319 protein-coding genes, 1 other RNA gene and 1 riboswitch (2 of these 321 running past the window's edge) are annotated in these 461373 nt (G+C 46.9%); of the genes, 186 read left to right on the forward strand and 134 right to left on the reverse strand.

Annotated elements, in window-relative coordinates:
- The 3 genes in view from MYF79_RS09330 to MYF79_RS09340 are tightly spaced (at most 12 nt apart) and all read left to right on the forward strand, a layout consistent with a single transcriptional unit that may run on beyond the window.
- On the forward strand, window positions 1-612 hold the final stretch of the coding sequence (locus MYF79_RS09330; RefSeq protein WP_247813570.1) for a C45 family peptidase. Its footprint begins 1077 nt before the window's first position; the window shows 612 of its 1689 coding nt (coding positions 1078-1689); its start codon lies off the left edge, out of view; its stop codon occupies window positions 610-612.
- A 1-nt stretch (window position 613) separates the two neighbouring features.
- A complete protein-coding gene (acpS, locus tag MYF79_RS09335; RefSeq protein WP_247813571.1) occupies window positions 614-991 on the forward strand; it encodes a holo-ACP synthase in 378 nt (125 codons plus the stop codon).
- Window positions 992-1003: 12 nt separating this feature from the next.
- On the forward strand, window positions 1004-2293 hold the full coding sequence (locus MYF79_RS09340) for a phenylacetate--CoA ligase family protein (RefSeq protein ID WP_247813572.1): 1290 nt from the start codon (window positions 1004-1006) through the stop codon (window positions 2291-2293).
- Between the two features lie 5 nt (window positions 2294-2298).
- Here MYF79_RS09340 and MYF79_RS09345 read toward each other — a convergent pair whose 3' ends face one another.
- Complete coding sequence (locus MYF79_RS09345) at window positions 2299-2784, reverse strand: DUF6702 family protein (protein WP_247813574.1); 486 nt, start codon at window positions 2782-2784, stop codon at window positions 2299-2301.
- A gap of 70 nt (window positions 2785-2854) precedes the next feature.
- Here MYF79_RS09345 and MYF79_RS09350 point away from each other — a divergent pair, with 70 nt between their 5' ends.
- Window positions 2855-3445 (forward strand): HupE/UreJ family protein, encoded by a 591-nt coding sequence (locus tag MYF79_RS09350; protein ID WP_247813576.1) that lies wholly within the window; start codon window positions 2855-2857, stop codon window positions 3443-3445.
- 44 nt (window positions 3446-3489) lie between these two features.
- Window positions 3490-5817: a M1 family metallopeptidase gene (locus tag MYF79_RS09355; RefSeq protein WP_247813577.1), complete on the forward strand. Its 2328-nt coding sequence runs from the start codon at window positions 3490-3492 to the stop codon at window positions 5815-5817.
- Between the two features lie 47 nt (window positions 5818-5864).
- Here the strand turns inward: MYF79_RS09355 and MYF79_RS09360 are convergent, their stop codons facing one another.
- Together MYF79_RS09360 and MYF79_RS09365 are read right to left on the reverse strand one after the other, a co-directional pair.
- Entirely contained in the window at window positions 5865-6056 is a 192-nt protein-coding gene (locus tag MYF79_RS09360) for a hypothetical protein (protein ID WP_247813578.1), read from the reverse strand.
- A gap of 16 nt (window positions 6057-6072) precedes the next feature.
- The gene (locus tag MYF79_RS09365; RefSeq protein WP_247813580.1) at window positions 6073-6948 is read right to left on the reverse strand and encodes an SPFH domain-containing protein; all 876 of its coding nucleotides are present in this window, start codon (window positions 6946-6948) and stop codon (window positions 6073-6075) included.
- A 114-nt stretch (window positions 6949-7062) separates the two neighbouring features.
- Between MYF79_RS09365 and MYF79_RS09370 the strand changes: the two genes are divergently transcribed.
- Window positions 7063-7878: an alpha/beta hydrolase gene (locus MYF79_RS09370; protein ID WP_247813584.1), complete on the forward strand. Its 816-nt coding sequence runs from the start codon at window positions 7063-7065 to the stop codon at window positions 7876-7878.
- Window positions 7879-8048: 170 nt separating this feature from the next.
- On the opposite strand, the gene MYF79_RS09375 is transcribed toward MYF79_RS09370, so the two are convergent.
- The 9 genes from MYF79_RS09375 to MYF79_RS09415 form a co-directional block, all read right to left on the reverse strand.
- Entirely contained in the window at window positions 8049-8960 is a 912-nt protein-coding gene (locus MYF79_RS09375; RefSeq protein ID WP_247809346.1) for an IS3 family transposase, read from the reverse strand.
- 23 nt (window positions 8961-8983) lie between these two features.
- Entirely contained in the window at window positions 8984-9400 is a 417-nt protein-coding gene (locus MYF79_RS09380; RefSeq protein WP_247809347.1) for a hypothetical protein, read from the reverse strand.
- A gap of 619 nt (window positions 9401-10019) precedes the next feature.
- Complete coding sequence (locus MYF79_RS09385) at window positions 10020-11600, reverse strand: SusD/RagB family nutrient-binding outer membrane lipoprotein (RefSeq protein ID WP_247813586.1); 1581 nt, start codon at window positions 11598-11600, stop codon at window positions 10020-10022.
- A gap of 11 nt (window positions 11601-11611) precedes the next feature.
- Window positions 11612-14731: a SusC/RagA family TonB-linked outer membrane protein gene (locus MYF79_RS09390; RefSeq protein ID WP_247813587.1), complete on the reverse strand. Its 3120-nt coding sequence runs from the start codon at window positions 14729-14731 to the stop codon at window positions 11612-11614.
- Between the two features lie 334 nt (window positions 14732-15065).
- Window positions 15066-16655 carry a SusD/RagB family nutrient-binding outer membrane lipoprotein gene (locus MYF79_RS09395; protein ID WP_247813589.1) on the reverse strand — a complete coding sequence of 530 codons (1590 nt, stop codon included), beginning with the start codon at window positions 16653-16655 and terminating at the stop codon, window positions 15066-15068.
- Between the two features lie 16 nt (window positions 16656-16671).
- Entirely contained in the window at window positions 16672-20136 is a 3465-nt protein-coding gene (locus tag MYF79_RS09400) for a SusC/RagA family TonB-linked outer membrane protein (protein ID WP_247813590.1), read from the reverse strand.
- An 81-nt stretch (window positions 20137-20217) separates the two neighbouring features.
- Complete coding sequence (locus MYF79_RS09405; RefSeq protein WP_247813592.1) at window positions 20218-21222, reverse strand: FecR family protein; 1005 nt, start codon at window positions 21220-21222, stop codon at window positions 20218-20220.
- A gap of 63 nt (window positions 21223-21285) precedes the next feature.
- Window positions 21286-21885, reverse strand: a complete 600-nt coding sequence (locus MYF79_RS09410) for an RNA polymerase sigma factor (RefSeq protein ID WP_247813593.1) — start codon at window positions 21883-21885, stop codon at window positions 21286-21288.
- A 228-nt stretch (window positions 21886-22113) separates the two neighbouring features.
- Window positions 22114-22989, reverse strand: a complete 876-nt coding sequence (locus MYF79_RS09415; RefSeq protein WP_199657550.1) for an AraC family transcriptional regulator — start codon at window positions 22987-22989, stop codon at window positions 22114-22116.
- 271 nt (window positions 22990-23260) lie between these two features.
- Between MYF79_RS09415 and MYF79_RS09420 the strand changes: the two genes are divergently transcribed.
- The 8 genes from MYF79_RS09420 (at window position 23261) to MYF79_RS09455 (ending at window position 39592) form a co-directional block, all read left to right on the forward strand.
- The gene (locus MYF79_RS09420; RefSeq protein WP_247813594.1) at window positions 23261-24319 is read left to right on the forward strand and encodes a LacI family DNA-binding transcriptional regulator; all 1059 of its coding nucleotides are present in this window, start codon (window positions 23261-23263) and stop codon (window positions 24317-24319) included.
- Window positions 24320-25246: 927 nt separating this feature from the next.
- Entirely contained in the window at window positions 25247-28549 is a 3303-nt protein-coding gene (locus MYF79_RS09425) for a SusC/RagA family TonB-linked outer membrane protein (RefSeq protein WP_247813596.1), read from the forward strand.
- A 41-nt stretch (window positions 28550-28590) separates the two neighbouring features.
- Entirely contained in the window at window positions 28591-30285 is a 1695-nt protein-coding gene (locus MYF79_RS09430; RefSeq protein WP_247813598.1) for a SusD/RagB family nutrient-binding outer membrane lipoprotein, read from the forward strand.
- Window positions 30286-30629: 344 nt separating this feature from the next.
- Complete coding sequence (locus tag MYF79_RS09435; protein WP_247813600.1) at window positions 30630-31205, forward strand: redoxin domain-containing protein; 576 nt, start codon at window positions 30630-30632, stop codon at window positions 31203-31205.
- A 21-nt stretch (window positions 31206-31226) separates the two neighbouring features.
- Complete coding sequence (locus tag MYF79_RS09440; RefSeq protein WP_247813601.1) at window positions 31227-32552, forward strand: c-type cytochrome; 1326 nt, start codon at window positions 31227-31229, stop codon at window positions 32550-32552.
- Between the two features lie 454 nt (window positions 32553-33006).
- Window positions 33007-36318, forward strand: coding sequence for a SusC/RagA family TonB-linked outer membrane protein (locus MYF79_RS09445; protein ID WP_247813603.1), 3312 nt, complete (start codon window positions 33007-33009; stop codon window positions 36316-36318).
- 38 nt (window positions 36319-36356) lie between these two features.
- Window positions 36357-37952, forward strand: a complete 1596-nt coding sequence (locus tag MYF79_RS09450) for a SusD/RagB family nutrient-binding outer membrane lipoprotein (protein ID WP_247813604.1) — start codon at window positions 36357-36359, stop codon at window positions 37950-37952.
- A gap of 326 nt (window positions 37953-38278) precedes the next feature.
- A complete protein-coding gene (locus MYF79_RS09455) occupies window positions 38279-39592 on the forward strand; it encodes a cytochrome c (RefSeq protein ID WP_247813606.1) in 1314 nt (437 codons plus the stop codon).
- A 35-nt stretch (window positions 39593-39627) separates the two neighbouring features.
- On the opposite strand, the gene mutS is transcribed toward MYF79_RS09455, so the two are convergent.
- Window positions 39628-42201, reverse strand: coding sequence for a DNA mismatch repair protein MutS (mutS, locus tag MYF79_RS09460; RefSeq protein WP_247813607.1), 2574 nt, complete (start codon window positions 42199-42201; stop codon window positions 39628-39630).
- 120 nt (window positions 42202-42321) lie between these two features.
- On the opposite strand from mutS, the gene MYF79_RS09465 reads away from it, so the two are divergent.
- The 9 genes from MYF79_RS09465 (at window position 42322) to MYF79_RS09505 (ending at window position 48887) form a co-directional block, all read left to right on the forward strand.
- A complete protein-coding gene (locus MYF79_RS09465) occupies window positions 42322-42861 on the forward strand; it encodes an RNA methyltransferase (protein ID WP_247813608.1) in 540 nt (179 codons plus the stop codon).
- Complete coding sequence (locus MYF79_RS09470; protein WP_247813610.1) at window positions 42858-43724, forward strand: UbiA-like polyprenyltransferase; 867 nt, start codon at window positions 42858-42860, stop codon at window positions 43722-43724. Before MYF79_RS09465 ends, MYF79_RS09470 begins: the two co-directional genes overlap by 4 nt.
- A gap of 9 nt (window positions 43725-43733) precedes the next feature.
- Window positions 43734-44144 carry a Holliday junction resolvase RuvX gene (gene ruvX, locus MYF79_RS09475; protein ID WP_199657539.1) on the forward strand — a complete coding sequence of 137 codons (411 nt, stop codon included), beginning with the start codon at window positions 43734-43736 and terminating at the stop codon, window positions 44142-44144.
- 110 nt (window positions 44145-44254) lie between these two features.
- Complete coding sequence (gene def, locus MYF79_RS09480) at window positions 44255-44833, forward strand: peptide deformylase (RefSeq protein WP_199657538.1); 579 nt, start codon at window positions 44255-44257, stop codon at window positions 44831-44833.
- Between the two features lie 67 nt (window positions 44834-44900).
- A complete protein-coding gene (locus MYF79_RS09485; RefSeq protein WP_199657537.1) occupies window positions 44901-45449 on the forward strand; it encodes an RNA polymerase sigma factor in 549 nt (182 codons plus the stop codon).
- 4 nt (window positions 45450-45453) lie between these two features.
- A complete protein-coding gene (locus tag MYF79_RS09490; protein WP_247813612.1) occupies window positions 45454-46323 on the forward strand; it encodes an anti-sigma factor domain-containing protein in 870 nt (289 codons plus the stop codon).
- A 222-nt stretch (window positions 46324-46545) separates the two neighbouring features.
- Window positions 46546-47097 (forward strand): RNA polymerase sigma factor, encoded by a 552-nt coding sequence (locus tag MYF79_RS09495; protein WP_089832245.1) that lies wholly within the window; start codon window positions 46546-46548, stop codon window positions 47095-47097.
- Window positions 47098-47099: 2 nt separating this feature from the next.
- Window positions 47100-47930: an anti-sigma factor domain-containing protein gene (locus MYF79_RS09500; protein WP_247813613.1), complete on the forward strand. Its 831-nt coding sequence runs from the start codon at window positions 47100-47102 to the stop codon at window positions 47928-47930.
- Window positions 47931-47957: 27 nt separating this feature from the next.
- Window positions 47958-48887 carry a hypothetical protein gene (locus MYF79_RS09505; protein ID WP_247813615.1) on the forward strand — a complete coding sequence of 310 codons (930 nt, stop codon included), beginning with the start codon at window positions 47958-47960 and terminating at the stop codon, window positions 48885-48887.
- 79 nt (window positions 48888-48966) lie between these two features.
- On the opposite strand, the gene MYF79_RS09510 is transcribed toward MYF79_RS09505, so the two are convergent.
- Window positions 48967-50592, reverse strand: coding sequence for a gliding motility-associated C-terminal domain-containing protein (locus MYF79_RS09510; protein ID WP_247813617.1), 1626 nt, complete (start codon window positions 50590-50592; stop codon window positions 48967-48969).
- Between the two features lie 104 nt (window positions 50593-50696).
- Entirely contained in the window at window positions 50697-51767 is a 1071-nt protein-coding gene (locus MYF79_RS09515; RefSeq protein WP_247813618.1) for an RluA family pseudouridine synthase, read from the reverse strand.
- Window positions 51768-52174: 407 nt separating this feature from the next.
- Here MYF79_RS09515 and lipB point away from each other — a divergent pair, with 407 nt between their 5' ends.
- Window positions 52175-52891, forward strand: a complete 717-nt coding sequence (gene lipB, locus MYF79_RS09520) for a lipoyl(octanoyl) transferase LipB (protein ID WP_247813620.1) — start codon at window positions 52175-52177, stop codon at window positions 52889-52891.
- A 326-nt stretch (window positions 52892-53217) separates the two neighbouring features.
- On the opposite strand, the gene MYF79_RS09525 is transcribed toward lipB, so the two are convergent.
- The 4 genes from MYF79_RS09525 to MYF79_RS09540 form a co-directional block, all read right to left on the reverse strand.
- Window positions 53218-53991 carry a hypothetical protein gene (locus tag MYF79_RS09525; protein WP_247813622.1) on the reverse strand — a complete coding sequence of 258 codons (774 nt, stop codon included), beginning with the start codon at window positions 53989-53991 and terminating at the stop codon, window positions 53218-53220.
- A 443-nt stretch (window positions 53992-54434) separates the two neighbouring features.
- Window positions 54435-55334 carry a 1-aminocyclopropane-1-carboxylate deaminase/D-cysteine desulfhydrase gene (locus MYF79_RS09530; protein ID WP_247813624.1) on the reverse strand — a complete coding sequence of 300 codons (900 nt, stop codon included), beginning with the start codon at window positions 55332-55334 and terminating at the stop codon, window positions 54435-54437.
- Window positions 55335-56013: 679 nt separating this feature from the next.
- Complete coding sequence (locus MYF79_RS09535) at window positions 56014-58371, reverse strand: family 20 glycosylhydrolase (RefSeq protein WP_247813625.1); 2358 nt, start codon at window positions 58369-58371, stop codon at window positions 56014-56016.
- Between the two features lie 25 nt (window positions 58372-58396).
- Window positions 58397-59737, reverse strand: a complete 1341-nt coding sequence (locus MYF79_RS09540; RefSeq protein ID WP_247813627.1) for an alpha-L-fucosidase — start codon at window positions 59735-59737, stop codon at window positions 58397-58399.
- Between the two features lie 185 nt (window positions 59738-59922).
- Here MYF79_RS09540 and MYF79_RS09545 point away from each other — a divergent pair, with 185 nt between their 5' ends.
- The 16 genes from MYF79_RS09545 (at window position 59923) to MYF79_RS09620 (ending at window position 78474) form a co-directional block, all read left to right on the forward strand.
- The gene (locus tag MYF79_RS09545) at window positions 59923-60825 is read left to right on the forward strand and encodes a sugar phosphate nucleotidyltransferase (RefSeq protein WP_247813629.1); all 903 of its coding nucleotides are present in this window, start codon (window positions 59923-59925) and stop codon (window positions 60823-60825) included.
- A 403-nt stretch (window positions 60826-61228) separates the two neighbouring features.
- Complete coding sequence (locus MYF79_RS09550; protein ID WP_199657524.1) at window positions 61229-62134, forward strand: branched-chain amino acid transaminase; 906 nt, start codon at window positions 61229-61231, stop codon at window positions 62132-62134.
- Window positions 62135-62536: 402 nt separating this feature from the next.
- On the forward strand, window positions 62537-64216 hold the full coding sequence (gene ilvD / locus MYF79_RS09555; protein ID WP_199657523.1) for a dihydroxy-acid dehydratase: 1680 nt from the start codon (window positions 62537-62539) through the stop codon (window positions 64214-64216).
- Window positions 64182-65936 carry a biosynthetic-type acetolactate synthase large subunit gene (gene ilvB / locus MYF79_RS09560; RefSeq protein ID WP_317233110.1) on the forward strand — a complete coding sequence of 585 codons (1755 nt, stop codon included), beginning with the start codon at window positions 64182-64184 and terminating at the stop codon, window positions 65934-65936. The genes ilvD and ilvB overlap by 35 nt, the downstream gene beginning before the upstream one ends.
- A gap of 41 nt (window positions 65937-65977) precedes the next feature.
- Window positions 65978-66568, forward strand: coding sequence for an acetolactate synthase small subunit (ilvN, locus tag MYF79_RS09565; protein WP_247813631.1), 591 nt, complete (start codon window positions 65978-65980; stop codon window positions 66566-66568).
- A 37-nt stretch (window positions 66569-66605) separates the two neighbouring features.
- Window positions 66606-67649, forward strand: a complete 1044-nt coding sequence (gene ilvC / locus MYF79_RS09570; protein ID WP_199657521.1) for a ketol-acid reductoisomerase — start codon at window positions 66606-66608, stop codon at window positions 67647-67649.
- Between the two features lie 106 nt (window positions 67650-67755).
- Window positions 67756-69012: a threonine ammonia-lyase IlvA gene (gene ilvA / locus MYF79_RS09575; RefSeq protein ID WP_247813632.1), complete on the forward strand. Its 1257-nt coding sequence runs from the start codon at window positions 67756-67758 to the stop codon at window positions 69010-69012.
- 119 nt (window positions 69013-69131) lie between these two features.
- On the forward strand, window positions 69132-70085 hold the full coding sequence (locus tag MYF79_RS09580) for an NADP-dependent oxidoreductase (RefSeq protein ID WP_247813634.1): 954 nt from the start codon (window positions 69132-69134) through the stop codon (window positions 70083-70085).
- 123 nt (window positions 70086-70208) lie between these two features.
- Window positions 70209-71339: an NAD(P)/FAD-dependent oxidoreductase gene (locus MYF79_RS09585; RefSeq protein WP_247813635.1), complete on the forward strand. Its 1131-nt coding sequence runs from the start codon at window positions 70209-70211 to the stop codon at window positions 71337-71339.
- 117 nt (window positions 71340-71456) lie between these two features.
- Complete coding sequence (locus MYF79_RS09590) at window positions 71457-73151, forward strand: sodium/sugar symporter (RefSeq protein ID WP_247813637.1); 1695 nt, start codon at window positions 71457-71459, stop codon at window positions 73149-73151.
- A gap of 182 nt (window positions 73152-73333) precedes the next feature.
- Complete coding sequence (locus MYF79_RS09595) at window positions 73334-74815, forward strand: xylulokinase (protein WP_247813639.1); 1482 nt, start codon at window positions 73334-73336, stop codon at window positions 74813-74815.
- Window positions 74816-74874: 59 nt separating this feature from the next.
- Window positions 74875-76203 (forward strand): xylose isomerase, encoded by a 1329-nt coding sequence (xylA, locus tag MYF79_RS09600; protein WP_199657516.1) that lies wholly within the window; start codon window positions 74875-74877, stop codon window positions 76201-76203.
- Window positions 76204-76302: 99 nt separating this feature from the next.
- Window positions 76303-77253: an aldose 1-epimerase gene (locus MYF79_RS09605; protein ID WP_247813640.1), complete on the forward strand. Its 951-nt coding sequence runs from the start codon at window positions 76303-76305 to the stop codon at window positions 77251-77253.
- A gap of 68 nt (window positions 77254-77321) precedes the next feature.
- Entirely contained in the window at window positions 77322-77507 is a 186-nt protein-coding gene (locus MYF79_RS09610; protein ID WP_199657514.1) for a CsbD family protein, read from the forward strand.
- Window position 77508: 1 nt separating this feature from the next.
- Window positions 77509-77658: a lmo0937 family membrane protein gene (locus MYF79_RS09615; RefSeq protein ID WP_247813642.1), complete on the forward strand. Its 150-nt coding sequence runs from the start codon at window positions 77509-77511 to the stop codon at window positions 77656-77658.
- Between the two features lie 96 nt (window positions 77659-77754).
- Complete coding sequence (locus MYF79_RS09620) at window positions 77755-78474, forward strand: carboxypeptidase-like regulatory domain-containing protein (RefSeq protein WP_247813644.1); 720 nt, start codon at window positions 77755-77757, stop codon at window positions 78472-78474.
- Between the two features lie 82 nt (window positions 78475-78556).
- On the opposite strand, the gene MYF79_RS09625 is transcribed toward MYF79_RS09620, so the two are convergent.
- Together MYF79_RS09625 and MYF79_RS09630 are read right to left on the reverse strand one after the other, a co-directional pair.
- Window positions 78557-79645: a serine protease gene (locus MYF79_RS09625; RefSeq protein ID WP_247813645.1), complete on the reverse strand. Its 1089-nt coding sequence runs from the start codon at window positions 79643-79645 to the stop codon at window positions 78557-78559.
- Between the two features lie 49 nt (window positions 79646-79694).
- Window positions 79695-80270, reverse strand: a complete 576-nt coding sequence (locus MYF79_RS09630; protein WP_247813648.1) for an RNA polymerase sigma factor — start codon at window positions 80268-80270, stop codon at window positions 79695-79697.
- Between the two features lie 268 nt (window positions 80271-80538).
- Here MYF79_RS09630 and MYF79_RS09635 point away from each other — a divergent pair, with 268 nt between their 5' ends.
- The 8 genes from MYF79_RS09635 to MYF79_RS09670 all read left to right on the forward strand — a co-directional run bounded on the left by MYF79_RS09635 (window position 80539) and on the right by MYF79_RS09670 (window position 88826).
- Window positions 80539-80754 (forward strand): hypothetical protein, encoded by a 216-nt coding sequence (locus tag MYF79_RS09635; RefSeq protein WP_199657509.1) that lies wholly within the window; start codon window positions 80539-80541, stop codon window positions 80752-80754.
- A 553-nt stretch (window positions 80755-81307) separates the two neighbouring features.
- Window positions 81308-82132: a prephenate dehydratase gene (locus MYF79_RS09640; RefSeq protein WP_199657508.1), complete on the forward strand. Its 825-nt coding sequence runs from the start codon at window positions 81308-81310 to the stop codon at window positions 82130-82132.
- A 36-nt stretch (window positions 82133-82168) separates the two neighbouring features.
- Entirely contained in the window at window positions 82169-83335 is a 1167-nt protein-coding gene (locus MYF79_RS09645) for a pyridoxal phosphate-dependent aminotransferase (RefSeq protein WP_247813650.1), read from the forward strand.
- A gap of 5 nt (window positions 83336-83340) precedes the next feature.
- Entirely contained in the window at window positions 83341-84183 is an 843-nt protein-coding gene (locus MYF79_RS09650; RefSeq protein WP_199657506.1) for a prephenate dehydrogenase, read from the forward strand.
- 145 nt (window positions 84184-84328) lie between these two features.
- Entirely contained in the window at window positions 84329-85420 is a 1092-nt protein-coding gene (locus tag MYF79_RS09655) for a chorismate mutase (protein WP_247813652.1), read from the forward strand.
- 14 nt (window positions 85421-85434) lie between these two features.
- Entirely contained in the window at window positions 85435-86460 is a 1026-nt protein-coding gene (gene aroB / locus MYF79_RS09660; protein WP_247813654.1) for a 3-dehydroquinate synthase, read from the forward strand.
- 13 nt (window positions 86461-86473) lie between these two features.
- Window positions 86474-87760, forward strand: a complete 1287-nt coding sequence (gene aroA, locus MYF79_RS09665) for a 3-phosphoshikimate 1-carboxyvinyltransferase (RefSeq protein ID WP_247813655.1) — start codon at window positions 86474-86476, stop codon at window positions 87758-87760.
- A gap of 70 nt (window positions 87761-87830) precedes the next feature.
- Complete coding sequence (locus MYF79_RS09670; protein ID WP_247813657.1) at window positions 87831-88826, forward strand: chorismate synthase; 996 nt, start codon at window positions 87831-87833, stop codon at window positions 88824-88826.
- Window positions 88827-89124: 298 nt separating this feature from the next.
- Here MYF79_RS09670 and MYF79_RS09675 read toward each other — a convergent pair whose 3' ends face one another.
- The 6 genes from MYF79_RS09675 to gcvP form a co-directional block, all read right to left on the reverse strand.
- The gene (locus MYF79_RS09675; RefSeq protein WP_247813659.1) at window positions 89125-89847 is read right to left on the reverse strand and encodes an FKBP-type peptidyl-prolyl cis-trans isomerase; all 723 of its coding nucleotides are present in this window, start codon (window positions 89845-89847) and stop codon (window positions 89125-89127) included.
- A gap of 70 nt (window positions 89848-89917) precedes the next feature.
- A complete protein-coding gene (locus MYF79_RS09680; protein ID WP_247813661.1) occupies window positions 89918-91816 on the reverse strand; it encodes a CocE/NonD family hydrolase in 1899 nt (632 codons plus the stop codon).
- A gap of 45 nt (window positions 91817-91861) precedes the next feature.
- Window positions 91862-92212, reverse strand: a complete 351-nt coding sequence (locus tag MYF79_RS09685) for an MmcQ/YjbR family DNA-binding protein (RefSeq protein WP_199657499.1) — start codon at window positions 92210-92212, stop codon at window positions 91862-91864.
- 133 nt (window positions 92213-92345) lie between these two features.
- Window positions 92346-92864, reverse strand: a complete 519-nt coding sequence (locus tag MYF79_RS09690) for a hypothetical protein (protein ID WP_247813663.1) — start codon at window positions 92862-92864, stop codon at window positions 92346-92348.
- 370 nt (window positions 92865-93234) lie between these two features.
- Window positions 93235-96804, reverse strand: a complete 3570-nt coding sequence (locus MYF79_RS09695; protein ID WP_247813664.1) for a TraB/GumN family protein — start codon at window positions 96802-96804, stop codon at window positions 93235-93237.
- Window positions 96805-96996: 192 nt separating this feature from the next.
- Window positions 96997-99867 (reverse strand): aminomethyl-transferring glycine dehydrogenase, encoded by a 2871-nt coding sequence (gcvP, locus tag MYF79_RS09700; RefSeq protein WP_247813666.1) that lies wholly within the window; start codon window positions 99865-99867, stop codon window positions 96997-96999.
- Window positions 99868-100102: 235 nt separating this feature from the next.
- Here gcvP and MYF79_RS09705 point away from each other — a divergent pair, with 235 nt between their 5' ends.
- The gene (locus MYF79_RS09705) at window positions 100103-100597 is read left to right on the forward strand and encodes a YkgJ family cysteine cluster protein (protein WP_247813668.1); all 495 of its coding nucleotides are present in this window, start codon (window positions 100103-100105) and stop codon (window positions 100595-100597) included.
- Window positions 100598-100601: 4 nt separating this feature from the next.
- On the opposite strand, the gene MYF79_RS09710 is transcribed toward MYF79_RS09705, so the two are convergent.
- A complete protein-coding gene (locus MYF79_RS09710; RefSeq protein ID WP_247813670.1) occupies window positions 100602-101861 on the reverse strand; it encodes an MFS transporter in 1260 nt (419 codons plus the stop codon).
- Window positions 101862-102163: 302 nt separating this feature from the next.
- On the opposite strand from MYF79_RS09710, the gene MYF79_RS09715 reads away from it, so the two are divergent.
- Window positions 102164-104287 carry a carboxy terminal-processing peptidase gene (locus MYF79_RS09715; RefSeq protein WP_247813672.1) on the forward strand — a complete coding sequence of 708 codons (2124 nt, stop codon included), beginning with the start codon at window positions 102164-102166 and terminating at the stop codon, window positions 104285-104287.
- Between the two features lie 73 nt (window positions 104288-104360).
- Here the strand turns inward: MYF79_RS09715 and MYF79_RS09720 are convergent, their stop codons facing one another.
- The gene (locus MYF79_RS09720) at window positions 104361-105242 is read right to left on the reverse strand and encodes a transglutaminase-like domain-containing protein (protein ID WP_247813674.1); all 882 of its coding nucleotides are present in this window, start codon (window positions 105240-105242) and stop codon (window positions 104361-104363) included.
- A gap of 23 nt (window positions 105243-105265) precedes the next feature.
- Complete coding sequence (gene topA, locus MYF79_RS09725; protein ID WP_247813675.1) at window positions 105266-107620, reverse strand: type I DNA topoisomerase; 2355 nt, start codon at window positions 107618-107620, stop codon at window positions 105266-105268.
- Between the two features lie 304 nt (window positions 107621-107924).
- On the opposite strand from topA, the gene MYF79_RS09730 reads away from it, so the two are divergent.
- From MYF79_RS09730 to MYF79_RS09745, 4 genes are all read left to right on the forward strand, one after another.
- Window positions 107925-108689, forward strand: coding sequence for a Rossmann-like and DUF2520 domain-containing protein (locus tag MYF79_RS09730; RefSeq protein ID WP_247813677.1), 765 nt, complete (start codon window positions 107925-107927; stop codon window positions 108687-108689).
- Window positions 108690-108806: 117 nt separating this feature from the next.
- Window positions 108807-109328 carry a KdsC family phosphatase gene (locus MYF79_RS09735; protein WP_199657489.1) on the forward strand — a complete coding sequence of 174 codons (522 nt, stop codon included), beginning with the start codon at window positions 108807-108809 and terminating at the stop codon, window positions 109326-109328.
- Between the two features lie 55 nt (window positions 109329-109383).
- Window positions 109384-110325 (forward strand): geranylgeranylglycerol-phosphate geranylgeranyltransferase, encoded by a 942-nt coding sequence (locus MYF79_RS09740; protein WP_247813679.1) that lies wholly within the window; start codon window positions 109384-109386, stop codon window positions 110323-110325.
- On the forward strand, window positions 110325-110909 hold the full coding sequence (locus tag MYF79_RS09745; protein ID WP_247813681.1) for a Maf family protein: 585 nt from the start codon (window positions 110325-110327) through the stop codon (window positions 110907-110909). Before MYF79_RS09740 ends, MYF79_RS09745 begins: the two co-directional genes overlap by 1 nt.
- A 49-nt stretch (window positions 110910-110958) precedes the next feature.
- Here MYF79_RS09745 and MYF79_RS09750 read toward each other — a convergent pair whose 3' ends face one another.
- The 3 genes from MYF79_RS09750 to MYF79_RS09760 form a co-directional block, all read right to left on the reverse strand.
- Window positions 110959-111315, reverse strand: coding sequence for an iron chaperone (locus tag MYF79_RS09750; protein ID WP_247813682.1), 357 nt, complete (start codon window positions 111313-111315; stop codon window positions 110959-110961).
- 123 nt (window positions 111316-111438) lie between these two features.
- Window positions 111439-112635, reverse strand: coding sequence for a homoserine dehydrogenase (locus tag MYF79_RS09755; protein WP_247813684.1), 1197 nt, complete (start codon window positions 112633-112635; stop codon window positions 111439-111441).
- 89 nt (window positions 112636-112724) lie between these two features.
- The gene (locus tag MYF79_RS09760; protein ID WP_247813686.1) at window positions 112725-113903 is read right to left on the reverse strand and encodes a trans-sulfuration enzyme family protein; all 1179 of its coding nucleotides are present in this window, start codon (window positions 113901-113903) and stop codon (window positions 112725-112727) included.
- 158 nt (window positions 113904-114061) lie between these two features.
- A riboswitch (SAM riboswitch) is annotated at window positions 114062-114181 on the reverse strand.
- 143 nt (window positions 114182-114324) lie between these two features.
- Between MYF79_RS09760 and MYF79_RS09765 the strand changes: the two genes are divergently transcribed.
- From MYF79_RS09765 to MYF79_RS09790, 6 genes are all read left to right on the forward strand, one after another.
- Window positions 114325-115623 carry a DUF2851 family protein gene (locus MYF79_RS09765; protein ID WP_247813687.1) on the forward strand — a complete coding sequence of 433 codons (1299 nt, stop codon included), beginning with the start codon at window positions 114325-114327 and terminating at the stop codon, window positions 115621-115623.
- Between the two features lie 413 nt (window positions 115624-116036).
- Window positions 116037-116885 (forward strand): hypothetical protein, encoded by an 849-nt coding sequence (locus MYF79_RS09770; protein ID WP_199657482.1) that lies wholly within the window; start codon window positions 116037-116039, stop codon window positions 116883-116885.
- Window positions 116886-116926: 41 nt separating this feature from the next.
- The gene (lipA, locus tag MYF79_RS09775; RefSeq protein WP_247813689.1) at window positions 116927-117847 is read left to right on the forward strand and encodes a lipoyl synthase; all 921 of its coding nucleotides are present in this window, start codon (window positions 116927-116929) and stop codon (window positions 117845-117847) included.
- Window positions 117848-118181: 334 nt separating this feature from the next.
- Window positions 118182-119513, forward strand: coding sequence for a TolC family protein (locus MYF79_RS09780; protein WP_247813691.1), 1332 nt, complete (start codon window positions 118182-118184; stop codon window positions 119511-119513).
- Window positions 119514-119568: 55 nt separating this feature from the next.
- The gene (locus MYF79_RS09785; protein WP_247813692.1) at window positions 119569-120711 is read left to right on the forward strand and encodes an efflux RND transporter periplasmic adaptor subunit; all 1143 of its coding nucleotides are present in this window, start codon (window positions 119569-119571) and stop codon (window positions 120709-120711) included.
- Between the two features lie 36 nt (window positions 120712-120747).
- On the forward strand, window positions 120748-123921 hold the full coding sequence (locus MYF79_RS09790) for an efflux RND transporter permease subunit (RefSeq protein WP_247813694.1): 3174 nt from the start codon (window positions 120748-120750) through the stop codon (window positions 123919-123921).
- A gap of 78 nt (window positions 123922-123999) precedes the next feature.
- Here MYF79_RS09790 and MYF79_RS09795 read toward each other — a convergent pair whose 3' ends face one another.
- Both MYF79_RS09795 and MYF79_RS09800 read right to left on the reverse strand, forming a co-directional pair.
- Complete coding sequence (locus MYF79_RS09795; RefSeq protein ID WP_247813696.1) at window positions 124000-124413, reverse strand: hypothetical protein; 414 nt, start codon at window positions 124411-124413, stop codon at window positions 124000-124002.
- 199 nt (window positions 124414-124612) lie between these two features.
- The gene (locus MYF79_RS09800) at window positions 124613-127294 is read right to left on the reverse strand and encodes an AsmA-like C-terminal region-containing protein (RefSeq protein ID WP_247813698.1); all 2682 of its coding nucleotides are present in this window, start codon (window positions 127292-127294) and stop codon (window positions 124613-124615) included.
- Window positions 127295-127399: 105 nt separating this feature from the next.
- On the opposite strand from MYF79_RS09800, the gene MYF79_RS09805 reads away from it, so the two are divergent.
- Window positions 127400-127990 carry a TrmH family RNA methyltransferase gene (locus MYF79_RS09805; RefSeq protein WP_247813699.1) on the forward strand — a complete coding sequence of 197 codons (591 nt, stop codon included), beginning with the start codon at window positions 127400-127402 and terminating at the stop codon, window positions 127988-127990.
- 123 nt (window positions 127991-128113) lie between these two features.
- On the opposite strand, the gene MYF79_RS09810 is transcribed toward MYF79_RS09805, so the two are convergent.
- The 5 genes from MYF79_RS09810 to MYF79_RS09830 form a co-directional block, all read right to left on the reverse strand.
- Window positions 128114-129187, reverse strand: a complete 1074-nt coding sequence (locus MYF79_RS09810; RefSeq protein ID WP_247813701.1) for a fatty acid desaturase — start codon at window positions 129185-129187, stop codon at window positions 128114-128116.
- Between the two features lie 614 nt (window positions 129188-129801).
- A complete protein-coding gene (locus tag MYF79_RS09815) occupies window positions 129802-131151 on the reverse strand; it encodes a Fic family protein (protein WP_247813703.1) in 1350 nt (449 codons plus the stop codon).
- Between the two features lie 127 nt (window positions 131152-131278).
- Window positions 131279-132160 carry an NmrA family NAD(P)-binding protein gene (locus tag MYF79_RS09820; RefSeq protein WP_247813704.1) on the reverse strand — a complete coding sequence of 294 codons (882 nt, stop codon included), beginning with the start codon at window positions 132158-132160 and terminating at the stop codon, window positions 131279-131281.
- Window positions 132161-132272: 112 nt separating this feature from the next.
- Entirely contained in the window at window positions 132273-134681 is a 2409-nt protein-coding gene (locus MYF79_RS09825) for a ribonucleoside-diphosphate reductase subunit alpha (protein WP_247813706.1), read from the reverse strand.
- 85 nt (window positions 134682-134766) lie between these two features.
- A complete protein-coding gene (locus MYF79_RS09830) occupies window positions 134767-135738 on the reverse strand; it encodes a ribonucleoside-diphosphate reductase small subunit (protein WP_089832378.1) in 972 nt (323 codons plus the stop codon).
- 476 nt (window positions 135739-136214) lie between these two features.
- On the opposite strand from MYF79_RS09830, the gene MYF79_RS09835 reads away from it, so the two are divergent.
- The 5 genes from MYF79_RS09835 (at window position 136215) to MYF79_RS09855 (ending at window position 141219) form a co-directional block, all read left to right on the forward strand.
- Window positions 136215-136844: an ABC transporter ATP-binding protein gene (locus tag MYF79_RS09835; RefSeq protein ID WP_247813708.1), complete on the forward strand. Its 630-nt coding sequence runs from the start codon at window positions 136215-136217 to the stop codon at window positions 136842-136844.
- A gap of 13 nt (window positions 136845-136857) precedes the next feature.
- Complete coding sequence (locus MYF79_RS09840) at window positions 136858-137964, forward strand: hypothetical protein (protein ID WP_247813709.1); 1107 nt, start codon at window positions 136858-136860, stop codon at window positions 137962-137964.
- Window positions 137965-138054: 90 nt separating this feature from the next.
- Window positions 138055-138927 carry a YegJ family protein gene (locus MYF79_RS09845; protein WP_247813711.1) on the forward strand — a complete coding sequence of 291 codons (873 nt, stop codon included), beginning with the start codon at window positions 138055-138057 and terminating at the stop codon, window positions 138925-138927.
- Window positions 138928-138956: 29 nt separating this feature from the next.
- Window positions 138957-140036 (forward strand): Gfo/Idh/MocA family protein, encoded by a 1080-nt coding sequence (locus MYF79_RS09850; protein ID WP_247813712.1) that lies wholly within the window; start codon window positions 138957-138959, stop codon window positions 140034-140036.
- A 331-nt stretch (window positions 140037-140367) separates the two neighbouring features.
- On the forward strand, window positions 140368-141219 hold the full coding sequence (locus tag MYF79_RS09855) for a hypothetical protein (RefSeq protein WP_247813713.1): 852 nt from the start codon (window positions 140368-140370) through the stop codon (window positions 141217-141219).
- An 85-nt stretch (window positions 141220-141304) separates the two neighbouring features.
- Here MYF79_RS09855 and MYF79_RS09860 read toward each other — a convergent pair whose 3' ends face one another.
- Window positions 141305-142858: a hypothetical protein gene (locus MYF79_RS09860; protein ID WP_247813714.1), complete on the reverse strand. Its 1554-nt coding sequence runs from the start codon at window positions 142856-142858 to the stop codon at window positions 141305-141307.
- A gap of 216 nt (window positions 142859-143074) precedes the next feature.
- Here MYF79_RS09860 and leuC point away from each other — a divergent pair, with 216 nt between their 5' ends.
- The 5 genes from leuC (at window position 143075) to MYF79_RS09885 (ending at window position 148628) form a co-directional block, all read left to right on the forward strand.
- Window positions 143075-144472 (forward strand): 3-isopropylmalate dehydratase large subunit, encoded by a 1398-nt coding sequence (gene leuC, locus MYF79_RS09865; protein ID WP_247813715.1) that lies wholly within the window; start codon window positions 143075-143077, stop codon window positions 144470-144472.
- 12 nt (window positions 144473-144484) lie between these two features.
- Window positions 144485-145243, forward strand: coding sequence for a methyltransferase domain-containing protein (locus tag MYF79_RS09870; protein ID WP_247813716.1), 759 nt, complete (start codon window positions 144485-144487; stop codon window positions 145241-145243).
- A gap of 42 nt (window positions 145244-145285) precedes the next feature.
- Window positions 145286-145885 carry a 3-isopropylmalate dehydratase small subunit gene (gene leuD / locus MYF79_RS09875; RefSeq protein ID WP_247813717.1) on the forward strand — a complete coding sequence of 200 codons (600 nt, stop codon included), beginning with the start codon at window positions 145286-145288 and terminating at the stop codon, window positions 145883-145885.
- 98 nt (window positions 145886-145983) lie between these two features.
- Window positions 145984-147063, forward strand: coding sequence for a 3-isopropylmalate dehydrogenase (leuB, locus tag MYF79_RS09880; RefSeq protein WP_247813718.1), 1080 nt, complete (start codon window positions 145984-145986; stop codon window positions 147061-147063).
- Between the two features lie 56 nt (window positions 147064-147119).
- Window positions 147120-148628, forward strand: a complete 1509-nt coding sequence (locus MYF79_RS09885; protein WP_247813719.1) for a 2-isopropylmalate synthase — start codon at window positions 147120-147122, stop codon at window positions 148626-148628.
- Between the two features lie 48 nt (window positions 148629-148676).
- On the opposite strand, the gene MYF79_RS09890 is transcribed toward MYF79_RS09885, so the two are convergent.
- Window positions 148677-149396, reverse strand: a complete 720-nt coding sequence (locus MYF79_RS09890; protein WP_247813720.1) for a M15 family metallopeptidase — start codon at window positions 149394-149396, stop codon at window positions 148677-148679.
- Between the two features lie 115 nt (window positions 149397-149511).
- Here MYF79_RS09890 and MYF79_RS09895 point away from each other — a divergent pair, with 115 nt between their 5' ends.
- The 10 genes from MYF79_RS09895 to MYF79_RS09940 all read left to right on the forward strand — a co-directional run bounded on the left by MYF79_RS09895 (window position 149512) and on the right by MYF79_RS09940 (window position 157465).
- On the forward strand, window positions 149512-150294 hold the full coding sequence (locus MYF79_RS09895; RefSeq protein ID WP_247813721.1) for an SDR family NAD(P)-dependent oxidoreductase: 783 nt from the start codon (window positions 149512-149514) through the stop codon (window positions 150292-150294).
- 91 nt (window positions 150295-150385) lie between these two features.
- On the forward strand, window positions 150386-151132 hold the full coding sequence (locus tag MYF79_RS09900) for a hypothetical protein (RefSeq protein ID WP_247813722.1): 747 nt from the start codon (window positions 150386-150388) through the stop codon (window positions 151130-151132).
- 60 nt (window positions 151133-151192) lie between these two features.
- Complete coding sequence (locus tag MYF79_RS09905) at window positions 151193-152044, forward strand: fumarylacetoacetate hydrolase family protein (RefSeq protein WP_247813723.1); 852 nt, start codon at window positions 151193-151195, stop codon at window positions 152042-152044.
- Between the two features lie 5 nt (window positions 152045-152049).
- Complete coding sequence (locus tag MYF79_RS09910; RefSeq protein WP_247813724.1) at window positions 152050-152382, forward strand: L-rhamnose mutarotase; 333 nt, start codon at window positions 152050-152052, stop codon at window positions 152380-152382.
- Between the two features lie 69 nt (window positions 152383-152451).
- Complete coding sequence (locus tag MYF79_RS09915; RefSeq protein WP_247813725.1) at window positions 152452-153279, forward strand: amidohydrolase family protein; 828 nt, start codon at window positions 152452-152454, stop codon at window positions 153277-153279.
- A 35-nt stretch (window positions 153280-153314) separates the two neighbouring features.
- Window positions 153315-154097 (forward strand): SDR family oxidoreductase, encoded by a 783-nt coding sequence (locus MYF79_RS09920; RefSeq protein ID WP_247813726.1) that lies wholly within the window; start codon window positions 153315-153317, stop codon window positions 154095-154097.
- Between the two features lie 36 nt (window positions 154098-154133).
- Window positions 154134-155432, forward strand: a complete 1299-nt coding sequence (gene fucP / locus MYF79_RS09925; RefSeq protein ID WP_247813727.1) for an L-fucose:H+ symporter permease — start codon at window positions 154134-154136, stop codon at window positions 155430-155432.
- 106 nt (window positions 155433-155538) lie between these two features.
- The gene (locus MYF79_RS09930) at window positions 155539-155856 is read left to right on the forward strand and encodes a hypothetical protein (protein ID WP_247813728.1); all 318 of its coding nucleotides are present in this window, start codon (window positions 155539-155541) and stop codon (window positions 155854-155856) included.
- 89 nt (window positions 155857-155945) lie between these two features.
- Entirely contained in the window at window positions 155946-156932 is a 987-nt protein-coding gene (locus MYF79_RS09935; RefSeq protein ID WP_247813729.1) for an AAA family ATPase, read from the forward strand.
- Complete coding sequence (locus tag MYF79_RS09940; protein WP_247813730.1) at window positions 156932-157465, forward strand: hypothetical protein; 534 nt, start codon at window positions 156932-156934, stop codon at window positions 157463-157465. Before MYF79_RS09935 ends, MYF79_RS09940 begins: the two co-directional genes overlap by 1 nt.
- 174 nt (window positions 157466-157639) lie before the next feature.
- Here MYF79_RS09940 and MYF79_RS09945 read toward each other — a convergent pair whose 3' ends face one another.
- Together MYF79_RS09945 and MYF79_RS09950 are read right to left on the reverse strand one after the other, a co-directional pair.
- Window positions 157640-158050 (reverse strand): cupin domain-containing protein, encoded by a 411-nt coding sequence (locus MYF79_RS09945; protein ID WP_247813731.1) that lies wholly within the window; start codon window positions 158048-158050, stop codon window positions 157640-157642.
- Window positions 158051-158218: 168 nt separating this feature from the next.
- Window positions 158219-158797 (reverse strand): O-methyltransferase, encoded by a 579-nt coding sequence (locus MYF79_RS09950; RefSeq protein WP_247813732.1) that lies wholly within the window; start codon window positions 158795-158797, stop codon window positions 158219-158221.
- 62 nt (window positions 158798-158859) lie between these two features.
- Here MYF79_RS09950 and MYF79_RS09955 point away from each other — a divergent pair, with 62 nt between their 5' ends.
- Together MYF79_RS09955 and MYF79_RS09960 are read left to right on the forward strand one after the other, a co-directional pair.
- Window positions 158860-159585 carry an MbnP family protein gene (locus MYF79_RS09955; RefSeq protein ID WP_247813733.1) on the forward strand — a complete coding sequence of 242 codons (726 nt, stop codon included), beginning with the start codon at window positions 158860-158862 and terminating at the stop codon, window positions 159583-159585.
- A gap of 6 nt (window positions 159586-159591) precedes the next feature.
- The gene (locus tag MYF79_RS09960) at window positions 159592-160650 is read left to right on the forward strand and encodes a cytochrome-c peroxidase (protein ID WP_247813734.1); all 1059 of its coding nucleotides are present in this window, start codon (window positions 159592-159594) and stop codon (window positions 160648-160650) included.
- A 6-nt stretch (window positions 160651-160656) separates the two neighbouring features.
- Here the strand turns inward: MYF79_RS09960 and MYF79_RS09965 are convergent, their stop codons facing one another.
- Together MYF79_RS09965 and glmS are read right to left on the reverse strand one after the other, a co-directional pair.
- The gene (locus MYF79_RS09965) at window positions 160657-162897 is read right to left on the reverse strand and encodes a DUF4954 family protein (protein WP_247813735.1); all 2241 of its coding nucleotides are present in this window, start codon (window positions 162895-162897) and stop codon (window positions 160657-160659) included.
- A 23-nt stretch (window positions 162898-162920) separates the two neighbouring features.
- Window positions 162921-164759, reverse strand: a complete 1839-nt coding sequence (gene glmS / locus MYF79_RS09970; RefSeq protein ID WP_247813736.1) for a glutamine--fructose-6-phosphate transaminase (isomerizing) — start codon at window positions 164757-164759, stop codon at window positions 162921-162923.
- A gap of 220 nt (window positions 164760-164979) precedes the next feature.
- Between glmS and MYF79_RS09975 the strand changes: the two genes are divergently transcribed.
- Window positions 164980-165510, forward strand: coding sequence for a histidine phosphatase family protein (locus MYF79_RS09975; protein WP_247813737.1), 531 nt, complete (start codon window positions 164980-164982; stop codon window positions 165508-165510).
- Window positions 165511-166561: 1051 nt separating this feature from the next.
- On the opposite strand, the gene mgtE is transcribed toward MYF79_RS09975, so the two are convergent.
- Together mgtE and MYF79_RS09985 are read right to left on the reverse strand one after the other, a co-directional pair.
- The gene (gene mgtE / locus MYF79_RS09980) at window positions 166562-167938 is read right to left on the reverse strand and encodes a magnesium transporter (protein WP_247813738.1); all 1377 of its coding nucleotides are present in this window, start codon (window positions 167936-167938) and stop codon (window positions 166562-166564) included.
- 51 nt (window positions 167939-167989) lie between these two features.
- Window positions 167990-168883, reverse strand: coding sequence for a bestrophin family protein (locus MYF79_RS09985; protein WP_247813739.1), 894 nt, complete (start codon window positions 168881-168883; stop codon window positions 167990-167992).
- Between the two features lie 73 nt (window positions 168884-168956).
- Between MYF79_RS09985 and MYF79_RS09990 the strand changes: the two genes are divergently transcribed.
- The 5 genes from MYF79_RS09990 to hutI all read left to right on the forward strand — a co-directional run bounded on the left by MYF79_RS09990 (window position 168957) and on the right by hutI (window position 174446).
- The gene (locus MYF79_RS09990; protein ID WP_199657444.1) at window positions 168957-169346 is read left to right on the forward strand and encodes an SET domain-containing protein; all 390 of its coding nucleotides are present in this window, start codon (window positions 168957-168959) and stop codon (window positions 169344-169346) included.
- Window positions 169347-169499: 153 nt separating this feature from the next.
- On the forward strand, window positions 169500-169985 hold the full coding sequence (locus MYF79_RS09995; RefSeq protein ID WP_247813740.1) for a MarR family winged helix-turn-helix transcriptional regulator: 486 nt from the start codon (window positions 169500-169502) through the stop codon (window positions 169983-169985).
- 20 nt (window positions 169986-170005) lie between these two features.
- The gene (gene hutH / locus MYF79_RS10000; protein WP_247813741.1) at window positions 170006-171574 is read left to right on the forward strand and encodes a histidine ammonia-lyase; all 1569 of its coding nucleotides are present in this window, start codon (window positions 170006-170008) and stop codon (window positions 171572-171574) included.
- On the forward strand, window positions 171552-173216 hold the full coding sequence (hutU, locus tag MYF79_RS10005; protein ID WP_247813742.1) for a urocanate hydratase: 1665 nt from the start codon (window positions 171552-171554) through the stop codon (window positions 173214-173216). The genes hutH and hutU overlap by 23 nt, the downstream gene beginning before the upstream one ends.
- Before the next feature lie 3 nt (window positions 173217-173219).
- Window positions 173220-174446: an imidazolonepropionase gene (hutI, locus tag MYF79_RS10010; RefSeq protein ID WP_247813743.1), complete on the forward strand. Its 1227-nt coding sequence runs from the start codon at window positions 173220-173222 to the stop codon at window positions 174444-174446.
- A 628-nt stretch (window positions 174447-175074) separates the two neighbouring features.
- Here the strand turns inward: hutI and MYF79_RS10015 are convergent.
- Window positions 175075-177321, reverse strand: coding sequence for a cellulase family glycosylhydrolase (locus tag MYF79_RS10015; protein ID WP_247813744.1), 2247 nt, complete (start codon window positions 177319-177321; stop codon window positions 175075-175077).
- A gap of 216 nt (window positions 177322-177537) precedes the next feature.
- Between MYF79_RS10015 and hutG the strand changes: the two genes are divergently transcribed.
- Together hutG and MYF79_RS10025 are read left to right on the forward strand one after the other, a co-directional pair.
- On the forward strand, window positions 177538-178539 hold the full coding sequence (gene hutG / locus MYF79_RS10020) for a formimidoylglutamase (protein ID WP_247813745.1): 1002 nt from the start codon (window positions 177538-177540) through the stop codon (window positions 178537-178539).
- Between the two features lie 136 nt (window positions 178540-178675).
- Window positions 178676-179281 carry a hypothetical protein gene (locus MYF79_RS10025; RefSeq protein WP_247813746.1) on the forward strand — a complete coding sequence of 202 codons (606 nt, stop codon included), beginning with the start codon at window positions 178676-178678 and terminating at the stop codon, window positions 179279-179281.
- A 471-nt stretch (window positions 179282-179752) separates the two neighbouring features.
- On the opposite strand, the gene purU is transcribed toward MYF79_RS10025, so the two are convergent.
- Window positions 179753-180616: a formyltetrahydrofolate deformylase gene (gene purU / locus MYF79_RS10030; protein ID WP_247813747.1), complete on the reverse strand. Its 864-nt coding sequence runs from the start codon at window positions 180614-180616 to the stop codon at window positions 179753-179755.
- A 65-nt stretch (window positions 180617-180681) separates the two neighbouring features.
- Here purU and MYF79_RS10035 point away from each other — a divergent pair, with 65 nt between their 5' ends.
- Together MYF79_RS10035 and MYF79_RS10040 are read left to right on the forward strand one after the other, a co-directional pair.
- Complete coding sequence (locus tag MYF79_RS10035; RefSeq protein ID WP_247813748.1) at window positions 180682-181173, forward strand: metallophosphoesterase family protein; 492 nt, start codon at window positions 180682-180684, stop codon at window positions 181171-181173.
- Between the two features lie 40 nt (window positions 181174-181213).
- A complete protein-coding gene (locus MYF79_RS10040) occupies window positions 181214-182308 on the forward strand; it encodes a DUF4421 domain-containing protein (RefSeq protein ID WP_247813749.1) in 1095 nt (364 codons plus the stop codon).
- Between the two features lie 23 nt (window positions 182309-182331).
- On the opposite strand, the gene MYF79_RS10045 is transcribed toward MYF79_RS10040, so the two are convergent.
- Window positions 182332-182967 (reverse strand): HD domain-containing protein, encoded by a 636-nt coding sequence (locus MYF79_RS10045; RefSeq protein ID WP_247813750.1) that lies wholly within the window; start codon window positions 182965-182967, stop codon window positions 182332-182334.
- Between the two features lie 76 nt (window positions 182968-183043).
- Window positions 183044-185317: an aconitate hydratase gene (locus MYF79_RS10050; protein ID WP_247813751.1), complete on the reverse strand. Its 2274-nt coding sequence runs from the start codon at window positions 185315-185317 to the stop codon at window positions 183044-183046.
- 234 nt (window positions 185318-185551) lie between these two features.
- On the opposite strand from MYF79_RS10050, the gene MYF79_RS10055 reads away from it, so the two are divergent.
- Together MYF79_RS10055 and MYF79_RS10060 are read left to right on the forward strand one after the other, a co-directional pair.
- The gene (locus MYF79_RS10055; protein WP_089832467.1) at window positions 185552-185773 is read left to right on the forward strand and encodes a PspC domain-containing protein; all 222 of its coding nucleotides are present in this window, start codon (window positions 185552-185554) and stop codon (window positions 185771-185773) included.
- A gap of 157 nt (window positions 185774-185930) precedes the next feature.
- Entirely contained in the window at window positions 185931-186734 is an 804-nt protein-coding gene (locus MYF79_RS10060) for a DUF4382 domain-containing protein (protein ID WP_247813752.1), read from the forward strand.
- Between the two features lie 75 nt (window positions 186735-186809).
- Here the strand turns inward: MYF79_RS10060 and MYF79_RS10065 are convergent, their stop codons facing one another.
- Together MYF79_RS10065 and kdsA are read right to left on the reverse strand one after the other, a co-directional pair.
- On the reverse strand, window positions 186810-187214 hold the full coding sequence (locus MYF79_RS10065) for a hypothetical protein (protein ID WP_199657424.1): 405 nt from the start codon (window positions 187212-187214) through the stop codon (window positions 186810-186812).
- A gap of 241 nt (window positions 187215-187455) precedes the next feature.
- Entirely contained in the window at window positions 187456-188280 is an 825-nt protein-coding gene (kdsA, locus tag MYF79_RS10070) for a 3-deoxy-8-phosphooctulonate synthase (RefSeq protein WP_247813753.1), read from the reverse strand.
- A gap of 252 nt (window positions 188281-188532) precedes the next feature.
- On the opposite strand from kdsA, the gene MYF79_RS10075 reads away from it, so the two are divergent.
- From MYF79_RS10075 to MYF79_RS10085, 3 genes are all read left to right on the forward strand, one after another.
- The gene (locus MYF79_RS10075; RefSeq protein WP_247813754.1) at window positions 188533-189477 is read left to right on the forward strand and encodes an NAD-dependent epimerase/dehydratase family protein; all 945 of its coding nucleotides are present in this window, start codon (window positions 188533-188535) and stop codon (window positions 189475-189477) included.
- Window positions 189478-189521: 44 nt separating this feature from the next.
- Window positions 189522-190325 (forward strand): helix-turn-helix transcriptional regulator, encoded by an 804-nt coding sequence (locus tag MYF79_RS10080; protein WP_247813755.1) that lies wholly within the window; start codon window positions 189522-189524, stop codon window positions 190323-190325.
- 67 nt (window positions 190326-190392) lie between these two features.
- Window positions 190393-191394, forward strand: a complete 1002-nt coding sequence (locus MYF79_RS10085) for a S41 family peptidase (protein ID WP_247813756.1) — start codon at window positions 190393-190395, stop codon at window positions 191392-191394.
- Window positions 191395-191571: 177 nt separating this feature from the next.
- Here the strand turns inward: MYF79_RS10085 and MYF79_RS10090 are convergent, their stop codons facing one another.
- From MYF79_RS10090 to MYF79_RS10130, 9 genes are all read right to left on the reverse strand, one after another.
- Entirely contained in the window at window positions 191572-192819 is a 1248-nt protein-coding gene (locus tag MYF79_RS10090; RefSeq protein ID WP_247813757.1) for a sulfate adenylyltransferase subunit 1, read from the reverse strand.
- Window positions 192820-192921: 102 nt separating this feature from the next.
- The gene (gene cysD / locus MYF79_RS10095) at window positions 192922-193830 is read right to left on the reverse strand and encodes a sulfate adenylyltransferase subunit CysD (protein ID WP_089832479.1); all 909 of its coding nucleotides are present in this window, start codon (window positions 193828-193830) and stop codon (window positions 192922-192924) included.
- A 66-nt stretch (window positions 193831-193896) separates the two neighbouring features.
- Window positions 193897-194580, reverse strand: a complete 684-nt coding sequence (locus tag MYF79_RS10100; protein WP_199657418.1) for a phosphoadenylyl-sulfate reductase — start codon at window positions 194578-194580, stop codon at window positions 193897-193899.
- A gap of 1364 nt (window positions 194581-195944) precedes the next feature.
- Window positions 195945-196373 (reverse strand): RrF2 family transcriptional regulator, encoded by a 429-nt coding sequence (locus MYF79_RS10105; protein ID WP_199657417.1) that lies wholly within the window; start codon window positions 196371-196373, stop codon window positions 195945-195947.
- A 61-nt stretch (window positions 196374-196434) separates the two neighbouring features.
- The gene (gene dapB / locus MYF79_RS10110) at window positions 196435-197151 is read right to left on the reverse strand and encodes a 4-hydroxy-tetrahydrodipicolinate reductase (RefSeq protein WP_247813758.1); all 717 of its coding nucleotides are present in this window, start codon (window positions 197149-197151) and stop codon (window positions 196435-196437) included.
- 49 nt (window positions 197152-197200) lie between these two features.
- Window positions 197201-197893, reverse strand: coding sequence for a DUF5683 domain-containing protein (locus MYF79_RS10115; RefSeq protein WP_247813759.1), 693 nt, complete (start codon window positions 197891-197893; stop codon window positions 197201-197203).
- Complete coding sequence (locus MYF79_RS10120; RefSeq protein ID WP_247813760.1) at window positions 197886-198818, reverse strand: ParB/RepB/Spo0J family partition protein; 933 nt, start codon at window positions 198816-198818, stop codon at window positions 197886-197888. Before MYF79_RS10120 ends, MYF79_RS10115 begins: the two co-directional genes overlap by 8 nt.
- Complete coding sequence (locus MYF79_RS10125) at window positions 198802-199623, reverse strand: ParA family protein (protein ID WP_106603209.1); 822 nt, start codon at window positions 199621-199623, stop codon at window positions 198802-198804. Before MYF79_RS10125 ends, MYF79_RS10120 begins: the two co-directional genes overlap by 17 nt.
- Before the next feature lie 100 nt (window positions 199624-199723).
- Complete coding sequence (locus MYF79_RS10130) at window positions 199724-200404, reverse strand: metal-dependent hydrolase (protein ID WP_247813761.1); 681 nt, start codon at window positions 200402-200404, stop codon at window positions 199724-199726.
- A gap of 294 nt (window positions 200405-200698) precedes the next feature.
- On the opposite strand from MYF79_RS10130, the gene MYF79_RS10135 reads away from it, so the two are divergent.
- The 5 genes from MYF79_RS10135 (at window position 200699) to porQ (ending at window position 207653) form a co-directional block, all read left to right on the forward strand.
- Entirely contained in the window at window positions 200699-201958 is a 1260-nt protein-coding gene (locus tag MYF79_RS10135; protein ID WP_247813762.1) for a metallophosphoesterase, read from the forward strand.
- A gap of 179 nt (window positions 201959-202137) precedes the next feature.
- On the forward strand, window positions 202138-203007 hold the full coding sequence (locus tag MYF79_RS10140; RefSeq protein WP_247813763.1) for a hypothetical protein: 870 nt from the start codon (window positions 202138-202140) through the stop codon (window positions 203005-203007).
- Window positions 203008-203208: 201 nt separating this feature from the next.
- A complete protein-coding gene (locus MYF79_RS10145) occupies window positions 203209-203826 on the forward strand; it encodes a porin family protein (RefSeq protein WP_247813764.1) in 618 nt (205 codons plus the stop codon).
- A gap of 172 nt (window positions 203827-203998) precedes the next feature.
- Window positions 203999-206401 (forward strand): endopeptidase La, encoded by a 2403-nt coding sequence (gene lon, locus MYF79_RS10150; protein WP_247813765.1) that lies wholly within the window; start codon window positions 203999-204001, stop codon window positions 206399-206401.
- 199 nt (window positions 206402-206600) lie between these two features.
- Entirely contained in the window at window positions 206601-207653 is a 1053-nt protein-coding gene (porQ, locus tag MYF79_RS10155; protein ID WP_247813766.1) for a type IX secretion system protein PorQ, read from the forward strand.
- A 60-nt stretch (window positions 207654-207713) separates the two neighbouring features.
- On the opposite strand, the gene MYF79_RS10160 is transcribed toward porQ, so the two are convergent.
- Together MYF79_RS10160 and ahcY are read right to left on the reverse strand one after the other, a co-directional pair.
- Window positions 207714-208445, reverse strand: a complete 732-nt coding sequence (locus tag MYF79_RS10160; protein ID WP_247813767.1) for a pyridoxine 5'-phosphate synthase — start codon at window positions 208443-208445, stop codon at window positions 207714-207716.
- A gap of 124 nt (window positions 208446-208569) precedes the next feature.
- On the reverse strand, window positions 208570-209898 hold the full coding sequence (gene ahcY / locus MYF79_RS10165; RefSeq protein WP_199657406.1) for an adenosylhomocysteinase: 1329 nt from the start codon (window positions 209896-209898) through the stop codon (window positions 208570-208572).
- A 491-nt stretch (window positions 209899-210389) separates the two neighbouring features.
- Between ahcY and MYF79_RS10170 the strand changes: the two genes are divergently transcribed.
- Both MYF79_RS10170 and MYF79_RS10175 read left to right on the forward strand, forming a co-directional pair.
- Window positions 210390-216455, forward strand: a complete 6066-nt coding sequence (locus MYF79_RS10170; protein ID WP_247813768.1) for a gliding motility-associated C-terminal domain-containing protein — start codon at window positions 210390-210392, stop codon at window positions 216453-216455.
- Between the two features lie 2 nt (window positions 216456-216457).
- Complete coding sequence (locus tag MYF79_RS10175; protein WP_199657404.1) at window positions 216458-217369, forward strand: type IX secretion system membrane protein PorP/SprF; 912 nt, start codon at window positions 216458-216460, stop codon at window positions 217367-217369.
- Window positions 217370-217671: 302 nt separating this feature from the next.
- On the opposite strand, the gene MYF79_RS10180 is transcribed toward MYF79_RS10175, so the two are convergent.
- The 6 genes from MYF79_RS10180 to rplU form a co-directional block, all read right to left on the reverse strand.
- Window positions 217672-218166, reverse strand: a complete 495-nt coding sequence (locus MYF79_RS10180) for a GNAT family N-acetyltransferase (RefSeq protein ID WP_247813769.1) — start codon at window positions 218164-218166, stop codon at window positions 217672-217674.
- Window positions 218167-218182: 16 nt separating this feature from the next.
- A complete protein-coding gene (locus MYF79_RS10185) occupies window positions 218183-218809 on the reverse strand; it encodes a DsbA family protein (RefSeq protein WP_247813770.1) in 627 nt (208 codons plus the stop codon).
- Window positions 218810-218841: 32 nt separating this feature from the next.
- Window positions 218842-220515: a DNA polymerase/3'-5' exonuclease PolX gene (locus MYF79_RS10190; RefSeq protein ID WP_247813771.1), complete on the reverse strand. Its 1674-nt coding sequence runs from the start codon at window positions 220513-220515 to the stop codon at window positions 218842-218844.
- A gap of 1012 nt (window positions 220516-221527) precedes the next feature.
- Window positions 221528-221950 carry a histone H1-like repetitive region-containing protein gene (locus MYF79_RS10195; protein WP_199657400.1) on the reverse strand — a complete coding sequence of 141 codons (423 nt, stop codon included), beginning with the start codon at window positions 221948-221950 and terminating at the stop codon, window positions 221528-221530.
- Between the two features lie 74 nt (window positions 221951-222024).
- Window positions 222025-222297: a 50S ribosomal protein L27 gene (rpmA, locus tag MYF79_RS10200; protein WP_199657399.1), complete on the reverse strand. Its 273-nt coding sequence runs from the start codon at window positions 222295-222297 to the stop codon at window positions 222025-222027.
- A 36-nt stretch (window positions 222298-222333) separates the two neighbouring features.
- Entirely contained in the window at window positions 222334-222636 is a 303-nt protein-coding gene (gene rplU, locus MYF79_RS10205) for a 50S ribosomal protein L21 (RefSeq protein WP_106603225.1), read from the reverse strand.
- A 310-nt stretch (window positions 222637-222946) separates the two neighbouring features.
- Here rplU and MYF79_RS10210 point away from each other — a divergent pair, with 310 nt between their 5' ends.
- The 4 genes from MYF79_RS10210 to ssrA all read left to right on the forward strand — a co-directional run bounded on the left by MYF79_RS10210 (window position 222947) and on the right by ssrA (window position 227828).
- Window positions 222947-224440: a GH3 auxin-responsive promoter family protein gene (locus MYF79_RS10210; protein ID WP_247813772.1), complete on the forward strand. Its 1494-nt coding sequence runs from the start codon at window positions 222947-222949 to the stop codon at window positions 224438-224440.
- A gap of 101 nt (window positions 224441-224541) precedes the next feature.
- Window positions 224542-225708 (forward strand): 1-deoxy-D-xylulose-5-phosphate reductoisomerase, encoded by a 1167-nt coding sequence (locus tag MYF79_RS10215; RefSeq protein ID WP_199657397.1) that lies wholly within the window; start codon window positions 224542-224544, stop codon window positions 225706-225708.
- A 94-nt stretch (window positions 225709-225802) separates the two neighbouring features.
- A complete protein-coding gene (rseP, locus tag MYF79_RS10220; protein ID WP_247813773.1) occupies window positions 225803-227137 on the forward strand; it encodes an RIP metalloprotease RseP in 1335 nt (444 codons plus the stop codon).
- A 314-nt stretch (window positions 227138-227451) separates the two neighbouring features.
- Window positions 227452-227828: a transfer-messenger RNA gene (ssrA, locus tag MYF79_RS10225) on the forward strand.
- An 846-nt stretch (window positions 227829-228674) separates the two neighbouring features.
- On the opposite strand, the gene MYF79_RS10230 is transcribed toward ssrA, so the two are convergent.
- A complete protein-coding gene (locus MYF79_RS10230; protein ID WP_247813774.1) occupies window positions 228675-229694 on the reverse strand; it encodes a zinc-binding dehydrogenase in 1020 nt (339 codons plus the stop codon).
- Window positions 229695-229706: 12 nt separating this feature from the next.
- Window positions 229707-230156 carry a DUF2147 domain-containing protein gene (locus MYF79_RS10235; RefSeq protein WP_247813775.1) on the reverse strand — a complete coding sequence of 150 codons (450 nt, stop codon included), beginning with the start codon at window positions 230154-230156 and terminating at the stop codon, window positions 229707-229709.
- Window positions 230157-230247: 91 nt separating this feature from the next.
- Between MYF79_RS10235 and MYF79_RS10240 the strand changes: the two genes are divergently transcribed.
- The gene (locus MYF79_RS10240; protein ID WP_247813776.1) at window positions 230248-230616 is read left to right on the forward strand and encodes a winged helix-turn-helix transcriptional regulator; all 369 of its coding nucleotides are present in this window, start codon (window positions 230248-230250) and stop codon (window positions 230614-230616) included.
- A 503-nt stretch (window positions 230617-231119) separates the two neighbouring features.
- Here MYF79_RS10240 and MYF79_RS10245 read toward each other — a convergent pair.
- Together MYF79_RS10245 and MYF79_RS10250 are read right to left on the reverse strand one after the other, a co-directional pair.
- The gene (locus MYF79_RS10245; protein WP_247813777.1) at window positions 231120-231842 is read right to left on the reverse strand and encodes a LytR/AlgR family response regulator transcription factor; all 723 of its coding nucleotides are present in this window, start codon (window positions 231840-231842) and stop codon (window positions 231120-231122) included.
- Entirely contained in the window at window positions 231839-232891 is a 1053-nt protein-coding gene (locus MYF79_RS10250) for a sensor histidine kinase (RefSeq protein ID WP_247813778.1), read from the reverse strand. Before MYF79_RS10250 ends, MYF79_RS10245 begins: the two co-directional genes overlap by 4 nt.
- 471 nt (window positions 232892-233362) lie before the next feature.
- On the opposite strand from MYF79_RS10250, the gene MYF79_RS10255 reads away from it, so the two are divergent.
- From MYF79_RS10255 to MYF79_RS10270, 4 genes are all read left to right on the forward strand, one after another.
- Window positions 233363-235738 carry a TonB-dependent receptor gene (locus MYF79_RS10255; RefSeq protein ID WP_247813779.1) on the forward strand — a complete coding sequence of 792 codons (2376 nt, stop codon included), beginning with the start codon at window positions 233363-233365 and terminating at the stop codon, window positions 235736-235738.
- 32 nt (window positions 235739-235770) lie between these two features.
- Complete coding sequence (locus MYF79_RS10260; RefSeq protein WP_247813780.1) at window positions 235771-236592, forward strand: DUF4249 domain-containing protein; 822 nt, start codon at window positions 235771-235773, stop codon at window positions 236590-236592.
- A gap of 137 nt (window positions 236593-236729) precedes the next feature.
- Window positions 236730-237479, forward strand: a complete 750-nt coding sequence (locus MYF79_RS10265; RefSeq protein ID WP_247813781.1) for a phosphatase PAP2 family protein — start codon at window positions 236730-236732, stop codon at window positions 237477-237479.
- A 273-nt stretch (window positions 237480-237752) separates the two neighbouring features.
- Window positions 237753-238601, forward strand: a complete 849-nt coding sequence (locus MYF79_RS10270) for a class I SAM-dependent methyltransferase (RefSeq protein ID WP_247813782.1) — start codon at window positions 237753-237755, stop codon at window positions 238599-238601.
- 233 nt (window positions 238602-238834) lie between these two features.
- Here MYF79_RS10270 and MYF79_RS10275 read toward each other — a convergent pair whose 3' ends face one another.
- The 19 genes from MYF79_RS10275 to MYF79_RS10365 form a co-directional block, all read right to left on the reverse strand.
- Window positions 238835-239614 carry a LytR/AlgR family response regulator transcription factor gene (locus MYF79_RS10275; protein ID WP_247813783.1) on the reverse strand — a complete coding sequence of 260 codons (780 nt, stop codon included), beginning with the start codon at window positions 239612-239614 and terminating at the stop codon, window positions 238835-238837.
- 355 nt (window positions 239615-239969) lie between these two features.
- Entirely contained in the window at window positions 239970-241106 is a 1137-nt protein-coding gene (locus MYF79_RS10280; RefSeq protein ID WP_247813784.1) for an alpha-1,3-mannosyltransferase family protein, read from the reverse strand.
- A 26-nt stretch (window positions 241107-241132) separates the two neighbouring features.
- On the reverse strand, window positions 241133-242785 hold the full coding sequence (locus MYF79_RS10285; protein WP_247813785.1) for a glycosyltransferase family 9 protein: 1653 nt from the start codon (window positions 242783-242785) through the stop codon (window positions 241133-241135).
- A 66-nt stretch (window positions 242786-242851) separates the two neighbouring features.
- Entirely contained in the window at window positions 242852-243064 is a 213-nt protein-coding gene (locus tag MYF79_RS10290; RefSeq protein ID WP_247813786.1) for a hypothetical protein, read from the reverse strand.
- A gap of 165 nt (window positions 243065-243229) precedes the next feature.
- Window positions 243230-244072: a hypothetical protein gene (locus MYF79_RS10295; RefSeq protein WP_247813787.1), complete on the reverse strand. Its 843-nt coding sequence runs from the start codon at window positions 244070-244072 to the stop codon at window positions 243230-243232.
- 128 nt (window positions 244073-244200) lie between these two features.
- Window positions 244201-244746, reverse strand: a complete 546-nt coding sequence (locus tag MYF79_RS10300) for a hypothetical protein (RefSeq protein ID WP_247813788.1) — start codon at window positions 244744-244746, stop codon at window positions 244201-244203.
- Window positions 244747-244784: 38 nt separating this feature from the next.
- Window positions 244785-245519, reverse strand: a complete 735-nt coding sequence (locus MYF79_RS10305) for a hypothetical protein (RefSeq protein ID WP_247813789.1) — start codon at window positions 245517-245519, stop codon at window positions 244785-244787.
- A 21-nt stretch (window positions 245520-245540) separates the two neighbouring features.
- Window positions 245541-247829, reverse strand: a complete 2289-nt coding sequence (locus MYF79_RS10310) for a peptidase domain-containing ABC transporter (RefSeq protein WP_247813790.1) — start codon at window positions 247827-247829, stop codon at window positions 245541-245543.
- A gap of 7 nt (window positions 247830-247836) precedes the next feature.
- Window positions 247837-248784 carry an alpha-1,2-fucosyltransferase gene (locus tag MYF79_RS10315; RefSeq protein WP_247813791.1) on the reverse strand — a complete coding sequence of 316 codons (948 nt, stop codon included), beginning with the start codon at window positions 248782-248784 and terminating at the stop codon, window positions 247837-247839.
- A 29-nt stretch (window positions 248785-248813) separates the two neighbouring features.
- Entirely contained in the window at window positions 248814-251225 is a 2412-nt protein-coding gene (locus tag MYF79_RS10320; RefSeq protein ID WP_247813792.1) for an outer membrane beta-barrel protein, read from the reverse strand.
- A gap of 26 nt (window positions 251226-251251) precedes the next feature.
- Complete coding sequence (locus MYF79_RS10325; protein WP_247813793.1) at window positions 251252-252076, reverse strand: hypothetical protein; 825 nt, start codon at window positions 252074-252076, stop codon at window positions 251252-251254.
- 26 nt (window positions 252077-252102) lie between these two features.
- A complete protein-coding gene (locus tag MYF79_RS10330) occupies window positions 252103-253179 on the reverse strand; it encodes a radical SAM protein (protein WP_247813794.1) in 1077 nt (358 codons plus the stop codon).
- 96 nt (window positions 253180-253275) lie between these two features.
- Window positions 253276-254463 (reverse strand): radical SAM protein, encoded by a 1188-nt coding sequence (locus MYF79_RS10335; protein ID WP_317233111.1) that lies wholly within the window; start codon window positions 254461-254463, stop codon window positions 253276-253278.
- Between the two features lie 513 nt (window positions 254464-254976).
- Window positions 254977-256044, reverse strand: a complete 1068-nt coding sequence (locus MYF79_RS10340; protein ID WP_247813796.1) for an alpha/beta hydrolase — start codon at window positions 256042-256044, stop codon at window positions 254977-254979.
- Window positions 256045-256393: 349 nt separating this feature from the next.
- Complete coding sequence (locus MYF79_RS10345; RefSeq protein WP_247813797.1) at window positions 256394-257215, reverse strand: AraC family transcriptional regulator; 822 nt, start codon at window positions 257213-257215, stop codon at window positions 256394-256396.
- 34 nt (window positions 257216-257249) lie between these two features.
- Window positions 257250-258122 carry an SDR family NAD(P)-dependent oxidoreductase gene (locus tag MYF79_RS10350; RefSeq protein ID WP_247813798.1) on the reverse strand — a complete coding sequence of 291 codons (873 nt, stop codon included), beginning with the start codon at window positions 258120-258122 and terminating at the stop codon, window positions 257250-257252.
- Window positions 258123-258677: 555 nt separating this feature from the next.
- Window positions 258678-258974 carry a DUF1330 domain-containing protein gene (locus tag MYF79_RS10355; protein WP_247813799.1) on the reverse strand — a complete coding sequence of 99 codons (297 nt, stop codon included), beginning with the start codon at window positions 258972-258974 and terminating at the stop codon, window positions 258678-258680.
- A gap of 2 nt (window positions 258975-258976) precedes the next feature.
- Entirely contained in the window at window positions 258977-259384 is a 408-nt protein-coding gene (locus MYF79_RS10360; RefSeq protein ID WP_247813800.1) for a DinB family protein, read from the reverse strand.
- A 69-nt stretch (window positions 259385-259453) separates the two neighbouring features.
- A complete protein-coding gene (locus MYF79_RS10365; protein WP_247813801.1) occupies window positions 259454-260293 on the reverse strand; it encodes a helix-turn-helix transcriptional regulator in 840 nt (279 codons plus the stop codon).
- A gap of 434 nt (window positions 260294-260727) precedes the next feature.
- Between MYF79_RS10365 and MYF79_RS10370 the strand changes: the two genes are divergently transcribed.
- The 19 genes from MYF79_RS10370 to MYF79_RS10460 all read left to right on the forward strand — a co-directional run bounded on the left by MYF79_RS10370 (window position 260728) and on the right by MYF79_RS10460 (window position 333174).
- The gene (locus tag MYF79_RS10370; protein ID WP_247813802.1) at window positions 260728-261216 is read left to right on the forward strand and encodes a UpxY family transcription antiterminator; all 489 of its coding nucleotides are present in this window, start codon (window positions 260728-260730) and stop codon (window positions 261214-261216) included.
- 323 nt (window positions 261217-261539) lie between these two features.
- Window positions 261540-263990 carry an ABC transporter permease gene (locus MYF79_RS10375; protein ID WP_247813803.1) on the forward strand — a complete coding sequence of 817 codons (2451 nt, stop codon included), beginning with the start codon at window positions 261540-261542 and terminating at the stop codon, window positions 263988-263990.
- A gap of 201 nt (window positions 263991-264191) precedes the next feature.
- The gene (locus MYF79_RS10380; RefSeq protein ID WP_247813804.1) at window positions 264192-280043 is read left to right on the forward strand and encodes a non-ribosomal peptide synthetase; all 15852 of its coding nucleotides are present in this window, start codon (window positions 264192-264194) and stop codon (window positions 280041-280043) included.
- A gap of 21 nt (window positions 280044-280064) precedes the next feature.
- Complete coding sequence (locus tag MYF79_RS10385) at window positions 280065-281819, forward strand: carbamoyltransferase (RefSeq protein WP_247813805.1); 1755 nt, start codon at window positions 280065-280067, stop codon at window positions 281817-281819.
- Between the two features lie 21 nt (window positions 281820-281840).
- Window positions 281841-283928 (forward strand): SGNH/GDSL hydrolase family protein, encoded by a 2088-nt coding sequence (locus MYF79_RS10390; protein ID WP_247813806.1) that lies wholly within the window; start codon window positions 281841-281843, stop codon window positions 283926-283928.
- Between the two features lie 9 nt (window positions 283929-283937).
- Window positions 283938-285815 (forward strand): asparagine synthase (glutamine-hydrolyzing), encoded by a 1878-nt coding sequence (gene asnB / locus MYF79_RS10395; protein ID WP_247813807.1) that lies wholly within the window; start codon window positions 283938-283940, stop codon window positions 285813-285815.
- A gap of 22 nt (window positions 285816-285837) precedes the next feature.
- Window positions 285838-287490, forward strand: a complete 1653-nt coding sequence (locus tag MYF79_RS10400) for an ATP-binding cassette domain-containing protein (RefSeq protein ID WP_247813808.1) — start codon at window positions 285838-285840, stop codon at window positions 287488-287490.
- 9 nt (window positions 287491-287499) lie between these two features.
- Window positions 287500-288219, forward strand: coding sequence for a thioesterase II family protein (locus tag MYF79_RS10405; protein WP_247813809.1), 720 nt, complete (start codon window positions 287500-287502; stop codon window positions 288217-288219).
- 2 nt (window positions 288220-288221) lie between these two features.
- Window positions 288222-288812 (forward strand): hypothetical protein, encoded by a 591-nt coding sequence (locus MYF79_RS10410; protein ID WP_247813810.1) that lies wholly within the window; start codon window positions 288222-288224, stop codon window positions 288810-288812.
- Window positions 288813-288835: 23 nt separating this feature from the next.
- Window positions 288836-299959: a non-ribosomal peptide synthetase gene (locus tag MYF79_RS10415; protein WP_247813811.1), complete on the forward strand. Its 11124-nt coding sequence runs from the start codon at window positions 288836-288838 to the stop codon at window positions 299957-299959.
- Window positions 299956-303318 carry an amino acid adenylation domain-containing protein gene (locus MYF79_RS10420; RefSeq protein ID WP_247813812.1) on the forward strand — a complete coding sequence of 1121 codons (3363 nt, stop codon included), beginning with the start codon at window positions 299956-299958 and terminating at the stop codon, window positions 303316-303318. The genes MYF79_RS10415 and MYF79_RS10420 overlap by 4 nt, the downstream gene beginning before the upstream one ends.
- Window positions 303315-311447: a non-ribosomal peptide synthetase gene (locus tag MYF79_RS10425; protein WP_247813813.1), complete on the forward strand. Its 8133-nt coding sequence runs from the start codon at window positions 303315-303317 to the stop codon at window positions 311445-311447. Before MYF79_RS10420 ends, MYF79_RS10425 begins: the two co-directional genes overlap by 4 nt.
- Window positions 311448-311467: 20 nt before the next feature.
- Window positions 311468-312130: a methyltransferase domain-containing protein gene (locus MYF79_RS10430; protein ID WP_247813814.1), complete on the forward strand. Its 663-nt coding sequence runs from the start codon at window positions 311468-311470 to the stop codon at window positions 312128-312130.
- Between the two features lie 31 nt (window positions 312131-312161).
- On the forward strand, window positions 312162-327404 hold the full coding sequence (locus tag MYF79_RS10435) for a non-ribosomal peptide synthetase (RefSeq protein ID WP_247813815.1): 15243 nt from the start codon (window positions 312162-312164) through the stop codon (window positions 327402-327404).
- Window positions 327405-327433: 29 nt separating this feature from the next.
- Window positions 327434-329032, forward strand: a complete 1599-nt coding sequence (locus MYF79_RS10440) for an MBL fold metallo-hydrolase (RefSeq protein WP_247813816.1) — start codon at window positions 327434-327436, stop codon at window positions 329030-329032.
- Between the two features lie 26 nt (window positions 329033-329058).
- Window positions 329059-330024: a TauD/TfdA family dioxygenase gene (locus MYF79_RS10445; protein WP_247813817.1), complete on the forward strand. Its 966-nt coding sequence runs from the start codon at window positions 329059-329061 to the stop codon at window positions 330022-330024.
- A gap of 47 nt (window positions 330025-330071) precedes the next feature.
- Window positions 330072-331391 (forward strand): KamA family radical SAM protein, encoded by a 1320-nt coding sequence (locus MYF79_RS10450; protein WP_247813818.1) that lies wholly within the window; start codon window positions 330072-330074, stop codon window positions 331389-331391.
- Between the two features lie 158 nt (window positions 331392-331549).
- Window positions 331550-332134, forward strand: a complete 585-nt coding sequence (locus MYF79_RS10455; RefSeq protein ID WP_247813819.1) for a Crp/Fnr family transcriptional regulator — start codon at window positions 331550-331552, stop codon at window positions 332132-332134.
- Window positions 332135-332202: 68 nt separating this feature from the next.
- Window positions 332203-333174 (forward strand): zinc-binding alcohol dehydrogenase family protein, encoded by a 972-nt coding sequence (locus MYF79_RS10460; RefSeq protein ID WP_247813820.1) that lies wholly within the window; start codon window positions 332203-332205, stop codon window positions 333172-333174.
- Window positions 333175-333221: 47 nt separating this feature from the next.
- Here the strand turns inward: MYF79_RS10460 and MYF79_RS10465 are convergent, their stop codons facing one another.
- From MYF79_RS10465 to MYF79_RS10510, 10 genes are all read right to left on the reverse strand, one after another.
- Window positions 333222-333548 carry an MGMT family protein gene (locus MYF79_RS10465; RefSeq protein WP_247813821.1) on the reverse strand — a complete coding sequence of 109 codons (327 nt, stop codon included), beginning with the start codon at window positions 333546-333548 and terminating at the stop codon, window positions 333222-333224.
- A gap of 195 nt (window positions 333549-333743) precedes the next feature.
- Complete coding sequence (locus MYF79_RS10470) at window positions 333744-334778, reverse strand: S41 family peptidase (RefSeq protein ID WP_247813822.1); 1035 nt, start codon at window positions 334776-334778, stop codon at window positions 333744-333746.
- A gap of 188 nt (window positions 334779-334966) precedes the next feature.
- On the reverse strand, window positions 334967-335935 hold the full coding sequence (locus MYF79_RS10475) for a zinc-binding alcohol dehydrogenase family protein (protein WP_247813823.1): 969 nt from the start codon (window positions 335933-335935) through the stop codon (window positions 334967-334969).
- 52 nt (window positions 335936-335987) lie between these two features.
- A complete protein-coding gene (locus MYF79_RS10480; RefSeq protein ID WP_247813824.1) occupies window positions 335988-336383 on the reverse strand; it encodes a nuclear transport factor 2 family protein in 396 nt (131 codons plus the stop codon).
- Between the two features lie 83 nt (window positions 336384-336466).
- Entirely contained in the window at window positions 336467-337075 is a 609-nt protein-coding gene (locus MYF79_RS10485) for a Crp/Fnr family transcriptional regulator (RefSeq protein WP_247813825.1), read from the reverse strand.
- Between the two features lie 75 nt (window positions 337076-337150).
- Window positions 337151-338470, reverse strand: coding sequence for a sensor histidine kinase (locus tag MYF79_RS10490; protein ID WP_247813826.1), 1320 nt, complete (start codon window positions 338468-338470; stop codon window positions 337151-337153).
- A 7-nt stretch (window positions 338471-338477) separates the two neighbouring features.
- Complete coding sequence (locus MYF79_RS10495) at window positions 338478-339152, reverse strand: response regulator transcription factor (RefSeq protein WP_247813827.1); 675 nt, start codon at window positions 339150-339152, stop codon at window positions 338478-338480.
- Between the two features lie 5 nt (window positions 339153-339157).
- A complete protein-coding gene (locus MYF79_RS10500) occupies window positions 339158-340027 on the reverse strand; it encodes an outer membrane protein (RefSeq protein ID WP_247813828.1) in 870 nt (289 codons plus the stop codon).
- Between the two features lie 22 nt (window positions 340028-340049).
- Window positions 340050-340388, reverse strand: coding sequence for a hypothetical protein (locus MYF79_RS10505; RefSeq protein WP_247813829.1), 339 nt, complete (start codon window positions 340386-340388; stop codon window positions 340050-340052).
- A gap of 26 nt (window positions 340389-340414) precedes the next feature.
- Window positions 340415-341314 carry a hypothetical protein gene (locus tag MYF79_RS10510; RefSeq protein WP_247813830.1) on the reverse strand — a complete coding sequence of 300 codons (900 nt, stop codon included), beginning with the start codon at window positions 341312-341314 and terminating at the stop codon, window positions 340415-340417.
- Window positions 341315-341572: 258 nt separating this feature from the next.
- Between MYF79_RS10510 and MYF79_RS10515 the strand changes: the two genes are divergently transcribed.
- Window positions 341573-342043 (forward strand): DinB family protein, encoded by a 471-nt coding sequence (locus MYF79_RS10515; protein WP_247813831.1) that lies wholly within the window; start codon window positions 341573-341575, stop codon window positions 342041-342043.
- Between the two features lie 10 nt (window positions 342044-342053).
- Here the strand turns inward: MYF79_RS10515 and MYF79_RS10520 are convergent, their stop codons facing one another.
- On the reverse strand, window positions 342054-342257 hold the full coding sequence (locus MYF79_RS10520) for a hypothetical protein (protein WP_247813832.1): 204 nt from the start codon (window positions 342255-342257) through the stop codon (window positions 342054-342056).
- A gap of 181 nt (window positions 342258-342438) precedes the next feature.
- Between MYF79_RS10520 and MYF79_RS10525 the strand changes: the two genes are divergently transcribed.
- Window positions 342439-343164, forward strand: a complete 726-nt coding sequence (locus MYF79_RS10525) for an SDR family oxidoreductase (protein WP_247813833.1) — start codon at window positions 342439-342441, stop codon at window positions 343162-343164.
- A 77-nt stretch (window positions 343165-343241) separates the two neighbouring features.
- Here the strand turns inward: MYF79_RS10525 and MYF79_RS10530 are convergent, their stop codons facing one another.
- A complete protein-coding gene (locus tag MYF79_RS10530; protein WP_247813834.1) occupies window positions 343242-343889 on the reverse strand; it encodes a DUF1361 domain-containing protein in 648 nt (215 codons plus the stop codon).
- A gap of 15 nt (window positions 343890-343904) precedes the next feature.
- Window positions 343905-344657 (reverse strand): ferritin-like domain-containing protein, encoded by a 753-nt coding sequence (locus tag MYF79_RS10535; RefSeq protein ID WP_247813835.1) that lies wholly within the window; start codon window positions 344655-344657, stop codon window positions 343905-343907.
- Between the two features lie 452 nt (window positions 344658-345109).
- On the opposite strand from MYF79_RS10535, the gene MYF79_RS10540 reads away from it, so the two are divergent.
- The gene (locus tag MYF79_RS10540; RefSeq protein WP_247813836.1) at window positions 345110-346201 is read left to right on the forward strand and encodes an amidohydrolase family protein; all 1092 of its coding nucleotides are present in this window, start codon (window positions 345110-345112) and stop codon (window positions 346199-346201) included.
- Window positions 346202-346244: 43 nt separating this feature from the next.
- Here the strand turns inward: MYF79_RS10540 and MYF79_RS10545 are convergent, their stop codons facing one another.
- Together MYF79_RS10545 and MYF79_RS10550 are read right to left on the reverse strand one after the other, a co-directional pair.
- Entirely contained in the window at window positions 346245-346604 is a 360-nt protein-coding gene (locus MYF79_RS10545) for a DUF6717 family protein (protein WP_247813837.1), read from the reverse strand.
- 572 nt (window positions 346605-347176) lie between these two features.
- On the reverse strand, window positions 347177-347974 hold the full coding sequence (locus tag MYF79_RS10550) for an alpha/beta hydrolase (RefSeq protein WP_247813838.1): 798 nt from the start codon (window positions 347972-347974) through the stop codon (window positions 347177-347179).
- Between the two features lie 84 nt (window positions 347975-348058).
- Here MYF79_RS10550 and MYF79_RS10555 point away from each other — a divergent pair, with 84 nt between their 5' ends.
- Complete coding sequence (locus tag MYF79_RS10555; RefSeq protein WP_247813839.1) at window positions 348059-348448, forward strand: winged helix-turn-helix transcriptional regulator; 390 nt, start codon at window positions 348059-348061, stop codon at window positions 348446-348448.
- Window positions 348449-348540: 92 nt separating this feature from the next.
- Here MYF79_RS10555 and MYF79_RS10560 read toward each other — a convergent pair whose 3' ends face one another.
- Window positions 348541-348924, reverse strand: a complete 384-nt coding sequence (locus MYF79_RS10560) for a hypothetical protein (protein ID WP_247813840.1) — start codon at window positions 348922-348924, stop codon at window positions 348541-348543.
- A 159-nt stretch (window positions 348925-349083) separates the two neighbouring features.
- Between MYF79_RS10560 and MYF79_RS10565 the strand changes: the two genes are divergently transcribed.
- Window positions 349084-351069 carry a sensor histidine kinase gene (locus tag MYF79_RS10565; RefSeq protein WP_247813841.1) on the forward strand — a complete coding sequence of 662 codons (1986 nt, stop codon included), beginning with the start codon at window positions 349084-349086 and terminating at the stop codon, window positions 351067-351069.
- A complete protein-coding gene (locus MYF79_RS10570) occupies window positions 351056-351691 on the forward strand; it encodes a response regulator transcription factor (RefSeq protein ID WP_247813842.1) in 636 nt (211 codons plus the stop codon). Before MYF79_RS10565 ends, MYF79_RS10570 begins: the two co-directional genes overlap by 14 nt.
- Before the next feature lie 3 nt (window positions 351692-351694).
- On the opposite strand, the gene MYF79_RS10575 is transcribed toward MYF79_RS10570, so the two are convergent.
- Window positions 351695-352276 carry a zinc-dependent metalloprotease family protein gene (locus MYF79_RS10575; protein WP_247813843.1) on the reverse strand — a complete coding sequence of 194 codons (582 nt, stop codon included), beginning with the start codon at window positions 352274-352276 and terminating at the stop codon, window positions 351695-351697.
- The gene (locus tag MYF79_RS10580; RefSeq protein ID WP_247813844.1) at window positions 352266-352418 is read right to left on the reverse strand and encodes a hypothetical protein; all 153 of its coding nucleotides are present in this window, start codon (window positions 352416-352418) and stop codon (window positions 352266-352268) included. Before MYF79_RS10580 ends, MYF79_RS10575 begins: the two co-directional genes overlap by 11 nt.
- 123 nt (window positions 352419-352541) lie before the next feature.
- On the opposite strand from MYF79_RS10580, the gene MYF79_RS10585 reads away from it, so the two are divergent.
- The 7 genes from MYF79_RS10585 to MYF79_RS10615 all read left to right on the forward strand — a co-directional run bounded on the left by MYF79_RS10585 (window position 352542) and on the right by MYF79_RS10615 (window position 359600).
- Window positions 352542-353096, forward strand: coding sequence for an RNA polymerase sigma factor (locus MYF79_RS10585; protein ID WP_247813845.1), 555 nt, complete (start codon window positions 352542-352544; stop codon window positions 353094-353096).
- The gene (locus MYF79_RS10590) at window positions 353074-353733 is read left to right on the forward strand and encodes a hypothetical protein (RefSeq protein ID WP_247813846.1); all 660 of its coding nucleotides are present in this window, start codon (window positions 353074-353076) and stop codon (window positions 353731-353733) included. Before MYF79_RS10585 ends, MYF79_RS10590 begins: the two co-directional genes overlap by 23 nt.
- Window positions 353734-353741: 8 nt before the next feature.
- On the forward strand, window positions 353742-354848 hold the full coding sequence (locus tag MYF79_RS10595) for a hypothetical protein (RefSeq protein WP_247813847.1): 1107 nt from the start codon (window positions 353742-353744) through the stop codon (window positions 354846-354848).
- 66 nt (window positions 354849-354914) lie between these two features.
- A complete protein-coding gene (locus MYF79_RS10600; RefSeq protein ID WP_247813848.1) occupies window positions 354915-355733 on the forward strand; it encodes an AraC family transcriptional regulator in 819 nt (272 codons plus the stop codon).
- A gap of 94 nt (window positions 355734-355827) precedes the next feature.
- On the forward strand, window positions 355828-356211 hold the full coding sequence (locus MYF79_RS10605; RefSeq protein ID WP_247813849.1) for a VOC family protein: 384 nt from the start codon (window positions 355828-355830) through the stop codon (window positions 356209-356211).
- A gap of 47 nt (window positions 356212-356258) precedes the next feature.
- Window positions 356259-358634, forward strand: a complete 2376-nt coding sequence (locus MYF79_RS10610) for a GAF domain-containing protein (protein ID WP_247813850.1) — start codon at window positions 356259-356261, stop codon at window positions 358632-358634.
- Window positions 358635-358745: 111 nt separating this feature from the next.
- Window positions 358746-359600 (forward strand): helix-turn-helix domain-containing protein, encoded by an 855-nt coding sequence (locus MYF79_RS10615; protein ID WP_247813851.1) that lies wholly within the window; start codon window positions 358746-358748, stop codon window positions 359598-359600.
- 78 nt (window positions 359601-359678) lie between these two features.
- On the opposite strand, the gene MYF79_RS10620 is transcribed toward MYF79_RS10615, so the two are convergent.
- Genes MYF79_RS10620 through MYF79_RS10630 form a run of 3 tightly spaced genes read right to left on the reverse strand, consistent with a single transcriptional unit; the run spans window position 359679 to window position 362179 of the window.
- Window positions 359679-360386, reverse strand: a complete 708-nt coding sequence (locus MYF79_RS10620; RefSeq protein WP_247813852.1) for a M17 family peptidase N-terminal domain-containing protein — start codon at window positions 360384-360386, stop codon at window positions 359679-359681.
- A 3-nt stretch (window positions 360387-360389) separates the two neighbouring features.
- A complete protein-coding gene (locus tag MYF79_RS10625; RefSeq protein ID WP_247813853.1) occupies window positions 360390-361772 on the reverse strand; it encodes an alginate export family protein in 1383 nt (460 codons plus the stop codon).
- Entirely contained in the window at window positions 361769-362179 is a 411-nt protein-coding gene (locus tag MYF79_RS10630) for an OsmC family peroxiredoxin (protein WP_247813854.1), read from the reverse strand. Before MYF79_RS10630 ends, MYF79_RS10625 begins: the two co-directional genes overlap by 4 nt.
- A gap of 178 nt (window positions 362180-362357) precedes the next feature.
- On the opposite strand from MYF79_RS10630, the gene MYF79_RS10635 reads away from it, so the two are divergent.
- Window positions 362358-363965 (forward strand): sigma 54-interacting transcriptional regulator, encoded by a 1608-nt coding sequence (locus MYF79_RS10635; protein ID WP_247813855.1) that lies wholly within the window; start codon window positions 362358-362360, stop codon window positions 363963-363965.
- Window positions 363966-364253: 288 nt separating this feature from the next.
- Here MYF79_RS10635 and MYF79_RS10640 read toward each other — a convergent pair whose 3' ends face one another.
- The 9 genes from MYF79_RS10640 to surE form a co-directional block, all read right to left on the reverse strand.
- A complete protein-coding gene (locus MYF79_RS10640) occupies window positions 364254-364730 on the reverse strand; it encodes a Dps family protein (RefSeq protein WP_199658417.1) in 477 nt (158 codons plus the stop codon).
- Window positions 364731-365021: 291 nt separating this feature from the next.
- Window positions 365022-366083 (reverse strand): PLP-dependent aminotransferase family protein, encoded by a 1062-nt coding sequence (locus MYF79_RS10645; RefSeq protein WP_247813856.1) that lies wholly within the window; start codon window positions 366081-366083, stop codon window positions 365022-365024.
- Between the two features lie 32 nt (window positions 366084-366115).
- Window positions 366116-367282, reverse strand: coding sequence for an MFS transporter (locus tag MYF79_RS10650; RefSeq protein WP_247813857.1), 1167 nt, complete (start codon window positions 367280-367282; stop codon window positions 366116-366118).
- A 6-nt stretch (window positions 367283-367288) separates the two neighbouring features.
- Window positions 367289-367972, reverse strand: a complete 684-nt coding sequence (locus tag MYF79_RS10655; protein WP_247813858.1) for an HAD family hydrolase — start codon at window positions 367970-367972, stop codon at window positions 367289-367291.
- A 10-nt stretch (window positions 367973-367982) separates the two neighbouring features.
- Window positions 367983-369005, reverse strand: a complete 1023-nt coding sequence (locus tag MYF79_RS10660) for a zinc-dependent alcohol dehydrogenase (RefSeq protein WP_247813859.1) — start codon at window positions 369003-369005, stop codon at window positions 367983-367985.
- Between the two features lie 12 nt (window positions 369006-369017).
- A complete protein-coding gene (locus tag MYF79_RS10665) occupies window positions 369018-370250 on the reverse strand; it encodes an aspartate aminotransferase family protein (RefSeq protein ID WP_199658412.1) in 1233 nt (410 codons plus the stop codon).
- A gap of 534 nt (window positions 370251-370784) precedes the next feature.
- Window positions 370785-371297, reverse strand: coding sequence for a hypothetical protein (locus MYF79_RS10670; protein ID WP_247813860.1), 513 nt, complete (start codon window positions 371295-371297; stop codon window positions 370785-370787).
- Between the two features lie 128 nt (window positions 371298-371425).
- Window positions 371426-371938, reverse strand: coding sequence for a hypothetical protein (locus MYF79_RS10675; protein WP_247813861.1), 513 nt, complete (start codon window positions 371936-371938; stop codon window positions 371426-371428).
- Between the two features lie 267 nt (window positions 371939-372205).
- On the reverse strand, window positions 372206-372937 hold the full coding sequence (surE, locus tag MYF79_RS10680; RefSeq protein ID WP_247813862.1) for a 5'/3'-nucleotidase SurE: 732 nt from the start codon (window positions 372935-372937) through the stop codon (window positions 372206-372208).
- Between the two features lie 62 nt (window positions 372938-372999).
- On the opposite strand from surE, the gene MYF79_RS10685 reads away from it, so the two are divergent.
- The 3 genes from MYF79_RS10685 to MYF79_RS10695 all read left to right on the forward strand — a co-directional run bounded on the left by MYF79_RS10685 (window position 373000) and on the right by MYF79_RS10695 (window position 376532).
- Window positions 373000-373893 (forward strand): diacylglycerol/lipid kinase family protein, encoded by an 894-nt coding sequence (locus MYF79_RS10685; RefSeq protein ID WP_247813863.1) that lies wholly within the window; start codon window positions 373000-373002, stop codon window positions 373891-373893.
- Window positions 373894-373961: 68 nt separating this feature from the next.
- A complete protein-coding gene (locus tag MYF79_RS10690) occupies window positions 373962-374945 on the forward strand; it encodes an ABC transporter ATP-binding protein (protein ID WP_247813864.1) in 984 nt (327 codons plus the stop codon).
- Window positions 374946-374975: 30 nt separating this feature from the next.
- On the forward strand, window positions 374976-376532 hold the full coding sequence (locus tag MYF79_RS10695) for a UvrD-helicase domain-containing protein (protein ID WP_247813865.1): 1557 nt from the start codon (window positions 374976-374978) through the stop codon (window positions 376530-376532).
- Between the two features lie 15 nt (window positions 376533-376547).
- On the opposite strand, the gene MYF79_RS10700 is transcribed toward MYF79_RS10695, so the two are convergent.
- Together MYF79_RS10700 and MYF79_RS10705 are read right to left on the reverse strand one after the other, a co-directional pair.
- A complete protein-coding gene (locus tag MYF79_RS10700) occupies window positions 376548-376970 on the reverse strand; it encodes a response regulator (RefSeq protein WP_247813866.1) in 423 nt (140 codons plus the stop codon).
- 2 nt (window positions 376971-376972) lie between these two features.
- A complete protein-coding gene (locus tag MYF79_RS10705) occupies window positions 376973-378442 on the reverse strand; it encodes a sensor histidine kinase (protein WP_247813867.1) in 1470 nt (489 codons plus the stop codon).
- A gap of 453 nt (window positions 378443-378895) precedes the next feature.
- Between MYF79_RS10705 and MYF79_RS10710 the strand changes: the two genes are divergently transcribed.
- The 6 genes from MYF79_RS10710 (at window position 378896) to recB (ending at window position 392551) form a co-directional block, all read left to right on the forward strand.
- Entirely contained in the window at window positions 378896-379522 is a 627-nt protein-coding gene (locus tag MYF79_RS10710; protein ID WP_247813868.1) for a (2Fe-2S)-binding protein, read from the forward strand.
- Complete coding sequence (locus tag MYF79_RS10715; protein ID WP_247813869.1) at window positions 379519-380502, forward strand: FAD binding domain-containing protein; 984 nt, start codon at window positions 379519-379521, stop codon at window positions 380500-380502. Before MYF79_RS10710 ends, MYF79_RS10715 begins: the two co-directional genes overlap by 4 nt.
- A gap of 28 nt (window positions 380503-380530) precedes the next feature.
- Window positions 380531-382699, forward strand: coding sequence for a xanthine dehydrogenase family protein molybdopterin-binding subunit (locus MYF79_RS10720; protein ID WP_247813870.1), 2169 nt, complete (start codon window positions 380531-380533; stop codon window positions 382697-382699).
- A gap of 1359 nt (window positions 382700-384058) precedes the next feature.
- Window positions 384059-385864, forward strand: a complete 1806-nt coding sequence (recD, locus tag MYF79_RS10725; protein ID WP_247813871.1) for an exodeoxyribonuclease V subunit alpha — start codon at window positions 384059-384061, stop codon at window positions 385862-385864.
- A 16-nt stretch (window positions 385865-385880) separates the two neighbouring features.
- Entirely contained in the window at window positions 385881-389072 is a 3192-nt protein-coding gene (recC, locus tag MYF79_RS10730; RefSeq protein WP_247813872.1) for an exodeoxyribonuclease V subunit gamma, read from the forward strand.
- A gap of 14 nt (window positions 389073-389086) precedes the next feature.
- Entirely contained in the window at window positions 389087-392551 is a 3465-nt protein-coding gene (recB, locus tag MYF79_RS10735) for an exodeoxyribonuclease V subunit beta (RefSeq protein WP_247813873.1), read from the forward strand.
- Window positions 392552-392562: 11 nt separating this feature from the next.
- Here recB and MYF79_RS10740 read toward each other — a convergent pair whose 3' ends face one another.
- Complete coding sequence (locus tag MYF79_RS10740) at window positions 392563-393885, reverse strand: glycosyltransferase (RefSeq protein ID WP_247813874.1); 1323 nt, start codon at window positions 393883-393885, stop codon at window positions 392563-392565.
- Window positions 393886-394458: 573 nt separating this feature from the next.
- On the opposite strand from MYF79_RS10740, the gene MYF79_RS10745 reads away from it, so the two are divergent.
- The 5 genes from MYF79_RS10745 to MYF79_RS10765 all read left to right on the forward strand — a co-directional run bounded on the left by MYF79_RS10745 (window position 394459) and on the right by MYF79_RS10765 (window position 398972).
- Window positions 394459-395940, forward strand: a complete 1482-nt coding sequence (locus MYF79_RS10745; protein WP_247813875.1) for an alpha-amylase — start codon at window positions 394459-394461, stop codon at window positions 395938-395940.
- 112 nt (window positions 395941-396052) lie between these two features.
- On the forward strand, window positions 396053-397564 hold the full coding sequence (locus MYF79_RS10750) for a S10 family peptidase (RefSeq protein WP_247813876.1): 1512 nt from the start codon (window positions 396053-396055) through the stop codon (window positions 397562-397564).
- Window positions 397565-397612: 48 nt separating this feature from the next.
- Window positions 397613-398182 (forward strand): Crp/Fnr family transcriptional regulator, encoded by a 570-nt coding sequence (locus tag MYF79_RS10755; protein ID WP_247813877.1) that lies wholly within the window; start codon window positions 397613-397615, stop codon window positions 398180-398182.
- 75 nt (window positions 398183-398257) lie between these two features.
- Entirely contained in the window at window positions 398258-398692 is a 435-nt protein-coding gene (locus MYF79_RS10760; RefSeq protein WP_247813878.1) for a carboxymuconolactone decarboxylase family protein, read from the forward strand.
- 208 nt (window positions 398693-398900) lie between these two features.
- Entirely contained in the window at window positions 398901-398972 is a 72-nt protein-coding gene (locus MYF79_RS10765; protein ID WP_247815083.1) for a DUF4260 family protein, read from the forward strand.
- Between the two features lie 2 nt (window positions 398973-398974).
- On the opposite strand, the gene MYF79_RS10770 is transcribed toward MYF79_RS10765, so the two are convergent.
- Entirely contained in the window at window positions 398975-401065 is a 2091-nt protein-coding gene (locus tag MYF79_RS10770; RefSeq protein WP_247813879.1) for a S9 family peptidase, read from the reverse strand.
- Between the two features lie 165 nt (window positions 401066-401230).
- Window positions 401231-401896, reverse strand: coding sequence for a response regulator transcription factor (locus tag MYF79_RS10775; RefSeq protein WP_106602516.1), 666 nt, complete (start codon window positions 401894-401896; stop codon window positions 401231-401233).
- A gap of 1210 nt (window positions 401897-403106) precedes the next feature.
- On the opposite strand from MYF79_RS10775, the gene MYF79_RS10780 reads away from it, so the two are divergent.
- The 22 genes from MYF79_RS10780 to MYF79_RS10885 all read left to right on the forward strand — a co-directional run bounded on the left by MYF79_RS10780 (window position 403107) and on the right by MYF79_RS10885 (window position 450584).
- Window positions 403107-404855: a gliding motility-associated C-terminal domain-containing protein gene (locus MYF79_RS10780; protein WP_247813880.1), complete on the forward strand. Its 1749-nt coding sequence runs from the start codon at window positions 403107-403109 to the stop codon at window positions 404853-404855.
- 26 nt (window positions 404856-404881) lie between these two features.
- A complete protein-coding gene (locus MYF79_RS10785; RefSeq protein WP_247813881.1) occupies window positions 404882-405892 on the forward strand; it encodes a type IX secretion system membrane protein PorP/SprF in 1011 nt (336 codons plus the stop codon).
- Between the two features lie 26 nt (window positions 405893-405918).
- The gene (locus MYF79_RS10790) at window positions 405919-408234 is read left to right on the forward strand and encodes an OmpA family protein (protein ID WP_247813882.1); all 2316 of its coding nucleotides are present in this window, start codon (window positions 405919-405921) and stop codon (window positions 408232-408234) included.
- 321 nt (window positions 408235-408555) lie between these two features.
- On the forward strand, window positions 408556-412644 hold the full coding sequence (locus MYF79_RS10795; protein WP_247813883.1) for a glycosyl hydrolase family 18 protein: 4089 nt from the start codon (window positions 408556-408558) through the stop codon (window positions 412642-412644).
- 254 nt (window positions 412645-412898) lie between these two features.
- The gene (locus tag MYF79_RS10800) at window positions 412899-414353 is read left to right on the forward strand and encodes a T9SS type A sorting domain-containing protein (RefSeq protein WP_247813884.1); all 1455 of its coding nucleotides are present in this window, start codon (window positions 412899-412901) and stop codon (window positions 414351-414353) included.
- Window positions 414354-414514: 161 nt separating this feature from the next.
- Window positions 414515-416131, forward strand: coding sequence for a glycosyl hydrolase family 18 protein (locus MYF79_RS10805; protein WP_247813885.1), 1617 nt, complete (start codon window positions 414515-414517; stop codon window positions 416129-416131).
- Between the two features lie 79 nt (window positions 416132-416210).
- Complete coding sequence (locus MYF79_RS10810) at window positions 416211-417380, forward strand: carbohydrate-binding protein (RefSeq protein WP_247813886.1); 1170 nt, start codon at window positions 416211-416213, stop codon at window positions 417378-417380.
- A gap of 38 nt (window positions 417381-417418) precedes the next feature.
- Window positions 417419-419512 carry a T9SS type A sorting domain-containing protein gene (locus tag MYF79_RS10815; RefSeq protein ID WP_247813887.1) on the forward strand — a complete coding sequence of 698 codons (2094 nt, stop codon included), beginning with the start codon at window positions 417419-417421 and terminating at the stop codon, window positions 419510-419512.
- A gap of 292 nt (window positions 419513-419804) precedes the next feature.
- On the forward strand, window positions 419805-420389 hold the full coding sequence (locus MYF79_RS10820; RefSeq protein WP_199658375.1) for an RNA polymerase sigma factor: 585 nt from the start codon (window positions 419805-419807) through the stop codon (window positions 420387-420389).
- A 205-nt stretch (window positions 420390-420594) separates the two neighbouring features.
- Window positions 420595-421608, forward strand: coding sequence for a FecR family protein (locus MYF79_RS10825; RefSeq protein WP_247813888.1), 1014 nt, complete (start codon window positions 420595-420597; stop codon window positions 421606-421608).
- Window positions 421609-421905: 297 nt separating this feature from the next.
- Window positions 421906-425562, forward strand: coding sequence for a SusC/RagA family TonB-linked outer membrane protein (locus MYF79_RS10830; protein ID WP_247813889.1), 3657 nt, complete (start codon window positions 421906-421908; stop codon window positions 425560-425562).
- A 12-nt stretch (window positions 425563-425574) separates the two neighbouring features.
- Window positions 425575-427029, forward strand: coding sequence for a RagB/SusD family nutrient uptake outer membrane protein (locus MYF79_RS10835; RefSeq protein WP_247813890.1), 1455 nt, complete (start codon window positions 425575-425577; stop codon window positions 427027-427029).
- Between the two features lie 30 nt (window positions 427030-427059).
- Window positions 427060-427971 carry a putative zinc-binding metallopeptidase gene (locus MYF79_RS10840; RefSeq protein ID WP_247813891.1) on the forward strand — a complete coding sequence of 304 codons (912 nt, stop codon included), beginning with the start codon at window positions 427060-427062 and terminating at the stop codon, window positions 427969-427971.
- A gap of 33 nt (window positions 427972-428004) precedes the next feature.
- The gene (locus tag MYF79_RS10845; RefSeq protein ID WP_247813892.1) at window positions 428005-429285 is read left to right on the forward strand and encodes a DUF4302 domain-containing protein; all 1281 of its coding nucleotides are present in this window, start codon (window positions 428005-428007) and stop codon (window positions 429283-429285) included.
- Between the two features lie 49 nt (window positions 429286-429334).
- Window positions 429335-438268 (forward strand): gliding motility-associated C-terminal domain-containing protein, encoded by an 8934-nt coding sequence (locus tag MYF79_RS10850; protein ID WP_247813893.1) that lies wholly within the window; start codon window positions 429335-429337, stop codon window positions 438266-438268.
- 16 nt (window positions 438269-438284) lie between these two features.
- Window positions 438285-442460, forward strand: a complete 4176-nt coding sequence (locus MYF79_RS10855; RefSeq protein ID WP_247813894.1) for a PKD domain-containing protein — start codon at window positions 438285-438287, stop codon at window positions 442458-442460.
- Between the two features lie 22 nt (window positions 442461-442482).
- Window positions 442483-443490 (forward strand): PorP/SprF family type IX secretion system membrane protein, encoded by a 1008-nt coding sequence (locus tag MYF79_RS10860; protein WP_247813895.1) that lies wholly within the window; start codon window positions 442483-442485, stop codon window positions 443488-443490.
- A 38-nt stretch (window positions 443491-443528) separates the two neighbouring features.
- On the forward strand, window positions 443529-445313 hold the full coding sequence (locus MYF79_RS10865; RefSeq protein WP_247813896.1) for an OmpA family protein: 1785 nt from the start codon (window positions 443529-443531) through the stop codon (window positions 445311-445313).
- 36 nt (window positions 445314-445349) lie between these two features.
- Window positions 445350-446381 carry a type IX secretion system membrane protein PorP/SprF gene (locus MYF79_RS10870; RefSeq protein ID WP_247813897.1) on the forward strand — a complete coding sequence of 344 codons (1032 nt, stop codon included), beginning with the start codon at window positions 445350-445352 and terminating at the stop codon, window positions 446379-446381.
- 75 nt (window positions 446382-446456) lie between these two features.
- Entirely contained in the window at window positions 446457-447014 is a 558-nt protein-coding gene (locus MYF79_RS10875) for a hypothetical protein (protein ID WP_247813898.1), read from the forward strand.
- 108 nt (window positions 447015-447122) lie between these two features.
- On the forward strand, window positions 447123-447704 hold the full coding sequence (locus MYF79_RS10880; RefSeq protein WP_247813899.1) for an RNA polymerase sigma factor: 582 nt from the start codon (window positions 447123-447125) through the stop codon (window positions 447702-447704).
- Window positions 447705-447971: 267 nt separating this feature from the next.
- Entirely contained in the window at window positions 447972-450584 is a 2613-nt protein-coding gene (locus MYF79_RS10885) for an outer membrane beta-barrel protein (protein ID WP_247813900.1), read from the forward strand.
- Between the two features lie 6 nt (window positions 450585-450590).
- Here the strand turns inward: MYF79_RS10885 and MYF79_RS10890 are convergent, their stop codons facing one another.
- From MYF79_RS10890 to MYF79_RS10900, 3 genes are all read right to left on the reverse strand, one after another.
- A complete protein-coding gene (locus MYF79_RS10890; RefSeq protein ID WP_247813901.1) occupies window positions 450591-452204 on the reverse strand; it encodes a hypothetical protein in 1614 nt (537 codons plus the stop codon).
- Entirely contained in the window at window positions 452197-452733 is a 537-nt protein-coding gene (locus tag MYF79_RS10895) for an RNA polymerase sigma factor (protein ID WP_247813902.1), read from the reverse strand. The genes MYF79_RS10890 and MYF79_RS10895 overlap by 8 nt, the downstream gene beginning before the upstream one ends.
- Window positions 452734-452914: 181 nt before the next feature.
- Entirely contained in the window at window positions 452915-453370 is a 456-nt protein-coding gene (locus MYF79_RS10900; protein ID WP_247813903.1) for a hypothetical protein, read from the reverse strand.
- A gap of 418 nt (window positions 453371-453788) precedes the next feature.
- On the opposite strand from MYF79_RS10900, the gene MYF79_RS10905 reads away from it, so the two are divergent.
- Window positions 453789-454862, forward strand: a complete 1074-nt coding sequence (locus tag MYF79_RS10905) for a TIGR03118 family protein (RefSeq protein ID WP_247813904.1) — start codon at window positions 453789-453791, stop codon at window positions 454860-454862.
- Window positions 454863-454982: 120 nt separating this feature from the next.
- Here MYF79_RS10905 and MYF79_RS10910 read toward each other — a convergent pair whose 3' ends face one another.
- Together MYF79_RS10910 and MYF79_RS10915 are read right to left on the reverse strand one after the other, a co-directional pair.
- On the reverse strand, window positions 454983-456140 hold the full coding sequence (locus MYF79_RS10910) for a FecR family protein (RefSeq protein WP_247813905.1): 1158 nt from the start codon (window positions 456138-456140) through the stop codon (window positions 454983-454985).
- Between the two features lie 38 nt (window positions 456141-456178).
- Window positions 456179-456733: an RNA polymerase sigma factor gene (locus tag MYF79_RS10915; protein ID WP_247813906.1), complete on the reverse strand. Its 555-nt coding sequence runs from the start codon at window positions 456731-456733 to the stop codon at window positions 456179-456181.
- Between the two features lie 679 nt (window positions 456734-457412).
- Here MYF79_RS10915 and MYF79_RS10920 point away from each other — a divergent pair.
- Both MYF79_RS10920 and MYF79_RS10925 read left to right on the forward strand, forming a co-directional pair.
- Window positions 457413-460748 carry a SusC/RagA family TonB-linked outer membrane protein gene (locus MYF79_RS10920; RefSeq protein ID WP_247813907.1) on the forward strand — a complete coding sequence of 1112 codons (3336 nt, stop codon included), beginning with the start codon at window positions 457413-457415 and terminating at the stop codon, window positions 460746-460748.
- Window positions 460749-460794: 46 nt separating this feature from the next.
- Window positions 460795-461373, forward strand: partial view of a RagB/SusD family nutrient uptake outer membrane protein gene (locus tag MYF79_RS10925; RefSeq protein WP_247813908.1) — the 5' end (the start) only. The gene runs 870 nt beyond the window's last position; 579 of the gene's 1449 nt are visible here — the first part of the coding sequence; its start codon is at window positions 460795-460797; the stop codon falls past the right edge of the window.

Raw genomic sequence — 461373 nt, forward strand, 5'->3', positions numbered from 1 at the left:
CAAAGGGATGAAACTGCGTCCGGCTACCGTTTTAATCGTTTGTCGGAGTTATTGCAGCAGCATGGTCCTAATACAGTACAGAAGACTGTCGACATCCTGCGCGACCGCTATGGCCTGCACGGAGAGAATATCGGAATGGGAAATGAAAGAGCGATCAACCAGTTAATTGCACACCATGCCGTAGTATTTGAACCTAAGAAGAAAATGGTATGGGTTTCTACAGCGCCCTGGCAGCTGGGCAAATTCGTGGCTTACAACCTCGATTCCGTGTTTAATATGAAAGGACTGCAATATGACCATGAGATCTACGACAGCTCACAGACCATTGCAGCAGATCCTTTCCTGCAAACGCAGGATTATAAATCTTTCGTAGCTTTCAGGGCTATGAAGGCTGATATTATGGACGGCAAAGAAGTAGACGTAAAGCAGCTCATCCGTCTCAATCCTGAATACTATCATGCCTATGTACTGGCAGGAGATTATGAGTTTAAGCATAAGCAGTATAAGGCTGCAGCCGGTTATTATAAAACAGCATTGACTAAAGTAATAGCGACGAAAGCAGAAGAAGATCATATCCGCAAACAATTGGAAAAATGCGCTAAAAGTAATTAACATGATATACGGGATCGGTACTGACATCATCGAAGTAGACCGCATTGCGGCCAAGATGGAAAAAGGAAAAGGATTCCGGGATATGGTATTTACACCGCATGAAATAGCCTATTGTGAAGAACAGGTCAATCCTGCCCAGCATTATGCTGCCCGCTTTGCCGCAAAGGAAGCCTTCCTGAAGGCGATGGGCACTGGCTGGGGGTATGGAAAGATCAACTTCAACGAGATAGAGATCAGTAATGAAGAAACAGGAAAGCCCTTATTACAGCTGACCGGTAATGCAGTGTCCTGCTACAGTGAATTACAGATTAAACAGATACTGGTTTCCTTATCCCATGTAAAAGCAACAGCTATTGCCATGGTGGTAATAGAGATCTGAAAACTGAGTACCATGTATATACCCAACATTGAACTGCAGTCAAAAGCAACTATCAGGCAATTCCAGGAAAAAGAAGTACTTCACCTGCTGGGATACCTGCGTGAGTTTTCTCCCTTTTACCGGGAATGGTTTGCGAATCATGGTATACAACCTTCTACCGTCAAATCATTGAACGATCTGTGGCTGATCCCGCCCGTGACCAAAGAACATCTGCAGGAACAGAACTGGGATTTTTTATGCGTGGATAAAAGCAAGATCGCAGAATATACAACAACCTCAGGCACCCTGGGCCGCCCTGTTATAATTGCGCTGACGCAGAAAGACCAGGAGCGACTCAGCTACAACGAATATATTTCCTTCTGCTGTGCAGAGGGTACTGAAAATGATATTTACCAGCTGATGCTGACGCTGGACCGCCAGTTTATGGCAGGTATGGCTTATTATAACGGTATCCGCAAGCTGGGGGCAGGCGTGCTGCGCGTAGGGCCGGGAGTACCTTCCCTGCAGTGGGAGAATATCCGCCGCATACAGCCAACCACTATTGTAGCGGTACCTTCCTTTATTGTGAAGCTGATCGCTTTTGCGAAAGAACATAACATCGATATTAACGACTGCTCTGTGAAGAGTGCTGTATGTATAGGGGAAAATATCCGTAACGTGGATTTCTCCCTCAATGTACTGGGCAAGAAGATCACGGAACAATGGAATATCAAACTGTATTCTACGTATGCATCTACGGAAATGCAGACAGCTTTTACAGAGTGTAAGGCAGGACAGGGGGGGCATCATCACCCCGAACTGTTGTATATAGAGCTGCTGGACGATAACAACCAGCCCGTAGGTCCCGGCGAAGATGGTGAAGTGACCATTACCACCCTGGGCGTAGAAGGCATGCCCTTGTTACGTTATAAAACAGGGGATATCTGCCGTTACTATGATGAACCTTGTTCCTGTGGAAGGCATACCATGCGTTTATCGCCCGTAATAGGCAGGCGGAAACAGATGATCAAATATAAGGGCACTACCCTGTACCCACCTGCGCTTTTTGACCTGCTGAATGATATGGAGGAGGTGCGGGAGTTTGTGGTGGAGGTATTCTCCAATGAAATAGGGACTGACGATATACTGCTGCATCTCTGGCCGGTTGCGGAAACCGAGGATATTGACCGTAAGATCCGGTCCTACCTGCAGGCGAAGTTGCGGGTAATTCCCCAGGTGCGCTATGTTTCCCAGGCAGACATCATGAAGATGCAGTTCCCGGAAGGCAGCAGGAAACCTATTAAATTCATTGACAGGCGATAGCCGGATCAGAAGGAAAAATCTGCATCCGCCGTTGGATTGTCCAGTTTAGTGCTTTTGCGCACCTCGTTCCGGATCACATGGATCATATTGATCTGGTTAGGATGTTCGTCGTACAGGATATTGTTCCTGACATGGACCCGTTTGAAGGCGGGTATCTTTTCTGCCGCCAGGAAGCACCAGGCAGCCTCTTCTTCGATCTTATAGCCGAGATATTGCAGGCGTACAGGTTTCCCGTCAGTGGTCACAAGCAGGTGCCTGGCCAGGTAAGCAGCTATCAGGCTGTCGGTAAGCGCCTGGTTGGCCGGATGCACAATATCGAGGGGTGCTTTATATTGCTTTTTAATAGCATTTTCCAGGTCATCGGCAAAGATGCGGCAACTTACCTGCAACTCGTTTTTGGACTTGTTGTGCGTTATTTCAGTGACGCTCACATAGAAAGGATGTAATACCGTCAATGCCGTAAGCAACCATTTAAATAATAATACCCCCACTTGCCTAAAAAATTTTAAATTTTAAGATGACCTTTGTATAATTACTGAAACTGGCAACAAATATAGGGTAATGAACGAGTTTGTGATGTATTTTCAGATGGGATGGCAGCATATTGTAGATTGGGCCGGCATAGATCATATATTATTTATTGCTGCACTATGTGCTGTTTACCTGCTGGAAGACTGGAGAAAAGTATTGGTGCTGGTGACTGCTTTTACAATAGGACATTCCATTACTCTTGCATTGAGCGTAACGAACGTGGTATATATAAAAAGCAGTGTGATAGAATTCCTTATACCGGTGACAATAGCTATCACAGCATTTTCAAATGTAATAAGGAAGCAAACTGTTCCGGGCAAATTACAGATCAACTACTTTTTCGCAGGGTTTTTCGGATTGATCCATGGAATGGGTTTTTCCGGCTACCTGAAAAGTTTACTGGGTACACAGACAAACATTGTTCGCCCCCTGCTGGCCTTTAATCTGGGATTGGAATTTGGCCAGATCCTGATTGTTACAGGCGTGCTTTTACTGGCAGCTATTGTCGTAAATATCCGGCACGTGAAGCGGAGAGACTGGAATATGTTCCTGTCGTCCGCGATTTTCGGGGTTGCTTTTATGATGGCCGCTGAGCGGTATCAGGAATTGATGGTTAAGTAAGCAGTATCAACCAAGCTGCTGACCTTTGTAATATAGACTTGTTTATGAGAAAGAAATCCTTCAAACTAGCCCTGGCCCTATGCTTTATGACGGCTTTGGCACAGGCGCAGAATCCAGGCTCTAATCATGGTAACCGCTTTGAGCAGCTGGGCACTATGCTGACAGATCCTAATGAATACCGCTCTGCTTCCGGAGCGCCCGGACCAAAATACTGGCAGCAACGGGCAGACTATGACATTACCGCTACGCTGGACGATGAGCAGCAGAAGCTCACAGGTGCGGAAACTGTTACGTATTACAACAACTCGCCTGACCCGCTCACCTATATCTGGTTGCAACTGGACGAAAATGAGCATGACCTGAAAAGCGACAACAACAGCTTTGACGGCAGTACCATGTCTGAGAAGATGAGTATGCGTACCGTAAACGGCGTACTGGGTAATCCGGGTAGTAAGAAATTTGGTGTGAACATCGTGAAGCTGACCGACGAAAGCGGCAGGGCCTTACCTTACACCATCAACCAGACCATGTTGCGTATAGACCTGCCACAGACATTGCAGCCGGGCCAGAAGCTCCGCTTCAAGGTAGAGTGGTGGTACAACATCTCTGACCGTATGGTACAGGGTGGCCGTGGCGGTTATGAATATTTTCCTGAAGACAAGAACTACCTCTATACTATTACCCAGTGGTATCCACGCCTGGCAGTATATTCTGACTTCCAGGGATGGCAGAACAAGCAGTTCACCGGTCGTGGTGAGTTTGCGCTGACCTTCGGTAATTTCAAGGTAAGCATGAACGTACCTGCCGATCACATAGTAGGTGCTACCGGCGAATGTCAGAACTACAAGGATGTGCTGACAGCAGCACAGTTCCAGCGCTGGCAGCAGGCACAATCTGCAAAACAGCCGGTGGAAGTAGTAACGCTGGATGAGGCAAAGAAAGCGCTGGAAGGACATGCAAGCGGTCGTAAAACATGGGTATATGAAGCGCAGAACGTACGCGACTTCGCCCTGGTATCTTCCCGCCGCCTGGTATGGGATGCAATGGCTACCAATGTAGAAGGCAAGAAAGTAATGGCGATGTCTTACTACGGTCCTGAAGCTTACCCGTTGTACAACCGCTACTCAACCAAGGTAGTTGCGCATACCGTTAAAACATATTCCAAATATACTATTCCTTACCCTTATCCTGTAGCTATCTCGGTAGAAGCAGCCAATGGTATGGAATACCCGATGATCTGCTTTAACTACGGCCGTGCAGAGAAAGATGGTACTTACTCTGAGACCACCAAGAACGGTATGATCGGTGTGATCATTCACGAAGTAGGGCACAACTTTTTCCCTATGATCGTGAACTCAGACGAGCGCCAGTGGACATGGATGGATGAAGGCCTGAACACTTTCTGCCAGTTCCTGACAGAACAGGAGTGGGACAATAACTTCCCTTCCGGCCGCGGGCCAGCCTATAAGATCACCGACTACATGAAGATGCCGAAAGATCAGCTGGAGCCTATTATGGTGAATTCTGAGAACATCGTGCAGTTTGGCCCTAATGCATATGCAAAGCCGGCTACTGCGCTGAACATCCTGCGTGAGACGGTAATGGGCAGAGAGCTGTTCGATTTCGCTTTCCGTGAGTATGCACGCAGATGGGCATTCAAACATCCGACGCCTGCAGACTTCTTCCGCACTATGGAAGACGCTTCTGCTGTGGACCTGGATTGGTTCTGGCGTGGCTGGTTCTATGGTATCGAACCGGTTGACATTTCCCTGGATAGCGTGAAATGGTTCCGCCTGGATACAAAAGAACCACAGATCAGTAAAGCTGAGGCAAAAGCGAAATATGACCGCGCTGCAGATCACATTTCCCGTGCACGCAACAAGGCTGCCGGTATGCAGTTCGCAGTAGATCAGGATACAAGTCTGCAGGATTTCTATGTGAAATGGGACCGCTTTGAGGTAACCCCTGAAGATAAGGCAGCATACGAAACCTTCACCGCTGGCCTGTCTCCTGAAGAGAAACGCCTGTATGAAAGCAAAAAGAACTTCTACGAAGTATCTTTCTCTAACGTAGGAGGCCTGGTAATGCCACTGATCATCGAATGGACATATGCAGATGGTACTAAGGAAACTGACCGTATCTCTGCGTATATCTGGCGTAAGAACGAAAACCATGTATCCAAGGTTTTCGCGAAGGACAAAGAAGTGGTGGCTATTAAACTGGATCCTCAGCGCGAAACTGCTGATATCGATGAGTCTAACAACAGCTGGCCTCATGTAGTTGCTCCTTCCCGTTTTGAACTGTTCCGTCAGTCGCAAAGCGTACGTGGTGCATCTACCGGTGGCAACCCGATGCAGAAAGCGAAAAAATAACAAAGCGTATATAAACAGAAAAGCCGCGAAGATCTTCGCGGCTTTTTTTATTGTTTCTTTCCGGGCTTCTCTTTATCAGGATTTCCCTTTTTGGGCGTTCTTCCAGCCTCTTTCAGGGCGCGGTGTATGATCCACTCCAGTTGGCCATTGATGCTCCTGAACTCATCTGCAGCCCATTTTTCAAGTGCCTCATACGTCTCGCTGTCGACCCTTAATACGAATGATTTCTTATCCGCCATAGCCCTTATTTACTGATTATTGATGTAGCGTGCCGGTATTGACAACAGGCGATACTTTTGATTCTCCGCAAAGTACTACCAGCAAATTCGATACCATGGCAGCTTTACGTTCTTCATCAAGTACCACTATTTCTTTCTTTGACAACCTGTCCAGCGCCAGTTCTACCATACCTACAGCGCCTTCTACGATCTTGGTACGGGCAGCAACGATGGCAGTTGCCTGCTGGCGTTGTAACATAGCGCCTGCAATTTCAGGAGCGTAAGCCAGGTGACTGATGCGGGCTTCCAGTACAGTGATACCGGCGGGGCCTAGGCGTTCGTTCAATTCCTTTTCCAGCATTTCATTTACCTTATCTCCGCCATCGCGCAGCGTGATGTCCTGTTCAGCACCTTCATCTTCCATTCTATCATAAGGATAGCTTACCGCCAGGTGGCGCACAGCAGCTTCGCTCTGTACATTCACATACTGAAGATAGTTGTCTACTTCAAAAGATGCTTTGTAAGTATCACTTACCCTCCATACAATAACGGCGGCAATTTCGATAGGGTTACCCATTTTGTCGTTCACCTTTAGCTGTTGCCCGTTGTGGTTATGTGCCCTTAAAGACAGGTGTACTGTTTTGTACAGCGGGTTCACCCACATCAGTCCATTTTCTTTCACGGTACCGATGTATTTACCGAAAAAGGTGAGTACACGGGAGTGGTTGGGGTTTACGATCAATATGCCTTTTACAAGAAAAATAAAGGCAATGAAAAAGAGGAAGGCCAGGAAAAAGAAGCCGACATTGCCGGTCTGTCCAAGCATGACGAAAAAGAAGATGGATAAGGGGAGGCTGATCAGGGCCATAACAATAGCGAGGTAGCCCGATACGGGCTTGATGATCTTTTCCATAAGTAATGTTGTTTTGATATCATTATGATATCAAAAGTAATCAAAATAAATCATATTCCAAGTAATATTTGCAGGCATAACTGAAACGGATTATTTTAAAGCAAATTTCTGGTTATGAAGTATCTAATAGGAACGCTGTTAGTATTGAGCGGATTTATGACTACAAAGGCCGCCAGCGTGGACACAATTGCCATTTTCAGCAATGCTATGCACAGGAGTATCAAGTGTGTGGTAATAACCCCCGACAGCTATAAGGAAAAGGATAAGCATTATCCTGTAGTGTATATACTTCATGGGTATAGCGGGAACTATGCAGATTATGTGCGGAAGATCCCTGCCGTTGTTGCGATGGCTGATACCTACCAGGAAATACTGGTATTTCCCGACGGAGGTTTCAGCAGCTGGTATCTCGATAGCCCCATAGACAGCGCCTTCCGTTTTGAAACATATGTAGGTAAGGAAATCCCTGCCTGGATAGATCAGCATTACCGTACAAAGGCTTCCCGCCAATATCGTGCTATCACGGGCTTAAGTATGGGCGGACATGGCGCCTTATACCTGGCCATCCGTCATCAGGAAACTTTTGGAGCAGCAGGCAGTATGAGTGGAGGCGTGGATTTCCGGCCTTTTCCCAATAACTGGGACATCGCGCTCAGATTGGGTACTTATAAAGATCATGCTGAGAACTGGGATAAAAATGTGGTAGTGAACCAGTTGTCCGGTTTAAAGAATGATTCCCTTGCATTGATCATCGACTGCGGTGTAAAAGATTTCTTTATAGACGTTAACCGCCAGTTGCACCAGCGTTTACTGGAACAGGGGATTAACCATGATTATATTGAGCGTCCCGGAGAACATAACTGGGATTACTGGAGTAATTCGATCATGTACCAGTTGTTTTATTTTAACAGGTTTTTCGGGAAGCAGTGAGTATGCCTTTTGTAATCACCTGGTAAAGTTTGTCCGTACTGGGACACTTTATGCTTTATGTTCGATTCGATATGTCTTATCCTGGTATAGGTTTACACTTTTGGTGAGATAATCCGTTTGAATTTTACAATATTAAAAGATAATCCTAAAAAGGTTGTTTTCTTTAGATTTTAGTCCTGGATCAGGTTGACAGTATCTGCTGTTAATCCTGATTTTGGACCATCTTTTTTCTTGGTTCGCCATCTCCTTACTAATTCCCCTTGTTTTGTATGTGCCTGATTCGGAGTCAGATAGTCGCAGCTTGTATGAGGCCTTTGTTCATTGTAGATGCGGATAGTCTCTGCTACTATAGCAGCCGCGGCTTCATAGTTTTTAAATAACCGGTCCAGGCCAAATTCTAACTTTAATATTCCATTTACTCGCTCAGCAATGGCATTTTCATACGGGTTGCCCTTCTCGGCCATACTAATGCCGACGTGACTATCATTAAGTAATTCTATGTAGTTTTTACTACAATATTGTGACCCTCTGTCAGAGTGGTGAATCAGGCTATATTTGATGGGATTCTTTATATCCGATAAAGCCATTTTTAAGGCCTCAATAGGCCCTTCGGCCTCCAGTGATGGATGTAAGCAATAACCGACGATTTTTCTTGAATAAGCATCAGTTATCAGGCTCAAATAACAGAACCGGGAGCCTACCAAAGGAAGGTAAGTAATATCACTAACCCACACCTGGTTAGCCTGACTAAGCTTCAGCTCTTTAATCAGATTAGGATATTTTTTGAAGGGATGATTAGAATCGGTAGTCCGTATTTTCTTACGTTTTCTTTTACGGACAAGCATTCCATTTTCAGCCAACAGATTGAAAAATCGATCCCTGCCTAATTTAATTTTATGATGTTGAAGAGTTTGTGAAAGCATTCTATGAAGTTTTCTGGCGCCCAGTCGCTTTTGTGAAGCTCTGATTTGCTCCGCTTTGTCAAGAACGATGGCCATTTCCAGGCCAAATTGATGATCGCTGTTTTTCCGCTTATAAAAAGCTTGTCTGCTTTTACCAAACAGTCCGCAAACATTACCCAAATCCTTGTCCGGATAATGTTCTTTTACTCTGCAGACGGCTTGGTACCAGGCTTTTTTTGGATCTCAATATTAAATTGTTCTTCAGCAACTTCGATCATTGTCTGAAAAGCAAATGCCTTTAAATTGGCATGTTCCAGCTTTTTACGGAGTTCTTCATTTTGCTTTCTTAAAGCATCAAACTCCTTTTTTTCCTGTTCTGTCATGGCCGTAGATATTATGGGTTTTTCCAAAGTCGTTTGCCTAAGTTCGGAAGAAAAAAGAGAGTACCAATAAGCTATTTGTGGTTTAGTGATCTTATAACGAGCTGCGACCTGGCTCATGCTTTGGTCTCCGGCCATGTAATCGGCTACGACTTTGTTCATGAACGACTGCTCATATTGGAACTGTGGTCCCAGGCGTCCCTTGCGTCCACCTTTGTTCTGATTGTTTGAATTTTGCATGTTTTACACTTTTTAAGGTGTAAACCTATTTCAGGACCTGACAATAGGCTTTCGATAAGCTTTAGCTTACGTTCATCTCACGTCTTGAACGTAAGATGAACGTAAGCTAAAGCTTATCGAAAGCTTATCGAAACGAATCTGTATCCTGTTAGTGCCTACACTTCGGGTGCTTTGTAATCAAAAAAAAACTGACTGCTTACATTCGCTGTTTTAGTCTATACTCGTTATTAAAGTGTTGTTAATCTGTATGTTGTGGGTCTTAAAATGAGGCGAAAATCAGTATTTCCCGCATCACTTTTCTACTTATTTTTGTGATGTAATCATAACCTTTCCAGCCACCCTTTCGAAGTTATTTTAGCATCGTTTAGAAAATTCCGCGTTAAAAAACGCGTCCGGATAAATGTATATTTCGTTACTGTATGGAGGTGATTTATAACACTTGCATCACTGAATGGAATTACTGATTTACAGGCTATAACGGTCGGAGAACTATATAGCTATTAGTGAATAAAATTTAATGGCAGTCACAGCCGTCTTAAATACAAAAGCCGGACCTGGACAGGTCCGGCTTGTTATTGCTGCTTTTTTTATAGCGGTATAGATGGCTATACGAGAATTGTTACTGCTTGTCCCACCATACAGGGGTGGTCAAAGCATTAGTGCCTTGTCTTGTAATGGCTTCCTGGTAGTGAGTCGGGTTAGAGGCAATCTCTGAGGAAGGATACAGCATTCTGCGCGGTATCTTTCCACCGGTGGCATTTCCAACATAGTTCACAGGTGTCAGCTGCGGATAACCGCTTCTGCGCCAGTTGGCCCATGCTTCATACCAGTCCAGCACACAGGCTGCCCAATATTGTGTATTGATCTGGTTGTAACCGTCAGCATCAACATATGGATGAGCTGTCAGATAGGTTTGCACATCAGCGCCACTGATCGAAGCAGTAGCGCTGTATTGTGCGAGTTGTTCCATTGCAGCTTTCACGCCATTGTTATAGTGAGTGGCGGCATCAGCGCCAACGCTCCATCCTCTTTTGGCTGCTTCTGCCAGCAGGAGTTCCACCTGTGCATAAGTTACCAGGAAGGTAGGTCCGTTGAGCTTCAGTAATACATTTTTATTCAGAACAGAGTATTTTTTCTTATCGCCGGGATAACCAGGCGCTTTGCTGATATCGGTAGCGCCTCCGTTGGTATCATAGCCGTTGGGCATGCCCAGCTGATCTGCCGGTACTTCACTATTGCTGGCAGGTACCACTGCAATGTATTTCAGGCGAGGATCGTTGTTGTTCTTCAGGAAGTCCATAAAGGTCTTGCTGATACAGGCCTCACCTTCGTTGTTGATGGCGTTCCATTCACCGGAAAGGATGTTGCTCACCCTGTTCACAGTAGTCCTGCCGCCAGATGCATCGTGTACAATAAAGGCATTTTCTTCATTGGAAGATATCAGGCCACCGGCATAAGCTTTTTCTACCCAGGTTTTTGCAACGGCATCATCTCTTTTTGACAGACGCATACCTAAGCGCAGCATCAGGGAGTAGGCCAGTTTCTTCCAGTTGGCTACTACCTGTGCAGCAGGAGCAGAACCTCCTTTGTTATAGATCAGGTCTCCCTGTCCGGGAATGGCTTTCGTGGCATCCAGTGCTTTCGCTGCTTCATCCAGTTCCTTCAGCATATCCATGTAGATCTCCTGCTGTGCATCATACTTGGGAGCGAAGTTGCGGTCACTGTATCCTTTACCTGCTTCAGAATAAGGAACGTCCCCGTAAATGTCTGTCAGGCGATGGAAGATCATGACTTTGGCGATCCGGCTGATGTTATACAGGTTAGACAGGTATGCATTGTCTTTGGTTACCCTTATTACGTCCGTGATGTACTTGATCTGATCAGGATAGGCGCGCTCAAAATAAGCAGCAGCCCAGCCGTCATTCTGTATGTATTTATCACCTGCATACCAGGTTGCGTTGGATAACTGTTGCATCATCATAGAGCAGTAGATGATGTTCACACGCCATGTGTCATAGCTATAATCACTGTTACCGGTAAATTCAAGGATGGCGCGTGTGAAATTGTATTCAGGAACGCCGCTGTTTTCGCCGGATTTATTCTTGTCTGTATTGAGATCTTCGAAGTCCTTTGTACATGCCGGCATCAGTAGCATTGCTGGCAGGCATAGTACGAGTAATAATTTATGAAGAGATTTCATGATACCGTTTTTTAGAATTTAACATTCAGGTTAACACCATAGGAGCGGGTGGTAGGCAGACCTGCATACTCGAGTCCCTGTGCATTGCTGTTACTGTAGTTGGATTCAGGATCAATATTGGGCGTAGATTTCTTGATGTAGAAAAGGTTACGACCTACCAGTGATACGCTGACACCATTCAACCTGTTACCTAATGCCTTTTTGCTGAAATCGTAAGTCAGGCTCAGAGAGCGGAACTTGATGAAATCTGATTTGTAAACATACAGCACAGAAATATCGGACAGCGCCTTGTAATAATCATCTACGGCGACAGTAGTGGTTTTTGCTTCACCTGTTTCTGATACGCCTTTTACAACCACACCGCCTTCACGTCCGGCCAGTGTTTCCTTGTGCAGACCATATGCGTAGGCATTGGCATTGGTACCTGAATAGATCTTTCCTCCTGCTTTGAAATCGATCAGGAAGTTCAGGTGAAATCTTCCGTAAGAGATGTCGTTGCTCCATCCGCCGGTGTATGGCGCTACGCCTGTACCCTGCGCGATCAGGGCGTCTGTGCGTTGCGGAGCGCCCGAGGCATTCACGATCAGCTCCCCTTTTGCATTGCGTTTGAAATCATATACCATGATCTGCGAGTAGGGCAATCCTACCACGTGATTGATAAACCCGTCTTCCGTACGTGATTCGCCACCTTCCACCAGCATGGAATTCTGTCCTTCTGCCAGTGCTATCACTTTATTCTTGTTATGCGCAAAGTTGAAAGTAGTGGTCCATCCGAAGTTAGCAGTCTTTACCGGCGTACCGCCAATCATCAGTTCTATACCTTTATTCTCCAGTTTACCCACATTCACCAGGGCACTGTTGTAACCGGATCCTGCGGATACTGTAGCGGTTACGATGTCGTTGGATGCCTGTTTATTGTACCAGCTGAAGTCACCGAATACACGGTTGTTGAACAGTTTCAATTCAGTACCGATCTCCAGTTCTGTTACCTTCAGTGGTTTCAGCGCCTTGTTAGGGATCTTATTATCTATATCACCTATTGGCACACCGTTGACGCTGCTGCTCATGGTGCTGTAGTAAAGCGCTGTTTTATATTCTTCAGCATCGCCGCCCACTTGTGCATAGCCTGCCCTGATCTTACCGAAGCTCAGCCAGTTGGTTTTGAATGTTTCTGAGAATACATAAGATCCGCTTACAGAGGGGTAATTATAGGAATTGTTCTGCTTTGGCAAAGTGCTGCTCCAGTCATTACGGTCAGTCACAGTCAGGTATAATATACTGTTCCATGATAATTCCAATGAACCATATACCGACTGCACTTCTTTATTATATTCTGTGATCTTACTGTCTTTGGTAGCCGCTGTGGTGGGATTGTAAACGAATGGGAATGCGAAGTTGGAAGCAGTCACGTCGTTTACCTTATCTTTTTTCTTCAGCAGGTTGGCGCCGGCAGTGAAATTCAGATTCAGCTTGCTCACAATTTCCCTGTTGATACCCAGTAACGCGTCAATGTTTGTTTCATTGAACTGGCGGTTACGTTCCATGTCCAGGCTACCCTTTTCACGGTAAGCAGTACCTGTAGGTGTGATAGATGTGGCGTTGAAGCCAAAGTAGTCATTCGCTACACGAGCCTGGATGAACAACCATGGCAAGGGCGTATACCGCAGGCTTGTTACGCCCAGGACACGATCTTTCTTTGTGTTGTTTATAAAGCGGTTGGCAGCAAAGAAAGGGTTCGTACTGAATTTATCCGTACTGTACCTTATTTCGTTCATCTGTGCATCATAACCGGGAGCCAGGGTGGCTGCAGCCACGTTGGCCGGCAGGAAGGCAATGGCATAGTTGCCGTTACCGGGAGCATCACTCAGGTTAGAACGGTTGTTGGTGACTTCCTTCGCATAGATAACGTTTGTCTGCCCGCTGAATTTATCTGATAATTTATAGTTGAGATCAATGTTTACGTTGTCGCGGATGTATTCTGTATTAGGATATATACCATTGCTGCGCAGATCTCCCAGTGCAATGCGGTAAGTTGTTTTATCGCTTCCACCCGCTATTGCGAGCGTATTGCTGAACGTAGATCCTGTTTTATAGAAGTCTTTGATGTGGTTACCCTGTTTGGAATAAGGGCGGGATACACCATCGAACATGGTGGCAGGAGAGCCATCCAATTTGCTGCCCCAGCTGGACAGGCCAGCGTTCATTGCAGCATCTACTGAAGTTGGTTTTGCACCTTTAATACCCTGTCCGTATACCTCCTGGAAGTCCAGGAAATCATTTGCCTTATCAATAGTGGCGTTGCTGTTTAACTCCACCTGCATTTTTCCGGCTTTACCTGACTTGGTGGTGATGAGGATCACACCGTTCACGCCGCGTTGTCCGTACAGCGCGGAAGCCGCCGCACCTTTAAGGATGGTCATATCTTCGATATCGTCCGGGTTAATGCTGGAGATACCATCACCAAGATCGGTACCACCCCATTTGCCGGCGGAACCAAGGTTAGCGTTGTTCATCGGAATACCATTTACCACATACAATGGCTGATTGGCGCCGCTCAGGGATGAGTTACCTCTGATGGTGACACGGGAAGAACCACCAGGGCCAGTAGCTGGAGGCGTGCTGTTCACACCGGCCACACGGCCTTCCAGGGCATTGGCCACACTGATCTCCCTGGCCTTGGTCATGTCTGCGCCCTGTACTTTTGATACAGCGTAACCATTACTACGCGCTTCTTTACGTATGCCCAATGCCGTTACCACTACCTCATTGATATTGGCTACATCGTCCTGAAGGGTTACATCGATGGATGACTGGTCTCCTGCTGGTACTTCCTGTGTGAGGAAACCAATGAATCTGAATACAAGAATGTCTGATGGGGATTTAACATTAATAACAAACTTGCCATCTGTGCCTGTGGTGGTACCTACATTGCTGTTTTTGATCAATACGTTAACACCAGGTATGGGGTTACCGTTCTTGTCCCTAACGACTCCCCTGATCTGCTTCTGCTGCCTCATGCTCGATAGAGGCATAGGAGCAGCGAAGGCCATCTGCGTGCTGTCTGCAAGCATAAGGCCGAGCATTACTCCGGCAGTAATGCAAGCTTTGTTAAAGCGTAATTTACTTGTCATAGATACTCCTTTTGGATGATTAGAATAGTTTAAACCCATGGTGACATAGCAAGGGCAGCTGGGTGCTGATGCATCCATTGCAATCTTTCTCAGAAGCCATCTATACTATGTCTGCGTGATACTTATTCCCTTTGGTTGATAAACGGCATAACAATGCATACCGGTGCGTTTTCACGCACGTGAAATGTTGCGATTTGGTTTAGTTGATATTTATACTTACATGTTCAATACGTGTTACGCTGCCGTGTCCCTTTGTGTCTCTACAAATACCATGGGCGCATAAAAAGGTGTCGTGCGGAAAATAGAATGGTACCATGCACCACAAAAAAAAATTTTATGGTTTGTCCCACCATAATCTTGTGCCGCCATTATCTTCTCCTTTCAGGGTTGCAACGGCTCTTTGTACGCCAGCCAGATTGGTGGCATATTCAAATTGAATGAAGGGAATGCGGCGGATGAATGTGTAGGTGGGAATTTTTCCGCCACTGTTGTTGACTACTACGGGGAAGAGTTTTGGATACCCCGTACGCCGGAACTCAGACCAGGCTTCCTGTCCATCGGGAAACATCGCAATCCATTTCTGGGTGATGATCCGCTCCAGCTTTTCATGTACCGGTGCATTATGCACCCATTTAACAGTACAGTTGCTGAGATACGGACTGCCTGAAGGAACATTGTTCACAGGATTTTTGGGGTCACTATATGGTTTAGGGGTAGAGGTATCATTACTAATATACTTGCTGTAAGCAGCGCTCAGGTCATATTGTTTAAAGGAAGTGTAGATCCCTTTCTCATAATTATCTTGTGCATCGCCGGCGCCTTTCCAGGAGTAGAGTGCCGCTTCAGCTTTCAGGAACCAGGCTTCTGCTGCGGTACAAAGTTGAATACGCGACGGTTGCAAGGCCAGTTTTGAAAAACCCGAATACGCATCTTTACTGGTGATAGTAATACCATTTCTGATGCCACGATAGATCCCGTTGCGCGCATCTGCCGGAATAAAGTAGCTGCTTATACGCGGATCATGATAACCACAAAGGAAGGATTCCATAGAAGCGCCCATCCTGATATCATTCCATGAATTGCAGATTACATTCAGCGGATGCGTGAGTGGCGCAATATTGATCGTAAAGTTCTCGTCAATGCTGTTCAGGATGCCGTATTCCTGGTTTAGTGCAGCTTCTCCTTCCTTGCGCGCCCTGGCAGGTGAGACCTCGGATATACGAAGTGCCAGCCGCAGGCGTAATGTATTGGCCAGCTTTATCCATTTTACATAGTCACCATCATAAGAGAGATCAAAGTTCTTAAACCTGTTTGACGTAGCTGTTGGTACATAATTGCTTAGTGTGGTAATAGCAGAATCGAGGTCATTGAAAAATGCATTGTAAGCAGCTTCCTGCGAGTCGTAATCTATGCTGCGGTCAGCATTGATCATCGCGTAGCGGGTATAAATAACAGGGCCATAAATATCACTTATCCTGTGCATTGCCAATACCCTGATGATCTGTGCCCAGGCATAGAAGTCGGGGTATTTCCCCCTGCATTTATCCATAACGAACCTGCAGTTGGGCATAACATTGCCATAGGCGGTCAGCCAGGCGTCGTCATTCCAGTTGTCCAGGAGGTCGTAGGTAATGTTATTGCGATTGTCCTGAAAGGGACTGGGCGTCATCATGTAACCGGAAAACACATCGCCCATCAGGTTCTGCTGCAGCTGGGTAACCGATACGTCATTGCTGACATAGATATTCAGCATGGCTTGTACCAGCGGGTCGCCAATCAGTTTGAAATTGCCCTGCAGGTCATCATCATACAGATCGTAGGGATTGGTATTGATGCTTTCAAAGTTGCGGGTGCAGGCAACCGGAAGCGTCAACCCTGAGAGTAAAACAATGATTACGTTAATTACGGTTCTTCCTTTATTCATTATTCATAAGCTCTTTTTACAAGACGAGTTTAATATTAGCGCCAATGCTTCTTAAAGCCGATACGCCGAATACGTCTATTCCCTGTAGTCCGTTACCGCTGCTCATGGATACTTCAGGATCAAAAGGAGCATCCAGTTTGAAAAAGCAGAGGTTCCTGCCTATCAGTCCGACCTGCATCATGTTGATCCATTTGCTCTTTAACGGTAATTTCCAGGTAAGTGATATCTCCCTGAGCCGGATATTGGTGGCATCGTACATATACGTTTCGCCGATGCCTGCCCTGCTGCCGATGGTGGCAAAATACCTGCGTTCATCGTAGGTACCTGTAAGTGGGGTGCCATCTTCATATACGGCATTGATTTTCACGCCTCCTGCATCCCTGGCTCTGGCGCTGGCCTCGCTAACGCCATAGCTGTCCAGCACAGAGTTGGTCACACTCATGACCTTACCACCAAAACGACCGTCTACCAGGAAACTGAGCGCATAGTTTTTGTACGTGATGGAGTTGTTCCAGCCTAACATAAAACGTGGATTGGGATTACCTACTTTCTTCAATACGTTCCGGGTCATCAGGTTGCCCTGGTTATCAATAACAAGCTGTCCTTTGTCATTCCTGTACAGTTCCTTATTGGTATAAATATCTCCCCAGGAACCGCCTTCCTTAATAAAAGACCCATACATATTGGTCAGGAAGTCGGTGAGAACGTAATAATTATCCGGCCCTGCACCAGGTATGCTGTTGTTGCTGAGTTTTACTACTTTATTACTATTGATCGTCAGATTGAAATTGGTATTCCATTTCCACTGTGTTTTCTGTACGGGCACAATGTTCAGTGTTGCTTCCCACCCTTTATTCTGGATATTGCCCAGGTTCAGGTAATAGAACAGGAAGCCTGAGCCGGAGGGAGCGCGTACCTCCATATACTGCTGATAATTGTTATTCTTGTACCAGGTCACGTCAATGCCAACACGGTCTTTCAGGAAGCGGAACTCGGCACCTGTTTCCAGCGAGCGGTTATCTTCCGGTTTCAGGTAGATGCCCGGGTAAGGAGCGCGGGTATTGAAATTGATACGGGTAACGCCAGCCGTGGTCATAATCAGGAAACGGGCCGGCCTGGATGCATAAGGTGCAATGTCATTACCTGCTTTGGCATACGACACGCGGACCTTTGCAAAGCTGATGGCTGCCGGCAGGTTGAACCATTCACTCAGTACAGAACTGATACCTGCTGAGTAATAGAAATATCCCTTGTCTTTGATCGGTGTAAAGGCGAAAGTGCTGGACCAGTCATTCCGGCCCGTCAGGTCCAGGAACACGCGCTGCTTCCAGTTCAGCTGTGCACTGCCGAAAAGCGCCTGTAATTGTTTCTTGTCGATGCTCTTTTGTCCGTCCAGTGCTTTGGCGGAGATATTATCTACCGAAAATACATTCGGCACGATCAATCCTTCTGCGGCGGTAGGATTGGTACTGATCAATGTTCTGTCGTGCGCTTTTACATCGGTGATGCTGACACCCAGCATAGCCTGCAGCTTCCACTGCGAAGACAACTGTTTGCTGCCGGTCAGCATCATGTCTGCATACAATTGTGTGTTGGTTTCCACTTCGCGGGTAAACCGGCCGTTTGGCGGACTTAGCACCTGTTGTGTACCTGCGTGTGCAGACATCTCATAGCGGTCGTTGCTTTTATCAATGTTAGCCCTTGCCTGTAACCATAACCAGTTTGTGAGCCGGTATTTCAGTGAAAGGGAGGCCATGCCCCTGTATCTTGCTTCCCTGCGCTGGTCGCGCTTTTGCACCCAATAAGGGTTCTGCTGGTCGTCCAGACCCGTCCAGTCGCGGTCCCTGCGGATGTTCCACCAGTTCTGCAATGGCAGGTTACTGAGCGCATCATAATATTCGTATTGCTTGTAGGTATTGAAGTCCAGTCCCCGGGGCATATTGTATAGTCCTGTCAGTGCATTATAATACAGGCCGGAGGATGGGCGGTTCAGTACATCCTGTATCACGTAAGAAATATTGGCATCCAGGGCCAGTTTCTTCTTCAGCATATTGGCGGTGATACGGGTATTGAAAGTATGCCGCTGGAAATGATTGGCAGGCAGAATACCCCTGCTCATGGTATTGGCATATGACAGATAGTATTGTGTCTTCTCTGCTCCGCCGCTATAGGAAATGCCATTGGTGGACGTCAGACCGGTGCGGAAGAAATCCCTGATATGGTTGGGCGCCTGTATCTTATCTCCCCAGCTGTCGGCAGAACCTGGCTGCAGCTTGTCTTTGTCGTCCTTGTAAGGGCGTGTGGTTTGTCCATAGCGGAACTGGAGTTTGGGCAACAGGAGGGGCGCGTCTACCATCAGGTCGCTTGCTACATTGATACGCCCTTTGCCCGCGTTGCCTTTTTTAGTCGTGATCATGATCACGCCATTGGCCGCCTGGCTGCCATATAAAGCCGCTGAGGAGGCGCTTTTCAAGACACTGATGCTTTCAATGTCATCGGGGTTGATGTTGGAGATACCATCGCCACCATCCCTGCCGGCGGTACCTACAATGCCGGACGATTGCCCCCAGATATCAGTGGGTTGTGAAGGCGTGAAGTTGGCCATAGGAACACCGTCAATGATATAGAGCGGCTGATTTTCCCGGGTGGATTTATTCCCGCGGAGTATGACCCTGGCCGATCCGCCTATACCTGAAGCGCTCCTGTTGATCATGACCCCGGCTACTTTGCCGGAAAGGCTGTTGATCACATTGGCGTCTTTTACGGTGGAGATATCGTCGTTGAGCAGCTGGCCGGTGGAGTAGGGGAGCTCTTTGTTGCTTTTGGGAATACCTAATGCGGTGACTACCTGTTCATTCAGCCCGAATACGCTTTCGGTCAATGTCACGTCCAGTGTGCGTTGTTCGCCCGGAATGATCTCTTTAATAAGGAACCCTACAGAGCGGAAGACGAGTATATCTGCCGGCGTTATTTGAATACTGTAATAGCCTTCATCATCAGTATGCACGCCTTTGTGCGTGCCTTTGACAAGGATGGTGGAGCCGGGTAATGGCCGGCCGCGGATGTCCTGTACCCGGCCTGTTATCTGTACCGGGTTATCACAGTCGCCCGCGCCTGTACTGCTGGTAGCTGCTGTTGCCGAAGCCCAGACAATGATCTTATCTTCTTTTATGAGGAAAGAAAGTCCTGTACGGATAGAAAGCTTATCAAGTACGTCCCTGACGGGAAGATCTTTACAGTGAAGGGAGATCCTTTTATTAAGATCAATGGCTGTTTTATCGTAATGAAAATTAAGGTGGCTCTGTTTGGCTATTTCAGCCATGATCTCAGCAATGCTTCTGTTACCAGCGGCAATCGTGATGCATCCGTTGCAGGCGGAGGGTGGCTGTTGGGCATAAAGAAGCCCGTTACCCGTCAATGAAGGCATTAACAGGAAGCCGGCAATAATACATACTTTACAGAAGTATGATTTTCCCCTCATATAGCCTCATTTACATTTAAGTTCAAAAGCAGCTTCAATGAAAAAGTGTCTGTCTGTTGACAGCCAATAGATCTTCCAGCATTATTGTTTGTTCTTTAGTATTACTGTGTCCTTTCCAATGGTGTAGGAAAGTGATTCTGTCAGGCATATGGTCTCAATAACGTTTGCCAGGGTTTCCTCTCTGAAATTTCCGGTATAGGTCCAGTCTTTCTTATCGCTTTGGTTGATGATGGTCACGCCATACCTGTTCTCAATGCCGGTGCGCACCTGTTCGAAGGAGGCATCTTTGAATATCAGGTAGCCTTTCTGCCAGCCTGTAACTACTTCTGTGTCGAAGGCAGTTTTTACAAGCTGCAGGGAGCGAAGGTCATAACTGGCCTGTTCGCTTGGCTGTAATATAAGGGATGGCTGTGACGCGGTGGTCACTCTTACCTTGCCGGTAAGCAGGGCAACGGTGATCTGTTGTTCGTGTGCGTAAGCGCGGATATTAAAAGTAGTGCCTAATGCGGTTGCTGTGATATTACCGGCATGAACGGTGAATGAGTTCTCTGCGCCGGGCGCGGCGTCAAACCAGGCCTCGCCTTCTTCGAGGTAGATATCGCGGTGATGACCGCTGAAATGTTCCGGGTAGCGGATCCTGCTGGCGGCATTCAGCACTATTTTGCTGCCGTCTTCCAGCGTGATATGCTCCTGGTTGCCTTTAGGCGTGTTGACAGTAACAAAGCCATTATCGACGGTGTGGACAGGCTTTGCCAGGTTGCCGGCCACCGGTTGTTGTCCCGGCAGGGCAGGCGTAGCGGAATGCTGCCTTTGCTGGAAGAACCATGCGCCGGCTGCTACCAGCACGGTTATAGCGGCGGCCGCGTAGTACCAGGAACGCATAAAGCGCCTGGGGGCCGGTTGTATCTGTTTCATGAGCGCACGCTGTACTGCGCCGAGGTCTGCCTGAACCTGCTGCTCACTTTTAGGCGATGTATATTGATCGCCAATGCTGTCAAACCACTCTTCGATGATCGCTGCTTCTTCCGGGGTGCATTGGCCTTCGTTATAACGCTCCAGTAATTTCCTTATCTTTTCTTGCTCCACTGATTGCAAATTTGAAATGTCCCAATGATAAAGCTATGTCGTACCAATAGGGTACAGGTACCATTAGTTGGCGAAAAATGAGTACATGGCCTGTGTGGTGAGCAGGAACAGCACAAGATCTGTCCTGGCATGGTTCGCACGTAATATCTTAAGGGCTTTGGTAATCTGGTTTTTAACTGTTTGCTGTGATAATCCGAGCCGTAGCGCAATTTGCTCAACCGTCTGATGCTCAACACGGCTGAGCATGAAGATCTCCTTCATTCTTTCCGGCAGGTGATTAATGGTCTCAAAAACATCCTGAGTCCTGGTTTTGCTGTCTACCAGCTCGGCAATGCCGCCGGGTTGTACGTCAAAGTGCTCTATCAGCTGTTGCAGGTATTTCCGGTACGTGGAATTCTTGCGGTAAATGTCTATGATCTTATGCCTGGCAGATTGATACAGGTAAGATTTAAGGGATTCATTTACGTTGATAGATTGTCGTCTTTCCCACAATGAGGCGAAAAGGTCCTGGAGAACATCTTTACCGGCATCAGCACCATCTATCTTGCTGAGAATGAAAAGGTATAAAGGTTGACTGTAACGCTCATAAATAACGTTAAAAGCATTTACACTGTCTTCTTGCAGCAGCGATAGTAATTCTTGATCAGTATAATTACTATACATGGATTACAGAAATAGAGTTTGGTTGATAAATGGTTTAATATCAGCAGATAATTCCATTTATGCTGGCATATTTGCTCATCAGCCGAAAGGAAATTAATACATTTTGACCAATTACCAAACTATTTACAATGCGGGAGCGCAGCCCTTGTGCGTTACATGGCTGAAGATCAGTTTATAGCCCGGCCGGTATTGCCGCCAGGCTATGTATTGCTTAAATAAGCGTAGTTATCACGCTTCTTTCAGTCTTAATTCGTTCTTATATTCTTTTGGAGTTTTACCTACGATCTCTTTGAAAAAGCGATTGAAGTTAGAAAGGTTCTTAAAACCACAGGAATAGGCAATTTCCGCGATAGACCAGTCTTCTTCCGTCAGCCGTTTGCAGGCATGCCCGATCCGCACTTCATTGAGGAACTGCACAAATGATTTCTTGGTGCGGTTTTTAAAGAAGCGACAGAAAGATTGCGGAGAGAGGTTGGTAATACTGGCCACATCCTGGAGGGAGATCTCTTTGGAGAAGTTGCCCATTACGTATTTGAACACCTCGTCGATCTTGTGGTTATCCTTTGCGTTGAAGGCATGGGAATAGCCTGTACTGGCGAGGTACTGTACATCTTTTGTCTCTGCCAGCACCTTCAGGATGCTGAGCAGGGAAATGATCCTTTCCAGTCCTTCTTTTTTAGGCAGGGACAATATCTGGTCTTTCAGGATATCGTAGGTTGGCCCGAGTATCTTCATACCCCGCTGGGCCCTGTGGAAAAGGTCTGTAAGCGATTTTGTTTCCGGCAGTCCGTAGAACTTATCCCCGAAAATATCTTTCGGAAAATAGATCACGACGGAGCGTGCTTTCAACTGGTCGTTATTTTTATGGTAGCTTTCATCATTGTACCATACGTGTGGAATATGCGGCCCCAGAAATACCATGTCGCCAACATCAAAACTTTCAATGCTGTCCCCCACAATTCTTTTACCATTGCTTTCCATTACAAATACAAGCTCACATTCCGGGTGGAAGTGAAATGGTGTATTAAAATAAGGATCACATCGCTCAATTATAGTGATCTGATTGTCGGCAAATGCCCCCACTTTAATAAGAATGGGTTTCATGTAATTATAATTTAAATCTTCCCTTTAACCCTGTGTGACTCTCGAAACAGTGTGTATGCAAACTATCCTGGTATACGGTCCTGCTGCATAATATTGATGCAGCAACTATTGCAGTTATTGCAAATCCCCCTGACAGAACTTTTTCTTATAAAGTGCCAAATTAGAAAATTTTGGTTAAAAAAACATCATTTATTCGTAATAATCAAGGCCTGAAAACAGAAAGAGAATATTATTATATTTGGCTATGTGCGGTTAAGGTTCTAATTTTCTGATGAATATCAAACCAAATCTGAATTTCGTGAAAGGAATATCCATTAAAGATATTGCCCAAGAGGCAGGGGTTTCTCCTACAACAGTTTCTTTTGTATTGAATGGTAAAGGAAAGGAAAAAAGGATCAGCGAACAGGTCAGCAAGCGGATACTCAAGATAGCAGGGAAGTTGAAATATAAGCCCAATCAGCTGGCGAGAGGCTTACGCACTGGCAAAACAAAGACGATCGGGTTAATAGTAGAAGACATTGCGAACAGTTTTTTTGCCAACGTTGCAAAGGTTGTAGAGGATGAGGCGGATAAATTTGGTTATAAGGTGCTTTTTGGCAGTACAGAGGACAACGAGGAGAAAGCAAAAGGATTGCTGGAAGTATTGCGTTACCGCCAGGTAGACGGATATATCATTACACCAACAGCAAATCTTGACAAGGAGATCGTATCCCTACAGAAGCCGGTGGTGCTCATGGACCGCTATTTTCCCAATATCGCAGACTCTCATTATGTGGTGGTAGACAACTTCCAGGGCGCCTATGTGGCCGTCAGCCACCTGGTGGAACAGGGATATAAAAAGATCGGTATTATCACCACCACTTCTTCACAGATACAAATGCAGCAACGCCTGGATGGTTTTGTAGACGCACTTAAGAAACATGGCCTGCCAGCAGGCAAGAACGTCATCAAACGGCTGCCATTCGATCTTGACAGGGCAGGTTTCATCCAGGAGATCACACAATATCTGCAAACAAATAAAGACCTCGATGCCCTCTTCTTTGCTACGAACTACCTCGGCATCTGTGGTATAGAAAGTATTCGTGCCATTGGTCTGCATATCGGTACGGATATAGGTATGGTCAGCTTCGATGATCATGATATTTTCCGCCTGCACAGTCCTTCCATTACGTGTGTGGCGCAGCCGGTGGAAGAGATTGGACGCAGGCTTATTCACCTGCTGATAGCAGAACTTGAAAATAGTTCCACCACTCCTCAACAAGTAGTACTTTCCCTTGAGTTACGCAAAAGAGAATCATCTATGCAATCGGTTCCTCATGAGAATGCATAAAGTATAAAAAGAGTAGTAGATAACTATAGCTGCGATTCCGCGTAAACCCTTTACAGTCAACAATACAACGAAGATGTTATAATTCGGCGAAGAGCGTTTGATAAACGTTGAGATTGTTAAATTATTGCGAAAATTATTTGCACGGGATTAAAACTTTATCTAAGTTTGAGACAATTACAATCATAGTCATAGGGGGAACAATAGAAATAATCAGGACAATTTTTTCTTTTTTGAATGACAGGCTAAAACGTTTAATATCTATAGCCTACGGTGTAAATGAGCATTAAGCAGCAAACAAAATTTCAGGCATTGTGAAGAACGTAACAGATTGAACGCGTGATGAGAGACTAAGCAGGAATAATGAATTCAACCAATTTTTAGATCGGATAACAGGTAATAGTAGCAGTTTTCACAGATATTATTTTAAAAAACAGTTGAAGGATGAAATAGCTTCTTCAGTGTATTTTATTGTCTGAACAGTAGCTGAATTCTGACATTGTAGAGAGCGTAACGGGTTGAACGCGTGATGAGAAACAACAGGATAATGAATTCAACCAAATTTTAGATCGAAGTAATAACTAAGAGAAAGTAACAAGTTTCGCGGATATTAAACGTAAAAGAAGAATGAAGCAGCTTCTTCACGTGATTTCGTTATCAAATGATTTCACTGTGAACGGACTTGTCAGTAAACGCAGCTTTTTCCACTATTAATCTCAATCAATGATCGGATTTATACATGACGTATTTCGAAACAGGATACCTATGTCTGTGATGACATAATCTAGACGCTTTTCGGCATGATCAAAAGTTAATGATGCCATTTACAAATGGCGAACAGGGAAACTATGCCTGTTAACCAGGCTTACGACGGCAATAGCTAAACTTTATACCTAAACCACCACTAGTATCAATCAAAAAGAATAAACAATGAAGAGATCGCTTTTTTTATTTGCGGTTCTTTCTGTTTTGTGCTTCCAGTTTGCCTGGGCACAAACGAAGGTAACAGTAACCGGCGTTGTTAAAGATCCGAAGGGCTACCCGATTCCCGGCGTTAGTGTTTCAGAGAAAGGAACTACCAACGGCGGTGTGACAGACATGAATGGAACCTATAAGCTTAACGTCAACCCTTCGGGTACGCTTGTGTTTTCATTCATCGGATATTTGAAAAAGGAAGCTGCTGTAGGTAACAGCGGTAGCCTGAACATCTCTCTGGAAGAAGACCAGAAAGGATTACAGGAAGTTGTGGTAACAGCGTTGAACGTAAAGAGATCAACCAAAGCGCTGGGTTATTCCATGACGGAAGTTAAAGGTGAGGACGTTGCATTGTCAGGACAGGTAAACCCCGTTACATCTTTACAGGGTAAAGTCGCAGGTGTGAACATCTCTTTAGGTGGTGGCGGACCACAGTCCAGCGCACGTGTCCTGATCAGGGGTAACAACTCACTCGGCCTGAATAACCAGCCGCTCTTCGTAGTGGACGGTGTGTACCTTGAGAATGGTATCACTGGTGGAGACCAGTGGGGTAACTCTCAGGACTTCGGTAACATCATGAAGAACCTGAACCCTGACGATTTCGAAAGCGTTTCTGTACTGAAAGGTGGTGCTGCTACTGCGCTGTATGGTTCCCGTGGCCAGAATGGCGTGATCATCATCACTACCAAGAAAGGTATTGCACGTAAGGGTTTAGGTGTGACCGTTACTCATGCAGAGATGTATGATAAAGCATACAAATCAATCGACTTTCAGAATATCTATGGTGTTGGTGATACTCCGGCTGATTTCCCGAAAGATAACAACGGCGATCCTTATGCTGACGAAAACAACTGGGCTGGTCTCAGTTTTGGTCCGAAAATGCTGGGCCAGCGCGTAAAAGACTGGCAGGGTAACTGGACTACTTTCTCTCCTCACCCGCACAACCTGCTGGATCTTTACCGCACAGGTAAATACTACAATACAAACGTGGCAGTAGATGGTGGTAACGAGAAAACGACTTTCCGTTTATCTTACTCCAACAACTATACAAATGGTATTGCGCCAAACAACAATTTCAAGCGTAATAACTTTAACCTGCGTGCAACACATAAACTGTCTTCCAGAGTTTCTGCAGACGTAAGTGCTAACTATGGCAAGACAAACGTAGAAAACCCTGCTATCAACGGTGGTAATGAAAACCTTGTGTTCAGCAGTGTTTACAAAATGTCCCGCAACTTCGATACCAAGTACTGGAGAGACAAGTATATTGATCCTAACGGAGGTGCGCTGCAGAATGATCCTTATGGTATGTCTACAACTTTCTTCGCCCTGAATAAATACAATACCACACAGGACGAAGATAACTTCCAGGGCCGTTTGGGGCTGAAAGTAGACATCCTCAGCTGGTTAAACCTGTCATTGAACGGTGATGTGCAGACCAACCTTCAGCAGTATGAGCGTAAAGAGCTCGGTAGGGATCCGGGGTTCAATGGCGGCTATTATAACCTGACTTCTACTACTGCGATGCAGCGTAAACTGCAGGCAATATTGTCCGGACACCGCAAGCTGACCAGCGACCTGGAAATGGACCTGTCAGTAGGTGCTGAGACTTACAGATGGGGTTATGGCAAATACAACAAAGCTGAAACACGTGGTGGTCTGAAAGCTCCGGGACTGTTCTATATCAGTAACTCAGTACAGGATCCCCTGGCTACTGCAAGGATCATCAAAGGTGTTAGAACAGACGCTATTTATGCCTTCGCAAACTTTGCTTTCAGAGACCAGTTATACCTTGACCTGACAGGAAGAAATGACTGGAACTCTACGCTGATGTATGCCGATGGTCATGGTGTGAATAACTACTTTTATCCATCTGCGAGCCTTTCCTGGCTGTTCTCTGAAACATTTCACCTGCCTGAGTTCTTCACTTTCGGTAAGTTGAGAGCTTCTTATGCAGGTACTGGTGCTGGTACTGATGCATACACAACCGGTATTGGTACTTACTCCTTCATCAGTAACTATACTGGTGTTGGTGGCGGAACTATTCCACGCTTCGGATTTGATGGTAATACCCTGGGCAATCCTAACCTGAAGAACGAGTACACACGTAACTTTGAAGCTGGTGCAGACGTTCGTTTCCTGAATAACCGCTTAGGCATCGATGTGGCAGTTTACAGAAAGAACACCTTCAACCAGATTATACCTCTCTCTTTGCCACAGGAAAGTGGTGTAACCAGCCGTCTGATCAACGCGGGGAACGTACAGAACACAGGGATTGAAATATTGCTGAACACTGTTCCTGTTAAGACAAAGGACTTTGACTGGAACTCTACCCTCTCATTCACCCGCAATAAGAACATCGTAAAGGAAATTGCTGAAGGTGTAAATGCACTGGAACTGCCTAACGGTTATTCTCAGGGTAGCGATGTGCTGGTAATTGCGCGTAAAGGCGCCGAATATGGTATAATGCAAACCAAATATGCATATACATACTATAACGATCCTTCAAAACCTTCTGCTAACGGTAAGAAAGTATTGAGATCAAATGGCCGTTATCTGCGTTCAAGCGATGCAGGTCTTGGCTATGTTGACATCGGTACTATCCAGCCTAAATTCCAGTCTTCCTGGACCAACAGTTTCAGATACAAAAACTTTAACCTGAATGTGCTGGTAGATGCTAAAGTAGGAGGCAAATATTCTTCTGCTACTTACAACTATGCTTATTCCGGCGGTGCGCTGAAGAATACACTGGCAGGACGTGATAAGGAAAGTGGTGGTCTTGCATGGACTGATGCTAACGGAAATGCGTACAATGACGGTATCATTCCTGATGGTGTGTTTGCAAAAGGTGTTACGCTGACCCCGCTCAATGGTGGTGCGGCAGTTGATGCAAGTGGTATGACCTACCAGCAGGCATACGAGCAGGGCCTGATGAGACCAAAACATGCATGGGATTATTACTACCGCCTCGGTTCATGGGGACAGGGCATCCGTGAAAATGCCATCTTCACAAATTCATGGGTAGCTGTGCGTGAAGTAACTGTTGGTTACAATGTTCCGGCTTCTGTTTATTCTAAACTGAAACTGAACAACCTGCGTGTGAACCTGGTGGGAAGAAACCTCTTTTATATTTACAGCAGCCTGCCTGGCGGCCTGAACCCGGAAGGTCTGTACAACAACTCATCTGCTTCAGCAGCTGATTATGGTGGTGTGCCTTTCGTAAGAAGCATGGGCTTCAACCTGCAGGCTTCTTTCTAAGTTAAAAGAGACATATAATTCAAGAAGAAAAAAGAAAACAGATGACAACTATATATAGCAAGTTTAAAAAGTATGGCATTTATGCGATGATACTTGGTACATTCGCAGCCTGTCAGAAAAGCAAGTTTGCAGAAATCAATACAAATCCTGAAAAGCTACCTATCATACAGCCTGAAGGCCAGTTCCTTGATGCCGTAGTTCAGATCCATAGCGGCGACTTTGAATACTTTTATGATTTTTACCGTACCATCATGCCATTCACTGAATCGATTGTGGCTAATGGAGGTAATAGTGCGAATTTCATCAGTGATAATACTGGTAACGCAAATAACCGCTACGGATATTACTATACAAGAATCGGTAATGACCTGACTAACGTGGTAAAGCTGATCGAAGCGATGCCCGCTGACGAACAGGCTAAGAGAAAACATCAGGTAGCCATTGCCCAGATCCTGAATATTTATTACGCATGGTACGTATCTGATATCAACGGTAGCATACCATATTCCGAGGCTTTCCAGGCGCGCTATACTGGTAACTTTACACCTAAGTACGATACGCAGGAGCAGCTGTATACTTTGTGGGATAGCGAATTGAAGGCTATCAGTGCAGTGCTGTCTGACAATTCAGTACCGCAGGTATCTTATGGAGCCAATGATCTTTACTACGGTGGTAATTCCGCAAAGTGGCTGAAATGTGCGAACACGCTGCGTCTGAAGATTGCATCCCGCTTATCTAAAGTAGCGCCTGACAAGTTCAAAAGTATTGCAACGGAAGTACTGGCAGCAGGCAACCTGTTCGAGAGTAATAGCGATGACCTGAAATTGCTGGCAGGAGATAAATTCACACAGGGCGGCAACTGGAACCCCGCCGGCTTCCACGCCTCAAAGTCACTGCTGGATTTCATGCTTGCTACAGGAGATCCTCGCCTGAGGGTATTCTATCAGAAAAATGATTATTCAAAAGAAAACTTTGATTCTGCCGTAGCTCAGGGTGCATTGCCTGCTAATGCAGTATTCAATCCTAACCAGTATGTTGGTTCTTTCTCCAGCCCGGATGCGGTAAGCGCTAATCCTGGCTACTTCCGGACAAGGAAGATTAAAAATGGTCAGGGCAAGGACCAGACGTTGGATACAGTGTCTCTTATCCAGTATCGCCTGTTCCAACCGGAGTATGTCTATAAAGATGCGGTAGGACAGGGGCATGCTACTTTTCCTTTGCTGACATTTGCGGATCTTTGTTTCCTGCGTGCTGAAATGGCCGCAAAAGGTATTGCAGGCAGCGATGCACAAGGATGGTACTATCAGGGTATCGAGGCTTCTATCCGGAACTATGATCAAATGGCTTCTGATGCAAGACTGGGCGACTATACTCCGCTTACAGATGCTGAAATCGCTGCTTATAAAACCAAACCGGGAGTAGCGTATGATCCGGCTAATGCCGAAGGATTGATCGCATCACAGGCTTTCCTGAATTATTTCAAAACGCCAAATGAAGCATGGGCTATTCTGAAAAGATTAGGTATGCCTAATGCTACTACTCCATTGGCGCTTGAAGTAATGAAAGCAAACGGTGTAGTACAGGTTATTCCAAGAAGAGCTTCCCTGAACGTTGCTAACGAAACTAATGTGAACGCTGCCAACAACAAGGCTGCTTTAGATGAAATGGCCCAGAATCCGGATTTCGGTGAAGGCCCTTCTGATATCTTTGGCCGCGTATGGTGGGATAAGAAATAGAAGAGTGAAAATAAGAAGTGCCCCGTCATCTGACGGGGCACTTTCATGTAAATCATATATATTAGATTGATCGATATGTTGTTGAGGACTGAGTAGAGTAGAGTGTGTAAAAAAGTACATTTCTTTATACGATATTTTTATTTATTTGTATATCTTACAGTCGTAAGTATAGAGAAAAGAATCAACAGGCGGTTTACCATTTAATGTAGAGGTAAACAGGGAAGAAGAAGATAGCAGATTTTATCAACCGGATTGTTTTAGAAGTTATGAAGAACAAGGCAGACACACCACTGCCTTTATATCAACCAGGATCGGATTAAGTGTTATGATAAACTAATTTCGTTATGTCGAGACTATTTATTTGTGCCCTGCTGTCGGGGATATTGTCGGTACATACACTCAGCGCGCAATTGATTGCCAGCGCCAATGTGATGTCTGCCGGCCGTTTAAAAGATTATAATGGAAAAACATTTACTGTAAAGCCAGCAGGCAAACCAGTGGTATATATATTTCTTTCTCCTGAATGTCCTTTATGCAAGAACTACGCGCCCGTGTTGCAGAACCTGCAGAATAAGTATAAGGATGTACAGTTCTATGGCATCATCAGTGGCCAGACCTTCACAAAGAGTGAAGTAGCAGAATACGCGAAGGATTACAATATCACTTTCCCTATATTGATGGATACCGATAAGAGAGTGGCTAATTATCTCAATGCTACTGTTACGCCGGAAGCCCTGCTCATCGGCAATAATGGAAAGGAATATTACAGAGGCCTGATCGATGACTGGGTAACGGGACTGGGCACTAAAAGAGTAAGGGCTACGAGAAAGTACCTGGAGCAGGCGATCAGCAACTTGTTAGTAGGAAATGAACTGGTATCGCAAACAACGCCAATTGGTTGTCTGATCAGTAATTATTGAGTTTTATATTAAGCGGCGCATATGCGATACAGCATTGCAGTATCAATTGTAATCTTTTTTGTCTTCAATATATCACGTGTAACAGCACAGCGTATTACATGGAGTGAACATATTGCTCCGCTGATACACCGTAACTGTACACCCTGCCACCAGAATGGAGATGCTGCGCCTTTCCCGTTAGTGACATACGATGATGTTGCAAAAAGAGCTGCCTTTGTAAAGAAGGTAACACAGAGTAAGTACATGCCGCCATGGAAACCCGATCCGCACTATTCTACTTTTGCAAATGAGAGAAAGCTGACTGATGAGGAGATAGCCATGATTGCAGAATGGGCTGATAATAATATGCCAAAAGGGAAGAAGACTGCGGTAAAAGATGAAGAGATCGTTGTGGCTGGTACACATGGCAGCCGTAAGCCAGACCTGGTGCTGAAAATGAATAAACCCTTTCATGTGAAGGGAGATAACCTGGAAAGATTTATTGTATACAAAATACCATTTGAACTGCCTGACTCTGCCAATGTGGAAGCAGTCCGGTTCACGACAACAAATCATAAGATCATCCACCACGCGAATTATGAAGTTGATGCAGTACCCGATCTGGATATTTACAATACGGACGACTACATCAATCTGACTGAAGACAATCGCTTCAAGTATGATCAGTATGTTCCTTTCAGAAAACACATGATCTACTACGGCGGATGGATACCAGGTTCTTTTGGAGAATCTTATCCTGAAAATATTGGTTGGATAATGCCGAAGAGAGGAGTGATATTGCTGACCATGCACTATGCACCGGTAGCAAAGGAAGAGGATAATGTGAGCGGCGTGGAATTTTATTTTACGAAAACACCTGTAAAACGTCATATAAGGGCGATAAGCCTGGGCTCTGGCGGCGTCGGTGAAAAAGAGATTGACCCTTTCTTTTACATCCCGGCCAACGCTGTTAAGACCTTCAAAGTAAAAGTGACCACCCCGGAAGATCAATCCCTGTTGTATGTGTGGCCACACATGCACTATGTGGGCAAGATCTTTAAGGCCTACGGTGTAACTCCGGAGAAAGACACAATCAAACTGGTACACATCCCTGACTGGAACTTCAACTGGCAGGAGATATACTGGTTCCCAACATTGAAAAAAATCCCTAAAGGTACTATCCTCACCATAGAGGGTACTTATGACAACACCGCTAATAACCCGAATAACCCATCTAACCCACCGCAATTAGTTTACTCTAATGGAGACATGAAGTCCACTGATGAAATGTTAACATTGGTTATGGTTTATTTACCTTATGAGAAAGACGATGAAAGCGTCATTCTGAAGAAAAATGAAAGGTTTTGAAAGAGGATACATGATATTATTTTGTTAATTAAACATGTAATCTTCTCATTTTTAATGCATTGTTAACAAAAAGGCAAAAAACTGTTAAATGTTTTTTGTTCTTCATTTTATTTTTTATAGTTTGGCATCCATTAACAAAAAGTAAGATTTTGTTTAATGTGTGAATTTGAGATTGTGTAATTTATTGGGACATGCATTGAGTAAACAAGAGTAACTATTAATAAAAACTTGTGCGGACTGGATGACGCCTATGCCTTAAGTGTTTTTTATGAGGAAAAACGGAAATCGAGAAAGACGATTCGAACGGGCTATGCTTAGCGGTATACTATAACCTGCTTTTACATCTATGTTAAAATCTTTAGGTTCCCCTTTTGTTGCCGGTCAGGCGACCCGGGATATCTATGTTCAACTTTGAGACTAAACAACAAATAATAATTAAATCCAAAAGAAAGCTATGCGAAGATCTCTCCTTGTGTGTACATTGCTTTTCTTATGCTGCTGCTTTACTGCTTTAGCACAGAATAAGATAGCAGTTACGGGAACTATCAAAGACGTAAAGGGGACACCACTTCCAGGTGTTACCATCAAAGAAAAGGGTGCTTCCAACGGCGCCATGTCAAACCCGGACGGAAGTTTCAAGCTGTCGGTGCCAGCAGAAGCTACATTGGTGATTTCATATGTTGGATTTGTTACTCAGGAAGTACCTGTAGCAGGTAAAACTTCTTTCGATTTGACTCTTCAGGAAGACAACAAAAACCTGAACGAAGTAGTGGTAACTGCGATGGGTATCAAGAGAGAAACCCGTGCATTAGGTTATGCAGTGAGCACTGTTAGCGCGAAAGAGTTAACACAGACTGCGAGCCCTACCATTGGTTCTGCACTGTATGGTAAAGCTGCCGGTGTGAAGATCATCACTGCTCCAGGCGGCGCTTCCAGCGCTGTTACCATTCAGGTAAGGGGTGTGTCTTCTATCGGTCAGAACACACAGCCGCTGTACGTAATCGACGGTGTGCCTGTTAGAAACTTTAGTAACCCTACTACTAACTCCTTCGGTACTACCGGTGGAAGAATTGATGGTAACGGTGCTGCTGATATCAACCCACAGGACATCGAAACCCTGACCATCCTGAAAGGTGCAAGTGCAACTGCGCTGTATGGTTCTGAAGCAACCAACGGTGTTGTTGTGATCACTACCAAGAAAGGTGCTAAAGGCAGAGGCATGGGTGTAGAATTCAACTATTCTTACAACCAGGAAAAAATAGCTAATTCTCCGGATTATCAGAATGTGTATGGTCCAGGTTACAATCCTGCACTAAACTTGTCTGCTACTGCAAACTTTGGTAAAAGCTACGAAGGCTGGTTCACCGAAGCTGATGGTTCTGTTCACCCTTACTACAGGGCATATGGCCAGTTTGGTGCTAAATTTGACGGCCGTGAGGTAACTTACTGGGATGGCTCCAAAAGAAAATATGTGGCTAATCCTGATAACTACAAAGATTTCTATCAGACTGGTTACAATTCTGTTGCAAACGTAGCGATCTCTAATGCTAACGATAAAGGTAGCTACCGTTTCTCCTATACACGTACAGACTACAAGAGCATCATGCCAGGAAGTAATCTGTATAAAAACAACTTTAGCTTCAACGGTACCCTGAAGTTGAATGAGAAAGTAAGTGTAGATCTGATCTCTACTTACAACAACTACATGAACCATAATCGTCCGAATGCTACCAGCAATATCTTCAACTCTTATGGTGGTTTCTTCAGCCGTTTTGATGATATGAGCGTTTATAAAAACAAGTATCAGACAAGAAATGGTTACAAATATGTACTGTATAACAACACCAGCTATGATCAGCAGGATAAAATCCGGTACAATATCAGAGCTTCTCAGTTGATGGACTACCTGTGGGATAACCTGCGTAACAGCTACGATGAAACTCAGAACCGTTTCATCAACAGCGCTACCCTGAATATTTCAGTGCTGGATAACCTGAAAGTAAGAGGTAGAGTAGGTGGTGACTTCACCAACCTGGCTGCATCTGACATGAGGTACAATGAAAAGCCAGCTACATTGGGTTATACAGGCCTTTATGCAACTGAAGCGAGGAACAACAATGTGTTCTATGGAGATGCGATGGCAATTTATAATCCAAAGCTGACCAAAGACCTTGATATGACTGTTACTGGTGGTTTCACTGCACGTAAAACTACCTATAAATATAACAGAGTGGCTACTGATGGTGGTCTGGTAACTGAAAACTGGTTCAATATCGGTAACTCGGCACAGCAGATCAAAGGTCAGTCTGAGCGTGCAACACAATACGATGTTGCAGGTTTCGGTATCCTGAACTTTGCTTATAAGGGCTTCCTATATGTAGAAGGTACCGGCCGTTATGAGTCTACCTCTACACTGCCTGTTGCTGTAAACAGCTACTTCTATCCATCTTTCAACGCCGGTTTCGTACTGTCTGACGTAGTGAAAATGCCAAAAGCTATTAACTATGCTAAAGTGAGAGGTTCTTACGGTTTCGTAGGTAACCACCCTAATCTGTATCAGTCCAACGTACTGTATAATCAGGTGGGTGTTACGTACAACCAGGGCAATCTCCTGTACCAACAGCCTAACGGTACCCAGTTTGGTAACGGTAAGCTGAAATCAGAGAAGAAGAGAGAAGCTGAAATCGGTTTGGATTTACGATTAATAGACAACAAGGTTAGCGTAGACTTCAGCTACTATAACAATAAAGTGAGCGATCAGATCCTCTACAGATCTATAGCAGGTTCAAATGGTGCTACCTCTATGCTGGTGAACGCTGGTGACATGTCTAACTACGGTTATGAAGCTGCTATCAGCGCTACTCCGATCGATCACAAAGACTTCCGCTGGAACACTCGTTTCAACTTCGCAGTTAACAGGAACAGACTGGATAAACTGGCTGATGGTCAGACTAGCCTTATCAGCAGAAGCCTGGATGGTGGTTATGTAGTCATCCGTTCCGAAGTAGGTGATGCACTGGGTAACATCTATGTACACCCTAATACTACAGATGGTAAAGGTAACAAGGTAGTAGGTGAAGACGGTCTGTATACAGTTGATAAAGGTTCATACATAAAAGTTGGTAACCTGATGCCTAAAATTGTAGGTGGTTTCTCCAACACTGTTACTTACAAGAACTTTGCATTGGACTTCACACTGGATTACCGTTTCGGTGGCAAATTGATCTCTACTCCTACATATTACCAGATCGGCGCAGGTATGTTTAATTCTACCCTGCAGTACAGAGATGCCGCTCATGGCGGTATCGCTTACCATGTAGTGGGTGATGAAGCATCTCAGGATGTTACGAAATATACCTATGTAGCAGATCCTAATGGCACACGTCATGATGGTCTGATCCTGCCTGGCGTAAAAGCTGACGGTAGTAAAAATGACAGGGTTATCTCTGCTGCTGACTACTACATGAACAACTATAACTGGGAAACTGAAGGAGACTACTCCGCTGCTGTGTTAAAAAACAGTTATATCAAAGTACGTGAAATTGCATTGACTTATTCACTGCCATCAGCATTTGCTAACAAGCTGCATTTCCAGGGCCTGCAATTTTCTCTCATAGGACGTAACCTGTTCTATGTTTACAAATCTCTGCCTTATGGTGTAGATCCTGAAGTTGCTGTTGGTTCTTCCTGGCTGGATCAGGGTATCGATGGTGGTACCGCAGGTCCTACAAGAAGCTTGGGTGCGAGCCTGCGTGCACGTTTCTAATATGATGTAATTGTAAAAAACGGATAAATAGAAATTAAATGAAAAGAATCTTCTTAAATATAACCCTTCTCTGTACGCTGGCAGGCATGTTCAGTTCCTGTTCCAAAAAGATAGAGGAGTCTTACCAGAACCCTGAGAAAATCTCTGATGGTTCCTTAAGTAAACTCTTAACAGGTATGTATCTGAACAAGAGGATACATCCTTCCTACTGGGATTACTACACCTTCATTATGCCAACGCTGTCTCTGTATACGCAGACTGTAGCAACTGGCCCTGGTAACCAGATGTACGTTGCAAATCCTGATTACGGTGAAAACCGTTGGGTGGATTTCTATGCAGGTTTTAAAGGTGATGATAACGATCTTAACTATAACGGTCCCGGTATACTCAGCAACTACCGCGAAATGCAGCTGACACTCGGTAAGATGTCAGCAGACCAGCAGCAGAAAAACCTGGTTTATCTGAAATGTGCTGAAGTATTGGTATATGACCAGGCTGCACAGATGATCGATCTCTGGGGAGATATTCCTTTCTCTCAGGCTGGTGGATTGAATACTCCTGACCGTTTCATCAAGGACCCTGCGTACGATGATGCTAAAACACTGTATTCTACTATCATCGCTAATCTGAAAGCGCTGAACACTTACTTCGATACAGTGACTGTAGCAAGTGAGGTTAAATCTGAACTTACCGGTTCTGATATCCTGTTAAAAGGAGACCTGGTTGCATGGCAGCGTTATGCAAACTCTCTGCGCCTGCGCTTGTTAATGCGTACGTCCAATGTAGATGAGACAACTGCAAAAACAGAAGTAACTGCAATGCTGAGCGATGCGAATGCTTATCCGTTAGTTGCAAATAATGCACAGAACGTGTTGTTCAGAGAAAGTCCTACTGCTGTAAGAAGTGACCTGGCCGATGTATTCCGTGACTATTCTTTCGCACCTGAATATCTGCTGAACACTGTAATGGTGGATAACGCAGACCCACGTGTAGAAGTATTATGGGATGCTGATGATGAAAATGGTTTCAAAGGCTTCCCTTACAACGGTAGCGTTGGTGATATTGAAGATGCCAGACGTTTATATGCAGTATACGATACAGCTACTTTCATGTACAATGACAACATCCCTGGTGTGATCATTACAGCTTCAGAAGTTAGCTTCCTGAAAGCAGAAGCAAATGAAAGATGGGGCTTGGGTGATGCTGCTGCTGAATATACCAACGGTATCAAACAATCTATCGAATTCTACTACGGTATCAACCAGTCAGCTATCAAGAAACAGGGTGTTACATTCACCCGTGCGGCCCTCACATCTCCAACCGCCACTGCTATAGATGCTTACCTGGCTAAACCAGCTATCGCTTATGCCGGTACGCAGACTGAAAAACTGCAGAAGATATGGCTTCAGAAATGGGAACACTTCTTCGTATTGCAGACTAACCAGTCATGGGCTGAAATCAGAAGGACAGATTACCCGGCGCTGCAGTTTGCAACCGTAAGCAACGCTACCGCTCCAAAACCTCCTGTACGTCTGTTGTACCCTAGCACTGAAAAACTGTACAACGCTGAAAACTACAGCAAAGTGGCTGCTAAGGATACCCGCGACACTAAGATTTTCTGGGATGTTAAATAATCCTGGTTAAAATATCCTCAGATAAGGGCTGGCCATGTGCCGGCCCTTATTTTTTTAACTATTCCATTTCCCAATGATCACAATCAGGGTGAATTTTTATATTATATGGAATCAGTTTTTTATTTTGTGAAAAAAATGAACTATTTATCAGCCACAGTCTATAGATGATCGTCTTTACAGATGACCTCGTACAGTCAGGTCCTATAATTTAATTGCTATACCAGTTGTTTAAGGTGAGAATATTGTTCCTTGCCAGGTTTACATCAAAGCGTTACCTACTCTGGTTATAGCCCACATTTCTTTACTGATCTTTTTACCATCAGAGAATGTTCTCAAAAGGTTTTATATCGCTTTGCTGCTATCTGGTGCTTCCTTTATTTATATGCAACGTTTCTGCTCAGCAGATCACCTGGTCGCAACATATTGCCCCCATCATTCACCGCAATTGCACTCCCTGTCACCGGCAGGGTGAAGCGGCGCCGTTTTCTCTCCTCACTTACGAGGAGGTTGCCAAAAGAGCGTCCTTTATAAAACGGGTGACAGAAAACCATTATATGCCGCCCTGGAAGCCAGATCCTCATTATGTAGGTTTTGCCAATGAAAGAAAACTGTCAGACGAAGAGATCAGGCTGATCGGAGAATGGGCGGAGCACGGTATGCCCAGGGGAGAAAGCACGGAAAAAGCAGCGCCGGCTTTTGTAAGTGGCACCCTATTCAACCGCGAGCCCGACCTTGTGCTCAGAATGAAATCGTCCTATGTACTGAAAGGAGATAACGTTGAACGTTTCATCGTTTATAAATTACCTTTTGAACTGCCGGATTCCGTTGCTGTAGAAGCCATAGAATTTACTTCGAACAACAAGAAGGTGATCCATCACGCCAACTATGAAATAGATGATGTGCCGGATGCTGACTTGTACAATACGGCAGACTATGTCGATAATACGGAGTCGCATCTTGATTACTACCAGCAATATGTCAGCTACCGAAAAATGATGAAGTATTTCGGTGGATGGATACCTGGCAGCAGCTATGAGTCTTATCCTGAGGATATGGGTTGGGTCATGCCTAAACGGGGCGTGGTGTTGCTGACAGTACACTATGCACCTGTGGGGAAAGATGAAGAGGTGATCAGCGGCGTACAGTTCTTCTTCAAAAAGAAGCCGGTAAAGCGTTTCATAAAAGCGACAACATATGGCTCGGGTGGAGTAGGGGAGAAGGATATCGAGCCTTTCTTTTATATTCCTGCCAATGTGGAGAAGAGCTTTAAACTGAATGTGAAGATCCCCGAAACACAGTCGCTTATGTATGTATGGCCGCATATGCACCTGCTGGGTAAGACATTCAAAGCATATGCCGTAACGCCGGAAAAAGATACGATACGATTAGTCTCTATTCCACAGTGGGATTTCAACTGGCAAGAGGTGTACTGGTTCCCGAAACTGATAAAGATCCCGAAAGGTACTGTGCTTACTATCGAAGGTACATATGATAATACTGTGAATAACGCATCCAATCCGTCTTTCCCGCCTCAGCTGGTATATGGTGCAATGCGAACGAAAGATGAAATGATGACGATGATCATGATGACAATCCCTTATGAGAAAGGGGATGAGGAAACGGAAATAAAACGTAAATAATAAAAGAGGGCTCGTGTTAAACGAGCCCTCTTTTATTATATCAGATTCTTAATCTCATTCAGCTTCAGCAAGGCCTCCACGGGTGTCAGTCTGTTAATATCCACATCTCCCAGCATGTCCCTGATCTGTTTAAAGGTATCGCTATGCGCGTCGAAGATGCTGAGTTGTACCTTGGGCGGTGGTGTGGCAATATCCTTCATATGTTTCTCCAGCGGCGCATCGATGTGCTTCTCTTCCAGGTGCGCCAGCACTTCATTGGCGCGCTGTATCAGTTGTGGCGGCATACCAGCCATACGGGCCACATGAATACCGAAACTATGACGGCTGCCGCCTGGCGCCAGTTTACGGAGGAAGATCACTTTGTTGCCGGATTCCTTATTGGTAATATGGAAGTTCTTGATACGGCTATGCTTGTTCTCCAGCTCATTCAGTTCATGATAGTGCGTGGCGAAAAGCGTTTTAGGCTTGTGCGATGTCATATCATGGAGGTATTCCACAATACTCCAGGCAATAGAGATACCATCATAAGTGCTGGTACCACGGCCTATTTCATCGAGTATCACAAGACTGCGTGATGTGATATTGTTGATAATACTGGCAGTTTCATTCATTTCAACCATGAAGGTGGATTCGCCGCCACTCAGGTTATCAGAAGCACCGACGCGGGTAAATATCTTATCTGTCAATCCTATTTCAGCTGCTGCCGCAGGCACAAAGCTGCCCATGTGGGCCATCAGTGTGATCAGCGCTGTCTGACGCAGGAGGGCTGATTTACCGCTCATGTTAGGACCTGTCAGGATAATGATCTGTTGCTGATCTTTATCCAGCAATATATCGTTCGCCACATAACTTTCACCCGGCGGTAAACCGCGTTCGATAACTGGATGTCTGCCTTCGCGGATGTCGAGGTGATAACCGTCCGTAACATTAGGGCGACGGTATTTATAGTGGATGGCGTTGTGCGCAAAACTCAGCAGGCAGTCTATACGTGCCAGCAGCTGCGCATTCTGCTGGATGGCCTGGATATAAGGTTGCAGGGCCAGCAGCAGATCGTCGAACAGTTGTGCTTCCAGGGCCAGGATCTTTTCTTCAGCACCTACTATCTTTTCTTCATATTCTTTCAGCTCCGGAGTGATATAGCGTTCTGCATTGGCCAGCGTCTGTTTGCGGATCCAGGTGTCCGGCACTTTGTTCTTATGGGCGTTTGTTACTTCCAGGTAGTAACCGAATACGTTATTGAAAGCTACTTTCAGGCTTGGAATGCCGGTAGCGTCAGATTCTGTTTGCTGGATGCGCAGCAGGTATTCCTTTCCGGAATGGGCAATGGTACGGAGGTTATCCAGTTCCGGATGTACGCCGTTCTGTATCACGCTGCCTTTGCTGACAAGTACGGGTGGCGTTTCCATTATCTGTTCCAGTATGCGGCAGAGGATGCCCGGGCAGTGGTCCAGTTTTTCACTGAGCTGTGTTAAGTAAGGATGCCCTGATTGCGCCAATAGCTGCTTAACACCTTCTACTTGTTGCAGTGCTTTGGCCAGGGACATGACCTCCCGTGGGTTGATCTTCCGCAGCGGTATTTTGGATACAAGACGTTCCAGATCGCCGGTCTGCCTGAGATGCGCCAGCAGATCGCGGGAGAGGTCTGCCTGTTTAATAAAGAACTCGGTAACATCGAGTCGCTCGTTGATCTGGTTGATGTCCCGCAGGGGGAGTATCAGCCAGCGTTTCAGCAGCCTGGCGCCCATAGGGGTCACGGTGCTGTCGAGGGTAGCCAGCAGCGTATTCCCGTTTTCAACACTACTGCCTAACAATTCCAGGTTACGGATCGTGAAACGGTCCATCCAGAGGAAGTCGTCCTGTTCTATCCGTTGAATACCGGTGATGTGCTGCAGGTGCGGATGTTCGGTGTCGCGCAGGTAATGCAGGGCGGCGCCGGCCGCAATGATGGCTTCGGAAAGGCTTTCCACACCAAAACCTTTGAGGCTGTGTGTTTCAAACTGTTTAAGCAGGATCTCATGGGCATAGTTAGCCGTGAAGATCCACTCTTCCATTGTATATGTATAGAATTTAGAGCCGAATTGCTCCTTGAAATGTTTCTGCTGCTGACGGGCAAAGATGACTTCTGCGGGTTTGAAGCTCTGGAGGAGTTTATCCACATATTCCAGGCTGCCCTGGGCAACGAAGAACTCTCCGGTGGAAATATCCAGGAAGGATACTCCCGTCTGGTCTTTACCGAAATGCACTGCCGCCAGGAAGTTATTGCTGGCATTTTCGAGGATCTTGTCGTTGACGGCCACACCGGGAGTCACCATTTCGGTCACCCCGCGTTTAACAATACCTTTTGCCGCTTTGGGATCTTCCAGCTGATCGCATACCGCTACACGGTAGCCTGCTTTTACCAGCTTGTGGAGATAGGTATCCAGGGAATGATGTGGAAAACCTGCCAGGTCCTGCTGAGATGCCGAACCATTTGCCCTTTTGGTGAGCACGATACCTAGTACTTTGGACGCAATGATCGCATCCTCATTAAAAGTTTCATAAAAATCTCCCACGCGGAACAACAGCACGGCGTCCGGGTATCGGGCTTTAATAGCCTTATGCTGTTGCATGAGAGGGGTTTCTACTGATTTGCTTTTTGCCATTCGGCAAATATATAATAATGTCGGGACGTGCTGAAGGGCAGATGTGCACATACCGGTACACTACTCATTTTATCGTATTTTTGCAAAATGCGAAAATTAAGCATGGATGAACTTGGCCGCAAAACGGTGGACCAGTTCAAGGCGGCAGATAAAACACCTTTGGTGCTGGTACTGGACAATGTGCGCAGTATGCATAATGTAGGATCGGTATTCCGTACGGCAGATGGATTCCTGTTACAGGGCATCGTTTTATGCGGATATACCCCCGTTCCTCCTCACCGCGATATTCAGAAAACAGCTTTAGGCGCTACCGAAACTGTTGAATGGCAGTACTTTCCCACAACGGTGGAAGCGGTAACGGCACTCCGGGAGGCGGGATATATTATTATGGCGATAGAACAGGCGGAGAACAGCGTTATGCTGGATACCTTTGAGCCGGCAGCCGGTCGGCCGCTGGCGTTGGTGTTCGGCAACGAGGTAACGGGCGTAGATGGAGAAGTCATGAAACTGGTGGATGCTTGCATCGAAATACCGCAGTCCGGCATGAAACATTCCTTAAACATCTCTGTGAGCACTGGTATTGTGGTTTGGGATATATTTGTAAAAATGAAAAAACAGGCACAATGATCGTAACGGTTAATAAATACCTCTCGCTGGTAAAATTCAGTCACACTATATTCGCGATGCCTTTCGCGCTTACAGGCTTTTTTATCGCTACCACCAAAACAGGCAACTCTTTCAGCTGGCAGTCATTTCTGCTGGTAGTATTGTGTATGGTATTTGCCCGCAGTGCAGCGATGGCGTTTAACCGTTACCTGGATGCGGATATTGACCGGAAAAATCCACGTACCGTGAACAGGGAGATTCCCCGGGGAGTGATCACAGAAAAGAATGCGCTGACCTTTGTCATCGTGAACTGCCTGTTGTTCATCGGCTGCACCTGGTTCATCAACTTATTGTGTTTTATCCTGTCGCCGGTAGCTTTGCTGGTAGTGCTGGGATATAGCTATACCAAACGTTTCACAGCCCTGTGTCATATGGTGCTGGGGCTGGGTTTATCCCTGGCGCCGGTGGGCGCTTACCTGGCGGTGACAGGTCATTTTGCGGTATTGCCGGTATTATTGTCCTGTCTTGTACTTTGCTGGGTAGCAGGTTTCGATATTATTTATTCTTTACAGGATGAAGATTTCGACCGTTCCCTCTCCCTCAACTCTATTCCCACCTGGCTGGGAAAAGCAGGGGCACTGCATTTTTCTGAGGCCTTGCACCTGGTAGCAGGTGTACTGGCCATTATTATCGGGCTCTATGGTGGTTTTCACTGGTTATATGCAATCGGCGCACTGGTGTTTGTTGTGATGCTGATCTCCCAGCATCTGCTGGTAAAACCCAATGATCTCAGCCGTGTCAACATCGCTTTTATGACTACAAATGGTATTGCCAGCGTGGTATTTGCCGTATTCGCCATTGCCGACATGTTTATCATCGGTTAACTTATTCTTATGGCGCGCATCCTTGCAATAGATTACGGGAAAAAAAGAACAGGTCTTGCAGTAACAGACCCGCTGCAGATGATTGCCTCCGGCCTTACCACGGTGGCTACGCACGACCTGATCCCTTATCTCAAGAAATACCTGGCCCTGGAGGCAGTAGAACTGATCCTGATAGGGGAACCAAAGAACCTGGACGGCGAGGCTACAGATGCTACTGCCCTTGTAACAGAATGTGTGCGCATCCTCCAGAAGAATTTTTCGCAGATACCGGTAAAGAAAGTGGACGAACGCTTCACTTCTAAACTGGCCTTCCGGTCTATGATAGACAGCGGGCTGAAAAAGAAGGACCGGCAAAACAAGGGTCTCGTCGATGAGATCAGCGCCACGATCATCCTGCAGGAGTATTTGCAGTATAAGTAATTGAAAGTTCGGGGCTTATGTAGTGCAGTGACATTTACTCACTGCATTTCAATTCCTGATCCCTATTTCCCGATTGATACTTACCTTTGCATTTTTGAAAATTTTTTACAATGATTCTACCTATAGTTGCTTACGGTCATCCGGTATTACGGAAAATGTGTGAAGATATAACTCCTGATTACCCTCAGTTAGAGCAACTTATTGCCAATATGTGGGAAACCATGTACGCTTCTAATGGGGTGGGACTGGCAGCGCCGCAGATCAACAGGCCGATCCGTCTTTTTGTAATAGATAGTGAGCAGATCATCAACAATCTGGAAGAGGATGAGAAGAATGAATATCCTGGCGATAATGGCGCGAAAGAGGTATTTATCAATGCGCATATTGTAAGCACCGGCGGTAAAGAATGGCCTTATAATGAAGGATGCCTGAGCATTCCTAAGATCCGTGAAGACGTTTACCGCCCGGAAACCGTAACAATCCGTTATGTAGATGAGAAATTCCAGCCACAGGAAAAGACTTTCACAGGCGTAACTGCCCGTGTTATATTTCATGAATACGACCATATTGATGGTAAACTGTTCATCGATCACCTGAAGCCATTAAAGAGAAGGATGCTGAAAGGCAAACTGGAAGACATCACAAAAGGCAAGATCAGCGTAGATTACAAAATGATATTTCACAAATAAAATAAGTGAAAATTTTGTAATGTTAAAAATCCCTATTACTTTAGTGCCTGCAAACTAATACAATACATTGGGAGCAGCAGTCACATATACAGAATCCGAATTGGTACTTGGCCTGAAGGCGAGGAACGAAAAACATTTCGGGTACTTATATGATCATTATTCCCCGGCTTTATACGGCATAGCCCTTAAAGTGGTTAATGACGAAACTATTGCCGGCGATGTGCTGCAGGAAATCTTTCTCAAGATCTGGCGCGGCATTGAGCGCTATGACTCCGACAAAGGCCGCCTTTTCACCTGGATGGTGAACATTGCGCGGAATACTGCTATTGATACGCTTCGCTCAAAGGCCCATAAAATGGGACAAAAGGCCAGTGAATTAGGGGGCAATGGACTTGCATCAGATCAGCTGGCCATCCACCCTTCGGTGGATCATCTTGGTTTGGTAAAGGTGGTAGAACAGCTGAGCAGGGAACAACGTGTTATTATAGACCTGGCTTATTATAAAGGGTGTACGCAGGAAGAAATTGCGAAGATATTGGATATCCCTTTGGGAACGGTGAAGACCAGGATGCGTAATGCGATCATACAATTGCGGAATATTTTAAAACAGATGTAAGCAAGTGGATGTTCAACGTTACATATCGTCCGGTTTAATTGAGAACCATGTCACGGGGTTACTTTCAGAATCAGAATCGCGTGAGGTGCTCGGCGCCATCCAGCAATATCCTGAAGTTAAAGCGCTTGCAGACGCTGTACAGGTGGATATGGAGCGCTATATACAGCTCTGGGCTGCCAAGCCTCCCGCCGGTATTAAGCGCCAGATAATGGAACGCTTACACAAAAATGAAGCTGAAGATCCTGTTAGCGCCGAACCCGAAACCATCACAGCCGCTTCCGACGAAGATACATTTTCAGAAAATACAGGATCTGGCCTGGGCCTGAACCTGTCTCAGCTCCAGATCTGGCAATACAGTGCTGCCGCGGCCATCGTGCTGCTGCTGGGCAGCGTGGTCATGAATATCGTTTCCTACGGCAATTCCAATAGTTATCAACAGCAGCTTTCTTCACTTCAGGCAGAGCAGGCCTCCCTGCTGGCTGAGAAGGATGCCCTGAAGGAACAGCTGGACTTTACCCAGAAAGAAAATGGTGTCATGAAAGATCCATCCTTCAAATGGATACGCATGCCGGGCGTTGGTAAACATACCGGCATAGTGGCCACCATCTGCTGGAACCCGCAATCCAAAGAAACCTTCATTCTCGCGCAGGCATTACCCGAACCCCCTGCAGATAAACAATACCAGCTTTGGGCCATCGTAAATGGTAAACCTATTGATGCCGGCGTATTTGAGCTGGGCAGTAAAGCCCATACCGTACAGAAAGTAAAGGCGGTAGACAATGCCCAGGTTTTTGCCGTAACCCTTGAGAAAAAGGGTGGGAGCCCCTCACCGACGTTGGAACAGATGTTTGTAGCCGGAAAAGTAGCTGGCTGATATCCCTTTACTTACTCATTCTCACACTAGATCGCTCATTATCAATTATTCCGTAATAATTGCTATCTTTCCTTTAATATTGCATTCCCATTAACCATATATCAGGACTTATTAGGATTGTAACAACAAGTTGTACCGGTAACAGTTCCAATCATACTGTAGCACCTGCAGCTAAATTGTGGAGCACACTGAAAAGTATTTTTAACAAAATTTTTAACTGTTTTGGAATCCGCGTTTACATATACGGAATCTGAGCTGGTGCAGGGCCTCAAAGCCAAAGACCAGAAGGTATTCGGCTACCTTTACGACCGTTATTCCCCCGCTTTGTACGGTGTAGCGCTAAAGGTGCTCAACGACGAAAGTAATGCGAATGATGTGCTGCAGGAAGTGTTCCTAAAAATATGGCGTAACATAGACAGGTATGACGAAAGCAAGGGACGTCTGTTTACCTGGATGCTCAATATTACACGCAATTCCGCAATTGATACACTCCGTTCCAAGGCACATAAAATGGATCAGAAAATCCAAGACATTGGAGATGACGTACATTTATATACAGGTAATTTAACTGTACTCCCATCCGTTGACCATCTTGGACTTTCAAAGGTGCTTGAAAAATTAACCAAGGAACAACGAATCATCATTGACTTAGCGTACTATAAAGGATGTACCCAGGAAGAAATATCCAAGGTGCTGGAAATCCCGTTGGGTACCGTGAAAACAAGGATGAGGAACGCTATCATTCAATTAAGGAACTTGTTAAAATTAGTATAAGAGTGGACGCATCACGTTTCATATCGTCCGGACTGATAGAAGCTTATGTAAGTGGACTAGCTACCTCCAACGAAATACAGGAGCTGGAACGTGGCATGACGCAATATCCGGAAGTAGCAGCTGCAGTGAACGACTGCCAGCTGGATATGGAACAGTATGTTACCCTGCAATCCAAAACACCCCCGGCCGAGCTCAAACAGCGTATTTTCCATATTATCATCAACGAAGAGACTGCGCGTGAAAATGGCGCCTTCGAAGAACCGGTAACTGACGAATTTCCCGAAACAAGAACATATGTAAGCAGCGCCTGGCGTTGGGTAGCAGCTGCCGCTATCGTCCTCCTGCTCGGCAGCCTGTGGTATAACTATGTATTCTACGGACAGGCCAATGATTACAAAGGCCGCTACGAAGCATTACTCTCAACACATAATACACTGGCAACACAGTCTGACGGTTACAGGACCCGCATCGAGCAGATGGAACAATCCATCGACCTCATGAAGAATCCCGCGATGAAGGCGGTAAAGATGCCGGGCACCAAGCCTTTTCCTACTGCATTGGCCACTGTTTACTGGAACCAGCAGTCAAAGGAGGTGTTCATCATGGTGAACAATCTTCCGGAACCCGCTGCCGACAAGCAATATCAGCTCTGGGCCATCGTTGATGGCAAGCCCGTTGATATGGGCGTATTTGAAATGAGCAATCCACATGAGCTTCTGCAAAAAATGAAGTCCATCGATAATGCCGAAATGTTTGCTATCACCCTTGAGAAAAAAGGCGGAAGCCCTGTTCCTACTTTAGACCAGATGTATGTAGCAGGAAAAGCCAGCTGAAATGCGTAAAATATATAATTTCGCAGGATGCGAAAACTCTGGTTCTATACTATCACACTGTTCTTCTTCTTTCAGCAAACCTATGCACAGGATACTGCCAGATACAAGGGAATGACCATTAACCTCGATGAAGTGATCGTTGAAGCTAAACGTATTGGTTTCGATGTCAACAGCTTCATTAAAAGAGTGGAAGATGATACCACCTTTTATCGTGCCTTTAAAAACCTGCGGCTGCTGGGATATACTGCCGACAATGACATCCGTATTTACGACAAGCATAACCAGGTGCAGGCCTCTCTCAAAAGCCAGACACTGCAAACCATGCAGGGCAGATGCCGCAGCATGAAAGTGCTCAGCCAGGATGTCACCGGCGATTTCTTTGACAAGAAAGGGCAATACAACTATTACACAGCCGAATTATATGGTAACCTCTTTTTTACCCAGGGGACGGTATGTGTTGATGCCAGTGGTGAGGAGCCGGAAAGATCCAAAGGTAGTATGGCCAGGCATAAGAACCAGCTGAAGCAACTGATCTTTAATCCGGGCAAGCCTGTAAGAGGAGTTCCTATTGTAGGAGGTAAGGTAGCTATTTTTGACCCGGAGGTAATGAGATTGTACGACTTCTCTATTACCTCAGAAAGTTATGCAAACGTACCTTGCTATGTGTTTACCGCCAAAGCGAAACCTCATCTTAACAGCCTGGACAGGGGAGACGTAGTGATCAATGAGCTGATCACTTATTTTAACAAGGATAACTTTGAGATCGTAGGCCGCATCTATTCTCTCTCTTATAAAACACTGGTCTTCGATTTCAACGTAAAAATGAATGTACAGATGACCAAACAACAGGGACTGCTTATTCCCGCACTGGTCACTTACGATGGTACCTGGGACGTTCCGTTCAAGAAGCGGGAAACAGCGCAATTTATCGCCAGGTTCCACAGCTTCACGGAATAAGCTAAACATAAACGATCAGTAGTAACAATAAAAAAAGAGAGGCTGCATATCGTCAGCCTCTCTTTTTTATGCAAGTTATTTAGTAGATCACCGTTACCGAACCTGTCTTCTTCACTTTCTCTCCCGTTGCCACTATCTTATAGTCCATTACCCACACATATGTTCCAACCGGTACTCTCCCTTTGTCCCAGGTGCCTTTCCATCCAACGCCAGGGTCTGTTGTATAATAGATCCGCTGTCCCCATCGGTTAAAGAGCACCAGCTCAAAGTCGGAAATAGCGCATCGGAATTTCGGTCGGAAGTAGTCGTTCAAACCATCTGCATTGGGCGTAAAGGCCGTTGGCAGGTATACCTGGCAACCACATTCCTGGAAGGTGATGTCTACCTCGTCTATTGATTGTCCGCAACTGTTCGTTGCCACGATGGCATAATGCCCTGCCTGGGTGACCGGAAAGAGCGGTAGCGAAGAGCTGTCCTGCCATTTATATTGCATACCGGCGCCGTCAGGGTGAAGGTTGTATACCTCACCTATACATAACAGGGTATCGGGTCCTAAATTCGTACGTAATGTATCTTCAAACTGTACGTGGATGGTGTCACTGTCTATACAACGTCCTACCTTCGCCTGCACCCAGTAGTACCCCGTTTCCCGCACATAGTAGGTGGCCTGTTTGGAAGTATCCTGCCAGCGGTAGGAGGCAGTTCCAAAGTCGGCCTTCAGCACCAGCGTCTCTCCCTTACACACCACGGTATCATTACCCAGATCCAGGTTCTCGTCCGGTTTATAACGGATCAGGATCGTATCGAGCACTTCGCAGGTATTGTTGATATTCACAAAGACCCAAAGATCCCACCGACTTCGTATGGTCGTTGTGGGTGTAGTGGCCCTGTTGCTCCAGCGGTAGGCAGTAGCTCCCGGCGTGGTTGCATCGAGTGTGATGGATTCCCCGGGACACAAGATCGTATCTCTTCCCAATGAGAACGGATGTTGCTGACCGGCAAATGCGATGTAGATCGTATCGCGGTACAGGCCACAACCTTTTGCATCGGCAGTCACGATGTATTGCGTAGACGGCATTGCCACATCGCTGTGTACAATGATGTTAGGCGTGGTATCGCCTGTGCTCCAGAGATAGGTACAGTTCTGGGCGGTAGCATCCAGTTCCAGCGTTTCGCCAATACAGAGTATCAGGCTGCTGTCGCCCAGATCGAGCTGCGGGACCGGTGTATAGAACACGTTGACGGAATCGGGCACCAGGCAACCATTGATCTTCACCTTATAGGTCCCCATGGTATCTACCAGTATACTTTGATTAGTAGATCCATCCTGCCACTCATAGGCAGCCCCGGCTACGGTAGGCGCCGTAAGGGTGATGGTTGTACTGTCGCAGATAGTCTGGTCCGTAGGGCCAAAGTCGTAAATAACAGGAGCTACGATGCTGATATTTTTAGTGGATATCTCCTGAACGCCGTTTCTGAAGACGATCAGTTGCACAGTATAGGTACTGACAGTATTGTAGAGGTGTGCGCCTTTTATCTTCCGCGAAGTATCCGCAGAGCCCGAGGCCGGATCACCAAAGTACCAATGAACAGAATCAATCCCTGCAAGGTCCGCCGGCGCAATTTCGAATCTAACACTATCATTCTGGCAGGTTGTTGAATACGTAAATTGTGTCTGTGCCTGGGCATTAAATGCACCAAGCATGGTTATTAAAACCGCGATTAATAGATATAGGCTTCTCATGGAGGGACATGGGTAAGTTGCTAAATTAAATGAAAAAGTGATATATTTTTAATTTTTAATGAGATTTAATCTTCAAGTGGTCTGGCACTTACATATCTCCTCCATTTCTCCAGAACGGCTTTAAAATCGTCCGGTAAGGGACTCTCAAAATGCATAGGTTTCCTTGTACGCGGGTGTATGAACCCCAGTGTTTTTGCGTGCAGGGCGTGGCGTGGCATAATTTCGAAGCAGTTTTCCACAAACTGCTTGTATTTGGCAAAGATGGTCCCTTTCAGGATGCGGTTGCCTCCATAGGTATCGTCATTGAACAGGGAATGCCCTATGTGCTGCATATGCACCCTGATCTGGTGGGTACGCCCGGTTTCCAGGCGGCACTCGATGAGGGTCACATAGTTATAACGTTCCAGCACCTTATAATGGGTGATAGCTTCCTTGCCATATTCTCCATCAGGGTAGGCGTCCATGATCTTACGGAAACGTTGATGACGTCCCACATGTGCTTCAATAGTGCCTTCATCTTCCTCAAAATCACCCCATACGAGGGCCATATAACGGCGTTGAACGGTATGGTCGAAGAACTGCTTGGCCAGGTCGTTCATAGCCTTGTCCGACTTTGCAACCACCAATAATCCGCTGGTATTCTTGTCAATACGGTGTACAAGGCCGAAGCGTGGAATCGCCGGTTCGGGTACCGGTGTTGTGGTACGGTCTCCCAGGTACCAGGCCAGGCCATTGACCAGGGTGCCGGTATAATTTCCGCAACCTGGGTGGACTACCATTCCCGGTAACTTATTGATTACCATCAGATCTTCGTCCTCATAAACGATGTCCAGCGGGATCTCTTCGGGAATCACTTCTGTATTTTCCGGGTTCTTATTGGAGAACACCACAATACGGTCGTGTGCCTTCACCTTATAGTTGGATTTCACTGGTTTATCGTTGACGATGACCATGCCATTGTCACAGGCCTGCTGGATTTTATTGCGGGTAGCCCCTTCCACCCGGTTCATAAGGAACTTGTCCACCCGAAGTGGTTCCTGTCCTTTGTCCGCTACAATGTTAACCCGTTCGTACAGCTCCTCGCTGCCTTCGCCGTTCTCCAGTTCATCGTCAAGTTCAATCAGTTCTTCCGCCATGAGGATTCAAAATTTTTGCAAAGGTAAGGATTGCCGGGCGCATGTCCACAGATTGTGGGAAGTGAGAGTGTGCAAACAAAATGCACAATGCACATAATGGCTGAAATTCCTTTACTGACATGGGTTTAAGGCCTGTGCAACTAATATATTAGTTGCAAACAAAACGTACTCCAAAACGGAGCTATATTTCCTTGCGAATACGTTACAGGAGCGGCGTACCGACTTTCCTCCATGACGGTGCATTTCATTTGTTCATTCCCATATGCCCGATGTATATGTTCACGATGCCCGAAGTAATGCAATGGATTTCCTGGCCTCTCAGGCGCCTAGCCCATCATTTGGAGGGAGGAGTAGAGTGATATCAACCTAAGGGACAAGAACTAATTCCGTACTTTTGTGCCTGCAATATGAACAAGAAGATCCACACGAACGACCTGGGAATCATTGATTATCAGAAGGCCTGGGATTACCAGGAGCAGCTTTTACAAGAGAATGTATGTATCAAGCAGGCATTGGCGAAAGGGGAGGTACCGGCCGGTCAGGCGAAGGAAACGACCCATTACCTGTTATTCTGCGCGCATCCGCATATTTACACCCTTGGAAAGAGCGGCCATATGGAGAACCTCCTGCTGGACGACCATCAATTGCAGGATAAGGGTATCAGCTTTGCAAATACCAACCGGGGAGGCGACATTACTTATCATGGTCCCGGGCAGGTGGTAGGATACCCTATCCTTGACCTGGAGCATTTCTTTACAGATATTGGTAAATACCTCCGTTTCCTGGAGGAAGTGATCATCCGTACACTGGCAGACTATGGTATTAAAGGCGACCGCTCTGCGGGTGAGACCGGCGTATGGCTGGACCCGCAAGACCCTGCCCGCGCCCGAAAGATCTGTGCTATGGGAGTACGCTGCAGCCGCTGGGTGACCATGCATGGCTTTGCACTGAATGTAAATACCGATCTGAACTATTTTGGCAATATAGTTCCCTGTGGCATCTCCGACAAGAAGGTTGCTTCTATGCATGAAGAACTGGGGCACGAAGTATCAGAAGCGGAAGTAAAGTCTAAAATAAGTAAGTACTTTGCAGAAGTGTTTGAAGCCGAGATGATTATGGATTAAAGGGTGCCTGGTTTGCCACCTTGACTAAAGGGAGCCTGAATTTCGGTTCATCTTCAGTCGAGATTCGGTCGAGGTAGCCTCATCCTCCCTTAATCTTCCGTTCCGGAACGGAAGATTAAGGGAGGATGAGGCTACCTCGACCGAATCTCGACCGGAACTCTACTATATATCTCAAGTACAATCAAAGCATATTCAGGGAAGAATATACCGGATTCCATATCGTTATGTATTGACAGACAGTGAATATTGCTTGCAGCCCTGCCAGCGGTATAAGCCCTTCTGTCACAGTCAGTAATACAATGGGTTCTTTTGCTTAACTGAGAAGATCAATTCCTGTAGTTCAGCGGAATGAAGAGGTTCCACTTCTCATAAGGTTTACCGTCCTGGTAAATTTCAAAATTGAACCAGCCGGCGTGCATAAAGATGGCTTTTTCAAGTATGAGGAAAGGCTCTTTTACTTCCCCTATCTCAAAGAGGAAGGACCCGTCGGGCTCGAAGAATTTTACACTGTATCTTTTTGCCGGAGCATCCGGCAGTTTGATGTTAACATTTCCATCTGCCGTGGTATAAACATAGTTGGATGGGTGCCATACTATTTTTTCCTCTTTGGGAGGCGCATTTTTCTCTTTTCCCGTTCCGTTGGGTGTCGTACTTACACCAGCCTCTTTAGCGGCTGCAATCGCCTCTTTTACGTCAGCCAGCTGCAGTTTTTTACTACCGTCAATGGTGCTGTCGGGAATGGCCAGTATGATCTTGGAATAAAGGTAGCGTCCGTTATTGAACTGGACGAAGAGGCGGTAATAATTGGACCCCGGGAGCGGTTTAATGTCCTGGTAGCTCAGCCTGAGTTCGTTTGGATCGTTTATAAGACCAATTGTGCTGAAGTTCAGCACACTATCGAGTGAGCGCTGAACCCCTATAAATTTGACATCTCTGAAACCTGACAGGAGATCAAGCTGGATCTTGCCTGTTTTGATCAGTGCAGAGAAGTTTGGAAATACCGGCGGTGTTGTGGTCGTCTGTGCCTTAACTGAAAATCCTGACGTTATAAATACTGCAAAAAATGCTGCGAATAGAATAGTACGCGACAACTGCTTCATAGATGCTAATTCCTGTAACCATACTTCCCAATGCTTTGAGTTCTCACAAAAAAACACTGGTTTTCCTCTTAAGTTGGCAAAAATAATGAATAGACGATTGAAAATAGTGAACGGCGTAAATATAAACAAATCTGCTATATGGAGTTAGTGTAACAAGATGCTATTAACAAAGCTTTTAACATTTGAAGAAGAGCCCGGAAGGCACCATCTGCATTCTCCGGCTGCTGAACGTTTAAGGTATTATGTGCACGACCGCAGTCCGGGTCACAACCCGTATCTTAATGTGTTCTGATCCGGAACACTAAAAAATACGCCATTCAACATTGCCTCAAGTGCAAAAATGGGCAGGTGATTCCCCGATACAAATGATTCCATTGGGAATGGGAATAAGACCATAGCCGATGGCCTGACAACATCAGTGACAATGTATGCAGCATGCCGTGTCAGGTAGCTGCATCTGCCGGGGGATTGCCCTGCAAACCTCCCGTATGAATAAGTAGTATATTACTCCCTTTGGAATACATACCATCCAGCACATCCTGTCTGAAGCCCATCAATAACTTCCCGGTATAAACTATGTCCAGCGGGATCTGTGTTTCCTCATAGAACTGCGTGATAAATGCTGTTAACGCGGGCGACACTTTTGCATATCCTCCGCCATGATGTTGATGCAATAATTGCCAGTGGGGCAGGGTAGCACCAGAGGTGGCAGGATGCAATAGTGATTGTATCTCGTGTTCAAGGTAAGCAGCGCCTTTCAGCACGACATAACCCTGTATCTCCTGTTGAGGGGAAGCGCTGTTGATCAGTCCCGCCAGTGTAGTACCGGTACCTACTGCACATGCAATATGCGTAAAGGATGTATCATGCACCAATGAGCATATTTCCTCGCAGCCCTTTGCTCCCAGGGCATTATTCCCGCCTTCAGGTACTACATAGGCATCGGGATAGAGGGCATTCCAATCGGTCTCGTTCTTAAGGCGGTATGCCTCCCTGCTAATAAAGTGTAAATCCATTCCTTTTGCAGAGGCCTCTTGCAGCGTATGACTTAAAACCGCGGGACGTTCTCCCCTTATAACACCGGTACAGGCAATACCAGCCAAGCGGCAAGCAGCGGCAGTAGCAGCAATATGATTAGAAAAAGCTCCACCGAAAGTGAGTATCCGTGTTTTCCCCTGAGCAATAGCCTCCTCAAGATTATAACGTAGTTTAAACCATTTATTCCCCGATACCTCCGGATGCAAAAGATCGAGACGTAACACAGATGCCCGGATATTATCAGGCAACCATGAAGGGGAGATGGTTTGGAGAATAATATTGTTATAATCCAGTTGTATGTTCATTTTAGAGCAGCATTCAGGAAAAATAAAAGCAAAGGAAACGCCCAACAAAGTAAGGCCATACAAAAGTAAGGTTCAATAAAGGCAAAAGCGAAATGAAAAGAAATAAAAAAGCAAAAACGAAAGGAGAACAACTACAGTTTTGTTGCCAGGTTAAAATGGAAGCTTTAAATAATATCATTTGGCTCGCTGATATATCTGTTAACCTGATATATGCAACTATAGTGAGATCTATCGAACCTGGTTATATAACGACAGTAAGAAAGAGGAACTCAGGTATGTAAACAGCAATATAAACCGGGCTACCTTATCCCTAATTAAAACTCTGGAAGAACAAGGGTTTCAGGAGGAGATGGCGGGCCTTCGGCTCTTTGACCTACGCTTGATGAAGCTAAATAAAGATCAAATAGCTCCTACGCTTGACAGCGTTCAATAGCATTCCTGACAAAGAGGCGCCGACCGCCGTCCCTTCTGAAACCGTTGGTGTCTTCCACAAAACCACCAACACAACAGTTAAACAACAAAACATTATCAGCATAACATCGTAAACATAACGCTGGCCAGCACAACGTGGTCAACACAGCGTTGGCAGTACAGCATCGTCAACATAACGCCGGTAGCACAACATCATCAAAGCAAAGCTGGCAGCAGAATATCATCACAGGCTGAGAACACAGCATCATCACTGCCCCGTATACAACACCTCCGCCGGATTCAGTTTCTCCCTATCCCTATATATCCCCGCATCCAGCCAAGCACCAGTACCCACATTAAAATACTGCACTTTGATCTTATGCAATCCTTTCCGTAAAGGTAAGAACCCACTTCTGTCCTGCAGGTCATGTTGTCCGTCATTATCTACGACAACCTGATCATCCACATAAAAGACCGCTCCGTCATCACTGTTCAGATGAAACTCATACAGATCGTCCGCAGGTATATTCACATACCCGCTAAAAGTAACCCCACCATTTTTTAAGGCCAGGGGACGAATATCTATAGCCGGTAATATACCGGAACTATCACCTGGAACCGGTAACTGGCGGGCATTGGCAAAGGTGTTATTAACAAGCGAGAACCGTACACCTTTCTTCCCCGGCTTAACAGTCAGTGCAGGAAGGTATGGCTTACGTACATAGGTAGCGCTATATAAGGGACTGATACGCCCTGAAGGTAATACTACGATACACTGAACAAGCGCAGTACCATTCTCGGGAACAGAGAGCTCGAATGGCTGTGTATAAGGCCTGCTCCGTGTTCCCGGCTGAGAGCCGTCAGTAGTATAGTAAATAAAACTACCCTTCACCGGAGGCTTCAAAGTGACCGTTACAGCAGGAGTTGTCACTACTTTACTTTCCAGCCCTACCGGTTCCGGAATGCGGAAATTCACCCCCGCATTGTTGAGCCGCGCCAGTTCCAGCGGTAGTTTGCGCATGAAACGAAGGTAGTTCTTCTTCCCTGGCTGCGACCAGGCAATTTCCGACAAAGCCAGGGCGCGTGGCCATACCATGTAGTCGAGCATCTGCTGATCAGGTATGAACTCCGTCCAGATATTGCCCTGCACGCCCTTTATATACTGCCGTTCGGCAGGTGTTAGGGATGGAGGCAAGGGCTCGTAGTTATAGACTGTTTTCAGCGGAAGATATGCCGCTGCATTGAGCGGCTCAGTAGCAGGCTGGCCCTGTGTATAATCGAAATAGAGATAAGTATTCGGCGTCATGATGACGTCGTGTTTTTCCTTAGCCGCAGCAATACCACCTTCTTCGCCACGCCAGCTCATGACGGTGGCATTGGGAGCAAGACCGCCTTCCAGTATCTCATCCCAGCCAATGATGCTCCTGCCTTTACTGTTTACAAATTTCTCTATGCGATTGATGAAATAACTCTGCAAGTCATGTTCATCTTTCAGCCCCAGTTTTTTGATCAGCTGCTGCACTTCACGCGATTCTTTCCAGCGGTCTTTCAGGCATTCATCACCACCGATGTGAATGTATGGTGACGGGAAAAGATCCATTACTTCTGTCAGTACATCCTGGAGGAAAGTGAACACAGAATCATTCGCAGGATTTAACACATCTTTCGAAATTCCCCAGGTGGTACGTACCTCATAAGGGCCACCCGTATTGCCAAATTGCGGATAGGCCGCCAGTACCGCCTGTGAATGTCCCGGCATTTCTATTTCGGGGATGATAGTGATATTTCTCTCAGCCGCATATTTCACAATATCGCGCACTTCATCCTGGGTATAATAACCATCGTAGGGTTTACCATCGTAAGTAGTACTGCGGCGGTGATGCCCCACGATCGTTTCTTTTCTGACAGAAGCAATCTGTTGCAGACGCGGATATTTTTTTATTTCGATACGCCAGCCCTGGTCTTCTGTCAGATGCCAGTGGAAGCGGTTGAATTTATACAGCACCAGCATATCGATGAATTGCTTGACAGCCGCGGGAGGGAAGAAATGGCGACCAACATCCAGCATCATACCACGATAGGCAAAACGTGGATAGTCCTGGATCCTGACGCCGGGCAAATGGATTGCAGCATGCTGACCAGCTGCATATAACTGCTGCAGTTTTACAGAGTCCTGTGTCTTATTCCCGGAGGGGTCCGGCGCGATCATTTTATTCAGCGGGAATAGCTGTAATAAGGTTTGCAGGCCATACAATAATCCGTTTGCATCACCCTGCAAATAAACGCGGCCGGTATTCACTTCCAGTATATAGCCATCCGGCTTGGCGCTGGCGGCTTCCACAAGTATGATCATCGGATGTGCGGCAGCGACGCGTTTAGTCGGGTACCCGCTTACCGGTAGTTTAAAGTTATAACTGCGTTGCAGGAAGTCATTCAGGAAACCAGCTATTTTACCGGCAGCCTGTCCGCTGTAATGTATCGCTGCTTTTTCATTCAACACAAAACTGCCCGGCATGGAAGTGAGGAGCACCGGCTCAGGGATGATGGTGATATCGCCTGTTTTCAGCTGCGCCATTCCGTTCAGGACGGAGAGTGCCGCGAGAATTGACAAGAATAATCTCTTCATATGCATGGTCTTAGTATGATTGTTCCTATTCATTCGTCAGAAATCCACCTTTGCCACGATACAATTTCACAGGGCCTTCCAGTTCGAGGGCCAGTACGGTCATGTATTTATCCTGCACGGCAGCAGGCACGTCGATGTACACCAGGCCTGGTACTGAGCTCCAGGATATTTTACCTACAATCTTGTGCGAAAGTGCCTGTCCATTGCCTACTACGCTTATCTTTTTAATATTGTTGACCAGCCCTTTCACCATTACCTGTCCGCTTATATTGCCAGGCAGGAACAGGTATAAGGTACTGGAATCTTTTGATAAAGTGGTAGGCCCGTAGAAATGTCCGGCCGGAATACCCGCCACTGTATTGAAGATGGCGTTTGCATGTTTTTTATTCCAGGCCCCCAGCTCTTTCAATACAGTCACTTCTGCTGCAGGAATTGTTCCATCTTCTGCCGGGCCAATATCCAGCAGCATATTACCACCATTGCTGATAGCATCTGCAAAGATGGTAATGACTTCATAAGGCGTCTTGAAATTGGTATCGTCTGGGTGGTAACCCCAGTTGTTGTTGATGGTCATACAGAGCTCCCACCATTTGAAATTAGGCCTGGACACAGGGAAGTTCTGTTCAGGAGTGTCATAGTCGCCATATCCCCGCAGGCGGCCATTGATGATAGTGCTGGGATTATGGTCTGTAAGCATCTTCCTTATTTTTACGGCTTCCCATTCTTCCGCACTATGCTCCCAGTCGCCGTCAAACCACCACAGATCAGGGTTATATTGCTGCATGACCTCTTTTAATTGCCCCTGGTAGTAGTGGAGGAAGCGTTGCCAGCGGGCAGGATCTTTTTTGGCATCATAGCGGCTGCTGTCTTTGAGGAACTGCGGATAGTCGGGATAACTCCAGTCGATCAGGGAAAAATATGCGCCGGCTTTAATCCCTTGTTGCCGCAATGCCGTATATAGGGGAGTGAGTACATCACGTTTGGCAGGAGTGCTGCCCGGCATGTCGAGCTTACTCAATTGAGTATCCCATAAAGCAACGCCATCGTGGTGTTTGGTAGTGACAACAGCGTAGCGGGCGCCGGATTCTTTGATCAGAGCAGCCCATTCTTCGGGATGGTAATGCCGGGCTGTAAAGCCTTTCAGCTGTTTCATATAGTCAGGATAAGCAATCTTTTTGTTGTAAAAGGACCATGATTCATCCACACCCAGTACGGAATAGATACCCCAGTGAATGAAAATGCCCAGTTTTGCGTCGGCAAACCACTGCATTTTGTCCTGAATAGCTGCTGGCTGGATGTTTTGCTGGGCTTTGGCAGATTGGAATACGGAGAGTGTCAGTACGGCTGACAATAGGAATCGTTTCATTTATATTTGCATGAATTAATTATATAATAAGCTGGCTTCCCCGGTTGGTACGGGATTTGTTATCTTGATGCCCCATCAGGCGTAACAGTATGGTAACAAAAAGAAGACGTGAAAATAGTTTTAATGATTAAATTTATCGCCGGGAAATTCATCAAGAAATGAAAACACAAAAAACAAGTCTATAAATGCAACCAACTTTATTGATCCTAGCTGCAGGAATGGCTAGCCGCTATGGTAGCTTAAAACAGATACAGCAGTTCGGCCCCAGTGGTGAAACAATTGTTGATTACTCCATCTACGATGCTATCCGTGCCGGTTTCGGCAAGATAGTGTTCATTATCCGGAAGGATTTTGAAAAAGAATTCAAAGAGATCTTTGAACCAAAACTGAAGGGACGCGTAGCTACGGATTATGTATACCAGGAGATGGGTGCATATCTGAATGGTTATCCGATGCCGGCTGACCGCTCCAAACCATGGGGAACGGCACACGCGGTATTATGCGCGAAAGATGCTATCAAGGAGCCTTTCGCGGTGATCAATGCGGATGATTTCTATGGTCGTGATTCTTTTGAAAAAGCAGCCGCTTTCCTGAAGAATGACGCAAAACCTGACGTGTACAGCGTGATCGGGTACCAGCTGAGCAAAACTATCAGCGAGCATGGTTCTGTTTCCCGCGGCGTATGTGCAGCTGACAGCCATAGCAACCTGGCAGCCATCAATGAAAGGACCAAGGTTTACAAAGACGGCGATCAGATCGTGTATGAAGATGCTGACGGCAGCAAACATGCAATGTCTCCTGATACACCGGTTTCTATGAACTTCTGGGGTTTCCATCCGTCAGTATTTGATCTGAGCCAGAATCTTTTCAAAGATTTCTTACAGAAAGATGGTGATAAGCCGAAATCAGAGTTCTTCATTCCTATCGTGGTGGATCACTTCATCAAAAACAAGCTGGGCGTGGTAAATGTCATCCCTACGGCTGCCCAGTGGTTCGGTGTAACGTATAAAGAAGATGCACCGGGCGTACAGGAAAGCCTCTCCGCACTGGTAAAAAGTGGGGAATATCCGGACAACCTCTGGAAATAGAGCCTGAAGAATTGTAATATTTTTGCTATTTGTGTGGATTTTTACTAAACAAACTGGGTTTTATTTAAATATCTTCAAAAAGTAAGGGTTTGTTTGCGAAATGACTAAATCTTTTGGATTGTATTGTTTTTTAGTTTAACGACCAATACATTTGTAGAAGCAAAATAAAAAAGGTACCTCCATGTGGGTAAATAAAGACAACAATAAGATCAATCACATCGTAGCTCAGCTGAACTGGGCTATCACGCTAGTCGTGGTTGTCGTTGTCATTATTAGCCACCAATATGGAGGATAGGTAATCGTGCACAATCACTAAAAATAACAACGCCTTCCTCCACACGAGGAAGGCGTTTTTTTACGCCCATAAGAGAAGTATCCAAAATCGATTTCTAATATCTGAATTATGTATAGCTATTACAACGAGAACACCATTCTTTACGTTAACGGGGAGTATAAGAAAGCCACCGCGGCCACTATCGACCTGTATGGTCAGTCATTGCATTACGGATATGCAGTATTTGAAGGTATCCGTGCTTACAAAACTGCTGAAGGAAAAGTGAAGATATTCAAAGCGAAAGAACACTTTGACAGATTCAAACGTTCCTGCGAACTGATTCACATGCCTTATCCGTTTAACAATGATGAGCTGATTGCCGCATGTTATAAGGTGCTGGAACTGAACAATATGGAAGAGGCGTACATCCGTCCGCTTGCTTTCTGTCCTCCCAACATGACCCTGAAAGCAGCCAGCGAAACGCATGTACTGATCTGTGCATGGGAGTGGGGTGCTTATTTGGGCGAGAAACTGCTGCGTGTAATGACCTCCTCTTACCAGCGTCCAAATCCAAAAGCTTTCAAGATCGAATCAAAGACCGCTGGTCTGTACGTAAACTCGATCCTGGCTTCGCAGGAAGCAAAGGAAAACGGTTACGACGAAGCGCTGCTGCTGGACATGAACGGAAATGTAGCTGAAGGTCCGGGCGCCAACCTGTTCTTCGAGAAAGACGGTAAGATCTTCACACCTCCTCCAGGCAACATCCTGCCAGGTATTACCCGTGCTACAGTTATTGAACTATGCCATGAGCTGGGTATTCCGCTGGAAGAAAAGCTTTTCACAGTAGATGAACTGAAAACTGCCGACTGCGTATTCTATTGCGGTACTGCTGCTGAAGTAGTAGGATGGGATTCTCTTGATGGTCAGGGCTTTGCAAAACCATGGGCTTCTTCCCTGGGTAAACTGTTGCAACAGGCTTACAAAGCCAGAGTACTGGAAAAAGAATTCGATCGCGCCGCTGTACCAGTCGCCTAAGCGCCTGCATGCAGTGTACAGATATTCATGAAAACTCGTACTGATTCAGGTATTTCTCCATATTACCATACCTGGAAATGATACATTATTATTTGAAACTGATAGTATTGTATCTAACTCAATCAGATAGCTACGCAAAGCATCCCGCTTTGTACCATATAAACAAAGCGGGATGCTCTTTATAAACACTTCGTACAGGCCTCCCGTTTTCTCCCGCAAGGCATTTTTAATAAGTTGGAATTTGGATTTTTAGAGGTACGTTATCCAGTGCCATAGCGGGTTTGGACATAAAACGAAGAGATTTGAATACCGGCTAACCGGTCAGTAATAGGTTTGGAACTTGGCTTTTATCACTGCTATTTTGTACCACTTTAAATAGCAACCGGAAATATTAAGAAACAGATGGAATTAAATAAATATAGCAAGACGCTCACCCAGGACCCTACACAGCCGGCCGCACAGGCGCAGCTGTATGGAATAGGTTTAACAGAAGAAGACCTGAAAAAAGCGCAGGTAGGCGTGGCCAGTATGGGCTACGACGGTAATACCTGTAACATGCACCTCAATGATCTCGCTCAGCAGGTCAAAAAAGGCGTCTGGGCTAATGATCTCGTCGGACTCACTTTCCATACCATCGGCGTCAGCGACGGTATGAGTAATGGTACCCCAGGTATGCGTTACTCCCTGGTCAGCCGCGATCTGATAGCTGATTCCATCGAAACTGTTTGTGGCGCACAATATTATGATGCGCTGATCACTGTACCAGGCTGCGATAAGAACATGCCTGGCTCCCTAATGGCGATGGGCCGCCTGAACCGCCCTTCCATCATGGTTTACGGTGGTACTATTGCTCCCGGTAAGTATAAAGGCCAGGACCTCAACATCATATCCGCTTTTGAAGCGCTGGGCCAGAAGATGGCAGGCCAGCTGAATGAAGAGGATTTTAAAGGAATTGTACAGCATTCCTGCCCTGGCGCCGGCGCCTGTGGCGGTATGTATACGGCCAATACCATGTCATCAGCTATTGAGGCACTGGGTATGAGCCTTCCCTACAGTTCTTCCAGCCCTGCACTGAGCAAGGAAAAACAGGAAGAATGCCTGGCTGCAGGTAAATATATCCGCCTGCTGCTGGAAAAAGATATTAAACCTACCGATATCATGACCTTCGAGGCATTTGAAAATGCCGCTACGGTTGTGATGGCGCTGGGGGGTAGTACCAATGCGGTATTACACTTCATCGCCATAGCAAAATCAGTAGGTGTGAAATTCACTTTGCAGGATTTCCAGCGTATCAGTGACAAAACACCGCTGATCGCAGACCTGAAACCAAGTGGTAAATACCTGATGGAAGACCTGCACAATATTGGCGGTGTTCCCCTGGTAATGAAATATTTGCTGAAGAAAGGATATCTGCACGGACACTGTCTGACAGTAACCGGCAAGACCCTGGCAGAGAACCTGGAAAGTGTTCCTGATCTGGATTTCGAATCACAGCACATTATCGTTCCTGCAGAACAACCACTGAAAGCTACCGGTCACATACAGATGCTGTATGGTAACCTGGCAGAACAGGGTTCTGTAGCAAAAATAACCGGTAAGGAAGGCCTTAGCTTCCGCGGACCTGCACGTGTGTTTGACGGCGAGTTTGAACTGATAGCGGGTATCCAGAGCGGCCGTGTGCAGAAAGGAGATGTGGTGGTGATCAGGCAGGTAGGCCCTAAAGGCGCCCCTGGTATGCCAGAAATGCTGAAGCCAACATCCGCTATCATGGGTGTGGGGCTTGGTAAGAGCGTAGCGCTGATCACAGACGGACGTTTTTCCGGTGGTACACATGGTTTTGTGGTAGGTCATATCACACCGGAAGCCTATGAAGGCGGTACCATCGCGCTGGTAAAAGACAATGATATTATTGAAATAGATGCCGAAAAGAACACGATCAATGTGGAACTGAGTGCGGAAGAGCTGGCAGCCCGCAGGGCACAGTGGGTGAAACCTGCATTGAAGGTTAACAACGGTATATTATTAAAATACGCAAAACTCGTTTCAAATGCAACAGAAGGATGTGTTACCGATGAAGCCTGAGCCGGCTGAAAAGCGGGCAGCGACAACTGCTCCGCTCAATATCACTGGCTCTGAGGCTGTGATCCGCTCGCTGATTGCAGAAGGTGTAGAAACCATTTTCGGCTATCCGGGAGGCGCTATTATGCCCATTTATGATGCCCTGTACGATTTTCAGGATAAAGTCCATCATATATTGGTCCGTCACGAACAAGGTGCTACGCATGCCGCACAGGGCTATGCGCGCACTTCCGGTAAAACCGGTGTGGTCTTCGCTACCTCCGGTCCCGGTGCTACCAACCTGGTAACAGGACTGGCAGATGCTTTCATGGATTCTACGCCGATGGTATGTATCACTGGTCAGGTGGCAGCACACCTGCTGGGTACCGATGCTTTCCAGGAAACGGATGTAATTGGTATTACCATGCCGATCACAAAATGGAACATCCAGGTAACGCGTCCGGAAGACATTCCGGGAGCTATCGCCAAAGCATTCTATATAGCAGGTAGCGGTCGCCCGGGTCCTGTACTGGTAGATATCACCAGGAATGCGCAGGTAGCGAAATTCGATTTTGAATATAAGAAATGTGATTATATCCGCAGCTACCGTCCTGTACCAGAACTGGATGCAAACGCGGTAAAAGCGGCGGCAGAACTGATCAACAATGCAAAAAGACCGTATATCTTCTGTGGTCATGGTGTATTGCTTGCAGGCGCTGAAAAAGAGCTGATCGCACTTGCGGAAAAAGCAGGTATACCGATAGCTTCCACTTTGCTTGGTCTTTCAGCAGTACCTGTAGATCATCCTAAGTATGTAGGTTATCTCGGTATGCACGGTAACTATGCACCAAACATCATGACAAATGAATGTGATGTGCTGATTGCTGTGGGCATGCGTTTCGATGACCGTATCACCGGCGATGTGTCCCAATTCGTGAAGCAGGCGAAGGTGATCCACATCGAAATAGATGCAGCTGAGATCAACAAGATCATCAAAGCAGATGTAGCGGTACACGCAGATGCTAAAACGGCGCTGGCAGCTTTAATAAAGCTGGTAGAACCTAATCAGCATGACGAGTGGATAAAAGGCTTCCGTGAGGCAGATAAGAAAGAGGAAGAGAAGGTAAGCAAAAAAGAACTGTATCCTGCTGAAGGCGGTTTGAAAATGGCTGAAGTGGTACGCCTGATCTCTGAAAGAACAGAAGGTAAAGCAGTACTTGTAACAGACGTAGGGCAGCACCAGATGATCGCATCCCGTTACTATCGCTTTAAAGACCCTAATACGAATATCACTTCCGGTGGTATGGGCACCATGGGCTTTGCGCTGCCGGCAGCAATGGGTGCGAAAGTAGGTACGCCTGAAAAAGAGGTAGTGGCAGTGATCGGCGATGGTTGTTTCCAGATGACATTGCAGGAACTGGGTACTATCTATCAGTCTGAAATAGGTGTTAAGATTGTGATCCTGAATAACAACTTCCTCGGCATGGTACGCCAATGGCAGCAGTTGTTCTTTGACAAACGTTATTCTTCCACAGAGATGATCAACCCTGACTTTGTGCAGATCGCAAAAGGGTTCTATGTTCCTGGCAGAAAAGTAACTGACCGTGCGGATATCGTAGCTGCTGTAGATGAGATGATCTCACACAAAGGCGCTTATCTGCTGGAAGTTGTAGTGGAGAAAGAAGACAATGTATTCCCAATGGTGCCTTCCGGCCAGCCAATAGCAAACATCAGGCTTGAGTAGCAGCAGGAAGAAGGAATTCAGCAATCATTAACACGAACACTATGCAAAAAGAATATACAATAACGGTATATACGGAAGACAGGATCGGTATCACGAACCGTATCACCGTTATCTTCACACGCAGGGGTATCAACATCACCAGCCTTACAACCGCTGAAACGGAGATACCTGGCGTATATAAATTCATCATCACTGTAGTATCCGAAAAGGAAAAGCTGGTGAAGATCGTTGGCCAGATAGAAAGACTGATAGAGATCCACCGTGCATTTGTACATGAGGAAGATGAAGTGGTGTACCAGGAACTGGCACTTTACAAAATATCTACCAAAGCGTTGCAGAACGGTAATATCGAACTGCTGATCCGTGAAAACAATGCACGTATCCTCACGCTCACCGATGAGTATTTTGTATTGGAGAAAACCGGTCATCAGCAGGAGCTGATCGACTTACAGGCTAAGTTGGCGCCATATGGTCTGATCGAATATTCCAAGAGTGGAAGGGTAGCCATTGTGAAATGGAGCCGTCGTTTCCACGATCATCTGAAAGAGCTGGAAACCCGTCGTCCTGACAACCTGAAACAGGCACAGTATACAGAGCATTCGGAGGTTTCGGCAGAAGAGGAAAGTATCTAGTTAAATAATTCATAAAATAAACAAACACTATCAAAACATGGCAACCATCAATTTTGGAGGGGTACTGGAAGACGTAGTAACCAGAGAAGAATTCCCCATGGAAAAAGCTAGAGAAGTGCTGAAGAACGAAGTGATAGCTATCATTGGTTACGGCGTACAGGGCCCCGGCCAGGCACTGAACCTGAAAGATAACGGCTTTAACGTGATTGTAGGACAGCGTAAAGGATCTAAAACATGGGATAAAGCTATCGCTGATGGCTGGGTACCAGGTAAGACACTGTTCGAGATCGAAGAAGCTGCACAAAAAGGTACTATCATCCAGTTCCTGTTGAGCGATGCCGGTCAGATCGCACTGTGGCCTACACTGAAGCCACACCTGACCAAAGGCAAGGCTTTATATTTCTCCCATGGTTTTGGTATTACTTATAAAGACCAGACTGGTATTATTCCTCCTGCTGATGTGGATGTGATCCTGGTAGCCCCTAAAGGTTCCGGTACTTCCCTGCGCAGACTGTTCCTGGCTGGCCAGGGGCTGAACTCCAGCTTTGCTATATTCCAGGATGCAACCGGTAAAGCCCGTGACCGCGTTATTGCGCTGGGTATCGGTGTTGGTTCCGGTTACCTGTTTGAAACAGATTTCAAGAAAGAAGTTACTTCTGACTTAACAGGTGAGCGTGGTACCCTGATGGGTGCTATCCAGGGTATCTTCGCTGCTCAGTACGAAGTACTGCGCAAGAACGGTCACTCTCCATCTGAAGCATTCAACGAAACTGTTGAAGAACTGACCCAGTCCCTGATGCCACTCGTTGCTGAAAATGGTATGGACTGGATGTATGCTAACTGCTCTACCACCGCTCAGCGTGGTGCATTAGACTGGTGGAAGAAATTTAAAGAAGCCAGCCAGCCTGTATTTGAAGAGCTGTATGCAAGTGTTGCCGCAGGTAAAGAAGCTGCACGTTCTATCGCATCCAACAGTACTCCTGACTACCGTGAAAAACTGGAAGAGGAACTGAAAGAACTGCGTGAAAGCGAAATGTGGCAGGCAGGTGCGGCAGTAAGAAAGCTGCGTCCTAACGCTTAATTCGATTCGATTATTCGATGATATGATCAGGAATTGGGAATTAGGAATTGAGCTTTATGTATCGATTCCTGATTCTTTAATTCCTGATTCCTAATTTAAAAGAACAATGTCCCAGGTACTAACAAGTGTGAACCCGCTCAACATCCTTGATGCTGCGGTGAAGTTGAAACCTGTGGTGAACCGTACTCCGCTTACATACAGCGCTACGCTTTCACGCAGGTATAATGCAGATGTCTATCTCAAAAGAGAAGATATGCAGATTGTAAGGTCTTATAAATTGCGTGGTGCATACAACCTGATTAGCAGCCTGGATAAAGAAACGCTGTCGAAAGGCGTTACCTGCGCCAGCGCCGGTAACCATGCACAGGGCTTTGCTTATGCATGTCGCCAGCTCGATATCAAAGGCGTTTGCTTTATGCCCATCATCACTCCCAAACAAAAGGTGAACCAGGTTAGAATGTTCGGCGGCGATAACATCGAAATAAAACTGGTGGGCGATACATTTGATGATTGTGCTGCAGAAGCGCAGGTTTTTACACAGGCGCACAATATGACTTTCATTCCTCCTTTTGATGATCCGAAGATCATAGAAGGACAAGGTACTGTAGCCGTGGAGATCCTGGAAGACCAGGCAAAGATCGATTATGTGTTCGTGCCTATTGGTGGCGGCGGACTGGCAGCTGGTCTCGGTACTTATTTCAAGACTTACAGTCCCCAGACGCAGATCATTGGTGTGGAGCCGGAAGGCGCTCCATCTATGACGCGCGCGCTGGAAGCAGGCGGTCCCGTTACACTCGACGAAATAGAACGTTTCGTGGATGGCGCTGCCGTAAAAAGAGTAGGTGCACTTACATTCAGCATCTGCAAAGATATTTTGAACAAAATGCAGCTGGTACCCGAAGGGAAGGTTTGCTCTACTATATTACGACTGTACAATGAAGACGCCATCGTAGTGGAACCTGCAGGTGCATTGTCTATCGCGGCGCTCGATTACTACGCGAAAGAAATAGAAGGAAAGAAGGTAGTGTGTGTAGTGAGTGGCAGCAATAATGATATAGACCGTATGCAGGAGATCAAGGAGCGCTCCCTGTTATACGAAGGATTGAAGCATTACTTCATCATCCGCTTTGTACAGCGCCCGGGCGCCCTGAAAGAGTTTGTAAACCATGTACTGGGTCCTGACGATGATATCACCCGGTTCGAGTTTATCCAGAAACACAACAAGGAAACAGGTCCGGCACTGATCGGTGTGGAGCTGAAGCGGAGAGAGGACTATGATATCCTGCTGGCGAATTTCAGGAAGTATAACATTCATTTCACGGAACTGAATAAAGACGATAACCTCTTTGGTTATCTCGTGTAAAGTATTGATCTGTCTCGTTTTTAGAAAGGGCATTATGTTTTGGTTATAAAACATGATGCCCTTTCTGCATATATGCGCAATTCCCTTTTTTATCATAATTTAAAGCCAAAATATGGCGTATGAGTAATTTTATGCAGGCGGCCATTTTGCCTGAGTTTGGGCCGGCCACTGCTTTCAGGATTGAAAAAGTAGCAATACCTCTGCCGGCGGCAGGACAGGTGCTTGTGAAAGTGAAAGCAATCGGATTAAACCCTGTTGATTTTAAAACCCGGTCTGGTAAAGGATATGCGTCCTATCAGACATTACCTGCCATCCTTGGTTGGGATATAGCAGGAGAAGTGGTAAGTGTAGGAGAAGGTGTGAGTAAGTTCGTTACCGGCGACCGTATATTCGGTATGAGTAATTTCCCCAATCCCGGTAATGCATACGCAGAGTATGCCGTAGTGCAGGAAGAAGAGTTTGCCATTATTCCCAAAGAGATCTCATATGAAGTAGCCGCAGGTACCCCGTTAGCTGGCCTTACCGCCTGGGAGGCCCTGTTTGATCAGGCCGGAGTAACCTGGGGACAGAGAGTGCTTGTACAGGGCGGCGCAGGCGGTGTAGGGCATATTGTTGTGCAACTGGCCAAGTGGAAACAATGTTTTGTGGCGGCTACCGCATCAGCGTCAAATCATCCATTTCTGAAGGAATTAGGAGTAGATCAGCTGGTTGACTATAAAACCCAACGTTTTGAAGATGCAGTAGAGAAGGTGGATGTAGTAATAGACGGCATGGGAGGAGAAATAGCCCTTCGCTCCCTGGAAGTGTTAAGCCCGGGAGGGGTGCTGGTATCCCTGCCAAGCATGTATAAAGATGATCCGGCTGTTATTGCCAGGGCAAAAGAAAAGGGAATAGAGGTAAAGTGGATGTCTGTAAGGCCTTCCGGCGAACGGATGGAGCAACTGGCGTTCCTGCTTAGCAACAACCGTCTGAAAGTGCAGGTGGATGAGACTTTCCCGCTGACGGAGATCGTCCATGCGCATCAGCGGCTGGAAGAAGGGCATGGCAAGGGAAAAATAGTGCTTACAGTGTAGTAAGGAGGAGAAGGCGATTGAAATATAATAAATGTCAGCTTGACATCAATAAAAAGAGTACATTTACAATACATTAATCAATTCCGGCGTTTGAAAAACGGCTGATAGCCAAATCAGAAAGGTATGCTTAGCTACTGGGAAAAACAGAGCCTTTTACAATATGACTATATCATTGCCGGCAGTGGTATAGTAGGGCTTTCCACAGCTATCAGCCTGAAAGACAGGCTACCTGCAGCGCGGGTGCTGGTGCTTGAAAGGGACATTCTACCTACGGGCGCCAGTACAAAGAATGCGGGCTTTGCCTGTATAGGCAGTCTGACAGAGCTGTTGTCTGATTTTAACAGCATGCCCCGGGAAGAAGTGCTGGATATTTTACAGATGCGGCGCAATGGTCTGCAGTTATTGCGCCGCCGCATCGGAGATGAGGCCATGCAGTACCGGGAAGAGGGCAGTTATGAACTGATAGGCATACAGGAAGAACATGCCCTGGCGCAACTGGACAGTGTGAACAATGTTTTAAGACCGTTGCTGGGCGGAGATGCCTTTACGCTTACCAGCAATAAGATAGCGGAATTCGGTTTTAACGGGGCCTACGTAAAGGCGCTGGTCCGCAATAATTATGAAGGAGAACTGCATACCGGCAGGATGATGCGTAGTCTCATAGACATCGCCATCTCACGAGGGGTCGAAATAAAGACCGGTTGCAGGATAAGCCACCTGGAAGATCTGCAGACGGGCGTGAGGGTCTCTGTTCCGACGGCAGAAGGGGAGGAGGTCGGTTTTATGGCCAGAAGGGTGGCTGTCTGCACGAATGCCTTTGCCCGGCAGTTGTTGCCGGAGCTGGATCTGCAGCCAGGCAGAGGACAGGTGTTACTGACGAATGTCATTCCCGGTCTGTCCTTTAAAGGCGTTTTTCACATGGAGGAAGGGTATTATTACTTCCGGGAGCTGGAAGGAAGAGTGCTGTTTGGCGGCGGGCGTAACCTAGACTTTGAAAAAGAAACCACAACAAGCTTTGATCTTAATCCGGAGATACAAGCGCAATTGGAAAACCGGTTGCACAATATTATCTTACCAGGACAATCCTTTATGATCACAGACCGTTGGACCGGTATCATGGCTTTTGGCCGGACCCGCCAGCCACTGATCCGTTACCATACACACAACATCGTGCTCGGCGTCCGTATGGGCGGCATGGGCGTAGCAATAGGATCCGCTGTAGGAGAACAACTCTCCGCATTCCTTACTGAATAAACAATGAAAAACAGAAAATATGTCCAACACGTAGTGAAAATTTTTAAACGTAAATTTTACGTTTAATTAAAATGTTGCTATATTGATTCCTAATTTATTTATTACCACGTTTTTTTTATGCAAAAGAGCTTACAATTCCTCGATTATGTTGTTTTCTTAGTGTATTTCGTGATTGTTGCCGGCTACGGTCTCTATATCTACAAAAAGAAAAAACGGCAAACTACTGATTCCAAAGATTTCTTCCTGGCGGAAGGTTCCCTTACCTGGTGGGCTATCGGCGCCTCTCTGATCGCATCCAATATATCTGCGGAGCAGTTTATCGGGATGGCAGGCTCGGGGTTCAATATTGGTCTGGCAATCTCTACTTACGAGTGGATGGCAGCCGCGACCCTCATCATTGTGGCGGTTTTCTTCCTGCCTATCTATCTGAAGAATAAGATATATACCATGCCGCAGTTCCTGCTGACGAGGTATAATAAAACGGTAAGCACCATTATGGCTGTTTTCTGGCTCCTGCTATACGTGGTAGTGAACCTGACTTCCATCCTGTACCTGGGTGCACTGGCGGTGAATACCATATCAGGCATCAACTTCTATGTATGTATGAGCCTTATTGCGTTGTTCGCCATCTTTATTACCCTGGGTGGTATGAAGGTGATCGGTTATACAGACGTAATCCAGGTGTTCTTCCTGATACTGGGTGGTCTGGTAACTACTTATCTGGCCTTAAGCCTGGTATCTGAGCATTTTGGCGAAACAGGTGTGCTGAAAGGTTTCTCCCTGATGACGCAACATGCAGGCGACCATTTCCATATGATTCTCAAGAAAGACAACCCGCATTATCTTGATCTGCCCGGCCTGACGGTACTGGTAGGTGGTATGTGGATCGTGAACCTGAACTACTGGGGTTGTAACCAATATATTACGCAACGTGCGCTGGGAGCTGATCTTAAAACTGCGCGCAGCGGTCTGCTCTTTGCCGGTTTCCTGAAACTGCTGATGCCCGTGATCGTGGTATTGCCTGGTATCGCAGCTTATGTACTGCACTCACAGGGCCTGTTCCAGCAGGAGATGATAAAAGCAGGTGAACTGAATCCTGACAATGCTTATCCTGTGCTGATGAACCTCCTGCCTGCAGGTATGAAAGGGCTGGCATTTGCCGCGCTGACTGCAGCGGTGGTAGCTTCCCTGGCAGGTAAGGCAAACAGTATCTCTACTATTTTCTCCCTGGATATCTATAAAGAGATCTTCGACAGAAACGCAACTGAAAAGAAGATTGTAAATGTAGGCCGCGTAGTGGTGATTGTTGCCATGATCCTGGCTATCATTATTTCTCCATTCCTGGGTATCGATAAAAAAGGTGGTTTCCAGTTCATTCAGGAGTACACCGGTTTCGTATCGCCTGGTATTTTCGCGATGTTTATACTGGGCTTCTTCTGGAAGAGGACCACAGCAAACGCCGCATTGTTTGCAATGATCGGTGGTTTTGCAATGTCTATCTTCCTGAAGTTCCTGCCACTATGGATGGATCTGTCATCCCTGTATGACCTGGGTATGGCTGTACCAAATGCGGAGGGTGTGTATGAAATTCCGTTCCTCGACCGTATGGGTATCGTATTCGTGGTATGTGTGATTGGTATGATCATTATTTCCCTGCTGTCACCAGCTCCGGGTAAACTGACAACCGCCGGTACTTCAGGGTCTCATGCACTGGAAGTGGATTCTTCCATGTTCAAACCATCTTTGGCATTCACTGTTATTGCATTGATTATTTGCGGTATCCTGACCGCGCTTTACACAATATTCTGGTAGTCGCATACGGCTTCCTTATGCGCGTCGTATTTGTAGTCTCCGGTGACAGCTGTATGGCCACACAACGGGATTATTCGCTGCAATCAGCTCCGTAGGAGCGTCGTGTTTGTAGCGCGGGGTGTAGCCCCGGGAAACGACGAAACAACAAAACAAATTAACCACACGAAACGACGAATCGTTTTATGAAATATACCATAGGATATGATATCGGTTCCTCCTCGGTGAAAGCGGCATTGCTGGATGTTGAAACGGGGAAATGCCTGGCTACAGCAGTCAGTCCTGCACAGGAGATGCCAATGCATGCACCTGTAGCAGGTTGGGCAGAACAGGACCCCGAAATGTGGTGGCAGGAGGTACAGAACGCTACAAAAAAATTACAGCAACAGCATCCTTTTGATGGGAAGGCGGTTGCCGGTATTGGTATTGCATACCAGATGCATGGACTGGTATGTGTGGATAAAGACCAGCAGGTACTTCGCCCTGCCATTATCTGGTGTGACAGCCGGGCCGTGGAGATAGGTAATGAAGCTTTTAATGCACTGGGCCAGAACTGGTCGCTGCAATACCTGCTCAATTCTCCCGGTAACTTTACGGCTTCCAAATTACGTTGGGTACAGCAGTATGAACCGGAGATCTATGGACGCATCCACAAAGTCATGCTGCCGGGTGATTTTATTGCCATGCGCCTGACAGGAGAGGCTGCAACCACCATCTCCGGTCTCTCGGAAGGCATCTTCTGGGATTTTAGCGGCCGGCAGGTATCGCCTGTATTATTGAAGCATTACAATATTGATGAAAGCCTTTTGTCGGATGTAGTACCTACTTTCGGCTTACAGGGTAAGGTAACGGAAAAGGCAGCTGCGCTCTTAGGCATCGCCGCGGGTACGCCCGTGACCTATCGTGCAGGTGATCAGCCTAACAATGCATTTTCACTCAACGTACTGAAACCCGGCGAAGCCGCTACAACAGCAGGTACTTCCGGTGTTGTTTATGCGGTGCACGATCACATCGCTTTCGACCAGGAAAGCCGTGTGAATACTTTTGTACACGTCAATGACAAGGCGGATGCTCATCGTAATGGCGTACTGATGTGCCTCAACGGTACAGGCATCCTCAACAGCTGGTTAAGGCAGGTAACAGGTAAGCTGGAATACAGCGAAATGAATACACTCGCTGCACAGGCGCCTGCCGGCTCGCGTGGTCTGCAGATCTATCCTTTTGGTAACGGAGCAGAACGTATCCTGGCCAATAAGGAAACAGGAGCAGTAATCAACGGGCTGAACTTCAATATCCATGGCCGTGAGCACCTGTTGCGCGCGGCACAGGAAGGGATTGTATTCGCCCTGAAATACGGAATGGACATCATGACCGATATGGGCCTGAATATTCACCGTGTGAGGGCAGGACAGGCTAATATGTTCCTCAGTCCTCTTTTCCGCGAAGTATTTGCCAATACCGCCAATGTAGTGATCGAACTTTATAACACAGACGGCGCCCAGGGAGCTGCCAGGGCCGCCGGTATAGGAGCAGGCCTGTACAATGAACAGGAAGCTTTCCGCGGTATGGAATGTCTGGCTACTATAGAGCCGGATGCCACATTACAGCAACAATATGCCAGCATCTACAGCCAGTGGCTGGAAGGATTACAGCGCGTTATTAAGTAACTGGCCATTGGCAGTTACACGGAATATACACACGTTTTGGATTCAAAAAAAGAAAGAAAATGAGTATCACTTTAGGGAATCAGGAGTACTTCAAAGGCATAGGGAAAATTGCCTACGAAGGTCCTCAGTCAACTAACCCATTTGCTTACAAATGGTATGACGAGAACAGAAAGATCGGTGGCAAGACCATGAAGGAACTGTTCCGTTTTGCAGTATCCTACTGGCACACCTTCTGCGGTACCGGCGGAGATCCGTTCGGTCCGGGTACCAAGGCTTTTCCCTGGTTAACTGCTACTGATGCAGTACAGAGCGCAAAAGACAAAATGGATGCAGCTTTCGAATTCTTCACAAAGCTGGGCGTACCTTATTACTGCTTCCACGATGTGGACCTGGTAGATGAAGGCGCTACCATCAGTGAGTATGAAAGCCGCATGCAGAAGATCGTTGATTACGCAAAGGAAAAACAGAAAGCCAGCGGTGTGAAACTATTGTGGGGAACTGCCAATGTATTCAGCAATCCGCGTTACATGAACGGCGCTTCCACCAATCCTGACTTCGCTGTACTGGCTTATGCAGGTACACAGGTTAAGAATTCCCTGGATGCAACTATTGCATTGGGTGGCGAAAACTATGTATTCTGGGGCGGTCGCGAGGGATATATGACCCTGCTGAATACAAACATGAAGCGCGAGCAGGAGCACCTGGCCCGCTTCCTGACAGTGGCTAAAGATTATGCACGTAAACAGGGCTTTAAAGGTACGTTCTTCATTGAGCCTAAACCTTGCGAGCCTACTAAACACCAGTACGATTATGATGCGGCAACTGTAATAGGTTTTCTGCGTCACTACGGACTGGATAAAGATTTTAAACTGAACCTGGAAGTGAACCATGCTACACTGGCGGGCCATACCTTCCAGCACGAACTGCAGGTAGCTGCTGATGCAGGTATGCTGGGCAGCATTGACGCAAACCGTGGCGACGCGCAGAACGGATGGGATACTGACCAGTTCCCGATGAACCTGAACGACATGGTCGAGTTCATGCTGGTGATCCTGGAAGCCGGTGGTTTCAGCGGTGGTGGTGTGAACTTCGACGCGAAGACACGCCGTAACTCAACCGACCTGGAAGACATTTTCCATGCGCATATCGGTGGTATCGATTCTTTCGCCCGCGCTGCTGTCATTGCGGAGAAAGTACTGGAACAATCTCCGTATAAGCAATTCCGTAAAGACCGTTACGCTTCTTTCGACAGCGGTAAGGGTAAGGAATTCGAAGAGGGTAAGCTGACGCTGGAAGACCTGCGTAATTTCGCTGTGAGCAATGGTGAGCCTAAGCTTATCAGTGGCAAACAGGAGTGGCTGGAAAATATTATCAACCAGTATATCTGATCGTAACTTATTTGTTGAATGGAATATTAGGAAGCTGTCTGCCGCAAGGCGTGACAGCTTCTTTTTTATGTACCTTGTGGAACCATTAAACTGATTGCCATGTTCTCCACACACACCATTCACCAGGATGGTTTCGATATCGTTGCGCTGAAGGACGATGATAACGGTGCGCAGGTAGAGATCATTCCTGCGCATAGCGCTATGCTGCATGCTTTCCGCATACCTTATAAGGACACGCAGCTGAATATCATCGACAACTACGCCAGCCTGGAAGACTACAGGGCTAATATGGCCACGTATTTCAAGAGCGCTAAACTGAGCCCCTTTGCCTGCCGTATACCCGGTGGCGTGTATGAGTGGGAGGGAAAGCAGTACAAGATACAGAAAGGTATTGCGCCGGGTAGCTATATACATGGATTACTCTACGATGTTGCGTTTACAGTGGAAGAGAAGTATGCCGATGAAAAATCGGCAAGGGTAACATTGCGATATCAGTATAATGGAGCCGATGAGGGGTATCCTTTCCCATATGACTGTGTAGTGCAGTATAGCCTGCAGCCTTCCTCACACCTGGAGGTAACCACTACCATCAGCAACCGTTCTTCCGGTGCCATACCTGTGATGGACGGATGGCATCCTTACTTTACTACAGGCACGCCCATAGACGATATGGAGCTACAATTTGCGTCGGAACAAATAGTGGAATTTAATGCGCAGCTGGTGCCCACGGGTAAGGTACTACCGTACAACAGGTTTTTGGAATCTTCTCCCCTGGAGGGCATTCCGCTTGATAATTCTTTCCTGCTGAACTTTGATCAGCATGCATCAACATGTACCTTAAGAGATCCGAAAAAGCATGTTGCCATTACATTCTATCCAGACAGCAGTTATCCCGTTTTGCAGATATATATACCGCCACACCGCAACAGTATTGCGATTGAGAACCTGACCGGCGCGCCTAACGCTTTCAATAACGGAATGGGACTGGTATCCCTTTCTGCTGGTGAAAGTAAGGCCTTCAGGACCGCCATTTCCGCACTTAGCTGGTAGCATATTGGCATCCCTTGGCATAGTCTTTGGAACTTCACCTGTATTGTTTCACCCAAAAAAGATATGTTATGGATACTTTAGAAATCAAGGGTAAATGGAATGAGGTGAAGGGGAAGATCAAACAACAATATGCAGAACTTACAGATGATGATCTTTTGTATGAGGAAGGGCAGGAAGACCGTTTGATAGGCAATCTTCAGCAGAAATTAGGTAAGACACGTGATGAAGTCATTAAACTCTTAAAATCTGCGTAACATGGGAAGTCTACTGTATATTATCGCTGTCATACTCATTATCGGCTGGTTGCTGGGTTTTTTTGTGTATTCCGCAGGTGGATTGATCCATATTCTCCTTGTATTAGCAATTATAGCCATCCTCCTTCAGATTATAAGGGGATCCAGGTGAGCCTATAAATTAAAATATCATGTAAATCCTCCCAATACAGGGAGGATTTTTTCGTTATTTTTTTAGGATATTGCCTGCAGATTAATCCATCAGATAATGAAAAGAATCATCACAGGGTTACTGGTGCTTTGTTGTTGCAGCCTGCTGGGGGTAGTGAAAGCCCAGGCACAGGTAACGCTGACGGGAACCATCATGGACAAGGAGAACAAGCTGGTTTTGCCCTATGCGAGTGTCCTCAACAAAAGCACAGGTCGCAGAACCTACTCCGATAAAGGAGGCTTTTATAAAATAACAGCCAGCCCTAAAGATGTGGTCGTATTTTCATTTCTGGGGTACAGGTCAGACAGTGTGGTGGTAAGTCAGGCAAGCGGTACCGAGACCAGGAATATTTCCCTGACGGTAGAAGCCAAGCAGCTGCGTAGTGTGGAAATTGGTACGCAATATACACCTTACCAGATCGATTCCCTGGCGCGAAGGCAGCAGTTCGGTTACATCCTGGACAAAAGGGATATGCCGCTGGCAGGAGGAAGCACCCCCGTAGGTGCAGGTATTGTGTTTAGCCCTTTTACGAGGTATTCCCGGTCTGAGAAGCAAAAGAGAGAGTTTAAAAAGATCTTTGCCAAAGCTGAAGAAGAGAGATATATAGATTCCCGGTACACGCCGCAGTTCGTTAGCCGGGTGACAAGTCTGAAAGGGGATTCACTGATGTTGTTCATGAGGGAAAATTATCCTGATTATAATACCATGAGGGTAATGCAGCAGGAAGACCTGATTTACTGGATAACGGATAAATACCGTGCATGGAAGAAGAGATAGGACAAGAAATAGCTATAATTGCAACGGCCACCCCGGAAAGAGGGTGGCCGCGTTGCATGCAGAGGCCAATAGAAAATATCTTTTAGTTATAAACTTTCACCATATAAACGAAGTCTTCCAGCTTCTTCACCTGATCCACACGGCTTAACCCTCCCAGTCTGTTCTTATGATTCCATTCTTTTTTAGGCAGTTTATCTTTCGGCATTTCTTCCAGCAGTCGTTTCAGGTGCGCTGATTTAACTGCAAAAGCAATACCATCGGAAGTCGTTTGTTTGCCGGTTACGATACCTACCACATCACCTTTGCTATCCATCAGGGGAGCTCCGCTGTTCCCGGGATTAACCGGGATGGACACCTGGTAGGCAGCGCTGTCGCCATTAAAGCCGGTCTGCGCGCTGATGTAGCCCTCACCGTAAACAATCTCATCCCGTGGATAACCCAGGGTGAAAACTGCTTCACCACGTAGCGCATGCTGCGGCTTCAGGGTGTAGGGGAGTGGCTGGCCTTTAAAAGTGCTGTCGGTGATCTTGAGGATAGCCAGATCGCTGGAGATGTCCTCAAATACACTAGCTGCTTTAAATGCTTCACCTTTCGTATTCTGGATATAAATTGAATCTGCACCCGCTATTACATGGTAATTTGTCACCACATAGCCGTTGTTGGAGATAGCAAATCCGGTACCACCATAAGTGCCGGGGTTGGCGGGTGCTTTCTTTTTATTGTTCATGTCGTTGATGAGGGCGTTCTGGGAGCGCTGGATATTGTTCAGCACACGTCTTACATCCTCATATTGGGCGGTGGTTTTCTGTCTGTTAGCATTCTGCATGAGTGCTATGGTAGACAGGGAAGTGACCAGGGCTATGCAGGCCGCTGCCGCCATATTGGTTACCAGCCTTTTGCTGATGGTAAATACTTTCGTTTGTGTTGGGGCCGGCGATGGGGAGAAGACGTGATCAGTAGCCATGGCAGCATGGATCTTATCCATCTTTTCCTGGAATGCTACCCTCTGTCCGTATTGTTCCAGCTGTTGAATGAGCAGCTGATGTGCCAGCACCTGCTCATTGACCGCTGGGTTGGACTGGCGCAGCGCTTCGAAAGCAGTTTTTTCCTGCTCACTCATTTCGCCCTCCAGGTAGCGTTCAATATCACGTATTAATGTAAAGTCGTTCATCGCCTGTAACCGCTTTTACAGATCTGTCAGGTCTTACACCTGTCAGGTCCTAAGATTTATATTGTTCAAAAAATAGTTTCTTCAATCGCATCAGGCACTTGTACTTCTGGTTTTTGGCATTTTCTGAGTTGGTGTATCCAAATTTCTCAGCAATGTCCTGCATAGACAGTTTCCTGATATAATAGTCTTCCAGGATCGTTTTACAAGGCTCTCCCATATTCCCCATTGTCTTTTCCATCACCCTGAACTGCTGGTCTTTTTCCTCATGCTCCGCCACTGTACTGGTTTCTGCCGCCGGCAATACTTCTTCCAGTTCATCAGGAAGAGCCAGTTGCCAGCTACCTGTCTGCAATTTCTTTAGCCACAGATGACGGCATACCGCGTAGAGAAAAGTTTTCAACTTGCTGTACAGATCGAATTCCCCTTTCTGCGCTTTCTCGTACAATATGATCATGGCTTCCTGGAAAAGATCTTTTGCATCATCTTCAGACCCATTATACTGTAAGACCATTCTTAATATAGAAGGATAATTCTCCGTATAGATGGTCGCCAGCGCCCTGTCGTCATTCCTGGTTAATCCCAGCAGTAATTCCCGATCCCGTTCTATGTTCTGATTATGCTTCACTTATTAATACTATTAAATGGCTTTGGTAACCCAAAGTAGCAGAAAAAAAATCCAAATCCCAAATCCCCCCGGGTAGCTATCTCCCTATAGATGCAGGAATGAGCTGATTTCATATATAGTTACGTCTCTATATATGGAAATGTCCTGCCTGAAATGGAAAAAAGGGCCAAAACGGACAGAAAAAAAATTTTTTAAAAATCTGGGTTACCTTTTTTCAAACCGGGTATAAAGGATAGATAATATTTCAAAACCTAAAAACATAGTCAAAATGAAAAACGCTCTGAAAATTGGTTTCTTAGCTTTAGCTCTTGGTGTATTTGCAGCTTCTTGCGGTGGTGGTTCTTCAACTCCAGCAGAAGATACTACAGCTACTCAGACCATCGATTCAGCTGCTGCTACCGTTGATTCAGCTGCCGCTACAGTTGATTCTGCTGCTGCTGTTGTTGATTCAGCTAAAGCTGTTGTTGACTCTACCAAAAAATAATTACGTTGGTAAGCAAATAAAGGCTTTTATATGACCGCTCCGTTGCAAAACGGGGCGGTTTTTTTTTGTTAAGCCTGCTTCTATTAGCTGGAAACTGAGAAAAATATCAGAAATAGACTATTTTATTAGATAGATTGTAATTATTGACAATAGTGCTTGGAAAATTCAAATCCTGGTGTATTTTTGTCAGGCAATTAAGCAAATATGATACAGCAAACAACCTTTGGTTACTTTTATGGTTTCTACTTTTTCTGGTACCAGGAATAGGGAGGTCGTTTGTAGTACTTAAATATAAAGAAACTAGCAAAAGGCCTCCCGGACGGGAGGCCTTCTTTTTTCCGATAATATCAAGCTTTATGTCACAGCGTTTCAGCCTTTATTTCTTTTACTTTTTCTTTTACTTCTTTTACGTCGTAAAGGCCGGGACTCTTTTGTAATAACTGCACTCCAACATAATTGCAAATAAAAAGGGTCCCGGCTCAACCGGGGCCCTTTTTCATTTTATATGGTAGTTGCTACAGCAACTACAAATCAAAAATCAAACATAAAAAAGATGCGTGTCGCAATTCAGGGTTTTGAAGGATGTTTTCATCAGATAGCAGCAGAAGGATACTATGGCAAAGGTATAGAGATCGAATGTTGCGCATCCTTCCCGGAACTTGTTAAAAAGGTGGTTAAACAGAAAGAGGCAGATGCCGGTGTAATGGCCATTGAGAATTCCATTGCAGGAAGCATTCTTCCGAACTATACCTTGTTAAAGAATTCCGGACTCCATGTGATCGGTGAAGTATACCTTCATATCAGGCAACACCTGATGGTACTGCCCGGACAAACACTGGAAGATATACGTGAAGTACACTCCCATCATATGGCATTACTCCAGTGTACGGAGTTCCTGGAGAAATATCCTCATATGAAACTGGTGGAAACAGAAGATACAGCCCTTAGTGCAAAGCATGTACAGCAGAAGAAACTGAAAAGTACTGCCGCTATTGCCGGTAAACTGGCGGCAGAGATATACGGCCTGGAAATAATTGCACCGAATATCCACACTATCAAAAATAACTATACCCGCTTCCTGGTGATCTCTCCCAACGGAGTAACGCCAACGCCGGATGCCAATAAAGCATCAGTGTACTTCCAGACCTCACACGAGCGCGGAAGCCTGGCCAAGGTCCTGACACAGGTAGCACAGGCTGGCATCAACCTGAGTAAGATCCAGTCATTTCCGATGCCTGCCAAGGAGTGGAACTATTACTTCCATGCGGACTTCGAATTTGAGAACCTGAGCCATTTTGAAAAGAGCATCAGCAAAATAGAACCGCTCACCGAGGATATCAAGGTATTGGGTATTTACAAGAAAGGAAACACACATTAATCATAACATACATCAGGACGCGGAAAACAACGTATTATGAACTTACAGGTAGCAAAAAGGCTGCAGCAAACGGAAGAATACTACTTCTCCAAAAAGCTCAGGGAAATAGATGAGATGAACAAGGCAGGCGCTAAGGTGATCAATCTTGGCATCGGTAGTCCGGATCTGCCTCCACACCCTTCCGTAATTGCCACACTGCATGAATATGCACAGCGGCCTGATACCCATGCCTACCAGGGTTATAAAGGTATTCCGGCGCTCCGCAAAGCAATGGCAGACTGGTACCAGCGCTTCTATGGCGTGTCACTGGACCCTGAAAAGGAAGTGCTGCCTCTGATAGGTTCCAAAGAAGGTATTATGCACATTTGCATGACCTACCTGCAGGAAGGAGATGAGGCCCTCGTACCTAATCCTGGTTATCCTACTTACCGTTCTGCAGTGAACCTGAGTGGTGCTACCGTGGTAGACTATGACCTGGAGGAAAAGAACGGATGGCTGCCCGACCTGGATGCACTCGCCAAACGCGACCTGAGTAAAGTGAAACTGATGTGGGTGAACTATCCGCATATGCCTACCGGGGCCCGCTTCAATGAAGATTTTGCCCGTAAACTGGTGGCCTTTGCACAACAGCATAATATCTTAATTTGTCACGATAACCCATATAGCTTCATCCTGAACAAGCAGCCGCAAAGCATCTTACAGACGCCCGGCGCCAGGGAAGTGGTACTGGAGCTGAACTCTCTCAGCAAATCATCCAACATGGCCGGCTGGCGTGTTGGAATGCTGGTAGGCAAGCAGGAATGGATCAACGAAGTGCTGCGCTTCAAGAGCAATATGGACTCCGGTATGTTCCAGCCGCTCCAGATGGCCGCAGTAAAAGCACTGGAACTGGGTCCCGAGTGGTATGCCGAACTGAATGGCATTTATGAAGGCCGCCGTAAGAAAGTATTTGAATTACTGGAACTGCTGGACTGCACGTTCGATAAGAACCAGGTAGGATTGTTCGTATGGGCGAAGATACCAGCTACTGCAAAAGACGGCTTCTCGCTCACAGACGAGATCCTGCAGAAGGCGCAGGTCTTCATCACTCCCGGCGGCATCTTCGGCAGCAATGGCAACGGTTATATAAGGGTGAGCCTCTGTAAGGATGAAAAGGTATTTGAAGAAGTGCTGGATAGGATAAAAACAAAATTTAAGCAATAACAGTCATGATCGCAACTATAGTAGGAACAGGATTAATAGGTGGATCGCTGGCCATCAGCCTTAAGGAAAAGGGCGTGGCCAACTGGATAATAGGTGTGGACCAGAACCCGGACAACCTGCAGAAAGCGCAGGAACTGAAGATCATTGACGAAGGCGCTACCCTGCAGGATGCCATGCAACGTTCACAGCTCATCATACTGGCCATCCCCGTAGATGCACTGCTGCAGATCATGCCCGCCGTATTGGATAAAGCAGGACCTGAACATGTGATCATGGACGTAGGTTCTACAAAACAAAAGATACTACAACTCGTTGCCGGTCATCCCAACAGAGGACGCTTTGTAGCGGCTCACCCGATGGCCGGCACGGAGTACTCCGGGCCCGAAGCAGCTATAAAGAACCTCTTCACACAAAAGACCATGGTGTTGTGCGATGTGAAGAACAGTGATGAAGATGCCCTGGAGATCATTGAAAATATGGTAGACAAACTGCAGATGCGTCTCGTATATATGAATGCGGAAGAACATGACCTGCACACAGCCTACGTATCCCATATCTCGCATATCACCTCTTTCGCCCTGGCGCTGACAGTACTGGAGAAAGAAAAAGAGCAGGGACGCATATTTGAACTGGCCAGCGGTGGTTTTGAATCTACCGTGAGGCTGGCGAAAAGCTCTCCTGATATGTGGGTGCCTATCTTTAAGCATAACCGCCATAATGTGCTGGACGTACTGGAGGAACATATTCACCAGTTGCAGCAGATGAAGCAGCTGCTGGAGAAAGAAGACTACGAAACATTCTATAAACTGATCCAGAAATCAAATAAGATCAGGAAAATATTAAAGTAACCGGTTTCGTATAGTGACTCATTTGCCGCAGGGCCTTGTCAGCAACTGAAAATGGATCACTAGCCGATAGTCGGACAATAACAAGAAAACAAACAATCACTGGATTATGGACGACTATCGTCTATGGTCTGAAAAGCATCAAACGATGGAACAGATTCTCGCTAAAACAAAATTCTCCGATCCGGCTTCTGACAAGAAACCGTTGATCATTTCCGGTCCCTGCAGTGCAGAAACCGAAGAACAGGTATTGGACACAGCCCTGAGACTGGCTAAAACCGGTAAAGTAGATGTACTCCGCGCTGGTATCTGGAAGCCACGTACCCGTCCGGGGTCTTTTGAAGGTATTGGCGTAACCGGTTTACCATGGTTACAGAAAGCTAAGGAACTGACCGGTCTTCCGCTGGCAGTGGAAGTTGCTACCGCCAAGCAGGTGGAAGAAGCGCTGCAGCATGGTGTGGACATCCTCTGGATCGGAGCCCGTACTACAGTGAATCCATTCTCCGTACAGGAAGTAGCTGATGCGCTGAAAGGTGTGGATACAACTGTATTGATCAAGAACCCGATCAACCCTGACCTGGAACTGTGGATCGGCGCTGTAGAGCGTGTGCGTAACTCCGGCATCACCAAGGTAGGTCTGATCCATCGTGGATTCTCCAGCTATGGCAATACTGAATACCGTAATGCGCCAATGTGGCACCTGCCTATCGAAATGAAGCGCCGTATGCCTGAACTGCCTATGATCTGCGATCCAAGCCATATCAGCGGCCGCCGCGATATCCTGCAGGAAGTTGCACAGGAAGCAGTTGACCTGGATTACGATGGTCTGATGCTGGAATCTCATATCGATCCTGATAAAGCATGGAGCGATGCGAAACAACAGATTACTCCGGAAAGACTGGCCGAAATTTTGGATGGTATCACCTGGCGTCATGAGCGCACAGACAAGAAAGAATTCAACTCTGCGCTGGATAAACTCCGTGGACAGATCAACCAGATCGATGATGAGATCATGCTGCTGCTGGGCAACCGTATGAAGATCGCCGAGAAGATCGGTATCTACAAGAAAGAGAACAACGTGACCATCCTGCAGACCAATCGCTGGAACGAGATCCTGCAACGCGGTATCTCCAAAGGTGAGAAACTGGGCCTGACAAAAGATTTCATCCTGAAATACTTTGATGCAGTACACCTGGAATCCATCAACAGGCAGAACAGAGTGATGAACGAAGACAAATAGATTTAATACAAAATATGAGAACGTTATCTTACCAGTTCCAGCATAGTAATACAAAATATTATCTGGGAGAAAGCCTCTTACAGCTGGGCAATTATGCTGATCCCTCCAGGGCCGTACTGGTGGTGGATGAGAATGTGGATAAACACCACGGGCATAAATTGCCGGGCTGGAGAAAGCTGGTGATTCCCGATGGAGAAGAGAACAAAAGCGGTGAAGTCCTTGAGCAGATCATCAATGGCCTGATCGAACTGGAGGCAGACCGTAAGACCATGCTGATAGGCATTGGCGGCGGTATGACCACCGACCTGACCGGTTATGCTGCCAGCATTTACATGCGGGGCATGCCTGTGGGATTTGTTCCAACTACTTTGCTGGCACAGGTGGATGCGTCGATCGGTGGCAAGAACGGTATCAACCATGGTAAACATAAGAACATGCTGGGTACCATCCGTCAGCCGGAGTTCATCCTGTTCGATTATTCGTTGCCGCTGACAATGCCGGCAGAGGAATGGCACAACGGCTTTGCGGAAATCATCAAATATGCATGCATTCTGGATGCCAGCCTGTTCACCTACCTGGAAGATAACCGTGATAAAGCTATGCAGCGCGATGTGGCCATATTGGAATACCTGGTGGAACGTTCTGTGGAACTGAAGACCCAGGTAGTGCTGGAAGATGAATTTGAAACCGGTTCCCGGCGTTGGCTGAACTTCGGTCATACGCTTGGGCATGCGGTGGAAAAAATAGAGAACATCGCGCATGGTAAAGCTGTTGCTATAGGTATGGTAGCAGCGGCCAAGATCTCGGAAAAGCTGAAAGGATTGCCTGTGGAACAGACCAACAGGCTGATCCGCCTCATTAACGATTACCAGTTGCCGGTTACGCTGACCTCCAACAAGGAAGAAGTGTTCAACATCTTCAAGCTGGACAAGAAGCGGGAGAAAGATGCGATTCACTTTGTGCTGCTTGAAGAAATAGGCAAGGCTACCACGCAGCCTGTTCCTATTACAACATTGAAGCAGATGCTGGATGAACTATAAACCTAACTAATTTATGCAAGTAACAATATCACCCGGCGCTATCAGTGGTACAGTGACCGCCAATCCATCTAAAAGTGCTATGCAACGCGCTGTTGCAGCCGCACTGCTGAGCAATGGTACCAGCATTATCCGTAATCCCGGTCTGAGCAATGACTGCCTGGCAGCGCTCGATGTGGCAGGGAAACTGGGTGCTGTTATCAAGCGTAATGAGGACAATATCGAAATTACAAGCAAGGGAGTATTTCCTGTTGCCGAAAATAAAGAGATCAACTGCGGGGAATCCGGCCTCGGTATCCGCATGTTCACGCCGATAGCTGCCCTGTCAGATCAGGCTATTACCATCAACGGACATGGCAGCCTTACCACCCGCCCGATGGATTTCTTCGAGGAAGTATTGCCTCAGCTGGATGTAAAATGCAAGACCCGTGAAGGTAAACTGCCATTGAATATACAAGGCCCGCTGAAAGCAAAGGATATCACTATAGATGGTTCACTCAGTTCCCAGTTCCTCACTGGCCTGCTGATGGCATACGGTGCAGTAGCAGAAGATGTGACCATCACCGTAAAAGATCTGAAAAGCAAACCTTATATCGCACTGACACTGCAGCTGATGGAACAGTTCGGCGTGCAGGTGAAAGAGGAGCGTTTTGAAAAATTCCATTTTGGTAAACGCCAGGCATATAAGGCTGGCGAATATACGGTGGAAGGCGACTGGAGTGGCGCTGCTTTCCTGCTGGTTGCTGCAGCAGTAGCCGGTAAGGCAGAAGTACACCACCTGAACACACAATCTGCACAGTCAGATAAAGCGATCCTGGAAGCCCTCGAAAAAGCAGGCGCCGGACTGCTGCCCGGGGTGTTCACAGTGATCGTACAGAAGAACAAATTGCAGGCATTTGACTTTGATGCAACAGACTGTCCTGACCTGTTTCCTCCGCTGGTGGCCCTGGCTGCTAATTGTGAAGGCACCACGAAGATCATTGGTGTGAACAGGCTGGCGCACAAAGAAAGTGACCGCGGTAAAACCCTGCAGGAAGAATTTGGCAAGATGGGTATTGCCATTGACCTGCATGGCGATGAAATGCTGGTACACGGTGGTACAGGTATTAAAGGCGCTGTTGTCAGCTCCCACAATGACCATCGTATTGCCATGGCCTGCGCTGTAGCAGCACTTACGGCCGATGGCCCGGTAACTATCGAAGACGCAGAAGCCATCAACAAATCATACCCTGAGTTCTATGAACATCTGGAGAAGATCGGAGGTATAGTAAAAAAGCAGGGATCAGCAAGCCTGACGCATTAACAGAAGCAAGGCTTACTAACGCGACCGGATCGGTATCCGTTGGTAAGCCCTGAAAAAATATACAATCAGCATGAATAGCTTTGGTAGATTATTCCGGGTGAACGTTTTTGGAGAATCGCACGGCGCCAGCGTAGGCGTGAATATTGATGGCATTCCTGCCGGTATTCCGCTTACCCAGGAAGACTTCCTGCCCGACCTGGAAAGGCGTAAGGCTGGTGCGAAAGGTACCACACCCCGTAAGGAAGAAGATCTGCCTTACATCAAGTCCGGTGTGTTTAACGACCGTACCACCGGCGCTCCCATCACAATATTATTTGAGAACAACAATACCCGCAGTACCGACTACGAGAAGCTCCGTGAGTTTCCCCGTCCCGGTCATGCAGACTTCGTAGCTACCCACAAGTTTGGCGGCTTTGAAGATTACCGCGGTGGTGGTCACTTCAGTGGCCGTCTTACCCTGAACCTGGTTGCCGCCGGTGTGATCGCTAAGAAAATACTGGGCCCCGGCATTTCCGTAAAAGCGACACTGGTTGAAGTAGGTGGTTTGCCTGATGCCGAAAAGGGACTGGAAGCAGCGATCGCTGCTAAAGATTCCGTTGGTGGCATCGTGGAATGTGTGGTAGAAGGTTTGCCCATTGGGCTTGGAGAGCCTTTCTTTGATTCTGTGGAATCTACTATTGCACATGCAGTATTCTCTATTCCTGCCATCAAGGGTATTGAATTCGGCGCCGGTTTTGCCGCCGCCCGCATGAAAGGAATAGAGCACAATGATGCCATCCTGGATGCAAGTGGTAAAACAGCTACCAATCATGCAGGTGGGGTCGTGGGAGGTATTACAAATGGCAATCCCCTGGTATTCCGGGTAGCAGTTAAGCCTACCTCCAGCACACCAAAAGAACAACACACATTGAATATAAAAAGCGGGGAAGTGGAAAGCTTTAGTGTAAAAGGACGTCATGACCTGTGCATCGCACTGAGAGTGCCTGTAGTGCTCGAAGCTGTAGCCGCCATGGCCCTGGCAGATTTCATGCTGCTCGAGCAGCGAAGCGGCAGGGTGTTTAAATAATATAGTGTCCCTGCTTAGACAGACTCCGTCAGGAGTTCTGTGTTTGTAGCCGGGGAGATGCAACCCAGAATCAATGTCATCAACAAAACATAATAGACTCCGTCAGGAGGCTTTTTGTTTGTAGCCCGGGGTTTTTCTAATCCCGGGGACGGAATGCGGTGATACCGGGAGGATGACAGGGTTTGATACCCCGTTAACGAAACGGTATGGCAACCAGTATCAAAAAATCCCAATAACATCAAATAAAAAAAGGCGAATGATATTCTCATTCGCCTTTTTTCTATCTGCAATTGAAAAACTATTTCTCGATCGCGATCAGTTCCACTTCAAATATCAGCGCGCTGTTAGGACCGATTTTCGGACCTGCCTGACGGTCGCCGTAAGCCAGATCGGAAGGAATAAACAGCTTCCATTTTGAGCCCACAGGCATCAGCTGTAATGCCTCAGTCCAACCCTTGATAACGCCGCTAACAGGGAATGAGATAGGCTGACCTCTCTCTACAGAGCTATCGAATACAGTACCATCGATTAAAGTACCATGGTAGTGCGTTTTTACCTTGTCATTGATGGTTGGTTTGGGGCCGGTACCTTCAGTGATGATCTGGTATTGCAAACCGCTTGGCAGTGTTACCACGCCTGGTTTGGTTTTATTTTCCGCCAGGAACTGTTCGCCGGCAGCCTTGTTCTTTTGCATTTTCTCAGCTTTTATCTGTTGTAAATATTCGCTAACACTCATATTACCTTGTTCTTTTGTTATCAATGGTGTGCCACCGCTAATGGCTTCTTTAAGCGCTTTAGCCAGTACGTCAGTTCTTACACTGTCCAGTCCCTGGGTCTTCAGCATATTGCCAAATTCCAGGCCAATAGCATAACTAATGGTATCCAGTTTGGTTTGCAACAACGGGGCCGGCGCTACAGCCACCGGGACTTCCTCCTCTTTTTTATGTTTTTTCTTCTTTTGTGCGTAACCAGGAAGGGTAGCCACGCCCAAAACTCCAAGTAATAGGGCTTTTCTGATCATATAATGGTTTATTGAACTGTTCTAAAATACCCTTGCAGAACACCGCCGGGGATGGCCTGCAAGTTAGTAACTATTTGATTACCGGCAACTCTATATGAGAAGCGTGCTGAGCGTCATGGTAAATGCGGATGTCTGCCTTCCTGAAATCCTTATCGTCACAGGTATAGATATTGGTAAATACCTGCGGATTCCTGTCCACCAGCGGGAACCAGCTGCTCTGGATCTGTACCATGATCTTATGCCCTTTTTTGAAAGTATGCGCTATATCAGGCAGGCTGAAATTTACATCAGTCGGTGTGTTTGGCTTGAATGCTTCCGGCTTTTCAAAGCTGTTGCGGTATTTACCCCTCATGATCTCGCCCCGTACCAGCATCTGGTAGCCTCCCATCGGATAGGTGGCGCTAGGCACCCTGCGGTGTTCGCTGGGAGCGTCGTTTTCATATTTGAAGTCGTTCGGAAATACATCGATCAGTTTCACAACAAAATCGGCGTCTGTACCACTGGTACTAACTACCAGCTTTGCCAGCAATGGGCCTGCTACGGTAAGGTCCTCCGTCAGTACCGGTGTTTCAAATACAGCTACATCAGGGCGCCTGGCGGCAAAGCGCTGATCGTCGGTCATATAGTTGATGGTACGTTCGAAGTGAACATCTTCCGTATATGGCACTGGTTTGGCGGGATCGCTTACGTATGCTGTAAAGCTGCCGGCAGAAAGTGGTTTGCTGAAGTCCAGTTTGCCATTGGCCTGCAGGTACAATGATTGCTGCCGGGTATTTGCCAGCGGCCACTGTGGTAACTTACGCCATTGGTTTTCTCCCGTAAAGAAGATGGTGGCCTCCGCAATGCTGTCGGCAGTACCTTTTCCTTTCAGGTAGTAGTTGAAGAAAGGCACTTCTATATTCTCCTGGTACCATTTGGAGGTAGGACTGCCAAAGCGGACATTGCCCAGGGATGAACCGTTATTTACCTTGGAAGACCATTGTCCGTGGTACCAGGGGCCCATTACAATACGGTTATTGGTTTTGCCGCTTTGTTTTTCGATCGCTTTATAGGTGTTCCATGCGCCGAAGCAATCCTCAGCATCGAATAAGCCGCCTACTTCCAGCATGGCTGGTTGTACGCTTGTAAGGTATTGCCTTACGTTACGGGCTTTCCACCAGTTGTCCAGGTCGGGATGCGCCATGATGTCTTTCCAGAAAGCGATGCTGTCGCCCATTAAACGGGTAAAGTTCTTTACAGCCCCGGTACGCAGGTAGAAGTCGTAGTTGTCTGTATTGTGGTAGTCAAAACCAGTAGGCCCTACGGTTGTAGGTTTGGGTCTTGGTTTACCGAAACTGGTATAAAAAGCAAAGGCGTCTGTGATAAAGAAGGCGCCATTGTGGTGAAAGTCGTCTCCGATGAACCAGTCGGTCACCGGCGCCTGGGGGCTCACCGCCTTTAATGCCGGGTGGCCGCTCAATGCAGCCATAGTGGAATAGAAGCCGGGATAGGAGATGCCCATCACGCCCACATTGCCGTTGTTGTTCTCCAGGTTCTTCACCAGCCAGTCGATCGTATCGTAGGTATCGCTGGCCTCATCAATGTCCTGCTTTGCCTTTTTATTGGGATTATAAGGCCGTACATCCACGAAGGTACCCTCGCTCATCCAGCGTCCTCTCACGTCTTGCATAACAAAGATATACCCTTCATGCAGGTAGGTATCAAAGTGACTGTTCCATAAGGGCAGGAACTTGTCTTCTCCGTATGGGGCACAGGAATAGGGCGTGCGGGACATCAGGATAGGATGTTTCTCCGATTTGTCTTTCGGCATGTAGATGGTAGTGAACAATTTTACACCATCACGCATGGGAATGTACACCTCTTTCTTGAGGTAGTTTTCACGCATCCATAAAGAATCCTGATTGAGGCCTTTCACACAGGATGTGTGGAAGATCAGGGCTGTTACTACCAGCAATAGCAATTTTCTCATAAGCGATTAATGATTTGTTTAGAGCTGAACAGTTTGTCTTGATAACTAAGATGACAGGCCTTCCCTGTCTTTTTTGGGTAATGATTTCACCACCAGGTCGTAGGAATCTTTGATCCACTCGTAGAGTAAACGGTTAGGAATATTGGAATGTACATCTACTGTATTCCAATGTTTCTTGTTCATGTGATAGCCCGGTGTTACCCCTTCGTACCGCTCCCGTAGTTCAATAGCTATTTCGGGATCGCACTTCAGGTTAATGGTATCAAAACTATCAACATGCGTAAGTGTGAACATCTTACCTTTTACCTTGTATACAAGCGTCTGTTCTCCGAAAGGAAACTCCTCTGTAACGCCTGGTAGTGACAAACAATATTCTCTGAATTGTTCAATATTCATAACAGTATTATGTGAGCAGAACTGAATAGGGTAAAGGTAAAAAAAAGAAGGCCAACCTCATAGAAGATTGGCCCTGTTATAAATAGAGGTTGATAGTAGCTACATAAGCAGATATGGTTGGTTAATGATGAATTTAAAGCTTGGTAATGGCGAGTATCACCCGGGAATAGCGCCCGTATACGATCTCTACCTGCTGACCAGCTTTGAAGTCATCCAGTCTGCCGCGCATCCAGTAGAACAGGCGTTTTCTTTTCTTCACGCCTTCCTGTTGCACAATGAAGCTTGTCTGCATGTCATTGTTTCCCTGGTAGATCATTTCCAATGGCACCTGTATCTGTCCTTTCTGTAATTTGGTAAGATCTTTTTTGATCGTGTAGTAACGTACATCTGTTACCTTGATCAGCGCAAAGACCAGCACTAATACGAAAGACATCAGCCAAACCCAGAACCAGGCGTTCTTATAGGAAAATAAAGACTGATTGATTTCCTCGTCGCTAAGGCGTTTACTGAGAAAAAATTGAGGTACAAAGGCTGCGATTATCACCAGCAAAATGCCAATTCCAACGAATTTGTAAATCTGCTTTGTGTTCTTTTTTAACGCATCCTGAAGAAGAAAGATCTCTTCGGTGGACATAAAAGAGTAGTCCTGCATAATAATAATGGTTTTTCTTATATGTAATTTATATAAAATATTATTAAAATACTTATAATATTAACGGAATTGCTGTCAACTTAGTATTAGTTGGGCTTAAATAATTGGTAATCAGGAAAAGTTTTTTTATAGGGATTACCTGATATTACATAGGAAAGACAATCAGGCAGGCACAGAATTGTGTGGCAACGCACAAAATCAGGCCCCGGGAGCTGAAAGTAATTGCAGGTTTGCGTTGAATTTTACACTGTAGTTCTCATTGTTTATTGGATGGCTGAGATTATAAATGTATGTAAATACAGCAGGAGGGTACCCCAAATGAATGTAAAAGAAAAAGGGTGTCTCATTTTTATGAGACACCCTGATAAACTTAATAACCCTCATCTATCTCCACATAATCATCATCCTCATCCGATCCTTCAGGGGCCCGCAGAAAACTTTCATAAGCTTCGGCTGCTTCTTTGGCAAGTTGCTTTTTATCTTTCCACTTGCTTTCATCCCTTATGTAATGAATAAGTCGCGGGTTTATATTAAATTCTTTACTGCTTAATGGTTGAGGGCCGTTCAATATATATTTCCAGTTCCTGCTTTCTCCAATTTTAACGCGATATAATATAAGCCATTGTGCGGGCAGCTTTTCATGCTGCACTCTTACACGGGTAACTTCTTCAATGTTAATAGCCTCCCTTGCGTAGCCTTCAGCCAGGTAGTTGCTCAGATAACAATGTCCTATCAGCTCCTGACTAAGCAGATGGCGGATGGAAGATAACTGCCTGTTTTCATCCAATGCTGTAATAAAAGCATATCCCTCTTCTTTATCAGCGAGAATGCTCTGGAGTATTTTATCGTCGACAGATAGACCATGACCGATCAATCCACGTGCTCCCAGGGCGCGTAAAGACATAATAGTATCAGTCAGTAATTGCTTAAATATAGTTTCTGCTGCAGCTGGCATATTGGGTAGCGCAAGTATCCGGCCGGTAGTAAGCAGCCTGTATTCCCATACCGGAAGCCTGTCTTCTTTCGTATCAGATCGTTTTTTAAACTGGTATTCAAATAACTGGCTTAGCCGGGGAATAAGCCGGTTCAGGCCATATTGTGTGATGTGTGGTGAAAGCCATATGGAGTCGCGGTACGTATAGCCTGCAAAGAATTGAAGGAAACTACGGGACTTCTCAGCAGTAGCGATCATCGCAGGCATGTATTGTAAATACAAGCTATTATGCAGGAGATAAGATGAAAAAATCATGATATCATCGGTATTGTCTTCCGGTATTTCAGGGGCAAGGCGCAGAACTGTACGAATAGCGGAATCCATCGGAAGCCCGCTCAGGAAGTATATTATACCAATGCGTTGTGAGGCGTCTGTGGTCTCTGAAAAGAGTCGTTCAGCAGCATGTACTACGGCATTGTCTGCGATGGGCCCGAGTGATAACAGCAGTTGGGATTTTACATTTTCTCCGGCTGTATCCGCAGGGAAAGACATATTCAGTGCATTTATGATCAGCTCTTTATCAGTACTGTCAGGCGCTATATTTTGAAAATAATCACTTGCATTCCTGAAAACCGACGCATCCTTGCTTTGCAGATCTTTAAGCAGCACCGGTAACTTCTTTTGCGTTAACCTCAGCGTGTCAGCTTTACTGCCGTTGCCAGGCTCGAATGCAGTGAGAAATTGTGCCCCATATCCTTTTGATATTATCTCTTCGGGGAGTATGGCCGACAACCGGTAAATGGTGTGACCTGCCACCAATGCTTTCCGGTAACAACGCAAGCCCGTATGACGTAGTTTCAGTTCCGTAGTATAAACAGGTTGCCCTTCCCACATCGTTTTTTGCTGACTGACTATACTAAATATGGAGTCTGCCGGATGTATAAAATCGTTCACCAGGCTATCCGGTTCATTGCAGTAGTATCGGTTGTACTTATATACTTCTGCAGTATAGGTTGCATAAGACATCGTATCAACAGCTGCATAGGAATAAGTTTGAACCTCGGATGATGCATCCTGACCACGGCGGATAATTGCATCAAAAGTTGTTGGTCCTGCTATAGTAAAACTGCTGTCGGCCGGCGTAAAACGAACGACTGGCGCCTGCGCCTGCAGCGGATGTATTTGAAATCCATTCAGGAAACGTTGCCAATAAAGACTATCCGCACGTGTACTGTCATAAACAGTCAGCAGGGCATATGCAAGATTTCCCCTCGGTATGAAATGTAACCTGGATATAAAACCGTTGGTATGACGGAAGCGCAACTGGTATAATGGTAAGCCATTACGTTCGCTGACTGTAGAATCGATCAGTTGTAAGGTACTGTCTTCTTTAAGTAATGTCAGACGTACACCGGCCAATAGTGTCTCATCGCTGTTGTTAAAATAACCGCCCTTCATTTTGTCAATACGCAACATGTAAGAGATGCCATTGACGTCGTCTATACCGGAATATGCTTCTACGGGACGTATTGTTAAGCTGTTATTAACATGATTGATATCTGATGGTAAAATTGCAGAGAATCCCAATTGTGGGCGAGAGAGCGTATCATAGGTAAGCACCGGGCGCACAATGTCGTAAAAACGTACGGATTTGAAGAACTCCTTTCTGCCAACGCTGTCCTCATCCGTAGCGCCGTACATAAACACAAAGGTCCTGTGATTACGAATAAAAACGCGTATATAAAAGGGTATGTCGTTCTGCAGCATAGTGGCCTCCATACCGTCCACACCACGGTGCGTAACAGGATATGACTTTTGCAGCGTAGCATTACCCCGGCCAGCCATATTGTTGATAATAGCATTCGCCATTTGCTGGTTGTCCGTTCCCATCTGCGGAACGTCCAGGCAAAAGGCAAACCCGGTTTGTGCTTCGCTGTTGCCTACATACATTTTACGGTTAGAGTTGGGAATGGGGTAGGTGATGGGCATTCCCGGAAGTGCAACGCTGTAGCCCTCCGCTATTTTATTCAACAGATATCCCTGTATGCTGTCCAGTTGTTGCCGGTCCTTTTTCGCCTGACCGGTAAAAGTAGCCTGTACAGGGGTCACTGTAAATCCTTTAGCCCTGAGTAATGAGATAATCCCCTTTTCTCCGGGTAGATGCGCTGCACCTACCGCTGCGAAAACACTACTTTTATTTGCCAGGACAGCAAGGTTGCCTGCCATTTCAACGTTACGTACACTAAGCCCCGGCCCATCGTCAATACTGTCATAGTCTTTGATCAGCGTGGCAATGCTCTGCAGGTTCGCTTCGTAATAGAGATTTACCAATGAGTCGAGAACAGATATCCGTTCTTTAAAAATAGTACCAGGCTGGGTCTTTTCATCATTCTCCAACTCATAATAACCCAGGTTCTCCAGGAAAGCTTCTTTCTGCATCTTCGATGTTTCAGTACCCAAAAGGTGTAACTGGTTCTGCATTTTTTCCAGGCTATGTATGGGTTTTCCGAGCAGTATTGCTTTTTGATGTAACCATCCGTCAAGGAATATATTCTCTGCTTTTAAATTGCGGCCTGCCCTCTTGCTAAGTGCCTCTTCTTCATCAAGCAGGAGTGCTTCCAGGATCCATAAACGTTTCATCTGTAAATGGTCTATTGGCCCTCCCGTCTTCCTGATCACCATGCTGTCCACGTAACGGTATTCTTTTGCGGTCAGTATCCGGCGCATATAGTTAACCGTATCTGACATGATCCCATCGGGAGAGAATATATAAGACATGATAGAGTCCATATCGACCTCGGTGGCAAAAGAGCTGGTATTGCGTAAGGCAACGAGTACAGAATCACTGAAGTCGAATACCCTTTTATCTGCCAGGTGCATTGTGCCGAATAAATAGGAGGGAGAAGGCATACCCGGGCCATCAATGCGCCAGAGAAGTTCGTAATTTGATCTGTTAATACGCTGGGCGTGTAATGCCGTTGTTGGTATCAGCAGGATTAACAGCATGGCAAATAATATAGGGGGAAAACGCCGGGTTTTGCTTTTCCGGCGATCGTCATAGGCATAGAACATATTAGTAAAAATACTAAAATTACCGTTCCCCGGGTATAAAAAAGCGGCGATATCTCAGGATACCGCCGCTTGTATTGTACGCCCTGTTTATACAGGGCTTTATCTTTCAGTGCTCAAATTCTGTTATTATGCTTCAGCTTCTGCATAAGCGCTTACCGGCTCACAGGTGCAGATAAGGTTACGGTCTCCGTGGGTGTTGTTCACACGGCTGATGGAAGGCCAGAACTTATTCAGTTTCACATATTCCAGCGGATACGCTGCCTGCTGACGGCTGTAAGGACGTGTCCATTCATCGGCAGTTACTGTGAACTGTGTATGCGGCGCGTGTTTCAGCACGTTTTGCTGCTTGTCGGCAGTACCGTTTTCGATCGCTGCGATCTCTTCACGGATAGCCAGCAGTGCATCGCAGAAGCGATCCAGCTCACCTTTATCTTCACTTTCAGTAGGTTCGATCATGATGGTGCCAGGTACCGGGAAGCTCATGGTTGGTGCATGGAAACCATAGTCCATCAGGCGTTTTGCTACGTCTTCCGCTTCTACACCGGCAGAAGCTTTGAATGGACGCAGGTCAACGATGAATTCATGTGCACAGGTACCATTAATGCCATTGTACAGGATATCGTATGCTTTTTCCAGGCGCGCCTTCATGTAGTTGGCATTCAGGATCGCGAACTGAGACGCCTTTTTCAGACCCTCAGCGCCCAGCAGGCGGATATATGCATAAGAGATCAGCAGGATGCTGGCAGAACCATATGGTGCTGCAGATACTGCATGAGCATGTGTTTTGGTGTCAAGACTTACGTGACCTGGCAGGAATGGAGCCAGGTGTTTTGCCACGCAGATAGGGCCCATGCCAGGACCACCACCACCGTGAGGGATAGCGAAGGTCTTGTGGAGGTTCAGGTGACAAACGTCAGCACCGATAAGGCCGGGAGCGGTCAGGCCCACCTGGGCATTCATATTGGCGCCATCCATATATACCTGTCCGCCGTGTTCGTGAACAGTATTACAGATTTCTTTTACGCTTTCTTCATATACACCGTAGGTAGAAGGATATGTGATCATGATACCTGCCAGGTTCTCTGCATATTGTGCAGCTTTAGCTTTCAGGTCGGCTACGTCGATGTAACCGTTTTCCAGTGCTTTCACCACTACCACCTTGAAGCCCGCCATTACAGCAGAAGCAGGATTGGTGCCGTGTGCAGAGATCGGGATCAGCATCACATTACGATGACCTTCACCTCTGCTTTCATGCCAGGCGCGTATTACCAGCAAACCAGCGTATTCACCCTGGGCGCCGCTGTTAGGCTGAAGGCTGCAGGCATCAAAAGCAGTTATTTTACACAGGTAGTCGCTCAGTTCATCTACGATCTGCTGATATCCGCCGGTCTGGGACTTAGGTGCAAATGGGTGCATCTTGCTCCAGTGGTTCCAGCTCAATGGGATCATTTCAGTGGCTGCGTTCAGCTTCATAGTGCAGCTACCCAGTGATATCATGGACGTGTTCAGGGACAGATCTTTATTTTCCAGCAGCTTCAGGTAACGCATCATCTCAGACTCGCTGTGATGTGTGTTAAATACCGGGTGTTGCAGATAAGGAGAGGTTCTTTCCAGTCCTGCAGGAATGCTGGTGGCTTTCAGTTCTGCGCTGTTGCTGGTCAGCTTACCGGCTTCGAAAATGCCGAGTATATCGTTCACATCCTGGATGGTTACGGTTTCATCGAGGGAGATGATCACACGGCCAGCTTCAGGATAGAAGAAGTTGATGCCGATTGCTTCCGCTTTATGTTTGATAGCGGCGCTGTTGCTTATCTGTACTTCGATGGTATCGAAGAAGAAGTTAGCAGCCAGTTCCAGGCCTTTAGCCCTCAGTTTTTCAGCGAGTGCATTAGCCAGGATTGCCACACGGGTAGCGATGTTCTTCAGGCCTTTAGGTCCATGATAAACAGCGTACATAGCGGCCATGTTAGCCAGCAGCGCCTGTGCTGTACAGATATTGGAAGTAGCTTTTTCACGTTTGATGTGCTGCTCGCGGGTTTGCAATGCCATGCGCAATGCACGGTTGCCCTGTGCATCGATGCTTACGCCGATGATGCGGCCGGGGATCGCACGTTTAAATTCGTCCTTTACTGCAAAGAATGCTGCGTGTGGACCACCGAACCCTAACGGTACGCCGAAACGTTGTGCAGAACCTAAAGCTGCATCAGCGCCCAGTTCGCCGGGGGAAGTCAGCAGTGTAAGCGCCAGCAGATCAGTAGCCATTGCTACGTATGCGCCTGCTGCGTGTACTTTATCAACAAAGCTGCGGTAATCTTCCACACTGCCGATGCTGTTAGGATACTGTATCAATGCGCCGAAGTATGTTTCGTCGATAGTGGCAGTATTGTAATTGCCAACTACCACTTCGATGTTCAGCGGTGTAGCACGGGTGTATATAACGTCGATGGTTTGCGGGAATGTGCTGGCGTCCACAAAGAACTTCGGACGGCTCAGGTGATCATGATCTTTATTCAGCGCACTGAAGAACATGGCCATAGCTTCAGCAGCAGCACTGGCTTCATCCAGCAGGGAAGCATTGGCAATAGGAAGACCTGTCAGATCGCTGACCATGGTCTGGAAGTTCAGCAGGCTTTCCAGGCGGCCCTGTGCAATCTCGGCCTGGTAGGGAGTGTACTGGGTGTACCATCCCGGATTTTCAAACACATTACGCAAAATCACGCTTGGAGTGATGGTGTCGTAATATCCCTGCCCGATATAATTGCGGAATACATGATTTTTTAATGATACATCTTTCAGATGGCGCAGGTAATCACTCTCACTCATTGCTGCCGGAACCGCCAGCGGCTGCTGCATGCGGATAGTGCCGGGTACTGTTTTGCTTATCAGCTCTTCCAGTGAAGATACACCGATAGTATCCAGCATCTGATTGGTCTCAGCTTCGTTTGGCCCGATATGACGGCCAACAAATTCAGTTTGTTGTATATCAAAAAGATTCATGATGTAAAGCAGGTCTGTTAGAAAAGAATGTGCAAAGCTATAACGTTTTTTAGCAATGGCCAAACCAGTGCAGTCGTTGGAGAAATTGCGGTGATAAATGCCTGAAGTAAATCCGGGTAATTGTCATGAACTTGTAATGTGATGACAGGGGGAATTGCCTGTGTTCCATCGCTTTCCGGCAGATGACCTTCTCTTCCTCCGCCAGCTATTGCTTAATCACTATCTTTGCAGTCCAATGGACGAATTACTTACAAACTGGGAACAGAAGGCCCAGGAGCAGCAGAAAGCCAACAAACAGTTCCTGCAGAAGCTGCAGACGAAGAGAGGGAGAGGTGTGGAAAAGCTGTTGCCAGACCTGCATGATGAAGCTTTCAGTCATATTGATTGTCTGAAATGTGCCGGTTGCTGCAAAACGATCAGCCCCCGCTTTAAAATGCCCGATATAAAACGCATCGCCAAATATAAGGGCATGAAGGAATCTGCCTTTATAGACCAATACCTGCGCATGGATGAAGATGGTGATTATGTGGTGAAATTCAGTCCCTGTCCCTTCCTGGATGCTGACAACTACTGCAGCATTTATGATGCGCGCCCGGGTGACTGCCAGAATTATCCCTACACGGACAGCTTCGATTTTATCAAGCGGCCCAACATTACTTACCTGAACAGTACCATCTGTCCTGCAGTATTTTATGTGCTGGAAAGATTGAAAAAGATCACGAAGCTATAGCCGCTCAGGGTTTCAGGTCCAGCTTGCGCATAGCCGGAGAGATGATATAGGTGGTTATGACCACGCCCAATGTAACACAACCGCCAAATACGACAGAAGGTACCAATCCCATCAGACGGGCGGCAAGGCCGCTTTCGAAAGCGCCCAGTTCATTGGAAGATCCGACGAACATGGAACTGACAGCAGCTACCCGTCCCCGCATGTCGTCCGGCGTTTTGAGCTGCAGGATCGTCTGGCGGATGATCACACTGATACCATCCAGCACGCCGCTGACCAGTAAGGCGAAGAAAGAGAGGATAAAGCTTTTCGAAAACCCGAATACGATAATACACAGACCAAACCCGAAAACGGCGGCCAGCAGTTTAAGCCCCGGTTGATTCACCAATGGCCTGTAAGCCAGAATGAACATAGTGGTGAGGGAACCAACGGCTACCGCCGCCCGCAGGAAACCAAATTCCAGTGAACCCACATGCAGTACATCCGTTGCAAAGACCGGCAGCATGGAAACGGCGCCGCCAAACAATACAGCAAACATGTCCAGTGCCATCGCATTCAGTACTACTTTGGTCTTCCACACGAAACGCATACCCTTGGTCAATCCATCAAAAAAACTTTCTCCCTGTGCTTTATAATGAATAGGTTTAGGCCTGATCTTGATCAGGCTATATAACGGCGCCAGGAAAACACCCACCACAATAAGCATAGACCAATGAATACCAAACAGATAGATGAAGAGGCCTCCCAGTGCCGGACCTGCCATACCGCCTATCTGCCAGGCGCTGCTACTCCAGGTAGAGCCATTGGCATACAGGTTCCGGGGCACGATCAACGCCAGCAACGAGAAATTGGCGGGACTGAGAAAGGCTCTTGCCACACCGCCCAGGAATACCAGGAAGTAGATCATATTGAGCACCCATCGTGTGGAAATACCGGCTACCGCCTGGTCCCAGGTAAGCAGGAACAGGCCAAATCCCATGAAGATGTAAGCAATTACACATAAGATCAATAATCCCCGTTTCTCCCGCTTATCCACAATATGTCCGGCAAAAGGCGCTACCAGCACGGCCGGAATTACCTCTGCCAGCCCGATCAGGCCTAATGCGAAAGGATCATGTGTCAGTGCATTTACTTTCCACTCAATAATGGTGAACTGCATAGCTAATGCAAACACCATGGCAAAACGAATGACGAGATAGTAGTTGAATTCCGGTATACGTAGCGATGCGTAAGGGTCGTTCTTGATAGTAGTCTCCTGGTTCTCCACTGTGCAGTTTTTATGGCCGTCGCAAAAATAGAGAATTTGCCCCATTACCCGGTCTTCCAATCTGATAAACGGTAGTATAAAATCCCCCCAAGATGTTTATTTTTATGTAGCAGGTCCCCCTCCGGAAATTGGTCTGGTTTTAGCATTTGTAAAGTTGTAAAATGTGGCAACCCGTTAAATGCGAGTTAATTGCATTCTATGCTGCATCGCACTGTTTCTCAATCTTTTGTTAAAAGCAAATGGCCCTTCTGGTTGGATGGGCTATTTTATGCTATATTTGATGACGTTCAATTTTGGATTCTATGAGAAGAATGAAAGTGATTATACCAGTTGCACTGCTTACGATCTCAATGGGGGTGTTGGCTTTCAGCAAACTGCATAAAGAAGATCCTCCAGGCAGATACGAAGTGATCATGGGCCTGGTAGGACAAATACTAACCCAGGGACACTATCAACCTAAGGAGATTAACGACGCTTACTCTAAAGAAGTTTTTGATAAATACCTGAAGAGCCTGGACAGTGAAAAGAAATTTTTCCTGAAGAGTGATATCAAGGGGTTGGAAAACGTATCTACCCACATCGACGATGAGCTGCAGGGCGCTCCGCTGGACTGCTTTAATGCCATCAATGCCATCATCAAACAACGTGTTGCCGAAGCAGCTTCCATTTACCCGGAAATACTTTCCAAGCCATTTGACTTTACGAAAGACGAAAAGGTGGTCCTGGATCCCGATAAGATTGATTACCCCGAAAGCCTCGAAGAGCGTAAGGAAGCCTGGAGAAAAGTACTGAAATACCGTACGCTGGAAAAATTAACAGAACTGCAGGAAGCCCGCGACAAACAGAAAGACAAAGCCGGCGAAAAGATTAAAACGGATGTCGAACTGGAAGCTGAAGCAAGGGCCAAGGTAAAGACCGTATACGACCGTTATTTTGACCGTCTGAAGAACAGACAGGATGATAACGAGCGTTTCAGCATGTTTATAAACGCCATTACCACCACTATGGACCCACATACTGATTTCTTCCCGCCAGCGGAAAAGAGGGCTTTCGAAGAGCAGATGGCCGGTAAGTTCTTTGGTATTGGCGCCCAGTTGAAAGAAGAAGATGGTAAGATCAAGATTGCCAGCATCGTAACAGGTAGCGCCAGCTGGAAAGATGGCCGCCTGAAAGCAAACGACGCTATCCTGAAAGTAGCGCAGGGCGATAAGGAACCGGTGGACGTTACAGGTTATGCCGTGGAAGATGCTGTGAAACTGATCCGCGGTAACAAAGGATCTGTTGTAAAACTGACAGTGAAGAGCGTGGACGGTACCGTAAAAGTGATTGACATTACCCGCGATGAAGTTGTACTGGATGACACCTTTGCAAAATCTGCCATTATCAATGGCCAGCATAAACTCGGTTACATCTACCTGCCTGAATTCTATGCAGATTTCAATGACAGGAACGGCGCCCGCTGCGCAGAAGACGTTGCTAAAGAGATCACCAAACTGAAAGCGGAAAATGTAGAAGGTATCATTCTCGATCTGCGCTTCAATGGTGGTGGTTCCCTGCAGGATGTTGTTCAGATGGCCGGCCTGTTCATTCCGGAAGGTCCTATCGTACAGGTGAAATCCCGTAGCGGCGATCCAATGGTACTCCGCGATCGCGACAAGAGCGTACAATACGGTGGCCCGCTGGCTATTATGGTCAATGAATACAGTGCTTCTGCTTCTGAGATCATGGCAGCCGCTATGCAGGACTATAAACGTGCAGTGATCATCGGTAGCAATACTTTCGGTAAGGGTACCGTGCAACGTATGCTGAACCTGGATGATTTTTACTCCAATAAAGAAATAGGCGCCCTGGGTGCTATTAAACTGACCCAACAGAAGTTTTATCGTGCAAATGGTGGTTCTACCCAGCTGAAAGGTGTAGCTTCCGATATTCAGCTGCCGGATCCATACTATGAAGTGGCAGAACGTAAAGATGCCGATGCCCTGGCTTGGGACGAAATTCCGAAAGCGTCTTTCACTCCCTGGTACGATCCTGTTCCGGTGGATGTATTGAAAAAGAACAGCGAAAAACGTATCGCATCCAGCGAGGCGTTTAAGATGATGAATGACAACATCGCTACGCTGAAAAAGATGGAAAGCCAGGAAGCTTACTCTCTGAACCAGCAGACATACAAAGCAGAGCAGAAGTCCAACACCAATGCCCTGAAACGTTATGATTCCGTAAATGAGAAGGTGAAGGAGCTGAACATCAGTAGTCTGAAAACTGACCTGGACAGGCTGGCCAGCGATTCTGCAAAACTGGCCCGTAACAAGGACTGGCTGAAATTCAGGCAGAAAGATATCTACCTGGATGAGGCGGTAAATGTAATGAATGACCTGATCGCATTGTCTTATCCTAAATTACAGGGTAAACCTGCTAACAAATAATCATACGCTTTAAGCATAAAAAGAAAGGCGTCCGCTATGCGGACGCCTTTCTTTTTAGTGATCTTATTGACGTTTATTCCATCTTATCGCCCAGAAGCTTTATCAGGGTCCTCAGCTCATCCCTTTTATACTCTTCTTTCTCGTCCTGGAAGCATTTCAGTAATTCTTCCAGCAGGAACTGTATAATCCTCCTGGTAGACTGTGGCTGATAGTAGGAGGGTGTCATTGGAATGGACATCCGTTTCAGGTATCCTTCTACATCCTGGTGTGAATAGATCTGTCCCTGGATGGGATCTATGAAGAAAAGGATGCGGTTGTCGTCAGGTCTGGGTGTTTCGGTAAAGTCATAGAATGTATCGAAATAACCCAGTATGAACTGCCGGGGAATATTTACAGCATATACCGGGAGGTCCAGCATGGCGCAGAGGCTCTGGTATACAATGCCGTTAGTCAGCGGATTGCCCTTGCGGGATTCTATCACCTGGTTAATGAAGAACTGGTTCTTACGTACGTAGGCCACTTCTTCCCCTTTCAGTCCGAAGTAGTTGTAGATCATGCTGTTCAGGACATTGATCTGTTCCAGCGGAGTGAGGTAGTTATTCAGTTCCAGCCAGATATTCCGTTTGATCCTCTCAATTTCTGCTACAACATTATTGGGCTGCATATCCGGAAACTGGTATTGCGCTACCAGTATGGAACCCTGCAAGAGGTCGGGCGATTCTGTCTTGCTCCATCCCTGCAGCGCTACCTGCAGATCTTTATAATGCACGCGGTGAATAAGCTGCTCGATTCTTTCCTGGATGGATTCATCGACCGTATTTTCCCATAAGTGCTCGAGGTTGGGAATGATCTCTTTTCCAAACAGCAATATCTTGTTGGCAACAGTATCATACACCTCCTGGTCAGGATCATCCAACAGGTGGAACAAAGCATTTATTTCCTTGGTCTCGTGCATAAAATGAATGTACAGGTGTCCATTTATTCCGCCTTCTTCTTCCTCGGTGGCGCTTTCTTCTTTGGAGGATTGGCCTTGACATCTTCGATGATGGCTTTAGCTTCTTCCAGTGTTATGTCAGCGGCGGTGTCAATCTTTTCTTTTGGTATCTTGTAATTCCTTAATCCCTGTTTTATATACGGTCCGTAGGGGCCTTTCAGTATCTGGATCTTTTCTTTTTCGAAAATTTTTATGGTGCGTTCATCCTTGGCTGCTCTCTTTTCTACGATCAGCGGGGCTATTTCATCCAGCTCCACTGTGTATGGGTCCATTTCCTTTTTCAGGGAATAGAACTTCTTATCATGCGCTGCATAAGGTCCGAACCTGCCAATGTTCACCAGTACATCTTCGTCTTCAAATTTACCCAGGTTGCGGGGTAGTTTGAACAGTTCCATCGCTTCCTCTAAAGTAATAGTTTCTATACTTTGAGTGGACTTCATTTTTGCGAATTTCGGCTTCTCTTCGTCTTCCGCTTTACCGATCTGGATCATAGGGCCATAACGTCCCATGCGCGCTACGATCGGTTTACCTGTTTCGGCATCAGTGCCAAGCAGGCGTTCGCCTTTTACTCTTTCCGCCTTTTCCAGCGTGTTCTCTACATCTTTATGGAAAGGTGTATAGAAGTCGTTCAGCATCTTGTTCCAGACCTTCTTACCGTGGGCCACCTCGTCAAATTCTCCTTCGATCTTCGCAGTGAAACCGTAGTCCATCACAGAACCAAAATACTGGTTCAGGAAGTCGGTCACGATCATACCCAGGTCTGTCGGGAACAGTTTGGATTTTTCTGCGCCGGTATTCTCCGTATCTGTGATCTTGGTGATCTTGTCGGCTTTCAGGTTGAGGATACGGAAGTCCCTTTTTACGCCTTCCTTATCACGTTTCTCCACATAACCACGTTTCTGAACGGTAGTAATGGTGGGAGCGTAGGTGGATGGACGTCCGATACCCAGTTCTTCCAGTTTCTTTACCAGGCTGGCCTCTGTATAGCGGGGTGCAGGACGGGTAAAACGTTCAGTGGCCTTCATTTCTTTCAGGTCAAGCACCTGTTTTACCGCCAATGGTGGCAAAGAGCCGTCATTTTCGTCCTCATCGCTCACATCTTCATCGTCTTTACCTTCCATGTATACTTTCAGGAACCCGTCAAACTTCAATACTTCACCACTGGCTGTCAGCTCTTCGTGATTGGTGGAGATGTCAATTTTAGCAATCGTCTTCTCCAGTTCCGCGTCGCTCATCTGGCTTGCGATGGTACGTTTCCAGATCAGTTCATAGAGCTTTTTGGTATCGCTGTCATCAACAGACGCATTTTCCATATAGGTTGGGCGGATTGCCTCATGCGCCTCCTGGGCAGATTCATTTTTATTCTTGAATTTACGGTGCTGATGATATTTCTGCCCGTAGTTGGTAGTAATGGCGTTCTGGATATCTGCGAGCGCTGTGTCTGACAGGTTCACAGAGTCAGTACGCATATACGTGATCTTACCACTTTCATACAACTTCTGCGCCAGCAACATTGTTTTGGAAACGCTATAGCCCAGTTTACGGCTGGCTTCCTGTTGCAGGGTAGAAGTAGTGAATGGGGCTGCAGGCGATTTCTTACCAGGTTTTACCTGAATGTCCTTCACCGAATAGGCTGCGCCGATGCACTGCTCAAGGAACTTTTCAGCATCTTCGGCAGTCTTGAAGCGGGTGGGGCCTTCAGCTTTAAAAGTAATATTTTTGCCTTGAAGATCTTTAGCAGTAAAGAAGGCTTCTACCCTAAAACTGCTAACGGCATTGAATGTATTGATCTCACGTTCCCGCTCTACGATCAGCCTTACCGCTACAGATTGTACACGGCCGGCAGACAATGAATTACGCATGCTCATCTTACGCCAGAGCACGGGCGATAGTTCAAAACCTACTATTCTGTCAAGAATACGCCTGGCCTGCTGGGCGTTGACCAGGTTCATATCTAATAGGCGGGGCTGTTGTACGGCTTTTTCGATGGCTGGCTTAGTAATTTCATGGAAAACGATACGTTTGGTAACGTCCGGGTCAAGACCCAGTACCTCACATAAATGCCATGAGATGGCTTCCCCCTCACGGTCCTCATCCGTTGCTAACCAAACTTCCTCAGTTTCTTTCGCAAGTTTCTTTAATTCCTTAACTATCTTCTCTTTATCCTCAGGTATAGTATACTTAGGTTTAAAGTTATTGGGGATATCAATACCCATATCATCCTTCTCCAGATCGCGGATGTGACCAAAGCAGGATTTTACCTCGAAGTCTTTGCCCAGTATCTTTTCAATCGTCTTGGCTTTCGCCGGAGACTCAACAATTACTAGATTTTTTGCCATGAATGCCGTCTTTATGAGCTACTAGATACGTAAAATTCCGTATAAAAAATACCAATACGAATTTTGCAAGTATATAAAAGTAGGTTGAGAATAAAAAATAAGACTGTTTTAACGCATTGAAGGTAAATGTAATATTTTTGATAAAATCATTAAAAATGAGCCGTTAACAGTTTAATACTTAAATTGCTGGATAAGAACGTTGCTAAACGCGAAGTAACCTGACCATATAAAGATATGAGTGCAATATCTCCGCATGCTTTGTCTGAAAACCGGTACACCATAATATATATTAACCTTAGACTGAATGGATATAGTAATTATTGGCGCAGGGAATGTAGCGCATTGTTTTGGTCATTTGTTGAAACTGCATGGTCATCAGATCCTGCAGGTGATCAGCCGTAAGAAGGAAAATGCTGTTGAGCTGGCAGAATCATTGCATTCTACCGGTACCAACGATCTGCTGGATATTAATATGGAGGCAGACCTTTACCTGATGGCCGTAAGTGACGCCGCTATCCCTGAGCTGAACGACGAGCTGAGACTGGGAAAACGTTTTGTAGTGCATACTGCCGGAGCAGTACCCCTCGATGCCATTAAAAAGATCTCCCTGAATACGGGCGTGATCTACCCTTTGCAATCCCTCCGGAAGGAAGTCCGGAACTATCCCGCCATCCCGCTGCTGCTTGAGGCTGCCAGCGATGAGGTCATGCGCAGGATAAAACCGGTAGCACAGAGTATAAGTCCTGATATACAGGAAGTTAGTTCGCATCAGCGCCTCCAGTTACACCTGGCGGCTGTACTATGCAACAACTTTACTAACCACCTGATTGCCAGGGCCAAGCGCTACTGTGAAAAGGAAGGACTGGACTTTAGCTTGCTACAGCCTATTATAAAGGAGACTTTTGACCGGCTGGAGAAATTTCCTCCTGAATCCGTTCAGACAGGCCCTGCCGTTCGAAAGGATGAGGCTACCATGTCCCGCCACCGTGCCCTGCTGGAAAATGAAGAGTACCTCAAACTGATCTACCAGGTCATGTCAGATAGTATTTATGATTTCCACCGCAGCTGACATTTGAAAATCTGTGGTACTTTTGCCGAATTCAATCAGGAACCAGGGACTCGGAAACCAGTATTTATAGCATTTGCTTCCCCGCTCCCTGGTTCATGGGTTCCTAATTAATGCTCAATGAACATTTTATCTCTTTTTAAACCTATTTCCACCTTTGTATTTGACGTTGATGGCGTGTTGACCGATGGAACTGTGCAGTTGTTGCCCAACGGGGAACAGTCACGGAAAATGAACATCCGGGACGGTTACGCCTTACAGCTGGCAGTGAAGAAAGGGTACCGGGTCGTGATCATTTCGGGCGGAAGGTCAGAAAGCGTGGTTAGCCGTTTACAGGGCCTGGGTATAAAAGATATTTATACCGGCGTTTTAGACAAGCAGGAGAAATTACAGGATTATGTGTTTGAAAACGACCTGCGCTGGGAAGAGATCATATTTATGGGCGATGATATACCGGATTACCGGGCTATGCAACTGGTCGGCCTGCCGGTATGCCCTGCAGATGCCGCTCCCGAAATCAGGGGCATCTGCCGGTATGTATCACCTATCAATGGCGGAAATGGTTGCGTGCGGGAGATCATTGAAAAGGTGCTGAAACTGAATGGTCACTGGATGATGGATGAGGAGATCGCCAGCCGTTAAAGGCTGAGGCTACATGATATGTAACTGGAATTATTTTTACCGCAATTATTGAACTATGAAATTGCTGATTGCCTTTTTAAGGTTGATCCGATATCCAAACCTGATCTATATAGCATTAACCCAGTTCCTGCTACAGTATTGTGTAGTGGCGCCGGTGCTGGAATATAACGGAGAAGGGCCTTCTCTTTCCTGGCTTTCCTTTTTCCTGCTGTCGCTCTCTACTGTATTAATAGCAGCTGCGGGGAATATCATTAATGACTACTTCGACATTAATATAGATATTATCAACAAACCTGAAAAGATGGTGCTCGATAAGATCATCAATCGACGCTGGGCCATGGCCTGGCATACCATATTTAATATGGCAGGTGTATCCATTGGTTTTATTGTGGCCTGGCAGATCGGCCAGATCTATCTGGGCCTCACCCAGGTGATCTGTTCCCTGATCCTCTGGTTCTATTCTACTTCCTTTAAGCGTCAGATCCTGATCGGGAATGTGCTGATCTCGTTACTGACGGCCCTGGCAGTAGTTGTCGTAGGCTTTTATGAAAAGCAGATATATGAAAGTTTTGAAGCCATCATGTCGCCGGCGGGCAGAAAACTGATCCAGATCATCGGAGTATATGCTCTGTTCGCTTTTGTCATTTCTCTTGTACGTGAAATAGTAAAAGACCTGGAAGATATGTTAGGCGATGCGAAAGATGGTTGTCGCACTATACCCATTGTATGGGGCGTAGAAGCGGCCAAACGCATCTGTTATATGTTGCTGTTAGCCCTGCAGGTCCTGATCGTGGCGGTGGAAATAAGAATAGGACTTATCGGTTGGTGGCCGGCTATTATCTACCTGGTAGTGTTTGTGCAGGCGCCTGCTTATTATATTTATACCCTGTTGAAGAAGGCCCATTTGCCGGAACATTATCACAGGGTTAGCTCACTCGTGAAATGGCTGATGCTGACCGGCATCCTGTCTATGATCTTTTTTAAAATATTCCTCTGATGTATACCGGAAAACGTGTGATCCTTGCTTCTCAGTCACCGCGCAGAAAGCAACTGCTGGAGCAGGCAGGAATTCCTTTTGAAGTGAAAGTAGTGGATACCGCTGAAACCTTTCCCGCTGATATGGCTATTCCGGAAGTGCCCGTGCATATTGCCAGGCAGAAATCTGCAGCAGTAGCGGCTTTATGTACAGCAGAAGATATCATAATCACTGCAGATACCGTTGTTGTTTTAGATGATACCATCATCGGTAAACCTAAAGACAGGGAAGATGCCATCCGCATCCTGTCGGCATTGAGTGGCCGGATACACCGGGTTATCACAGGTGTCGTGATCAAACGGGAGCAGCAGGAACTGGCTTTCTCCAAAGAAACCGCTGTGCATTTCAAACCACTCACCACTGAGCAGATCACCTACTATGTGGATACCTACAAGCCTTACGATAAGGCCGGCGCCTATGCAATACAGGAATGGATAGGAGCCGTTGGAATAGATCGTATTGACGGTTGTTTCTACAATGTGATGGGATTGCCTGTAAGCAATGTCGTGGAAGCACTGGAATCTATTGCCGCTGAGAATAATTGATCAGGGGAGGGGATCAAAGAAACGAAGGCTTTGAGACTCACTTAAACGTTCACCTGTTTCCATATTGCTGCTTAACCCTATACTCCACGATCCTGGTGATCAACGCCAATGGCATAGGTTGATCCAGGGGAAACTGTACAGATCCTTTTCCCTGTTTATACACTGATAATTCCTTTTCAAATGCTTTGATACCTGTTGGTGCAGGGTAGAAGCCTATGTGATTTTTAAATGCCGCAAAATGCACCAGGTTGCCTTTCAGTACAAAGGTCGGTATGGCATATTTGATGGCTTCTGTTGCCTCAGGGGCTGCTTTACGGATGGTGGCACGGACTTCCTGTAGCCGGGCCTGTATATCTTCCGGAAATGTTGCAATATAGGCGTCAATGTCTGAAGCGGCGTTTTTCATGACGTGGGGTGTTTGATGCAAATATACAAAGCATCGTCCTTTAGTGTAGGCTATGGATCTGTAAAAACAAGAGGGTATCAGCACTAACTGATACCCTCTGCGTATATGGCTGATTAATGAAGACTAACGTGCATTTTCCTCTTCCAGCACCAGCAGGTTCACATCCTTGTTCTTCAACCATGTAGCAGTTTTCAGCTTCTCAAGGTTGATGACACCTACTACATAGCTATATGTGGCAGACTCATATTTTTCGGAGATGTTGTAGAAATCTGCAAGATGTACCTGGTCTGCAGTGCGGTAACGCAGGTATACTTTCAGTTGTACATCATTGGTGAATGCCGGCTGATTGGATTGCTTGATCTTCTTATACTCGTAGCGATAATTATACAATAATGCAGAGATATCCGACAGCACTGCACTACCGGTAGCAGTACCACCTGCACCCTTACCCACAAAGAACTGTTTGTCGGTGAATGCGCTCTCCAGCAGGATGCCGTTGTATTCGTTGTATACATCGTACAACAGGTTATGTTCCCTGATCAGGTGTGGCAATACATATGCATTCACATGCCCGTTCTGCCTGCGGCAGTTGCCGATCAGCTTAATGGTACAGTTGCGTTGCTTTGCAAATTGGATATCGAAATCGTTCAGATGATGGATACCATAGTTGAATACTTCTTCTGGTTTTACGAAAGTACCGAAGGCATGTAATAACAGGATCACGATCTTGAACTTAGGATCGTACCCTTCAATGTCCAGGGTAGGGTCTGTTTCTGCGAAACCTTTGTCCTGTGCCTGTTGCAGCGCTGTTTCAAAGCTCAGGTTCTCTTCAAATATTTTGGTAAGAATGTAATTCGTAGAACCGTTACAGATACCTTCCACCGCATTCAGCAGGTCGTTGTCATAGTATTCTTCCAGGTTACGGATGATAGGAATACTTGCGCAGCTGGAGGCTTCGTAGAGGAAAGGTACTTTGTTTTCCACCTGCAGCTGGTATAATGCGGGCAGGTTTTCTGCGATCATGCGTTTGCTGGCGCTTACTACTGCCTTGCCATTACGCAGTGCAGTACTTACTATTTCAAATGCAGCTTCAGTGTCATTGATCAATTCTACCACTACATCGATGGTAGGATCATTCAGAATTTCATTTTTGTCAGTAGTAAAGTAACTGGCGTCAATAGGACGCGATTTGTTAGGATCTTTAATACATATCTTTTTGATACGGGCATTGATACCTTTTGTTCTGTTGAGTACCTCGTATAACCCTTGTCCCACACAACCAAATCCGAAAATACCTAAATTGATGATCTTGTTTTCCATGTTCTATACTTAGTGCTTATATACTTCCTTCATGCAGCAGGTTGATAGAAAGCAAACTGCATTACTTTTAATGAAAAATATGATTGTTATTACTGTAATACCGTGATCTGTTTTCCCGCGGGCAGGTTCAGTTTATCCAGTGCCTGTTTCAGGTCATTGATAAGATCTTCAGCATCCTCGATACCTACTGACAGCCGTATACAGGAATCCTGCAACCCGGTCTTCTTCCTGAATTCTTCCGGGATGTTGCGATGCGTCATTGTAGCCGGATGATCCAGCATACTTTTTACTCCTCCGAAACTTTCCGCCAGTTTGAATAGCTTGGTGCTGTTCACTACGCGGATCGCATTTTTTATGTTGTCGCTCTTAAGAGAAAAGCTGACAAGTGCGCCGTATTGTTTCTGTTGTTTACGTGCAATATGATGGTTTTTATGTGTGCTTAGTCCAGGGTAAAATACTTTATCCACCGCCGGATGTGTAGACAGCCAGGTAGCGATGGCCATTGCATTGCTGCATTGTTTATCCAGGCGGAGGCAGAGTGTTTCAATACCCCTGATCGTCAGCCAGGCCTCAAAGGGGCTGAGTATACTGCCTGAGATGTTCTGGTTAAAACGCAGCTGGTCTGCAAGTATTTTTGAATTCACCACTACCAGTCCTGCGATAACATCGGTATGACCTGCCAGGTATTTGGTTGCGCTGTGTATCACAATGTCCGCGCCCAGTGGCATGGGTTGCTGTAGCAATGGTGTACAAAGTGTATTGTCCACCACCAGTAGTACATTATGCTGTTTGGCTATTTTGCTGATGGATTTAATATCAGATACACGTAAAGTTGGATTGGTGGGAGATTCCAGCCAGATCATCTTTGTATTGGGAGTGATTGCTGCCAGTACTTTGTCCGTATTGCTGGTATCTACGAAGTTTGCTTTGATCCCAAAGCGTTCAAACATATGCTGGAACATCTGGAAAATACCGCCATAGGTGTCTTCCACGGCCATGATCTCATCACCACTTTTTAACAGTTTCATCACAGCATCAATAGCCGCCATGCCACTGGCGAAAGCAAAACCTGCATGCCCTTCTTCCAGGTTGCAGATGATATTTTCCAGCACTTTCCGCGTAGGGTTATTGGCACGGGAAAATTCAAATCCCTTGTTGATCCCCGGAGATTCCTGCACAAAAGTGGAGGTCTGGTAGATGGGTACGGAAATGGCGCCCGTCAATTCATCCACCGGGATGCTATGCAATAATTGAGTAGCTATTTTCAATCTTCAAAGCAATTATACTGTTATTATACCCTGGTTGGCACATGCACAATCAGACGGTTCATCCAGTCATAACTACCAGCATAAGGGGCATAAAAAAAGCCCTTCCGTAGTTGGAAGAGCCTTCAGGTATTTTATTACGATGAATATCAATCTCTGCCAACTTATCTTCCCTCGGTTATCGTATAACCGGGGCCGGAATTAGCACCTTTCCCTGCATCACTGCAGGTTGGTTGCTAAGGCATCGCAGGGCCAAGTCCCTCCGCCTTTCTGGATAAGTCATGTGTAAGAACTGGGTGCAAAGTTAAAGGTACTTTGATGAAATTTCCAAAAAGGAATATTTTTAATTTTTTGCACGTACTTATTTTTTCACTAATTTGTTTCCCTTTGATTGATTTTTGATCACTCTGTTAACCAACCATTTATGACCATTGTGAATGTTGATCCGCTGCTCGCAGAAGAGCTATTTCAACACATCTGGCAATTCCGCTTATTTAGCCAAACCGGTCTTACTACACAGGAGGGCGAATCTTTACACATCGATCATCCCGGTCAGCATAACCGGCATGCAGGACCCGATTTCACCGCAGCGCGTATCCGCATAGGTGATACATTGTGGGTGGGCAATGTAGAACTGCACCTGAAAACGTCTGACTGGTTCCGGCACGGGCACCAGTACAACCTGCAGTATCGTAATGTTATCCTGCATGTGGTGTTTGCGCATGACATGCCGGGAGGGACAACCAATGGCATACCTGTGCTGGAATTGCAGCCTGCTATTCCGAAGTTGCTGTTGCAACGGTACGAGGCCCTGCGGCAATCGGCGGCGCTGATTCCCTGTGCAGGTTCTCTGCCAGATGTGCCGGAACTTGTCTGGATGGGTTGGAAGGACCGCCTGCTGATAGAGCGGCTGGAACAAAAGGCCGACCAGTTAAAGGCCTGGCTCTTGCAAACGCGGTACGATTGGGAAGAAGTTTGTTTCCGTGCTATGGCAAGAGCAGCCGGCATGCCTGTGAACGGGGAAGTATTCCTGCATGTAGCGCAATCCATGCCATATAAGGTCTTGCTTCGCCACCAGCATGACCTGTTCCTGCTGGAAGCGCTGCTATTCGGACAGGCAGGTATGCTGGATGATACTGCCACAGACCCTTATATGCAGGGGCTACAGCGGGAGTACGCTTACATGCGGCATAAATACCGCCTTACACCGCTCGATGCCCGGCACTGGAAATGGCTGCGGATGCGTCCCGCCTCTTTTCCAAGTATGAAGATCGCTTTCCTGGCCGCATTGCTTCACCAGGTCCCACACCTGTTTTCCCGGATACTGGAAGCCCCTGATGCGGCCAGCCTGGAAAAGATGCTGCAGGTCCGGCCTTCCGATTACTGGCAGACCCATTACAAATTTGGCAAACCTGTGAGCAGGACGCAGATGCCAGGTACCCGTGCCGTCCATAATATCCTGATCAATACCGTCTTGCCATTGCTATACCTGTACGGCCGGGAGAAAGGAGATAGCCGCTGCCAGGAGAAGGCCATTCATCTTATGGAACAACTCCCCCCGGAGGAAAACCACGTTATAGGTGAATGGAATGCATTGAATATCAACGCCGGTTCTGCGGGAGAAAGCCAGGCATTGTTACAGTTGAAACAACATTACTGTGATGAAAAACATTGCCTGAGATGTGCCGTCGGAGCAAGGTTGCTCCGGTCTGATATTGCCTGAAGCGGTAAACGATCTTTTTAGTTCTATAAATATGCTATTGCGCAGTAATATTCCTTCAGGTCCACCTTTAAGGCATGTCGAAGCCGATATCTTCCCGGTATCAACAGTGTACCTCTCCGGTATCAATGACCTTAACCGATGTTCATCTTATGCCGTGAACCTGAGTTAAGGTCATTGGTTCCGGAGAGGTACTATAGTGATGGCTCGCAATAATCGTCCTCTCCAATCATTCTGTAACCATTTCGGGGTTACGGCGTTATATATACATGGGCGTGGGTTTACAGACAAAACAAATTTACACATGACGGAAAAAACGTGTAGGTTTGTACAGCAGGCATACCAATATAATGCCCCTTGCGTTTATATAGCATAGCCCCGCGGCTATACTCCCTTAACTAAACAAATCTATACAGGTGAAAAGACTATACTCATCCTTGCTTTTACTGGTCATGGCGGGTAGTTTGTATGCCCAGGATTCAAAAACGGACGGACTTTCAAAGAAAGAACAACGCGAGCAGCGCAAACTAAAGCGTATTTCCTTGTTCAAGCAACTGGAAGAAGGAGAGAACCTGTATCAGAGGGAATTCTCAGCAGGTGCCAGAATAAATACCGATGGCTGGACCGGCTTGTTTGAACTGGGGTACCGGAAGAGCAGGACCAAGGTGAATTATTTTCAGCTTGAATTTGGCGAGAAAAAACATCCCAAGGAAGATAAAAAGGCCGGACAACCAAAAGGTGTTGACCCTTATGGATTTATCTATTCAGAGAAACCCTACATATACGGTAAGCAAAATAACTTCTACCAGGTAAAACTGGGGGTTGGACAGCAAAGACTCATCGGTGGTAAAGCCAACAAGAACGGCGTGCTCGTAAACGCCATCTACTACGGAGGCCTGTCTGTCGGAATGTTGAAACCTTATTACCTCAATATCGTAGATCCCAATACCGAACAGGGCATACAGGTTAAATATGGTCAGAACCCTTTATATGACCAGGCATTCCTGGACAGGGCATCTATCATAGGAGGCGCCGGTTTTGGTAAAGGCTGGGGAGAACTGAGCATCGTTCCGGGGGTACATGCAAAAACAGGCCTGCGGTTCGACTGGGCGCGTTTCAATGAGGTGGTAAGCGCCCTGGAAGTAGGCGTGAATGCGGAATATTATACCAAGGATATCAACATTATGATAGACCAGCCTGCCAAGAAATTCTTCTTCAATGCATATATCGCGCTTCAGTTTGGAAAGCGTTGGGATAAGAAATAGTTGAGAAGTATTAAATTTGTGTCCTAAAGAAAGGATCAGAGATGGAAGAAACACCGATCACGACCGCAACGCCATGCAGCACAGCGCCTGCTGCCGCTGCTCCGAGAACTAAAAAACCGGACTGGCTGAGGGTTAAGTTGCCAATAGGAGAGAGTTATAAGCAGGTACGTAACCTGGTTGACACACATAAGTTACACACGATCTGTGAGAGCGGAAATTGCCCGAATATGGGTGAATGCTGGGGAGCCGGCACCGCCACCTTTATGATCCTGGGGAATATCTGTACCCGCAGTTGTGGGTTCTGCGCTGTAGCTACCGGCAGGCCGGAAGCTGTGGATTGGGATGAACCTCAACGGGTTGCAGAAGCGATATACCTCATGAAAGTGAAACATGCCGTGATCACCTCTGTGGACAGAGATGAGCTGAAAGATGGTGGTTCCATCATCTGGGCTAATACAATTAAAGCAGTAAGATCATTGAATCCGGATACAACAATGGAAACATTGATCCCGGACTTCAGAGGACAGTGGGAAAACCTCCAGCGCATCATTGATGTGGCCCCGGAAGTGGTATCCCACAACCTCGAAACAGTGGAACGCCTCACCAAACAGGTGCGTATCCAGGCAAAATATCACCGCAGCCTGGAAGTGATCCGTCGCCTGAAAGATGGCGGCATGCGTACCAAGAGCGGTATCATGCTCGGCCTTGGTGAAACTAAAGAGGAAGTGGTACAGGCTATGCAAGACCTGTACGACAACGGATGTGACGTGGTGACACTCGGACAATATCTTCAACCTACCCCAAAACATCTGCCTGTTGTCCGTTTTGTTCATCCCGACGAGTTCGCAGAATTGCGTGAAATAGGATATAACATGGGTCTGGATTATGTCGAATCAGGACCACTAGTGAGATCCTCCTACCATGCAGAAAAACATATTAATAGTGGACGCACGGTGAAATAGGAAGTTAAACTGTTGTTTAAATTTACATCAGTGGTAACATGTTTCTGATTGCGAGTCATTATCTTTGCCGTGCAATTACGGGAAGGGCCTGGCTGTAATTCCCTGTAAATGGAAGTATAGCCAGCCCGTCTGTCGGCTTTTATCCCAAAAATTGTAATCTACCGTTAACAACCTGAACCTACCTGTTTGCAGTCTGTGCATATGCTAAGCTGTGCCCGTCATTTGCCGAGATTCACATTAGCATCAAATCCAAAATAGATCATTATATATACCGGACAATATCGTCGTTGTCCTCCGATTGGTGTAAAGAAGAATCTGATTGTCAAAACCTTTTATGAAAAGAGTATTTTATCTGACCGCCGTACTAAGTGCCGTGCTGTACAATGCACCCTCTTATGCGCAAAAGGTCTCCGATTCATTGCTTCCTCAGGCAACCTTGCAGGCTTGCATTCAGTATGCACTTAACCATCAGCCCGTTGTAAAGCAGGCCAGACTGGATGAAGACATCACTGAATATACCATTAAAGGTAAGCTTGCCGACTGGTATCCTCAGGTTGGGCTGGACTACAACCTGTATCATTATCTGAAGATACCCACTTCCTATTTCAATGGTAACTATGCACAGATCGGCGTAGCCAACAGTTCTGCCGCACTGTTCCAGTGGAACCAGAATTTGTTTAACCGCGACCTCCTGCTGGCTGGCAGAACCGCCCGCGACGTCCGTAAACAGGCCAAACAAAATACAGAAAGCTACCGGATTGATGTGGTGGCTAACGTAACCAAGGCTTATTACGATCTCCTGCTTACCCAGAAGCAGATCGATGTACTGAATGAAGACATCGTACGCCTGGAGCGTAGCCTGAAAGATGCTTATAACCAATACCAGGGCGGACTGGTGGATAAGACCGATTACAAACGGGCTACCATCTCCCTCAACAATACCCGCGCGCAGAAAAAGACCGGGGAAGAGCAGCTGAAAGCCCGCGAGGCCTACCTGCGTCAGCTGATGGGCTACCCCGCCTCCGGGTCATTACCGTTGGTGTACGATACCGTCCAGATGGCACAGAATGTACAGCTGGATACCACTGTTACCGTGGCTTATGACAACAGGATCGAGATGCAGTTATTGCAAACACAGAAGGTGCTGCAGGAAGCGGAACTGAAGTACAATAAATGGAGCTTCCTGCCTACAGTGTCAGCTTTTGCAAACTATAGTTTCACCTATCTGCACCCGGAATTTCAGAAGTTATACAGCAACAACCTGCCTAGTTCCCAGGTAGGGCTGAAGGTGTCTCTTCCTATCTTCCAGGGCTCTAAACGTATCTACAACATCCGCCAGTCGGAACTGCAGATAAAACGTATAGATCTGGATGTGGAAAACCTGCGGAACCAGATCAACACAGAGTATACACAGGCAATGGCGACCTACAAGGCCAACTTCAACCAGTTTATGGTGATGAAAGAGAATGTGGACCTTGCCCAGGAAGTGTATAACCTCATCGAACTGCAGTACCGGGAAGGAGTGAAGACCTATCTTGAGGTGATCACCGCGCAAACCGATCTCCGCTCAGCGCAGCTCAATTATTATAATGCGATGTACACTGTACTGTCGAGCAAGATAGATCTGCAGCGTGCACTGGGAACAATAACAACTAACAACTACTAAAAAGGAAACTGGCCGGGCCCACCAGCCTGGTCATTGAAAGGACAAATATTTTCAGATGAAAACAAAGCAACACATTCTCCTCATTGGCGCTACAGGCTTATTTTACCTGGCTTCCTGTAAAGGCCCGGCTCAGAAAACAGCCATGGTATTGCCTCCTACACCGGTAAGCGTTGTCCCTGCCGCTATGGGCACCGCTGTTTATTACGATAAATATCCCGCTACTGTAGTGGCACTGAACCAGGTAGAACTGCGTGCACAGGTATCAGGATATATTACCGGCATTTTCTTTAAAGAAGGTGAAGTGGTACAGAAAGGAAAACCGCTCTATGAAATAGACCGTCGTAAGTATGAAGCTGCTTACCGCCAGGCAGAAGCAAGCATTAGCCAGGCAAAAGCTAATCTTACCAAGGCACAGAAAGATGCAGACCGTTACCATAAACTGGCTGAGCAGGACGCGATTGCCCGCCAGACACTGGATAATGCCGATGCAGCACTGGATGTAAGTCGCAGCCAGCTGGCAGCAGCAGAAGCAGCCTTACTCGCAGCACGTACAGATCTCGATTATTCCATTATAAAAGCGCCATTCACCGGCCGTATCGGTATTTCACAGGTGAAACTGGGGGCGCAGGTAAGTGCCGGAACCACATTGCTGAACACGATGTCTTCCGAAAACCCTATCGCTGTCGATTTCGTGGTGAACGAAAATGACATCCCACGTTTCTCTGCCCTGCAGGGTAAGGCCGTATCTGCCGGCGATTCTACTTTCCGCCTGCAGCTGCCGAATGGCAAACAGTATGATGAACCAGGTCGTATCGCTGTTATTGACCGCGGTGTGGACAACCTGACCGCTACCATCAAAGTACGTATCGAATTCAATAACCCTAAGGGTGAACTGAAAGAAGGTATGAGCGGTGTGATGAACGTCCTCAACGATCAGTCCGGCGAGCGCGTGATCATTCCTTACAAATCAGTAATAGAGCAGATGGGGGAATTCTTCGTATTCATTGCAAAAGATACCGTTGCCGAACAGCGCAAAATACACCTCGGTCCCCGTTTGAGAGACCGGATCGTGGTAATGGACGGTGTACAACAAGGAGAATTGATCGTAACCGAAGGTCTGAACCGCTTACGTGACGGCGGTAAGATCGATACGACTACCGTGAAGAAAGCTCCGGATGCAGCCGCAGCCAAGAAATAGATAACAGTTTGAGTTTGAATCAATAGAAGAAGAAACATGATTGCAAATACTTTTATACGCAGACCGGTTACCGCAATAGTAATATCTGTTGTGCTGGTACTGGTAGGGTTGCTGGCCATGAATAGCCTGCCGATCGGTCAGTACCCGGAAATTTCTCCTCCCACTGTGCAGGTGACTGGTACCTATATTGGCGCCGATGCGCAGACCGTTGAGCAGACTACTGCCACTCCCGTGGAAGTACAGGTGAACGGTACGCCCGGTATGACCTATATGACCAGTAACAGTACCAACAGTGGGGCCATGAGCTTGACTGTTAACTTTGAGGTAGGTACCGATATCAATATCGCGGCGCTGGATGTACAGAACCGTGTGGGTATCGCACAGCCAACCCTGCCGCAGGAGGTACAGCGCCTTGGTCTGACAGTAAGAAAGCGTAACCCCAGTATCCTTATGCTGGTGGCTTTATATTCTCCCAAGGGAACACACGATGTAACATTCCTCGACAACTATACCAACGTATATATCAAAGACGCCTTGCTGCGTGCGAAAGGTGTGGGCGACATCTTCACCCGTGCCGACGACTTTAGTATGCGTGTATGGCTGAAGCCCGACAAGCTGGCCCAGATGGGTGTAACAGCTGAGGAAGTAAGGGCGGCCATCACTGAACAGAATGCGCAGATCTCTGCTGGTACAGTGGGTGCTCCTCCGCAGAAAACCGGACAAACATATGAGTATACTATTTTCGTAAAAGGCCGTCTCGTTACAGCCGAAGAATTTGGTAACATCATCATCAAAACCCGTCCTGACGATGGCGCTGTAGTATACCTGAAAGATGTAGCCCGCGTGCAGCTGGGTAAATTCAGTTATAGCAACAACTCATACGTGGATGGTAAGAGAGCTTCCTACCTGCTGGTATACCAGGCTCCGGGTAGTAATGCGATCGCGACTGCGGAAGCTGTGTATGAAACCATGGCCCAGCTGAAAAAAACCTTCCCTAACGATGTGGATTATGTGGTGCCATTCGAATCAGTTTCCGTGATCGAGGTATCAATCCACGAGGTGGTGGAAACACTGCTGGAGGCGCTGGCACTGGTGGTTGTCGTGGTATTCCTCTTCCTGCAAAGCTGGAGGGCTACCATTATCCCCGTACTGGCCATTCCGGTATCTATTATCGCAACATTTATCTTCTTCATACCACTCGGGTTTACCATCAATACCCTGACCCTGTTCGGTTTCGTACTGGCTATCGGTATCGTGGTGGATGACGCCATCGTGGTGGTGGAGGCGGTCCAGCATAATATGGACCATGAGCAGATGACGCCTAAGGAGGCTACCTATGCAGCGATGCAGGAGATCTCCGGACCGGTGATCGCTATTGCGCTGATCCTGGCTGCGGTATTCGTGCCGGTAGGATTTGTGCCGGGCATCGTGGGACGTCTCTACCAACAGTTTGCGATCACGATCGCGATCTCCGTACTGATATCCGCTTTCGTGGCATTGTCCCTCACACCGGCATTATGTACATTGATCCTGCGGCCCATGCACCTGGATAAGAATTCCAAGGGGCTGAATAAATTCTTCTTTAAGTTCAATACATGGTTTGGTCATGTAACCAGCCGTTATTCACTGGGTGTAAAGAAAAGTATCCGTGGAGCACGTTATGTGGTAATAATCCTGATCTGTATCATGGTTGGTACCGTGATGCTGTTCAGAGGCAAGCCTACAGGCTTTATTCCTACAGAAGACGAAGGCCGTGTGTACATCACTTTTGACTTGCCGGAGTCTTCTTCTACCGAGCGTACCATTGCTGTAATGACAGAGATGATGCATACGCTGGATAGTGTAAAAGCAATCGGTCACTACGCGGCCCTCGGAGGTCTGAACGTAGTTAGCTTTGCAACAAAATCCAACAGTGCTACCATCTTCTGTCAGTTGAAACCATGGGATGAACGTAAAGATAAATCGCAGCAGATATTTGCACTGGTAGCACAACTTCAGGCAAAACTGTCGAGATTCAAAGAAGCCAATGTCGTGGTAATCCCTCCTCCGGCTATTCCGGGTCTGGGTTCCACAGCAGGTTTCTCCTTCATCCTTCAGCAGAAGGCCGGAGGTGGCGATATTAAAGAGTTTGAAGGCGTATTGCAGAAGTTCACTATGGCCATCAACCAGCGTCCTGAAATAGCAAGGGCATTCTCCTTCTTCACAGCGCGTACTCCTGGCTATCAGCTGGAAATAGATCGTGAAAAGGCGAAGAAGATGGGTGTGCAGATATCTTCTATTGCTACAGCCTTACAGACATACCTGGGTAGTGCATATGTGAATGACTTCACTGTATACGGACGTAACTTCCGCGTGGTAACACAGGCTGACTCTACTTACCGTGGCGATATCAAGGATCTGTCCCAGTACTTTGTACGTAACTCTTCCGGTACGATGGTGCCATTGAGCGCACTGACCTCATATAAGGTGATAGAAAGCGCACCGGTAATTTCTCACTATAACCTGTTCCGCTCCGCGGAAATAAACGGTAGCCCCGCTCCGGGTTATAGCAGTGGTGATGCTATCAAAGCCCTGGAAGAAGTGGCCGCACAGGTATTACCTGAAGGGTATGGATATGAGTTCTCAGGTTTGAGCCGTGAGGAGATCCTGTCAGGTTCGAAGACGGTTTACATCTTCGTGTTGTCTATTGTATTCGTATTCCTGTTCCTGGCAGCGCTTTATGAAAGCTGGTCCGTACCATTCTCCGTACTGCTGGCAGTACCTATCGGGGCCTTCGGTGCGATCGTGACACTGACTTTCCTGCCTAGCCTGACGAACAATGTGTACGCACAGATCGGTCTGATCACGCTGATCGGTTTGTCGGCAAAGAATGCGATCCTGATCGTGGAATTTGCGAAGGAACGTGTGGACAGAGGTATGGAACTGGTAACGGCGACGGTGGAAGCTGCCAAGCTGCGTCTGCGTCCTATCATTATGACCTCCCTGGCCTTCCTCTTGGGTATCATGCCGCTGGTAATAGCCAGTGGAGCCGGTGCGGAATCTCGTAAAACAATGGGATGGACAGTGTTGGGCGGTATGTTCACCGCTACCTTCCTGGCTATCTTTATTGTACCGGTGTTGTTCGTAACAATTACCCGCCTGGCTTATGGTAAAGAAAAACTGAAGGCTATGCAGGAACATTATAAATCAATGCAGCATACCGAATTATAAACGGAAATACTATTGCATAGAAAAGGAAAGGCGTCCGCATTTGCGGACGCCTTTATTTATTTAGAACTGTTTTGGGCTTTATCTGATGGTCATGGCAAAGAAGATCACCGATGCCAGGATGGATGTAGCGATCATTGCCAGCAAGGCAATAAGCAATATCTTCCAGCCTATGTGTACCCTCATCTGGTGAGGAGGAGGGGCAACATTTTCAACATGAATATTCTTTCTTTTTGCATACCAGGTACCAGTAACAATCGGTGTTCCCGCTTCCTGGGCAACCTGTTGCATGATAGCGGTTTTCAGGTGAGCAGGTGGCTGCGCCGCTTCCTTGAAAGCCAGGCGTTCAAGCTTGCGTTCCACTTCATCTTTTTCGGTCTGTATTTCCGGAAAAATATCAAGATAGAGCTCGTATTCAGATTCTTCTTCCGGTGTAGCGAATCCGAGGAGTACTTTTTCAAGATTTCCATCTGATATGTAACGCTCGTAGTCCATAGTCGTTATGAGGGTATTTTCTCAAGTTAACACATCCTTATAGTAGGGTCGAGAAATGCTTATTTATCCGTTCTGCGAATTTGGTGAAAAACTCAGAGAAAAAGTTGTCCAAACTAGCGAAATGGTTAACAGTATTAAAAAATATAAAAACCGGTCTGAAAGGAGGTTTTCAGACCGGTTTTTCATTAAGTGATATTGTTTAGTTGGTTTTCTTCTTGTTGAACAGATTACCGATTGTATTCTTTACAGCCTGTCCTGCCTGTTTGCCGGCATCCTGTAAAGGCGCTGATTTAGTATCCGTACTATCTTTCTTACCGGTCAGCTGCTTGGTAATTTCATTCTTAACACCTGCGATAGCATTGTTCTTTACAGATGTCAGGGTGTCTTTCAGCGCTGTTTTCACTGTATCTACCTTATTTTTTACAAGTGTAGAGGCCTGATCTTTCAGGTTGTTCAGCGTACCTGAAGCAGTTTCCTGCAGGTCTGTCTTGTATGTCGGCTTCATGATATTTCCACCCAGCAATACATTCAGGTGAACGCTGTCGCTGATATTAACAGGAATACCTTTGCTGCTTGCTTTTGATGCCAGACCGGTGATCAGGGCGTCTCCCTGTTTGCCGATCACACTGCGGGGAAGGGTCATCTGCAGGGTATAGTCCAGTGACTGATCGAAGCCATGGGAACCGCCTACAAGCATGCTGATATTGCTGACATTCACCTTGAACGGATTTACCTTTACGCGGCCATTCTCGAATGCGAAATAAGTCTTGATATCTTTCAGTGAAAGGTTTTTCAGCTGACTCACATTCAGCGTATTGGCCAGTTGTTCTACCGGTGCAAATTTCTGCAGCGCACCTTCCAGTACCAGCAGGTTACCATCACCGGTCAGGCTGCTTAACAGTGGCATCATATTCTGTCCCAGTTTACCGGAAAGTTCCAGCTGGGAATTGATCTTACCACTCAGGAATTTAGCTACCGGCATGAGCGCCTGTACTGTATTGAAGGCGTTGAACGCCTGCTGTACGTCTACGTTCTGCACATTATAGGACATATTGATGTCCGGGTTGGTTTTGCTGTTTTTAGTACTGTAGCTACCGTTTACTTCCATGTTACCCTGCAGGGCGTTCGCTTTGATCTGCTGCATGGAAACGGTTTCGTCTTTCAATAAGAGATTACCGGAAAGGTTGGACATATCCAGTTTATCGTAGTGTACTTTATCCACCTGCGCCTGTAAAGCGAAGTTCAGGTTAGCCGGAACAGCAAAAGGCGCACTTGCGGTATCAGCAGGTGTAGCTGCAGCAGTGGTTTCGGTGGTACCCATCCATTTGTCCAGGTTCACTTCATCAGCTTTAACAGCGAGCTTACCGTCCAGTGGCTGATTTTTCAGCACATAGGCCAGCATATTGTTCACTTCACCATTTGCCTGGAAATTTGTACCGAGGTATTGTCCATCAAACTTAGACACTGTTACGTTCTTCGGATTGAACTGCATGGAAAGGGTGTTCACCTTTACGCCGTCAGGATAATCCTTGCTACGATACAACAGGTTGCTCACCAGGATGCTTCCTGCTGCATAGAATTTATCATAAGCCTGTTTCTCGATAGCGCTCATATTTCCTCTTGCACTGATGTCTGCATCCACAAGACCACTCAGGGCTGTACCATCTTCCAGTTTCACAAACTGTGATACTTTTGAGAGGTCTAGTTTACCTTTCGCTGCACCATCCACATACATATCGGAGATAGGCGTCTTTACCAGCAGGCGCATATCCACCGGGGTATTGTCCATTTCCACGTGTGCGGAAGGCATATCTACCACAGTATGATCAGGTACGCCATCGGGGTTTTTCACACTCAATTTTACCTGGATATTCTTTACTGGTTTAGGCAGATCAGGATATTGGAAGAAGCCATCCTTCACAGCCAGGTTCAGGCCAAAAGCAGGCATCTGGGTGCTGCTGTAGGTGCCTTTTACATAACCGTCGAAAGCAGCAGTACCCTGGGTTTTGATCTTGTCAAAATCCTGCATGAAAATAGCCGGCACCAGAGAGAGGATGTCTTTAAATTGGGTAGAAGGCGCCTTCATGGAGAGGTCCATGCCGTAGGTACTGTCATTCACCAGTTTAAAGAAACCCTGGAAAGCCAGTTCCAGGTTATTCAGCGTAGCCTTTCCTTTCTGGAAGGTGTAGGTGCTGGTTTTGTTATCTACCTGTATATCAGCGTCCATTGTTGTTTTGGTACGCAGCAGATAGGGGATGAGCCCATAGCGGAAGGTAATGCCTTCAGCCTGGGTATTGGTCTGCAGGGTGAAAAGATCCTGTGTGAAGTCTCCTTTTCCCTGGTGATCAAGTCCTTCTATGAGTAATGCCATATCACCTTCCTGGTCGTCATAACGGATGGTGGCATCTTCAATACTATATTTCTGGAGGTTCAGGGCGAATTTGGAGGAGGCAGTATCGGCCGGAGTTGCCTGTGCGGTATCCGGCTTCATGATGTCCCAATTCACAAGTCCCTGTTTATTGATAATTGCGTGTACTCTTGGTTCCTGAACGCTTACGTTGTAAATATCCATTTTGTCGCCCTTGATAACGCTCATGAGGTTCAGCGCAAGATCGATTTTCTTTACTGCAAACAGTGTATCGCCGGCGAAAGGAGCGCGGTTCACAACGCTCAGGTCTTCCAATGCTACGGCTAGTCTGGGGAAATGTCTTATCAGGCTGATATCCACGTCTTTAAAGTCAACGTCTGCAACAAGCTGCTTGTTCAGCTCCGTTTTAACGAGAGACATGATCTTACCTTTGAAGAAGTAAGGGATGGCAATTGCTGCTATAACCAATACCAGCAAGAAGATTCCTACGATTTTGAGGATTTTTTTGAACATGTTTTAGATAAATGTTTTTTACTATGTATGAAGGTAGCAAGGAAAACCCGTATTTGGAAGTTGATTTAGGTTAAATTTGCCCCCTGAAAATAATATAATCTTATTATGACGCCGGAACGTAGGGAAAGGTTACTATCCGTATTAAATAAAAGACAGGCCGGGTTGACCGTTGTGCTGGAAAATGTACAGGATCCGCACAATATTTCAGCTGTAATGCGTACCTGTGACGCCGTAGGTATCCAGGAGATCTATGTGCTGAACAACAAAATTCCCCGGCATAAGAAATGGGGAGCCAAAAGCTCTTCCAGCGCTGCCAAATGGCTCACTATTCACCAGTTTTCCGACACGGCGGAATGCGTGGCTGCACTCCGGCAAAAATATGATAAGGTCTTTACCACCCATCTTGCTGCAGATGCCGTTAGCCTGTACGAGATTGACTTTACCGGTTCTGTAGCCCTGGTATTCGGGAATGAACATGAGGGGGTGAGCGATGAGATCCGTGCACAGGCAGATGGGAATTTTATTATTCCGCAGGTAGGGATCATTAAGTCGCTGAATATATCCGTAGCGTGTGCAGTGAGTATTTATGAGGCATTAAGGCAAAGAACGATTGCAGGTTGTTACGACAAACGGAATCTGCCTGATGGACAGTTTGAGGAGTTGCTGGAGAAATGGGGATTTGAAGAAGAAGAGTAGATACCGGTATTCACATATACAAAAAGTAAGAGCCTGTTCACCTTTGGCAGACAGGCTCTTTTTATGCGGATAGTCGCTGTAAACAATGTGTAGCAGGCGCATTATGCTGAATGCATTATCTCACTACCGCCTTGGCGCTGTAACAACCAGCTTTGCCTGTTTTATTTCTTCGAGATAAGGTTTCCTGTAAGTTTCCATAAACTGCTTTTTGGCATCACGGAAAGAGCTTATACCACCTATAAATTTCAATGTCCTGATATAATACCACGCAAGGTCAATTTGTCCGGTTAAGAAGCCTGATCTGGCACTTGCAGGATAAAGATGATGATTGTTATGCCATTCTCCTGCAACGATGCCCGGCCACCATTGATTAATGGACCTGTCTTTCGTATTATAGTCAACACCGGGTACCTGTTTGTCCTCTCCCTTGGCATGTCCTTCATAATTAAAAGTCCTTACACCAACAGCCCATATAAAGGTGCCTGCCAACAGGGCAACGGTCAGATAAAGCCCGCCGATAGCATAGAAAACAGCGATCCAGAATGCCCAGTTGGCAAATGTGCTGAGAACAGTAGTTAAAGGATGTGCAATAGAACCCCATTTAAGGTAGCTTGCATAACTGTTTGTTCTAACTCCGGTATGGCGCATCAATGCTGCTGCTTTATTATAATCTTCCTCACTCAGGTCTTTAGCTATGGGTTGATGATTCACATCTGCCAGAAAGCAATAGAAGAAACCAGCTTCCGCGTTATAAGGATCGCCCGGTTCATCTGATAACGCATGGTGTACGTGGTGCGATACAATGTAAATTTCTTCCGGTATCATCTTAAATACCAGGTTGCTGGTGATAAATCGCCAGAACTTATTACTGAACTGGTAGGCCTGGTGTGTACCATAACGGTGATACCAGATAGTGCCATGTGTCCCCATGAAGATCATCCCATAGACAAACGCTGCCACCAGATACCAGATATTAAAATCCTGTACCAACATCACTATGAAAATGAAAAGGAACGGAGCCAGGCTCAATGTGCACAACCAGGAGAAAAACGGTAGCCAGTTCTTACGTGAAGCTGTAATGTTAGTTCTGTGGAAAAACTCAGCGAGTAGTTGTTTAACAGTTGGCTTTACAAGTAGACCTTTGCTGTCTTTCCAGCCGTAACTGGGAACAGCCAATACATTCTCGATAAATGACATAGACTTAAAATAAACAGTTGTAAATAAGTTTCATAGGACCCATCAAAGGAAAAAAAGGAGACAAAATGTGAGAGCTATAAAGGAAAGAAGAATCGTTATACCTACAGGATTTATACTACAGTGTAAAAAAATAATTCAAATGCAAGATGCTCTAATCATCGAATCTTGTCCCAATATAACCTTTATATTGACAATCGATGTGTTAAAGTTATCAAAAATGAGTAATGGAACAGACAAGGCCGGTAGACGCGGGACCATTTTTCTTCCATATAAGGGGAGCCTTGTGGCAGCACTGTCTACCCCCTGGAACTATATTACTTGATGCCGTGAATACATTACAGGCCACACCGTCGACCTCGGCAGGGAAAAGACAATGGGTGATGCCATTATGTTATTAAGCTACAGTAAGCTCTGGAAGTCAATTAAAGGTACTGTCGAGCTCTTTTATCCAGCCCCGCAGTAAGAAAATGCTCAAGCCGCTGTCAGGAAACGGAACTTCAAATTAGGACGATTAACATTACATGAAGAATTCAGGGGCGATGGTACCTGGAATGGAGCCCCGATGGCTGCTGATAATTATATAGACTATAATGATCGTAGTATGATTGTGGTGTTTAAATCCCAACGCCACTTTTTTCCTGCATTTCCTCAAAGATGTGCTGAATGCAAATCTTTACAATTGCATCCATCTCATCTTTGGTTATAACCTCTGAATATTTCTTGGTAGCAAGCATCAGGGCTTTGTAGCCAATGATGTATTCATATTTTTCAAATTGCACATTGATTAAAGACTCTATCGAAAATGAACTACCAACATTGTGCTTGAAATCAATAAGGGAATATTGAAGGGAAAGACTGTGGATCACATCTTTATCGTGATTAGCCTCAAACTCAAGTATAAAAGCAGGAAAACCGGATATAGTGTTATATGCTGTTTCATTGAATAAGGTCCTGTTGATGATAGGTGTTTCCTGTGTTTTCCAAAAGAGATCATTAAACTGTTCATGCTGATATTTAAATAGCAGAAATAGTTGTCCTATTGAATTTGCGTATAACTGATTGATGTCAACATTATCACGATTGGCAGTTTCAGCCTTCTTATTTTTCAAATGTTTTCTCCAGATGTCAATTTGCTTTTGCAGGTCATCATTTTCTGATATTGATTGTCCTTTCGCCGCATTTATACTCAAATTGAGACTCCAGATTAACTGCTGCGCAACATATTCTATAAGAGGCGCCAGATTCCCGCTATCTGCTTCACTAAGCACGCGTAAATACTCTTTTTTGTTCGCAGACTTAATCACCACTGGCGGCAGATGATGCCTGAACAAAACATAATTCATCAACAATCTCGACAACCTTCCATTACCATCATCAAAAGGATGAATGTGCACGAAGTTATAATGCAACATCGCCGCTAATACAACAGGATGTAGCTCGTTCTTTTCCTCTTCTTCCCGTAACCATGTCATTAATTCTCCCATCTTTATGGGTGTCTCTTCGGGCGATGCATAATGGAAGATCTCTCCATTTGGTAAGCGCACAGAATTAGGATATTCCTTGTAGTTCCCTACTTTGATCTCCCGCCTGGTATACTGGCCATCGGGTGTAACAGCCTCTTTCCAGAATGGGCGCACTAATAATAGTGAGTGCAGATTTTTAATGGCAGTCTCATTAAGTGATCTTTCATGATCAGCGGCTAATTCTTTTATTAGCTCATAAGCTACATCATGACCTTTCATTTCCTCATATTCTCTTAATTCATGATTGCCTGTTGTTCTGTCGAAGATCAGTAATAATTCAGTTTCACCGTATGTAAGCGTGTTCCCTTCCATATGATTGGAGTTGTAGTTGAATTCCAGTCTGAACTTTTTGTCCAGCCTTTGCTGGTATTCATTTTTCATGGGAAGGAGTTGGTGTAGCTGTTCTGTGAGCAACATTACTTTTTCAACGCTGGATGTCATCTGCTGTATTTTGTTTAAAATTACTCAATTGAGATAACGCAGAAAAATCCACCTACTCATTCCTGTTGAGTAAGCATTCATGCTGTTCACTGCTCCTAAATTCCATCCCGCGCAAAGCAACCACCCTTCACATCTTCGAAATGAACGCTGACGCATCCGTCCACGCAATATCCGGATAACGATGATTATCCAGCGGGGCAAGTTGCACGCTGAACATACTCTGTATATATTGACTTTGTTGCCAGTGAGGATAGAGCTCATTTTCACCTTCAGGATGTGCTGCCCGTTCCTGTTGATTGTATGCTGCCAGTTCAGCTAAACTACCCATTTTAACCAGCTTAAATTCCCTCTCCTTCACAGTACCGGCAGTAGCGGCTAACTCTTTCGGACTCACCTGAAAGCCGGCAATCCGTAGTATTCTCGGCGCAGCGGTATCCAATGCTACAGCCGCTGTATAAGCGGCAGCATTATCCATAGTAGTAAAGTCAAGACGCCAGTCAGGATCTTCCCAGTAGCCAACAGTATTATTTTGCAGATCGAGTAGGGGAGTATGGTTGCACAATAATTCGGCAAAAGCGCCATTGAGAATAGATGTTGCAGCAATGGGCGCTCTGTTCAGGCGTTCGTGGAATTCACGCCTCAGATCGAAATTCCGGTTCTCACCAGGAGGTAGTTTCGTGAAATCTGCGGCAAAATCGGATGGAATGAAACGCGGCACGCCGGCATTGACGGCAGCAGCAAGCAGAATGGTCTGAACATCCACGATAACATCATGCAGCCCCTGTAAAGCAGAAATAACACAATCCACTCCTTTACAGGCCAGGGTCATTTCATGGATATTCGTCATATCCGTCTGAATAATGCCGATATCATGATGCTTAAGTGCAGCAATTTTTTTCAATGCTGTATTGGGTCTGATAAGAACGCGTATATCGGTGCCTCTTTTGAGCAGCTCACGGATGATCCTGCTACCTAGATTACCGGTTGCGCCTGCTACCAAGATCTTCATATGATCGCCTTTTTATGAGGTATACAGCATTATTGATGCCTGTTTTATGGCAACAAAAAAAGCCGTTCGCTACAGGCGAACGGCTTTGCTTATAATGACATTTATTATTTCATCATGCACTGCAGGTTACACAACCTTCTTCCATTGTACATACTGCTCCTTCCACAAATTCCACCTCATCCAGTTTGGAATCAACGGCTGCTTTCGCACCTTTTGTTTCTGCTTTCTTTTCAACCATTGGTTCCATCTGCTGACCGCCTTGTTTTTCAACGGTGAACTGTACCGCCTGTGCAGCTGCCTGTGTACGCAGGTAGTACATACCTGTTTTCAGACCTTTCTTCCATGCGTAGAAGTGCATAGAGGTCAGCTTGGCTGCAGATGGCGTGTCAACGAACAGGTTCAGTGACTGGGACTGGCAGATGAATGCACCACGGTCTGCCGCCATGTCGATGATAGTACGCTGTTTGATCTCCCATACTGTTTTGTACAGTTCTTTGATCTGCGTTGGAATTTCAGGAATATGCTGAATAGATCCGTTGGAAGTAATGATCTTGTTCTTCATATCATTATCCCACAGTCCCAGTTCTACCAGGTCTTTCAGCAGGTGTTTATTTACCACTACGAACTCACCGCTCAATACGCGACGGGTGTAGATGTTGGAAGTGTAAGGCTCGAAACATTCGTTGTTACCCAGGATCTGTGATGTAGACGCTGTAGGCATTGGCGCCAGCAACAGGGAGTTGCGGATACCGTGTTTCTTGATCTCAGCTTTCAGCGCTGTCCAGTCCCAACGTGGAGATGGTGTTACACCCCACATATCAAACTGCAGTATACCTTTGGATGCAGGTGAACCCTCGTAGCTGGAATAAGGACCGTCTTGTATAGCCAGGTCTTTGGATGCATTTAATGCAGCAAAGTAGATGGTTTCAAAGATCTCACTGTTCAGTTTCTTCGCTTCTTCGCTTTCGAACGGATAACGCATCAGGATGAAGGCATCAGCCAGACCCTGTACGCCCAGACCGATAGGACGGTGACGCAGGTTACTGTTACGTGCCTCGTCAACAGGGTAGAAGTTGTTATCGATGATGCGGTTCAGGTTGAGCGCAGCCTGATAAGTTACTTCATACAATTTCTCATGATCGAATTTACCATCTATCACGAAACGTGGCAGTGCCAGTGAAGCGAGGTTACATACTGCAACTTCATTTGCATCGGTATATTCAATGATCTCTGTACACAGGTTGGAGCTCTTGATAGTACCCAGGTTCTGCTGATTGGATTTGCGGTTGGCAGAATCTTTATACAACAGGTAAGGAGTACCGGTTTCGATCTGAGCATCGAGTATAGCAAACCACAGGTCCTGTGCCTTTACGGTTCTGCGTGCACGTTTTTCCTGCTCATATTTTGAGTAGAGTTTTTCGAACTCCTCACCCCAGCACTCATGCAGTCCGGGTGCTTCATGAGGACAGAACAGGCTCCAGTCGCCATTTTCTTCTACACGTTTCATGAACAGATCTGGCATCCACAGCGCGTAGAAGAGGTCTCTTGCACGCATTTCTTCCTTACCGTGGTTTTTACGCAGGTCGAGGAATTCAAAGATGTCAGCATGCCATGGCTCGAGGTAGATCGCGAAAGCGCCTTTACGTTTACCACCGCCCTGGTCTACATAGCGTGCGGTATCGTTGAATACGCGCAGCATGGGAATGATACCATTGGAGGTACCGTTGGTGCCACTGATGTAAGACCCTGTAGCACGGATATTATGAATGCTCAGACCAATACCACCAGCGCTCTGGGAGATCTTCGCAGTTTGTTTCAATGTATCGTAGATACCCTCAATGCTGTCGTCCTGCATGGTGAGCAGGAAGCAGCTGGACATCTGTGGTTTAGGTGTACCAGCGTTGAAGAGGGTCGGAGTAGCATGTGTGAACCAACGCTCACTCATCAGGTTGTATGTCTTGATAGCAGAGTCGATATCTGTTTTGTGGATACCAACAGCCACACGCATGAACATGTGCTGCGGACGTTCTGCTACTTTACCATCTACTTTCAGCAGATAAGAGCGTTCCAGTGTTTTGAAACCGAAATAATCGAAAGCAAAATCGCGGTCATAGATGATGCTGGAATCCAGGATCTCAGCATTCTTTTTAATGATCTCATATACATCGTCGGCGATCAATGGCGCTGGTTTACCTACTTTAGGATCGATGTATTCATACAGTGTCTTCATTGTTTTGGAGAATGATTTCACTGTATTTTTATGGAGATTGCTCACCGCAATACGCGATGCAAGCAAGGCATAGTCAGGATGTTTGGTAGTAAGCGATGCCGCGGTTTCTGCTGCCAGATTATCGAGCTCGCTGGTAGTTACTCCATCATATAAACCCTGTATCACTTTCTTAGCTACATCTATGGCGTCTACGTATTCCGCATTCAGTCCATAACAGAGCTTTTCAACACGAGCAGTAATCTTATCAAACTTAACAGCTTCTTTGTGGCCGTCGCGCTTAATTACAAACATGGGCAGGTGAATTTAAGAGGTTGAGTAAATTATAATTTATGGTTAGTTGGCAAATTGTGCAGTAACTGCAATTATTATGCCTTTATTAGAAATCTTCGTCCAGGCTGAATGTCTGTGTATCCTTGCCGGACATTACACCTGCTTTCTGGTAATCGCCCACTCTCTTTTCAAAGAAGTTGGTTTTACCCTGCAGGGAGATCATTTCCATAAAGTCAAACGGATTTGCCGTGTTATATATTTTAGCATATCCCAGTTCACTTAACCAGCGGTCAGCAACAAACTCGATGTATTCAGACATCAGTTTGCTGTTCATGCCGATCAGCGCTACCGGTAATGCTTCTGTAATGAATTCTTTTTCGATGGAAACTGCATCACGGATGATGGTATGTACCTGCTCCTGTGGCAGTTTATTTTCGAGCATGCTATACAGCAGGCAGGCAAACTCACAGTGCAATCCTTCATCACGGCTGATCAGCTCATTGGAGAAAGTAAGTCCCGGCATTAATCCCCTTTTCTTCAGCCAGAAGATGGAGCAGAAACTGCCACTGAAGAAGATACCTTCCACAGCTGCAAATGCTACCAGGCGTTCAGCAAAGTTGCCATTCTCGATCCAGCGCAATGCCCACTCTGCTTTTCTCTTTACAGCAGGTACCGTTTCAATGGCATGGAACAGGCGGTCCTTTTCTACCGGATCCTTTACATAAGTATCTATTAATAATGCATATGTTTCTGAGTGGATATTTTCCATCATGATCTGGAAACCATAGAAGCAACGAGCTTCAGGCAACTGTACCTCACTCATGAAGTTAACAGCAAGGTTCTCATTCACAATACCATCACTTGCTGCGAAAAAAGCTAATACGTGTGTAATAAAATGACGTTCACCATCGTTGAGGTTATTCCAGTCCTTCATATCTGCACTCAGGTCGATCTCCTCTGCTGTCCAGAAACTTGCCTCATGTTGCTTGTACTTCTCCCATACCTTCGGATAGTTGATAGGCAGCAGTACAAATCTGTCTTTGTTTTCCTTTAAAAGCAGTTCATTCTCTAAATTCATCACTCAGTAAATTTTATATGGTTAACGTATACAGATAGAAAGGACGTGACGGAGCTATTATTCGCACGCGACTTAACATTGAACCCTTTCTTATTACCCTTTGATACGTGAATGTTCCGACCGGAGTTCATGTGCCTGCCGGATGCAAAATTCCTGCCTGGCTACCGGGGTGTTCGCTATAAATCCCTGGAGACTTAACAATCGCCGTCGTGAACTGATACAAATGTACACATGAATGAAAACCCACCCTTTTTTAGTTTTTAACAGCCTGTGGAAAAACAGCTGACGATTATTGAAGACATACTATGATAGCGCCCTCAGGCGAAACGGAAATATTAATAAACACTTAATCCCCAACTTCCATGCACAAACTCATGTGAGTAGCTGTTCCCGGCTGAAAGTTTTGTTAAATCACTTATGTAAATTGACTTTCAGCTATTTATTGCACATATTTACAAATAAATTATATTTCGCTGATGGCATCTCATGTATTAAGTCTCCGCCATATTATAAAGTCTTATCATGATACAGTGGTGTTGGATATCCCCGGCCTTGAGTTAGATTACGGGGTATACTGGCTGTTGGGAGGCAACGGGGCCGGTAAAACAACCTCGATGAAGGTCATGGCCGGTTTGATCCCCTTCAGGGGCGACATCCTGCTGGACGATGTCAGTTGCAATAAACAACCTGTGCAATACCGCCGCCTGGTCAACTACGCAGAGGCTGAACCCCTGTACCCGGGTTTTGTGACCGGCAGCGACCTGGTGTCACTGTATGTGAAAACCAAGGGGAAAGGATATAAGGATATACAGGAAGTGATTGACCTGCTGGGTGTTGCCTCATTTATCCACCAACCTGTGAGCAGCTACTCCAGCGGTATGCTGAAAAAGGTGTCCCTGCTGCTGGCTTTTACCGGCCGGCCCAAGGTGATCTTACTGGATGAACCCCTGATTACACTTGATACACAGTCACTTCCACTGTTATATACATTGGTGGATGAATTCCACCGGCAATATGGCGTTACTTTTTGCATCACCTCTCATCAGCCGGTAACTGCCGGATCGATCCAGCTGAAAGTGGAAGGAAAAAATATTGTGAAGGTCTAATTACTTATCCCCAATGGCTTTATCCAAGATATTCACAATCCGCTATTATGCACAGAACACGGGTTTTTTCCTGGTGATATTCTATTTCTTTTTTGGTATCGTTCCCGGCGGACAATTGCTGTCTTATCACCAGACACTCATAAAAGGCTTTACCGGCAATATGGATTTCCTGGCCCTGGTATGCCTGGCCTGGTTGTTATATAACCTGAAATGCATGGCGTTTGTCGTTAATGTATTATCCGCGAAAGACCATACTTTCCTTTACGGCACCCTTGGCGTATTGGAGGGCGCCGCGAAATGGCGTACCTGGTTATGGCTGCATGTAACTCTCTATGCGCCCATATTAATATATAGCTGTATAGCCACGGCTATTGCCATGCAATTACATTTTTATTCCTCAGCGCTTGTCATCGGACTATTTAATGTTATCATGATCTTTGCGCCACTATGGGTATATGACCGTAAAATGAAACATCCGGGTACGGCATCTTTCCTGGCCAGGTGGCAGCAATGGCTGAACAGGAATATCAGGAAGCCCGTATGGGCCATGTATGGCTATGAGCTGCTGAACAACGATACGAAGTCGCTGGCAATAGCCAAAGTCGTATCAGGATTTGTGGTCATTGCTACCTGTTCGCTGATGGGAAATACATATGACGAACGTTTCATCCTGGTGGGTTTCCTGGTGTGTATCTTATTCCAGGTCATACTGATATACAATCACAGGCGCTTTGATGATCTTTATCTCTCCCTGCTGCCACAGTTGCCGCTGCCGGTGTGGAAAAGATACCTGCAGACAGGCTTATTGTATTTGGTACTGTTATTGCCCGAAAGCATTCTGCTAACCTATAAGGTATGGCAACAGGCGGCGCCTGCGCATCTTATTATGTTGCTGGCCACAGGGGTATCTGTTTTAATGCTGTTACGCAGCTTGTTGTACTTTCCACGTATGGACCAGGACAAATATCTCCGCTGGGTGCTGATCATCTTTGTGAGCCTCCTTTTCCTGGGACTGGCACGTTTATACTGGTATGGAATAGCCCTGCTCCAGGTACCTGCTTTTACTATTTTTTACAATAGGTATTACCGTTATGAGGCTCCCCTGGAAAAGGTCGACTAAGCCCTCACTATCAAAGTGAAAATATGGGTATATTCGTCCGGAGATCGTAAACAAGGGCCACAGAATAAAAACATATTTTAACCATTGACTATGGGTTTTTTATCAAAAATCTTTGGTAGACGGAACAATGCCGGCACTGAAGATCAATTACCGGTTGTGCACATAGCTGATGATGATGAACGTATGAATTGGGCTATTGAAAAAGCCAACGCCACCTTACATTATTTCCAGACCTGTTTGCAGGAGCCGGAGCCCGAACAGCAATATTTTTCCGTAAAAGTGCTGATCGACGATGGTGTGAACCGCGAACATCTCTGGCTGATCTCCCCCAGTTTCGACGAAGAAGGGAACCTGTATGGAATAGTAGGGAATAAGCCGGTTTATGTTAACTCCGTTTCGGTCGATCAGAAGATCGGTATCGATCCGCGTTTTATTTCCGACTGGATGATCATTGAAGACGGAAGGCTGATAGGAGGTTATACCATCCGCGCTATCCGCGATGGCCGGCCGGTACACGAACGGCCTGAATTTGACAGGCAGGTAGGCTTATACATCGATGAAGGAGTTGATTATTTCGTACACGATTTTTCCACACCGGAAGGCGCTATTCTATGCCTGGAAGACGCCTACGATGAGCAGGATATAGAAAAGGCCCTTGCCTGTAAAAACTTTGAAGAGGAAGCCAGATTGCTGTTGCTGAAAATGAATGACAGATTCAGTGGAAAGGAAGTATTGGAAACTACTGCCGACATTTTACGCACATCATTCGTCAAAAGCCTGAAAAAAGATGGATTCCCGGTTTTCAAAGACCTGCGCCGCGCATATCCTTATCGTAAAAAGATCACGGACAATCTTTACCTGATCACGGAAATATGCATTTTCCCTGATGGCAGGAAAAGCAGGCAGGAGATCTACACCTTTAAAGGCGAAGACGGTTGGAGAGTACTAAACATAGTAGAATAATAATACACAGGTCCAAATATATCCATGTCATGATGAAGAAGATCTTAAGTCAAAGCTTTTTGCTTTTGTTCGCCGCTTTTACTGCAACTGCACAAAAACCACTTAATGTGGGAGTAGCGGGTTTATCGCACGACCATGTACACCTGCTGATGCATCAGTGGAAAAAAGGTCAGGTAACCATCGCCGGTATTGCCGAAGCAGATGCGCAACTGGTAGCCCGTTACAAGAAAAGCTACCAGCTGCCCGATTCCCTTTTCTATCCCGATCTGAATACCCTGCTGGCGCACAAACACCCGGATGCGGTATTGGGTTATAACCCGGTGGCAGAGCATATCAACATCGTAGAGGCCTGCGCTCCGAAGGGCATCCCCGTGATGGTAGAAAAACCATTAGCCACCACCGTAGCCCAGGCGGAAATAATGGCGGCGCTGGCAAGGAAACATCATATTCCCCTGCTGACCAACTTCGAAACTACCTGGTACAATACCAACCAATACGTGTACGATATGGTAAAAAAGCAGGATGCTATCGGCCCGGTGCGTAAAATGGTGGTACACGACGGTCATGAAGGTCCACGGGAGATAGGTTGCAGTGAAGACTTCCTGCGCTGGCTGACTGACCCTGTGAAGAATGGGGGAGGAGCGCTGATGGATTTCGGCTGTTATGGCGCCAACCTGATGACCTGGCTGATGGATGGCAAAGCGCCTGTCGCTGTTACAGCGGTAGCCCGCCATATCAAACCGTCCGTTTATCCTAAGGTGGAAGACGACGCAACCATCCTGCTGGAATATCCTGAGGCTACCGGTATCATAGAAGCGTCCTGGAACTGGCCCTTCAGTATCAAAGACTGGGAGGTTTTCGGTAAATCAGGTTACCTGCATGCACTGAACCCTAAAGAGCTGCAACAACGTAATAAAGCTGAATATCAGTCCGTTAAAGTGCCGGAAGCAGCCTATACCGATAATATTACATATCTTGCGGCGGTGCTGAATGGTACCCTGAAGCCAGGTAATGACCTGTCTTCCCTGGAAAACAACCTGATCGTGGTACGCATCCTGGAAGCCGCCCGTACATCTGTGAAGGAAGGAAAACGTGTTGTTCTTAAGTAAAAGGGGCGCCGGAACCGGCTTCTCTGTTACGATGTGGCATTACCCGGAGTTTAATGGATTGCCCGCTGCATTCGGGGCCTATCGTGGAGCCATGTGTTCAGGCGCTGGTCTGTGAGAGTTATCCGGAAGAAGAAGCAGAGAAGACGGAGAGAACAGGCACGCATTAGATTAACAACGAAGAAGGGACGAAGAAGCATCGAACAAGCGACGAACTAGCGTCGAATAAATGTTTCTTTCAAAATAAATAATAAACAGCCACACCGTTGTCACAAGCAACCGTGTGGCTGTTTGATAATATTACTATCCATCGTAACACTATTAATAAACACCTATGTCCAACACATCACAGCAAACCCGGTCTGCCAAAGACCGCGCCTGGATCATTACTCTAACCATCCTTTTCGGCGTAATGGCCGTTCTCCTGTTCTACACCATTATCTGCATCTGGCCATCCGGTTACGTGAGCAGTAAAGACCCCTTCAAATTGTTCGGAAGTATCTATACCATTACCGCAGAACATCGTTTCCTGCTGTTGATGGTACTGGGTGGGGCCCTTGGCGCCAATGTCCACCTCATTATCTCGTTCACCGCCTTTGTGGGTAACCGCACTTTTGTGACCACCTGGATTCCCTGGTACCTGTTAAGACCTTTGATCGGAGCCGGTATGGCGATGTTCTTTTATATGCTGCTGAGAGGCGGTATCCTCACCTACAGTCCGCCAGTAGCGCCCGAACTACCGGAAAACAATCAGGTTACAACAGCTCCTGCTACTCCGGCAGTTACGGAAGGCGAAGTGAGCGCCGGCGCTGTACCGGAAGAATCTACCGTTCATGGCGCTGCACACGATACTGCAGCCGTAGATTCTGCCGCTACGGCCTCCGATTCCACTGCCGCTATACCTGCTGCAGAAAAGAGCGAGGCTACAGCGCAGCGCGACAGCGTACCTCTGAACCCTTATGGTATGATGGCGATAGCCTGCCTGGTAGGCTTGTTTTCTAAAGAGGCGTCTGAGAAACTGGAGGAAGTGTTTAAAACGCTGTTCAACGTGAAAGAGAAAGTGCAGTATAAAGACCCGCTGCCGGCAGACAAGAATGATAACAGCAATGACAATGCCGGCGATCAGGCTGATGCTGCCGATGCAGGGCTGGCCGATTCGAAGACGGAACCGACTGAAGGGGTATAACTACCTGTATCGCTGATTATACCGTCAGGTCCTGAAAGAGGTTTACGCTTTTTGAGGAATGAACCTATTTCAGAACCTGACATAATCAAATCCTCTTCTCTTTGCGTACAAATTTCCGGTGGATGATCTCCTGCACCGGTATCCCCTCAATTTTACTTTCCAACCAGGAAATAATATCCAGGTACAGGAAAGACCGCCTTTCATAAGGGTTCTGGGACAATTGCACCAGCCGCTCTTTCAGGTCGGCAAAAGCGCTGCGCAAGGCCTTGGGATGTGCATAGATGTTCCGCCTTAGGAATTTCAGGATCTCCTCCATCATCTGGCCAAGGTCTTTGTTCTTGGCAATGAAGTGGTAAACCGATTTGATCAGGTATTCCACCAGGCTGTAGTTTTCCAGCTCATAGTGGGCTATCAGGTGAAGGATGCGCGCAAAACATTGAATATCAGCGCGCAAATTGCCTATTCGCAGGTGGATGATCTTATTCAGGTAATCGATCGCCTTATTATTATCCCCACTGCCGAAGTACAGGCAGGCTATCTTGTAATAGAACAAAAGTACCCTGTGCTGGTCGATCTTCAGCTGGTGCTCGGCTATTTCCGTTTCCAGCTGTGGCACGAGGGATAGTCCCTCGCTGAAAGTACCTTCCAGGAAGTAATGGTTGATACGCGCCGTATATACATACACAAAGGCTGAGGTCTTGGTATTCTCATTGAAGCTTTCCTGGTTCTCTGCAATGAAGGTTTCCAGTTCCTCCAGATCCCTCATGAACTTTTCGTGGTTCATGGTATAAAAATGGGCGGTCAGCAGGTTGTGCATAGCCTTGATATACAGTTCCACATCGGTCCGCTGCAGAGAGGGGTAGTCCTTGAACAGATCCACCCATTTCTGGGTATAGCGGTAGAACATGACAAAGTCCTGGAGGATGTAATAGTACCAGCTATAGGCCTGGTACAGGTGGATCTTCTCATAAAAACTCATGTCCGTACCACAGTTGGGCGGTAGTTCCTGTTCGAAGAACATCTTTACCATGTCGGCATCCTTCTTATCCCGGGCATGGCCCAGTTTCAGGTACAGTCCGTACATGCGGAGGGCCAGGGTGGAAAGGCGGCTGATATTGCTCAGCCGGTGCTCTATCTGGCGGGATTCAGCGCTCAGTTCGTCTGCCCGGTTCTCCAGGCTGCGGGTGATGTGCCGGCTCTCGATCTGTTTTTCAAATTCTATAATTTCATAGCTTAGCATGACCTCTTCCTGCTCAATGGCCATTGCTTTGGCGCGGGAAAGGATCTTAAGGCTCTGATTATAAAGCCCTTTACTGTACAATACACGCGCATAATCCAACTGTTCCCGCAGGTCTATCAGTGGGTCTTTCTGCTTGTACAACAGGCGGAGGCTGGTAAGCAACTGCTTATAAAGGTGAGCTTTGACATTACTGAGCTGTTGCTTTTTGATAGCGGGTATCTTCCTGAGGATCAATTCCTCATCGTACTCCTTTAATTTGTCCAGCGTATTGAAAAGTTGAATGAATAGGACGTCCTCCTTAGTGTTATTTTTGTTAAAAGCAAGTTGAAAATTGCGCTTTTCAGCTTTTGTGAGTGTTTTAATTAATATAAAGAGGGCGTCGTGCTGGTTGTTGGACATCGTTAATAATGTGTTATAATTGCCTGACAATCAAAAGTATAATCGATGTCAGGGCTAGTTATATATCGTAATTAAGTCAAATTTAGCTATGTGGTAATTAACATTGACTATTAGCTTTGAAGGTACAAACAAACAAGGAAGCACAAAATTATCAATTTCGCCGGTGTCAGTGTCTGATGATCTTAACACAAGGCGTTTCAAAATGTAAAATTACGGATGGGAAAAACATTATTTGACAAGATCTGGGACAGCCACGTGGTGGTTAGCAAGCCCGGCTTTCCGGATGCAGTATACATCAACACGCATTTTATTCACGAAGTGACCAGTCCGCAGGCTTTTGACGGACTGCGCAAAAGGGGGATACCGGTTTTCCGTACTGCTAAAACCAGGGCTACGGCAGACCATAATGTACCTACCATCGATCAGCACCTGCCTATTAAAGAGGCCCTGAGCCGCAAACAGGTAGAAATGCTGACCACCAACACTAAAGAGTTCGGCGTGGAACTGTACGGTCTGGGACACCCTTACCAGGGTATTGTACACGTGATCGGGCCCGAACTGGGTATTACCCTGCCGGGAATGACCATTGTGTGCGGCGACAGCCATACCAGCACGCACGGCGCCTTCGGTGCAATTGCCTTCGGTATCGGTACTTCCGAGGTGGAGCAGGTACTGGCTACCCAGTGTATCCTCCAATACCGTCCAAAACGCATGAAGATCGAGGTGAACGGTAAACTGAAAAAGGGCGTGGTGTCCAAGGATATTATCCTGTATATCATCTCTAAAATATCCGCTTCCGGTGCTACCGGCTATTTTGTGGAATATGCCGGAGAGGCTATCCGCAGCCTGAGCATGGAAGCCCGCATGACCATCTGTAACATGAGCATCGAAATGGGTGCCCGCGGTGGTCTGATCGCTCCTGACGAAACTACTTTCGAATATATTAAAGGCCGTGAGTTTGCTCCTAAGGGGGCCGACTGGGATAAGGCGCTGGCTTACTGGAAGACGCTGTATACCGATGCAGATGCTGCCTTCGACGAAGTACTGACCTTTGACGCGGCTGATATCGAACCAATGATCACCTACGGTACCAATCCGGGTATGGGTATCGGTGTAACCCAGCACATTCCTACACTGGAAAGTTTGGAAGACAAGGAAAAGCCATCTTTCAGGAAATCCCTGGATTACATGGGCCTGGAACCAGGCGCCGGACTGCTGGGTAAAAAGGTGGATTATGTGTTCATCGGTAGCTGTACCAACTCCCGCATTGAAGACCTCCGCATGGTGGCCGACTTTGTAAAAGGGAAGAAAAAGGCTGAAGATGTAGTGGTATGGATCGTGCCCGGTTCTAAACAGGTGGAAGCGCAAGCCAAGAAAGAAGGTATCGACAAAATATTTGAAGAAGCCGGATTCAATTTACGTCAGCCGGGTTGCTCTGCCTGTCTGGGTATGAACGAAGATAAGGTGCCTGCAGGGATGTATTGCATCTCTACTTCCAACCGTAACTTCGAAGGCCGTCAGGGACCCAATGCCCGCACCTTCCTGGCCAGCCCGCTGTCAGCAGCGGCAGCAGCCATTACCGGTAAAGTAACAGACGTAAGAGAACTGGTATAATCAACTGAAAAAATGTCCTGGAACGCAGAATTATATAAGGAAAAGCACGCTTTTGTATTCGAATACGGCAATAGCCTGATCGAATGGCTGCAGCCAAAGGAAGGGGAGAACATCCTGGACCTGGGCTGCGGTACCGGCGAGCTGACATCCCAGATAGCGGCCACCGGTGCAAAGGTAACGGGGCTGGATAGCTCCCCGAGCATGATCGCCAGTGCGCAGCAGCACTTCCCGGATATCACCTTCAGGGTGGGAGACGCCACCTCCTTTTCCCTGCCGGAAAAGTTTGATGCAGTGTTCACAAACGCGACCCTGCACTGGATACGTCAGCAGGAGAAAGCGCTGGACCGCATCTGGCAGCACCTGAAACCCGGAGGACGGCTGGTGCTGGAAATGGGTGGTAAAGGGAATGTGGACGACATCCTGGGAGCGCTGGAAAAAGCCCTGCACAACAGGGGCTATGCCTACAAAGCATTCTGGTATTTCCCTTCCGTAGGAGAATATACAACCCTGCTGGAAGAATATGATTTCCGCGTGAACCAGGTACTTTACTTTGACCGTGAAACCGAACTGGCAGACCCTGAGAATGGTATTGTGGAATGGCTGCAGATGTTCGGATCACATTTCCTGGAACAGGTACCGGAAGAGGACAGATTGCCTGTCCTGCAGGAGGCACAGGAAGCCTTAAGGGCTACCAACTTCCGCGACGGTAAATGGTACTCGAAGTATGTGCGCTTACGTGTAAAAGCAGAAAAAATTAATTCGGATCTTTAACTTGTAAAATGAAAGACCTTCCCGGAAGGAAGGCTGTTAATAATGAGTAAGAATTTTCAACATCTGGTTTCCACCGCAGTTCCTATTGCGATAGAAAATATTGATACTGATCAGATCATCCCTGCCCGTTTCCTGAAAGCAACAACAAGGGACGGCTTTGGAGAAAATCTCTTCCGTGACTGGCGTTATGAAAGCAACAACGAGCCTAAAAAGGACTTTGTGCTGAACAATCCCATCTACAAAGGTGAGATCCTGGTAGCAGGTAAGAACTTCGGTTGTGGCTCCTCCCGCGAGCACGCAGCCTGGGCTATTGCCGACTATGGTTTCAAGGTAGTGATCAGCAGCTTCTTCGCTGATATCTTCAAGAACAATGCACTGAACAACTTTATCCTGCCTATCCAGGTGACTGACGAGTTCCTGGACAAGATCTTCACCGCTATCGAAAAAGATCCTGCTGCCAAACTGGAAGTAGACCTGGAAAAGCAGACACTGAAGATTGCTGCTACAGGTGAGGAAACACGTTTCGATATCAATCCTTACAAGAAGACATGCCTGATGAATGGCTATGATGATATTGACTACCTGTTGAGCCTTCGTAAGGAAATAGAAGCCTACGAAGCCAGCCGTGAGTTTAATTTTTAACATTTTACTTCAGCGGTTTCGCCGTACTTTTCGAAGGGACGGCAGACCGCTGTGGTATGCAATGAAGTAAACATCAATTCTAATCAACTTTAAACTAAATGGGCGTAGACAAAAAGATACTGGTAATTCCCGGTGATGGTATCGGACAGGAAGTAACTGCCTGGGGCCAGAAAGTACTGGAAACAATTGCTGTAAATTACAAGCACAACTTTGTTTTTGAAGAAGGCATAATGGGGCATGTTGCAATCGAAGCTACCGGTAATCCGCTGCCTGATGAAACACTGGACAAAGCCCGCAAAAGTGATGCGATCCTCTTTGGTGCTATTGGTCATGCCAAATACGATAATGACCCTACACTGAAGGTCCGCCCTGAACAGGGATTGCTGAAGATCCGCAAAGAGCTTGGTTTATATGCCAATCTGCGGCCTATAAAGTTGTTTGATGAACTGCTGGAAGCATCCAGCATTAAGCCGGAAATACTCCGCGGAGCAGACATCCTGTTCTTCCGTGAGCTGACCGGTGATGTGTACTTTGGTGAAAAGAAACGTTCGGAAGATCGTAACACTGCTTCTGACCTGATGATCTATCATCGTTATGAAGTAGAACGCATCGCCCGCAAAGCATATGAAGCTGCCCGCAACCGCCGTAAAAAGCTGTGCTCTGTGGATAAAGCGAATGTACTGGAATCCAGCCGCCTGTGGCGCGAGGTAGTACAGGAGATCGCTAAAGAATATCCTGATGTGGAAACAGAACATATGTTCATTGATAATGCCGCTATGCAGCTGGTGAAAGATCCTAAACGTTTTGATGTGGTGCTGACAGCTAACCTGTTTGGCGACATCCTGACCGACGAGGCTTCACAGATCGCCGGTTCCATGGGTATGCTGGCGTCTGCTTCTGTAGGCGACAGTACAGGTTTCTATGAGCCGATCCATGGTTCTGCGCATGACATTGCAGGTAAAGGTATTGCCAACCCGCTGGCCTCTATCCTGTCTGCCGCACTGATGCTCGATATTTCTTTCGGACTCAAAACAGAATCACTGCGTGTGATCAAGGCAGTAGAAGCAACATTGAAACAAGGCTTCCGTACCATGGATATTGCCAACAAGCATACGGAAAATCACTTCGTGATGGGTACAGATGCAATGGGCGCAAAAGTGTTGGAAAACCTGAGTTAATCTGCCAGCACAATTTGCCAACTAATTAAATTATCCAATAACACAAATAATTTAAGATGAGCGATAAAAATCGTGTATACGTCTTCGATACTACTCTCCGTGACGGTGAACAGGTGCCTGGCTGCCAGCTTACAACTGTTGAAAAGATCGAGGTAGCGAAAGAACTGGAAGCGCTGGGAGTAGATGTTATTGAAGCCGGGTTCCCGATCTCCAGTCCCGGCGATTTTCAAAGCGTCGTTGAAATATCCAAAGCGGTAAGCGAACCTGTTATCTGTGCGCTGACACGCGCCAATACTATGGATATCGATGCAGCTGCAGAAGCGCTCCGTTTTGCCAAACGTAAGCGTATCCATACAGGTATCGGTGCTTCCGATATGCACATCAAATACAAATTCAACAGTACCCGCGAAGACATCCTGAAACGCGCCGTAGATGCCGTTAAGTATGCCCGCAAGTATGTGGATGATATTGAATTCTATGCAGAAGACGCAGGCCGTGCCGACAATGAATACCTGGCAAGAATGATCGAAGCCGTGATTGCTGCAGGTGCTACAGTAGTGAACATTCCTGATACGAATGGTTACTGCCTGCCCGACCAGTATGGCGCGAAGATCAAATACCTGGTAGACAATGTGTCTAACATCGATAAAGCTATCATCTCCGTGCATTGCCATAATGACCTCGGTCTGGCTACTGCCAATACCATTGCAGGTGTGATGAATGGCGCCCGTCAGGTGGAATGTACCATCAACGGTATCGGTGAGCGTGCCGGTAATACTTCCCTCGAAGAAGTGGCTATGATCCTGAAAACCCATCATGCAATGGGTTATCACACCGGTATCAACTCAAAACGTATCTATGGTATCAGCAACATGGTAGAAACCATGATGCGTATGCCGGTACAGCCTAATAAGGCTATCGTGGGGCGTAATGCTTTCGCACACAGCTCCGGTATTCACCAGGATGGCGTGCTGAAACACCGTGAGAACTATGAGATCCTGAATCCTGAGGACGTAGGTATCGAATCCAATGCGATCATCCTGACAGCACGTAGCGGCCGTCACGCATTGAAACATCACCTGGAGCGCCTGGGTTATAAACTGGATAAGATCAACCTGGATGAAGTATACCAGCGCTTCCTCATCATGGCCGATCAGAAGAAGGACATCAACGATGCCGATCTGCAGGAACTGATGGGCGATGGAGATGATACGAACTATGACGATAAAGCGATCAAGGTAACACTGCTGCAGGTGGTATGCGGAGACCCGCTGCGCCCGATGGCAACAGTAAAACTGAAGATCAACGGTGAAGAGAAAGAAGCTAGTTCCGCAGGTAATGGTCCTGTAGATGCCGCTATCAATGCTATTCACGAGATCATCAAAGATCAGATTGATATTGATGAATTCAATATTCAGTCTATGCGCGGTGGTAGTAAAGATGTGAGCAAAGTGAACATGCGTGTGAAACACAATGGCCAGTCTTACTATGGCTATGGTTACTCTACCGACATCGTGAACGCTTCCATGCACGCATATGTGGATGCACTGAACAAGATCTATTAAGCAACATTGATATGAATGGAAAGGCCCTGTCGACAGACAGGGCCTTTTTTATTTGATGTCTTTAAACGCAATATCCATCAGCGGATACAGCTTGTGATCTTTCAAGTAATAATGCCACCATTCTGTAGGCAGTGGTACAAAGCCATATCGTTCCATCGTGCTGCGCAGCAATGCCCTGTTGGCCGCTATTACGGAATCAGGTTCGGCATAGTCGTGATGTGCTTTTACAGTAAAGTCATCATAACCGGTAGGCATGGGCACCGGTTTACCGGTACGCAGGTCTGCGATGGTCAGGTCTACCGCTACACCGCGGTTATGCCCTGAGCCCACATGCGGGTCTGCCGCATAACGGTCGTCCGGCACGATCTCCCACATCATCTCCGTTACACTATAAGGCCGGTAGCCGTCAAACACCAGCAGTCCCAATCCTTTTTTATTCAGCTCCAGCTGTACGGCCTTCAATGCTTTGGCAGCCGGCAAACGCAGGTATACAGCGGGATAGGGATACAATACCTTATGTGTGAAATTGTTGGCAGTCGCATAGCGGATATCCTTGCGTATACCGGGGATGTAGGTCATAATATTGACAAAGGCCTGGTTGCTGTCTGACGATACCAGTTCTTTGTACAGTGCCACAGTATTGACCACCGGCAGCCCGTATTTGTTCAGGGGAATCTTTTGTGCATATGCTGCGTAAATATTGTTTGTCAGTATGACATATAAAAACAAAGCAGCTTTCTTTTGGAAAGTCCGGTAATTGATTTTCAACCTTTTTTTATTTAAATAATCATAAATATGGTAATAAAGTACAAATTACTGGTAAAAAAGGATAGCTTTTGCCTTCTTAAAAGGGTTATTTTAGAACCCTTAAATCAGACAAATTATGAACCTGTTTAGATTAGACAACAAAGTGGCTGTGATCACCGGTGGTGGCAGCGGCATAGGACAGGCAATTGCGAAGGTATTTGCAGCGCAGGGTGCTGATGTGCACATCCTGGAGCTGAACGAGGACGGAGGTAAGCAGACAGCCGCAGATATTGCTGCGGCAGGAGGAAAGGCGCAGGTACATGGCTGTAACGTAGCACAGCAGGCATCCGTAACGGCTACCATGGATAAGATCATTGCTGCGGCAGGTCGCATCGATATCCTGGTGAACTGTGCCGGCATAGCACATGTCGGTAAACTGGAAACCACTACGGAAGAAGATCTTGACAGGATATATAATGTGAATGTGAAAGGCACATACAACTGTATGTATGCGGTGATAAAGCAAATGAAGGAACAGAAAGGCGGCGTGATCCTGAATGTGGCATCTATCGCGTCCAGCGTAGGTATTCCCGACAGGTTCGCCTATTCCATGAGTAAGGGCGCGGTACTGACCATGACCCTTTCAGTTGCGAAAGACTATATACAGGATGGCATCCGTTGTAACTGTGTGTCTCCTGCACGTGTGCATACACCATTTGTTGACGGATTTATTGCGAAGAACTACCCCGGTAAAGAAAAGGAAATGTTTGATAAACTGTCCAAAACACAACCGATCGGACGTATGGCAAGACCGGATGAGGTGGGCACGCTGGCTTTGTTCCTGTGTGCTGAGGAAGCCGGTTTCATTACAGGTTGCGACTATCCGCTGGATGGAGGATTTATCAGGCTGAATAATTAAGAATCCGCAAAAAGCAATTTACGAATGAGGGATTAGTTATATTCGTAATTCACATTTTAAATTCTTCATTCGAAAATTAATGCACAATTCCATGAAAGCTTGGCCATTATTACTTTCAGCAACCTTATTCTTTGCCTGTGGTCCACGTCAGGAGCCGGCATCCAACGAGGTCGAAGATACATCATCAGCAGGAGAGGCCTTTACACCGGTAACACCCACAGGAAAGGTCAGCGTATCTTTTCCGGTGACTGATACCACTGAGATCAAGATCCTCTTTGAACTAAATGGCCAGACGAAAGAAAAAAGCTTCGAACTGCCATTGGCAAAAGATGTGGAAGAGAAAGACCTGTACCGCCTGGTATGGGATAAGCCGAACAGCTGTTACATTGGTGTGTTGAAGCAAAACCGTACTACCCGTTACTATCACGCCAGTGTAGATGACAAGGGATACCTGCAGATCAATCATGTGGGAACGCCTCCCGCAGGTGTATGGCAATATGCGGAGAACAAAATGGGATTAGGAAAAGTAAGTGTGTCCGAAAAAGCAAAACTGGAAGATAGCTATAAGAAGAATATACAGTCAGGGAGGATCATCGCAGACTTTATTGTCAGGGTGGTGCCGCTGGCCTCGAAAGATTCCGTGCATATTTATGCTGAATTCGGCGGTGCCAACAGGACCATTTCCCAGGCAGTACCTGCTGGTTACAAGGCAGGGGTGCTTGCTTCAAAAGATAAACCGGCTGAATGTTTTATAGCATTGGAAAAAGAAGGTCAGCTGTTGAATACCGTAGAGATAAAGGTAGACGGCGGGCACTTACAGATCAATAATTTAAGATAATAGTATGTGCTGTACTGCAGCCATCACATAAAGCAAAAAGCATAAACAGTAATTTTTTATATGAAACTGATCAGATTTGGTTTACCGGGTGCAGAAAAGCCGGGTATTGTAACAGAAGCAGGTACATTCGATGTAAGTGCATTTGGAGAAGACTTCGGCGAAAGGTTCTTTGAGACAGATGGTTTACAGCGCCTGGCTGCATGGTGGGAAAAGAACAGCGGCAGCTGTGCACAGGTACCTGCCGGCACACGCCTGGGATCCTGCGTACAAAGGCCTTCCAAGATCATCTGCATAGGTCTGAACTATGCTGACCACGCGAGGGAGACCAATGCACAGATACCTGCGGAGCCTATTGTATTCTTTAAAAGTACTTCTTCCCTGGTAGGACCTAACGATAATCTGATCATCCCACGTAACAGCGAAAAGACTGACTGGGAAGTGGAACTGGCTGTTGTGATCGGTAAAAAAGCCAGCTATGTAGATGAGAAAGACGCACTGGATTATGTAGCTGGTTATGCATTGCACAACGACTACAGTGAACGCGCTTTCCAGCTGGAACGTGGCGGACAGTGGGTAAAAGGGAAGAGCAACGACACCTTTGCTCCCCTGGGGCCCTGGCTGGTAACCAAAGATGAAGTAAAAGATGTGAATAACCTGCGCCTCTGGCTGACCGTAAATGGTAAGACCATGCAGGACGGTACTACCGCCAACCTGATCTTCAAAATACCTTTCCTGGTATCTTACCTGAGCCAGTTTATGACACTGCTTCCGGGAGATGTGATCTCTACCGGTACACCGGCAGGTGTGGGACTCGGTATGAACCCACAGGTATATCTGAAGCCAGGCGATGTGATCGAACTGGGTATTGATGGATTGGGCAGCTCCAAACAAACGGCTGTCGCGTATAAATAAGCACTATGAAACGTTACTGCCTGGCATTGGACCTGGTGAATGATCCGGCTCTGATAGCAGAATATGAAGCCTACCATCGTGCGGTATGGCCGGAAATAAAAAAGAGCATCACTGATAGCGGTATCACCAATATGGAGATCTACCGCATCATGGACCGCCTTTTTATGATCATGGAGGTGAACGACAGTTTCTCCTTTGAAGCGAAAGGCGCGGCAGATGCTGCGAATCCTAAGGTGCAGGAATGGGAGCAGCTGATGTGGAAGTATCAGCAGGCCCTGCCTGTGGCGAAACCCGGTGAGAAATGGTTGCTGATGGACAGGATCTTTGCACTCCACTGATGAAGCGAAATAGCAGTATGGGAGTATAGCTTTATAGCCACTGAAAAGGAAGCTAAACGTTATGAAAAAATGATTATAGACGCGCACCAGCATTTCTGGCAATATCACCCTGTAAAGGATGCCTGGATCACTGACGATATGAAAGTGATCCAGGAAGATTTTCTGCCACACCACCTGCAGCCTGTGTTGGAGGAAAATGGTGTGGATGCCTGTGTGGCCGTACAGGCAGACCAGTCGGAAACAGAGACCGGCTTTCTGCTTGATCTGGCCGCTCAGCACGATTTCATTAAAGGTGTAGTAGGGTGGGTTGATCTTCGTGCAGACAACCTGTCTGAAAGACTGGAACATTTCAGCCGTTTTGAAAAGCTGAAAGGTTTCAGGCATATTGTACAGGGAGAGCCTGATCCTGCCTTTCTTCTCAGGAGTGATTTCTGCGAAGGTATACGGGCATTGTCAAAACATAATTTCACCTACGATATACTGGTATATCCTGTACAATTGCCCGCTGTTGAGGCCTTTGTACAGCTATTTCCCGGGCAACGGCTGGTCATAGATCATATGGCCAAACCCTATTTTAAAACAGGCGATATCAGTGCCTGGGAAACGCATATGCGTGCGATCGCACAACACCCGCATGTATACTGTAAGCTGAGTGGGCTGGTAACAGAGGCTGACTGGGAAAAGTGGGATGCTGCACATTTTGCGCCTTTCCTGGATGTAGTGCTGGAAGCCTTCGGGCCGGAACGCCTGATGTTCGGTTCCGACTGGCCGGTGTGTAAACTGGCAGCCAGTTATGCGGAAGTGATAGGGATTGTTACTGACTATATCAGCCGTCTTTCAGCAGATGAAAAGGCGGGTATCATGGGCGGAAACGCTGTAAGGTTCTACGGTTTGTAGTGCCTCGATCAATTAAAACAATTTAAACGATTCAAATGGATCTGGGATTAAAAGATAAAGTATTTATAGTTACAGGTGGCGCTAAAGGCATTGGTGAGGCAATTTCAAAACTGATCGCTGCAGAAGGCGGTATTACCGTAATTGCAGGCAGAAGTGAAGAAGATAACAATAAAACAGTAGCTGCTATCACCGCTGCCGGTGGTAAAGCGGTGCAGGTAACTGCAGAACTGGGAGAAGCGGCGGCCTGTAAAAAGGTGATCGATTTTACAGTAGAAAAGTATGGCCGCATCGACGGCCTGGTGAATAATGCCGGCGTGAATGATGGCGTAGGCCTGGAAAGTGGTAGCCCTGAGAAGTTCATGGCATCATTGCAAAAGAACATCTCACACTATTACAACCTGGCGCATTATGCATTGCCTCACCTGAAAGCTACAAAAGGTAATATCGTGAATATCGGTTCCAAAGTAGCAGATACAGGACAGGGCAACACATCCGGTTATGCAGCCTCCAAAGGTGGTATCAATGCGCTGACCCGTGAATGGGCAGTAGAGCTGATACCTTATGGCATCCGCGTAAATACGGTGATCCCTGCTGAGGTATGGACGCCACTGTATGAAACCTGGATCAATTCCTTACCGAATCCACAGGAGAAACTGGCTGCTATTGTAGCCAAAATACCGTTTGAAAAACGTATGACCACTTCAGAGGAGATCGCTAACATGACAGTGTTCCTGTTGTCGAATGCGTCCTCTCATACCACCGGACAGATCGTGTATGTAGATGGTGGTTATACACATCTGGACAGGTCTATTAGCTAGCTGCCAACAGCAATTTTCATCATATAAACATTACATATGGCCGGAGCCGCAATGCCCACTTCCACAGTTAAGGCAAACACTGATACAAAAAAGAGTTACCTGTTCCCTTTCATACTGGTAACCAGTTTATTTTTTCTCTGGGCGCTGATCCACAACATGAGCCCTATCCTTATTCCACACCTGAAAAAGGCCTGCCAGTTGTCAGACATGCAATCTGCATTTATTGACTCTGCAGTGTTTGCCGCCTACTTCCTGATGGCATTGCCGGCAGGAGCGGTGATGAAGAAGTTTGGTTATAAGGCGGGCATCATCTTCGGATTGGCCCTGTATGCAATAGGGGCTTTTTTGTTTATTCCGGCCGCCAGTACACGTGAATACAGCTTCTTCCTCGGAGCGCTGTTCATTATTGCTACTGGATTAACATTCCTGGAAACAGCTGCCAATCCTTATGTATCTGTATTGGGTAGTCCTGAAACGGCTACCACCCGTCTGAACCTGGCGCAGTCGTTCAACGGCGTAGGTGCGATGATCGCGCCGATATTAGGTGCAAAATTCATCCTCTCCGGTACAGAGTTGAGCAAGGAGCAGATCGGCGCTATGTCGCCCGATGCATTGCAGCAATACCTGATTGGTGAGGCCAGCACTGTAAAGGTGCCCTACCTCGTCATCGGCATCATCGTGTTGCTGATTGCAGTACTGTTTGTAGTTACGAAAATGCCTGAGGTAACAGAACAGGAAGATACCAGCATAGATGCAACAGCTGGCACAAAGGGGAGCATCTTCCGGCATCGCCATCTGATCGCAGCTGTAGTGGCCATGTTCTTTTATATCGGCGGGCAGGTAGGAGTGAATGCCTTCTTTATCCGTTTTGCGAAGTATACAGCGCAGATAGGAGAGAAGGAAGCAGCGGTATTGTTAGGGTCCGTAGCGGGTTTAGGTTTCATGGTTGGCCGTTTCTTCGGTACTTTCCTGATGCGTACCATCAAGCCACAACTCTTACTTACACTCTATGGTGTAATCAATGTGCTCCTGATCCTGATCGCAATGACGACCAAAGGACAGATAGCAGTATGGACTGTACTTGCAGTACCGTTCTTCATGTCTATCATGTTCCCGACTATCTTCTCACTGGGCATTAAAGGCCTGGGAGGAGATACAAAATTCGGATCCTCACTGATCATCATGTCTATCGTAGGCGGGGCTATTTTCCCCCCATTGATGGGATTGATCTCTGACAATTCTAATATCCAGATGGCCTACATTCTGCCATTGATCTGCTTTGCGGTGGTGGTATGGTTCGGTGCGAAGGGGTATAAGCTCGATAAAGCACACTAAGAAACAATCAAATATTCAGCAAAGGGCGTCAGTAATGGCGCCCTTTTTATTTTATATTGTTGCATAAAAATCGCAAGGGAAGTATTAAATCAGCAAATGATAATGTATGGAAGATTTACAAATTAAAGATCCGGGTATCAGATACATCTATCATCTGATTGTGGAAATGCTGGGAGAAGATGCCATTGAGTTGGTAGACTTCTGGGAGGCTGATTTATATGCTGTCGGATTTAAGAAAAAGAGCAAGCTGGTTTATATTTCAACCTGGGAATGTAGAGATTGTACGCAGGGAAACATGAAATATTATGCAGAGTTTGAGGTGATTGATGAAGTTACATCGGAGACGCAAAGTATTGCGAAAGTGCTTAAGGATGTTAGTGAGGAAGTGCTGTTGAAGGAGGTGGGGGACTATTTGAACGGGTGAATTTTTGTCCACCATTGGTGTATTGAAATATTCGGATGACGCATATTCAGCCACTGATCTGTTCAGAAAATGTCCTATTTTAGCTAACGATGTCAAATTCTCTCGATCATATAGCCATCAATAATTTTAAATCCATCAGGAATTTGGAGCTCGACGGCTTCAAACGGATCAACCTTTTCATAGGTCGTCCTAATGTGGGGAAGTCCAATATCATCGAGGCTTTATCATTATTTTCATTGCCCTATCTGAGAGAAAATACATCCAGGAAATTAAATAGCCTGGTCCGTTTGGAACATGAAACGGAATTGTTCTATAATGGTAACACTGCGAATAATGCGGTGATCAGGACGAATGGAGGTGACGTTCAATTAAAATATCACCCTAAGGAAGGATTGAATGTTGCTTTATCGTATCCCGGTGAATCATTCGATTTTCATATCGATGAGAAACTATTGGTAAAGGGAGGGAGAAGAAGCGATTCTTTTGAACCTCCAGTCAAACGATATACTTATAAATCTGACGTTGTTTACAAAAAAGGGCATAGTAAATATCTTATACCGCCTTTTGGCTTCAATCTGTTATCCGTTATAGAACAGTACGGAGAACTTAAGATCGAGGTTACTGCGCTGTTTAAGGAATACGGGTTAGACATCGCTTTTGACAAGAGTAGTCAGACTGTTAAAGTGATCCAATCCAATGACAAGGATGGAATGTTCCTGATACCTTACAATTCCATTGCAGATACCCTTCAACGTGTTATATTCTTTAAAGCAGCCATTGCTTCAAATAGTGATAGCGTATTACTGTTTGAAGAACCAGAGGCGCATTCATTTCCTCCCTATATGGCCCTTCTTACACAGGAAATGATCCATGGCCCGAATAATCAGTATTTTATTGCGACTCACAGCCCTTTTATACTAAATGATCTGTTAGAAAACAGCCGGAATGAACTATCAGTTTTTTTAGTTCACTATGAAAATAGTGCAACAAGCGTCAAGCGACTTTCTGAACAGGAGTTGCATGATGTCTTTCAAAACGGAGTAGATTTATTCACCAATAGTGAAAGCTTTATTTGATGGATTTAGCAATTATCCCGGAATGTTTTGTTGACACCAATCTTCTTGAAACTTTAGTACCGCCGGTAACACGGTATAATCACCAAAAAGGCTGTGGTACGGTTGCTAAGGTAATGAAACAACATTTTGCCGATCGTTTTGCACTTGGTATTATAGACAAGGATAAAAATGAGGTGGATTACCTTAAAGAATTTACCGTTGCCTGCCAGGTAGGGCCACTAATACTGCACAGACATCGCAACCTTGCCAGGCATCATTATATAATTCAGATAAGCCCTGCCATGGAACGCTTTATACTGGATAGTGCTGCATCTGTAAATATCTCCTTGTCTGATTTTGATTTGCCGGAAGATCTGGATCAACTCAGGAAAGTTTCAAAATCTGTGAACTCAAAGTATGATGAGCGATTCAAGCGTTTGTTCATTGCTATGCGTCAAGCGGGCGCTAATGATTTGATACGATTAGCTGGTTGGGTCAGTTATCTTAAAGAGGCTACTTATCAGACGGATATGGAAGTGCTTGAGAAAATTTAAAGCAACCTGTGTACTATACAATTTATATCGCAAAATGAATATCATATGTCGCGAAAACAGGTTTTATGTCGCGCAAGTGCATTTTGCGTCAAAAAACAGGCTTTTATGTCACATAAAAAAGCTTCCAGGTTACTCACCCGAAAGCTTTTTACATCACGATTAACCCCTCTTCCCTCACTTCGCCAGCACTACCAGCGGTTTCCCTTTCTCCACCACATATGTCGCCAGCTCTTTAGCCTCACCCTTCCCGACATTCCTGGCCTCATGTTTCACCCCGTACGGTACAAACAGCACTTGACCAGCCTTGAGCGTTACCGGCGCTTTGCCTTCCAGCTTATATTCTATTATACCTTCCAGCACGTATATGATCTCCTCTCCCGGATGACTATGCTTAGGTGCTGTTACACCCTGCTTAAAGTCTACAATTACCTGCACTGCTTCCCAGCCTGGAATACTGAGATCATGTTGCTGAAGATCAGTGCGGCCGAGACCTTTTACCTGCGCACTGGCGGAACCAGGTATAAGCGATGCTGCTATCATAACTACTGCGACTATTGCACCTGCAAGAATATTATTACGTTTCATTGTTTAGATATTTAAAGGTTATACAGCAAAGGTATAACCGCCATACAGCAACGAACAGCGCTTTCTCGTGTAGTGGACAAGATTTGCCGCGAAGTAGTCATTACCGTCCTTAAAACAGCAAAAGCCCCCGGACAATCGATCCGGAGGCCTTTTACAGGAAAGTATAGATTATTTCTTCACGGCAATAATGATTCCCGTTGCCCACACCATTTTCGTGAGTAACAGGTCTTCTCTTGCTTCGAGGTCTTTTATCAGCTGTGCCACTTTCTCAGCATGTCCTTCCGGCCAGTTGGGCTGCGGCAGCATATCATCAATAATGTAAAGTCCTCCTTTGTTGAGCATGGTCAATGTCTCTTCCAGCATCAGGTATTTGCCATGCCAGGTATCTGCAAAAATGAAATCGAATTTCCTGCGCCTGTTTTCCTTCAGCCATTCGCCACCGTCGGCCTGCACGAGTTTTAAGCGCTTGTCATCGCCTAAGAACTGTTTTGCTATATCCAGGAACTCTTCTGCATTGTCTACAGAAATGAGGGTACTTTCCTTATCCATTCCATCCAATATCCAGGAGGTGGACAGGCCGGTGCCTGTACCCAGTTCAAGAAAGCTGCCATAGGGTTTGGATACTGCCAGTGTGCGAAGCAGGGAACAGGTCAGCGGGTCGGAGGCCATGGTAAATCCGGATGCGTTCGTAGCGTCGGCGATGTACTGGTAGTGTTCAGGGAATTGCTGTAATATGTCTTCTGTCATGGGTTATAGTGTTAAATCGTCTTTCGACAAGGTAATAAAAAAAATCGCTTACTTTCGGTATTATGAATCGCCTGTTATTACTGATATTCCTGTTGTTGCCTACGGGCACAGCTGCACAACAGGTGCAGCTGGAAATCAGTCATATAGTAGCCGGTCTGCCCATGCAGCTGCGGACGGCTAGCTATACCAATGCCGCCGGTGATACTTTCAATATCACATTGTTCAGATACTATCTTAGCAACTTTTCGCTGATAGCGGCCGATGGCAGGAAGATTGCTCTGCCGCCAGCCTATTTCCTGGTCAGCGAAGACAGTGCCGCGTCCAAAAAGATGCTGCTGCCACCCTGCCCGGAAGGGGAATACACACAGTTGTCTTTCATGATCGGTGTGGATAGTGTGCTCAATTTCAGCGGCCCGCAGAACGGGGCATTAGATCCGCTGTACGGGATGTTCTGGACCTGGAACAGCGGTTATATCATGGCGAAACTGGAAGGCACATCACCGTCCTCCCACCTGCCCAATCACATGTTGCAATTCCATATTGGCGGATACCGGGCGCCTCATGTGACCCAGCGGATGATAACGCTGACCCTGCCTTCGCCGCTGCTGACCGGTCCACGATATAAGCCGCGAATCACTTTACAGGCAGACGCCATGGCCTGGTTCAACGGACCTAACCAGGTCAATTTCCGGCAGTTGCCGGGCTTTATGACGCCCGGTACAGCGGCCGACCGCATCGCAGATAATTATCAGCATATGTTTTCCGTTAAAAAGATCGTAAACCAATAATTGCAAATGTTCCGGAAAGCGGCATATATCCTTATCGCCTTCTGCCTGTGGTTATGGATCATGGGCAGGGACGGGCATGTACTCACCGCCCATTCCCCGGTAGTTGAATACTACCAGCTGAAATTGCCGGACAGCCTGCCGCCACCCGTATACGATTTTAAGAATAACCCGCTCACCAAACAGGGGATTGCACTGGGAAGACGCCTGTTCTACGACCCTAAACTATCCCTGGACAGTTCCATTTCCTGTGGTTTCTGCCATCAGCAGTTTGCCGCTTTCGGCCATTTTGACCACGCTATCAGTCATGGAGTATTGGGGCGTACCGGTAACCGCTCCGTGCCAACATTGTTCAACCTGATCTGGCAGAAAGACTTCATGTGGGATGGGGGAGTGAATCACCTCGATATTCAGCCTTTAACGCCCATTACAGACGAAAACGAGATGGGAATGGACCTGACTGTGCTTATTAAGCGTCTGCAGGGAAATGCCACCTACAGGAAGCTTTTTAAGGCCGCTTACGGTACAGAGGAGGTGACCAGCCAGCGCTTGTTTAAAGCCCTGTCCCAATTCATTGCTACCATGATCTCGTTCGAATCAAAATACGACAGTGTGATGCGCCGGGAACCGGGTGTGACATTTACAGCGGAAGAACAGGGAGGGTACAGGACCTTTACCCAGAAATGCGCCAGCTGTCATAAACCACCTTTCTTCACGGATTATAGTATACGTAATAACGGATTGCCTTACCTGCCTTCCATGAATGATGTAGGAAGGATGCGTATCACCAACAATACAGCCGACTACCTGAAGTTCAAGGTACCATCCCTGCGGAACGTACTGGTCAGCGCTCCATATATGCACGACGGCCGGTTCTTTGATATTTTCCAGGTATTTGCCATGTACGATCATGGGCAGCAAAAAGGGAATACCATTGATCCACTTGTGAAGGACGGTATTCCCCTGACAGCAAAAGAACAGCGGCAACTGTATATGTTCCTGAATACTTTGACAGATAAAAAATTCCTTAGCAATAAAGAGTTGAGCGAGATATTGATCACTGATTAAGCAACATTACTGCTCTACTACCTGCGCACTGCTTAAGCCCCACTCTTCAATCAGCCCGCTTACTTTCTTCTTGTACATCTTCAGATCTGCAAGCGTCTGTTGTATAAAGCTGTTGTCTTCCAGTTTGCCTATTACAGCTTCCATTTCAGCTTCATTCTCATATGTCATCTGGCGGAAAGGATTCTGGTAGTCTTTTGCCCTGGAATGATAAATACCTTCAGTAAGGAAGCTTTGTATATGCACGGATTGTAACAAGCATTCTTTAAGGAAGGCCGGTGTAAAGTCCCTGGCTGTTTTTTCTTCTATGTACAACAGTGAAGCAATGGCATGCTGCAGTTTGTCTGTTGCATAATGCTCACCGATGATCTTATAGTTTTCGTGTAATGCCGCCCAGCTGTTGATGGCCCCTGAACGGATCCTGTCTTTCAGGTCCGTCAGTGTCTCATCTTTCATCAACTGTCCGCCTACATTATGCCATGGGCCGCGTTCTGCAGTTTCCACGATAGCGCGCAGTGAACCGAAATACTGTCCGGGATGCTCTTCAAGATAGCTGAGAATATTACGTACCGCATACAGGTTGATCAGTTCGCGGAACAGTGGGTAAGACCTGTGTACCTTCAACAGCTGTACTTTACGTGAACTGTTCTCCACATCTGTAGCAAATATCTGCAGGCCGGCCACCATTTCAGGATCGTGCATCAGCAGCTCTTTTCCCTTCTCCTGCAGGTCGTGTTCAGATGGCTGATCTGCCAGTGGATCATGCTGAATGTACCACGCTTTACCGGTAGCAATTTCCATCAGCGTCATAGCATTGATCATCTCTTCAATGCTATCCGGCGCCAGGTAATCGTATTCTATCAGCTGTGTTTTGTCAGTACGTTTGTCGCGGTCAATGTATTTCCAGGAGTTACGCGCCAGCGCATACATGTTATGGAGGAACCAATAGCCTGTCATGATCTTCAGACTATTGCTCTGTTCATCATTCAATACAAGACTGAACGGATAAGGGACGTCCATTTCATACATGTAAGTGCCTTTGGCGATCAGCGTAAAGCTGGCAAAACGTGAATTATGTTTCAGGCTTACGCATAGCCCGGGCCAGAAGCCACGGCCTGCTATTACCTCACCATCAGCTCCGCGGGAATTGTGATTGGAACCGATCGTAGCGCCGGCTGCCATGTTGCTCTGCCCCATGATCAGTGCAGCGCAGAGGAAAGAGTTGTTATGGTGCTGTTCGTGTGCAGGAAATATCAATGAGTTCAATACTTCACAACAGGAGATCGTTGCGTTGTTGCCCAGGTAAGAGTTGATCAGACGGGCGCCGTATTTCAACTGTGAATGGGAGGCCATTACAAAACGCACCGCCTTCACACCATAGAATACACGGCAGCCATAACCAACAATACCATTCACCAGTTCACAACCTTCACCTATCTGACTGGTGGCCTCGGATGAACTGTTGATAGTGACATTCTTGATCTTGTTGGCGCCTTTGAGATACGCATCCGTACCAATAGTCACATCCTTGATGATCTTACAGTTCTTGACCACGGTACGGTCGCCCACCATACCATAGTAACCGCGTTTTTTATCAAACTGGTTTTCAGTGAATCGTTTGAATTGTTCCTGTAATGCTTTATCGTCCCTGTTGCGCGTCCACAGCCAGGCGTCGCCAGGCAGCATGCCATCAAAAGGCATCACGCTCCGGCCGCCATTCTCATTGCACAGTTCCAGCCAGATGCGCAGATGCTCAGGCTCGCCTTCTTTTACAATGCCATTGCCGAATTTAGCATGATCGGTAGTGGCCATCTCGTTGACGTTGGAGATGATCACTTCATTACCGATAATATAATGGGAAAGAAAATTAACGTTGTGAATAGCGGTATTATCGCCAAAATCGCAGGAGGTGATGGTGCTGTTATACAGTCCTACCGGCAGCCTGAGATTGTGAAACTCGAGGTAATAAGGCTCCAGTTTACCGATGCGCACTACGCCGAAGAAGTGACAGTGTTTTACCAGCTGAGGGCTGAATTCATTGGCCACAAAGATGTTGTTCCAGTCGTCCGAGGTATTGTCATTGCGTACCAGTATCTCGATCTCAAGTGCACTAAGCTTACGGTAGTTGCGTTGTTGTTTACCCAGTTGTTTATTCCGCAGGTAATATTCATCCTGACCTTCGGGTAAATAAGATGCCGCTACAAAATTGTAGCCTAACTCTGTGAGTGGCTTCTTCTGTATCACATTCATCGGAAAAGAATTGAGGTTATTGATTATTCTACTGTCACTGATTTTGCAAGGTTCCTCGGCTTATCTACATCAAATCCTTTCAGTACGCCAATATGGTAAGCGAGCAGTTGCAGCGGAATAACCGAGATGATAGGCGCCACCAGTTCGTCTGCCGCCGGTACTTCAATGACATCATCTGCCATACCGGGAATGGTCTGGTCGCCTTCTGTGACTACTGCGATCACTTTACCTTTACGGGCTTTTATTTCCTGGATATTCGATACTACTTTCTCGTAATAGCTGTCACGGGTAGCTACAAAAACAACCGGCAGGTTTTCATCCACCAGCGCAATAGGACCATGCTTCATTTCTGCTGCCGGATAACCTTCTGCATGTATGTAGGAGATCTCTTTCAGTTTCAGCGCCCCTTCCAGTGCCACAGGGAAGTTGTAACCACGGCCCAGGTAAAGGAAGTCGCGGGCGTCTTTATATTTCTCAGCTATCTGCCTGATCTGGTCGTTCAGTTTCAGGGTGGTTGCTACTTTCTCCGAAATAGTATCCAGTTCATCCAGCAAGTGCTGGAAGCGTTGCTCTGTAATGGTGCCTTTTTCCTGTGCTACTCTCAGGCCTATCATACAAAGTACCGCCAATTGAGCGGTGAATGCTTTGGTACTGGCTACACCGATCTCCGGACCGGCATGCGTGTAAGCACCGGCATGGGAGAGACGTGCGATAGAAGATCCTACCACGTTACACACGCCGAGTATGATGGCGCCTTTTTGTTTGGCGCTTTCAATAGCCACCAGCGTATCTGCTGTCTCGCCCGACTGGGATACTGCTATGATCACATCGCCTTCGCCTACTACGGGGTTGCGATACCTGAATTCGGAAGCGTACTCGACCTCTACAGGAATGCGGCATAATTCTTCAATCATGTATTCGGCTACCAGCCCCGCGTGCCAGGAGGTACCGCAGGCTACTATAATAATACGCTTGGCTTTACTGAGCATCGCTGCATGCTCCCGGATGCCACCCAGGGTAAGCGTACCGTTCTTCGCATCCAAACGGCCACGCAAACTGTCAAAGATGGTCTGTGGCTGTTCGAAGATCTCTTTCAGCATGAAGTGATCATACCCACCTTTCTCAATAGCAGCCAGTTCTATATCCAGTTTTTGGATGTAAGGGGTCTGACGTTCATTGGAGATATTTTTCAGGATCAGTTCGTCTGCCTTTATAATAGCAATTTCATAATCGTTCACGAACACCACTTCCTTGGTGTATTCCACGATCGGAGAGGCGTCGGAGGCCAGGAAGTGTTCTCCCTTGCCTACACCGATCACCAGGGGACTGCCTTTACGGGCGGCGATAAGTGTATCGGGATTGTCTTCGTCTACCAGTACGATCACATAAGCGCCTACCACCCTTTTCAAAGCGATGCGCAGGGCCTCTTCCAGTCCGCACTGATTGCTTTTTTGTATTTCTTCTATGAAGTGGATAAGTACCTCTGTATCGGTGTCACTTTTAAAAACATGGCCTTTTTTCAGCAGCTCCTGTTTGAGCTGGGAATAATTCTCTATGATACCATTGTGTATCATGGCCAGCCTGCCGCTGCCGGAGGTATGTGGATGTGAGTTCCGGTCGCTCGGCTCTCCATGGGTGGCCCATCTGGTATGGCCGATGGCTACATGGCTGCGCACGTCCTTGCCACTGAGGTGGTCTTCCAGTTCGGCTACTTTGCCCTTTTTCTTGTAGACCTTTAGTCCGCTGCCGTTGAGCAAGGCCACGCCGGCACTGTCATAACCGCGGTATTCTAATCTTTTCAATCCTTTTAATACGATGGGGTAGGCTTCTCGCTGGCCTATGTAAGCAACTATTCCGCACATAAAGTTTTTCAGTTTACATGGATAAGACGTGCAATATGGATAAAAAATGTGAAAAACGTACAAAAGATTGCGAAGAATGGCTCAGAATAACAGCGTGAGACTCATTCTTTTAGCCGTATAAGTAACAATACTTATGTGTTTTAGGCCAATCACACTTATCAAATTGCATGCCTGCTGAGAAAATTCGTAATTTGTACCCCTTAATCGAACACGAGGTCCTATGAGATACATTGTAATAATATTACTATGCTGCCTGGCATGTGATCCACCTCCACCTGAAAGGCAACCTATTCCGGTTGCTGAAGACAGTACCTTCCTTACCGGCACCTTCTACCTGGTGCGCCATGCTGAACAAGGCGCTGGTGAAGATTCCGCATTGACGGAGGCGGGGCATCGCAGGGCAGGAGCACTCTACAGGTTATTACAGGACTCAGGGATACAAAAAGTCTATTTTACACATTACCAGCGCAGCATTCAGACAGCAGATTCTATTTGCCAGTACCTGGCGATTGATACGGCGTCTTACCTGCCCGATTCCACAGGGGAAGATCTGTTGTACGAGATCACCCGTAACCACGACTGGGGAAAGAAGTTGCTTGTGATAGGGCATAGTAACACACTGCTGCCTATCATGCATTCGCTGAAAGCAAAACCGAAGGTCGATTCTATAGAAGGGACAGATTATAGTAGTTTGTTCGTTGTGAAGAAGTACAGGGATAGTGTGAGGTGCAGGAGAATGAGTTATGAGTAATAAATCTATTGGGGGCCGTTGCCGGGGCATCCCGTTGTTTTCCTTGTTTGCTGCATTGTCCGGATCATTGTGATTGATGGTTGTTCGTGTTGTTGGTTGTTCCCCGGGGGCGCGTTCCGGCATCCCACGTTCCCACGTTCCCACGTTCCCACGTTCCCACGTTCCCACGTTCCCACGTCCCACGTTCCCGCATCCCACGTTCCGGCGTCCCACGTTCCGGCGTCCCACGTCCCGCGTCCCACGTCCCACGTCCCGCGTCCCCACGTCCCCACGTTCCCACGTTCCCGCGTCCCGCGTCCCACGTCCCAGGGGTTATCACCCCTGGCTACAAACACGCCGCTCCTAACGGAGCTATTGGTCCCTCATTGATCCATGAATCCCCGGGTTATCACCCTGGCTACAAACATGCCGCTCCTGGCGGAGGTATTGGTGTTTTGTATTATTGTTGATTCGCGGGGTTATCATTCCGGTCCGCAACCACGTTCCCGCATCCCACGTCCCCGCGTCCCACGTCCCACATCCCACATTCCCGCGTCCCATTCCCGCATCCCAGGGGTTATCACCCCTGGCTACAAACACGCCGCTCCTAACGGAGCTATTGGTCCCTCATTGATCCATGAATCCCCGGATTATCACCCCTGGCTACAAACACGCCGCTCCTAACGGAGCTATTGGTCCCTCATTGATCCATGAATCCCCGGGTTATCACCCTGGCTACAAACACGCCGCTCCTGACGGAGCTATTGGTTCCTCATTGATCCATGAATCTCCGGGTTATCACCCCTGGCTACAAACACGCCGCTCCTGACGGAGCTATTGGTTCCTCATTGATCCATGAATCTCCGGGTTATCACCCCTGGCTACAAACACGCCGCTCCTGACGGAGCTATTGGTCCCTCATTGATCCATGAATCCTCGGGTTATCACCCCTGGCTACAAACATGCCGCTCCTGGCGGAGGTATTGGTGTTTCGTGTTATTGTTGATTCGCGGGCTTATCACTCGGGGCCGCAAATATCCCGCTCCGGAGCGTGATTGTAATACAAAATATCTTACAACAGAATTCCCTTCATGAGCGCAAACGCGACTGAAAAGTAGATCAATAGTCCCGTTACGTCTACAAGTGTGGCCACAAAAGGAGCAGAAGATGTGGCGGGATCTGCCCCGAGCCTTTTTAAGATCAATGGTAACATAGAGCCTGAGAGTGTTCCCCATAGCACAACGCCTATCAAAGACAGTCCTACCGTTATACCAATGAGGATCGTATGGTCGCCATAGGTGTGGAAAAAGGAGTTCCACAGCAATATGCGGGTGAAACCAATGATACCCAGTACGCTGCCAAGCAATAATCCTGAAATGATTTCCCTCCTCATTACATTCCACCAGTCGGCAATAGTGATCTCTCCAAGCGCCATTGCCTGTATAATAAGGGTTGATGCCTGTGAACCGCTGTTACCACCGCTGGAGATGATCAGGGGAACGAATAAGGCCAGTACAACGGCTTTGGCTATTTCATCCTCAAAGAACCCCATGGCAGTAGCCGTCAGCATTTCTCCAATGAACAATATCACCAGCCATCCTATCCGCTTCTTCACCAGCTTCATTAAGGGAATATCGAGGTAAGGCTCATCCAGGGCCTCGGTACCACCAATACGCTGGATGTCTTCAGTATGTTCTTCATTGGCAATCCAGAGGATATCGTCAATCGTGATGATACCCAGCAGGATGCCGGCATCGTCGACTACCGGCAGCGCTACACGGTTCTCCATACGGAATACCTGTATCGCCTCTTCCTGGTCATCATTCACATGCAGGGCCACAAAACGGTCGTCCATCAGGGTATGCACTACCGTATCGGGCGATACCAGCAGGAATTCCCTGATACGGAAGTCATCTATCAGCTTACCTTTTTCGTCTACTACATAGATCACGTCAATGGTCTCACTGTCTTTACCATATTCCCGGATGTAGCGCAATACCTGCTTCACTGTCCATTCTTCCCTTACGGCTATGTAATCGGGCGTCATGATACGTCCTACGCTCGTTTCAGGGTAACCCAGCAGGCTGAGGGTGATCTTACGCTCTTCGGGGTCCAGTAGTTTGATCAGCTCTTTCACTACATCACTATGCAGCTCACCGAGGAAGGCTGTACGGTCATCCGCCGGCAGTTCATTGAGCAGCTCCGCTACTTTGGTGGCCGGCAGTTCACGGATCACGTCTTCCTGTACATGGAACTCCAGGATCCTGAAGGCGGCCGCAGCACGGCCTATGGACAAGTGGTTTATTATCACGTCAGCATGGTCCGGCGCCTCGTGAATGAGCTCGGCTATGTCTGTGATGAGCTGGTCATCCAGGTACACTTTCAGTTCCGGGTAGTTCTGCTCAGCGACCAGCGTCTCAAATTTTTCCTGTAAAGCTTCATTTTCCATATTCCAAAATGCTGTCAGTGAGGCGAAATTAAACAAAGTTGAGGTGCTACATCACAATATCTCTGCCACATGTTTACGGATATTGGCAGAAATCGTGTCCGTGGGCAGGTCATTCGCGTCCAATCCGAAGGGGTCTTCTATTTCCTCAGCAATCAGCTCAAGGCTGGCCAGTACGTAAAAAATGAATACTACTACAGGTATGATAAGGTAATGAAGCGTAAAGACATAGCCCAGTGGCAGGGTCATTACAAAGAAGAAGATGAACTTCTTGATAAAGACACTGTAAGAGAAGGGGATAGGTGTATTCCTGATCCGCTCACAGGCGCCGGAGATATCAGTAAAGGATTGCAGCTCCGCATTAATGGTGATCAGCTGTTCTCCGGAGAGCTGTCCCTGGCGGTATAGCTCATGAACATGCGCCATTATCAAACCGGCTACCTGGTTAGGTATATGCTTATCGGCCTGTAGCTGTATGCCCGCGGGCAGCTGTAGTTCTTCAACAACAAACTTGTTACGCAGGTGGTTCTTCAGGCTAAAGGCGAAATTGGGTATCATAAGCCGGAAGTACTCACGGGAAGCCGTATTGGAAGCCGGCAGCATTGCCGCTAGTTTGAGGGAAAGATTGCGGCTGTTATTCACAAGGCCACCCCATAACTTACGCCCTTCCCACCACCGGTCATAGGCCGTATTAGTACGGAATACCAGCAACAGCGATATCACAAAGCCCAGTAATGAATGGATTAACGTGATCTGCTTGAGGTCACTATTGGGCGATATCCTCAGGAGCTCCAGCTCAAGGAAGGCGATCAATGCGGAATAGGCAGACAGGGCTATAAACATTGGGAACAGCTTCCTGACAGTGTCTGCTTTATGGAAGCGGAATATAAAGGTAAACCAGGCTTTCGGGTTGTAATCGATCATATTTTTCTTAAGAGATTTACGCAAACCTAAAAATTTTACACATGATTTTGATAACTTCCTGCTTTACCTTTATTTTACGCTTCGTTTACATTACATTATGATCAAGCCATATTTATACGTCGACAAGACAAAAGGCAAGGGCCGCGGTGTGTTTACAAAAGATAGAATACCAGCCGGTACCCGCATAGAAACTTCCCCTGTACTTGTTCTGTCTTACGACGATACAGCGATTGTCGATAAAACTAAACTGCACAATTACATCTTCCTGTGGGGTGCACGCGAAACCAGATCCTGTATAGCGCTCGGTTTCTGTTCCATCTACAACCATTCCTACGAGCCTAACTGCGAATACGAAATGGACTTTGATGCTGAAACAATGAGCATTATCACCCGCCGGGAGATCAAGAAAGGAGAGGAGTTGTGCATCAACTACAATGGGGATGTGACTGATACATCGCCTGTATGGTTCGATGTAAAGAAGAAATAGTATCGCAAAGGGCCATTTAGTACCGCTTCACAGGTCTCAGCCGGAAAAGCCTTCACCAGCCGGAAAGCAAACTCCCTGAAGAAATAAATAAGGAATTGAGAAATTCCTTATTATTGTACTAAAATATATAAGCGCTTATATAATTTCTGCCTTATGAGTTTTTATGCTTCTTTAGGATACCTGGTCTTTGGTAGCCGTTTAAGACGGCTGAGCGAATATTTCCTGATGGAGGTCAATAAGGTATATGAGCAGTCTGGTATTGCCTTTGACGCCAGCTGGTTTCCCGTTTTCTACATATTGTCCCGCCAGCAGAACATTCCCCTCATTGACATTGCTGAACAACTGGAGGTCTCTCATTCCGCCGTCAGTCAGCTGATCACCGGCCTGAAAAAGAAAGGCCTGGTGAAGACAGCACCCTGTCCGGATGATGGTCGCCGGCAACTGGTCATGCTCAGTAAGAAAGGGGAAGAGCTGCTGCAACAGGTACAACCTGTATGGGCCGCTATCACGGAAGCCATGAAAGAACTGACAGAAGAACATAAGCAAAGCAGGTTACTGCTCGAGGCGGTATCGCAGGTGGAAAGTGCTGTGCAGGAAACACCTTTATCCATACGGATCCTGGCGTCAATGAAAAACTAATCCGATTCAATCAATCAACAATGATACACCAATTCAAGTACGGAATTGATCAGCTTACCGTAGGTAAAGCGCTGGATGTGGCGGCTGGCCGCCTTCCCGGCGTACTGGTACCGGAGGTGACTGAACGCATAAAAACCAGTGCCGCGCATGTACAGGCCATTGTAGCGGCACACAGTACCGTATATGGTATCAATACAGGTTTTGGGCCCCTCTGCGATACCAAGATATCCGAAGAAGATACCCGCGCCCTGCAATACAACATTCTTCAGAGCCATAGCGTAGGCGTAGGTAATCCTATCCCGGAAATGGTGGCCCGCGTTATGCTGGTCACCAAAGTACATGCGCTGGCACAAGGCTATTCCGGTGTAGCGCTGGCTACGCTTGAACGCATCATCTGGCACATCGAACATCATGTTACTCCCGTAGTGCCTGAAAAAGGCTCTGTAGGCGCCTCCGGCGACCTGGCGCCCCTGTCTCATCTCTTCCTGCCATTGATAGGCCTGGGCGAAGTTTATTATAAAGGACAACGCCGGCCGGCAGCTGCGGTCTTACGGGCCGAAGGACTGGAGCCTGTGGTGCTGGGGCCCAAAGAGGGACTGGCGCTCATCAATGGTACACAGTTCATCCTGGCCTTTGCCGTGACTGCTTTACAGCGGATGCATAATGCCCTGGAAGCGGCAGACATTATCGGGGCTTTGTCGCTCGAAGGATTGATGGGCACCTCCCGCCCCTTTGATCCTCGTTTGCATGCTATCAGGCCCTACGCCGGCAATCAGCTGGTAGCGCACCGGCTGAAGACCATGCTGGAAAACTCCGGTATTATGGCTGCGCATGTTGACTGTGGCCGTGTGCAGGACCCTTACTCCCTGCGTTGTATGCCGCAGGTGCATGGCGCCTCCCGCACGGCATGGCTGCACCTTTGCGACCTGACTACTATTGAGTTGAATGCTGTGACAGACAACCCTATCATCTTCAGTGCAGAAGATACCATCAGTGGCGGCAACTTTCATGGACAGCCACTTGCCTTACCGCTGGATTATGCTACCGTAGCTGCTGCAGAATTAGGCAATATCTCCGATCGCCGTTGCTATATGATGATTGAAGGTCGTTACGGACTGCCCAAATTGCTGATAGAAGACGCCGGCCTGAACTCCGGTTTTATGATACCACAGTACACTACTGCTGCATTGGTGACGGAGAATAAAACCCTTTGTTTCCCTGCCAGCGCCGATAGCGTACCCACATCCCTTGGCCAGGAAGACCATGTTTCCATGGGCTCTATCAGTGGCCGCAAACTCCACCAGGTAATCGACAATCTCGAATATATACTGGCAATAGAACTATTGTATGCTGCACAGGCGGTCGATTTCAGGCGTCCCCTGAAATCTGGTCCCATCCTCGAAGCTGTTCACGCCTTTGTACGTGAAACAGTTTCCTTCGCAGCAAAAGACAGGATCTTTGCGAATGATATACGACAGCTGCACACGATTGTAGCTGATCAGTCTTTGGTAAAAGTGGCCAACGAAGCGGCCCTGGACAATCAATTATCACTAAACGGTATTTATCATGACCAGTTCGGAATTTATTAAAACCTATGCGGCACACCCGCACTATAAAGCTCCCCGTGGTAACCAGCTGCATGCCCGCTCCTGGCAAACGGAAGCGCCTCTACGCATGTTGCTGAACAACCTCGATCATGAAGTAGCAGAGAACCCTGATGAACTGGTGGTATATGGTGGGATTGGCCAGGCAGCACGCAACAGGGAAGCATTACAGAAGATCATTGAGATACTGCTTGAACTGGATGAAGATCACTCTTTGCTGGTGCAGTCGGGCAAACCCGTAGGTGTGGTGCGCACACATCCGCAGGCGCCACGTGTAATGCTGGCTAACAGCAACCTCGTACCCAAGTGGGCTACCTGGGAACACTTCAATGAACTAAGAGCGAAAGGGCTGATGATGTACGGTCAGATGACCGCCGGCAGCTGGATCTACATCGGTACACAGGGCATCCTGCAGGGAACATATGAGACCTTTGTAGCCTGCGGTAAACAACATTTCAATGCTGACCTGAAGGGTAAACTGGTAGTTACAGCCGGTTTAGGCGGTATGGGCGGCGCTCAGCCACTGGCGGCTACAATGGCAGGCGCTGTGTTCCTCGGTGCAGATGTAGATGAATCACGTATTCAGAAACGAATAGCTACCCGTTATATTGATCGTATCACGCATTCTTATGAGGAAGCCATTGCCTGGGCGATGGATGCCAAAGCCAAAGGTGAAGCCCTTTCCATCGGATTGGTAAGCGATGCAGGCGATCTGCTGGAAACTTTGTTAAAAGACAATATCATCCCTGATGTATTAACAGACCAGACATCCGCACACGATCCGGTGAATGGTTATATACCCAATGGAATGTCTTTACAGGAAGCCGCTGATCTGCGTAAGAAAGACCCTGCTGCATATAAACAACGCGCATTGAAAAGTATGGCCCGCCATGTAGGTTATATGCTGGCCCTGCAGAAGAAAGGAGCGGTTACCTTCGACTACGGTAACAACCTGCGTGAATTTGCACGTGAAGGGGGAGAACCCGATGCATTTAATTTCCCCGGCTTTACACCCGCCTATATCCGTCCATTATTCTGTGAAGGGAAAGGCCCTTTCAGATGGGTCGCATTATCAGGTGATCCGCAGGATATTTATACCACTGACCAGGCATTAATGGAAGCATTCCCCGAGAATAAAGCATTGATCAACTGGCTGAAGAAAGCACAGGAACAGGTAGCCTTCCAGGGACTACCCGCCCGCATCTGCTGGCTGGGATTGGGAGAGCGGGAAAAGGCAGGACTGATCTTCAATGAGCTGGTCAGAACAGGCAAAGTAAAAGCACCCATTGTAATTGGGCGCGACCACCTGGACTGTGGCTCAGTAGCATCTCCCAACAGGGAAACAGAAGCGATGAAAGACGGCTCTGATGCAGTGTCTGACTGGACATTGCTGAACCTCATGGCCAATACCGGTGGTGGCGCTACCTGGGTATCTTTCCATCATGGTGGCGGTGTAGGCATGGGTTACTCACAACATGCTGGTATGGTAATACTGGCAGATGGTACAGACCGTGCCGCCACCTGTTTGCAAAGAGTATTGTTCAATGATCCGGCGCTTGGCATCTTCCGTCATGCAGATGCAGGTTACGAAGAAGCAAAGGAAACAGCCAGAAAATTCAATATCTGAAGTATGGAACTGATTGGCCCCTTTTCACAGATATTACCGCTCACAAACCTCCCCCTGAAAGGAGCTTTGCACGATGAACAATTGCTGGCCATCGAACATGGCGGTGTTGTAACAGACGGTGGCAGAATACTGGAGGTGGGCGATTTTAAAGCCCTGCAACGTCAGTACCCTGATTGTGATGTCACACATATCACCGTGCCATCTGTGTTGTTGCCAGGCTTCATAGACTGCCATACACACATCTGTTTCGATGGTTCCCGCAACAGGGATTATGCGATGCGCATTGCGGGTAAGTCTTATCTTGAAATAGCCCGTGCAGGCGGCGGTATATGGGATTCAGTGATGAAGACAAGAGCGGCCGACCAGGAAACTCTGATGAACAATACAGTAGCCCGCGCAAACCGGCATTTACACGAAGGCGTTACAACCATCGAAGTAAAAAGTGGCTATGGCTTGAACCTGGAAGGAGAACTGAATATGCTGCGTGCCATCCAGGATGCAGCCAGTCATACAAAAGCTACACTGATCCCCACCTGCCTGGCAGCGCATATGCGGCCAAAAGACTTCGAAGGAAGCGAAGAAGCGTATCTTAACTGGATCATTACCTCCTTATTGCCCCTTATTCAATCAGAACAACTGGCACATCGTGTTGATGTCTTCATAGAAGAAACTGCATTCACCTCCGGCCCTGCCAAACACTTCCTGCAACAGGCTGCTGACATGGGTTTTGCAGCCACTGTACATGCCGATCAGTTCTCAACCGGCGGTACCGCCGTTGCAGTAGCAGCGGGCGCGCTTTCTGCGGATCATCTGGAAGCCAGTGATGATGCTGCTATTGCATTACTGGCAGCTGCAGATATCGTTGCAGTTGTATTGCCCGGCGCTTCGTTAGGGCTGGGTATGCATTATGCACCGGCAAGAAAACTATTGAATGCAGGAGCAACGGTAGCCATTGCCAGCGACTGGAACCCCGGTTCCGCGCCCATGGGAGACCTGTTACTGCAGGCCGCAGTGCTAAGTGCGGCAGAGAAATTATCTACAGCAGAAGTGTTTGCAGCCCTCACTACCCGCGCTGCAAAAGCCTTACAACTTCACCACATCGGACAACTCGCCCCCGGCTTCCTGGCAGATATGCAGGCATATCCCTGCGCCGACTACCGCGACATCCTGTACTACCAGGGTAAAATGAAACCAACAAGGGTCTGGAAAGAAGGGGAGCGGATAAAATGAATTCGTTAGAGATTCGTTTCGATAGGCTTTGAGATAGCTTTATCTTACGTTCATTTCACGTCTTTCACGTAAGATGAACGTAAGATAAAGCCATCTCAAAGCTTATTCAAACGAATCCCTAACGAACCATATTACCCCTTCCATGTTGTAAACAACTTCGCAATATGGCGCATCTGTTTGTGATTGCCACCGCAGCTACTGGCGGAGCAGCTTATCTGACAACTACTCACGCTCATTATATCACACGCTATCCTGTATTTATGCTTTGTGATGCAAAGTAGAAGGGCTCTTATGAGGCGATTTTGTCACCTCGTGAGCCATTTTTGCCGTCTCGTATAGTTTTTTTTGAACAGTTTTCATATCCTCTTTAACATTGCATTGTCGTTCGGAAATAGTGCGGATCGTGTAGCCAGGAGACAGGAACCTGCAGTTAAGTGACGTTTTTAAATACCGCTTATGCCCTGTATGACACTGCATTATGGCGTATGTGAAAGTCCGCAATGCATCACGTTATAGAAAACGTTCTTTGACATATAGCATTTTCAGATTAACCGGAAAAAGTCTCAATAAAAAACCGCCTCATTTTCATGAGACGGTTCTATAGGTGGTTGGCAAAGCTGATGACTTGTTATTGTTTTACAACCTTACGTGTAATGGCTTTTTCACCATAAGTCAGTTTCACTGTATACACGCCTTTAGGCAGATGATTGCCTGCGAAGCTGCTGTTGTACTGCCCTGCGTCCAGACGGCCGCGTTTTAGCACAGCCACCTGCTTGCCATTGATGTCGTATACAGCCAATACTACGTCAGCTGGTTTATCGAGGAAGAAGCTGACAGTGCTGTTATCGCCAAATGGGTTAGGATAGCTGGTCAGGGAAGTAGTAAGTTTCACTGGCTCATGCAAGGGAGCCGTAGCTGCCAGTTTTGCTGCGGATGTATTGGTAGTGATCACCAGTTGAGGCGCCGTCAGGCCAGCCTCTTTTGATCGCCACATAATGCGCGGATCAGCAACGGTATTGCTCAGCAGGGCAAGGGAAATGCCATTACGGCCAGCCGCTTTTTCGGCTTGTACATAACTGGTGATATCCCATGAATAGTATCTGCCGGTGGAATCGGTCACTGTTGTTGTCTGCAATGCCGATGTGCCAGCCGCAGGCTTATTGTTCCATGTCAGTGCCGATTCAGTCCAGGTGGTATTGCCTACGGCATAAACGCCTACCGGAATATTGGATACACGGTTATCTTCAATCTTCCCGAATACTTTCAGTACTGCGGACGAGATGTTGCTTACGCTGCTTACGTCGAAACGCAGGAAAGCCTGGCGGTCGTAACCCGTTGTGGTGGCAACATTCAGTTTTGACATCAGTACAGCAGGATCAGTAGTGCCGTAGGTAGTAGATGCATAATCACCATTCCTGACATAAGCATCCTGTAGAGGAGCAAGGGCGGTCTGCGTTGAAGAAGATGATGTAAGGATCTTTACTTCGGTCAGGCTGTTCCATGCATTAACGGTATTACCGTGTCCCAGTATCCTTACGTGTTTTGCACTGCGTGCTGAGAAGGTGAATGTTTCCAGGGCATTGGAGGTACCGCTGCTGCGAAGGCCTGTGGCAGCGGCTGTCCAGCTGATGCCATCTGTGCTGGTTAAGATATCGAAGATGGTTTGCCGTTGTGTACCGTTGTAGAACGCGATGTCAACGCGGGAAACAGTAGTGATACTTTCGAGACAGAACTGTATCCACTGGCCATCGCCTTCGGCAGACCAGCGGGTGTTGTAGTCATTGTCCTGGACGTTGGCTGGTACGTTGCCATCATTAGCGCTGGCCGATACCGGCACACACACGTTACCGCCCGGGAAATCATCTGCAGGGTTCAGCATACGCTCGCGCACCCAGGCGCCTGCAGGTTTTAACCTGGCAGTGGTCCATGGACCGTTGGAGCAGGTACCGGTTACCCATACGGCGCCTGAGCGAAAGTCGTCCGAGTAGTTCCAGTTGGTCCAGCTGATCTTCTTGTTGCGCATCAGATCGATGTACTGCTGCGCCATGGCAAAGTCGTTCGGCCCATCGCCGCTTGCTTCCTGTGTACCAAACTCGGTTACGAACACAGGAAGTCTGTCGGACGCTGTATTCAGCTGGTTCAGGTATTCCGTGCGGTGATCCTTTGCATAGAAGTGAAAGGTATACATCACGTTAGGATACTGCAGCGGATTGTTGAGGATATCCTGCAGGGAGCCATCGCCGGAAAGGCCCATGGTGGACCATCCGTGGGTACCTACAAGGATAACGGCATCGTTATCAATAGCACGGATAAACGGGATCATCTGGTCTGCATAGGTTTTGATCTTAGCCCAGGTAGCGCCTGAGTTAGGTTCATTGCAGATGTCGTAGATGATGTTGTTCTTGTTCTTGTGTGTGTTGGCGATAGCCGAGAAAAAGGTTTTCGCTCTGGAGAGGTTGTAGTTTGGATCGCCTGGCGTCAGCTGATGCCAGTCAACAAGCGCATACATGCCACGTGCAGTAGCTTCTTCGATGAGGCGGTTCACCTGGGCGGTAAAACCTGCAGGATCGGTTTCATAACCACCTTCCTGTACATACAGGGAGATACGCAGTACGTCTGCACCCCAGTCGTAGGCAAGGGCATCGAGAGAGGCTGCTGTCAGGCAGCTTCCCCAGCCATACCACTGGATACCATGTGTGCTCATGCCTCTGAGCTGGATGGGATTGCCGTACTGGTTGCATAGTTTTGTGCCGATCACCTGGAGCTGGCCATTCCTGGCTACCGGTGTCTGTGCGTGGCCCTGAGACCAGATGCCTGTCAGGCATAACAGTAAGGCCGCAAGTTTGAAAGAAAGGCGTCTTCCATTCTTTTTCATGTGGATAGTTGTTTTGAGGGTGAGAAAATAAAAGCTTGATATGTTGATTTTGTAATGGTTACATAGGCAGATATTGATATGGTTATGCCATAGGTCAATGCTACAGGTTACAAGATGCTATACAGTCGCTATAGGTTGTTTAATTCGCTTATCGCAATATAGGTACAAATTTTTAATACGAGATATTTTTAAGTAACAGTACTACCTTTACAGTATATGAAGAAGCCTGACTTTTACCGGCAACCCGTTGCATGGACGGGAAGGATAGATGGTACGGATGAAGAATTATTGCGCTGGCATCAGCGTATTACACTTGTGAATTTACTGACGGGTACATTACCGGCATTGAAGCCGCACCAACAGGGCATCGCCGTTCTGGGGTTTGCGTGCGATGAAGGCGTACGCCGCAATAAAGGGCGTGTAGGCGCTGTAGAAGGACCTGCAGCATTGAGACGGGCATGCAGCAATTTTCCGGTACATTTTGACAGCGAGCTGCTTATTGCAGATGTGGGCGATGTGATATGCATAGACAATCAGCTGGAAGAAGCACAGGCCGCATTGGCCGATACTGTGCTGACTATACGTAAAGCAGGTTATCTTCCTGTGTTACTGGGTGGCGGGCATGAGATCACTTACGGACATGCACAGGGTATTTATAAGCATCTGCAGCAACGTAAGCGGCATGAGAAACTGGGGCTGGTGAATATAGATGCACATTTTGATCTGCGTATACCGGGACAGGAGGGAAGTACTTCCGGTACCGGGTTCTGGCAACTGGCGCAGGACTGTAAACTGGAGGGTGTTCCCTTTCATTACCTGGCACTCGGCATCCAGGCCAACAGTAATACGCAGCAGTTATTCCGTATAGCCGGCGACCTCGACGTACAGTATGTGGATGCAGATGCTTTTCACCTGCAGGACAGAGTGCTTTTACAGGCTGCTATAAGCCAGTTCCTGAGAGATGTGGATGCTGTATACCTCACAGTGGATTTAGACGTTTTTTCGGCCGCTTTTGCCCCCGGGGTGAGTGCCGTTGCCTACAATGGCATCCGTCCGGATGGTTTGTTCCTGGAATGCTATCGTAGCATCCTGCAAAGCGGTAAACTGGCGGGCATCGATATTGCTGAACTGAACCCTTCTCTGGATATCGATAATCATACTGCAAGACTGGGCGCCTCCCTCTTGTTTGAGATGGCCAGTAACCTGCATTATCACTAAGATTGTTATTATTAGATTTTCCTTGCAAAATAGTATCAGTATCCCCCCGTAAGATGTGCGTAGTTCCCGCAAATATTGCCGGGGGATGCTGTTTTTTGGAGACCTTTTCTATATTTGCGTCATAAACATATTATATATGAAATTAATCCCTAAAACAGCTATTATCGCCTCAATAGCTTTATGTTCAACCTATATGGCTGAAGCACAGAAAATTAAAATTACGGAGGGCAATTTCTCTGCATTAAAGGGACAAACAGAGATCAACACGGAGTATTCCTACGAGAACGTAAAGGTGGGTAACTTCGACAATGAAGATGATTACATCCAGAAGAAAAAAGACGAGTACAACAAGAAAGAAGCCGGAAAAGGCGATACCTGGGCTGCTGCCTGGAAGAACGATCGCGCCAGCCGCTTCGAACCTAAATTCGAAGAACTGTTTTCTGAGAATGCCAACATCAAAGCTGGTAAATCCCCTAAGGCAAAGTACACGCTGATCTTCAAAACAACCTTCGTTGAGCCTGGCTTTAACGTAGGTGTAATGCGTAAAAATGCATACATCGATGGAGAGATCTGGATCGTAGAATCAGCAGATCACAGCAAGGTAATTGCGAAAGCAACTGTTGACAATGCTCCTGGCAGAATGTTCGGTGGTTTCGATTTTGACACCGGTGCACGTATTGCTGAAGCATATGCTGCTGCAGGTAAAGCTTTCGGAAAGAAAGTGAGAAAAGAAGCTGAATAATTGTAGCGCCTGTGCGCTGACGATGACAATAAAATGTGGTGGATACCGGGCTTCCTGGTATCCACCACTTGTTTATAGTGAATGTGTCAATTGTGTTTAATACGCTGCCAACACTACCCGCCTGGCAATTATTCAGACAGCTGCGCAGGCAGCAGATCATCTGCAGAAGATAAGTAATGCCCGCTTTCTATACGCTGTCAATGGTTGCCTGGCTGCAATAATTTTGATAGCTATACAGGCAGCAGATCATCCGCAGAAAGATAAATAGTAATATCCACTTCCAATACGCTGTCAATGGTTACCTGATTACAATAATTTTGACAGCTATACAGGCAGCAGATCATCTGCAGAAGATAAGTAATACACACTTCCAATACGCTGTCAATGGTTGCCTGGTTACAATAATTTTGACAGCTAAGCAGGTAACAGATCATCTACAGAAAGATCAATAACATTACAGTTAATAGCCGGTTAGAATACGATCGTCTTATTGCCATGGATGATGATCCTGTCTTCAACATGCGCCACAACGGCTCTTGTCAGCACCTGTCTCTCTATATCGCGCCCCAGTGCCACGAGATCGCTGACATCGTGCCTGTGACTGACACGGGCCACGTCCTGGTCAATGATGGGACCCTCGTCCAGGTCGTTGGTGACATAATGCGCTGTAGCCCCTATCAGCTTTACACCGCGTGTATAGGCATTCTTATAGGGATTGGCGCCCGCAAATGCCGGCAGAAAGGAGTGATGTATATTGATGATCTTCCCCGGGAATACGCTCACGAAATTGGGGGACAAGATCTGCATATAACGCGCCAGTACTGTAAAATCGGCCTTTGCTTCCTGTATCAGCCGGATGGCTTCCTGCTCTTTTTCTGTTTTGGTGGCCGGTGTAACCGGCAGATAGTGGAACGGGATACCAAAATCTTCCGTCAGCTCTCTCAGGTCTTCATGGTTGGAGATCACCAGCGGAATATCTACCGGCAATTCCCCGCTGCGCCAGCGCCAGAGTAACTCCATGAGGCAATGGTCGTAACGGGACACCATGATGGCCATCTTTTTACGATGGGCGGTATAGTCGATATGCCAGTCCATCTTTAATGGCCCGGCTACTTTTTCCTGAAATTGTTTTTCCAGTTGTTCACTTGTAATGCCGGTATTTTCCAGTTGGAATTCCATACGCATGAAAAATACCCCTTCTTTAGGGTCGGTACTGTGCTGACTCGCATCCAGGATGTTCGCGCCACAGGTATAAAGGAACTGTGATACGCCGGCAACGATGCCGGGCCGGTCCGGACAGCAGATCAGTAGCCTGCCGGTAATATCGCTCTGCATAAATCGAAAAATATATTCTCAGTAAAATACTAAATGTTATTTTACTTTTGGCCCAATTTTGAAGCATGAAGAAGATAGGATTGATGTCAGATACGCATAGTTACCTCCATCCGGATGTATTCAAATACTTTGATAAAGTGGATGAAATATGGCATGCGGGAGATATTGGTAACACCGGACTGGCAGAAAAACTGGAGGCTTTTAAGCCCTTCCGTGCTGTATATGGGAATATAGATGGGGCTGAATTAAGGGTGCGGTATCCGCTCCACCTGCATTTTGAATTGGAGCAGGTAAAAGTTTACATGACACATATAGGCGGTTATCCGGGGAAATATGCCCCCGGCGTAAAGGATGAACTGCTGAAAAACGCGCCCAGGCTGTTTATCTGCGGTCATTCGCATATATTGAAAGTAATGCCTGATCCGGCTTTTAAGCTGCTGCATATAAATCCCGGAGCCTGTGGTATACAGGGATGGCATAAGGTTAAAACATTGGTTCGTTTTGAATTGTCAGAAGGAAATATCAGCCAACTCGAGGTAATTGAGTTGCCAAAATAGAGAGGAAGTATACGTGAATATCATTACAACAGATAGGGTAATGCAAAAGTGGCTTGTGCTGCTGTCGGGATGCCTTTTTTTATGTCTGGCTGTTTCAGCACAGAAGACCTCGCTGTTTAAAAAAGTAGGCAGCTGGCTGGATGCGGGGAATGATCCGAATTATATTGAGGAACATACCAAAGACCTCACCCTCCGCGTGTTTGGTTCACGCAAGTATAACTACTATGATATCGTCGACAATAAGATCGTCGATAATGGGATTGTGGACAATGGTATTGTTTCAAGTACAAGAAGCTCCAGGGAAGTACTGTACAGGCCCAATACGCCTTTTAACGTCGGTGTTGGCTTCAACTACCGCTTTATAGGTATGAACATCGCTTTTAACCTGCCGTTTATCAATAAGGAAACAGGGGACTATGGCCAGACAAAAGTACTGGACCTGCAAACGCATATTTACTCCCGTAAACTGGTCATAGACTTTTACGGACAGATCTACAAGGGATATTATATTGCCAATACAAGAGGGCTGTTCAGCAGCCTGGGATCGGGCAGCGTGGAAATGATCCGGCCGGATGCCCGGAATGTGAACCTGGGGCTGGACGTGCAGTATGTATTCAACGCAAAACGTTTCTCTTACCGGGCGGCCTACCTGCAGAATGATTACCAGAAGAAGAGCGCAGGATCTTTCCTGATAGGAGGGGGCATCTTCGGGATGAGAATGAAAGGAGATTCAGGGCTGGTGCCTTCGTATCTGCAGAAAGCAGGATTCTTTGACAAAGAGAATTTTTACAGGACAAGGGTGCTCAGTGCGGCAGCCAACGTGGGGTATGCCCATACTTTTGTTTATAAGAAACATTGGTTTGCCACGCTCTCCCTCACGGGAAGTTTAGGGGCAAATTATACGACCCTGAACAGGGTAAAAGAAGGCAACGTGAGTAAAGTAGGGCTGCAGCTGAACAACAATATCCGTATCTCCATCGGGTACAACTCTGCCCGCTATTTTGCCGGCATACACTATGTGGACCTGACCACCAGAAGCCAGTCGCCCGTACCGGATACTTACCAGACGATGGGAGCCGGCAATTTCCGGATCAGTTTTGCGAGAAGGTTCAAACTGAAGAAGCAGTTGTTTTAATGCAGTATCGTGTCATCCCGCCATCAACTAAACATTCTCAATTCAGTATCCAGATTTTCCCGGGCCATTGCTTCCCGTTCTTCTCTGAATATAGCTGTTTTATAAATGGCTGGTAATGCCAGAAAATGGGCCAGTACTTTCTTTCTGCCGGTTTTAAACTGCGTGTCGGAATACATCCGATATTCATCCCTGATCTGCTGAGCATAGGTAAAATATTGTCTGGGTTCTGTGCCAAGGATAGCCAGATCGAAATCAAGTAGATAATCGAGGTCCGTATCATTACTGGTATTCAGATGTGTTTTAGTAGCACGGATGAATGCCATGACCTGTGCTATCCGTTCTGCCGGAAAGCTGGTCCGCTGCAGGAAAGCGCGTGCTGCCAGTGCGCTCAGCTCCTCATTGTCCTGCTGCTTTACATCGTAGACGATATCATGGAAAAAGATGGCAAAGGCCACCGCATCAACATCCGTAATGTGATGGGCGTACTTCTGCAGCAGGAATATCATGGTATCTATATGTTCCAGGTTGTGATACCGCCGGTGTGGTTCCGTATAGCTGGCGTTGATCATCTGATAGCCTTCTTCTATCAGTGCTTCATTATCTGTATATCGTAACAGCAGTTGATCCCAGTAGTTTTGCAATAGGTAAATCATTGGCATATGGTCTAAAGTTAAAATAAAAATCCCGCCTACTTAATGCAGGCGGGATCTCTTTATCATTCATAGCTGTTGGCTATTATGCTTTTGCTTTTGCAAACTGTGCACGGATCACGTTCAGTGCACCACCTGCCTTGAACCACTCGATCTGTTGTTCATTGTAGGTGTGGTTAACCAGGATCTGGTCTTTGCTGCCGTCCTTGTGGTTAGCCACAACGGTCAGTTGCTTACCAGGTACGAAAGTGGTCAGACCAACGATATCGAAGGTATCATCTTCCTGGATCTTTTCGTAATCTTCCTTATCAGCGAAGGTCAGCGCGAGCATACCTTGCTTTTTCAGGTTGGTTTCGTGGATACGTGCGAAAGATTTAACCAGGATAGCGCGAACACCCAGGTGACGTGGTTCCATCGCAGCGTGTTCGCGGCTGGAGCCTTCACCATAGTTTTCATCACCCACAACGATAGAGCCGATGTTAGCCGCTTTATAAGCACGCTGTACAACAGGCACGCCTGCATATTCACCGGACAACTGGTTCTTTACAGAATCAGATTTGTCGTTGAATGCGTTGATAGCACCGATCAGCATGTTGTTGGAGATGTTGTCGAGGTGACCACGGTATTTTAACCACGGACCAGCCATAGAGATGTGGTCAGTAGTACATTTGCCTTTTGCTTTGATCAGCAGTTTCAGACCTTTCAGGTCAGTGCCTTCCCACGCAGCAAATGGCGCCAGCAGTTGCAGACGGTCGCTGGTTGGAGATACGATTACCTGAACACCGCTACCGTCAGCTGCAGGGGCCTGGTAACCAGGATCGTCTACAGAGAAACCTTTAGCAGGCAGTTCGAAACCGGTAGGCTCGTCGAGCATTACTTCCTTACCATCTTTGGTTTTCAGTTTGTCTGTCAGCGGATTGAAGGTCAGATCACCTGCAATAGCGAAGGCAGTAACGATTTCCGGAGATGCCACGAAAGCGTGTGTAGCAGCCAGACCATCATTCCTCTTGGCGAAGTTACGGTTGAAGGAAGTGATGATGGAGTTTTTACGGTTAGGATCGTCGATGTGACGTGCCCACTGACCGATACAAGGACCGCAGGCATTAGCCAGTACAACACCGCCAATCTGGTCGAAGGTATTTAACAGACCGTCTCTTTCGATGGTATAACGTACCAGTTCAGAGCCCGGAGTGATAGTATATTCAGCTTTAACGTCGAGGTTCTTGTCAACCGCCTGTTTCGCCAGGGAAGCAGCACGGGAGATATCTTCGTAAGAAGAGTTGGTGCAGGAACCGATCAGGGCAACTTCCAGTTTTTCAGGCCAGTTGTTTTCTTTTACAGCCTGTGCGAATTTAGAGATAGGCCATGCCAGGTCCGGAGTGAAAGGACCGTTCACATGAGGCTCCAGTTCGTTCAGGTTGATCTCGATCACCTGATCATAGTATTTGGAAGGATCAGCGTACACTTCGGTATCAGGACGCAGATGATCTTTCACACCATCAGCCAGGGCGGCGATATCTGCACGCTCAGTGGCTTTCAGGTAAGCAGACATTTTGGTATCGTAAGCAAATACGGAGCAGGTAGCACCTATTTCCGCACCCATGTTACAGATAGTACCTTTACCGGTAGCGCTCAGGTTATCAGCACCTTCGCCGAAATATTCAACGATGCAACCAGTACCGCCTTTAACGGTCAGTACACCGGCTACTTTCAGGATTACGTCTTTAGGGGAGGACCAGCCGCTCAGTTTACCTGTCAGTTTAACACCGATCAGTTTTGGCATTTTCAGTTCCCATGGCAGACCAGCCATCACGTCCACTGCATCAGCACCACCTACACCGATAGCCAGCATACCCAGACCACCTGCGTTAGGCGTGTGAGAGTCGGTACCGATCATCAGACCGCCGGGGAAAGCATAGTTTTCCAGTACAACCTGGTGAATGATACCAGCACCTGGTTTCCAGAAACCGATGCCATATTTGTTGGAGATAGAAGACAGGAATTCGTATACTTCCTTATTGGTGTCCACAGCTGTCGCCAGGTCTTCCGTGGCGCCGGTTTTGGCTTGAATGAGGTGATCACAGTGTACGGTAGAAGGAACAGCTACTTTATCGCGTCCGCAGGTCATGAACTGTAACAGGGCCATCTGTGCGGTAGCATCCTGCATGGCAACGCGATCGGGCGCGAACTCTACATAAGACTTTCCACGCTCATAAGCTGCCGTGGTAGGTGCATATAGGTGAGCATATAGTATCTTTTCTGAGAGTGTGAGCGGGCGTCCCAGCAGTTTACGGGTAGCTTCCACTTTACCCGGCAGTGCCGCATACACTTTTTTAATCATTTCAATATCAAACACCATGGAAAAAAATTATTTAAGACCGGTTAGAAAATGCACCGCGAAATTAATTAAATTCAACAAGTTTTTAAAAGATATGTAGACTATTGTCTATAAATGATAAGCCTGGAAAACAACCGGGCGCCCTGCACGCTCACTGTATAAAATGCCGCTAAATCACTGCCAGCTTAATATCAGCTATTTATTGGTATAGAAATTGGACTTGTTTTTAACCCGGGATTGTAATAAATTTGATATATGAATAGATTTAAAGATTTCGTGGAATGGCAGGCCTTCGGGGTTTGTACAGCTATCGGCAATAAGCTGGGCATAGCTACCTCCCGTATCCGTCTGTTTTTTATCTATACCTCTTTTATCACCATGGGCTCCCCGCTCATCGTCTACATGATCATGGCCTTTTGGGTGAACATGAAGAATTATATCCTGAACGCCCGCAGGAACCCTCTCAGATACCTTTAGCAGATTTCAGCATCATTTTTGTTATATAGCCATTTACAGGAATGGTTCAGGTAACTAATCCCTGATAACAGGGATATTTTGCATTAGGATAAGTTTATATATTCGTGCCACAATAAGGGATAAGGAAGCGAAAATTTTAACCAAATACACATACAAAATGAGAATGCCTTCATGGAAACACCTGGCAAATGGTGTGCTGGTTTTATCTACCGCGTTATTTATGGCTGCATGTTCGAAAAACGATAACGATGGCAAATCAAGAATTCAGGTCGCACTTACCGATGATCCAGGAGATTTTAAAGCTGTTTACATCGATGTTCAGGAAATTAATGTCAACTACAACGAGAGCGATGACAATGGCTGGCAGACATTGCCCGGCATGAAAAAAGGACGCTACAACCTACTTACACTCGTTAATGACAAAGACACTGTATTGGCAGATGCTGACATCGCATCGGGTACAATCAAGGAAATCAGGCTGGTACTGGGAGATGACAACTGGGTGGTAACCAACGCAGGCGATTCTATCAAACTGCAAACACCAAGTGGACAGTCTTCCGGCGTAAAGCTGAAGATCAACATGCCTGTATCTGAAGGGGTACTTTACAAACTGCTGCTCGATTTCGACGTGGCAAAATCCATTCATGAAGCAGGAAGCGCCGGCAAGTATATCCTGAAACCGGTGATCAGAACTGTTCTTCAGGCACAGGGTGGTAGCATCAAAGGTGTTGTATTGCCTGCAGTAGTGCCTTCTGCAGTACTGGTACTGAATGGTACTGATACTGTTGCCAGCACTTATTCCGGTGTTGGTGGCGCTTATCTGCTGAAAGGTATTGCAGCCGGTAGCTATACCCTCCACTACATTTCTACAGATTCTACCCTGCAACCTGCTACAAAACAGGGCGTAGTAGTAGAAACCGGTAAAGTGACAGCTGTAGATACCCTCACGTTGGTAAAATAAGCTTGTCAGTTTACAGTCTGCAAACGACATTAAAAAAAACATCCGCCGCAGGCGGATGTTTTTTTTGTTCTATGTTTAATCCAGGTGGAAATTTGTCATTGCGTGATAGTGGTTCTGCAACTGGTTTACAGTAATGGAACCTTTGATCTCCCGGTGTTCATCCCGGTAGTCGAGACGTGTGGCCGGCATCCCGTCTGCCAGTGTGTGCAGCTTTACCGAGAAGGGCCCGCGTACATAGATCTGACCACCGCCGTTGACGGAGAGGGAATCGTCTTTTTTAAATTTAAGTCTGAGTAACTGCTCTTCATTCAGTGGAATGGGGTAGAGGTCTTTCAGGTCGTACCAGAACTCCTGTTCTCCTGTTTGTACGCAAACCTGTTTGTCCTCGCGGTTAACTTCCAATACCTGACCTTCCACCGTGTTTCCTTCGTACTGCACCAATACTATATCTCCTGCTTTTACATCTTGTAAATTGATCATGGTGAATAAAATTTTGGGTGTTTGTATTATAGTTATAGTCTTGTAAAGAGCGGTCGTAGTCCGTATCCTAAGATAAGCATAAGATAAGAAATAGTCCATAGACGCCGGATATTTTCCCATCCCCTGTTTCAATACAAAAGGCAGGCCATCCGGCTTCCATGGACTATCAAATATTATCGTTTATAAATATCTGGCTATAAACGCGTTACTGTTACCACAAGCTATAATACGTGGTTCCGCATTATTTCACTACTTCACGAATTCTTACCAATTGTTCCAGCAGGTCTTCCAGCAGGTCGAGATGCAGCATATTGGCACCGTCTGACTTGGCCTTGGAAGGGTTAGGATGGGTCTCAATGAACAAACCATCTGCACCTGTAGCAATAGCGGCTTTAGCGATAGTGCCGATCAGCTTGGGATTACCGCCGGTAACACCGCTGGTCTGGTTGGGCTGTTGCAGGGAGTGGGTACAATCCATGATCACAGGCACGCCATGTTCCTTCATAATAGGAATATTGCGGTAGTCTACCACCAGGTCCTGGTAACCGAAGGTGGTACCACGTTCGGTCAGCCATACTTTATCATTACCGCCCTGTTTTACCTTTTCTACGGCAAATTTCATGGCCTCGCCGCTCACAAACTGTCCTTTCTTCACATTGACGAATTTACCGGTTTCCGCTGCTGCCAGCAGGATGTCGGTCTGGCGGCACAGGAAGGCCGGGATCTGCAATATATCCACATAAGCGGCTGCCATGGCAGCTTCTGCAGCAGAGTGGATATCGGTAGTAACAGGCAGATTGAATGTCTGCCCCGTTTTCTGCAGGAGGTCCAGCCCTTCCACATCACCCACTCCACTAAAGGAGTTGATGCTGGTACGGTTCGCTTTTCGGTAGGATGCTTTGAAAATATATGGAATGTTCAGGCGTTTACAAATGCCCGATACCTTTTCAGCTACATGCATCAGCAGCGCTTCATCTTCTACCACGCAGGGCCCGGCTATCAGAAAGAAATTATCTGGGTTATATTGATCCTTAAAAAGTGACTTCAGGTGTGTTGTTGCTGACATGATTTTTGTATTTGAGAGTGCAAAGTTATGCTATTCTCAGAGATTACTTTTCAGCAGCAGGAATTGCTGTGACTCATTGAATTGTCATAATATTGTAACCCGATGAGAAGGGATGTTCACTGGGCTTGCATCTGTTCCAATAGGATTCCGGCGATTGTTACCGCATTGTCATGCCGGGAGCTTGTCTGTTCTTAATTATTGCGGAAGCTGTTAATATTACGTCCAAATTAAAAGTCATTCATTCGAGATAGCATGAAGAAAGATAAAATACTGGTAATCGGCGCCTGCGGGCAGATTGGTGTTGAACTTACACTGGCATTAAGGAAGATGTACGGGGACACTAATGTGGTTGCTTCTGACCTGCGCGAGGAACATGACCTGCTCAAGGGAACAGGCCCATATGTATCCCTGGATGTCATGAACAAGGAGATGCTGCATGTGTTGGTTATCCGTCATAATATCACCCAGATCTACCTGCTGGCGGCCATCCTTTCAGCTACCGGTGAAAAGAACCCCCTGCTGGCATGGCATATCAACATGCAAAGCCTGCTGAATGTACTGGACATTGCGAAAGAAGAAAATATCGACAAAGTATACTGGCCAAGTTCCATCGCGGTATTCGGCCCTAATTCTCCTAAGGATACCACTCCGCAGCATACCATTATCGAGCCTACCACCATTTACGGTATCAGCAAGTTTGCCGGTGAACGCTGGTGCGAATATTACAGCCACCGTTACGGCGTAGACGTGCGCAGCCTGCGTTATCCTGGCCTGATCAGTTATAAATCAGCCCCGGGTGGTGGTACAACAGATTATGCTATTGAGATCTTCCACGAAGCATTGGAAGAGAAGAAATATACCTGCTTCCTCTCTGAAAGCACTTACCTGCCCATGATGTATATGCCGGATGCTATCCGCGCCACCATTGAACTGATGGAAGCTGATAAGGACAAGATCAAGGTACGCTCTTCCTACAACCTGGGCGCCATGAGCTTCTCTCCGAAAGAGATAGCAGCAGAGATCAAAAAGCACATCCCCGAATTCACGATCAGCTATGAACCGGACTACCGCCAGCAGATAGCCGACGGATGGCCCAAGAGCATGGACGATTCTCTGGCCCGCCAGGACTGGGGCTGGAAGCCGGAGTACAACCTGGAAAAGATGACGGCAGATATGCTGAAGAACCTGAAAAAGTAAGCAGTTATTTCTACATTTGGCTTCAGGCAAACTTCCTTTTGCATATGAAGCTGGAGAACGGGAAATATCTGGGGAATAACAGTCGTACTTTCCATATGGATGGGCTGATCGTCAATAAGACCACCTACAATGAGAAAGTATTTGAGGGATGGCATTTCCATGAGAATAACCACCTTTCATTCATACTCGAAGGCGGCAACCGCGAGGAGCGCAAAAACGGCGACAAGAGCGTAATTCCGGGAAGTATTATGTTATACCATAGCGGTGAATGGCATCGCAACAGCCATACACAGCATCCATCTCAGAATATCAATATCGAAATAGAAGATAGTTTTTTAACTCATTATGAGGCCGGTTTTATAAACGGGCCTCATAATGAGTTAAATACTTTTCAGACCCACGCCAGCCTCACGGCTATCAGGATCTATCACGACTGCCTTGTGGCAGATCAGCATAGCCTTCTCTCCGTTCATCAACAGATACTGACCCTGTTACAAACAGCTGGCCAATCGCTTCATCCCGACAGGCAATTATTGGCCGGTCGTGCCGGTAAGGTAGCTGAACTCCTGCATGATCGCTGGAATGAGAACATTTCCCTGCATGACCTGTCCCTTATCACCCAACTCCATCCTGTTACTGTTTCCAGGCACTTTTCCGCTTATTTTAAATGTTCGCTGGGAGAATATATGCGGAAGATCAGGGTACAAAAAGCGCTGGCAATGATAAGGCAGACAGAGATGTCTTTGACAGGTATTGCCTATCAGTGTGGCTTTTTTGACCAGAGCCATTTTATCAGGGCCTTCAGGGAACAGACCGGCTTCCTGCCCAAAGAGTTTCGCAAACTCTGATATCCTTCAGTTAAATCCGTACAATTTTGCCAGTGAGATATGTCTGACCTTTGGCGAAAAACAGGTCATGAACTATCTTAAGATATGGTTATCAGTTGTTTGTAGTATTTTTTTACTGTCCGCCAGCGCTCAGGTCCTACCTAAAACAGCTGTCTCTGCTGCTGTTGACAGGATGGCGGTATTGCTGGAAGACCATTACGTTTACCCGGAGAAAGGCGCCGCTATTGCAGCTCATCTGCGTGCTATATACAGTAGCGGGAAATTAGCATCAGCCGGTAGCTGGAAGGCATTAGCGGATGCACTTAGCAAACACCTGCAGGATTTTAGTCATGACGGGCATTTGTATGTGCGTTATGATACAGGAACAAGCCGTCTCTTATTGCGCCAACAGCATATTGAGGCGAAGGACAATGAGGGTAATACCGCATCTGCAGAAGGACCAGACCCTTTCTTCTACGGAGCTGCTGCAGCAGCATATAATTATGGTTTTGAAAGTGTGAGGATCAGTAAGGAGAATATCGGTTATCTAAGTTTGTCAGAGATCAACATTTCCAGGAAATGCCTGCCCGTTTTATATGCTGCGATGACTTTTGTTGCCAATACCCGGGCATTGGTCATTGACCTTCGTAACAACGGTGGCGGTGGTAGTGACACGGGGGCGGTCTTTGAAAGTTTCTTTCTGCCGGAAAATACGCCATTGATCACCTTCTCCAGCAGAACAGGCAAGCAGACCACCGACAGTACCGTATCCTGGCTGAAAGAAAAGCGTTATGACCGTCCTGTATTCATTCTCATCAGCAATAAGACAGCATCTGCAGCAGAAGCTTTTACATTCGCCATGCAAAGAACGGGAAGAGCTGTTGTGATAGGTCAGCCCTCGGCTGGCGCCGCGAATATGAATGCCTGGTTTCCTGTCAATGAGCATATTTACATCTCTATATCAGAGATGGCGCCGGTATGGCATGGTACAACCGATACCTGGGAGCGAAAAGGGATACAACCGGATTATCCTGCAGTAACAGAACAGGAAATAACAGCTATCATCCAAAAGAAAACAGGTAAGCAATAAGTGGAAGCAGCTTATTGCCTGTTATCATCGTCAGCCGGCTGCTTGCGTTAAAAAGTGAAGATGTCCGAAAGTAAATGAGAATAGCTTGAAGCCTGTGGCCTCCATCAGGTATCAGGATAAAAAAAGCCTGTATCGCATTCGTTGATACAGGCTTTTTATTGAAACGCTTATATAGTATTAATCCACAAACCCAACTGCTACAGTCGAGTTGCTGAATTCATCGATCAGGATGAACGCTCCGTTGGCAGGGTTAGCATCATAGCTATCTGCAAACACCGGCTGTGCGAGCTTCACGGTAATTTTACCGATATCATTCAGGCCCAGCTCTTTCTTATCTTCCAGGATCTTATTAGAAGTTACATCTATCACATGTTGTATCAGCTGCACCTTTGCCTTCACGCGATTAATACCATGCTGCAACAGGTACGCTTTACCGGGTACAAGTTTCTGCTGATCCATCCAGCACACCTGCGCAGAGAGCTCTTTCAACAGGGCAGGGGCATTCTCAGGTTTTGAGAACATGCTGCCACGGCTGGTATCAATTTCATCTTCCAGCGTGATCACTACGCTCTGGCGTGCCTCCGCGGTAGTGAGTTGTGTTTCGAACTGCTCGATGGTCTTGATCTTGCTTTTCTGCTGGGAGGGGAGAGAAATGACCTCGTCGCCTACATTAAAATGACCGCTCACCACTTTACCGGCAAAACCGCGGAAGTCGTGATAAGCCTCTGTTTTCGGGCGGATCACTGACTGCACTTTGAAGCGGGCAGGGTGGCTGTTGTCTGCATGATCGAAGGTGATCTGTTCCAGGTATTCGAGCAGTGATTCGCCATTGTACCAGCTGATCTTTTCAGAGCGGGCAGCCACATTCTCACCATAGAGCGAAGAGATGGGGATGAATTTGATAGAAGGCGCCTTGAAAGCTGCGCTGGCAATCAGTGCCTGGAAATCTTCCACGATCTGGTTGAAGCGTGCTTCGCTGTATTCCACCAGGTCCATCTTGTTGACGCATACCACTAAGTAAGGAATACGCAGCAGGCTGGCGATGAAGAAGTGACGGTAAGTCTGTTCTACGATACCTTTACGTGCATCGATCAGTATGAGGGAAACCTGTGCATTGGATGCGCCGGTCACCATGTTACGGGTATACTCAATATGACCGGGCGTATCGGCAATAATGTATTTACGGGTAGGAGTAGAGAAGTAGATATGTGCTACGTCGATAGTGATACCTTGTTCACGTTCGGCTACCAGGCCGTCTGTCAGCAGTGACAGGTCAGTGAAGTCAAGTCCCTTACGTTTGCTGGCAGCATGCAATGCTTCCATTTTATCCTGTGGAATAGAATGAGTATCATAGAGCAACCTGCCTATCAGGGTGCTTTTCCCATCATCTACACTGCCGGAAGTGGTTATACGTAAAACCTCCATGTTATATTTTTTGAGTGGCGGAAAGTTTGGCTGTCCGCGACGATTTTATACTAATTGATTGAATCCTGTAAGCGGAAAAAAACGATAGTAACTGGCGATTTGTTAAAAGTAGCCAGCCTGTTTTCTTTTCTCCATTGCTGCTTCTGAGCGTTTATCATCAATACGGGCGCCTCTTTCTGATATTTTGGCTTCCAGTATTTCACCAATGATATCTTCCAGCTTATCAGCTTCGGAGATCACAGCTGCGGTACAGGTCATATCGCCAACAGTACGGAAGCGTACCTTTTGACGGAAGGGCACTTCTTCCTCGGTAGTATTGAGGAAAGGAGAGTAGGGCCAATACATACCATCGCGTTCAATGATCTCTCTTTCGTGAGAGAAGTAGATAGATGGGATCTGCAGGTTTTCCCGGCGGATGTAATTCCATACATCCAGTTCTGTCCAGTTGGAAATAGGGAATACCCTCACGTTCTCGCCCAGGTGTATTTTACCGTTGAGCATATCGAACAGCTCGGGGCGTTGCATCTTGGCATTCCACTGACCAAATTCATCTCTTACAGAGAAGATCCTTTCTTTCGCACGTGCTTTTTCTTCATCGCGGCGGGCGCCACCGATGCAGGCATCAAACTTCAGTTCTTCGATAGCATCCAGGAGGGTTACGGTCTGCAGGGCATTTCTGCTGGCGTATTTACCGGTTTCTTCCTGTACTTTACCTTGATCGATGCTGTCCTGTACATTTCTTACAATAAGATCAAGACCCAGTGATTCCACCAGCCAGTCGCGGAACTGGATGGTTTCGGGGAAATTATGTCCGGTGTCTATATGTAATAAGGGGAAAGGAACTTTACCTGGATAGAACGCTTTCTGTGCCAGTCGCACGATAGTGATAGAATCCTTACCACCTGAGAACAGGATGGCGGGGCGTTCAAACTGTGCAGCTGTTTCACGTAAAATATAGATGGCCTCATCTTCCAACGCCTGCGGAAACTCCCACTGTATTTTATTGGTCATAAGTCTTTATTTAGATGTCCCTGCGGACCAGTTTATCAAGTTAATCATTTTTATGTTGTCTTATCATCATCCGTGCAATCCGCACTCTTTTTTAGATAGTTCCCACCACCATCTGCCGGCGCGGGGATGTTCTCCCGGTTCAATCGCGCGTGTACAGGGAGCGCACCCGATGGAGATAAAACCTTTATCGTGCAATTTATTGTATGGCACGTTCTTCTCCTGCAGGTAACTGATCATTTCATCATATGTCCAGTTAATGAGCGGATTGTATTTATACAATTGCCTGGCTTCATCCCATTCAATGGCATGTAATGACTGCCGGTTTTCGGATTGTTCAGCACGAAGACCGGTGATCCATACTTTAACGCCTTTGAGTGCGCGGTTCAGCGGGACAACTTTGCGGATGTTACAACATTCTTTGCGGTTCTCTACGGATTCGTAGAAGCTATTAGGTCCTTTTTCGGCCAGTAACTTTTCAACTGAGGCTGTTTCGGGGAAATAGACTTCAAAGTTCTTCTTGTAGCGGGCGCGGGTGAGGTCCATCAGGTCATAGGTTTCCTGGAACAGACGTCCTGTGTCGAGGGTGAATACCCTGATCGGCAAGTTGGCACGCCAGATCATGTCGGCAATCACCTGATCTTCCTGTCCAAATGAGGTGGAGAAGGCCACCGCTCCGGGGAATTGTGCTGCCAGATACTGCATGGCAGCGATTGGATCTAGTCCTTCCAGTGCTGTACTGATATTATCCATATCTATCTAATCTCAATAGCCTGGCATTCATCTATAGTTGCCTATAAATGCCAGTAATACTTCCTTTAGTGAATTGGCAACTTCTGCTGTCTACAAAAATACATAAACTCTATAAAAAGGATAGACTTTTTTTAATCACCTGGTGTGTGCGCGGTTAATTGTTGTTTATCAGTATGTTGTGTGAGTGGTGTGATCGGTTCTTCCGCTTGCTGGCTGATGCGCTGCTGTATATAGTGTTTCGGTTGTTGTTTGATTGGGGTTTGGGGCGGCCGTCGACCGGTTTCAGGTAGGGCTCCCGGGCTGTACCCCTTTGCGAGCACTATCTATCCGGCCCGGTCAATCGTGTGGGCTTTTGAATGTCGATCGAACCCCTATCAATCGTAGATGGGCTCTCCAAGGGCTAAGGCCCGTCAGTCTTCCGTATGGTCGGTTCTTCCGCTTGCTGGCTATGCTCTGCTGTATATAGTGTTTCGGTGTTGGTTTGATTGGGTTTTGGAAGGGCCGTCGACCGGTTTCAGGTAGGGCTCCCGGGCTGTACCCCTTTGCGAGCACTATATATCAGGCCTGGTCAATCGTGTGGGCTTTGGGATGTCGATTTAACGCCTATCAATCGTAGATGGGCTCTCCAAGGGCTAAGGCCCGGTAGCTCCTCCTGAAACCGTGTGATCGGTCCTTCCGCTTGCTGGCTGATGCACTGCTGTATATAGTGTTTCGGTTGTTGTTTGATTGGGGTTTGGGGCGGCCGTCGACCGGTTTCAGGTAGGGCTCCCGGGCTGTACCCCTTTGCGAGCACTATCTATCAGGCCTGGTCAATCGTGTGGGCTTTTGAATGTCGATCGAACCCCTATCAATCGTAGATGGGCTCTCCAAGGGTTAAGGCCCGGTAGCTCCTCCTGAAACCGTATGATCGGTCCTTCCGCTTGAGGGATGGGGTGGAAGGAAGAACAATGTTGGAGGCTAGAGATGATAAAAGCCTCATCCACCCATCACCACTCCAAACCTCGTTGGGAGCCGGGAGGTAGCGGACGGTTCCAGATGGAGATCGCGGGCCTTCGGCTCTTTGACCCACGCTTGATGAAGCTAAATATAGATCCAATGTTTACACGCTTGATAAAGCCTTATAGTCATTCTGCCAAAGAGGCGCCGACCGCGGTCCCATCTGGAACCGCAACGCGTTCCAGGCATCCGACAGTAATCCCACCAATCATCCCAGTACTATCAATCTACGTTGTCGATGGGAAAGGCAAGTGTGAATCCATTGGTATACAAGGCCATCGAGCGGGACAATACGTCCAGGGGCAATCCAAATCCCAACTAATGGAGGGAAACAAAAAAGCCGGGGATCAACCCCGGCTTTAAAAAGATTATAATATTGAGACATTCCTCGTTAATATATCCTTCAGTGTCTTATTCTCAAGGATTTTCAACGTCGCGTCCCGTACTTTACTCATAACATCGTTCAAGCCACACACCGCTTCATCCCGGCAATTCTCGCATCTTTCATAGTAATTGAGACTCACACAGGGAAGCAGCGCAATCGCACCATCCAACAGGCGGATAATCCTCGCCAAAGGAATTTCCTTCGGAGCTTTCAGCAGGTAGTAGCCACCACCTTTGCCTTTCTTACTCCCCAGGATGCCCGCATTCTTCAATTCCAACAGGATGTTCTCCAGGAATTTGATGGAGATGTTCTTCTCCTGGGCAATTTCAGAGATGAGAATGGGACCTTTGTCAGCATTTTCTGCCAGGTGTATGAGCGCGTGAAAAGCGTATTGCGTTTTTTTAGACAACATATCGATTGATTTGCATCCCTCCCAGATGTTTGTTACTACAAAGATAACAGCTTTTTACGTCTTACAGGCTTAATACGTCTTTCATACTGAAGATCCCTGTTTTACCTTTCAGCCATTCCGCGGCAATCACAGCGCCGGACGCAAATCCTTCGCGGGAATGAGCAGTATGGGTGATGGTAATATCGTCAATAGCGGAAGTGTAGGTAATGCTGTGGGTACCCGGAGCCGGGTCTATACGTTTGGAAATGATGGAGAGCTGTTCTGGTTTGGAAGCCTCATCATTTACCCATTCCTGCTTGCGGCGTACCTTTTCCATCAGCTGCTCGGCCAGGGTAATGGCGGTTCCACTCGGCGCGTCCCGTTTCTGGGTATGGTGGATCTCCTCCATTTTTACCTCATACTGTGGCTGATTCGCCATTAATTCTGCCAGGCGTTTATTGATCTCGAAGAAGATATTCACACCCACGCTGAAATTACTGGCGTAGAGGAATGCCCGGTGTTGTTCCAGGCATATAGATTTTACGGCAGGGAGCTGCTCCAACCAGCCGGTGCTGCCACAAACCACAGGAACATTGGCGGCGAAACACTTCAATATATTATTATAGGCGGTTTCCGGACCGGTAAACTCGATTGCAACATCAGCTTTGCTGAGTTCTTCCTTCTCCAGCAGATGCTGACTGTTCAGGTCAACACGATGAACAATCTCATGTCCTTTGGCTACGGCGATGGCCTCAATTGCCTTTCCCATTTTTCCGTAACCGATAAGCGCTATTTTCATAATATATTGAGTTAGATGCTATTAGTAGAAATTAGTAGAAGAGGAGTAATTACCACTTGTTGCCAAGGGCGATCTGATTGCTGTACTTCTTCTTACCACCTATGGAGAAACGCAGGCTAAGCCCAAGTGCCTGATTATTAATAACGGTTGGTACGATCTTCATACTCAGGTCATCCGACATGTTGAAGTCCTTCAGGTGGGCAAACACTGTAGCATCCACGATGTTCAATCCATAGGCAAGCACAAATACCAGCACGGAGTAGTCTACGTATTCCCGGTAGGCATCCCGCAGGTATTTAAGACCATTGTCACTGTACAGTCCAACATAGTCGTCAACCGTATCGGCATTGCCGTCCATACGGATACGATAGGCATTCCGGAAGGTACGGTAGTGGTCCATGTTGACGATAAAGGTACCGGTAGTGATGCCGAGGGCGGCATATACCAGGGGGATCTTCCAGTACTGCCTATTGTAGGCCTGTCCGAGGCCGGGTAGTACGGCTGAATAAAAAGCTGCCTTCCGCGGACTATGAAGGGTTGGAGCGACAGGTTTTACTGAATCTCTTTTGATGTAAAGCTCAGTGGTGTCTTTCCGGTTGTCCGGCTGCTGTTTACGCAGATAAGCAGCCTTGGTGCTGTCCTGGGCCAGCAGGGTGGCAGGCAGACAAACAAATACCGGTAATACCAGTAAGCAAAGACGTAATAATAAATGAGAAAATGTATTCCCGGACTGTTTAGCCACCGTATAAGTCTATTTTTTCTAATATGCTATCGAGCTCCTCGTCGGAGTAGAACTCGATGGTAACGCTACCTTTCCCATTCTTGCTTCTGTCCAGTTTCACTTTTGTGGCAAAATGACTTGCCAGGTTATCTTCTATCTTCTGATAGGCCGGCGGTAATGAGCTTTTAGCTGCCTTTTTCACATTGCCCTTGTCAATGTGGGTAGTTTTACGCACCAGGTCCTCTGTTTGACGTACGGAGAGCCCGTTCTGCATGATCTCATTGAAAACGAAGAGCTGTTTCTCTATATTTTCCACGGCGATCAATGCCCTGGCATGTCCCATGCTTAATTGTCCGTTGCGGACAGCTACCTGGATGTCTGGTGGCAGTTTAAGCAGGCGTATATAGTTGGTAACGGTACTTCTTTCTTTACCCATACGGTCGGCTACCTGTTCCTGGGTGAGTACGCACTCTTCCATCAGGCGTTTATAGCTCAGGCCGATTTCTATTGCATTGAGATTTTCCCGCTGTAGGTTTTCCAGCAGGGCCAGTTCCAGCAGTTCCTGGTCGTTCGCCTGGCGGATATAGGCCGGAATATCTTTCAGACCTGCCATCCGGCTGGCGCGTAAACGCCTTTCACCCGCTATCAGCTGGTATTTGTTAGGGCCCACCTTGGACACGGTAATAGGTTGTATTACATCGTGCAGTGAGATGGACATACTTAATTCCTGTAAAGCTTTCTCGTCAAAGTCCCGGCGTGGCTGTTTAGGATTCACATCCACCTGATCGAGCGGTATACGCTCAATACCGGTAGCCCTTGCCACAACTTGCTCGCCCAGTGCGCTGGTGGTCTGTTTGAGGTCGGTATCAATATTTTGCAGCAGCGAGCGGATACCTTTACCCAACGCCTCTTTCTTATTCGGATTCCCCTTACTCTGATTGCTCATTGTTAATTGCTAATATTTTATCTTCCAGGTTAATACGTGTGAAGTTATTCTTTTGCAGAATTTCTTTGGCCAGGTTGAGATAGTTGATCGCACCGGTGCTGGCGGCATCATACATGATCACTGACTTACCGAAGCTGGGCGCCTCACCCAATTTGGTATTACGGTGAATGATCGTGTTGAATACGCTTTCCTCAAAGTGTTGTTTCACTTCATCCACCACCTGGTTGCTCAGGCGCAGACGGCCGTCGTACATGGTCATCAGGATGCCCTCTATGGCCAGGTTGGTATTTAAACGGCTCTGAACGATCTTAATTGTATTTAACAACTTACCAAGACCTTCCAGTGCAAAAAACTCACACTGTACAGGAATGATCACAGAGTCAGACGCCACCAGGGCATTTACCGTGATCAGGCCCAGGGAAGGGGAGCAGTCTACTATAACAAAATCATAATCATCCTTTACAGCATCTATCACCTGCTTCATCACCTGCTCCCTGTTGGGATGGTTGATAAGCTCCAGCTCTGCACCTACCAGATCAATATGGGATGGCAGCACTTTCAGATTGGGTGTATCTGATTCCAGGATCACATCTTTGGCCTGCCCGTCATTAACCATACAGTCATATAAGCTCTGCTGTATATTACGCAGGTCAAAACCTAAACCGGTGGTACTGTTAGCCTGCGGATCCGCATCTACCAGCAATGTTTTATACTCCAGTACAGCCAGGCTGCTTGCCAGGTTAATAGCACTGGTAGTTTTTCCTACCCCACCTTTCTGATTAGCGATTGCAATTACTCTTGCCATTGTTGATTAGGTATTTCTTAGGTTTTACTATAGGATAATAAATAGGGCATGGCTTAGGAAGACTCCCGTCTCTTGCACCATGTAAAGAATATGCGTTTTACTATAGATTGATACTGCTTCCTATTGCCGGCAGCAATAATTCCAGCCCTGCGGCTGAAAACTGTTGCTGCGTTTTCTCCTTATCTATCTTGATATACCCAAAGGTGTCGTAGTGTACGCCGATAATGCGTTTACAATCAACGAATCCTGCCGCTACAATCGCATCGTCAGCTCCCATGGTGAAATTATCTCCTATTGGTAAAATTGCAAAATCCAGTTTAGCATACCTGGGTATCAGCTGCATGTCCAGGGTCAGCGCTGTATCCCCTGCAAAATAAAAATTCCCCTCATCTGTCGTGAACACAAAGCCCAGGGGATTGCCTCCGTAGGAACCGTCCGGCAAACCACTCGAATGATGTGCTACCACACATTTCACTGTGCCAAAGTCAAATTGCCATTTGCCGCCCGTATTCATTGGGTGTACTTTCTCCAGGCCCTGCCTGCCTGCCCATTCGGTCAGTTCAAAAGCACCCACAACAGTTGCATTTGTACGTTTCGCCAGTGCCACCAGGTCGGCAACATGGTCCGCATGACCGTGTGAACAGAATATATAATCAGCCTCTATCTTGTTGATATCTACCGCCTTAGCCAGTTCATTGTGTGTAATGAAAGGGTCAAAAACAATCTTCTTCCCCTTGATTTCAACCGCAAAACTGGAATGTCCGTAATAGGTGAAATTCATCTTGCAGGTGTCTATGTAAACAAAGTATATACTTATCCAAAGTGTACAAAAGTACAACGATTAGAGAATAATAAGGTCTACCCCGCTATTTATTTATTCACAGCTGGTACACATTTGAATTGTTAATTAATTCAAAATGAGACGCTTAATATTATTTGTTAAAGTAAATGCAAAATCTCACTTCCGGTACAATATGTGGATGGGTAGTTCGTCATAACATGATACCCCCGCTGGTACCAAAAAAAAGGATAAGGTCTGCCGAAGGGGTTATTTTTGCAAGGACAAATACTCTACATGCGCTCAGGATTAAACACGATAGTACTGTTAGTCATACTATTACTACTCGATCTTTATGTTTTTATGGCCATTAAGGCCATTTTTAATGGTTCATCGGCAAGAGTGCGTAGTATCGTATTCGGTGGCTACTGGGTGATATCGGCCCTGGTAATATTGACTATCGCCCTCTTACCCTACCTCAACTGGCAGGAATGGCCTGTCAATGCCCGCTCGTATGTACTGACTATCATATTCGGACTGGTATTCGCGAAAGTATTGGCGGCGGTATTCCTTTTACTCGACGATGCGCGTCGTGGTATTCAGTGGATTATCAGCCGTTTTTCTTCCGGCGGAGGGGATGAAGTGGCTGTAAATGCCATCACCCGGTCAAAATTTCTTTCCCAGATGGCCTTAATACTGGGCGGCGGTATGTTTGCCACCCTGGTATACGGCCTGTCCAATAAATACAATTACCGGGTCCATAAAATGAAACTGGCCTTTAAGAACCTGCCCCCGGCCTTTAAAGGACTCCGTATTGTACAGATATCTGATATTCACTCCGGTAGCCTGACCAACAAAGAGGCAGTAGAAAAAGGAGTGGCGCTCATTAATGCGCAAAACGCTGACATTGTGTTGTTTACAGGCGACCTGGTGAACGACCGTGCCACGGAAATGGATAACCTGATGGACGTTTTCAGCCGGGTAAAAGCCCCCATGGGCGTTTATTCGACCCTGGGCAACCATGATTACGGCGACTATTACGCCTGGCCCGACAGGGATGCCAACGGTTTCAGCGCCATGCGGCACGAAAACCTGGAGCGGCTCAAGGCGGTGCATGGCGAGCTGGGTTGGAAACTGCTGATGAATGAACATGTTACCCTGGAGCGTGGCGGACAACAGATCGGTTTACTGGGTATTGAGAACTGGAGTGCTATGAGCCGTTTTCCGAAATACGGCGACATGAAAAAGGCATACGCCGGCGCCGCACACCTGCCATTCAAGATCCTGATGTCTCATGACCCTACCCACTGGGATGCCCAGGTCAGGACAGAGTACCCCGATATAGACCTGATGCTGGCCGGCCATACCCATGGTATGCAGTTCGGAGTGGAGATCCCCGGTTTCAAATGGAGTCCCGCACGGTTTATCTATAAAGAATGGGCAGGGCTTTATAAAGAGGGAGATCAGCGTCTGTATGTGAACAGAGGCTTCGGCTTCCTGGGCTACCCGGGCCGCGTAGGTATCCTGCCGGAAATTACCGTGATAGAGCTGGTATAGTCTGGTCGGCTCTAGTCCCGCAGTCAACGACTTTCCGTCCTCATCCACCGACAAACGGCTACGGTCTATCGACTAATTAGCCTATCTTGCAGCTGTAAAATGCTCCGTGCATGCGCTGCTGCTTTCTATTCTTATTTCTGTTATGTAGTAAGGCTGTCATGGGCCAGACCCTTGCCGACTTGGAAAAACAACTGGATTCTCTGCTAAAAAAGAGGGAGAAAAGTGAATTCGTCCTGGGGCTCGGTTATGGCAATAGCCCTGCTTACGGCAAGAAAACGCAGACGTATGAGACGCCGATAGTCATGAAACCTTTCCTTTCCCCAACGGTTTCCTATTTTCATAAAACGGGATTGTACGCCAATGTCAGCAGTTATTACCTGTTTCAATCCATCGGTAAGCCCTGGTTTGAATGGGATCTTTCTGTTGGATACGACTATTCAAAGAACAGGAAATTCCTGACAGGCATTTCCTATACCAAATACATCTTCACCGATTCTGTAGATATTCCGGTTACGCCAATCAATAATGAATTATTTGCCTACTTCTACTACCGGGACTGGTGGTTGCAACCCGGCGTCAGCCTGGATCTCGGGTGGGGCAGCACGCAGGAGAAGATTGCCGGAGGGCGGTTAAGCCGCAACATATCCGGGAAGGATTTTAATATCGTTACGGTGGTGCGTCATCCATTTATTTTTATCGATGTACTAAAGCACGACGATGCCATTTTATTGACCCCTTCCGTCGGGCTCACGATGGGTACCGCCAACTATTACAGCAACCTGAAGTCATTCCAGTATATTTCCCGCTCGCCCAAACTACATTGGGAATGGAGCGATACCAGGCCTCCGGAAGATATCCAGAGAGCCTTTCTAAGTAAAAAAACTGCCACCGGCTTTGAGATGCGGGCGCTTGATCTCACCCTCAATGCGTCTTATATGCTGGGCAACGTTACGATCTCCCCATCCTACACCATTTTCAAACCTTTCCAGGGAGAGGAAAAACAACTCACCGGCTATTTCACTGCCAGGTTAGGATACACTTTCAAATGATCTCCTTTTAGCATTTTACCCTCACGTTACTGTTTTTTTTATTTTATTATCCACACAGTGCTAAGTGTTAATAATTATAGCACGCATTTTGCTATCAGTCGGATAGGGGTGTGCCTTGTGAGGAACGTTTATATTTAATCAGACCAGAAAAACCTTTAAATCAATCAATAAATCATCCTCTTCTGTTTAAAAACAACTATTATGAAAAAACTGTTTCTCGCGATCGCAGTACTCAGCGTAACTGCCGTTTCTACCGCAAATGCCCAGACCAAATTTTTACGATTCGGTCTCAAAGGAGGTGCTAATCTGGGTAAACTGGACGGTCAGGGTTACAAAGATGGCTTCAATCTGGGGTATCACCTGGGTGGTTTTACACAGGTTAACCTGACAAAAGGTTTCGGTGTACAAGGTGAATTGATCTTTTCTTCCAGCACAGTAAAAACTACAAGCAATTTTGGCGAAGTCGTTGATCCTGAAAATCTGAATGACCCTGCCAACAACAACAAAAAGATAAAACTCAACTACCTGAGCATTCCGCTGCTGGCGAATATCTCTTTGGGTAGCCCGCGTGTTAAACTGCAGGTAGGTCCTCAGTTCAGCGCCCTGGTGAGCGACAAGAACGTATTCAAAGGTGCCAACGATGCCTTTAAAGGCGGTGATGTATCTGGCGTGGCCGGTTTATGGCTGCAGCTGCCCATCATCAACATCAGTGCACGTTACATCATTGGTTTCACCGACGTGAAAGGTATCAATACCGTTACCGACAGAGGCAACTGGAAAAACCAGAGCATCCAGCTGGGTGTAGGTGTAACTTTGTAAAAAGAGCCCAGATGAAATATTGAAAGTCGCCTCGTTATAAAACGGGGCGACTTTTTTAATATCATTATCTTTTCGTGGCATTATACTTGACAATATACCTATGCTTATAAAAATGAATGGAAAGGAGGCCGCAGGCTGACAATTTGGCCACTTTCCCGATTAAACTACGCAGATGAATAGATTCTATTTTGCAAACTCGGAAGAAGAGATGGAGTTCATGCCGATTATCCCTTTGAATGAAGAGAATGATGGCCTGGAGGACGAGAAAATACCTGATGAACTGGCATTATTGCCACTAAGAAATACTGTACTTTTCCCTGGGGTGGTACTGCCAATTACTGTTGGCAGAGACAAATCCATTAAGGCAGTGAATGATGCCTATAAGGCAGATAAGCTGATAGGGGTGGTAGCACAAAAAGACAGTACAATAGAAGATCCCAACCTGGTGGATCTTGCCGACGTGGGGACTGTAGCCCGCATCGTTAAACTGATAAAAATGCCGGATGGTGGCACCACCATCATTATACAGGGTCGCAAACGTTTTAAGATCAGTGAAATAGTGGCGGAAGATCCATATTTCAAAGCGCGCATTGAATTACTGCAGGATGAAATAGTGACAGACGATCCGGAATTTGACGCCTACATTTCTTCCATTAAGGATCTGGCAGGACAGATCATCCAGTTATCGCCCAACCTGCCATCCGAAGCCAGCATCATCCTGAAGAATATTGAAAATGAATCTTTCCTGGTACACTTCGTTTCTTCCAATCTGAACTGTGACCTGAAAGATAAACAGCAACTGCTCGAGATCAATAACCTGCGCACCCGCGCGGAATTGCTCCTGAAATTATTGCAGGTGGAACTGCAGCTGGCAGAACTGAAAAATAAGATCACCAATAAAACCAAGGCGGATCTTGACAAGCAACAAAGGGAATACTTCCTCCAGCAACAGCTTAAGTCCATCAAGGAAGAGCTGGGAGGAGACGCCAATGACCGCGAAGTCAAGGAATTGCAGCGCAAGGCAGAAAAGAAACAGTGGACAGAAGCTGCTGCAGAACTGTTCCGCAAGGGCATAGAAAAGCTGGAGCGTATGCATCCCAGCACGCCGGATTATTCTGTGGTGTACAATCACCTGGACCTGATGCTGGACCTGCCCTGGAAAGAATATACAGAAGACAGCTATGACCTGAAAAAGGCGAAAAAGATCCTGGACAATGACCACTATGGTATGGACAAGATCAAGGAACGTATTCTCGAATACCTGGCCGTTCTCAAACTGAAAGGGGACATGAAGTCTCCGATCCTTTGCTTCGTAGGTCCTCCCGGTATTGGTAAAACGTCCCTGGGCCGTTCCATTGCCAGCGCTATAGGCCGTAAATACGTAAGACTGAGCCTTGGTGGCCTGCATGATGAAAGCGAGATCAGGGGCCATCGTAAAACATATATCGGCGCAATGCCCGGTCGTGTATTACAGTCCATCCGCAAAGTGAAAACTTCCAATCCTGTAATGATCCTCGACGAGATCGACAAGATCGGTAATGATCACCGCGGTGATCCAAGTTCTGCTATGCTGGAGGTACTGGACCCTGAACAGAACGGTACTTTTTACGATAACTACCTGGAGCTGGAGTACGACCTGAGCAAAGTACTGTTTATCGCTACCGCGAATAATATTAACGCGATCAGCCCCGCCCTGCGCGACAGGCTGGAGATCATCGATCTGAGTGGTTATTCCATAGAAGAGAAAGTGGAGATCGCCAAGCGTCACCTGATCCCTAAACAGAAGGATGCACATGGTCTGAAAACGCTGAAAATGCGTATCAGCAACAACATCATCGAAAGAGTGATCCAGGATTATACCCGTGAAAGCGGTGTCCGCGAGCTGGACAGGCAATTTGCCTCAATCATGCGTTCCATAGCCAAAGATGTGGCGCTGGAAGAGGAAATACCGGAAAGCCTGACAGAAGAGCATATCGAAAAGATACTGGGTAAGTCCCGCTATTCGAATGAGATCTATAAAGTGGGCAACCCGGCAGGTGTTGCTGTAGGATTGGCCTGGACCTATGTAGGGGGAGACATCCTTTTCATCGAGACCAGCCTGAGTGAAGGTAAAGGCGAGCTGAGACTGACCGGTAACCTGGGTAACGTCATGAAGGAATCTGTAAGCACTGCCCTGAGCTATCTGCATGCACATGCGAAGGAATTCAAGATAGATCCCAAACTGTTCACCCAACGCAATGTCCATGTACACGTTCCGGAAGGAGCTGTGCCCAAGGATGGTCCAAGCGCCGGTATCACGATGCTGACAGCATTGACCTCCGCGTTCACAGGCAGAAAGGTGAAATCCTACCTGGCTATGACAGGCGAGATCACCCTCCGCGGACAGGTACTACCGGTAGGAGGTATCAAGGAAAAGATACTGGCTGCCAAAAGAGCAGGTATTAAGGAAATTATCCTTTGCTGGCAGAACGAAAAGGATATCAAAGAAATAAACCCGGACTATATTAAAGGATTAAAGTTCCATTTTGTAAAAGAAATGAACCAAGTGATCGATATAGCGTTATTAAAGAAGTAACATTTCCCTGCCAGCCTTTTTAACAGTTGTGGCTGGCAATGGATACTAATGTTGATTGTTTTAAGGGTTTGGGAATGCCATATGTGTAGCATATGGCATTCCTGTTTTAGATCACAATCAATAGCCGACAGCCATTCCGCCAATAACCTCAAAGGCTTCGTGTTTTATAACCTATTATTATTTAGTTTTATGCCTCTTTATGAGGAAAAACATCATTGCACTACTGATAGTGCTCCCATACCTCTGTCTTTCTATGACAACCGCCAGTGCCCAGGTATTGGGAGGTAAGAGCGTATTTTCCTTCCTCGATCTGCCTGTTTCTCCGCAAATAGCGGCCCTGGGCGGTTCCAATGTCAGTTTACAGAACAATGATATTGCACTGTCTGCATTGAATCCCTCATTACTGCGGGAAAGCATGCACCAGCATTTAGAGGTAAATTATACCAACTATTTCGCCGGCGTACAATATGCTCATGCGTTGTTTGGCTACCACCTGGATAGGTATGCCACTACACTTGCCGGCAGTGTGCAATACATTGACTATGGCAGTGTGACGCAGACAGATGCGGCAGGAAACATACTGGGAAATTTCAAGCCCCGGGATATGGCCTTTCAGCTGACGGCCTCCCGGAGATACCTTGAGCGTTGGTACTATGGTATCAGCATTCAGTATGTTCAATCGTCCTATCTGCAATATAAAGCCTCCGGACTGGCAGTGCATGTAGGATTGAACTACCAGGATACTGCCCGTCACTGGCAGGCCGGCCTGGTAGTACGTAACATGGGCGCACAACTAAAGACCTATACAAAAGACAACCAGGAGCCTTTACCTTTCGACCTGCAGATAGGCATTTCAAAAAAGCTGGAGAACCTACCCCTGCAATTCTCTGCTACGATACACCATGTACACCAGTTCGATGTGCGTTATGCCGATCCGGACTTCCAGGAAGGCACTATCACCTACGACGGAGACACTACTACGCATAACAATACGGCAGATAAGATCTTCCGTCACTTTATACTTGCCGCACAGTGGGAGATAGGCCGTTATATAGAGCTGACAGCTTCCTACAATCACCTCCGCAGACAAGAGTTAGGGTTACCACAACAAAAAGGCATGAGTGGTTGCTCAGGAGGGATCGGCATTATCACGCGCAAGATCCATTTAAGATATACACGCTCCTGGTACCAACGCAGCGAAGCTCTGAATCAGTTGGGTATCAATGTACCACTGAAGGAATGGAGGTATTAGCTAAAATAAAAACGGGACTACAGACGCATCTGTAATCCCGCAAGAAATATAACAACAACTTTACTCTTCCAACTGCCGCTTATACAACTGTATCGTATTCTCCAATCCGAAATAAAGCGCATCACACACCAGCGCATGGCCGATAGACACTTCTTTCAACTGGGGAATATGCAGCTTAAAGAACCGTAAGTTATCAAGATTGAGATCGTGACCTGCATTAAGATCCAGTCCTATTGCGGTAGCAGCGCGGGCAGTATTCTTATAGTCATTGAACAACTGAAGATTCTGTGGCTGTGTACGTGCACGTTCATACTCTTCAGCGTAAGGACCGGTATAGAGTTCAATACGATCTGCACCAGCCGTTTTCGCAGCTTCCACTTTATCTACTTCCGCGTTCAGGAATATCGACACACGGATACCGGCAGATTTTAATGTACCGATCACTTCACGAAGGAAAGACTGGTTCTTAATGGTATCCCAGCCGGTATTGGAAGTGATGGCATCAGGCGGATCGGGCACCAGCGTAGCCTGATGTGGCTTTACAGACAGCACAAGATCCATAAAGTCTTTTGAAGGATATCCTTCAATGTTGAATTCCGTTTTCACCAGCGGCTTCAGGTCTCTTACGTCCTGGTAGCGGATATGCCGTTCATCCGGTCTCGGATGTACGGTAATACCATCTGCGCCGAAACGCTCGCAGTCCTGCGCAACTTTTAGTATATCCGGCATATTACCACCACGTGCATTGCGAAGAGTGGCAAATTTGTTGATGTTTACGCTTAGCTTGGTCATAATACAAAATTAGTGGAATTACGTGGATAGTCCATCGGGATAGATGAGGGAGTAAATAAACTTAAAAGCAATAGCCCATAACTATCACAGTTATGGGCTATTGCTAATATAGTGATTAATCAGATTAGTATCTGTAGTAATCTGGTTTGAACGGACCTTCAACAGGGATGTTCAGGTAGGTTGATTGTGCAGGTGTCAGCACATCCAGTTCCACACCGATCTTCTTCAGGTGCAGACGGGCAACTTTCTCATCCAGGTGCTTAGGCAGTACGTAAACTTTGTTTTCGTATTTGTCTGTATGCTGCCACAGTTCCAGCTGAGCCAGTACCTGGTTGGTGAAGGAGTTACTCATCACGAACGATGGGTGACCGGTAGCGCAACCCAGGTTCACCAGGCGGCCTTCAGCCAGCAGGATAATGTCTTTACCGTCGATGGTATATTTATCTACCTGAGGTTTGATCTCAACTTTGGTATTACCGTAGTTCTTGTTCAACCAGGCAACATCAATTTCGATATCGAAGTGACCGATGTTGGAAACGATACATTTATCCTTCATCAGTTTGAAATGTTCAGCAGTGATGATATCGCGGCAACCGGTAGTGGTTACAATGATATCAGCTTCTTTCACAGCATCGCTCATTTTCTTCACTTCATAACCTTCCATAGCGGCCTGCAGTGCGCAGATAGGATCGATCTCTGTAACAATTACACGGGCGCCTGCACCTCTCAGCGATTCTGCAGAACCTTTACCTACGTCACCGAAACCGGCAACAACAGCAACCTTACCGGCAATCATTACATCTGTAGCACGACGGATAGCGTCTACACAGGATTCGCGGCAACCGTATTTGTTATCAAATTTGGATTTGGTAACAGAGTCATTGATGTTGATAGCAGGAATAGGCAAAGTACCGTGCTGCATACGCTCATACAGACGGTGAACACCGGTAGTGGTTTCTTCACTCAAACCTTTCACATGCTGGATCAGCTCAGGATATTTATCAAATACCATGTTGGTCAGGTCGCCACCATCGTCCAGGATCATGTTCAATGGACGGTCCTGGCTACCGAAGAACAGGGTTTGTTCTATACACCAGTCAAATTCCTTTTCATTCAGACCTTTCCAGGCAAACACAGGCACACCGGCAGCAGCAATGGCAGCAGCAGCGTGATCCTGGGTAGAGAAGATGTTGCAGGAGCTCCAGCGAACTTCAGCACCCAGGTGAACCAGGGTTTCTATCAGTACGGCGGTCTGGATGGTCATGTGCAGACATCCGGCAATACGCGCGCCCTGTAAAGGCTTGGAATTGCCATATTCTTCCCTGAGGGACATCAGACCCGGCATCTCGGCTTCTGCAAGTTCGATTTCCTTACGTCCCCACTCGGCCAGAGACATATCTTTTACCTTGTAAGCAAGGGTAAAGTCAATGTTAGAATTAGCTATTGTAGACATTATTTCTTGTTTTGTGCAAATCTACCGTTATTTTATGGGTTTAAACTATGCATTTGTTCTTTTTTTGTTTAGGCAAACAGAACAACAGCACTTTTATAAGGCGGTTAACCTCACAATGCTGCTAAAAATGTGTTATGACACCGTTTTAGCATAAGTATAATGAATTTTTCCACTATAAATGTGAATTGCTAATTTATTGAGCACTAGTACCTCATGGTAGTTATCCACATTTGATACTGCCACATATGCACAGAATATATAAATTTGTTTGTATAAGTATGAAAATATAAATATGTTTGTATCTTATATATATGTATTGTCTTTTATTTTATCAGATAATACCAGGTGGTTCCCAGCAATGGGGGTGGTGAAAATTGTTTGATGCGAACTACCAAAAATCCGGCACATCACAGTGTGCAGGCTAACCATCTTTATTGAAGCAGTGACCTTTTTAAGTATTTGATGGATTATACAACTTTACACAGTTTATTATGTTCAAGCTTCCCAATCCTATGAAACGCAGTACCATTACAGCGTTGCGTAAATTGCCGAATGCCATTTGCCGGATCGTGCTGCCATTGCTATTACTGTTGATATGCAGTGAAGTTAATGCGCAGACTGTTAAAGCTGTGATCAATCCTAGCGGTGGTACTCCTGCGTCTAATGACCTGAAGATCGAGATACTCAGTGACGGTGGAATTAAGGTCACGCGGAAAGGATTATTAGAAAGTTATATCAGAACAGACAGCTCTCAGGGTATGAGGGCTTTTTTGGATTTTAAGAACAGCTCCTATCTGGTTCCGCCAAACCTGAAAAGTCCCGCTGTTTGTTATATTTCCCCGATATCAGGTACCGGTGAATATTGGGATCCTTACAAAGTACATATCGTAGGTACCATCCTCGATAAATATAAGAACTATCCTACCGGGCAAACCGGTACGGTAACCATCATCGTGTCTTACGTGAAGAACACCAACTATTTCTTCATGGACTATGTATTACACCTGCCACAGATCAGCGGCTTTACAAAGGCATTGCTGTACCAGTCAGAGCAGGTAGTAATGGGCGCCGCCGCCGGCGACGATCCGGATGCTGCCAGTACCTGCGCCTACGGTTTCATGAGCCCGGATGGTACCACCGTCGGTGTATACCGCGACGCCAGCTGCGCCCTGACTCCCGAAGCGCCCAGAAGCCATGTATACCGTTCACTGAGAAAGTTCGACTCCTGGGAGGTCTCCCTTCCGGGCCATCGCTTCTATATAAATGATGCCGGTTATTTCCCTTATAACACCGTTGCCGGTGGTATTGACGGGAATGCCCGTTCCATGGGTATCATGAAACAGTTAGGCTCAGTGTTCCGTGATGGTTCCCTGGACCCTGATCCCATGAACTTTAAAACATATCGCCTGCTTTCGGGGTATGGAACCAGCATGACAGAGTTCGATACGATCGCGGCGATGAAAGATACCATCCCTGTTCCCGGATTTGCGGCGGTGAATATCAAATTCTCCAACGGTACCCTCTCCGGTAACGAAGGAAATACTTCGGATGGGGAACAGCCTGCACAGGGCCTTACCCTGACAGTATCGGGAGGTAAACTGAATGCACCTGCCTACGTACTGGTGAAATACGACGCGGCATACGCTTCCAACTATTCACATCCTGCTGTTCCGGGAACTGATTTTACCCTGGGCCAGGAGGCTTTCCTTGTACCTGCGGGCGACTATACCACGCCTAAGAACGTGACCATTCCCAACCTGCATGTGATTGGAAATGACCAGTTGCAATACAGCCGTACCCTCCGCCTAAAACTGGTGAGTACCTGTACGTCCCTGTTAAGCATCTCCGGCACTTCCGAAGTGGATTATACCATCGTGGATGATGAGCCGAGAACGCTGACAATGAACATTGACAGCACTTCCCTCTTTGAAGGTAACTCCTCCAAAGCCAGGATCACCATGCCAATTGGTATTACCTGTCCGGAAGACATCGTCATCACTTTCTCCCGCGTTGGAACATCAACCGCAGGAGATACTGACTACGTTGTTCCTGCCAACGTTGTAATACCTGCTAACCAGACAGGTACATCAATATTCACTTTCAGCGCCAAATCAGATAAAGTGCTGGAAAACACAGAGAACCTGTCCCTGAAATTCCAGGGTACTATCTTAGGTATCGGTGTTGCCAGCCAGAAAGATATACAGATCAAAGACAGTACCTTCCTGAATCCTGCCTACTCACAGATCCAGGCTGACTGTATCTCTCCGGATGCCGCAAGGCCTATACCCGAGGGATATAGCGGTTACCTGGGCCTGCACCTGCCGCCGGGGGTAACTACAGAGGTGAACATAACCATGCAGGAGATCTACGTGGATTGGGACAACGCTACTGCGGAAGACCAGGTGGACTTTGACCTGAACTATTACTCCAATCTGGAATTCAAGATCACTCCGGGTACTACAGTTACGAAAGTACCTTTCACCGTGTTTGCTGATAAACTGATTGAAGGCCCTACACCTGAATATTTCGACCTCGACATCGTTGCGATGGATGATGTTGGAGCCGGTCGTGTATATAATTATACCGGTCCGCAGATTACTATCAGAGACGTAGATGCCGACAGCTCCAATAAAGTGATCCTGACAGTTACGCCATCAACGATTAAAGAAGGAGATGCCGGTGCGACTGTGACAGTATCATTACCTCCGGGTGTTACATCACTGTACGATATCCCGGTAGTTATTTCAAAAGGCCTGAGCTCAAAAGCAAGTGATGCTGACCTGGTAAGTGCATTGCCAACCAGCGTAGTGATCAAAAAAGGACTGAATTCAGTATCCTTCCCTGCTAAAGTGATCGCGAAGGCTGATAATGTACTGGAAAACGATGAAAGCCTGTGGATCGTAACACAACCAAACGGGTTCACCACAGACTCTTCACTGATCACTATCCAGGATGCTACCGGCGATGTTGCAGGTAACAAGGATATGAAGATCGAGCTGGTGACGCCTACATTAAAAGAGGGCAGTAACAGCGGTATTAAGATCAGTTTTGTAAATACAACCATTACCGCAGAAGATCCGATCTCTATTACGTTGTCACACGATGCTTCTTCTGCAGCAGCTACTACCGATTATACTGCGCCGGCTACTATTACACTGCCTGCCGGCCTGAATACATATACCATCGCCGGTGGCTTCACCGCTGTGAGCGATAAGATCTTTGAAGCAGATGAAGCAGTGACCCTGACGGGGGTAGCTACCACGCTGCCAGGTCTGACAGTAAGCGGTTTCAGTGGATTGATCCAGGATGCAACCGGAGATGATCCTGCAAATAAACAGATCACTGTTACATCCAGTCATCCGGAAATGGATGAAGGAGGAACCGGTTACAGCTTCACTTTCAGCCTGCCTGCCGGTTTCACTACAGAAGTGCCTATCGATATTACGCCGGCACTTGTACCGCCATCCACTGCCGCTGCGGATGATTATACCTTAGCTACCACACCGCTTACACTGACCAGTGGTAATAGTGTGACGACAGCGGTAACGATTGCAACAGATGTTGTAGTAGAAGGAGATGAGAATATGGTGCTCGGTGGTACGGCTACGTCCCCTGCTATCAGCGGTCTGACAGTAGTACCGGCTACCGTGATCATTAAGGATAAAACAAAGATATCCGGACCAAAAGTTACTACCGACAGAACAGATATTGTTGAAGGTGGCGCAGGTGCATTTATCACCATTACTTTACCATCAGGTACAGTACCTGCCACACCATTGACCATCAACCTGACAAGGGGGCTCAGCTCCCAGGCTGTTGCCGGCTTTACCGGTCTGCCGCAAACGGTTACACTGAGCGGTAACTCAGTTACCATACCGGTACCTGTAGCAGCCAGCACAGATAACATACTGAACGATGATGAGAAACTGGTAGTGATAGTAGATACAGAAGGTTATCCGAAAGATTCAGTGACACTCAACATGATCGATGTTACCGCAGATGATCCGGCAAACCTGAAGGTTACTTTCACGCCGCAGCCGGCAAGCCAGACTGACCATGTAAAAGAAGGTGTTCAGTATACTGTGCGTGCCAGCCTGCCACCCGGAGTGACGCCATACAAACCGGTATTGTTGTCGGTATTTGCAACATCCGCTTCCCAGACTGTTCCTGCAGATTACACCGGCTTGCCAACCAGCTTCACGCTGAATCCGGCAGTAGGCTATGCAGACTTCGTCATCACACCAACGGCAGACAAGGTGATTGAAAGTGCGGAACTCTTACAATTCACCGGTAGTGCCACCCTGATGCCGGAATTGGTGATTGATACTTTTAATCTTTATATAGACGATGCTACCATCAGTGATCCGACTAAAGCGGCACTGCAAATATCATTCGATTCTACTGCTATCACGAAGGGCGGTGGTGCAACAAAAGTGACGATCGGTTTTGCTGATCCTGCGGTAGTAACAACGCTGCCTATCACTATTGACATTACACCAGATCCTTCTTCCACTGCCGATATCACTAATTATGTTGGTCTGCCAACAACAGTGACCATCGCAAAAGACAGCAGCAAGGTTACTTACTTCCTGAGCGTACCTAATAACTACAGACTGGAAGGAACAACTATACTGCAGTTTGCAGCCAGCGCAACAGGCTTTAACTTCTTAGCCGTACCGCCGCTGAACATCCTGGAAATAGCAGGAGCGGCGCTGACAATAGAGAAAGTAAGCGACGCTGCTGAACCAGCAACAGATGGCGCATTTATTATCAAAATGCCGGTTATTTCCACTTCAGATGTCACCGTAAGCTACAGGGCAATATATGGCAGCACGAATATCGAGCCGCTTCCTACATCGGTGATCATTCCTGCCGGTTCTCAGGAAGTGACCGTGCCTGTACGTATCAAGGATGACCAGATCCTGCAGGGCGATCAGACCTTGAGGGTGACACTGACCAATGCTGTTGCAGATAATAATGGCCATCCGATCAATATGACAGTGGATATCACGCCTGTGTTAATCACTGTAGTAGATGATGAAAATGCAACTACCGGTCCGAAGGCGACAGCCCGCCAGATAATGATAGAAAGGATCAGCGATGCCACCCAGCCATCTACTCCGGGTTCATTCAGGATCCGCTTCAATGATTCAACACTGGTGGCATCAGACAATGTGAAGGTGATCTACAACCTTGGAGGTACCGCTACTCCTGGTACTGACTATAACATCCTGCCCGGATATGCGATCATCCCGAAAGGAGAGAGTATGGTGTATGTGCCGGTATCGCCTGCCGGTATCCATTATGCAGGACCAGATGTAACATTACAGTCTACATTGACAAGCGCTAGTTCAACACTGCCAAATGTAAACTGGACATTTGTCAGCAATCCGGCAGCCACACTGATCATCTATAACCATAACATCGATACACCTACTGTAAACCTGTTTGCGGCTACGAGCCAGATCACAGAAGGAGAGGAAGTTGAGTTTGTGGTAAGGCTGAGCAGGGCCATTACAGTAGATCTGCCTGTCACACTCGACGTTACCAATGATGTTTACAGAACACTTACACTTTCAGGAGGTACAGTAAATGGAAAGAGCATTGAAATAACGGTACCTAAAGGGCTGCAGGAAGCACGCTTTAAAGTAAAAGTTAACAATAATGAAGTAAGCGATGATGACGGATGGATCAAGGCAGCGGTAAGGGATTATGATCCACTCAGCGCTAAACCGCCTTACTACACAGGCCTGGCAAGTGAAGTGATCAATTCTGTAGGAGACGACGATTCATTGACACTGACCTTTACTGACAGTCGTTATGCTGTAAAGGTGGCCTTCGATACTATTGGTCAGCCACTGCCATTCAAGCTTCATCTGAACCGCACCAGCTCACGTATCGTCACTGTATACTATGAGTTCTACACACCTGCGGCAACTGAGATCCCTGCCAATACGCTGGCAGCAACACCGGTGAAAGACTATGACAATACAGTATCGCCGGTGCTGATCTTACCGGGCGAAACAGATGTTGAGATCCCGGTATTGGTGAACAGTGTGGAGAAAGATAAGATCTTCGGTATGCGTTTGTTGAGAGCAACGGTATCATCCAACCAGCATCCGCCAACCCTGGATTCTATTATTGCAGCAACTGGCCTGATCCAGATCTGTATGGAATGTGATGTGGATGGCGATGGTGTACCTGACTACGTAGAGCGTTTTATCACAGATGGCAGATGGAAGGATGATAACAAGGGTAACCTGCGTGTGCATCCTGCCATGTCTCCTAACAATGACGGATTGGGCAATGATGTAATGCAGATCGAAAACATTGAAAAATATCCGGAGAATGAAGTAACAGTATTTAACCGTTGGGGTGGTACTGTATTCACAACGAAGAATTATAACAACCAGACGAATAACTTTAATGGTAAGGGTAACACCGGTGGAGCTAAAGGCCAGGATGTTCCGGATGGTTCTTATTTCTTCATCATCCATACTACGGATACCAACGGTAATAAGAAACGTTACACCGGATTCATTGTAATAAAAAGATAGTGATGATCGATAAAAAGAAAATCCTTTTAAATCTACTTGTAGCTGCTGCATGTTATGTACCGGCGAAGGCTCAGCAGAGTCCTATCTATTCCCAGTACATGCTGAATGGTATAGTGATCAATCCTGCTTATGCCAGCACCGATGAATCAGCCAGTTTAACAGTGGTAGGTCGTAATCAGTGGGTAGGAGTGGATGGAGCGCCTAAAACAGCTACAATGTCTTTTTATACGCCGATGAATCAGAAAGGGACCAGTATCGGGTTCACGGCTATGCGGGAATCGATCACCGTACAAACACGTACCGACTATAACCTGCTGGCAGCACAGAAGGTTTCCCTGAACGAAACTTTGCAGCTGGCCATGGGATTGCAGGCTGGTATGTCGCAGTATAATGAAAAGAATAGTGAGCTGACCACTACCGACCCGACATTCGCTTCCAATCTGAGTTATTGGAAGACGCAGGTAGGATTTGGTTTTGCACTCTTTTCTGAGAACTTTTACCTCGGTTTATCAGCGCCCGCCTTTAAAAGTTTTGATCTCGGCAACAGCGTAAATAAAGTGAAGACCATTTCACATTATTATATGCAGGCAGCATATGCAGCGAGGGTAAATGACGATGTGCTGGTAAAACCATCCATATTGCTGAGGCAGGCAAAAGGCACTGGTTTGCAATATGACATCAACACAAGCGTGCTCCTGAAGGAAATAGTCTGGCTGGGTGCTTCCTGGCGTTCAGAGAAGACAGTGACCGGCTTGGTGCAGGTGAGAGTAGGGCCTTATTTCCAGTTTGGTTATTCCTATGATACGCCGATGTCATCTAACCTGAAAGGAGCGCAGACAGTATCGCATGAGCTCATGCTGAATCTGCGTTTTGGCTGGAGTAGCGATCATGAAATTCTTCCGCGGGTTTTCTAATTCATGAGCTTATATTACCGAAAACACATACTGATTTATCAAATTCCCGCATTACAAATGCGGGAATTTTTTTTGCCCTCATATTCAGTTGATAATGAAGGGATAGCGGAGGTTTCCTTCTTTTTAGGAAAAAGGCCTGCGTTAAAATCCATGTTTAAACATTTACCGTAAGTATGTATAGATAGGTGAAGAGGGATAAGTAATATTTTCCGGATACACCTGAAGAATTTTAATTAGAAAAGTTGTGTCTTTTAATGGTTAACTTGGGAAACAGCCTGGTATTTTTACCAGGCTGGATTTTTTTATAGGGGTTTCCTCATCACGTAGTCTCTCATCCAGTAATCGTTACCGATATACGTGTCTTTCTCTTTCAGGATGGTAAAACCCTGTTTTTCATAAAAGAATCTCGCTTTATTATCTCTTTTTACATCCAGCTCCAGAACGGTCGCATTTGCCGCTTTAACCCGTTCTATAACGCCCTCAAGCAGGAACTTCCCCACACCTTTTCCCTGGTAGTCGCCATGCACGTATATTTTCTGCAGCTTGTAAATGCCTGGTTCATCAGTAGTGCTGTAAGAAGTAAAGCCGATCGGCCGCTGGGCATCATACAACAGCAGGAACTGGTGTTCTTTTTCTGTCATCTGGCTCGTCAGTGAAGCTGTGCTGTAGATCAATGCTATCATATATTCCAGCTGTTCAGGTGTCATGAGGTCCTTATAGGTTGGCCTCCAGATCTCGTCTGTTAACTGCTGTATAAGTGGAATATCGCTAACGGTAGCTGTTCGTATCTGGTACATAATTACCTATGATTATTTATGCCTTTCCTGTTATTTTATCTATCACTTCCAGCAGCCGGTCTATAGGCGTATAGCCTTTGGCGATCAGGAAGTATTCTTTGCCATCATCCAGGATAGCTGCAGGGAAGCCTGTTATGCCCCATTGCTCTACCTGTTTGAACTCCTGGACCGTATCATACCTGTTGTTATCTTCTTTCATTTTGTCGAGGAACTCTTCTACAGGCAGCTGATATTTTGGCAATAGATGGCGATAGGTATCATCGTCATTCAGGCTCTTGCCATCATAGTTTAAGGCCACCTGCATATCGTGTGCAAAGGACAGCGCTTTAGCCGGCAGGTATTGTTTGAACACGGTGAGCGCAATGCTGGGTTTTTCAGAATCCATGATATCATCTGTATGCAGATATGTTTCAAGGAATGCTGGTCCAAATTTAACGCCAGTTACTGCTTCCACCTGTTTATGTGCCTGGCTGATATAGTTGTACATGGCAGACGCAGGTCTGTGATTCGCACTGAGGAACATGCCTCCGGAAAGGACCTCTACTTCCATGTCATTCCCGAACCGCTGCAGTAATTCCTCTACAACAGGAGTAAAACCATAACACCACCCGCAAAGGGCGTCATATATATAGATCAGTTTCATGTATGCTGTTTACGTTGGCAACTCTAAAGTCTTTATTTTTTCTTCCTGCTGATGAAGGCTTCCAGTTCTGCTGCACTGAAACTGCTCAGGTTATGAGCTGCTGTCAGTCTGCCTTTGCGTGCAGCCAGGGTACCGTAATAGATATCATGGAATCCATCTGTACTGTGTGCATCCGGGTCAATGGACAATAATACATTTTTCTCCATGGCATAAGGTATCCATTCCCAGTCGATGTCCAGTCTGCGTGGATGCGCATTGATCTCGATCACTACATTGTTGGCCGCACAGGCATCAATGATCTGCCGGTGATTTACCGGATAGCCGTTACGGCTCAGGAGCAGCCGGCCGGTCATATGTCCGAGAATGGTAGTATATGGATTTTCGATTGCTTTTAATAAGCGCGTCATTGCTTTTTCCTCGCTCATCTTCAGATTGGAGTGAACGGATGCGATCACCAGGTCAAACGTTGCCAGTATCTCATCCGGGTAATCCAGGCTGCCATCATTGAGGATATCCGCTTCAACACTCTTGAATATGCGGAAAGGCGCCAGTTGTTTATTCAGTTCATCTATCTCCGCATGCTGTGCCTGTATCCTTTCTATACTGAGACCATTGGCATAGAATGCAGAGCGGGAGTGATCGCTGATAACGAGGTATTCAAAGCCCTGTTCTTTTGCTTTCAGGGCCATTTGTTGCAGGGTATGTTCTCCATCGCTCCAGGTACTGTGACTATGAATAATGCCTTTAATATCCTTGTGTGAGATCAGGTCAGGTAGTTGCTTTTTAAGCGCCAGGTCAATGGATTCCCCGCTATATCGCAGGCAGGGCTCAACGTAATTCATACCGGCCAGGCTGAAGATCTCTGCTTCCGTGGTATTGGCCGGGGCATTATTCACATCGTATACGGTATTGAAACGTTCCAGGAAGGATGGAGTAGCCGTGGTTGTGAACAATGTTTTGCCAAAGTTTTCCGCTGTCGCGGGATAGATCCGGATCTTAATATGCTGTTCATGCTGCCCCAACAGCGCGTCTTCCAAAGCAGTCAGCTGACCCAGGGCCGGCAACTGTCCCAGTTTTTCCAGTAGTGCAGGAGTGGGGAGGGCGGCCACGAGTTCTATTTCGTCAATGATATTTTCAGTACGGCGGAACTGACCTGTGAGGGAGACTGCGGCTGGCGCCAATAGCTGCTGCAGTTCTTTTTCGAGCGACAATGCAAGCGCTTCTGCCTGGGCGTAGAGATAGCGGCCCTGGTTACTGAAGTAGAATTCTATGCTCTGTTTCACGGCGTCCTGTGTCTTCTGACCGAACCCTTTGAGAAGCGTCAGGCGATTTTCGTTACAGGCATAGAGCAGTTCTCCCAGTGTTTCCACCTCGAGCTCTTTCCAGATAGTAGCGATCTTTTTGGGTCCCAGGCCCTTTATTTTCAGCATTTCGAGAATGCCGGGAGGTGTTTTAAGCAGGTATGCTTCGAGGGCGGAGAATTTTCCGGTAGCCAGCATTTCCTGGATAGCTTTACCGATGGAATCGCCGATGCCTTTTATTTTAGAGATCTCTTCCGGCGGGGTAACCTGTAGTTGCACAGGCAGTTTTTCTACGGTGAAGGCAGCGCTGGAAAATGATTTAGCTTTAAAGCTATTATCTCCCTGGATGTCCATTAGTTTGGAAATCAGAGAGAAGTTATCGGCAATGGCGTAGTTATCGAGCATAAATTGGATTGAATTGCGAATTTAATAGATCGAGTTGAAAATCGGGGCGAAAGGTTACCGTATTCCGGCTTTGGGGTGTTTGTACAAAACGGTATCATTCGCTGTGATCGGCTCCGTAAGGAGCTGCGTGTTTTTATCCCCGGGTGCAACCCGGGGATAAAATGTGGGGACAAAAACGCTGACAAAACCAGGGACAAAAAACGGGAACAAAAAGCGGGGACAATGGCGGTGAAAAATGAATAAAAAGCCATTGGCAAACGTAATCAACAAACGGTATCAATCGCTACGATCGGCTCCGTCAGGAGCCGCGTGTTTGTAGCCCCGGGTGGAACCCGGGGGATAAAAATGCGGGGGACAAAACCGGGGACAAAAAACGGGAACAAAAAGCGGGGACAATGCCGGTGAAAAACGAATAAAACGCCATTGGCAAACGTATCAACAAAACGGTATCAATCGCTACGATCGGCTCCGTCAGGAGCCGCGTGTTTATAGCCCCGGGTGCAACCCGGGGAATAAAAATGCGGGGACAAAACCGGGGACAAAAACCGGAAACAAAAAACGGGAACAATGCCGGTGAAAAACGAATAAAACGCCGATGGCAAACGCAATCAACAAAACGGTATCAATCGCTACGATCGGCTCCGTCAGGAGCCGCGTGTTTGTAGCCCCGGGTGCAACCCGGGGGATAAAATGCGGGAACAAAACCGGGGACAAAAACCGGAAACAAAAAACGGGAACAATGCCGGTGAAAAACGAATAAAACGCCGATGGCAAACGCAATCAACAAAACGGTATCAATCGCTGCGATCGGCTCCGTCAGGAGCCGCGTGTTTGTAGCCCCGGGTGGAACCCGGGGGATAAAAATGCGGGGGATAAAAATGCGGGAACAATAAACCCGGGGGACCCAATACCGGGAATACGATGCCGGAGAAATTCACATGCCCCGGATACAAATAAAAAAAGATCCTGGTGTAACCAGGACCTTTTATTTTCACAGTTTGTAAAGTCGATCTTACAACTCTGGAGCGATTGGAGCTGCCGGAGCTGGAGGAGTGGAAGATGCTGGTTTAGAAGATTTCTTCTTAGCAGCAGCTTTCTTTTTAGGAGCGGCTTTCTTAGCAGCAGCCTTTTTAGGAGCAGCTTTCTTAGCAGCAGCTTTTTTAGGAGCGGCTTTCTTAGCAGCAGCTTTCTTTTTAGGAGCAGCTTTCTTAGCAGCAGCCTTTTTAGGAGCAGCTTTCTTAGCAGCAGCCTTTTTAGGAGCGGCTTTCTTAGCAGCAGCTTTTTTAGGAGCAGCTTTCTTAGCAGCAGCTTTCTTTTTAGGAGCAGCTTTCTTAGCAGCGGCTTTTTTAGGAGCAGCTTTCTTAGCAGCAGCTTTTTTCTTAGGAGCAGCCTTTTTAGGAGCAGCTTTTTTAGCCGCTTTCTTAATTGTTGCCATTGTTTTTTGAATTTTGGGTTAGTAATTAAAATTGGGTATTAAAAAAAAACTTTATGGCAAACACTGTTCCAGACTTACGCCTGGGCAGTGGTGTCAAGTGATCTTACGGAAACGATGGTTTTGTTTTCACGTCCTTTTCTGAATTCCACAACACCATCAGCTACTGCGAAAATGGTAAAATCTCTACCAATTCCTACGTTCTGTCCAGGATGATAAACGGTACCGCGCTGGCGAACAATAATGTTACCAGATACGGCTGCCTGACCACCAAATATTTTTACACCCAGTCTTTTGCTCTGGGAATCACGGCCGTTCTTAACGCTACCTTCACCTTTTTTATGTGCCATTTCTTATGTAAGGTTTAAAACTTTATCTAATAATAATTAAGCAATTTCGTTGATCCGGATCTTCGTGAAGTGTGTACGGTGACCAACTTTCTTTCTGAAACCTTTTCTGCGTTTCATTTTGAAAGCAATTACCTTATCACCCTGAACGTGGCTCAGGATCTCTGCTTTAACCACTGATTTTACATCAGTACCAACGGTCAGCTGGCCGCCATTATCTATTAACAACACGTCAGAGAACTGCACTTTATCTCCAATATTTCCCTGCAACTGTTGTACAAAGATTTCCTGGTCTTTTTGTACTTTGAATTGCTGACCTGCGATTTTTACAACTGCAAACATAGTTATCCAAAAATAATTTCCTGCAAAAGTAGGATTTGTTTTCTAATTGACAAACTTTTCTCAGCTTTTTGCTATCAGACTGTTTACAGCCCGATTCCACTGAGAATTACAATTTATATTTTCAAAGATACATACTTTATTTTAATATAGTTGATTGTGATCGCCATATATACTGCTGTTTTCGCTGATAATCGCCTCCATCTTGAGGTTCCGGTATACTCACAAATACCTTGGAACCCTTGCAATATGGGCTTTTATAACAATTTTTATTTTATACATTTGTCCTTTCACTTATCCTAAAATAAAAGGCATGAAGCTTAAATCACTGCTTGCCAAACCATTTGCTTCCATCATAGCTAACAAGATCAGGAAGGAAATGCAACGGGCGGTAGAAGACCAGGAGGCTATTCTGGAGGAGTTGATAAAAACAGGCAGGAAGACCGAGTTTGGAAAAGATCATCATTTTGAGAATATCAATAATTATAATGAATTCAAACAGGCAGTACCTGTCAGGGATTATGAGCAGTTCAAGCCCTATATCAATAAAATAAAAGACGGTAAACAGAACGTATTGTGGAAAGGACAGCCTATTTACCTGGCTAAAACCTCCGGCACGACGAGCGGTGTGAAATACATCCCTATTACAAAAGACTCCGTTTCCAATCATATAGATACCGCCCGTAATGCCCTGCTGATGTACATGGCAGAAACCGGTAAAACCGAGTTTGCCAGCGGAAAGCTCATTTTCCTGTCCGGCTCTCCTGTGCTGGAAAGGGTAGGAGGCATTCCTTACGGTCGCCTGAGCGGTATTGTGAATCACCATGTGCCACGCTATCTGCGCACCAACCAGTTGCCTTCATACGAGACCAATTGCATTGAAGACTGGGAAACCAAGCTGGATAAGATCGTTGATGAAACCATCGATCAGGATATGACCCTGATCAGCGGCATTCCACCATGGATGCAGATGTACTTCGACAGGCTGATTGAAAGAAGCGGAAAGCCGGTAGGAGAGCTGTTTAAGAACCTGGACGTATTAGTATATGGAGGGGTGAACTTCGAACCTTATCGTGCAAAACTCATGGCTTCCGTTGGTCGCCCGATCAATACAGTAGAGACTTTCCCGGCATCTGAAGGCTTCTTTGCCTTCCAGGATACACAGGAACATAAAGGTCTGTTGCTGAACACCAACTCAGGCATCTTCTATGAGTTTATTCCCGCCAACGAGATATTCGATCCCAATCCTACCCGTTTGTCTCTGAAAGACGTACAGGTAGGTGTGAACTATGCGCTGGTAGTAAGTACCAACGCAGGTTTGTGGGCATATAATATTGGTGATACCGTGAAATTTGTATCTACCAATCCCTACCGTTTGCTGGTTACAGGTCGTATCAAGCACTTTATCTCCGCTTTCGGAGAGCACGTGATCGGAGAGGAAGTGGAATACAGCCTGATGAGAGCTGCAAAGGAAGAAAATCTGCATATTACTGAGTTCACGGTAGCTCCTATGGTAGCGCCACAGGGTGAATTGCCGTATCACGAGTGGTTCGTAGAATTTGAAACGCCTCCTGCCGACCTGGCTGCTTTTGCGAAAAAAGTGGACGGATATATGCAGGAAAAGAACATTTATTACAATGATCTGTTGACAGGAAATATCCTGCAGCCCCTGAAGATCAGGGCGGTACGCAAGCAGGGTTTTATCGATTATATGAAGTCAGTAGGTAAACTTGGCGGACAAAATAAGGTACCCCGTTTAAGCAATGACAGATCATTGGCTGATGAACTGAGCAAGTTCCTCCAATGAGGACTTTTTTATTAGGAATTGGTAGTCAGGGATAAGGAGATAGTACTCCTTCGCCTTAAATCCTACATCCTAATTCTCTTATTTCCCTTATTATTGCATCAATGAGTAAGAAGAACATAGCCATATTTGGCTCCACAGGATCTATTGGCATCCAGGCATTGGAGGTGATTGAAGCACATCCTGACAAGTTCAGTGTGGAAGTATTGACCGGTGGCCATAACGCCGGACTTTTAATTGAACAGGCTTTGAAATTCCGTCCGAATGCTGTTGTGATAGCCGATGAAACACAATATGAGAAGGTTAAGGAAGTATTATTCGATAAAGGAATAAAGGTATTCGCAGGCGCCAAAGCGATGGTGGAAGTGGCTGCCTGGAGTAATATAGATATGATGCTGGCCGCTATAATGGGGTTTGCAGGTCTGGCGCCTACCCTGGCAGCTATCGAACAGGGTACACCTATCGCCCTGGCTAACAAGGAGACCCTGGTGGTAGCGGGAGATATCGTCATGGCGGCTGCCAACAGAAGAAATGTACCTGTCATCCCGGTAGATTCTGAGCATTCGGCCATTTTCCAGTGTCTGCTCGGCGAGTCGCTCACCAAAGTGGACAAGGTGATCCTCACCGCTTCCGGTGGCCCTTTCCTGGGTAAAAAGCCGAACTTCCTCATCAACGTGAAGAAGGATCATGCGCTCCAGCATCCGAACTGGAGAATGGGCGCCAAGATCACGATCGACTGTGCCACCCTTATGAACAAAGGCCTGGAGATGATCGAGGCCCGCTGGTTGTTCAATCTGCCGCCAGACAAGATCGAAGTGGTGATACATCCGCAGTCCATTATCCACTCCATGGTAGAGTTTGTGGACGGATCGCTGAAAGCGCAGCTGGGCGTGCCTGACATGAAGTTGCCGATACAATTTGCATTAGGATTTCCGGAAAGACTCGCCAACGATTTCCCGAAATTCTCTTTCAAGAATAATCCTACGCTGACATTCGAACAACCGGATACCAAGACTTTCCGTAACCTGGCCATCGCCATTGAGGCGATGCATAAAGGTGGGAATGCTGCCTGTGTAATGAATGCCGCTAATGAAGAAGTAGTACATGCCTTCCTGAAGAACAGGATCGGCTTCCTGCAGATGACGGAGGTGATCGAAGAGATCATGGCGAAGGTGCCGTTCGTTGAAAAACCTACCTTGCATGACTATTATGAAAGCGATCAGGCTGCCAGGGAATACGCCAATTCTATGATCAATGCGATTGTAATTTAATATTACATTAACGCTGTACTGCAGTTGAACCGCCTATATTTGCCGGACTATCTATAGATTATTAACATTATATATTTACGTCAGATTCATCTACATGACCACACAAGAAATATTGATAAAGGCCGGGCAGTTGATACTGTCGCTCTCAATACTGGTAGTATTACATGAGCTTGGGCACTTTATCCCTGCCAAGCTTTTTAAAGCAAGGGTTGAAAAATTCTATCTGTTCTTTGATCCCTGGTTTTCCCTGTTTAAAAAGAAGAAAGGAGATACAGAATATGGGATAGGTTGGTTGCCCCTCGGCGGATATGTAAAGATATCCGGTATGGTGGATGAGAGCATGGACCGTGAGCAGATGGCCAAACCGCCTCAGCCCTGGGAATTCCGTTCTAAACCAGCCTGGCAGCGTCTGATCATTATGATAGGAGGTGTGACTGTGAACCTGATCCTGGGTTTCCTGATATACGCCATGATGCTGTGGCATTGGGGAGAGAGCTATCTGCCTACCAAGAACCTGACCTATGGTATCGCTGTAGATTCACTCGCACAAAGTATCGGTTTACGTGACGGGGATATGGTCCTGTCTGTTAATCACCAGCCCGTAGAGAACTTCAAAGCTATTCCTGCCGAGATCATCCTCCGTGAGGCTACCAGCATCCAGGTAGAACGTGCCGGCAAACCGCTGGATATCAAGATCCCTGCCGGTTTTGTCCGTGAAATGATCAAAAAGAAGGGAACTCTGATGGAAGTACGCATTCCTTTCACTGTGGATAGCGTATTACCGAAATCACCCGCTGAAAAAGCCGGTATCCGGAAAGGCGATAAGACCCTGACGGTGAATGGCCAGCCTGCTTCTTATTTTCATGAGTTCAAAAAAGCCTTACAGCCTTACAAAAATAAAACGATACCAATACAGGTATTACGTGACGGAGATACACTTAAGTTATTCCCCCAGGTATCTGAGAATGGTACTTTAGGTATGTTCCCGGCTAATCCTGTGAAGGATTTCAAATTTGCTACCCGTGAGTATACCTTCTTTGAGGCAATACCAGCAGGTTTTTCCAAATGTATCAGTACATTGGTGAAATATGTTCAGCAGCTCCGCCTGATCTTCGTATCCAAAGAGGTAAAGGCCAATGAGTCATTGGGAGGCTTTATGAGCATTGGCAACCTGTTCCCCGGCTATTGGGACTGGAGTTCCTTCTGGGAAATGACTGCCTTACTATCTATCATCCTGGCGTTCATGAATATCCTGCCGATCCCGGCCCTCGATGGTGGTCACGTACTGTTCCTGCTGTACGAGATCGTTACCGGTCGTAAGCCAAGTGAGAAGTTCCTGGAATATGCGCAAATCATTGGTATGGTCATTCTCTTCAGCCTGCTGATATACGCGAATGGATTGGATGTCTGGAGGAACTGGTTTAAATAATTGACGATCAATTTAAAATAAGAAAAAGAGGCCTTTACGGGCCTCTTTTTTTATGTGGTGAATTTGCTTCACGGCATTATTGAAAAGTTATCAGTTCAATTTTGCTTTCCTGGATCCAACCAGGTATGGATGCCCTGGATATAAGGCATGTTTGCGGCAGGTATAAAGCGTACTTTAGCGCTTCCCGATCCATCTGGGAAAAGTTTATTCTCCCGGCTATTGAATACAAATATCGGTCATTTATCCTGCATTACTCCTTACTGTGATGGAAATTCGTTAGAATGTCTTACCTTTGTAAGCTGCGAAAGCAAACTGGGGTCGCCTGGTTTTGACAGCATAGATCTTTGAGAGTGTAAGCATGTCGTGCGTTGTATAATTAGCACGTAAATCTGAATATACAACCTTTAAATGGCGAATCTAACTACGCCATGGCTGCCTAATCAGCGATTAGCGCACCCATTTTGGCCGCCGCAAGTTCCCGTCTGCTAGAACTGCCGCCGCCTAAATCAAAACCTTAGCGGAATAGGTACTCATGGTTTCTGTGAGTGGGTACCGAAACAACAACGGATAAGGACCAGGCTGGTTAGTTGCGCCCCTGGCATGGTTCCGACACAATAATGCGCAAATAAACATGTAGAAAGCTTTCGGCGAATATGTTTGGACGCGGGTTCGATTCCCGCCGACTCCACATCAGAAATCCCAGATGGGAGAAAAAGGGAAAATATTTAACAGCTACTATAACAATGGTAGCTGTTTTATTTTATAGATGATCTCCTGATAAAATACTAGTTATACTCCTTGTAAATTCATCGCATGTTGATATGACACCGTTTCCTTCAGGCCATCACAATCCTCTGGGTATATAATCGGCTGATCTGAAAGAGTTGCGCGTTCCTTTTCCGTGGAGTAATTGTATGGAAATCTTCCTTTAAATGCCGATTCCTTGTGATACAGAATTTTAATAGCTGTGGTTACCTTCGTGCTACGAAAGCTGATACCATTGCAAACAAGATATTCAGGAAAGATGATGGAAATTAGCTTTCTCTTAATTTGAATATTCCCTTCTTCATAGATATGATGAAGATTGGAGAATAGCGATAAACAGCTCTTTGCAACGTCTGAAAACCTGCTCTTTTTTTTGGCAAGTATTGATCAGATCACATAGAATAGTTATTTGATTTTGGGATCAGTTTTGATTGCTTTAAAGTCTGCGCTATCGATATCTCGATGCAAAAGTAGTTCCGGGCTTTTTCTATTTTGTTGTTTAGTTCATAAACTTTCTTTGTCAAATTGGTTCATTCTTGACGTCATTAAGAACAGTGATACGGGCAAGTATGAAGAGTAGATTTGAAACTTACTATATCATTATTTAAAAAGCACAAATATGGGAACAGAATTTTTCTCAGAAGAGCAGCTGACAATTGTTGAGGAACTATCGGCGGTGCTGCAAAACTGTAAGGAAGCGGCTGATGGACAGTCTGCCTAAAGATATACTAATTTGATTCTTGAAATAGTTTTAGGTTCCTAATTGCCCTTCTCATGGTTTCAATAATATTTTTCCTGCCGGACGCTCGTTTAGCAAGTACTGATGGGCTTCTTCAGCTTCATTAAGCATAAATATTTTAGCGATTGGGGGCGCTATTTTTTCGTTGGCCAAAAGAATGATAATCTCTTGTAGGACTTCACGTAGTGCCTTGGTTCTAGAAGTAGTGACGTAGAGTTTTACGTGTTTTTTTTGGAAGCTTAATTTAAGCAGCAATAACGGAAGCATCGCCTTGATTAGCTTCCAAAATGGCGAACCATTTCCATTGATAGCAGAACCGATACCAAAGGAAACAAGGGTACCACCGGAACGAACTACTTTAAATGATCTGAAGAGTTGAGACCCACCTATAGGATCTAAAACTGCGTCGATATTCGCCTTTCTTTTTCTGATGAATTCAACAAAGTCGTTACTTTGGTAATCAATGGCGGTTGCTCCTTCCTGCTTTACGGCATTAATTTTTTTAGCTGAAACGGTTCCATAGGCTTCTATACCTAGGTATTTGCAGAGCTGGAGTACCGCTAACCCTATTCCCCCTCCGGCCCCATGTATCAATACACTATCGCCTTTTTTGAGTTTTGCTACATTTACCAGTAATTGGTAGGCCGTGGTATAGTTCAACACCGATGCAGCAGCAGCTTCCGGTTTTATCGAACTGGGGAGCAATATCAGCTCTGTAACCGGGAGCGTAATGTAAGTCGTATACCCCCCGGTCAATGTCAAGCCTGCAACCCTATCCCCCTTTTTGAAATTCACGACACCTTCGCCGGTAGAGATAATGATTCCAACAATGTCGTAACCTGGCACCATGGGAAATTTACCGGGACTGATACCCTTTCTGAATAGGATATCACCCATGGCCACACCGCAATATTCAACACGGACGAGTACCTCTCCGATTTTAGGAGATAGAATCTGTTCTTTTATAATACTTAATTCAGCGTATTTGCCAGGATTTTTTATGGCCACTCGATGATTAACCTGATTACTGATAATATTTGTTGACTCTGACATTAGGTGTGTTCTTTATTTCACCCTATTAAAGGATACTGTTTTACCTAAAAGAGATATTCCGATATATCCACGGACAAGCATCACGTCCTGGTTCTTCAGTTTAATGGTACAACTGTACGTTTTACCACTTTTAATGTCATAGATCTTGCCGTCAGACCATTCATCTTTATCAAACCTGAAATGCTCAAGTATTGTCAGGTCTTTGAGAAAGCGCTCACGCAGATTGACATTTGTATTATTGACGTCTTTTTTTGAAGTCTTACCATCAGCTTCATACATATCTTTTGACCAAATCATCTTGCCAAAAAATTCTCCGTGCTGTTTGTAAAGTCTGATCTTCGATTCCCCGTTTTCCATAGCCCAGGTACCAATTATTTCATCACCGGTCTTAGTTTGTCCTAAAGCCGTGTTCCATAATAAAACAGCCAACAGCAGTGCTCCTAAAAAGATTTTTGTTTTCATATTTTATTGTTCTTTCAAAAGTAAATACATTTGGTAATCATTGGTTACTAGTAATCTAAAGGTTACCTGTAACATTTAGATCACTAGTATAATGGAAATGGAAAAGTGTTTAAAAAAGATTGATGAAAGAACAGTCGAAAAGCTGATCCAAAGAGTCGGTGATGCACTCTTTGTTCTTGGTGGAAAGTGGACGCTTAGGATCATCATAGCTTTGTATAATGGCAGTAAGCGATTTAGTGAGCTCCGGCGTGCGGTCAATGGAATTTCGGCAAGAGTGTTATCTAATGAATTGAAGGATTTGGAAATGAATGGATTTCTTAAGCGTGTCGTCGACAACGAAGGCTTTTCGGGTACAGTGTCCTATGAATTGACCGATTACAGTTTTACCTTGGAGGAGGTCGTTTTGGCCCTAAGCAGTTGGGGAGAAAAGCATCTGGAGACGATAAAAAAATCACTGTAAAGGCAATCACCTATTAGCAACGCCCAGGAACGGGAACAATACAGTGAAATGTGTAGTTTCCGTTTTTTTATTTTGCCAAACCTGCACCTGACTAACCAGACACCGGAACACTGCATTTTTTCCGGCATTTGAAGGCATTACTACTTACGTCTGGTTACTAAGCAATATTATCGCAAAGACCAGGTACAATTGATAGATGCCAGCCGACGTTATCGTAAACTGCACGAAAACCCGGGCAATAAAAACTGCGAATTTGCACCTGAGCATATAAGGGAGATAATGGACGTATATGAGCGAATGTTGGCTGTTTATCCCGATCAATGGCAATTCCTTACAACCATACAAAAGGCCAGGGTAGCAACCTTGGATGATCAATTAAAGGCTACTGCATTTTCCTGTATGTAGCCTCAGACTTGCCAGGATCACTGAGACCTCTGCTCATGATAAATAGCCGGTAAAGGAAGACGCCTGCCAGGCGCAGCTGGTAGCCCGCCATCAATTTATCACTTACTTAAAATTTTCCTTGTTACAAATTCATTAAAGAAATGATCCCTGTAAATATTGCCGATCGGTATTTCGTTTTTCCCTATGTATACCGTATTGTTATCGACAGAATCTATGTTGTTTACATTGATGATGTAAGATTTACTGACCCTGACAAAAAAGCTTTTTGGAAGCAGGTCATGAATAGTTTTAATATTCATTAGGGTGATCACTTTTTGATTTGCTAAATAAATGATCACATAATCTTTTAAGCCTTCAATGTAAAGTATATCGCTGAAATGAACTTTGAATATCCTTCGTTCTGATTTTACAAAAAAATAATCATTGGTTATGTTTTCTATGTTGCTGTTGGTATGATCAGTATGGAATAATTTACAATACGTCTGTGCCTTTTCAACCGCTTTTTGAAAGCGCTCCGGTTTTACAGGTTTGATCAAATAATCAATAGCGTCTACGTCATAACTTTCGGAAGCAAATTCATGAAAAGCTGTAGTAAACACCACTAAGGTGGTTTTGGGAATGGTTTTGGCAAATTCGATACCATTCACTCCCGGCATTTGAATATCAAGGAATATCAGATCTACAGCATTTTTTCCCAGGAAAGCTTTAGTGGCTTCTGCTCCGTTAAACGAGCCTATCACCTCCAGATTTTCTGTCTGTTGAACCAGTTTTTCGATAGCTTTTCTTGCCAATGGCTCATCATCTACGATTATACAGTTCATTTTTTTAGATTTAAAAGTAAGGTAACGCAGTACGTCTCCTGATTGTCTTCTATTTTCAAAGTATGTGAGGACGGGAACAGCAATTCTAATCTTCTTTTGACATTTGCCAGACCTAGTCCTCCTGACTTATTAACAGCTTTCACCGCGGGTTTCGAGTTTACGCATTTAAAAAAAAGCCCATTGTGGCCCACATCAAAATATAAATTCAGATAGGATAACTTCGCTGAGTCGTTATTATGCTTTACGGCATTTTCGACAAATGATATAAATAATAAGGGAGGCACCTGAACTCCGCTCAATTCACCTTCTTTGGATATTAAAAAACTGAAATTATCCCGTCTTATTTTCTCCAGGTTCAGGAAATCTTCTAAAAAATGGATCTCCGAAGTTAACAGGACTTTATCTCTTGAGCTGTCATAAAGCTGATAGCGAAGCAGATCACTTAGTTTCACCAATACCTGCGAAGCTTTTTGCGGATCATCCTCAATCAATACGTTGGCATTGTTGAGCGTATTAAAAAGGAAATGCGGATTGATCTGATTCTTGAGCTGTTCCAGTTCACTATTGGTGTTAGCTAATGCCAGGTCATGGATCAGCTGCGCATCAGATATCCACCGCTGAAATAACTTAATTGCTGCCGATGCTATGATAAGCACCATAGTCATAAAGGAAAAAGTAAAAAAGTTAATGTTGTCGTCCTCGTTAGGCAATAGATTACGTTTAAAGGAAACAGCAAAAACTTCGTGAATATAATACGAAATGACCATGCCTGAAAGCACAAAAAGACCATAGCTCAGGTATTTGTTTCTGAACAAAAATCTGGGAACAAAGAAATACATGTTACTGTAGGCTATCAGGATTATCTGAAAAAAAACGACCAGTCTGTTATATGTCTCAAAAGGTTCTACATAGTCCGCCGGACTGTAATATAGAACAACAAGACAAAAGATGATCAGTAAGATATGTCGCAGAAAACGGTATTTTTCTGAAATAATTAACTGAAGCATCCAATTAGCATCCATAGTTTCTTCATGTAAAGGTTTACCCATAAATCTAAATCTTAGGCAAATCAAGCGATCCTCCGGAATTAAACAAAGTTTACTATACAAAAGCCCTGTAATTATATACCAAAATGAGATTTAAAGACGATATCCATTCCCCTGAGTGCAATTACATGCCCGCCGGTCAGCCGCTTATAGGGATGGAGTTGACTGAAAGAGATTTCTGCCATTAAGCGGAAAGGTTTGCCGCGTGCCTAAGCGCAAGGTCTCTTGCGATGTATACATGGCCGGGCAGTTTTACCGGATTGCAAAAGCTGGCAGGACGACTGGCGATGTCTGATTATAAAAAGTATTCTTACTGTAACGCTTCTGTTACTGAAATCTCCCGCCGCATTTATTTTTCTATATGTAAGAGCTGCGTTGATATATTAAGCTGCATGTTTTGTATATATAAAAATCGCGGGTTCTGTAAAAATATAGTTTAGCCGAAAATATGGCATTTAACTCAAACTTTTATAAATGAAAAACAGAATCCTATCTGTGCTGATACTTTTTTTTGCGCCGGTATTCTATGCTTATTCGCAGGAAAAAGTTACCCTTAGCGGCACGATCTCGAACAAGTCCAATACTGAAACACTCATTGGCGTAAGCATATATATTCCGGAAGCGAAAGTAGGTTTGACGACCAATTCATACGGATTTTATTCCACAACATTGCCTAAAGGAACCTATACCGTTATCCTGACCTACGTGGGTTATGATCGCCTGGAAGAAAGTATCACACTCACCGAAAATACAAAAAGGAACTTTGGGATGACGGAAAGCAGCAAAACCCTGGATGAAGTTGTGATTAAGAATAATACTCCGCTGGCTAACATCCGCAAGCCTGAAATGAGTACCAATAAGCTATCTATCGCCACGATCAAAAAGATGCCTGCAGTTTTGGGTGAGGTAGATATTCTTAAGTCGATCTTGCAGCTTCCCGGAGTTACTAATGCCCAGGAAGGTGCGACGGGATTTAACGTAAGAGGCGGATCTGTAGATGGTAACCTGGTATTGCTTGATGAAGCCGTTGTATATAACACCTCGCATTTATTCGGGTTCTTTTCTGTCTTCAATGCTGATGTGATCAAAGACCTGAAACTTTATAAGGGAGGTATCCCCGCTAATTTCGGCGGACGTATATCATCTGTACTGGATATTTATCAAAAAGAGGGGAACAACAAGGCGTATCATGTAAACGCGGGTATCGGATTAGTCTCAAGCCGATTGCTAGTTGAAGGTCCTATCGTTAAGGATAAAAGTTCTTTTGTGGTTGCGGGGAGAGGATCTTATGCACATCTCTTTTTGAAAATGGCCAATGAACCCAATTCAGCCTATTTCTACGATCTGAACACCAAGTTCAATTACAAATTCAATGATAAGAACAATGTGTTTGTTTCAGGATACTTTGGCAACGACAACCTGAACTTTAATAACAGTTTCATCAACACCTATGGCAACAAACTTTTCAATCTAAGATGGAACCATATATTCTCCAACAAGATATTTTCTAATGCATCTGCCATTTATAGCGATTATGACTACCAGATCAAGATCAAGACTATCGGTATGGACTGGAAAGCAGAGGTGAAAAATTATAATTTTAAATATGATTTCAAACATTATGTTTCTAACAGCCTCACTTTAAATTACGGCATTAATGCAATTTATTACGATTTCAATCCCGGAACGATCAAGCCTTATGGAGCGGCTTCAGCCATCAATCCGGACCAGTTGGCTAAAAAATACGCTTATGAAAATGCAGCTTATATCAGTGCCGACCAACGTCTCTCTGATAAATTATCCGTCAATTTTGGACTCCGCTACAGCAACTTTCAAAGAGTAGGCGCGCAGGAAGTCTATACTTATGCCAATGACCAACCGGTTATTTATAATAAAGAGTTTCACATTTATGAAGAGGCTGATCCGACAGGAGTGGTCAACTATAAGAAAAATCAACAGATAGCCAGCTTTGGCAACCTGGAACCAAGGGTCGCTCTTGCTTATTCGCTGAACAACGATAATGCTATCAAGGCCAGCTACAATAGAATGAGCCAATATGTTCATTTAATTTCCAATACTGCATCTGCAACTCCGCTTGATATATGGGCTCCTTCTGACAAATACCTTAAACCGGAGATCTTAGACCAGGTAGCGCTGGGATACTTCCACAACTTCAAAGACGGCAAGTATTCCCTGGAAGCTGAAACATTCTATAAGAAAATAAAAAACAAGGCGGATTATATAGACGGTGCAGACCTGTTGGGTATTGATGCTATAGAAAGGGTGCTTTTGAATGGCGAAGCAAGGGCGTATGGCCTGGAACTGATGTTGAAGAAAAATACAGGTAAACTGACCGGCTGGGTTTCCTATACACTTTCTAAAGCGCAACAAAGAACACCGGGCAGAAATGCAGATGAACCGGGTATAAACAATGGAGAATGGTACAGGGCTAATTACGACAAATTGCATAATCTATCTGTTATCGGCGCTTATTCGGTAAGCCCAAAATGGTCTTTTGGCGCTATTCTTACTTTTCAAACCGGAAAAGCAGCGACATTTCCTAATGGAAAATATCTATACCAGGGTGTTGCTGTCGCGAGTTACGGAGCAAGAAATGAGAATTCTTTATCTGCGTACCACCGCTTAGACATATCTGCAACCTACACACCTAAGCCCAACAAGAAAAAAGGATGGCAGGGAGAGTGGAATTTCAGCATCTACAATCTTTATAACAGGAATAATGCAGCATCGTATTCTTTCAGACAGAAAGAGGAAACCGGAAGAAGCGAGACAAGAAGAATATCCATTTTCGGCATTGTTCCAGGCATAACGTACAACGTGAAATTTTAAAAACAACTTTCCTACTTTAAAAAAGATACAAAATGAAACTACTTAAAATAATGCTCATACCATTTGTTGCACTGCTTGTAACAGGATGCGAGAAGGTTATTACTGCGGATCTTAAAACAGCGGCGCCAAGACTGGTTGTAGATGCATCTATTGACTGGGTGAAGAATACAGCCGGCAATGAGCAAAAGATCGTGTTGTCCACAACAACGGGTTATTACAGTTCCGAATTCCCGGGCGTTTCCGGAGCTGTGATTACGGTAACCAACGCGGAAAATTCGGTTTTTAACTTTGTAGAAACGCCCGGAACAGGGCAATACATTTGCAACAATTTCCTTCCTGTTATTGGCCAGACCTATAATTTAAAGATCATTTTGAATGGAGAGACCTACACCGCCACAGAAACCTTGACCCCTGTTCCTAAAATTGAGGATAACATTGATCAGAACAACAAGGGAGGCGAGGCCGGTGATGAAATGGAGATAACATTTTACTATCGGGATGATGCCAGCCGGATGAATGCCTACCTGAACAGCATTACTCAGCCCTATTCAGTGTTTCCTGAACTTGAGGTTGAAGACGATGAACATACCAACGGTAATTTAATGCAGGAATCCTATTCACATGAAAAATTAAAAGCCGGTGACAGGGTAGACATCAAATTGTACGGCATCTCAAAAAATTATTACAATTATATGTTCAAATTGATAGTGGCCTCCGGTAATGACGGCAATCCTTTCCCTACCATCCCAAGTGCCGTTCGCGGAAATATTGTCAATCAAACCAATAGCCAGAATTACGCTTTTGGGTATTTCAGGCTGGCAGAAGTAGCTACCAAAAGCTATACCATCAAATAACCAGGTTTGGTGAGCGGAGTAAAGATTAAAGGTGATCCGCCTGATCGAAACCTTCGCTCACTCAATATTCAGAGCAGGTTCAGCTATGTCAGAATGTTTATCGACACAGTATGCTATGTGTGTAATTGAATAACTAAATGAGCAAAATAATAATTGTCCTTTTCCTAAGCTTGTCCTTCTTAAAAGTTAACGGCCAGAACACCTTAGTTGATTCTGCAGATCAAAAGAAGAACGTCCGATTCAAATACAGATCGCTCATATTTCCAACTGTTTTGATCGGTTATGGAGTTGTTGGCCTTACAAGCCCTGCTTTAAAAAAAATTAATAACAGTATAAGAGATGAGTTGAGCGCACAACATTTTAGAAAAGTTAAGCTCGACAATTTCACTCAATACACGCCGTCTTTATCTGTATATGCTTTGAATGCGTTCGGCATCCATGGAAAGAATAATTTAAAGGACAGAACCATCGTGATGGCAACGGCCTATATCATTATGGGATCCTCCATCAGTATCATTAAGAAAACTTCAAATATAGAGAGACCGGACAGCTCAAACACCAGGTCGTTCCCGTCCGGGCATACCGCTAATGCTTTTTTGGGCGCCGAGTTTCTATATCAGGAATATAAGGACATATCCGTTTGGTACGGTATCATGGGCTATCTGGTCGCTACCGGCACAGGTTTTTTAAGAATGACCAATGATAAGCATTGGCTGACCGATGTTGCCACAGGAGCGGGGATCGGGATCTTAAGTACAAAAATCGCTTATTGGGTACATCCATTTTTAAAGAAAACTATTTTTAAAGACAAAGATGACCTGAATGGTATGATTATGCCATTTTATAACGGAAGGGAGTATGGGTTGGGATTATCAATGATATTCTGATATCAAAACAATGACTAACAGTGAAACATTAGAAAAAGCGGATCAGGCTTTTAGCAAAGGAAACTACGGGGAGCTATTAATTGCCGTTGCTGCAATAAAATGATTAGTAATCTCTTTATCTAAGAATTAGAAACCCTTTAAAGGGAAAGTATCCTGGCTATAGCGAGTGGGGAAAAATTGATGCCGTTTAAACTAACGATAGAATGAAGCCTCATCAGAAAACAGTAAATTGTCTTCTGTTCATAACTCAAAAAGATGTAAAATGTACAGCATATGGACCAAAACAAAGCAATACAACCTGACAACACAGCAACAAGGACTGCACTATGGCGGGCATTGCATGTTCAGGCAGACGAGCTGCCTCATATAATTGAAGATGAAATAGGACTTAAATTAATTAGCCCGGAAAAAAATTGGCAGGAGCGTCCTGACATGAAATATACAAAGCGGCTTCGTGCTTCTATTGTTGCCCGTGCCCGTTTTATTGAAGATATAGCCAGGGAACAAATTGAAAAAGGTGTAAAGCAATATGTTTTGCTTGGTGCAGGACTGGATAGCTTTGCCCAGCGAAATGTAGACATTAGTTCAGAGGTGGACATTTATGAAATCGATCAGCCTGAGACTCTGGCATGGAAAAAAGAAAAGCTCATAGAGAACGGGTATAAAATTTCCGGTAATCTTCATTTCGTCCCTGTTGATTTTGAAACTTCGTCCTGGTGGAACGAGCTATTAAACAGCGGTTTTGACGTGCAGCAAACAACTTTTGTTTCTTGTACAGGTGTTACTCTTTACCTTACTAAAGACGCCATTATAGATACTCTTAAAAGAATGGCCCTGCTTGCTTCAGGCTCGGCTATTGCAATAACTTTTTATTTGCCTTTACAATTGCTTGAAGAAGAAGACAAGCCTTTAATGGAGATGTCCATAAAAGGCGCTGCTGCTTCGGGAACACCTTTTGTGAGTTTTTATTCCATTGATGAAGTCGTGAAACTTGCTGAAGAGATTGGTCTGAAAGAAGTAAAGACCGTTTCTACAAACGATTTGAGGGAGCGATACTTTAAAAACGGAACCGACAATCTGCTGCCTGCAAGCGGAGAATTTTTTCTGGTTGCCAAAACCTGAAATAACTTCCGGTACCGCATTGTGTTGGCCTGTTGAGGTTCGGCCATTTGCCGGCATCTCTATGTCTCTCGGTTTGTAATACGGCCATGCTCTCTGTCATTTCGGGACAAAAAGTTATCATCTGCTTCACAGGAACGGGACATCCAACAACTTCAGGCGTCCCGTGTCATTTTTGTTAAAAGCCGAGGTCATGACATAGAGAAAGCGGACTTCACTACAGCGTTTGGAACTACTCAAGTTCTGAACCCTGCATACAACATCCTTACCTTTTCTCTATACCGGATCCCGATCACCATTTCCTTATTGAGCGTAGTTTCAATAACATTGCCGCTAATGGCTATGATCGAATTTTTGGAAATAATACATGACCGGTTTATGCGGATAAAGTGCTTCCTGCCGAGATAGGTCTCTACCAGCGACATGGACAAGTGAGTAACATATTTTTTACCCTTGTGGTGTATGACAATATAATCCTTTAGCCCCTCTACCAAATGAATGTCCTGCTTCCACATCCTATATATTTTCTTGTCGCATTTTATCCATACGTGCTCTTCTTCCTCGTATATGTTCATCGAAAGGTCAGAGGTGGCTGTACCGGCGCCGTTTGCAGCGGCAATCAGCTCCATGTCGTCAGGTTCCGTTAGCTGGCTGTTGGACATCAATTTATTGAAGGACCTGCTGAAACTTTCATAAGACAAAGGTTTCATCAGGTAGTCATACACATTGTAGCGGTAACCTTCAATGGCGTATTTCGTTTCGTGCGACACAATGATGAGATGTTTACACAAGTTTGAAATACGGGCGAGGTTGTCGTATTCTCTTAAACCTGACATATGAATATCAACATAGATGATCTCGGGTTTAAGGAACGATGAATGATTGAGGGCATTGTCAATATCATGATAGCTACCGGCCAGCTCTACATGATTTGTCTTGTGGATATATTCTTTGAGCAAGCTGGCTGACTCCAGATCATTATCTACAATGACTGCATTTAAGGACGTATTTACCATAACGAAGGCATTTAGCTAGGTAGAAAGATTGAGACATAATAAGTGGTGGACCGAGGAATTTTATATGGGTTTCATTAAGCTCGACATGAATGATTAACAACGAGAATCAAACATGCCTGTCAGGATCTGTCGCAATAAATACTTGTGGGTATAACAAAATACATTATTTACGAACCTGATAACCTAAAATAGTAATTATTTCTTTTAAGTCCAAAATTTTTTGATGGAGTAAAATGCAGCAAATGGTGAGTACGAAACAATGATGTCTTTTTGCAGTGGATATGGATTTACTATCCGGCAGCACCCACTGCCGGGGCTGCCGGAATTATCTAAAGGTAACTTGGTATCTTACTTTTCAACTTCCAAGTGAAAAGTAAATATTGTTGGCGAATCTGTTACTGACCAGGTAAGAATGTTTGAGAAAGCTGTCGAAAAAAGTAGTCGCGCGCAAACGATCAAGGTCTGCCAGACAATGCTCTTCCAGTTCCCCGAAAACAGCTGTACAATCAGACAGCTCAATGTCTCCCCGTATGTCCATTACGGTGTTTCCGGTATAAGAATCATAAAGATGATACTCTTTTACGGTAGCATCCGGCTTGAATGATTTGATGACGCTCCAGACCATTTCTCCTGGTAAAGTGACATCCCATTTGATCTGATTTCTATGCAGGAAAAGTATGCTTCCGTCCGGTGCGTACTGAACGATAGTGTTGCCGGCAAAATTACCACGTGAGTCGAATTGCCCGCAAGCCCCCGGCTCTTTCTCTATCATGTGAAATGGAGCTTTTAATGCAAACCATGCAAATCTGAACGTATCCTTGTCGCCATGTAACATTTTGTAATAGTCCTTACTATTGCTGTTAAAAAAGCAGCAAAGATTCAGCGCCTGCCAGCAGCGTTCCTTGTCGATCAGTAGCTGCCCGCTTTCCTGTTCCTGTGACTGATATTGATCGCTTTCTGTAATGCGCCAGATAGGATTATCCGCGGATGTTTTCCAATAGTCCGGCCAGAAAAGCGCCCCATTATCCAGGTATTCCGGACAAGAGAACAGAAATGTGGGGTCCTTTACACAGATGTTATCTGCATCAACGAAAAGCACTTCTTTGAAAGCGCTTTTTATAATGGCCAACGATTTTAGATTGTATTTATACAGTGGTAATGTATCGTAATCATAGTCGTAGAAATCTTTACATTCCACAGATAGCTCTTCCAGTTTCTGAACAGCCTCCCTGGATAATTCATTTCCAAGATACCATACCTCGATCGGCAGCGTACATCCTAATCTTCTGAGCTGGCAGATCGCAATATAACAGCATGTGAAATATTTCAGCCCACCGGCACAAAAGACAATCCCTTTTCCACTGAAAGTGTTTGGATAGTCTTCCATATCGCTGACAAATTTTTTCCATGCACTATTCAGACTGCTGATGGATGCTTCGCAAAATTCAGCGCGTGTGAGTCTGATGCCGTCAAAGCCAAACATTCTTTTCATAATAGCGTTAACTAAAGATTGAAAAATTAAATGGAAATATTTTCTAGCAGGCATGGGTTCCACGCCCTGATATAGTCAAGTAATAATGTGCTGTTAATCTCGCTGACGGGTAAACTCAGATTATTGTAAAGGCCATTGTCCCTCGGACAATCCTTCAGGGACAATAATAGTTTTCTTCCCTCTTTCCTGGCAATCACCACACATTCAACAGCCGCATATTTCCACCATGGTATAGGGTTATAACTGTCAGATAACTTGCCGGTGTAAACAAGTATGCCGGGTCTGTCCTCTTCATAATGACCTACATTATCGAAGTAATGTATAATACCACTGGCAAGGTGTAACATGCCTGTGCAGGGACCTATGACGGCCTTCAGCCGCTTGCTGGACATTAGTCCCATATCTTTCCGGAGCCCACGTTTTGAAGAGATTAATATTCTTGCTTGCTGGCTGGGGGAAAGATGTTGTAGTAACTCGTAAATGATGCTGTCTTCCGAGCTTTGAAACAGCAATACTTTATAAGGTGTATTGTTAAGAAACTCATGGATCACCGCGGCACACACGCCAACAGGTAATACCTTCTGATGATTGGAGGATTCTATAACAAATATGATGAAGGCTTCATCGGGCAGCAATCCGGCTGTTGTAAGCCAATCTTCGGATGCCTGTACTTCATCCGGGCGGATAATGATTTCCCGGTGCGCATCATTCCGATACTGGTTCAAATGAACAGGAGAGAGGTTTCTTGAGCAGATCTTCGAATAGTCCAGTCTATACTGGTCAAGCTGGACTATCGGGTTCATGGCATCAAAGGTGAAAACAGCATTGTTCAAGAACCGGTAAGGCGCCTGCGCATAAGCGCCGAAAAATTTTACCTGTGAGTCAGCCTCGCACAGTATCAGCTGATAGTCGTCAAAGGGAATGTCCGCATAGGAGGTGGTGGAAAAATGGACTCCCTCGGGAAGAGAGTCACTAAACAATGTTTGCAACTTCGCAAAGTGTTCGTTGGCCGTACTGTTGATGGTAACGCGCCTGTATCCCGCGAAGCTTAGTATAAGTTTTTTCAGGAACACCAGCCATAGGTAAGAGTCTCCAATGAAGAAAGGGCGTGTCTGGTTGTCCAGGATAAGGATATTGTGTATTGGACGGTTACCGGCTTTTAAATTATTGAGCCTGATCTGTGCAATCTCGCTGAGAAAAAAATCTTCCTGTGCGGTCTTGCTAAATCCTTTGAAGCCGGTGAAACTTTTGGCAAACGAAGATGTACTATGTTGTAAAGTAGCCGGACCTTTATCTGTTCCGGCTGCGGGCAATAGCTGGGTTAACCGGGATACGTCTTTAAATACTTCATCGAAGAAAAGCATTTTCCCGCCATTGTTTATTACATGTGCGCCCACTTCATAACTGCAATGGCGATGGCATATAACTACCTGTGATGGTTCGGAATAAATATTTTCGGATCTGACGATCTTTGCATGAGCATGATGTTGATAGAAAGATCCATCCTGCTGCCATAATTCGTCATAAGGTACACCACTATCGTCAATGATCGCTATATCCGTATATCCAATCTGATCCATCACAAAGAGGGAGTGGTAAAAATGAAGGATGTACTCCTGATGTATATCTCCCTTTGAGATAAGATTGTATAGATTGTTGTACAGAATTATTCCCGCCATTAGTCAATGTTTACTAAAAGACAAAAAAAATCTGGCCAACATGCATTGGCCAGATTTGAGAATAAATTAGCTTCTCAGCCAACCTCCGGAAATGTGTGCCTGGCCAAAAGCAGAGAGGTCTGCACCGCCGGATATTGCATCGGCGTTGGTGATTTCTTCACCCAGCTGTTTCAGAAAAGATTCTTCAATGCTGCCAAGTTTTGCTTTCAGCTGATCTTTTGACAGAGAGCCCAAATCGATTGTAAATTTGGAACCGGGAGTGTTCTTTGAATTTGACATAACGATGTATTTTAGTTAAGTTAACAATATTATAAATGTATGTTACGGCGATCAGGAAAAGTAGTTTATTAGATGAATGTGTTGCTTTCGTAGATAAGTGTGATAAAAGCGTGGGGTATGTTTTTTTAGTGTGCGGTATTTTTGAAATGATACGTGTTTATAGCTTCATGCTACAACACTTTTCGGAACAAAATAACCTCGCGACGTCATCTGGATATCCACTTCATCACTGTCAAAATTAGAGCCGTCATGTATGATGTTTTCAGTTGGAGCAATGTATCCTTCAAAAGGATCCAGTTTAATAAATGTAACGGGGTATGATGGATATTTTTCGAGGAACAAACGTACAATTTCAGGTGATGGCATGTCTGTCAGATCCTCGTCAGCAAGATATTGTTCTATTAGCTGCCGCATAGTTAAGTTGATAAAAACAAAGTATCTGTGACCTTTACCAAGGTTAATGCAGATCCTGTTTCTTGCATTATCCAGTTGGTCAAGCGACAGGTTATCCCATATGTCTACATGAAGCCCAACCCTGACCGGCGGCCGCTTTTGATAGTTGATGGAAGATGTAAGCTGCCTCCGGTATCCGAAGTAAACTTTATGAGGCGTTATTTTTTCGTCGTCGTTGGAATACGCCTTCAGAAATTCGGTGACAGCTGTATCAAATGCCTCAAATGTGTCCGCATTTTTTGCTCTGTATACCTCAAAGTCCGACGCACTTTCGACATTGTGTATTTCCAGTCTTTCTGCAAGATCTATCAGCTGCCCGGGGAATTTCACGAGGCATATTGAATGGCCGGTGTCAAAATTATTTATTTGATCACTGACCAGCTGCTCATTACTGCTGATATCGGTCAGGTCATATGCAGGAATAAATGCATTGCGCGCATAGTGCTGTAGCGGAAGATCGCCCGATTTCAACGTGCCCGAACTATGCAGCACCTTACCCGTAATATCTATCGCCGGGTCGTACATTACTTTAATGAAGTTGCTGGTATCATTCATCGGATATATGTTATTGGTGACTAATTAACTTTCAAAGCAGCAGCGCTCCGCAGAAATACATAAAGGAGTATAGAAGATATGCCCGGATCAGCAATTTGGCGAGCATAGGAGAGATGCCTTACCAGGCTTCAGGTAGTAAACCCCGGATGATATTTGCTGACGAGCTGCATTAACCGATGATCCGTAGGAGCGGCTTTCATCTCCTGTCTGAATAATTCCCTCAGGTCAGTATCGTCTTCATGTACATATTTATGACGTTCACTGAAGGGAATAATATTGATTTTTTTTAGCTCCGACAATGTAAAAATGTAGGTTGCTATATCATCGATCATAATCTCTTTCACGGGTACCACAGGATGATCCGAGATCATTTCACCTTTCCAGATGTCTTCGCGGCTTTTAAAATCCTGCTTATTGAGAACGTATATGGATCCCTTTTTCTTTTGATAACGGAGTTGTATGCCATTTTCAATCCGCTCAATAAGATATGGCGAACGGCTGCCTGCATCCATCAGAATTGAGCAGAAATAGTCCCCGCCGGTTTTATCAAGGAAAAGAGAGGCTATGTAAAGATCCGCTGATGCATATATCACATGCTCTTTCAGTAGCAGGGAGTACTGGGGTTCTATTGTCTGCAGGTGTTGTACACCGCTACCATGAAATACGTAATCCATATTATTGTAGTTTCGTTGTTGGATGGCAGCATCTGGTATTACACTTTTCCGCCAAAGACGCTGCCAAAAATGCGTTCGAATAAAGTTTTTTCATCGAGGTGTATCTGAGCAGTACCCTGCATTACAGGCTGCGGCGGAATGTTCTTTTTCTCTGTTGTAATAAGGCTGTTTCCTGGTAGCGCCACAACGGCCTCGTATTCATCCTTCCGCACATTGGGTATGATGCTGGTAACACGCCCTTCCAGCACTCCGAATTCTTCCATGGGATATTTATCGAGATTGATCCTGACTACCTGGCCCACTTTCACCTTATTGAAATTCATGTTCGAACTTTTTAACTGGATTACATATCCCTGTTGCTGACGTATTACCCAAATAGACCATTGCAGTACATTCCCGGGGTGAAGCCGGCTGGTGATATATACCTGCCCGCCTGCAGGCGACTGTATACTGGTCGTTTTCCCTGTTTTTTCATCCTGCCGTACCAGTAACGTGTCGCCCTGTTTTACCCGGTCTCCGTTTGCGGTCCTGAATTGGAAATGCTCATCAGGATATTCCTTTCTGATCACGATCTCGTCCGGTTGCTCCCTGGCAATGATCAACGCCTCCGCATTTACTGTTCTGGGCGAAGGAATAAGCGCACTTACAGCAAGTGATATAAGGGCAATAATGAGCATGCCTGTGAGCCCGAACCTGATCAGCCAATGGGGAATATGACCAATCAGTTCTTCTATTTCCTGGCTGTGTTGTTCTGTATAATTATTTGCTGGCATATGCTGGATTTACTGTTGTGATTAAGCTGCACCCAATTCAATCTGGTTCTTTACTAATTCGAAATAGTATCCCTTCATCGCTGCAAGACTCCAATGATCTCCCTGCTCGACTATCTGGCCGTCTTTCATCACAATGATCTGGTCTGCATTTTTAACGGTACTTAATCTGTGTGCAATAACGATGACTGTTCTCCCTTCATAAAAGCGCGTAAGGTTTTCCATAATTATTTTTTCGTTGTTGGAGTCCAGTGCGCTCGTCGCCTCGTCAAACAGCAGGTATTTGGGATCTTTATATATCGCCCGTGCAATAAAAAGCCGTTGTTTCTGACCGCCGCTTAAACAGGAACCGGTATTACTGACCCTCGTCGTAAAACGAAATGGTAGCTTGTGAATGTATTCATGAAGATTGGCAAGTTTTGCAGCTTCATTTAATTTGTCCATGGATATGGTCCTGTCGTCCATCGCTATATTTCGGGCAATAGTATCATTGAATACGAAACTGTCCTGCATCACAGTGCCGCAATTTGACCGCCAGCCATTGGCCGAAATATCAATCAGGTTGGTACCATCCACCAGGATCTTACCTTCATCTGGTGTATAGAATTTTAACAGCAATTTCATCAGCGTCGTTTTGCCGCTGCCACTGGAACCAACAATAGCCGTAATCTTCCCCTTTGGTATAAATAAGTTGATGTTATCAAGTACGTAGGGTGTGCCGGGTGCTCCGTACCTGAAGCACAGATCTGATATGACAATACCTTCTCTTTTTAACTCCCTTAAGTTGCCATTTGTGGCCTTTTTCGGGATAAGGCCATTTGTTTCGTTCTCTTCTGTTTGCGTTGCTTTCTCTGCATGCCGTTGCTGTAACAAACTATCTTCGTTGATCTCTTCATTGCTCTTATTATGGATCTCTCCAAGACGATCAAGGCTGATCTTTGCGTCCTGTATGCTTCTCACGAAACTGATCAATTGTACCAGCGGACCATTCATCTGCCCTATGATGTATGAAATGCTCAACATTACACCCAGGCTTATTTTCTGATCAATTACCAGCATGGCTGCGGAATAGGAGATCAATATATTTTTTAATTGGGTAAAGAAGGAAGATCCTATTTCCTGGTATTGTTCCAGCGCAAGACTTTTCATGTTGATCGTGAACAGCCTTGCCTGAATGCGTTCCCAATTCCACCTCCGGGCCCGCTGACTATTATAAAGTTTGATCTCCTGCATGCCGGTGATGATCTCAAACAGGCTGTTCTGCGTTTCTCTTGCCCGCTGGAAACGGTTATAGTCGATGCTTTTCCGGCGGTTAAGAAATATGCATATCCATAAAACAGACAATGCGCTGCCAGCAAGAAAGATGAGTAAGAGGTATACGCTGTAGATGGATAACACAAACGAATAAACCAGGAGTGTTACAATCGAAAATAGAGTATTGAGTGTTGAACCGGTCAGAAAGGTTTCAACGCGTTTATGATCGGTAATTCGTTGCGTCAGGTCGCCTACGTTCTTCGATTCAAAGAAACTGATTGGCAGCTTCATGATCTTCAACAGGAAGTTGGAAATGATAGATACACTGATGCGTGTGCTTACATGCAGCAACAGCCAGTTCCTGATAAGATCCACTGCAATAGTGCCCAGGAATAGTATCAGCTGGGATAACAGTATCAGGTGGATAAAGCTTACGTTCCTGGTGTTAACACCGTTGTCAACAAGGCTCTGGGTTAAGAAAGGAAAACATAGTCCGATGAGGTTACCGAGGATAATGCCTGCAAGGATCTGCAAAAAGTACTTTTTGTATGGTTTCGCATATTCAAAGAGAAACCTGAAGCCGTACTTATTGGACTTTGTTGTGTCATCTTTCAGATAGAAATCAGGCGTCGGATCCAGGAACAATGCAACACCTTTGTCGTCTGAACTGATCCAGCATTTGAGGAAGGTACTTTCATCTACCTTGACCAGCCCATGTGCCGGATCTCCAATGAGATATTCCCGCTCTTTACGGATGCCCTTTTTCTTTACAGCATATAACACAACGAAATGTTCCTGCCGCCAGTGCAGCACGCAGGGGAGAGGGGCATCTCGTATAAATTGCTGGAAACTTATTTTTGAGATCATGGTCCGGAACCCGATCTTTTCTGCTGCTTCACAAAGCCCGAGCAGACTTACACCATTTTGCGTAATGTAAGAGTGCGTACGCAGGAAATCCAGCGTGTAGTCTTTCCCATGGAAGGCTGCAATCATTCTAAGGCACGCCGGACCGCAATCCATGAAGTCGTGCTGCTGAAAGTATTTATACTTCTTTTTCACACTATTACTAGTTTAAAACATCATAGTAGTTTTTACAATGGGTTGCTGCGCTGGTAAAATGCGGATGTAAGCCGGTGGTAAGTTTATCCTCATTAAATGGCACTGAAGGGTTATCGATATAATATATCGGAACGTTCCCATAGTAGGATGCCCAACCGCTGAAAGTGCTGGGTGGGGCAAGGATATAATCGCAGTTGGACAATGTATACAGATCAATGATCTCGCTTTTACGGACATAAACGACGGGCAATGAATAGAACTGCTTTACATCTATCACTTCGTCCGAGCAGATAATAAAGACGACGGAGCTATAGCCATAGCCTTCTGTCAATAGCTGCTGCATATCGCGCATGAAACTGCTGTATATGGCATCATCATAGTACCATTTTCCATTCTGATAATGTTTGTAATCTCCACGCCTGATATGCACGCCGATTAATACTTCTCCGAAATTGCGGGCCTTTTGGGTAATGGTATGTATAACATGCGCATATTTTTCCCTCGGTGCAAAGATCTCCCTGATCAGCGGCAGGTGTTTGGACATGTTGCCGGGATCAGTAAATCTCCATCCCTCAACAAACAGCAGCTTCTTCCTGGCTTTTTCAATATATCGTGTGTCGTTAAGATCGTAGTATACACCCTGGTTCACCTGAGCCGGCCGGACAATTGTAATATAATCCAGGTAAGGCAGCTGCTGTGCGCGTCTGCGCAGTTTAAGTAAGGCCCGGGCTCCTGCTATCAGGATAGTGTTAATAACAGGCAATCTTGAAAACCGGAACCGTGCCTTCGTTTGCTTTAATGCATGATTATCATGAATATTGAAGTATTCCTGATACGCAGATGGAAACGATAAGTAGTAAAATTTATAGTCGTATTCAGCCGAATTGACAATGAACGAGCTGATATGGAGCAGTCGGTTGCCCAACTGGCCATTTACGTACAGGTTTATAACCATTGCTATACTATTTTACGTAGTTCTGGTAACTAGTTCTTTACCCTCGATTCTTCCTCACTACGGGGTATATTTAAACTCTTGATAGTTTGGGTTATTTTACGGAGATCAAATTCCAGTCTTACGTCCAGGCTGCGGGAGCCTCTGAACTGGCGAATTGTACTGTAAAATCCATCGGTGCTTTGGGTCAGTCTATCCTTCATAGTCAGGAACATGTCTCTGAACTCTGCCACCAACACAACTTTCTTATTGAAAAATTCCTTTCTGAAACCGGTAGTAACATAGCCTTGCGGCTTGAACTTATAGATATTGTAAACCGCGCTGGAACTGTACATGCCACTCAGTGTCCATATAAAACCAGGCATCAATGTAAATGCGTTGGAAGAACTGATGGTAAAGTTATTTCCCTGGCGGTGATAATTTTTCCCATTCACCACGGTATTGAATTCATCGTTCAACAAATTAGCCGACAACTGTAAGGTATACCATTTGGTCAGCGCCTTTGTATAGCTCAGGTTGTATGACCAGCTCGCCCTGTCGTTGATGTTTTCCATTTTAAGGACCAGTATCTGGGTATCGAAGTCATACACCGGTATCTGGCTGATCAGGTCATTCTTCTTCCTGTAAGACACATTCAGGTTTATATTCTTATAGTTCAGGTTCAGCTCATAGTTGTCAAAAAGCGCCGGTGTCAGGTATGGATTACCTTCAGATCGCGTATACGGACTGGTAATGATCGAAAATGGGTTCAGATCGTTGTAACTGGGACGTTGGAGCTTTCTTGAATAAGACAAATTCATCTGCAAAGCGTTCTTAAATATACCTTTCGATAGATTGACATACGGCAGCCAGTTACTGTACTCGCGGTTAAATTTTTCTTTAGAGAAAATTAATTCACCGGTTCCCTTCGTATACTCATATCTCACACCGGCGTTAACGTTGACAAACTTAAACTCCCTGCCAATATTCACGTACCCCGCAAGTATGTGTTCATCGTACAGGAAGTGGTTGATCCTGGAACTGTCCGGAACATATTTGGTACCAGCCAGCGTATCATAATTGGTATTATTATCAGTCGATGTTGTACTTGCTTTTATACCCGTAGCCAGCGAAAATGTATTCCACAATCTGGTCTTATAGTCCGCGTTCAATGTCAGCAGCTTTATATCAGTGCTCACCTTGTTCCGGATACTTTCAAAGCCATCAGTGGTAGTATTCATAATGTCAATCTGTTGTTCCTGTTCCTGGTCAAACAGGCCGTAGTTCACCTGGGTATTAAACTCGCTACGCTCGTTAATTTTCAACTGGTAGAACAGGTTACCTGCAACGGAAGCATTTCTGGAGGTCATGTCATTATTTCCCGCTATTTGCTGTGGCGTTTCCGCCGGTACCAGCGAAGTTAATACGCTGGCGGAATTTGTATTTTCATGATATTTTCCGTAAAAGGTCCGGAGATCGGCTCCGAGCTTAGACTTGTCATTTAATGTCTTTTCATAGTTCAGTCTTAGCGAATGATTTGTTGGCCGTTGTTTGGAAAAAGACGTTTCTGAATAGCTGTTCTTCGAGTTTCCTGCATCTGTCTGTCGTTGGTTCTCAAAATCCAGGAATCCGTTATATTTTGAAAAGTCATAGTTAGCCTGGAAATAATGTCCGTTACTTTTCTGATGTACATACCCGATTCCCGAATATACCTGGTTATAACGGTTTCTGCCGTATCCGGCGTAGCCGGTAACGTTGCTGCTGTCAACAGGAGTGCCTCTGTTCAACGATATATTAATGATGGCGTTATAATTGCCCTCATATTCGGCGCCCGGATTGGTGATCAGTTCAATCTTCTTTATCTGGCTCGCAGGGATGTTTTTTAGCTCCTGCGTGGACAGCGGGCTTCTTTTTCCATCTATCAGAATAACCGGCTCTACGGTTCCGTTCAGGGTAATTTTATCCTGGGCAACGCTTGTAGAGGGTAGTTTTGAAATCAGGTCCAGTGCGTTAGCCGATGTTTTATATATCTTGTTGGTTGCATCGATGATTAATTTTCCGTTTTCACTCTTCACCGGAATTTGTCCGGTTGATATATTTACTTCTTTCAGGTTGGTAGTACTGTCCTGCAATACAATATCCGGCAGTACCACATTCCGGTCCGAAATGACAACATTGTCTTTTATGAATACTTTATAGCCTACTGAGATGACCTTTAACCTATATATGTGTGCTTGAACTCCTCCAATGATGAATTTTCCTGTGGTATCCAGGCTGGTCCGGTAATTAAGATCTTTGCTGTCGGCTGACTCGAGGAACACTGAACCATACGGAATGGGCAAATGTGCTGTCGAAACTACTGAACCTGTTAACTGTAATCTGGGTTGCTGGATTTCCTGGGCGATACCTTGAGAAAGTTTAAAAATGAAAAGGATAACAAAAACAAAATAGGTTTTCTGTAACATATCGTGGATCGTATTGATTGCCGGATTTAAAGTGCAAACTTGCCTAATAAAGTATATGTGATGTCCGGAGCTGTACTACCAATACTTGAACCATCATGTAAAATGTTTTCGGTCGGTGCAATATATGCCTGGAAAGGTTGAAGCGGTATTCTGACAATTGGATATGTTCCGTAGGTTCTGCAGAAAAGCTGGCTTAGATGCCATTGTGTATTCTTTTGGTTAAAGCTACCTTTCTTGCGTACTATCCAGTCCTTCATTTCGCTTAAGGATTGATTAACAAAAAGGAAGTATCTCTTCTGTGTGCCTAAATTGATGCATAACCTGTTATTTGCATAGCGGGCATTTTCAATCGTGAGATTATCAATGTTGTCAATGTGCAAGCCAGCATATTGCTTTCCTTTAAAGTATTTCGTCGTCGTAGACAGGTTTCCGTCATTTACGGAGAAGAAAGTTTTGGCAATAGAACCTCCTTCTTCCAGAAAATGTGCACAGTACTTGTTGACTAAATTAGCATAATTTTTAAAAAAATCAGCGTTATCTGACTGAATTTTCAAAAAGTGCCGTTTCGAATTGACGGGACCTGTGTTTAGTTCTTCAAACTTTTTCCTGAAAAATTCAGGGAAATCGAATATGTAAATAGTGGATGAGGGAGCAGACTGTGCCTGACCAGCCTTCAGTAAGCTGATCTCTTCATCAGTAACTGTCCGCCATTCATCCGTTGGCCTGAAAGCATTCGTCATATAAGGAATGCCGACAGCAGAGTAGCCTTTGGCAAGTTTACTTCCTGTGGAGATTTCCAACGCGGAATAGATCTCGTCAGATGCAATTATTTTAACGCCTTCTTTTAACATATAAATGATATTTAAATCAGCGAAGATCAGCTTTCGAGTAGCTCATACTTATTGAGCATCTCAAAGACAGTGTCTCTTACATGGGTATATAATTTCTCCAGGTCCCGGCAATAAATGGACGGATTATTGAATCCATTGGAATGCCGGTAGCGATGGGCGATATTTCCACCTCCACAAACCTCTTTTACATAACAGTTATTGCACTGATCGCATAAGTTCGTATGACTGTCATGATAAAGCCTTGCCAGGGGGGAATCCAGTGCATCGTCGAGCGAGTTGGTCCTGATGTTTAAATTGGCTTTCGTAAATCCCTCTCCGCAGATCTTTAAAGAGTCCAGGGTTTCAATACCTCCGTCGGTTTCGATGACCAATACACTGTTATTCTCCTGTCCCATTTCATCCGAGGATGTTGGTTTTCCCAGTATCAGGCTGATAGCATTGCTGAACTTCCTTATCTGTAAGGGCGATACACCCTTTGCATCCCCGATCCACCTGTCAAAGATGCTGATCAGCCAATCTGCATGGGCTGTTAGCTGCGATTGGTGGTGTTTTTTGGATACATGTTCATAATTCAGGTCGGGAAACAGGAAGTCGACCGTCCTGATGCCGGTCGATTTAAAGAAGTCATACATGGCTATTGGATCAGCGTTCACATTTATAACGCACAACAGCTTTGATACCTGGTCCAGACCATTTGTTTTAAGTACGTTGAGCCCTTTTAAGACCCTGTCAAACGTACCTTTGCCGCTATGATCCAACCGGTGTTTATCATGAATTTCCTGGGGGCCATCGAGACTGATGCCAACCCTGATATTATACTTTATAAATAACTGGCACCATTCATCATCCAGGAGTATGCCGTTCGTCTGGAGGGAGAAGTACATCTTTACGACGCCGTTTAAGATCTTTCCCGCTGTTTCTATAAAGTCAATAAAGAATTCCTTTTTAGCCAGCAGTGGTTCTCCGCCATGAAAAATAAAAAAGAACCGTTCCAGAGAATGCTGCTGGCAATGCTCTTTTACTCTCAGCAGTAACATATTGACGGTCTCCGGGCTCATAAACCTGGGCTGTTGCAAATATGTTTTATCATCGAAATTGTACATATAGCAATACGTACAATTGATATTGCATCTGCTCGCAATTTTCATAACCAGCGCAGAACAGTAGGGGGTACCAGGCATCACGTGTGATTTTTGGGTTTAGAAACATTCTTCCAGTTCTTCGAACGACAGCTGTTCATAGGGAATAGGGCCATTCATATATGAGGCTATTTTGTCAATCACCCTGTTACGGATATGATTGATGATTTTCATCAGATCCCTGCAATAGATAGACGGGTTATCAAATCCATTATCTGCGCTGTACCGGTGAGGGAGATATCCTCCGCCACAGATGTCCTTAACGGGGCATCGCTGACATTTCTGGTGCAATGTAAGATGGCTTTGATTGTACAGCTTAATAAGGTCCTTTTCAAAGGCTTCCTCAATATCGTGCGTCCGGATATTTACGCCCTGTTTAGTAAAACCATCTCCGCAGATCTTCAGCACATCTACCGGCTCAATATTGCCGTCTGTTTCTACAACCAGCACCTGGTTCTCATGGTTACCCAGAAAATCGCTCGATTGGTAATTGCCAACAATACCATGCGAAATGTTCTCAAACAAGCGAACATTCGGCTTGTATTCATTCTCATCGAAATACCACGCATCGTAGAACCTGATCAGCCAGTCTGCGTAATCGGTCTTCGTTGTCCATTCATATTGTTGATATGGACTAACATAGTTGGAGTCAGGCAGTAACAGATCGAGATATAATATGTCCAGTTGCTTGTAATGTTGATAGAGCGCCACAGGGTCAGCTTCCAGGTTAACAACCGTCAAAATGCCTCCGTTTAAATGATGCCCGGAGTTCTGCAGGGTCCTGATACCGCGCACTACATCCTGATAGCTGCCTTTGCCATTATGATACACCCTGTTCCTGTCATTGGTAGCTTCGTCTCCATCCAGGCTGATACCAACCGTGATCTTTTGTTCGTCCAGGAAGTCGCACCATTCCTGTGTTAACAAAATACCGTTTGTTTGCATGGTAAAACGTACCTCGATCCCATAAGAGGAAAAGGTGTCTCTTGCGAATGTGGTGAATGCTCTGAAGAAGTCGATACCGGCCAGTAAAGGTTCTCCTCCATGAAAACTCATATAGAATTTCTTGAGGCCCTTTGAGTGTGCATGCATGGCTGCTTTTTGGACAGTCGCGTGGACAACCTCGTCGGACATGACTTTGGGCTGGCCTTTATAACTCATGTCTCCGAGATTATACATATAGCAGTAGGTACAGTTCAAATTACACCTGCTTGCTACCTTAACTACTATATAAGAGCAAGTAGCCATATATCAATAGATTTAGAATGATGGGTAACAATTAATAGAATCAATATACTGGCTATTTCATGTCCCTGCCAGTTTTTTAGATTAGTTTCATCATTTAATAGACGAATGATTAAAATGTGCGGCAATAATTTAAAATGACGAAGTAAGGGTGCGGAAAAGACGCCTGTGCTCATTCAAACCATAAACCGCAGGACCTTGCATACTGTTCACTTCGCCGCCGCCGCCGGATAACGAACGATTGTGCAGAACAATTTCCCGCCTGATAAAAAAGCGGCTATATTAATGTTGAAGAGTACCCGGAAAATTAGACACTTCCGGGTGCTTTTCAACATTAATATAGCCGCTTTTTTATTCGGATTCTTGATGGGGTCAGGTCGTCATTTGATTACTTCCACGAACATTCGTTTATTTTTGATACATGCGGTTTTTATTGTTACTGATCTATTCTCAATAATTAATCAGGTACGACACTCGACCCTCATGGTTAAGGGACATTCAGTTAGCCAAGGCGAACTATTCACAATAACCTGCTCTGGGGTTTGTATTGTTACTGCACTGGAACTGATACTTGCTCTGCGGATATTTGGGCGCAGGATTATCTGTTACTTCCAGCGGCGGCATGGTTTGCCCATTGTAGGAAGGCATGGTGATTTGAGCAGCAGAACCATTTCCCAAAGCAACGTTTTTAGCATTCGCATTACCATTGAAACTATAATCTATCATGGCATCCAGCAGGCGGTACACACCGTAATAATCTAGGGCATCGTACGCTTGGCGGGAGCTGGGAAGGACGTGGTCAGTTACATAATTATATTTATTGATAGTGGAAGACTTAAAATAAATAAAATCCTTCTCACTGTTTGCGATATTGATATGTTTGTAGATGTCAATGGCCAGGCGGTGGTCATTCACATCATCTTCATCATACACTTGTGTGATCATTTTGGTATTGGAGGGGAAGTTTTGCAATTGCTGTTCAGTGGTCAGGTTACTGTTCCAGTTAAACGCGTACCAGGGAGCCATCGTAAAGAGAAAGCGCCCGTTTTTCCCCCACTGCCTTTCGGTAAAGGCTTTATAAGCGAGGTCAATGCTGGCTCCCCCGCCAAAAGAATGCCCCATAAAACCCACTTTAAGTGTATCGATGATGTTTGGATAGTTTTTCGCTGCTTTCACAAATCCTTCCCAAAGTGTCTGGTAACGATGATCTACACTGATGTCAAGGGTGCGGTATGGAACGAAGACAACTACATAACCCTTCTTTGCAATAAAGTTATACAATCCCATGTTGTAGTCTTTGCTCTCTCCTCCATATGGATGCGAGAAAAATATGGTGGGTTTGGGCGAGGAAATACCTTTCGGATAGAAGATGGACACCTCTGTCCCTGCATACTGTGGGTTGGCAAAATCAATCTCGGCAACATCATAGTTTCCGTCAGATCCGTAACCGGATACAGGTTTTTGAATCGGCCCCTGGAGGCTGCTATCTGCCTGTGAATCCAGTGTTATGGATTCCTGATCGTTTTTGGAGCAGGCTGACATTGCAATTAGCATTATTGCAGGCAGAAACAATCGCTTTTTCATTGTTCTTTATTTTAAGGCTTTCAAAATTTGTTATTTGAGTTTCCGATTTATACAACAAATGTATAATATCTGAGTTGTCATTTTGGTAAAAAGCTGGTGAGCCTGCCGAATTAGGGGGTGAAATACATTACCTGTCCGGTCGTTAATGGACAAATAGTATCGTATATAGCTGAGAAAGAAGGAGTTTAGTTGTAGCGCTCATTGCTTAAAGTATTATCAGCAACCTTGCAAAGGGGAATAGGGAAGCGGTTAAGCATCAATGTCAGCAAATATCGCTTATACCCTGACTGGCAATTGTGAGATAAGCTGAAAAGCGAACCGGATGAATTCCTGTAACCTGCAGGTGTAGCTATGCTAATCCCTCGCGCTTTTGTAATTCCGTCGGAGCGTAGCCAAAGTGTTTTTTAAAAGCGAAAGAAAAGTGCGAAATATTTTCGAAGCCTGCCTCGATATAGACATCTACAGGTTTCCTCTTTTTCACAGATAGCTGATAATGGGCCAATTCCAGCCGCTTTTGCGTTAACCATTTCTGTGGTGATATATGAAAGGCTTTTCTGAAGTCGCGGTTGAACGTTGCAATGCTGCGACCTGTCAGATAGCTGAACTTTGTCAATGGCATATTGAACATGTAGTTCTTTTCCATAAATTCTGCAAGATTGATCTTGCCAGGTTCCGAAAAATCCGCCAGTATGCTATCTGCATCTTTGTCCAGTGTGCGGAGAATACTAATGCCTTCTTCAATTTTCAGCGAGACAATTTCCTCCGGCAGGCTGCTTGTCAGCTCGAAATAAGGAGCCATTGAAGCAAAATAACTGTCCAATAACGGATGGCTTTCAAACGTCTTTATCTTTTGGACAGATGCAGGCGAAACCTCCGGACTTTTATGGGAATAATATGTTTTAAGGCGGTCCGGTTTAAAAGTAACTACAATTGATTTGTAAGGTCGTCCGTCTTTAGGCCGTTTGATGACCGCACACAATTGATTGCGTGGTACTAACAATATATCCCCTTCGCCGAGCGTATAGGATTGTCCGGCCTGCACGATTTTCATTTCACCGGAGAATATCCGCATGAGTGTATGGTATTCCGAAACGACTTCCGCTTTGAAGAACTTTTCGTCCACGCAGGACACCAATATCTCAGCATACTTATTTTCTATTGCTTCGGACATAACTCAAATTTACAAAAACGGACGACCACTTTTATTAGCCTTTCAGGAAATCAGGCAGTATCATTCTGTTTTGGAAGTCGGTATAAGTAGTCACATCTTTCCAATTTTCTGCGTCCTGCCAGGTCTTTTGGCTTCCTTGTTTGATCAGGTTGTAGGCATCGCTTCCTATCAGGATATGAGGTGGGAGCTGGTCGGTTTCGGCTACTCTCAGCACAACCTGGGCTACCTTTTCCGGATCACTGTTTTCATTCCCCCAATAATTTTCAAGGAACTTAATAGTGGCGCCTACTGTTGGTTCATATTCGGGCAATAGTTTAACCGTATTGCCAAAAGCACGCTTTCCCCAATTCGTCCTTATTCCTCCCGGCTCCAGGGCGGTCACTTTTACGTTGAATGCCGCAGTTTCCTGAGCCAGGCTTTCAGTGAAGCCTCCAACTGCCCATTTGGCCGCATGATAGGCCGCATTGCCAGGCGTTGCTGTTCTTCCGCCGGCAGAAGAGATCTGGATGATATGTCCGCTCTTTTGCTTGCGCATAAAAGGCAGTACTTCACGGGTGAGTGTAACCACGCCAAAGAAGCAGGTCTCTACCAGCTGTCTGAATTCTTGCGCAGGTACCTGTTCAAAAGGCCTGTTATCACCATACCCGGCGTTGTTCACCAAAACATCAATATACCCGAACTGTTGTACTGCCATATCTACCACATTTTTCGCCTGACCTTCATCGGTAACATCCAGTACCGCAGTAAGTACCTGGCTACCATACCGGGATGCCAGATCTGCTAATTGTTCCTGTTTGCGTGCAGTTGCCACGACGATGTGCCCTGCTTTTAAAGCTGTTTCCGCGATGTTTTTTCCAAGTCCATTACCACTGCCGGTAACCAGCCATACTTTTTTTCTTGTTTCCATATGCTTAAACTTTTGATAAACAAAGGTATTCGGCTTATGGCGATGGTCTTTTGTTCAGCGTATCAATTTCGCTTTGTTCAGTATATCAGGCATGTGTTGGCTGGCGTTAAACTGTTGTGATATTGACATGTCATTTTTTCAGTGTGTTTAGTTTCATGCTGTTCCGGATCAGCCCTGCAACGATGAGCGCTGTTGACTTAATTGGAATATTGACGTTGCGTGGTGTCGCTATTGCGCTACTATCAGTGTCAGGGAATACACTGACACTCTCAACCTTGCAACCTGAACAGATAGGTCAGGGTATAGCAATAAATAATGTTATTAAACAGCTCGGGCTGGCCTTGGGTGTTGCATTGTCTTCCTTTTATACTAACTAACACGCTTTTTCAGGTAATTCAGCTTAAAAGAATTTCTGATTTGTGGAGAAGGCAGTGACCTTATCTGAAAAGGGAGCTTCTGCAAAGGAGAGTCATTCCCGTACCAGACATACAGGAAGGGTAGTAAGGCATACTAAAAGCCCGGCAGTACCACCAGGCCTTTTAGCATGCATACCTTTTATTGTCGTACGAATTCCTTCACCAGTACCATCATACAATTCGTCGTCGATCGCAACCTGATCTGCTTCACAGGCTGATATTCCGGATCTGCATAACAAGCCAGTGCCGCTTCCTCAGAAGGAAACCGGATGATCGCGTTCATCGTCTTCGCCACGCCTTCCACTGCGATAGCATGGAGGTCGGACGCAAGTACCTCTGCTCCATATTTCTGCAGTAACAGATACACAGGCGCCGCATAATTAGCATACTCCTCCATATCAGTGATATCGTAACTATTGATATAATAAACAACCATAATTAAAAGATATATTCTGGTGGAGTAATGCCTTTGCAACGTAAATAAGTTGTTGCCTGCCCCCTGTGATGTGTGATATGATCTAATGTACCAAAGTATCCGACGATAGCCGCTTCATCTTCCGCTATCTTATCCACTGTGTTTTCCAGCGCAGCGAAGGCCGTTTCAAGCCAGGCGATGGTTGCATCTTTATCTGCAGTTACAGCGGGCGGTTCCCAGGCTGGTTCTTCCTTTTCGATCAGTGTTGCTTTAAACCAATAGATGCCGTAACCAATATGGTGCATCAGTTCACGGAAACTCCAGACTTCTTTCGCTGGCTTAAAATCATAGTGTGCGGATGGCATCCCCTTAGCCACTGCCAGGGTGTAAGTTTTTGAATTTTCCAGTTTGGCCAGTAATTGCTTTTTCATACAATGTTTATTTTGATAAGCAAAGCTAAAAAGCGTTCCTGGCGCTGACTTAAGACATCTTGCTGTTTTTCATAACCGCAATTGGGAGGGTGCTTTCCCGTATATGTTCCTATACGAAGCAGAGAAATGCTCCAGGCTGTTGAAACCACAGGAGAAGGCTATATCAGTGATGGGCAGATGGGTGTTCCTGATCAGCAAAGTGGCTTGCGCCAACCTCACCTTTAACAAATAGGTATAAGGTGTAACGCCGGTTAACTGTTTAAACAGGCGACTGAAATGAAAGGGGCTCAGATGACTAACACCTGCCAGATCAGTTAGTGAAATATCATCTGTAAAACGATCATTAATATAATACTTTACCGACTCAATGACCGGCAGATAAAACTTCTTTTGTTTATAGTTCAATACAGGAAGCATCTGTTGCGGATCGCCCGTCGATACTACCATTAACAATAGATTAGTAACCAACTGCTCTATGAACAAGGTATCATGACGTGGTTTCGCCAGTTCGCGAAAAATGATATGATGCAGATGCTCCGTTTGCGGAGTGGCCTTTATTAAAACCGACTGTATATCCGGGTTATTGAAAAACCAGGAGAACTCACTTGTCTGAGATCTGAACGAATCCAGGTTCTCTGCAGGCAAGGAAAAGATAGTACACTCATCAGGAAGATCATGCGCATGTCCCACCCGGTGTTCGTATCCCGGTTTACAAACCAGGAATAAGCCATGATGCGCATCCAGGTCATTTCTGAATACTTTAAATTCGAAATTCCCTCTGCGTACATAAGCAATGGAAAACGTCTCCTGTGATTCTTTTTTGGATACCGTACACTCCGTGCAGCGACATAGAAAATTATGCACCGTACACAATTGTGACTCGTAAAGTGTGGAAATATCTGCCTGCATAGCTATTGTAATATACGACAAAGTAAAGTGGCAGGAGTGACAACCCTATGTCAACAGAACATCCGCCGCAGCAAAAATATTACAAAATCAAAGGGAAATATGAGGTGAATAGTTACCATTTAAGTATGACCGGAATCAAACCTGCGTTCCAACTACTCATTAAATATATCTATTAAAAAATAAGGCAGACGGCCTAATAAAAAAAATTTTACTTACAATCGCTTTTCTCTACATTTGGATACCTGTCGATGTAAACGGATTATTACAATTTCCAAAATTTAAGACTAGTTAAAACTTTAGAGTGCTTATTGTGTGAGCAATTACAGGCACGGTCTGTTTTATTGCTGCACCATTAGTATCCTGTTCGTTGTTCCATCAAAACCATTATTGTTAAGCAATGAAATCCCTTAATGATGGCCCTTCAAAGTACCCCAATGTTGAATTGGCATTTGCTCTACACGCGTCCGCGATTTGAAGCAAAGCTGAAAAGAGAAATTACCGATCTGCAATACGAATGTTATTTGCCGATGCGGACCGTTACCCGTAAATGGAGTGACAGGATTAAAAAATTAAATGAGCCCTTATTTCCCGGCTATGTGTTCGTAAAAATTCCAAGGAAAGACCGATATCGCATATTGCTGCTGAGCGGTAGTGTCGGATTTGTATCGTTTGAAGGCGAACCTGCTATATTACAGGAAAAACTAATTGAAGATGTGCGCAGACTTGAAATGCATGATACGGAGTCTATTCCGTACTATTCTACGGGTGAGAAAGTGATAATCACGCAAGGTGCATTTGCAGGATTCGAGGGAGAATTGATACGCATACAATCAAAACTGAAAGTAGTAATAAAGATATCTCCCATCAAACAGGCGCTGGCCGTGGAGGTTGACAGTTCATGTATCAGCAGGCTGGTCTACTAGTAAAGATTTTTTTTGAAACTATAAAAAATTATCTATTTTAGGAGCCGCAAGAATAGTTAACCGAGACGTTAGAATAAGCATCCACCAACATTTTCAGCCTATCATAGAACTAATTGTGACTCATGTTCCTGTGACTTGATTGGGCGAAGCCGTGTTAGCCAAAGAAACCAGGAGTTAAGTACACATAACTAATACGTAGAAACACAGTGAACATACTGTATAAATACGCATAATTCAGGTATATATATCACCGCGCGTTGTCCCGCCACCAGTCACACGTTTTTTGATATTGTATCTACCGTTTATAACCAATTCGAAGGTAAATGCTCAGAAATTATTTCATTATCGCCTGGCGGAATCTGCTCAGACATAAGGTATTCTCTTTCATTAACATATCTGGCTTATCAGTGGCAATTGCAGCCTGTCTGCTGATTCTTCAGTATATCCTGTTCGAGTTTAGCTATGATAAATTCCACACACGGGCGAATGCTATATACCGCGTAAAACAGGAGCGCTATCAGGATGGCGCACTGGCAGAACGCTCTGCCAGGAGCTTTTCAGCGCTTGCCGATGCCATGAAAAGCGATTTCCCGGAGGTGCATAACGCTACTACCTGCTTCCCGCTCGAATGCATTGTATCTGCTGCGGAATCGGAAAATATCACCCGCTCCTACAAGATGCCCCGCGTATTGTTTGCGAGTGCATCATTTCTCAAGATCTTCAATTTCCCTATCATCAAAGGCCGCGATGCCCTGGATGAACCAAATTCACTCATCCTCACAGCATCTACAGCAAAACGTTTTTTTGGTGATGCAGATCCGATCGGTAAGAAACTAAGGGTCGTGAATTTTAACCAGGGAACGGATATAGACGGCTTCGTAAAAGGCGTATGCAGCGATATTCCAGCTAACTCGCATCTGCAGTTTGAAATGCTGGTGTCCACCAATCCTAAAGATGTTTCCTGGACCTATGCAGACAATTACACCTATGTTGAATTGAACGACAACGCGAATGCAGAACGGCTGGAAAGCAAGCTGCCGGCCTTCCTCGCAAAATATACCTCCAACCTTACAGGTAGCAACAAAGTAAAGCTGGGCTTACAACCGCTTACACAGATACATCTGTATTCAGATCTCACGGGTGAACCTACCGTTAGCGGTACGGGTAAACTGGTATGGTTCATGGTATTGATCGCCGTACTGATCCTGATGATTGCATACATCAACTACATCAATCTCTCCACTGTGAAAGCCATGGAACGTGCACGGGAAGTGGGATTGAGAAAGGTGTTCGGCTCAGAGCGTATCACTTTAATGAAGCAATTCTTCTTTGAATCTTTACTGCTGAACTTCGTCGGTATCGTTATCGCTATACTTATCGCATTGTTCTGCCATGAACTGTTTAACCAGCTGGCAGGCGTGGATATACCTATGGGCTTCTGGACCAGCTACTGGTTCTGGCTGGCCTTCCTGGTATTACTGCTCGGCGGTGCATTGGTATCAGGGATCTATCCGGCTTATCTCTTGTCCGGTTATCAGCCCGTACAGGTACTGAAAGGAAAATTGCCGCTCACAGGCGCCGGTATCAGCATCAGGAAGATACTGGTCGTATTCCAGTTCGCGGTATCTATTGCACTGATCATTGGTACCTATGCCATATCACGGCAGGTAAATTACATGCGGGAAACGAATCTTGGCATGAATATCGACCAGACCCTGATCGTTGACGCACCTGCCAATAAACTGGAATCGCAGGGTGGACAGAACTTTTACCAGCGTATCAATACTTTCCGTACGGCCCTGTTACAATCGCCCAATATCAAAAGCGTGACAGCTGCTTCCAGCATGCCCGGACTGGATATCTTGTGGAACAGGCCTTATCAGCGCAGAGACGACGTATCTGCCAATAAGGGGAACATGTATGCCACCTTCTCTATCGGACCAGAGTTCATCAATCAGTTCGACATAAAGGTCATTGCGGGACAACAGTTCTCTATCACACCCGATCAGATAACTGACAGCGCAAAGGCCACCATCCCTATTATGATCAATGAATCGGCGGTGAAGGCTTTTGGTTTTCAAAGTGCGAAAGATGCAGTAGGGAAGATCCTGATCGACAAAAATGGCTTTGGCGTTACGTTCGAATATGAGATCGTAGGCGTGCTGCAGAACTTTCATCAGAAATCACTGAAAGAATCTTTTACACCCATCGTATTCCGCCTGGAAGATGGTTCGAGCATAGAATATTACGCAGCCAAAGTAAGTGCTGCCAACATAGAGAAAACCATCGCATACATCGAAAAGAGCTATAAGGAACTATTTCCCTCCAGCCCTTTTCAATATGCATTCCTGGACGAGTTCTTTGACAGGCAGTATCGTACTGATGTGCGTTTCGGAAAGATATTCGGTCTCTTCTCCGGTTTCGCCATCTTTGTTGCCTGTCTCGGCCTCCTGGGGCTATCACTGTTTACCAGTATGCAAAGAACAAAAGAGATCGGTGTGAGGATCACCCTTGGCGCGTCAGCCGTCAGCATCTTTGTGTTACTGGTGAGGGACTTTATGAAACTGATACTAATTGCATGTTGTATTGCATGGCCATTGGCATGGTGGGGGCTATACCAGTGGTTGCAGCATTATCCCTTCAGGATTGGCATCAGCCCTTTATTATTTTTTATTCCAACTTTTATAGTGCTTTTCATTGCGCTGTTAACAGTCGCCTTTCACACATGGAAAGCCGGAAGATTGAATCCGATTAAAGCCTTAAAGTATGAGTAAGAAAAGATTGTTTATGTCCTAGAGCAAATCGATGACCCCAAATAGCTTCCTGGCTGATCATTCCTTGCCGGGGAGTGAGTGTTATTTCCTGTTTTGATGTAGAACACAGCGGGCCGCAAGGTCTGCAGCATTGCTGTTTGGCTGCCCTTCCAGGGCGGTCTGGCGGAGCTATTTCGTTTTCAAAAAATATACTGCTTTTGTATGATAAAAGAGTTGATCCATACTGTTTTTGAAGATATTGCTGAACGATACCCCGCAAAAACTGCTGTGGAAGAAGATCACTATAGTATTACCTATCAGCAGCTGAATAAGCAGGGCAACAGGATTGCACACCTGGTACTGTCGCTCAATATCAGCAGCGGCGCCAATGTTGCAGTGATATTGCCTTCCGGCGTTCACCTGGTCAGCGCATTGTTAGGTTGCCTGAAAGCAGGCGTGGTGTATTTGCCCTTATCCCGCAATACCGGCACACCTGCCCATCATATTTTTAACCAGACTAATCCTGCATTCATCATAACAGAAAGCGACCATCAGCCTGCACTGGAGGCTATGCTCGCTTCATTGGGCGGAGCTATGCCGCCATTACTGGTATTTCCTTCTTCCATGCATGGACTGCTGAAAGAACTGGACCTGCAGGAGATGGGCGTGATCAGCGCGGAAGAAGAACCTGCCATGTTGTGGCAATGGGATGGTTACAGGTATGTACGTACAGATATATCATTGGACGACCAGCAGTTTACAGACCCGGGACTGGCCATTGACAAACAATCCGACGCTTACATATTCTTTACATCCGGCTCCACCGGCATAAGTAAAGGCATCATTGGTTCTTACAAAAGCCTGGCGCATTATATACACTGGCATAGGGGCGCCTTTAATGTGAATGACAACACCCGCGTCAGTCAGCTGGCGCCTGTTACATTTGATGCATCTCTGAAGGATATATTGGTGGCTATCACCGCAGGCGCCACACTGCATGTACCGGGCGCAGGTGTAAAGGAACAAAGCGATCTGCTGACGGCCTGGTTACATGAGAAAGAGATCTCGCTACTGCAAACAGTACCTTCCATATTCAGGTTGATCACTAAATCGCTGAAAGAGCGAGGCCGCGATCTGCCATTGCTGGAACAGGTGGTACTGGCAGGGGAAAAACTGTATGGGAAAGATGTGCTGAACTGGCGACAGGTAAACGGTGAAAAGACCCGCCTGACCAATATGTACGGCCTCACCGAGACTACCATACTGAAAAGCTGTTATCATATTCAGTCCTGGAACTGGGACCCGGGAGAAACCATCCCGGTAGGTGTGCCTATCAGCAATAGCATGATAGCCGTGGTAAACCAGGACCAGATTTGCGCTCCCGGTGAAATCGGGGATATTTATATCAAGAGCCCTTTCATGACCAAAGGCTACCTGGATACATCACTGAACAGCAGGCTGTTTGTGCAGAATCCGCTGGTGAGCGACAGGCAGGATATAGTGTGTTACACCGGCGACATTGGCCGGTACAGGGAAGATGGTAACCTCGAACTGCTGGGAAGAAGAGACGAACAGATAAAGCTGCATGGCGTACGTGTTGAACTGGATGCCGTAAAAGCAGTGGCATTAAAGCAGGATGGCATCGAACAGGTAGAGTTATTATTACATACAAACGATGAATTCCAGCAGGAACTGATCTGCTATTATATCGGTAAAGAATATGAACCTGCCACACTGAGAGCATTGCTGGAAACAACACTCCCGAAGGAATATCTGCCTGCTTACTATGTTTGGCTTCCTGCTTTCCCATTGAATATAAACGGTAAGGTCGACAGGAAAAAACTACCGCGTCCGTGGGAACTGCTGGAAGATGATAAGTATGAGGCCCCCCTACCAGGAGTGGAAACACAATTGCTGAAGATCTGGCAGCGGATACTGGGTAATGAGAAGATCAGCAGAAATGCATCCTTCTTTGTTTCCGGAGGCTCTTCACTCAAGGCAATACAGCTGGTTTCCCGCATCTACCGCGAAATGGAAGTGCAGCTATCTATCGCCGATGTTTTCAATGCTCCATCCATCGCCGCACAGGCAGCATTGATCTATGCCAGTGGAAAGCATCTCCTGCCCAATATTACGCCTGTAGTACAACAATCACATTATGGCTTGTCGCACGGACAAAGAAGATTATGGGTATTGGAACAACTGCATGATAAACTGGCCGCATACTCCCGGCCAGATGCCTATCGCTTGCAGGGTAAGGTGGATGTACAGGCACTGGAACGGGCGTTCAGGGCAGTAATAAAAAGACATGAGAGCCTTCGTACCGCTTTCATTGCTGTAGATGGAGAACCAAGGCAGGTCATCATTTCTGCGGAATCATTGGAATGGAATATCGCCTACACCGATCTCCGTGCTGTGGCAGAACAGGAGAAGGCACTGGATGAAATACTGAGCAGGGAAACCCAGGTGCATTTCAACCTGGAGAGAGCGCCACTGATCAGGGTAAGCCTCTTGCAGCTTGCAGCAGAAGAATATGTGCTGGTGCATGCGCTGCATCATATCATCTCAGATGAATGGTCTATGCAGGTCCTGATCCGCGAAGTGCTGGGCTTTTATAAGGATCCTGCATTGGTATTGCCAGAGCTGAGCTTCCAGTATAAGGACTATGCTGCCTGGCAGGCTACTCAACTGAGCGGGACGAATCTGAAACAACACGCAGACTACTGGTTGTCGCAGCTGCAGGGCGAATTGCCTGTGCTGGAATTACCTGCAGACTATGAACGCCCTGTTGTGAAAAGCTATAAAGGTGCACAGGTAGCAGTAACGTTACCCCCAACGTTGGCAGGCCGTTTAAAGGCGCTCGCAGAAGCAGAGGGCGCTACCATGTTCATGGCGCTGGTATCGCTGGTGAAGACTTTATTATACCGTTATTCCGGCCAGGAAGATATTATCACCGGTATACCGGTGACCGGCAGAAGCGGGGCAGGACTGGAGCAACAGATAGGCTTCTACCTGAACACATTGCCATTGAGAAGCCGCATTGACGGAGAGCAGGGTTTTGTGACTTTGCTGCAGCAGGTCAAAGCGCATGCACTGGCACTGTATGCACATGAGGTGTATCCTTTTGATCTGCTGGTAGACCAATTGCAGCTGCAAAGAGATATGAGCCGGTCGCCGGTATTTGATGTAGCCATTATTTACAGGGAAGAACAGGCTGCACAACAGGAACCTGAAATGCAGGGCGTGCAGGTATCGCAGATCGGTATGCCGGTACACACCAGCCTCTATGATCTCACTTTCTGGTTTTCACATACCGGAGATACGGTAAAGCTCACACTGGAATATAATACGGACGTATTTGCCGCACAGCGGATCATGAATGCATGCGATCACCTGCTGCAAATGCTGGAAAGCATACTGGCAGATTGCCGGCAACCGCTAAACAAGATCAGCTATCTTTCCGGCCGTGAAGTGGCGTGGATACGGCAACAGCTGACAGGAGCACAACTGGCATACCCGGCTACAAGTACATTGATCGCTTTGTTTGAAGAACAGGTACGACGTACGCCGGAGCAGAAAGCGCTGGTTGTGGGGAATGAGACGTGGTCATACAATGACCTGAATGTAAGCGCCAACCAGTTGGCAAATTACCTGCTGCAGCAGTTTAAGATCGTACCGGGCCAGGTGATTGCACTGAAGACAGACAGGAACGAATATTTACTACCAGGAATATTGGGTATCCTGAAAACAGGCGCAGCTTACCTGCCTGTAGATCCATCCTTGCCGGAAGCAAGGATCACCTACATGCTGAAGGATAGCGATACCCGCATTATACTGAGCGACCGGCAGGAAGAAACGGAGGATTGTACAGCAGTATACATGCCGGAAGTATTTAAGGCGCCTTATACATTGCTGGTGGACAACCCAGCTATAGTAGCCAGCGGCGATAGCCTGGCGTATATGATGTATACTTCCGGATCAACAGGAACACCTAAAGGAGTGATGGTGCCCAACAGTGCAGTGATCAATCTCCTGTATAGCATGACCGCCATGCTGGACGTCAGGAGCAGCGATAGCCTGCTGGCAGTCACTACCTATTCATTTGATATTTCGGTACTGGAATTATTCCTGCCGCTATTGAACGGCGCAACAGTGATCCTGGCAGGGAATGAGACCGTGAACAGTCCATTCCTGTTGCAGGAAATGATCCGCGGGCAGCGGCCCACCATCATGCAGGCAACACCTTCACTATGGAGCTTGCTGTTTGAGCATGGCTGGACAGGCCATAGCGGTATGAAATTATTATCCGGAGGTGAAGCGCTTAGCCGTACACTGGCTGCACAGCTGCTTAACACAGGTGCGCAGGTCTGGAATGTATACGGTCCTACCGAAACAACCATATGGTCTGCAGCGCACCGGCTAAGGACTGCTGATACAGCTATTCCCCTGGGAAGACCTGTAGCGAATACTGATATTTATTTACTGGACGATCATTTTATACCGGTGCCCACCGGCGTGCCGGGCAATCTTTTCATAGGAGGCGCTGGGCTATCGGCTGGTTACTGGCAACGGCCCGCATTAACAGCAGAGAAGTTCCTCCATGTGCCATCAGTGGAAAATGGTCTGTTATATCGCACGGGCGACAAATGCTCAATCGGCTTCGATGGCTTGTTGTATTTCTCTGGCAGGGAGGACGAGCAGGTGAAGATCAGGGGATATCGTGTGGAGATGGGCGAGATAGCAGAACAGATCAACCAATATGAAGGTATTGTGCAATCTGTAGCAGCAGTGAAAACTGTTGACGCTGAACAAAAGCTGATGGCTTATTTCGTTGCGCCAGAAAAAATAGATACCGCCGCCTTACGCAATTACCTGGCAGCATTCCTGCCGGCATATATGGTACCGTCTGCATTTGTGCAGCTGGAGCAACTGCCGGTGAATGCCAATGGTAAGATCGACCGGAAGGCATTGCCGGTACCGGAAATACAGGATGCAAGCGTCTATGTGGCGCCATCAACAAGAGAAGAACGTATCATCGCGGCCATATGGCAGGAAATACTGGGAGTGGATACCCTTAGCATCACAGACAATTTCTTTCATCTCGGTGGGCATTCCCTGAAGGCTATACAGGTGATGGCAAGAATATACAGGGATCTTCAGATCAGGGCCGACCTGAAAGACCTGTTCCGCTATCCCGTATTAAGCGCATTTGCAGCAGCCATCAGAAAAGCAGATCATAGCACTTATTTCCATATCCCCGAAGTGCCATTGCAGGAACATTATCCTTTGTCACATGCACAAAGGAGATTATGGCTCCTGCATCAGCTGGAAGGAAATGCAGTATTATATAATCTGCCCATGAGCTACTACTTCCAGGGCGCATTGAATGAGACCGCTTTGGATAGTGCTTTCAGCGCATTGCTGGCAAGACATGAGAGCCTGCGTACCCGCTTTGTAATGAAAGACGATCACCCGGTGCAGGAAATTATTCCCGTGGAACAGCTCTCGTTCAGCATCGTGAGGGAAGATCTGCGCAGAGAACCGGATGCCCGTAAAGTAGCCGAGGCAAAGGCACTGGAACTGGCATTACAACCATTTGATCTGTCGCAGGCGCCTTTGCTGCGGGTGCATTTAATGCAGACTGCAAATGAGGAGTGCTTGTTCTTTTTGTGCATACATCACATCATAGCAGATGAATGGTCCATTCGCCTGCTGATACGCGAGCTGTTGTTTTACTATAACAGTTTTCAGCGTGAAAGTATTACACCGTTACCCTCTTTAAGGATACACTATAAAGACTATGCGTCATGGCAGCTGGATGCATTGAACGATGCACAGCTGATGCTGCACAGGGAATACTGGAAAGAACAATTAGGCGGTACGCTGCCTAAGCTGGAACTGCCGGCAGACAGGTTAAGGCCGGTGGTACAGCATTACAGCGGCGGACAGGTAAGTTACAGGTTCAGCCAGGAAGCGATCAGCGGATTAGAACTGTTGTGCAGACAGGAATATGCAACACGTTTTATACTGCTGACCGCCCTGGTGAAAACCCTTTTATTCCGCTACAGCGGCCAGGAAGATATTATTGTAGGTACACCTGTAGCAGGCAGGGAGCATACCGACCTGGAAAACCAGATCGGGTATTACCTGAATATTTTACCACTACGCTCTTACCCGGGTGGCAGGACCAGCTTCCGCCAGTATCTGCGGGAGTTAAGGGAAACGGCTTTCAATGCTTATACGCACCAGGCCTACCCTTTTGATATGCTCGTAGATGAACTGGGACTGGAGCGGGATATCAGCCGTGCGCCATTGTTTGACATCGTGATCACTTTGGAGAATACTGCTGAAGACCTGTATCCTGAGATGAATGATATTGAGATCTCAGAAGTAGTGCTCAAACCGGGATTGAGTAAGGTGGACCTGCATTTTACATTCCGGGAAACCAGCGAAGGGCTTTATCTGAAACTGGAATACAGCCGGGAACTGTATGATGAAGACCGTGTGTTGCGCATGATGCAGCACCTCGAAAGCCTCATGCTGTCTGTTGCCCGCGATCCTGAAATGGAGCTGGCAAAATTGAATATCCTGCCCGAAGCAGAGCGTACACAGATATTGTCAGTATTCAACAATACGGCCTTTGCATATCCACAGGGTATAACATTGACAGACCTCTTTGAAGCAAAAGTGAGGCAGTCGCCGGATGCCCTGGCGCTGGTATGCGGCGACAGGTCAATGACATACAGCGCACTGAATGAGAAGGCCAATCGCCTGGCAAAAGTGTTACGGCAGCAGCATGGTGTTGAGCCGGGCACACCTGTTGGTGTGATGGCTGGTCAGCAGGAATGGCTGGTGATCGCTATTCTTGGTGTTTTGAAGGCAGGAGGGGCCTATGTTCCCATCGATGCGTCTTATCCACCGGAAAGGATCAGGTACATCATCGAAGACACCGGCCTGGCATCGCTGATCACTATATCAGACTACCTGCTGGATGTAACATATTTCAACGGACAGCTGCTGGTAGCCGATATTGAGATACCTGAATTGCCGGTAAGTGAAGATAATCTGTCTTCACGCACAGGTCCATCAGACCTGGCCTATATTATCTATACTTCCGGTTCTACCGGCAAGCCCAAAGGTGTAATGGTCAATCACGCCGGTGTGGTGAACATGGTACATAACGAATTGTCTGAGTTTGGTACTACAGCGGCAGACAAGGTGTTACAGTTTGCATCTCCTTCCTTCGATGCATCCGTGGCAGAGATATTTATGGCCTTTGCAGCCGGGGCTGCATTAGTGCTGATACCCGCTGCACTGGGCAGGGATGCTGCCAGGGTGACGGAATATATGGAAACCGCCGGTGTTACGGTGGTAATATTACCGGTCTCCTACCTGACAGCATTGGATATAGCGAAGCTGCATTTCCTTCGGAAGATCATCACCGCCGGCGATGTTGCACATGTGCCGACAGCTCTTGCCTGTGCAGCCTTTGCAGATTACTATAACTGTTATGGTCCCACAGAGGCCACCGTATGGGCCAGCTCTTACCGGGTAACAGTTGCAGACGCAGGGCAGGGCAGATTGCCAATTGGGAAACCTGTGCATAATGTAAGGATGTATATACTGGACGAACTGCAACAGTTATTGCCGGTAGGCATCAGTGGAGAGATATGCATTGCAGGAGCCGGCGTAGCAATGGGCTATTACAATAACGAAATACTGTCGGCAGCAAAATTTGTGAAAGACCCTTATGGAGAGGGATTCATGTATAGAACAGGTGATACAGGCCGCTGGTTAAACGATGGTAATATTGATTTTACCGGAAGGCTGGACGACCAGGTGAAGATCAGGGGCTACCGTATTGAGACAGGAGAAGTAGAACAGGCGCTGTTGACTTATCCCGGTGTTAGTGCCGCGGTTGTAAAAGCCTTTGGCAGCGATGCTGATAAATACCTTGCAGCATATTATACAGCCGCAGGCAATATAACAAGTGCCGGCCTGCGTGCCCATCTTCAGCAGTTCTTACCTGAATACATGCTGCCATCCTACTTTGTAGAGGTCGAGCAATTTAAAATAAATAACAGTGGCAAGATAGATCGTAAAGCACTGAAAGCGCCACAGGCAGATACAGCAGTTGTAGCAGAACAGCCTGTAACGACAACCGAAGCCGTACTGCTGGCAATATGGAAGGACGTACTGGGGAATGAGCAGCTGGGTACAAAACATCACTTCTTCGATGCCGGCGGGCATTCCCTGAAAGGGATACAGGTGGTGACCCGGCTGTATAAACAACTGGGTATAAGAATAGAACTGAAAGACCTGTTCCTGCATCCGGTATTGTCAGATCTGGCAGCGGAGATCGACCGCACACAGGCTGGTAATTATACGCCTATCAGCCATGTGGGGGAACAGGCGCATTATAGGCTATCGCATGCGCAGCGCAGGCTATGGGTATTGGATCAGTTTGAACCAGAAGGCTCAATTGCTTATAACCTGCCGGTATGCTACCGGCTGGAAGGTAAGCTGGACCGCAGTGCATTGATTACTGCATTCAATACATTGATTGAACGCCATGAGAGCCTGCGGACTGTCTTTGAAGTAGTGGAAGGCGTGCCTATGCAACGTATCAGGCCGGCAACAGAAAGCGGCTTTGTATTGCAGGAAGAAGACCTGCGTGGCCATGTACAGGCAGAAGAGCAGGCCAGGAAAAAAGCGATGCAGCTGGCGCTCGAACCATTTGATCTGAAGAACGGCCCATTGCTGAAAGCAAAATTAATGCAGACGGCAGACGAGGTATTCCTGTTTGTATTGTCCATGCATCATATCATTTCAGACGAACGCTCCCTGCGTGTTATATTGGAAGAGCTGATCGCAGTATATAATGCGGCGCTTAACAATACGCCGTATGACTTACCGGCACTCAGGGGACAGTATAAGGATTATGCTGCATGGCAGGAAACAGAGCTGACGGGCGACAGGGTACAGCTGCACCGTGCTTACTGGCTGAATAAATTTGAAGGCGACATACCCGTGCTGGACCTGCCGGCTGATCATCCACGGCCGCCTGTACAGACGTATAACGGCGGACAGGTATACATCAAATTGCCGGAAATAATAAGCAATGGCCTGAAAGAGCTGGCGTCTTCAGAAGGTGCTTCCCTCTTCATGGGATTGGTAGCACTGGTAAAAACATTATTGTACCGTTATACCGGGCAGGAAGACATCATCATCGGATCGCCGGCAGCAGGACGTGAACACCCTGACCTGGAACACCAGATAGGGTTCTTCATCAACACATTGGTACTGCGGTCTCAGTTTAGCGGAAAGGAAAGTTTCCGCAGTTTATTACAACAGGTTAAACAGACCGCGCTCGAAGCATATTCACACCAGGTATACCCATTCGATACACTGGTAGATGAACTGGACCTGGAGCGTGACATGAGCAGGGCGCCGCTGTTTGATGTGGTAGTGGTGCTTGACAATACCAGTGAACAGCCATTGCCTGCCATGCCCGGTTTAAGTGTAGAAGATGCCCTCATACAGTTGCCGGTCAGCAAGATCGATCTGCGCTTCTTCTTTACATACACCGCTTCCGGCATCGGGTTGACACTGGAATATAATTCCGACCTGTATAACCGCGACCGTATAGAACGGATGACGGCGCACCTGGAACAGCTCCTGGGATCTGTGCTGATGTCTCCCGAAAAGAGCCTGCAGACATTTGAGATCTTATCTGATGCTGAACAGGAACTGCTGACAGCATTCAATAATACAACGGTTGTTTTTCCTGTCAGGGAAACACTGATAGATCTTTTTGAGGAACAGGCTAGACTTCATCCGGATGCCATTGCACTGGAAGGACCTGGATGGACCTGCAGCTACGCCACATTGAATGAACGTGCCAACCAGTTAGCAAGATTGCTGTTGGATACACACCAGGCGCAAAGGGGAGATATTGCTGCTATTATGCCCGGCCGGAATGAGTGGCAGATCATTGGGCTCCTGGGCGCGTTGAAAGCAGGGCTGGCTTATCTCCCCCTGGATAGTAAGCTGCCGAAGGACCGTATCCGGTTTATGCTGGAAGATGCCGGCGCAAAAATATTACTGACGGAATCTGCTTTCATGTTTGATATTGATTACTTCGGCGGACCGCTGGTAGTAATGGATATCGAGCTGTATAATGCAGACCTGCCAACAGTAAACCCGCCGATAACAACCGGCGCCGATGACCTGGCCTATATTATTTATACTTCAGGATCTACCGGTCAGCCGAAAGGCGTAAAGATCAGGCATAGCAGTGCTGTAAATATGGTCCTTAACCAACGGCATGTGTTGTCTGTCAACAGGGAAGACAAGGTGCTCCTGTTCTCTTCCTTCTCTTTTGATGGCGCTGTTTTCGAAACCTTCATGGCAATAGGTAACGGTGGCGTATTGGTAATACCGGAAGAAGACGTGGTAAAGCATGTGGAAAAGCTGTTGGACTGCATAGTTGCAACAGGCGTTACCGCTGCTGTATTCCCATCTGCTTTTGCGGCCATGCTGCCTCCGGAAAAACTGTCTGTATTACGCTTCATGATCACCGCCGGAGATGTGGCGCCGGTAGAAGCTTTACTGAAAGCCGGTGAATATACCACCTGCTATAATGGGTATGGGCCTACGGAAAATACAGTATGTACCACCCTCTATAAAGTGAGCAGATCAGACAGGGGCAAACGTGCGTTGCCTATCGGAAGGCCGGTAGGAAATGTGCAGGTATATGTATTGAATACCGCTTCAGCGGTCCAGCCTGTGGGAATAGATGGAGAACTGTGCATCGCGGGCGCTGGCCTGTCGGCCGGATACCTTGGCCGTCCGGGCCTGACGGCAGATAAATTTATTGCCAATCCCTTTGGCAGCGGCTTGCTGTACAGAACAGGCGATAAAGGCCGCTGGCTGCCGGATGGCAACCTGCAGTTCAGCGGACGTATAGATAACCAGGTGAAGATCCGTGGGTTCAGGATAGAGAAAGATGAGATTGCGCAGGCATTATCGCTTTTCCCGGGCATTAACGGCGTTGCTGTCGTTGTGAGGACTACTGCGGACGACAAACACCTGGTGGCCTATTATGCGGCTCAAAATGCGATTGACGGGCTTTTATTGAGGCAGTTCCTGGGAAGGAGCCTGCCGGAATATATGATACCCTCCCGCTTCATTCACCTGGAAGCCCTGCCTCTTAACAGGAGCGGGAAGATCAGCTACCGGCATTTACCGGTTCCTGCAGACCAGGAAGCAGCTGCGGACGAAACAGGAGGAACCCCGACAGAACAGCGCCTGCTGGCTGTCTGGAAAGAGATACTACAACGAGGCGATATCGGGTTCTCCAGCGATTTCTTTTTATCCGGTGGTCACTCCCTGAAAGCCATCCAGCTGATCACAAGAATATACCGTGATTTTGGCGTGCAGTTATCCATCGGGGATATTTTCGGGAATACTGTGCTGGTAAGCCTGGCAGCATTGATTGATCAGGCGCAGCAACAGCAGTTCAGGGAAATACCTGTGGCGCCGGAAGTTGCATACTACCCGCTGTCGCACGCCCAGCAACGCTTATGGCTGCAAACCCTGCGCCTGAAGGATGTGCAGGCCTTCAATGGCATTGAAGCCTATCGCATCGTCGGGCCGCTGAAACAGGATGTGCTGGAAGCTGCATTTGCAGCGGTGGTGGCAAGACATGAAAGTCTGCGGACAATCTTTGTCAGTCGCGAGGGAATCCCAATGCAGCAAATAGTGGAAGCCGGCTTCCGGATAATGTATGAAGATCTGCAAGATGTACAGCTGCAGGACGAAACGATCATCACCCGTATCCGCCAGGCAGGAGAGTGGAAATTTGTACTGGACCGAGGACCGCTGATGCGCGTAACCTTGTTACAGACCGGAGCGGAAGAGCATGTACTGCTCCTGGCGTTGCATCATATTATTTCCGATGAGTGGTCTATGCAGGTGTTAATAAAAGATCTGCTGATCAGTTATAATGCCGGTGTAAAAGGTGAGGAGAATCCGCTGAGGCCTTTGCGTATTCAATACAAGGACTATACACTATGGCAGGCACAGGAACTGAGCGGGGAACGCTTAGCTGAACATGAACAGTACTGGTTGCAACAACTGGGAGGAACCTTGCCACAACTCAGCTTACCGTCCGACAGGCCAAGGCCGGCTGTGCCATCATTCAACGGAGAGCAGCTGACATTCCGTTTGTCTGAAGAAAGTAGTGCAAGGCTGAAGCAATATGTACAGGAGCATCAGGCTACATTGTTCATGGGATTATTATCGCTTGTAAAAGTGCTCTTATACCGCTACAGCGGCGAACAGGATATTATTGTAGGCACCCCGGTAGCCGGAAGAGATCATGCAGACCTGGAAGACCAGATCGGCTATTATCTTAATACACTGGCCTTACGTACCCAGGTGAACGGCGATGCAGGATTCAACGTGTTACTGCAGCACGTGAAACAAACCGCCACAGATGCGTTTGAACACCAGGTCTATCCTTTTGACAGACTGGTAGAGCTGTTGGGCGCAGGAGAAGACCTCAGCCGGAACCCCGTTTTTGACGTGGTGATGATACTGCAGAACATCCGCCTGGAACGCCTGGATGCATTGGAAATGGAAGGCGTGGACATCGTTCCCCTGCCGGGAGAGCTGAAAACCAGCAAAGGCGATCTGCGATTCCTCTTCGCGGAAGAAGACGGTTATATCAGCGGAAATATTGAATATAGTACAGATCTCTTCAACAGGGAACGTGTAATGCAGATCATTAAAGACCTGCAGGCATTGCTGGTGTTGGTACTTCAGTCGCCGGAAGCACCTGTGTCATCGCTGGCCTACAGGGACGATGCAACACAACATGTCGCATCATTCAATGCCGTTATACCAGCGCCTGTATATCCATTGCTCACAGCTGTGATAGACGCGCAGGCATTACAACAGCCTCATAAAACAGCTATCATCGATGGGGAGGGTGATATCAGTTACGAAGCGCTGGCAGCACGTTATCATATGCTGGCCGCTCACCTGGAACAGTGCACCGGCGTACAATCAACCGTGGCTGTTGCATTAAAAGCAGGGATCACGCAGGTAAGCAGTTTGCTGGCATGTTTCAAAGCCGGCATGATCTACCTGCCCATGGATGTCACCATGCCCGTACAGCAGCTGATCTATATACTGAAAGAGGCAGCACCGGCTATAGTGATCACGGAGAGTGAGCAGGTGTCAACCTGGGAAGCAATACTGCAGCAAAGCGGTCATACCGCCAGGATATTGGTGCCGGCAGCGCTGGAAGCTACAATCGCAGGGGCATCAGCACAGCTTACCAGCGATATGCCGGCCTATATTTACTATACTTCGGGTTCTACCGGAATGCCCAAAGGTATTGTGGGAAGCCAGGGTAGTATCAGTCATTACGCACACTGGCATGCGGCTGCTTTCAATATTGGAGCAGATGATCATATCAGCCAGCTGGCGCCTGTAACATTCGATGCCTCACTGAAAGATATTTTCCCTGCACTGATGACAGGAGCTACCTTACATATTCCATCGCCGGCCATTCGTTTGCAGATGGACCAGCTCACTGCCTGGTTAGCCGATAGCCGGATCACGATACTGCAAACGGTTCCTTCATTGTTCCGTTTGATCACCGCCAGCCTGCAAGGGGCTTTAACCGCCCTGCGACAGGTGGTGCTGGCAGGGGAGCGCCTGTATGGCAGGGATGTGATCAACTGGAGAGCCGTACAGGGTGCAGCGGCCAAAGTGTCAAACCTCTATGGTTTGACAGAAACAACCGTATTAAAGACCTACTATCATATACCAGAAGCTGAACTGGCGCCTGGCGCAGTCATCCCCGTGGGGCAACCTATTACGCACACTGCCATAGGAGTGTTAAATAACAATCACTATTGCCAGGAAGGTGAGATCGGGGAAGTGTATATCAGCAGTCCTTTCATTACAAAAGGCTATCTGTCACCCGTTCACAAAGACATATTTATAGCGCACCCCTTTTTGGAAGGAGTACAGGTGGTACGTACCGGCGATCTGGGACGTTATCTTCCCGGAGGAATACTTGAACTGCTGGGTAGGAAAGATGAGCAGGTGAAGTTGCATGGTGTCAGGGTGGAAACGGCAGGCGTGCGCGCGGCTATCCTGGAGCAGGAAGGCATTACACAGACAGAACTGGTACTGCATGAAGAGCAGGAACTGATCTGTTACTATACCGGCCGGCCTTACGAAGCAGCACAATTGAGAAATGCACTGGCAGTGGTATTGCCACAAAGCCATCTGCCGGCAGCATACATCTGGCTGGAAGTATTCCCGATGAATATCAATGGTAAGGTGGATCGCAAACGCCTGCCACGTCCGGAAACAGTATTAGCTGGCCATGAACGGGAATTGCCGCATGCCGGTATAGAACGGCTGGTAGCCGATATATGGGAACAGATACTCGGCACTCAGGATATTGGCCGGAATGGATCTTTCTTCACAATGGGAGGTTCTTCCCTCAAGGCGATACAATTACTATCCCGCATTTACAAAATGTGTGAGGTACAGCTGAGCATTGCCGATGTCTTTGAACATCCTACTGTGGCGGGACAGGCAAAACTGATATTGGGTGCATTGAAGACCGCTTACCTGGCTATCCCGCATGTGCCGGAAGCCGCAGACTATGCGCTTTCCTATGCGCAACAGCGCTTGTGGGTGTTGGAAGAACAAATGGAGGGGCAGGCTACGTTCAATATTTTCATGAGCTATCAGCTGGAAGGTACCTTATACCCTGCGTTGCTGCAGCGCGCATTTACCACATTGGTACTGCGCCATGAGAGCCTGAGAACAGTGTTTGTACTGAACAGTGGTGTGCCGAGACAGCAGATACTCATACAGCCCAATGTCAGCATACAATATGAAGACCTGAGAGCGGCAGCCGATAAGGATGAGATGGTAGAAGCATACAAAAAACACGTAGCCTTATCGCCATTCGATCTTGGCACGGGACCATTGATGCGTGTCACCTTACTTCATTGTGAGGATACAGCATATGTGCTCTTATTCGCCATCCATCATATCGTAGCAGATGAGTGGTCATTGCAGATACTGGTAAGGGAAGTATTGCATCTGTACAATGCTTATGTAGCAGATGCGGAAATTACATTGCCTCCATTGCCCCTGCAATACAAGGATTATGCACACTGGCAGGCAACAGCTATGGACAGCGTTCGCCTGAAGGCGCAACGTAGTTATTGGCTGTCAAAGCTGGGAGGAACATTACCGGTACTGGAATTACCGGCAGACAGGCCAAGACCAGCTGTGCAGACTTATAACGGACAGCAATACCTCTTTGAATGGAGCCCTGAGCTCAGTAGCCGGTGGCGTTCATTCCTGGAGGAACGTCAGGTAACGATGTTTATGGGCTTACTGTCGCTCGTGAAGTTGTTATTGTTCCGCTACAGTGGCCAGCAGGATATCATTGTAGGAACACCGGTAGCAGGTCGTGATCATCCGGATCTCGAGGGGCAGATCGGCTACTATCTGAACACACTCGCCTTGAGAAGCAATATCAACGGAGAGGGCGGATTTGATACCTTACTGTCTGCAGTAAAACAAACAGCGCTGGAAGCATTCGATAACCAGCTGTACCCCTTCGACAGGCTGGTAGAAGAATTAGGAGTGAACAGGGATCTTAGTCGCTCGCCATTGTTTGATGTCGTATTGATATTACAGAACGTACAGGTAGAAGCCACTGCACTGCCTGAAATGGCCCATGTACAGATCACGCCCGCAGCGATCGATCCTGGCATCAGTAAGGGAGATCTCCGCTTCCAGTTTGAAGACCAGGGAACACATATCAGCGGCAGCATAGAATACAACACCGATATCTATGACAGGGCGCGCATTGAACGTATGCTACTCCACCTGCAACAGCTGATGGAAGCTGTGACGGTGCAGCCCGGCCTGGCATTAACCGCACTCAATTACCTCACAGCAGCAGAGCGTGAAGAAGAACGTTTCCAGTCTGACATGTTCAGCGCTACTATAGACAAAGGTTTTTAACCATTATAAAAATCATCATCCATGAGTTTAAATATAGTTGGCATCTCTGCCTTTTACCATGATTCAGCCTGTTGTATACTCCAGGACGGCGTATTGAAAGCTGCGGTGCAGGAAGAAAGGTTCAGCAGGAAAAAGAATGATCCCGATCTGCCAAAGGCAGCCTTTAACTATTGCCTGAAAGAAGCAGGCATCACCATTTCGGATATTGATTGCATCGCCTATTATGAAGATCCGGTAAAGAAATTATCCAGGCAACTCTGGAGTGGCAGCAGGTTGATCACTGCCGATAGTATACGGAATACAGATCATGCAGCCGTAGAACGTCAGATCAGGGAACAGTTTGGATATGATGGCCCTGTCAGGTTCTATGAACATCACCTGTCGCATGCTGCCAGCAGTTATTATTATTCCGGTTATGACCATGCCGCTATTCTCACGGTAGATGGTGTGGGAGAGTGGGCTACCACTACCTATGGCATAGGTAAAGGTGCGAAACTGGAACTGTTTGAAGAAGTTTCTTTCCCCGATTCACTGGGATTATTATACAGTACCATTACCAGTTACCTGGGCTTCAGCGTCAACAGTGGTGAGTATAAAGTAATGGGACTGGCGCCTTACGGCAAACCTTTATATGTCGATAAAATAAGGCAGCTGATCAGGAATGGTGAGGCTGGTCAGTATGAGTTGAACATGGAATACTTTGACTTCCTGAAGGGAGAGAAAATGTATAGTGAAGCTTTGCCTGCATTATTCGGTCTGGCGCCGAGGAAAAAGGAAACAGCCATACTTCCCGTGCATGAAGACATTGCTGTTAGTCTGCAGGTAGTGCTGGAAGAGATCCTGATAGAGAAAGCGCGTTACCTGTATGAAAAGACAGGAGCGGAAAATCTGTGTATGGCAGGAGGTGTAGCCCTGAACTGTGTGGCGAACGGGAAGATCCTGAAGAATAGCCCTTTTAAGCAACTCTTCGTGCAACCCGCTGCCGGAGATGCAGGGTGTGCACTGGGAGCAGCCGCATTGGCACATACTGATCTATCCGGAGAAGGAATGACCAGCCAGCTGGAACATGTTTACCTCGGACCTTCCTATGGCGCTGCAGAGATCAGAAAACTGTTGAGCGCCACTTCGCTGCGTTACACCCAGCACCCGGATGAGAACGAGTTGGTGAAACAGGTAGCACAGCGCCTGGCAGAAGGAAAGGTGATAGGCTGGTTCCATGGCAGGATGGAGTTTGGGCCGCGTTCACTGGGCGCCCGCTCAATACTGGCAGACCCCAGGGGCGCAGATATGCGCGACCGCATCAATGCTATGGTAAAAAAGCGTGAAGCATTCCGGCCTTTTGCGCCGGCGGTACTGGAATCGGCAACACCGGCACATTTCGATATAGATCATCCTTCTCCTTTTATGCTGGAAACCTGCCAGGTGATTTCTTCCTTCGATCTGCCGGCTATCACCCATGTAGACGGATCTGCGAGGGTCCAGACTGTAAGTGAAAAGACAAATCCACGGTTTGCGGCATTACTGAAAGCTTTTGCTGATCTGACAGGCTGTCCTATCCTGCTGAACACATCTTTCAATGTGAGAGATGAACCGATAGTATGTAATCCTGAAGAAGCATTGATATGTTTCGTAACCACCGATATCGACTGCCTGATACTGGAGGACTTTATCATTGACAATGAAAACAATGATACCAGCGTATTGGAGATGATCAACCAGAATCTCCTGGAACGTCCTTCATTTGAACTGAATCCTAATGTCTACACTTTTATCTGATCTTAATTAAAAAAGAGGATTATGTCTGTACGACCATCATCAGCACTGAGAGAAAAAGCAGACGCCCTGGCAGTATTACTGAGCAGCGGGCAGTCGTCCACTATAGCAGTCAATACCCTGTTCGAAGAATTGGGTATTAGCAATGAACAGATTGCAGATACATCATTACCAGCATTCACCGCAACAGGGCATATCGGCATTTACAAACCGGAAGAGGTAGATGGCGAAATTGTGTATAGCCGGGATGTAGCCAGGAAAGCCCGCTGGACATATTTTGCAGACATCCCCACGATCCCGGCTAAAGGACAACGCAAAAGGGTGCTGCTGCTGGGCGAATCTGTTGCCCGTGGCTTTCTGCTGGACCCTGGTTTTACACCTGCACAGGTGCTGGGTACTTTATTGAATGGCAATGCCGATAAAGATGAATTCGAAGTAATAGACCTGGCGGAAACCAACCTGGGTATGGCGGGGCTGAAAGAACGTTATCGCGAAGCGCTCGACCTGGAGCCCGATATGGTATTGTTCCTGGCCGGTAATAACTGGCGGGATGACCTGGTGAATATGATACTGACTGATAAAACATATTTGTCCCGCGTAAGAGAAGCGTTAGTGGTAAACCAGGATATCGGCAGTGCGAGAATGATACTGGAAGAATTGTTTGCTAAACTGGTACAGGACTTCCTGGCGTACGTACGAACAGTAGGAGGGCCTGCATTGCCGGTAATATTTGCGATACCGGAATTCAATCTGCTGGATTGCAGAAGTACACCGGGAGAGCGCTTTATATCGAGGCTGCCGGATAATGGCATTGCCGGCTGGATAGCCGCGAGAGACCAGGCGGAGCTGGCCTTAAAAGCTAAAGATGCACAGGACGCTATTGCGCAGGCCGGCACGATGATAGCGTTAGACCCCAGTCATCCTTACGGATATGAATTGCTGGCCGACGCGCACCTGTTATTGCAGGAATACGACAAAGCCCGCGTTTACCTTGAAACGGCGAGAGACACCGCCCTGTTCTGCCGCACAAATAGTAAGCCGCGTATGTTCAACATTACAAGGCAGACCATCTTGCGGGAAGCGGCAGGGCACAATATAGATGTAGTAGACATTCCGGAAGTATTCAGCCGTCACCTGGACGGAAGAATACCCGGCAGGGACCTGTTCCTGGACTATTGCCACTTTACTGCCGAAGGTATACAGGTAGCCATGCAGGCCGTAGCCGACAGGATCCTCGCGCTTTCAGGTAATAAGGCGAATGGTAAAGTGCCAGCAGCCAGCATCAGGCCCGACCAGGAAGTACATGCCATGGCGCACCTGTTTGCCGCCATTCATAATGCACATTGGGGCCAGCAGTATGGGATATTGTATCATCACTGCGTAAAGGCGCTGCAATATTCAAAAGAGATTGCCCGCACCATGATCTACTACTGTGATATGATGAGCCGCAGCGCTTCCAATAATCTCTGCAAAACACTGGAAATACTGGTAACAGGAAACACCCGCCTGGACAGGTATGTACACGCGCTGCTGCATCCCCGTGGGGGCAAGACCATGGAAATAGACCTGGTGAATGCAATGGTGGCCGCCTTACAGACTGCAGGTGTTAATCTCAGTAAGTATGTGGATGACCTGAGAAATAAGGAACATGGCGTGGCTATGCAGGCAGTGAACCTGCTGGAGGCATTCTACCACGCTACTTCATACGATGAATACCAGGGAACGAAAGCAGCCTTCTATCAGTCCCGGGATGCACAATCTGTCTTCTTCCTGGTAGCTGCCAAAGACGAGCCGGTATTCTTTGATATCTCGCTCCGTGTGCCCGGATTAACGGAGGAGGGTAAGATCACCGTGCTATTAAATGGCATACAGGTAAGTGAAGTACAGGTATCAGGGAAATGGACCCGTCATTCACTGACGGTACCTGCAGATATCTGTACAAACGGTATCAATACCGTCACCATCTGCTGGCCGGTGCCGGAGCAGCTGGCGGCTGCGGAACAACGGGCCACAGCAGACGAGGCTATCCTGGACGCAGCTTTCTATGTATTTGGTGAGATCGTAACGTTTACGGCTACAAGCAATACAGCTACTCATTTCGAGCTCAATTAAACTATTCTTATGTGCGGTATAACCGGGATCATTTACAATAACAGGCAGCAGACCGTTGATGAGCATATATTAAGACGGATGGCAGGAAAGATGGAACATCGCGGACCAGACGATGCCACCAGTTATACAGACGGGCATGTCGGCTTTGGCTTCCGCCGTCTCAGTATTATAGACCTCGCACACGGGCAACAGCCTTTCTTCAGTGCAGACGAAAGCATCGTGATGATCTGCAATGGGGAGATCTATAACTACAAAGCCTTAAGGGCTGACCTGCAGGCCAGGGGGCATATATTCCGTTCTGCATGCGATGTAGAGGTGATCCTTCACCTGTACCGCGAATATGGAACCGGATTCCTGAATATGCTGAACGGGCAGTTTGCATTTGCCCTGTATGATAAGAATAAACAGACACTATTCTTTGCGAGGGACCATTTCGGTATTTGTCCCTTGTTCTATAGTCAGCAGGAACACGTGTTCCTGTTCGGATCCGAAATGAAAGCGCTGCTGGAATTCCCCGGTATGCCCAGGGATGTGGACCTCGGCGGGCTTGACCAGGTATTTTCTTTCCCGGCCAATATAGCGCCTGTCACCATGTTCAAACACATACGAAGCCTGCAGCCGGGATACTATGGTTTGTACAGCAATGGTAAGCTGGAGCTACATGAGTACTGGGACCTGGAATACCCCGAAGAAGCGCATATCTCTGAAGAGAGAACGGAATCTTATTACATAGAACAGCTGGATGAGTTGTTACAGCAATCTGTCAGGTACCGTATGCATGCCGATGTGCCGGTTGGTTTTTACCTGAGCGGAGGTCTTGATTCGTCTATTATCGGCGCTACCATGCGCAGCCTGAAGAACGGCAGGGACTTCAGTTCTTTTTCCATTTGTTTTTCCGGCTCGCCCGACAATAAGGAGATCAATGAACAGCGCTATCAGCGGCTCATGAGTGAGCACATCGGCTCCATGCATCACGAGGTGGAGTTCAACTGGAAAGACCTGGACAATAAGTTGAAACAGGTGGTATACTTTTCCGAAGCGCCACTGAAAGAAACCTATAATGTTTGTTCGCTGGCATTGTCCGGAAAAGCAAAGGACCAGCAGATCAAAGTGATCCTGTCAGGAGAAGGGGCTGATGAACTGTTTGGCGGATATGCAGGTTATAAGTTTGACTACCAGCGTGCGAAGAACGGCGTTGTAAAAGACCTGGACTACCTGATGGAAGACCAGGTAAGAAAAACCTTGTGGGGGAATGAAGACTTCATCTACGAGAAGAATGAATATGAATTTAAAAGCACCAAAGAAGCGCTTTATTCCGCAGGCGTTAATGATGTGTACAGCCAGTTTGATTGCCTCCGCCGGCCTGCGGTAGCACATAAGCGTTTACAGAACAGGCATATTTTCCACCAGCGTTCTTATGTAGACTTTAAACTCAGACTGGCGGGGCACCTCATCGCTGATCATGGCGACAGGATGACGCTGGCCAATAACGTAGAAGGGCGTTATCCCTTCCTGGACGTACCACTGGTAGAATTTGTGCGGCAGATACCTCCGGGGCTGATGCTGAAGAATATGAAGGAGAAGTATATTCTCAAACGACTGGCAGATAAATATGTGCCAAGGGAAATTATCGACCGTGAGAAGTTTGGGTTTGTGGCGCCTGGTAGTCCGCAGTTACTGAAGAATAACAATGAATGGGTGAACGACCTGTTGTCTTACGACTACATCAAAAGAAGAGGATATTTCAACCCCGATACGGTAGAAAGGTTGAAGGCCATGTATACGCATAAGGACTTTATCCTTACCCCGCCTTATGATATGGACCTGCTCATCATCATACTAACGTTCAACATATTCTCGGAGGTCTTTGAAGTGCCTTCTTTATAGAATCTCTATTAAAACTATTCTTATGGGTTTTCTCGATACACTGATAAAGAAATCGAAACAAGCGATCGGGTATGTGGTGGTGTTGGGCGTGTTTAATAGTTTGCTGAACGGAGGTTTGCTGATCTTTATCAACAGCACTATTGCAGGTAAGCCATTTCCTGTATTCCCTCAATACAACTGGCTGATCTTTATTGTAATTGTAACAGCCTCACTGGTCTGTTCAAGGTATTTTCAGGCTTACATGATCCGGCTGACCAACAACATATTGTTTGACTTCGAGCTCACGATACTCACCAAACTGCGTCATGCCTCCTATGAAGATTTTGAATCGCTGGGCAATGAGAAGGTATATACAGCCATCAACGATACAAAGGTACTGGCACATGCACCGGAAGTATTTATGAATGCGTTCAATGCCTTCGTAGTGATCCTTTGCTGCTTCGGGTACCTGTTCTGGATAGCCCCCTTGGGAGCTGCATTTGTGTTGCTGGTGATGGCGGCATTGCTGGTGTTCTATATTGTGCGCAACAAGGCGATTGAAGCCGACCTGAACAGGCAGCGCGATTTACAGAATGTGTACTATAAACACCTGGAAGACCTGCTGCATGGCTTTAAGGAGCTGAAGATGAGCATTGTCAGGAATCTTTCCATATTCGACAATTTCCTGATAAAGAACAGGGAAGCAGGGAGGAACATATCCATAGGTACTTCCGTCAAGTACATGGATAATGAGCTGATAGGTAGCTATAGCTGGTATATTGTAATGGGTATTACCATGTTTGTACTGCCTGTTATGTTCCACCTGGACATTGCAAAAACATCTGCATTTCTGATCACTATTTTGTATCTTATAGGACCGATTGCCATTATATTAACCCTGGTGCCTACATATACCGCAGTTAAGATATCTGTGCAGCGACTGAACGTATTTGACAGTATGCTGGATGCCCTTGACAGCCATACTGCTGCTACTGTTAACCTGGCGGAGGAGCCGTTCGACAGCATACGTTTTGAAGGTGTAAGCTACCGTTACGATAAGGGAAAGGAACAGGGATTTCACCTGGAGCCTTTTGATCTTGCCATTCAGCGGGGAGAGATCGTGTTTGTAACAGGTGGGAACGGCAGTGGCAAGAGCACATTTGGTTATTTACTGTCAGGGCTTTACAGGCCTTATTCAGGCAAGATCTATCTGAACGATCGTGAGATCAGCGATAAGAATTATGTAAATTACAGTGACAGCATGAGCGCTGTGTTTACCACCAATTATTTATTCAATGACAACTATGATGGCTTTGAGTTAACCGCCGCCAATGAACAGTTGTCGGAGTATATAGAGCTGATGGATATGGGAAAGATCCTGAAGCTGGACGGAGAGCAGAAGACCCTGGGTAAGAAATATTCCAAAGGGCAACAGAAACGGCTTGCACTTATTTACGCCCTGTTGGAAAATAAGGAAGTGATCGTATTGGATGAATGGGCGGCGGAACAGGACCCCCGTTTCAGGAGATACTTTTACCAGCAGGTATTACCGCTGCTGAAAGAAAAGGGAAAGACCATCATTGCCATTACCCACGATGATGATTATTATGATTGTGCCACGCGCATCATCAAGTTTAACTACGGAAAAATTGTAAGTGATAGCCCGGTATATGCCGGTAAGGTAGTCGAAAATTAAGCCTTCAAGATGGTAAATGTTAATCTGTTTTGTATCCCTTTTGCAGGTGGCAACCGCTATTCATTCCTGCCGCTGGAGAAGGCAATAGGGAGTTCCCTGACTACCATTCCGCTGGATTACCCGGGAAGGGGCACCCGCTATGGTGAGCCTTTGTTGAAGCGACTGGATCTCTTGTGTGAGGACCTTTTCAGGCAGGTAAGGGCGAAGCTGCAGGAACCATATGCCATATATGGCCATAGTATGGGCGGCTTGCTGACCTATCTTTTAACGAAGAAGATAAGGGATGCGCAACTGCCATTGCCGGTACACCTGTTTATCAGCGGTAGCCGGGCACCTTCCATGAGAAGGGATATGCCGGATTATCACAAGTTACCCAGGCCGCAGTTCATAGAGCAGTTACGTTCGCTGGGTGGTACAACCGATGAAATATTGAACAGCAGTGAAATACTGGAATTGTACGAACCTATACTCCGTGCAGATTTTGAAGCGGTGGAGACTTATGAGTATACCCCTTGTGAGCCATTCCATATACCCCTTACTGTTTTCAACGGCTTGTCAGACAGGATCAGCCGTGAACAGGCGGAGGCCTGGCAAAGGGAGACAATGCTTCCTATTGTGCTCCGCGAATATCCGGGTGATCATTTCTTCATTCTCGAACACACCACTGCAATAGCCAGCCTGATCGTGCGGAACGTTTATGCTGGATTTTCCTTAAAAAACACCATATAATTATGCGTTATCTAAGTATTCTTCTTTTGCTCCTCATGGGCTTTTTCTCAGCCGAAGCCCAGGTAAACGCCAATGGCCAGATCAACATTAAAAAAGGCGATGTGCTGAAATATGCCGCCAAAGGGCCGGACGGCAGTATCATAGATTTCCTGATCACTGTGTTGTACAAGGATAAGACTGGCGTCGGTTTCCAGTATAAGGTCATCAATGGAAAGAAGACCATTCAGGGGAAATGCCTGGTAACACCGGAAGGTACAAAAGACGGAAGCAGCCTTAACTGGGACAACCTGAATCCCGGTGAGGAAAGGCATGTGAAGAAAGACCAGACATTGTTCTTCTATTCCCAGAAGTTCTATAAAGAGCTGGTGAAAAATAAGAAGGCGGTATATGGCGGCACCACCTATGTACTGAAACCTGCACCGGCGGCTTCGCAGATCAAGGTCAACAACAAAAAGGTGAAATCCCTTTATGTAACCAGCCAGGATGGTAAGGAAGCCTTCTGGATACTGGATAACCCCGATTTTCCATTGTTACTTAATTCAGCCGGAAACCAGCAGGGCCCCGATATGCTGCTGGTGAACGTAGGCAAATAAAAAAGGAAACTCCATTTGTGTTCATGATACAGGAGCGTTGTAATTCTCTGGTTGATATACTTCAGCAGGCTGCGGAGGGTACCAGCGGTATCACCTTTATTCTGGCTTCAGATAAGGAACGGTGCCTGTGCTACGATGAGCTGCGGAAGAACGCATTGCATGTGCTGCATAACCTTACACTGCAGGGACTACAGCCCGGCGATGAACTGGTGATGCAGATAGAGGACAATGCGCTTTTCCTGACGGTTTTCTGGGCCTGCCTGTACGGGAAGATCATTCCTGTTCCCATTGCTATGGGGAGCCAGGAAGGGCATAAGGATAAGCTGTTCAACGTATGGAGCACACTACATCATCCTTTCCTGCTCAGCGAGGATAACTGGGCCGCGCCTGCCCGCAGCTATGCGGAGGAAAAGGATTGTTTGCCTGCCTGGGAAGAGATGCGTACACGGCATATACCTGTTGCCTCACTGACAGCCGAAGCAGGCAGTGGTACATACCTGTCATCGGCGCCGGAAGATATCGCATACATACAGTTCTCTTCCGGTTCAACTTCTCATCCAAAGGGCGTGACGCTGACGCATGGCAATCTGCTGGCCAATATCAGCGACATCCGGGAACGATCAGCCACCACCGCCGCTGACAAGGCACTGAGCTGGTTACCGCTGACGCATGACATGGGATTGATATGCTTTCACCTGTCCTGTGTAATTGCCGGTATAGATCAATACCTGATCGCAACGCCGCTTTTTATCAGGCGACCACTGTTATGGATGGAGAAGGCGCATCAGCACAGGATCACGCAATTGTATTCGCCGAATTTCGGCTATCAGTATATCCTTGCTGCATTGTCCGGTATTGACAGGCCAGCCTGGAACCTGGAAGCAGTGAGGATTATCTATAACGGCGCAGAGCCTATCAATAAATCGCTTTGTGAAGACTTCATGCGGGTAATGAGCAGCTTCGGACTGAGGGAACATACGATGTTCCCCGGCTATGGACTGGCGGAGGCCTGTGTGGCGGTAACGCTGCCTACACCGGGAGAACCCCTGCAGTTTGTATCGCTGGACAGGAATTACCTCCAAACAGGCGATCGTGTTCGGTACGTACCAGACAGGCTGCATTTTGCCTGTGTGGGCTACCCGATGGCCTCGACCAGCATTGCTATTACAAACGATCAGGGCGAATGGCTGGAAGACGATCATATTGGTAATATATGGATCAGTGGTCACAATGTAACAAGCGGTTATTATAACAATCCGGAAGCAAGCAGCCGGGCCATCGAAAATGGCTGGCTGAAAACAGGCGATCTTGGCTTTATCAGTGAAGGGAGATTATACATCACAGGGAGGGCCAAGAATATTATTATCATTAACGGGCAAAACTATTATCCCCAGGATATAGAGCACCATGCACAAATACCTGGCATTAAGCCGGGCGATATCGTTGCCTGCCAGGCATTGCCTGCCGGCAGTGATAAACATGAGCTGGTGTTGTTTGTGCATTTCCGCAGATCAGTACAGGAGTTCCATCCCCTGGTGATACAGCTGAGGGCACAGTTACTTGCTAAACTGGGTATCGTGCCTGACAGGATCGTCATGGTGAAAAGCGTACCCCGTACTACCAGTGGCAAAGTGCAACATTACCTGCTGGTACAGCAGTTTGAGCGTGGCGATTATGACAGTCAGCTGGAGGCGCTGGCCATGCTTGATAGAGCATACTACCAGGTGGATGAAGACACGGTGAAAGCGCTCGTGCAGGAAGTATTCAGTGTTTCAGGCGATCCTGACGAAGACTTTTTCCGGAATGGATTGAACAGCCTGGAAGCGGTGAGGCTGGTTTCCCGCCTGAGGGCCGCCGGGTTTGAGCTGACGGTAAGAGAAGTGTTTGAGCATCACACCATACGTTCCCTGCAGCGGTACCTGTTGGAAAAAGAACATAGCGGAGCAAATACAATTCCGGTAGCGGCAGCAAATGCATTATATGAACTATCTGTCGGGCAAAGGCGCTTCTGGCATTTCTGCCAGCTGGAAGGAGCGAGTGTGGCGGCGAATATTGCCAGTGGCGCCTATATACAGGGGCAACTTTCAGCGGAAGCTTTTATAGCTGCGTTTGCCCGTATTGTATCCCGGCATGAATCATTGCGTACGGTGTTTGTGGTACAGGACGGGGAAGTATACCAGCGGGTACTGACAGCTGAGGAAATCGGCTTCAGGGTTGAAGTGATGGATCCGGGTAATGAAGCAGATCCATTATCGTATGCAAGAGCCGCTGCATTGGAACAGGCTGCGACAGCATTTGATCTTTATCAGGGTCCTTTATTGCGGGTAACACTTTTTAAGTTATCTGCCACTGAATATTATTTCGCATTCGTGATCCACCACCTGGTGAGCGATGGCTGGTCGATAGATGTGATCAGTCGCGAACTGGAACAGTTGTATACAGGCGGAGGAACAGATGTATTACCGGCACTGCGTATCCAGTACAAAGATTATCTAAGCTGGTCGCGTGAGCGGATATTGCAGGCAGATTATTGGTCATCCTTGCTAAGCGGTGTACTTCCTGGCGTTGATCTGAGTATATGGGGAGGGCATCGTAACAATGCACGCAAGGGCCATATCGTATATTATCATTTAGATGCAGCTATTGTAGCTGGCTTATCCGGCATCAGCCATGAGGTGACGTTGTTCACCACCCTGTTATCAGCGTTCAGCATATTGCTGCACCGGTATACAGGTCAATCGGAGTTGATGTTAAGCACCGATAGTGCAGGCAGAACACATCCGGAGCTGGAAGAACAGGTAGGTTATTATTTACAATTGTTGCCCCTGCGTTTTAAGATAGAGGGAGGTACTCGTTTCCGCGACTATCAACGCAGTGTACATGAACAACTGTTGGATGCATATGCATACCAGGAGAGCAGTGAACAGGTATTGTCCGGTTTGTATGAACCGGGCATTTACGATATTCTATTTCTTTATCAGCACTTCAATGGCTTCTCGCGTTTGGGCGAGGGGCTGAAGGTTACAACAGAAGACCTGGACAATGGCAGCAGTCTGAATGCGATGCAACTGGAATGCTGGCCATCAGCGGAAGGTATTACCCTGAAGCTGCGTTATGATATTTCTTTATTCGGCGAATGGCAGATGAGCCGTTTACTGGAGCATTATAGTTACCTGTGTACTGCTATCGCAGCATCTCCCGATGCAACATTGGACAGTTATGATATCGTATCTGCCGGGGAACGTGAACGTTTATTGTCGTTCAACCCACCATCGGAGGCAGTAACAGGGGCAACAATTACAAAGTTGATCAGCAGGAACCAGGGTGCAGCAGTAGCTATCAGGGATGGGGATACAACATTGAGCTATGCAGCATTGGAGTCAGCCTCCAACCGGCTGGCACATTACCTGCGTTCCACCTGTGGTGTAGGCGCTGGTAGTATAGTAGGTGTACTGGCAGGTCGTTCAGCATCCACTGCCATTGCCTTGCTGGGTATATTGAAATCAGGCGCCGCTTATTTGCCGATAGATACTGATTACCCTGTTGAGCGCATACGTTATATGCTGGAAGACAGTGGCGCTGTGTTATTGCTAAGTGATAGCGCGATGCCAGCATTGAATTGCCGGCAGGAATTACTCTCAGTGGATTTGTCTTCGTATGCTGACAGTTATCCTGACTGGGAGATCAGCGGTAGTGATACTGCATATGTGATCTATACTTCCGGTTCTACCGGTCAGCCGAAGGGTGTACAGATCAGTCATACATCCCTGACAGATTATGCAGAGACCTTCAGTACATATTTTGGTGTGAGTAGTACAGATGTGGTGTTACACCAATCCTCCCTATCGTTTGATACGGCTGTAGAGGAACTATATCCTGTGCTAATAGCAGGAGGTGAGTTAGTGATAGCACCGGAGGGAGGCAAGGCAGTATCCGCTTTGTGTGAGCTGATGTGCCGTTATAAAGTGACGCTATTGAGTACTACACCGCTTGTGATCGGCGAGATCAATCAAGGAGCTTATGATACATCCAGCCTGAGAGTGCTGATCAGCGGTGGAGATGAATTAAGGCCTGGTCAGATAGACAGGTTACCGTCATCCTTAAGTATTTACAATACGTATGGCCCATCAGAGAGCACAGTATGTGCCACCTATCATAAAATAAGCGATCGTTCAAAAGCAGGTTTGCTGGGTCGTCCGATCCGTAATCGTGCTGTGTACATCATGGATGCGCAGGGACGTTTGCAGCCAGCAGGTGTCAGAGGAGAGATTGTGCTGGGTGGAACAGGTATCAGCAAAGGTTACCTGCACCGGGAGGCATTGACGCAGGAACGGTTTATACCTAATCAATATGGCGCTGGTATGTTGTATCGTACCGGCGACCAGGGCTGGTGGACGGCAGAAGGTGAACTGGTGTTTGGCGGGCGTGTTGATACACAGTTGAAGCTACGTGGCTACCGGATCGAACCGGGAGAAATAGCACATGTATTGCAGGGATATGCAGGCATAGAAAGCAGCGTAGTGGTACCTGTGGAGATAGGGGGCGTATTACAATTGGTGGGCTACTACAGCGGTGAGACAGTCAAGCAGGAAGCGTTAAGATCTTATTTATTATCGCTGTTACCCTGGTACATGGTGCCTGCTCACTTAGTGTGCCTGGATCAGTTACCGCGTACCGTGAATGGCAAGATAGATCGTGAAAGATTGCCGATGCCAGTATTGTCAGAAACTGCATTGCCTGAAGGAGCACATGAAGTATTACTGGCAACAATATGGAGTGAGGAGCTGGGTGTATCGCCTATCCATCGTGGAGATAGTTTCTTTGCCCTGGGCGGGCATTCACTGTCGGCGGTAAGGGTTTTATCACGTGTGTATGAGCAGACAGGCATCCGGCTGGAATTGCGTGACCTGTTCCTTCATCCTGCTTTGCAAGCCCAGGCATTATTGCTGAAACAGCGGGAACAAAGCGGCTATCAACCAATACCGGTAGTGGCAGCCGGGCCTCAGTATGCATTATCGCCAGGGCAACGGAGAATATGGCTATCAGAAGCAACAGCCAATGTTAAGACTGCTTTTAATATAGCAAAGTTCTGCAGCTTGTCGTATGAGCAGGATTTTGATGAACAGGCATTCATAAACGCATTTTCGGCTATCGTATCCCGTCATGAATCCTTGCGTACGGTGTTTGTGGTACAGGACGGAGAAGTATACCAGCGGGTACTGACAGCTGAGGAAATCGGCTTCAATGTCGCTGTGGTGGATCTGAGTAATGAAGCAGACCCATTATCGGTCGCAAGAGCCGCTGCATTGGAACATGCTTCGACTGCATTCGATCTTTATCAGGGGCCTTTATTGCGGGTAACACTTTTTAAGTTATCTGCCACTGAATATTATTTCGCATTCGTGATCCACCACCTGGTGAGCGATGGCTGGTCGATAGACGTTATTAGCCGTGAACTGGAACAGTTGTATACAGGCGGAGGAAGAGATACATTGCCAGCGCTGCGTATCCAGTACAAAGATTATCTGAGCTGGTCACCTGAGCGGGTATTACACGCAAACCACTGGTCATCCTTACTCAGTGGTGTACTTCCCGTTACAGATCTGAGTGTATGGGGCGGGCATCGTAATAATGCACGTAAGGGCCATATCGTATATCACCATTTACATGCCGATATAGTCGCTGGTTTATCCGGCATCAGCCGTGAGGTGACATTGTTCACCACTTTATTGTCAGCATTCAGCATATTGCTGCACCGGTATACAGGTCAATCGGAGTTGCTGTTAAGCACAGATAGTGCAGGCAGAACACATCCGGAGCTGGAAGAACAGGTAGGTTATTATTTACAATTGTTGCCCCTGCGTTTTAAGATAGACGGAGATACTCATTTCCGCGACTATCAACGCAGTGTACATGAACAACTACTGGATGCATATGCATATCAGGAGAGCAGTGAACAGGTATTGTCCGGTTTGCATGAACCCGGCATCTACGATATTTTATTCCTCTACCAGGATTTTAGCAGAAAGAATAACCAGGGGCTGAAAGTTACAACAGAAGACCTGGACAATGGCAGCAGTCTGAATGCGATGCAACTGGAATGCTGGCCATCAGCGGAAGGTATTACCCTGAAGCTGCGTTATGATATTTCTTTATTCGGCGAATGGCAGATGAGCCGTTTACTGGAGCATTATAGTTACCTGTGTACTGCTATCGCAGCATCTCCCGATGCAACATTGGACAGTTATGATATCGTATCTGCCGGGGAACGTGAACGTTTATTGTCGTTCAACCCACCATCGGAGGCAGTAACAGGGGCAACAATTACAAAGTTGATCAGCAGGAACCAGGGTGCAGCAGTAGCTATCAGGGATGGGGATACAACATTGAGCTATGCAGCATTGGAGTCAGCCTCCAACCGGCTGGCACATTACCTGCGTTCCACCTGTGGTGTAGGCGCTGGTAGTATAGTAGGTGTACTGGCAGGTCGTTCAGCATCCACTGCCATTGCCTTGCTGGGTATATTGAAATCAGGCGCCGCTTATTTGCCGATAGATACTGATTACCCTGTTGAGCGCATACGTTATATGCTGGAAGACAGTGGCGCTGTGTTATTGCTAAGTGATAGCGCGATGCCAGCATTGAATTGCCGGCAGGAATTACTCTCAGCAGATTTATCAGCGTATGCTGACAGTTATCCTGACTGGGAGATCAGCGGTAGTGATACTGCATATGTGATCTATACTTCCGGTTCTACCGGTCAGCCGAAGGGTGTACAGATCAGTCATGCATCGCTGACAGATTATGCAGAGACCTTCAGTACATATTTTGGTGTGAGTAGTACAGATGTAGTATTACACCAATCCTCCCTATCGTTTGATACGGCTGTAGAGGAGCTATATCCTGTGCTGGTTGCAGGAGGTGAGTTAGTGATAGCTCCCGAGGGCGGTAAGGCAGTATCCGCTTTGTGTGAGCTGATGTGCCGTTATAAAGTAACGGTATTAAGTACTACACCGCTTGTGATCGGCGAGATCAATCAAGGAGCTTATGATACATCCAGCCTGAGAGTGCTGATCAGCGGAGGAGATGAATTGAGGCCTGGTCAGATAGACAGATTACCGTCATCCTTAAGTATTTACAATACGTATGGCCCATCAGAGAGCACGGTATGTGCCACTTATCATAAAATAAACGATCGTTCAAGGGCAGGTTTGCTGGGTCGTCCGATCCGTAACCGTGCTGTGTACATCATGGATGCGCAGGGACGTTTGCAGCCAGCAGGTGTCAGGGGAGAGATTGTGCTGGGTGGAACAGGTATCAGCAAAGGTTACCTGCACCGGGAGGCATTGACGCAGGAACGGTTTATACCTAATCAATATGGCGCTGGTATGTTGTATCGTACCGGCGACCAGGGCTGGTGGACGGCAGAAGGTGAACTGGTGTTTGGCGGGCGTGTTGATACACAGTTGAAGCTACGTGGCTACCGGATCGAACCGGGAGAAATAGCACATGTATTGCAGGGATATGCAGGCATAGAAAGCAGCGTAGTGGTACCTGTGGAGATAGGGGGCGTATTACAATTGGTGGGCTACTACAGCGGTGAGACAGTCAAGCAGGAAGCGTTAAGATCTTATTTATTATCGCTGTTACCCTGGTACATGGTGCCTGCTCACTTAGTGTGCCTGGATCAGTTACCGCGTACCGTGAATGGCAAGATAGATCGTGAAAGATTGCCGATGCCAGTATTGTCAGAAACTGCATTGCCTGAAGGAGCACATGAAGTATTACTGGCAACAATATGGAGTGAGGAGCTGGGTGTATCGCCTATCCATCGTGGGGATAATTTCTTTGCCCTGGGCGGGCATTCACTGTCGGCGGTAAGGGTCTTATCGCGTGTGTATGAACAGACAGGCATCCGGCTGGAATTGCGTGACCTGTTCCTTCATCCTGCTTTACAAGCCCAGGCCTTGCTGCTGCAACAGCGGGAGCAAAGCGGCTATCAACCGATACCGGTAGTTGCGCAAAAGGAATATTATACCTTGTCGCATGCACAGCAGCGCTTATGGGTATTGGATCAGTTTAAGGAAGTAGCGGTTGCTTATAATATCCATCTGTGTTACAGGCTGAAAGGCTTTATTGATGTGCCTTTGCTGGAGGCGGCATTCAGGTATGTGATCGGGCGTCATGAAAGTTTGCGGACTAGGTTCGTTAACCAGCATGGCATTCCTTATCAGCAGCTGGTGGATATACCATTTGAACTGGCATATGCTGATCTGTCAGCGCTTGCTGACAAAGAGCGGCTGGTGTTAAAGGCCGCAGAAGAAGCAGTGATCACCCCTTTTGACCTGGAAGAAGGACCGCTGTTGCGCGCCTGTATCTGGCAACTGGAAGCAGAAGCGTATGTATTTGTATTGGTGCTGCACCACATTATTGCCGATGAATGGTCTATGGGCATATTGATGGAAGAGCTGCTGACGGTGTATAATGCGTACCGCGAAGGAGATCAGCCGGCCTTAAGCGATCTTACTATACAGTATAAGGATTACAGTGCCTGGCAAGAGGCTGTATTGCAGGGGGAAAGAGCTGCCGCAGCCCGGGAGTACTGGACGCAGCTGCTGCACGAGCCGCTGCCACTATTGTCTATGCCGACTGACAGGCAACGGGAACCTGTTATGACACATCAGGGTGAGCGCATTGATATGATGATCCCTGTTCCTGTATTTAAAACCTTACAGCATTTACTGAGAGAAGAGAACAGCAGCCTGTTCATGGGATTGTTGTCGCTGGTATACGTGCTGTTATACCGTTATTCAGGACAAACAGATATTATAGTTGGAACACCGGTAGCCGGAAGGGATCATCCTGCTTTAAAAGACCAGATCGGCTTTTACGTCAACCTGCTGGCGCTGCGCATGCAGGTGGATATGGGGCTTGGTTTTACAGGCCTGCTACGTAAAGTGAAAGCATTATTGCTGGATGCATATACTCACCAGGAATACCCTTTTGACGGCTTACTGAAGGACCTGTCATTAAAGAGGGACCTGAGTCATTCTCCGCTATTCGATGTAATGATGGTGTTACACGACGGCCGGAAATCAGTAGGGCTGAAAGACATCAGTGCAACAGAAATAAAACTGGCAACTGGTTTCAGCAAGTTTGACCTGACCTTTTCATTTGCCGAAACAGACGAAGCCCTAAGTCTTACATTGGAATATAATACCGCCTTGTTTGACAAGGAAAGGATCCAACAGCTGGGGAATCATTTCATACAACTGGCAGCAGCATTCACAACCGATCCGGATTGCCGGCTGATGGACGCAGAGATGCTGTCGCAGGAAGAGCAGTATGAACTACTGGAAACCTTCAGCGGACCAGCAGCCATACGGTCTGAAGAGACGCTGGTAAGCCGCTTTGAAGCGCAGGTACGGCGTACGCCGCAGCAAATAGCTTACCGGGACGATACTACACAACTCACCTATAAGGCATTGTCCTATCGTTCAGCACAGCTGGCGCGATACCTGGTTAGTGCTGTTGAAGTAAGACCAAAGGAACGGGTAGCACTCATCATGAACAGGAGCGAATGGTTAATTACCGGTATGTTGGGCGTGTTGAAAGCAGGCGCTACCTACCTGCCGGTAGACGCTACTATGCCTGTGGAAAGGATCCGGTATATGCTGGCAGATGCAGGCGTTAAAGTCGCGTTATCTGCCGTGCCTTTCAGTTGCGAAGGGGTAACTGTATTGCCCGCTGATATTTACTGGGAAGAGCTGAAGCAGGATTGGGATATCATTATACCTGAAGCAGCAGATCCTGCATATGTCATTTATACCTCCGGCTCTTCCGGCAGGCCTAAAGGCGTAATGGTGTCCCACGCCAGCATCGTACAGTTATGCGACTGGCATCAAACGGCTTTCCAGGTACATACAGGCAGCAGGGCTACTTTATTTGCCGGTGTCAGTTTCGATGCCTCCGGCTGGGAAATATGGCCTTATTTATTAAATGGCGCCACCTTATACAGGATACCTGACACTGCGAGAGGGGATATGGAGCTGCTGGCTGGTTTCCTCACAACGAATGATATTTCTCACTGTTTCCTGCCAACAGCCGTTTGCAGAACATTGCTGAACAGCGGAGTGGCATTGCATACTGAATTGACACTGCTGACAGGAGGTGAAGCGCTGGGACATGTGCCTGTACCTGTATGTAAATTGTACAATAACTATGGTCCTACAGAATCGACAGTGGTCACCACCTCTTTTCCCGTAAGGGCAGCTACAAAAGGCGCTGTGCCTATCGGGAAGCCGATCGCAGGAAGGAGGGTGTATATACTGGATGAGCACATGCATTTGCAACCTGTAGGTGTGAATGGCAGATTATACATAGCAGGCGAGGGGCTTGCGCTCGCTTACCTGGGGCAGCCGGCGCTCACCGCAGCGCGTTTCATCAGCAATCCTTTTCATGGAGGCCTGATGTACGACAGCGGAGATACCGGAAGGTGGCTGCCTGACGGCAATATTGTCTTCACCGGTCGTGCCGATGAACAGGTGAAGATCAGGGGCAATCGTGTAGAGCCGGCAGAAACTGCGCATTTACTCATGCAGTATGAGCAGATAGAAGAGGCAGTTGTATGTGCATTCGGCAATACTGATGATGTTTTTCTCGCTGCATATTATGTAGGCCCGGAGGATATCAGCCCGCAGGTACTGAGAACATATTTGCAGTATCATCTGCCGGAATACATGATACCTGCTTATTTTACCAGGGTTGCTTTCATACCGTTGACGGTGAACGGAAAAACAGACAGGGATGCATTACCTGCGCCTGTTCCCCTGACTACAGACTTTACGGCGCCGAGGAATGAAACAGAGGAAAGACTGGCTACTATATGGCAGGATGTTTTGGGGCTTGCAAGGGTGGGCATAGACGATAATTTCTTCCTGCTGGGAGGGCATTCACTGAAAGCCATACAGGTATTGTCGAGAATACATAAAGAGTTTTCAATAAAACTGGAATTAAGCAGTTTGTTTCAGCACCCCAGGCTATCAGATTTTCATGATGAATTAGCCGTGTTGATATGGGCTAAGCGCACCCAAACCAATGTAACCACTATTACGAATCCCACAAAAATTGACGAGATAGTATTATGAGCATAAGCTTATTGTTAGCCAGGTTGAAGCAATTGCAGGTGAGCCTTCAGTTGAAAGATGGTCAGCTGAGCATTAGTGCTCCTGAGGGCGTACTTACGCCCGAACTTATCCAGGAGCTGAAGAAAGAGAAACCTGCCATCACTTCCTTCTTACGCAACCTGCAGGGAGGGAACTACCGGAAAATAAAACCGGTGCCGCTACAGGAGCATTACCAGGTATCGCATGCACAACGCAGGTTGTGGCTGATGGATCAGTTTGGAGATACCACGGCGGTATATAACATTCCCATGATCTGCAATATCCGCGGTAACCTCGACATCGCGGCGATGGAAAAGGCATTTCAGACAGTGGTACAACGCCACGAGAGTTTAAGGACCGTATTTCTTTTGTCAGATGGTGAGCCCCGTCAGAAAATATTGCCTGCTTCAGCGGCGGATTGTCAGCTGCTATACGAGGACCTTCAGGCATTGCCTGATCCCTCAAAGGCTGCCTGGGAAAAGATACAGCATGTTATATCCACGCCTTTCAATCTGCAGGAGGGTCCCTTGCTGAGAGTATGCCTGTTGAGGGTAGCTCCGCAGGTATCCCTGTTCGCCTTCTGCATCCATCATATCGTAGCTGATGAATGGTCTATGCAGCTGCTGGTAAAGGAGATATTGGCCTTATACGATGCCTGTTCCCAGGGCATCCATGTAGATACTGCCCCGCTGGAGATCCAGTATAAAGACTATGCCGCCTGGCAATTGGAATCATTAAACGAGAGTGGCGGACAGGAACAGCGGAACTACTGGCTGGAACATCTGAAAGGGCCCTTACCGGTACTCGAACTACCGGCAGATCAACCACGGCCGCCGGTACAGACCTATAATGGCGAGCGTGTTGTGACCATCATTCCTGCGGAAAAACAGCTACTGTTTGCCACACTCGTCCAGCAACGTACCGCCTCTGTTTTCATGGGATTGGTGGCTATCGTAAAAACCTTACTATATCGCTATACAGGCCAGGAAGATCTAATAGTGGGAACGCCTGTGGCAGGAAGGGAGCATCCTGACCTGGAAGATCAGATCGGCTTTTATGTGAACACATTGGTATTGCGTACGCAGCTGGACGGAAAGAAAGGCTTCAATGCACTGCTGGACAGCGTGAAGGACATGGCCTTGAAAGCCTATGCCAATCAGCATTATCCTTTTAACCTGCTGGTAGAGGAACTGGGAATGAAAAGAGATATCAGCCGCTCTCCCATATTTGATGTTATGGTGGTATTGCAGGACGCCAATGAGAGTATTCCCCTGAAACTGCCTGGTGTAGAGGTGCAGGAACTGGATATTCCGCTGTCCGGAAGCAAGTTTGACCTGACATTTTATTTCAAGCAGAAACCTGAAGGCTTACAGGTAGAACTGGAATACAACAAAGATATTTTCAGTCGCACGAGGATAGAACGCATGGCTGCGCACCTGGAAGGCTTGCTGGAAAGTGCAGCGCAATCGCCGGATATGCCGATTGCTGAACTGAGGTATATCCAGCCGGCTGAAGCGCAACTGATACTGGAACATTTCAATGATACTGCCGTCGAATTCCCGGCATTTACTCCCGTACCGGCACTGATCGCAAGGCAGGCGGCTTTACATCCTGAGAGGACGGCCCTTATTGCCGGAGGAAGCCACCTGAGTTATGGTGAACTGGAAAGAAAGGCAACGCTGCTGGCTGCTTACCTGCAGCAACAAAGGAAGCCGGGCGATCAGGCCCCTGTGGGCATCCTGCTGGAACGTAGTGTGTGGTTGCCACTTGCTATACTGGGCGTGCTGCAATCGGGCGTTGCTTATCTGCCGTTAGACTATAATGCGCCGGCAGAACGCATCGGCCAGATACTCCATGCCAGTGGGGCCAGTGTCGTATTAACAAGTGAAGCATTGCTGGAGCGCTTATCTGGCTATGAAGGGCAGACGGTCATTGTCAGCGGGGCGTCCATATACGATCATACAACAATACCGCAGCTGCCTGCCATAAGCCCGGATGCGGCGGCATATGTCATATATACATCAGGATCTACAGGACAGCCGAAAGGAGTGGTGATCGGTCATGCAGCATTGTACAACCTGATGCAGGCAATGAGCCGGGAAACAGGCATCAGTGCGGAGGATAAATGGCTGGCCGTTACAACGGCATCATTTGATATGTCTGTTGTTGAACTGTTGCTGCCATTGGTGAACGGCAGCCAGTTAGTAGTAGCCACCGGCGAGGAAGTGTATTCAACCGATGCATTACAGGCATTGTTGGATGATGGTATTACGATGATGCAGGCAACACCGGGTATGTGGCATTTACTGACAGAGAGCGGCTGGAAAGGTGATCCTGCGCTGAAGATCATTACCGGGGGAGAAGCGCTTGGCATCTCACTGGCACAACGTTTACTGGATCGTTGCCATACGCTGTGGAATATGTATGGACCGACAGAAACAACTGTTTATGCTACCTGGCATAAAGTACGGCAGGCGGCAGACGCTATATTGATCGGCCGCGGTATTTCCAATATGAAAGCCTATGTACTGGATGCCAGCAGGCAATTGCTGCCGACTGGTGTGCCCGGAAGATTGTTTGTCAGCGGAGCCGGTTTGTCGGACGGCTACCTGGGGCAGGCAGAACTGACTGCCGGCAGGTTTATACCTAATCCCTTCCTGGAAGGGCAACTGATGTACGATACAGGTGACATCTGCAGCTGGACGGAAGAAGGATATCTCAGGTATTACGGCCGTGGCGATCATCAGCTGAAGATACGGGGATACAGGATAGAGCCGGGAGAGATAGAACATATACTGCTGCAATATGCAGGGGTTAACCATGCCATAGTGTGTGCCTTTGAACGGGAGAATGAGAAATATCTTGCCGCTTATTATACCAGCGGGGACAATGTACCAGAAGAGACCATACAACAACACCTGCGACGGTTTCTGCCAGACTATATGGTGCCGGCCTATGTACTCCGCCTGGAGGAATTCCCGCTCACGCCGAACGGGAAAGTAGATCGTAGCCTCTTGCCCGAACCGGAGCGTAAACAGTCGCAATACGTGGCCCCCAGGAATAAAACAGAGCAATTGCTGGCAACCATATGGGAAGAAGTGCTGGGCGTAGAACGTGTAGGTATTACAGACAACTTCTTTGCATTGGGGGGGCATTCCCTGAAAGCCATACTGGTATTGTCCAGGATCCAGAAAGAACTGTCCCTGAAACTCGAATTGAGGGACCTGTTTATGTTACCCACCCTGGCAGATCTCTATGCAGAAATAGAGATCATGGAATGGGCCAGGGATAGTCAATATGAAAAATTGAGCACTAATAAAACCGATGAGATCATTTTATGAGCATCCAGCGTTTACTTTCCCGGTTAAAGGAACTATCCGTTCAACTCAGGCTAAAAGATGATAAGCTCAGTATTACGGCGCCAGATGGCGTACTGACTGCAGACCTGGTAGCAGAGATCAGGTCGAATAAGGAGTTGATCACCCGGTTTCTGAAAAATATTGAACATGCTGCTTTCCGTAAGATACCACAGGTAGCGGAAAGCCCCTATTATGAATTGTCGCCTGCGCAGAAGAGAATGTGGCTGCTGGAACAGAAAAGACAGGGACAGCTGACCTACAACATGTTTAACGTGTATACCCTGGAAGGCCGTTTAAACAAAGCGGCCTTGTCCAGGGCTTTTGAAGCATTGGTGGAGCGCCATGAGAGCCTGCGCACGGTGTTTGTAATAGTAGATGGGCTGCCAAAATTACGCATCATCCCTTTCAGTGATTGTGGTTTCGAAGTAGCCTGGTCGCAGCCGCAGGATGCGGAAGCTTACCTGCAGGCCATTGCTGCTACCCCTTTTGACCTGCTGACAGGGCCGCTCTTTAAAGTAAATGTATTGGAAACAGGTGAAGAGCAATACATGTTGTTATTATCCATGCATCATATCATCTCTGATGAATGGTCCATGCAGGTGATGCTGCAGGAATTGCTGCTGTTGTACAATGCTTTTGATACGGATACACAAGCAGCGCTACCAGCCCTGCCTATCCAGTTTAAAGATTATGCCGCCTGGCAGTTGCAGCATTTGCAGGGTGAAAAGGCGGATGTACACCGCGATTACTGGCTGGCGCATCTCGGCGGTAAACTGCCGGTATTGCAATTGCCGCTGGATAAACCACGGGCAGATGTGCAGACCTACCAGGGCGCTCAGTATAACTTTACGTTCAGCGAAAATGCCGGACCGCAATTACAACAGTATGTGCAGTCGAAAGGCGCAACGCTTTTCATGGGACTACTGGCATTGGTAAAAGTATTGCTGTATCGTTATACAGCAGAAGAAGATATTATCATTGGCACTTCCGTAGCGGGGCGTGAGCATCCGGACCTGGAAGGCGTGATCGGGAACTTTCTGAATGCGCTGGCATTGAGAACGATCGTGGATGGTACCGCAGGATTTGATCAGTTGCTGGAAAAAGTAAAGGAGACGGCATTGAATGGATTTAGTCACGAGGCCTATCCCTTTGATCAGCTGGTGGAGGATCTTGGCATTGCGCCGGAACCTAACAGGCATCCCTTGTTTGATGTGGTAGTGATCATGCAGAGCGAGCAGCAACTTCAGCGTGCTTTCCCTGTCATGAATGGCATTACGATAGATGTAAGGCCGGTAGACCTGAACATCAGTAAAGGTGATCTGCGTTTTCAGTTTGCCTATGAAAATGGTATACTGGAAGGCGGTATTGAATACAATACGGATCTGTTCAATGTTTCGAAGATAGCCGTAATAGCGGCAGACCTGGATCGTTTGCTGTCAGCTGTCCTTGCGGACCCACTATTACCCTTACAGCAACATGTATATCACGACAAGACTATACCACAGGGAGCAGTAGATTTTGACAAGGTAATTGCTGCTCCGGTATTTCCGGCGCTACATACTGTGTTGAGTGAAACGGCGCAGCGGTTTCCCGGCAATATTGCCGTCTCCTCCGGGAAAGAACAACTGACCTACAAAGCATTGGACGAGCGGAGCCGGCGACTGGCGCAGTTGCTGACGCTCCTGGGCGTTAGTCCTGCCACTCCTGTAGGTGTATTCCTGCCTTCCGGCACGAGGCAGGTCCTTTCCCTGCTTGCCTGTTTGCACAGCGGTGGTATATATATGCCGCTGGACCTGCAGCAGCCCTTAAGCAGGAACCTGCATATCCTGAAAGAGCAATCGCCACATGTCCTCATTACCGGAATGGAAGACCTGGAGCAGGTGAAGGCCATCAGTGAGCAACTGGACAATAAGGTACCTTACCTGCTGGGCATACCCGGTTTAACAGCCTCGCTGCTGGAAGGCCTGGAACTGGATGATATTTCCCTGACAGATAACGCCACAGAACAACTGCAACTGTATGCTTATAGCGGTAGTGGCTATGCATTGAATGGAATCGCATTGCCCCTGTTAAGTGCGAACATTCTTCCTCCATATACAGGCACTTATATCTTCTTTACATCCGGGTCAACAGGCGTACCGAAGGGAATTAAAGGCGATTTGCAAAGCCTTGCGCACTATATACACTGGCACCGGGAAACCTACCAGGTGGGTAGTGGAGTTAACATCAGCCAACTGGCGCCTGCTACATTTGATGCTTCACTGAAGGATATACTGGTAGCCTTGACCAGCGGCGCCACGCTTTGTATTCCTGTGCCGGAACAGCGTTTCCAGATGGCTTTACTGGTGAAGTGGCTGGCTGCAGCTCATATCACCATCCTGCAGACGGTGCCCTCCCTGTTCAGACTGATCACCAAAGAACTGGCATCGGCCGGCAGCCGTTTGCAGTCGCTGCGCCTGGTGGTGCTGGCAGGAGAAAGATTGTATGGCCGCGACGTGCAGGAATGGCGCGCTATCAATGGTAATGACGCATTAATGGTGAATATGTATGGCCTTACAGAAACAACGATATTAAAAAGCTATTACCCGCTGACGCAATGGGAAGGGGCCGCAGGCGATATCATACCTGTAGGTCAGCCTATCGCTAATACTAGTATAGCGGTTATGAGAAATAATGTATTATGTGTAGCGGGAGAGATAGGGGATGTGTATATCAAAAGTCCTTATGTAAGTCATGGCTATACCGATCCTGCGCTTACAGAACGTTTATTTGTAAAAAATCCGCTGGTGAATGACCGTGTGGAGTATGTCTGTCGCACAGGTGATATTGGCCGTTACCGGGAGGATGGAATGCTGGAATTGCTGGGCCGCAACGATGACCAGGTAAAGCTGCATGGTGTACGGGTAGAACTGGGTGCGGTAAGCAGCAGCATATTGGAACTTGAAGGTATTACACAAACGGAACTGATCGTACAACAGACAGAAGAGGGCGGGCAGGTGCTGGTTTGTTACTATACGGGGCGGCAGTGGAAGAGTGAAGCCTTGCGACAGGCGCTGGCGCAGGTACTGCCAGCCAGCCATCTGCCGGCATATTACCTGTGGCTGGAAGCATTCCCGCTGAATATTAACGGTAAGGTAGATCGTAAGAAATTGCCGCAGCCGGAAGCATTATTATCGGGCGATAAATACAAGGCGCCTTTGCCAGGAATAGAGCAGGATATTAGTCTGCTTTGGAAACGCCTGCTTGGTATAGAACGTATTGGCCGCGAGGAATCATTTTTTGTAGCAGGAGGTTCTTCGCTGAAAGCGATACAGCTCATTTCCCTGATCTTTAAAGAGAAGGAAGTCCATCTCAGTATCAAGGAGATCTTTGATCATCCTACCATTGCCGCACAGGCTCTCCTGGTGAGCAAAGCGCAGAAAGCGTTGTACCAGACTATCACGCCTGTGCCGGCACAGGAATATTATGATCTGTCGCATGCGCAAAAGCGGATATGGATAGCCGCACAACAGGAAAATGTTTCATTGTCGTTCAACGGACTGGAAATATACCGCCTGCAGGGCGTACTCGATAAAGCGGCTTTAACAGCCGCCTTCAAAGCCCTGCTGCAAAGGCATGAGAGCCTGCGTACTACTTTCGTGCTCGTAGACGGATCGCCTAAGCAGCGTATACACACAGTAGCAGAAAGCGGTTTTGAGGTGCAATATGCGGAGCTGGATGCTGTGCCGGATGAAATGATCAGCGAAATAGCCAGAACGCCTTATAACCTGGAAAAGGGGCCACTCCTGAGAGTTCAGCTGGTGAAGACAGGTGAGCAATCCCACACACTGCTGTTCGGTATTCACCATATCGTTTCTGATGAATGGTCTATGCAGCTGATGTTGCGGGAACTGCTGGTGCATTATAATGCCGGTATCAATCAACAAGACATTTCACTGTCACCTTTAAAAATACAGTACCGCGATTATGCTGCCTGGCATAGCAGGCAGCTTTCCGGTACTGCTGTTCAGGCGCTGCAGCAATACTGGTTACGGACGCTGGAAGGTCCTTTGCCACGATTGATATTACCACTGGATCGTCCCCGGCCGGCAAGCCGGACCTACGATGGCGCCCAGTATAATTTTAGTATGGACCCTGTCAATGCCCGCGCCTTTATTGCTTACCTGGAGAGAGAGGGCGTCACGCCGTTTATGGGATTGCTGGCATTGGTCAAGGCTTTATTATTCAGGTATACGGCGGAAGAAGATATTATTATCGGTACGCCGGTAGCGGGGCGTGATCATCCGGACCTGGAAGACCAGATAGGTTATTATCTCAACACCCTGGCTTTACGTACGCAGCTGTCCGGTGGTATTGACTTCCGGGAACTGTTACAGCGTGTGAAGAAGACCGCACTGTCTGCCTTTGATCATCAGCTGTATCCTTTTGATGCCCTGGTGGAAGACCTGGGTGCAGGATCGGATCAAAGCAGGAATCCCCTGTTCGATGTAGTGGTCGTATTGCAGAATATCAGGGTACACGAAGGGGCCGAAGCAGCGCTGCAGGGGCTGAGTGTGGAAAGGGAACGGGTAGATGTCAGGACCAGCAAAGGAGATCTGCGTTTTCAGTTTGCCCTTGACAACGGCTTACTGGAAGGCAGCATTGAATATAATACAGCATTGTTCGATGAAAAACGGGTGGCCGATATGGCCGGGGATCTGGATCGTTTGCTGGCTTCAATCATGACAAGCCCCGCTTTGCCATTGAAGCAACATATATATCATAACCACCTGCTACCGGCTGCTGCGGCAGATTTTGATAAAGTAATAGCAGTACAGGAACTGCCGGCCATACACACTGTGTTCACTGCCATTGCAGCACAATATCCGGCGAAACATGCTGTAACAACACCCGGAGAGCAGATCACCTATGCTGCCCTGGAAGCAGATAGTAATCGTCTGGCACAGGCACTGCATGCAGTAGGTATAAAACCTGGAGATACCGTGGGCGTATTGTTGCCCGGCGGTATTCGGCTGGTCACTGCACTATTAAGTTGTCTGAAAGCAGGCGTGGTGTATATGCCGCTGGACATCGGTCAGCCGGAGGGAAGACTGAAAAGCATCCTGGAAGCACAGCGCCCGGGTATCCTGATCGCCGGATCGGAGCATATGGAGCAATTGTCTCACATGGGTATCGCGGTACCTTACCTGCTGGGCCTTCCTTCTTCCATGGGTGCGCTTGTGAAAGCATTGGATCTGGATGATGTTTCCGCTATTGCCGTTGCTTCACAGGAACTGCAGTTGATGATATTTGAGGGAGAGAATTACCGGGAAGCGGATATTCCTGTAATGCATGATGAACTGGTACCGGTTAAGGGTAATACTGCCGCCTATATTTTCTATACATCAGGATCAACAGGCGCTCCCAAAGGCATTATTGGTAAAAGCCAGAGTCTTGCGCATTATATACATTGGCACAGGGCGCACTACGGAGTTAATGCAGCGGATCGTATCAGTCAGCTGGCGCCTGTTACATTCGACGCCTCACTGAAAGATATACTGGTTGCATTAACAGCGGGCGCTACGCTCTGTATGCCGGCGCCGGAAGATCGCTACAGGCCGCATCAGTTAGGACGCTGGTTGTCAGACGCAGGTATTACTGTTTTACAAACAGTACCTTCTTTATTCAGGCTTATTACAAAGGGGCTTTTGCAGGAACAGCACAATATCCCTTCCCTGCGGCAGATCGTACTGGCAGGAGAAAAACTGTATGGACGCGATATCAATCAGTGGAGAAGAATTAATGTCACTGCCCGTATCGCGAACATGTACGGGCTGACGGAAACGACTGTCCTGAAATGTTACTATGAGGTTCCGGAGGGCGAACAGGAGGCCGGTGCGGTGATCCCTGCCGGTACGCCGGTCAGCCATACCAGTGTGGCCGTGATCAGTAACGATGTTTTGTGTGTGGAAGGCGAGATCGGAGAAGTATATATCAAGAGCCCATACATGACGCAGGGCTATACGGATGCTTCCCTGAACGCACAACTCTTTGTACAGAATCCTTTGGTCAGGGACCGGGAGGAGCTGGTGTGCCGCACGGGCGACCTGGGACGTTTCCGGAAGGACGGCACGCTCGAATTGCTGGGGCGCCGTGACGAACAGATCAAACTGCACGGCGTACGCATAGAGCTAGCTGGCATCCGCAGCAGCCTGCTTGGATTGAATGGTATTACGCAGGTAGAGCTGATACTGCATGAACAGGAGGATGAACAGACACTGTTATGTTATTACAGCGGCCAGCATTGGGATAGCGAAGCGCTGCGCCGGGAACTGGCCAATGAATTGCCCGCCAGTCATCTGCCCGGGCACTACATATGGATGGAAAGTTTTCCGCTCAACCTTAATGGGAAAGTAGACCGTAAGAAATTACCCCGTCCTGAAGATGTCATAGACGGGGAGCAGTACGAAGCGCCGCAACAAGGTACGGAACAAGTGCTGCTGGGTATATGGCAGCGCCTGTTGGGCATATCCCGTATCGGCAGGAACACTTCCTTCTTTGTGGCGGGAGGCTCTTCCCTGAAAGCAATACAGCTTATTTCACGTATCTATAAGGAACTGGATGTACAGCTGACGATCGGGGATGCGTTCAATCACCCGACCATCGCCGCCCAGGCAGCATTGCTTGACAATGCCCGGAAAGCAGTGTACCAGGAGATCAGGAAAACGCAGGAAAGCGCCTTTTATCCTCTTTCTCATGCCCAGCGAAGGCTATGGGTGGTTTGCCAGCGTTTGGGCGAAATACAGCCTTTTAATGGCCTTGAAGTGTATTACCTGGAAGGCGACCTGCAGCCGGAAATATTATCAAAGGCCTTCGGGCTTCTGCTGGAAAGACATGAAAGCCTGAGGACCGTGTTTGTACTGGTCGATGGCGAACCACAGCAAAGTGTTTGCGCGCCTGATAGTACGGGCTTCAATATGATATACGAAGACCTGTCTGCAGACCCTGCACAGCAGGAAAAGACCGCACAGCGCAAACTGGCCATAGCCGCTACACCCTATGAGCTGGATAAGGGACCATTGTTAAGGATAACATTGTTAAAGACAGCGGCAACATCCTACACCCTGCTCTTTGGCATTCATCATATCATCTCTGATGAATGGTCTATGCAGATCATGCTGAAGGAACTGCAGTTGTTGTACAACGCTGCACTGAAAGGCACCACGGCAGCGCTGACGCCTCTGCGGATTCAATACAGGGATTACGCAAGCTGGCAACTGGAATCGTCAAACGGTGGCCTGTTCAAAGAACACAGGGAATACTGGTTGTCGCAGCTGGGAGGGGAGTTGCCCCGGTTATCGCTGAACTCCGGTCGCCCGCGGCCGGCCGTTCAGACCTATCATGGACAACATTTTCATTTCAAACTGGAAGCATCTCCCGCAGATAGATTCCGACAGTTACTGAGCAGCAGCAATTGTACTTTGTTCATGGGGCTGGTGGCGCTGGTGAAGACATTGCTATACCGTTATACCGGGCAGGAAGATATCATTATTGGTACGCCGGTAGCAGGCAGGGAACACCCGGACCTGGAGAACCAGGTTGGATACTATCTCAACACGATTGCACTGCGCACAAAGTTGACAGGAGAAGAGACCTTCAGCACTTACCTGGAGCAGGTGAAGAAGGTGGCCCTGGAAGGATATGCACACCAGGAGTATCCTTTTGATCACCTGGTGGAAGAACTGGGTGCGGGCACGGATATCTCCCGTAACCCGGTTTTTGATGTGACCGTGATCCTGCAGAATATACAACTGAACAAAGATCAGGATAGCGGTATGGAAGGCGTGACGGTACAGGCGGAATTGCCCGAACTGCATATCAGCAAGGGAGATCTCCGCTTCCAGTTTATAGAGAGTGAAGGCAGCATAGCTGGTAATATTGAGTACAATACCGATCTGTTTGATGCCCCGCGAATAGAACAGATGTTTGCAGACCTGAAAGCATTGCTGACAAGCGTGGTGGCCGACCCTGGCATATTACTCCGCAGGATCAGTTACAGAGAAGACACCCAGGCTGCCCGCCTTGAAAAGCAGCAAATTCATTTCATGTCTGATATTGATGAATCTTATTAAGCACCCAAAAAGTAACCCTGATGATCGAAGCTTTGATCCCCGAGAAATATATGGTTGAATGGAGCGGATGGCCCCTTACCGACAACCGTTTTGGTGAAGAATTTGATCGTGACGCCCGGATAAGGATGGTAATGGGTGGCAGGAGACTGATCCCTTATTTGCTGAAGAACAGGAAACACCTGAAAGGCGACCTGCTGGAGATAGGCCCCTTTTTTACGCCGCTCTTGTACTCACCTGAGTTGCGGGAAGTACTGCCCCTGTCGGCCGCTGTCACTTTCCTGGAAAATGATCCGGATGCCCTGCAATGGCTGCAGGAGCAGGGTAGCTGCCGCTTGCTCAACCTCGATATGAATGCAGCATCTTTTGCGGGGGAACTGCAGCAACGGTTAGCGGGTGAAGTATTCGACAACATCATCATTTCCCAGGTATTGAATTATGTTGATTATAAAAGCCTGCTTGCAGAGTTATTGGTGTTGGTGCGGCCGGGTGGGCATCTCTTTATCAATAATGTTTGTGACTATGGCCTGCCCGTACTTTTTTCAGGAAAGCGACCTTCAGATAATGAAGCTGTCATAACAGCGTCGCTGGCTGCAGGATTCAGCGTAAAAGAAAAACATGTTATCCCGAAATATTTCAGAAAAGAGCCGGCCGACAGGCTGATACTTGTTTTACAACGCCCCTGAAATATTGCAAAGATCCAAAACCTCATTCCAGATGTCGAAATCATTTATCCATAGCGTTATAGAAAACAAGGCTGCTTTACTGAAAGAAAAAGTGGCTATTGAAGAGCCTCATGATGTGATCAGCTATGAAGCGCTTTCCGAAGAAAGCAACAGATTGTCTCATGTGTTATTGTCGCTCGGTATTCCTCCCGGCAGCAATGCAGGTGTCGTTATGCATTCCAGCATCCGCCTGGCTGTTGCGATGCTGGCCTGTTTCAAGACCAACCAGGTATATGTACCCCTGGATATTGACCAGGCGCCTGCACGGGTGTTACAGATGCTGGAGCTGACCACACCGGCGGTGCTGATCACTTTCTCGGAAGATCTCGACAAGCTGCAACAGTTCCTCCTGCAGCGGAAAGTACAGATCCCATTACTGATCGGCCTTCCTGCAGCAGCGCATACCTTACTGGCAGACCTGCAGCTGGACGCCAGCATGATTGAAACACAGGAAACCGGTTATACCCTGGCCAGGCTGACCGGTGATAGTTACATCTGCGAAACACTTACCTTGTCTGCATTCAGTACAACCTTGCCAGACGTAGCACAGCAGGCAGACGACAGCAATTATATATTCTTTACATCCGGTAGCACCGGTACGCCGAAGGGGATACTGGGATGTCATGAAAGCCTGAGCCATTATATACATTGGCATGCAGCGGAACTGCGCATCGATGAATCGGCCAGGATCAGCCAGCTGGCCCCGGTCACTTTCGATGCATCCCTGAAAGACATTCTGACCGCGTTGAGCAGTGGGGCTACCTTGTGCATACCAGATCCCGCTGTGCGCTACCAGTTACCAGCCCTGGCAAAGTGGTTGTATAATTCCGGCATTACGCTCCTGCAAACAGTACCTTCTTTATTCCGCCTGATCACGCGGGCAATGAAGGAACAACAGCTCATCCTGCCACAACTGAAATATGTGGTGCTGGCAGGTGAGAAGCTATACGGCAAGGATGTGCTTAACTGGCGTGCTGTTGCGGGCGAGCAGGCGGTGATCTACAATATGTATGGGCTGACGGAAACGATCATACTCAAGTCTGCTTATCGCATTCCTCATTGGGAATGGCAGCCGGGAGAAGTGATCCCCGTGGGAAAGGCTATCAGTAATACCCAACTGGCTGTGATCAATGAAAGTGGTTTGTGTACAGGCGGAGAAATAGGAGACGTGTATATTAAGAGCCCCTACGTGAGCAAGGGGTATATTAACCAGGAACACGTTCAGACCCTGTTTGTTCAGAACCCGCTGGTAAAAGACCGGGAAGACATTGTATGCAGAACGGGCGACCTGGGACGATACAGGGCGGATGGTATGCTGGAATTGCTGGGGCGGCGTGACGAACAGGTGAAGATACATGGCGTACGTGTGGAACTGGATGCCGTTAAATCGTCTATGCTGAAACAGGAAGGAGTGGACCAGGTGGAGCTGGTGGTATACCAGGACGATGACTTTCAGCAGGAACTGATCTGTTATTATACCGGCAATCCCCGTAAAGATGGCGACCTGCGCGAATTGCTGGCAGAAGAACTGCCTGTCAGCCATCTGCCGGCCCATTATGTATGGCTGTCCAGCTTTCCCTTGAACATTAACGGCAAGGTAGACAGGAAGCGCTTGCCAAGACCCGAGCAGTTGCTGGCGGGACAGCAGTTTGATGCACCGCATGCAGGACTGGAACAACAGTTGTTAACCACCTGGCAGGCCATCCTGGGCATTACGAATATCAGCAGGGATGCTTCATTCTTTGTGAACGGAGGGTCCTCTTTGAAAGCTATCCAGCTCATCTCCCGCATTTATAAAGAGCATGATGTACAACTGAGCATTGCAGATATTTTCAAGCATACATCCATCGCCGGACAGGCAGCATTGATCAGGGAAGCAAGGAAAGCCGTTTTCCAGTCGATCAGACCTGTGGCTGTACAAGACCACTATGCACTGTCCTATTCGCAGCGGCGTTTATGGCTGCAATCCCAGCGATTGCAGGATGCGCAGCCATTTAACGGACTGGAAACATACCGCCTGAAAGGAGAACTGAACAGGGAAGCCTTAACTGCTGCATTTTATACAGTGCTTGAACGGCATGAATCGCTCAGGACCGTCTTTATATTACACAATGGTGAACCTAAGCAGAAGGTGATCAGTCTTGCGGAATCCGGTTTCACGATCAGCTTCCAGGATATCAGTACGAGTGAAGACATTGACGGGCTTATAGCACAGCGTCAGCAGGAAGTGGTAGAAAAACCTTATGATCTTGAGAAAGGGCCCCTGCTTCGTATCGTGTTACTGCAAACTGCCCCGGCAGCATTTACATTGCTGTTTGGCATTCATCACATCATTTCTGATGAATGGTCCATGCAGCTAATGATAAAGGAATTGCTGCTGTTGTACAATGCGTACCATGATGGACAGGGCAATCCACTAGCGCCATTGCAGCTCCAGTATAAAGACTATGCTGCCTGGCAGATAGCGCAGGTGGAGAACAGTGAACATAGCTTACACCGTAAATACTGGCTGGAGCATCTGGGGGGAGAGATACAGGCATTGTTGCTGCCGGTAGACAGGCAACGCCCGCAGGTCCCTACCTATAGAGGGGCTCAATACCATTTCAGTATTGACAGGGAAAGGAGCGTGGCTTTCCAGGCGTATCTCAATAAAAAAGAGGTAACGCTTTTTATGGGCCTGGTAGCCCTGGTGAAAACATTATTGTTCCGCTATACCGGGCAGTCTGATATCATCATCGGCACGCCGGTTGCCGGTCGTGAACATACTGAACTGGAAGACCAGGTAGGGTATTATCTCAATACCCTTGCACTCAGAACGCAGATAGACGGCAACGCAGGGTTTTCCGCACTGCTGGAAGCTGTAAAGCACAGTGCTGTGAATGGATTTCAGCATCAGTCATATCCGTTTGACCTGCTGGTTGATGAACTGGGTGCTGATGCAGACCCCGCCCGTAACCCCTTATTTGATGTAGCGGTGGTGCTACAGAATGTACAGCTGGATACTTCGGCTGTACAGGAAATGAAGGGAATAGAGATAGAAACGGCGCCTTCGCTGTTGTCTATCAGTAAAGGTGATCTGCGTTTCCAGTTCAGCGTGCGCAATGATGTACTGGAAGTTGGAATAGAGTATAACACTGATCTGTTCAATGCAGGCCGTATCACGACTATATCTGAAGACCTTGACCGCCTGCTCACCGCAATATTGGCCACACCTGAGAACAGCCTGCGGACATTGGCATACCACAACAGAGCTGTGCCTGAAGGGGCAGTGTCTTTTGACAAGCGGCAACTTGTAAAGCCGCATGCACCCGTATACCAGCTGTTTGCCGAAACGGCAGCCAGGTATTCGCAGCTGACAGCCATTGAAGAAGAAGCGGGCAGGATCAGCTACGAAGAGCTGGAGAAAGACAGTAACCGGCTGGCAAGGTTACTGAAAGCAAAAGGAGTGAACCCGGGAGATGCTGTCGGTGTGGTGCTTCCATCCGGCATTAAGCTGGTTACCGCTATGCTGGCAGTGATGAAAAGTGGCGGGGTATACCTGCCGCTGGACCTGCGGCAGCCGGAACGTATATTGTCTGGCATATTGCAGCAATTGTCGCCCGTGATGCTGATCACTGACAGCAGTTCCCTGCAGGATGTTAAGGGAATGGCGGGAGGTACGCCCCAGCTGCTGGAAATGCCCGCATCAGGAGAGGAGATCCTGGGTGAACTTGATATGGAATTTTCTTCCCTGATAGGTATTGAAAAGCGCCCGTATCGCTGCTTTACCACAGAAAGTATGCTGCCGGAGTATGAAGTGCTGCCGGAAGAATTATCATCAGCAGCACTGGATATTATTATCCCGGATGATGCACCTGCTTATGTATTTTATACCTCGGGTTCAACGGGCGTACCCAAGGGTATTAAAGGTAGTCACCGCAGCCTCAGCCACTATATACAGTGGCATAGCAGGGAATTTGCAGCAGGTACCCACAGCAGGATCAGCCAGGTTGCGCCGGTGACATTTGATGCCTCCCTGAAAGATATACTGGTAGCGCTTACTGCCGGCGCTACTCTGTGCGTACCGGCGCCTGACACCCGTCAGCGCATTCCATCGCTGGTACAATGGCTGGCGGACAGGCGTATTTCCCTGCTACAGACGGTTCCCTCCCTGTTTCGCCTCATTATCCGTGAGATGGAGGAATCGGCTATTGATCTGGCAGCGTTACAGCGGGTTGTCCTGGCAGGTGAACGACTATACGGACGTGATGTGCTGAATTGGAAAAAGGTAAATGGCGGAAAGGCGCGTTTATCAAATATGTACGGACTGACGGAAACCACCATTTTGAAGAGCTGCTATCATATAGCGGATGCTGACTGGGAGCCGGGAGACGTGTTGCCTGTGGGCAAACCTATTGATGATACCAGTATTGCTGTCATCGACAACGGCTTACTTTGTATGGAAGGAGAGATCGGGGAGATCTATATCAGTAGTCCCTATGTTACCCTGGGATATACAGATCCTACGCTGACAGCCGCATTATTTGTACCCAATCCATTACTGGAAGATGACAGGTTCCTTGTATGCCGCACGGGCGATATAGGGCGTTACAGTAATGACGGTGTGCTCGAACTACTCGGCAGAAGAGACGAACAGGTAAAGCTGCATGGTGTACGTGTAGAGCTGGAAAGCATACGCGGGGCCCTGATGGGATTGGAGGATATACGGCAGGCAGAGCTTATCATGCAACAGGATGAAGAACTGGTGCAGGAGCTGATATGCTACTATACCGGGAGAGAATATGAGGCAACCACACTGCGGGCTTTGCTGGGGAAAGAACTGCCACTTACGCATCTGCCGGCGCACTATATTTTTATGGAAGTCTTTCCCTTGAACATCAACGGCAAGGTGGACCGGAAAAAGCTGCCCAGGCCTGCAGACAGGAAAGAGCAGGTGGGAGATGACGAACCGCGGGAGGGTATAGAACAACAGCTTGCTGAGATATGGAAAGCTATTCTGCGCGTGGATAAGATCGGGCGCAGTACTTCCTTCTTTACCATCGGGGGCTCTTCACTGAAGGCTATACAACTGATATCGCGCATTTATAAAGAGCTTGAAGTACAACTGACCATTGCCGACATATTCAATCATACCACTATTTCCGCGCAGGCTATAGTGATTGGTGCAACGAATGCGCAAAAGTATCAGCAGATCAGTGTCGCTCCCGTGCAGGAAGATTACCCGCTATCGCACGGACAGCGCCGCTTATGGGTGATCGATCAGCTGGAAGAAAACCTGGTAGCTTATAGTCGCCCGCTGGCTTATACATTACACGGTGTTTTAGATCAAACTGCTTTGCAGCAGGCTTTCCTCAAAGTAATAGAAAAGCATGAAAGCCTGCGTACGGTTTTCCCGCTTATCAATGGAACCCCAAGACAGAAGGTCGTGCCTGCAGCAGAGCTGGACTTTGATATTGTTACATATGACCTCAGCGATGGTGGCACAGTGGAAGAATATAAACAGTCGTTGGCTGCGAGGCCATTCTCTCTCAGCCAGGGACCATTGTTACGTGTCTGTTTACTGAAATTATCGACAGATCAGCATACACTTTTGCTGGCAGTGCACCATATCATTTCCGACGAATGGTCTATGCAGGTATTCGTGAAAGAGGTGATCACCGCATATAATGCATTGCATCGTGGAGAGGCGTATCAGTATAAAGCACTGCCACTTCAGTATAAAGACTATGCCGTATGGCAGCTGGAACAGCTGAGTGGCGACCGGCTGCAGGAACACAGGAACTTCTGGCACCATACGCTTTCCGGGGAACTACCGGTATTGGATCTGCCGCTGGATCATCCCAGGGGCAGCAACCGCACATACAACGGTGAACAGCTACGTTTTCACCTCCCGCTTACCCTTAGAACTTCCCTCGAAGAAGCTACCGGAAAAACAGGCGCTACTATATTCATGGGCTTAGTAGCCACTGTGAATGCCCTGCTTTACCGCTACACCGGGCAGACCGATATTATTGTTGGTACTACGGTGGCGGGAAGAGAACATTTGCAACTGGAAGAACAGATCGGTTTCTATGTGAATACACTGGCCCTGAGAATGGCTGTTGACGGAAATGCGGCTTTCCCGGCCCTGCTGGATAAGGTGAAGCAGGTGATGCTGTCGGCAGTTGAACACCAGGTATATCCGTTTGATAAACTGGTGGATGAACTGGATATCCCGCGGGATGTCAGCCGCTTCCCGGTTTTTGATGTTGCAGTAGTGATGCAACAGGGTATGCAGTCAGCAGATAACGTTCCACAGATGGATGGTCTGCAGGTAGAAGAAGACAGGGTAGGTGTTACTACCAGTTTATATGATCTTACTTTCTGGTTCCTCGATCGTGGCGATGGTATTACACTGACATTGGAATATAACACGGATCTTTTCGAAAGAGAAAGGATGGCGTTGATGGGCCGGCATTTTGAAAATATGCTCGAGCAATTGTGTGGTGGCGCTACCCTGATTGATGCAGATTTCATGGATGCAACCGAGAAGGACAGGTTATTGCATGTATACAACAAGCCGATATCAGCAGTGAGCCATGATACATTGCCGGGGCTCTTCAGCACACGCAGTGCAGCATGGGCAGATCTGCCTGCAATAGTGTGTGAAGGCAGGCACTTGTCTTTTGCCATCCTGGACGATTATACACATCGCCTGGCTGCACATCTTATCAGTCATTACAGGTTGAAACCAGGTGATATAGTAGCCCTTCTTTTACCACGAAATGAGTGGGCGATTGTATCTATGCTGGCGGTATTAAAAGCAGGTGCGGCTTATGTACCTATGGATATCACTTATCCTGCGCAGCGGATCAGTTATATACTGCAGGATACGGCTGCCGTGTTAATGATCACTGATGAAGATAAGCCGGTGACAGATGTACCCGTGTTGGATATAGCGACTATCCGTAGTGAAATTACACAATGGGAGCGTGGTGTATTGCCGTTCGTTTCCCCGGAAGATGTGGCCTATGTGATGTACACCTCCGGTTCTACCGGCTATCCTAAAGGTGTTATCATACAACACAAGGCGCTACTGAATTATCTGCTATGGGCGAATAGCTGCTACTTTAACGATCTGCGGGGCAATGTTTTCAGTGTATTCACATCATTGTCATTCGATCTGACCATTACGGGGCTTTTTTCAGGATTGCTGAGAGGAGACAGTGTACATCTTTTCCCGGGAGAGAATATTGAACAGGTGCTGTCTGATACTTTCAACAGTACTGTTGTGAATGCGGTAAAACTTACGCCTTCTCATATCAGTGCATTGGAACTGCTGGATATTACAGCTACCGGTGTGAAGACGATCATTGCCGGAGGGGAGGAACTGCATAGTGGACATATCAGGATATTGCGCCAACTCAATCCGGACATCAGGATCTTCAATGAATACGGTCCTACAGAAACAACGGTAGGATGCACGGTTTATGAAGTGAAGGATGATAATCGCATCTACATAGGAACACCTGTAGCCAATGCGCAGATCTTCATACTGGACGAGCAGCTACGCTTGTCGCCCGCAGGCATTGAAGGAGAGATCTTCATCGGGGGCAGGGGAGTGGCTGCCGGTTACCTTGGTCGGCCGCAACTGTCTGCTGAGAAATTCATACAACATACATTGACAGAGAACCTGTTATATCGCAGCGGCGACCTTGGACGCTGGTACTTCAATGGCCAGCTGGGATATGCGGGCAGAAGGGACGAACAACATAAGATCCGTGGTTATCGTATAGAAACAGCCGAGATCGCGCAGATATTATCAGCTTATCCCGCTGTGAAGGAAGTGTATGTAACAGTGCTGACACAGAAAGGGGATAAACGCCTGGTGGCATATTTCACAGCAGAGCATCATATAGCAACAACGGACCTTAGGGCATACCTGTCCGGTGCATTACCTGAGTACATGGTTCCTGCCTGGTATGTACAGCTGGATGTCATGCCGCTGAACAACAACGGAAAGGTGGATAAGGTAAAATTACCCGCTCCGCTGACAGCCAGTGGTGAACAATATATAGCGCCCCGTAGTAAACCGGAGAAGCAACTGGCAGCAATATGGAAGGATATTCTCGATGTGTCGCAGGTAAGTGTTTCGGACAACTTCTTTGCCTGCGGAGGACATTCATTAAAAGCCATGCAGCTGGTAGCGAGGGTATATAAGGAGCTTTCCGTGAAGATCACCCTGAAGGATGTATTTAAATATCCTGTGCTGGAAGCGCAGGCCACTTTCATACAGGGCGCCAAACGTGAACAATATATAGCCATACCATCTGCAGCACCTGCAGATCACTATCCTGTATCTTATGCACAGCAGCGTCTGTGGGTATTACACCAGTTTGATGGTATTGACCTGGCCTACTCTATTACCGAAGTATTCGAATACGAAGGTGAGTTGAACATAGAACGCCTTGCTACAGCGTTTGATATGCTCATCGACCGCCATGAAATATTACGTACCGTATTTGATACAATAGACGGTAAGCCGGTACAGATGGTCAGGCCGACGACCGGTTTCAAATTGCATAGTGAACGTGTTGATAAAGATCTGCAGGCGAAGATAGCAGCATTTACGCGTGATCCATTCGATCTTGGTAAAGGCCCGCTGTTAAGGGCAGCTGTATTCAGTGACAGCGATACGCATCACTACCTGGTGCTCGTTATTCATCACATCATTGCAGATGAATGGTCGCTGCAGGTATTGAAACGTGAGCTTACAATCATCTATACTGCGTTAGAGAACAAGGAAGAGATCCGTTTGCCGGTATTGCCCGTTCAATACAAAGACTATACAAGCTGGCAGCGGAGTAATCGCAATAGCCCGTCGTTGTTAGCGCAGCAGGTATATTGGAAGCAAAAGTTGCAGGAAGACCTGCCGGTACTTGAACTGCCGGCCGATTTCCCCCGTCCGCCTGTACAGCGCTTCGAAGGAGGGAATTACTACCATACCATCCCGGCGGAGCTGCTTGCAGCATTGCAATCACTCGTAGCTGAGGGGCAGGCTACTTTGTTCATGGGATTAGTTGCAGCGGTGAAATCCCTGCTGTACCGTTATACAGGGCAGACGGACATTGTGGTAGGTACGCCGGTAGCAGGCAGGGAACATCCTGACCTGGAAGACCAGATAGGCCTGTATGTGAATACCCTGGTACTCAGAACGACCCTGGCAGCAGATGAAGGCTTTGCAGGTAATCTTTCGGCTATAAGGGACACTGCACTGGAAGCTTATGCAAACCAGGAGTATCCTTTCAACCTGCTGGTAGAAGATATAGACATTAACCGGGATGTAAGCCGTTCAGCCATATTCGACGTAATGATAGTACTCCGGGATGCAGATGAGGAAATACCTGTGGGTGGAACGGAACGTCGTGATGAGGAGCTGGATATGCACCTGGGAGGCAGCAAGTTTGATATTACCTTCTATTTCAAACAGCAGGCTGATGGCCTGCAATTGCAGATAGAATATAACCGTGAGTTGTTTACGCATGCCCGCATGGTACGGATGGGGCAGCACCTGCATCAGCTGATAAAATCCGCGGTAGCTGCACCGTCTACACCAATATCCCGTTTGTCTTACCTGAGCGCGGAAGAAGAACAGCACTTGCTGTATGACTACAATGACGTCGTAGAGGAGTTCCCACCATTTACACCACTGGGTACATTGATCGGCAGGCATGCGGTAGCTACCCCGGATGCGGTAGCACTTATCACCGGCCAGCGACAGATAACATATGCGGAGCTCAATAAGCGCGCTGACAGGCTGGCGGCTTATCTGCAACACAACGGTTACGCGGGTGCTGATAAACTGGTGGCTGTGATGGCAGACAGGAACGAATGGCTCATGGTGGCGATACTGGGTATACTTAAATCAGGCGCAGGTTATCTGCCGCTGGATATCACAGCTCCGGCAGAAAGAATACAATATCTGCTTGACACCAGCGGAGCAACGGCTGTTGTAGCAGGTATGGAAGAAGTCCCCTTATTATTCTTCTATAAAGGAAAGATCATCACGGAAGATATCCTGCCTGATGCAATGACTACCGGTCATGAGATCCGGCCGGCAGATCTGGCCTATGTGATCTACACTTCTGGTTCTACCGGTAAGCCGAAGGGTGTTATGATCCCTCATGGAGCGGTCTATAACCTGTTCCAGGGACTTAGCAAAAAGACAGGTATCAACAGTACTGATAAGTTACTGGCTATTACAACGGCTTCGTTTGACATGTCTGTACTGGAATTGTTATTGCCCCTGGTAAATGGCGCTACAGTAGTACTGGCCAGCAGGGAAGAGGTGCATTCCCCTGAAGCGCTGCAATTGATGATGCAGCAGGGAATCACCTTTATGCAGGCAACGCCGGGCATGTGGCACCTGTTGACGGAAAGCGGCTGGAATGGTACAGAAGGATTGACCATCATTACCGGCGGCGACGCGCTGAGTGCATCGCTGGCACAACGCCTGCTGGACAGGTGCAAGGTACTGTGGAATATGTATGGTCCTACGGAAACTACCATATACTGCACCTGGCACAGGCTTAGCAAAGCGAATGAGTCATTGATCTTAGGCCGTGGCTTATCCAATATGTCGGCATATATCCTGGATGCTAACCTGCAGTTGTTGCCGGTTGGTGTGCCCGGCGTAATATATTTCAGCGGGCCCGGTATAGCCACCGGTTACCTGGGGCAGCCGGAACTGACAGCCAGCCGTTTTATTGATAATCCTTACAAGCCCGGTACGGTGATGTATAATACAGGCGATGTCTGTGCATGGACAGAAGAAGGATTGATCCGGTTTAATGGCAGGGCAGATTTCCAGGTGAAGATCCGCGGTTACCGCATAGAGCCCGGTGAAATTCAGGCATTGATGATAAAGCTGGAGGGCATTACGCATGCTACCGTACTGGCTTATGGCAATGGTGCTGATAAATACCTGGCAGGGTATTATTCGACCGACAGGCAGATACAGCCAGACACTGTTCGGGAGTATCTGCAGCGTTTCCTGCCGGACTATATGGTACCTGCTCATCTCATACTGCTGGATACAATTCCCCTGAACAGGAACGGGAAAGTAGATCGTGCCCGTCTCCCTGTGCCCGGGCTGAGCAAGGAGACCTATGTGGCGCCGGAAACAATGACAGAGAAGGTGCTGGTTAAGATATGGGAGGATGTACTGGGTACAAAACATATCGGCAGGAGTGACAACTTCTTCACTTTGGGTGGACATTCGCTCAAGGCAATACAGACGGCTTCCCTGATCTATAAACGCCTGGAAGTAAAAGTGCCGCTGAAAGAAATTTTCCTGCGCCCGGTATTGTCTGACCTGGCGGCGCTGATAGATCAGAGTGGTAAACAGGTGTTCAATGCTATATCACCGGCGCCGGTGCAGGAATACTATCCGCTGTCCAATAGCCAGGAGCGCCTGTGGATCCAGCAGCAAATGCTCAATAACGTAGAAACCTTCAATATGCCGTATACCTACTGGCTGAGAGGACCGTTTGACAGGAATGCATTTGAAGCAGCTGTGCGCCTGCTGGTAGATCGTTATGAAATATTACGATCCGTGTTGTTCGTCGCAAATGATAAACCGGTACAGCAGGTAAAACAATATGAGGATTTCGATCAATGGATCAGCTTTGAAGACCTGAGATCGCTTCCTGATGCAGAACAGGAGGGACTGACAGCAGCTGAAGAATGGGCTGCTATTCCTATCAATCTCAGGAAGGGACCATTATTACGATTGAAGTTATGGCAGGTAAAGGATGATCAATATCTTTTCCTGGTATGCATACATCATATTATTGCAGATGAATGGTCCATGCAGGTAATGATGCGGGAGCTGGTAATACTGTACGCCGCATGCCTGGAAGGCCGGCCAAGTCCATTGGAACCACTCCCATTGCAGTTTAAGGATTATGTGATGTGGACCAGGAATGAAGAGAACATTGCACGCATGGCAGAACACCGGGAATATTGGGTGAACCGCTTCTCCGGTGATATACCGGTGCTGGAACTGCCGGCCGACAGACCAAGACCTGCTGTTCCTGATAATACCGGTACCCGGTATTACAGCAGGATGCAGGGAGTGCTGAAGACCAAACTGTTCTCCCTGGTGAGAGAACAGGAGGCAACGCTTATGATGGGCCTCGCTGCTATCGTTAAACTGCTGATCTATCGTTATACAGGCGATAAGGATATTGTGCTCGGATTGCCTGTTACCGGCAGGGAACATCCGGACCTGCAAAACCAGATAGGATTCTTCCTGAATACCATCGCACTCCGTTCGCAGATCGATGAGGAAGGTGGATTTGATGCCTTGCTCAGAGAGGTGAAGGCAAATGCAATTGCGGCTTATGACCGGATCTCCTTCCCATATGAATTGCTGGTAGATGCCGTGAATGAATACAAGCCACTCAATAAGCGGACACTGTTCAATGTCATGCTGGTATTACAGGATGAGGACAGGAAAGAGGAAGACCTGCTGAACCTGCAGGACATGCTGGTAGAGGAAGCTTCAGTGGCCACCGAGATCAGTAAGTTCGATCTGACCTTCTTTTTCAGGAAACAGGGAGATGACCTGTTACTGACACTGGAATATAGTACTGTGTTGTTTGATGAAGACAGGATGGTTCGTCTCTGCGAACACATACATCAGCTGATCATGAATGCGGGAGAAGAGCCTGCCTTAGCGCTGAACCGCATTAAATACCTGCCTGCACAGGAAGAGGCCCTGCTACTGACCACGCTGAACGATACCCATGCAGAGACACCTCCGGTTACTATTGTGGATGCCTTCAGAAAGGTGGCCCTTATTAATCCTGATAGCAATGCACTTATTGCGGGCAAGACAACTTATACATTTGCGGCATTGGATACGCTGTCTGACAAACTGGCTACCTATCTCATACAGCATTACCAGGTGAAAGCGGGAGATATTGTGGCGATGATGGTGAACCGGAATGAATGGTCGCTCATCAGTATACTGGCCATCCTCAAAACAGGAGCAGCGTATCTCCCTATAGACAGCAGCCTGCCGGAAGACAGGATCAGGTATGTGCTCGACGATGCGGCAGCTACGGTGTTAATGACGGATCAGGAAGAATTTTCCTGGAATGGAAGTGTATTGCCATTAAAAGCGCTTGCAGACGATATTCATCAGGTAGTACCAGGGACACTGCCACTCGTCAACCAGGAAGCGCCAGCTTACATCATCTATACTTCCGGCTCTACAGGTATGCCGAAAGGAGTGCTGATCGCTCATGCATCCCTGATGAACTACCTGACATTCGTTAACCGTCATTATTTCAATAGTACTAAGGGGCATGTATTTGGTGTATTCTCTTCATTGTCTTTCGACCTGACAGTAACCAGTCTCCTGAGTGGTTTACTACGTGGTGATGAAGTATACCTGACAGGGGAAGAGGATGTATTGACAGCACTGAAAGAAGTCTTTACAAATGAGCGGCTGACGGCTGTGAAGATCACGCCGGCGCATATACGCGTACTGGCAACATTACAATTGGAGAGAACGGCTATTAATACGGCTATTGTGGGTGGAGAAGCATTACTGCCGGATCATGTGCTCATATTGAAGGGCCTGAACCCGCATATGAGGATCTTCAATGAATACGGTCCAACTGAAACAACGGTAGGCTGTACCGCCAGTGAAATAACATCCGCAGCGCATATCACCATTGGCAAACCTATAGACAATACACAGATCTATATTCTCGATGAGCTGCAACAACTGCAGCCTGTCGGTATAGAAGGTGAGATCTATATCGGTGGCGCCGGCGTGGCGATAGGTTATCTCAACAGGGAAGAGCTGACTGCTGAGCGTTTCATTCCCGATCCTTTTGGTCCTGGCAAATTATATCGCAGTGGCGACAAGGGCAGATGGAATCATAAGGGAGAGATTGAATATACAGGAAGAGCGGATGAACAGATCAAGCTGAACGGGTTCCGTATAGAGCCAGGTGAGATTGAATCAGCCATACTGAAATACCCGGGCATAAAAGAGGCCGTCGTGGTTAAAACATCACTTCAGCAGGAAGCGTACCTGGTAGCGTACTACACCGCCCAGGCGGCAGTAGACCGGAAAGAGCTGCAGCAGCATATTGGTAAATTCCTGCCGGCATTTATGATACCTGCCTGGTTCATACTGATACCTGCAGTACCATTGACGACCAACGGTAAGGTAGATAAGACCCTGCTGCCGGCGCCGGAAATAGACAGGCTTACTGCATTTGTAGCGCCACGCAATGAGCAGGAAAGCCTGGTGGCTCAGATATGGGCAGAGGTGCTGAACCTGGATACTGTCGGTGTTACCAGCAACTTCTTCGAACTGGGAGGCCATTCTATGCGGGCGGTGCAACTGGTATCGAGAATGAACAAGGAGCTCAACCTGAGATTGTCATTGCGGGATTTCCTGGCGCATCCTACTATTGAATTGCTGCTGGCATTGGCAGATACGCGCGGGGTGCAGCAGGGCATCCTGTTAAGCATGAACAGGAAGGAGGCAGGGCTGCCGCGGATGTATTGCTTTGCGCCGCTGATAGGTACCTCGCTGTTATACATGGAACTGGGTAAAGCGCTGCAGGGAATCTATAACTGTTATGGTTTACAGGATGCCGGCTTTGACGATGGTAAAGATTTCGACACTACGATCGAAGAAAAGGTACAACGCTTTGTAAAGGCTATAATGGAAAATGAGCCCGGTGAAGAAGTGGTGTTAACAGGTTTCTCTTTTGGTGGTACCATTGCTTTCGAGGTAGCAAAAATACTGGAGGGAAAAGGCATACGTACAACCCTGTTGCTATTGGATAGGGATACCAGGGATAAGAAGAAACGTAAGCAATCCATTGAGCTGTCGAGAGAAGCTATACAGCAGGAAGTGAACTGGCTGCGCGACTGGCTGGCAGATGTGGGGCTGGAAGATACGCATAGAGATCACCTGGAGAAGCTTTTCTATCATAATCTCCACCTCAGCGAGGCTTATGAGCAGAAAGGAAAAATAAAAGGAGATATTATCGCCTTTAAGGCCAAACAAAATATTCATAAGGATTTCCTGCACATGAAAGACTGGGAACGGTACACCAGCGGCCGTTTTACGCACCTTTTCACACAAGGAGATCACTATGACGCTATCACATTGCCGAGGAACCTGCAACTGGTGGTAACAAGTATTACAGAGAAGGATAAGTAACCCGTTTTGTTAACGTTAATATTGTTTTTATGGAAAATGAAGTGGTATACCTCAGACCCAATGTAGTATTGGAACCCTTAATAGACAAGTGGTATGCCTGGACGCATCTGATCTATCCCCCCACAGCAGCGATGAACATACAGTCGAGGCACCTCCGGATCATGAGTTCTTATGTACAGGCGCCGCAGGTACATGCTGCTGCCATCCGTAATCCAAAAATGCTGGGAGGCCCTTTCATGAACTATGAAACGAACAGGGCGGAAGATATTAAACAACTGATAGCGGAAACAAAGGAAAACAGGAAACATATGCTGGAGCTGGCGGAGGCTATCAGGGACCTGGATAACCTGTTGCAGCAGGAAGCCCATGGTTTTGCACTGGACCCGTTGTATGAGAAAGTACCTGATATACTGAAGGGGCTCGTAGAGATCAACTATGACCTGCATAACAACCCGGGTTTCCGTTTCTTCGAGCAGCTGATGTATAAGAGCGAATATTATAATGAGGACGCCCAGAGCCTGGCCATGTGGCTTACTACCAATGATGAACGCCCCTTTGTACTGAGCACTGCAAGGTTGAAAGATACTACCAGTATAGAACTGAACATTCCCTTTTCCAGCAGCCTGGTAGACCACCTGCACCAGATGAGGACTGTTCCCGGCAGTTTCAGCGAAATAAAAGAGGCACTGGGCATCGCTGATGAAGATCTTGCCTTGTTCCAGTCGTTTTTTACAACGGAGGCGCCGCCAAAATATGAGCGCTATACCGGCGATAAGATACGGATGCGTTATTTCGGACATGCCTGCATATTGGTAGAAACGAAGGAGATCTCTATCCTGGTGGACCCCGTTATCAGCTATTATGGTTACCAGGCGGAAGTGGAAAGATTCTCATATAGCGATCTGCCGGAAGAAATAGATTACATCCTGATCACACATAATCACCAGGACCATATCCTGTTTGAAACCATGCTTTACCTGCGTCACAAGACGAAAAAGATCATTGTGCCAAGAGGCAGTATGGGCAACCTGCAGGACCCGAATCTCAAGCTGATGTTCAATATGATCGGCTTCCGGAATGTAGTGGAGCTGGAGGAAATGGAATCTATCACATACAGCAACTGTACGATCACCGGATTGCCTTTCCTGGGTGAGCACGGTGATCTGAATATCCGTTCCAAACTCTGTTATCATGTAAGGATCGGTTCACAGTCCATGTTATTCCTGGCTGATTCCTGCAATATAGAGCCCCGTTTGTATGAGCATGTTGTAAAACAGACGGGGCCTGTGGATATCATCTTCCTGGGCATGGAATGCGACGGCGCTCCTTTTACATGGGTATACGGGCCATTGATGACGGAAGAGATACAAAGGGAAAAGGATCTTTCCCGCAGGCTGGCAGGTTCTAATTTCCCGCGCGGACAGGCACTGGTCAATACGTTCAAACCCCGTGAACTGTATGTGTATGCCATGGGCCTGGAACCCTGGATAGAATTTATCAGCAGTGTAAGGTACCATGAGGATGCCAACCCCATTGTAGCCTCCAATAAGCTGATTACCGATTGCGGCGAAAACAATATTGCCGCAGAAAGACTGTTCGGTGAAAAGGAATTATTGTATGAAATCTGATTTATAACATCGCTAAACCTTCGTGTATGAACCTGACTAAATCTATTGCTCACATAGGTGAGGATAAACTGCCCGTGTTCCTGAAATTTGAAGAACAGGTAAGCACTGATTTCTTTGCTGACTGGTATCATGAAAACCGTGAACTGATGGATGCGACCTTGCTGAGGAACGGCGCTATCCACATAAGAGGCATTAATATAGATTCCATTGACGCTTTCAGCGGGTTAATGAAACGGCTGCATCCGGCAACCTCCAGTTTCCTGGATGGCAATTCCAGCAGAAGCAAACATACCTCCAATGTATACAATGCCTCCGAATATGACGCGGGTTCTATCATCCGCCTGCATACAGAATTTTCGTATTCTAACCTGTGGCCGGCACATATCTTCTTCTGTTGCATTAACAAAGCAGATACAGGAGGCGAAACCACTGTGGGCGATTGCAAGAAGGTGCTGGAATTACTTTCTCCTGCTATAGTAGAAGAGTTTGAGGCGAAAGGGATCACCTATATCCGCAACCTGCATGGCGGTTCAGGATTGGGACCTTCCTGGCAGGAGGCGTTTGAAACGACAGACAAACAATTCATGGAGTCTTACTGCAATGAGAACGGCATCACCGTTAAATGGCAGCCGGACGGCGCTGTACGCCTGGAACAGACAAGACCGGCTATCAGGAAACACCCTGTTACCGGCGATCGCCTGTGGTTCAACCAGGTAGACCAGTTTTATCCTGTCATTTATGGCGAAGAAGTGTTTGAAACCCTGATGTTCCTGGCCAACAATGACCCTAATGGCCTGCCCATGTATGCCCGCTATGGTGACGGTTCGGAAATACAGAAAGAATACATTGATGAGATTATCCGGGTAATGGATGATGTAACAATTCCTGTTCCCTGGGAAAATGGTGACCTGTTGATGGTAGACAATATGTTGTCACTGCATGGCCGCCTTCCTTTTACCGGAGATAGAAAGATACTGGTTTCGATGGCCTGAGCCCCGAGATGCTTTCCTTTTCGTAAACTCCCTTTCAATTTTTTGTAATGTCTAAGTTTAAATCATACAATATCAATCAGCTTGATAAGATTCCCCAGTTGATGTTACTGGATCACAGGCAGATGGAGGACATCAGGATAGTCAGCGAGATCTATCCTTTTAAAACGAACAACTATGTACTGGAGAATCTTATTAACTGGACAAATGTTCCCGACGACCCGATCTTTCGCCTGAACTTTCCACACAAGGAAATGCTGACGGAATTACATTATGATCAATTGAAATGGGGAATGCGGAACATGGATGAAGTATCCTACCGTAACCTGATCCATGATATACGTTTGTCACTGAACCCACATCCTGCCGGCCAGGTGGATCATAACACACCTTATTTCCTGGGGGAAAAACTGGAGGGAATGCAACATAAGTACCGCAATACGATATTGTTCTTCCCCAGTCATAGTCAGACCTGTCATGCCTATTGCACCTTCTGTTTCAGGTGGCCTCAGTTCGTTAATGAGCCGGGCTTTAAGATGCAGGCAAAGGAAATAGACCCCCTGGTAGCTTACCTGCGGGCCAATCCGTACATCTCTGATGTGTTGCTGACGGGAGGGGATCCCATGGTCATGAGCCCCCGTATCCTCGCCAATTACCTCTTGCCCCTGCTGGAAGTAAAGAGCCTGAAGGTGATCAGGATAGGCACTAAATCGCTCAGCTACTGGCCTCATAAGTTCGTTACGGACCCCGAAAAGGATGAACTGCTGCAGTTGCTGGGCAAAGTATCAGCTGCGGGCAAACACCTGGCTATAATGGCGCATTTTAATCATTATGTGGAGTTTGAAACAGCGGTAGCACAGGAGGCGATATTCAACCTGCGGAAGATAGGGGCCGAGATACGCACACAGGCGCCCTTGCTCAGAAATATCAACAATAAGGTCAGGATCTGGTCCACCATGTGGGAGCGGCAGGTACAGCTGGGTTGTGTGCCCTATTACATGTTCCTTCCCAGGGATACGGGCGCCCAGCATTACTTTGCAGAATCATTGGAGACAGCATTGCATATTTACCGGGGGGCCGTACAACTGACAGGTGGCTTATGCCGTACCGCCAGGGGACCGGTAATGTCTATGACCACCGGCAAGGTTGAATTGCTGGACATTGAAGATGATGTATACCAGTTACGTTTCCTGCAACACAGGAACAGCGCCCTGGCATTTAAGACATTCAGGGCCCGGGGAAGGAATGAACAGCCGAAATGGTTTGATGATCTTGCCTGTCACGATGAGCGTTACAGGGAATTTTTCGCAGACCAGGATGATTATGACAGAAATGAAGTACAGTACGGTAATATTTCTTTACAGCTGTAAAAAGCAAAGCTGACACGGATAAGAAAAGAATGGCTGACAAATAAAAGCCGCAGGCATGTGCCTGCGGCTAATTGCATTTAAGCCGGCCTGACCATTTGTATTACACCCGCTGCCGGGAAAAAATACTGCCTTCTGATGTTCGTAACTTATCTTGCAGTATGATTTTTCACTTCAGGGATAAATTCCCTCAGCTGAATGTATTCTGGGATAAATACCTCCCGTTCCAGACCCGTTTGGAAGTTCCTGCAAAGACCATTTTGCTGGAAGAAGGAAAGATTTCCCAGAACTATATTTTCATAGAAAAAGGTTGTGTGCGCACCTTCTTCAATAATAATGGCGAAGAGAAAACGGTACATTTTTTCTTCGAAAATGAAGGCTTAACCTCGTTCAACAGCTTTGTTAATAGCATTCCAAGCCAGTTTGCTGTCGAAACGATTGAGCCCTCTGTTATTTATCTGCTGCCGAAGCAATATGCCACGCAGATGATAGAGGAATTAATGGAGGAGCGGAACTTTATGCAGATGATGTTACAGATATTTGCGCAGCGGCAGACGTATTATACAAATGAGCTCATTTCCTTTATCCGCGATACGCCCGAGCAACGTTATCTGAACCTGCTGAAGGACAGGCCGCATATTGTACAGCGGGTGCCGCAGCATTATATTGCGTCTTACCTGGGAGTAACAAAAGTACACCTGAGCCGTATCAAGAGTAAAATAGCGAGGGGAAAATCGCATTTCTGAACTTGATAACATATGTTATCGTCCCGCAACGCTGGCACTGCTAATTTTGCCTCAACAAAACAGAAGAAATGAAAGCAGCAGTAATGTATCAGCAGGGGGCACTTCCCCAATATGTAGATTTTCCCGAGCCAGCTATTCAGCATGATGATGAACTATTGGTTACTGTAAAAGCAGTAGCTATTAAACACTTTGATAAAGCCAGTGCTTCCGGCAGGCATTATTCCAGTGAGGCGCCGCAACAGCAGGGCCGCGTAATTGGTGGAGATGGTATTTGCCTCCTGGAAGATGGAACAAGAGTATACGGCGTAGGTGTGAGTGGCATGCTGGCGGAAAAAGCGACCATCCATAAAGATCATATAGCAAAAGTCCCCGATGCCCTGGACGATGTCCTGGCAGCTGCACTACCGAATGCAATTTTCGGCGCTGCCATGGGGCTTAAATTCAAAGCAGCTATTCAGCCGGGTGATGTTGTGCTGATCAATGGTGCCACCGGTTTTACAGGCCGTATTGCCGTTCAGATAGCGAAGCATTATGGCGCAAAACGGGTGATCGCAACCGGCAGGAATCAGCAGTCGCTGAAAGATGTACTTGCACTGGGAGCAGACGACACAATTTCCATCCTGCAGGATGATGAAAGCTTTAAGAACAGCATTAAAAAAATACATTCGGAGACGCCCATCGATGTTGTGATCGACTATTTATGGGGACATACCGCAGAAATGATCCTGGCTTGCCTGAAGGGTAACGGCGCATTCACGAACAGGATAAGATATGTGTCTGTCGGTAGCATGGCGGGAGATATCATCCAATTATCAGCAGCCAACCTGCGCAGTGTAGATCTGCAGCTAACGGGTTCAGGACTGGGCGCCTGGTCTAAGTCCGATATCCGCACACTCTTTAAAGAAATATTACCGGAGATGTTCGAGCTTGCTGCCAATGGTAAACTTACAGCAGCAGTTACTAAAGTGCAATTGAAGGATATTGCTGAACTATGGAACCTGGATGTTCCTGACGGGCAGCGCCTGGTAGTGACAATATAAGTAAGCCGCTTCTTACGACAGTGTCCCTGATCGATAGATGAGGGGCACTATAATTCTTTTACCGGATCCCAGAAGAACTTTTTAAAGTTCACCACCTTATCGCCTTTGACTTCCACTCCTTCTTTTTCAAGCAATTTCTTCCTGGCTGCAATACCTGCAGGTTCTCCCGTCAGTTGTCCCTGGCTGTTTACTACCCGCTGTGCCGGTACCGGTGGCTTCTCACGACCGCAGGCGCCCATTGCATGTCCTACCATACGGGAGTAATTACCTTTCCCCAATGCTTTTGCAATTGCTCCATAAGAGGTTACGCGGCCTTTTGGAACTAGTCTGGCAATCTCATAAACAAGTTTGTTGAAGTCCGGGTCGTTCATCATACAGGAATAATTATCGGGTATGAAGATAAAAAAATCCGGGATAATCAGGGGCGGCTGTAATAGTCAGGTACGGTGATATAAAATTAAAAAGCTGGAACGGCCTTCATGACGAGTATGAGTTCAGTAACTACGAGGCTACTGAGGCCTTTGGAAGGGCTTTTTCGGCTTATATCAGTTCAATAAGAGGATGAAATATTATCGGGTCGCCATCCATTTTTTAACAAGCGCATATAATTCCTCATCAGTTGTTGCAGACAGGTCCAGCTTTTGGTCCGGAAGAACAGGACCATCGTAATCGTGACCGAGACGGTCATAGGTCGTGCTGCTCGTCAGAGAAATGAAGGCGCTATCAGCCAGGAAGATGTTACTCTTCCCTGTGGGAACGCCATACGTTGGTTCGCCGAACAACTTTACGTTGGGCAGGCCCAGGAAAGATATCAGGATCATTTCTCCTGCACTGGCGGTATAGCGCCCGGTGATGATCGCAATAGGCAGCTGTGATAGCGCCGGCGTTGTATAGTTGGTGAGATAGGCAAGCCTGAAGATCTTTCTGCCGTCTTTGTAATAGACGCCATTCTTATACCTGGTGATTTGGGCTTTATGTCCCCGGTTATCCTTATATCCAAGCAGCATATCCTTATTGATCAATGGAGCGAATGCGCAGAGAAAAGGAGGGGCACTACCGCCTTCCATCACTCTGAAGTCGATGATCAGGCCATTGAGTTGTTGTGTACTCATATATGCAATAGCCCTGTACAGACTATCTGCTATAGCATGTTGGTCTGCCTCATCAATAGAGTTGTACGAGTTGAGCACTATCTTACCTATTTGTCCTTCTACAATACTGGTGGTAAAAGGGAAACTCCCCGGTTTGGTACTCAGTGCTGTGATGATTGACTTCCCTTCTCCCAATGGAGCCTGGAAGAAGCTGTGATTGTCCTGCAGGCCGGCCAGTACGTGTCGTATTGCGTCGTAAGTATCAGCCGCCGTCCTGGCATTTTTCATATGATCAAGCCCCGAGCTGTATAACTGTTCGAAATTGATCTTTCCTGCCTTAATGGATTGTGATCGTATCTGTTCGAAAGCTGTATTGTAGTAGCTGATGGCAGCGGGGGAGATGTTTATCCTGTTCGCATCGCTGGCAGTGAGCGTATAGGTGTGTCTGCAACTTATCAGGGTCAGTACCAGGCAGATACAGAGAATTGAACTGATCAAGGGCGTTTTTGTCATTTCATTACGTTTAGGGTGAACGGTGTGCTGGCTATTTCCTATCGCTCCCTGTTTTCGTTGTGCAGGGAGTCACTAAAGATAATAATCAGCGCGCCTCATCCAAAATTAATGTTTTTCTACACTGACCGGTCGCATTACCGCTCAGGCATCTGCCGGGTACTGTTCCTGGTAATTTCAACATAAATAGCTTACACGACGACTACGATCTTCCCGTCAGCCGAATTACTATCCATCAGCCTGTGCGCAGCTGCAATATCATCCAGCTTAAATGTACAACTGATGTTCAGCTTTATATCGCCAGCTTCCACATCCCGGATAAACGCCTGGAAATGGGATTGGTCTACTCTTATCTGACCTGTGCTGTACATGGTGAGGCGAACCGTTGCAGGAATATATTCCATTGGGGCGAAATCATTTATTGTCCACTGTTCTGCAAGCATGCCCGTCATACATACTGTGCCTCCCTGTGCTGCGCATCTGAGAGAATCCTTTAACGTTGCGGTGCCTACGAGTTCAAGTATTTTGTCTATACCGCCGGGGAACGAGGCCCGGACCTTTGGTGCAAGATGGCCATCATCGATCAATACTTCGTCAACACCATTATCCAGCAGCAGTTGTTCCTTTTCCGGCTTCCTGGTGGTGGCCACTACATACAATCCTTGTTTTTTCGCCATCTGTGTAGCCAGCATACCAATGGAAGAAGTACCTCCCCTGATCAGTAAGGTTTCGTTCTGTTGAATGCCCAGGGCCAGGTGCAGTGATCCGTAAACCGTCTGGAACATCTCAGGAATGGCGCCCAGTTGTTCCCAGCTTAAATGACTGTTGAAAGGCGTGAGGATAGAGCTGGGGAGTACTGCGTATTCTGCATAACTACCATCATATGCCCGTCCCATTTCCCCCATGAATGCAGCTACTTTCTGTCCCCGTTTGTATGCTCCTGCCGGATCATTTTCGACTTCACCCACACATTCAATACCCAGTACCCTGGGAAAACTAACGCTGGGGGATAGACCCTTGCGTGTCATTAATTCTGATCTGTTCAATCCAAATGCTTTTACCTTCACCAACACCTGGCCTTCGCCCGGAACGGGCACTGGTCTTTGCTCCAGGGAAAAGTTTTCCGGTCCACCGGGCTGGTATAATACTGCTGCTTTCATGTATCCTTGTTTAGATAGGTTATTAAATTCTCTACAGGGAAAGGGCATTGTCCTAATGATGTTCAGCATCATTGAACATGTAACGATAGATCTTCCATGCTTTCCCCTCTTTGCGAAGCACAAAATGATCCCTGCTTCGTTTTATAGATGGCTGGCCTGTTTCCGGATCCTGGGTGGTAACAATGGCTGTCGCCTGCACAAAGGCATACCGGGTATCCAGTACAATATCCTCTACCGTAAAATCGATATGAAACTTTGTTCTTTTGAGATAGCTGCCGCTATTCCGGCTTAACAGGTCCTGGTAGCTGAGTGTTTTGATACCAGGCGCCATAAAGATGCCGTCTGCGGTATAAAAGATATGAATCAGTGCTGTCTTTGCCGTGTTTAAGGTGTTTGCATAAGCAGTCAGCAATTGTTGCACCGCCCGTTTTTCTTCCTGAAGGCCCATGTTGATCCTTTTTGTGATGCAAAGGTGGCATCTAAAGAGAGGATCTGCCAATGATGTATTTTAAGAAATACCCTTAATCTGGTTTAAGGGTTCGGCTTTTGTGCCAGGTCTTTACGGATCTTACTGAGAAATTCCGGCGTAATTCCCAGGTAGGACGCTATCTGTGTATTAGGCAAACGGTTGGAGATATGTGGATATTGCTCCAGGAAGGATTGATATCGTTCTTCTGCCGTTGAGCTAATATTCTGCAACACCCTGTTTTGCAGGGCGATGAATTTTTGTTCGATGATGATCCTGAAATTGCGGTCAAATTTGTGGTGGTTGATGTAGAGCGAAAGCAGGTCGGGATGTTTGATCTGTAAGATGAGGGAGGGTTCTGTTGCCTCTATATAAAGCTGACTTGGCTTCTCAGCATAAAAACTGGCCAGGTCCGTGATCCAGTCATTCTCAGCGGCAAACTGGATATTGTGTTCTTTCCCGTTTTTATCCACCGCATACATTTTAAAGCAGCCACTTACGACAAATGTAAAATGACGGCACACATCCCCCTGCTGGAGAATAAAACCACGGCGCTTTATCCTGCGCTCTGCGAAATGAACAAATAACTCTGCACGTTCCTTGCTGTTAAGAGGGAAGTAATTTTTGAAATAGTTAATTAACTGTTCTACCGATGTATTTTCACTACTCAACATCCTAAGTTTATAACGAGTGAAATATTCCTCCAGGGAATCCACGTAAAGATAAATAAATATGGAAGAACAGTATAATCAGGCTACTGGTGGAAATATCACATCTATGGTAGTGCCTGCATCTAGTTCTGAGATCACTTTTAGCCTGATGCCATGATAGTCGGCAATGCTTTTTACTATGGACAGGCCAAGTCCATAACCTTCTCCGTCTATTGTATTCTTTTTCCTGAAACGATTGAATATCGTGTCGATATCTGCCGGCTCAAATCCTATTCCTGTGTCCCGGATGGCAATAGTATAAGAACCATCCGCAGCCAGTGTATCACCGATGTGGATGCTGCCATCCGGCTTGTTATACCGGATGGCATTGTTAATAAGATTATAGAATAACTGGAACAGCAGGTCGTGGTTCATATTGTACAATGTAATATGCGGCTGCAGGGAAGCAGTGATCCGGATATTCCTGTCTTCCAGCCGGTGGCTTAATTCCTGTATGATCTCGCCGATCATCTTTTCCGGCTGGATGTTATCCTGCCGGGTATATTGATCATTTTCAATCCTGGATATCAGCAGCAGTGAATGCACTATCTTCTTCAGGCGATTGAGCGTCTTCATCATTTCCATGATCTTTTCCATCGCTGTTTCGTCGAGATCATTTGCCAGCAACAGATTTTCCATCTTGGTCTGCAGGATGCCTATGGGCGTCATCAGCTCATGAGAGGCGTTGGAGGTAAATTCTCTTTCCCTGTCGAAGTCTTCCTTTATCCGGTTCATCAACGCGATGAGGGAATTGTCGAGATACCTGAAGTCAACCGTTGTAGTGCGGATAGGAGGGGGGATTTCCTTGAAGGGAAAGACAGGGTTGATCAGTTTCGTCTGAATGATCGTTTGCAGGGGCTTGAGGAGGATGCGCGTAAACGAAATATCCGTCAGCAGTGTGAGTATTGTCAGTATGCCCAGTACATACAGCGCAATTCTCTGCAGCGGACCATTATACTGACTGATAGATGCGATCGTTTTGCCAATCTCCAGTTCGTACAGCTGGTCATTGTATTCAAAGGCCTGGTTAAGTATGCGATACATGACGGTATCACCCTCTATAATCCGCTGCGCCGTCTGAATAGTGTCCGGTGAGAAGATATGCCGGGCCCGTTCAAGGGATATATATTCTTCCCTGAGCAGGGTGTAACTGCCATATGTTGAATCGCCCTGCAGGTAATAATCTATACCATTGGTCTGGATATTGGTCATTACCTTTTTTGCCTGTTGTTTCAACAGGCGATTGGTGCTTTGAAAAGCAACCCTGTCTATGAGAGCAGGCAACAGTATAATAAAGAGTATCACCGTTGCTATCTTGGACAGGGTGGAGGTAAGCGTAAGTTTGGTAAGCAGCTTCACAATATGGTTATAGTTTAATTTTGTACCCTACCCCTCTGATGGTTTGCAGCCATTCCACCGGTCCATATTCAGTTAGTTTTTTACGGATATTCTTTATATGGACATCAATATAATTGGAGTCATAATCATCGTCTGAAAAGCCTCCCCAGATATGCTCACTAAGCTGCATGCGGGTAAGGGGGCGATTCTTGTTCAGCAGCATATAACTTAACAGGTCAAACTCTTTTTTCGACAGGCCGATATCTGCATCGCCATGCAATACCATCCGGGTGTTCAGGTTGACAACGAAATCGCCCAGCGCCACGAGGTTATCTTTCAGGCCGGATTTCCGGCGACTGATAGCCTGCATGCGTGACTGTAGTTCCAGTAGTGAGAAAGGCTTAGGAAGATAGTCGTCCGCCCCAAGGTCCAGTCCCTTTATCCGGTCTTCCAGTTTACCACGGGCGGTAAGAATGATGTAAGAGGCCTCAGGACAGATCTTCTTGGCATCCTCCAATACCAGCAATCCATCCTTATCGGGTAAGCCGAGATCCAGCAGTATAAAGTCATAAGGACCTTCCTCCATGAGCTGTCTCGCCTGTTTGGCGGTAAAAGCAAGGTCGCAGTAGTAACCTGCCTTTACCAGGAAATCTTCCATTTCCAGTGCCATTCCTCTTTCATCTTCAATGATCAATACTTTCATGTCGTTTAAAACTGATAGTAAAAGTTTGCAGTGAAAAATGAATTCACTTTTCCGGGATCAGACTGGGATTTTTGTCCCAGCAGGGAAAGCTGGTATTCAAATTCTATCATATAACTGGCCCTGTTGTAGGCCAAAGGCAGTTTCAGGTTGTACGATAAAATATCATAGCTGGTGGTTGTCCTGGTGCTGGTAGTGTTGCCTGCTCCCCTTCCCGGATTATTGCCCAATATGGGGGGAAGAATGCCGAGCAAACTATCCCTGATGCCTTTTTCCTTTATATAGTAGGTATAAAACCGCTGAGTACCTGCTGTTAGATCTATCAAAGGAGTAAGCGTCACAATATCTTTTGATGTCAGGCTAAAAAGATTGATCTGTTTACTGATGCCCAGTGTGGAGAAAAAGTCGTTGGTCTTTCCAAATGCATAATCTACTCCCAGCGTGGTGGTAAGCCAGCTGTTATGCGTCAGGCCGACAGCAGCGGAATGAGGATTGGCGGCCTGGAGGAAAGGAGACAGTTTAGGGTAAAAGGTATAGTTATAATTAAGGTCTGCTGATAAACGTTTGCTCAGCTTGAAAGAAAAGCCAGCTCCTGCGCTGTAAGCGGAAACGACATGATCATGATCGTTCAGCAAACGGTAGGCCATACCTGTCAGTGAGAAACCGGAACGATGCTGGTATTTCGCTACAGCTGCCACATATGCCATCCTTTCTGCAGCTTTCTGTCCGTAGTAGTTCGCATTATTGGCATAACTGGCTCCAACAGTAAGTGTGGATTTCTCAGCAGATGCACTGTCTTTTTGTAATGTACTGTCCGTCTGTGCCTGGCAAAAAACGCTGGTCAATAATATTGGCAGTAAAAAGAATATCTGTTTCATGGTTTTTCATTAAAGGCTTGTGTCAGGGAACACGGATACCTATTTTTTTAATGACAATCTTTGGCTTAATGATCTGCGGTGGTTTTACAGGTGTCATAACTGGAGGAACGGCTATAGGTTTCACCTGCTTTTTAGCCTTGGGAACCTCCTTGATGACCGGTTCCACAGGCAGGTCCTGTGTTGGTGTTACTGTTTCCGTCTCTACTGGTTTTTTGACAGGAATAGTGTCCAGCGGCAGGGCCTCAGAGGGCTTTACCTTGTAAGTAGGTTGGGGTAGTGTGGCACTACCCCAACTATAGAGGGAAATGATTGATAGTATGACGGTTATTCCTACATGGCGGTATAAAGCCCCTTGGTTCATATTCACAACAGTATTTTAATAATGTGTTATCTCAGCCTCACCTTCATATTTGTTCCAATATGAGTGGTAGTTTTGATAGATGGCGCCTTCAGACTATTGTGTACAGCTCCTGCAGCTTTAACAGATGAAGAAGTTGCAAGTTTCGCATGACCTTTTACACCAGCGTCAACGGATTTTGCAGCTATTTTTGTATCTGTTGCGGTCTGTTTAATTTCAGTGCCGGTAGTCGAAGTAATATTCTGCGTGCTTTTAACAGTTGCACTGTTTGTATTATTTAGCGTGCTCTTTACAGCGTTTGCATGTTCAGTTGCAACAGCTGCGGTAGTGTTTGTTTTGCCTTCAGCGGCAACAGCTGTATTATTTAGCGTGCTCTTTACAGCGGTAGCATGCTCAGTGGCAACAGCTGCGGTAGTGTTTGTTTTGCCTTCGGCAGCAACAGCTGTATTGTTTAGCGTGCTCTTTACAGCGGTAGCATGCTCAGTGGCAACAGCTGCGGTAGTGTTTGTTTTGCCTTCGGCAGCAACAGCTGTATTGTTTAGCGTGCTCTTTACAGCGGTAGCATGCTCAGTGGCAACAGCTGCGGTAGTGTTTGTTTTGCCTTCGGCAGCAACAGCTGTATTGTTTAGCGTGCTCTTTACAGCGGTAGCATGCTCAGTTGCAACAGCTGCGGTAGTATTTGTTTTGCTTTCAGCAAGGGCTGTACTGTTTTTGGCCTTTGTTCCGGTTGATGCATTTGCACTTCCTTTGGTCCCTGTTTTTACATTGCCTGTTTTAATATCAGCCTGAGATGCAGTCTGTGAAGACGCTGTTCCATTTACTGAACCTGCCTCGATAGTTGCCGATTGTTTTGTTTTTACGATTGCGTTCTGGGCAGATACGGCGCCTGATAATAAAAATGCAGCAATGACAAAAAGTGTTGTTTTCATACATTTCCAATTTTAAGTTAGTATTTATTGCTTGTTGATGCAAACTTAGATGGCCAACATGAAGAAAAAATGAAAAACGGGTGGTGGGACGAAAAGGGAATGCCATAAAAATACAGGAGGCAGGATAAAATAATATCACACAACAGGAAAACTTCCCGGTGTCATGGCCTGGTATTTGAGCAATAGGCATGAACAGGTACGCGCTGCCATCCTGAATACAGGAATAAATAATAATTATATATAGTAACCGCTATAGCCATGAATATTCTTACACAAATATCCACACATCTGTTAGATACGCTGGAAGGAGAGAACTGGACCGACGTAAATATAATGGACAGTCTAAAGGACGTGACGGTACAGGAGGCCACCTTGCGAACAAAGGCCTCTCCCAATACGATCGCATCCCTGGTGAACCATCTTATCTACTGGAACGGGGTAATGATGCAACGGATAAATGGTATCAGGGTAAACATACCTGACAGTAATGGGTATGATGTTCCTGATCTGGCGGGTGAAGATGACTGGGCAGATTTGAAGCGTAAATTAGTGGCATCCACGCATGAACTGGCAGACGCTATTAAAAAGGTGGATGAAAAAAGACTGCAGGAACCAATCGTGGCGGGGCATTCATCTACCTACAAAAACCTGCAGGGTACCGTGGAGCATTTACATTATCACCTGGGGCAGATAGTGATCCTGAAAAAGCTGATTAAGGCCGGTATTTAATTATACGGCCTTAATCATTCTTTTCCTCTTCTTCTTCTGCCTGATCTTTCTCGTCATTCTCTTCAGCCTTTTCCCCGATCTTCCTGATAATAGAAGAGACCGGCCCTTTCATATGCTCCTCCGGATCCGGCCCCAGTGTTTCTGGGTCAGGTTGTATACTGGAATCTTCTTTTTCCTTTTTGATGTCTTTATCTTTTGGATCGTCTTGTAGCATAACAACGTGTTTCTTATTACCGGTAACAAAATCATGCCAATGCATGGAGCAGTAGCCCGGCCTTTGGCCATCAGTTAATAAGCCTTGTTTGAATTTTGCAAATGATGGTTTGATGTTCGTAATTCGTATGACCTTGCCCCTCTTTAATTTTGCTCATTCTTCAATGAAAACAACATGACTTATGAAACTAACAGGAAATAAAATTTTAATTACGGGTGGCGCCAGCGGTATCGGGCTGGGACTTGCAGAAAGATTTCTACAGGAGGGTAATACAGTGTTGATCTGCGGAAGACGGGAAGCTGCCCTGAAGGAAGTGACTGATAAATATCCATCCATCATTGCCAGGGTATGCGATCTGTCCACAGAAGCTGGACGGGAAGACCTGTATAACTGGGTAGCCGCGAATCACAACGACCTGAATGTACTGGTAAACAATGCAGGCGTCCAGAACTGGATGAACATCACAGATGCGGATTTTTATCAGCGTGCCAAAAATGAGATAGTGACCAATATTGAAGCCCCGGTACATTTGACAGCGCTCTTTATTAACCTGGCATCGCTGAACACGATCATCAACGTCACTTCAGGTCTGTCTTTTGTACCATTTGCCAAAGTACCTGTTTACAGTGGCACCAAGGCCTTCTTCCATTCATTCACGCGCTCTTCACAATACCTGCTCAAGGCAAGGGGCATAGAAGTGATTGAGATGATACCGCCTGCACTGAATACCGATCTGGGAGGTAAGGGCCTGCACGATGCGGCTCCCCCGGTAGGTGATTTTGTAGACGCAGTTTTCAAACAGTTACAGGAAGGCAAAACTGAACTGACTTTCGGCTTTAGTGAAGCGATGTCAAAAGCGGGTCCGGAGGAAGTTAATAATACCTTTAACAGGATGAACCCGAGCTGAGGAATGTAATGCATTCTATTAAAAGGGAATGGCGGTATTGTTAAATGGCAATACCGCTATTCCTTTTACAGGACGATTCAGGTATTGATCAGCTTTGTGTTGAATTGCTTTAAGGTGAAATAAACGATACCAAACATGGTTCCGAACAGGAAGGTAAAAGCCCACATCATCATATGTTCCTGTGGCCGGAAAATGTGCAGGGACAATGTATATAAAAGCTTCTGCGGTGCAGTGACCGCATCCCAGCTATTGAAGCGCAGATACCGGCCTATATAGACACCGTAGCCACATAATAGAAAGCTAAAGATGACAGAGATCTTTAGCCATCTGTCCCTCAGATACCCTGATAAAAATTGTTCTATCTGCGTCAGCGACACGATGCCCAGTAAAAGGCCGTTCCACGCTGCTGATGTTACCAGCAGCAGGTCAAACCATTTGGGAACAGGCGGCTTTTCACTGTAGTGAAAAAGATCCGTTATTATATAAGGCGCATTAGGAAAGAATGCCAGCCAGCACGCTAATAGCAATAGCGCCCTGAGATTGAACCTGTTCTGCCTGATGAGGGAACGGCTGAATAATAAAGGCAACACCGCCAGGAAGGTGTTCCAGATATAGAATCCATAAACCAGCTCCTTCGTATAGATGATCCTCGTTAGCAACAATAGCATGGTAAAAGACACAGATACCAGCAGCATTCTTTCAAGAGAAGAGACGTTTTTTAACATATTGTAAAACATAATTTAAACCTGGTGTGCAATAGCGCTGCTTTCAAATGCGACTTTCGCAGTCGTTATATGCCTGATAATTCTGTTGTACTTGTATCTCATCTTGATCATATATTTCGTGAAAGTATTACCACCTGCGCGGAATAGCTTTTTATGTGCCATCCATACAACGAGTGCCGTAGAAAAATAGAAAATATGATAGGCCTTCAATGCGATTGCTTTTCCGATGGCGCTCTTGCTATTGAAAATGATGGAAAGCCGCTCAGTTTGAAACGTAATATGGGGTGCTTCATCAATGAGTATATCCGTACAGATCTGCTTCAGCAATTTGCATCGGGTAGCATCTTTCATGGATTGATAGAATATCTGTGCGGTGCTTTCTACAACGATAACTGTCAGTGTCCATATTTCCATATTGGCATTGAAATATCGCACCTTTCTGAAAAGGGTATCGCCGAGATCTGCCTTGATCCTTGGTTTGCCAATCCTGTCGAGATAAGTTCCCAGGTTGTTACCATGTTTCTGTTCTTCCTTTATAAACAGGGCGGTGGCCTCAATATAAGGCAGGTCGTTTATCTGTCTTGCATACCTGGTTACCGCCTTTAGCAAATGTCTTCCATCAGAAGTTTCACCCAGTTGCCAGGCCTGCAGGGAAGCTAGTATTGTTGAAATTTCCTGCTCAGAAATGTCAGGGCGCAAAGACCAGTCTATACGATGCTGTTTTGCATTTTCCTGAAAGTGCAAAATCCATTGATTACTTGTCTTCATGTGTTATGTTTTATCATGGTTAATACAGGTCAATAATTGTTCTTATATACTTTGTGTTGCAAAGTGTGTGCGCAAAAAAAAGGCAATACAATGCCTGATTAAGACTAATAGCTTTATGCCTGTCTTGATCCAATGAGCTGGTTTACTGAAGTAAATACATATGCAGATAACATCAGGCCGGGGTACTGTTTAGTACCCCTGAATGAGCAACTACCGGCAATAGGTAAACAAGGGGGGATCCCGGCTAACTGCATCACCGTTAATAGCTTACAAGTGAGTGCAGGCTGGTGTTCCCTGGCTGTATATATGTTTATAAAGCACTTTGAATAACAAAGTAAATGAATAATTTTGACTTCCGGTAAAATATTTTTCACGCCTATTTACCGCTCATAAAAGCTTGTCCTTAATACTTATGATCTTTTTTTAAATTTAGATTAAACTCTCTGCAACATATGCGTAAACTGTCTATTGTCGCCTGTGCCTTCATATGTACAAGTACTATGTGTTATGGCCAGGAAAGACCTGCGATTGATTTTGAGAAATACGACCCGCCTTCCTCTCTTGTAGTGCCGGAACATAAACTGACAAGGGCAAAGTACCCGTTTATAGATGTGCATAATCATCAGAATGGCTTGTCGTCGGGAAACCTGCGCGACCTGCTGCAGGACATGGATGACCTGAACATGAAAGTAATGGTGAATCTCAGCGGTGGAAACGGCAGTCGCCTGAAAGCGCAGACAGACAATGTGAAGAGTAAGGCGCCCAACAGGTTTATTATTTTTGCAAACATTGATTTCGGCGGCATAGGAGAGGAGGGATGGACAGAGAAAGCAGTGCGTCAGCTCACGGAAGATGTGAAGAATGGTGCAAACGGGTTGAAAGTGTTCAAGAACCTGGGGCTTAGTGTGCGTGACAATAAAGGTAAACGGGTTGCTATTGACGATCCCCGTTTGGATGCTATATGGGACCAGTGTGGTAAGCTGAAGATCCCTGTGCTGATACACGCTGCTGATCCTAAACAATTCTGGCAGCCGGCTGATTATAGTAACGAACGCTGGCTGGAGCTGATCACCCACCCGGGACGCAAACGCAGCGATACTGATCCTGCACCCTGGGAACAGATCATTGAAGAGCAGCACCGTATGTTCCGCAAACATCCGGGTACTACTTTCATCAATGCGCACTTCGGCTGGTATGCGGGCGACCTGGCCCATTTATCGCAGCTGATGGATGAGATACCGAATATGTATGTTGAATTTGGGGCAGTGATCGCTGAACTGGGACGTCAGCCGAGAATGGCGAGACAGTTCTTTGAGAAGTATCAGAACAGGATACTCTTCGGTAAGGACTCCTGGCAGCCGGAGGAATATACCACCTATTTCCGTGTGTTGGAAACGGCGGATGAATACTTCCCCTACCACAAAAAATATCATGCCTTCTGGCGGATGTATGGCATGGCGCTGCCGGATGATATCCTGAAGAAGGTGTATTACCAGAATGCGCTGAGGATCATTCCGGGAATAGATAAGAGCTTGTTTGAGTGATATAAAAAATGGGGCTGAACTTTCAGTCCCATTTTAGTTTTGATCAGTCATTGTTTATGACCGGACTGACATAAATGGCCTCCGGAAGATCTGCAAACACATGTTCCGTAACTGCGCAAAGCCACATCGGATGATTAAGGGGTTCGCCCTTATATGTTTCCATAATATAGTTACCCCCGCCTATAGCATCACGTAAATCGCTGACCAGTTTTACCGTATCCGACCCCTCAAAAGGTTCATCACTCATATCAATGAAGCATTCATTGGCATCGCCACTGATCTTGTCCAGCATTGTGTCTGCACCTTCAACCATTTCCAGCTCGCTGATACTGCCTTCCCAGTCAGGCAGATCGATGTACCACCTGTTTGAGGGTGATTTGTAAAATCTGAATGTGTGTCTCATATTTTTGGAGTTTAAAAAGATGCAAAGGTAATGCATCATGTTGTGCCACATCACAAAAGCCTGGTAACACGTTATTATTTCAAAGAGCTACGGCTGTTTAATGACAGTCCCGCGCCAGACCAGGCATTAAAACAGCAGGAGACGGTGAGCGATTCCGGTAGAGGACAGCGCGGCAACTGTGCTGTGCCCCCCGGATATGCTTGTCCCGGATTTATACCACAATGTTAAGGAAGAGACCAAAGCAGTTCAAAAAAAAGTATACAAGACGGCGAAAATCGGTTATGAGGCACCAAAATCGCCTCATAAGAGCGGTGTTTCTTTGTAGTGCAAAGTGAAATTACAGGGTATTGGATGTTATGATGCGCCTGAAAAAAGATATCGGATTCGATCCGATAGGCTTTCGATAGGCTTTGAGATGGCTTTAGCCTGCGTTCATCCTACGTTCGAGACGTAAGATGAACGCAGGCTAAAGCCATCTCAAAGCCTATCGAAAGCCTACCGAAAGCTATCTGAAAGCCGCCTGCATGAACAATGTGTTACAGGGAAACTTTACACCTGATGCAGGTACCTCATCATTTTGCGAATAACTCCAGCAGATCCGCTGTTTTCTTTGGTTCTGTGATCATGGCATCATGCCCGGTGGCCAGTGCATAATACTGCCAGTCTTTGCTGTTCTTTGTCTTTTCAGCAAAGGGAACTATCGCCGGTAGCATTTTTACCGTACAGGCGATATAGATCAGGGGAAGGTGATTGCCATAAGGATGTTGTAATACTAATGGCTGCGTGAAGGTCCTGAAAGGATGACCTGACAGCCGCGCATTTACCCAGCTGGCATCTGCAGGCTTGCTTACGCCAAATGTCTCTGCAGGCCAGGCCGGGATGGTAAGTCCGCTGTCTTTTTCTGCGGCTGTTGACATCGCATCCTGCACTGCTTTGGGTTGAATGGAGAATGCACTTTGCCCGTTCTCCGGCAGTATAGCATCCAGGAACACCAGTTTGCTCAGCCGTTCAGGGATCCTGTCGGCAACGCCGGCAATTACGGTGCCGGCATAGCTATGGCCTACCAATATCACATTATGGAGATCCTCCATTTCGATAAGATTGACAATATCCGAGATATGCGTTTCCAGGTTCACCGCCGGGCTCAATATGTTTTTATGCTCTCCCAGGCCGCTGAGCGTTGGTGTATAGACAATACCGCCATGCTCCCGCAGCTGAGTACTTACACGCTGCCAGCACCAGCCGCCATGCCAGGCGCCATGTACCAGTACATATACAGGATGTTTGGAAGATGATTGTGCGTGGACATCCGTCAGTACAAACACGGATACCAGGAGGAGAAATGCCAGTCTGATCATTCTTATTTTCATAATGATTAATTTTAAGGCAAATTTATCCTGGCCTGTTATGGCTGGCAATAACTCACCCGAAAGTGAGCCTTTAAACGAATTTATATGGCGAGCAAGATCAAGGAGAATTCGACCAATGCATATAATCTGAAAATACTGGCAGCGTCCTGTGAAGTGAATGATATTCTGAAGATGATCAGCCCCAGGTGGAAAATGCAGATCCTCTACTGCATCTCACACGGCGTACGGCAATTCAGCCGTTTGAAAGAAGCCTTTCCTTCCCTGTCCGACCAGGTGTTGGGAAAAAGATTAAAAGAGCTGGTAGATGAAGGATTAGCGGAAAAGACCATGTTACCCGATACCGTGCCCCCGCAAACCATCTATACACAGACGGAGAAAGGAGCCGCATTGTTGGCCATCATCCTGGACCTGCATCTGTGGGGAAAGAAAGACTGGGGATCTGGCCCGATGGAATTCTGTAAATATTCCAGATAGAAAAGGCAGCATTTGATTGCTGCCTTATTTTGTTGGGATTTCAACAAAAGATGTCCCCTTTAATGTACTGAATATGTTATTGTCGCACCATATCAGAAGCTGTATGTAGCTGATGCACTTAAGATCTGTCCCGTGGAAGAACCTTCTTTTTTCAATTCACCATCCACATAGATCTGTACCTTTAATGATGAAGATGCGTTTGCACCTGTAGCGGAAACAGCTGCCGTAGCAACTACTGTACCTGCCGGCACCGTGATCTCCGGGCTGGTCCAGGTAGTGCCGGTAAGGCTGGTGGCCGTGGTCTGGTTGGCATCATAAGCATAAACAGCTACGGAGATATTAGAGCCTGTACTGGCTATCGCCTTAAACACTACTTTGTGCGAAGTCGATGCAGGTTTGTTATCATCATCTTTAGAGCAACCAGTAAAAGCGGAGGCTAACATCAATGCCAGGAATGCGTTTCTTAAAAATTTCATACATGCGAAGTTTTGTAAAATGCCTACTCTTTCAGTTAATCAGTTTTCGGCGTCCCTGTTATTGCAAACAAAGGTATACCCGACTATCAGGCATGACAATACCGGGAACCGGTGATTTATTTATACCTGTTTCCAGGTATTTTTTTAATTTTACCGGCCATGACCCGTTTACTTAACCTTATAGCATTATTCGTAATCATCTCTTTATGCTGTAAAGCCCAGCTACCTCTTGATCAACAGAGATATTATGATAGCTTAACGACCATATTAAGTCAAACCTCCTCAGATAGTGTAAAGGCGAAGGCCAATTACGGACTGATATACTATTGGGTACCCAGGGACACCGCAAAGGCAAGACAATGCCTGGATGAGGCGCGCAGGCGCAGTAAACGTTATCCTTTCCTGCATGCCATATCCTACGCACATGAAGGATATCTCTATTATAGTTCGGATATAGACAGAAGCGATGCTGCCTTTGCTACCGCAGACAGTCTTTTAAACAGCTTTACATCCAGGGAGGCATACCAGGCAAGGGCCAACGTATGGATAAATCGTGCAGCCATCAGGCAGCGAAAGGATGACGACAGGGGCTATATCAACATCATACTGAACAAGGCCATTCCGTATGCACTCAAAGCGGGGGATAGTGCTATTGTAGCTTCGCAATATGTTGGTATAGGCACTGCCTTTATGAACCTGGAACAATATGACAAGGCTGAACCGTACTTCGACCGGGCCATTCAGATCTTTCGGTCCACCCATGCACAAGCTTCCCGGCTGGTAGCTGCCCTGAACAGAGCTGGCGAGAACTACACTTACCTGAAGAAATATGACGAAGCGAAAAAAACAGTGGCCGCTGTAAAAACATTGCTTGCTCCTTACCCGGAATCAGAACTGTATGCCGTGCATTATATGGTAGAAGGATTATGCTATCAGCACGATCAGCAGTATACACTGGCAGAAACTAGTTTTAATAAGGGAATAGCAGCTGCCAAAGGCCCCAATAAAGATTATGTGATACAGGAACTATTGTTCTATAAAGTCAAAGCATTGCTGGCGAACAGGAAATATGAACCCGCAAGGCAGATCCTGCTGGAGCTTTCAAATGATGAAGAAGTGATGGAACTGGGTAGCAGCAGGCTGGAAGTATATGAAGGACTGGCAGAGAGTTATGCTGGACTGGACCAGATGAAGCCCGCTTACAAATGGATGAAGCAGGCCCGCCACCTGAGCGATAGCCTTCATGAAAGCGATGTGACCAATGATATCAATGAGCTTGAAATGAAATACCAGCGGGCGGAAAGTCAGAAAGAAATTATCACGCTGAAAGCAAAGAATGAACAGGCTGCGCTCTCGGCAAAGAACAGTCGTTTATATATTTTATTGCTGGCGTCCACTGCTTTATTGCTATTGATAGTGGCCGCTTTTGCCTTATTATACTATCGTAGCAACAGGAAATTGCTGGTGCAGAAAGAACGGAGCCATCAGCAGGAATTGAAGGAAATAGAACAGCAGCAACGCCTGCAGTTTGGGCAGGCCGTTTTGCAGGGCGAGGAACAGGAGCGCCGCAGATTGGCCAGGGACCTGCACGATGGCCTGGGTGGCATGCTGGCGGCTGTGAAATTAAATTTATCCGGCCAGGTGGCGACGATAGCTGCTGAACAAGGGGGAGAGCTCCGGAAGACGATCGGACAGCTGGATGATGCCGTGACGGAGCTGCGCCGTATTGCCCACAATATGATGCCGGCAAACCTGTTGAAGTTTGGTTTGCAGACTGCGCTCAAAGACCTAAGTGAATCACTGATAACAGATACGTTGAAAATAGATTTTCAGTCCTACGGTGTTGAACCCTCAATGCCGGAGCAGACGCAGATCCACATCTACCGTATTGTACAGGAACTGTTGGCAAATGCTGTTCGCCATGCAGGCGCAAGTAACATTATCCTGCAATGCAGCCAGGATGGAGATACATTCCTGATCACGCAGGAAGACAATGGAAAGGGCTTCGATATTGTTGTCAACGGGAAAGGTATAGGGCTCAGTAATATCAGGAACAGGGTAGGCTTTTTAAGGGGAACAATGGATATTACATCGGTTATGAACGAAGGGACCACGATAAATATAGCATTGCATGTCGGACAATAAAACCAGACTCGCCATTGTGGATGATCATCCAATTGTACAGGAGGGATTGCAGAAACTGCTGTTGAATGCAGCAGATATTGCTGTTATAGGCTGCTTTACCACAGGATCGGATTTTATCCATTTCCTGAAGGAACATTCAGTGCATATTGTGCTGTTGGATATCAGCCTGCCTGATGGCAGCGGTATCGATCTTTGCAGGGAGATAAAGAAATTGTCGCCCGATACCAGTGTGCTGGCCCTGAGTAATCACAGCGAACGTAGTATGGTGCTGCAGATGCTGCAGAATGGCGCAACAGGTTACCTGCTGAAAAATATCTCCGGAGAGGAATTGTTATCGTGTATTCATGAAGCCTTGAATGGACAGGTCACCTTCAGCCATGCGGTGAAAGAGATCATGTCCAGGCCTTCTGTAAATGAACTAAAGGATATTCCCCGGCTCACCAAAAGGGAAAAGGAGATCCTGCAGCTAATTGCTGATGGGATGACTACGACTGATATTGCCGGGACATTGCATTTAAGTCCGCTGACGGTAGAGACGCATCGTAAAAGCCTGTTGCAGAAATTTGAAGTGAAGAATGTGGCGGCAATGATCAGGGCTGCTATCGAATATAAACTGATATAGGCATTACAAGTTCCAGCCTTTTTTCTGCAGGTAGGCAGCGCATTGTTTACAGAATCCTTTTTCTTCTCCGGTAGGATCACCGCCTTTGGCATCCCGCATATAGCAGGTGGGAACAGGGCAATGTTGCAATCCCATATTATGACCCAGTTCATGGATCACCAGTTTGTAGAAATGTTGTTTGTTCTTCAGGCGGTAGCTGGATACGATGCATGCTTTCCCCGGACAATAGCCCAGTCCCATCACGCCATAATCTGCATATTCCCCTTTGGTCGTGCTGATATCCTGTGTAGTGATCCCGATGTATATTTCATTGGCTTTCGCCTGTTTGCTCATCCAGCGTATCAGTGAATCTGCCCTGTAACGGTTACGTGGAGCATAAAAAGCCATAGCGGGTATTTCCGTTGCCGGAAGCAGTACGGCATGGCCAGCTATTTTCTGTATATTATCGTAGGCCTCCCTGGTATAATTTTCCTTTACCCTGCCCAGTGGTAGTATCCTGATATGTATATCAGGTACTTTGCGGCTGCCAACATTACTGTGACAGCTGCTGAGGATAAGCATTATAAGCAGTAGTCTAATGATCATGTTCCGCTCTTTGTTTAACGATCTGCAGGATATTGTTCTGGATGTCTTCCATGATCCATCCTGCCCACCAGCTGGCGTAAAAGTTAAAGGAAGTGGTCAGTTTGCGGGCAGCAATCAGATCTCTTTTATCCGGATGTCTCATATGTAAGGGAATGTCCTTAAAGATAGTCAAAGCCGCCAGAATATTCTCCGCAGGAAAATTTATTTGACCGGGCAACCCTTTCTCTGTAAACTGCATTTATAGAAGTACAAACCTGTTATTCCCTTGACGATACCGGAACTCATAAAAGAAGCTAAAAAAGGCAGTACGGCTGCCCAGCGTTACCTGTTTGATTTGTTGTCGGGCAGGATGCTGATAGTATGCCGCCGCTACGTCAGGAACCAGGAGGATGCGGAGGAGCTGTTGCTGGACGGTTTTTATAAGTTCTTCAAGTCTCTGCCGGACCTGCACTACCAGGGAGACGCTGCCCTGCATAGCTGGTTGAAGCGGATCATGATCAATGAATGCCTGATGTTCCTCCGGAAGAAGAACGCATTTGTCGTAGTATCTGAACATGTGGCGGAAACGATGGCCCTGGAAGAGGATGCCCTGAACAGGCTGTCGGCTGCAGAGATATTCAATCTTGTCGTACAACTACCGGCAGGTTACAGAACGGTATTCAACCTGCACGTTATAGAGGGAATGAATCATGGAGAAATAGCAGTCTTGCTGGGAATATCAGAAGGTACTTCCAAATCGCAGTTAAGCAAGGCCAAATCCTTATTGCAAAAAATGCTTACGCAGCAAAATATTGAATATGTCAAACGAAAAACGCAGTGATAGCTGGATAAGTGAACTGAACGCACTGGAAGCTTTGCCGGGCGAGGCGCCGTTTGATAAAGCGGTGGCATGGGACCGTTTGCATCAGCGGATGAATGGAAAAAGAGCAAAGAAGAGAGTGATTTGGTACTGGGCAGCGGCATGCCTGTTGCTGGCCTGTATGACGCTTTTTTTCCTGCACCCCGGACATAAAACGCAGTTCCCGTCGTCAGCATCATATGTTGAGCGTCCTTATAAAGAGCAAACAGGTGAGGACAGAACGAATAGTAAGGATGCTCCGGCAATTGTAAAAGCGCCTGATATTCCGCCGCCAGCAGACATCCCTGGCAGCAAAAAGCCGGTACCTGTCAGGGAAAGGAAAGCCACCATTATTCCAGACGTAACTGTGATCATACCACCTGTTATAAGGTCAGATGTTCATCCTGATACAATGCTGGCAGAGACGACAGCAGTGGCCGTAGTACCCAGGAAAATGCGGGTAGTGCATATCAACGAAGTGGGTGGTGATGTGATCGGTAATGCCTATGTATATCCGGAGCATAAACAGTTCAAAATTGGCCTTAGCGGCCCTGCTGGTTTTGCCAGCCAGGTAGTGGCCGACAAATCTTCTAAAACAACTTCTTCTCCCACAAATTAAATAGTAACATGAAGACGAACATTTACTTGCTGATGCTCTTGCTGAGCATCGCCGGGGTAGCGCATGCCCAAAAAAATAAGCCTGCTGCCAACGAAGACCGGATCTTTGATGTGCCGGCAGATGAGATCAACAAACGCTTTTTCATCGCACTCGATAAAGGCGATAAGATGCAGGTAGAGCTGGTAGATATGAAAGATCTCGCCCGTGTGGGGAATATCGATTCATTGCTGAAAATATTTCTGAAAGATCTGGCCCCGCTGAAAGATTCCCTGGCAGACGAGCTGTCTGTAAAACGTATCGACTATGTAATGGAACCGCCTGCGGCAAAAAAGATCCGTATCAGGCAGGAAAAGCCCGCCGGCAAGAGTTTCCTTGTACAACAGAACGATGTAGCTGCGCTCAAGCTGGAACAGGATACCGTTCATTTCATCGGTGTGGTGCCCGTTCCGGGAACCAAAACCATTCACCGCTACAGGATCAGTTTCTTTGTGAACCACCTGGAAGATCTTGCCGGTTACGCAGATGGCCGTTTACAGGCACGCCTGCTCAGCCTCAGGAAAAATGTGAACACCAACTGGGTGAAAGGCGATAAAGGCATGATGCATATCCAGAAAGACTATACCATATCATCAAATGTGCCGGGAGGATCCATCTATAGTCGTGGCGACTACCTGGCTTTTACACCGTCAGCCAATATCCAGAACTATAAAAACTACTTTGTGCCATCTTTCAACCTTGGCGCGACGGTGATCGCAGGTTCCATGGGAAGCAGGGGGGTAACACGTGAATTCGGGGTCTACTGGGAACCTAATTTCTTCTTTGGGAAGAATAGTGAAGGTAAGGTGAAAACCTACCGGAATGACTTCCTGACACTCGTATATGGCGCCGGACCGGGACGGAAGGCTGTGGAAAAAAAGGAGCCTTACCTGCAGTATGTTTTCTCAGTAAGCTATCTTATTCACCGTAGCGGAGATTATTTCGAAAAACATACTTTCAGGGCTGGTCTGGGACGGATGTCCCTGTTTGAAGGAAAAACCAGGATTGAACCTGTCCTGTATTTTCATGAATTCTTTAAGGGCGTTACGCCAGGGATAAGACTGACCCAGAACTTTTAGTGGTTAATGCAATAAGCCGCTTAACACGGCAACAGAGAATTACGGGAATTCCCGTAATTTTCGCCTATGTATACCAGGAACCTTACACAGCAGCTGGAAATTGACTATGTGATCACCGACAAATGGCCCTTGCCGCTGCATAAGCATACCCACTATGAACTGCTTTATATCATGCGGGGAAAAGGGCAGCATATGATCAACGGGCATGGCTATAACTATGAAAAGGGCGACCTGTTCATCCTCGCTCCGCAGGACAGCCACTTCTTTATTTTTCAGGAGAAGACCGCCGTTTGCCTGGTAAAATTCCATGAGGATTTCTTCCAGGATTTCCTGCAGGATGATAGGTTTAAAGCGATTTTTGACCGCCTCTCATCACCTTACCGTAAACTTTCTGCTACAAACAATAACAAACAACAGATCGTACCCCTGATGGAACTGATCATTGCAGAACACCGGAAGGAGACGGCTTACCAGCATATCATCATCAAAAATGCATTGTCCCTGATCATGGCGCTCACCGTCAAAGATACGGGCGGGTATACCGCTACCGCTAAGGATGACAAGCTCCAGTCCATCCTCAATTATATTCATCAGCATATCGCGGATAAACACCTGCTTTCAGTACAAAAGATGGCAGAGACCTTCCTCATCAGCAAAAGTTACTTTAACCAGTATTTCAAAAACGCGACCGGTATCGCCTATAAAAAGTATGTGCAGGAATATGCATTGAAACTGATCGCCCAGCAACTGGTAGGGAGAAATAAAACAGTATCGCAGCTGGCGGAAGAATTCGGGTATAGTGATGAGAGCCACCTGAACAGGTCATTCAAGGCATATTTCAATCAAACGCCGTCTGCATTTAAGAAAAAACAGCAGGGGCTTTGAGGTGTCTTTGGTTTATACAGGATAATCATTGTTTCGTTCAATTTTCCTGCAGCTGTATCATCCCAACTTTGTACAGGATTAAAACCTTATGGTTATGCACATTGATCATACCACCCTGCGAACAGATCATCTGGAGGATACAAGGGATTTTTTTATCCGGGTTTTTGACCTGAAGGAAGGGCCAAGACCGGCCGCTATTGCTAAGGCCATACCAGGCTACTGGTTGTACTGGAAAGATGCGCCGCTGGTACATCTTATACCCAGTTCATTTTATCATGATAGAAATGGGAATGCTTCTGCCGAAGCGATTGATCATACCGCGTTTTTTATGGAGGATTATGAGGGATTTAAACAAAGACTGATCGATCTGAAAATAAAGTTCTCACCTATGGACCTGCCTGATATAGGCGAGCGGCGGATCTTTCTGCGTACGCCGACGGGAATATTGCTGGAGACGGTGTTTAGAGGGGAGAAATGATCTATGTTCCCTAAATTTGTATCAAAAGCTCCAAAGAGATCTACGCCATGAAGAAAAACATACTGGACCTTTCCGGCAGCAAAGGCCTCCCTTTACCGCTGGACGCGGCCATTTCCTTTAATCCCTTCATCGACTACCTCCGCAGGCGGGTAGCTGGAGAGAAAACGGCCAAGGCTGGTATATACAAGAACGCACTGGCATTGTTCGAAAAGTATAATGTACAGGACGTTGAGCTTACGCTTGAGAATATTCAGGAATACGAGGAAGTACTGGAACAGGTGTATGTCTGCCTTTCTCCTCCCCTGGCAGACGAATATGAGTTAGCCTGGGGACTGGGTTTCCCTTTCCAACCCATTATTTTTTATGGCACCACTAAATTGCATGAGCTGATGCAGGGCACAGTGGCGGATCAGGATAAGTATGTGGTGACCAAAACACCGGAACAATACCATCAGAGCCGCCTGCAATTGGTATATTCCTTCATCCTGCAGCGGCTGTACAATTTTCGTATTCCCGTACCTGCAGGACAGTATCATGCAGGCGTCAATACAGAAACCGGGCTGCTGCAATACTTTGCGGTGAACATCAATACCGATTTCCTCGAAGTAGTTCCTGTGGGGCCGCTGCCGGCGCCGGATTTCACTGAGCTGTCCGTTCGTATGGCTGAAGAGCAGGGATATGAGATGTTTGAGAAAATACTTCCCTTGTCTATGTTCCGGTTCAGGGGAATAACAATGGTGACAATATCAGATGTTACTGCCGAGAAGGCCGTCGAGAATATAGAAAGCGTCAGACTGGCCAGAACACCGGATAATGATGAGACCAGTTATCATCACGTTATCCAGTCGCTGAAAACGATAGTAGCAAATAAAAAGATAGAATTTGACCTGTTCCCGCTGGTAACGGTCAATAACGAGCCCGTATATGGATACCGGAAAGGAGGGACAGGTATCCTGTTCGAAGTATGGGGAGAACGCTTGTCGCCGGAAGTTTTCCGCAAACAGGCGAAAGGTTATTTCTCCAATCCGAACTCATTTTTCTCTCAGGATCTTTTTGCGCCGAAAGAGATGGAGATCAGTTTCCTGGACCATTTCCGGAAGCTCAGGGTCAGGTCCCTTGCCCTGATTCCGTTATTTTACAACCGTCATTGCATAGGCGTACTGGCAATGCATACCTGGGATGATGATACTTTTGATGAAACAGCTGTATCGCTGTTAGAACCTGCATTGCCGGCAATAGGACGCCTGATGCAGGTGTATATTGACGAGTTTAACCTGGAGATAGAAAATATCATTAAAGAGAAATTTACCTCCATACAGCCATCCGTACAATGGAAATTTAACGAGGTGGCCTGGCACTACCTGTATAACAGGAAGCGAGGCCTGCCGGAAAAGGCAGAGACCATCCATTTCAATGAGGTGTTCCCGTTATATGGCGCCGTGGATATCAGGAACTCCACCCTGGAAAGGAATAAGGCGATCATTTCTGACCTGGATAGCCATCTGAGCCTGTTGATGAACACCTTAACGGCTTTACAGGTGGAACACCATTCCGTGCTGCAGGAAGAGATGATCTATAAATGCAGTAAATGGAAAGATGTACTTAAGCAGGAACAGTTGAATGGCAGCGATGAAAATAGGCTGGTAACCTTCTTCAGGGAAGAAACAACACCTTACCTGACGCACCTGTCAAAGCACAATGGCAGCAATGCCCTGTTGGAAGACTATATGACGGCACTAGAGAAGTTCAATAGTAATATGTATGGCAACAAACATGCACTGGAGCAGTCCATGCAAATGATCAATAATGTGGTCAATAATTATTTTGAATCAGAAAAGGATCAGCTGCAAAGGTCCTATCCCTGTTATTTTGAAAAGTTCAGAACGGATGGCGTGGAATATGATATTTATATCGGGCAGGCTTTTGCCCCGAATCAGCCATTCAATCATTTTCACCTGAAGAACCTGCGCTTATGGCAATTGTCTTCAATGGCAGCAGTAGCAAAACTGACAGCTTCCCTGCTGCCGGAAATGCCTATTCCGCTGCGTACCACCCAGCTGATCTTTGTGCATAACCATACTATCGATATCAGTTTCAGGGCCGATGAAAGGAAGTTCGATGTGGAAGGTGCCTATAACATCCGCTACCAGATGATCAAAAAGAGGATCGATAAGGTGCATATTCACAATTCCGAAGAACGGCTGACCCAGCCGGATAAGATCGTGCTGATCTACTTCGACCGTAAGGATATTGAAGACTACCTCCCCTTTATTAACTATCTGCAGGAAAAAGGAACGTTGAACAATGATCTGGAAGAACTCGAACTGGAAGACCTCCAGGGACTGACAGGATTGAGAGCACTCAGGGTAGGGGTTACGTCCGGCATTTTTGACGAGATTTCGGAAGAAAAGCTCAATAATTAGCGAAATATCGCCAGATTTTGTTTGTCTGAAACTTTTGTAAGTGGTTGATTGTTATTTGATTGTGTGTATGGCATCCCGATTGCCTAGTATAGTCAAATCAAATCGCCACTCATGAGCCACAACGAAGCAAAATTATCACGCCCCCGAATTGAGATCTATACCCTCGGATCAGCCGCTGCTAATGCGCTGCGTGGCCAGCAGGCTTTTAAACTGGAAAATGTTGAGATCCTGTGGTGTAAACATGGCGCCGGTACAATAGAGGCAGATGGAAAGATCAACCCGGTAAGCGGACAGCAGATCTATTGCTTTCTTCCCGGGCAACTGAGAAAGTTCGAACTGGATAATTCCGCCTGCGGCTATTATCTCTCCTTTTCTCCTGACTCTCTTTATCTTGCTCCCAACCTGAAAGAGATGATGTCTTCTTTTGAGGAATCCATCCTCAACATGCAGCTACTGAGCTTCCGGGCAGATGAATCAATGCAGGAAGAACTGGAAGAAATAGTCAGGAAAATGAAACGGGAGTGTGAGAATAACCTGTGGATGCGTTCTGAAGTATTAGCCGGCCTGCTCAATGTATTTATGATCTATGTTTCCCGTGAACTGGGAATCGGAGGACATACACTGGTGGTATCAAGAGAAGGGGAGATTGCCCGGAAGTTTATGACCATGCTGAAACAACAATTTATCACCAGGAAGAAAGTAGCTGATTACGCAGATGCTTTAAGCGTTACACCTAACTATCTTAACTCCGCCGTAAAGAAAGTAACAGGCTTCACTGCCAGCTATCAGATCCATAAACTGATCATCCTGGAAGCGAAACGCCGTATGCTGTATTCTGACTGTAGCCTGAAAGAGATTGCATTCGACCTGGGCTTTGATAACCAGGCGCATTTCAGTAAATTCTTCAAATCTAAAACAGGCATGAATTTCACCCGTTTCAAACACAGTCTGGCAGAAGCTATATAAGATCCGTTCCGGGGCTGAAAAAAGGCCGTATCAGTAAATACCTGATACGGCCTTTTTTCAGCCCCGGAATAAGATCGCTTATTGTGCGTAAGCAGCCAATGCGGCTTTGACCGCTGCTGATGATGGTGCATAAAAAGCAGGGCCTGATAATAAGGTGAACTTCACAAGCGGTTTGAACGCTGACATTTTTTTACCTTTCAGGTGTAACTGCGTATCGTATGCATCCAATGCACCTTTCACCACATTTTCCGCTACCGCTGCTGTCGGAGAGTCAATGCCTGCGTCTTTGATATCGCTGGCATGTGAGTAAGATGTTACGCCCAGTCTTAATGCCTCTCTCATACCGATACTTCCTACGGTATACATCATATCTGCATTGAAGGTGTTCCTGTTGCCAAGCCCTACGAGCAATAGCTGTTTTGCAGGAATAGTGCCCGGAGGGGGAGTGATGAGCAATGTTTCAAATGCATGTCCGGTAAACTTGCCACTCTTGCGTAATTCGGTAATGATACCGTGTAATGCCTCGTCAAGGTGCAACATGCCATTCAGCTGTGCGGGCAATGCGGGGGGATTGGTAATATCGCCTTCTGTGTACTCGAATACGCAGGCAACCTGTAAAGGAGTGACCTGTGCCGAGGGACTCTGTATCTTCACTTCTACAGCAATACCGGACGCTTTGCCTACAATACCGGAAGTGCCGACAGTGGGCAGATCCTGCGCCTGCAGGGTGGCAGTAAATAGTAAAAAGAAGAACAGGCCGGCCAGTTTTGTTTTTAATGTTTTCATATGTCAGAACTTAAATGATAACTGTGTATTGATAAAAAAGGAATTAGCGGAAGGTGTGATCTGCTGATCGATAAAAGCGCCCGTGTCAAAGTACTGGGCGCCGCAACTCAGTTTGATGAACTTACTGAATGTATATTCTGCACTGAGCAGATAGGCGGTACCTATATATCGCTCGTCCGATCCTGCACCAGGCATATTAAAGGAACCACTGGGCCGGTAAATGCCATCGCCGGTGGCATAGCGCCAGTTGAGCACGACATCTGCCTGCGCAGAAAAGCGCTCGCTGAAAGTAAGTGTGCCATAAGGATGGAGATCTATCAGGTTAGCCGGCCCGATACGTGGATTGAACCCGAAATATCCGCCTTTGGGATATAAGGGATTGAAAGTGCCCAGCCGGCCATCACCAGGTTTTTTATCGCCCGAGATATAGTCATTTCGCAGGTTAATGGATGGCTTGTAAAGTGCATTTTCAAACGAATAACCAATGTCAATGGCGGTAGTCCATGCGCTGATATGACCATCTCCGAAGAAGCCGAACTGGTATGCAGATTCGAGGTTGTAAATAAAGCCGCCACCATATTTCCAGTAACGAACTGCCAGCGTATGTCGCGTTTCGTTGGCGGTACCTTCTTCAAAGGTTGCATTGTCTCTGTGATAGCCCAGGTAATAGAGATCCAGGTTGCCCTGCCGGGGAATGATCACATAAGAATATGCTCCCCATAGATTGACCTCATGCGATGGTTTATTATCGAAGATGCCCGGGTTTACTTCATCATCCATCATGGCAAAAGCGTCTACACCAAAGGATGGCGCATTATACATGATCTTCCCGCCGGTAAAATATTTACGTACGTTAGTGCCTTCACGCACAGATACCAGTCTGCCGGTACCATAGTCCAGCTCTTGCCTGCCGGCCCTGACGGTAATAGCCCGTTTCTCCTTTTCCCATGTTTTGAGCCTTACATCGACAAAAAGGTTCTGTACGTTTAATTCGTCCTTGTTCACAGGTATAGGCGGCAGTTTGCTGAGCGTTTCCAGCGCACTGTTTAACTGCGCAAAGACCCTGACAGAGGCCCCCAGGTGAAGGTCTGCATGCAGACTATAACGTTGTAAAAAAAGATGATTATTCCCTTCACCATTTTTCTGCCAGTCTTCATGGCTGGTAGCAGCATATTCATAGCGGGCCTCGCCACCGAATGACAAATAGAAATGATCTTTATGAAAGAGCGGCAGGTATTTGATCTTATGATACCAGTTGCCGGAACTGTCTTTGCTGAGATAGGAATAATCTTCATTGTAACGCAACAGCTTGAATTGTTGCGCTGTCAATGGTTGCAGCCGGAGGCAGAGAGAAAGGATAAAGAGGAATATGATCTTATAATTCATGTCAGTTCGTATTCTACCCGGACACGTGCTTTCAGTACCATGCTCAGAGGACTGTTGGCTTCCGCATCTTTGATACAGGATTCGAATAATGCTTTACTTATTTTAGGGACATCCGCTTTTACAATGAGATGGGACTCTGTAATAGCGCCGTTGATGAGACTTACATAGGAAGTTGTTCTGATGATGTTGGGCACGTACCCGGCCTCTCCCAATACAAAGCTGAGTTTCATGGTATAACAGCTTGCATGTGCCGCAGCCAGCAGCTCTTCCGGATTGGTGCCGGCAGCATCTCCAAAGCGGCTGTCGAAAGAGTACGACTGCTCGTTCAGCGTCTTGCTTTCAGTGGTCAGTATGCCATTCCCTTCCTTGCCGGGCCCAGACCATACAGCAGTAGCGTGATGTTTCATAAAGCATGATGGATTTAATTGATGTATCGATGTCGGGTCGACCAATCTTTTAATGTTCCCTTATCAAAGGTATCTGAAAGAAGCAGATTGCCAGATCCACAAATCATGACAAGTGTTGTACATTTCCAATAAAGCAGAAATAAGTAATTTTGATCCGGAGTACTCCTAATTTCAGGCAATGGCGAAATCAACTCATAAAACCACTACTCATACTTCAGATGACCAGGATGCGCTGGAAAAGAAAATACGGCAGCAGGAGATCTTACTCTCCCTGAGCGCGGAGATCATCCGTATCAAAAATAAGCCCGGCCTGATGGCGATGATCAGGGAAACCCTTGGTCAGTTGTTTAGCTTCTCTCATGCCATTGTTACGCTTATCTGTGAGGATAGAAAGCACTGGAAGACGTTCCTGGTTGACAGCGATTCGACTACCCGCCAGCACAAACAATACAATGACCTGATCACACACACCTATCCTATACAGGACGGCATCTACAACAAGGTGCTGGAAGCGGAAGGCTGTGTGGTATTTGACCTCGATGAACTGGTGGCCAGGGGGAACGCGCCGTCACATATTATCATCCAGCATGAAGCCGGCATTAAGGAAATAGCGGCCATCACGCTTGTATGCGATAATATACAACTGGGCGTGCTTTCATTTTACGCTAAGACACATGGGGCTTTCACAAAAGACGCCCGGGATATTATAGAGCAGATAGTAGGGCAGGTGTCGCTGGCGGTAGCCAATGTTCAGCAGATGGAAGAGATCAACCGGTATAAACAGCAACTGGAGGAAGAGAACCATTATTTCAGGGAGGCGAGTGCTACAGGATATACTTACAGTGATATTATCGGAACGGGTGAAGCCATGCAGAAAATGTTCCACCTCTTAGGGCAGGTGGCTTATGCCAACAGTACGGTATTGATACTGGGGGAAACAGGCACCGGTAAGGAACTGGTAGCCCGGGCCATCCACAACTCGTCTCCGCGGAAAGATAAGTTAATGGTAAAAGTGAATTGCGCTGCTATGCCGGCCAGCCTGATAGAGAGTGAGTTGTTCGGGCATGAGAAAGGCAGTTTCACCGGGGCAACGGAACGCAGGATCGGGAAATTTGAACTGGCCAATAAAGGCACTTTGTTCCTCGATGAAATAGGAGAGATGCCGGTAGACCTGCAGGTGAAGCTGTTACGGGCCATCCAGGAAAAAGAGATCGAACGCATAGGTGGCAGAGGGCCTATTAAGGTGGATGTCCGCATCATAGCAGCTACTAACCGCAATCTGAAGAAAGAGGTAGCAGAGGGCCGTTTCAGGGAAGACCTGTTCTACCGCCTGAATGTATTTCCCATTACACTGCCTCCGCTACGGGAACGCAGGGAAGATATTCCCGCACTGGCCAATCACTTCATAGGAAAATACTCACGGAATGCAGGCCGTAAGGAGATGAGCATTTCCAGTAAGGCCATGAAAGAGCTGATGAGTTATGACTGGCCGGGGAATGTCAGGGAACTGGAGCATCTCCTGGAAAGAAGTGTGTTGCTCACAAGTGGCAACGTTATCAAAGAAATAGATCTGCCTGTTATCTACAAGAATACGGTGAAGGAAGAAAAAGACTATACCAAAACACTGGCGGAAATGGAACGGGAATATATTGTGGAAGTATTGAAAAGATGTAATGGTAAGGTGTTTGGCCCCGGCGGTGCCGCTGAAGTATTGGGCCTGCGGGTATCGACCTTAAATTCAAGGATCAAGAAACTGGGTATTAAGAAAGAAACGCTGATATCCTGACTGGCGTTCATAAATATCTAAACCAGGTATCAGGAAAGAAATATTGGCTATCCTGATCGGTATTCATAATATCTAAGCCGGGTACAGGAAGAAACGCTGGTATCCTGATTGGTATTCATAATATCTAAACCGGGTATCAGGAAGAAACGTTGATATTGCTGATCAGCATTCATACTATTTCGATCTCCTTAGAGGAGAAAAATACACATTGAAGCCTTGCCCATATTATAAATGGGAATCCCGCAGCAATAAGCCACGGGATTCTTTTTATAGAGAGTAGGTTGGTAATTATTTGCGGTAGTGCGCGCGTAACATCCAGGCCATCTTCTCATGCGTTTCCAGCAGTCCTGTAATATAATCACTGGTGCCTGCATCCTTGTAAGTGTTTGCAAATGCATCAATGTTACCTCTCAGGAACTCGATAATGCTTTCATGGTCTCCCAGTAATTCTTTAATGAAGCCGAGGCTATCGTTGGTCCTTTCGCTGTATTCTGTCAGGTGCGTCAGTTCCAGGAAGCTTTTCAGTGTAGCCGGCGGGTAATGACCGATAGAACGGATCCTTTCTGCTACGCTGTCCATGATCTCATCCAGCTCTTCGTATTGTGATTCAAAGAAGAGGTGCATGGAGTGAAAATCGGGCCCTTCTACATTCCAGTGTGCGTTACGGGTCTTAGTATAAAGTAAGAACTCGTCAGCCAGTAATTTGGCCAGCTGGTTAGCTACCTGCTGTCTGTTTGCTTCTGTAATACCAATATTCGTATTCATATGTCGCTTGTTTAATACTGCTAAGGTAGAACATTCTTATTGCTTTAAATTCTCCCGGCTATAATTAACACATCATTTACAGTAATGTTTACAACAGTAAGAAGCATTCCTATGCCCATCGCGAGCATACCAGAAGCATCAAAGCTCAATCGACATCCGGAGAGGCGCCGACCGGCATCCCATACTGAAACCGGAGCTACTCCGCGTTGAGTAATAAATGACAATCATCAAGCTACTCCGCATTGAGTAATAAAATAGCGGCGCTAATATCAACAGCCTCGTACATACGAATCACCCAAGCTGCTTCTTAATGATCTCAAGCCCTTGTATGACCCTGTTCATATCCCGTTCAGCTCCCATCGCTATCCTGATATATTCCCCGGCACCCACACCCGGCGCCGCAAAGATAGTCCCTGGCATTACCTCCACACCTTCCTTCAGCAAAGATGCATACAATACCGCCGCTGTAACACCTCCCGGAAGTTTCAGCCAGCAGTGAAAACCATTCTCATGTCCGTATACCTCATATCCCGAAAGCACCTCTCTTGTTTTTAACTGCCTGCTCTTACCTTCAATACGCTTCCGGGTGATGAGCTTTTCCAGTTCACCACTGCTAATGGCGGCCGACACGAAGCTGGTAAAGAAAGTAGATGGATTGCTGGAAGTCAGTTTCAGCATCATGATAATTTGTTCCCTGTATTGCTCAGGCGCCGCAATGAACGCCACTTTGACATCAGGCGCTAAGGGTTTGGACAGGCTGTAAATGTACCAGCCCAGATCTGGCGCCAGTTGTGCGAAGTTGGCAGGGGGATTGTCGTCGAGGAAGCCATAGGCGTCATCATCGATAATGATCTGTCCGTGTTTACGGGCAATATCAATCAGTTCCAGGCGCCGTTCCAATGGCATAACGACACCGGTGGGATTGTTGATGGTAGGCATGATATAGATGCCCCGGATATTGTGTTGTGTGCTGGCAGCGGCCAGCGCTGAAGGTAACATTCCTTTTTCATCGGTTTTGCAGCCGATCAGTTGAATGTTCAGGAGCCTGGCAATGGTCAGAAAATTAGAATAGGTAAACTCATCTACCGCTATCGCCGTGCCTTGTAAAGAAGCCGCAAGGAGTGCTACAATAATAGCCTGATGACCGGAGATGGCCATGTATATACGATCTTCACCGATGGCAGGTCCGCTGCGTGATATCCATCCGGCTGCAACCCGTCGGTCTTCCGGGTTACCTGCCGCCGGTTTTATGGTAAACCATTCATTGTACGTTGCGCAATGCCTGTCTGTAATAGGTTTGAACACGGTCTGCTGGTCGGCGAGCACCGGGTAATTTGAGCTTAGCGATATCATGGAGCTGAAGATTTGGATCGCCAAAAGTACAACTATTTCTCTTCAGAGATCTTACCTGCCTGCGAGGCCAGTAAGGAAATGCCGAAACCCAGCACTGCGATCATGGTAAAAGACCAGCGCAGATCGGTGGCTTCGGAAATGAACCCGATCATGGGAGGACCCAGCAGGAAGCCCAGGAATCCGACGGTAGACACCGCGGCAATTGCGACACCGGGAGCCAGTGTTTTAGATTTGCCGGCCAGCGCCAGTACCAGGGGTACTACGGAAGAGACGCCGATACCCACCAGCAGGAAACCAATGGTAGCGGTGACGAGGTAAGGAAGGCAGATAGCCAGTAGTAAACCGGAAGTGGTCAACATACCACTGATCTGTAATACTGTTTTGGCGCCCAGCCTTGTTACAAAGCGGTCGGCAATAAATCTGCCACCTGCCATGGTGCTCATGAAGGCAATATAACCTGCAGTGGTGAGGTGTTCGGGTACTGCTACTATCTTCTGAAAATAGATGCCGCTCCAGTCGAACATCGTACCCTCTGTTACCAGGCTGCAGAATGCGATCAGCCCCAGTTTGAGGATACTGCTGTCTGGTTTGGCAAAGATGGGTTGTGAACTGTCTGATGCCTCATCCGCCGGCAAAAGGTATCGATAGAAGATCAGTACCAATGCCCAGCAGATGATGCAGATGAAGATGTAGTGCTGTAACACCGGCAACTCCATGTTGATAGCGATAGTGCCGATCCCTACCCCCGCAAAACCTGCTAAACTCCACAGACCGTGGAAAGAAGCCATAATGGACCTGCCATATAAAGCCTCTATTCCAACAGCCTGTGTGTTCATGGATATTTCAAAAACATTGTTCATAAAGCCGAAACAGAACAATAGTATCACCAACTGCCATATCTCTGAAGCCAGCCCAATCGCGGATAGCATAAGCGGGAATAACAATCCGGCACTGATCAGTACTTTCCGGCTACCCATGCGGGTAACCAGCCAGCCCGATACCGGCAGGCTTACCATCAGGCCGATAGGCAGGGCAAACAATACGCCGCCCAGTGCGGCATTGTTCAGCCGGAAGATGGCCTTGATATCATGGATGCGGCAGGCCCAGCTGGTATAGGTCAGTCCGGCGATGAAAAAGAATACGCTTGCTGCAATACGGTGAGACCGCTTCAGGTTAAGATGGACAGTCAGATCTTTCATAAATCGTTACGAGGTTAAGGTCATAAGGCCAATATGCTGCTCCAGTTCGTCATAATCCGAGATCTTGATGATGTCGTTGATATGTGCCAGCTTCTTGTTGTCAATACCGATAAACTTTATGCCAAGTTGCAATGTGGCCTGGTAGTCCCAGTTGCCATCGCCTACATAAATGATATCGGAAAGCTCGGGCGATTCATTATGCCGCTTGTTCATCTTATGGATGGTGTGACCGATAATATCCCGTCTTGCAAAGGCATCCTGTGCAAAGGAAGCGGCACTGCATTCTTCGATATTAATACCCGCAACCTGCAATTTAAACAACGCAGATTGTTTCCAGCCACCGGTGGCCAGGCCTATTCTCAGGTCTTCATTACGGGCCAGTGTGCTGATGATCTTCCCTGCTTTGGGGATTTCCCTGAAGTGGCTGGCCTGTTTTTCATAAGCCTCTTCCAGTAATGTGCAGAAGCAATCAATGAAGTTCTCTATTTCGGTGACCGTGCATGGACGGTTCCTGCGTTCGAGCGATAGCTGGTTCAGGATGCCTGAGTCGGTGGTGTTCTCGTAGTGACCGTAATTGGTATTAAAGTCGGAGAAGTTGAAAGTAGCGGCAATGGCCTTTGTAAAACAGAGATCATCTATTTCTGTCGTATTGGTCAATGTGCCATCTATATCGAAAATAATGTACTTCATAAAAGCAGTTTTAAAACTTGATAACAGATTTCAGGCTGGAGATCTCATTGTTACGCTGACGTTTGGCAACGTTACATCCAAGGTCTGACAGGGCATCCCTGAATTCGTCGATGCCGTATGCTTTCGTGATGATCTTCTCCAGTCCCAGCACCTGGCCGTTGATGAGGTCAACAGCATGTTTGAAGGTGTCCTGCGAATCGATGGAGCCGATGATGGAAATACTGCGGTCGGTGATCTCACGCGGATTGATGGTCTGCTGATTGTTCCGCAGTCCTATCAGTGCAATCTTTCCGCCATCGGCTATTGCATCGATCGATTTTTCCAGCATGCTGCCTGTAGTGTCCACGATCAGGTCATACTGGTGTTTACGAGGTGCAAAATGGCCAGACAGGTACCAGCCCGGACTAAGGATGTCATTGCTGGTAATAAGCTCGGTTCTGTTGGCAGAAGTCTCATAGATGGTACCTGCCCGGATACCGTATTGTTTCAAGGCCAGGTAGAACAGCAGTCCGATAGGACCGCCGCCCAGGATGGCTACGTTGTAGAAAGGAGTGACCGCCAGTTTCTTTACTGCTGTGAGCACACAGCTGAGCGGTTCAGACATGGCGCCCTGTTCGAAAGGCACAGCATCTGCCAGGGGATAGATAAAGCGTTTGGTGGTCTTGAAATATTTCGTGAAGGTGCCGTCAATGGAAACGCCTGCTTCGGTGGTCGATTTCAGGAAACAGTGATTCCTTAGTCCTTTCCTGCAGTTCTCGCAGTAACCACAGTAATAGGTAGGGTCGATAATGACACGGTCGCCCACATTGAAATTTTCAACGCCCCTGCCTTTTTCGACAATTATACCGGCCGATTCGTGGCCGATGATTACTTTCTCCTTTGCATTATATTCACCGGAGATGATGCTGAGGTCTGTGCCGCAGATGCCGGTGGCGCGGATCTCTACGATCACTTCGTCTGGCAATGTGATGGCCGGTTCTTCCCGTTCTTCAAGTTGAATGTTCCAGGGACCGTGATAAACGATAGCTTGCATGGGTAACAATTTTTAAAGCTGACTGAATAATTTGTCCAGCCTGTCGCAGATCTCCTGTACATCATCGACAGTGGCAGTGAGAGCGGGTCTTACTTTTACAACATTGCCAAAGCCATACCTGGAGCCCCTGAGAATAAGTTTCTGTTCTTCCAGTGCTTTGTCAATGATCCTGTTGGTGAGTGGTACATCCGGGGCGCCGTCTTTATCAACGATCTCCATTCCCCACATATATCCCATTCCTCTTACATCGCCGATGAAGTGACCATATTTCTCTTTCAGCCGGTTGAGCAGCGTGCCGAGTATCACACCATTATCGCGTACATTTCCGAGGAATCCTTCCCGGGATACGATCTCCATTGTTTTCTGCGCAGCCGACAGTGAGAGCAGGTTGCCACCGGAAGTGTAGGAATGCTCAAATTTTTCCAGTACGGCAAATTCAGGCCTGTACAGGATAGCAGCAGTAGGAATGCCTATACCGCCCAATCCTTTCGCCAGTGTAATGATATCGGGTTGCATATCAAAATGCTCGCTGGCAAACATATACCCTGTTCTGCCTATGCCGGTCTGCACCTCGTCGGAGATGAGAACGATGTCCAGTTCATCACAGATCTTTTTGATCCTTTCAAAATATCCGGGAGGCGGTACAATGTTACCGCCGTTGCCCAGGATGGGTTCCATGATGATGCAGGATACGTTGCCGGAGCCGCCGTATTCTACATAGTCATAGATAGCCTCTGTGCACAGGTAGCCGCAATTGGGGTACTTGGCCGAATAAGGGCACCTGTAGCAATAAGGCGCAGGTACAATAGCGTGTTTGTTGGAGATGGTGTTGGCGAATGACTTTCTTCTGAAAGCATTCCCTGAAATACTGGTCGTGAAAAGGGTTTGTCCGTGATGCGAGAGGGACAGGCTAAGTACTTCATTTTTACCATTGAACTTGTTGGCAATTTTAACAGCGCCTTCATTGGCAGTGGAACCAATGATGTCACGCATCCAGCCATCAGTAATACCTTCAGGAGCATGTTCCAGTATGCTGTTCAGCACATTGGACGCAAGTTCGCCGGTAAAAGAGGAGGAAACATGTATCAGATCTTTCACCTGCTGCTGCAGGACGTCTACTACCTCTGGATGACTGTATCCGAGGGCGAGATTGAAGGTACCCGAAACGGCATCGATGTACTCTTCATCATGTGAAGTATAAAGGCGTATGCCACTGCCTTTAGTAAACTGAATGTTAACAGACATGGGGGTGGGTTTTACATAAGAAAATCAAAATGGTGGAATGGCGTAAGATAACGGTCACATAGACTGAGTTACATAACGAACAATTGTTTCTTGAACTTCCTGCAGGGAATCCGGGTTATACAATTTTTTTTTGACGTGGTGGATATGAAAATGTGGCTAGCTTCATTATCAAAATTCACGATGCCAAAGTAGAATGTATTTATGAGAATTTATTTTTTTTGTTTTAACTGAATCCTTTATTTTTTATTAAATAGGATTGTAAATTGTTGTTGGAAGTGAGAATTGATAGGACGCTGTAATGCGCTACTGTACGTTGTTGTACGGTGTTGCTGCATATATATTGCATGCGATGGACCTGTTACATTACTGCATTTATTTTATGGTATAACAGTGTTATAGAACAGCAACTGAAATGGTGTTGCGTTCATATGTTAATAACGCTGTAAAACAGGAATGGCTGCCCCGGTTTTATGCGGAACAGCCACTCCTGTATTATTTTTCACTTTTCGTTTATCAGAACAACGCGCAGCGTCGTTATTCTATTACGGTAACCTTCCCTTTGTAAACACCCCTGATACGACGCTCGCCAAATTCAAGTACATAGGTAAAGGTTTGGTATTGCGGCCCCTGTACGAAGGTGAGACTTCCTCCTGTAGGTTTGCTGAGTATCTCTCCTGTTCCTGTTACTTCCTGTCCGTCTTTATAGGAGACGTTCTGGTAGAGCAGGGCCACATCAAAATTCTTTTTGCTGTCAAATGCCGCTGAGTCGGCCGGCATATAGGTATAGGTAACCTTATCCGATAATGTTTCCAGCAGGAACTGAACCGTATGCACCTTGCCGGAGAAAGAGGCAGATTGCTTCATGTCAGTAAAGGCAACTTCAATGCCGCCTGTCCAGTTTTTCCTGATAGCATAATCTGTATGGAAAAGGGAGTCATTCAGTGTAAAACCATTACGGGGATCTACTCCATCATTGCCACCGTATACACATCCTGAAAAGTATAAAAATAGTATAGCAGCCGCAAGGCTGAGCGTTGACATCTTCATTAGTTGTAGGTTTCTTGTAGTCTATACCGATAATGACGCAAATATATAAATTGTTTCTGATGAGCGGAATAAAAAAAAGGCTGCCCGTATGAACAGGCAGCCCTCCTTAAGCAGGGGAATTTTATTGGTTATTTTAAAACTTTTACCTCGCCGTTATACTCGCCCTTAACGGTAAGGGTCTTATATTTCAGCTCATATACCACGCTATAAACTTCCTGGGTCTTTTTCACAGTAACTGTGCCTCCAACAAGGGAATCGAGGTAAGTGGCGTTATCGCTGAATTCTCCATTGGCATAGGGTTGTTTGAAGTATACAACTGCTTCTTCGAAGTTTTTGGTCCTGTCATAGCCGGTAGAATCGCCGTTTTTATAGGTATATGTCTGACCGGAAATAACGGTATCCAGGTCAATACCAACTGCGCTGGCGGTTCCTGAAAAGCCTTCGAGGGTTAGATCTTTATCAGAAAATGCAATTTGTCTTCCGTCAGTAGCCCAGTCGAACAGGTAACCATAAGGTGTGTTGACAGTTTCTCCGTTATAGGTGAAGCCATTAACAGGGGATTGGTCCGGATTTTCCTCGTCTTTACTACATGCAGCAAGGAACAGTGTGGCAGCGAACAGGCTAAAAACTAATTTTTTCATGATCTGTGAATTGGTTCTGGTATAGGTTAAACATCGTCACCATGACGAATATGCTTAGGTTTTCCTTTCAATCAGATTGGCAGATACAGTAAAACAGTGATTCGGCGTAAAAAAACAGTTGTACGGTAAAAAACAATCATGACCGCTATGAGCGGCATTGCGGCGCAAATATAGTAATATTATTTATAATATGGGTCTGTGTTCAATGAAGGGAGAAGACATGCCCTGGCAGCAATATGACTGCCAGAACATGGATCCCTGGTTTTATCAGGACTGGCTGTTCAGGGCAGCCTGTAATTCAGCTTCATTTGTGAGATCGAGGCGTAAGGGGGTAATAGAAACAAAATCATTTTCCACCGCCCACCTGTCGGTACCTTCTTCTGCAGGTTCCAGCGGAGTAACGGTAAACCAGTAATGTTTACGGTTCATGGGGTCGGTACCGGGCACGATCTTTCCGTCATAGAGACGAACTGATTGCCGCGTCCAGCGGATCCCCTTCGGTAATGGTGGAAAATTGACGTTAAATAAGCTTAGCCCCGGCTTTTCGAGCAAGATCTGAAGCACCATTTCCACATAATTTTCAAAAGCAGGAAAATTGGGCTCCGATTTACCCACAGGGGTGCTCAGGGCAATGCCTTTAATTCCCAGTAGCACAGCCTGCTTGGCGGCGGCCAGTGTACCGGAATGCCACATTCCGTTACCGAGATTCGGCCCCATATTGATGCCCGACAGCACAACATCCGTCTTTGCGTACAGGTGAGTGCCCAAAGCAACACAATCGGCCGGCGTGCCGTTCACCCGGTAGGCCTCTATACCTTCAAAGTTGATGGGAGAGGCCTTAAAGGAAAGCGGCCGCGAATGGGTTACCGCATGCCCCATAGAAGACTGTTCCACATCCGGCGCTACTATCCTGACTTCTCCGAAACGCCTTGCTACTTTTGCGAGGGCAGCTATACCTGGGCTATAAATGCCATCGTCATTGGTAATTAGTATTCTCATACCTATGCGGCCTCCAAATTCATGCCATCGGGGCGTGGTATCGTTTTTGCAAATAATATGTTATGAAAGCGCATTTACTGCACAACCCCAAAGCGGGTGATAAGGACCATAGCGAAAATGAGCTGATAAAACAGATCAGCGCTCATGGTATCCGCTGCCTGTACGCCAGCACAAAAAAGGAATGGGTGAAAGATCTCACGCCTGATGCAGATTTTGTGATCATTGCAGGAGGAGATGGTACTGTCCGAAAGGTCATTCTCGAATTTCTGAAAGGTAAAGCAGGCGATAAAAGATATCCTATCGCACTACTGCCCATGGGCACTGCCAACAACATCAGCCGATCGCTGCATCTCATGGGAGATCGTGATGCTGTTATCAGCTCCTGGAGCCAGCACCATATTCAGAAATTTGATGTAGGTAAGATAGCAGGTTTTCATGAACAGATGTTCTTCCTGGAAGGTTTCGGATTCGGTATATTTCCCGTACTGATGGAAGCGATGAAACAATTGGAAGAACCTGATGAGCCGGAGGAAAAGATAAAAATGGCCCTGGAAATGTTACATGATATCATCGATAGTTATGAAGCACAGGAATGCCGCCTGGAAGTAGATGGTGTAGATCATTCCGGTAAATACCTGATGGTGGAAGTGATGAACATCCGTTCCATTGGCCCGGGCCTGAACCTGAATGGCAATGCAGATGTGGGCGATGGAGAACTGGAAGTAGTATTGCTGGGAGAAGATAAAAGAAAAGCCTTTTCAGCATATATCAAAGACCGGATCTCATCAGCTGCACATAAGGACTACGATCTTCCTGTTATCAAAGGGAAGAGCATCAGGATGGGCTGGGAGGATGAACATGCACATATTGACGATGAACTGGTAAAAGTAGGGAAGGCCAAAAGCTACATTGTCAGCATTTTGAAGCGGGAACTCGAATTTTTAGTTCCTGCCTGAGTATGGATCGCTTGCTTCCTGCCTGTATATGTGGTAATTTGCAGCTTTTTATGTGATATAAGCTTTATATGAATTTGTTAGAAGTATCGGGCGTGCGCAAGCAGGAAGGCAATGAAGAAGTGCTGAAAGGTGTCAGCTTCACACAAAAGGAATTTCAGAAAGTAGCCATAGTGGGAGAGTCCGGCTCAGGTAAAAGTACTTTACTGAAAATAATAGGCGGACTGACGCAGGCAGACGGTGGTGAAGTGCTGTTTGAAAATGTGCGTGTGAAAGGCCCGCTGGAAAGATTGCTGCCGGGACAACCCGGTATTGCGTACCTTTCCCAGCACTATGAATTGCGCAACCATTACAGGATGGAAGAGATCCTGTCTTACGCCAATACTTTATCTGACGAAGAGGCGGAAACACTTTATGAAGTATGCCACATCAGTCACCTCATGAAGCGGAAGAATGATCAGCTGTCGGGAGGTGAAAAACAGCGTGTGGCGCTGGCGCGACTGCTCACCACTGCTCCGCGTCTGCTCATTCTTGATGAACCTTTCTCTAATCTTGATCCCATCCATAAACATACATTAAAAAAGGTGATCCGGGAAATAGGTGAACGCTTCAACATCACCTGTCTGATGGTGTCGCACGATCCGGTGGATACCTTGTCCTGGGCCGATGAGATCATCATCATGAAAGAGGGGCAGATCATACAGCAAGGTCCACCTCAGCAGGTGTACAGCCAGCCTGTAAATGAATATGCTGCCGCCCTGTTTGGTAGCTACAACCTGATACCCGCGGCTGCCGCAAATGATTTCAAGGCGCTGCCAGGCATCAATGTCAATGGTAAAGGCCTGTACATCCGGCCTGAACGTTTTGAGATCACAGAGAAGAAGGAACATACACTGAAAGGAAAAGTAAAGGAAGTGCATTTCATGGGAAGCATTTATGAGATAGTGGTAGAATTGGCTTCCAGCGTTGTAACCGTTAAAACAGGCAATAGTCATCACCACGAGGGAGAGGAGATCTACCTGTCTTTATCGCCGGATGATGTCTGGTATGCATGATAATAATCCCGGATGATGTAAATTCACGCCATGAATTTGACCCAGGAGCAGGCCGCCATCATCAAAAGTAAGGGAGATATCAGGATCATCGCCGTAGCCGGCGCCGGTAAAACCACTACACTTGCCGAATATGCAAAGGCAAGGCCCGACAGGCGCATTCTTTACCTCGCCTTCAACAAGACCGTTAAGCTGGAAGCAGAGAAGAAATTTGCAGCGATGAAGCTCTCTCATGTGAGAGTGGAAACCGCACACTCACTGGCTTTCCATTACATTGTAAAAGGCTCTAAGTATACGCTCAAAAGTGAAGGATACAAGATCAATGAGATCGTAGATATACTGAACCTGCGCGGCCTGAAAGGAAAACATACGGAATCTATACTCGCTACACATATCAACGCCTATCTTGCCTATTTCTGTAACAGTGCGCCGGCCAAAGTGCAGGACCTCGACTATGAAGATATCCTGACAGATAAGGAAGCCATCGAATTTGCCACTAAGTACAAAAAGGATATCCAGTATCAGACCCGCTTATTCCTGGATAAAATGAACAAGGGTGAGATTCCCATCACGCACGACTTCTACCTGAAGAAATTCCAATTGGCCCGTCCTGTACTGGACTACGACATCATCCTCTTCGATGAAGGCCAGGATGCTTCCGGCGCTATGCTGGACGTGTTCCGTTCACAACAGGGCGCCAAGGTGCTGGTAGGAGACAGCCATCAGCAGATCTATGGCTGGCGCCATGCGGTGAACTCCCTCGATAAGCTGAACTACCCTTTATTTACACTCAGCACCAGTTTCCGCTTTGACCAGGATATTGCCGATCTCGCATCTTATGTCATACAGTGGAAGAAGCTGTACAGCGCACCTATGACGGTAAAGATCATTGGCTTCGGCAGGTCCCCCAAAAACAATACACGCGCAGTAGTAGCAAGGACCAATGCAGGTTTGCTGGTGAAAGCGATTGAATTGCTGATCGAAAAGAAAGAGATCAGGACCATTTACTTTGAGGGCAGGCTGGAGAACTATACCTACGCCAACGAAGGAGCTTCTGTATATGATATCCTGAATCTCTACACAGGCGATATAGGACGTATCAGGGATAAGACCATTGCCAGTATGGATAGTATGGACGACCTGGAAGAATATATAAAGACTACGGGGGAGGCGCAAATGGGAATGCTGGTAGACATGGTGAAGAAATATGGAACAAAGATACCCGGTTATATAAAAAAGCTGAAAGACTGTCACCTTGAGCATGATGACAAGGAGCAGGCAGACATGATCTTTTCCACCGTACACCGCTGCAAAGGAATGGAGTACGATGAAGTAACGCTGACGAACGATTTCATCACGCACGACAAGGTGGTGAAACAGGCAGAGAATATCGACAAGGTCAATATGTCAAAACTATCGGAAGAGATTAACCTGCTTTATGTAGCTATCACCAGGGCTAAAAGCCATCTGTATATTCCGCAGGAGATCCTGACGGGACAGCAGAAAGCGGCGCCGGCTATGAAGAAAAAAAGAACCTCCGCAGCAGCAACGAAAGGGGAGGATTATGTGTACGCCGGAGAAAGAAAGTAGTATACTGATTTGCTGTTAATTCTTTTTGAAGTTAAGCAGGTCAATCATCAGGTTAAAGGCATCCATCGCGGTAGGGCTGTTCAGTTTTAAAGGCTTGATGATATACCCTGATACACCTAGCTTTTCTGCGGTAATTTTGTCTGTACGGTCGCCGGAGGTGGTGAGTATAAAACGCTTGATCTGCCGGAATTCTTCCCGTCCGCGCATATATTCCAGCAGTTCAAATCCGTTTACTTTTGGCATGTTGATGTCGATCAGCATGACATCGGGCAGTGGATTGCTGCCTGAACTGATCTGCTCATCCAATAGCATCATTGCTTCCTCACCATTTTTTGCATTGGTCAGTTTATAAAAAACATTCAATTTATCAAGTGAGCGTTTAATATCTATCACATCCAGCGTATCGTCTTCTACCAATAAAATGTTGATCGGTTGCATGGTTACTCTTTTGGCCAGGTGAAAGAAAAGACAGAACCTTTACCTGGTGATGAATTTACATTGATCTGTTGCTTCTTCATGTCGATGATTTTCTTGACTATTGCCAGTCCTACGCCGGTACTTTCGAAGCTATCCCTGTCTTTTAAAGTCTGAAAAATAATAAAAATCCTTTTCTGGTAATGCTTTGCGATACCATTTCCATTGTCTTCAATAAAGAACTCGTAATAATCGGGCCGTTCTTTATACGATACTTTAACGCTGGGAGCGGGCTTGTCATTGTGTTTAATGGCATTGCTGATCAGGTTTGAGAAGATCTGGAAGAGCCATAATCTTTCAGCATGAACAACGGGCAGATCGCTGATCTCCACCTGTACATTGCCGGTATCAGGCAGGTTGTCCACCACTTCCTTCACCAGCGCGCTCAGCGGCACCTCCTCTTTTTCAATTTCCTCTTTGTCTGCTTTGGCATAGGAAAGCAGCCCTTCGATGAGGTTTTCAGCCCTGTGAATCCGTCCCTTGATGAGGCCCATATACTCATTCATCTTAGGCGTCAGTTCCTGCTGATGGTCCTCTTCAATCCAGGACACCACATTACTGATGCCTCTGAGAGGGCCTTTCAGATCGTGGGACACGATCTGGGCAAACTGGTCCAGTTCTTCATTGGAGCGTTTTAACAGTGTGATGTTCCTGGATAGTTCGTCGGCCATATGATTGAGCGCATTGCCCAGGGAACTCAGCTCATCCTTGCCCAGGTCCTTAATTGTCACATCGTAGCGACCACCGGCAATATTGTTGGCCATATCTGTCATCACCCTGATACGCCGGGATATCTTTAAGGTAACGAAGATGATAATGAATAATCCCAGTACGATGGATGTGGACGTCAGCAGCAAGGATAACCTGTTCGTTTGTACTACAGAGGCGGCCAGTTCCTGTTTCCGGACGTCGCGCATCGCATATTCGGAGGCAGAGAATGCTTTAAACTGTTCCTGCAGGGCTTTCTGGATATTTCTTTCATGACCGGAGGCAAACTTCTCCTTGTACACTCTGTTAAATGTATCCAGGTGTTGAGAGCTGATGGCGGCAGACATTTTGGCCTGTCTCAGCGGGTCGGTATATTCTTCCGTCCACTGGTCATTCAGTTCCCTGATGTGGCTGAGCATCCTGCTTTGTGCCGTGTCTGTGATCAGTCCTTCCATTTCTTTTAGGATCTGCTCGTTCTCAGTAATAGCGGTATCGTAGGCTTCCACGAACGACTTCTCGCCCGTCAGCAGATATCCTCTCAGCCCATTCACCATGGTCAGCAGATTCCGTTGGAACCTGCTGCTGTTACGCACCAGGTTGGTGGACCGGGTAAAGTAATCGTTGTTTTCCATCACCGTATTCGACAGGCTGAAGTTGACGAAAGTAGTGATGGAAAACAGTATCAGGATGGATACGAATCCAAGGAATATATAATGAGATATCTTCATTGTACCGGCAAGTCTAATAAAAAATGAGTATATTTTATAAACCCGCAGATATGATCGTGCAGGTCATTGACTAAATCATTCAGTTCTACTATCCTGAAAAATAGTGCGGCCGCCGCTGCTGTGGTATAGTTTTGGCGGCACCTTCAGCGAATCTGCGCCGTGTGCATATATCCATTTCGTTGTGTGAAGGCGGACATAACGCTGTTGTGTAGTAGTACATGCTGGTAAAGGCTTAGGAGGAGGCAGGCTGGTTTTATTGATCGCTTCCGGGGCAATGAGCTTCCATTCGTCATTTCCCGGTTCACGTTATTGGATAAATTCATTATGTTGAAGTAATGCGATTTAAGGCACGGGGAAGCGATGACATAAAAACAGAAAACCTGAAATTGCCGGAGGCTTTATACAACAAACAACAAACCGCACAATACTGTCAAACTGAAACTGAAGCAAACTATGGATGACCAACTCAAAAACGGGGAGCATACCGGTACATCCCGGCGCTCATTCCTGAAGAAATCCTCCCTGATCACAGCGCTGGCGCTAACGCCCGACACCGTGATCAAAGCCGCTGAGAAGGGTATTGATGAGCAGATCGCATCGGCTATTGAAACAATGCCGCTAAATGTTACCATCAATGGTGTGAAACAAAGTGTCAGGATAGAACCGCGTGTTACCTTGCTGGACCTGCTGCGGGAACGCCTGCACCTGACCGGTACCAAAAAAGGATGCGATCATGGGCAATGCGGCGCCTGTACTGTACATGTGGACGGTCAGCGGGTGAACTCCTGCCTGACCCTGGCCCTGACAACGGAAGGCCGGCAGGTGACCACCATTGAGGGATTGGCCGATGGAGATAATCTGCACCCCATGCAGGAAGCTTTCCTGGAACACGATGGTTTCCAGTGTGGATACTGTACCCCGGGACAGATCATGTCTGCCGTATGCTGCATCCGGGAAGGCCATGCCAGCACGCCTGAAGAGGTACGTGAATACATGAGTGGCAACATCTGCCGTTGCGGCGCCTATTCCAATATCGTAGACGCTATCATGGACGTAAAACAGGGAGGGAAGAAAGTATGAACCAGTTCAGTTATGTGAGGGTCACCTCCAAAGAATCTGCCATTGCAGCCATCGCAAAAGATAAAACAGCCATGTTCCTCGCTGGCGGTACCAACCTGGTAGACCTGATGAAGAGCCGTGTGACAAGTCCTGAGCGGCTGGTAGACATCAACCAGGTGCCGCTGGCAACAATAGAAGAAACGAAGACCGGCCTCCGTATTGGCGCGCTGGCAAAAAATACTGCTGTTGCTGAAAATGCGCTTGTCATCAAACATTTCCCACTCCTGTCACAGGCCCTGAATGCGGGCGCTTCTCCGCAACTAAGGAACATGGCCACTGTGGGCGGCAATATGATGCAGCGCACCCGCTGTCATTATTTCTACGACAGTGCTTTACCCTGTAATAAGCGTAATCCGGGTTCCGGCTGTGGTGCGATAGGAGGCTTCAACAGGATGCATGCCATCTTTGGCGCGAGCGACAAATGCATTGCCGTACATCCCAGCGATATGTGCGTAGCGCTGTCCGCCCTGGATGCTGTGATAACAGTGGCAGGGCCTAAAGGTGAAAGGAAGATCCCTTTCGGAGATTTTCACCGTTTGCCGGGCGATACGCCTGAACAGGACAATAACCTGCAGCGGGGAGAGCTGATCATTGCGGTAGACATTCCTTTCAACCAGCTCTCAGCACATACGCACTACCTGAAAGTACGCGACCGTGCATCTTACGCATTTGCACTGGTATCAGTAGCTGTGGCCCTGCAGATCAAAGGCGGCAACATTGCCGACCTGAGACTGGCCATGGGTGGTGTAGCACATAAGCCCTGGCGTTTGAAAGAAGCTGAGTCATGGCTGAAAGGAAAGCCTGCCACGGAAGAGAATTTCCGCAAGGCTGCCGGTATGGCCATGACGGGTGCGAAGTCGCAGGGAGGGAATGAATTCAAACTCGCCTTAGCACCCAATACTATTGTGGAAGCGCTTAAAACAGCCGCCGCACAGGCATAACATCTTCTAAACGTTTAAAACCCACTGTATGGGAATCGATAAAAAAAGTGAGCCGATCAACCGGGTAGATGGCAGGGCGAAAGTAACCGGTAAGGCAAAATACTTTGCAGAATTTGAAGTGCCGGGATTAACATTCGCTGTGATGGTGACCAGCCCCATTACCCGCGGCACCATTGCCACTATTAATACAAAAGCGGCCGAACGTGCGCCTGGTGTACTGGCAGTATTCACGCACCTGAACATGCCTGCCATCCCGGGTTGGGCAGAGCAGGGGAATAACAGTAAACTGCCTTCAGGCGGAGAACGGTACCGCATGTTGGGCAGCAATAAAATACTCTTCAACGGCCAGCCTGTTGCGCTTGTCATTGCCGACACCCTGGAACGCGCACAGTATGCCGCTTCCCTGGTAACAGCTACTTACAACAAAGCCGAACATCATACCGATCTGCTGAAGAACACAGATAAGGCGGCAATGCCTCCCCGCCTGGGCGACTATACCCGCGGAAGTGACACTAACGCGCACAATACTGCACCAGTAGTGTTGAAGGCCGATTATACCGTTCCGATAGAGGTGCACAATCCCATGGAGCTGGCGGGCATCCTCGCGTTCTGGGAAGGCGATGACAAGCTTACCGTATATGCCAAAACACAGGGTGTTAAATCCACGCAGCGCACACTGGCAGGTGCATTTAAGATCGACGAAAAGAATATACAGGTGCACTCTGAGTTTGTCGGCGGAGGTTTTGGTATGGGCCTGCGCACCTGGCCGCAGGAAGTAGTGGTGGCTGCTGCTGCGCGTGCATTGAAAAAGCCGGTGAAACTGGTGCTGACCCGCGATCAGATGTTCACATTGGTAGGGTATCGCCCTTACACCATCCAGCATATCAGTATGGGTGCTACGCAGGATGGTCAGCTGACGGGCATCTATCACGAAGCCACTGCTGAAACAGCCAGCTACGACGACTTTACTGAGGGTACTGTCGCCATGACACGTTTCATGTATGCCTGTCCTAACGTCACCACCAAATACCGCATTGTACCGCTTGACAGGGGCGTACCTATCTGGATGCGTGGTCCCGGAGAAGCCACTGGCGCTTTTGCACTGGAATCGGCTATTGACGAAATGGCGTATAAAGTGAATATGGATCCTTTGCAGTTCAGGCTGAAGAACTTTGCGGAAACTGATCCGGAAAGGAATAAGCCTTTTTCCAGCAACAACCTGAAAGAAGCATACCAGCTTGGCAGCGAGAAGATCGGCTGGGCGAAGCGTAATCCGGCGCCGGCCTCCATGAAAGATGGTGAATGGCTGGTAGGTTATGGCATGAGCACCGGCGTATTCGGCGCACATCGAGGTGAGTCTACCTGTCGCGCGCAATTGAATGCTGATGGTACCTTGTTATTACAGAGCGCTACCAGCGACATCGGCCCTGGTACCAGTACCGCCATGGTGCAGATCGCGCATGAAGTAACTGGCTTGCCAATAGAGAAGATCCGTTTTGAACTGGGCAATGCTGCCTTTCCGCCTTCCGGTAGTCAGGGCGGTTCTGCTACCGTATCTTCCGTAGGCTCCGCCGTATTTGATGTTTGTACTGCCCTGAAAGGCATACTGACAGAGGCCGGGCTAACATTCGACAATGGCACTGTGAAACCGGCTGCCGGCAAATCAGACGGTTTGCAGGAAGTGCTTTCCAAACAGAATAAGACTTTCCTTGAGGTAACGAAGTCGTCCAAGGGGGGGGCAGAGCAGGAGAAATATTCGATGTATTCTTTCTCGATTCATTTTACCGAAGTACGGGTGCATCCCGGTACCGGTGTAGTGCGGGTGAAGCGGGTGGTGACGGTTGCGGATGCCGGCAGGATTGTCAGTCCTAAAACAGCGGCCAGTCAAATGATTGGTGGGGTCACTGGCGGTATTGGTATGGCGCTGACTGAAGAAGGCATTATCGATCATCGTTTTGGTCGTTTTGTCAACAACAACCTGGCGGATTATCATGTTCCTGTGAGTGCTGACGTGCCGCATATTGAGACGATCTTTATCGACAAGCCTGATCCTGTTACTAATCCGATGGGGTCTAAAGGTATGGGAGAGATTGCCTTGATCGGCTTCTCTGCTGCGGTTGCGAATGCGGTCTATCATGCAACAGGTAAGCGGATCAGGGAGCTTCCTATCACACCGGATAAGATATTGTCTGCCTGATTTTTTAAAAGCCTCCAATGCTGGGGGCTTTTTGTTTTTCGTTGGTGGTTGTTTGTTATAAAGCTCCCATGGTTTATGATGTTTGTTGTCTGCTGCGGCTTCAGAGCTGTAGTTCTTTGAAGCTGCCTTGCTATTTTGTATGGGCGTCGGAATGCTGCTATACTCCTGCAGGATCTGTCAGCGCATTAGTATCAAATCTTTAGTTTGAGTTTCTGTCATAATTGAGTTTCTGGGATGTTTGGTGTTTGTCGTCTGCTGCGGCTTCAGAGTGGGACCACTGGCTGTAGTTCTTTGAAGCTGCCTTGCTATTGAACATATTCAAGCGGACGGGCTTTGGGAATGCTATTAAACTCCTGGTAGTTCGTGTCAGCGCTGCTTCAAACAACTAAGGCCAGGGTCTCCACCTGAAGCCTTCCGCTGCCTATGGGGTTATGTGAGGGAATAGCGTTACGGCTTTAATGAGGATACTTTTTACTTTTTTGTGTTTTATCAGTGTGAGGATCAAATGCTGATTTGTTGGATGATTCACATTTGAAGGAATGCATATTGATGCATATGTCAGACAGTGAGAATATCAAAACAGTCTTAACCGCTCAGAATTGTTGGTTATTGACATACTTACCTATGCTTTTACTTTAATCGCGTATAAATTGCTTGACATCTGGAAGTTACTTGCATGAATGTAAAAGTAGAAGGCTTTTCCCATAAGATGGGCAGCAGACGTATATATGTACGTTCGCTGTGCATATGTCTCTCTTTTGAGCAGAGAAGGCCTGTAATGGCTCCGGTGAACAGAGGAGGTTCGTAACGGCGCCGGTGGCAATACAATAATTTGAGTAAAACATATAGTATATGATATATCATTTCGGTCAATGCATACATCTCTCTATAAACTAATCGGACGCTTTTGAGCAGCGAGGACTTCAGGTGGAGACCCTGGCCTTAGTTGTTTGAAGCACAGCTGATACGTCCTACCAGGGGTTAAATATATATTCTAAAGCTTATCCGCTTGAATCTGCCTGATAGCAAGGCAGCTTCAAAGAACTACAGCCAGCGGTCCCACCTGAAGCCGCAGCGTATCTCAACGCCTGTAAATGTGCGTATAATACCCCTCAAATGGGGATAACTTTTCTGTTTGAACCTTTTCAAGTCAGATGGGTAAAGCCACACCAAAGGGATGGCAAAGACATGAATAAAGTACGTCATCGCAGCCATACCAGCCAAGCCCTTCTGTCAATTCCCTGAAACCACAACGCCGTGGTAAAGAAAACCGGAAAATCCCCCTATGGAACAACAACGATAAAAATCGTAATTTCACAGATTGCCCAAGCCGCGAGGCGACAGGCAGCGAAACGAGATATGCATACAATCAACGACGTCCACCAGCAATTTGCAGAATACTTCCAGATACCGGCACTTAAGCCGTACGCCTACCTGCTTTCAAGAAAGCTGAGCGAAGGCCATATCTGCCTGCACCTGGATAAACGTATTGAAAATACCGGCGAGCTCCCCGCATTCTGTGATAACCTGCCGGTGGGCAGCAAGCAGTTACAACACATACCACTGGTGGCAAAGAACGGCAGTGATACACAGCCCTTCGTGTTGTACCAGGAACGGCTGTACCTGCAAAGGTATTTCAGGTATGAAAGTACATTCCTGCGCCGCATCCACCAATTCCTCGCTACAGAAAAGACCGTACTGCAGGAACGCCTGGATATGCTGGAAACAAACCGCGCATTCCTCAGTAAGCTGTTTGAGACTGGCCCCGCATTCAAAGGCGACGGTGGCGATCCGGCCGACTGGCAGCTCAGTGCGGCGGTGACGGGCGTGCTGAATAATTTTACGATCATTACCGGGGGTCCCGGTACCGGTAAGACCACTACGGTGGCTAAGATATTGGCAATACTGTACAACCTCGACCCATCCCTGAAAGTAGCGCTGGCAGCGCCGACAGGAAAAGCGGCCGCACGTATGGCCGAGAGCCTGCGGAATACACAACTGCCGGTTGACGAGACAATTACCGCACAGTTCCAGAGCCTGACACCGAGCACTATTCACCGGCTGCTGCGCTCAAAAAAAGATAGTCCTTACTTCGTATATAATGCGGATAATCCGCTGAACTTCGATGTCGTGATCGTAGATGAATGCTCGATGATCGACGTAGCCCTGTTTGCCAAACTGCTGGACGCGATTGGCGCAGGAACAAGACTGATACTGCTGGGCGATAAAGACCAGCTGGCATCCGTAGAGGCAGGCAGCTTGTTTGGCGACCTTTGCCAGGCACAGGGCACGCTGAACCTCTTTACAGCCGACAGGCTGGCGCTGATCAATTCCTTTATTACGGACGAACGAAGGAAATTGCCGTTGACACAGGTAAAAGAGCATGACCCGCATCCGCTGTTTCAGCACCTGGTAGAGTTGCGCCGTAGTCACAGGTTCAGCGGAGAGAAAGGGATCGGTAAATTCAGTAAGGCAATTATTGCGAACGACCAGGCTGCTATCCAGAGTTTCCTGGCGCCGGGAGCAGATGAACAGGTGCAGATCGATCAGGAATATTCGAAAGAACTGTTCAGGGATTTTGTATCAGGTTATAGCGCCTTTATTGTAGAGAATGATATCCGCACCGCGCTGCAACTCCTGAATGATCTGCGTGTATTATGTGCGATCAGGGAAGGAGAGGAAGGGCTCTATGCCATTAACAAGGCTATTGAGAAGATCCTGCACGATAAAAGGCTGATCCGTGTGAATACCGACTTTTATGAGAACAGACCGATCATCCTGACGCGTAACTATTACGAACATGGCCTTTTTAACGGCGATACAGGCATTATCCGCCCGGATGAACAGGGCGTGCTCATGGCATGGTTTGAAGACAGTACCGGGGAGCTGAAGGCGATCCTGCCAGGGTATCTTACGGAGGCAGAAACGGTATTTGCGATGACGATCCACAAAAGCCAGGGATCAGAGTTTAAAGAAGTGATGGTGATCCTGCCGAAAGCGAAGGAGGTGCCCATCCTTACACGGGAATTATTGTATACCGGCGTAACCAGGGCAAAACAGAAAGTGTATGTGCAGGCATCAGCGGAGGTGCTGATGCAGACGGCAGAACGTTTTGTGGAAAGAGCCTCGGGTATAGGTCAGCGCTTTATGGACGACCACCCCTGACAATTGAATAACACTTATGGCACTATATCTCAAAGTGTCCAATTCCCTGGAGGTACTCTCCATGGGATTGGCACAGGAACTTAAAGCTTCACACAGCCGGGTGTTTGAACAGCATCTCATCGTTACACAAACGGAAGGGATGAACAACTGGCTGAAACTGCAACTGGCAGAATACCTCGGTATAGCTGCCAATTGTCGTTTCCTTAAACCGAATGATCTCATCCATCAGATCTATTTCCTGATGGATGGCCAATATACTGAAATGCTTTCCGGCAGGAACCTGACCTGGCTGCTGTACAAGCTGCTGGGAGAAGACGCTTTCCGCGAAACCTATCCTGCCGTCGCTACCTATTACCACAATACAGAACCGGATAGTGACCTGAAGCGAATGGCACTGGCTGAAAGAACGGCCGACCTTTTTGACCAGTACCAGATCTACCGCCCGGAGATGATCCGCGAGTGGAATGAACAGGCCGAAGATCCGCTGGCAAAGATGGACTGGCAGCAATACCTCTGGGGTAAAGCCAAGAAAGTATCGGGTAATACGCTGCCCGACAAAACGATCGTTGGACAGCATATCCTGGATATGCTGAAGAATCCGGATCAGCAGGCCCTGCTGGCAGACCGTATGAATACCGTACATCTCTTCGGTCTCTCCATCATCACGGCATACCACGTGCAGATACTGCACGAACTGTCGTCTTTCATCGACGTGTATTTTCATATCATTAACCCTTCGCCGGAACTTTACTGGTTCGAGGATAAAAGTGAGAAACAACAAGCCCGCTGGCGCCTGAAAGGCCGTCCGCTGCTGGAGTCGGACGTAGCCGGTAATCCGCTTCTGATGGGATGGGGGCGTGTTGTGCAGGATACTTTCGGACTATTCTTCCAGTATGACGCCTTTATCAATGCCTACGACAGCGAAGGGATCGTGGTGCCGGAACCGGATACCTTGCTGAATAAGATCCAGCATGATATTTTCAACAATGCGAACGAGCACAGGAACCGCATCTACCCGGAAGACATTGAAGACGGATCCATTACTATCAATAACTGTTATACCGTTGCCCGTGAGGTGGAGGTGTTGTACAATTACCTGGTGCATCTCGTAGACAGAAAGAAAGAAACCCTGTCGCCGCGCGATATCGTAGTGATGGTGAGGGACATTGATGCATATGCCCCCTACATTAAAGCGATCTTCAACAACGCACCTTATAAGTTCCGCTATACAATAGCCGATGAAAGTTATGCAGACAGCGATAACCTCTTCAATGCACTGCATGCCATCCTACGGCTGAATGAAGAGAATTTTAAGGCGGAAGAGGTCTTGCAGCTGCTGGATTCATCCTATATCAGGAAACGCTTTGGTATCAACAATGTACCATTGGTGCGGTCTGTAGTAGATCAGGCCAATATCCGTTTCGGCATACACGGCGCCAGAGAAGATGAAACCTTCCTGGTGAGCTGGAAATACGGTATCAGGCGTATTATGTTCGGTATCTGTATGAGCGGTGGCGAGGAATATGGCAAAGGCGATGACAGCTTCTACCCGCTGGATATACTGGAAGGCAGCGACAGCCTGGAAGTAATACGCTTCTGCCATTTTGCAGAGGTACTGATCAACGCTGTGGAAGAACGTAAGAAGGAACGTAGTATCAGCGGATGGGTAGAGTATATAGAAAGCCTGCTGCACAATATGGTGTACGAGCCGGATGAAGAAGTGGATGAAGATTACAATACGCTGATGCAACAGCTGGCAGACTATAACCTGCTGAATGATTATATGAGCGATACGGTGACATTTGATGTATTCAGCCATAGCTTCCTGCAAACATTGACAGGTACCACCAGGACAGGCCTGTTCGTGAACGGGGGCATCACCTTCTGTTCACTGATCCCTATGCGTAGTATCCCTTTCAGGGTGGTGGCCATGCTGGGGCTCGATTATGACAAGTTTCCCCGCCGGGAACAGCCCATTGGCTTTAACCTGATGGAGAAGAATAAACAGAGAGGCGACCGTAATGTAAAGGATAATGACAAACACCTTTTCCTGGAAACGGTATTGTCTGCCCGTCAGTATCTGTACATCAGCTACGTCGGCCAGAGCGCCAAGGACAATAGTCGTATGCCGCCTTCCGCATTGGTGGATGAGCTGCTGGACTATATAGAATCCGGTACAGGCGAACCAGACAAGGTGAGAGAAAAACTGGTGACCAGGCAGCCTTTGCAGGGCTTTAGCAGAAAGTATCTGAGCGGAAATGAACGCCTGTACAGCTATCTGAATACTACTGTGCCCGAACGTCCTGTTACGAGGGCCGGTAAAGTGATGGAGCCCCTGGTGCTGGAAGAAGTGGACCTGGATGAACTGGTGCGTTTCTTCAAGAATCCTTTCAAAGCGTATTACAACAAAGTACTGGGCATCTACTACAACGATGAACAGGTATTGCTGAATGAAACCGAGATCTTTCAGCTGGACAGCCTGCAGAAGTGGAATTTGAAGAATGAGCTGTTGCAGATGGACGCGACTGCTATCGCCAATATGAAGATCCGCCTGGTAAAAACGGGCCGCCTGCCTTTGAAAAATATGGCCTATGTAGCCCTGCAGCAGATAGAATCTGAAGTACGGCCCGTGCGCGATAAATACAGGACCTGTATCAATGGTGCAGAGGAAGAATCCGTACAGGTGAATCTCGACATAGAAGGTACCTTGCTGAAAGGAACTATTCATAGTGTGTTTAACGGCAAACTGGTCCAGGTGTCCTGGTCTAAACGGGAAGATAAATACCTGATAGAGGCATACATCCGCTATCTGGCAGGCAGGGCTGCGGGTGTGCTGACCGGCATGTGTTTCATTTCCGGCGCCAGTAAACAGGAGGCTTTCGAGGCCATGCCATTGGCGCAGGAAGAGGCATTAAGAAGACTTACCGCATTAATGGAGATATTCAGGGAAGGGTTTGAACGCATCACACCATTCTATCCCGACTTTGATATTAAACCCGCTGATGTGGCAGAACTGGATTTCAGCAAATTTGTGAAGAAAGTGGATAAGGCCCTGGATAAGGGAGACGATAGCACGGTAGATCCTTACATTTCCCGTGAATATGAAAACGGCTTCTTCAATGATGAAGCCACACTGGACACTTATAAGACCATCTGCACGCATGTACTGCTGCCGTTGGCTGAAATGATACCGGGTTATTACAATTAACAGGCGAGAACACAATGACGGAACATATCAACTACCAGGATTTTGACGCAGGCACCGTGCCCTTACAGGATAGCAACCTGATAGAGGCCAGCGCCGGTACAGGAAAAACATATTCCATCGCCATTCTCGTATTGAGACTGGTGCTTGAAAATGCATTGTCTGTAAAAGAGATCCTGATGGTGACCTTTACAAAAGCTGCCGTGGCAGAGCTGGAAGAACGTATCCGCCTGTTTGTGCGGCATGCCCACAAGGCAAGCCAGGGGCTGGAGATAAAGGATGATAACATCCGGCGGCTGGTAGAAGAAGCGATGGAGCGTAATGGCCTGGAACAGGTACAGCAACAGCTGAAAGATGCAGTATTGTTCCTCGATGAAACAGCCGTGCTGACCATACACAGCTTCTGTCAGAAAACATTGAATGAATTTGCCTTCGAAACCGATCAGCTGTTTGGGGCTGAAATGATACAGGATACCCGGACACTGATAGAGGAGGAAGTACAGAAATTCTGGCGTAAATATGTGACCACCCTGCATATCCGCCTGCTGGAAAAGATCTGGGAACCGGGTATGATGTCTGGCATTACCACCGCTCTCAATGAGCATATGGGAGGTAAGCGTTACTTCGCTTACGAACCGGGTAAACGCTATGAAATTAAAGTAAAAGAGCAGGAAGCATGGCTGCAGCAACTGGATGCTGCTGACGATAGGAAAGATGCCGCTGAGAAAGAACTGGAGAGCTTTGTGAAGGATAATATGGATAGGCTGAGAACATTGTGTGAAGGAAACCAGTATGCGAAGAAGGCATTGTTGCCCTGTATAGACGATCCTCTGCAGTTCATTGGGGTTATAAAAGAGAAACGCAGTTCCGCAGGTTACATTGCCAAATTATTTCCGGATCTGCTGGAACGCCTCGATAAAGTGGCAGCCCTGGACGAAGAACGCAAAGGTATTGTGCAACAGGTGATCAGCCGTTTGTACTGCTTTGCTATAGAAGAAATTGCAGCAGGGGTGAAGGGCTATAAGAAGCGCAATAACCTGCTGAGTTATGATGATATGATCACTAACCTGCACAGGTCACTGGTGGAAAAGAATAATCCCCGACTGGTAGAAGTGCTGCAGGAAAAATACAAAGCTGTATTTGTGGATGAGTTCCAGGATACTGACAGGATGCAGTACGAAATATTCGAGAAAGCATTCGGCAGCGGAACGATCCTGTTTTATATAGGCGATCCCAAGCAGAGTATCTATGCATGGCGTAAAGCAGACATCTTCACTTATTTCAAGGCCAGGGCCAGCGTACAGCATGTGTACGGTATGAACCATAACTTCCGTTCGTCTGAGCCTTTTATAGCGGCCATGAATACCTTCTTCCTGCCCTCGCCCGATTTCGATACCTTCTATTTCAGCGGAGAAGGAAATGCGATCAACTACATAGAGGTAGAAAGCCCCGAAAAGAATACAAAGGGGCTATTATTCAGAGGCGAAGCGGCAGATGTACCCATTACTGTTTTTAATGCATCCAATAGCAATGAGCTGACGGAGAGCGTAGCTGCGCAGGTGGCTTTGTTGTTGAGAAGCGGGGAATATACCATCGGGAATGAAGAAAGCAGGCGCCCTGTTAAACCATCCGATATTGGCATCCTGGTGCGTACCGGCCGGCAGGGAAGGGAAGTGAAAGCCCAGCTGGCAAAACTGGGAGTGCCGGCTGTAACTGTAGATGACGCCAGGGTGTTGCAATCAGAAGAGGCTACCTACCTCTTGTACCTGCTGGAGGCTATGCTGGAACCTAACAGGTCTTCCATTAACCGTGCATTATTGTCCCCTTTTACAAATCTGAAACTGGAAGATGTACTCCTGCTGGATGATGAAATCACGCTTGCCTATTTCGGCAACTATAAGAACCGCTGGCAACAGGATGGTATCTATACTGCCATGATGGATTTTATTACAGACTTCAATGTTCGGAATATATTACTGCATGCGCATACGGAAAGTGGCGAACGCGTTATTTCCAACCTGTTTCAGCTAACGGAACTGGTACACCAGATCCAGAGCCGTAAGAATTTGTCCATGACTGAACTGGTATCGTGGTTGAAGCGCGGGATTGACGGTATGGCCACAGAAGGAGATGAATATGAGCAGCGGGTGGAAAGTGATGAGGAAGCGGTGAACATTGTGACCATCCATAAGAGCAAGGGACTGGAATATAAGATCGTCATGGCGCCCTTCCTTGATTTTGTGGAGAACAAGCACGCGGAGTTCTTTAGCTTCCGCGATCCTGTTACGGGCGATTATGTGGGTGTGGAAAAGAAACGCATGACGGAAGAACAGCGCAGCTCGTATGCCCGCCAGGCAGAACAGGAGAACAGGCGTTTGTTATATGTTGCCATTACCCGAGGCGTATATAAATGTTTTGTTTTCCGTAACAACAGCAAGTATTACAGCAATTCCACCTTATTGACCTTCCTGCAGGCACTGATAGCAGCAGCGCCATCTCCGGACATTATTAAGTTTGAACAGGACCTCCCGCTGGCGCCGGAACAGGATGCCGGCAGGAATACGGGGAGCCTGGTGAATACCGGTACAGATGCTCCTGTCAGGTTTGTGCTGAAAGAACAGAACTGGCGGAAGATGAGCTATACCATGCTGGCCGCAAAGGCCGATAAGAGCCTGAAAGTACGCGCCTCGCAACAGGAAGATCCTTACGAGACATTCATCTTTCACACACTGAAGAGAGGTGCAAAGACAGGTAACCTGCTGCACTTCCTGTTTGAGAACATCAACTTTTCAGAAGATAGCCGCTGGGAGAAATGGCTGACAGAAACCATCCGCCGTTTTGTACCGGGGCAACAGGAAGTATACATGCCGATGCTGCGCCAGCTATTGGAACATGTATTACATACTGACATTACAGTAGGGGGGCAGACCTTCCCTTTATCTGCCGTTGTATGGCATAAACGTATCCCGGAATTCGAATTTGACTTCCCCGTGTCTGCTTTCTTTCCTGATATGCTGAATGGCCTTTCTGACGACAGGACCAGCGTTGTGGTACGCCGCTTCCACGAGCATGGCAGTCATGAACTGGAAGGGATCATGAACGGCAAAATGGACCTCTTCTTTGAGCATGAAGGGAAATATTATATACTTGACTGGAAGTCCAACTACCTGGGCGATTCGCCGGAAGATTACACACCGGCGGCATTGTCCATCGCCATGAACGAGAACAACTATCATCTGCAATACCTCATCTACACATTGGCTGCCAAGAAGTACCTGGAAAGCCGCCTGCATGCATTTAACTATGAAAAGCAGTTTGGTGGCGTGATCTATTGTTTCGTGAGAGGGATCAGGAAAGGGCAGTCTACCGGCATTTTTACCAGTAAACCGCCCCTGGCGAAAATATTACAGCTGGAAAACAGCCTGTCGCCCAATATCAACAAAAAACAGCCACCACAGCAAAAGCTGTTTGATATCTATTAAACCATCTGCGCTCACGCAGGCCGCTTCGTCAGGAGGTCTGCCACATACCCTGCACTAAGCGGAACAGGGTCGTATTGGCTGAGCTCTTCCTTCAGCCTGGAGATATTCGTTTTATACAGCGGTGTCGCTAATATAGTGTCAAATGCTTTGCTGATCTGATCTGCACCGGGATTTTCCGTATGCAGGTTAATGCCGTACTTCATATACCCGATCCTGGCGCAGGTCTCGTTTTTACATTCGTCCGTACCGGCAGCAATGATGGGCAATCTGTGCTGAAGGCTTAACAGCACACCATCATAACCTCCGTCAGTAATAAAGACATCTGCATAAGGCATTACGTCGGCAAAAGGAATATAATCTTCAATGATAACATTGCTATAGGGATATTTTGCCCGTAAGGCTTCCGTCCCCGATCCTCCTGTGGCGACAATAGTAAGCACATTGGTATTGCGGAATGCTTCCAGTGTGGGGATAATGATGTTGTTGACATCTTTACCCGTTCTGCCCTGTGTAACCAGCGCGATCTTCCTGTATTGATGCAACCTGTCGTCAAACCACGGCAATTTTTTTTCATCAGCTGAATACGGCTGCAGAGCGCCTATGTAACGGATATTATTACCCATATCCCTGCGTTGGTATTCAAGTCCGGGCGTACCTATCTGCAGGACCAGGTCGGCGTTTTTAATAATGCTGTCCAGCATGTTCGCACCTTTATTCCTGATACCGTATGTTTTGAAAACCTGTTCATATACTTTGTAAGATTCTTTGAACAGTATCTTATCTGTTAGAAAACGTAAAGCGGCCTGCTTCAATCGCCCTAACAAATGGTGGGAAGGCGTTATGCCAAGGCCGTAGGGAGGCAGGTCACGCGAAGCTTCCGCCAGGGGTACCACACCGATGGCAATGACCGGTATGCCTAGAATCTTGCGGATGATAGGAGCGGCAGTGAACATATTGTCTACTATCACGATATCGAAGGGAAATACTTCAAAGATGCTGCGGATGTTCTCAAAATGCCTGGCAGCAGGCCTCGCAAACGTATGGGTTAAGTGATGGTTCAGTTTTGCTACCCGGTCCCTGACCCTGGTGCCGCCGGGGGGTGGCTCATCTGCATTTTCTTCATTTACCTGCCTGTGCTTTCGCGGTGTGTAATGATAAATGTATAACCGGTGGAATTTAGTGGTATAGTATTCAGACGCATACCATCTTACATCGCAGCCACAATCCTGTAAATACTTCGCTAAGCCTGTCAAAGGATCAATATGGGCATCAGTTGAGATAGTAGCAAATAATACTTTCTTACCGGCAAGTTGTTCAATACTACTTGTCATCATAAATATTAAAAGCGTATGTGATAATGCTTGAAATGAATAATGCTGCTAATGGTTTAAAGCATTAACGTAAATGGTTATATTATACGTTGACAGGAACGTTGTGGCGCAATGCAGGTTCAGCGAGATAGGTGGAATTTGTTTGTTCAATTGAGCAATACAAATCTAAGGGAAATCTGGCGATAAAAACGCATAAATACCGAAAAATACAATGTTATATTGCCCGTTTGCCGGAACTGCGGCAGGATACGCTGCACCTGAAAAGGTATTACAGATGCAGAAGAGAGTGCGCCTATTCCGGTAAACCTGACCCGGATAATGCCTGCAACACCTGGGAATATGATCCACATGTGGAAGAAAGATCTACCTCCTGCCGGCCTGACCGGCAGACTCGAATGCGGTATTTAAACTGCATGCTCCCTGCAATACCGTTATTGAAGGAAGGGTAAGCAATGGTACAACGGAGCTGTTGAAAGTAACGCCAGCCTCCCGGGAAAAGGACATGACCATCATGTAAATGATGGTGGCATGTGGTTTGTACCGCCATTCACATCTTTCCCCATTTAATAATAACGGATGAAAAACGGTACAATGATGCAGTACTTCCACTGGTACACACCTGAAGATGGAAGTTGGTGGAATACGGTAAAAAACGAAGCGCCTAAACTGGCTGCTATGGGTATTAACGCCGTTTGGCTGCCTCCGGCCTATAAGGGAGCAGGAGGCAGCAACAGCCGAGGTTACGATGTATATGACCTGTACGATCTCGGTGAATTTGATCAGAAAGGGACAGTGCGCACCCGTTACGGTACCCGGCAGGAATACATAGCTGCTATAAAAGCTATCCATGACGCCGGTATGCAGGCGTATGTAGATATAGTGGTCAACCACCTGATGGGAGGCGATGAGACAGAAAAGATAACTGTCAGGAAAGTAGATCCGGAAGACAGGAATAAGTTCATCTCAGATCCTATGCTGGCAGAAGCTTATACCCGCTTTACCTTTCCCGGACGTAAGGGTAAGTATTCCACATTTAAATGGGATCATCAGTGTTTTACAGGAGTAGACCACATTACCGGTTCCGACGAGAATGCGATTTTCAGTATACAGAATGAATATGGTGAACTATGGGAAGATGTGGTAGATGAAGAGAAAGGCAACTTTGATTTCCTGATGGGCGCCGATATTGAATTCCGTAATCCCGCGGTGCGTGAAGAAGTAAAGCGATGGGGAGAATGGTACTACGATACCCTAAAGCCTGATGGTTACCGCCTGGATGCGGTGAAACACATCACGCCCGGTTTCATGAATGAATGGCTGGACCACATGAGGAAATATGCTCACCGGGATCTTTTTGCTGTGGGGGAATATTGGGCGGCCGACGATGTAGAACTGTCACTGAAATATATAGATGCTGTAGAGGGCCGGATGTCTCTCTTTGACGCATCATTGCATCACAACTTCTTTGATGCATCCAAAGCGGGCAGGGATTATGATCTTACTACCATTTTTGAAGGCTCATTGGTATTGCAGCAACCTACCCTTGCAGTGACCCTGATCGACAATCATGATACACAACCGCTACAGGCACTGGAAGCGCCTGTGGAAGGCTGGTTCAGGCCAATAGCCTACTCCCTGATATTATTGCGGGAACATGGTTATCCCTGTGTATTTTATCCCGATCTGTATGGTGCAACCTATACCGGCAGGAAGGAGGACGGTGAAGAAATAAGGGTAGAACTGGCGCCTGTGGAAGGGCTGGACAAACTGCTTGCGGCCAGGGATCAATATGCGTATGGCCTGCAAAGAGATTATTTCGATCATCCCAATTGTATTGGCTGGACCCGGGAAGGAGATAAGGAACATACCGGTTGCGCTATTGTGATCTCCAATTCCGAAGAAGGAACGAAACATATGGAGATGGGAAAGCGTTACGCAGGCAAACGGTTTAAAGATATATTGGGCAGACGGGGGGAAGAAATTGTGATAGACCAGGAAGGATGGGGCGACTTCCTGTGTGCTGCCGGCGCCGTGTCGGTGTGGGTACAGGGAGAATAATAATAGTCAGTATATGGTCAACAGCAAGAGGGATTTTCCTTTTATCCCAAAATTCGCTGTATAGCCGATTGCTTCTATTATATTTACCCTGAAACCATTTATCAATCAACTTATGATCAACAAAATCTTATTGCCCCTGGCATTTACAGGTGTGGTCATCGCACAGGTGGCTGTATTGCCGGTCAGGGCGCAGACGAAACCCTCGCCTTCCAGAGTATTGGCTGTTGACTCTTCCGTAGTAACGAAACATGAAGTGACCATCAAGGGGCAGCGCGTGCCTTATACCGCTACCGCCGGCAGCATTCCCGTATGGGATGATGAGGGCAAACCCGTTGCGGGCGTATTTTACACGTATTATGAGCGGGATGATGTAAAAGACAAATCCGGCCGTCCGCTGGTCATTTCCTTTAACGGGGGGCCTGGTACTCCTTCCGTATGGATGGAGATCGGGTATACCGGTCCGCGGATGCTGAACATAGACGATGAAGGCTACCCGGTACAACCCTATGGCATGCGGGATAATCCGCATTCCATCCTGGATGTTGCAGATATTGTGTATGTAGACCCGGTGAATACGGGCTATTCCCGCCCCGTAAGCAAAGATATTCCCGGCAGCAAATTCTATGGCGTAAATGCCGATATCAAATACCTCGCGGAATGGATCAATACTTTCGTAACCCGCAACGGGCGCTGGGCCTCTCCTAAATTCCTGATAGGGGAAAGCTATGGCACCACCCGTGTATCCGGCCTGGCACTGGAGCTACAGGACGCTCAGTGGATGTACCTGAACGGTGTTGTACTGGTATCGCCTACAGAATTGGGCATACTGCGCAACGGACCGCTGGATGCCGCCCTGAAGCTGCCTTATTTTGCGGCTACCGCCTGGTATCATAAAAAGCTGCCTGCCGATCTGCAACAGAAAGATCTGAACGATGTACTGCCTGAAGTGGAGAACTTCACGATCAATGAGCTGATCCCTGCTTTGTCGAGAGGCGGAGCGCTGGATGATGCACAACGTAAAAGCATCGGCGCCCGCGTTGCACGTTACAGTGGACTGAAGGAACAGGTAGTGCAGGAAAATAACCTGGATGTGTCTACCAACCTTTTCTGGAAAGAACTGCTGCGCGATCAGGGCTATACTGTGGGCAGGCTGGATTCCCGTTACAGGGGCATTGACCGGCAGACAGGAGGTACCAGTCCTGACTATAATGCGGAGCTGACCGCCTGGTTACAGGCCTTTACGCCGGCTATCCACATCTATCTGCGGGATGAACTGAAGTATAAAACAGACCTGAAATATAACATGTTCGGTGATGTATATCCCTGGGACAGGAAGGACGATAAGACCGGCGAAAACCTGCGTCAGGCCATTGCCCAGAATCCCTTCCTGCACCTCCTGGTACAATCCGGATATTACGACGGGGCCTGCGATTACTTCAATGCCAAATACAGCATGTGGCAGATGGACCCAGGTGGTAAACTGAAAGACCGTCTCAAATGGGAAGGTTATCGCAGCGGGCATATGATGTACCTGAGAAAGGACGATCTGGCCGCGGCGAACGAGAACCTGCGGAAGTTTATTCTGGAATCCATTCCCGCCAAAGGTCAGGCGGCAAAATATTAAAACAGGAGGCTCCGGCAGGAGCCTCCTTTCTTTAGCGTAATATTGTGTATGCAAAGGCTCATAGCACATATCAGTAAATTCGTAACACTCACGGAGGAAGACAAAGAGACCATACTATCCCTTATACAATACCAGGAGATAAAAAAGAAGGAATACCTGCTCCGGCAGGATGCAGTCTGTAATGCCAATTACTTTATTTTAAAAGGCGTTTTCCGCAAGTATTACATTGATGAAAAAGGGTCTGAGCAGATCATCCATTTTGGTATTGATAACTGGTGGATAACAGACTATGACAGCCTGGACAGAAGGCAGCCCTCCCAATACTTTATACAGGCCGTAGAGCACTCGGAAGTGGCTGTATTGGACTGGCGGGTCCAGGAGGCGCTTTTTGCCAAAATACCTGCCCTGGAACGCTATTTCAGGCTGATCCTGCAAAGGGCATATGCCGCCTCTATGCAGCGCATCCGGTATATCTACGATTTTAGCGGGGAGGAACGCTATTATCATTTCAGTAACCTGTATCCCGAATTCCTGCAACGTATCCCGCAATATATGGTAGCATCCTACCTGGGTTTTACCCCTGAGTTCCTCAGTAAGATCAGGGCTAAGAAAATCTGAACTCTCTTTTCTTGAACTTGATTAAGTTTTGGCAGCAGCCGGCGTTGCAACTTTGTGTCAACAAAAACGCAAATCATGGAAACACGTCTTAATATGGCACAGGTAGAACCAGAAGCTTACAAAGCAATGCTGGCAATGGAAAAATACCTTCATACAACAGCTATCAATCCCCTGCATAAGGAGCTTATCAAGATCAGGGCTTCGCAGATCAACGGCTGTGCTTACTGTATCGATATGCATACAAAAGATGCCCGTAAACTGGGAGAAACAGAACAACGCATTTACGCGCTGAATGCCTGGAGAGAAACACCTTTCTTTTCCCAGGAGGAAAGAGCCATCCTGGCTCTGACCGAAGAGGTGACCCGTATCAGCAATCATGTGAGCGATGCCACCTATAATACCGCCGTACAGGTACTGGGAGAAAAACTGACCGCCCAGGTAATGATGGCAGCCGTAGCTATCAATTCCTGGAACAGGATCGGGATCGCTACCAGGATGATGCCGGCATGAATATAGTACAACAGGTATACCAATATAGTGGATTGTACTACCTACGGGCTCTCTGGTATAGCATTTCAGGCACTATTCTATAGCGATCGCTATACAATAGTGCCTGAAATGCTATACCAGAGAGCCCGTAGGTAGAAGGCCGATACGAAGAGGTACTATAGTCGCACACTTATCATATATCCTGTTTGCCCATTCCGTGATGGACAGGATGTTTGGTTACGGTTTAAAATATGAAACCGGTTTTAAGGACACACACCTGGGACAGATCGGGAAACAATAATCTTATTCTTTCAGATGGCTGATCAGGAATGCTGCGGTGGCTTCGTCTACCCTGAGGGCATTACTGTATTTCATCCAGTGATGGGTATCGTCGGGAATGGCCAGGTACTCAAATGGCACGCCTTTGTCCTCCAGCCGGCGCAACAGGTCTATGGTCTGGCCGAAATCCACATTGCGGTCGTCATCGGCATGAATGAGCAGCACGGGAGAGGTCCAGGTATTCACATAGGCCACGGGAGAGGACATCCACGACACTTTTAGTGCGGTATCAACATCGGGGGCGGTAGTAGCAGATGGGGGAGGCATAAATTGCGAGCGGTTGTGTACACCGTGTATATCTACGCCTGCGGCGAATAGTTTTGAGTCCCTGCCCAGGGCATGTGCGGTGAGGAAGCCACCGTAGGAGCCGCCATACACGCCGATCTTCCTGGCATCCACCTGCGGCTGCGCTGCCAGCCATTCGCCTGCAGCTTTGATATCCTGGTATTCTGATGCCCCGATGATGCCCGCATGCGGCGGCTTGTGGAATTCATATCCATAGCCGATACCGAGACGGTAGTTCACCGACAGCACTATAAATCCCTGGCTGGCCAGGTACTGGTTAACAGCGTATCCATTGGCATAATAATCCATGTAGTGCCATCCCAGCAGCATCTGTCGCTGGGGACCGCCATGGATGTATACGATGGCCGGATGTTTTGCAGCCTTGTCTTTAGGCTCAAACAATTGTGCATGTACGGTGGTGCCATCGGGCGCTTTGAATGTAACTGGTTTTGGGGTGACCATTTGCGCTTCGGGGAAGCTGGAAGGCAAGAACGTTTTGCCTATCACTTTGGGAACGCCTTTCCGGAAAGGCATTACCGCCGGCAGTAAGGGTTGCTGTGCGGTAGCGGTGAGTGCGGCAATAGTATGACCATCGCCTGTTACAACGGGATAAGTTTCTATACCATCTCCGGAACTGAGTAGTTCCATAGCCGCTTTATCGACCGGTACGCGGGCCAGATGTCTGCGGTCTATATCCGCAGCTGCAGGGCCTGTATTGGCGCTGAATACGATCCATTTGCCATCAGGACTGGGCTCTATATGTTCCACCATGAACGCACCGGGGGTGAGTAACAACGGTGTGCCTCCCTTTGGCGTAATAGAATAGAGATGCGGCCATCCGTCGTGGTAGGAGAGGAATGTGATATTGTCATCTGTGGGCCAGTTCAGATTCGTACCACCGTCGGTGGTAGGGATAGAGCCGGGTAAAGTAGGCGGAGCTTTCCATAGCAGCCGGCCCTCGCCGCTGGCAATAGCTGCCGTCCAGATGGCCCAGGGCTGGTGCTTGCGTGCCAGCAGAGAATCGGGAGCACCACCGGTACCGGGCGTACGGATAAATGCGATCTGCTTCCCGTCGGGCGACCAATGGGGAGAAAGGTCCCTGGAAAAGCCGGGGGCTATCCATTGCAGGGGGCTGGCCGCATTGCGGTATACGCCGATGTAGGAATGGTCGTTGCGGTTATTCACAAAAGCAAGTCCGGCGCCATCGGGGCCCCAGGCAATACTGTGGCAGGAACCCTTCACGGTGAACAGGTTCCGGGCAGGAGATGCGCCATCTGCCGGCGCTATCCAGATCTGTCCACCTTTAATGAAAGCAACACTGTCGCCATGTGGAGAGATAGCGGGGAAATCGCCTTCAGACAATAGTTTGGCGGTACCACCTGCAAAAGGAATGGACCATACTTCTGTTTTGGGAGGTATGGGCATATGGGTTGCATTCACAGGATTACTGCTTTCTTTTCCACCATGATCACCTCCACGGGTATATACCACCCATTTACCATCGGGCGAGATAGACAGGCTGCTGATCTCCTGCCCGTCGTCCTGCGTATAGTCAGTGAGTTTCCGGGGCGTGAAATCGGGACCGGCGGCAACATATACATTTCTTTTCCCCTGTTCATTCAGCGCCCAGGCAATACCGTTACCGGTGGAAGCGCTGGTAAGAACGGAGGGAAAGGGATAGCTGGTAACCGCTTCCATTGTAAACTGTTGGGCGCTTACACTGTATATGTGCAGGAGAAGGGTGGTGGAGAGAAGGATGGATCTGATCATGGGCGCAGGAGAATTAAAATCAGGAATTAAGAATCAGGAATGAGAAAATACGAATACAAATCGACATTCTGATACTTTAGTCAATCCATTATAGCCGGCATCGGTGAAGAAGCGCTGCTGCAATGAGTTTCCTGGTTCCTGACCCTTAATTCCGATTCCAGTTGGCTACTGTTTCTGCTGCTGTATAATGTTCCTGATCACAAATTCGGTCAGCGCATTGCGACCGGCAATACCCAGTTTGCCGGCTATCCTGTACCTGTGATTTTCGATAGTACGGATGCTCACATTCAGTTCATCAGCCATCTGCTTGGTGCTTTTGCCTTCCGCAATCATTTTAATGATGCGGTTTTCCGCTTTACCAAGCCGGTGATACAGTGCCTGTTGTGCGGTTGATGAGTTAGCAAGAGATACACTTCTGGTCTCGTCAGGTGTATGCACATGATTGAACTTAGCAAAACGGCCTAGTCGTGAACGGATGCTGAGCAGCAGGTCGCGTTTTCTGAAAGGTCTTGCCAGGTAATCGTCTGCGCCAAGGTTCATGGCCATGCGCATTTCCTGTTTGTTATCTTTTACACTGATAAAGATCAGCGGAATATGATCAAAACCAGGGTCGTTCCTTAGTGCCATAATGAAATGATGTCCGCCTGTTCCACGCAGGTGTGCACCACAAATGATAAGATCGGGTTGCTGTTGCTGGCAGATGATGATTCCTTCTTCTTCTGAGGAGGCTGTATGGATGTCATAAGATTGGGTAATCAGTAACTGCCGGGTCTGTCTTACAAATACCTGATCCTCATCTACAAGTAAAATTTTATAGACTGCAGTATTCATCAGAAAAGTGTTTGCAGGTTGATATACAGGTATGAATGTAACCGGTTACAATACCCATACATATAGCGGATACTGGTCAGGCATGCTTAATGGCTCAGGTCTCCGCAGGCCAGAATTACTTGTGTAATAACAGAATGGAATGGTCGTGTGCATTTTAAATTGGTTAATATTAATGAGTTAGCATAGATGCAGACACACGTATGGCATAGTTTATTTCCGTTGCGCGTGTAGCCTCCATCAGCTGTTTTTTAAAACATGGTCTTTCAGGTAGAAGATATGGGAATGGTCTTTCCAGTGGCGTAAATATGAATAGAATAACGGGTGCGATTTCAACTAATGATCTTCGTCATATATAAAATAAGCGCTAGTACTCAAAAAAAGGTGAGCATATACTTACTGCTTATTCCCGCCGGGTCTGGTCATGCGATCTAAGTGACTGCAATTATATGAGTAAATATAGCGATTTGTTCACATATGGAAATTTTATGCTGTAAATAAGGATCGTGGGATAATCTCATAGAAATAGGGTAAAATAATATTATTGAAAAAAGGCATTTTGAAAATATGCGTACAAGGGTGACAAGAAAAGTTATCCACATTTCGGGTCGTTTTCAGGTTGAAAAATGTGGATAACCCAAGTCTTCGTTGAGCCGACAAAGGTAGTTATAACGCTCAGTTCCCGTATGTTTATTGTATGATATAAAAAATATATTTGAATGCTTCGAAGCCTTCATCAGTAAGGTGATCAGGGGTATCATATGTATATAAAAACACATGTGAATGATCCCGGAAAATGGCCATTTTTAGATGCCAATTTACATAGTATGTGCCCTGATTTCATTTGTAATGTTCTGATTTATAACTGAGAAGTAGGAGGGGGTAACGCTCATTAATTTTTAAAAAGATATTGTTTTATCAATAAATATAGATATTTTTATATTCGAATTTACTATATCCTTGACTATCGGATATTTATAAATCATAATCCTAAACCAATGAAGAAAGCTGCCTTATACGAATTGTGGTCCGCTCTGAGAGCGATATTCCATATGCCTGACCATCGTCCCCGGCTTGCCCGGATCTATATATATAATAATGAGAGGACAATGGGTATCCGGCGTTTCTAATGAGAGCAATACATTGGTACAACAGCATTCAAAATACTATTTGCAGTAATCCTAAGCCTATGCGCATAAATTATAATTCTCGCGTGAATCTGCAAAAAATCGTGCAGCAGCGAGTTGGCCGGGTCTTCACCGATATTAAAAAGATGTCTGATCGCTGCCTGTTCATGCTACTTTTTATAGTAGGTATGACCTGGTTGCCAGCGAAGGCAAACAATCTGACAGCCGGAAAAGCAGCTACCGGTGTTACCGTCAACGGTAAACCCTATACCAAATCCGTTTCCATATGGGTAACATATGCCTACAACGGTTCAGGTGCAGACGGTGCTGTGAAAGTGGGAGATCAGATCGATTATAAGATCTTTATTAAAAATACCGGCGACGAAGCCCTGACAGTGCGTGTAGTAGACACACTCCCTGTACATACCATTTTCTATGGCGCTTCTCCCGGTGGTACGCTGAACAGTGATGTACTGTCATGGAACAACCTGTCGCTCGCTCCGGGTGCACAGACCTCGGTTTCCTTTTCAGTGAATGTGGATGGTTCCCTGGCCGGTGTAGACTATATTAATAATACCGGATATGTGGATATCGGAGATGGAAACGGACTACAGCACACTTTTGCTCCTGCCGTAGACAACAATATCAATGCAGCTATTGGTACCGACAAAGGATGGCCTTCTACAAGAACGCCGGTTGATAACGGTATGAACTCCATATCCTGGAAGAGCGTTACCTACACCGGTACTGGTCCGAACGGTACCATCCAGTCGGGCGACCTCGTTACATATGTGATCCATGTGCAGAATACCGGTACCGAACAACTGACAAACGTGATCGTTACCGACTACGTTCCGGTATATACCAACTTCTATGATGCACCAGATGCAGCTCCTGATGCTAATAACCTGTTGACATGGACCATTCCTGCCATTGACCCCGGACAAGCGGTAGTCCGCTCCTTCCGTGTAAGGGTGGCAACGGACCTGACAGGGGCCAAAGCGATAGAAAATACAGCTTATGTAAATAACGGGAACGGTAAAGGCTTCGTTGCTACGCTGCCATCCCTGGCTACAGATCCAAACCAGCCAGATCCAAGTGGCGCCGGTAAACCGTCTACTTCCATTAAGATCGTAAGCGTGACCTCTTTTGAAGGATGGAAAATAGTACTGAACTCCAGCGGTGAGGCCAGTGTAACTTCAGGCGAAGAACTGTCATATATAATATATGTACGCAACACAGGTAACGTTACCATCCCTACCCTCCAGGTAAGTGATCCGGTTCCTGCCCTGACAACCTTTGCATCTGCTACTGATGGTGGTATCCACCTCGTAGGTTCAAACACAGTAATGTGGGCGGTAAATAACCTGGCAGCAGGCGCAATTGCCACACTGCACTTTAAAGTAAAAGTTGATCCGCTGCCCGATGGTATAAAGAGCATCGATAACACAGCCAGGATCCAGATCGGTGGTAACTCTGACTCCACTTCCAAAGCAACCTACCATTGCGACCCTAAAGAAGCGGGTTGCGACAAGGGTACCGTAACGAGTATCAAGACTGCCGGTAAGGCTGCAGGTATGGTGATCTCCAACGTGGTAACGCCAAACTCAGATGGTAAGAACGACTACTTTATAGTAAGAGGAATTGATAAATACCCTAACAGTGCATTATACATATTCAACCGTTGGGGAGGTGTTGTATACCAGAACCCTAACTATGAGAATAACTGGGATGCGACGGGATTAAGCGAAGGTACCTATTACTACCGCCTTGAGTTGAACAGCCCTACTGAAGGGATAAAAGTATTCAAAGGCTGGGTAATGATTATTAGATAATGAACTGTGATCCTAAAAGTGCAATTATGTACATGACAAAAAAATGGTTTACTGTAGTATTATTACTTTGCCTGGCAGCAGGTTCCCGTGCACAGCAAAGTGTCCAGTTCAGCCAGTATATCTTCAACGGATTAAGCATCAATCCGGCATATGCAGGTTATAAGGATGTACTGCATCTCAACGCCGCATTCCGTCAGCAGTGGACGGGTATAGAAGGTGCTCCACGTACGGCCAGTGTATCGCTGGACGGTCCACTGAACAGAGGTGCCAAAGACGCAAACGTTGGTCTCGGCGTACAGGCCATGATGGATAACCTGGGCCCGCAGAGCGCTATTTCACTTTATGCTTCCTATTCATACCGCATCCGCCTGGATGAGGAGGACACCCGTCGCCTCTGTCTCGGTCTCGGTGTGGGTGCAACACAATATGGCCTGAGCGGTAAAGACCTGGTGTACCTGGATAACGGCGACCGTATCATTCCTGATGGTTCTGCCAAGTCTACTGCTCCCGATGCACGTGTAGGTATCTATTTCTATACTCCTTCGCTCTATATCGGTGTATCTGCGCTGGATCTCTTTTCCAAGTACAGCAGCTCCGGTTATAAATGGAGAGGATATACATATGAAAGTATCCGCAGAAAACAACATGTTTATTTAACTGCAGGTTACATGTTCCCGGTGAATGATAAGATTTACCTCAAACCATCAGTACTGTTCAAAACTGACTTTGCAGGTCCTGCAGGTCTGGATGCAACATTGATGATGCACATTGATGAACTGTTATGGATAGGCGGTTCCTACAGAACGAATCTCTCCGTATTCAACAAGAAATCTGTCGTAAGCAATACGTCGCTTGACAAGGCCAACGCGGCAAGTGCTATTCTCGAATATTACATCTCTCCTAAGTTCCGTGTAGGTTATTCCTATGACTACAGTATGAACAAACTGGCTGGTGTACAAAGCGGCTCTCATGAACTTTCGATCGGTCTGTTATTTAATTCAAAGCTTTTCAGTACATCCAATCCCCGCTATTTTTAATATTTAAAAGATCATCAAATCTCGATATGCTACGTTGTTACGCGATATTATTATGCACCACTCTGATGGTTCCGGTGATGCTGTTTGGCCAGGAGCAGAAAAGCGTGCGGGTAAGGGCTGATGAGGCTTTTGAAAGACAGGAATATGCTGTTGCAGGATCTCTGTATAGCAGGATCATCTCAAAGAAGAAGACCAAGACTTCTATTGATCTCCTGGAACGTATAGCTGCCTGCAATCGTGAAATTGGCCAGTATGATGATGCTGCTTTCTGGTATGAGAAAATGGACGAACGTCCTGATTGTCCGCCAGTGGCACATTTGCAATATGGGGAAATATTAAAGTGCGCGGGTAAATATGTTGAAGCAAAACAACAGATAGCCAAATTTAAAAGTTCAAAGCCTGATAGTGTCCGCCTGGCGAATGCTATGATGGCTGGCTGTGACAGCGCTATCGCCTGGAAGAATAACCGTCTTGACATGGCGATGGAGAATATCAAGGAGCTGAGCTCATCCGGTTCTGATTATGTAAGCGGTGTAACAAGACAGGGTCTCCTGCTGGTATCCAACGGGTACCGTAAAATGACCATGAACCTGCTGCCTGAGAAGAATCCGAAAATTGACACACGTACCAATCAGCCGTACTACAAGGCATATATCTTTAAACAATATTCACAGGGCGTGGCCAATACTTTCGTTGAAGAAGTAGTGCCGCAATTGTTAGCCCTGGTACCTTATCATATCGGTCCTGTATGTTTCAACGCCAGGGAAGATACCATCTATGTAACACTGAACTCCTGGCAGCAGGATATCGCTAACCGCAAGAAACGCGGTCCTGTAAATGGTGAACGTACAATGATGGTGTTCTGGTCCGTGAAATCGGGTGACGAGTGGAGACCGCTCGAGCCGCTGAAAGAGATCAACGCTACTGGTTATTCCACCGGTCACGTTGCCCTCAGCCGCGACGGCAAGACCATGTATTTTGCCTCCAACAGGAAAGGCGGTCAGGGTAAAATGGACATCTGGTACAGTGAAAAACAGAAGAACGGCAGATGGGGTAAACCCAAGAACTGCGGTCCGGTTATCAATACGCCTTTCGACGAAGCATTCCCTACCTACAATGAAGAAGACATGTTGTACTTCTCCAGTAAAGGTCATCCGGGCATGGGAGGCTTTGACATCTTCCGTGTAGCTGGTAAGGGCACCGAATGGCATCGCCTGCAGAACCTGCGCTATCCGTTCAACTCCGGCGGCGATGATCTGGGTTTCATCATGAAGGCGAATATGTATGAAGGGTACTTCTCTTCCAACCGTCCTGGCGGCGGTGGCAGCGACGATATCTACCGCTTCATGGATACTCACTTCACAGAAAGATTCAACAATGACGAAGGTATCCAGCCTTATAAAGATCCGGAGCCGGGATCAAATCCAAATCCGGTTATATTAGCACAGAACAAGCCTGAGAAACCAGTGGCTGAATCAACAGGAGTAGCTACACCAAAACCGGACGAACCGGTGGTGGTATCTCCAAGACAGACCGTAACTGCGCCGATCAGCTTACCTGGAACAGTTGCTACATCAACGCCTTCCAAACCTGCTGAGGAACCGGTAGTTCACTCTCCTAAGCAGACTGTAAGCGCTCCGATAGATATTCCAACTACAGTTACTACTACACAGCACCCCGTTTCAGAACCGCTGGTAGCGAAAAATGAACCTGCAAGCGAGCCGGTGAAAGAACCGGTAAGCGAACCGGTGAAGACAACGCCTGGTAAGCGTACGCCTGTGAAGCAAGCGCCTGGTAAGAAGCCTGTGAAGACGCCTGTGGTAGTTGCAGCTCCTGTGGTAACGGCGCCGGAGCCGGTAGTAAAGTCTGAATATGAACCAGAACCGGTGGCAGAAAAACCGGTTGAGAAGATCGAAACAGTAGCGGTAGCACAGCCACAACAAACCAAACAGGACATCGAAATGTCAGAAATGGACCATGCTATCCAGAACAAAATGGAAAACATGGAGTTCTACTACGACTATAACAGCGCTATTCTGACCACTAAGTCAAGAAACCTGCTGGATAGGGTAGCGGTAGTACTGAACCAGTATCCTGACTGGAAACTGCAGATCCGTTCCTATACCGATAGCCGTGGTTCTGACGCCTATAATAAGGACCTCTCCGCTTTACGTTGTTATGCGGTAATTGAATACCTGGTGAGGAAAGGTGTAACTTCAAGCAGACTTTACTACGAGAATATCGGTAAAGATCCCAATGATCCATGCGGTAAAGGTGTACCTTGTACGGATGAACAATACATGCGCGCAAGACGTACCATGTTGAAAATCATTCACAAATAAGATTATACTGCTAAAAATAGTGAAACGCTCTCCCGGTATTGTACCGGGAGGGCGTTTTGCATATAACAAAAAAAATTATTTTTGGGATGGTACCATACCACGTTAGGTACGACACCTTTATAGAGAGTCTGGAAAAGAGCGAATTAAAAGACATTTTATATTAACCATACGCCTTAAAATACCATTTGCCTGTGAAGACCGGTCTTATATCTGCACATGTTTACTAAAAGAGCAACCTGACGTAATAACAACCTGTGGCTTGGATTATTGTAAGCAGAAATAAACCAGTAGTTCCATATCGTCTCAAAAAAACCATCATAAATGAAAGTAAATTTTACCTTTCGTAGCGCATTGTCATACCATCGCGTAAGACATGCATTGCTGGTGTTACTGCTCATGCTGGGTATATCCCCCCTCATGGCGCAGGTGAACCCGCAGGTGCCCGCAACGACAAAGAACCACAACAAACAGGTGATAGGATATATCACCCAATGGGATGCCTGGAAAGACGTGGCCGGCATCGTGCCCAAAGGAGGCTATAACCAGCTGAACGTGGATTATTCGCAGTACACCATCCTTAACTTCTCTTTTTTCGGTGTAGCGAAAGACGGTTCCCTGCACAGCGGGGATTTCCGCAATAAAAATATTTACCAGGTAGGCGCCGTACAGGAACCTGCCGCCCTGATAAATGAGGATATTTACAGCAGCTGGGACCTGTTCCTGCTGAAAGGTGAACTGGATGCTCCTTTATACTATATCTCTGAAGGTAGCTATGCCTACACCCTGGGATACCGTAACGAAGGCAGCGGCTGGAAAAATGTAAATACTGGCCAAACCGGCGCTTTCCCTTTATCTGTTCCCAAACAGGGCGGTGCACAGGGGCTGATTGACCTGGCACATGCCAAAGGCGTGAAAGTAATGGCGTCCATCGGTGGCTGGAGTATGTGTAAACACTACCCTGAAATGGCGGCTGATGCTACCAAACGCGCGAGGTTCGTAGCCAATTGCGTAGACCTGATCAACATGGGCTTCGATGGTATCGACTTCGACTGGGAATACCCCAACGATGCAGGTATGAACATCGAAAAGTACAGCACTGCCGACTTTAATAACTTCGCAGCACTGGTAGAAGCTGTGAGAGCAGCTATCGGTCCTAATAAACTGATCACTGCCGCTTTCGCCGCTGCCCCTGCTAAACTGCAGGGTTTTAACTGGTCACGTTTGAATAATTCAATGAATTATTACAACATGATGACCTACGACTACAATGGCGGATGGTCTAATAAAGCCGGTCATAATGCGCCACTGTATGATTATCCCGGCGCTGAATACAGCAACTTCTCTGTAGACGCTACCGTGAAAGCGCTGAAGGCCCTGGGCGTAAATATGTCCAAAGTGAACATCGGTGCTCCTTTCTATGGCCGTGGTGTTGTAACCAGCGGTACCGCTGCATTGAATGCCGCTACTACCAAACGTGCAGAAACAGTACAGCCCGATGGTCCTATCCAGACCTGCGCCGACTATACCAACTGGCAGAAAGACCTCTGGGATGGTACGCCTAACTACAGTTATATTCTGCAGCAGACAGGTTCCGGATGGACTGAAGGCTGGGACGATGTAGCAAAAGTACCATACAAAACAAAAGGCAATTATTTCCTGAGCTACGACAACGAGCGCTCTGTAGGAGAGAAAGCTAAATATATCAAGGACAATGGACTGGCAGGTGTAATTATCTGGCAGGTATTCGGTGACATGCTGAACATGACCAGCAACACCGTTGCTAAGGGCAAGCTTATCTATTGTCCTAATACTACTTCTCCGCTTGTAAACAAGATCAATGCTGTTTTTGCTGATGGCAGCACGCCAACCAACCAGCCGCCTTCAGTGAACCTGACAGCGCCAACTGCCAATGCAACATTTACAGCGCCAGCCAGCATCACTGTCAGCGCTAATGCTACAGACAGCGATGGCAGCATTGCAAAAGTACAGTTCTTCAATGGCGCTACCAGCCTGGGTACTGTTACAGCTGCTCCATTCAGCATTTCCTGGAGCAATGTAGCTGCAGGCACTTACAGCATCACTGCTGTAGCTACCGACAATGCAGGCGCTTCCACTACTTCATCTGTAGTATCTGTTACCGTGAAATCAGGTACGGTTGATCCTCCTCCTACCAATAAGGTAGTTGTAGGTTACTGGCATAACTGGAACCTGGCATCTGCTCCATATATCCGCTTACGCGATGTAGACAGCCGTTATAATGTGATAGAAGTAGCTTTCGGTACTACCGGCAGCGACTATTCAACTGTAAGCTTTACTCCGGAAGGAACTACCGTAGCAGATTTCAAAGCTGATATCGCTGCACTGCAGTCACAGGGTAGGAAAGTATTACTGTCACTGGGTGGAGAGAACGGCACATTGATGCTGGCTACAACTGCCAACAAACAGTCTTTCGTGACCAGCATGAAGAACCTGCTGGATACTTACAACTTCGACGGTTTTGATATCGATATTGAAGGTGGTACTTCTTTACAGCTGAACAATGGGGATAACAACTTCATGGCGCCAACTACGCCTAAAGTGGTGAACCTGATCGCAGCAGTGAAAGAGATCGTCTCTTATCGTCAGGCACAGGGTAAAAACTGCCTGCTGACAATGGCGCCTGAAACATATTACGTACAGACAGCCTACGGCGCTACCTATTCTCCGTTGGTAGGCGCTTATCTGCCTATCATCTACGGTTTGCGCAACGAACTGTCCTGGATACAGCCACAGCTGTACAATACCGGTTCTGTAATGGGCCTGGACAACAAAGTATACAGCTCATCAACAGCTGATTTCATCGTAGCCATGACCGAGATGCTGTTGCAGGGCTTCCCTGTATCAGGCACCAGCCAGACTTTCCCTGCACTGCGTGAAGACCAGGTAGCATTCGGTCTGCCTGCGGCTCCCGGTGCTGCCGGTAGCGGTTATACTGCACCTGCTGAAGTGAAAAAAGCGCTGAACTACCTGATGAAAGGACAATCTTACGGCGGCGGTTATACACTGCGTAAAGCAGGTGGATATGCCGGCCTGCGTGGTATCATGACATGGTCTGTAAACTGGGATAAAGTGAACAACAGCGAGTTCGCTGCCAACTACTATCCTTATTTCTTCGGTTCTACTCCGGGCAATCAGTCGCCGGTAGTGAACATCACTTCTCCGGCTGCAGGCGCTTCCTTCACTGCACCGGCCTCCATCACTATCACTGCAAGTGCATCTGATGCTGATGGTACTGTTTCTAAAGTTGAGTTCTATAATGGTGCGACCAAATTAGGTCAGGCCACCAGTGCTCCCTATACCTATACATGGACTAACGTAGCAGCAGGCACTTACAGCCTGACAGCCGTTGCTACTGATAACGGTGGTGCTGTTGCCACATCATCAGCAGTTTCCGTTACAGTGAACGGCACAGGTAGCAATACCTGCGATGGTATTGCTGCCTGGACCGCTACCGGTGTTTACACCGGCGAGCAGCAGGTAGTTTACAATGGAAAGATCTACAAGGCAAGATGGTGGACACAGGGCGAACAGCCTGATACGCACAGTGGTGCTGACCAGGTTTGGGCTTATGTACGTGATTGCGGCGGCACTAATCCCGGCAACCAGGCGCCGTCCGTAAGCATCACTTCACCTGCCAGCGGCGCCAGCTTCACAGCTCCTGCTACAGTAACCATCCAGGCTACTGCATCTGATGCTGACGGCACGGTTTCCAAAGTTGAATTCTTCAACGGCAGCACCAAACTGGGTGAAGCAACTGCAAGTCCTTACTCCTACACCTGGAGCAATGTTGCAGCTGGTTCTTACAGCATCACTGCTAAAGCTACCGACAATGGCAATGCTTCAACAACCAGCGGCGCAGTAACTATTACAGTAGGCGGCGGTGGCAACACCGGCAACTGTGCAGGCGTGCCAACTTACCAGACATACCCTGCGGTGTACAACATGGGCGATAAAGTGGTATACAACGGCAACCTGTATGAAAGCCTGTCCAACGGATTGTACAACGTAACGCCTGGTACCGCCGACTGGTGGTGGAAACCACTGGGTGCATGCGGAGCAAGCGCTGCTACGGTAGCGGCAGTATCTCCGGTACCTGATAACGTTGTGAATGAGAAAGTACTGGTATTCCCTAACCCGCTGACAGGTACTACACTGAAAGTACAGTTCAACGCTGCAGCAGGTGAAAAAGTACTGATCGAATTGTGGAGCACCGGTGGTAACGCCATCATCCGCAAACAATATATCGCAGGCGCTAAAGGCCAGCAAACAGTTGATCTGGATGTCTCCCAGGTACCGGCAGGTTCCTGGATACTGAAAACAAGTCATCTGAAGAGTGGTCGTAAGGGTACTGCGAAAGTAGTACGCCTGTAATACCTAACTTAGGAATCGGAAATCAGGAACTACAGGCCACGGCCGGTAGTTCCTGATTCCTGGTTTCTAATCGCTGTTTTCCTGATTATCTGTCAACCAACGAGCTGTCAACCATATCAAACGAGTGTCCTATATGCTGCTTTATACACCTTTCTCCAATACTGTATTTTAAGTGCTCTTTCTGTGAAGCCGGCCATGAGCGGCCCTTTACATCCCTCGAAATAATTTATTGCTGACGCTAAAATTCCATAGGTATGATTAAAAAATTTACACGTTTATGTATTAAGAGCTTTATTATTCCTGTCCTGATTGCAGCCGGCCACCTAACGGTGCTGGCGCAATCAGGTATTTACGGAGGCGGCCCCATTTACAAGAACCGCAGTTATGCCATCAATGAACTGAGAAATTCAGGCTATACCTACGTTGTGGTATGGACCATTCACATTGATGCCAGCGGCAATTTCAACTTCAATGCAGAGTTTCCCCTGGTGCAGAATGGCGCCTATATAGGAGGCAATTCCTACCCCAATTTTGTAGACGACATGGCGAGACTGAAGTCTGCGCCTACTACCATCAACCGGCTGGAGTTCTGTCTCAGCGGCTGGGGATCTTCTACTTTTGCCAACATAAAAAATCTCATTGCTTCACAGGGTACGGGCAGCAGCAGTATCCTGTACCGTAACTTCCAGGCATTGCGGAATACCTTCCCGATGGTGGACGCTATTGGCTTTGATGATGAGAGTACCTACGACGTAAATTCATCCACCGCACTGGCAGTCATGCTGGGCAACCTTGGTTTTAAGGTCAGCCTGGTGCCCTATACCAACTCCGGTTTCTGGACAAGCGTCGCTGCCAATACCAACAACCAGCGTCCCGGAACGATCGACAGAATAGACCTGCAATGTTATTCCGGTGGCCGCAATAATTCTCCCTGCAACTGGAACTTCGGTACCATACCGGTATATGCCGGCTTATGGGATGCAGAGAAAACAAGTGCGCAGGTACAAAGCCAGTTAAGCAGCTGGAAGAACAGCTGCAGTACACGCATCAGGGGAGGTTTTATCTGGCTGTATGATGATATTGATAACAGTACGCAAACAGCAGCTTATGCTACAGCCATCAGGAATGTATTTGGCGGCGGGAACCTCAATACAGCTGCCGTCACTTTTTACCGGGATTGTAATTACGGTGGCCTGGGCGTTAGTTTGCCGGCAGGCGATTATACCCTTGCCAGGCTGCTTTCCTATGGCATCAGGAATGACGACATTTCGTCGGTAAATGTAAACAGCGGCTATAGTACACGCATGTACGTAAACGATAACTTTGGCGGCAATTCCCTTGCGCTTACAACCAGTAACGACTGTCTCGTAGATGAGGGCTGGAACGACCTGGCAAGCTCCCTGATCGTACGCGCCGGCTCCGGTGCGCGAACTGCTGATAATACAGCACAGCGGACCAGCATTCCTTCGGCGCCGTTAGTAAAAGGATTTATCCTTTATCCCAACCCGGCAAACAGTGAACTGATACTGGCAGCAGATGAAGATCTAACAGGCGTATTCATGCAGGTATTTGACATGACCGGAAGGCCGGTGATGTCGGTCAGGAACACGACCAACAGGCTGGATCTTTCCAGGCTGCGGCCGGGCGTATACACACTGGTATTTAACAGGAACGGCAGTAAGATAACCCGGCAATTTATAAAGCAATAACCATTTCAAATATATCCTGGTTACAAGTTCTGCTTTACACTTCTTGTACATGAGCGTATAAAGGGAAACACATCTCTGTCCGGAGGCCATGGTGGAACTTGTAATATGGCATGCACGGTTCATGACCGGCTTATTTTTTATCCCTCAAAACACAATAGCGCATGAAAACAACAAAATGGATCAAAGCGTGTCTGTTGCTGGCAGCGGCTGCGTTTACGTCCGTACAGACATTTGCCCAGTTCAAGGTAGTAGGCTATATGCCTTCCTGGTCGGGCAGTGTGAGTGCCATTCAGTACAGCAAACTGACGCACATTAACTACGCCTTCGCATTACCAACTTCTACAGGTGGGTTACAGCCCATCGAAAATCCATCTAAATTATCCAGCCTGGTTAGCAGCGGTCATGCCAATGGCGTGAAGGTGCTGATAGCAGTAGGTGGCTGGAACAACGGCGATGATGGAGCATTTGAATCACTTGCTGCAAATGCTACCTATCGTACCAATTTTGTAAATACCATGATCAGTTTCGTAAACCAGTACGGACTGGATGGTGTGGACATCGACTGGGAATATCCTGATAATGGCGCATCCGCAAACAACTACCTGGCATTGATGCAGCAGTTATCCACTGCACTGCATAACCAGGGAAAACTGCTCACCGCAGCTGTTGTGGGTACCGGCGGCGCCAGCATCCTCAACGGAGTATTCAATGTAGTTGATTACCTGAACCTCATGGCATATGACTATAATAATTACGAACATTCTACTTACAATTATGCATCCCAGTCGCTGTCTTACTGGGTTGGCAGGGGCTTACCGAAGGCAAAGGCCATATTAGGCGTTCCTTTCTATGCCCGTCCTTCCTGGAACAGCTATGCAACATTGCTGTCGCAGGGCGCCAGTCCGAATTCCGATTATTTCGGCAGCGACTATTACAACGGTATTCCTACCATCAAATCAAAAACTAACCTGGCGTTCGATCAGGGAGGTGGTATCATGATGTGGGAACTGTCGCAGGATGTTAACAACGGCAATTCCCTGCTGAGTGCTATCTACCAGGTGAAGCAGGACCGTAGCGGTACTAATCCTCCGCCTACCGGTGGTACGCTGATCCAGGCAGAAAGCTATACTTCCATGTCGGGTGTACAGACAGAAACCTGTACCGATGAAGGTGGCGGGTCTAACGTAGGTTATATCGAAACCGGCGACTGGATGGCATATGCCAACATCAATTTCCCTACTTCCGGTACTTACAAGGTAGAGTACAGGGTAGCCAGCCAGAGCACCGGCGGTCAGTTGTCGCTCGATCTTAATTCCGGTTCTATTGTACTGGGTTACCTGAACGTGCCTGTTACAGGTGGATGGCAGACCTGGACCACTATTTCACACAACGTGAATGTTGCTACCGCGGGTACTTATTCTGTAGGTATCTATGCACAGGCAGGTGGCTGGAACATTAACTGGATCCGTATTACAAAGGTAAGTACAGCTGCCGCCGCTGTAGCTGCAACAAGCCAGAAAGAGAGCTTGTTTGAGAACAAAGCGGCTGAAAATGCGCCTGTACTGTTCCCGAACCCTGTTGCTACTTCACTGAACCTGAAAGGTGATTTCAATCAGCCGGGTGGTATCATTACTATCTATGACCTGAACGGTAAGCAGGTGCTGAATGCCAAAGGAGGCGTCAGCAACATCAGGGTAGATGGTCTTCCTGCCGGCACTTACCTGCTGGTATATACGAAAGGAGATAAGAAAGTTACCCGGAAATTCGTGAAGAGATAGTATAAACTGTAGCCGCCGGCAGAGAGTGTTTCCCTTTTTACACAGTCCCTTTTATTAACCATTTAAACAAAACCCTTTTATGATGAGATCACTAAAATTGTCCCTCATGTTAACCGCTGGTCTGGCGCTGGCAGGAAGCGCCGCATCAGCCCAGAACTGGCAGCTGGTCTGGCAGGACGAATTTACGAACAGTATAGGCCCCGATTGGGTATTCGAAACCGGTACCGGTTCCGGCGGATGGGGCAACAATGAATTAGAGTACTATCGCCCGGAAAACGCCACTATCGAGAATGGCCAGCTGGTGATCACCGCCAAGCAGGAGAGCTTTGGCGGTATGAACTATACTTCTGCCCGTATGAAAACCCAGGGCAGAAAATCGTGGACATACGGCAAGATCGAAGCCCGTATAGCCATACCTTCTTTCCAGGGCTCCTGGCCCGCTTTCTGGATGCTGGGCAGCAACATCAACCAGGTTGGATGGCCCTCCTGCGGCGAAATAGATATCCTGGAACACGTGAACACAAATGCAGAAATAAACGGAACTGTACACTGGACAGGTACCGACGGGCTCCATGCTTCTTATGGAAGCACTACGCCGGTAGCTGTAACAGGTTACCACGTTTACAGCATCGAGTGGGATGCCAATACCATCAAATGGTTTGTAGACGGTGCGCAGTATAATGTGATCAACATTGCCAACAATGTAGGCAGCACCGAAGAGTTCCACCGCGATTTCTTTATCCTGCTCAACTTCGCTATTGGCGGTAACTGGCCTGGCTTCACGGTGAACAACGGTGCGCTGCCGGCTAAGATGTATGTGGATTATGTAAAAGTATACCAGAATGGCGGTGGTACCAATCCCGGTTTCTCCACTACCATCCAGGCAGAATCTTACAGCGCTATGTCAGGCGTACAGGTAGAACCTACTACTGATGCGGGTGGCGGCTCCAATGTGGGATATATTGAAACAGGCGACTGGATGGCATATCCTGCCGTTAATATTCCTACCAGCGGTACTTACAAGGTAGAATACCGTGTGGCCAGCCAGAATGGCGGCGGCCGTTTATCGCTGGATGTAAATGCAGGCGCAAATGTGCTGGGTTACCTGGACATTCCTTCTACAGGAGGATGGCAGAACTGGACCACTATTTCGCACAATGTTACTATCAACGCCGGTACTTACAACTTCGGCATCTTCGCACAATCAGGTGGATGGAACATCAACTGGTTCCGTATTACCAAATTGTAAACCAGATCCTTTATTAAAAACGTAAAACAGTTTACCCTATGAGCAAAATGTTAAAATATATAGCAGGAACGTCATTGGCATTACTGGTGGCTTCCGTTACTAATGCACAAGAGAAAGCACCTTATCGCCTGGGCACACCTGCCGGCATCCTGCAGGATATCCGCTCTCAGGCCAACAGGCCACATGCAAGGCTGGTAAGTGCTACAGAACTGAAGATAGGCGCAGGCGCTGTGCTGACAGGTAAGGTAAATACCCGTCGTACAGATGGCAGGAATATGGAAGCGGTGATCGGTGAGATCGAGAACACGCCTGGTTCTTCTTTTTACCTGCAGGTAAAGGACGGAGAGGTAACAGGAAATATCATCCTGCGCAGCAGCAAAAAAGGTTACAAATACTATACAGATAAAACAGGTACCGCCTATGTGAAAGAAGTACCCCTCGATTCACTCTTATGTATTGACTACAACAAAGCACCGGATGGAGAAACAGCCGGAAGAACAGCGCCTGCCAATACCAGCGCGCTGGGCGCACTGGCCCTGCCGGAGCTGCAAAGCCTGCCGGGAGCGAATGGCGTAGTGTTGCTGGATTTTGACGGTCAGTATGTATCAGGTACATTATGGAACAACGGTAATCCTATCAATGCAGCGCCGGCAACACTTACAGATGCACAGCAGCAGGAAGTGTGGGAGCTGGTGAGTGAAGATTTCCGTCCTTTCAAACTGAATGTTACCAACAGTGAAGCAGTATACAATACATATCCTGCCAACAGGAGAATGCGTTGCATCTTCACGCCGACCAATACTGCTGCTCCCGGAGCTGGTGGCGTTGCATACGTTGGTTCTTTCAACTGGGGTAATGAAACACCTTGCTGGGTATTCAACGGTGGCGTAAAAGGCGCCGGCGATGCGGCTTCCCATGAAGTAGGCCATACCTTTGGTCTCTCTCATGATGGCCGTACCACACCTGCTGAAGGTTACTACGCAGGTCAGGGCAACTGGGCGCCTATCATGGGTGTAGGTTACTACGTGCCTGTAGTACAATGGAGCAAAGGTGAGTACGCCAATGCTAACCAGCTGGAAGATGACCTGGCAAAAATTGCCAGCAGCACCTACGGTATTGGTTACAGAACAGATGATGCAGGTGGCTCTACCGGTGCAGCTGCTGCATTGAATGTGGGCAGTGGTGGATCTGTAAATACTAACGGTGTGATAGAACGCACCGGCGATGTGGATTTTTACAGCTTCACTACTGGTGGCGGCGCTGTGTCACTCAACTTCGCAACACCTACCCGTCAGCCGAACCTGGACATCCTGGCTACACTGTATAACAGCAGTGGCGGTGTGGTGGCCAGCAGCAATCCTACAGGACTGTCTGCTTCTATCAGCACAACACTGGGTGCAGGTACCTACTACGTATCTGTAACCGGTACGGGTTACCTGGATCCTGTTACTACAGGTTATTCCAACTATGGTTCACTGGGTAGTTATGCAATTACAGGCAGCATTGGATCTTCTGCAGCTACTGCCGCTACTGTGTACAAAGATTGTAACTATGGCGGATATGCCGTTGCATTACCGGTGGGTAGTTATACATTGTCTCAGCTGCAGGCCAGGGGCGTAGTGAATGATGATATCTCTTCCCTGAAAGTAGCGAGCGGTTATGAGGCGATCCTCTATAAGGACGATAACTTCGGTGGTGAAGCATACCTGTTCAGGGGCGACTTCTCCTGCCTGGTAGACCTCTCGCTCAATGGTGCACCGCTGAACCTGAACGACTGGACCTCTTCTATCGTGATCCAGCCATCTACAGCTAAAGCAGCAGCAGCACGTACTACCGGTACATTGCAGTACATAGAGAAAGTAAGTGCAGGAGTAGCTGAAAGCAAACTGGGTACTACCCTGAACGTATCGCCAAATCCGTTTGTAAATGATGTGGTTGTAAGAACCACTGCAACTACGAAGGAAGGATTCCTGTATGTAACTGTGTTTGCGCTGGATGGTAAAACAGTGTTACCTGCCAAACGCATTGTGAATGGTGAGAAGATAGACCTGTCAGGCGTAAGCAAGGGCGTATACCTGATTAAGATCTTCAATGGTAAGGATACTGAAATAAGGAAGATCATTAAACAATAATGATCACCCTGCTTGCAGGGATTGTGTAAAAAAGCAAAAAACAGGATTACCACCTACTAAAAGTGGTAACTCCTGTTTTTTGCTTTTTATCTTTTTCCTTTTTCTACAGTAGTAAATACATTCCAAATACTTTTAATTTAATTTTTTGTTATAAAATAGTGCATAATAAAAAGAATTGTTACTATTTTATATGTCGAAAAGATGGAGATTTAACATTGTAATGAAAACCCGGAGCCATTAAAACTGCCGTATAATTTGTATTGGGAAGTACGAATTATATAAACGACGTGATATGAATACACAAGATGCCGAGTTAGTAGTAAGATTAATAGAAGATGATGTAAGCGCCTTTGATGCCCTGTACTGGAAATATCACCAGGCAGTCTATCGAAATATTTTCAAGTTTGTTAAGGAACCCATTGCAACAGAAGATATTTTGCAGGAGGTCTATGCCCGCCTGTGGGAAAAGAGAAAGGACATTAATGCCGGTCAATCCGTTGCCGGATGGTTGTTTGTGATCAGCTTTAATCTCTCGGTTGACTATGTCCGGAAGAAACTACGCGAACATACTTTTCACAAGGAATTATATAATCTGAATATTGAGGGTAGCAGCTGGGAGGACAATCCGGCTGCCTACGAGGAACAATATCGTTTACTGGAAGATGCCATTTCCCAGCTTTCTCCCAAGAAACAGAAGATTGTCACTTTATGTAAATTAGAAGGCAAAACATACGATGAAGTAGCAGAAGAACTGAAAATTTCAAGGAATACTGTTAAAGAACATTTATCTATCGCGATGACGCGGATCAATGAATATGTACAGAAGAATAAAGAACACAAATATGTACTGTTGCTCCTGCTGTTCATGAGAAATTAGTTCGTAAACCATAATGGACTGTCATTGAAGGAGAATGTAAATGCCATCATACCAATGGCAGGGCCGTTATATAATTAATATATATGGAGAGACCAACCAGGCTGCAGAAAGACACATTATAAATAAGAATATGTAACATTTCTCGTAAACGCACCCACCCACATCCTGTGGGTCGCCGTATTTAGGTTAAATAATCATCAAAATAGTGCAGAACAGGAAGGAATACCTCAAGCAACTGTTGCATCAAAAGGAGTGGAAACAGGAAGACCGGGATTGGCTGCTGCAATATTTGAATGAAAACGATCTTACAGACCTGCAGGAAGTTGCAGCTGAGGCATATAATGCCGACCTGCTCAACACAGATCCTGTACTGGAAAGAGAACACTCAGCGCGTATACTGGAAAAGATCCATCAACGCATCGGCACCGGCGGGCAACCTGCGGCAGTTGTAAGAAGGATCGGCTTCAGTCGCTGGAAAGTGGCCGTTGCTGCCATCATTATCCTGGTAGCAGGGGCAGGCGTCCTGAGCCTGCTCAGAAAACCCGTAAAGCAGCTGCTGGTTACATCGGGGATGCAACGCAGGACGGTAACACTGCCTGATGGTTCGATAGCCTACCTGGAGCCGGGAACTACCTTAAAGTATACCGGCAACTATGGCCGGAAAGAACGTAATGTAACGCTTACAGGAGAAGCGCTGTTCAAAGTACAAAAAGATGATAAACACCCTTTTATTGTTGCTTCATCGCTGATCAGCACTAAGGTACTGGGTACTTCCTTTAACATGGAAGCAAGGAACGTAACAGAGGCAAGAGTGGTAGTACTGACAGGAATGGTTCAGGTTGAAGCAAAAGGAGAAGAAAATCAGGAGGATAAAGAGGTGATCCTCACAGCCAACAAAGGAGCGGTATATAACAGTAACACGCATTTGCTGGAAATGTCTGACGCCACCGACGATGCAAGGTTTTATTCGCAGAAGCAGCAGGGACGGTTTATTTACGATGGAGAAGAAGTAATAAAAGTAGTAAACGACCTGCAAAGGTATTACAATACGGAGATCAAAGTAGACGGAAGGATACAACACTGTGCATTTTACGGAGATGTAAACATTGTGGATGACCTGGAGAAGGCACTCGATCTGATCGCAGTGTCGCTGAACGCCAAAATCAATAAGGATAGAAATGGGAACGGCTATGTAATTGCCGGAGGTAACTGTCATTAGACGAAAAGACACAACTAACAGTTAACCTGCCTTGAAACCTTAGTAAATGTACTGAGCATACCCGAAGTATGCTAGCCAGCTTGTTTTTTGACCAGTTTATAAATATTGCACACAACCAAACTAAATCGCTTTATGACGACTCAGGAACGAACGCCATCAGGTTAACTATACCCTATAAAGTTAACTCAGTAAACTAAACATGCACTGCAACGCAGCAGGTGCCCTATTGCCCTGGTCTCGCAAGGACCGGTAATGGGATCTCTATTTCCCGAACTGAACCAAAATCAAATCATAACGATGCTCAAAAAGGCGACCCTATCCCTCCACCTGATAACGCTTTCACTGCTCGTGTTGCTACAAGCTATCACAGTGCCGGCAGCCGCTTCAGGAATACAGGATGCCCTCGACAAAAAGATATCACTGGAATTGAAGAATGTGTTATTAAAAGAAGCACTGGACAAGATCGGAAATCTCGCAGAGGTATCTTTCATCTATGCAGGCAACAAGATAATAGTAGCCAATAAAGTAGATGTCAGCGCTCACAATGAGAAAGTGGGCGATCTCCTTAAAAAATTGCTGAAACCTTTATCACTCTCCTATACGGTCCTCTACGACCGTATCGTGATACGGCCCGTTGAAAAAAAAATGGACAACCTAACCGTTCCGGAAAACGACCGGCAGGTAGCCCAGCGCACACAGGACGTAAAAGGTACAGTGATGTCTCCTAAGAATGAGGCCCTGCCCGGTGTGGCTATTATTATTAAAGGCACTACCAGGGGTACCACTACGAACGACAAAGGTGCGTTCGAACTGAAGAACGTTTCTGACGATGCTATACTGGTATTCAATTTTACCGGTTACCAGCAGCTGGAAGTAAGTGTGGCCGCTTATAAAAGCGGTATCATTAACGTACGCCTGCAGGAAAAAACAACCAAGCTGCAGGAAGTAGTGGTAACCGGTTTCCAGGATATCGACAAGAGTAAATTCACCGGCTCGGCAGCCCGCATAAAGATGGATGAGGCCAAAATAGATGGTATGCCGGATGTAAGCCGTATGCTGGAAGGACGTGTAGCCGGTGTGGCCATCCAGAACGTATCCAGCACATTTGGTACGGCTCCGAAGATCCGTGTACGTGGCGCCACTTCCATCAATGGCGATAACAAACCACTGTGGGTAGTAGATAACGTCGTGCTGGAAGATGTGGTGAACATCTCTAACGACCAGCTGTCCAGCGGCGACCCGACCACCTTGCTGGGATCTGCCGTGGCAGGCCTGAACCCTAACGATATTGAAAGCTTCGACATCCTCAAGGATGCGGCAGCTACCGCGCTGTATGGTGCGCGTGCCATGAACGGGGTAGTGGTGATCACTACCAAAAAGGGACGTGCCGGCGCTAAGCCCGTTGTTACCTACAGCGGCAACTACAGTACTCAGCTGAAGCCTAACTATAGCAATTATAATATCATGAACTCCGCCCAGCAGATGTCAGTACTGGCAGAGCTGGAGCGGAAGGGCATGCTCACTTCGGATATCCTTTCCCGTGGCGACATCGGCGTATATGGCAAGATGTATGAAATGCTGAATGCCGACGATAATGGAAATTTCCCGCTGGAAAATACGCCCGCTGCAAAACGTAATTTCCTGCTGCGTTACGCTTCTGCCAATACAGACTGGTTTGATATTCTCTTCAAGACCAGCTTTATCCAGGAGCATTCCCTCAGTGTATCGTCCGGTACCGACAAAGGACAGTCCTACTTCTCTACCAGCTTTTACCATGACAACGGCTGGACCATTGCTGATAAGGTAAGCCGTTATACGCTCAACTTCCGTAACAACTATAAACTCTCTGACAGGGTGAGCACAGGGTTCTCTGTACTCGGCTCTGCACGTCAGCAAAGAGCGCCCGGTGCGCTGACACGTACCAGCAACCCTGTAGAAGGCCAGTACGACCGCGATTTTGACATTAATCCATTCAGCTATGCCCTGAATACCAGCCGTACTTTAACAGCGTACGATCAGCATGGCAACCTGGAATATTTCAGGAGGAATTATGCGCCTTTCAATATCATTAATGAATCGGCCAACAATTACCTCAACCTGAGTATGATGGACCTTCGCCTCCAGGGCGACTTCTCCTGGAAAGTGGCCAAGAACCTGCGTTATGAATTTGTAGGCGCCCTGCGCTATGTAAAGTCCTCCCGTGAGCACCAGATCACCGAGAACAGTAACATGGCCAACGCTTACCGTGCTGCCGACAATGCGACCATCGCAGAGAATAATAAGTTCCTCTACCGCGATCCTGCCAATCCGGACGCATTACCGGTGATCGTGCTGCCTTATGGTGGTTTCTATAACCGCACAGAAGACCAGCTGGTCAACTTTGATTTCCGCAACAGCTTAAACTATAATGCTACTATCGGCGATCGTCACAGTGTGACAGCCATGATAGGACAGCAGGTAAAATATGCAGACCGCCAGAATTCATCCGGCACCGGTTACGGTTACCAGTACAACAATGGCGGTGTACCCTTCACAGACTACCGGATCCTGAAGCAAACTATCGAGAGCAGTTTCCCGTACTACGGCATGAGCAAGGACTATGACCGCTTTGCCGCCTTCTACGCAACTGCTACTTATGCTTACAACAATAAATATAACCTGACAGGTACCACCCGTTACGATGGTTCCAACAGGCTGGGAAGATCCAGTACTGCCCGCTGGCTGCCTACATGGAGCGTATCTGCTTCCTGGAACGTTGACAGGGAAGACTTCATTCAGAACCTGGGTTGGGTAGATTACCTGGCGCTCAGGGCCAGCTACGGACTAACCGCCAGTATGGGCCCTGCCACCAATTCAAACATCGTATTCCAGACAATCAATAGTAAAAGGACCCATCTCGATGAAGTGGAGTCCGTGATCAAGATCGCTCACCTGCAGAATGATGACCTGACCTGGGAAAAACTCTACACCACCAATATCGGCCTGGATGGTACCCTGTTCAACAGGAGGCTCAACTTCACCATCGATGCATACAGCCGCAAGAGCTTTGACCTGATCAGCATTATCAAAACCTCCGGTATCGGCGGTGAAACTTTCAAAGCGGCCAACTATGCCGACATGACTTCAAAAGGTGTGGAAGTACTGGTAGGCGGCGATGTGATCAAAAAGAAGGACTGGGGCTGGAAAACGAATGTGACATTCGGCTACAACACCAACAGGATCACCAATGCCAAGAACATCCCCAGGATCTTTGACCTGGTAGTGGCAGAAGGTGGTAACAAGGAAGGTTATCCCGTAAGAGGTCTTTTCTCTCTCGAATATAAAGGGCTTGACCCGCACACAGGTACGCCGCAGTTTGTGAACCAGCATGGCGATGTCAGCAAAGACGTATTCCTGCAGGACCTGAACACTTCTCACCTGGTATACCAGGGCCCCGTTGATCCGCCGGCAACAGGTGGATTTTCCAACACCTTCCGCTACAAAGGGCTGTCCATGAACGTATTCGTGACTTACCAGTGGGGTAACAAGATCCGCCTGTATCCTGCTTTCAAGACGGCATACTCCGACCTGGATGCGATGCCGAAAGAGTTCTACGACCGCTGGATCATGCCGGGAGATGAGAAGGAAACACAGACACCATCCATCCTTGATGGCCTGGAGCAGGTAATGCTGGGAGGCGCTTATCCTTACAACAACTATAACTATTCCACCGCGAGAGTTGCAAAGGGAGATATGATACGCCTGAAGACTGTATCGCTCACCTGGCAGCTACCTGCTACACTGTTGAAAAGAACTGCCTTCAACAACGTAACACTGACCGGTGCGGCTATTAACCCATGGCTGATCTATTCGGACAAGAAGCTGAGAGGACAGGATCCTGAGTTCTTCAACACAGGTGGTGTGGCACAGCCAATACAAAAGCAATTCACTCTTTCACTAAAAGTAGGTCTCTAAATAAAGATGGTTATGACGAAATTTTTCACAAGGGTAGCAATCGCAGGAGGATGTTTGATAACCATAGCCGGGTGTAATAAATATCTCGACAAATCTCCGGATAGCAGCTGGACAGAACTGGATACTCCTGCCAAGGTATCACAGCTGCTGGGTACTGCCTATCCTCAGGCCAACTATATCGTCTTTGCAGAAGCAATGACTGACAACGTAGAAGACAAAGGCGCCGGGGTGACCGACAGGACCAATCTGGATCCTTATTTCTTCAATGATGTATCGGCCACAGAGCAGGATTCTCCCGAGTACTATTGGCAGGCATGTTATACGGCTATCGCCGCTGCCAATAATGCGCTGAAAGCATGCGAGGCCGCTGCCGATAGCAGCCGTTATTCTGCACAGAAAGGGGAGGCGCTGGTAGCCAGGGCATATGCTCATTTTATGCTGGTGACCTTCTTCTCCAAATTCTATGATGCCACCACGGCTTCCAGCGATCCCGGTATCCCTTATGTAACGGAGCCGGAGAAAGTTGTGATGAAACACTATGAGCGCAAGACAGTGGCTTACACGTATGACATGATAGAGAAAGACCTCCTGGAAGGTATGCAGCTGATCAGAGATGATAACTATAATGTACCGCGCTATCATTTTAATAAGGCTGCCACTTATGCTTTTGCTACGCGGTTCTATCTCTTTAAGAAAGATTATCAGAAAGTGCTGGAGTATGCCAACAAGACATTCCCCAACAATGACCTGGCCAGCAATATGCGCCCATGGAACACTACCTATAAAACAATGACCCCTGCAGTGATCTGGGATACTTATGCCAGGGCTTCCGAAAAAGCCAATCTCCTGCTGGTGGAAACACAGTCAACATATGGCCGCTATGTGGCGCAATACAGGTATGGACTGACTTACAACATCCAGCAGCAGATACTGGGCAGTAATGTAACCGGTGGTGACTTTGCTTATCCCTTGTACTACTATGGCACCAGGGATTACTTCGTGCCCAAGCTGACGGAATATTTCGTGAAAGCATCCGTAAATGCTACGATTGGCGACCCTTATGTAATGGTGCCCCTGTTCACTACAGAAGAGGTACTATTCAACAGGGCAGAGGCCAATGCCTACCTGGGCAACAATAATGATGTACTGGCAGACCTGAACCTGTTTGCCAGCAAACGGATCACCAATTACAATGTTTCCAGTCATCGCATCACCACCGCGAAGATCAGGAACTACTATGGCATCTCTGATGTAAAGAACGGTTTGTTACAGACCATACTCGACTTCAAACGTGCCGAGTTCGTACAGGAAGGACACCGCTGGTTTGATATTCAGCGCTATAAAGCGCCGGTGACGCATTATACAGACAAAGGTGTGCAAATGGTGCTGCAGGCAGACGATAAACGCCGCGTATTGCAGATCCCTTTATCGGCCACCACCTCCGGTATAGCCCTGAATCCCAGATAATCTCAACTGTAAAAAAAAGAACGCATATATATGAAACACGTAAAAATATTCTTCTTCCTGTTTGCAATGGCGGTATTGGCTGCCTGCTCGAAAGAAGATGATGATCTCAGTGGTGTGCAAGACATCCCGGGCCTGGGTGGCGATACCTGGGTTCCGGGATCTTTAGATGCCTGGTTGCACGATACAATGACTGTTCCCTACAACATTGAAGTAAAATACAAATGGGACCAGTTTGAGTTTGATGTGACCAAAACCCTGGTGCCACCCCGGGAAGAAGTGGTGATCCCTGCTATCAGGGCCATCAAGAAAGTATGGATCGATAATTACATCAATGCCGCGGGCGAAATTTTCTTCAAGAAATACAGCCCTAAATTCTTCATCCTGTCGGGCAGCGCCAGCTGGAACGACAATGGCACCATTACACTTGGTACTGCAGAAGGAGGTCGTAAAGTAGTGATGTACCTGCTGAACGATTTCCGTACAAAAGAGATGCCCGGCTATACCAAAAGAGACACCGGTAATGTAAAACAGATCTTCCATGTGATAGAACATGAATTTGGTCACATTCTTCACCAGACGAAGATGTACCCTCCTGAATTCAAGAAGATCTGCGCCGGCTATTATACCGGTAACTGGAATAATATCGCTGATACATCTGCCCGTAAAGATGGCTTTGTAACAGCTTATGCCATGTCCAATGAAAGTGAAGACTTCGTTGAAATGATCGCCATGATGCTGATAGAAGGAAAGGCGGGTTTTGACAGGATCGTGAACAGCATCCCGGCAGGATACAGTGTAAATGGCTCTTCACAGGCGCAGGCCAAAGACAGGTTAAGACAGAAAGAAGCGATGGTGGTAAACTATTTCAAAGCGTCTTACAACATTGATTTCTACAGCCTGCAGGACAACACCAGAAAATCTATTGTACAACTGCTGTACTAAGGCTATATCAACCAGATCAATTTCGAACTCCTTATGAGAAAAAATCTATCATTATATTTTTTACTGATTGTCGTTACAATTGCTTCCTGCCGGAAGTACGACGATGTTTTTGATAAATCTCCGGACACCAGGATCAATGAAACGCTGGCAGCATATAATGATGCGTTGACAGGTGCTCCCTACGGCTGGAAGGCGCTTGTATATCCTTCCGGTTTACCCAACACTGCATTCGGCTTCTACTTTAAGTTCGACACTGCCAACAGGGTGGATATGTTCTCAGACTTCGACTCTTTGTCGTCCGTTACGGTAAGACAAAGCAGTTTCCGTCTGAAGTCATTACAGCAGCCATGTCTGTTGTTTGACACTTACTCTTATATCCATGTGCTCTGCGATCCCGATGCCAGCAAGAATGGGGGCTACTATGGAAAAGGATTATTCTCTGACTTTGAATTCGCAATAGATGGTATCTATGGCGACACCATAAAACTTACAGGACGTCTGAATGGCAGCAAGGCCATTCTCGTTAAAGCTACCTCGCAGGAGGCACAGGATTATTACGATAAAAAACGGAACTGGGAGTTCAATAATATTTCCCGGTTCCTTACTTATTTCAAACTGTTGGCAGTAGGCAACTACAAGTATGATGTCTATGTGGACAAGCTGTACCGCCAGATCAGTTTTGTACGTCCTGACGCCAATGAAGTAAAGACCATTACGGTCAATTACTATTTCGATGGGAAAGGCGTTTCATTCGAAACCCCTTTCCGTGACGGCGCTGTTACCTTTTCTTCTCTGGCAGATATAACGTGGGATGCTTCCGGGCAAAAAATGACCATGAAAGCCGGGGAGAATAATGCGGTCATCACCGGTGTGATCAAACCACTGGTACTCGATCTGACTGCCGGTCGACGCTGGTACAACCAGGCTGCATCAACAGGCTCTTTCTGGCGCTCTGCAACAGGATTCCACGTCAATGGTGTGGATGATGCCTACAATGTGGCCGGTATCCCAGGTTTCAATTTTATGTTCTATTACCCCAATTTTGGTGAAGGATATGACTTCGCCGGTATCGTACCGGATGGTTATGCCTATGGTCCTGCGTTTACGCCCACCTTCAAATCCAATGGCACTACCACCTTTGCTTATCCCGGCGGAGGCTGGGGCGAGATCCCTGATGCAGCCGCTGCTACTATGAGCCTTATCGTTACCAAATACCAGGAAAGTGAAGGATTCTATTTCGTGCAGACAGGCAATGCTTCCTTTGATATGGTGAATGTAAAGGATGCCCGTAGCTGGATCAGCTGGCAGCAATAATATCATCACCCTATCATTCATCCAAGAAAGAAATTTAAAACAAACAGCCATGAAAAATCAGCCTGTTTCTGTATTATACAAGGCTTCTTTATACCTGGTTATACTGTTGTTATCTGCCTTGCCGCTTTGTGCGCAGGTAGATATCACGATCGGGTCGAATAGCGGCGCCAATGGCAATTCAACATATCCCTGTCCAATACAGGATTATTATGAAGGCTCCAGGGCGCAATACCTATACCGGGCCAGTGAACTGATAGCTGCAGGTATGCAGCCAGGGTTCATTAATGCAGTGAAATTCACTGTGAATAGTTTGAACAGCGCCAATATTATAGATGGGTACACCATTAAGATCGCTGCTACCGCGAAGACCACCCTGGACGTGAACGTGTGGGAGCCTTCCGGCAATGCTGTCTTTGGCCCGGTGAATTACCAGGTGGTGACAGGTGTAAATAGTTTCCCGGTATTGCCCACCTTCTTCTGGAACGGTACAGATAACCTGCTGGTAGAAGTATGTAACGGTGGCACCGGATTTACAGGAAACCCCAGTGTAAGATGGACAACAGGACTGAGTTTCAACGGCTCTCATACATTCAGGTCTGACGGGCTGGGCAACCTTTGTGGTACCGGTAATACCAGCAATTCCGGTACGATGACCACCCGCCCTGATATTATACTCAACTATACTCCCGCTGCTGCATGTACCGGCGTACCGGAAGCAGGTACGACTGCTACTACGGCCACCAATGTGTGCGGCGGCAATAGTTTCACGTTAAGTCTCACAGGCAATACTGCCGCTACGGGATTGACCTACCAGTGGCAGTCTTCTGCTGACAATACCAACTGGACAAACATTCCCGGCGCCAATACTGCTTTCCTGAACAGGACACAGGCGGCAAGCACCTATTACCGTTGCGTGGTAACCTGTACCGCCAGCGGCAGCAGCGATAATTCTACTGCTGTACAGGTAGTAAGCCCGGCGCTCATACATGGCTGGTTCACCATTGACAAAACTTCCCCTGCCGGTGGCGGTAACTTTACTTCATTCAACGCTGCTTACGACTATATAAAATGCGGTATAGACGGCCCGGTTGTATTTAACGTAGCGCCAGGCAGTGGCGTATACGATGAACAACTGATTATCATGCCGGTAAGTGGCGCTTCTGCTACCAACACCATCACTTTTAACGGTGCCGGTCAGACCATTACCTACCTGCCTACCAACCAGACACAGTCTGCCGTGATCAAGCTGAATGGTGCAGATTACTTTACTTTCAACAACCTGAAAATAGTACCGAAAGGAACAACTTCTTCACAATGGGGCTTCGGTGTGCAGCTGATCAATGATGCAGACTTCAATACTATCGACAGTTGTGTTATTCCCGTACAGCAGACGCTTACTTCCTCCTCTTATGCAGGCATCGTAGTGAGTGCTTCTGATACGGACCCTGTGGGCAGGGGAAATGCCAGCTGCGACGACAATACTTTCAGTTACAATACCATCACAGGCGGCTATTACGGCATCACCCTGGTGGGTAGCTCCAACGTGGCTAACCAGCGGAACAAGGTGCTCAACAATACGATCAGCGAGTTTTATAACAGGGGTGTGTATGTACATGGTGCGTTCAACGCCATTATAAAGAACAATACCTTTAGCAGGCCAACCCGTTCCAATGTAACCACCTTCACCGCTGTGGGGCTCAGTGACCTGAGTACAAAAGTGATCATAGACGGTAACCGCATCAGCAATCCATTTGGTGGCGCCCTTACCAGTACATCTGCTTTCTATGGCATCCTGCTGGAGAATGTAGACGCAATTACCGGCCTGGAAAATGAGGTGATCAACAACCTGGTTTACGGCCTGAATGGTAATGGTGTTCGTTATGGTATTTATAATAACGGATCCAGCAACATCCGGATCTATCATAATACCATCTCCATGGATGGTACCTCTACTACGAACAATTCCTCTTCAAGAATAGCCGGTTATAACCAGAGCTCTACTGCTGCGGGAGTAGAGTTTATCAATAACATTATTACACTTACCGGAACATCGAATATTTCGCAGTATGGTATTTACTTCGGTACTGCTTATCCTACAAGCGATGTGATCTCCGATAAGAACGACATCTATATCAATCCGCTGGCAGCCAACAAGTATACAGGTTTCTATGAAAAGAACCTGCCTACCCTGAGTGAATGGCAGACGGCTGCGCAGCAGGACGCCAACTCCTTTGCTGTAAATCCTTTCTACCAGGATATTGCTACCGGTAACTATTCCGCTACCAGCGCCATGCTGAATAACAGGGGTGCGGTGGTGAATGTGGCTATAGACATCAATAATGCCGCACGTAATGTGAGTGCGCCCGACCTGGGAGCGTACGAGTTCACACCGCCACCCTGCGTAACGCCTCCTACAGGTGGTACTGCACAGGTGAGTAAAGCAGTGGTGTGCGCAGGCAACCAGGTGGTATTAAGCCTGACCGGCAATACCATGGGATTGTCGCAGACCTACCAGTGGCAATATGCCACTACTGCTGCCGGCCCTTATACCAACATGGGGGCTCCGTCTGAATATGCCGACAGCACGATCACCGCAACAAGCACCCTGTATTACAGGGCAGCGCTGACCTGCGGTGTTACGACGGGCTATTCTGCACCTGTATTGCTGACAGTGAATAATGCATTGCCAGGCGGTATATATACGATCGACAAAAATACTCCTGCCAGCGTGAGCAACTTTGTGAGCTTTAATGCTGCCAAAGATGCCATGCAGTGCGGTATTGCCGGTCCGGTGATCTTCAATGTAGTGGCCGGTCGTACAACGTATGAGGAACAGCTGGTACTGGATTCTATTCCGGGTACTTCTGCCATTAATACCATCACCTTCAATGGTAATGGTAACACGATCCATTTCAGTGGCGACAATACAGCTGAAAGGGCGGTGATCAAACTGCGTAAGGCAGATCATATTACCTTCGATAGCCTGAGAATTGATGCAACGGGTACAGGGGCTTATGGTTACGGCGTACAGCTGTTCAATCATGCCGACAGTAATACCATTACCCGCTGTGAGATCATGACAAAAATTGATGCAACAGGCTCCGAATATAATGGTATCGTTGTTAGCTCTTCTGATCAGGATGCGGATAATTCAAGCGGTAACAACTGGTGTAATGCCAACGTCTTCACTAAGAATAAGGTTTCCGGCGGTTACTATGGCATTACCCTGACAGGTATCAGCAACAACGCTACAAAGAGCAATGTGGTGCTTGGCAACAAGGTACTGGATTATTACAGCGCAGGTATCCAGGTAAGATACAGCGTTAATACCCAGATAGCAGAGAATACCATTGACCGTCCGACACGCCAGGATAACAACTGGAGCGTATATGGCATCTCCCTTGGCGGACGTGCAGACGGTGCTAAGATTGCCCGTAATAAAATAGCCAATGCAACGCCACAGGCGGATGATTATACCTACTATGGTATTTCACTCGACAACATAGATGTTGATGAAACCAAACCGGATACAGTTGTTAACAACATCATCTATAGCCTGAACAGTACTGGTAGCCGTTATGGTGTCTATGTAAACTGGACCGGCAACATCGTTGTTACACACAATACGGTGTCTGTTGACCGTGAAGGAAGTAGCCTGTCATGGGAAGCTTCTACCGGCGCCTATATCAACTTCAGCGACAACATCAAATTCACTAACAACAATATCACTGTAACCAGTACCGGCACTGGTCCGAAACATGCCATAGAAATAAGCGGCGGCACTGTTTCCCACCAGAATAATAACTACTTCGTAAAAGCCGGCGGTACAGAGAACTATATCGGCGACTTCAACGGAGACCGCCGTACACTGGCCGAATGGAAAACTGCCACAGGGCAGGATACATCTGCAACAGACTATGACCCTATCTATACAGATCTGGCAGGTGGCAACTTATCTCCTTTATTCTATAAGATGGATAACACGGGTACGCCGGAAGGTATTGCTATCGACATTCTTGGCAAGCCGAGAAGCGCTACCACACCAGATGTGGGTGCGTATGAGATAAGCATGCCGCTTTGCCAGACGCCTATCAACGCAGGTAAAGCAGTGGTAAACCCCAGCTCAGGTATCTGTATGGGTACTATGATCTCGCTCGACCTGATAGATAATACAACAGCCGGCAGGCTTACCTATCAGTGGCAGGCTTCTTACGCTGCTACGGGTCCATGGATCAATATCAGCGATACGGCGTTTATCCCTGCATTTAAAACAGAGCTGGGCGCCAACAACTATTTCCGTTGCCAGCTGGTATGTAGCAATACAGATACTGCATGGTCTGTGGTGACTTCGGTAAATATGAACCAGCCACTCATCAAGGGTGTCTATACCATCAACCCGACTGGTACAGGTAACCGGAACTTTACTTCTTTCAGAACAGCCGTAGCTGCTATGGAATGTGGTATTGCCGGTGAAGTGATCTTCGACGTTGTACCGGGTACTTATACAGAACAGGTATACATGCACAGGATCCCTGGTGCGTCCGATACCAGCCGCGTAACCTTCCGTAGCCAGAATGGTAATCCGGCATCTGTTACGTTGACTTTTGCAGGTACTACTGCTAATAACTATGTACTGAAGCTCGACAGCGCCAGCTATATTACTTACAAGAACATCACTATCACTGCCAGCAACGCTACCAACGGACGTGCTGTGGTATTTGACGGCAACGCTATCAAAGACAGCCTGCTGAACAACACCATCAATGTTCCTGCTGTTACGGTTGATAATACCGATGCAGTAGGTGTGTTTGCAGAGGACTTCAAAGGTGGTAATATCGCCATCATTGGCAACACTATTAAGAATGGCGCCAGTGGTATCCATTTCTCCGGTCCTTCCGACGTAGAGGAAGTGCGTGGCCTGGTAATAGACAGCAACAAGGTAAGCGGTGTCTTCACAAACGGTATCAGTATTACTAATGTGACCCGCCCGGTAGTGACAAAGAATGAAATTGATATTAAAGATCCGCTGGCTGCTGCTGCTTACGGTATTGTACTGAACCACGGTGATACCGCCTACAGGGTAAGCAATAATACTGTTACCATTAGCAACACCACCGGTAACGTAACAGGTATAGCGCTCCAGGATTGCCAGGCCTCAGCAGCTGCTACCGGATTGGTGGAAGCCAACAGGATAGTAGCGTTGACGGGTAATGCCGGTATGATCTGGGGAATATCCAACAATGGGTCTAACTACAACACTACTGTGAACAACGTGATCAGTGTGAAGACCACAGGTGCGGTAGCTTATGGCCTGTACAGTAACCAGGGTAATAATATCAACTACTATAACAACTCTGTATACAATGCATCTGCCGCAGTGGGGGCCAATGTAGCGGGATACTTCTCGCACACGAACGCCACCGAGGGTAACGTGAAACTACGTAACAATATCTTCAGCAATGAAGGTGGCGGTGTAGCGGCAGAATATGTATTCAGTGAATTCATCAACAGCGATTACAATACTTATTATACAACAGGTCCTGTACTGATCTCAAGAAGTGGTACCAGTGACGATTATGATAATCTGACAGGCTGGATCGCTGCTTCTGACCTGGATATCAGTTCCATTGTATATAAACCTGCCTTTGCCAGCACAACTACACTGGAACCTGAACTGAGTAACCCGGATGTATGGGCTATCCATGGCCGTGGTGTACAGATACCAGGCAATGATCATGATATCAATAAGCAAAGCAGGCCGGTTACTTTGACAGCAGGTGTACCTGATATGGGCGCCTATGAGTTCCTGCCAACGGCACAGCCGACAGTACTGCAGGCTATTCCTGCCACACCGGCTCCTGGTATTACCCAGCAGTTCCTCTATGGTTCTGATACGGTAGCGAAGATCACCTGGGATCCTAATACCGCGGTGCCGACAGCTATTACCCTGAAACGCTACTCCGGTGTAGTGCCGCCAAACCTGGCGCCGGGCACACAGTTCATGTACTTCTATACTGATGTGGATGTAACTGGCAGCGCTGCCTATAAATTCAAGCTGGAACAGTTCTATGTAGATTCCTGGCTGGGTTACCTGGACAGGGAAAAGAACATCCGCCTGGGCAGGACAGATGCTGCGAATACCTGGATCATCAACGACAGCAGTACGGTAGATGTGGCAAGTAACATCATTGCTGATACCGCCTTACAATATCTCGACAAATTCACCGGCTTAAGGGGCAAACTGATATTTGAACCTTCAGGTCCTGCCGGTGCAGATACTTCCAATGCCGGTACCCGTTTCTGGGTGGCGTATGGTCACGACAGGTCTTTCATGACCAACAATAACCAGAACCTCGCCCTTTACCTGGTAGCCGGACAAACAGATGCACATGTAGTAGTGAAGGTAAATGGTACAGCATGGGGTAAAGATTACCTGGTGCCTGCCAATACTTCACTGACTACCGATATGATACCTAAATCAGGACTGAGCGATGCCCGTCTCACAGGCGAAGGTCTGTATCCATTTGGTATCAGTATCGAAAGCGATGCGCCGATCACCGCATATGCGCACCAGTACAGCCAGCAAACTGCAGGCGCCACCCTGCTGATGCCTGTAGGCACTTACGGGTATGAATACCGCCCGATGTCTGCCCGCCAGGTGGGAGACGCGAATTCCTTCTCCTGGTTCTATATCATTGCTGATAACGACAGCTCTGTGGTAGAGATCACACCATCGCAGGCAACCGTTGGCGGACACGCCGCAGGCCAGCCATTCACCGTGACGCTGAACAGAGGTGAAGTGTACCAGGTATTAGGCGCCATGAAAGACCAGAATGAGGGCAATGACCTTTCCGGAAGCATTGTACGTGCCGTGCAGAATGCAAATGGTAAGTGTTACCCGGTAGCCGTGTTCTCCGGCAACAGCTACAGCGCTTTCAGTTGTGGCGGTACAGGCGGGTTCGGTAACGATGGCGATAACGTCGTACAGCAGAACCAGCCGGTACAATCATGGGGCAAGACCTTCATGACAGCGCCAACTTCTGGTATGGCCGATCCGGTGCGCCTGATGACAAACATCTACCGCGTACTGGTGAAAGACCCTGCTACAGTGGTAACAAGGAACAATACACCGCTGACTGGCCTGATCAACAACAGCTATTATGAATTTGAAAGCAAAACGGCAGACTATATCGTAGCTGATAAGCCAGTAACGGTAGCGCAGTACTTCACTATCGACGGCTCCTGCAACAACCCGACAGGTGGCGATGTGGATATGGTGTACCTGACACCGGCAGAACAGGCTATTAAAAAAGCGACCTTCTACCGTAACAATGAAGCAGGAGTTCAGTACAACTTCATTACACTTGTTATTCATAAACAGGGCCTGAACTCCCTGCTGATAGATGGTAGCAATACTTTCAGCTACTCATTCAATCATGCAAACAGGCCAAACTATGTGGTGATCACAAAACGCTGGAACGGGGGCAATGCGCTGAGCACGATCAAGAGTGATTCTGCCTTCACCGCTATCACCTATGGTTTTGGTAACGACGTCAGCTATGCCTATAACGTAGGTATGCAGATCAGGAACCTGAACGTGCAGCCTGCTATCAGTAATGTACACAACGGAACAGGCAATAAGAGCACTTACACCTGTGCGAAGACACCGTTCCGCCTCACCGCTATGCTGCCAATGGTACCGGCTACACTGGCATGGCAACTGAGCCAGGTAGCTAACCTGCAGCCTGCAACAGATGTAGTGACAAACAACCCGGTACCTGTGGATACCCTGGTGATAGACGGTCAGACCTACTACAAATATGAGATCGCTGCCGACTATACATTCACCACGCCTGGTACCTACCAGATCCCTGTGAAAGTGACGAACCCTGATATTGCCAGCTGTGATAACAGTATCACTTCTTACCTCAGCGTAAAAGTGCTGGCTGCGCCACATGTCGATTTCTCTATCAGTTATAACGGATGTATCAGCGATATCGCCGTATTCAACGGAACAGCAGTAACGGAGAATAATGCAGCGATCACTAAATGGGAATGGAAGTTTGGCGATGGTACGACTGCCAATACCCGCAGCGTAACGAAACAGTATGCCGCTGCCGGCAGCTATACGGAAGAACTGCAGGTCATTACAAAAGATGGTTGTGTGGGCGATACCGTGAAGACAATAGAAGTGAATGAACCGGTGGCCGCTACGCTCAATACCGATACACTGCGGATCTGTGCGCATACCGATGCTACATTCTCCGTACAGAACCCTGACCCGAATGCTTCCTACAACTGGTATAATGCCGCTACAGGTGGTGCATTGATCAAAGCGGGAGCTACGCTTGAAATAAAAGATGCAACAAGTGCTGCAGTATACTATGTAGAAACAACCAAAGGCGGTTGTGCCGGCCTGGCGCGTACACCTGCAGTATTGCTGGTATTGCCACAGCTGGGCACCCCTGTACTGAAAGTAGATTCAATCGGTGTAGACCAGATCCGCTTCACCTGGAACGAGATCAGCGGAGCAGCAGGTTACCTGGTATCTACTGACAACGGCGCTACCTGGATCACGCCTTCTTCCGGCGCACAGGGCCTGGAACATGTAATAAGAGGGCTTAAACCGCAGCAGTCGGTAACACTGCTGGTGAAGGCTACCGGTTGCGAGGATAAATTGTCGCAGGCAGTTACCGGTAAAACATTGCCAGACGGTGTTTATATCCCTTCAGGCTTCTCACCAAACGGAGACGGATTGAACGATGTATGGAAGGTATATGGCGCAGTGGTAAGAGAGATCCATTTCATGGTGTTCAACCAGTGGGGTGAGAAGATATTCGAATCCAACAATCCACAACTCGGATGGGATGGTAGTTACAAAGGCAAGGCACAGCCTTCCGGTGTATACATCTACATCTGCAAACTGAAATTGGCTGATGGTACCCAGGTAGACAGAAAAGGTACGCTCAACCTCTTGAGGTAATATAAAAAATGGTTTTATGGAGAAATGGACATTGCTTTTAACCAGACAATTCTTTGCTTGCTATTGCTCTCCGCCTCAGGGCGGGGGCACTGGCGGCAGGAAATTGCTCCGCAGCAGCCTGACAGCCACCTTGCTCGTCCTGCTGACTTGTTTGCAAACCTATGGCCAGAACTTATCCAACAAAGGCAAAAGCTTTTGGGTGGGATATGGCCACCACCAGTTTATGGAGCCTAACAGGGGCAACTCGCAGGAAATGGTCTTGTACCTGAGTGCAGAAGAACCCGCAAATGTAACGGTGACAATAGACGGTACTACCTGGACAAGATCTTACAGCATCCCTGCCAACACCGTTATAGCCACCGACCAGATTCCCAAAACCGGGACTTTCGACGCGAGGTTATATTCCGTGCCGCCTACATTCGGTGGTACAGGAGGAGAGGGGCTCTTTATCAAAAAAGGGATCCACATCGTAAGTGATGTACCCATTGTAGCCTATGCACACATATACGGATCAGCATCATCAGGTGCTACCATGCTGATGCCGGAAGAAACCTGGGGTTATTATTATGTATCGCTGAACAGCCAGCAGGACTATGATTTTGACTGTTTCTCCTGGATGTTCGTAGTAGCAAAAGATAATAATACCAAAGTAGAGATCACCCCTTCTGTACCTACACGTAACGGTAAGCTTCCCGGCGTGCCTTTCACGGTTACATTGAACAGGGGAGAGATCTACCAGGTGATAGGTGCATCTTTAGGAGGCAGTACCGGCTATGAAATGACCGGTACTACGGTAAAGTCCGTCGCTAACTCAAATGACACCTGTTTCCCGATAGCGGTATTTTCCGGTAGTAGCCGTACCGCCATTGCCTGTGCCGGTAATTTCGGTTCCAGTGGCGATAACAATATCCAGCAGATCTTTCCTTCCCAGGCATGGGGAAAACGTTACCTCACCGCACCTACTTCTACTGATAATGTAGCGGGTAGTTTCATGACCAATCCATACAAGGTGGTAGTGAAAGATCCCACGACGATCGTGAAGCGCAATGGTGTACAGCTAACAGGTCTCCAGGGTAATTCATATTACGAATTTGAAAGTAATACGCCCGATTATCTCGAATCAGATAAACCCATTCTCGTTGCCCAATATATGGCCTCTACCGGCGCCTGTCCCAACACAGGTGGCGATGGTGACCCTGAAATGATCTACCTCAGCCCCGTTGAGCAATCCATTAAAAGAATAGGTTTTTACAGGAACAACAGGGAAAGCATCCGGGTAAACTACCTGACCATGATCATTCCCACGAAGGGTACTGAATCCCTGACAATTGATGGTCAGCGGAATGCATGGACGGTGGCCGTACCACACCCCAACAGACCCGGTTATTCTGTTGTCATAAAACGTTGGAATTCCAGCCAGGCGCAGGCCATCGTACAAAGCGATTCCGCATTCACCGCCGTAACCTATGGCCTGGGTTCTGTGGAGAGTTATGGCTATAACGCAGGCACCCTCATTAATAACCTGAACGTAATCGGTGTTATTCATAATGAAAAAGATACCTCCTCCTACAAGAACGAATTTACCTGTACGCAAACGCCTGTAGAACTGTCGGTGCTTTTGGCATACAAGCCGACCGAGATGCAATGGAACATCAGCAAGCTGGGAAACATGATCACGCCCAATGCCGATGTATCGCTCACCAATCCGCAGCCCACAGGCGAAGAGTTGGTGAATGGCGTACCCTACTATAAATATACTTTACCGGGTACTTATGTATTCAGCACCATCGGTACCTACGAAATACCTATCACGAATACACACCCCAGTATTGAAAAATGTGATCATAAAGAAGAAGTGAAAATCACTGTAGATGTGAAGCGGAAGCCAACAGCTTCTTTTAAAATTGACTTCACTGGCTGTACCATGGATACGGTGTATTTCAAAGGCGACAGCAGTGGCAACGGGTACAATATTGACCGCTGGAAATGGGTATTCCCTGGCGCAGTGCAGGACAGTGGTGCACTGGTGAAACGCAGGTTCCCCGTGGGACAACAGAATATCCAGCTGAGCGTGATCTCCAAAGAAGGATGCCTGGCAGATACGATGATCCCGATTACAGTGGTGGCAAAACCGGTTGCTGACTTTAACACTGTACCCGCGGCACTTTGCGAGGGCGGTGGTGTCAGCCTGACAGACCAGTCCACCTATGGCGGCACAACGCCTGTGAAGAACTGGTACTGGAACTTTGGCAATGATACCACGGCATCACTGGATAAAGCTACTGCGCAAACAGCACATTATCCTAAATACGGTACCTATACTGTTTCCCATGTGGTGAAGGTGAGCGAGCTCTGTGTGAGTGATACTGTAAAGAAACAGGTGCAGGTAAATGCAAAACCGGTATTAGGTTTTACTTATCCGCAGAACTGCCTGGAGGTAGATGGCCTTGTACAGTTCAACAGTACCACTACGGTGCCTGATGGACAGGCTATCAGTACCTATGCCTGGAACTTCGGCGATGCCAATGCTACACCGGCTAATCCGAATACTTCAGCTGTGGCCGATCCACAGCACAACTATACCAGTTTCGGCACTTATAACATTAAATATACGGTTACCACTGCCCAGGGATGTACGAAAGACACTACGGTGTCTGCAACGTTCAACCTGAAGCCCCGGCTGGCCTTCACAGCCTTGCCTGCAGTATGTGTGAACGATAAACGCGTGATATCGGTGGCAAAAGGCAGTGTGACAAATGGTGTGACAGGTACGGGCACTTACAAGGGCCCGGGAGTATCTTCTACCGGTGTGTTCAATCCGCTGACCGCAGGTGCTGGTACACACACGGTGTGGTATGTGTTCTCCACACAGAGTGGTTGTACCGATTCTATATCTGCCACCATTACCGTACATCCGAAGCCGCAACCTGCTTTCACTGCCAACGAGAGTATCTGTTTGGGAGAAGCGGTGAATTTTGCGGACCAGTCGACAGTTGCCACCGGCAATATCACCACCTGGAAATGGATCTTCGGAGATGGTAACAATGAAACACGGACAGATAACACGCCGTTTAGCAGGACCTATACGGCCTGGGATACCTACAATGTGAAACTGGTAACAGTAAGCAACAATGGTTGTATCAGCGATACTGCTGCAAAGACGATCGCAGTGCATGCAATGCCGGTTCCGGACTTTGGCTTACCCACCAGCATCTGTATGCCCGATGGTACGGCCAGGTTCACAAACACATCTGCTGTTCCGGATAATGCCGCTCTGACCTATCAATGGGCTTTCGGTGACGGAGGCGTGTCAACTGCAGCAGCGCCGGTTTATAATTACAAAAAGGGAGGTACTTACACGGTATCACTGACGGCTACTTCGGTGTATGGCTGTACTGTTACCAAAGAAAAAATACTGGATGCGTTCTTTAATCAGCCACAGGCCGACTTCAGCGTTGCGCCGGACACATTGTGCCAGGGTGCTGATAATGTCTTTACAGACAAGAGCAGGGATGATAATAATAATATCGTTTCATGGGCATGGACCTTTGGCGATGGCAGCGGATCGACAGACAGGAATCCCGTGAAGCGCTACAGTCAGCCGGGCAATTACCCTGTGCAGCTGGTCGTTGCCAATGGCGCAGGCTGCGTATCCCAACCGTTCACCAGCAATGTAGTGGTATACCTGCAGCCGGTCATAGATGCAGGACAATCCTTCATCGTACCACAGGGTACGGTCCTGACCTTTAACGCCACTGCCAATGATTCTACCGTACTTAAATTCCGCTGGTCGCCGCCACTCGGACTGTCTGACCCTACTGCCCTGAGGCCTACGCTCGCTGCCATGGAAGACCAGGTATATACATTGACGGCTATCGGAGAAGGAAGTTGCAGTGCTATGGATGAGCTGTCGGTGAAAGTATTCAAAGCAGTAAAAGTACCTAATGCATTCTCACCCAACGGCGACCAGGTAAATGACAGATGGGAGCTAACTAACCTGTCTGAATATGCAGATTGCACGGTGGAAGTGTTCAACCGTTACGGACAACGTGTATACTATTCAGAAGGCTACAAGACGCCATGGGATGGCTCTTATAAAGGCCACCTGTTACCAGCGGCTACTTACTACTATATCATAAAACTGAAGAATGGATTTGCACCACTGACGGGGTACGTAGTCATTTTATTTTAACAATCGCTAAATATCGACCAAAATGAGAAATATACTATCTATCATCCTGGTATTGCCCTTTCTGATCTTTACAGGGAATACAGCAACAGCGCAGACCGATCCGCATTTTTCCCAGTATTATGTGTATCCGTCATGGCTTAACCCGGCCTTAACGGGTGCATTTGATGGCCAATATCGTATTTCAGCCATCTATCGTAATCAGTGGGGAAACATCAGCGATCCGTTCTCGACTTACGGTGTAGCGGCAGATTTCACCACGAACAAGCAATTCAACTTTGGCGCCAGTGTATTGAACCAGAAAGCGGGCGACGGTGGTTATAACTATACCACTGCTTACGGAAGCGCCTCTTATACCGGCGTACGTCTCGGTGCTGCTGGTACACACAGGATTGTGTTTGGCTTACAGTTCGGCATGATCCAGCGCAAGTTCGATGCGTCCAAGCTGACCTTCGGCGACCAGTGGAACCCTATTACCGGTTACAATCCCGGTACGCCCAGTGGTGATGCTTTCAGCAGAACATCGGCTACATCATTCGATGCCGGCGCCGGTGTATTGTATTACGATGCGGAGCCAGGAAAGAAGTATAACCTCTTTGGCGGTTTCTCGGTATCACACCTTACAAGGCCTACCGACCAGTTCAGCAAGAATGGCGATGCCCGGTTCCCTATGCGCTTTACAGGCCATGCAGGTGTGAAGCTGGCCATCACGGATGCGATCAGTGTAACGCCTAACCTGCTTTACCTGCGCCAGGGCAATGCGGAAGAAAAGATGGCAGGCGCTTACGGACAGCTGTTTGTAAACCCGATAACCGATGTGTTGCTGGGTGTGAACTATAGGTTCAAAGATGCAGTATCCACACATGCCGGCTTTACCTACAAAAGCTTTACGCTGGGGGTAAGCTATGATATCAATACATCTGAACTGAGCAAGATAGCCAGGGGCTCCAACAGTTTTGAACTGTCGCTCACCTTCATCGGCAGAAAGCTTTTCAGATCGCAGGAAGTGGAGTTTGTTTGTCCGCGTCTCTAACATGAACCTTCATCCATCAAACGTATCAAAAGAAACACATGAAACATATCTTTCTTACAGCAGTACTGTTTTCGGCGGTAACAATAAGCAAAGGACAGGTTGCTTATAACTACCTGAGGTCTGCTGACTATTACTACAAGAATGCAGAGTATAGTTCTGCCGCGCCGTATTATGAAAAATACCTGGCAGGCGCCAGGAAGATCGTAAGCGATGCTGCATACCGGCCTTACAACACGCAGCCATCTGCCAAGAAATCGCTGGCTACGGTAAGCTCAGAGCAACAGGCTATCTATAAACTGGCAGAGAGCTACCGTTTACTGCACGATTACAGCAAGGCAGTACCCTGGTATGCGGAGGCCATGGAGTTTGATAAAACGGCGTTCCCGCTGGCTCCTTATCATTACGCAGTAGCCTTAAGGGCGCTGGGAAGGCATGAGCTGGCAGAGAAAGCATTCACCTATTTCCTGGAATCATATACACAACAGGATACCTACCGTGAAACAGCACAAAGGGAATTGCAAAACCTCCGCTTCATCATTGCAGAGATGAGCAAGCCCGATCTTAACATGTATAAAGTAGAGAAGGCGCCTGAAGTGATCAACCCGATAGGTGCTAACTATGCCCCTGTATGGTTGAAAGACAGCGTGCTGGTATTTACCTCTACCAGGCCGGAGAAAGGCGCGAAAGGACATGCCTTTGTAAACCGCCTGTATACTGCTAATTACGCCTCCGGACAACCGGATACTGTAAGCCTCCTGGTCATTGCACAGCCGAAGGATGTAGACCAGGGAGTGATCGCATTGAGCCCTGATGGCAATACGCTCTTTATGACACGCTGGACGGTGAAACAGGGGAAGAAGAGTGCAGCGATCTACAGCAGCAAAAAGAGTGGTGATACCTGGAGTGAGCCGGTATTACTGGATACTGTGCTGAATGTACCCGGCTACAGTTCACAACAACCCTTTGTAACACCCGATGGCAAACGCCTGATCTATGCCAGCGACAGGCCGGGTGGTGTGGGCGGTTTCGATCTCTGGGAAGCAGAACTGAACGGAGAAGGAACGCCTTTCTATACAAAGAACCTTGGCCCGGTGATCAATACTGCCTGGAACGAGGAAGCACCTTATGTACATGCTGCTTCCAACCTGCTGATCTTTTCTACGGATGGCAGGGTAGGCATGGGCGGCTTTGACTTCTTTTATGCGAAAGATTCTGCAGGCGCCTGGAGCACACCGGTGAACTTCGGATACCCTGTGAATTCTGTAAAGGACGATATGTATTTCATCAGTAAGGGCAGTAAGGAGAACATCCTGGAAAATGTGTGGCTGTCGTCCGACCGGGCAGCCGCTTGCTGCCTGGAGCTCTTCTCCCTGCAGAAAGTAGTGCCACCGCCACCACCTCCACCGCCGGCGCCAAAACCGGAACCACAGGTTGTTGCGCTGGAACCACCAACGACAGATGGTCCTATTGTACTGGAGAATATTTACTACGATTTCAATATGTCTTACCTGCAACCGGCATCTTTCCCATCACTGGACAGGCTGGTAGCGATGCTGAAAAAATACCCGGCTATTGTGATAGAGCTGAGCGCGCATACAGACAGCAAAGGTTCCAATGCGCTGAATGAAAAATTGTCTGAAGACAGGGCGAAGAGCTGTGTGGATTACCTGGTAAGCCAGGGCATTGATGCCAGCCGCCTGCAGGCAAAAGGCTATGCAGCTACCCGTCCGATAGCGCCTAATACCCATCCTGACGGATCTGACAACCCGGAAGGCCGTGCGCGTAACCGCAGAACGGAGTTCAGGATCATCAGCGGCAGATAATAAGCTATCCGCACACCACTTAAAAAACAAAAGCTTATGAAAAGAAAACCATTGTTGTTGCTGCTGCTGGCGTTATTGTCGCAGGAGATCTATGCACAGCAACAGCCGCATTATACGCAGTACATCCTGAATCCGTTCATCATCAATCCTGCAGTGGCGGGCATTGAAAACTACTGGGATGTAAAGGCGAGTCACCGGCACCAGTGGACCGGTCTGAATGGTGCACCGGTTACAACCTACTTAACCGTTCATGGTCCTCTTCGCAAGAGTGATTACCCACAGGCCAGTGTAACCGGTCTGACGCCTCCCGGGGAGAATCCCAGGGGCAGGGCTTACTGGCAGGAGTATACCACGCCGCCTGCGCATGCAGGTATGGGGGTGACCATTCTGAACGACAGGACCGGTCCCCTGAACAGGTTCTCCTTCAGTGCTACATATGCGCATCACATTCCGCTGTCATCGCGACTGAATGTAAGTGGTGGTATTTCCATAGGCATGCAATCCGTATCAGTAGATGCCGCCAAGCTGCAATTCCAGCAGCCAGGCGATCCTGTGGTTGCTTCCAGTACCCTGCTGAACAAGTGGCGTCCGGAAGTGAATGCAGGGCTCTTACTGTATGGTGCTGACTTCTATATAGGTGCGGCCGTCCAGAACATTGTTCCCCAGGAAATAGCCTATGATAATGGTAAAGTAGTGGGTGATTCTCTATACAGGGGAAAGCTGGTGCCGCACCTGTTCTTTTCGGGAGGTTACAGGCTCTGGATGACGGAGGATGTGAGTGTATTGCCATCCGTGATGGTAAGGCTGATCACTGCAGCGCCCATCAGCTATGATGTGAATGCCAAGTTCCTGTACAGGGACCGTTTATGGTGGGGCGCTTCGTACCGTATCAAAGACGGCTTTGCCGCCATGCTGGGCGTGAATATCAGCTCTACGGTGAACATCGGTTATTCGTACGACTACACGACATCATCGCTGAATACGGTCAGCAAAGGCACGCATGAAGTGCTCATCGGTTTCCTGCTGGGCAACCGCTATGGGGACCTCTGTCCGAGAAATAACTTTTAACAGCAGGATGGAATAACTCAACCTATAAATTTTAAACAAAACATCATCATTAAACAACAAACAAACAATTTACTTATGAAACGAATTTCCAGCTACTTCTTTGTTGCATGTATGTTCTCCCTCATGATCGGTATGGCTTCCTGTGGAAAGGATGGCGCAACAGGTCCTGCAGGTCCGGCGGGTGCAAACGGTCCGAAAGGCGACAAAGGAGATAAGGGGGACAAAGGAGATGCAGGATCTGTAAACATCACTTATTCAGAATGGCTGGATACACAGTTTGCACTGGATACAGCTACAGGCGAATATGTATGGGGCGTGGACGTGGACGCTATTGATGCAGATCTGCTGAGCACAGGTTTTGTAAAAGTATATTTCAACCTGTATACGGCTGATCAGCCAAACATTTCATCTGTTCCTTATGTAGAGGGAGACCTGTATATCAGGGAAGTGTTGACAGAAGGCGGCTTACTGTTGTTCAGCAACTTTAATGTAAGCACGCAGACAGACAACAACGGTAACAAGAGATTCCAGGTAAGATATGTAATTGTTCCGGGTAATGTAGCTGCACGTGGCAGAAGCATCGACTGGAGCAAGTATGCTGAAGTGCAGGCACTTCTTGGCATTAAGAACTAGTTTACTAATGACCATCTCCATCAAAACCACATGTAAGATGGCTGCTTTATCCAGGGCGGCCGATTTTTTCAACTTCTTTATTGCCCGGTATTTTAAAAAAATAATGACATGAAAAGATATTGTGACCTGACAGATGAAGATCTTATAAAATCGTACAGATCCGGCGATGACCGTGCGTTTACGGTACTTGTGCATCGCCATAAGAACAGGATCTTTACAACTATCATGCTGTTGGTAAAAGACAGATGCCTGGCGGAAGATATATTCCAGGATGTGTTCATCAAGATCATCAATGCCTTCAACGAAGGCCATTACCTTGACAACAGCCGCTTTATAGCCTGGGCTGTCAGGATAGCCCATAATTGCTGCATCAGCCATTTTCGTAAAAAGACAGCTGCTTTTGCCCTTATCTACAGGGATGAATTAATCAACAACACTTACAAACATGTGGATAGCCAGGAGCACCGCATCATTACGCGGGAAACCCATGCATCCGTACACGTATTGATCGACCGCCTGCCGGAAGCACAGCGTGAAGCGCTGATCTTACGGTATTATGCCGACCTCTCTTTTAAAGAGATCGCACAGATCGTCAATGTAGGTATTAATACCGCATTGGGAAGAGTGCGTTACGCTGTCATGAACATGCGTAAAATGATGGAAAGAGAACAAACACCTGAAGCTGTGTAAAAGCTCCACCCGGAGCTTTTTACCGGTTTTATCCCCATACCGCAGACAGGATGCAGTCCGGCCATTTTTTTACTGGCTATCTCCTCAAAAAAGCCTAAATTGAACAGGCAAGTAACTTATTGCTTTGGGATACTTTTGTATTTACAGGAAGCCCCGGAATCATGATTAATTTATAGCCTTTAGCCAATTAGCCAAGTTAGCCAGTTAACCCGTAATCCAACAGTATCCCCCTTTATTACAGGTCTGAAATGAAGCCCAGTTTTTTATATGAAAAGGATCTTCCTGTTCATTAGTTTCCTTTGCTGTCTGCATACCCTGTCGGCACAGACTGTCTATGACGTATCAGGCACTGTCAGGGATACAACCGGTCAGGAAATGATCGGGGCCAATGTATGGCTGATAGCAGGCCGGGACACAATGCATACCATCGCCAATGATGCCGGTAAATTCATTTTCAGGAATGTACCGCAGCCGGTATTTACTATCCGCGTCACCGTAATCGGGTACGAGACCTGGTACCGTGAATTCTCGTTTAAAGAAGCAGGCACCCAGATAGATCTGCCGCTTATCAAACTGTCCCTGAAGACAAGCACCCTGAAAGAAGTAGTAGTAAAAGGTTCGGTCCCGCCGGTGGTGATCAAGGAAGATACGATCGAGTATCGCGCGGACCAGTATCACCTGCGGGAAAACGCCGTGGCGGAAGACCTGTTGAAGCGATTGCCCGGTATGCAGGTGGATATGGAAGGGAATGTGCAGACCATGGGGAAAAGGATCACTAAGGTCAGGATCAACGGGAAAGACTTCATGATCACCGATATTAAAACACTTACACGCCTCCTGCCGGCAGATCTCATTGATAAAATACAACTCATAGACGATTATGGTGACCTGGCCCGTGCTACCGGCAGGAAGGTGGGCGAGCCGGAAAAGATCATCAATATCCAGACGAAGGCAGACCTGGAAAAGGTCTACCAGGGGCAGGCCCTGGGTGGCGTGGGCAATGATGGCCGGTATAATGCCGCCGTACTGGCAAACTACTTCAGTGAAAAACAGCAGCTCTCTATTAATGGCAATACCAACAACATCTCCGCACAGGTAGGCAATACCATTACCTCTACCGGCAACATCAACTACCGGGGTAATTACTCCAAGGAGTTTTCCATGAACGTGGGCATCATTGGCGGCCGTACCACCAGTGATGTGGAGTCTTTAAGCACGGTAAAAACAGTGACGGATGAAGGAACGCTTTCCAGTGTGAACACCAGCAATAACAGCAGCCGTAATGATAATTACAATATCAATATCGGTACGGAATACAAGCCGAAGGAAGGGGATATGCTCAACTTCAACCTCAACTACAGCGGCAACAAATCGTACAACAGTAGTATGACCAGCGCTATACAAAGCGGCCTGCAAAGGAAGGACCAGATCTCTACCGGTCTGAACACCAACAGTACACCTGTTTTCCTGGCTGGCCTGTTTGGTTCCCATCGTTTCAACGGACTGGGAAGGATCATCTCCCTGGGTCTTTACGCCAATACTACAAAAAACAACAACCTGCAGGATGGTATTGACAGCCTCCGTTATTATAACCCCGACAGCACTGTTGCAAAAGATTCCGTGTTACACCAGCTGCTGGATAAAAAGAACAATACTTTTACCGGCAATGGCCAGTTGTCTTATGTAGAGCCATTGGATTCAGCCAATAGCCTTGAATTAAGATATTCTCTCAATTACAACCGTACCGACAACATCCAGGAAACCCGCTGGGTAAATCCTGACGGCAAGATCAATGTGATCGATTCGCTCAGCAATCAGTATATCTATACGATGATACAGCATCAGGTAGAGCTGAACTTCCGCAGGGTAAAGAATAAATGGGATTTTACCTTCGGGATGCGATTGCAACCGGCCAGTATGACCAGCAGTATGGCAGGCGGCGCTAACAAGGCCGTGGTGAGCAGTAATAAGCTGGTACCTGTTTTCCGTATTCAGTACAAACTGCCTAAGCAGGCGATGATGAGCCTCTCTTATGCCGGCAACGTGCTCTTCCCGACTTACCAGCAACTGCAACCGGTACCTGACCTGACAAATGCACAGTTCCCCATCATCGGTAATCCTGATCTTCGTCCGGCGTTTGCGCATTCCGTGTTTTTCAATTATCGTAATGCGGGCATGAATACTTTGTTCATCCACCTGTCCGGTAACTATACGCAGGATAAGGTGGTAACGAATGTCTCGCTGGTGAAAGACAGTTTTAATACGGTGAAGCAGGAAACCCGTTTCCTGAATACGGGCGGTGATTATAATTTCCGTTTCATCTACGGATGGTCCTACCGCCTCGCTGATGGTAAGTATAACCTCTTCCTGGATGGCAACAGCTCTTACAACAATAACATCCTGTATATGGATAATGTCCGTAAAACGGGCCAGAACCTGGTAGTAACACAGTCCCTCAGGGGTAATATGCTGCGGGAATTTGCCGAACTGACGGCCGGTGTAGCTTATACCTACAACAGGAATGTGTACGTGCTGCAGGAGAATAATATTACCAATATCCACACCTGGAATTTCAACCTGAACGGCAAGGTGTATTTCCTGAAAACATTCAGCCTGGGCGCTGATGTGAATAAACAATTGAACAGCGGTTTCAGTGGTGCGCTAACGGCCAATCCGCTGTTGGTGAATGCCACACTGGAAAAGATGCTTTTCAAAAGGAAATTGACCCTTCGCGTGCAGGGCTTCAACCTGCTGGATGAAACTTCCAGGCTCTCGCAGAGTATATCAGGCAATACGGTGACAGAGAATCAGAACCGGTTGCTGGGAAGGTATTTCATGGCCACGCTGCAGGTGGATCTGCGCTTGCTGAAAGGGAAGTAACACTCGTCACCTCCTCCATAGCCTTCTTCTCACTATCAATTCCGCGTTTAATGGTCCTGTAGGTATATCCTTAGTCTTGCTCACCCGGGTAAGCGGCACTATTGCGCGTAGCCCAAACTGCCATTTGCCAGCCATATAGTCCAACTCAACCGTGCCATTGATACGTACCTTAGATAACTCCTGCTTGTCTGCTGCGGAGGCTTTAAAGACGCTTGTCTTTGCCACCCGCATGCTATCCATGATGGTCTGCCGCACTACGGCCTGTTGCAGGAATAAGGCCTGTACGCCTGCACCGAGCTGCCATTTCGGGCGAATAGGCAACTGGTATTGCAGGGCTATTCCTGAGCCGAATTGTTTCAGTAAAGACTGGAGCGTATCATAGGGCAATGACTGGTGGCCAACCTTGTATTTATTGAACTTTGGTGTAGCGGCTACGGTGGGCTGTACATCCAATGATAATGCACCTCTCCATAGCTTCCTTTCAATCCTTACTGATGGAATTAAATAGCGATAAAATTGATCTTTACCATTAGGCCCCATAAAATAGGAACTGCTATTGTACAATGGCAATGTTATATTTAACTGCGCATATACGGCCCAGCGTTCGGCCCTTTCCCTGGTGTGGTGTGGATGTAATGTCAGCTGGCTGGCTTCATGTTGTAAACTGGTGTTATATCCTGTAACAGGAGCATGTATCGTCGATAATTGCAGGGTAGAGCGGTTTAGCGTTTGCTCTGCAACCTGATTGTTCGCATGAGTGCTTGTTGGAACCTGGTTTGTTGAGGGTATAGCAGCTGTTTTCGTAGCATGACTATCCGTGTAAGCGCTTATTGGCGATGGCGCCTGTACTGTTGTTGAGGTACTGGGGATAAGTGCAGCATCTGTTTTTGCAGTGTAATTGCTATCGGAAGCAGATAGCTTTGACTGTCTTTTGTTTTTAGCCAGTTGCTTTGTTATAGAGTTCTCCTCAAGAGGATGTTCAGCTATCGCCAATGGTTTTACATTTTTTTTGCCTGTTGTAATCTCACCGGAGTTAAGCCGGGTACTTGTTCTTTCAGCTGTATATTTCCTGTTAGATGCTAATGACGGCGATAATGATGCCGATGATCCTGAGCCTTGAGATGTTTGTTGTGATGGTGATGATGGTAATGCTCCCGGAACTTGTGATGATCGTGGAGCCTCTGCCGCTTGAGAATGCGCAGATGGATGAGTGTTGCTGGCAGCACCTGGTGCCTTGTCCGTTGCTGAAGATGTTGTATACCCGGAAGCAGTATCCGTTTGTTCTGATATTGGCTGTGTGTGATTGTCAGGCCCGGAAGATACGGTCTGTACATGAGCTAAACTGGTATCAGCAACATTATTGCCGGAAGATGGCAACTGCCTGTTATTGTTATGGCTGTATTGCCACAAGGCAAGACCGATAATAGCTACAACTGCGACCACAGATAGGCCTTTTACCCAGATGTAACGTGCAGGCGCAGGGGCAGGTAATTTCCCTTCAGCAGGCAATTCCGCGTCCAGCTTTTTTAGCATGGACTGCCATGCCTGATCGGCAGGCGGTATAGGAATTGGTAATTCCTCTTTGTTGAAATCTTTATTGCCCGAATGTTGCTCAGCCATGTTTAGAATAATACTTTAGTAATACCGGCTTTAATTTGTTCCTTGTCTCACTCAGATGCCATTTCACCGTGCCCTGGCTCAATTGTAATCTTGTACATATGTCATTGATCGAAAATCCTTCAAGGTAGAATAAAATACAGATAGCCCTGGTTGCCGGCGGTAAAACATCCAGCAGTTTATAGATATCTCCTGATTCCATAGCAGCAAGCGGATTATCGCTGTGGGAAATCTCAATGCCCTTCACATCCACATGCGCTGCCCATTTGGCCGTTTTAAGCCTGTCCAGCGCTGTATTACGCACTATAGTGTATACCCAGTTGAAGAATTGCCCCTTATCGTCTTTAAATAGTCCTATATTTTTAAAAACCTTCAGCATACCATCGTTCAATACTTCCAGTGCGTCTGCCTGCTCGGGGAAGAATTTCCGGCACAATAGGAATAGCGCAGGATAAAACTTTCTGTAAAGTTTCTCCTGACCTAAGCGGTCGTTAGCTACGCACTGTTTGATCAATTCCTGAATATCTTCCAAATGAAATTGTTCCGATAGGTATACAATAATTTAATTGATGGTGGCTATTCTAAACGACTTTTACCGGATAGCTCCCCTTATGAGCGTCTCCGGTAAAAGTGCAAATATAGCCTGCTCTGCTACAGTAGCACTTGTGGCCTGTCACTACTGTAACGATGTTGAGCCTGATTAGTTACAGCCATCACCGGGGCCTTTTGCGTAATCCGGTTGTGTCATGATGCGGGAACGTATCATACGGTGGCTGGGGTGGATTCGGTGGATATGACGGGAAGGTGTCATGAGGTGGATAGGGAGGATAGGACGGAAAAGTATCCTGCGGCGGATAGGGAGGATACGGCGGGAACGTATCGTGCGGAGGGTATGGCGTATGCGGGAAGGTGTCATGAGGCGGATAAGGGAACGTATCATGAGGCAGGTGTGGAATGCTATCGTGAGGAATAGTATCATGCGGGATGGTGTCATGAGGAATGGTGTCATGCGGGATCGTATCGTGCGGAATACTATCCGTAGGAATAGAATCCTTGTCATACGCCAGGCCTTTCCCCTTCAGTTTATCCTGCATGGACTCCTTGGTACAGGAACTTTGTATGAAAATAATAAACCCGGTAACGGCCAGGACTCCGATCAATTTTTTCATAGAGTATGTGTTTATATAATGATGAACGGTGGGTGGATGGCAAAAGGTTGGGTGTGCTGCAAAAAATTTTTTTCCGTTATGTAAATTTTATGTTCAGGCTGTTATGGGGTATGTTTTAAAACCATCTTAAAGAGGATTGATTCGTAACGTATTATGGTAAGGCAGGTATAGCGAAGCCAAAATAGTATGAGGGATGAAAACCAGGCAAAAAATATACATTGATCCTAAGGCAACTTTTCCGGTGAAACACACGTATTAATTAAATAACAGTGCTTTAGACGTCTCCTGTCCTGTCTTCTCCGCTTTCAATATTCATTCACCGTTAAATAACAAAGAAATGATAGTGTTTTCTGAAAAATGTCCGGTGATAAATGCTGTAAACACAGGGTCACATATAGACATACCTCCACGGACATCAATGCGAAATCCTTTTTTCCTGACCCTTGGCAGTGCAGTAATACTCTTAATGTTAAATGTTGGGTGTAGTAAGAATAATGGCTATAATAACAATCCTCCTCCTCCTGCTTCCAACAACTATAGCCAGGTAAACCTTGTTACAGATGTTGGTGGTGGGCCCTATAGTTCTACGCTGGTAGATGCCAGTCTTATCAATCCCTGGGGGATTGCCGTTAATCCGGCCGGAGTCATATGGATAGCCGCTAATCATACCGGGCTTAGTACGGTGTATGATAAAAATGGTAACACTGTATTGTCGCCCGTTACCATTGCATCTCCCGGGCATGCTACAGGAGGCGCACCTACCGGCATTGTATATAACGGGACTAATGATTTCCAGGTAGCGGGTACCCCGGCTAAGTTCATTTTCGATACGGAAGACGGGACTATTACAGCCTGGACTTCCGGCGCTGTGGCGCCTATTGTAGCCGACAGGTCTGCACAGGAAGCCGTTTATAAAGGGCTTGCTTTAGCGAAGGATGGTGCAGAGAACTTCCTGTATGCGGCTAATTTTCATGCAGGCACCATAGATGTCTTTGATAAGGATTTTCATATGGTCACCACTAAACCATTTGTGGATCCGAATATGCCGGCCGGTTTTGCGCCGTTTAATATCAGGAGTATCGGCGATAACCTGTACGTCACCTATGCCAAACAGGACGCGGATAAAGAAGATGATGTGGAAGGTGATGGTAATGGCTATGTGGATATTTTCAAACCCGATGGCTCCCTGGTAAAAAGGTTTGCATCACAGGGGGCACTGAATTCCCCCTGGGGGATTGTTGCCGCTGCTCCCGGTTTCTGGGAAGTTGATAATACCATCCTTATCGGCAATTTCGGCGATGGAAAGATCAGTGTGTATGACCAGGATGGGAAGTTTTTAGGTCAGCTGAAGAAAGGAGATAATCCTATTGTTATAGGCGGATTATGGGCGCTGGAGAATAATATACCTTCTACGGGTAACCAATTATATTTTACAGCGGGACCGAGTGATGAGACGCATGGGGTGTTTGGGTATGTGATGAAGGCGAATTAGTTAAATGATCTATAAGTGGGGTTGCCTGCCGGCTTAAGACCGGCAGGCGGATGAAACAGTTTTAGAGGCGGCTGACACTAAAAGGAGTTGGATTGGCTTTTGATGTTGCCTGCGGGAAAATTAGTTGAAGCGTATATGGATTGTGCTGTCTGCTGATGTAGAATAGTCAATTGCGCCGGTGGCCTTTAACCCTTTTAATTGGAGGTCCAGCGGCTGATAGCGGTCAAGTACTCCGGAGAAGCGTTTGTCGGAGGCTTGCTTATTATCCAGCACTATCTGTACGCCGAACAAACGGGGGATCACCTTACATACATCCTCAAATTTTGCATTGCGGAATATGAACTGGCCGGTACGCCAGCTTAAGGTTTCATATTCGTCAAATTTATTGACGTTTATGCCCTTCTCTGAAACGGCGCCCATAAAACCGGGGGCCAGGATAATACTATCGTTGGATGACTTTACTTTTACTTTACCGTTCACCAGGGCAATTTTTGCCAGAGAGTCGTAAGCGTTCACGTTAAACTCTGTGCCCAACACCTGTACTACAGATCCCGGTACATGTATGGTTAGTGGTTTGGATGCATCTGTCGCTGCCTTGATATAACATTCGCCAGTCACGTATACATCCCTGGATGGACCGCTAAACTTCAATGGAAACTTAACGGTACTTGCCGCATTCACCTGGATACGGGAACCGTCAGGTAGTACCAGTGAATAGTCTTTCCCAGCGGGCACAGTCAGTGTCGCATACTGTTCAATATTTGATTCCGCTGCATTTAATGTAAGTGTCTTGCCACTCACTTTCCAGTTGGCGCCACCGGCATTTACAGATGTATCTTTATTTATATTATACACCGTTCCGGAAGACAGTGTCAACTGCACCGTCTTAGCTGAGCTTTTTTCTGAAAAGGCTTTGGCGGTTTCTGTATAATTGCTCTTATTGTTTGTAAAGACACCTATATTAGTAATGAATAATACAATAGCGGCAGCTGCAGCAGCAGCCAGACCTGTTACCAGGTAAACAACCTTTTTACGTGGTTGCTTTGCCGGCTCAATTTTGCTGAGCAAGGTGACTGTTTGTGCCTCAGTAGTATGATCAAGCAGGTATTGGTTCACTTCCTCAGAGCCAACTTTTTCCCACAAATGATTCCGGATTTCAGCAATTTCAGGGTTTTCATTTACTTGTTGTAGCAAAAAGACGCTCTCCTGCTCGGTCAGTTGACCGTCAATCTCCTGCATTATCAGCGAACGTATATAGCCAAGGTTATTTTCCATCATATTATATCTTATAAAATCCACCAAAAAGTAACGTCCTGCTACAGACTTTTTTTTGATCCGAGCACACTTCTCAGAATTCTTAGCGCCAGGCTCACATTATTCTTTACGACCTGCAGGCTTATGTTCTGTTGTGCGGCAACGCCTTTTTGGTTATGTCCCTCCATATATTGTAGCATAAATGACTTACGGGCAGCTGGAGGAACCATTTGTAATGCCTTATCCAGGAGCTTAGCAAGTTCTTCCTGTTCAAATGGATGTTCCGTGGTGATTTTTTCAGATATATAATCATACATCTTCTGTTTCTCTGCCTTATCCAGCTTACTGCGTATATGTAAGACGCTTGCATTCCAGGTAGCCCGCAGCAGGTAAGGTAAAAAGGGGCCTGTGCCAATCTTGTCCCGCCTGCTCCATACATCGATGAAAATCTCCTGCACAATATCTTCCGCATCGGCCAGGTCGTTAACAATATAGAAGGCCTCTCTCAGCATCCTGGTCCTGTATTTGGCATGCAACTCTGCCAGGGCCGATGTACTATCCGCCTTAATTTGTTCTAATAGTTCGATATCGCTGAGCTTAGTTTCTGTTCCCTTCATATGGCAAGTCCCCTGATGCCTTTTATTAATAGTTTTTAAACATAAAAATGATGCCGGGCTGTAAATAACCGGTCAAGATTATGCCACATGGCTATTGGAGGGGAAAATGTGTGGATTGATGGCATATTGAGATCATAAGGCATTATGCTGACAATCGGTTTTGGTCGAAAATAATTCAATTCATTCGGAAGTTAAGTAAAATACAATTGATTCTCATCACATTTTAGTTGATTTATCTATCAAAAACAATGAAGATCAGTTCGCTAGCATTAAAAAGTTTTTGGTCAGTACTTCAACTTTTGAGTAGTCAAAAAAAAGTTTAATCCGGAACATTACCTTTTTGTTATTTTCTTAAGATAGATACAGGGACTGTATGATACCGATGCGACGGGGGTATAAAAATGTCGCCGATACTAACCAGCCCGTATACCTTATGATAATATTTATGTGAGTGTATTTATATTATTAAGATAGTACGACTAGCTAATGCTTTATCATTTTCCCGATAACCTTTAAAGAACACATTGACTGTCACAATAGCGCTTATTGGATCTTCATCCGATATGAATCGTTTTTGACGGCAATCTGTTCAGTCTGAACTGTAGTGTACAATATGGTTCCGATAAAGGTTAAAGGGAATGGTATACCAACCATTTTCTTGACCAAAATACTGTGTTTTATGCCTAGAACTGTTCATGTGAAACGCAATTTCCTATACGCTTTCTGTGCAGGATTTTTATGCCTATGCGTCATTTTTCGGCCGGTTGCTAAGGCAAGCACAGAGCCGCTGCAAGGAAAAGAAATCAGCATTTCTGTACGAAAGAGTAGCCTTTCTAATATTCTTAATCAGGTTAGTAAAAAAAGTGGTATTACGATCTACTTTGTGGATACTGACCTTGCACCCTATACGAATATCGATTATGATGCGAAGGATAAAGATGTGACGAGTATTCTGACTGAACTTTTTAAGGGGAAGGATTTGCTTTATGAGGTGATTAGCGAGAAGCAGATTGGGGTGAGGAAGGCAAAAGAAAAGACGCTTGTTACTGATGAATACAGGGATACTCTGGTAACAGTGACTGGACAAGTCACTGATGAAAGGGGAATGCCAATTATAGGTGCAACTGTGCTTGTTAAGGGTACCCGAAATGGTGTCACGACTAGTCAAAATGGTTCATTTAAAATAGAGGCGAAAACTAATAACTCCTTGTCAATTAGTTCTGTTGGTTACCTCTCTGTTGAGCTACCAGTTAGTAAAAGGGGGTTATTCGGAGTTGTGAAACTTAAAGAATTTGTCAGTACATTGGATGAGACTATCATTGTAGCATACGGCGAGACAACTAGACGAAAAACAACTTCTAACATTGGGACAGTAAAGGCCAAAGACATCGAAACACAACCTGTAAATAACCCACTGCTCGTTTTACAGGGCAGGGTGCCAGGGCTTTTTGTTAATCAGAATTCTGGAATCCCGGGAGGGGGTGTAACTGTTCGAATTCAAGGACTAAATAGCATGGTGAGGGGTAATGATCCTTTATATGTTATTGATGGCGTTCCATATTTTTCCCAACTATTGGATAATGGGGGAAATAATGCAGTATTAGGAGCTTCGGGAGGCACCGTCAACGGTAATCCATTATCGTATATAAATCCATCAGATATTGAAAGCATTGATGTACTAAAGGACGCTGATGCAACAGCTATATACGGATCAAGAGCGGCGAATGGCGCAATTTTAATTACCACAAAAAAAGGAAAGAGTGGTGAAACAAAGTTTGATCTTAACCTACAAAGCGGAATTGGGAAGATGACAAAACGGTTAAATCTTTTGAATACTGCTCAATACATTAAAATGCGAAAAGAAGCTAAAGCTAATGATAACGCACCAATTCGACCGACGGACTATGATATTAACGGACTTTGGGATACTACTCGAAATACAGATTGGCAGGACAAATTATTGGGGGGAACGGCTCAATATACGAACTTACAGTTTTCAGTATCAGGTGGTGGTGAGTTGACTAACTTTTTAATCGGAATGGGTTATCAAAGGGAGACGTCTGTTTTTCCAACAGATTTATCAAATCAAAAAGGCAGCGTTCATTTCAATATCGGCAACAGATCTAAAAACAATCGATTCAAAACTCAGTTAACTGGGACCTATGTTGTATTCGATAATAAGTTAACGTCCAATGATTTAACATATAGTGCAATTACACTGCCACCGAATGCGCCGTTGCCATATAAAGACGATGGTACAATTAATTGGACCCCAAACAGTTCAGGAAACAGTACATTTAGTACTCTGAATCCTGCTGTAGCATATCTTAGAACGTATCGGAATAATACAAGAAATTTAATAGCAAATTCAAATATTGGTTACCGAATTACTGAAAATTTGGAACTGCAATCAAACTTTGGCTTTACAAGCTTATCGAGTGATGAAATAAATAAATCTCCCCTGAGTTCGGTGCCGCCTGAGAGGGTAGCGAATACACAGTCATCAAGCCGATATACAACTAACGAAATCAGTACCTGGATTATTGAACCACAATTGTTGTACCGCACTGAATTTAAAAGGAACCATATTGATGCTTTATTAGGAGCAACTGTTCAACAACAAAATAGCAATGGATTAAGGCTTTCTGGAAGGGGGTATAGTACAGATGAGGTACTTGACGACATTAGGTCAGCAAATACTGTGCAGGTTGACGGTACCACCAAGATTATGTATCGTTATAGCGCAATTTTTTTTAGAGTAAACTATACTTACGAAGATAAATATGTCGTAAATGTAGCAGGAAGGCGAGATGGTAGTTCAAGATTTGGAAAGGAAAATCTCTATCATAATTTTGGTAGTATCGGAGTAGGCTGGATATTCAGTGAAGAGTCTTCAGTAAAAGATATAATGAATTGGCTGAGTTTCGGCAAAATCAGAGCTAGTTACGGAACAACTGGCAGCGATCAGATAGGAGATTACACTTTTTTAAATCTATACTCGCCAAATACATCCTATTCAATGCCCTATCAAGGGGGAAACGCCCTACAAATAAATGGCCAGTATAATCCGTATCTACAATGGGAAGAGACGAAGAAACTGCAAGTAGGTGTCGATCTTGGATTTTTTAATGACAGGGTTACAGTGAGTGCAAATTATGTGTCAAATAGATCTTCAAATCAGTTATTATATTATTCACTTCCATGGACTACAGGTTATCCAACTGTTCCAACAAATTTGCCTGCAACGGTCAAAAACCGTGGTATTGAAGCTTCAATTACCAGCAACAACCTAAAAGGGAAATTGAAATGGAGTACAAATTTTAATATAAGTCTTCAGAGAAATAGGCTGGCTTCATTTCCTAATATATCTGAAACGCCATATTCAGATATGTTCGTTATTGGAGAGTCTATTGCTATAGAAAAGGCTTATAAATTGAATGGTGTTAATCGAGAGAATGGAGTGTTTGAGTTCCTAGATCGTGAAGGGAAAAAAACCAGTGACCCAACTGACGAAGACAGATTTGTAATTATTAATCCACTTCCAAAGATATTTGGAGGGCTGTCGAATACCTTCGAATATAAAGGAATAGAGGTGTCTTTTTTGTTTCAATTTGTCAAACAGAAAGGGATTGGGAATAAATTCGGGATTTACCCAGGTAGCCGAAATACAAATCAACCGACGTCGGTACTAGATAGATGGCAGCAAGAAGGAGATGTCGCAGTTATTCAAAAGTTTAATTCAAATTCAGATCTGTCCAGCCAGCAAGACAAGGCACTTACATCTGATGTTGCTTGGGAGGACGCTTCTTATGTGAGATTGAAGAATTTGTCGGTGAGTTATAATATTCCAATTAAGAGGATTGGTAATATGGAAATAAATAATTTAAGAATTTTTGTTCATGGCCAAAACTTGTTAACATTTACCAAATATAGTGGTTTAGATCCAGAGACACGCAGTTCAAGTATTCTTCCCCCGCTGACGGTTTTAACTTTCGGCCTGAATATGAAGTTCTAATTAAAGGGAGAGATATATCTGTAACGAAAATTCAAACGTAATTCACATGGTAAACAAAATATCAACAAGTAGGGTACATTATAGAGGACTTTTCCTATTAATTATCGGCGCTTCAATATTTGCAGGATGCCGTAAGTTTCTGGAAGTGAAGCCGCCTTCTACAAGCTTAAATGCAGATAATGTATATCGATCAAATGCAACGGCTATTTCTGTGCTAACTAACGTTTACTCAAAATTAAGTCAGTCGGATGTGTTTTATGGTGAGGAATTGACAAGTGTTCAGTCGATAACTGGAATACTCGGGGACGAGTTAAATCTATATAGCGAGATTTCGATCGATGACTATGTAAACACTTTTAGAAATAATCTATCGAGTTCAAATATTATCGCTAGTCGATTTTGGAATAATTGTTACAATAATATATTTATTATTAATTCGGCATTGGAAGGCCTGACGCAGAGTGAATCGCTGACAAAAGAGGTAAGACAGCAATTGATTGGGGAAGCAAAATTTATGCGTGCGTTCTTTTATTTTTATCTATTAAATTTATACGGAGAGGTTCCGCTTATTTTGACAACGGATTATAAAGTTAATTCGAATATACCAAGAGCCGATACTGGATTA

The sequence above is a fragment of the Chitinophaga filiformis genome, assembly GCF_023100805.1.
Lineage (GTDB): Bacteria > Bacteroidota > Bacteroidia > Chitinophagales > Chitinophagaceae > Chitinophaga > Chitinophaga filiformis_B.

What these genes read in the sequence shown, in the direction of transcription:
- def (WP_199657538.1), top strand. Translation starts at nt 44,255, where the DNA reads ATGATTCTACCTATAGTTGCTTACGGTCATCCGGTATTACGGAAAATG.
- MYF79_RS09805 (WP_247813699.1), top strand. Translation starts at nt 127,400, where the DNA reads ATGACGCCGGAACGTAGGGAAAGGTTACTATCCGTATTAAATAAAAGA.
- MYF79_RS09785 (WP_247813692.1), top strand. Translation starts at nt 119,569, where the DNA reads ATGAAAACAAAGCAACACATTCTCCTCATTGGCGCTACAGGCTTATTT.
- MYF79_RS10870 (WP_247813897.1), top strand. Translation starts at nt 445,350, where the DNA reads ATGAAAAGAAAACCATTGTTGTTGCTGCTGCTGGCGTTATTGTCGCAG.
- MYF79_RS09395 (WP_247813589.1), bottom strand. Translation starts at nt 16,655, where the DNA reads ATGAATAAAGGAAGAACCGTAATTAACGTAATCATTGTTTTACTCTCA.
- MYF79_RS10190 (WP_247813771.1), bottom strand. Translation starts at nt 220,515, where the DNA reads ATGCTCGATAACTACGCCATTGCCGATAACTTCTCTCTGATTTCCAAA.
- MYF79_RS10565 (WP_247813841.1), top strand. Translation starts at nt 349,084, where the DNA reads ATGACCCGTTTACTTAACCTTATAGCATTATTCGTAATCATCTCTTTA.
- MYF79_RS09885 (WP_247813719.1), top strand. Translation starts at nt 147,120, where the DNA reads ATGAGCGATAAAAATCGTGTATACGTCTTCGATACTACTCTCCGTGAC.
- MYF79_RS10470 (WP_247813822.1), bottom strand. Translation starts at nt 334,778, where the DNA reads ATGACAAAAACGCCCTTGATCAGTTCAATTCTCTGTATCTGCCTGGTA.
- MYF79_RS10275 (WP_247813783.1), bottom strand. Translation starts at nt 239,614, where the DNA reads ATGGTAAATACGTCCTTAAATGCAGTCATTGTAGATAATGATCTGGAG.
- MYF79_RS09740 (WP_247813679.1), top strand. Translation starts at nt 109,384, where the DNA reads ATGAAATTGCTGATTGCCTTTTTAAGGTTGATCCGATATCCAAACCTG.
- MYF79_RS10835 (WP_247813890.1), top strand. Translation starts at nt 425,575, where the DNA reads ATGACGAAATTTTTCACAAGGGTAGCAATCGCAGGAGGATGTTTGATA.
- fucP (WP_247813727.1), top strand. Translation starts at nt 154,134, where the DNA reads ATGGCCGGAGCCGCAATGCCCACTTCCACAGTTAAGGCAAACACTGAT.
- MYF79_RS10345 (WP_247813797.1), bottom strand. Translation starts at nt 257,215, where the DNA reads ATGTCCGAAGCAATAGAAAATAAGTATGCTGAGATATTGGTGTCCTGC.
- MYF79_RS10210 (WP_247813772.1), top strand. Translation starts at nt 222,947, where the DNA reads ATGAAGCTTAAATCACTGCTTGCCAAACCATTTGCTTCCATCATAGCT.
- MYF79_RS09505 (WP_247813615.1), top strand. Translation starts at nt 47,958, where the DNA reads ATGCGAAAACTCTGGTTCTATACTATCACACTGTTCTTCTTCTTTCAG.
- MYF79_RS09675 (WP_247813659.1), bottom strand. Translation starts at nt 89,847, where the DNA reads ATGATCAGAAAAGCCCTATTACTTGGAGTTTTGGGCGTGGCTACCCTT.
- cysD (WP_089832479.1), bottom strand. Translation starts at nt 193,830, where the DNA reads ATGACCAATAAAATACAGTGGGAGTTTCCGCAGGCGTTGGAAGATGAG.
- MYF79_RS09835 (WP_247813708.1), top strand. Translation starts at nt 136,215, where the DNA reads ATGGCATCTCATGTATTAAGTCTCCGCCATATTATAAAGTCTTATCAT.
- hutU (WP_247813742.1), top strand. Translation starts at nt 171,552, where the DNA reads ATGACCAGTTCGGAATTTATTAAAACCTATGCGGCACACCCGCACTAT.
- MYF79_RS09580 (WP_247813634.1), top strand. Translation starts at nt 69,132, where the DNA reads ATGAGTAATTTTATGCAGGCGGCCATTTTGCCTGAGTTTGGGCCGGCC.
- MYF79_RS09965 (WP_247813735.1), bottom strand. Translation starts at nt 162,897, where the DNA reads ATGAATGTGATACAGAAGAAGCCACTCACAGAGTTAGGCTACAATTTT.
- MYF79_RS10615 (WP_247813851.1), top strand. Translation starts at nt 358,746, where the DNA reads ATGAGCCACAACGAAGCAAAATTATCACGCCCCCGAATTGAGATCTAT.
- MYF79_RS10675 (WP_247813861.1), bottom strand. Translation starts at nt 371,938, where the DNA reads ATGAAAAAATTAGTTTTTAGCCTGTTCGCTGCCACACTGTTCCTTGCT.
- MYF79_RS10630 (WP_247813854.1), bottom strand. Translation starts at nt 362,179, where the DNA reads ATGAAACATCACGCTACTGCTGTATGGTCTGGGCCCGGCAAGGAAGGG.
- MYF79_RS10570 (WP_247813842.1), top strand. Translation starts at nt 351,056, where the DNA reads ATGTCGGACAATAAAACCAGACTCGCCATTGTGGATGATCATCCAATT.
- MYF79_RS10280 (WP_247813784.1), bottom strand. Translation starts at nt 241,106, where the DNA reads ATGAAAAGAATGTTTGGCTTTGACGGCATCAGACTCACACGCGCTGAA.
- MYF79_RS09385 (WP_247813586.1), bottom strand. Translation starts at nt 11,600, where the DNA reads ATGAAATCTCTTCATAAATTATTACTCGTACTATGCCTGCCAGCAATG.
- MYF79_RS09625 (WP_247813645.1), bottom strand. Translation starts at nt 79,645, where the DNA reads ATGAACGACTTTACATTAATACGTGATATTGAACGCTACCTGGAGGGC.
- recC (WP_247813872.1), top strand. Translation starts at nt 385,881, where the DNA reads ATGGCACTATATCTCAAAGTGTCCAATTCCCTGGAGGTACTCTCCATG.
- MYF79_RS10465 (WP_247813821.1), bottom strand. Translation starts at nt 333,548, where the DNA reads ATGATGAACGACCCGGACTTCAACAAACTTGTTTATGAGATTGCCAGA.
- MYF79_RS09355 (WP_247813577.1), top strand. Translation starts at nt 3,490, where the DNA reads ATGAGAAAGAAATCCTTCAAACTAGCCCTGGCCCTATGCTTTATGACG.
- ilvD (WP_199657523.1), top strand. Translation starts at nt 62,537, where the DNA reads ATGGAATTAAATAAATATAGCAAGACGCTCACCCAGGACCCTACACAG.
- MYF79_RS09735 (WP_199657489.1), top strand. Translation starts at nt 108,807, where the DNA reads ATGAACATTTTATCTCTTTTTAAACCTATTTCCACCTTTGTATTTGAC.
- MYF79_RS10320 (WP_247813792.1), bottom strand. Translation starts at nt 251,225, where the DNA reads ATGTTACAGAAAACCTATTTTGTTTTTGTTATCCTTTTCATTTTTAAA.
- MYF79_RS09545 (WP_247813629.1), top strand. Translation starts at nt 59,923, where the DNA reads ATGCAACCAACTTTATTGATCCTAGCTGCAGGAATGGCTAGCCGCTAT.
- MYF79_RS09730 (WP_247813677.1), top strand. Translation starts at nt 107,925, where the DNA reads ATGGATATAGTAATTATTGGCGCAGGGAATGTAGCGCATTGTTTTGGT.
- MYF79_RS09530 (WP_247813624.1), bottom strand. Translation starts at nt 55,334, where the DNA reads ATGAACATACAACTGGATTATAACAATATTATTCTCCAAACCATCTCC.
- MYF79_RS10635 (WP_247813855.1), top strand. Translation starts at nt 362,358, where the DNA reads ATGGCGAAATCAACTCATAAAACCACTACTCATACTTCAGATGACCAG.
- hutG (WP_247813745.1), top strand. Translation starts at nt 177,538, where the DNA reads ATGAAGAAGCCTGACTTTTACCGGCAACCCGTTGCATGGACGGGAAGG.
- MYF79_RS10550 (WP_247813838.1), bottom strand. Translation starts at nt 347,974, where the DNA reads ATGAAAATAAGAATGATCAGACTGGCATTTCTCCTCCTGGTATCCGTG.
- MYF79_RS10775 (WP_106602516.1), bottom strand. Translation starts at nt 401,896, where the DNA reads ATGAATACTGCAGTCTATAAAATTTTACTTGTAGATGAGGATCAGGTA.
- MYF79_RS09400 (WP_247813590.1), bottom strand. Translation starts at nt 20,136, where the DNA reads ATGAGGGGAAAATCATACTTCTGTAAAGTATGTATTATTGCCGGCTTC.
- MYF79_RS10525 (WP_247813833.1), top strand. Translation starts at nt 342,439, where the DNA reads ATGAAACTAACAGGAAATAAAATTTTAATTACGGGTGGCGCCAGCGGT.
- MYF79_RS10090 (WP_247813757.1), bottom strand. Translation starts at nt 192,819, where the DNA reads ATGGAGGTTTTACGTATAACCACTTCCGGCAGTGTAGATGATGGGAAA.
- MYF79_RS10850 (WP_247813893.1), top strand. Translation starts at nt 429,335, where the DNA reads ATGAAAAATCAGCCTGTTTCTGTATTATACAAGGCTTCTTTATACCTG.
- MYF79_RS10685 (WP_247813863.1), top strand. Translation starts at nt 373,000, where the DNA reads ATGAAAGCGCATTTACTGCACAACCCCAAAGCGGGTGATAAGGACCAT.
- hutI (WP_247813743.1), top strand. Translation starts at nt 173,220, where the DNA reads ATGGAACTGATTGGCCCCTTTTCACAGATATTACCGCTCACAAACCTC.
- MYF79_RS10555 (WP_247813839.1), top strand. Translation starts at nt 348,059, where the DNA reads ATGGCGAGCAAGATCAAGGAGAATTCGACCAATGCATATAATCTGAAA.
- MYF79_RS10175 (WP_199657404.1), top strand. Translation starts at nt 216,458, where the DNA reads ATGATCGATAAAAAGAAAATCCTTTTAAATCTACTTGTAGCTGCTGCA.
- MYF79_RS09340 (WP_247813572.1), top strand. Translation starts at nt 1,004, where the DNA reads ATGTATATACCCAACATTGAACTGCAGTCAAAAGCAACTATCAGGCAA.
- MYF79_RS10065 (WP_199657424.1), bottom strand. Translation starts at nt 187,214, where the DNA reads ATGATCAATTTACAAGATGTAAAAGCAGGAGATATAGTATTGGTGCAG.
- MYF79_RS10620 (WP_247813852.1), bottom strand. Translation starts at nt 360,386, where the DNA reads ATGAAAACATTAAAAACAAAACTGGCCGGCCTGTTCTTCTTTTTACTA.
- MYF79_RS09635 (WP_199657509.1), top strand. Translation starts at nt 80,539, where the DNA reads ATGAAAAACGCTCTGAAAATTGGTTTCTTAGCTTTAGCTCTTGGTGTA.
- MYF79_RS10880 (WP_247813899.1), top strand. Translation starts at nt 447,123, where the DNA reads ATGAAAAGATATTGTGACCTGACAGATGAAGATCTTATAAAATCGTAC.
- MYF79_RS10845 (WP_247813892.1), top strand. Translation starts at nt 428,005, where the DNA reads ATGAGAAAAAATCTATCATTATATTTTTTACTGATTGTCGTTACAATT.
- MYF79_RS09610 (WP_199657514.1), top strand. Translation starts at nt 77,322, where the DNA reads ATGGATACTTTAGAAATCAAGGGTAAATGGAATGAGGTGAAGGGGAAG.
- MYF79_RS10440 (WP_247813816.1), top strand. Translation starts at nt 327,434, where the DNA reads ATGGAAAATGAAGTGGTATACCTCAGACCCAATGTAGTATTGGAACCC.
- MYF79_RS10435 (WP_247813815.1), top strand. Translation starts at nt 312,162, where the DNA reads ATGTCGAAATCATTTATCCATAGCGTTATAGAAAACAAGGCTGCTTTA.
- MYF79_RS10365 (WP_247813801.1), bottom strand. Translation starts at nt 260,293, where the DNA reads ATGCAGGCAGATATTTCCACACTTTACGAGTCACAATTGTGTACGGTG.
- mutS (WP_247813607.1), bottom strand. Translation starts at nt 42,201, where the DNA reads ATGCAACAGCATAAGGCTATTAAAGCCCGATACCCGGACGCCGTGCTG.
- MYF79_RS10815 (WP_247813887.1), top strand. Translation starts at nt 417,419, where the DNA reads ATGAGCAAAATGTTAAAATATATAGCAGGAACGTCATTGGCATTACTG.
- kdsA (WP_247813753.1), bottom strand. Translation starts at nt 188,280, where the DNA reads ATGTCAGCAACAACACACCTGAAGTCACTTTTTAAGGATCAATATAAC.
- MYF79_RS10160 (WP_247813767.1), bottom strand. Translation starts at nt 208,445, where the DNA reads ATGACCAAGCTAAGCGTAAACATCAACAAATTTGCCACTCTTCGCAAT.
- MYF79_RS09935 (WP_247813729.1), top strand. Translation starts at nt 155,946, where the DNA reads ATGTCAAATTCTCTCGATCATATAGCCATCAATAATTTTAAATCCATC.
- MYF79_RS10335 (WP_317233111.1), bottom strand. Translation starts at nt 254,463, where the DNA reads ATGGCTACTTGCTCTTATATAGTAGTTAAGGTAGCAAGCAGGTGTAAT.
- MYF79_RS09905 (WP_247813723.1), top strand. Translation starts at nt 151,193, where the DNA reads ATGAAACTGATCAGATTTGGTTTACCGGGTGCAGAAAAGCCGGGTATT.
- MYF79_RS09680 (WP_247813661.1), bottom strand. Translation starts at nt 91,816, where the DNA reads ATGAGAAAATTGCTATTGCTGGTAGTAACAGCCCTGATCTTCCACACA.
- MYF79_RS09870 (WP_247813716.1), top strand. Translation starts at nt 144,485, where the DNA reads ATGTCCTGGAACGCAGAATTATATAAGGAAAAGCACGCTTTTGTATTC.
- MYF79_RS10015 (WP_247813744.1), bottom strand. Translation starts at nt 177,321, where the DNA reads ATGAAAAAGAATGGAAGACGCCTTTCTTTCAAACTTGCGGCCTTACTG.
- MYF79_RS09615 (WP_247813642.1), top strand. Translation starts at nt 77,509, where the DNA reads ATGGGAAGTCTACTGTATATTATCGCTGTCATACTCATTATCGGCTGG.
- recD (WP_247813871.1), top strand. Translation starts at nt 384,059, where the DNA reads ATGCATACAATCAACGACGTCCACCAGCAATTTGCAGAATACTTCCAG.
- lon (WP_247813765.1), top strand. Translation starts at nt 203,999, where the DNA reads ATGAATAGATTCTATTTTGCAAACTCGGAAGAAGAGATGGAGTTCATG.
- MYF79_RS10330 (WP_247813794.1), bottom strand. Translation starts at nt 253,179, where the DNA reads ATGTACAATTTCGATGATAAAACATATTTGCAACAGCCCAGGTTTATG.
- purU (WP_247813747.1), bottom strand. Translation starts at nt 180,616, where the DNA reads ATGCAGAGCGATATTACCGGCAGGCTACTGATCTGCTGTCCGGACCGG.
- MYF79_RS10375 (WP_247813803.1), top strand. Translation starts at nt 261,540, where the DNA reads ATGCTCAGAAATTATTTCATTATCGCCTGGCGGAATCTGCTCAGACAT.
- MYF79_RS09605 (WP_247813640.1), top strand. Translation starts at nt 76,303, where the DNA reads ATGTTCTCCACACACACCATTCACCAGGATGGTTTCGATATCGTTGCG.
- MYF79_RS10560 (WP_247813840.1), bottom strand. Translation starts at nt 348,924, where the DNA reads ATGAAATTTTTAAGAAACGCATTCCTGGCATTGATGTTAGCCTCCGCT.
- ruvX (WP_199657539.1), top strand. Translation starts at nt 43,734, where the DNA reads ATGGCGCGCATCCTTGCAATAGATTACGGGAAAAAAAGAACAGGTCTT.
- MYF79_RS10120 (WP_247813760.1), bottom strand. Translation starts at nt 198,818, where the DNA reads ATGAGCAATCAGAGTAAGGGGAATCCGAATAAGAAAGAGGCGTTGGGT.
- MYF79_RS09990 (WP_199657444.1), top strand. Translation starts at nt 168,957, where the DNA reads ATGATCAAGCCATATTTATACGTCGACAAGACAAAAGGCAAGGGCCGC.
- MYF79_RS09810 (WP_247813701.1), bottom strand. Translation starts at nt 129,187, where the DNA reads ATGTCATTTATCGAGAATGTATTGGCTGTTCCCAGTTACGGCTGGAAA.
- MYF79_RS10625 (WP_247813853.1), bottom strand. Translation starts at nt 361,772, where the DNA reads ATGAATTATAAGATCATATTCCTCTTTATCCTTTCTCTCTGCCTCCGG.
- MYF79_RS09930 (WP_247813728.1), top strand. Translation starts at nt 155,539, where the DNA reads ATGGAAGATTTACAAATTAAAGATCCGGGTATCAGATACATCTATCAT.
- MYF79_RS10770 (WP_247813879.1), bottom strand. Translation starts at nt 401,065, where the DNA reads ATGATCAGATCCATCCTTCTCTCCACCACCCTTCTCCTGCACATATAC.
- MYF79_RS10545 (WP_247813837.1), bottom strand. Translation starts at nt 346,604, where the DNA reads ATGAGACACACATTCAGATTTTACAAATCACCCTCAAACAGGTGGTAC.
- MYF79_RS10075 (WP_247813754.1), top strand. Translation starts at nt 188,533, where the DNA reads ATGAAGAAAGATAAAATACTGGTAATCGGCGCCTGCGGGCAGATTGGT.
- MYF79_RS10665 (WP_199658412.1), bottom strand. Translation starts at nt 370,250, where the DNA reads ATGTCTGTTAACATTCAGTTTACTAAAGGCAGTGGCATACGCCTTTAT.
- MYF79_RS10695 (WP_247813865.1), top strand. Translation starts at nt 374,976, where the DNA reads ATGAATTTGACCCAGGAGCAGGCCGCCATCATCAAAAGTAAGGGAGAT.
- MYF79_RS09750 (WP_247813682.1), bottom strand. Translation starts at nt 111,315, where the DNA reads ATGAAAAACGCCGCTTCAGACATTGACGCCTATATTGCAACATTTCCG.
- MYF79_RS09720 (WP_247813674.1), bottom strand. Translation starts at nt 105,242, where the DNA reads ATGCACGAGACCAAGGAAATAAATGCTTTGTTCCACCTGTTGGATGAT.
- MYF79_RS10915 (WP_247813906.1), bottom strand. Translation starts at nt 456,733, where the DNA reads ATGAAGGGAACAGAAACTAAGCTCAGCGATATCGAACTATTAGAACAA.
- MYF79_RS10055 (WP_089832467.1), top strand. Translation starts at nt 185,552, where the DNA reads ATGAATAGATTTAAAGATTTCGTGGAATGGCAGGCCTTCGGGGTTTGT.
- MYF79_RS09900 (WP_247813722.1), top strand. Translation starts at nt 150,386, where the DNA reads ATGAAAGCTTGGCCATTATTACTTTCAGCAACCTTATTCTTTGCCTGT.
- xylA (WP_199657516.1), top strand. Translation starts at nt 74,875, where the DNA reads ATGAGTATCACTTTAGGGAATCAGGAGTACTTCAAAGGCATAGGGAAA.
- MYF79_RS10290 (WP_247813786.1), bottom strand. Translation starts at nt 243,064, where the DNA reads ATGTCAAATTCAAAGAACACTCCCGGTTCCAAATTTACAATCGATTTG.
- rpmA (WP_199657399.1), bottom strand. Translation starts at nt 222,297, where the DNA reads ATGGCACATAAAAAAGGTGAAGGTAGCGTTAAGAACGGCCGTGATTCC.
- MYF79_RS09440 (WP_247813601.1), top strand. Translation starts at nt 31,227, where the DNA reads ATGCGATACAGCATTGCAGTATCAATTGTAATCTTTTTTGTCTTCAAT.
- MYF79_RS10455 (WP_247813819.1), top strand. Translation starts at nt 331,550, where the DNA reads ATGATTTTTCACTTCAGGGATAAATTCCCTCAGCTGAATGTATTCTGG.
- MYF79_RS09940 (WP_247813730.1), top strand. Translation starts at nt 156,932, where the DNA reads ATGGATTTAGCAATTATCCCGGAATGTTTTGTTGACACCAATCTTCTT.
- MYF79_RS10795 (WP_247813883.1), top strand. Translation starts at nt 408,556, where the DNA reads ATGAAAGTAAATTTTACCTTTCGTAGCGCATTGTCATACCATCGCGTA.
- MYF79_RS09830 (WP_089832378.1), bottom strand. Translation starts at nt 135,738, where the DNA reads ATGAATTTAGAGAATGAACTGCTTTTAAAGGAAAACAAAGACAGATTT.
- MYF79_RS10100 (WP_199657418.1), bottom strand. Translation starts at nt 194,580, where the DNA reads ATGGATAATATCAGTACAGCACTGGAAGGACTAGATCCAATCGCTGCC.
- MYF79_RS10180 (WP_247813769.1), bottom strand. Translation starts at nt 218,166, where the DNA reads ATGTACCAGATACGAACAGCTACCGTTAGCGATATTCCACTTATACAG.
- MYF79_RS09780 (WP_247813691.1), top strand. Translation starts at nt 118,182, where the DNA reads ATGAAAAGAGTATTTTATCTGACCGCCGTACTAAGTGCCGTGCTGTAC.
- MYF79_RS10405 (WP_247813809.1), top strand. Translation starts at nt 287,500, where the DNA reads ATGGTAAATGTTAATCTGTTTTGTATCCCTTTTGCAGGTGGCAACCGC.
- MYF79_RS09550 (WP_199657524.1), top strand. Translation starts at nt 61,229, where the DNA reads ATGTATAGCTATTACAACGAGAACACCATTCTTTACGTTAACGGGGAG.
- MYF79_RS09535 (WP_247813625.1), bottom strand. Translation starts at nt 58,371, where the DNA reads ATGAAGAGATTATTCTTGTCAATTCTCGCGGCACTCTCCGTCCTGAAC.
- MYF79_RS10760 (WP_247813878.1), top strand. Translation starts at nt 398,258, where the DNA reads ATGGAAACACGTCTTAATATGGCACAGGTAGAACCAGAAGCTTACAAA.
- mgtE (WP_247813738.1), bottom strand. Translation starts at nt 167,938, where the DNA reads ATGGAAAATGAAGCTTTACAGGAAAAATTTGAGACGCTGGTCGCTGAG.
- MYF79_RS10715 (WP_247813869.1), top strand. Translation starts at nt 379,519, where the DNA reads ATGAACCAGTTCAGTTATGTGAGGGTCACCTCCAAAGAATCTGCCATT.
- MYF79_RS10050 (WP_247813751.1), bottom strand. Translation starts at nt 185,317, where the DNA reads ATGGTGTTTGATATTGAAATGATTAAAAAAGTGTATGCGGCACTGCCG.
- MYF79_RS10430 (WP_247813814.1), top strand. Translation starts at nt 311,468, where the DNA reads ATGATCGAAGCTTTGATCCCCGAGAAATATATGGTTGAATGGAGCGGA.
- MYF79_RS10740 (WP_247813874.1), bottom strand. Translation starts at nt 393,885, where the DNA reads ATGATGACAAGTAGTATTGAACAACTTGCCGGTAAGAAAGTATTATTT.
- MYF79_RS10575 (WP_247813843.1), bottom strand. Translation starts at nt 352,276, where the DNA reads ATGATCATTAGACTACTGCTTATAATGCTTATCCTCAGCAGCTGTCAC.
- MYF79_RS09845 (WP_247813711.1), top strand. Translation starts at nt 138,055, where the DNA reads ATGGGTTTTTTATCAAAAATCTTTGGTAGACGGAACAATGCCGGCACT.
- MYF79_RS10645 (WP_247813856.1), bottom strand. Translation starts at nt 366,083, where the DNA reads ATGATATCGCTAAGCTCAAATTACCCGGTGCTCGCCGACCAGCAGACC.
- MYF79_RS09850 (WP_247813712.1), top strand. Translation starts at nt 138,957, where the DNA reads ATGATGAAGAAGATCTTAAGTCAAAGCTTTTTGCTTTTGTTCGCCGCT.
- MYF79_RS10750 (WP_247813876.1), top strand. Translation starts at nt 396,053, where the DNA reads ATGATCAACAAAATCTTATTGCCCCTGGCATTTACAGGTGTGGTCATC.
- MYF79_RS09945 (WP_247813731.1), bottom strand. Translation starts at nt 158,050, where the DNA reads ATGAAACGTAATAATATTCTTGCAGGTGCAATAGTCGCAGTAGTTATG.
- MYF79_RS10445 (WP_247813817.1), top strand. Translation starts at nt 329,059, where the DNA reads ATGAACCTGACTAAATCTATTGCTCACATAGGTGAGGATAAACTGCCC.
- MYF79_RS10905 (WP_247813904.1), top strand. Translation starts at nt 453,789, where the DNA reads ATGCGAAATCCTTTTTTCCTGACCCTTGGCAGTGCAGTAATACTCTTA.
- recB (WP_247813873.1), top strand. Translation starts at nt 389,087, where the DNA reads ATGACGGAACATATCAACTACCAGGATTTTGACGCAGGCACCGTGCCC.
- MYF79_RS09370 (WP_247813584.1), top strand. Translation starts at nt 7,063, where the DNA reads ATGAAGTATCTAATAGGAACGCTGTTAGTATTGAGCGGATTTATGACT.
- MYF79_RS10495 (WP_247813827.1), bottom strand. Translation starts at nt 339,152, where the DNA reads ATGAAAGTATTGATCATTGAAGATGAAAGAGGAATGGCACTGGAAATG.
- MYF79_RS10810 (WP_247813886.1), top strand. Translation starts at nt 416,211, where the DNA reads ATGATGAGATCACTAAAATTGTCCCTCATGTTAACCGCTGGTCTGGCG.
- MYF79_RS10080 (WP_247813755.1), top strand. Translation starts at nt 189,522, where the DNA reads ATGAAGCTGGAGAACGGGAAATATCTGGGGAATAACAGTCGTACTTTC.
- glmS (WP_247813736.1), bottom strand. Translation starts at nt 164,759, where the DNA reads ATGTGCGGAATAGTTGCTTACATAGGCCAGCGAGAAGCCTACCCCATC.
- MYF79_RS09745 (WP_247813681.1), top strand. Translation starts at nt 110,325, where the DNA reads ATGTATACCGGAAAACGTGTGATCCTTGCTTCTCAGTCACCGCGCAGA.
- MYF79_RS10885 (WP_247813900.1), top strand. Translation starts at nt 447,972, where the DNA reads ATGAAAAGGATCTTCCTGTTCATTAGTTTCCTTTGCTGTCTGCATACC.
- lipA (WP_247813689.1), top strand. Translation starts at nt 116,927, where the DNA reads ATGGAAGAAACACCGATCACGACCGCAACGCCATGCAGCACAGCGCCT.
- MYF79_RS10865 (WP_247813896.1), top strand. Translation starts at nt 443,529, where the DNA reads ATGAAACATATCTTTCTTACAGCAGTACTGTTTTCGGCGGTAACAATA.
- MYF79_RS09920 (WP_247813726.1), top strand. Translation starts at nt 153,315, where the DNA reads ATGGATCTGGGATTAAAAGATAAAGTATTTATAGTTACAGGTGGCGCT.
- MYF79_RS09790 (WP_247813694.1), top strand. Translation starts at nt 120,748, where the DNA reads ATGATTGCAAATACTTTTATACGCAGACCGGTTACCGCAATAGTAATA.
- MYF79_RS10285 (WP_247813785.1), bottom strand. Translation starts at nt 242,785, where the DNA reads ATGGCGGGAATAATTCTGTACAACAATCTATACAATCTTATCTCAAAG.
- MYF79_RS10400 (WP_247813808.1), top strand. Translation starts at nt 285,838, where the DNA reads ATGGGTTTTCTCGATACACTGATAAAGAAATCGAAACAAGCGATCGGG.
- MYF79_RS10215 (WP_199657397.1), top strand. Translation starts at nt 224,542, where the DNA reads ATGAGTAAGAAGAACATAGCCATATTTGGCTCCACAGGATCTATTGGC.
- MYF79_RS09895 (WP_247813721.1), top strand. Translation starts at nt 149,512, where the DNA reads ATGAACCTGTTTAGATTAGACAACAAAGTGGCTGTGATCACCGGTGGT.
- MYF79_RS10820 (WP_199658375.1), top strand. Translation starts at nt 419,805, where the DNA reads ATGAATACACAAGATGCCGAGTTAGTAGTAAGATTAATAGAAGATGAT.
- MYF79_RS10920 (WP_247813907.1), top strand. Translation starts at nt 457,413, where the DNA reads ATGCCTAGAACTGTTCATGTGAAACGCAATTTCCTATACGCTTTCTGT.
- MYF79_RS10255 (WP_247813779.1), top strand. Translation starts at nt 233,363, where the DNA reads ATGAAAAACAGAATCCTATCTGTGCTGATACTTTTTTTTGCGCCGGTA.
- MYF79_RS10325 (WP_247813793.1), bottom strand. Translation starts at nt 252,076, where the DNA reads ATGTTAAAAGAAGGCGTTAAAATAATTGCATCTGACGAGATCTATTCC.
- MYF79_RS10420 (WP_247813812.1), top strand. Translation starts at nt 299,956, where the DNA reads ATGAGCATAAGCTTATTGTTAGCCAGGTTGAAGCAATTGCAGGTGAGC.
- MYF79_RS10875 (WP_247813898.1), top strand. Translation starts at nt 446,457, where the DNA reads ATGAAACGAATTTCCAGCTACTTCTTTGTTGCATGTATGTTCTCCCTC.
- MYF79_RS10690 (WP_247813864.1), top strand. Translation starts at nt 373,962, where the DNA reads ATGAATTTGTTAGAAGTATCGGGCGTGCGCAAGCAGGAAGGCAATGAA.
- MYF79_RS10595 (WP_247813847.1), top strand. Translation starts at nt 353,742, where the DNA reads ATGAAGACGAACATTTACTTGCTGATGCTCTTGCTGAGCATCGCCGGG.
- MYF79_RS10035 (WP_247813748.1), top strand. Translation starts at nt 180,682, where the DNA reads ATGAAGAAGATAGGATTGATGTCAGATACGCATAGTTACCTCCATCCG.
- MYF79_RS10415 (WP_247813811.1), top strand. Translation starts at nt 288,836, where the DNA reads ATGATACAGGAGCGTTGTAATTCTCTGGTTGATATACTTCAGCAGGCT.
- MYF79_RS09825 (WP_247813706.1), bottom strand. Translation starts at nt 134,681, where the DNA reads ATGTTTGTAATTAAGCGCGACGGCCACAAAGAAGCTGTTAAGTTTGAT.
- asnB (WP_247813807.1), top strand. Translation starts at nt 283,938, where the DNA reads ATGTGCGGTATAACCGGGATCATTTACAATAACAGGCAGCAGACCGTT.
- MYF79_RS09425 (WP_247813596.1), top strand. Translation starts at nt 25,247, where the DNA reads ATGAAGAGATCGCTTTTTTTATTTGCGGTTCTTTCTGTTTTGTGCTTC.
- MYF79_RS10385 (WP_247813805.1), top strand. Translation starts at nt 280,065, where the DNA reads ATGAGTTTAAATATAGTTGGCATCTCTGCCTTTTACCATGATTCAGCC.
- MYF79_RS10745 (WP_247813875.1), top strand. Translation starts at nt 394,459, where the DNA reads ATGAAAAACGGTACAATGATGCAGTACTTCCACTGGTACACACCTGAA.
- leuD (WP_247813717.1), top strand. Translation starts at nt 145,286, where the DNA reads ATGAGTAAGAATTTTCAACATCTGGTTTCCACCGCAGTTCCTATTGCG.
- MYF79_RS10660 (WP_247813859.1), bottom strand. Translation starts at nt 369,005, where the DNA reads ATGCAAGCTATCGTTTATCACGGTCCCTGGAACATTCAACTTGAAGAA.
- hutH (WP_247813741.1), top strand. Translation starts at nt 170,006, where the DNA reads ATGATACACCAATTCAAGTACGGAATTGATCAGCTTACCGTAGGTAAA.
- MYF79_RS10350 (WP_247813798.1), bottom strand. Translation starts at nt 258,122, where the DNA reads ATGGAAACAAGAAAAAAAGTATGGCTGGTTACCGGCAGTGGTAATGGA.
- MYF79_RS10710 (WP_247813868.1), top strand. Translation starts at nt 378,896, where the DNA reads ATGGATGACCAACTCAAAAACGGGGAGCATACCGGTACATCCCGGCGC.
- surE (WP_247813862.1), bottom strand. Translation starts at nt 372,937, where the DNA reads ATGAGAATACTAATTACCAATGACGATGGCATTTATAGCCCAGGTATA.
- MYF79_RS09765 (WP_247813687.1), top strand. Translation starts at nt 114,325, where the DNA reads ATGACCATTGTGAATGTTGATCCGCTGCTCGCAGAAGAGCTATTTCAA.
- MYF79_RS09525 (WP_247813622.1), bottom strand. Translation starts at nt 53,991, where the DNA reads ATGAAGCAGTTGTCGCGTACTATTCTATTCGCAGCATTTTTTGCAGTA.
- MYF79_RS10515 (WP_247813831.1), top strand. Translation starts at nt 341,573, where the DNA reads ATGAATATTCTTACACAAATATCCACACATCTGTTAGATACGCTGGAA.
- MYF79_RS10890 (WP_247813901.1), bottom strand. Translation starts at nt 452,204, where the DNA reads ATGGCTGAGCAACATTCGGGCAATAAAGATTTCAACAAAGAGGAATTA.
- MYF79_RS10380 (WP_247813804.1), top strand. Translation starts at nt 264,192, where the DNA reads ATGATAAAAGAGTTGATCCATACTGTTTTTGAAGATATTGCTGAACGA.
- MYF79_RS09950 (WP_247813732.1), bottom strand. Translation starts at nt 158,797, where the DNA reads ATGACAGAAGACATATTACAGCAATTCCCTGAACACTACCAGTACATC.
- MYF79_RS09915 (WP_247813725.1), top strand. Translation starts at nt 152,452, where the DNA reads ATGATTATAGACGCGCACCAGCATTTCTGGCAATATCACCCTGTAAAG.
- MYF79_RS10590 (WP_247813846.1), top strand. Translation starts at nt 353,074, where the DNA reads ATGTCAAACGAAAAACGCAGTGATAGCTGGATAAGTGAACTGAACGCA.
- MYF79_RS10800 (WP_247813884.1), top strand. Translation starts at nt 412,899, where the DNA reads ATGATTAAAAAATTTACACGTTTATGTATTAAGAGCTTTATTATTCCT.
- MYF79_RS10610 (WP_247813850.1), top strand. Translation starts at nt 356,259, where the DNA reads ATGAAGAAAAACATACTGGACCTTTCCGGCAGCAAAGGCCTCCCTTTA.
- MYF79_RS09360 (WP_247813578.1), bottom strand. Translation starts at nt 6,056, where the DNA reads ATGGCGGATAAGAAATCATTCGTATTAAGGGTCGACAGCGAGACGTAT.
- MYF79_RS10755 (WP_247813877.1), top strand. Translation starts at nt 397,613, where the DNA reads ATGCAAAGGCTCATAGCACATATCAGTAAATTCGTAACACTCACGGAG.
- MYF79_RS09650 (WP_199657506.1), top strand. Translation starts at nt 83,341, where the DNA reads ATGATCGCAACTATAGTAGGAACAGGATTAATAGGTGGATCGCTGGCC.
- MYF79_RS09515 (WP_247813618.1), bottom strand. Translation starts at nt 51,767, where the DNA reads ATGGCGGAAGAACTGATTGAACTTGACGATGAACTGGAGAACGGCGAA.
- MYF79_RS10670 (WP_247813860.1), bottom strand. Translation starts at nt 371,297, where the DNA reads ATGAAGATGTCAACGCTCAGCCTTGCGGCTGCTATACTATTTTTATAC.
- MYF79_RS10260 (WP_247813780.1), top strand. Translation starts at nt 235,771, where the DNA reads ATGAAACTACTTAAAATAATGCTCATACCATTTGTTGCACTGCTTGTA.
- MYF79_RS09415 (WP_199657550.1), bottom strand. Translation starts at nt 22,989, where the DNA reads ATGAAACCCATTCTTATTAAAGTGGGGGCATTTGCCGACAATCAGATC.
- MYF79_RS10425 (WP_247813813.1), top strand. Translation starts at nt 303,315, where the DNA reads ATGAGCATCCAGCGTTTACTTTCCCGGTTAAAGGAACTATCCGTTCAA.
- MYF79_RS10085 (WP_247813756.1), top strand. Translation starts at nt 190,393, where the DNA reads ATGAACTATCTTAAGATATGGTTATCAGTTGTTTGTAGTATTTTTTTA.
- MYF79_RS10360 (WP_247813800.1), bottom strand. Translation starts at nt 259,384, where the DNA reads ATGAAAAAGCAATTACTGGCCAAACTGGAAAATTCAAAAACTTACACC.
- MYF79_RS10790 (WP_247813882.1), top strand. Translation starts at nt 405,919, where the DNA reads ATGCTACGTTGTTACGCGATATTATTATGCACCACTCTGATGGTTCCG.
- MYF79_RS09350 (WP_247813576.1), top strand. Translation starts at nt 2,855, where the DNA reads ATGAACGAGTTTGTGATGTATTTTCAGATGGGATGGCAGCATATTGTA.
- MYF79_RS09590 (WP_247813637.1), top strand. Translation starts at nt 71,457, where the DNA reads ATGCAAAAGAGCTTACAATTCCTCGATTATGTTGTTTTCTTAGTGTAT.
- MYF79_RS10510 (WP_247813830.1), bottom strand. Translation starts at nt 341,314, where the DNA reads ATGAAAACAACACTTTTTGTCATTGCTGCATTTTTATTATCAGGCGCC.
- MYF79_RS10500 (WP_247813828.1), bottom strand. Translation starts at nt 340,027, where the DNA reads ATGAAACAGATATTCTTTTTACTGCCAATATTATTGACCAGCGTTTTT.
- MYF79_RS10025 (WP_247813746.1), top strand. Translation starts at nt 178,676, where the DNA reads ATGAAATTAATCCCTAAAACAGCTATTATCGCCTCAATAGCTTTATGT.
- MYF79_RS09585 (WP_247813635.1), top strand. Translation starts at nt 70,209, where the DNA reads ATGCTTAGCTACTGGGAAAAACAGAGCCTTTTACAATATGACTATATC.
- MYF79_RS10535 (WP_247813835.1), bottom strand. Translation starts at nt 344,657, where the DNA reads ATGAAGACAAGTAATCAATGGATTTTGCACTTTCAGGAAAATGCAAAA.
- MYF79_RS10540 (WP_247813836.1), top strand. Translation starts at nt 345,110, where the DNA reads ATGCGTAAACTGTCTATTGTCGCCTGTGCCTTCATATGTACAAGTACT.
- MYF79_RS10480 (WP_247813824.1), bottom strand. Translation starts at nt 336,383, where the DNA reads ATGGGCCTTCAGGAAGAAAAACGGGCGGTGCAACAATTGCTGACTGCT.
- leuC (WP_247813715.1), top strand. Translation starts at nt 143,075, where the DNA reads ATGGGAAAAACATTATTTGACAAGATCTGGGACAGCCACGTGGTGGTT.
- MYF79_RS09450 (WP_247813604.1), top strand. Translation starts at nt 36,357, where the DNA reads ATGAAAAGAATCTTCTTAAATATAACCCTTCTCTGTACGCTGGCAGGC.
- MYF79_RS10230 (WP_247813774.1), bottom strand. Translation starts at nt 229,694, where the DNA reads ATGTCAGAGTCAACAAATATTATCAGTAATCAGGTTAATCATCGAGTG.
- ilvB (WP_317233110.1), top strand. Translation starts at nt 64,182, where the DNA reads ATGCAACAGAAGGATGTGTTACCGATGAAGCCTGAGCCGGCTGAAAAG.
- MYF79_RS10300 (WP_247813788.1), bottom strand. Translation starts at nt 244,746, where the DNA reads ATGGATTACGTATTTCATGGTAGCGGTGTACAACACCTGCAGACAATA.
- MYF79_RS09910 (WP_247813724.1), top strand. Translation starts at nt 152,050, where the DNA reads ATGAAACGTTACTGCCTGGCATTGGACCTGGTGAATGATCCGGCTCTG.
- MYF79_RS10855 (WP_247813894.1), top strand. Translation starts at nt 438,285, where the DNA reads ATGGAGAAATGGACATTGCTTTTAACCAGACAATTCTTTGCTTGCTAT.
- MYF79_RS09755 (WP_247813684.1), bottom strand. Translation starts at nt 112,635, where the DNA reads ATGGAAAACAAGATCATCAATTTAGGTATTTTCGGATTTGGTTGTGTG.
- MYF79_RS10580 (WP_247813844.1), bottom strand. Translation starts at nt 352,418, where the DNA reads ATGAGACATCCGGATAAAAGAGATCTGATTGCTGCCCGCAAACTGACC.
- MYF79_RS10450 (WP_247813818.1), top strand. Translation starts at nt 330,072, where the DNA reads ATGTCTAAGTTTAAATCATACAATATCAATCAGCTTGATAAGATTCCC.
- topA (WP_247813675.1), bottom strand. Translation starts at nt 107,620, where the DNA reads ATGGCAAAAAATCTAGTAATTGTTGAGTCTCCGGCGAAAGCCAAGACG.
- MYF79_RS10235 (WP_247813775.1), bottom strand. Translation starts at nt 230,156, where the DNA reads ATGAAAACAAAAATCTTTTTAGGAGCACTGCTGTTGGCTGTTTTATTA.
- MYF79_RS10295 (WP_247813787.1), bottom strand. Translation starts at nt 244,072, where the DNA reads ATGAATGATACCAGCAACTTCATTAAAGTAATGTACGACCCGGCGATA.
- MYF79_RS10270 (WP_247813782.1), top strand. Translation starts at nt 237,753, where the DNA reads ATGGACCAAAACAAAGCAATACAACCTGACAACACAGCAACAAGGACT.
- MYF79_RS09705 (WP_247813668.1), top strand. Translation starts at nt 100,103, where the DNA reads ATGGACGAATTACTTACAAACTGGGAACAGAAGGCCCAGGAGCAGCAG.
- MYF79_RS10135 (WP_247813762.1), top strand. Translation starts at nt 200,699, where the DNA reads ATGCGCTCAGGATTAAACACGATAGTACTGTTAGTCATACTATTACTA.
- MYF79_RS10805 (WP_247813885.1), top strand. Translation starts at nt 414,515, where the DNA reads ATGAAAACAACAAAATGGATCAAAGCGTGTCTGTTGCTGGCAGCGGCT.
- MYF79_RS10520 (WP_247813832.1), bottom strand. Translation starts at nt 342,257, where the DNA reads ATGCTACAAGACGATCCAAAAGATAAAGACATCAAAAAGGAAAAAGAA.
- MYF79_RS09655 (WP_247813652.1), top strand. Translation starts at nt 84,329, where the DNA reads ATGGAACAGATTCTCGCTAAAACAAAATTCTCCGATCCGGCTTCTGAC.
- MYF79_RS09955 (WP_247813733.1), top strand. Translation starts at nt 158,860, where the DNA reads ATGAATCGCCTGTTATTACTGATATTCCTGTTGTTGCCTACGGGCACA.
- rplU (WP_106603225.1), bottom strand. Translation starts at nt 222,636, where the DNA reads ATGTTTGCAGTTGTAAAAATCGCAGGTCAGCAATTCAAAGTACAAAAA.
- MYF79_RS09620 (WP_247813644.1), top strand. Translation starts at nt 77,755, where the DNA reads ATGAAAAGAATCATCACAGGGTTACTGGTGCTTTGTTGTTGCAGCCTG.
- MYF79_RS10900 (WP_247813903.1), bottom strand. Translation starts at nt 453,370, where the DNA reads ATGAAAAAATTGATCGGAGTCCTGGCCGTTACCGGGTTTATTATTTTC.
- MYF79_RS10840 (WP_247813891.1), top strand. Translation starts at nt 427,060, where the DNA reads ATGAAACACGTAAAAATATTCTTCTTCCTGTTTGCAATGGCGGTATTG.
- MYF79_RS10505 (WP_247813829.1), bottom strand. Translation starts at nt 340,388, where the DNA reads ATGAACCAAGGGGCTTTATACCGCCATGTAGGAATAACCGTCATACTA.
- dapB (WP_247813758.1), bottom strand. Translation starts at nt 197,151, where the DNA reads ATGAAAATAGCGCTTATCGGTTACGGAAAAATGGGAAAGGCAATTGAG.
- MYF79_RS10860 (WP_247813895.1), top strand. Translation starts at nt 442,483, where the DNA reads ATGAGAAATATACTATCTATCATCCTGGTATTGCCCTTTCTGATCTTT.
- MYF79_RS09715 (WP_247813672.1), top strand. Translation starts at nt 102,164, where the DNA reads ATGAGAAGAATGAAAGTGATTATACCAGTTGCACTGCTTACGATCTCA.
- MYF79_RS09995 (WP_247813740.1), top strand. Translation starts at nt 169,500, where the DNA reads ATGAGTTTTTATGCTTCTTTAGGATACCTGGTCTTTGGTAGCCGTTTA.
- MYF79_RS09455 (WP_247813606.1), top strand. Translation starts at nt 38,279, where the DNA reads ATGTTCTCAAAAGGTTTTATATCGCTTTGCTGCTATCTGGTGCTTCCT.
- MYF79_RS10045 (WP_247813750.1), bottom strand. Translation starts at nt 182,967, where the DNA reads ATGCCAATGATTTACCTATTGCAAAACTACTGGGATCAACTGCTGTTA.
- MYF79_RS10700 (WP_247813866.1), bottom strand. Translation starts at nt 376,970, where the DNA reads ATGCAACCGATCAACATTTTATTGGTAGAAGACGATACGCTGGATGTG.
- lipB (WP_247813620.1), top strand. Translation starts at nt 52,175, where the DNA reads ATGAACAAGAAGATCCACACGAACGACCTGGGAATCATTGATTATCAG.
- MYF79_RS09690 (WP_247813663.1), bottom strand. Translation starts at nt 92,864, where the DNA reads ATGCAGGACTACTCTTTTATGTCCACCGAAGAGATCTTTCTTCTTCAG.
- MYF79_RS10145 (WP_247813764.1), top strand. Translation starts at nt 203,209, where the DNA reads ATGAAAAAACTGTTTCTCGCGATCGCAGTACTCAGCGTAACTGCCGTT.
- MYF79_RS10640 (WP_199658417.1), bottom strand. Translation starts at nt 364,730, where the DNA reads ATGAATACGAATATTGGTATTACAGAAGCAAACAGACAGCAGGTAGCT.
- MYF79_RS10830 (WP_247813889.1), top strand. Translation starts at nt 421,906, where the DNA reads ATGCTCAAAAAGGCGACCCTATCCCTCCACCTGATAACGCTTTCACTG.
- MYF79_RS09820 (WP_247813704.1), bottom strand. Translation starts at nt 132,160, where the DNA reads ATGAAGATCTTGGTAGCAGGCGCAACCGGTAATCTAGGTAGCAGGATC.
- MYF79_RS10390 (WP_247813806.1), top strand. Translation starts at nt 281,841, where the DNA reads ATGTCTGTACGACCATCATCAGCACTGAGAGAAAAAGCAGACGCCCTG.
- MYF79_RS09670 (WP_247813657.1), top strand. Translation starts at nt 87,831, where the DNA reads ATGAATAGCTTTGGTAGATTATTCCGGGTGAACGTTTTTGGAGAATCG.
- MYF79_RS10060 (WP_247813752.1), top strand. Translation starts at nt 185,931, where the DNA reads ATGAGAATGCCTTCATGGAAACACCTGGCAAATGGTGTGCTGGTTTTA.
- MYF79_RS10240 (WP_247813776.1), top strand. Translation starts at nt 230,248, where the DNA reads ATGGAAATGGAAAAGTGTTTAAAAAAGATTGATGAAAGAACAGTCGAA.
- MYF79_RS09855 (WP_247813713.1), top strand. Translation starts at nt 140,368, where the DNA reads ATGTCCAACACATCACAGCAAACCCGGTCTGCCAAAGACCGCGCCTGG.
- acpS (WP_247813571.1), top strand. Translation starts at nt 614, where the DNA reads ATGATATACGGGATCGGTACTGACATCATCGAAGTAGACCGCATTGCG.
- MYF79_RS09960 (WP_247813734.1), top strand. Translation starts at nt 159,592, where the DNA reads ATGTTCCGGAAAGCGGCATATATCCTTATCGCCTTCTGCCTGTGGTTA.
- MYF79_RS09595 (WP_247813639.1), top strand. Translation starts at nt 73,334, where the DNA reads ATGAAATATACCATAGGATATGATATCGGTTCCTCCTCGGTGAAAGCG.
- MYF79_RS10475 (WP_247813823.1), bottom strand. Translation starts at nt 335,935, where the DNA reads ATGAAAGCAGCAGTATTATACCAGCCCGGTGGACCGGAAAACTTTTCC.
- gcvP (WP_247813666.1), bottom strand. Translation starts at nt 99,867, where the DNA reads ATGAATCTTTTTGATATACAACAAACTGAATTTGTTGGCCGTCATATC.
- MYF79_RS10460 (WP_247813820.1), top strand. Translation starts at nt 332,203, where the DNA reads ATGAAAGCAGCAGTAATGTATCAGCAGGGGGCACTTCCCCAATATGTA.
- MYF79_RS09380 (WP_247809347.1), bottom strand. Translation starts at nt 9,400, where the DNA reads ATGCAAAATTCAAACAATCAGAACAAAGGTGGACGCAAGGGACGCCTG.
- MYF79_RS09540 (WP_247813627.1), bottom strand. Translation starts at nt 59,737, where the DNA reads ATGAAACGATTCCTATTGTCAGCCGTACTGACACTCTCCGTATTCCAA.
- MYF79_RS10605 (WP_247813849.1), top strand. Translation starts at nt 355,828, where the DNA reads ATGCACATTGATCATACCACCCTGCGAACAGATCATCTGGAGGATACA.
- MYF79_RS09685 (WP_199657499.1), bottom strand. Translation starts at nt 92,212, where the DNA reads ATGAATATTGAACAATTCAGAGAATATTGTTTGTCACTACCAGGCGTT.
- MYF79_RS10195 (WP_199657400.1), bottom strand. Translation starts at nt 221,950, where the DNA reads ATGGCAACAATTAAGAAAGCGGCTAAAAAAGCTGCTCCTAAAAAGGCT.
- MYF79_RS09840 (WP_247813709.1), top strand. Translation starts at nt 136,858, where the DNA reads ATGGCTTTATCCAAGATATTCACAATCCGCTATTATGCACAGAACACG.
- MYF79_RS10655 (WP_247813858.1), bottom strand. Translation starts at nt 367,972, where the DNA reads ATGAAGTACATTATTTTCGATATAGATGGCACATTGACCAATACGACA.
- rseP (WP_247813773.1), top strand. Translation starts at nt 225,803, where the DNA reads ATGACCACACAAGAAATATTGATAAAGGCCGGGCAGTTGATACTGTCG.
- ilvC (WP_199657521.1), top strand. Translation starts at nt 66,606, where the DNA reads ATGGCAACCATCAATTTTGGAGGGGTACTGGAAGACGTAGTAACCAGA.
- porQ (WP_247813766.1), top strand. Translation starts at nt 206,601, where the DNA reads ATGAGGAAAAACATCATTGCACTACTGATAGTGCTCCCATACCTCTGT.
- ilvN (WP_247813631.1), top strand. Translation starts at nt 65,978, where the DNA reads ATGCAAAAAGAATATACAATAACGGTATATACGGAAGACAGGATCGGT.
- MYF79_RS10185 (WP_247813770.1), bottom strand. Translation starts at nt 218,809, where the DNA reads ATGAAACTGATCTATATATATGACGCCCTTTGCGGGTGGTGTTATGGT.
- MYF79_RS09470 (WP_247813610.1), top strand. Translation starts at nt 42,858, where the DNA reads ATGATCGTAACGGTTAATAAATACCTCTCGCTGGTAAAATTCAGTCAC.
- MYF79_RS09465 (WP_247813608.1), top strand. Translation starts at nt 42,322, where the DNA reads ATGCGAAAATTAAGCATGGATGAACTTGGCCGCAAAACGGTGGACCAG.
- MYF79_RS10410 (WP_247813810.1), top strand. Translation starts at nt 288,222, where the DNA reads ATGCGTTATCTAAGTATTCTTCTTTTGCTCCTCATGGGCTTTTTCTCA.
- MYF79_RS09975 (WP_247813737.1), top strand. Translation starts at nt 164,980, where the DNA reads ATGAGATACATTGTAATAATATTACTATGCTGCCTGGCATGTGATCCA.
- MYF79_RS09695 (WP_247813664.1), bottom strand. Translation starts at nt 96,804, where the DNA reads ATGCTGTTAATCCTGCTGATACCAACAACGGCATTACACGCCCAGCGT.
- MYF79_RS09390 (WP_247813587.1), bottom strand. Translation starts at nt 14,731, where the DNA reads ATGACAAGTAAATTACGCTTTAACAAAGCTTGCATTACTGCCGGAGTA.
- ahcY (WP_199657406.1), bottom strand. Translation starts at nt 209,898, where the DNA reads ATGTCTACAATAGCTAATTCTAACATTGACTTTACCCTTGCTTACAAG.
- MYF79_RS10720 (WP_247813870.1), top strand. Translation starts at nt 380,531, where the DNA reads ATGGGAATCGATAAAAAAAGTGAGCCGATCAACCGGGTAGATGGCAGG.
- MYF79_RS10130 (WP_247813761.1), bottom strand. Translation starts at nt 200,404, where the DNA reads ATGAATTTCACCTATTACGGACATTCCAGTTTTGCGGTTGAAATCAAG.
- MYF79_RS09640 (WP_199657508.1), top strand. Translation starts at nt 81,308, where the DNA reads ATGCGTGTCGCAATTCAGGGTTTTGAAGGATGTTTTCATCAGATAGCA.
- leuB (WP_247813718.1), top strand. Translation starts at nt 145,984, where the DNA reads ATGGGCGTAGACAAAAAGATACTGGTAATTCCCGGTGATGGTATCGGA.
- MYF79_RS09435 (WP_247813600.1), top strand. Translation starts at nt 30,630, where the DNA reads ATGTCGAGACTATTTATTTGTGCCCTGCTGTCGGGGATATTGTCGGTA.
- MYF79_RS10600 (WP_247813848.1), top strand. Translation starts at nt 354,915, where the DNA reads ATGTATACCAGGAACCTTACACAGCAGCTGGAAATTGACTATGTGATC.
- MYF79_RS10315 (WP_247813791.1), bottom strand. Translation starts at nt 248,784, where the DNA reads ATGGTTATAAACCTGTACGTAAATGGCCAGTTGGGCAACCGACTGCTC.
- MYF79_RS10125 (WP_106603209.1), bottom strand. Translation starts at nt 199,623, where the DNA reads ATGGCAAGAGTAATTGCAATCGCTAATCAGAAAGGTGGGGTAGGAAAA.
- MYF79_RS10910 (WP_247813905.1), bottom strand. Translation starts at nt 456,140, where the DNA reads ATGATGGAAAATAACCTTGGCTATATACGTTCGCTGATAATGCAGGAG.
- MYF79_RS10265 (WP_247813781.1), top strand. Translation starts at nt 236,730, where the DNA reads ATGAGCAAAATAATAATTGTCCTTTTCCTAAGCTTGTCCTTCTTAAAA.
- MYF79_RS09445 (WP_247813603.1), top strand. Translation starts at nt 33,007, where the DNA reads ATGCGAAGATCTCTCCTTGTGTGTACATTGCTTTTCTTATGCTGCTGC.
- aroB (WP_247813654.1), top strand. Translation starts at nt 85,435, where the DNA reads ATGAGAACGTTATCTTACCAGTTCCAGCATAGTAATACAAAATATTAT.
- aroA (WP_247813655.1), top strand. Translation starts at nt 86,474, where the DNA reads ATGCAAGTAACAATATCACCCGGCGCTATCAGTGGTACAGTGACCGCC.
- MYF79_RS10530 (WP_247813834.1), bottom strand. Translation starts at nt 343,889, where the DNA reads ATGTTAAAAAACGTCTCTTCTCTTGAAAGAATGCTGCTGGTATCTGTG.
- MYF79_RS10650 (WP_247813857.1), bottom strand. Translation starts at nt 367,282, where the DNA reads ATGAAAGATCTGACTGTCCATCTTAACCTGAAGCGGTCTCACCGTATT.
- MYF79_RS09860 (WP_247813714.1), bottom strand. Translation starts at nt 142,858, where the DNA reads ATGTCCAACAACCAGCACGACGCCCTCTTTATATTAATTAAAACACTC.
- MYF79_RS10040 (WP_247813749.1), top strand. Translation starts at nt 181,214, where the DNA reads ATGCAAAAGTGGCTTGTGCTGCTGTCGGGATGCCTTTTTTTATGTCTG.
- MYF79_RS10355 (WP_247813799.1), bottom strand. Translation starts at nt 258,974, where the DNA reads ATGGTTGTTTATTATATCAATAGTTACGATATCACTGATATGGAGGAG.
- MYF79_RS09410 (WP_247813593.1), bottom strand. Translation starts at nt 21,885, where the DNA reads ATGTATAGTAATTATACTGATCAAGAATTACTATCGCTGCTGCAAGAA.
- MYF79_RS10485 (WP_247813825.1), bottom strand. Translation starts at nt 337,075, where the DNA reads ATGTTGAGTAGTGAAAATACATCGGTAGAACAGTTAATTAACTATTTC.
- MYF79_RS09420 (WP_247813594.1), top strand. Translation starts at nt 23,261, where the DNA reads ATGAATATCAAACCAAATCTGAATTTCGTGAAAGGAATATCCATTAAA.
- MYF79_RS09645 (WP_247813650.1), top strand. Translation starts at nt 82,169, where the DNA reads ATGAACTTACAGGTAGCAAAAAGGCTGCAGCAAACGGAAGAATACTAC.
- MYF79_RS10245 (WP_247813777.1), bottom strand. Translation starts at nt 231,842, where the DNA reads ATGAACTGTATAATCGTAGATGATGAGCCATTGGCAAGAAAAGCTATC.
- MYF79_RS10170 (WP_247813768.1), top strand. Translation starts at nt 210,390, where the DNA reads ATGTTCAAGCTTCCCAATCCTATGAAACGCAGTACCATTACAGCGTTG.
- ilvA (WP_247813632.1), top strand. Translation starts at nt 67,756, where the DNA reads ATGTCCCAGGTACTAACAAGTGTGAACCCGCTCAACATCCTTGATGCT.
- MYF79_RS09795 (WP_247813696.1), bottom strand. Translation starts at nt 124,413, where the DNA reads ATGGACTACGAGCGTTACATATCAGATGGAAATCTTGAAAAAGTACTC.
- MYF79_RS09430 (WP_247813598.1), top strand. Translation starts at nt 28,591, where the DNA reads ATGACAACTATATATAGCAAGTTTAAAAAGTATGGCATTTATGCGATG.
- MYF79_RS10105 (WP_199657417.1), bottom strand. Translation starts at nt 196,373, where the DNA reads ATGTTGTCTAAAAAAACGCAATACGCTTTTCACGCGCTCATACACCTG.
- MYF79_RS09510 (WP_247813617.1), bottom strand. Translation starts at nt 50,592, where the DNA reads ATGCTTGGTGCATTTAATGCCCAGGCACAGACACAATTTACGTATTCA.
- MYF79_RS10250 (WP_247813778.1), bottom strand. Translation starts at nt 232,891, where the DNA reads ATGGGTAAACCTTTACATGAAGAAACTATGGATGCTAATTGGATGCTT.
- MYF79_RS10785 (WP_247813881.1), top strand. Translation starts at nt 404,882, where the DNA reads ATGTACATGACAAAAAAATGGTTTACTGTAGTATTATTACTTTGCCTG.
- MYF79_RS10305 (WP_247813789.1), bottom strand. Translation starts at nt 245,519, where the DNA reads ATGCCAGCAAATAATTATACAGAACAACACAGCCAGGAAATAGAAGAA.
- MYF79_RS09365 (WP_247813580.1), bottom strand. Translation starts at nt 6,948, where the DNA reads ATGGAAAAGATCATCAAGCCCGTATCGGGCTACCTCGCTATTGTTATG.
- MYF79_RS10340 (WP_247813796.1), bottom strand. Translation starts at nt 256,044, where the DNA reads ATGAAAAAGCGATTGTTTCTGCCTGCAATAATGCTAATTGCAATGTCA.
- MYF79_RS09815 (WP_247813703.1), bottom strand. Translation starts at nt 131,151, where the DNA reads ATGACATCCAGCGTTGAAAAAGTAATGTTGCTCACAGAACAGCTACAC.
- MYF79_RS10705 (WP_247813867.1), bottom strand. Translation starts at nt 378,442, where the DNA reads ATGAAGATATCTCATTATATATTCCTTGGATTCGTATCCATCCTGATA.
- MYF79_RS10370 (WP_247813802.1), top strand. Translation starts at nt 260,728, where the DNA reads ATGTTGAATTGGCATTTGCTCTACACGCGTCCGCGATTTGAAGCAAAG.
- MYF79_RS09800 (WP_247813698.1), bottom strand. Translation starts at nt 127,294, where the DNA reads ATGTTCAAAAAAATCCTCAAAATCGTAGGAATCTTCTTGCTGGTATTG.